At 66.6% G+C, this 391,539-nt stretch carries 373 protein-coding genes, 14 tRNA genes, 2 pseudogenes and 1 riboswitch; of the genes and pseudogenes, 225 read left to right on the top strand and 164 right to left on the bottom strand.

Annotation, left to right across the window (positions count from 1 at the left end):
* Both AC5P8R_RS07295 and AC5P8R_RS07300 read left to right on the top strand, forming a co-directional pair.
* Positions 1 to 664 (top strand): methyl-accepting chemotaxis protein (locus AC5P8R_RS07295; protein WP_495223216.1); only part of this gene is annotated, 664 nt, incomplete at its 5' end.
* A 166-nt stretch (positions 665 to 830) separates the two neighbouring features.
* Positions 831 to 1,199 carry a glycine zipper 2TM domain-containing protein gene (locus tag AC5P8R_RS07300; RefSeq protein ID WP_014646414.1) on the top strand — a complete coding sequence of 123 codons (369 nt, stop codon included), beginning with the start codon at positions 831 to 833 and terminating at the stop codon, positions 1,197 to 1,199.
* Positions 1,200 to 1,327: 128 nt separating this feature from the next.
* Here AC5P8R_RS07300 and AC5P8R_RS07305 read toward each other — a convergent pair whose 3' ends face one another.
* The 5 genes from AC5P8R_RS07305 to AC5P8R_RS07325 all read right to left on the bottom strand — a co-directional run bounded on the left by AC5P8R_RS07305 (position 1,328) and on the right by AC5P8R_RS07325 (position 7,002).
* Positions 1,328 to 2,455 (bottom strand): ABC transporter permease, encoded by a 1,128-nt coding sequence (locus tag AC5P8R_RS07305; protein ID WP_014646415.1) that lies wholly within the window; start codon positions 2,453 to 2,455, stop codon positions 1,328 to 1,330.
* The gene (locus tag AC5P8R_RS07310; RefSeq protein WP_014646416.1) at positions 2,452 to 3,639 is read right to left on the bottom strand and encodes an ABC transporter permease; all 1,188 of its coding nucleotides are present in this window, start codon (positions 3,637 to 3,639) and stop codon (positions 2,452 to 2,454) included. The genes AC5P8R_RS07305 and AC5P8R_RS07310 overlap by 4 nt, the downstream gene beginning before the upstream one ends.
* Entirely contained in the window at positions 3,624 to 4,637 is a 1,014-nt protein-coding gene (locus AC5P8R_RS07315) for an HlyD family secretion protein (protein ID WP_041863178.1), read from the bottom strand. Before AC5P8R_RS07315 ends, AC5P8R_RS07310 begins: the two co-directional genes overlap by 16 nt.
* The gene (locus AC5P8R_RS07320) at positions 4,630 to 6,030 is read right to left on the bottom strand and encodes a TolC family protein (protein WP_014646418.1); all 1,401 of its coding nucleotides are present in this window, start codon (positions 6,028 to 6,030) and stop codon (positions 4,630 to 4,632) included. Before AC5P8R_RS07320 ends, AC5P8R_RS07315 begins: the two co-directional genes overlap by 8 nt.
* 78 nt (positions 6,031 to 6,108) lie before the next feature.
* On the bottom strand, positions 6,109 to 7,002 hold the full coding sequence (locus AC5P8R_RS07325) for a LysR family transcriptional regulator ArgP (protein WP_197621602.1): 894 nt from the start codon (positions 7,000 to 7,002) through the stop codon (positions 6,109 to 6,111).
* 106 nt (positions 7,003 to 7,108) lie between these two features.
* Between AC5P8R_RS07325 and AC5P8R_RS07330 the strand changes: the two genes are divergently transcribed.
* Positions 7,109 to 7,723 carry a LysE/ArgO family amino acid transporter gene (locus AC5P8R_RS07330; RefSeq protein WP_014646420.1) on the top strand — a complete coding sequence of 205 codons (615 nt, stop codon included), beginning with the start codon at positions 7,109 to 7,111 and terminating at the stop codon, positions 7,721 to 7,723.
* Here AC5P8R_RS07330 and map (AC5P8R_RS07335) read toward each other — a convergent pair.
* From map (AC5P8R_RS07335) to AC5P8R_RS07405, 15 genes are all read right to left on the bottom strand, one after another.
* Positions 7,720 to 8,502, bottom strand: a complete 783-nt coding sequence (gene map, locus AC5P8R_RS07335; RefSeq protein WP_014646421.1) for a type I methionyl aminopeptidase — start codon at positions 8,500 to 8,502, stop codon at positions 7,720 to 7,722. The two genes, AC5P8R_RS07330 and map (AC5P8R_RS07335), sit on opposite strands and share 4 nt — an antisense overlap.
* A gap of 7 nt (positions 8,503 to 8,509) precedes the next feature.
* Positions 8,510 to 8,722 (bottom strand): ParD-like family protein, encoded by a 213-nt coding sequence (locus AC5P8R_RS07340; RefSeq protein ID WP_014646422.1) that lies wholly within the window; start codon positions 8,720 to 8,722, stop codon positions 8,510 to 8,512.
* A gap of 68 nt (positions 8,723 to 8,790) precedes the next feature.
* Positions 8,791 to 9,150: a bleomycin resistance protein gene (locus AC5P8R_RS07345; RefSeq protein WP_014646423.1), complete on the bottom strand. Its 360-nt coding sequence runs from the start codon at positions 9,148 to 9,150 to the stop codon at positions 8,791 to 8,793.
* 139 nt (positions 9,151 to 9,289) lie between these two features.
* Positions 9,290 to 10,174 (bottom strand): arginase family protein, encoded by an 885-nt coding sequence (locus tag AC5P8R_RS07350; RefSeq protein ID WP_032958040.1) that lies wholly within the window; start codon positions 10,172 to 10,174, stop codon positions 9,290 to 9,292.
* Positions 10,175 to 10,177: 3 nt separating this feature from the next.
* Positions 10,178 to 11,242, bottom strand: coding sequence for a GNAT family N-acetyltransferase (locus AC5P8R_RS07355; RefSeq protein WP_046429621.1), 1,065 nt, complete (start codon positions 11,240 to 11,242; stop codon positions 10,178 to 10,180).
* Between the two features lie 28 nt (positions 11,243 to 11,270).
* Positions 11,271 to 12,671 (bottom strand): aspartate aminotransferase family protein, encoded by a 1,401-nt coding sequence (locus AC5P8R_RS07360; protein ID WP_495223217.1) that lies wholly within the window; start codon positions 12,669 to 12,671, stop codon positions 11,271 to 11,273.
* A gap of 64 nt (positions 12,672 to 12,735) precedes the next feature.
* Positions 12,736 to 13,452, bottom strand: coding sequence for an MtnX-like HAD-IB family phosphatase (locus AC5P8R_RS07365; protein ID WP_014646427.1), 717 nt, complete (start codon positions 13,450 to 13,452; stop codon positions 12,736 to 12,738).
* Positions 13,453 to 13,620: 168 nt separating this feature from the next.
* Positions 13,621 to 14,829, bottom strand: a complete 1,209-nt coding sequence (locus AC5P8R_RS07370) for a DegT/DnrJ/EryC1/StrS family aminotransferase (RefSeq protein ID WP_014646428.1) — start codon at positions 14,827 to 14,829, stop codon at positions 13,621 to 13,623.
* Positions 14,830 to 14,839: 10 nt separating this feature from the next.
* A complete protein-coding gene (locus tag AC5P8R_RS07375; RefSeq protein ID WP_041863179.1) occupies positions 14,840 to 15,238 on the bottom strand; it encodes a DMT family transporter in 399 nt (132 codons plus the stop codon).
* Positions 15,235 to 15,594 carry an EamA family transporter gene (locus AC5P8R_RS07380; RefSeq protein WP_014646430.1) on the bottom strand — a complete coding sequence of 120 codons (360 nt, stop codon included), beginning with the start codon at positions 15,592 to 15,594 and terminating at the stop codon, positions 15,235 to 15,237. Before AC5P8R_RS07380 ends, AC5P8R_RS07375 begins: the two co-directional genes overlap by 4 nt.
* 1 nt (position 15,595) lies before the next feature.
* Positions 15,596 to 16,432, bottom strand: a complete 837-nt coding sequence (locus AC5P8R_RS07385) for an alpha/beta hydrolase (protein WP_014646431.1) — start codon at positions 16,430 to 16,432, stop codon at positions 15,596 to 15,598.
* Positions 16,433 to 16,512: 80 nt separating this feature from the next.
* Positions 16,513 to 17,892: a sensor histidine kinase gene (locus tag AC5P8R_RS07390; RefSeq protein WP_049419408.1), complete on the bottom strand. Its 1,380-nt coding sequence runs from the start codon at positions 17,890 to 17,892 to the stop codon at positions 16,513 to 16,515.
* On the bottom strand, positions 17,889 to 18,572 hold the full coding sequence (locus AC5P8R_RS07395) for a response regulator (protein ID WP_014646433.1): 684 nt from the start codon (positions 18,570 to 18,572) through the stop codon (positions 17,889 to 17,891). The genes AC5P8R_RS07390 and AC5P8R_RS07395 overlap by 4 nt, the downstream gene beginning before the upstream one ends.
* Before the next feature lie 133 nt (positions 18,573 to 18,705).
* Positions 18,706 to 19,833: a metallophosphoesterase gene (locus tag AC5P8R_RS07400; protein ID WP_111205779.1), complete on the bottom strand. Its 1,128-nt coding sequence runs from the start codon at positions 19,831 to 19,833 to the stop codon at positions 18,706 to 18,708.
* Positions 19,834 to 19,906: 73 nt separating this feature from the next.
* Positions 19,907 to 20,356 carry a winged helix-turn-helix transcriptional regulator gene (locus tag AC5P8R_RS07405; RefSeq protein ID WP_014646435.1) on the bottom strand — a complete coding sequence of 150 codons (450 nt, stop codon included), beginning with the start codon at positions 20,354 to 20,356 and terminating at the stop codon, positions 19,907 to 19,909.
* Positions 20,357 to 20,445: 89 nt separating this feature from the next.
* On the opposite strand from AC5P8R_RS07405, the gene AC5P8R_RS07410 reads away from it, so the two are divergent.
* Complete coding sequence (locus AC5P8R_RS07410; protein ID WP_495223218.1) at positions 20,446 to 21,648, top strand: MFS transporter; 1,203 nt, start codon at positions 20,446 to 20,448, stop codon at positions 21,646 to 21,648.
* Between the two features lie 95 nt (positions 21,649 to 21,743).
* Here the strand turns inward: AC5P8R_RS07410 and AC5P8R_RS07415 are convergent, their stop codons facing one another.
* Entirely contained in the window at positions 21,744 to 23,159 is a 1,416-nt protein-coding gene (locus tag AC5P8R_RS07415; protein ID WP_032958025.1) for a GGDEF domain-containing protein, read from the bottom strand.
* 286 nt (positions 23,160 to 23,445) lie between these two features.
* Here AC5P8R_RS07415 and AC5P8R_RS07420 point away from each other — a divergent pair, with 286 nt between their 5' ends.
* Positions 23,446 to 25,695 (top strand): TonB-dependent siderophore receptor, encoded by a 2,250-nt coding sequence (locus tag AC5P8R_RS07420; RefSeq protein WP_180835055.1) that lies wholly within the window; start codon positions 23,446 to 23,448, stop codon positions 25,693 to 25,695.
* Between the two features lie 180 nt (positions 25,696 to 25,875).
* On the top strand, positions 25,876 to 26,856 hold the full coding sequence (locus AC5P8R_RS07425; protein ID WP_014646439.1) for a cation diffusion facilitator family transporter: 981 nt from the start codon (positions 25,876 to 25,878) through the stop codon (positions 26,854 to 26,856).
* A 38-nt stretch (positions 26,857 to 26,894) separates the two neighbouring features.
* Here AC5P8R_RS07425 and nfi read toward each other — a convergent pair whose 3' ends face one another.
* Entirely contained in the window at positions 26,895 to 27,569 is a 675-nt protein-coding gene (gene nfi / locus AC5P8R_RS07430) for a deoxyribonuclease V (protein WP_014646440.1), read from the bottom strand.
* A gap of 93 nt (positions 27,570 to 27,662) precedes the next feature.
* Here nfi and gpmA point away from each other — a divergent pair, with 93 nt between their 5' ends.
* A complete protein-coding gene (gene gpmA, locus AC5P8R_RS07435) occupies positions 27,663 to 28,412 on the top strand; it encodes a 2,3-diphosphoglycerate-dependent phosphoglycerate mutase (protein ID WP_014036448.1) in 750 nt (249 codons plus the stop codon).
* 110 nt (positions 28,413 to 28,522) lie between these two features.
* Here the strand turns inward: gpmA and AC5P8R_RS07440 are convergent, their stop codons facing one another.
* Positions 28,523 to 28,984 (bottom strand): hypothetical protein, encoded by a 462-nt coding sequence (locus tag AC5P8R_RS07440; RefSeq protein WP_229767348.1) that lies wholly within the window; start codon positions 28,982 to 28,984, stop codon positions 28,523 to 28,525.
* A 137-nt stretch (positions 28,985 to 29,121) separates the two neighbouring features.
* Here AC5P8R_RS07440 and AC5P8R_RS07445 point away from each other — a divergent pair, with 137 nt between their 5' ends.
* On the top strand, positions 29,122 to 31,215 hold the full coding sequence (locus AC5P8R_RS07445) for a M13 family metallopeptidase (protein ID WP_495223219.1): 2,094 nt from the start codon (positions 29,122 to 29,124) through the stop codon (positions 31,213 to 31,215).
* A 200-nt stretch (positions 31,216 to 31,415) separates the two neighbouring features.
* Here the strand turns inward: AC5P8R_RS07445 and AC5P8R_RS07450 are convergent, their stop codons facing one another.
* The 4 genes from AC5P8R_RS07450 to AC5P8R_RS07465 all read right to left on the bottom strand — a co-directional run bounded on the left by AC5P8R_RS07450 (position 31,416) and on the right by AC5P8R_RS07465 (position 37,191).
* Positions 31,416 to 32,033 carry an HD-GYP domain-containing protein gene (locus AC5P8R_RS07450; protein ID WP_014646442.1) on the bottom strand — a complete coding sequence of 206 codons (618 nt, stop codon included), beginning with the start codon at positions 32,031 to 32,033 and terminating at the stop codon, positions 31,416 to 31,418.
* 45 nt (positions 32,034 to 32,078) lie between these two features.
* Entirely contained in the window at positions 32,079 to 35,543 is a 3,465-nt protein-coding gene (gene mfd, locus AC5P8R_RS07455; protein ID WP_495223220.1) for a transcription-repair coupling factor, read from the bottom strand.
* A gap of 149 nt (positions 35,544 to 35,692) precedes the next feature.
* Entirely contained in the window at positions 35,693 to 36,238 is a 546-nt protein-coding gene (locus tag AC5P8R_RS07460) for a GNAT family N-acetyltransferase (protein WP_014646444.1), read from the bottom strand.
* A gap of 95 nt (positions 36,239 to 36,333) precedes the next feature.
* Entirely contained in the window at positions 36,334 to 37,191 is an 858-nt protein-coding gene (locus AC5P8R_RS07465) for a 23S rRNA (adenine(2030)-N(6))-methyltransferase RlmJ (RefSeq protein ID WP_014646445.1), read from the bottom strand.
* A gap of 35 nt (positions 37,192 to 37,226) precedes the next feature.
* Between AC5P8R_RS07465 and creB the strand changes: the two genes are divergently transcribed.
* The 7 genes from creB to AC5P8R_RS07500 all read left to right on the top strand — a co-directional run bounded on the left by creB (position 37,227) and on the right by AC5P8R_RS07500 (position 45,070).
* Complete coding sequence (gene creB / locus AC5P8R_RS07470; protein WP_080376403.1) at positions 37,227 to 37,952, top strand: two-component system response regulator CreB; 726 nt, start codon at positions 37,227 to 37,229, stop codon at positions 37,950 to 37,952.
* A gap of 3 nt (positions 37,953 to 37,955) precedes the next feature.
* A complete protein-coding gene (creC, locus tag AC5P8R_RS07475) occupies positions 37,956 to 39,416 on the top strand; it encodes a two-component system sensor histidine kinase CreC (protein WP_495223221.1) in 1,461 nt (486 codons plus the stop codon).
* 81 nt (positions 39,417 to 39,497) lie between these two features.
* A complete protein-coding gene (gene creD, locus AC5P8R_RS07480; protein ID WP_049441519.1) occupies positions 39,498 to 40,817 on the top strand; it encodes a cell envelope integrity protein CreD in 1,320 nt (439 codons plus the stop codon).
* A 10-nt stretch (positions 40,818 to 40,827) separates the two neighbouring features.
* Complete coding sequence (locus tag AC5P8R_RS07485) at positions 40,828 to 41,238, top strand: hypothetical protein (RefSeq protein WP_495202583.1); 411 nt, start codon at positions 40,828 to 40,830, stop codon at positions 41,236 to 41,238.
* Between the two features lie 155 nt (positions 41,239 to 41,393).
* Positions 41,394 to 42,986: a M20/M25/M40 family metallo-hydrolase gene (locus tag AC5P8R_RS07490; RefSeq protein WP_241886622.1), complete on the top strand. Its 1,593-nt coding sequence runs from the start codon at positions 41,394 to 41,396 to the stop codon at positions 42,984 to 42,986.
* Between the two features lie 154 nt (positions 42,987 to 43,140).
* Entirely contained in the window at positions 43,141 to 44,544 is a 1,404-nt protein-coding gene (gene gltX / locus AC5P8R_RS07495) for a glutamate--tRNA ligase (RefSeq protein ID WP_014646451.1), read from the top strand.
* Positions 44,545 to 44,578: 34 nt separating this feature from the next.
* Positions 44,579 to 45,070, top strand: coding sequence for a Fur family transcriptional regulator (locus AC5P8R_RS07500; protein WP_004150412.1), 492 nt, complete (start codon positions 44,579 to 44,581; stop codon positions 45,068 to 45,070).
* 111 nt (positions 45,071 to 45,181) lie between these two features.
* Here AC5P8R_RS07500 and AC5P8R_RS07505 read toward each other — a convergent pair whose 3' ends face one another.
* The 4 genes from AC5P8R_RS07505 to AC5P8R_RS07520 all read right to left on the bottom strand — a co-directional run bounded on the left by AC5P8R_RS07505 (position 45,182) and on the right by AC5P8R_RS07520 (position 50,994).
* Positions 45,182 to 46,336 (bottom strand): HlyD family secretion protein, encoded by a 1,155-nt coding sequence (locus AC5P8R_RS07505; protein ID WP_014646452.1) that lies wholly within the window; start codon positions 46,334 to 46,336, stop codon positions 45,182 to 45,184.
* 8 nt (positions 46,337 to 46,344) lie between these two features.
* The gene (locus AC5P8R_RS07510; RefSeq protein WP_495223222.1) at positions 46,345 to 48,018 is read right to left on the bottom strand and encodes an MFS transporter; all 1,674 of its coding nucleotides are present in this window, start codon (positions 48,016 to 48,018) and stop codon (positions 46,345 to 46,347) included.
* Complete coding sequence (locus AC5P8R_RS07515) at positions 48,018 to 48,584, bottom strand: TetR/AcrR family transcriptional regulator (RefSeq protein ID WP_014646454.1); 567 nt, start codon at positions 48,582 to 48,584, stop codon at positions 48,018 to 48,020. Before AC5P8R_RS07515 ends, AC5P8R_RS07510 begins: the two co-directional genes overlap by 1 nt.
* A gap of 199 nt (positions 48,585 to 48,783) precedes the next feature.
* A complete protein-coding gene (locus AC5P8R_RS07520; protein ID WP_049420616.1) occupies positions 48,784 to 50,994 on the bottom strand; it encodes a TonB-dependent receptor in 2,211 nt (736 codons plus the stop codon).
* Between the two features lie 136 nt (positions 50,995 to 51,130).
* Between AC5P8R_RS07520 and AC5P8R_RS07525 the strand changes: the two genes are divergently transcribed.
* Together AC5P8R_RS07525 and AC5P8R_RS07530 are read left to right on the top strand one after the other, a co-directional pair.
* Positions 51,131 to 51,544, top strand: a complete 414-nt coding sequence (locus tag AC5P8R_RS07525; RefSeq protein WP_008264835.1) for a MerC domain-containing protein — start codon at positions 51,131 to 51,133, stop codon at positions 51,542 to 51,544.
* A gap of 110 nt (positions 51,545 to 51,654) precedes the next feature.
* The gene (locus AC5P8R_RS07530; protein WP_004150462.1) at positions 51,655 to 51,834 is read left to right on the top strand and encodes a 30S ribosomal protein THX; all 180 of its coding nucleotides are present in this window, start codon (positions 51,655 to 51,657) and stop codon (positions 51,832 to 51,834) included.
* 130 nt (positions 51,835 to 51,964) lie between these two features.
* Here the strand turns inward: AC5P8R_RS07530 and AC5P8R_RS07535 are convergent, their stop codons facing one another.
* From AC5P8R_RS07535 to AC5P8R_RS07545, 3 genes are all read right to left on the bottom strand, one after another.
* Positions 51,965 to 53,215, bottom strand: a complete 1,251-nt coding sequence (locus tag AC5P8R_RS07535; RefSeq protein WP_046429675.1) for an alkaline phosphatase family protein — start codon at positions 53,213 to 53,215, stop codon at positions 51,965 to 51,967.
* 104 nt (positions 53,216 to 53,319) lie between these two features.
* Positions 53,320 to 53,811, bottom strand: coding sequence for a methylated-DNA--[protein]-cysteine S-methyltransferase (locus AC5P8R_RS07540; protein ID WP_014646457.1), 492 nt, complete (start codon positions 53,809 to 53,811; stop codon positions 53,320 to 53,322).
* Positions 53,808 to 55,286: a DNA-3-methyladenine glycosylase 2 family protein gene (locus tag AC5P8R_RS07545; RefSeq protein WP_014646458.1), complete on the bottom strand. Its 1,479-nt coding sequence runs from the start codon at positions 55,284 to 55,286 to the stop codon at positions 53,808 to 53,810. The genes AC5P8R_RS07540 and AC5P8R_RS07545 overlap by 4 nt, the downstream gene beginning before the upstream one ends.
* Positions 55,287 to 55,756: 470 nt before the next feature.
* Between AC5P8R_RS07545 and AC5P8R_RS07550 the strand changes: the two genes are divergently transcribed.
* The 4 genes from AC5P8R_RS07550 to ubiM all read left to right on the top strand — a co-directional run bounded on the left by AC5P8R_RS07550 (position 55,757) and on the right by ubiM (position 59,183).
* Positions 55,757 to 56,920: a COG3904 family protein gene (locus AC5P8R_RS07550; protein WP_041863185.1), complete on the top strand. Its 1,164-nt coding sequence runs from the start codon at positions 55,757 to 55,759 to the stop codon at positions 56,918 to 56,920.
* Between the two features lie 58 nt (positions 56,921 to 56,978).
* Entirely contained in the window at positions 56,979 to 57,524 is a 546-nt protein-coding gene (locus AC5P8R_RS07555) for a DUF4019 domain-containing protein (RefSeq protein ID WP_046429681.1), read from the top strand.
* Between the two features lie 11 nt (positions 57,525 to 57,535).
* A complete protein-coding gene (locus tag AC5P8R_RS07560) occupies positions 57,536 to 57,925 on the top strand; it encodes an MAPEG family protein (RefSeq protein ID WP_046429692.1) in 390 nt (129 codons plus the stop codon).
* Between the two features lie 79 nt (positions 57,926 to 58,004).
* Positions 58,005 to 59,183 carry a 5-demethoxyubiquinol-8 5-hydroxylase UbiM gene (ubiM, locus tag AC5P8R_RS07565; protein WP_495223224.1) on the top strand — a complete coding sequence of 393 codons (1,179 nt, stop codon included), beginning with the start codon at positions 58,005 to 58,007 and terminating at the stop codon, positions 59,181 to 59,183.
* Positions 59,184 to 59,194: 11 nt separating this feature from the next.
* Here ubiM and AC5P8R_RS07570 read toward each other — a convergent pair whose 3' ends face one another.
* Positions 59,195 to 59,416: an RNA-binding S4 domain-containing protein gene (locus AC5P8R_RS07570; protein ID WP_014036469.1), complete on the bottom strand. Its 222-nt coding sequence runs from the start codon at positions 59,414 to 59,416 to the stop codon at positions 59,195 to 59,197.
* A gap of 266 nt (positions 59,417 to 59,682) precedes the next feature.
* On the opposite strand from AC5P8R_RS07570, the gene AC5P8R_RS07575 reads away from it, so the two are divergent.
* The 6 genes from AC5P8R_RS07575 to AC5P8R_RS07600 all read left to right on the top strand — a co-directional run bounded on the left by AC5P8R_RS07575 (position 59,683) and on the right by AC5P8R_RS07600 (position 69,284).
* Positions 59,683 to 61,620 carry a DEAD/DEAH box helicase gene (locus AC5P8R_RS07575; RefSeq protein ID WP_046429684.1) on the top strand — a complete coding sequence of 646 codons (1,938 nt, stop codon included), beginning with the start codon at positions 59,683 to 59,685 and terminating at the stop codon, positions 61,618 to 61,620.
* A gap of 218 nt (positions 61,621 to 61,838) precedes the next feature.
* Positions 61,839 to 64,262, top strand: a complete 2,424-nt coding sequence (locus AC5P8R_RS07580; RefSeq protein WP_049418832.1) for a putative bifunctional diguanylate cyclase/phosphodiesterase — start codon at positions 61,839 to 61,841, stop codon at positions 64,260 to 64,262.
* A gap of 109 nt (positions 64,263 to 64,371) precedes the next feature.
* A complete protein-coding gene (locus tag AC5P8R_RS07585; protein WP_495223225.1) occupies positions 64,372 to 66,036 on the top strand; it encodes a sensor domain-containing diguanylate cyclase in 1,665 nt (554 codons plus the stop codon).
* Between the two features lie 34 nt (positions 66,037 to 66,070).
* A complete protein-coding gene (locus AC5P8R_RS07590; protein ID WP_014646467.1) occupies positions 66,071 to 66,793 on the top strand; it encodes a pseudouridine synthase in 723 nt (240 codons plus the stop codon).
* A gap of 117 nt (positions 66,794 to 66,910) precedes the next feature.
* Positions 66,911 to 67,981 carry a sensor domain-containing diguanylate cyclase gene (locus AC5P8R_RS07595; RefSeq protein ID WP_014646468.1) on the top strand — a complete coding sequence of 357 codons (1,071 nt, stop codon included), beginning with the start codon at positions 66,911 to 66,913 and terminating at the stop codon, positions 67,979 to 67,981.
* A 142-nt stretch (positions 67,982 to 68,123) separates the two neighbouring features.
* Positions 68,124 to 69,284: an AAA family ATPase gene (locus tag AC5P8R_RS07600; protein ID WP_014646469.1), complete on the top strand. Its 1,161-nt coding sequence runs from the start codon at positions 68,124 to 68,126 to the stop codon at positions 69,282 to 69,284.
* A gap of 30 nt (positions 69,285 to 69,314) precedes the next feature.
* Here the strand turns inward: AC5P8R_RS07600 and AC5P8R_RS07605 are convergent, their stop codons facing one another.
* Complete coding sequence (locus tag AC5P8R_RS07605; RefSeq protein ID WP_014646470.1) at positions 69,315 to 70,262, bottom strand: DMT family transporter; 948 nt, start codon at positions 70,260 to 70,262, stop codon at positions 69,315 to 69,317.
* Between the two features lie 79 nt (positions 70,263 to 70,341).
* Between AC5P8R_RS07605 and AC5P8R_RS07610 the strand changes: the two genes are divergently transcribed.
* Positions 70,342 to 70,956, top strand: a complete 615-nt coding sequence (locus AC5P8R_RS07610; RefSeq protein WP_032956806.1) for a Pr6Pr family membrane protein — start codon at positions 70,342 to 70,344, stop codon at positions 70,954 to 70,956.
* On the opposite strand, the gene AC5P8R_RS07615 is transcribed toward AC5P8R_RS07610, so the two are convergent.
* Together AC5P8R_RS07615 and AC5P8R_RS07620 are read right to left on the bottom strand one after the other, a co-directional pair.
* Positions 70,877 to 71,752, bottom strand: a complete 876-nt coding sequence (locus AC5P8R_RS07615; protein ID WP_032956808.1) for a DUF72 domain-containing protein — start codon at positions 71,750 to 71,752, stop codon at positions 70,877 to 70,879. The two genes, AC5P8R_RS07610 and AC5P8R_RS07615, sit on opposite strands and share 80 nt — an antisense overlap.
* Entirely contained in the window at positions 71,749 to 72,192 is a 444-nt protein-coding gene (locus tag AC5P8R_RS07620) for a VOC family protein (RefSeq protein ID WP_032956811.1), read from the bottom strand. Before AC5P8R_RS07620 ends, AC5P8R_RS07615 begins: the two co-directional genes overlap by 4 nt.
* A gap of 110 nt (positions 72,193 to 72,302) precedes the next feature.
* Here AC5P8R_RS07620 and AC5P8R_RS07625 point away from each other — a divergent pair, with 110 nt between their 5' ends.
* From AC5P8R_RS07625 to agp, 3 genes are all read left to right on the top strand, one after another.
* Positions 72,303 to 73,865, top strand: coding sequence for a serine hydrolase (locus AC5P8R_RS07625; RefSeq protein ID WP_041863194.1), 1,563 nt, complete (start codon positions 72,303 to 72,305; stop codon positions 73,863 to 73,865).
* A 156-nt stretch (positions 73,866 to 74,021) separates the two neighbouring features.
* Positions 74,022 to 75,854, top strand: a complete 1,833-nt coding sequence (gene smrA / locus AC5P8R_RS07630; RefSeq protein ID WP_053495330.1) for a multidrug efflux ABC transporter SmrA — start codon at positions 74,022 to 74,024, stop codon at positions 75,852 to 75,854.
* 120 nt (positions 75,855 to 75,974) lie between these two features.
* On the top strand, positions 75,975 to 77,198 hold the full coding sequence (agp, locus tag AC5P8R_RS07635) for a bifunctional glucose-1-phosphatase/inositol phosphatase (protein ID WP_495223227.1): 1,224 nt from the start codon (positions 75,975 to 75,977) through the stop codon (positions 77,196 to 77,198).
* A 9-nt stretch (positions 77,199 to 77,207) separates the two neighbouring features.
* Here the strand turns inward: agp and AC5P8R_RS07640 are convergent, their stop codons facing one another.
* Positions 77,208 to 78,206 carry a polysaccharide lyase gene (locus AC5P8R_RS07640; protein ID WP_495223228.1) on the bottom strand — a complete coding sequence of 333 codons (999 nt, stop codon included), beginning with the start codon at positions 78,204 to 78,206 and terminating at the stop codon, positions 77,208 to 77,210.
* Positions 78,207 to 78,351: 145 nt separating this feature from the next.
* Positions 78,352 to 80,160: a DUF885 domain-containing protein gene (locus AC5P8R_RS07645; protein WP_032956825.1), complete on the bottom strand. Its 1,809-nt coding sequence runs from the start codon at positions 80,158 to 80,160 to the stop codon at positions 78,352 to 78,354.
* Between the two features lie 112 nt (positions 80,161 to 80,272).
* Here AC5P8R_RS07645 and AC5P8R_RS07650 point away from each other — a divergent pair, with 112 nt between their 5' ends.
* Both AC5P8R_RS07650 and AC5P8R_RS07655 read left to right on the top strand, forming a co-directional pair.
* Complete coding sequence (locus AC5P8R_RS07650; RefSeq protein ID WP_014646478.1) at positions 80,273 to 80,629, top strand: GFA family protein; 357 nt, start codon at positions 80,273 to 80,275, stop codon at positions 80,627 to 80,629.
* Complete coding sequence (locus tag AC5P8R_RS07655) at positions 80,626 to 81,441, top strand: DUF4349 domain-containing protein (protein ID WP_495223229.1); 816 nt, start codon at positions 80,626 to 80,628, stop codon at positions 81,439 to 81,441. The genes AC5P8R_RS07650 and AC5P8R_RS07655 overlap by 4 nt, the downstream gene beginning before the upstream one ends.
* A gap of 31 nt (positions 81,442 to 81,472) precedes the next feature.
* Here AC5P8R_RS07655 and AC5P8R_RS07660 read toward each other — a convergent pair whose 3' ends face one another.
* Both AC5P8R_RS07660 and AC5P8R_RS07665 read right to left on the bottom strand, forming a co-directional pair.
* Positions 81,473 to 81,766, bottom strand: coding sequence for a hypothetical protein (locus AC5P8R_RS07660; protein WP_005408721.1), 294 nt, complete (start codon positions 81,764 to 81,766; stop codon positions 81,473 to 81,475).
* Positions 81,767 to 81,834: 68 nt separating this feature from the next.
* A complete protein-coding gene (locus AC5P8R_RS07665) occupies positions 81,835 to 82,779 on the bottom strand; it encodes a LysR substrate-binding domain-containing protein (RefSeq protein ID WP_014646480.1) in 945 nt (314 codons plus the stop codon).
* A gap of 115 nt (positions 82,780 to 82,894) precedes the next feature.
* Here AC5P8R_RS07665 and AC5P8R_RS07670 point away from each other — a divergent pair, with 115 nt between their 5' ends.
* Positions 82,895 to 83,767, top strand: a complete 873-nt coding sequence (locus tag AC5P8R_RS07670) for an EamA family transporter (RefSeq protein ID WP_164076962.1) — start codon at positions 82,895 to 82,897, stop codon at positions 83,765 to 83,767.
* A 588-nt stretch (positions 83,768 to 84,355) separates the two neighbouring features.
* Here the strand turns inward: AC5P8R_RS07670 and AC5P8R_RS07675 are convergent.
* Positions 84,356 to 85,258 (bottom strand): peptidylprolyl isomerase, encoded by a 903-nt coding sequence (locus tag AC5P8R_RS07675; protein ID WP_075075656.1) that lies wholly within the window; start codon positions 85,256 to 85,258, stop codon positions 84,356 to 84,358.
* Between the two features lie 136 nt (positions 85,259 to 85,394).
* On the opposite strand from AC5P8R_RS07675, the gene AC5P8R_RS07680 reads away from it, so the two are divergent.
* On the top strand, positions 85,395 to 85,760 hold the full coding sequence (locus AC5P8R_RS07680) for a PadR family transcriptional regulator (protein WP_004150914.1): 366 nt from the start codon (positions 85,395 to 85,397) through the stop codon (positions 85,758 to 85,760).
* On the top strand, positions 85,757 to 86,746 hold the full coding sequence (locus AC5P8R_RS07685) for a sensor domain-containing protein (RefSeq protein ID WP_329768028.1): 990 nt from the start codon (positions 85,757 to 85,759) through the stop codon (positions 86,744 to 86,746). The genes AC5P8R_RS07680 and AC5P8R_RS07685 overlap by 4 nt, the downstream gene beginning before the upstream one ends.
* Before the next feature lie 199 nt (positions 86,747 to 86,945).
* Here AC5P8R_RS07685 and AC5P8R_RS07690 read toward each other — a convergent pair whose 3' ends face one another.
* Together AC5P8R_RS07690 and AC5P8R_RS07695 are read right to left on the bottom strand one after the other, a co-directional pair.
* A complete protein-coding gene (locus tag AC5P8R_RS07690) occupies positions 86,946 to 88,253 on the bottom strand; it encodes a polyhydroxyalkanoate depolymerase (RefSeq protein WP_014646484.1) in 1,308 nt (435 codons plus the stop codon).
* A gap of 93 nt (positions 88,254 to 88,346) precedes the next feature.
* Positions 88,347 to 88,937, bottom strand: coding sequence for a class I SAM-dependent DNA methyltransferase (locus tag AC5P8R_RS07695; protein ID WP_032956833.1), 591 nt, complete (start codon positions 88,935 to 88,937; stop codon positions 88,347 to 88,349).
* A gap of 149 nt (positions 88,938 to 89,086) precedes the next feature.
* Here AC5P8R_RS07695 and AC5P8R_RS07700 point away from each other — a divergent pair, with 149 nt between their 5' ends.
* A complete protein-coding gene (locus AC5P8R_RS07700) occupies positions 89,087 to 89,542 on the top strand; it encodes a CopD family protein (RefSeq protein ID WP_014646486.1) in 456 nt (151 codons plus the stop codon).
* Between the two features lie 139 nt (positions 89,543 to 89,681).
* Here AC5P8R_RS07700 and AC5P8R_RS07705 read toward each other — a convergent pair whose 3' ends face one another.
* The 24 genes from AC5P8R_RS07705 to AC5P8R_RS07820 form a co-directional block, all read right to left on the bottom strand.
* Positions 89,682 to 90,641 carry an acetyl-CoA carboxylase carboxyltransferase subunit alpha gene (locus AC5P8R_RS07705; protein ID WP_014646487.1) on the bottom strand — a complete coding sequence of 320 codons (960 nt, stop codon included), beginning with the start codon at positions 90,639 to 90,641 and terminating at the stop codon, positions 89,682 to 89,684.
* A gap of 113 nt (positions 90,642 to 90,754) precedes the next feature.
* A complete protein-coding gene (locus tag AC5P8R_RS07710; protein WP_014646488.1) occupies positions 90,755 to 91,624 on the bottom strand; it encodes a hypothetical protein in 870 nt (289 codons plus the stop codon).
* Between the two features lie 64 nt (positions 91,625 to 91,688).
* Positions 91,689 to 95,279 (bottom strand): DNA polymerase III subunit alpha, encoded by a 3,591-nt coding sequence (dnaE, locus tag AC5P8R_RS07715; protein WP_014646489.1) that lies wholly within the window; start codon positions 95,277 to 95,279, stop codon positions 91,689 to 91,691.
* 237 nt (positions 95,280 to 95,516) lie between these two features.
* Complete coding sequence (rnhB, locus tag AC5P8R_RS07720; protein ID WP_053495324.1) at positions 95,517 to 96,176, bottom strand: ribonuclease HII; 660 nt, start codon at positions 96,174 to 96,176, stop codon at positions 95,517 to 95,519.
* Positions 96,173 to 97,375 (bottom strand): lipid-A-disaccharide synthase, encoded by a 1,203-nt coding sequence (gene lpxB, locus AC5P8R_RS07725; RefSeq protein ID WP_134967132.1) that lies wholly within the window; start codon positions 97,373 to 97,375, stop codon positions 96,173 to 96,175. Before lpxB ends, rnhB begins: the two co-directional genes overlap by 4 nt.
* A gap of 53 nt (positions 97,376 to 97,428) precedes the next feature.
* The gene (lpxA, locus tag AC5P8R_RS07730; protein ID WP_014646492.1) at positions 97,429 to 98,220 is read right to left on the bottom strand and encodes an acyl-ACP--UDP-N-acetylglucosamine O-acyltransferase; all 792 of its coding nucleotides are present in this window, start codon (positions 98,218 to 98,220) and stop codon (positions 97,429 to 97,431) included.
* Positions 98,221 to 98,236: 16 nt separating this feature from the next.
* Positions 98,237 to 98,695, bottom strand: a complete 459-nt coding sequence (fabZ, locus tag AC5P8R_RS07735) for a 3-hydroxyacyl-ACP dehydratase FabZ (RefSeq protein ID WP_005415845.1) — start codon at positions 98,693 to 98,695, stop codon at positions 98,237 to 98,239.
* Positions 98,692 to 99,714: a UDP-3-O-(3-hydroxymyristoyl)glucosamine N-acyltransferase gene (lpxD, locus tag AC5P8R_RS07740; protein ID WP_262088412.1), complete on the bottom strand. Its 1,023-nt coding sequence runs from the start codon at positions 99,712 to 99,714 to the stop codon at positions 98,692 to 98,694. Before lpxD ends, fabZ begins: the two co-directional genes overlap by 4 nt.
* A 382-nt stretch (positions 99,715 to 100,096) precedes the next feature.
* Complete coding sequence (gene bamA / locus AC5P8R_RS07745) at positions 100,097 to 102,460, bottom strand: outer membrane protein assembly factor BamA (RefSeq protein ID WP_014646494.1); 2,364 nt, start codon at positions 102,458 to 102,460, stop codon at positions 100,097 to 100,099.
* Between the two features lie 74 nt (positions 102,461 to 102,534).
* Positions 102,535 to 103,893, bottom strand: a complete 1,359-nt coding sequence (gene rseP, locus AC5P8R_RS07750; RefSeq protein WP_014646495.1) for an RIP metalloprotease RseP — start codon at positions 103,891 to 103,893, stop codon at positions 102,535 to 102,537.
* 55 nt (positions 103,894 to 103,948) lie between these two features.
* The gene (locus tag AC5P8R_RS07755) at positions 103,949 to 105,139 is read right to left on the bottom strand and encodes a 1-deoxy-D-xylulose-5-phosphate reductoisomerase (RefSeq protein WP_014646496.1); all 1,191 of its coding nucleotides are present in this window, start codon (positions 105,137 to 105,139) and stop codon (positions 103,949 to 103,951) included.
* Between the two features lie 2 nt (positions 105,140 to 105,141).
* Positions 105,142 to 105,978 carry a phosphatidate cytidylyltransferase gene (locus AC5P8R_RS07760; RefSeq protein ID WP_014646497.1) on the bottom strand — a complete coding sequence of 279 codons (837 nt, stop codon included), beginning with the start codon at positions 105,976 to 105,978 and terminating at the stop codon, positions 105,142 to 105,144.
* The gene (gene uppS, locus AC5P8R_RS07765) at positions 105,975 to 106,742 is read right to left on the bottom strand and encodes a polyprenyl diphosphate synthase (RefSeq protein ID WP_495223230.1); all 768 of its coding nucleotides are present in this window, start codon (positions 106,740 to 106,742) and stop codon (positions 105,975 to 105,977) included. Before uppS ends, AC5P8R_RS07760 begins: the two co-directional genes overlap by 4 nt.
* A gap of 5 nt (positions 106,743 to 106,747) precedes the next feature.
* Entirely contained in the window at positions 106,748 to 107,302 is a 555-nt protein-coding gene (gene frr / locus AC5P8R_RS07770) for a ribosome recycling factor (protein WP_014646499.1), read from the bottom strand.
* A 96-nt stretch (positions 107,303 to 107,398) separates the two neighbouring features.
* On the bottom strand, positions 107,399 to 108,127 hold the full coding sequence (pyrH, locus tag AC5P8R_RS07775) for a UMP kinase (protein WP_014646500.1): 729 nt from the start codon (positions 108,125 to 108,127) through the stop codon (positions 107,399 to 107,401).
* Between the two features lie 121 nt (positions 108,128 to 108,248).
* Positions 108,249 to 109,787 (bottom strand): sensor domain-containing diguanylate cyclase, encoded by a 1,539-nt coding sequence (locus AC5P8R_RS07780; RefSeq protein WP_032956845.1) that lies wholly within the window; start codon positions 109,785 to 109,787, stop codon positions 108,249 to 108,251.
* A 258-nt stretch (positions 109,788 to 110,045) separates the two neighbouring features.
* A complete protein-coding gene (tsf, locus tag AC5P8R_RS07785) occupies positions 110,046 to 110,921 on the bottom strand; it encodes a translation elongation factor Ts (RefSeq protein ID WP_032956847.1) in 876 nt (291 codons plus the stop codon).
* Between the two features lie 125 nt (positions 110,922 to 111,046).
* On the bottom strand, positions 111,047 to 111,853 hold the full coding sequence (gene rpsB, locus AC5P8R_RS07790; protein WP_495223231.1) for a 30S ribosomal protein S2: 807 nt from the start codon (positions 111,851 to 111,853) through the stop codon (positions 111,047 to 111,049).
* A 221-nt stretch (positions 111,854 to 112,074) separates the two neighbouring features.
* Positions 112,075 to 112,773 carry a fimbrial biogenesis chaperone gene (locus AC5P8R_RS07795; RefSeq protein ID WP_014646503.1) on the bottom strand — a complete coding sequence of 233 codons (699 nt, stop codon included), beginning with the start codon at positions 112,771 to 112,773 and terminating at the stop codon, positions 112,075 to 112,077.
* Positions 112,773 to 112,988 carry a hypothetical protein gene (locus tag AC5P8R_RS07800; protein WP_041863203.1) on the bottom strand — a complete coding sequence of 72 codons (216 nt, stop codon included), beginning with the start codon at positions 112,986 to 112,988 and terminating at the stop codon, positions 112,773 to 112,775. Before AC5P8R_RS07800 ends, AC5P8R_RS07795 begins: the two co-directional genes overlap by 1 nt.
* Positions 112,989 to 113,140: 152 nt before the next feature.
* Positions 113,141 to 114,178: a Csu type fimbrial protein gene (locus AC5P8R_RS07805; RefSeq protein ID WP_014646505.1), complete on the bottom strand. Its 1,038-nt coding sequence runs from the start codon at positions 114,176 to 114,178 to the stop codon at positions 113,141 to 113,143.
* Positions 114,175 to 116,544 (bottom strand): fimbria/pilus outer membrane usher protein, encoded by a 2,370-nt coding sequence (locus AC5P8R_RS07810; RefSeq protein ID WP_495223232.1) that lies wholly within the window; start codon positions 116,542 to 116,544, stop codon positions 114,175 to 114,177. Before AC5P8R_RS07810 ends, AC5P8R_RS07805 begins: the two co-directional genes overlap by 4 nt.
* Before the next feature lie 7 nt (positions 116,545 to 116,551).
* On the bottom strand, positions 116,552 to 117,301 hold the full coding sequence (locus tag AC5P8R_RS07815) for a fimbrial biogenesis chaperone (protein ID WP_049403820.1): 750 nt from the start codon (positions 117,299 to 117,301) through the stop codon (positions 116,552 to 116,554).
* Entirely contained in the window at positions 117,301 to 117,831 is a 531-nt protein-coding gene (locus AC5P8R_RS07820; RefSeq protein ID WP_032956855.1) for a Csu type fimbrial protein, read from the bottom strand. Before AC5P8R_RS07820 ends, AC5P8R_RS07815 begins: the two co-directional genes overlap by 1 nt.
* Before the next feature lie 230 nt (positions 117,832 to 118,061).
* On the opposite strand from AC5P8R_RS07820, the gene map (AC5P8R_RS07825) reads away from it, so the two are divergent.
* From map (AC5P8R_RS07825) to dapE, 6 genes are read left to right on the top strand one after another with little or no spacing between them, the layout of a single operon-like run.
* Positions 118,062 to 118,847 carry a type I methionyl aminopeptidase gene (gene map / locus AC5P8R_RS07825; protein ID WP_005412748.1) on the top strand — a complete coding sequence of 262 codons (786 nt, stop codon included), beginning with the start codon at positions 118,062 to 118,064 and terminating at the stop codon, positions 118,845 to 118,847.
* Positions 118,848 to 118,867: 20 nt separating this feature from the next.
* On the top strand, positions 118,868 to 121,477 hold the full coding sequence (locus AC5P8R_RS07830; RefSeq protein WP_445978323.1) for a [protein-PII] uridylyltransferase: 2,610 nt from the start codon (positions 118,868 to 118,870) through the stop codon (positions 121,475 to 121,477).
* Positions 121,477 to 122,556 carry a 2,3,4,5-tetrahydropyridine-2,6-dicarboxylate N-succinyltransferase gene (gene dapD, locus AC5P8R_RS07835; protein ID WP_014646511.1) on the top strand — a complete coding sequence of 360 codons (1,080 nt, stop codon included), beginning with the start codon at positions 121,477 to 121,479 and terminating at the stop codon, positions 122,554 to 122,556. Before AC5P8R_RS07830 ends, dapD begins: the two co-directional genes overlap by 1 nt.
* Positions 122,557 to 122,558: 2 nt before the next feature.
* Positions 122,559 to 123,425 carry a hypothetical protein gene (locus tag AC5P8R_RS07840; protein WP_197621457.1) on the top strand — a complete coding sequence of 289 codons (867 nt, stop codon included), beginning with the start codon at positions 122,559 to 122,561 and terminating at the stop codon, positions 123,423 to 123,425.
* A 31-nt stretch (positions 123,426 to 123,456) separates the two neighbouring features.
* Positions 123,457 to 123,828, top strand: coding sequence for an arsenate reductase (locus AC5P8R_RS07845; RefSeq protein ID WP_014646513.1), 372 nt, complete (start codon positions 123,457 to 123,459; stop codon positions 123,826 to 123,828).
* Positions 123,825 to 124,952 (top strand): succinyl-diaminopimelate desuccinylase, encoded by a 1,128-nt coding sequence (gene dapE, locus AC5P8R_RS07850; RefSeq protein WP_046429730.1) that lies wholly within the window; start codon positions 123,825 to 123,827, stop codon positions 124,950 to 124,952. The genes AC5P8R_RS07845 and dapE overlap by 4 nt, the downstream gene beginning before the upstream one ends.
* 120 nt (positions 124,953 to 125,072) lie before the next feature.
* On the opposite strand, the gene AC5P8R_RS07855 is transcribed toward dapE, so the two are convergent.
* A complete protein-coding gene (locus AC5P8R_RS07855) occupies positions 125,073 to 125,951 on the bottom strand; it encodes a tetratricopeptide repeat protein (protein ID WP_197621458.1) in 879 nt (292 codons plus the stop codon).
* 337 nt (positions 125,952 to 126,288) lie between these two features.
* Here AC5P8R_RS07855 and asnB point away from each other — a divergent pair, with 337 nt between their 5' ends.
* Together asnB and AC5P8R_RS07865 are read left to right on the top strand one after the other, a co-directional pair.
* The gene (gene asnB, locus AC5P8R_RS07860) at positions 126,289 to 127,980 is read left to right on the top strand and encodes an asparagine synthase B (RefSeq protein ID WP_014646516.1); all 1,692 of its coding nucleotides are present in this window, start codon (positions 126,289 to 126,291) and stop codon (positions 127,978 to 127,980) included.
* Positions 127,981 to 128,081: 101 nt separating this feature from the next.
* A complete protein-coding gene (locus tag AC5P8R_RS07865; RefSeq protein ID WP_014646517.1) occupies positions 128,082 to 129,470 on the top strand; it encodes a cation:proton antiporter domain-containing protein in 1,389 nt (462 codons plus the stop codon).
* An 82-nt stretch (positions 129,471 to 129,552) separates the two neighbouring features.
* On the opposite strand, the gene AC5P8R_RS07870 is transcribed toward AC5P8R_RS07865, so the two are convergent.
* Positions 129,553 to 131,880: a penicillin acylase family protein gene (locus tag AC5P8R_RS07870; protein WP_046429734.1), complete on the bottom strand. Its 2,328-nt coding sequence runs from the start codon at positions 131,878 to 131,880 to the stop codon at positions 129,553 to 129,555.
* Positions 131,881 to 132,003: 123 nt separating this feature from the next.
* Between AC5P8R_RS07870 and bfr the strand changes: the two genes are divergently transcribed.
* On the top strand, positions 132,004 to 132,492 hold the full coding sequence (bfr, locus tag AC5P8R_RS07875; RefSeq protein ID WP_005408763.1) for a bacterioferritin: 489 nt from the start codon (positions 132,004 to 132,006) through the stop codon (positions 132,490 to 132,492).
* Positions 132,493 to 132,773: 281 nt separating this feature from the next.
* Here bfr and parC read toward each other — a convergent pair whose 3' ends face one another.
* Both parC and AC5P8R_RS07885 read right to left on the bottom strand, forming a co-directional pair.
* The gene (gene parC, locus AC5P8R_RS07880) at positions 132,774 to 135,017 is read right to left on the bottom strand and encodes a DNA topoisomerase IV subunit A (protein ID WP_014646519.1); all 2,244 of its coding nucleotides are present in this window, start codon (positions 135,015 to 135,017) and stop codon (positions 132,774 to 132,776) included.
* A 60-nt stretch (positions 135,018 to 135,077) separates the two neighbouring features.
* Entirely contained in the window at positions 135,078 to 135,959 is an 882-nt protein-coding gene (locus AC5P8R_RS07885) for a helix-turn-helix domain-containing protein (protein ID WP_046429737.1), read from the bottom strand.
* A gap of 172 nt (positions 135,960 to 136,131) precedes the next feature.
* On the opposite strand from AC5P8R_RS07885, the gene emrR reads away from it, so the two are divergent.
* From emrR to emrB, 4 genes are read left to right on the top strand one after another with little or no spacing between them, the layout of a single operon-like run.
* Positions 136,132 to 136,575, top strand: coding sequence for a multidrug efflux system transcriptional regulator EmrR (gene emrR, locus AC5P8R_RS07890; protein WP_014646521.1), 444 nt, complete (start codon positions 136,132 to 136,134; stop codon positions 136,573 to 136,575).
* The gene (gene emrC, locus AC5P8R_RS07895) at positions 136,572 to 138,065 is read left to right on the top strand and encodes a multidrug efflux transporter outer membrane subunit EmrC (protein WP_014646522.1); all 1,494 of its coding nucleotides are present in this window, start codon (positions 136,572 to 136,574) and stop codon (positions 138,063 to 138,065) included. Before emrR ends, emrC begins: the two co-directional genes overlap by 4 nt.
* 11 nt (positions 138,066 to 138,076) lie before the next feature.
* Entirely contained in the window at positions 138,077 to 139,258 is a 1,182-nt protein-coding gene (gene emrA, locus AC5P8R_RS07900) for a multidrug efflux MFS transporter periplasmic adaptor subunit EmrA (protein ID WP_014646523.1), read from the top strand.
* A 7-nt stretch (positions 139,259 to 139,265) separates the two neighbouring features.
* Positions 139,266 to 140,852, top strand: a complete 1,587-nt coding sequence (gene emrB, locus AC5P8R_RS07905; RefSeq protein ID WP_005408769.1) for a multidrug efflux MFS transporter permease subunit EmrB — start codon at positions 139,266 to 139,268, stop codon at positions 140,850 to 140,852.
* A gap of 152 nt (positions 140,853 to 141,004) precedes the next feature.
* Here emrB and AC5P8R_RS07910 read toward each other — a convergent pair.
* Together AC5P8R_RS07910 and AC5P8R_RS07915 are read right to left on the bottom strand one after the other, a co-directional pair.
* A tRNA-Leu gene (locus AC5P8R_RS07910) sits at positions 141,005 to 141,089 on the bottom strand.
* A gap of 50 nt (positions 141,090 to 141,139) precedes the next feature.
* The gene (locus AC5P8R_RS07915) at positions 141,140 to 142,039 is read right to left on the bottom strand and encodes a LysR family transcriptional regulator (protein WP_495223313.1); all 900 of its coding nucleotides are present in this window, start codon (positions 142,037 to 142,039) and stop codon (positions 141,140 to 141,142) included.
* A 98-nt stretch (positions 142,040 to 142,137) separates the two neighbouring features.
* On the opposite strand from AC5P8R_RS07915, the gene AC5P8R_RS07920 reads away from it, so the two are divergent.
* A complete protein-coding gene (locus AC5P8R_RS07920; RefSeq protein WP_495223233.1) occupies positions 142,138 to 142,884 on the top strand; it encodes a sulfite exporter TauE/SafE family protein in 747 nt (248 codons plus the stop codon).
* Between the two features lie 56 nt (positions 142,885 to 142,940).
* Here the strand turns inward: AC5P8R_RS07920 and AC5P8R_RS07925 are convergent.
* A tRNA-Leu gene (locus AC5P8R_RS07925) sits at positions 142,941 to 143,025 on the bottom strand.
* 208 nt (positions 143,026 to 143,233) lie between these two features.
* Positions 143,234 to 143,318 (bottom strand) — tRNA-Leu (locus tag AC5P8R_RS07930).
* Positions 143,319 to 143,446: 128 nt separating this feature from the next.
* Between AC5P8R_RS07930 and rnr the strand changes: the two genes are divergently transcribed.
* The 3 genes from rnr (at position 143,447) to rlmB (ending at position 147,384) form a co-directional block, all read left to right on the top strand.
* Positions 143,447 to 145,912, top strand: coding sequence for a ribonuclease R (gene rnr, locus AC5P8R_RS07935; RefSeq protein WP_197621426.1), 2,466 nt, complete (start codon positions 143,447 to 143,449; stop codon positions 145,910 to 145,912).
* 84 nt (positions 145,913 to 145,996) lie between these two features.
* Positions 145,997 to 146,479 carry a GFA family protein gene (locus tag AC5P8R_RS07940; protein WP_014646528.1) on the top strand — a complete coding sequence of 161 codons (483 nt, stop codon included), beginning with the start codon at positions 145,997 to 145,999 and terminating at the stop codon, positions 146,477 to 146,479.
* A gap of 161 nt (positions 146,480 to 146,640) precedes the next feature.
* On the top strand, positions 146,641 to 147,384 hold the full coding sequence (rlmB, locus tag AC5P8R_RS07945; protein ID WP_005408775.1) for a 23S rRNA (guanosine(2251)-2'-O)-methyltransferase RlmB: 744 nt from the start codon (positions 146,641 to 146,643) through the stop codon (positions 147,382 to 147,384).
* Between the two features lie 77 nt (positions 147,385 to 147,461).
* On the opposite strand, the gene AC5P8R_RS07950 is transcribed toward rlmB, so the two are convergent.
* Genes AC5P8R_RS07950 through AC5P8R_RS07960 form a run of 3 tightly spaced genes read right to left on the bottom strand, consistent with a single transcriptional unit; the run spans position 147,462 to position 152,094 of the window.
* Entirely contained in the window at positions 147,462 to 148,901 is a 1,440-nt protein-coding gene (locus tag AC5P8R_RS07950) for a TolC family protein (RefSeq protein WP_329855753.1), read from the bottom strand.
* Entirely contained in the window at positions 148,898 to 150,856 is a 1,959-nt protein-coding gene (locus tag AC5P8R_RS07955) for a MacB family efflux pump subunit (protein ID WP_329855755.1), read from the bottom strand. The genes AC5P8R_RS07950 and AC5P8R_RS07955 overlap by 4 nt, the downstream gene beginning before the upstream one ends.
* A complete protein-coding gene (locus AC5P8R_RS07960) occupies positions 150,853 to 152,094 on the bottom strand; it encodes an efflux RND transporter periplasmic adaptor subunit (RefSeq protein ID WP_014646531.1) in 1,242 nt (413 codons plus the stop codon). Before AC5P8R_RS07960 ends, AC5P8R_RS07955 begins: the two co-directional genes overlap by 4 nt.
* A 204-nt stretch (positions 152,095 to 152,298) precedes the next feature.
* Between AC5P8R_RS07960 and AC5P8R_RS07965 the strand changes: the two genes are divergently transcribed.
* The 3 genes from AC5P8R_RS07965 to AC5P8R_RS07975 all read left to right on the top strand — a co-directional run bounded on the left by AC5P8R_RS07965 (position 152,299) and on the right by AC5P8R_RS07975 (position 157,646).
* Complete coding sequence (locus AC5P8R_RS07965) at positions 152,299 to 153,027, top strand: response regulator (RefSeq protein WP_041863210.1); 729 nt, start codon at positions 152,299 to 152,301, stop codon at positions 153,025 to 153,027.
* 6 nt (positions 153,028 to 153,033) lie between these two features.
* Complete coding sequence (locus tag AC5P8R_RS07970) at positions 153,034 to 154,443, top strand: ATP-binding protein (protein ID WP_495223234.1); 1,410 nt, start codon at positions 153,034 to 153,036, stop codon at positions 154,441 to 154,443.
* A gap of 176 nt (positions 154,444 to 154,619) precedes the next feature.
* Entirely contained in the window at positions 154,620 to 157,646 is a 3,027-nt protein-coding gene (locus AC5P8R_RS07975; RefSeq protein ID WP_495223235.1) for a two-component regulator propeller domain-containing protein, read from the top strand.
* Between the two features lie 161 nt (positions 157,647 to 157,807).
* Here the strand turns inward: AC5P8R_RS07975 and rnt are convergent, their stop codons facing one another.
* From rnt to pstS (AC5P8R_RS08030), 11 genes are all read right to left on the bottom strand, one after another.
* Positions 157,808 to 158,458 carry a ribonuclease T gene (gene rnt / locus AC5P8R_RS07980; RefSeq protein ID WP_049407974.1) on the bottom strand — a complete coding sequence of 217 codons (651 nt, stop codon included), beginning with the start codon at positions 158,456 to 158,458 and terminating at the stop codon, positions 157,808 to 157,810.
* 131 nt (positions 158,459 to 158,589) lie between these two features.
* Complete coding sequence (locus tag AC5P8R_RS07985; protein ID WP_014646534.1) at positions 158,590 to 159,111, bottom strand: HvfX family Cu-binding RiPP maturation protein; 522 nt, start codon at positions 159,109 to 159,111, stop codon at positions 158,590 to 158,592.
* A 24-nt stretch (positions 159,112 to 159,135) separates the two neighbouring features.
* Positions 159,136 to 159,891 (bottom strand): HvfC family RiPP maturation protein, encoded by a 756-nt coding sequence (locus AC5P8R_RS07990; protein ID WP_014646535.1) that lies wholly within the window; start codon positions 159,889 to 159,891, stop codon positions 159,136 to 159,138.
* Entirely contained in the window at positions 159,884 to 160,759 is an 876-nt protein-coding gene (locus AC5P8R_RS07995; protein ID WP_495223236.1) for an HvfB family MNIO-type RiPP peptide maturase, read from the bottom strand. Before AC5P8R_RS07995 ends, AC5P8R_RS07990 begins: the two co-directional genes overlap by 8 nt.
* Complete coding sequence (locus tag AC5P8R_RS08000) at positions 160,746 to 161,099, bottom strand: HvfA family oxazolone/thioamide-modified RiPP metallophore (RefSeq protein ID WP_014646537.1); 354 nt, start codon at positions 161,097 to 161,099, stop codon at positions 160,746 to 160,748. The genes AC5P8R_RS07995 and AC5P8R_RS08000 overlap by 14 nt, the downstream gene beginning before the upstream one ends.
* Before the next feature lie 236 nt (positions 161,100 to 161,335).
* Positions 161,336 to 162,043, bottom strand: a complete 708-nt coding sequence (phoU, locus tag AC5P8R_RS08005) for a phosphate signaling complex protein PhoU (protein WP_005408787.1) — start codon at positions 162,041 to 162,043, stop codon at positions 161,336 to 161,338.
* 76 nt (positions 162,044 to 162,119) lie between these two features.
* Entirely contained in the window at positions 162,120 to 162,950 is an 831-nt protein-coding gene (gene pstB, locus AC5P8R_RS08010; RefSeq protein ID WP_005408788.1) for a phosphate ABC transporter ATP-binding protein PstB, read from the bottom strand.
* Positions 162,951 to 162,969: 19 nt separating this feature from the next.
* The gene (gene pstA, locus AC5P8R_RS08015; RefSeq protein ID WP_169412234.1) at positions 162,970 to 163,833 is read right to left on the bottom strand and encodes a phosphate ABC transporter permease PstA; all 864 of its coding nucleotides are present in this window, start codon (positions 163,831 to 163,833) and stop codon (positions 162,970 to 162,972) included.
* A complete protein-coding gene (pstC, locus tag AC5P8R_RS08020; RefSeq protein WP_005412771.1) occupies positions 163,833 to 164,801 on the bottom strand; it encodes a phosphate ABC transporter permease subunit PstC in 969 nt (322 codons plus the stop codon). The genes pstA and pstC overlap by 1 nt, the downstream gene beginning before the upstream one ends.
* Before the next feature lie 79 nt (positions 164,802 to 164,880).
* On the bottom strand, positions 164,881 to 165,969 hold the full coding sequence (gene pstS, locus AC5P8R_RS08025) for a phosphate ABC transporter substrate-binding protein PstS (protein ID WP_014646539.1): 1,089 nt from the start codon (positions 165,967 to 165,969) through the stop codon (positions 164,881 to 164,883).
* A 416-nt stretch (positions 165,970 to 166,385) separates the two neighbouring features.
* Complete coding sequence (gene pstS / locus AC5P8R_RS08030) at positions 166,386 to 167,402, bottom strand: phosphate ABC transporter substrate-binding protein PstS (RefSeq protein WP_014646540.1); 1,017 nt, start codon at positions 167,400 to 167,402, stop codon at positions 166,386 to 166,388.
* Positions 167,403 to 167,956: 554 nt separating this feature from the next.
* Between pstS (AC5P8R_RS08030) and AC5P8R_RS08035 the strand changes: the two genes are divergently transcribed.
* On the top strand, positions 167,957 to 169,189 hold the full coding sequence (locus AC5P8R_RS08035; RefSeq protein WP_014646541.1) for a porin: 1,233 nt from the start codon (positions 167,957 to 167,959) through the stop codon (positions 169,187 to 169,189).
* Positions 169,190 to 169,270: 81 nt separating this feature from the next.
* Here the strand turns inward: AC5P8R_RS08035 and nth are convergent, their stop codons facing one another.
* From nth to AC5P8R_RS08050, 3 genes are read right to left on the bottom strand one after another with little or no spacing between them, the layout of a single operon-like run.
* Complete coding sequence (gene nth / locus AC5P8R_RS08040) at positions 169,271 to 169,963, bottom strand: endonuclease III (protein WP_014646542.1); 693 nt, start codon at positions 169,961 to 169,963, stop codon at positions 169,271 to 169,273.
* On the bottom strand, positions 169,963 to 170,316 hold the full coding sequence (locus AC5P8R_RS08045) for a hypothetical protein (protein WP_049442206.1): 354 nt from the start codon (positions 170,314 to 170,316) through the stop codon (positions 169,963 to 169,965). The genes nth and AC5P8R_RS08045 overlap by 1 nt, the downstream gene beginning before the upstream one ends.
* 4 nt (positions 170,317 to 170,320) lie before the next feature.
* Positions 170,321 to 171,103 carry an enoyl-CoA hydratase/isomerase family protein gene (locus tag AC5P8R_RS08050; protein WP_495223237.1) on the bottom strand — a complete coding sequence of 261 codons (783 nt, stop codon included), beginning with the start codon at positions 171,101 to 171,103 and terminating at the stop codon, positions 170,321 to 170,323.
* 167 nt (positions 171,104 to 171,270) lie between these two features.
* Here AC5P8R_RS08050 and AC5P8R_RS08055 point away from each other — a divergent pair, with 167 nt between their 5' ends.
* From AC5P8R_RS08055 to AC5P8R_RS08065, 3 genes are all read left to right on the top strand, one after another.
* A complete protein-coding gene (locus AC5P8R_RS08055) occupies positions 171,271 to 171,972 on the top strand; it encodes an FKBP-type peptidyl-prolyl cis-trans isomerase (RefSeq protein WP_014646545.1) in 702 nt (233 codons plus the stop codon).
* A 166-nt stretch (positions 171,973 to 172,138) separates the two neighbouring features.
* Positions 172,139 to 172,942: a CoA pyrophosphatase gene (locus AC5P8R_RS08060; protein WP_046429766.1), complete on the top strand. Its 804-nt coding sequence runs from the start codon at positions 172,139 to 172,141 to the stop codon at positions 172,940 to 172,942.
* A complete protein-coding gene (locus tag AC5P8R_RS08065; RefSeq protein WP_032960239.1) occupies positions 172,939 to 173,841 on the top strand; it encodes a sulfurtransferase in 903 nt (300 codons plus the stop codon). Before AC5P8R_RS08060 ends, AC5P8R_RS08065 begins: the two co-directional genes overlap by 4 nt.
* Before the next feature lie 262 nt (positions 173,842 to 174,103).
* Here the strand turns inward: AC5P8R_RS08065 and AC5P8R_RS08070 are convergent, their stop codons facing one another.
* Positions 174,104 to 174,670, bottom strand: a complete 567-nt coding sequence (locus AC5P8R_RS08070; protein ID WP_014646548.1) for an N-acetylmuramoyl-L-alanine amidase — start codon at positions 174,668 to 174,670, stop codon at positions 174,104 to 174,106.
* A 72-nt stretch (positions 174,671 to 174,742) separates the two neighbouring features.
* Between AC5P8R_RS08070 and AC5P8R_RS08075 the strand changes: the two genes are divergently transcribed.
* Positions 174,743 to 175,270, top strand: a complete 528-nt coding sequence (locus AC5P8R_RS08075; RefSeq protein WP_032961606.1) for an alpha/beta hydrolase — start codon at positions 174,743 to 174,745, stop codon at positions 175,268 to 175,270.
* A gap of 145 nt (positions 175,271 to 175,415) precedes the next feature.
* Positions 175,416 to 177,554: a bifunctional 23S rRNA (guanine(2069)-N(7))-methyltransferase RlmK/23S rRNA (guanine(2445)-N(2))-methyltransferase RlmL gene (gene rlmKL / locus AC5P8R_RS08080; protein ID WP_046429770.1), complete on the top strand. Its 2,139-nt coding sequence runs from the start codon at positions 175,416 to 175,418 to the stop codon at positions 177,552 to 177,554.
* A gap of 120 nt (positions 177,555 to 177,674) precedes the next feature.
* On the opposite strand, the gene AC5P8R_RS08085 is transcribed toward rlmKL, so the two are convergent.
* From AC5P8R_RS08085 to aptA, 6 genes are all read right to left on the bottom strand, one after another.
* Complete coding sequence (locus AC5P8R_RS08085) at positions 177,675 to 178,004, bottom strand: DUF3325 domain-containing protein (RefSeq protein ID WP_495223239.1); 330 nt, start codon at positions 178,002 to 178,004, stop codon at positions 177,675 to 177,677.
* Positions 178,001 to 179,638 (bottom strand): PepSY-associated TM helix domain-containing protein, encoded by a 1,638-nt coding sequence (locus AC5P8R_RS08090; protein ID WP_100449696.1) that lies wholly within the window; start codon positions 179,636 to 179,638, stop codon positions 178,001 to 178,003. Before AC5P8R_RS08090 ends, AC5P8R_RS08085 begins: the two co-directional genes overlap by 4 nt.
* Positions 179,635 to 179,949 (bottom strand): DUF3649 domain-containing protein, encoded by a 315-nt coding sequence (locus tag AC5P8R_RS08095; protein WP_169412223.1) that lies wholly within the window; start codon positions 179,947 to 179,949, stop codon positions 179,635 to 179,637. Before AC5P8R_RS08095 ends, AC5P8R_RS08090 begins: the two co-directional genes overlap by 4 nt.
* A gap of 245 nt (positions 179,950 to 180,194) precedes the next feature.
* On the bottom strand, positions 180,195 to 181,481 hold the full coding sequence (locus tag AC5P8R_RS08100; protein ID WP_046429775.1) for a DUF445 domain-containing protein: 1,287 nt from the start codon (positions 181,479 to 181,481) through the stop codon (positions 180,195 to 180,197).
* Positions 181,482 to 181,605: 124 nt separating this feature from the next.
* Positions 181,606 to 182,484 (bottom strand): ParB N-terminal domain-containing protein, encoded by an 879-nt coding sequence (locus AC5P8R_RS08105; protein WP_014646555.1) that lies wholly within the window; start codon positions 182,482 to 182,484, stop codon positions 181,606 to 181,608.
* Between the two features lie 63 nt (positions 182,485 to 182,547).
* Entirely contained in the window at positions 182,548 to 183,900 is a 1,353-nt protein-coding gene (gene aptA, locus AC5P8R_RS08110; RefSeq protein ID WP_495223240.1) for an omega-aminotransferase AptA, read from the bottom strand.
* A 103-nt stretch (positions 183,901 to 184,003) separates the two neighbouring features.
* Here aptA and AC5P8R_RS08115 point away from each other — a divergent pair, with 103 nt between their 5' ends.
* Together AC5P8R_RS08115 and AC5P8R_RS08120 are read left to right on the top strand one after the other, a co-directional pair.
* On the top strand, positions 184,004 to 185,500 hold the full coding sequence (locus tag AC5P8R_RS08115) for an aldehyde dehydrogenase (RefSeq protein ID WP_495223241.1): 1,497 nt from the start codon (positions 184,004 to 184,006) through the stop codon (positions 185,498 to 185,500).
* Between the two features lie 200 nt (positions 185,501 to 185,700).
* A complete protein-coding gene (locus tag AC5P8R_RS08120) occupies positions 185,701 to 187,002 on the top strand; it encodes an MFS transporter (RefSeq protein WP_164232474.1) in 1,302 nt (433 codons plus the stop codon).
* On the opposite strand, the gene AC5P8R_RS08125 is transcribed toward AC5P8R_RS08120, so the two are convergent.
* The 3 genes from AC5P8R_RS08125 to AC5P8R_RS08135 all read right to left on the bottom strand — a co-directional run bounded on the left by AC5P8R_RS08125 (position 186,983) and on the right by AC5P8R_RS08135 (position 190,532).
* Positions 186,983 to 187,444, bottom strand: a complete 462-nt coding sequence (locus AC5P8R_RS08125) for a bacteriohemerythrin (protein ID WP_004151683.1) — start codon at positions 187,442 to 187,444, stop codon at positions 186,983 to 186,985. The genes AC5P8R_RS08120 and AC5P8R_RS08125 overlap by 20 nt on opposite strands.
* An 85-nt stretch (positions 187,445 to 187,529) precedes the next feature.
* Complete coding sequence (locus AC5P8R_RS08130; protein ID WP_329889866.1) at positions 187,530 to 188,873, bottom strand: diguanylate cyclase; 1,344 nt, start codon at positions 188,871 to 188,873, stop codon at positions 187,530 to 187,532.
* A 96-nt stretch (positions 188,874 to 188,969) separates the two neighbouring features.
* The gene (locus AC5P8R_RS08135) at positions 188,970 to 190,532 is read right to left on the bottom strand and encodes an MASE1 domain-containing protein (protein ID WP_495223242.1); all 1,563 of its coding nucleotides are present in this window, start codon (positions 190,530 to 190,532) and stop codon (positions 188,970 to 188,972) included.
* A 489-nt stretch (positions 190,533 to 191,021) separates the two neighbouring features.
* On the opposite strand from AC5P8R_RS08135, the gene AC5P8R_RS08140 reads away from it, so the two are divergent.
* Complete coding sequence (locus AC5P8R_RS08140; RefSeq protein ID WP_230548564.1) at positions 191,022 to 191,480, top strand: hypothetical protein; 459 nt, start codon at positions 191,022 to 191,024, stop codon at positions 191,478 to 191,480.
* A 158-nt stretch (positions 191,481 to 191,638) separates the two neighbouring features.
* Here the strand turns inward: AC5P8R_RS08140 and AC5P8R_RS08145 are convergent, their stop codons facing one another.
* Both AC5P8R_RS08145 and AC5P8R_RS08150 read right to left on the bottom strand, forming a co-directional pair.
* Entirely contained in the window at positions 191,639 to 193,231 is a 1,593-nt protein-coding gene (locus tag AC5P8R_RS08145; RefSeq protein WP_049405548.1) for an MASE1 domain-containing protein, read from the bottom strand.
* A gap of 225 nt (positions 193,232 to 193,456) precedes the next feature.
* Positions 193,457 to 194,734 (bottom strand): NAD(P)/FAD-dependent oxidoreductase, encoded by a 1,278-nt coding sequence (locus tag AC5P8R_RS08150; protein WP_495223243.1) that lies wholly within the window; start codon positions 194,732 to 194,734, stop codon positions 193,457 to 193,459.
* A gap of 161 nt (positions 194,735 to 194,895) precedes the next feature.
* On the opposite strand from AC5P8R_RS08150, the gene AC5P8R_RS08155 reads away from it, so the two are divergent.
* From AC5P8R_RS08155 to AC5P8R_RS08185, 7 genes are all read left to right on the top strand, one after another.
* On the top strand, positions 194,896 to 195,657 hold the full coding sequence (locus tag AC5P8R_RS08155) for a gamma-glutamyl-gamma-aminobutyrate hydrolase family protein (protein ID WP_014646563.1): 762 nt from the start codon (positions 194,896 to 194,898) through the stop codon (positions 195,655 to 195,657).
* The gene (locus AC5P8R_RS08160; protein ID WP_032960938.1) at positions 195,654 to 197,051 is read left to right on the top strand and encodes a glutamine synthetase family protein; all 1,398 of its coding nucleotides are present in this window, start codon (positions 195,654 to 195,656) and stop codon (positions 197,049 to 197,051) included. The genes AC5P8R_RS08155 and AC5P8R_RS08160 overlap by 4 nt, the downstream gene beginning before the upstream one ends.
* Positions 197,052 to 197,142: 91 nt before the next feature.
* On the top strand, positions 197,143 to 198,252 hold the full coding sequence (locus AC5P8R_RS08165; protein WP_481443702.1) for a polyamine ABC transporter substrate-binding protein: 1,110 nt from the start codon (positions 197,143 to 197,145) through the stop codon (positions 198,250 to 198,252).
* Positions 198,253 to 198,441: 189 nt separating this feature from the next.
* Positions 198,442 to 199,578, top strand: coding sequence for an ABC transporter ATP-binding protein (locus tag AC5P8R_RS08170; protein WP_495223244.1), 1,137 nt, complete (start codon positions 198,442 to 198,444; stop codon positions 199,576 to 199,578).
* Positions 199,575 to 200,507 carry an ABC transporter permease subunit gene (locus AC5P8R_RS08175; RefSeq protein WP_014646567.1) on the top strand — a complete coding sequence of 311 codons (933 nt, stop codon included), beginning with the start codon at positions 199,575 to 199,577 and terminating at the stop codon, positions 200,505 to 200,507. The genes AC5P8R_RS08170 and AC5P8R_RS08175 overlap by 4 nt, the downstream gene beginning before the upstream one ends.
* The gene (locus AC5P8R_RS08180; protein WP_005415928.1) at positions 200,504 to 201,346 is read left to right on the top strand and encodes an ABC transporter permease subunit; all 843 of its coding nucleotides are present in this window, start codon (positions 200,504 to 200,506) and stop codon (positions 201,344 to 201,346) included. The genes AC5P8R_RS08175 and AC5P8R_RS08180 overlap by 4 nt, the downstream gene beginning before the upstream one ends.
* Before the next feature lie 83 nt (positions 201,347 to 201,429).
* Positions 201,430 to 202,794 (top strand): NAD-dependent succinate-semialdehyde dehydrogenase, encoded by a 1,365-nt coding sequence (locus tag AC5P8R_RS08185; protein ID WP_495223245.1) that lies wholly within the window; start codon positions 201,430 to 201,432, stop codon positions 202,792 to 202,794.
* 166 nt (positions 202,795 to 202,960) lie between these two features.
* Here AC5P8R_RS08185 and AC5P8R_RS08190 read toward each other — a convergent pair whose 3' ends face one another.
* From AC5P8R_RS08190 to AC5P8R_RS08220, 7 genes are all read right to left on the bottom strand, one after another.
* A complete protein-coding gene (locus AC5P8R_RS08190) occupies positions 202,961 to 203,983 on the bottom strand; it encodes a magnesium and cobalt transport protein CorA (protein ID WP_014646569.1) in 1,023 nt (340 codons plus the stop codon).
* A gap of 6 nt (positions 203,984 to 203,989) precedes the next feature.
* Positions 203,990 to 205,249, bottom strand: a complete 1,260-nt coding sequence (locus tag AC5P8R_RS08195) for a lipoprotein N-acyltransferase Lnb domain-containing protein (RefSeq protein WP_014646570.1) — start codon at positions 205,247 to 205,249, stop codon at positions 203,990 to 203,992.
* Positions 205,246 to 206,127 carry a CorC family transporter gene (locus tag AC5P8R_RS08200; RefSeq protein ID WP_014036584.1) on the bottom strand — a complete coding sequence of 294 codons (882 nt, stop codon included), beginning with the start codon at positions 206,125 to 206,127 and terminating at the stop codon, positions 205,246 to 205,248. The genes AC5P8R_RS08195 and AC5P8R_RS08200 overlap by 4 nt, the downstream gene beginning before the upstream one ends.
* Before the next feature lie 64 nt (positions 206,128 to 206,191).
* Positions 206,192 to 206,758: a hypothetical protein gene (locus tag AC5P8R_RS08205; protein ID WP_014646571.1), complete on the bottom strand. Its 567-nt coding sequence runs from the start codon at positions 206,756 to 206,758 to the stop codon at positions 206,192 to 206,194.
* A gap of 77 nt (positions 206,759 to 206,835) precedes the next feature.
* Positions 206,836 to 207,411, bottom strand: a complete 576-nt coding sequence (locus AC5P8R_RS08210; protein WP_014646572.1) for a hypothetical protein — start codon at positions 207,409 to 207,411, stop codon at positions 206,836 to 206,838.
* A gap of 77 nt (positions 207,412 to 207,488) precedes the next feature.
* Positions 207,489 to 207,974, bottom strand: a complete 486-nt coding sequence (gene ybeY, locus AC5P8R_RS08215; protein ID WP_014036587.1) for an rRNA maturation RNase YbeY — start codon at positions 207,972 to 207,974, stop codon at positions 207,489 to 207,491.
* Positions 207,971 to 208,957 carry a PhoH family protein gene (locus AC5P8R_RS08220; RefSeq protein WP_032960924.1) on the bottom strand — a complete coding sequence of 329 codons (987 nt, stop codon included), beginning with the start codon at positions 208,955 to 208,957 and terminating at the stop codon, positions 207,971 to 207,973. The genes ybeY and AC5P8R_RS08220 overlap by 4 nt, the downstream gene beginning before the upstream one ends.
* 523 nt (positions 208,958 to 209,480) lie before the next feature.
* Between AC5P8R_RS08220 and AC5P8R_RS08225 the strand changes: the two genes are divergently transcribed.
* From AC5P8R_RS08225 to AC5P8R_RS08235, 3 genes are read left to right on the top strand one after another with little or no spacing between them, the layout of a single operon-like run.
* The gene (locus AC5P8R_RS08225; RefSeq protein WP_014646574.1) at positions 209,481 to 210,437 is read left to right on the top strand and encodes an HlyD family secretion protein; all 957 of its coding nucleotides are present in this window, start codon (positions 209,481 to 209,483) and stop codon (positions 210,435 to 210,437) included.
* Positions 210,438 to 210,457: 20 nt separating this feature from the next.
* On the top strand, positions 210,458 to 211,381 hold the full coding sequence (locus AC5P8R_RS08230; protein WP_014646575.1) for an ABC transporter ATP-binding protein: 924 nt from the start codon (positions 210,458 to 210,460) through the stop codon (positions 211,379 to 211,381).
* A complete protein-coding gene (locus tag AC5P8R_RS08235) occupies positions 211,378 to 212,490 on the top strand; it encodes an ABC transporter permease (RefSeq protein WP_032960915.1) in 1,113 nt (370 codons plus the stop codon). The genes AC5P8R_RS08230 and AC5P8R_RS08235 overlap by 4 nt, the downstream gene beginning before the upstream one ends.
* Before the next feature lie 88 nt (positions 212,491 to 212,578).
* Here AC5P8R_RS08235 and miaB read toward each other — a convergent pair whose 3' ends face one another.
* Complete coding sequence (miaB, locus tag AC5P8R_RS08240; RefSeq protein ID WP_495223246.1) at positions 212,579 to 213,997, bottom strand: tRNA (N6-isopentenyl adenosine(37)-C2)-methylthiotransferase MiaB; 1,419 nt, start codon at positions 213,995 to 213,997, stop codon at positions 212,579 to 212,581.
* A 187-nt stretch (positions 213,998 to 214,184) separates the two neighbouring features.
* Entirely contained in the window at positions 214,185 to 214,802 is a 618-nt protein-coding gene (locus tag AC5P8R_RS08245) for a glutathione S-transferase family protein (RefSeq protein ID WP_014646578.1), read from the bottom strand.
* An 80-nt stretch (positions 214,803 to 214,882) separates the two neighbouring features.
* On the opposite strand from AC5P8R_RS08245, the gene AC5P8R_RS08250 reads away from it, so the two are divergent.
* The 7 genes from AC5P8R_RS08250 (at position 214,883) to AC5P8R_RS08280 (ending at position 220,931) form a co-directional block, all read left to right on the top strand.
* Complete coding sequence (locus AC5P8R_RS08250) at positions 214,883 to 215,851, top strand: helix-turn-helix transcriptional regulator (protein WP_495223247.1); 969 nt, start codon at positions 214,883 to 214,885, stop codon at positions 215,849 to 215,851.
* A 46-nt stretch (positions 215,852 to 215,897) separates the two neighbouring features.
* On the top strand, positions 215,898 to 216,803 hold the full coding sequence (locus AC5P8R_RS08255) for a lytic transglycosylase domain-containing protein (RefSeq protein ID WP_262087182.1): 906 nt from the start codon (positions 215,898 to 215,900) through the stop codon (positions 216,801 to 216,803).
* 199 nt (positions 216,804 to 217,002) lie between these two features.
* Positions 217,003 to 217,623: a ubiquinol-cytochrome c reductase iron-sulfur subunit gene (gene petA / locus AC5P8R_RS08260; protein WP_004151998.1), complete on the top strand. Its 621-nt coding sequence runs from the start codon at positions 217,003 to 217,005 to the stop codon at positions 217,621 to 217,623.
* A complete protein-coding gene (locus tag AC5P8R_RS08265; protein WP_014646581.1) occupies positions 217,623 to 218,882 on the top strand; it encodes a cytochrome b in 1,260 nt (419 codons plus the stop codon). Before petA ends, AC5P8R_RS08265 begins: the two co-directional genes overlap by 1 nt.
* Positions 218,875 to 219,624: a cytochrome c1 gene (locus AC5P8R_RS08270; RefSeq protein ID WP_032960911.1), complete on the top strand. Its 750-nt coding sequence runs from the start codon at positions 218,875 to 218,877 to the stop codon at positions 219,622 to 219,624. Before AC5P8R_RS08265 ends, AC5P8R_RS08270 begins: the two co-directional genes overlap by 8 nt.
* Before the next feature lie 134 nt (positions 219,625 to 219,758).
* A complete protein-coding gene (locus AC5P8R_RS08275) occupies positions 219,759 to 220,394 on the top strand; it encodes a glutathione S-transferase N-terminal domain-containing protein (RefSeq protein WP_005408842.1) in 636 nt (211 codons plus the stop codon).
* Positions 220,395 to 220,478: 84 nt separating this feature from the next.
* The gene (locus AC5P8R_RS08280; RefSeq protein ID WP_014646584.1) at positions 220,479 to 220,931 is read left to right on the top strand and encodes a ClpXP protease specificity-enhancing factor; all 453 of its coding nucleotides are present in this window, start codon (positions 220,479 to 220,481) and stop codon (positions 220,929 to 220,931) included.
* Positions 220,932 to 221,035: 104 nt separating this feature from the next.
* On the opposite strand, the gene AC5P8R_RS08285 is transcribed toward AC5P8R_RS08280, so the two are convergent.
* The 4 genes from AC5P8R_RS08285 to AC5P8R_RS08300 all read right to left on the bottom strand — a co-directional run bounded on the left by AC5P8R_RS08285 (position 221,036) and on the right by AC5P8R_RS08300 (position 223,753).
* A complete protein-coding gene (locus AC5P8R_RS08285) occupies positions 221,036 to 221,386 on the bottom strand; it encodes a DUF3301 domain-containing protein (RefSeq protein ID WP_005415950.1) in 351 nt (116 codons plus the stop codon).
* Positions 221,387 to 221,453: 67 nt separating this feature from the next.
* Positions 221,454 to 222,455, bottom strand: coding sequence for a DUF2272 domain-containing protein (locus AC5P8R_RS08290; RefSeq protein WP_014646585.1), 1,002 nt, complete (start codon positions 222,453 to 222,455; stop codon positions 221,454 to 221,456).
* A 180-nt stretch (positions 222,456 to 222,635) separates the two neighbouring features.
* The gene (gene nadC, locus AC5P8R_RS08295) at positions 222,636 to 223,487 is read right to left on the bottom strand and encodes a carboxylating nicotinate-nucleotide diphosphorylase (protein WP_495223249.1); all 852 of its coding nucleotides are present in this window, start codon (positions 223,485 to 223,487) and stop codon (positions 222,636 to 222,638) included.
* On the bottom strand, positions 223,484 to 223,753 hold the full coding sequence (locus tag AC5P8R_RS08300; RefSeq protein ID WP_014036599.1) for a Trm112 family protein: 270 nt from the start codon (positions 223,751 to 223,753) through the stop codon (positions 223,484 to 223,486). The genes nadC and AC5P8R_RS08300 overlap by 4 nt, the downstream gene beginning before the upstream one ends.
* A 58-nt stretch (positions 223,754 to 223,811) precedes the next feature.
* Between AC5P8R_RS08300 and purE the strand changes: the two genes are divergently transcribed.
* The 3 genes from purE to AC5P8R_RS08315 all read left to right on the top strand — a co-directional run bounded on the left by purE (position 223,812) and on the right by AC5P8R_RS08315 (position 225,914).
* The gene (purE, locus tag AC5P8R_RS08305; protein ID WP_005412808.1) at positions 223,812 to 224,315 is read left to right on the top strand and encodes a 5-(carboxyamino)imidazole ribonucleotide mutase; all 504 of its coding nucleotides are present in this window, start codon (positions 223,812 to 223,814) and stop codon (positions 224,313 to 224,315) included.
* The gene (locus tag AC5P8R_RS08310; RefSeq protein ID WP_262087188.1) at positions 224,312 to 225,460 is read left to right on the top strand and encodes a 5-(carboxyamino)imidazole ribonucleotide synthase; all 1,149 of its coding nucleotides are present in this window, start codon (positions 224,312 to 224,314) and stop codon (positions 225,458 to 225,460) included. The genes purE and AC5P8R_RS08310 overlap by 4 nt, the downstream gene beginning before the upstream one ends.
* A gap of 112 nt (positions 225,461 to 225,572) precedes the next feature.
* Positions 225,573 to 225,914 (top strand): carboxymuconolactone decarboxylase family protein, encoded by a 342-nt coding sequence (locus AC5P8R_RS08315; RefSeq protein WP_004152082.1) that lies wholly within the window; start codon positions 225,573 to 225,575, stop codon positions 225,912 to 225,914.
* Between the two features lie 75 nt (positions 225,915 to 225,989).
* Here the strand turns inward: AC5P8R_RS08315 and AC5P8R_RS08320 are convergent, their stop codons facing one another.
* Entirely contained in the window at positions 225,990 to 226,568 is a 579-nt protein-coding gene (locus AC5P8R_RS08320) for a superoxide dismutase (RefSeq protein ID WP_014646588.1), read from the bottom strand.
* A 120-nt stretch (positions 226,569 to 226,688) separates the two neighbouring features.
* On the opposite strand from AC5P8R_RS08320, the gene grxD reads away from it, so the two are divergent.
* The 11 genes from grxD to AC5P8R_RS08375 all read left to right on the top strand — a co-directional run bounded on the left by grxD (position 226,689) and on the right by AC5P8R_RS08375 (position 240,076).
* Positions 226,689 to 227,009 carry a Grx4 family monothiol glutaredoxin gene (grxD, locus tag AC5P8R_RS08325; RefSeq protein ID WP_005415957.1) on the top strand — a complete coding sequence of 107 codons (321 nt, stop codon included), beginning with the start codon at positions 226,689 to 226,691 and terminating at the stop codon, positions 227,007 to 227,009.
* The gene (locus AC5P8R_RS08330; RefSeq protein WP_495223250.1) at positions 227,006 to 227,782 is read left to right on the top strand and encodes an SDR family NAD(P)-dependent oxidoreductase; all 777 of its coding nucleotides are present in this window, start codon (positions 227,006 to 227,008) and stop codon (positions 227,780 to 227,782) included. Before grxD ends, AC5P8R_RS08330 begins: the two co-directional genes overlap by 4 nt.
* Positions 227,783 to 228,015: 233 nt before the next feature.
* Positions 228,016 to 231,234, top strand: coding sequence for a TonB-dependent receptor (locus AC5P8R_RS08335; protein ID WP_230548474.1), 3,219 nt, complete (start codon positions 228,016 to 228,018; stop codon positions 231,232 to 231,234).
* Positions 231,235 to 231,487: 253 nt separating this feature from the next.
* Positions 231,488 to 232,876: a nucleotide 5'-monophosphate nucleosidase PpnN gene (gene ppnN / locus AC5P8R_RS08340; RefSeq protein ID WP_014036604.1), complete on the top strand. Its 1,389-nt coding sequence runs from the start codon at positions 231,488 to 231,490 to the stop codon at positions 232,874 to 232,876.
* Between the two features lie 161 nt (positions 232,877 to 233,037).
* Positions 233,038 to 233,553 (top strand): pilus assembly FimT family protein, encoded by a 516-nt coding sequence (locus tag AC5P8R_RS08345; RefSeq protein ID WP_041863227.1) that lies wholly within the window; start codon positions 233,038 to 233,040, stop codon positions 233,551 to 233,553.
* Positions 233,550 to 234,047, top strand: a complete 498-nt coding sequence (pilV, locus tag AC5P8R_RS08350; protein WP_046429810.1) for a type IV pilus modification protein PilV — start codon at positions 233,550 to 233,552, stop codon at positions 234,045 to 234,047. Before AC5P8R_RS08345 ends, pilV begins: the two co-directional genes overlap by 4 nt.
* Before the next feature lie 8 nt (positions 234,048 to 234,055).
* Positions 234,056 to 235,213 (top strand): PilW family protein, encoded by a 1,158-nt coding sequence (locus AC5P8R_RS08355; RefSeq protein ID WP_046429811.1) that lies wholly within the window; start codon positions 234,056 to 234,058, stop codon positions 235,211 to 235,213.
* A gap of 5 nt (positions 235,214 to 235,218) precedes the next feature.
* The gene (locus AC5P8R_RS08360; RefSeq protein WP_046429812.1) at positions 235,219 to 235,740 is read left to right on the top strand and encodes a pilus assembly PilX family protein; all 522 of its coding nucleotides are present in this window, start codon (positions 235,219 to 235,221) and stop codon (positions 235,738 to 235,740) included.
* A 13-nt stretch (positions 235,741 to 235,753) separates the two neighbouring features.
* Positions 235,754 to 239,521: a pilus assembly protein gene (locus AC5P8R_RS08365; protein WP_049407951.1), complete on the top strand. Its 3,768-nt coding sequence runs from the start codon at positions 235,754 to 235,756 to the stop codon at positions 239,519 to 239,521.
* A gap of 23 nt (positions 239,522 to 239,544) precedes the next feature.
* Positions 239,545 to 239,952 carry a type IV pilin protein gene (locus tag AC5P8R_RS08370; RefSeq protein ID WP_014646597.1) on the top strand — a complete coding sequence of 136 codons (408 nt, stop codon included), beginning with the start codon at positions 239,545 to 239,547 and terminating at the stop codon, positions 239,950 to 239,952.
* A gap of 47 nt (positions 239,953 to 239,999) precedes the next feature.
* Positions 240,000 to 240,076 (top strand) — tRNA-Asn (locus tag AC5P8R_RS08375).
* A gap of 52 nt (positions 240,077 to 240,128) precedes the next feature.
* Here AC5P8R_RS08375 and AC5P8R_RS08380 read toward each other — a convergent pair.
* Positions 240,129 to 240,674 (bottom strand): GspH/FimT family pseudopilin, encoded by a 546-nt coding sequence (locus AC5P8R_RS08380; RefSeq protein WP_495223251.1) that lies wholly within the window; start codon positions 240,672 to 240,674, stop codon positions 240,129 to 240,131.
* Positions 240,675 to 240,802: 128 nt separating this feature from the next.
* Between AC5P8R_RS08380 and uvrB the strand changes: the two genes are divergently transcribed.
* The 3 genes from uvrB to AC5P8R_RS08395 all read left to right on the top strand — a co-directional run bounded on the left by uvrB (position 240,803) and on the right by AC5P8R_RS08395 (position 243,181).
* On the top strand, positions 240,803 to 242,827 hold the full coding sequence (uvrB, locus tag AC5P8R_RS08385; protein WP_014646599.1) for an excinuclease ABC subunit UvrB: 2,025 nt from the start codon (positions 240,803 to 240,805) through the stop codon (positions 242,825 to 242,827).
* A gap of 106 nt (positions 242,828 to 242,933) precedes the next feature.
* Positions 242,934 to 243,008: transfer RNA gene (locus AC5P8R_RS08390), tRNA-Val, on the top strand.
* Between the two features lie 98 nt (positions 243,009 to 243,106).
* Positions 243,107 to 243,181: transfer RNA gene (locus tag AC5P8R_RS08395), tRNA-Val, on the top strand.
* A gap of 132 nt (positions 243,182 to 243,313) precedes the next feature.
* On the opposite strand, the gene AC5P8R_RS08400 is transcribed toward AC5P8R_RS08395, so the two are convergent.
* Positions 243,314 to 243,616, bottom strand: a complete 303-nt coding sequence (locus AC5P8R_RS08400) for a hypothetical protein (RefSeq protein WP_046429817.1) — start codon at positions 243,614 to 243,616, stop codon at positions 243,314 to 243,316.
* A 182-nt stretch (positions 243,617 to 243,798) separates the two neighbouring features.
* Here AC5P8R_RS08400 and AC5P8R_RS08405 point away from each other — a divergent pair, with 182 nt between their 5' ends.
* Positions 243,799 to 243,939, top strand: coding sequence for a hypothetical protein (locus tag AC5P8R_RS08405; RefSeq protein WP_162838510.1), 141 nt, complete (start codon positions 243,799 to 243,801; stop codon positions 243,937 to 243,939).
* Positions 243,940 to 244,026: 87 nt separating this feature from the next.
* On the opposite strand, the gene AC5P8R_RS08410 is transcribed toward AC5P8R_RS08405, so the two are convergent.
* Complete coding sequence (locus tag AC5P8R_RS08410; RefSeq protein WP_014646601.1) at positions 244,027 to 244,311, bottom strand: hypothetical protein; 285 nt, start codon at positions 244,309 to 244,311, stop codon at positions 244,027 to 244,029.
* 29 nt (positions 244,312 to 244,340) lie between these two features.
* On the bottom strand, positions 244,341 to 245,108 hold the full coding sequence (locus AC5P8R_RS08415; protein WP_197621242.1) for a MipA/OmpV family protein: 768 nt from the start codon (positions 245,106 to 245,108) through the stop codon (positions 244,341 to 244,343).
* Between the two features lie 145 nt (positions 245,109 to 245,253).
* On the opposite strand from AC5P8R_RS08415, the gene AC5P8R_RS08420 reads away from it, so the two are divergent.
* From AC5P8R_RS08420 to AC5P8R_RS08510, 19 genes are all read left to right on the top strand, one after another.
* Entirely contained in the window at positions 245,254 to 245,925 is a 672-nt protein-coding gene (locus AC5P8R_RS08420) for a response regulator transcription factor (RefSeq protein WP_005415973.1), read from the top strand.
* 1 nt (position 245,926) lies between these two features.
* Positions 245,927 to 247,270 (top strand): sensor histidine kinase, encoded by a 1,344-nt coding sequence (locus AC5P8R_RS08425; protein WP_142234488.1) that lies wholly within the window; start codon positions 245,927 to 245,929, stop codon positions 247,268 to 247,270.
* 59 nt (positions 247,271 to 247,329) lie between these two features.
* Positions 247,330 to 249,729, top strand: coding sequence for a DNA internalization-related competence protein ComEC/Rec2 (locus tag AC5P8R_RS08430; RefSeq protein ID WP_111205957.1), 2,400 nt, complete (start codon positions 247,330 to 247,332; stop codon positions 249,727 to 249,729).
* A gap of 3 nt (positions 249,730 to 249,732) precedes the next feature.
* Positions 249,733 to 250,395 (top strand): MotA/TolQ/ExbB proton channel family protein, encoded by a 663-nt coding sequence (locus tag AC5P8R_RS08435; RefSeq protein ID WP_014646605.1) that lies wholly within the window; start codon positions 249,733 to 249,735, stop codon positions 250,393 to 250,395.
* 3 nt (positions 250,396 to 250,398) lie between these two features.
* Positions 250,399 to 250,821 carry an ExbD/TolR family protein gene (locus AC5P8R_RS08440; protein ID WP_134808688.1) on the top strand — a complete coding sequence of 141 codons (423 nt, stop codon included), beginning with the start codon at positions 250,399 to 250,401 and terminating at the stop codon, positions 250,819 to 250,821.
* A complete protein-coding gene (gene msbA / locus AC5P8R_RS08445; RefSeq protein ID WP_014646606.1) occupies positions 250,818 to 252,566 on the top strand; it encodes a lipid A export permease/ATP-binding protein MsbA in 1,749 nt (582 codons plus the stop codon). The genes AC5P8R_RS08440 and msbA overlap by 4 nt, the downstream gene beginning before the upstream one ends.
* Positions 252,566 to 253,585 carry a tetraacyldisaccharide 4'-kinase gene (gene lpxK / locus AC5P8R_RS08450; RefSeq protein WP_032960871.1) on the top strand — a complete coding sequence of 340 codons (1,020 nt, stop codon included), beginning with the start codon at positions 252,566 to 252,568 and terminating at the stop codon, positions 253,583 to 253,585. The genes msbA and lpxK overlap by 1 nt, the downstream gene beginning before the upstream one ends.
* A 75-nt stretch (positions 253,586 to 253,660) precedes the next feature.
* Positions 253,661 to 254,434: a 3-deoxy-manno-octulosonate cytidylyltransferase gene (kdsB, locus tag AC5P8R_RS08455; RefSeq protein ID WP_111205958.1), complete on the top strand. Its 774-nt coding sequence runs from the start codon at positions 253,661 to 253,663 to the stop codon at positions 254,432 to 254,434.
* The gene (locus tag AC5P8R_RS08460) at positions 254,431 to 254,919 is read left to right on the top strand and encodes a low molecular weight protein-tyrosine-phosphatase (RefSeq protein WP_014646609.1); all 489 of its coding nucleotides are present in this window, start codon (positions 254,431 to 254,433) and stop codon (positions 254,917 to 254,919) included. Before kdsB ends, AC5P8R_RS08460 begins: the two co-directional genes overlap by 4 nt.
* Complete coding sequence (locus tag AC5P8R_RS08465; RefSeq protein ID WP_197621239.1) at positions 254,916 to 256,328, top strand: hypothetical protein; 1,413 nt, start codon at positions 254,916 to 254,918, stop codon at positions 256,326 to 256,328. The genes AC5P8R_RS08460 and AC5P8R_RS08465 overlap by 4 nt, the downstream gene beginning before the upstream one ends.
* Entirely contained in the window at positions 256,325 to 258,169 is a 1,845-nt protein-coding gene (gene uvrC / locus AC5P8R_RS08470; RefSeq protein ID WP_495223252.1) for an excinuclease ABC subunit UvrC, read from the top strand. Before AC5P8R_RS08465 ends, uvrC begins: the two co-directional genes overlap by 4 nt.
* A gap of 18 nt (positions 258,170 to 258,187) precedes the next feature.
* Positions 258,188 to 258,814, top strand: coding sequence for a CDP-diacylglycerol--glycerol-3-phosphate 3-phosphatidyltransferase (gene pgsA / locus AC5P8R_RS08475; RefSeq protein ID WP_012510614.1), 627 nt, complete (start codon positions 258,188 to 258,190; stop codon positions 258,812 to 258,814).
* A 249-nt stretch (positions 258,815 to 259,063) separates the two neighbouring features.
* Positions 259,064 to 259,139: transfer RNA gene (locus tag AC5P8R_RS08480), tRNA-Gly, on the top strand.
* 139 nt (positions 259,140 to 259,278) lie between these two features.
* On the top strand, positions 259,279 to 260,385 hold the full coding sequence (locus AC5P8R_RS08485; RefSeq protein ID WP_197621237.1) for an NAD(P)/FAD-dependent oxidoreductase: 1,107 nt from the start codon (positions 259,279 to 259,281) through the stop codon (positions 260,383 to 260,385).
* A gap of 114 nt (positions 260,386 to 260,499) precedes the next feature.
* A tRNA-Gly gene (locus AC5P8R_RS08490) sits at positions 260,500 to 260,575 on the top strand.
* 367 nt (positions 260,576 to 260,942) lie between these two features.
* On the top strand, positions 260,943 to 262,406 hold the full coding sequence (locus AC5P8R_RS08495; protein WP_032959318.1) for an efflux transporter outer membrane subunit: 1,464 nt from the start codon (positions 260,943 to 260,945) through the stop codon (positions 262,404 to 262,406).
* Positions 262,403 to 263,542: an ABC transporter permease gene (locus AC5P8R_RS08500; RefSeq protein ID WP_032959316.1), complete on the top strand. Its 1,140-nt coding sequence runs from the start codon at positions 262,403 to 262,405 to the stop codon at positions 263,540 to 263,542. The genes AC5P8R_RS08495 and AC5P8R_RS08500 overlap by 4 nt, the downstream gene beginning before the upstream one ends.
* A gap of 10 nt (positions 263,543 to 263,552) precedes the next feature.
* The gene (locus AC5P8R_RS08505) at positions 263,553 to 264,281 is read left to right on the top strand and encodes an ABC transporter ATP-binding protein (RefSeq protein WP_032959314.1); all 729 of its coding nucleotides are present in this window, start codon (positions 263,553 to 263,555) and stop codon (positions 264,279 to 264,281) included.
* Positions 264,278 to 265,192, top strand: coding sequence for an HlyD family secretion protein (locus AC5P8R_RS08510; protein ID WP_014646637.1), 915 nt, complete (start codon positions 264,278 to 264,280; stop codon positions 265,190 to 265,192). Before AC5P8R_RS08505 ends, AC5P8R_RS08510 begins: the two co-directional genes overlap by 4 nt.
* Positions 265,193 to 265,194: 2 nt before the next feature.
* On the opposite strand, the gene AC5P8R_RS08515 is transcribed toward AC5P8R_RS08510, so the two are convergent.
* Together AC5P8R_RS08515 and AC5P8R_RS08520 are read right to left on the bottom strand one after the other, a co-directional pair.
* Positions 265,195 to 265,644 (bottom strand): hypothetical protein, encoded by a 450-nt coding sequence (locus AC5P8R_RS08515; RefSeq protein WP_014646638.1) that lies wholly within the window; start codon positions 265,642 to 265,644, stop codon positions 265,195 to 265,197.
* The gene (locus tag AC5P8R_RS08520; RefSeq protein ID WP_046429875.1) at positions 265,637 to 266,038 is read right to left on the bottom strand and encodes a hypothetical protein; all 402 of its coding nucleotides are present in this window, start codon (positions 266,036 to 266,038) and stop codon (positions 265,637 to 265,639) included. Before AC5P8R_RS08520 ends, AC5P8R_RS08515 begins: the two co-directional genes overlap by 8 nt.
* 130 nt (positions 266,039 to 266,168) lie before the next feature.
* Here AC5P8R_RS08520 and AC5P8R_RS08525 point away from each other — a divergent pair.
* The 5 genes from AC5P8R_RS08525 to AC5P8R_RS08545 all read left to right on the top strand — a co-directional run bounded on the left by AC5P8R_RS08525 (position 266,169) and on the right by AC5P8R_RS08545 (position 268,125).
* A tRNA-Gly gene (locus tag AC5P8R_RS08525) sits at positions 266,169 to 266,244 on the top strand.
* Between the two features lie 142 nt (positions 266,245 to 266,386).
* Positions 266,387 to 266,462 (top strand) — tRNA-Gly (locus AC5P8R_RS08530).
* 66 nt (positions 266,463 to 266,528) lie between these two features.
* Positions 266,529 to 266,602, top strand: a tRNA-Cys gene (locus AC5P8R_RS08535).
* A gap of 121 nt (positions 266,603 to 266,723) precedes the next feature.
* The gene (locus tag AC5P8R_RS08540) at positions 266,724 to 267,638 is read left to right on the top strand and encodes an ADP-ribosylglycohydrolase family protein (RefSeq protein WP_014646667.1); all 915 of its coding nucleotides are present in this window, start codon (positions 266,724 to 266,726) and stop codon (positions 267,636 to 267,638) included.
* A gap of 217 nt (positions 267,639 to 267,855) precedes the next feature.
* A complete protein-coding gene (locus AC5P8R_RS08545; RefSeq protein WP_032959304.1) occupies positions 267,856 to 268,125 on the top strand; it encodes a hypothetical protein in 270 nt (89 codons plus the stop codon).
* A gap of 176 nt (positions 268,126 to 268,301) precedes the next feature.
* Here the strand turns inward: AC5P8R_RS08545 and AC5P8R_RS08550 are convergent, their stop codons facing one another.
* Positions 268,302 to 269,375 (bottom strand): alpha/beta hydrolase family protein, encoded by a 1,074-nt coding sequence (locus tag AC5P8R_RS08550; RefSeq protein WP_014646669.1) that lies wholly within the window; start codon positions 269,373 to 269,375, stop codon positions 268,302 to 268,304.
* 260 nt (positions 269,376 to 269,635) lie between these two features.
* Between AC5P8R_RS08550 and AC5P8R_RS08555 the strand changes: the two genes are divergently transcribed.
* Together AC5P8R_RS08555 and AC5P8R_RS08560 are read left to right on the top strand one after the other, a co-directional pair.
* Positions 269,636 to 270,154, top strand: a complete 519-nt coding sequence (locus AC5P8R_RS08555) for a P-loop nucleotide/nucleoside kinase family protein (RefSeq protein ID WP_495223253.1) — start codon at positions 269,636 to 269,638, stop codon at positions 270,152 to 270,154.
* 141 nt (positions 270,155 to 270,295) lie between these two features.
* A complete protein-coding gene (locus tag AC5P8R_RS08560; protein ID WP_014646671.1) occupies positions 270,296 to 271,129 on the top strand; it encodes an AraC family transcriptional regulator in 834 nt (277 codons plus the stop codon).
* A gap of 3 nt (positions 271,130 to 271,132) precedes the next feature.
* On the opposite strand, the gene crcB is transcribed toward AC5P8R_RS08560, so the two are convergent.
* Together crcB and AC5P8R_RS08570 are read right to left on the bottom strand one after the other, a co-directional pair.
* A complete protein-coding gene (gene crcB, locus AC5P8R_RS08565) occupies positions 271,133 to 271,525 on the bottom strand; it encodes a fluoride efflux transporter CrcB (protein WP_014646672.1) in 393 nt (130 codons plus the stop codon).
* An 81-nt stretch (positions 271,526 to 271,606) separates the two neighbouring features.
* A riboswitch (Fluoride riboswitch) is annotated at positions 271,607 to 271,670 on the bottom strand.
* Between the two features lie 22 nt (positions 271,671 to 271,692).
* Complete coding sequence (locus tag AC5P8R_RS08570) at positions 271,693 to 272,094, bottom strand: helix-turn-helix domain-containing protein (RefSeq protein WP_005415999.1); 402 nt, start codon at positions 272,092 to 272,094, stop codon at positions 271,693 to 271,695.
* A gap of 111 nt (positions 272,095 to 272,205) precedes the next feature.
* Between AC5P8R_RS08570 and AC5P8R_RS08575 the strand changes: the two genes are divergently transcribed.
* Together AC5P8R_RS08575 and AC5P8R_RS08580 are read left to right on the top strand one after the other, a co-directional pair.
* Positions 272,206 to 272,409, top strand: a complete 204-nt coding sequence (locus tag AC5P8R_RS08575) for a helix-turn-helix domain-containing protein (protein WP_014646673.1) — start codon at positions 272,206 to 272,208, stop codon at positions 272,407 to 272,409.
* Positions 272,410 to 272,768: 359 nt separating this feature from the next.
* Positions 272,769 to 273,005, top strand: coding sequence for a hypothetical protein (locus AC5P8R_RS08580; protein ID WP_005416001.1), 237 nt, complete (start codon positions 272,769 to 272,771; stop codon positions 273,003 to 273,005).
* A gap of 9 nt (positions 273,006 to 273,014) precedes the next feature.
* On the opposite strand, the gene AC5P8R_RS08585 is transcribed toward AC5P8R_RS08580, so the two are convergent.
* Both AC5P8R_RS08585 and AC5P8R_RS08590 read right to left on the bottom strand, forming a co-directional pair.
* Positions 273,015 to 274,070 (bottom strand): 4Fe-4S dicluster domain-containing protein, encoded by a 1,056-nt coding sequence (locus tag AC5P8R_RS08585; protein WP_049442294.1) that lies wholly within the window; start codon positions 274,068 to 274,070, stop codon positions 273,015 to 273,017.
* Positions 274,067 to 274,354, bottom strand: a complete 288-nt coding sequence (locus tag AC5P8R_RS08590; RefSeq protein ID WP_032959293.1) for a hypothetical protein — start codon at positions 274,352 to 274,354, stop codon at positions 274,067 to 274,069. Before AC5P8R_RS08590 ends, AC5P8R_RS08585 begins: the two co-directional genes overlap by 4 nt.
* 179 nt (positions 274,355 to 274,533) lie before the next feature.
* Here AC5P8R_RS08590 and AC5P8R_RS08595 point away from each other — a divergent pair, with 179 nt between their 5' ends.
* Complete coding sequence (locus AC5P8R_RS08595) at positions 274,534 to 274,974, top strand: group III truncated hemoglobin (RefSeq protein WP_041863293.1); 441 nt, start codon at positions 274,534 to 274,536, stop codon at positions 274,972 to 274,974.
* A 44-nt stretch (positions 274,975 to 275,018) separates the two neighbouring features.
* A complete protein-coding gene (gene hemN, locus AC5P8R_RS08600) occupies positions 275,019 to 276,428 on the top strand; it encodes an oxygen-independent coproporphyrinogen III oxidase (protein WP_041864131.1) in 1,410 nt (469 codons plus the stop codon).
* Positions 276,429 to 276,819: 391 nt separating this feature from the next.
* Here hemN and AC5P8R_RS08605 read toward each other — a convergent pair whose 3' ends face one another.
* The 7 genes from AC5P8R_RS08605 to AC5P8R_RS08635 all read right to left on the bottom strand — a co-directional run bounded on the left by AC5P8R_RS08605 (position 276,820) and on the right by AC5P8R_RS08635 (position 279,459).
* Positions 276,820 to 277,152, bottom strand: coding sequence for a hypothetical protein (locus AC5P8R_RS08605; protein ID WP_478435610.1), 333 nt, complete (start codon positions 277,150 to 277,152; stop codon positions 276,820 to 276,822).
* A complete protein-coding gene (locus AC5P8R_RS08610) occupies positions 277,149 to 277,409 on the bottom strand; it encodes a hypothetical protein (RefSeq protein ID WP_478435611.1) in 261 nt (86 codons plus the stop codon). The genes AC5P8R_RS08605 and AC5P8R_RS08610 overlap by 4 nt, the downstream gene beginning before the upstream one ends.
* Complete coding sequence (locus tag AC5P8R_RS08615; RefSeq protein ID WP_495223255.1) at positions 277,406 to 277,657, bottom strand: hypothetical protein; 252 nt, start codon at positions 277,655 to 277,657, stop codon at positions 277,406 to 277,408. Before AC5P8R_RS08615 ends, AC5P8R_RS08610 begins: the two co-directional genes overlap by 4 nt.
* The gene (locus AC5P8R_RS08620; RefSeq protein ID WP_495223256.1) at positions 277,650 to 278,033 is read right to left on the bottom strand and encodes a hypothetical protein; all 384 of its coding nucleotides are present in this window, start codon (positions 278,031 to 278,033) and stop codon (positions 277,650 to 277,652) included. The genes AC5P8R_RS08615 and AC5P8R_RS08620 overlap by 8 nt, the downstream gene beginning before the upstream one ends.
* 35 nt (positions 278,034 to 278,068) lie before the next feature.
* Positions 278,069 to 278,311, bottom strand: a complete 243-nt coding sequence (locus AC5P8R_RS08625; protein ID WP_495223257.1) for a hypothetical protein — start codon at positions 278,309 to 278,311, stop codon at positions 278,069 to 278,071.
* Positions 278,312 to 278,554: 243 nt separating this feature from the next.
* Positions 278,555 to 279,286, bottom strand: coding sequence for a phage antirepressor KilAC domain-containing protein (locus tag AC5P8R_RS08630; protein WP_495223259.1), 732 nt, complete (start codon positions 279,284 to 279,286; stop codon positions 278,555 to 278,557).
* Positions 279,283 to 279,459: an Arc family DNA-binding protein gene (locus AC5P8R_RS08635; protein ID WP_495223260.1), complete on the bottom strand. Its 177-nt coding sequence runs from the start codon at positions 279,457 to 279,459 to the stop codon at positions 279,283 to 279,285. Before AC5P8R_RS08635 ends, AC5P8R_RS08630 begins: the two co-directional genes overlap by 4 nt.
* A 102-nt stretch (positions 279,460 to 279,561) precedes the next feature.
* On the opposite strand from AC5P8R_RS08635, the gene AC5P8R_RS08640 reads away from it, so the two are divergent.
* Both AC5P8R_RS08640 and AC5P8R_RS08645 read left to right on the top strand, forming a co-directional pair.
* Positions 279,562 to 279,969: an Arc family DNA-binding protein gene (locus tag AC5P8R_RS08640; RefSeq protein ID WP_481445099.1), complete on the top strand. Its 408-nt coding sequence runs from the start codon at positions 279,562 to 279,564 to the stop codon at positions 279,967 to 279,969.
* A gap of 89 nt (positions 279,970 to 280,058) precedes the next feature.
* Positions 280,059 to 280,364, top strand: a complete 306-nt coding sequence (locus AC5P8R_RS08645) for a hypothetical protein (RefSeq protein ID WP_495223262.1) — start codon at positions 280,059 to 280,061, stop codon at positions 280,362 to 280,364.
* Between the two features lie 365 nt (positions 280,365 to 280,729).
* On the opposite strand, the gene AC5P8R_RS08650 is transcribed toward AC5P8R_RS08645, so the two are convergent.
* Together AC5P8R_RS08650 and AC5P8R_RS08655 are read right to left on the bottom strand one after the other, a co-directional pair.
* The gene (locus AC5P8R_RS08650) at positions 280,730 to 281,491 is read right to left on the bottom strand and encodes a DUF3800 domain-containing protein (RefSeq protein WP_262085968.1); all 762 of its coding nucleotides are present in this window, start codon (positions 281,489 to 281,491) and stop codon (positions 280,730 to 280,732) included.
* Positions 281,492 to 281,512: 21 nt separating this feature from the next.
* On the bottom strand, positions 281,513 to 282,199 hold the full coding sequence (locus AC5P8R_RS08655) for an XRE family transcriptional regulator (protein WP_495223263.1): 687 nt from the start codon (positions 282,197 to 282,199) through the stop codon (positions 281,513 to 281,515).
* Positions 282,200 to 282,281: 82 nt separating this feature from the next.
* Here AC5P8R_RS08655 and AC5P8R_RS08660 point away from each other — a divergent pair, with 82 nt between their 5' ends.
* From AC5P8R_RS08660 to AC5P8R_RS08695, 8 genes are all read left to right on the top strand, one after another.
* Positions 282,282 to 282,584 carry a YdaS family helix-turn-helix protein gene (locus AC5P8R_RS08660; RefSeq protein WP_495223264.1) on the top strand — a complete coding sequence of 101 codons (303 nt, stop codon included), beginning with the start codon at positions 282,282 to 282,284 and terminating at the stop codon, positions 282,582 to 282,584.
* Positions 282,585 to 282,854: 270 nt separating this feature from the next.
* The gene (locus AC5P8R_RS08665) at positions 282,855 to 283,130 is read left to right on the top strand and encodes a hypothetical protein (protein ID WP_495223265.1); all 276 of its coding nucleotides are present in this window, start codon (positions 282,855 to 282,857) and stop codon (positions 283,128 to 283,130) included.
* 11 nt (positions 283,131 to 283,141) lie between these two features.
* Positions 283,142 to 283,402: a hypothetical protein gene (locus AC5P8R_RS08670; RefSeq protein WP_495223266.1), complete on the top strand. Its 261-nt coding sequence runs from the start codon at positions 283,142 to 283,144 to the stop codon at positions 283,400 to 283,402.
* The gene (locus AC5P8R_RS08675; RefSeq protein ID WP_495223267.1) at positions 283,399 to 284,196 is read left to right on the top strand and encodes a helix-turn-helix domain-containing protein; all 798 of its coding nucleotides are present in this window, start codon (positions 283,399 to 283,401) and stop codon (positions 284,194 to 284,196) included. Before AC5P8R_RS08670 ends, AC5P8R_RS08675 begins: the two co-directional genes overlap by 4 nt.
* Complete coding sequence (locus AC5P8R_RS08680; protein WP_445979132.1) at positions 284,196 to 285,629, top strand: replicative DNA helicase; 1,434 nt, start codon at positions 284,196 to 284,198, stop codon at positions 285,627 to 285,629. The genes AC5P8R_RS08675 and AC5P8R_RS08680 overlap by 1 nt, the downstream gene beginning before the upstream one ends.
* Before the next feature lie 119 nt (positions 285,630 to 285,748).
* A complete protein-coding gene (locus tag AC5P8R_RS08685) occupies positions 285,749 to 286,708 on the top strand; it encodes a hypothetical protein (protein WP_414611790.1) in 960 nt (319 codons plus the stop codon).
* Entirely contained in the window at positions 286,705 to 287,190 is a 486-nt protein-coding gene (locus AC5P8R_RS08690; RefSeq protein WP_495223268.1) for a hypothetical protein, read from the top strand. Before AC5P8R_RS08685 ends, AC5P8R_RS08690 begins: the two co-directional genes overlap by 4 nt.
* A gap of 185 nt (positions 287,191 to 287,375) precedes the next feature.
* On the top strand, positions 287,376 to 287,552 hold the full coding sequence (locus AC5P8R_RS08695) for a hypothetical protein (protein ID WP_495223269.1): 177 nt from the start codon (positions 287,376 to 287,378) through the stop codon (positions 287,550 to 287,552).
* Positions 287,553 to 287,685: 133 nt separating this feature from the next.
* Here AC5P8R_RS08695 and AC5P8R_RS08700 read toward each other — a convergent pair whose 3' ends face one another.
* Positions 287,686 to 288,165, bottom strand: a complete 480-nt coding sequence (locus AC5P8R_RS08700; RefSeq protein WP_495223270.1) for a hypothetical protein — start codon at positions 288,163 to 288,165, stop codon at positions 287,686 to 287,688.
* A 150-nt stretch (positions 288,166 to 288,315) separates the two neighbouring features.
* On the opposite strand from AC5P8R_RS08700, the gene AC5P8R_RS08705 reads away from it, so the two are divergent.
* From AC5P8R_RS08705 to AC5P8R_RS08720, 4 genes are all read left to right on the top strand, one after another.
* A tRNA-Ile gene (locus tag AC5P8R_RS08705) sits at positions 288,316 to 288,396 on the top strand.
* An 89-nt stretch (positions 288,397 to 288,485) separates the two neighbouring features.
* Complete coding sequence (locus AC5P8R_RS08710) at positions 288,486 to 288,725, top strand: hypothetical protein (RefSeq protein ID WP_495223272.1); 240 nt, start codon at positions 288,486 to 288,488, stop codon at positions 288,723 to 288,725.
* Entirely contained in the window at positions 288,722 to 289,186 is a 465-nt protein-coding gene (locus AC5P8R_RS08715; RefSeq protein WP_495223274.1) for a lysozyme, read from the top strand. The genes AC5P8R_RS08710 and AC5P8R_RS08715 overlap by 4 nt, the downstream gene beginning before the upstream one ends.
* Positions 289,183 to 289,662 carry a lysis system spanin subunit gene (locus AC5P8R_RS08720; RefSeq protein WP_495223276.1) on the top strand — a complete coding sequence of 160 codons (480 nt, stop codon included), beginning with the start codon at positions 289,183 to 289,185 and terminating at the stop codon, positions 289,660 to 289,662. Before AC5P8R_RS08715 ends, AC5P8R_RS08720 begins: the two co-directional genes overlap by 4 nt.
* Positions 289,663 to 289,869: 207 nt before the next feature.
* Here AC5P8R_RS08720 and AC5P8R_RS08725 read toward each other — a convergent pair whose 3' ends face one another.
* The gene (locus AC5P8R_RS08725; protein ID WP_346601233.1) at positions 289,870 to 290,157 is read right to left on the bottom strand and encodes a hypothetical protein; all 288 of its coding nucleotides are present in this window, start codon (positions 290,155 to 290,157) and stop codon (positions 289,870 to 289,872) included.
* Between the two features lie 797 nt (positions 290,158 to 290,954).
* On the opposite strand from AC5P8R_RS08725, the gene AC5P8R_RS08730 reads away from it, so the two are divergent.
* From AC5P8R_RS08730 to AC5P8R_RS08865, 28 genes are all read left to right on the top strand, one after another.
* Complete coding sequence (locus AC5P8R_RS08730; RefSeq protein WP_164136120.1) at positions 290,955 to 291,233, top strand: hypothetical protein; 279 nt, start codon at positions 290,955 to 290,957, stop codon at positions 291,231 to 291,233.
* On the top strand, positions 291,166 to 293,073 hold the full coding sequence (locus AC5P8R_RS08735; RefSeq protein WP_495223278.1) for a terminase large subunit: 1,908 nt from the start codon (positions 291,166 to 291,168) through the stop codon (positions 293,071 to 293,073). The genes AC5P8R_RS08730 and AC5P8R_RS08735 overlap by 68 nt, the downstream gene beginning before the upstream one ends.
* A complete protein-coding gene (locus AC5P8R_RS08740) occupies positions 293,070 to 294,329 on the top strand; it encodes a phage portal protein (protein WP_495223279.1) in 1,260 nt (419 codons plus the stop codon). The genes AC5P8R_RS08735 and AC5P8R_RS08740 overlap by 4 nt, the downstream gene beginning before the upstream one ends.
* Positions 294,322 to 294,969: an HK97 family phage prohead protease gene (locus AC5P8R_RS08745; RefSeq protein WP_495223280.1), complete on the top strand. Its 648-nt coding sequence runs from the start codon at positions 294,322 to 294,324 to the stop codon at positions 294,967 to 294,969. The genes AC5P8R_RS08740 and AC5P8R_RS08745 overlap by 8 nt, the downstream gene beginning before the upstream one ends.
* Entirely contained in the window at positions 294,966 to 296,177 is a 1,212-nt protein-coding gene (locus AC5P8R_RS08750) for a phage major capsid protein (protein ID WP_495223282.1), read from the top strand. Before AC5P8R_RS08745 ends, AC5P8R_RS08750 begins: the two co-directional genes overlap by 4 nt.
* Positions 296,178 to 296,243: 66 nt before the next feature.
* Complete coding sequence (locus AC5P8R_RS08755) at positions 296,244 to 296,732, top strand: hypothetical protein (RefSeq protein WP_495223283.1); 489 nt, start codon at positions 296,244 to 296,246, stop codon at positions 296,730 to 296,732.
* Entirely contained in the window at positions 296,732 to 297,040 is a 309-nt protein-coding gene (locus AC5P8R_RS08760) for a head-tail connector protein (RefSeq protein WP_495223284.1), read from the top strand. The genes AC5P8R_RS08755 and AC5P8R_RS08760 overlap by 1 nt, the downstream gene beginning before the upstream one ends.
* Entirely contained in the window at positions 297,040 to 297,390 is a 351-nt protein-coding gene (locus tag AC5P8R_RS08765) for a head-tail adaptor protein (protein ID WP_495223286.1), read from the top strand. Before AC5P8R_RS08760 ends, AC5P8R_RS08765 begins: the two co-directional genes overlap by 1 nt.
* Complete coding sequence (locus AC5P8R_RS08770) at positions 297,387 to 297,890, top strand: HK97 gp10 family phage protein (protein WP_346601240.1); 504 nt, start codon at positions 297,387 to 297,389, stop codon at positions 297,888 to 297,890. Before AC5P8R_RS08765 ends, AC5P8R_RS08770 begins: the two co-directional genes overlap by 4 nt.
* Positions 297,887 to 298,243 (top strand): tail completion protein gp17, encoded by a 357-nt coding sequence (gene gp17 / locus AC5P8R_RS08775; RefSeq protein WP_142234528.1) that lies wholly within the window; start codon positions 297,887 to 297,889, stop codon positions 298,241 to 298,243. The genes AC5P8R_RS08770 and gp17 overlap by 4 nt, the downstream gene beginning before the upstream one ends.
* A 71-nt stretch (positions 298,244 to 298,314) precedes the next feature.
* Positions 298,315 to 298,974 (top strand): phage tail tube protein, encoded by a 660-nt coding sequence (locus AC5P8R_RS08780; RefSeq protein WP_495223287.1) that lies wholly within the window; start codon positions 298,315 to 298,317, stop codon positions 298,972 to 298,974.
* Positions 298,974 to 299,282 (top strand): phage tail assembly chaperone, encoded by a 309-nt coding sequence (locus AC5P8R_RS08785; protein WP_164166315.1) that lies wholly within the window; start codon positions 298,974 to 298,976, stop codon positions 299,280 to 299,282. The genes AC5P8R_RS08780 and AC5P8R_RS08785 overlap by 1 nt, the downstream gene beginning before the upstream one ends.
* 8 nt (positions 299,283 to 299,290) lie before the next feature.
* The gene (locus tag AC5P8R_RS08790; RefSeq protein ID WP_262086880.1) at positions 299,291 to 299,590 is read left to right on the top strand and encodes a DUF1799 domain-containing protein; all 300 of its coding nucleotides are present in this window, start codon (positions 299,291 to 299,293) and stop codon (positions 299,588 to 299,590) included.
* A 2-nt stretch (positions 299,591 to 299,592) separates the two neighbouring features.
* The gene (locus AC5P8R_RS08795) at positions 299,593 to 302,379 is read left to right on the top strand and encodes a phage tail tape measure protein (protein WP_495223288.1); all 2,787 of its coding nucleotides are present in this window, start codon (positions 299,593 to 299,595) and stop codon (positions 302,377 to 302,379) included.
* Entirely contained in the window at positions 302,379 to 302,708 is a 330-nt protein-coding gene (locus tag AC5P8R_RS08800; RefSeq protein ID WP_495223289.1) for a phage tail protein, read from the top strand. The genes AC5P8R_RS08795 and AC5P8R_RS08800 overlap by 1 nt, the downstream gene beginning before the upstream one ends.
* A 9-nt stretch (positions 302,709 to 302,717) precedes the next feature.
* Entirely contained in the window at positions 302,718 to 303,269 is a 552-nt protein-coding gene (locus AC5P8R_RS08805; RefSeq protein ID WP_495223290.1) for a hypothetical protein, read from the top strand.
* Between the two features lie 2 nt (positions 303,270 to 303,271).
* The gene (locus AC5P8R_RS08810) at positions 303,272 to 303,655 is read left to right on the top strand and encodes a hypothetical protein (protein ID WP_495223291.1); all 384 of its coding nucleotides are present in this window, start codon (positions 303,272 to 303,274) and stop codon (positions 303,653 to 303,655) included.
* Entirely contained in the window at positions 303,652 to 304,344 is a 693-nt protein-coding gene (locus AC5P8R_RS08815) for a phage minor tail protein L (protein WP_495223292.1), read from the top strand. The genes AC5P8R_RS08810 and AC5P8R_RS08815 overlap by 4 nt, the downstream gene beginning before the upstream one ends.
* Positions 304,345 to 304,436: 92 nt before the next feature.
* Entirely contained in the window at positions 304,437 to 305,177 is a 741-nt protein-coding gene (locus AC5P8R_RS08820; RefSeq protein WP_495223293.1) for a C40 family peptidase, read from the top strand.
* Positions 305,170 to 305,787 (top strand): tail assembly protein, encoded by a 618-nt coding sequence (locus AC5P8R_RS08825; protein WP_169410831.1) that lies wholly within the window; start codon positions 305,170 to 305,172, stop codon positions 305,785 to 305,787. Before AC5P8R_RS08820 ends, AC5P8R_RS08825 begins: the two co-directional genes overlap by 8 nt.
* A gap of 95 nt (positions 305,788 to 305,882) precedes the next feature.
* Entirely contained in the window at positions 305,883 to 309,296 is a 3,414-nt protein-coding gene (locus tag AC5P8R_RS08830) for a TipJ family phage tail tip protein (protein WP_495223294.1), read from the top strand.
* Positions 309,296 to 309,685, top strand: a complete 390-nt coding sequence (locus tag AC5P8R_RS08835) for a hypothetical protein (RefSeq protein WP_495223295.1) — start codon at positions 309,296 to 309,298, stop codon at positions 309,683 to 309,685. The genes AC5P8R_RS08830 and AC5P8R_RS08835 overlap by 1 nt, the downstream gene beginning before the upstream one ends.
* On the top strand, positions 309,685 to 310,422 hold the full coding sequence (locus AC5P8R_RS08840) for a hypothetical protein (RefSeq protein WP_289213994.1): 738 nt from the start codon (positions 309,685 to 309,687) through the stop codon (positions 310,420 to 310,422). The genes AC5P8R_RS08835 and AC5P8R_RS08840 overlap by 1 nt, the downstream gene beginning before the upstream one ends.
* Before the next feature lie 123 nt (positions 310,423 to 310,545).
* Entirely contained in the window at positions 310,546 to 311,121 is a 576-nt protein-coding gene (locus tag AC5P8R_RS08845; RefSeq protein ID WP_164166286.1) for a hypothetical protein, read from the top strand.
* Between the two features lie 250 nt (positions 311,122 to 311,371).
* Entirely contained in the window at positions 311,372 to 311,701 is a 330-nt protein-coding gene (locus AC5P8R_RS08850; RefSeq protein WP_231109344.1) for a hypothetical protein, read from the top strand.
* Positions 311,702 to 312,128: 427 nt separating this feature from the next.
* Entirely contained in the window at positions 312,129 to 312,353 is a 225-nt protein-coding gene (locus AC5P8R_RS08855; protein WP_164166284.1) for a hypothetical protein, read from the top strand.
* 590 nt (positions 312,354 to 312,943) lie between these two features.
* The gene (locus AC5P8R_RS08860) at positions 312,944 to 313,243 is read left to right on the top strand and encodes a hypothetical protein (protein ID WP_239508201.1); all 300 of its coding nucleotides are present in this window, start codon (positions 312,944 to 312,946) and stop codon (positions 313,241 to 313,243) included.
* A gap of 481 nt (positions 313,244 to 313,724) precedes the next feature.
* Complete coding sequence (locus AC5P8R_RS08865) at positions 313,725 to 314,174, top strand: BLUF domain-containing protein (protein WP_164166282.1); 450 nt, start codon at positions 313,725 to 313,727, stop codon at positions 314,172 to 314,174.
* Here the strand turns inward: AC5P8R_RS08865 and AC5P8R_RS08870 are convergent.
* Positions 314,171 to 314,446 (bottom strand): hypothetical protein, encoded by a 276-nt coding sequence (locus AC5P8R_RS08870; protein ID WP_164166280.1) that lies wholly within the window; start codon positions 314,444 to 314,446, stop codon positions 314,171 to 314,173. The genes AC5P8R_RS08865 and AC5P8R_RS08870 overlap by 4 nt on opposite strands.
* A 472-nt stretch (positions 314,447 to 314,918) precedes the next feature.
* On the opposite strand from AC5P8R_RS08870, the gene AC5P8R_RS08875 reads away from it, so the two are divergent.
* Complete coding sequence (locus AC5P8R_RS08875; protein WP_495223297.1) at positions 314,919 to 315,419, top strand: hypothetical protein; 501 nt, start codon at positions 314,919 to 314,921, stop codon at positions 315,417 to 315,419.
* On the opposite strand, the gene AC5P8R_RS08880 is transcribed toward AC5P8R_RS08875, so the two are convergent.
* Positions 315,413 to 315,853: a winged helix-turn-helix transcriptional regulator gene (locus AC5P8R_RS08880; RefSeq protein ID WP_495223298.1), complete on the bottom strand. Its 441-nt coding sequence runs from the start codon at positions 315,851 to 315,853 to the stop codon at positions 315,413 to 315,415. The genes AC5P8R_RS08875 and AC5P8R_RS08880 overlap by 7 nt on opposite strands.
* Before the next feature lie 94 nt (positions 315,854 to 315,947).
* Between AC5P8R_RS08880 and AC5P8R_RS08885 the strand changes: the two genes are divergently transcribed.
* Together AC5P8R_RS08885 and AC5P8R_RS08890 are read left to right on the top strand one after the other, a co-directional pair.
* Positions 315,948 to 316,880 (top strand): aromatic alcohol reductase, encoded by a 933-nt coding sequence (locus tag AC5P8R_RS08885; protein ID WP_495223299.1) that lies wholly within the window; start codon positions 315,948 to 315,950, stop codon positions 316,878 to 316,880.
* Positions 316,881 to 317,402: 522 nt separating this feature from the next.
* Positions 317,403 to 318,530 carry a DUF4062 domain-containing protein gene (locus AC5P8R_RS08890; protein ID WP_495223300.1) on the top strand — a complete coding sequence of 376 codons (1,128 nt, stop codon included), beginning with the start codon at positions 317,403 to 317,405 and terminating at the stop codon, positions 318,528 to 318,530.
* Positions 318,531 to 318,723: 193 nt separating this feature from the next.
* Here AC5P8R_RS08890 and AC5P8R_RS08895 read toward each other — a convergent pair whose 3' ends face one another.
* Positions 318,724 to 319,698 carry a tyrosine-type recombinase/integrase gene (locus tag AC5P8R_RS08895; protein WP_495223301.1) on the bottom strand — a complete coding sequence of 325 codons (975 nt, stop codon included), beginning with the start codon at positions 319,696 to 319,698 and terminating at the stop codon, positions 318,724 to 318,726.
* 152 nt (positions 319,699 to 319,850) lie between these two features.
* Positions 319,851 to 319,937: transfer RNA gene (locus AC5P8R_RS08900), tRNA-Leu, on the bottom strand.
* A gap of 131 nt (positions 319,938 to 320,068) precedes the next feature.
* On the opposite strand from AC5P8R_RS08900, the gene AC5P8R_RS08905 reads away from it, so the two are divergent.
* The 4 genes from AC5P8R_RS08905 to AC5P8R_RS08920 all read left to right on the top strand — a co-directional run bounded on the left by AC5P8R_RS08905 (position 320,069) and on the right by AC5P8R_RS08920 (position 324,169).
* Positions 320,069 to 320,503, top strand: a complete 435-nt coding sequence (locus AC5P8R_RS08905; RefSeq protein WP_014646679.1) for a BLUF domain-containing protein — start codon at positions 320,069 to 320,071, stop codon at positions 320,501 to 320,503.
* A gap of 134 nt (positions 320,504 to 320,637) precedes the next feature.
* Complete coding sequence (locus tag AC5P8R_RS08910; protein ID WP_197621233.1) at positions 320,638 to 321,924, top strand: nucleotide sugar dehydrogenase; 1,287 nt, start codon at positions 320,638 to 320,640, stop codon at positions 321,922 to 321,924.
* A gap of 55 nt (positions 321,925 to 321,979) precedes the next feature.
* Complete coding sequence (locus AC5P8R_RS08915; protein ID WP_495223302.1) at positions 321,980 to 323,602, top strand: FMN-binding glutamate synthase family protein; 1,623 nt, start codon at positions 321,980 to 321,982, stop codon at positions 323,600 to 323,602.
* 105 nt (positions 323,603 to 323,707) lie between these two features.
* A complete protein-coding gene (locus AC5P8R_RS08920) occupies positions 323,708 to 324,169 on the top strand; it encodes a GNAT family N-acetyltransferase (RefSeq protein ID WP_014646682.1) in 462 nt (153 codons plus the stop codon).
* A 92-nt stretch (positions 324,170 to 324,261) separates the two neighbouring features.
* Here the strand turns inward: AC5P8R_RS08920 and AC5P8R_RS08925 are convergent, their stop codons facing one another.
* Both AC5P8R_RS08925 and AC5P8R_RS08930 read right to left on the bottom strand, forming a co-directional pair.
* On the bottom strand, positions 324,262 to 325,509 hold the full coding sequence (locus AC5P8R_RS08925) for a TIGR03862 family flavoprotein (RefSeq protein ID WP_014646683.1): 1,248 nt from the start codon (positions 325,507 to 325,509) through the stop codon (positions 324,262 to 324,264).
* On the bottom strand, positions 325,496 to 325,930 hold the full coding sequence (locus tag AC5P8R_RS08930) for an FKBP-type peptidyl-prolyl cis-trans isomerase (RefSeq protein WP_495223304.1): 435 nt from the start codon (positions 325,928 to 325,930) through the stop codon (positions 325,496 to 325,498). Before AC5P8R_RS08930 ends, AC5P8R_RS08925 begins: the two co-directional genes overlap by 14 nt.
* Positions 325,931 to 326,000: 70 nt before the next feature.
* Between AC5P8R_RS08930 and AC5P8R_RS08935 the strand changes: the two genes are divergently transcribed.
* The 4 genes from AC5P8R_RS08935 to AC5P8R_RS08950 all read left to right on the top strand — a co-directional run bounded on the left by AC5P8R_RS08935 (position 326,001) and on the right by AC5P8R_RS08950 (position 329,178).
* On the top strand, positions 326,001 to 326,366 hold the full coding sequence (locus AC5P8R_RS08935; protein WP_014646685.1) for a DUF6164 family protein: 366 nt from the start codon (positions 326,001 to 326,003) through the stop codon (positions 326,364 to 326,366).
* 293 nt (positions 326,367 to 326,659) lie between these two features.
* Positions 326,660 to 327,427, top strand: coding sequence for a sulfurtransferase (locus AC5P8R_RS08940; protein ID WP_134808711.1), 768 nt, complete (start codon positions 326,660 to 326,662; stop codon positions 327,425 to 327,427).
* Positions 327,428 to 327,617: 190 nt separating this feature from the next.
* Complete coding sequence (locus AC5P8R_RS08945) at positions 327,618 to 328,613, top strand: LLM class flavin-dependent oxidoreductase (RefSeq protein WP_014646687.1); 996 nt, start codon at positions 327,618 to 327,620, stop codon at positions 328,611 to 328,613.
* Between the two features lie 67 nt (positions 328,614 to 328,680).
* Positions 328,681 to 329,178, top strand: coding sequence for a pyridoxamine 5'-phosphate oxidase family protein (locus AC5P8R_RS08950; protein ID WP_014646688.1), 498 nt, complete (start codon positions 328,681 to 328,683; stop codon positions 329,176 to 329,178).
* Positions 329,179 to 329,270: 92 nt separating this feature from the next.
* Here AC5P8R_RS08950 and AC5P8R_RS08955 read toward each other — a convergent pair whose 3' ends face one another.
* A complete protein-coding gene (locus AC5P8R_RS08955) occupies positions 329,271 to 329,930 on the bottom strand; it encodes an exopolysaccharide biosynthesis protein (protein WP_014646689.1) in 660 nt (219 codons plus the stop codon).
* Positions 329,914 to 331,218, bottom strand: coding sequence for a hemolysin family protein (locus AC5P8R_RS08960; RefSeq protein WP_032959200.1), 1,305 nt, complete (start codon positions 331,216 to 331,218; stop codon positions 329,914 to 329,916). Before AC5P8R_RS08960 ends, AC5P8R_RS08955 begins: the two co-directional genes overlap by 17 nt.
* A gap of 292 nt (positions 331,219 to 331,510) precedes the next feature.
* Between AC5P8R_RS08960 and AC5P8R_RS08965 the strand changes: the two genes are divergently transcribed.
* On the top strand, positions 331,511 to 332,137 hold the full coding sequence (locus AC5P8R_RS08965) for a DUF47 domain-containing protein (protein WP_004152833.1): 627 nt from the start codon (positions 331,511 to 331,513) through the stop codon (positions 332,135 to 332,137).
* A 13-nt stretch (positions 332,138 to 332,150) separates the two neighbouring features.
* Positions 332,151 to 333,272: an inorganic phosphate transporter gene (locus AC5P8R_RS08970; protein ID WP_014646691.1), complete on the top strand. Its 1,122-nt coding sequence runs from the start codon at positions 332,151 to 332,153 to the stop codon at positions 333,270 to 333,272.
* A 276-nt stretch (positions 333,273 to 333,548) separates the two neighbouring features.
* Here AC5P8R_RS08970 and AC5P8R_RS08975 read toward each other — a convergent pair whose 3' ends face one another.
* The 3 genes from AC5P8R_RS08975 to parE all read right to left on the bottom strand — a co-directional run bounded on the left by AC5P8R_RS08975 (position 333,549) and on the right by parE (position 337,802).
* Entirely contained in the window at positions 333,549 to 335,045 is a 1,497-nt protein-coding gene (locus AC5P8R_RS08975; RefSeq protein WP_495223306.1) for a S10 family peptidase, read from the bottom strand.
* A 110-nt stretch (positions 335,046 to 335,155) separates the two neighbouring features.
* A complete protein-coding gene (locus AC5P8R_RS08980; RefSeq protein ID WP_169410628.1) occupies positions 335,156 to 335,734 on the bottom strand; it encodes a GNAT family N-acetyltransferase in 579 nt (192 codons plus the stop codon).
* Between the two features lie 178 nt (positions 335,735 to 335,912).
* Entirely contained in the window at positions 335,913 to 337,802 is a 1,890-nt protein-coding gene (parE, locus tag AC5P8R_RS08985) for a DNA topoisomerase IV subunit B (protein ID WP_014646694.1), read from the bottom strand.
* A gap of 171 nt (positions 337,803 to 337,973) precedes the next feature.
* Here parE and AC5P8R_RS08990 point away from each other — a divergent pair, with 171 nt between their 5' ends.
* The 10 genes from AC5P8R_RS08990 (at position 337,974) to truD (ending at position 345,867) form a co-directional block, all read left to right on the top strand.
* On the top strand, positions 337,974 to 338,207 hold the full coding sequence (locus tag AC5P8R_RS08990; RefSeq protein ID WP_014646695.1) for a hypothetical protein: 234 nt from the start codon (positions 337,974 to 337,976) through the stop codon (positions 338,205 to 338,207).
* 400 nt (positions 338,208 to 338,607) lie between these two features.
* On the top strand, positions 338,608 to 340,272 hold the full coding sequence (pyrG, locus tag AC5P8R_RS08995; RefSeq protein WP_169410585.1) for a CTP synthase: 1,665 nt from the start codon (positions 338,608 to 338,610) through the stop codon (positions 340,270 to 340,272).
* Positions 340,273 to 340,361: 89 nt separating this feature from the next.
* On the top strand, positions 340,362 to 341,192 hold the full coding sequence (kdsA, locus tag AC5P8R_RS09000; RefSeq protein ID WP_005408999.1) for a 3-deoxy-8-phosphooctulonate synthase: 831 nt from the start codon (positions 340,362 to 340,364) through the stop codon (positions 341,190 to 341,192).
* Positions 341,189 to 341,536, top strand: coding sequence for a hypothetical protein (locus tag AC5P8R_RS09005; RefSeq protein WP_495223307.1), 348 nt, complete (start codon positions 341,189 to 341,191; stop codon positions 341,534 to 341,536). Before kdsA ends, AC5P8R_RS09005 begins: the two co-directional genes overlap by 4 nt.
* Entirely contained in the window at positions 341,536 to 341,865 is a 330-nt protein-coding gene (locus AC5P8R_RS09010) for a hypothetical protein (protein ID WP_046429902.1), read from the top strand. Before AC5P8R_RS09005 ends, AC5P8R_RS09010 begins: the two co-directional genes overlap by 1 nt.
* 96 nt (positions 341,866 to 341,961) lie before the next feature.
* The gene (gene eno, locus AC5P8R_RS09015; RefSeq protein WP_014646700.1) at positions 341,962 to 343,254 is read left to right on the top strand and encodes a phosphopyruvate hydratase; all 1,293 of its coding nucleotides are present in this window, start codon (positions 341,962 to 341,964) and stop codon (positions 343,252 to 343,254) included.
* A gap of 4 nt (positions 343,255 to 343,258) precedes the next feature.
* A complete protein-coding gene (gene ftsB / locus AC5P8R_RS09020; protein ID WP_005412924.1) occupies positions 343,259 to 343,612 on the top strand; it encodes a cell division protein FtsB in 354 nt (117 codons plus the stop codon).
* Positions 343,609 to 344,307, top strand: a complete 699-nt coding sequence (gene ispD, locus AC5P8R_RS09025) for a 2-C-methyl-D-erythritol 4-phosphate cytidylyltransferase (RefSeq protein ID WP_260808977.1) — start codon at positions 343,609 to 343,611, stop codon at positions 344,305 to 344,307. The genes ftsB and ispD overlap by 4 nt, the downstream gene beginning before the upstream one ends.
* 34 nt (positions 344,308 to 344,341) lie before the next feature.
* The gene (gene ispF / locus AC5P8R_RS09030) at positions 344,342 to 344,839 is read left to right on the top strand and encodes a 2-C-methyl-D-erythritol 2,4-cyclodiphosphate synthase (RefSeq protein ID WP_014646702.1); all 498 of its coding nucleotides are present in this window, start codon (positions 344,342 to 344,344) and stop codon (positions 344,837 to 344,839) included.
* Positions 344,836 to 345,867 (top strand): tRNA pseudouridine(13) synthase TruD, encoded by a 1,032-nt coding sequence (truD, locus tag AC5P8R_RS09035; protein ID WP_014646703.1) that lies wholly within the window; start codon positions 344,836 to 344,838, stop codon positions 345,865 to 345,867. Before ispF ends, truD begins: the two co-directional genes overlap by 4 nt.
* Positions 345,868 to 345,936: 69 nt before the next feature.
* Here the strand turns inward: truD and AC5P8R_RS09040 are convergent, their stop codons facing one another.
* Positions 345,937 to 346,476, bottom strand: a complete 540-nt coding sequence (locus AC5P8R_RS09040; protein ID WP_032959185.1) for a Smr/MutS family protein — start codon at positions 346,474 to 346,476, stop codon at positions 345,937 to 345,939.
* Between the two features lie 209 nt (positions 346,477 to 346,685).
* On the opposite strand from AC5P8R_RS09040, the gene surE reads away from it, so the two are divergent.
* From surE to AC5P8R_RS09065, 5 genes are all read left to right on the top strand, one after another.
* The gene (gene surE / locus AC5P8R_RS09045; RefSeq protein ID WP_032959183.1) at positions 346,686 to 347,465 is read left to right on the top strand and encodes a 5'/3'-nucleotidase SurE; all 780 of its coding nucleotides are present in this window, start codon (positions 346,686 to 346,688) and stop codon (positions 347,463 to 347,465) included.
* Complete coding sequence (locus tag AC5P8R_RS09050; RefSeq protein ID WP_014646706.1) at positions 347,462 to 348,139, top strand: protein-L-isoaspartate(D-aspartate) O-methyltransferase; 678 nt, start codon at positions 347,462 to 347,464, stop codon at positions 348,137 to 348,139. The genes surE and AC5P8R_RS09050 overlap by 4 nt, the downstream gene beginning before the upstream one ends.
* Positions 348,140 to 348,157: 18 nt before the next feature.
* Complete coding sequence (locus tag AC5P8R_RS09055) at positions 348,158 to 348,772, top strand: YqaA family protein (RefSeq protein WP_014646707.1); 615 nt, start codon at positions 348,158 to 348,160, stop codon at positions 348,770 to 348,772.
* The gene (locus tag AC5P8R_RS09060) at positions 348,769 to 349,554 is read left to right on the top strand and encodes a peptidoglycan DD-metalloendopeptidase family protein (protein ID WP_495223308.1); all 786 of its coding nucleotides are present in this window, start codon (positions 348,769 to 348,771) and stop codon (positions 349,552 to 349,554) included. The genes AC5P8R_RS09055 and AC5P8R_RS09060 overlap by 4 nt, the downstream gene beginning before the upstream one ends.
* Positions 349,555 to 349,892: 338 nt before the next feature.
* Positions 349,893 to 350,381, top strand: coding sequence for a YqhG/Tai3 family protein (locus AC5P8R_RS09065; protein ID WP_014646709.1), 489 nt, complete (start codon positions 349,893 to 349,895; stop codon positions 350,379 to 350,381).
* Between the two features lie 27 nt (positions 350,382 to 350,408).
* Here AC5P8R_RS09065 and AC5P8R_RS09070 read toward each other — a convergent pair whose 3' ends face one another.
* A complete protein-coding gene (locus AC5P8R_RS09070) occupies positions 350,409 to 350,783 on the bottom strand; it encodes an Mth938-like domain-containing protein (RefSeq protein ID WP_014646710.1) in 375 nt (124 codons plus the stop codon).
* Between the two features lie 13 nt (positions 350,784 to 350,796).
* Positions 350,797 to 351,102, bottom strand: a complete 306-nt coding sequence (yhbY, locus tag AC5P8R_RS09075; RefSeq protein WP_014646711.1) for a ribosome assembly RNA-binding protein YhbY — start codon at positions 351,100 to 351,102, stop codon at positions 350,797 to 350,799.
* A 65-nt stretch (positions 351,103 to 351,167) separates the two neighbouring features.
* Between yhbY and rlmE the strand changes: the two genes are divergently transcribed.
* From rlmE to AC5P8R_RS09150, 15 genes are all read left to right on the top strand, one after another.
* A complete protein-coding gene (rlmE, locus tag AC5P8R_RS09080; RefSeq protein WP_005409014.1) occupies positions 351,168 to 351,800 on the top strand; it encodes a 23S rRNA (uridine(2552)-2'-O)-methyltransferase RlmE in 633 nt (210 codons plus the stop codon).
* 69 nt (positions 351,801 to 351,869) lie between these two features.
* Positions 351,870 to 353,804 (top strand): ATP-dependent zinc metalloprotease FtsH, encoded by a 1,935-nt coding sequence (gene ftsH / locus AC5P8R_RS09085; RefSeq protein WP_005409015.1) that lies wholly within the window; start codon positions 351,870 to 351,872, stop codon positions 353,802 to 353,804.
* Between the two features lie 99 nt (positions 353,805 to 353,903).
* Positions 353,904 to 354,089: a hypothetical protein gene (locus tag AC5P8R_RS09090; protein ID WP_014646713.1), complete on the top strand. Its 186-nt coding sequence runs from the start codon at positions 353,904 to 353,906 to the stop codon at positions 354,087 to 354,089.
* 480 nt (positions 354,090 to 354,569) lie between these two features.
* Entirely contained in the window at positions 354,570 to 355,466 is an 897-nt protein-coding gene (gene folP, locus AC5P8R_RS09095) for a dihydropteroate synthase (protein WP_049405700.1), read from the top strand.
* The gene (gene miaA, locus AC5P8R_RS09100) at positions 355,466 to 356,419 is read left to right on the top strand and encodes a tRNA (adenosine(37)-N6)-dimethylallyltransferase MiaA (RefSeq protein ID WP_134808724.1); all 954 of its coding nucleotides are present in this window, start codon (positions 355,466 to 355,468) and stop codon (positions 356,417 to 356,419) included. The genes folP and miaA overlap by 1 nt, the downstream gene beginning before the upstream one ends.
* Positions 356,420 to 356,515: 96 nt before the next feature.
* Entirely contained in the window at positions 356,516 to 356,791 is a 276-nt protein-coding gene (hfq, locus tag AC5P8R_RS09105; RefSeq protein WP_004152891.1) for an RNA chaperone Hfq, read from the top strand.
* A 14-nt stretch (positions 356,792 to 356,805) separates the two neighbouring features.
* Entirely contained in the window at positions 356,806 to 358,116 is a 1,311-nt protein-coding gene (gene hflX / locus AC5P8R_RS09110; RefSeq protein ID WP_049405705.1) for a ribosome rescue GTPase HflX, read from the top strand.
* Between the two features lie 119 nt (positions 358,117 to 358,235).
* Positions 358,236 to 358,730, top strand: coding sequence for a CinA family protein (locus tag AC5P8R_RS09115; RefSeq protein WP_329857532.1), 495 nt, complete (start codon positions 358,236 to 358,238; stop codon positions 358,728 to 358,730).
* 34 nt (positions 358,731 to 358,764) lie between these two features.
* The gene (ubiB, locus tag AC5P8R_RS09120) at positions 358,765 to 360,447 is read left to right on the top strand and encodes a 2-polyprenylphenol 6-hydroxylase (protein WP_032962195.1); all 1,683 of its coding nucleotides are present in this window, start codon (positions 358,765 to 358,767) and stop codon (positions 360,445 to 360,447) included.
* A 210-nt stretch (positions 360,448 to 360,657) separates the two neighbouring features.
* Positions 360,658 to 361,293: a transcriptional repressor LexA gene (lexA, locus tag AC5P8R_RS09125; RefSeq protein ID WP_049442301.1), complete on the top strand. Its 636-nt coding sequence runs from the start codon at positions 360,658 to 360,660 to the stop codon at positions 361,291 to 361,293.
* A 204-nt stretch (positions 361,294 to 361,497) separates the two neighbouring features.
* Complete coding sequence (gene recA, locus AC5P8R_RS09130; protein WP_005412937.1) at positions 361,498 to 362,535, top strand: recombinase RecA; 1,038 nt, start codon at positions 361,498 to 361,500, stop codon at positions 362,533 to 362,535.
* A 110-nt stretch (positions 362,536 to 362,645) separates the two neighbouring features.
* The gene (gene recX, locus AC5P8R_RS09135; RefSeq protein ID WP_046429917.1) at positions 362,646 to 363,137 is read left to right on the top strand and encodes a recombination regulator RecX; all 492 of its coding nucleotides are present in this window, start codon (positions 362,646 to 362,648) and stop codon (positions 363,135 to 363,137) included.
* 109 nt (positions 363,138 to 363,246) lie between these two features.
* Complete coding sequence (gene alaS / locus AC5P8R_RS09140; protein WP_014646721.1) at positions 363,247 to 365,895, top strand: alanine--tRNA ligase; 2,649 nt, start codon at positions 363,247 to 363,249, stop codon at positions 365,893 to 365,895.
* 147 nt (positions 365,896 to 366,042) lie between these two features.
* A complete protein-coding gene (csrA, locus tag AC5P8R_RS09145) occupies positions 366,043 to 366,246 on the top strand; it encodes a carbon storage regulator CsrA (protein WP_004152909.1) in 204 nt (67 codons plus the stop codon).
* A 78-nt stretch (positions 366,247 to 366,324) separates the two neighbouring features.
* Positions 366,325 to 366,417, top strand: a tRNA-Ser gene (locus AC5P8R_RS09150).
* A 59-nt stretch (positions 366,418 to 366,476) separates the two neighbouring features.
* Here the strand turns inward: AC5P8R_RS09150 and AC5P8R_RS09155 are convergent.
* Positions 366,477 to 368,807: a TonB-dependent receptor gene (locus AC5P8R_RS09155; RefSeq protein ID WP_288494363.1), complete on the bottom strand. Its 2,331-nt coding sequence runs from the start codon at positions 368,805 to 368,807 to the stop codon at positions 366,477 to 366,479.
* 221 nt (positions 368,808 to 369,028) lie between these two features.
* On the opposite strand from AC5P8R_RS09155, the gene AC5P8R_RS09160 reads away from it, so the two are divergent.
* The gene (locus AC5P8R_RS09160) at positions 369,029 to 369,511 is read left to right on the top strand and encodes a hypothetical protein (RefSeq protein WP_014646723.1); all 483 of its coding nucleotides are present in this window, start codon (positions 369,029 to 369,031) and stop codon (positions 369,509 to 369,511) included.
* A 51-nt stretch (positions 369,512 to 369,562) separates the two neighbouring features.
* Here AC5P8R_RS09160 and aceE read toward each other — a convergent pair.
* Positions 369,563 to 372,230 (bottom strand): annotated as a pseudogene (gene aceE / locus AC5P8R_RS09165) (pyruvate dehydrogenase (acetyl-transferring), homodimeric type).
* A gap of 320 nt (positions 372,231 to 372,550) precedes the next feature.
* Between aceE and AC5P8R_RS09170 the strand changes: the two are divergent.
* The 4 genes from AC5P8R_RS09170 to AC5P8R_RS09185 all read left to right on the top strand — a co-directional run bounded on the left by AC5P8R_RS09170 (position 372,551) and on the right by AC5P8R_RS09185 (position 378,766).
* Positions 372,551 to 373,066, top strand: coding sequence for an RNA polymerase sigma factor (locus tag AC5P8R_RS09170; protein WP_075076274.1), 516 nt, complete (start codon positions 372,551 to 372,553; stop codon positions 373,064 to 373,066).
* The gene (locus tag AC5P8R_RS09175; RefSeq protein WP_075076273.1) at positions 373,063 to 374,085 is read left to right on the top strand and encodes a FecR family protein; all 1,023 of its coding nucleotides are present in this window, start codon (positions 373,063 to 373,065) and stop codon (positions 374,083 to 374,085) included. Before AC5P8R_RS09170 ends, AC5P8R_RS09175 begins: the two co-directional genes overlap by 4 nt.
* Positions 374,086 to 374,226: 141 nt before the next feature.
* Positions 374,227 to 377,160, top strand: a complete 2,934-nt coding sequence (locus tag AC5P8R_RS09180) for a TonB-dependent receptor (protein WP_495223309.1) — start codon at positions 374,227 to 374,229, stop codon at positions 377,158 to 377,160.
* Positions 377,161 to 377,170: 10 nt separating this feature from the next.
* The gene (locus tag AC5P8R_RS09185) at positions 377,171 to 378,766 is read left to right on the top strand and encodes an alkaline phosphatase D family protein (RefSeq protein WP_014646728.1); all 1,596 of its coding nucleotides are present in this window, start codon (positions 377,171 to 377,173) and stop codon (positions 378,764 to 378,766) included.
* 108 nt (positions 378,767 to 378,874) lie between these two features.
* Here AC5P8R_RS09185 and AC5P8R_RS09190 read toward each other — a convergent pair whose 3' ends face one another.
* From AC5P8R_RS09190 to AC5P8R_RS09205, 4 genes are all read right to left on the bottom strand, one after another.
* Positions 378,875 to 380,983: a phosphocholine-specific phospholipase C gene (locus AC5P8R_RS09190; RefSeq protein WP_014646729.1), complete on the bottom strand. Its 2,109-nt coding sequence runs from the start codon at positions 380,981 to 380,983 to the stop codon at positions 378,875 to 378,877.
* A gap of 8 nt (positions 380,984 to 380,991) precedes the next feature.
* Positions 380,992 to 383,370, bottom strand: a complete 2,379-nt coding sequence (locus tag AC5P8R_RS09195) for a TonB-dependent receptor domain-containing protein (RefSeq protein WP_014646730.1) — start codon at positions 383,368 to 383,370, stop codon at positions 380,992 to 380,994.
* A gap of 115 nt (positions 383,371 to 383,485) precedes the next feature.
* A complete protein-coding gene (locus tag AC5P8R_RS09200; protein WP_014646731.1) occupies positions 383,486 to 384,412 on the bottom strand; it encodes a c-type cytochrome in 927 nt (308 codons plus the stop codon).
* Complete coding sequence (locus AC5P8R_RS09205; RefSeq protein WP_495223310.1) at positions 384,409 to 385,755, bottom strand: c-type cytochrome; 1,347 nt, start codon at positions 385,753 to 385,755, stop codon at positions 384,409 to 384,411. The genes AC5P8R_RS09200 and AC5P8R_RS09205 overlap by 4 nt, the downstream gene beginning before the upstream one ends.
* A gap of 184 nt (positions 385,756 to 385,939) precedes the next feature.
* On the opposite strand from AC5P8R_RS09205, the gene AC5P8R_RS09210 reads away from it, so the two are divergent.
* Positions 385,940 to 387,058 (top strand): alpha/beta fold hydrolase, encoded by a 1,119-nt coding sequence (locus AC5P8R_RS09210; protein ID WP_126411929.1) that lies wholly within the window; start codon positions 385,940 to 385,942, stop codon positions 387,056 to 387,058.
* An 82-nt stretch (positions 387,059 to 387,140) separates the two neighbouring features.
* On the opposite strand, the gene AC5P8R_RS09215 is transcribed toward AC5P8R_RS09210, so the two are convergent.
* Positions 387,141 to 388,280 (bottom strand): MFS transporter, encoded by a 1,140-nt coding sequence (locus AC5P8R_RS09215; protein WP_180834890.1) that lies wholly within the window; start codon positions 388,278 to 388,280, stop codon positions 387,141 to 387,143.
* A gap of 184 nt (positions 388,281 to 388,464) precedes the next feature.
* Here AC5P8R_RS09215 and AC5P8R_RS09220 point away from each other — a divergent pair, with 184 nt between their 5' ends.
* Entirely contained in the window at positions 388,465 to 389,160 is a 696-nt protein-coding gene (locus AC5P8R_RS09220) for an alpha/beta hydrolase (protein ID WP_495223311.1), read from the top strand.
* 27 nt (positions 389,161 to 389,187) lie between these two features.
* Positions 389,188 to 389,427, top strand: a pseudogene (locus AC5P8R_RS09225) (TonB-dependent siderophore receptor); the annotation flags it as partial.
* 115 nt (positions 389,428 to 389,542) lie between these two features.
* Here AC5P8R_RS09225 and AC5P8R_RS09230 read toward each other — a convergent pair.
* Positions 389,543 to 390,244 carry a pirin family protein gene (locus tag AC5P8R_RS09230; protein WP_014646736.1) on the bottom strand — a complete coding sequence of 234 codons (702 nt, stop codon included), beginning with the start codon at positions 390,242 to 390,244 and terminating at the stop codon, positions 389,543 to 389,545.
* A 140-nt stretch (positions 390,245 to 390,384) separates the two neighbouring features.
* Between AC5P8R_RS09230 and AC5P8R_RS09235 the strand changes: the two genes are divergently transcribed.
* Complete coding sequence (locus tag AC5P8R_RS09235; protein WP_014646737.1) at positions 390,385 to 391,305, top strand: LysR family transcriptional regulator; 921 nt, start codon at positions 390,385 to 390,387, stop codon at positions 391,303 to 391,305.
* The last annotated feature ends 234 nt before the right edge of the window (positions 391,306 to 391,539 follow it).

Genomic DNA, 391,539 nt, shown 5'->3' on the forward strand with positions numbered 1-391,539 from the left:
CGGCCAGGTGGTCACCACCATGTCGGCCATCGAAGCCTCGTCGAAGAAGATCGCCGAGATCATCTCGGTCATCGACGGCATTGCCTTCCAGACCAACATCCTGGCGCTGAATGCCGCAGTGGAAGCCGCCCGTGCCGGCGAGCAGGGCAGGGGCTTTGCGGTGGTGGCCAGTGAGGTGCGCACGCTGGCACAGCGCTCGGCCGGTGCGGCCAAGGAGATCAAGGGGCTGATCGAGGATTCGGTTGGCAAGGTCGCCGATGGATCGGCCCTGGTCCGACAGGCAGGCACCACGATGGGCGAGATCGTTGCTTCCGTGCAGCGCGTGACCGACATCATGGCCGATATCTCTGCTGCCTCGCAGGAGCAGAGCTCGGGCATCGAACAGGTGAACCAGGCGGTGGTGCAGATGGACGAGACCACGCAGCAGAATGCGGCACTGGTGGAAGAGGCCAGTGCTGCGGCGCGTTCCATGGAGGAACAGGCGAACCTGCTGGCCGAGGCGGTTTCGGTCTTCCGCACCGGCGCGGTAACGGCGGCTGCAGCCGTGCGTCCGGCCCTGGCTGCGGTGGCCGCGAAGGTCACCCCGGTGCGCAGGGCGGCAACGCTGTCGCCGCGCATCGAGCCGACACTGGCGGCCAATGCCGGGGGGTGGGAAGAGTTCTAGCAGAGGGCAATGCCGGCAGGGAGACGGCGCCCATCACGATGGCTGATCGTGATGGGCGCGGATTTTCTTCCTGAACGCGCGATGGCCGATGAGGCCGCGGACACGCGCATTTCACTTCCGGTTGCCAGCCGCGGGAGGACACTTGCGCCATACCGGAACCTAGGAGATGGCCATGAAGACCTCGACCCGATTGCTTGTGCTGGGCACCCTGCTGGCGGCTTCGTCGGTGGCCGGCGCGCAGACCTATGGCCCGCGTGATGAAGGACGCCGATTCAACGATGGCAGCCGCGTGGTCTGCAAGAACGTGGAAGTGCAGCGCAACTCGCGCGATCCGAACCGCATCGCCGGTACGGCCACTGGCGCGGTGATCGGCGGCCTGCTGGGCAACCAGGTGGGCGGCGGCAATGGCAAGAAGCTCGCTACCGTGGCCGGTGCTGTTGCCGGTGGTGCGGCGGGCCGCCAGATCCAGGGCAACAGCCAGCAGAAGAACGGCGACCGTGTGGTCGAGCGCCGCTGCGAACGCGTCTATCGCTGATCGATCGCCGACGGCCCCCGTTTTTCCCCTTCCACATCGCAGTACTCGAACGCCGGCCTCGCGCCGGCGTTCTTCATTGCAGGAAAAGGGGACGGAGGGGATTAAGTCGTAATCCCCCAACCGGCCGCTTACGACTTAATCCCCTCCGTCCCCTTTTTTGCGAGGAGGCGCCAGGTGGCGAGGCTGCCGTAGAGCAGCAGCAGGACGGTGAGAGTGATCAGTTCGTGGCTGACTTCGGCCAGGCTGGCGTCCATCTGGTTCAGGCGCACCATCAGGTTGATGCCGGAGGTGGTCGGCAGCAGCTGCGCCAGCCAGACCAGCGGTTGTGGCGTCATCACCGAGGGCCACGACAGGTTGGCGAGGAAGAACAGCGGGATCGAGGTGGCGATGATGTACTGGAAGGCGCGTTCGCGGGTGCGGAAGAAGCTGCCGACGAACAGGCCGAAGGCCACCGTCGCCGCGATGAACAGCGTGCCACCCAGCAGCTGGCCCAGCGGGTTGCCTCCGCGTGGATAGTCCTGCACCCAGGCAGTGAACCCGGCATACCAGAACAGACCGAACAGGCCGATCAGGCCGAAGCCCAGTGCCATGCCGGCCAGGGTCGGCAGGTCGAAGCGCAGGCGTCGGCCGAGCGCGAGGCGGCGGCCGCCGAGCAGGACGCCGATGCCCATCAGCAGCGTCTGGTGCACGATCAGCTCGGCCACGCCGGGAACGATGGCGCTGCCATAGCCTTCCTGCGTGTTGTACAGGGGGCGCTGCACAAGCGTGACCGGTGGTGCCTGCGGTGCGCCCATGAAGGCGGCCTGGCCGACCACGGCATCACGCCCGAACGCACCCAGCGCGTCAGCCACGCTGCCCAGCACCCAGCTGGCGCGGCCCAGGTAGGCACCGTTGCCAAGCAGTACCAGCTTGGCCGGGTGGCCGCGCAGGATGTCGCGCTCCAGATTGGCCGGGATCACGACGATCCCTTCGGCATGGCCGGCTTCCAGCTGCCGGCGTGCGCTGTCGACGTCCGCGGGTTGACCGACCACGCGCGCAACGCGCAGTGCGTCGAGCTTGCGCAGCAGCTCGCGGCTGGTCGCGCTGTGGTCTTCGTCCACCACCAGCACCGGCAGGTTGCCGGCCACCTGGTGCCGGTAGGCGGCTGGATAGAAGAACGAGTACAGGATCACCGCCCCGACCATCACCACGATCGCGTAGCGGTCGCAGAGCACTGCCATCAGGGTCTGCCGCAGGCTGCGCCAGAGTGCGCTCATGCGTCGGCCCCTGCGGGCTGTGCGGCGGCAGGTGTGCGCGCAAAGGCGATCAGGCGCAGGCCGCCGACGCCTCCTGCCACCACCGCCATCAACAACAGCGTGGCCAGCGGCCACACCGAAACCTGCAGCGGCGAACCGATGAACTGCTGCTGGGTCTGCAGCTTGATGTAGGCGCTGAGTGGCAGCAGTTGATGCCAGATGCGGGTGAACAGAGGGCCGTCCAGCACCGGGAAGGTGGCGCTGGAGAAGGCCAACGCGGTGCCGATGCTGAGGCCGACTGCGGACAGCGCGGTACCCATGTCGCGGGTGACGCCGACGAAGAACAACGCGTAGGCGGCCGTGGCAAGGTAGAACAGTGGCTGTGCGAGCAGCAGCAGGAGCACGCTGCCGGCCACGCCGTCACCGCGCAGCCAGGCCAGGTAACCGATGCCGAGCGCGCCATACAGCGAGAACAGCAGGATGTATGGCGCGACCTTGCCGGCAATCGCCGGCCATGGCGTGCGGCCCAACGAGGCGGGCAGGGTGCCGTCGCGGATCTCGCGGCCAAGGCTGCCGGCCACTGCAAGTGCCAGTACCAGCGACAATACCGCCGGGAAGATCAACGGCAGCAGGAACAGCTCGTAGCTGCGTGCCGGGTTGTACAGAATGTCCGACTGCACCGCGATGGGTGCCGCGCGCAGCTTGCCCGGGCCGACCTGCAGGCCGATGCGCTCGCGCAGCAGGCGCGCGTTCCAGGCCGAGACCGCGTCGCCGATATCGCGCGACGCGGACTGGCCGGTGGTCATGTAGGTGGCGTTGTAATAGGCGGACACCGTGCCCTGGCGTCCACGCAACGCCTGCCGGGTGACATCGCGCGGCACCAGTACGATGGCGAACACATCCAGCCGACGCAGCTGCGAACGTGCGTCTTCCAGGTCCACCGGCTGGCTGGCGACGCGCACGCCGGGACTGGCGTCGAGCATGCGCAGCAGCAGGCGGCTGTCACTGCTGTGGTCGAGGTCGACCACCGCGATCGGGATATCGCGCATCACCGAGGGCGTGAACATCCATGCCATCACCGCCAGCATCAGCAGCGGCAGCAGGGTGACCAGCATCAGGTCGGCGCGGTTGCTGCGCAGCGACTGCAGCTCGCGCCGCCAGCTGGCGGCGAAGCCGCCGCGGCCGGGGCTCAGTGCTGGGGCCATGCGAACAGCACGCTCATGCCGGGGCGGAAGCCCTCGATGCGGCGTACCGGGCGCACCCGCACCTCGAAGCTGCGGACGTCGTAGCCGGACGACTGGCGGGTGGTACGCCAGGTTGCATAGTCACCGGCCGGATTGATGAAGTAGACCTCGAATTCGCCGTCCAGGCCGAGCGCCGGCACGCTGCCCTGCAGCTTGCTGCCGACCTTCAGGCCCTGCATCTGCGATTCGCGCAGGTTCATGGCGACCCACATGCGGTCGATGTCGACCAGGGTGAACACCGGGTAGCCGGCCGGCACCAGCTCGCCCGGGTCGGCCATGCGCTTGTTGATTTCGCCGGCCACCGGCGCGCGCCCTTCCACTTCGACAAGCGCGGCGTTGACTTCGGCCACCGCGCCCTGTGCCTGTTGCACCTGGCCCTGCGCGGCACGCTTGTCCTGCTCGCGCGCGCCGGCCAGGGCCATGTCGTACTGCGCGCGCGCGGCACGGGCCAGCTCACGCGAACTGGTGGCCTGGGCATGCGCTTCATCACGCTTCTGCCGGGTCATCACCCCTTCGTTGAACAGGTTCTGCACGCGCTGGTAAGTGGCTTCAGCCAGCGTCGCACCGGCTTCGGCCCGCTTCCAGTTCGCTTCGGCGGCGCGGATGTCTTCGCTGCGTGCGCCTTCGTCGGCCTTGTCGGCCACTGCCTGTGCGGCGGCCAAAGCGCCGTGCGCCTGCTGTTCCTTGGCGGCCACTTCGGGGCTGTCGAGCAGGAACAGCACCTGCCCGGCCTGCACGCGGTCGCCCTCGCGCACCTTCAGTTCGGCCACGCGCGCGGTGATCTTGGCGGCCACGTTGATCGTGTCCGCATCGGCCATGCCCTGGATCTGGTCGGCCGGGCTGCGCCAGGCCAGCCACAGGCCGAGCACCACCACGACCAGCAGCACCACTGCCAGGATCGGTCCCAACCGGCGCTTGCCCGGGGGCGTCGTCGCATCGTCGTGCAGCACATCACTCATGGTCGATCACCTCGTCCGCCCGCCGCCGGAACTCTTCGAAACGGTCCATCTGTCCACTGATCTCCAGCAACTGTGCCAGCGCAATATCGTATTGGTAGGCGGCCTGTGCGCGCTCGACGCGGGCGCCGCCCAGGCCGAGCCGCGCGTCGATCACATCCAGCGAAGTGGCCTGGCCTTCGCGGAACGCCAGCTCCTGCAGGCGCAGGTTTTCCTGCGCCTGGGCGATGCTGCTGTCGAGCAGCACGTACTGCTGGCGTGCGGTTTCCAGCTCGTTCCAGGCCTTGCGCACACCCAGCGCGACCTGGTTCTCGGCCTCGCGCAGGCCTGCTTCGGCCTGGTCCTGCTGCGCACGCGCGGCGCTGATCTGCGCCGGCCGCGAGTTCGGCGACAGGAAGGTGTACTTCAGGCCGATGCCGAATGCCCAGTCCGGATCGGTCAGCATCTCGTCGCGGCGACGGAAGTCGTACTGGCCGAAGGCGAAGATCTGTGGTTTCAGCTTGGCCTGCTGCACGCGCACGCCCTGTTCGGCCTGCGCCACCATCGCCCGCAGGCGCGCGATCTGCGGCTGCCGCGCCTGCGCGGTGCGTTCGAAGCTGGCCACCGGTTCCAGTGGCACGCGCTGCACGAACAGCGGCGACACCGGCTGCACCTCGCCGCCACTGCGCAGCAGCGTGGCCAGTGCGGCCTTCAGCGTGGCCAGGTCGTTCACCGTCTTCTGGTATTCGCGCTCGGCCTTGTCGCGGGCCACGGTGGCCTGCAGGCGCTGCGCGCGGGTGGCGAAGCCCTCGCGTTCCAGCTTCTCTGCGTCGGACAGGTGGCGGTTGAGGCCATCGCGCACATCGCGGCGCACGTCCACCGCCTGCTCGGCCAGGCGCTGGCCGAAATAGGCCTGGGCCAGCTGCACGGTCAGCGATTGGCGTTGTGCTTCGCGCTCGGCGCTGGCCTGTTCGTGGGCGGCACTGGCCGCACGTTGCGCGGCCGGAATCACGCCGCCGGTGTACAGCGGCAGTACTGCAGTCACCACCGGGCGGGTACGCCAGTCGCGTTCGGTGAACGACAGCGGCGAGTCGATGCCAAAGGCCTCGGCCACCGGAGCCAGCGAACCCAGGGGCAGGGTGAGCGTCTTCTGGAACTGCAGCCGGCGCACTTCGCCGGTGATCTCCGGCAGGCGCAGCAGGCGGGTCGCGTCCTGCAGGTCCTGCTTGTTGCGCACGGCGGCGTCGGCAGCGGCCAACGCATCGGAGACCTGCTCCAGGCGTTGCCGTGCCTGTTCCCAGTCCAATGCCGGTGCGTTGCTGGTGGGCTGCGCGGCGGCAGCGAATGGCAGGCAGGCTGCCAGCGCCAGCGCGGCCTTCGCGCGGTGCATCCTTGTACGTCGGCCGATCACGCCCATGCGGTCCCAGTAGTGAAGAAGTGCGCAAACGGTAGTGCGTGCAGCGTGAAGCCCGGGTCTGCGATCATCGGTTTGTCCTCAACGAAGGGTGCCTCTGGCCGCAGTGCGCAGCGCCTGGGTGATGTGCTGCAGCGTGCTTGAGCGCACGGCGGCATGCTGCCAGTACAGCGGCACATCGAGCCAGCGGCGGGGTTCCAGTACCACCACGCGGCCGGCGCGCACGGCGGGCGCGACCAGGGTTTCCGGAGCCATGCCCCAGCCGAGTCCGCACGCGGCGGCTTCGACGAAACCGGTGGAGGAGGGCAGGTAGTGTAGCGGCGGCTGCAGCCGCGCGCGGGTCAGGCGCCGCACGAAGCGCCACTGCAGTTCATCTTTGCGGTTGAACACCAGCATCGGTGCGTGCGCCAGGGTTGCGGCCTGCATGCCATCGCGGAAGTACTGGCGGGCGAAGCCGGGCGAGGCGATGGCGTGGTAGCGCATCGCGCCGAGCGGGTGCACGTTGCATCCCTTCACCGGTTGGCTTTCGGCGGTGACCGCGCCGAGCACGCTGCCATCGCGCAGCAGCTGCAGGGTGTGGTCCTGGTCGTCCATGCGCAGGTCGAACAGATAGCCGTAGCGCTGGTGCAGGTCGGCGATGGCCGGCACGAACCAGGTATCAAGCGAGTCATCGTTGACCGCCAGGGGGATCGGCGTGTGCGCAGCGTCGCTGCCACGCTCGGGTAGCAGCTCGGCCAATGCCTCGGCCTCCAGCGCCTGCATCGGTCGCACCCGGCGCAGAAGCGCTTCACCCGCGGCAGTCGGCCGGCAGGGTGCCTGGCGCACCACCAGTACCTGCCCGAGCCTGTCCTCCAGGGCCTTGATCCGCTGCGACAGTGCTGACGGGCTGATCGACAGGCGGCGTGCCGCAGCCTCGAAGCTGCCTTCCTCCAGCACCGCGGCAAACGCGGCCAGTTGCGGGTGTACCAGGTCCATGCCGGTGCCTCTTCAGTTTTCCTGCACAGGATAAAGAAAAATCAGTTTGTCTAATCAAGGCGGTTGGCGGCACCCTGCGCGTCCCCTCGCTGCCTGGCCTGTCCCGATGTGGATTGCCGCTACCGCCGCCGGCCTGTTCGCAGGTGCCGGCCTGATCATCGCCATCGGCGCGCAGAATGCCTTCGTGCTGCGCCAGGGCCTGCAGCAGCGCAATGTGGGGACGGTAGTGCTGGCCTGCGCCGGCGCGGATATCGCGCTGATCCTTGCTGGCGTTGGCGGCATGGGCGCGCTGGTGCTGCAGTGGCCGCTGCTGCTGCAGGTGCTGCGCTTCGGTGGTGCGGCCTTCCTGTTCTGGTATGGCCTGCGGGCGGGGCTGCGCGCGTGGCGCGGTGGCAGTGCCCTGGCCGCCGCCGAGGCGCAGGGCGGCAGCGGACGGCAGGTACTGCTGACCTGCCTGGCGTTCACGCTGCTCAACCCGCACGTCTATCTGGATACGGTGGTGCTGCTGGGCAGTCTGTCCACGCGCTACCCCGGTGACCTGCGCTGGGCGTTCGCCGCCGGTGCCTGCGCCGCCAGCGTGGCCTGGTTCTGCACGCTGGGCTATGGCGCGCGCCTGTTGCAGCCGGTGTTCCGCAGGCCGGGCGCCTGGCGGGTGCTGGATGCCGCCGTGGCGGTCTTCATGTCCTGCCTCGCCACGCTGCTGCTGTTGCGCCCGCTCTAGGCCGCGTCCACCGCGCACTGCGGGGTTTCGCCGGGGCGCAGGGTCAGCACGCGCACGCCGCTGCGGGTGACCGCCACGGTGTGCTCGAACTGCGCCGACAGCTTGCCGTCGCGGGTGTAGACCGGCCATTGGTCCGGCTGCTGACGGATGGCCGGCTTGCCCTGGTTGAGCATCGGCTCGATGGTGAACACCATGCCTTCTTCCAGCACCATGCCGGTGTTGGGATGGCCGTAATGCAGGATCTGCGGTTCCTCGTGCATCTGCTGGCCGATGCCATGGCCGCAGTATTCCTTCACCACGCTGTAGCCGTGGCTGCGCGCGTGGCGGGCGATGGCGTGGCCGATATCGCCCAGGCGCGCTCCCGGGCGCACCGCAGCGATGCCTTTCCACATCGCCTGGTAGGTGGCCTGCACCAGCCTGCGCGCGGCGTAGTCGACCTCACCGACCAGGTAGGTGGTGCTGGAGTCGGCGATGTAGCCGTTCTTCTCCAGGGTGATGTCGAGGTTGACGATCTGGCCGTTGCGCAGCACGTCGGTGGTGCTGGGAACGCCGTGGCAGACCACGTTGTCGATCGAGGTGTTGAGCACATACGGGAAGCCGTACTGGCCCTTGCTGGCCGGCCGCGCCTGCAGCTCATCGACGATCATGCGCTCGACGAAGTCGTTGATCTCCATCGTGCTGCGTCCCTGCAGCGGCAGCTGGTCGAGCGCGGCGAATACCTGCGCCAGCAGGCGCCCGGATTCGGCCAGCAACGCGATTTCGTGCGGCTGCTTGATCATCGTCATGTCAGGCCCGCCCGGGCGCCAGCGCCTGCGGCTGCACCCCGGCTGCCCGCAGTTCGCTGGCGACGATGTCCTGGAAGCTCAGCGTGGGGTTCATCTCGCACAGCATGCCGACCCGGATCCAGAAGGTGGCCTGGGCGTTGATCGAACGGCTGGAGACGGTGCAGGCACGGCGCAGCTGGTCGTGCAGGGTGTCATCGATGTTGACGATGCCCATGGGCGGTCCTGGCGGAATGGATATACGAAGCATATATGTTCCGTATATCCGCCTCAAGCCCGCGTCGTTCAGTCCACGTGGGTGGCAAAGCGCAGTCGGTTGCCGTCCGGGTCACGCAGGAGCATCTCGCGGCTGCCCCATCCGGTGTCGTGCGGTGGCTGCTCGATCGGTACGTTGGCGGCACTGAAGGCGCGGTGCAGGGCGTCGACGTCTTCAACGATGAAGTACACCGCGCCGCCGACCTCGCAGTCGCCGCTGTGTTCGGTGAGGAAGATCGTCTGGCCGTCGCGGGTGAGCTGGGCGAACAGCGGGAAGCCGGGTTCGAAGCGGTGTTCCCAGTCGACCACGAAACCCAGCCCCTGCACGTAGAACGGCAGGGTGGTGTCGGCATGGCGCATGCGCAGTTGCGGGATGACGGTCTGGGGCATCGCGAGGCTCCGGGGCGGGAGTCCAGTGTAGTGCCGGCCGCTGGCCGGCATCCCGGCGAGCCTGGGAACGATGAGGTTGCCGGCCAGCGGCCGGCACTACCGAAGCCACGCCGGCCAGCGGCCGGCACGACCGGCGCGGTCAGCAGGCGGTCGGCACGGCGGCCATCGCCGCCAGCAGTTCGCGATTCACCTGCTGGTGCCGTGCCTGCCACACCGGCAGATCCTCGGCGCTGACGTCAGGTTGGCCGTCCAGCGACGACAGCCAGCGCTTGAAGCGGCTCTGGTAGTTGGCCAGCGACACTTCGCCGGTGATGTCGCTGCCGACCAGGCCGCCGGCGCGCAGCGCTTCGATCACCACCAGTGCGTGTTCCAGCTGGAAGCGGCCCTGGTCCCAGTTGCTGCGGGCGACGTCCTCGGCGAACACATCCTTGTCGATCGACAGGTAGGTCGGTTGCGGCGACTTGGCCTGCTCGGCGGCGAACGCGGCAACCAGTGCCTCCGGGTGCTCGAACCGTCGGAATGCACGGCCGCTGCCGAGGCGGTGGCCCCAGCCCACGTCCACATCCATGCACCAGTAAGTCAGGCGCCCGCCCATCAGCGGGCGCCAATGGTTCTCCCAGGCGTGGCCCAGGCCGATGTCACTGGAGGTGATGCCGAGCACATGGATGTGCGAGATCTGCGGCAGCTTGCTGGCCGCGTTCACCCACGACCCGCAGTGCATGCCGAACGGGAAACGCATGTTGTCCGGATGGTTGTCCAGCACCACCAGCTGGAACGGCTGGTGCGCGCGCATGCGACGCAGCAGCGGCAGGCTGAGGTGGTGGAAGTCGCCACTGCCGAGCATCACCGTGCCGAGCTGGGCCGGCAGCGGTGCCAGCACTTCAGCGGCGAAACGGTCCAGGGTTGAAGTGCTGCAGGCGAAGCGCAGCGGATCGTGCCACTGCGGCAGCGCCAGGGTCTGCGCCTGTGGCAGCGGCAGTACGCCACCGTCCAGGTCCAGGATCAGCGGAAAACGCGACGACATCGTTCAACCGCCTCCATCAGGTTCGCCCTGCAGGTACGGGGCCAGCTTGCGCAGGGCAGCGCGCAGCAGCGGGGAGCGGGCGTGGATCGCGTGCCGGGTGGAGGTGAAGCGGGCGCCCAGCTCGGCCTTGATCCGCGAGTCGGTCCAGCCGGCCACGTAGTGGCTCAGGCCGTGCTGCAGCGCGTACTCGAGGTTGTGCATCCAGCTGACCGCGTACAGGTTGTGCTCGCGTGATTGCGGGTAGGCCAGGCCGATGTACTTGTCCACCAGCTTTCCGGCGTGGATGTAGCACAGGTTCCAGCCGATCAGCAGACCCTGGTGGCGGTACAGGAACATCCGTCCCTGGCCCTGGCTGTCGGCCAGCAGGTGTTGGAAGTAGGGCAGGTCGAGCTGGTCGAAATGCACCGCGCTCTGCGCGAACACGCCCAGGTACAGCGCGTACAGTTCGGCCTGCAGTTGCGGGTCGGCGAGGGCCGGATCGCCGGTGGCGATGCAGTCGATCTGCAGGCCATCGCGCGAGCGCAGCTTGCGCCGGATGTTCTTGCGGCGCGAGGACGACAGGCGTCCGAGATAGCCATCGATCGAATCGAAATCGATCGCCACCCAGGCCAGCGGCATGCCTTCCAGTTCGACGAAGCCGCGTGCCAGCAGCGCCTGCAGGAAGGCGCTGCTGTGTGCATTGGCCGCGTCGTCCAGCAGCGGCGAATCGATTGCCAGGTCCTTGACCACCAGCAGCCGGGAATCGCCGATCGCGTGACGCGTCACGTCCTCGGCCAATGCCTCTGGTGCGACGTGCGCGGGCAACGGGGTGTACTCGGTGCTGGTGGCACCGACGAAGCGGGTCTTCCAGGTGATCCAGGGCCGCCACAGGCGCGACAGCGGCAAGCCAAGCAGCTTGCCGCGCAGGTCGTCGTCCATCGTGGTGGTCAGGTCGAGCGGCGCACGGAAGGTCGGCAGGCCGCTGGGAAGCAGGCCTGCCTCGAATCCAAGCGGCGGGTGGGCCAGGAAGCCCTCCAGCAGCGCGGCCGGTTCCAGCGCGGTGCTGGATGCGCGTGACGTCATCTCCATCGGCACGGGAACCGGCAGCGCATCGACCTCAGCCCTTGGCCTTGGTCAGCGCCTGGTCGAGCAGGGTGATCGCCAGGTCGATCTCTTCGTAGCTGATGTCCAGCGACGGCGCGAAGGTGATCACGTTCTTGTACCAGCCACCCACGTCGAGCACGAGGCCCATGCGCTTGCCGTCGTGCACGAGGTCACCGGCCAGGCCGATGTCGACCATGCGGTCCAGCAGTTCCTTGTTGGGGGTGTAGCCGTCGGTCTGGCAGATCTCGGCGCGCAGGGCCAGGCCCAGGCCGTCGACGTCGCCGATCTCCGGGTGACGCTTCTGCAGGCCACGCAGGCCGTCGAGGAAGTACGCGCCCTTCTCCGGCACGGTGCGCTCGTAATCCATTTCCTTGCCCAGCTTCAGCACTTCCAGGCCGAGGCGGGTGCCCAGCGGATTGGAGTTGAAGGTGGAGTGGGTGGAGCCCGGCGGGAACACGGTCGGGTTGATCAGTTCTTCGCGCGCCCACAGGCCCGACAGCGGGTTCAGGCCGTTGGTCAGCGCCTTGCCGAACACCAGCACGTCCGGGGTAACGCCGAAGTGCTCGATTGACCACAGCTTGCCGGTGCGCCAGAAACCCATCTGGATTTCATCGACGACCATCAGGATGCCGTACTTGTCCAGCACGCGCTTGAGGCCAGTGAAGAAGTTGCGCGGCGGGATGACGTAGCCACCGGTGCCCTGGATCGGCTCGACGTAGAACGCGGCGTACTCGGCCTGGCCGACCTTGGGATCCCACACGCCGTTGTATTCGCTTTCGAACAGGCGCTCGAACTGCCACACGCAGTGGTCGGAATACTCGTCCGGGGTCATGCCCTTCGGGCGACGGAACGGGTACGGGAACGGGATGAACATCGCGCGCTCGCCGAAGTGGCCGTAGCGGCGGCGGTAGCGGTAGCTGGAGGTGATCGACGAGGCACCCAGGGTGCGGCCGTGGTAGCCGCCTTCGAAGGCGAACATCAGGCTCTTGCCGCCGCGCGCGTTGCGCACGATCTTCAGCGAATCTTCAATGGCCTGCGCGCCGCCGACGTTGAAGTGCACGCGGCCGTCCAGGCCGAACTTCTGGTGCATGTCCACGGCAATGGTCTTGGCCAGCTGCACGCGGGTCGGGTGCAGGTACTGGCTGGCGACCTGCGGCAGGGTGTCGATCTGGTCCTTCAGCGCGTCGTTCAGGCGTTTGTTGCTGTAGCCGAAGTTGCAGGCCGAGTACCACATCTGCAGGTCGAGGTAGGGCACGCCCGCACCGTCGAACATGTAGCTTCCTTCGCCGCGCTGGAAGATCTTCGGCGGGTCGACGTAGTGGACGGTGTCGCCGAAGGAGCTGTAGCGGGCTTCGTCGGCCAGCAGCTGCGCGTCGGAGGCAGCCGCGTCGGCGTTCTTGTCAAAAATGTTCATGCAGTTCGGTTCCGTGAAGGACGTTCGAAAGGGGTGACGGGGGAGCGCGCCTGGAAGGGAGTGCTCAGGCGGTGGCCAGCAGCAGGGGCAGTGCGGCGGGCTGCGGGCTGGCGTCGAGGCGACGTGGCTGCAGCAGGCTGCCATCGAGCAAGCGCGGCAACAGTGCGATTGCATCGTGGAAGGTATCGATGGCGGCATGCTCGATGCCGGCCTTCGTGCAATGGGTGATCAGGCGGCGCTTGGCGAACACGAAGTCGGCATCTTCGGAGACGCAGAAATCCGAGCTGCCATCGCCGATCATCAGCACGCGTGGTGCTTCGTCGGCACGCGCCTGCGCGGCGCAGGTGCACTTGCAGGTACCACTGCGGCATCCTTCGGCCTGGTAGGGCGACTCCAGTTCCCAATGGTCTTCGCACCAGCGCAGGTGGTTGGCCACCACCGGCAGTCGCGACAGGCCGTGGTTGGCGAGGATGCGGTGGATCGCATAGTCCAGCCCGTCGCTGACGATGCGCAGCGGCACGCCCAGCTGTTCGGCGCGGCTGACAAAGGCGGCGAAGCCCGGATCGATCTGCACCTGGTCCAGGTGCGCGTCGAGCGTGGCCGGGTCCAGCTTCAACAGCCGCACCTGGCCCTGCATGCATTCACGCGAGCCGATCTTTCCCGCCTTCCACTGGTCTTCCAGTTGCTGCCAGCCCGGCTGGCCGTACTTCTCCAGCAGCGAGTCGATGACATCTTCGAGGCTGATGGTGCCATCGAAGTCACACAGGATGCTCCAGTGCATGGGCAGGTCCGTCGATGAAAGAAACGTCCGGCACGATGCCGGGGCAGGCTCAATGTAGGCAGGCAGCCTTTCTCGTTCCTTTCCTGTTGAAAGCCTGCACCGCCGGGTGGGGAAAGTGTTCAGGAATCGAGCGTGCTGAATGGGCGTGATGCCGTGAAAACCGCGCTTTCAGGGCTGCGCAGCGGCCAGCGCCCGCAGGATCTGCGCGGTCTCTTCCCGGGTCTGCCAGGCGCTGTTACCGAGGGTCAGCATGCGTGCGGCGAAGTCGCGCGCGTTCGGCATGTCGTCCTGCGGCACGATGCCACGCAGGTAGGCGTAGTCGGGCAGGGCATGGATGAACATGCGGCTGGCACCGAGACCGCGCGGCCACAGTTCGTCCAGTGCGGCATCGCGCGCGCGCTGGCTGGGCAGCAGCAGCATCAGCATCGGCCAGGTGCCGCCGGTGCCGGCCAGGCCATCGACCACCTCCACCGCCGGCAGCTGTGCCAGCTGCACACGCAGCTGCAGTGCGCGCAGGCGCCCGGCCTGCAGGAACGCAGGCAGCCGCCGTGCAGCGTGGGCGCCCACGTTCTGCCGCCACTGGCTGACCCGGTGCTGGGGGATGTCCAGCGGGAAAATGTCTCCGACCGCGTCTTCCAGATCGCCGCGTTGCAGGGCGCTGCGCAGCGGATTGCCGTACACCAGCGACAGCAGCGAGGGGCGGTAACAGGCGGCAAGACCCAGCAGCTGCACGCTGCGAAGTAGCTCCCAGCGCAGGCTGAAACGTACCTGTTCGGCGGCATGTTCGGCCAGCGCGGCGCGCAGCTCGTCATCGCGGCTGACCAGCAGGCCGCCTTCATGCAGGCTCAGCCCCTTGCCGGCGGCCAGGCTGAAGAATCCGATGTCGCCACGCAGGCCCACGCTGCTGTTGCCGACCCGTGCGCCCAGCGCCTGTGCGGCATCTTCGATCACCCAGGCGCCGGCGCCGCGTGCGACCTCGCAGGCCCGTTCGACATCGGCGATGCGCCCGCCGAGGTGGGTGGGCAGGATCGCCAGCGTCCGTGCGTCGGCCAGGCGCGAGAGCTGTGCCGGATCAAAGTCGAAATGGCCACGCCGGGTATCGCACAGCTGCACGCGCAGGCCGAGGCTGTGCACCGCGATCGGCACAAGCGGACAGGTATAGGCCGGCAGGATCACGGTATCGCGCTTGGGCGCGCGCTTGCGCAGGGTGCGCAGTGCGATCAGCAGCGCGTGGGTGCCGGAACAGGTCAGCTGCAGCGGCGGTGTGCCGAGCTGGGTGGCCAGGATGTCGCGCAGGTCGCCGCCGCCGGGAAGGAAGTCGCTGGCCTGCATCGGCAGGCCAGCGGTCGGCGGCAGTTCGCGCGCGAACAGGCTCATCGCAGCCCGCTCACGAAGTGCTGTCGGCGGGGCTGTGCGGGTCGTCCGCTTCGGCGCGGCCGAGGCAGACGATGCCAGCCACGATCAGTACCGCACCGACAAGGTGGTGCAGGGTCAGCGGCTCTTTCAGCAGCCAGGCCGACAGCAGCAGCACACTGATCACCTCCAGGTGCGAGGCCGCGAACGCCGGGCCGATCGGCGCATGGCGCAGCAGGCTCATCCAGGTGAAGAACGCGCCGATGTAGCCGAGGACCGCGCCGTATACCCACGGCTGCGACAGCACGCGCAACAGCCACGCGGTGTTGGCCTCGACCGGCATCGCGGCGTCACCGGCGTACTTGAAGCACAGCTGGGCCAGCGTGTCGAAGGCCATCAGCAGGGGAAAGCCGATCACATACAGGCGCCTCATGAGCCGGCCCCCACCACCGCCACGCCCGCCGTGACCAGCAGCATGCCGGTCACCCGCAATGGCGTGAGCTTTTCGCGGAACAGGATGCGGCCGGCGATCATCAGCGCGACGATGTTGATCGAGCCCAGCAGCACGCCCTTGGACAACGGCACCAGCGACAGGAACGCGATCCAGGCAACGAACTCAAGCACGTAGCAGGCGATGCCGATCCACAGCCAGGGGCGGCTGAGCATGTGTTTCCAGCGTTGCAGTCCTTCGCCATCCTGCGGGTCGCTGGCGGCGGCCTTGAAGGCGAGCTGGCCACCGGTATCGAGCACCACATTGGCCAGCCACAGCAGCGTGGCGAGTGCCCCCATCTCAGGCCACCGCCTTGAGCACGCCGCTGCGTTCACCGATTTCGGTGAAGAAACGCGCGCTGCGGCGGATCACCTCGCGGCGTTCGCGGTCGATCGTGATCATGTGGTAGCTGTCTTCCAGCACCACCAGTTCCTTCGGGCCGCTGACCCTCGACATCACCAGTTCGGCGTTGCCCATGCTGGCCACGTCGTCTTCGCGGGCGTGCATCACCAGGCACGGTGCGGTGACCTGGTGCAGGTGGCGGCGGGTCCAGTTGCTCAGGGCGCGCATCTCGGCCAGCGCATGCCAGGGGTTGCCCGGCAGGCCGGCCGCGGCGCTGTCGCCGGACAGCATGGCGGCACTGACCTGCGCACGCAGGCGCTCGTCACGCAGGCCGTAGGGCGGTTCTTCCATGAACATGCGGTCGCGGCCGATGTTGAAGCGCTTGAACCAGGGCAGCAGGAACGACAGGCGGGCCACGGCGGGAATGTTCCAGCCATCGTAGCGGAAGGTGGCGCCATACACGCCGACGCCGGACACCCATTCGGGGCGGCGTGCAGCCAGCGCCAGCGCCAGTACCGCGCCCATCGACAGGCCGCCGACGAACAACTGGTCGACCTTGCCACGCAGGCTCGCCGCTGCATCTTCCACGCCCTGGTACCACTGTTCCCAGGTGGTCGCCAGCAGGTCATCCACGGTGCCGCAATGGCCGGGCAACTGCACGCCGTGTACGGTGAAGCCGGCGTTGTTCAGGCCCTTGCCCAGCATGCGCATTTCCGCCGGGGTGCCGGTCAGGCCGTGGACCAGCAGCACGCCCTGCGGGCCACCGGGGAGGAAGAAGTCGTGCGATTCGGTCACCTGGCGGCTCCGGGACGGCAGTGGGGATGGTCAGGATCGCAAGCGCGATTTTCGCCAGCCTTTCAGCGCCCCGGTACGGGTCAGGGGGCCTTCAGCAGCGGCAGTGTGATGGCGACCTTCAGGCCCCCCCCGGCGCGGTTGAGGAAGGTCAGGCGGCCGCCGGAATGCTCCACCGCTTCGTGCGCGATGGCCAGGCCCAGGCCGGTGCCGCTGGCTGCGGTGCCAGGCGCACGGAAGAAGCGCTCGCCCAGCCGTGGCATCACGTCCTCGGGCACGCCGGGGCCGTTGTCCTCCACGTACAGTTCGACGTCATTGTCATCCAGCGCATGCACACCGACCGTGACGGTCGCATCGCGGCCGGCATAGCGCAGCGCGTTGTCGATCAGGTTGTCCAGTGCTTCCTGCAGCTGGGCACCGTTGCCGAGCACGCGCAGCGGGTGGGGGCTGCCGCGGTAGCCCAGATCGATGCCATCGCGGATCGCTTCGGGCACGCGCATGCCGACCCACTGCGGCACCAGCTCGCACAGGTCCAGTGCCTCCACGGTATCGGGCACGGTCTGCGCCCGGCTCAGTGCGAGCAGCTGGGTGCTGACCCGGGCGGTGCGCTGGTTGAGCCGGCGGATGTGCTGCAATGCCTCGCGCACCGTGTCCGGGTCACCATGGGCCAGCGCCTGGTCCACATGCAGGGCCATGCCGGCCAGCGGCGAACGCAGCTGGTGCGCGGCATCGGCGATGAAGCGGTTCTGCAGCGTGATCATTTCCGCCTGGCGCGCGAACAGATCGTCGATGGTGCTGATCAGTGGCTGGATCTCCTCCGGCACGTCGGCGTCGGAGATCGGTGCCAGTTCGCCACGGCGCTGCGCCAGGCGGGTCCTCAGCGGCGTGAGGATGCGCAGGCCGTAGGTCACGCCGAACCAGACCAGCGCTGCGGTGCCCAGCGCCAGCATGGTCATCAGCGGGATGATGATCATCAGGATCTCGCGCGCACGCTGGCGGCGGTCGGCCATGCTTTCGGCCACGGTCACTGCCAGCTCGTCCTGCGGATCGTTCATCGCCTGCGTGCAGACGGTGGCCATGCGCACCTGCTGGCCATTGAGGTTGCCGTCGTACAGGGCCGGATGCACGCCGGTGCAGTCCTGAGAAGGGGCATACGGGCTGAAATCCGCATTGCCGCTGAGGGTGCCCTTGCGGCTGCTGTCGACGTTGAAATAGCGATGGCCGTCGGGGTCGTACTCGATCAGGAAGCGCGCCTGCGGAGACAGGTCGCTGGTCACCGGCATGGTGCTCAGCATCTGCGCGAACGAGTGCGTGTCGTCGATCAGGTTACGGTCGTGGATGCGGTTGGAATAATCCAACGCAACGTAATAGGCCAGGATCGTATTGAAGGTAAGCAGGCCCAGCATCGGCAACGCCAGGAAGGCGAGCAGGCGCCGGCGCAGGCTGGGGGGGCCACTGATCACGGGGCGCTGTCGTCCTGCGCGTCTTCCAGCATGTAGCCCAGTCCGCGCACGGTGCGGATGCCCATGCCGCCGGGCTGCAGCTTGCGGCGCAGGCGGTGCAGGGCGATGTCCAGGCCGTTGTCGGTCAGGTCCTGGCCCCAGTCGCACAGCGCCTCCACCAGCTGTGCGCGCGAGACGATGCGCTCGGCGCGTACCGCCAGTGCCGACAGCAGGCCGAACTCGCGTGCGGTCAGTTCCAGCGACTGGTCGTCGATCCACACCCGATGCCCGGCCAGATCGATGCGCAGGCGGCCGATGCGCAGGTCCGGGTTGCCATTGCTGGTCACGCGGCGCAGCTGTGCGCGCACGCGGGCTTCGAATTCGTCCAGTGCGAATGGCTTGACCAGGTAGTCGTCGGCACCGAGGTCGAGCACGCGCACGCGTTCGGCCAGGCCGTCGCGGGCGGTCACCACCAGTACCGCCAGGCCATCGCCGCGCTGGCGCAGGCGCTGCAGCACGTCGCGGCCATCCAGCTGCGGCAGGCCCAGGTCCAGCACCAGCAGCGCGTATTGGGTCGAACCCAGCGCGGCGTCGGCGTGCGCGCCGTTGTCGACGTGGTCGACCACATGCCCCTGCCGGCGCAGCGAGGCGCACAGGCCGGAGGCGATGTCCGGGTCGTCTTCAGCAATCAGAACGCGCATGCGCGGGAGGCTCCTGTAACGGTCGGGCCCAGCGGATGGACAGGGTGGGCCTCTCGGCTGCCGAGGGTAGCCGCAAACGGGGTGAAGGTGGAGCGCGCCGGCACCTCCCGGCGCCGTCGCGCTGTCCCGCCATTCAGTCCTGCAGGCCCGGCTCACCCAGTACCAGCGGCACCCGTGAGCCGTCCAGCAGGCCGCGGCTGAGCCTGCCATCCTCGATGAACAGCAGTTCGCCGTTCTCGCCGTTCTTGATGCTGCTGTCGATGGCGATCACGCGGTCGCCATGGAAGCTGCTGACGTGCGGCATCGAGGTGTGGCCAACCACGATGCGCGTGAGCTGCAGGCGGTCGAGCACGGCCTGTACCGCCGCGGTGTCGAGGCGGCCATCGAAATAGCCGCGGTACCAGATCGGGCTGGTCTTGCCGTCATACAGCGGTGCGGTGGCCGGGTCGGCCTTCACTTCGGCCTTGGGCAGGCCCAGAGAGGCCTGGTAGGCCGCATTGGTGCGTACCGGGTCCAGCGCCAGCTGCAACGCCTCGGGCGAGATGCCGCCATGCAGGAACAGGGTATCGCCGATCTTCAGCAGCACCGGGCGGGTGCGCAGCCACTGCCCGATCACCGAGTCGGCGCCATACAGTTGCGGGTAGCTGCGGCCCAGCAGCTGGGCGCTGCGCAGGTACTTCGGGTTGACGTAGCGCAGGTCGTCGTACAGCACCATGGTTTCGTGGTTGCCGAGCACGAAGTGCACTGCGCCACCGGCGGCGGCGGCCTGCTGCTGCAGGCCGTACAGCAGCCAGAACGCCTCGGTCACCTGCGGGCCGCGGTCGAATACATCGCCAGCGATGACCAGCGTGTCCTTGCCCAGGGCCCAGCGATCCTGGGCGTCGATGACCTGGTGGGCGCGCAGCAGGCGCACCAGCAGCCCGTACTGGCCATGGATGTCCGACAGCGCGACGATGCGCGGCGCGGCCGGCAGCACGGAGACCGAGGCCGCATTCGGCGCGGCCACGTGCACGGTGTGTTCGTAGCCACAGCGCGGCGCGATATCGGTGCCCGTCGTGTTGATGGCCAGCGAGCGCGACTCGACCTTGTCGTCGCAGATCCACTTGGCCTGCAGCTGGTCGCCCTGGCGGAATACATAGGGGCCATCGGCCTGCACGTGGTCGGCGGGCGCGGCAACCTCGCGGGCCTGCGTGGTTGCTGTGGCGCAGGCCAGCAGCGGCAACAGCAGGGCGGTCAGCAGGAAAGGGCGATAGCGCGGCATCGGCGGCGTCCGGCGGCGGAAACCTCCGATGCTAACCGGCGCGGCCCGATCGTGGTGTGCGCGAATGGGCGGATCAGGCGCCGCGCCGGTCGTCCTTGAGCTTGCGCACGCGGGTGGCGGCGGCCTGCAGCGGCTGACCGTCGCGCCCGTGTGGCTGCATGTAGGGCAGTGGTCGCCGCGTGCTGGATTCGATCAACTGCGAATGGGCTTCACCGGCGCTGAAGCGATGGCGTTCTCCCCACTGGCGCAGCGCGACCAGCAGCGGGAACAGTTCCTGGCCGGCGTGGGTGAGCACGTATTCCTGGTAGGCCGAGCCATCGGAGGCCGGTTGCAGTTGCAGGATGCCGGCCTCGACCAGCCTGCGCAGGCGATCGCTGAGGATGTTGCGCGCCGCGCCGAGGCTGCGCTGGAAGTCGCCAAAGCGCGTGACGCCGTCGAAGGCATCGCGGATCACCAGCAGTGCCCAGCGATCACCGAGCAGGTCGGCGCTGCGGGCAACGGGGCAGGGACTGTTGGCGTGCATGCTGTGGCCTCCGAATGTGGTTGCAGTTTAAAACCAATGACGATAGCCTGCATCAAGTTTCAAATTGCAACTACACCATGAGCGCATCGATGTCCCGCCCATTGCTGACCCTGCTCGCGGTCGCGGCCGGCGCCAGCGTTGCCAACGTCTATTACGCGCAACCGCTGCTGGATCGGCTGGCACAGGCCTTCGCACTGGACCGTGCCGTGGCGGGCGCAGTGTTGGCGGCAACCCAGGCCGGCAGTGTGCTGGCATTGCTGGGCCTGCTGCCGCTCGCCGATCGCGGTGACCGGCGACGCCTGCTGCGGATGCAGTTGATGGCGCTGGTGCTGGCCCTGCTGTGGCTGGCAGCGGCACGCACGGCCGGTTGGCTGTTGTCGGGCATGCTGCTGGCCGGGCTGTTGGGCACCGCGCTGACCCAGGGCTTGATCGCCTATGCCGCCACGCTTGCGCCGCCCGAGCAGCGCGGGCGCCTGGTGGGCGTGGTGCAGGGCGGCGTGTTCATCGGCCTGTTGCTGGCGCGCGTTGTATCGGGCGCGGTCGCGGCCACCGTCGGCTGGCGGGCGGTCTATCTGCTGTCGGCAGCGCTGATGGCGGCCCTGGCCGTGCTGCTGTGGCGGCGTCTGCCGGCGGTGCCGGTGCCGGCGGTACCACCGCGCTGGCGCGAACTGCTGGGTTCGATGCTGGGCATGCTGCGCCGGGACCGCGCGCTGCGCGAGCGTGGGCCGCTGGCATTGCTGCTGTTTGCTGGCCTCAACGTGTTCTGGGCGGCGGTGCCGCTGCCGCTGTCGGCGCCGCCGTTGCAGTGGTCCACCGCGGCCATCGGCGCACTGGGCCTGGCCGGCGTAGTGGGCGCCTTGATGGCGGCGCGGGTCGGGCACTGGATGGACCGCGGTTTCGCCGGTCGGGTCAGTCTTGGCGCGTTGCTGCTGATGCTGGCCGCGTGGTGGCCGCTGCTGGGCCTGCCGCAGTGGCTGTCGTTGCTGCTGCTGGGCGTGATCGTGCTCGACCTCGGTGGGCAGGCACTGCACGTATCGAACCAGGCGCTGCTGCTGCGTGCACCGGCAGAACAGCATGGACGCCTGGTGGCGTTGTACATGCTGTTCTATGCAGTGGGCAGTGGTGCCGGTGCGGCTGCCGGGCCCTGGATGCAGGCCCGGCATGGCTGGCCTGCGGTGTGCCTGCTGGGTGCAGGCATCGCGGCACTGGCGCTGCTGTGGTGGGCAGCATGGCGGGTGGTGGCGTCCAATGCATCGGCTGGCGGGCGAACCGGTAGAGTCGACTGTCGGTAGAGTCGACTGTCAGTCGACTGCTCTTCGCCCCGCGTGCGAAAAATCCCGCGCTGCGTGCGATAGTCGACCAGCGGTCGACTCTACCTGTCCTGTCGTCATCGCTGCAGTGCACGCCGTCCCGGTGCTTCCTCAAGGTCCGCGCTGGCCACTACCACGCGGTTGCGGCCGCTGCGCTTGGCCTCGTACATCGCCGCATCGGCCCGTGCCATCAGCCGCTCGTAGTCCGGGTGGCCGTCATGGCCGGCTACGCCGATGCTGGCGGTCAGTGCCAGTACCTGGCCGTTGGCCAATGCCACCGGTGACTGCGCGATCTGCCGCCGCAGGCTTTCGGCGATCACCGCAGCCTGTGATTCGCTGGCCGCGACCAGCACCACCACGAACTCCTCGCCGCCATAGCGGAACAGGTAGTCACTGCCGCGGGTCAGCTGGCCGAGCAGGCCGGCGACGTGCTGCAGCGCGCGGTCCCCGGCGTCGTGGCCGTGGCCGTCGTTGATCGCCTTGAAGTGATCCAGGTCGAGCAGCAGCAGCGAGAACGGCGTGCGGTTGCGCGTGGCCAGCTCGATCTCCCGGCGCAGCACGGTAGGCAGGAAGCGGCGGTTGAGCAGGTTGGTCAGCGCATCGCTGCCGGCATCCAGCTCGCCGATGCGCTCGAACAGCAGCGTCATCAGGGTGCGGATGGCGGCCAGGTCCTCGCGGATGGCCGGCAGCACCGCCAGTCGTTGTGCCGGGGCATCGTTGCTCGCCCGCTGCAGGTTGCTGTCGATGCGGGCCATCAGCTGGCCGACCTGCCGGGTCTCGCTGCTCTCGCCGAAGCTGGGGATGCCCTTGTGGGTGAACCACAGGCCGAACTCGGAAGTGGCCAGGCTGGCGCTGTCGCTGGCCTGTACGTGGCCAGCGAGCGCGTAGAGCAGGGCGTTCTCCCAGTCCAGCAGCAGTGCGCGCTGGCGTTCGCGTTCGGTGCCGACGTTCTGCACCAGCGAGAACAGCCGGTACGCAGCATCGGCGCGGGTCGAGCGCTCGCGTGCATGGGTATAGGCCAGGGTCATGCCTTCCATGGCGATGTCCATGATCGCGCTGAGGCAGTCGATGGCGGCGAACGCAGTGGCACTGTCGGGCGCGTCGTCGTGCAGGCGCACGAACAGTTCGTGCTTGAGCACGCGCGCGCCGCGGGTGACCAGGTCGACCGGAATACCGACCCGGGCATGCACATCGCCGATTACCCGCTGCGAGGCAACGGCGCCGGCAATACCGTCGGCATTGGTGGTCAGCAACTGCACCAGCCAGCGCTGCATGGCCGGCTGCAGGCGCTGCTTGACCTGGTCGTGGGACAGGAAGCGGCGTGCACGCCCGTCCTGGAGCAGCACTTCGTAGAAGCGTTGGGCCAGCGCCGGCGGGGCATCGGCGGCGGCGGCGTGCAGCAGCGCGGTGGCGGCAGGGCCGGCCTGTTGCAGGCAGTGCTGCCAGGCCTCGGCCAGCGGTTGGCTGGCATCGTCCAGTTGGGGTGGTTCCACGTCGATCTCTGACTGCGTACGGCAAACCACGGGTATCGGCCGCGGTGGCGCACGGTTGATGGCGGGTTGGCCGGTCAGTTTATGCGCGATGCAGGGTTGCACGGCGCGCAAAGCACGTCGGCGCCGCGGCGGCAATGAGTGAACGCATTTGAGAATCACTCGCATTGATGGGAGAATGCGCGCACGGATCGGCCCGCAGGCGACTGCAGCGACGCTCCGCCTCCCCCTCGTCGTTGCCTCAAGCCCTTTGCCAGAGGCCCCGTTGCCCTGCCAGAAGGTCCAGATCATGTCTCCTGCCGTTGTCCTTTCGCCGCGCCCGCTGGCGCTCGCCGTTGCCGCCCTGCTGGCGGGAAGCGCCCTGACCGCCCGGGCTGAAACCGACGCCACCGATATCGACACGGTGCATGTCACCGCTTCGCAGATTGCCCGCCAGGCACTGGGTACCTCGACCATCACCGCCGAGGACATCGCCAAGCGCCCGCCGGCCAACGACATCGCCGAACTGCTGCGCACCATGCCGGGCGTCAACCTCACCGGCAACAGCGCCTCGGGCCAGTACGGCAACAACCGCCAGATCGACCTGCGTGGCATGGGGCCGGAAAACACCCTGATCCTGGTCGACGGCAAGCGCATCGGTGCGCGTGACGCCGTGCGCATGGGCCGTAGCGGTGAGCGCAATACCCGCGGTGATACCAACTGGGTGCCGGCGGAAATGATCGAGCGCATCGAAGTGCTGCGCGGCCCTGCGGCGGCACGCTATGGCTCCGGTGCGTCCGGCGGCGTGGTCAACATCATCACCAAGCGCCCGACCGGCGACCTGACCGGAGCGGTCGACCTGTATGGCCTGGTGCCCGAGCACAGCGCCGAAGGCGGCAGCGAGCGCGTCGGCCTGCAGCTGAGCGGGCCGATGACCGACACCCTGTCGTTCCGCCTGTACGGCAACCTCAACAAGACCGACGCCGACTCACTGGACCTCAACCGCCAGTACGCCACCAACCCGAACGCGGTGCCACCGGCTGGCCGCGAGGGTGTCAAGAACCGCGACGTCAACGCGTTGCTGCGCTGGGACATCACCACCGACCAGGTGGTGGAGTTCGAAGCCGGCACCAGCCGCCAGGGCAACATCTACGCCGGTGACCGCGCGGTCAGCACTACCGGTACCTCGACCGGCGTTGACCTGGCGGCGCTGGCCGAAGGCGAAGCGGAAACCAACCGCATGTACCGCAACACCGGCGCGATCACCCATCGCGGCCGCTGGGGCGACGTGACCTCGCGGGTGACCGCCGCGGTGGAAGCGGTCAACAACTCGCGCATCAATGAAGGCCTGGCCGGTGGCCCGGAAGGCAGCTTCAACGGCACCGACTGGTCGACCTCGCGCCTGCGCAACTACCAGCTGGATGGCGAAGTGAGCTTCCCGACCTCGCTGGGCAGCGCCGAGAACATCTGGACGCTGGGCTTTGAATACCTGGACAGCCGCCTGACCGACCCGTACTCGATGAGCCAGTCCAGCAGCAGCGGCGGCGGCATCCCGGGGCTGTCGGCCGATCGCGCGCGGGGCAAGGCCGACGCGCAGACCACCGCAGTGTTCGTCGAAGACAACATCTACCTGGGTGAGCGCTGGATCGTCACCCCGGGCCTGCGCTTCGACCACCACAGCCAGTTCGGCAACAACACCAGCCCCAGCCTCAATGCGCAGTTCCGCATCAACAGCGACTGGGTGGTGAAGGGCGGCATCGCCCGCGCGTTCAAGGCGCCGAACCTGTACCAGTCCAATCCGGACTATCTGTACTACACCCGTGGCAACGGCTGCCCGAATGCACTGCCGAGCCTGGGTGCCGGTTGCTACATGCGCGGCAACGCGGACCTGAAGGCGGAAACCAGCCTGAACAAGGAACTGGGCATCGAGTGGGCACCGCAGAGCGGCTGGCAGGCCTCGTTGACCTACTTCCACAACGACTACAAGGACAAGATCCAGGCCGGCTACACCCAGATTGGCCTGACCGCCGACACCAAGGGCCGCATCTTCCGCTGGGAGAACGCGCCCAAGGCGATCGTGCAGGGGCTTGAAGGCAACCTGGTGATCCCGCTGCTGGGCGAGCAGGGCAACCGCCTGAAGTGGAGCAACAACTTCACCTACATGGTGGAAAACGAGAACAAGAGCACCGGCCAGCCGCTGTCGGTGATCCCGAAGTACACCGTCAACACGATGCTGGACTGGCAGGCCACCGACAAGCTGTCGGTGCTGCTGACTGGCACGTTCTACGGCAAGCAGAAGCCGGCCACCGCCAACATCAACAATGATCCGCGCTGCACCGGCAGCTGCGATCCCTCGATCGCGCTGCAGGACCGCAGTGCCTACAACATCTGGGGCGTGAGCGCGCGCTACAGGGTGACCGGGACCGTCAGCTTCGGCTTCGGCGTGAACAACCTGGCCGACAAGCGCCTGTTCCGCGAGGCCAACAGCAGCGATGCCGGTGCGGCGACCTACAACGAACCGGGCCGCGCGTACTGGGCCAGCCTGCGCTTCGGGTTCTGACCGCACGCGGACGCCGGTCCGCTGCGGTCGCCAGGCCAGGCCTGGCGCTGCCGGCCACGCTCCGGTAGCGCCGGGCCATGCACGGTGAGGGATCGCCTGGGCTGCAATGTTATAAACACCGTAATAGTCTCCCCCGCCAGCACGGCGTAGCCTGCACCGCATCGCAAAGGAGCTGTTGCCATGGGCCACGACCACGATCACCTGCCATCCCAGATCCGCCACGAGAAACCCTTGTGGTGGGCGCTCGGCCTGACCTCCACCTTCCTCGTCATCGAGGTGGTGGGCGCGTTCTGGACCAACAGCCTGGCGCTGCTGTCCGACGCGGCACACATGGCCACCGATGCACTGGCACTGATGATCGCGCTGGTCGCGGTGCGGTTGAGCCGGCGCCCGCCGGACGCGCGCCGCACCTACGGCTATGCACGCCTGGAAGCGCTGGGCGCGATGATCAACGGCGCCATGCTGTTCGTGGTCGCCGCCTACATCCTGTGGGAGGCGATCGGTCGTTTCCGCGAACCGCAGGAGATCGCATCTTCGGGCATGCTGGTGATCGCCGCCGCAGGCCTGGTCATCAACCTGATCTCGATGCGCCTGCTGCAGGCCGGCAGCGGCGAGAGCCTGAACGTGAAGGGCGCCTACCTGGAAGTGTGGGCGGACATGCTTGGCTCGGTGGCGGTGATCGCCGGTGCGTTGTTGATCAAGTGGACCGGCTGGAAGCCGATCGACCCGATCCTGGCGGTGCTGATCGGCCTGTGGGTACTGCCGCGCACCTACGTGCTGATGCGCGAGGCGATCAACGTGCTGCTGGAAGGCGTGCCCAAGGGCATGAACGTGGCCAAGGTGCGCGACAGCCTGTCCGGTCATGCTGCGGTGCTGGACGTGCATGACCTGCATGTGTGGGCGCTGGCCTCCAGCACGCCGGCGCTGACCGCGCACATCGTGATGCGCGACGGCACCGACGCCGATGCGCTGCGCCGTGAGCTGGGCGGGCGCCTGCACGATGACTTCGGCATCGAACACGTGACGCTGCAGATCGAAGCGGACCACTGTGGTGAAGCCTGCGCTGGACCGGCGTCGGCAAAGGGCGGCGCGCAGCAGGGCCATGAAGGCCACGACCACGGTGAGGACGCGCAGGGCCATCGCGGCCACGTGCATCATTGAATGAAAATGAAAGCCGCACCGGGGAATGCCCGGTGCGGTCATTCGTCGCGTCGCGAGGCCAGCCGATCCGCCAGCCGGGTCGGTTCCGGCAGCCGGTAACCGCGCAGCGTGCGCTGCACCCAGTCCAGCGCGGTATCGGCACTGACCCGATGGCCGCCGGCCACGAACAGCGGCTTGCAGCGCACCTTGCTGCGCAGCACCCAGCCCAGTTGTTCGTCGCCATCCTGCAGCGGCGCATGTGCACCGGCCTCGGCGCCCGGTTCGACGAACCGGCCCACCAGCTTCGACTTGGCCACGCCGATGCTGGGCAGGTCGGTGACCACGCCCAGATGCGCGGCCACGCCCAGCCGGCGCGGATGGCTGATGCCATGGCCATCGACGAACACCAGGTCCGGCGTGCGCGGCAGCAGCGCCAGCGCGGCCAGCAGTGCCGGCAGCTCGCGGAAGCTGAGCAGGCCGGGGATGTAGGGCATCACCGTGGGGATGCGCGCGATCTCCTGCGCCACGGGCTTCAGCGTCTCCACGTCCAGCAGTACCGCCGCGGCGCGGGTGATGGCGCCGTCGTCTTCAAAGCCAACATCCAGCCCGGCCAGCCAACGGACGTCGCGTGGCAGGCGGTCCTGGCGCTCCACGCGGCCGGCCAGCTGGAGCTGCTGCGCGCGTGCCGCGGAGACGCTGCCTTCCCAACATCCGGGATCGATCACCGTATTCATCGGTCACAGCATCGCACGGGCGGCGCCACGGCCCGGTGAGCGGCGGCCGGGCTACAATGGCGGCCTGCCTTTCCTCGCGTTGGAGACCCTGCAGTGACCCGTAAACTCGTACTGTTGCGCCATGGCCAGAGCCAGTGGAACCTGGACAACCGCTTCACCGGCTGGGTCGATGTCGACCTGACCGAGCAGGGGCGCCGGGAAGCGGCCGCCGCCGGTCGCCTGATGCGCGAGGAAGGCCTGCAGTTCGACGTCGCCCACACCTCCGTGCTCAAGCGTGCCATCCACACCCTGCAGGGTGCGCTGGCCGAGCTGGAGCAGGACTGGCTGCCGGTGAACAAGTCCTGGCGCCTCAACGAGCGGCACTACGGCGGCCTGCAGGGGCTGGACAAGGCCGAGACCGCGGCCAAGCACGGCGAAGAGCAGGTCAAGGTCTGGCGCCGTTCGTACGACATCCCGCCGCCGCCGATGGACCTGGAAGATCCGGGCCACCCGATCCATGACCGCCGCTACGCCGGTCTGGACCGCAACGCGCTGCCGGGCACCGAGTCGCTGGCCACCACCCTGGACCGCGTGCTGCCGTACTGGCACGACGCCATCGCGCCGCAGCTGAAGGACGGCAAGACCGTGCTGGTCACTGCCCACGGCAACTCGCTGCGCGCGCTGTACAAGTACCTCAACAATGTCTCGCGCGAGGAGATCCTCGAGCTGAACATCCCGACCGGCATCCCGCTGCTGTTCGAACTGAACGACGACCTGACCGTGCAGTCGTTCCGCTACCTGGGCGACCCGGAAGCAGCGCGCAAGGCCGCCGAAGCCGTGGCCAACCAGGGCAAGGCGAAGTAAGAAGCACAAGGCCGGCGCAAGCCGGCCTTCGCTTTTGTAGAGCCGAGCCCACGCTCGGCCGGCGCTGTCGCAACCCGGTAGAGCCAACCCATGGGGGCTGCATCAGCCAGCTACGAGGGATCCATGCGGCGCACCTTCGGCGGCTGCAACGCGGCAATGTCGATGACGTGTTCCTGGCATATCACCTGATAGTGCGTGAATGGGCCCGGGTAACTGACATCGGCAAAGGTGGCATGGTCCAGATAATCGAGGAACTTCGAACGGCTGTAGCGGCGGAACAGGTTGCCGCTCCAGGCTTCGGCGTCGTCCCAGCTCTGGTAGGACTCGTTGTGCACGGCGTAGCTGATGTAGTGGTCCCAGATCAGCTCAAAACGCTGCGAGTGGGGCATCACCTCTATCGCACGCGCATCATCGATTGAACGTCCATGAGCGAGCTCCACACGGGAGGGCTTTCCGACCACCAGGCCTTCCTCGACGACCAGGCGCAGACGATTCGCTTCCGGCTCGCCGATGCCCGCCAGGAACAGACACTCACAAGCGTCGATGGCCTGCAGCAGCGCAGCTTCGTCCATGGTCATGAAGTCCAGTGACCGCGGAAGCCAGAGCATAGCGGCATGCAGACGGAGCCGCGCCATGCGCTCGTGACCTTTGGCCGGTCCCCAGCGTCGCTCCCGCGGCTACCCTGTGAAATTACCCGCAGGAGAGCCTCATGAACGTCCGCAACCTGGTCCCGCTGGGCCTGACCATCGCCATCGCTGCCTCACTGGCGGCCTGTGGCAAGAACGAAACCGCCCCGGCGGCCAGTGCCGACGCCAAGCCGGCCTTCGACCTGTCGCAGATCAAGACGCCGCTGATCTCGCTCAACAGCGCCGACCTCGATCCGGCCATTCCGGCCTGTACCGACCTCAATGGTTTCGTCAACAGCAAGTGGCTGAAGGCCAACCCGGTGCCGGGCGACCAGACCACCTGGGGCAGCTTCGAGATCCTGCGCGAGCGCTCGCTGGAAGTGCAGCACGCGCTGGTGCAGCAGGCCGCCGCCAGCCAGGCCAAGGCGGGCTCGGTGGAAGCGAAGATCGGTGACATCTGGAAGACCGGCAACGATGAAGCGAAGATCGAAGCTGCCGGCCTGGCGCCGCTGCAGCCGCAGCTGGACAAGATCACCGCGCTGAACGACACCGCCGCCATCACCCGGTACCTGCGCGACAGCCAGGCCGAGGGCAAGGGCGTGCTGTTCTCGCTGTTCGCCAATGCCGACTACAAGGATTCGGCCAACGTCATCGCCTACGTCGGCCAGGGTGGCCTGGGCCTGCCGGAGAAGGGCTACTACTTCGACGATGCGCAGGCCAAGATCCGCGACGCCTACGTGGCCTATATCGCACAGGTGCTGACCCTGTCCGGCGTGGAAGCGGCGCAGGCCGCCGAGCAGGCGAAGGCCGTGATGGCCTTCGAAACCCGCCTGGCCAAGGCCTCGATGTCGCGCATCGAAATGCGTGACCCGGCCAAGCGCTACAACCCGCTCAGCGCGGCTGAGGCCGACAAGCTGACCCCGAACTTCAGCTGGACCGCGCTGTTCGAGACCCTCAAGGTGCCGGCCGCGCAGAAGTTCTCGCTGGCCCAGCCGGGCTTCTTCGCTGAAATGGACAAGATGCTGGCCGATGTGCCGGCCAGCACCTGGCAGGCCTACCTGCGCTTCCACACCATCGACGATGCCTCGCCGTACCTGAGCAGCCAGTTCGAGAAGGCCAACTTCGATTTCTATGGCACCACCCTGCGTGGCCAGAAGGAAATGCAGCCGCGCTGGAAGCGCGTGCTGGAGTCGGTCAACGGTGGCATGGGCGAAGCCCTGGGCCAGCTGTACGTCGACGCCGTGTTCCCGGCCGAGTCGAAGGTCGCCATGCAGCACCTGGTGGAAAACCTGTCGCAGGCGCTGAAGGCGCGCCTGGAGCAGCTGCCGTGGATGGGCGAAGAAACCAGGAAGAAGGCCCTGGAGAAGTGGGCCAGCTTCACCCCGAAGATCGGTTACCCCGACAAGTGGCGTGACTGGGCGGGCCTGCAGACCAACGGCGACAGCTACCTGGGCAACATGCAGGCGGCGCGTGCGTTCAACTACCGCTACATGCTGGACAAGATCGGCAAGCCGGTGGACAAGACCGAGTGGGGCATGACCCCGCAGACCGTCAACGCGTACTACAACGCCACCAAGAACGAGATCGTGTTCCCGGCGGCGATCCTGCAGGCACCGTTCTTCGACGCCAAGGCCGATCCGGCGCTGAACTACGGCGGCATCGGTGCGGTCATCGGCCACGAGATGATGCACGGCTACGACGACTCGGGCAGCCAGTTCGCCGCCAACGGCAACTTCGACAACTGGTGGACCGACGCCGACCGCAAGGCCTTCACCGAGCGTACCGACCAGCTGGTCGCGCAGTTCGACGGCTATGAATCGGTGCCGGGCGTGTTCGTGAAGGGCAAGCTGACCCTGGGCGAGAACATCGGCGACCTCGGCGGCCTGACCGTGGCCTACGACGCGTTGCAGATGGCGCTGAAGGAAGACCCGAAGGCGAATGTCGAAGTGGATGGCCACAGCCAGGACCAGCGCTTCTTCATGAACTGGGCCACCGTGTGGCGCCGCAACTTCACCGATGGTGAGCTGCGCGTCCGCCTGAACACCGATCCGCACGCCCCGGCCAACTTCCGCGCCAACGGCGCACCGTCGAACATGCCGTCCTATGCCGCTGCATTCCAGTGCAAGGCCGGCGACGCGATGGTGCGTGCCGACGACAAGCGCGTGGTGATCTGGTAATCGATCACCCGTGACTGCGTGATGCGAAAGGCCCGGCGAATGCCGGGCCTTTTGTCTTCCAGGCCGGTAGCGCAGCGCCGACTGGTAGAGTCGACTGTCAGTCGACTATCGCGCGCAGCGCGGGATTTTCGCGATCTGGACGACGAGCAGTCGACTGACAGTCGACTCTACCGACGGGTCGTTTCACCTTCCGGAAGATCTCAGGCCAGCTCCGGCTCCCGCGCCAGCATGCGATGGAAGCGCTGCAGCACGTAGGGATCCACCAGCCCTCCAGACTGCGAATCGATGATCCGCAACGCGGTTTCGTGCTCCATCGCGTCGCGGTACGGGCGCACGCTGGTCATCGCATCGTAGGCATCGGCGATGGTGACGATGCGCGCGCCCAGCGGGATGGATTCGCCGCGCAGCCCATCGGGATAGCCGCTGCCATCGAAGGCTTCGTGATGGGCGCGGATCAGCCGCGCCACGGGCGCGGCGTCGCTGCGGCCGGTGGCCAGGAAGATGTGCTCGCCGCGCACCGGATGCTCGCGCATGATCGCGCGCTCCTCATCGGTATGCCGGCGCGGTGCCAGCAGTACGTCGTCGGGAATGCCGATCTTGCCGATGTCGTGGAAGCGCGCGGCCAGGCCGACCTGCGCACAGGCCTCGTCGTCGAGATCGCAGTGCGCGGCCAGCCGCTGCGCGAACAGGCCGACGCGGTCGCAGTGATGGCGGGTGTAGGCGTCGCGCATCTGCAGCGACATCGAGAGGGCATCGATCAGGCAGGCCTGCGCGTGCAGCAGGTCGGGGGCGGGTACGGCGTCAGGAAACATGGTCATCCGCCCGCACCGGGTGGGGACCGGTGCGGGGTGTTCGGGGGGCGATCAACCCGGGGCGAGGGTGGTCAGAAGGGTGCGGGCCGCGTTGAAGCGGTCTTCCGGCAACGGCAGCGGGTGCTTGATGCGCAGCTTGTCGGGCCCTTCCATGGCGTACAGGTTCGGTTGCTTCTGGATCAGCTGAATCACCGCCATCGGGTCGATGTTCGGCTTGGATTCGAACACGATGCGGCCACCATTTTCGCCCAGGTCCAGCTTGCGGATGCCCAGCGTGTTGGCCTTCAGCTTCAGCTCGGCGATGGCGAACAGGTGCTTGGCCGCATCCGGCAGCAGGCCGAAGCGATCGATCATCTCCACCTGCAGTTCGCGCAGCGCATCGCTGTCGCGCGCGCTGGAAATACGCTTGTACAGGGTCAGGCGGGTATGCACGTCCGGCAGGTAGTCTTCCGGGATCAGTGCCGGCACATGCAGTTCGACCTCGGCACCACGCACTTCCTCGCCGGCATCAAGGTCGGGCAGCTTGCCCTGCTTGATGCTGCGCACCGCGCGCTCCAGCAGCTCGGTGTACAGGCTGAAGCCGACCTCGGCCATCTGCCCGCTCTGGTCCTCGCCGAGCAGTTCGCCGGCACCGCGGATTTCCAGATCGTGCGTGGCCAGGGTGAAGCCGGCGCCCAGCTCGTCCATCGAGGCGATCGCTTCCAGGCGCTTCTCAGCGTCGGGGGTGATCGCGCGGCGGTCGGGCGTGATCAGGTACGCGTAGGCGCGGTGGTGCGAACGTCCGACGCGGCCACGCAGCTGGTGCAGCTGGGCCAGGCCGAAACGGTCCGCACGGTTGATGATGATGGTATTGGCGTTGGGGATGTCGATGCCCGACTCGATGATCGTGGTCGACAGCAGCACGTTGAAGCGCTGCTTCTGGAAATCCAGCATCACCTTTTCCAGCTCGCGCTCGGGCATCTGCCCATGGGCGATGCCGATGCGCGCCTCCGGCACCAGCTCGGACAGCTCGCGCTGCATGCGGCCGATGCTTTCCACGTCGTTGTGCAGGAAATACAGCTGGCCACCACGCGCCAGCTCGCGCTGGAAGGCTTCGCGCAGCAGCGCGTTGTCCCACTGGGTGATGAAGGTCTGCACCGCCAGCCGGTTCGGCGGCGGCGTGGCGATGATCGACAGGTCGCGCAGGCCGGCCATGGCCATGTTGAGCGTGCGCGGAATCGGTGTGGCGGTCAGGGTCAGCAGGTGCACGTTGGCGCGCAGCGCCTTCAGCGCTTCCTTCTGGCGTACGCCGAAACGCTGCTCCTCGTCGACGATGACCATGCCCAGGTCCTTGAACTTCACGTCCGGCTGCAGCAGGCGATGGGTACCGACGATCACGTCGATGGTGCCGGCGGCGACCTTTTCCAGCTCGGCCTTGATTTCCTTGGTGGTCTTGAAGCGCGACAGCACCTCGACCTTCAGCGGGTAATCGGCGAAGCGGTCGCGGAAGTTGCGGTAATGCTGTTCGGCCAGCAGCGTGGTCGGCACCAGCACAGCCACCTGCTTGCCGGCACTGGCGGCCGCAAAGGCCGCACGCACCGCCACCTCGGTCTTGCCGAAGCCGACGTCGCCGCAGACCACGCGGTCCATCGGCTGGCTGCTGGCCAGGTCGCGCAGGGTGGCGTCGATCGCGGCCAGCTGGTCCGGGGTCTCCTCGAACGGGAAACCGGCCGCGAACGGCTCGTACATCGCGCGGTCGACCTGCAGTGCCAGGCCGGCACGCGCCTGGCGGCGGGCCTGGATCTCCAGCAGTTCGGCGGCGACGTCGCGTACTTTCTCGGCGGCCTTGCGCTTGGCCTTGCTCCACTGCTCGCCACCGAGCGAATGCAGCGGCGCGGTTTCCGCCGACGCACCGGAATAGCGGCTGATCAGGTGCAGCTGGGCGACCGGCACATACAGGCGGTCGCCCTTGGCATATTCGATTTCGAGGAACTCGCCGGGCATGCCGCCGACGTCCATCGCGATCAGGCCACGATAGCGGCCGACGCCATGATCCTCGTGCACGATCGGCGCGCCCTCGGTCAGTTCACCGAGGTCGCGGATGATCGCTTCCGGCTCGCGGCCGGCACGGCGCGTGCGCCGGGTGCTGCCGGCGCGCTCGGGGAACAGCTGGCGCTCGGTCAGCACCGCGATGCGCGGATCGTCCAGCGCGAAGCCATCCTCCAGCGGTGCTACCGCGATCGCGAAGCGCGCATCATCGGCGAGGAAGCTGGGCAGGTCGGCCACCACCGGGGGCTTCAGCTCGGCGGCCTGCAGCACTTCCAGCAGCGCCTCGCGGCGGCCGGGTGAATCGGCGGCGATCAGTACCCGGCCCGGATAATGGCCGAGGAAGGATTTCAGCGCATCGCCAGCGGGGGCTTCGCGCGCGGCCACCGGCAGCGGTGGCAGCGGCTGGTCGCCCAGCGCGTGCGCGTCGGCGATGCGCGCATGGTCAGCCGCCCACACCTCGATGCGCGGGGCTTCGTTCAGGCGCTCGCGCAGCAGCTCCGGCGACAGGTACAACGCCGACGGCGGCAGCAGCGGGCGCTCCACATCATGGCGGCGCTGCTCATAGCGGTCCGCAGTCTGCGCCCAGAACGCGACGGACGCTTCATACGCACCGGCACAGACCACCGGCAGGCTGCCGCTGGGCAGGTAGTCGAACAGGGTTGCGGTGCGTTCGAAGAACAGCGGCAGGTAGTACTCGACGCCGGCCGGCGCCAGTCCGGACTTCAGGTCCTGGTACAGCGAACTGCGCCGGGTATCGACATCGAACCGCTCGCGCAGCGTGGCCAGCACGCGGGCGATGCTGGCTTCATCCATCGGCACTTCGCGGCCGGGCAGCATGTGCACCGCCTCGACCTTGTCCAGCGAACGCTGGCTTTCCGGGTCAAAGGCACGGATCGAGTCGATGTCCTCGTCCAGCAGTTCCACCCGCAGCGGCTCGTCGGCACCCATCGGGTACACGTCGAGCAGGCCGCCGCGCACAGCGAAGTCGCCCGGGTCCATCACCTGCGGCACGTTGCGGTAGCCGGCGCTTTCCAGGCGGCGCTTCTCGGCTTCCAGGTCCAGGCGCTGGCCGACCTTCAGGTCGAAGCTGCCACCGATCACGTAGCTGCGCGGGGCCAGCTGCTGCAGCAGGGTCTGCACCGGCACGATCACCAGGCCACGCTTCAGCGCGGGCAGGCGGTGCAGGGCGGCCAGGCGCTGCGAAATGATGTCCGGATGCGGACTGAAGCGGTCGTAGGGCAGGGTTTCCCAGTCCGGGAAGGCGACCACCGGCAGGGCCGGATCGCCGCCGAGCAGGGTGTGCAGGTCGGCTTCGAGCTGGTTGGCACCGTGGTTGTCACGGGCGATCACCAGCAGCGGGGCGTCGTGCGCACGCGCGGCCTGGGCAAGGTACCAGGCCAGGGCGGTCGGCGAGGCGGGGGCGCGCCACCAGGCGCGGAGCTGGCCGGCGCGCGGCAGCGGCGGGGCGGGGTATGAGGTACGCGACATGGACCCCGGATTTTAGCAGAAGCCCGATCGAAGCCCGGTGGGTCGTGCCGGCCGATTGCCGGCAGCCTCATGTGCCGTTGGGGTAACGCAGTTCAGGCCAGCGGCCGGCACTACCGGCAGGCGTCGCCGGGCGGGGCCCGGCGCATCTGTCAGTTGTCCAGCTCCAGCACCATCCGCACCAGGCCTTCGGCACCGGCCGGGTGCGGGACCGGCTTGAAGCCCAGCGAGGCGGCCAGCTGTTTCATCGGCTCGTTCTCGGCGGCGACGTCGCCGTACAGGCGGTCCAGGTACTTGCCGCGGCCCCACTTCACCAGCTTGCGCATCAGCTGCCGGCCCAGGCCCTGGCCAATGAGGAAGCGGCTGATCAGGATCGCGTACTCGGCTTCACGGGTGCCGGGGATGATCGAGGCCCGGGCGACCGCGCCGACCACCGCTTCGCCAGCGGGCAGGGATTCGGCTGCGACCAGGGTGATCTCGGTCTTGGGATTCGGGTGGGTCAGGCGCTGGGTGGTTTCCGGCGAAAGCTCGGTCACCGCCTGCAGGAAACGATCACGGATTTCTTCCGGCCCGAACAGGCTGAACGCCGCTTGCAGCGGTGCGCCATCTTCCGGGCGGATGGGGCGGATCAGCAGCTCGTGGCCGCTGGGAGCCTTGAAGATCTCATGCCAGGGCGGCATGCGGTTGCGAGTGGCCATACCGGGTGATTCCTTGGTGGTCCATCGATTGTGGCATCACCGGGGCTGCATTCCGTGAACGAAAGGCTCACGGCGGTACAGCCTCGTGAAGGCCGTCATTCGGGGGCTTTGAGCCAATCCAGGCGGGTGCTGGCCCCCGGTTCGCCCAGGTGCTGGCGCAGCGCCGGCAGGGCCGGGCCGACCACCCGGTCGAACTGCCACGGCGGGTTGAGCAGCAGCATGCCGCTGCCGTTGAGGCGCAGCGGCGAGTCGTCCGGGCGCACCAGGAACTCGATCGTCATCGCCGATTTCACCGGCAGAGCGGTGGCCTTGCGCAGGAAGTGCAGGATGGTGCGGCGCTGCTTGATCGGGAACCACACCGCGCAGGTCGCCTGCGGCCAGCGCGCCAGGGTCTCGGCCAGGGCGGCCAGAACGGCCTGGTACTCGGCGTCCTGGGCCTCGTACGGCGGGTCGATCAGCACCAGGCCACGGCCGATCTTGCTGCCGTTGAACTTCGGCGGCAGCAGCGAGCGCAGCAGGGCATAGCCATCGCCAGCGCGCACATCGACGCGGCTGTCATGGGCGAACAGGGCCTTCAGCGTGGCCGTTTCGGCTTCCTGCAGCTCGCAGACCGCCATGCGGTCCTGCGCGCGCATCGCCTGTGCGCTCAGCAGCGGCGAGCCCGGGTAGTTGGTCAGCGCGCCCACCGGGTTGTCGGCCTGCACCGCCTTCAGGTAGCGCTCGACCACCTCCGGCAGCCTGGGCTGGGCCATCAGCCGCATGATCCCGGATTCGGCCTCCAGGGTCTTGCGGCTCTCTTCGCTGGCCAGCAGGTAGCGGCCGGCACCGCCGTGGGTGTCGAGCACGAAGAACGGGCTGTCCTTGCGCTTGAAGCTGTCGATCAGGGCCAGCTGCACGATGTGCTTGAGCACATCGGCGTGGTTGCCGGCGTGGAAGGCGTGGCGATAGTTCATGGGCGGCAGTGTACGGGGCGGCGGCCGCAGCGGCTATGCTGCGCGCCATGACAGCTCCCGTTGCCCATGTCCTGGTGGTCGAGGACGAAGCCGCCATCGCCGAAACCGTGCTCTATGCGCTGCGCAGCGAAGGCTATGCCGCCAGCCACTGCCTGCTGGGCGGCGAGGCCCTGCAACGGCTGCAGGCCGGCGATATCGACGTGGTGGTGCTGGACGTGGGCCTGCCGGACCTGGGCGGTTTCGAGGTCTGCCGGCGGCTGCGTGCGCAGCCCGGACCGGCGGCGCAGCTGCCGGTGATCTTCCTGACCGCCCGCAACGATGAAGTGGACCGCGTGCTCGGCCTGGAACTGGGCGCCGACGATTACATGACCAAGCCGTTCTCGCCGCGTGAGCTGGTGGCGCGGGTGCGCGCGCGCCTGCGTCGCGTGGCACCGGTCGTGGCAGCCCCCGGCGCAGATGCGGGCTGGCAGGAACACGGGGCGTTCGCGATCGACCGCGAAGGCCGGCGTATCCGCTTCCGCGGCCATGCGCTGGACCTGACCCGCTACGAGTACGCGTTGCTGGAAGCGCTGCTGCAGCGCCCCGGAGCCATCCTCAGCCGCGCGCAGCTGATGGACCGGGGCTGGGACAGCAGCGCCGACAGTGCCGACCGCACCGTCGACACCCATGTAAAGACGTTGCGCGCCAAGCTGCGTGCGGCTGGTGCCAGCGACGACCCGATCCGCACCCACCGTGGCCTTGGCTACGCGCTGGAGGTCTAGCCGATGCGCCTGGTACTGAAGCTGTTCCTCGGCTTCTTCCTGATCACCGGCATCGCCGCGTTCTTCGTGATGCGCGTATTCGTCAACGAGGTGAAGCCCGGTGTGCGCCAGGCGATGGAATCGACCCTGGTCGATGCGGCCAACGTGCTGGCCGAGATGGCCGCCGCCGACGTCAAGGACGGCACCATCCGCAGCGGCAGCTTCACCCGCAACCTGGCCAAGGCGCGGCAGCGCGACCTGAAGGCGATGGTCTGGCGTTTTCCCAAGCGATCGCTGGATTACCGGGTGACCATCACCGATGCCAAGGGCATCGTCATCTACGACTCGCTGGGCCGCGACCTCGGGCGTGACAATTCGCGCTGGAACGATGTCTACCGCACCCTGCGTGGCGAGTACGGCGCCCGCTCCAGCCCGGAAATATCAGGCGAAGAAGGCGATACGGTGATGCACGTGGCGGCGCCGGTATACGACCCGGCCGATGGGCGCACCCTGATCGGCGTGCTCAGCCTGGCCCAGCCCAACCGCAGCATCGATCCGTTCATCGCCGCCAGCCAGCGCGCCATCATCGAGCGCGGCGCCTGGTTGATCGGGCTGTCGGCGCTGGTCGGCGTGCTGGTGACGATGTGGCTCACCACCGGCCTCGGCCAGCTCAGCCGCTATGCACGCGCGGTCAGCGCCGGCGAACCGGTGCCACCGCCACGGCGCCGCCGCGACGAGATCGGCGACCTGGGCCAGGCGCTGGAAACCATGCGCCGCAAGCTTGAGGGCAAGGCCTATGTCGAACAGTACGTGCAGTCACTGACGCATGAAATGAAGAGCCCGCTGGCGGCGATCCGCGGTGCCGCCGAGCTGCTGCAGGAGCCGCTGCCCGAGGCCGACCGCGTGCATTTCGCGCGCAGCATCGTCGACCAGCAGGAGCGGCTGACCGAGACCATCGACAAGCTGCTGGCGCTGGCCGAAGTGGAACAGCACGGCTGGCTGCAGACCCGCGATCCGATCGCGCTGCCAACGTTGCTGGCCGATGCGGCAGCGGCGGCGCAGGTGCGTGCGCAGGCGGCCGGCGTGCAGGTCAGCATCGGCAGCGCGCCCGACCTGCGCGTGCAGGGCGATGCCTATCTGCTGCGGCAGGCGTTGCACAACCTGATCGACAACGCCATTGCCTTCTCACCGCCCGGCGCGGACATCGCACTGCAGGCCGAGGTGGACGGGCAGGGCGTGCGCCTGCAGGTGGCGGATCGCGGTACCGGCATTCCCGACTACGCGCGCGAACGGGTGTTCGAACGCTTCTATTCGCTTGCCCGCCCCGGCAGCGGCCGGCGCAGTTCCGGCCTGGGCCTGCCGTTCGTGCAGGAGGTCGCGCGCCTGCACGATGGTCGCGCCAGCCTCGACGCGCGCGACGGCGGTGGCACCGTGGCCAGCCTGTGGCTGCCGTTGTCAGTGCCGGGCCAGCGTCCGCGCCGCTGACTTCACACTCGCTTCAACTTCGCCACAAACCCTGCTCACCGCAGCGGTCCATCCTGCAGCCCTCTCCAACGAGGATGGACCATGAAATCCCTGAAGATGCTGCTGAGGTTCGCCATTGTCGGCGGGCTGATCCTGTTGTTGCTGGTGCCGCTGATGATGATCCGCGGGGTCATCACCGAGCGCAGCCAGTACCGCGACGAGGCCTTTGCCCGGGTGGCCGACAGCCGTGCCGGCACGCAGCAGCTGGTGGGCCCGGTACGGGTGGTGCCGTGGGTGGAACGCAAGCAGGTTGAACTGGTTGACCCGCTGGGCGTCAAGAAGACCGAGATCCAGGTGACCGAGGGCCACTGGCTGCAGATGCCGGCGTCGCTGGAGGTGGGCGGCGAGATGCTGCCGAGCCAGCGCGAGGTCGGCCTGTTCAAGGTGCCGGTGTACAGCTGGAATGGCCAGTTGAAGGCGACTTTCGCCGAAGACGACTATCCGGTGAAGAACGGCCGCACCTATGGCCAGCCCTATGTGGCGCTGGGGGTTTCCGATGTGCGCGGCCTGGTGGGCACGCCGAACCTGCGGGTGGACGGCAAGCAGCTGCGGTTGCTGCCCGGTGTAGGCGTGGCCAGCGAAATCGGACGTGGCCTGCATGCGCCGGTGAGCGGTTTCGCCGCGGATCAGGGCGGCGCGCTGGCCGCCAGCACCGTTGAACTGGAGCTGCGCCTGGATGGCAGCCGCATGCTGTCGGTGGTGCCGGTGGGCGATGACACCCGCATCGCGCTGCGGTCGAGCTGGCCGCATCCGTCGTTCAGCGGCGCCTTCCTGCCCAACGAACGGCGTGTCGATGCACAGGGCTTCGAAGCACGCTGGGCGGTGTCCTCGCTGGCCTCCGATGCACAGCGCCAGCTGCGCAGCGAGGGGACGATCGATTCGCAGGCCGTGACGGTGTCGCTGGTCGATCCGGTCGATACCTACACCCAGGCCGACCGTGCCTCGAAGTACGGCGTGCTGTTCGTGGTGCTGACCTTCGTCGGCTTCATCCTGTTCGAACTGATCAAGTCGCTGCGCATCCATCCGCTGCAGTACCTGATGGTCGGCCTGGCGCTGGCGATCTTCTTCCTGCTGCTGATCAGCCTGTCCGAGCACATCGCGTTCTGGAAGGCCTACCTGGTCTCGGCCGTGGCCTGCATCGGCCTGCAGGCGGTGTACCTGGCCAACGTGCTGGGCCACTGGAAGCGCGGCCTTGGCTTCGCTGCGCTGCTGACCGTGCTGTACGGCGCGCTGTATGGCCTGCTGGTGTCGGAGAACAACGCACTGCTGATGGGATCGCTGCTGCTGTTCGTGATCCTGGCGCTGGCGATGTGGGTGACCCGCCGGGTCGACTGGTACGCGCTTGGCGCGGACCTGAAGTAAGGAGCACGCCATGAGCTGGCGCCAGGGATTGCGGCAACGGGCGCGGCAGGGCATTCCGGCCCTGCTGGAAGTGGATGCACTGCTGCAGGCACATGGCGTGCTGGCGGCCCTGCCGGGGGCACGGATCGCCCCCGGCCTGGTCCGCTTCCAGCTGGCCGCGGTGACCTGCGAGGGATTGCAGGGCGAGGGCCTGGCCTGGTTGCAGGGCGCGCGGCAGGGACGCGGTGCGCTGGCGGGGAAGGTGCCGCGCTACCGGCCATGGAAGGCCGGGGCGGAAGCACTTGCGGAAATCGGCATCGGTGGCCTGCCCGATGACTGGCCCGCGCATGCGGCGGTGTATGGCTGCAGCAGCATCGACCGGCGGCACTGGTTGCTGCTGCTGCCGGAGCGGGCGCAGCTGTGGCTGGGGTGGAGTGGGTGAGGTGGTTTGGCAGATGCGACCCAACCACTCTTCTGTGGGGGCGAACCCTGGTTCGCACGCTTCCGCGCCGCCCATGACCGATGGGACGGTATCGCGGCGCCGCTGCTGGCTAGACTCGATGGGTTGATGAGCAGGCCGGAAGGCAGGGGTGCGATGTGTTGAAGTGGGGCGTGCTGGCCGTAGCGCTGGCAATGGGTGGCAATGCAGCGGCGCAGCAGCGCGAATCAGTGGACCTGGACATGGTCAGCCGCATCCGCCAGGAGGCCTTCCACCGTTCGCAGGTGATGGACACCTTCAGCTATCTCACCGAACGCATCGGCCCGCGGCTGACCAACTCCCCGGCGATGGGCCGCGCCAACGCGTGGACCCGCGGCAAGTTCAACGAATGGAAGCTGGACAACGTCCACGACGAAGCGTTCGATGACTTTGGCCGTGGCTGGGAGTTCACCTCGGCCAGCGTGGAAATGCTGGGTGACCGTGTGCAGCCGCTGCATGCACTGCCCAAGGCCTGGACGCCGGGCACCAAGGGGCCGGTTGAAGGCGAGCTGGTGCAGGTCGAGATCAAGAAGCCCGAAGACATCGAGAAGTACCGCGGCAAGCTGCGCGGCAAGATCCTGCTGCTGGGCGAGGCGCGCGAGTACAAGCGCGGCACCGAGCCGGATTCGCATCGCCACGACGCGACCTCGCTGGAAGGCCTGCAGGCGTTCACCCTGCCGAAGGACCAGGACGCCACCGCCGAGCGCGCCAAGCGGGTCAAGGAGTACCAGGAACGCCAGCAGCTGGCGACCAGGGTCAATGCGTTCTTCGTCGAAGAAGGGGCGCTGGCCTCGATCAGCATCAGCAGCTGGGACAACGGCATCATCCGCGTTGCAGGTGGTGGTTCTCGCAAGGCCGGCGAGCCGGTCGGCATCCCCGAGCTGGCGATGATCAGCGAGCACTTCAACCCGCTGGTGCGCGCGCTGAAGGCCGGGCAGACCATGCGCCTGCGCGTGGATGTGGCCGCGCGCTTCACCGATGACGCCGACCAGCCCGGCTACAACACGCTGGCCGAGATCCGCGGCAGCAGCAGGCCTGATGAAGTGGTGATGATCGGCGCGCACCTGGATTCCTGGCACAGCGGCACCGGCGCGGCCGACAACGCCGCAGGCGTGGCGGTGATGATGGAGGCCATGCGCATCCTCAAGGCCACCGGCGCCAGGCCCAAGCGCACCATCCGCGTGGCGCTGTGGAGCGGCGAGGAGCAGGGCCTGATCGGCTCGCAGGCCTATGTGGCCAAGCATTTCGGCCGGTTCCCGGAGCCCACCGACCCGGCGCAGAAGGCGCTGCCGGCGTCGCTGCGCGAGCCGACCGGTGCACTGCAGAAGACCCGCGATTACAGCAAGTTCCAGGTCTACTTCAACATGGACAACGGCTCCGGCCGCTTCCGGGGCATCTACGCCCAGGAAAACCTGGCGGCGATGCCGATCTTCGAAGCCTGGCTGGCGCCGTTCCATGACGTCGGCGCCACCACCGTGGCGACCCGCAACACCGGCAGCACCGACCACATCAGCTTCGACCGCATCGGCCTGCCGGGCTTCCAGTTCATCCAGGACCGGCTGGACTACTTCACCAATGTCCACCACAGCCACCTGGACACCTGGGACCACGCCGAACCGGAAGACCTGAAGCAGGCCGCAGCCATCGTCGCCTCGTTCGCCTACAACGCCGCGATGCGCGAGCAGCCGTTCCCGCGCAAGGTGGAACCGTAAAAGGGGACGGAGGGGATTAAGTCGCATCTCCCCTCCGTTTCCCGGTTGCAGTGCCCACGGGCTGGGCAATCGCGACTTAATCCCCTCCGTCCCCTTTTTCCGTCGGGGGCGGCGGGCTGGTAAAATCGGGGGATTCCCGTTCCTCGAGCCGTCCATGACCTGCCGCACCCGCTTCGCCCCCAGTCCCACCGGCTACCTGCACATCGGTGGTGCCCGCACCGCGCTGTACTGCTGGCTGGAGGCCCGCCACCGTGGCGGCGAGTTCGTGCTGCGCATCGAGGACACCGACCGTGAACGCAGCACCCAGGGCGCGATCGACGCCATCCTGGAGGCGATGGAGTGGCTGGGCCTGGACTACGACGAAGGCCCGATCTATCAGACCGACCGCGTCGCCCGCTACCGGGAAGTGGCAGAGCAGCTGATCGCCGACGGCAAGGCCTACTACGCCTACGAAACCCGCGAAGAGCTGGACGCGATGCGCGAGGCCGCCATGGCCAGGCAGGAAAAGCCGCGTTACAACGGCGCTGCACGCGAACTGGGCCTGCCGTACAAGGACGACCCGAACCGCGTCATCCGCTTCAAGAACCCGCTGGAAGGTACGGTGGTGTTCGACGACCTGATCAAGGGCCGCATCGAGATCGCCAACAGCGAGCTGGATGACATGGTCATCTTCCGCCCGGACGGCTACCCCACCTACAACTTCGCGGTGGTGGTGGACGACTGGGACATGGGCATCACCGAGGTCATCCGCGGCGACGACCACATCAACAACACCCCGCGCCAGATCAACCTGTACGAGGGCATTGGTGCGCCGGTGCCGAAGTTCGGCCACATGCCGATGATCCTGGACGAGCAGGGCGCCAAGCTGTCCAAGCGCACCGGTGCGGCCGACGTGATGCAGTACAAGGACGCCGGCTACCTGCCCGACGCGCTGCTGAGCTACCTGGCCCGCCTGGGCTGGTCGCACGGTGACCAGGAGCTGTTCAGCCGCCAGGAACTGATCGACCTGTTCGACGTGAAGGACTGCAATTCCAAGGCCTCGCGCCTGGACATGGCCAAGCTGGGTTGGGTCAACCAGCACTTCCTGAAGACCGAGGACGTGGCCGCCATCGTGCCGCACCTGGTCTACCAGCTGCAGAAGCTGGGCCTGGACGTGGCCGCCGGCCCGGCCCCGGAGGATGTGGTGATCGCCCTGCGTGAACGCGTGCAGACCCTGAAGGAAATGGCCGAGAAGGCCGTGGTCTGGTACCAGCCGCTGACCGGGTACGACGAAGCGGCGGTGGCCAAGCACCTCAAGGCCGGTGCCGAGGTGGCGCTGGGCAAGGCCCGCGAGCTGCTGGCAGCGTTGCCGGAGTGGACCGCCGAGTCGGTGGGCGTCGCCCTGCACGACGCGGCCGCAGCGCTGGAGATCGGCATGGGCAAGGTCGCCCAGCCGCTGCGCGTGGCGATCACCGGCACCCAGGTCAGTCCTGACATCTCCCATACCGTGTACCTGGCCGGCCGCGAGCAGGCCTTGAAACGCATTGATGTGGCCATCACCAAGGTAGCAACGGCCTGAGGCATCCTTGCCAGGCCCGAACCGGAGAACACGCATGCCCGCCAAGACCGCCACTGCCTGTACCGCCCCGCACCACCACGTCCACGACGCATCGGATTTCGTGGCGGTGGTCGAGCGTGTCTCGCGCGAACGCGGGCTGCGCCTGACCCCGATCCGCGCCAACGTGCTGAAGCTGATCGCCGAGGCCGGCAAGCCGGTCAAGGCCTACGAGCTGCTGGAATGGGTGCGCAACGGCAAGGGCGTGGGCGCCGATGCCCCGCCCACCGTGTACCGCGCGCTGGACTTCCTGATGGCCAATGGCTTCGTGCACAAGCTGGAATCGGTGAATGCCTTCGTGGCCTGCCACCATCCCAGCAGTGCCGCGCATTCGGTGCCGTTCCTGATCTGCAACAGCTGCCACAGCGCGGTGGAACTGGAAGACCGCGAGATCGTCACCCAGCTGGAGAAGCGCGCCAAGGAGCTGGGCTTCCAGCCGCAGGCACAGACGCTGGAAGTGCATGGCCTCTGCGCGCGCTGCGCCGGCTAACGCAACGGTAGGGCCGGCCGCTGGCCGGCATTTTGGAAACGGGGTCAGATCCCTTTGCCACTGGCAAAGGGATCTGACCCCGTTTCATACCGGTGCGGCAGGGCCTGCGTCCTAGTCCATCGGCTTGGACCGGGTATCCACCCGCACGATCACCGACATGCCGGGCCGCAGCTGCTTTGCCAGCTTCTGATCCCTGTTGATCGATATCCGCACCGGCAGCCGCTGCACCACCTTGGTGAAGTTGCCGCTGGCATTGTCCGGGCGCAGCACGCTGAATTCCGACCCGGTGGCTGGGGCGATCTCCTGCACGCGGCCCCGCAGCACCTGGCCCTGGAACGCGTCCACCGAGAACGTCGCCGGTTGGCCGACCGCCATGCCCCAGGTCTGGCCTTCCTTGTAGTTGGCCACCACCCACAGCGTGTCAGGTACCAGGAACAGCAGCTGCGAACCGGCAGCGACGTACTGGCCCACGCGTACGCTGGCTTCGCTGATCTGGCCGTCGCGTGGTGCGTGGATCACCGTGTTGGCCAGGTCGATGCGGGCCAGTTCCAGCTGCGCCTGCGCGCTTTCCACCTGCGCTTCCAGGCTCTTGCGCGCGACCTGGGTCGACACCAGCGTTTCCTCGGCGATGCGGATCTGCGCCTGCGACTGCTGCACGCTGGCCTGTGCCGACGCCTGGGTGGTGCGGAACTTGTCGCGGTCGTTGATGGACACCAGCTGCTGCGCCGCCAGTTCCTCGTAGCGTTTCAATTCATTGCGCGAACGCTGCAGTTCGGCCTGGCCAGCCGACAGCGTGGCGCGGGCGGAGGCAATCTGTGCGCGGTTCTGCGCCTGTGACTGGTCCGAGTTGGCCAGCGCCGCGCGCGCGCTGTCCAGCGTCGCCTGCGCCTGGGCCACGCGCTGCGCATAGATGCGGTCATCGATGCGCAGCAGCGGCTCGCCCTGCTTCACATGCTGGAAATCCTTCACCAGCACTTCGGTCACATAGCCGTTCACCTGCGGCGCCATCACCGTGATCTGGCCGCGTACATAGGCGTTGTCGGTCACCATCACGCTGCTGGTGAACGGCCACAGGTGCCAGGCGCGCAGGATCAGCGCAATGCCCAGCAAGGCCACTACCACCATCACCACCACGCTGCGGGCGCTGGGCTTGAGGTACTTCGGCGCGACCGCGGGTTCTACCGGCGTGGCCGCGGGCGCCGCGTCGGTCGGCGGCGGTGGGGTGACGTTGTCGGTGTCGTCGGGGCGGGGCGGGACGGGAGGCATGGGAGGACTCAACGGGACGCGGCCGGCGTGGACGCGGTGGAAAGGGCGGGGTGGCGCTTGCGCCATTGCTTGAGCACGGCGGTGCGCAGCGACAGCAGCAGCAACCAGCACAGGAAGCCGATCGCCAGCCAGCCGCTCAGCGTGAACACGTCATTGAAGCCACGCACGTTGGCTTCGCGGCGCGTGGTCTGCGCCAGCTGCGCGCTGCCCTGCGCACTGCGCAGCACCGGGTCGGTGATCTGCGCAGCGTACAGCTGCTGCTGGATGCGCAGCCGTTGCGCGACCACCGGATCGGCCGGATCGAGCTGGCTGGTCAGCGCGCTGGAATACAGCTGCTCGCGATGCAGCTGGAAGGTCCCCAGCACCGCCGAACCTGCCAGGCCACCCAGGGTCTGCGTGATCGACAGCGTCACCAGGAAGGTGATCATGTGGTCGACGCCCTGTTTCAACGCGGCGGAGATGCCGAGCATGATCAGCGGGCCCATGAACATGCCGGCACCGACCGAGGCCAGGAACTGGCTGGCGTAGAAGTCGTGCGGCCGGTCCAGGCTGGTGCGGTGCTGGTCGAAGAACGCGGCGGCGCCCAGCAGCAGGATCGCCATCAGCAGCTGCGCGATCAGCCGCTTCGGTCCGAAGGTGAGCGAGGCGCCGGCGATGCCGACGATCACCCCGGCCAGGATCACTACGAACAACGGCCGCATCTGGTCAGGCCCCATGCCCAGCGTGCGCATCAGGTTGACCACGCCGTAGGACTGCTCGGTGGTCAGGAAGCGGATCAGGAACGCGCCGACGATGAAGTGCAGCACCGGCAGCTTCGACAGCCAGCGGATCTGCAGCAGCGGATTGCGCCGGTAGTGTTCGATGATGAAGGCGGTGGTGGACAGCACGATCGAGGCGACCAGCGCCCAGCCCAGCCATGGGGTGTTGAGCCACCAGCGCGTGTAGCCCTGCGCCAGTACGATCACCAGCAGCGCGACCGCCGGCGCGAGCAGGGCGAAAGTGAGGAAGTCCAATGGCTCGAACGCCTTTACCTGGATGCCCGGCGGCAGCTTCAGCACCACCACTGCCGCGAACGCGCACAGGGCCAGGCCGGCTTCGAAGGAGTACAGCTGGTGCCATTGGCCGGTATCGACCAGGCCTGGTGAAACGATCCAGGCGATCGGCACCGCCAGCTGCGACAGGCCGACACCGACCACCAGCAGATTGCCGGTGAATCGGCGCGGCAGCGCCTGCAGCATGTACAGCGTGCCCAGCGTCGAACAGGCCGCACCCGCGAAGCCGCTGGCGGCTCGGGTCAGCATCGTGGTCTCGAAGCTGCCGACGAACAGGTGCAGCACCGCCAGCGCCGCATACAGGCCCAGGCCAATCTCGGCGAACAGGCGGATGCCGTACTGCTGGCGGAACTTGAAGGCCAGCAGGTTGGCGGTGACATTCACCATCGCATACGCGGCCACCAGCCAGCTGCCCTGGGTCGGAGCGAGCGCCAGCTGGCCCTGCAGGAACGGCAGGTTGGCGGTGACCAGCGCATTGCCGAGGCCGCCGGTGATCGCCACCAGCAACGATACCAGCGCATAGGCCGCGCGCCGGTACGGCGGGTGCCAGGGCATCGACGCCGAGCCGGGCATGGTCGGCTTCTCATGCTCCTCCCAATCCGGAACCGGCTTCAGATACGGCTGGACCATCAACGGGCCTCGCTGGCAGCTCCCTGGAGACCCCCACGCAGCAGCTGCAGGGCACGCCCGGCCAACTGGGCGCGCTCGTCGCGGGTCTTGCCGCGCAGGGCCGCACCCAGCATGCCCGAGATCAGTGAAATATCCGTCTTTTCCAGGTCGTCACGGCACAGCCCGGCGGCCTTGGCGCGCGCGATCGGTTCCTCCAGCAGGTCGCGCACGGTCTCGCGCGCGGCGCGCATGGACGGCACGTCCGAATCAACCGCACGCCAGTAATCGGCCAGTGCCGGCGAATCGATGATGCGCTGGGCCATGCCCTCGAACACCTCGAACAGGGCGTCATCGCGGTCACCGAGCTGTTCGACCTGGCGCCGGATGCGGTCGACCGTGCGCTGCAGCAGCGCCTGGATCAGCGCGGTGCGGTCGGGGAAGTTGCGGTACAGGGTGGCGCGGCCCACCTGGGCGCGTTCGACCACCAGATCCAGCGGGGCGGTGACGCCATGTTGGCCGAAGACATGATCGGCGGCGTCGAGGATGAGGGCACGGCGGGCAGCAGCATCGGCACGTTGAGCGGTCATGGAATCATTTTCGGACAAAAGTGTCCGATTGGCGAGACTTTGAGTGACGGGATTGTCCGGTTGTTGTCGTACGCACACCTTTGTGACGGATGCGTGATGGCGTGGGACGGAATGAAAACGGGGGCCCGAAGGCCCCCGTTCAATGCGGTGGTGCCAGAGCCCTTTCCTTCGGAAAGGGATCCGACCCCGCCGTGCGCGATCAGAAGAACGCGCGGATCCCGAATGCGACTCCACGGCCTGGCAGCGGCGAGTAGTCGCGCAGCAGCGAGGTATGCGGGCGCACTTCGCGGTTGGTCAGGTTGCTGCCATCCAGGAACACCTCGTAGCTGTTGCCCGCGTTGCGATCCCAGCGGTAGGCCAGGTGCGCGTCGACCAGCGTGTAGCCGTCGCTCGGGGCTTCGTTCTGGGCAACGTCCTTCTGGCGGCTGTAACGCACCGCACCGACCGAGGCGCGCCAGCCGTCCTTCGACCAGCGCAGGTCGGCACCCACGCGGGCCGGGGCGATACGCGGCAGGTAGCCGGTGTTGGCCAGCTCCACGTTGTAATTGTGGTTGTGGTCGCCGTGCGGCACGGCGATGTCGAGGTTGCGGCTGCCGCTGCCATCCAGCTTGGCCTTCACATAGTCGCCGAACAGGCGCAGGTCCCAGTCACCGGCGCCGCCCTCGAACAGGTGCACCAGCGCTTCGGCCTCGGCGCCGCGGAACACCGCGTCCTGCTGGGTCCAGGCGCGCACCGGCAGCCCCTCGGTAACGCCGGTGTCGGCCAGGTAGATGAAGTCCTTGAACTTCGTCTGGTAGACCGAGGCGGAGAAGTCCAGGCGTTCGCTGTGGGTATGGATGCCCAGTTCGACGCGCTGGCCGCGCTCGGTCTTCAGGTTGGCGTCGCCGATCTCCAGCGAGCGGGTGGCGATGTGCGCGCCGGCGGCGTACAGCTCTTCGTTGGTGGGTGCACGCTCTGAGCTGTCCACGCCGATGCGCAGGTCAACGGCATCGTTGAGCTTCCAGATACCGGCGGCAGACAGGTTGGTGGCACCGAACGTGCGGCGGCGGTAGTCACCGGTCGGGTCCAGCTTGACCTGGTCGTGGCGGCCACCCAGTTCCAGCTTGAACGGGCCGAACTGCTTTTCCTGCAGCACGAACAGGCCGATGTTCCTGGTGCCGGTATCCGGTACGAACGCTTCTTCGCCCTTGGCGCCGAAATCGCTGTTGCCGAACTGCAGGCCGAACGCGCCGTCCCAGCCGCCGATCTGCTGCTGCACGGCTTCCAGGCGCGCTTCGATACCACGGTTGGTGAAGCGCGTCGACGGCGTGCCGGCCTCCAGCTCCACGTGCTCGTAGTCGGTGTAAGCCACGCGTGCGTTGATGTTCTTCAGGAACGAGACCGGGTTGTAGATGCCGGCCTTGGTCTCGAAGCGGTTCTGCACCATGTCGATGCGCACGTCATGCTCGTCGCCGCCTTCCTCTTCATCGCCGTGGTCGTGACCGTGGTCATGGCCATGGTCATCACCATCGGCATGCACGTGCGCGCCGTTGGGAATGCCGTAGTTGGTGCGATAGGTGCTGGCCGACACACCGAAGTAACCACCGTCGCCCAGCCACGTTGCGCCGACGCCGCCGGCGCGGGTGCGGATCGAACTGTTGTCCAGGCGGCCGCGGCGCGGTTCTTCGCCCTCGGCTGCATCGTGATCATGGTCGTGATCGTGGTCATGGTGGTCTTCAAGGCTGTCGATCACCGCGTAGCCGGGAATGCGGTAGTCGTCGCCATTGCGCACCAGGCCATCCACGTGCAGCACGACATTGCCGCTGACACCATCGAGGCGGAACATGCCGCTGCGCTCATTGTTCACCGAGTTGCCGCGCAGCTCGGCGCGGCCGCTGAGCGGGCGCTCCGGCAGTTCGCGCGCGATGCGGCCATCCACCACATTGACCGCACCACCGATGGCGCCGCTGCCGAACAGCAGCGTGGCCGGACCCTTCAGCACTTCGATCTGGTCGGCCAGGAACGGCTCGATGCTGGTGGCATGGTCGGCGCTGACCGTGGAGGCGTCCATGTTGCCCATGCCATTGGACAGCACGGCAACGCGCGGGCCTTCCTGGCCGCGGATGATCGGGCGGCCGACGCCGGGGCCGAAGAAGGTGCTCTGTACGCCGGGCAGCTTGGCCACGGTATCGCCCAGGGTGCCGGCCTTCTGCTCGTCCAGGCGCTCACCGGCCAGCACGTCCACCGGGCGCGCCAGGGATTCGGCATCGCCCTGCAGCGGCGACGCGGTGACCTGTACCGAGGAGAGTTCGGTCAGGTGGCGGTCACGGTGGGAGGTGTCCTGGCCGGCTGCAAAGGCGACGGACGGCGACAGGGCGGCGAGGGCCAGGGCCAGGGAATGCGGCTTGAGCCGAGGGGTGTGGGCGGGCATGGGCAGGTCCTTTGTTACAATGTATCAATCGCAGGGCGCACGAATCCCGTCGAGGGGACAGGGGGAGGGGAAACCGTGCGGTTCGGAGAGGGATGTTATATTATTCCATAACGATTCGCCGACCCTGCTGGAAGTCATGTCCCTGTCCTCACGCCTGCGCCACCTGCTCGACCGTTTCGGTGCCACTGGTTCGATGCTGTGCGCAGTGCATTGCGCGGTGATCCCCGTGCTGCTGGCGGCGGCGCCGTCGCTGGGCCTGTCGTTCTGGCTGAGCGATGGCGTGGAACAGGCGCTGGTGGTGTTCGTGACCCTGCTCGGGCTGTTCAGCCTGGTCTGGGGCTATCGCCGCCACGGTGCGCTGCGTGCGCTCGGCTTCCTGATCCCCGGCCTGGTCGCGCTGTGGGCCGGCGTGCTGTACGACCCGCTGCACCACAATGCGGTGCCGCATGCGGTGGTGATGACCATCGGCGGCCTGCTGGTGGGCGTTGCCCACCTGGTCAACCTGCGCCTCAACCACGGCCACGTGCACGACGCAAGCTGCGCGCACTAGGCACGCCGTGATAGGATTTCCGATCGTGCGCGGGGGCGCCCAGCAAGGCGGCCCCGCCGAACCCGTGTCAGTACGGGGTAACCAGATTTCACACTTGAGGAGTTGAAGACATGGGTAAGGGTGACCGCAAGACCGCCAAGGGCAAGCGCTACAACGCCAGCTACGGCAACGCCCGTTCGCACACCGCGAGCAAGGTCGCCGTAGGCGCCGCCGCCCCGGTTGCCAAGAAGACCGTGGCCAAGGCTCCGGCGAAGAAGGCCGTGGCGAAGAAGGCCGTCGCCAAGGCCTGATCAGGCCGACCGACCGGTCCAAGGAAAACGCGGCGCCTGGCGCCGCGTTTTTTTATGCACGTTCCTGCAGGGCCGAGCCCATGTGCGGCTGGCGTAATGCAGTCGAGCATGGGCTCGCTCTACAGGGAATTCAGCGCAGGGTCTGCTTCAGCGTTTCCGGATTGCCATCGTTCGGCGCGGCCGGCACCTGCAGCAGGTGGGCCAGCAGCGGGTAGACGTCGACATTGTCGAAGCCGTCGATCACCAGGCCCTGGCGGAACGAGGGGCCGCTGGCCACGAACACTGCGCGCATGGAGGGCAGGGCGTTGTCGTAGCCGTGCGAGCCACGGTCCTGCTTCGCGCGCTTGGCGATCTTCTCGCGGTGCAGCGCATCCCAGCCTTCATCCATCGCACAGACGATGGCCGGAACCCGCGGATGCGTGCCGTAGTGCCAGCGCGCCGGCAGGTTCTCCTTCTTCCAGCACTCGTAGTGCGCATGGCGGCCGAGCAGGGCGCGTTCGGCCTCAGCCTCACGACCGGCCACTGGCGCGAAGCCCACCGACTGGCCCTGGCTGACGTTGCGCGCGATGGACGGGTCGGCCATCGATTCGGTGGCGATCACGTGGCCGTCGGCGACGCTGGCCATGCCGTGGTCGGACACCACGATCACATTGGTGGTGGCGGCCAGGCCGCGCTGCTGCAGGCCGTCGAGCACCTGCCCGACGATCAGGTCGGCGCGTGCGATGGCGTCGGCGTACTGCTTCGACCCGGGGCCGTAGTTGTGCCCGGCCTTGTCCACGTGCTCCATGTACAGCGTGGTCAGTCGCGGGGCATCGGCGTCGGTCTGTGCCAGCCAGTCGAGCACGATACCGGCACGCTGCTCCAGCGGTTCCTTGCCGTCGTAGATCCGCCACTGGCTGGGGCGCACACCACGGATTTCCGATTCACTGCCCGGCCACGACGTCGTGGCGGTGCGCACGCCGGCGTTCTCGGCGCCGACCCAGATCGGTTCACCGCCCCACCAGGCACTGGTGGTGACGGCCTCGCGGTTGCTCAGCTCGAAACGGCCCAGCGCTTCATCGTCCATGCTGTTGTTGACGATGCCATGGTGGTCCGGGCGCAGGCCGGTGACGATGGTGTAGTGGTTGGGAAACGTCAGGGAAGGATAGGACGGTGTCATCCAGCGGGCGCGCACGCCGCCGTCGATCATCCGCTGCAGGTTCGGGGTCAGCCCGCGGTCCAGCGCATCGGCGCGCAGGCCGTCGATGGAGATCAGCAGCAGCTTCGGCGGTGCGGCCGATGCGACGGACGTGGGAACGGAGGCGGTAGGGGCAGGCGCAGTGGTGCAGGCAGCCAATGGCAGCAGCAGCGCCAGCGAACAGGTCAGGCGTACGGAAGTCATCCGTGCATGATAAGCCGGTGCAATTACCGGCCCAAGACACGGCGCGCCAGGATCGCCCGGGGTCAGATCCCTTTTCCACGGGAAAAGGGATCTGACCCCGATGTTCAGGCGAACAGCGGGGCCTGGCGTTGTTCCAGCCGCAGCAGCGCCGCCTTGGTTTCCAGGCCGCCACCGAAGCCGGTCAGCGCGCCGTTGCTGCCGATCACGCGGTGGCAGGGCAGGATGATCGGCAACGGGTTGCGCCCGTTGGCCGCGCCCACCGCGCGGGTCGCGCTGGGCTGTCCCAGGTGTTGCGCCAGTTGCAGGTAGCTCCAGGTCTGGCCGAACGGAATCAGCGCCAGCGCCTGCCACACGCGCAGCTGGAACGGCGTACCACGCGGCGCCAGCACAAGGTCGAAGCTGTTGCGCTCGCCGTGCAGGAACTGCAGCAGCTGCTCGCGTGCTTCCGGCAAGGCATCCGGTGCGTAAAGCCAGTCATCACGCCCGCGCGCGGGGTGGCGGTTCTCCGGGAACAGCACGTGTGACAGGCCACGCTCGTCGCCGGCGATGGTCAACACGCCGATCGGGCTGTCGAAACGATCGAACAACAGTGTCATGTCGGTTCTCCAACGAATGTGCCGGACAGGTGCCACAGGTGCAGCACGGCGTAGGCGCGCCAGGGACGCCACGGTTGCGAGCGCGCTTCGGTTGCGCGTTCGCTCAGGCGCTGGCCCTGCGCGTGGCCGAGGACCTGCTGCAGTACAAGATCGCCGGCCGGGAAGGCATCGGGCTGGCCGAGGCCACGCAAAGCGATGTACTGCGCGGTCCATGGGCCGATGCCGGGCAGTGCCACGCAGCGGGCAACAAACTCTTCCAGCGCCTGGCCGGGCCCGAAGTCGAGCTGGCCGCTGGCGCAGGCGGTGGCCAGTGCACGCACGGTCGCGGCGCGGCTGCGCGGCAGGCCGATTGATTCCAGAGGCGCCTCGGCCAATACCTCGGGTGCCGGGAACTGGCGATCAAAGTCGGACGACATGCCCGGCAGGTGCGCGCCATAGGCATCGACCAGCCGCCGCGCGAAGGTGGTGGCGGCGGCAACAGTAACCTGCTGGCCGAGCACGGCGCGCACGCCCACTTCGAAGCCATCCCAGCCGCCGGGCACGCGCAGCCCCGGGCGCTCGGCGATGCCGCGCGCCAGCAAGGGTTCCTCACCCAATGCGGCGTGCACCTGCTGCAGGTCGGCATCCAGATCAAACACGCGACGCACGCGGCGCACGATGTCCGGGATCAGGCGCGGATCCACCGCACCCAGCTGCAGGCGCAGCTCCGGGCGCTTCGGGTCGGCAGTGACGCGCAGCAGGGTGGGGCGCTCCGGCGTGCCCAGCACGCGCTGGTAGCTGTCCTCGCCAATCAGTTCGATGCCGGGCAGGCTGCGCTTGCGCAGGAACGCCAGCATGCGCGGGAAGTCCAGCGGTGGACGGTAGCCCAGGCGCAGCACCAGGCCGCCATCGTCGGCGGCCAGCGGTTGATGCTGGCGGCGCAGTGCGGTGGGGGCCATGCCGCAGCCCTGCAGGAATGCGGTATTGAAGCGGCGCAGGCTGTTGTATCCGGCGGCCAGTGCGACGTCGGTCACCGCCAGCGTGGTCTCGGTCAGCAGTTGCTTGGCCAGCAGCAGGCGATGGGTGGCGTGGATCTGCCCGGGCGTCGCGCCCAGGCGTTCGACGAACAGGCGCTGCAGCTGGCGCGCGCTGAGGCCGAGCTTCGTAGCAAGATCGGCCACCGGCTGCTCCTGCAGGAAGCCGCCGTGGATCAGGGCCAGGGCGCGCTGTACGGTCTGCCCGGCCAGTGCCTGCTGGGCCTGTGGTGCCAGCTCCGGGCGGCAGCGCAGGCACGGGCGATAGCCGGCGGCGGCGGCAGCAGCGGCGGTCGGGTAGTAGGTGATGTTGCGCGGCTTCGGGGGCGGTGCGGGGCAGACCGGGCGGCAATAGATGCCGGTGCTGCGCACGGCGGTGAAGAACACGCCGTCGAAACGTGCGTCGCGGGCCAGGCGGGCGCGATCGCAGGCGGCGGTGTCGAGGGCGAGGGCGGTGTCCATGGCGGCAGTCTAGGCGGGTGCGGGCGGGGATACTCGCCACATTCGGACATGGATGCTGAAGGGGGTCACGCCGGGCTGCGCCCGGACCCGCGGTAGTGCCGGCCGCTGGCCGGCAACAGCAACAGCAGAAGCGGGATTCCTGTGGGATGGCGTGGTGGGTCCGGTGGCAGGGGACGCCGTGAACCCCCAGACCGGCCCAGCCGCTGGCGGCTGTGCGTTCGGGCGCTTGCGAAGCAGTGCTTCGCAAGCAAAGCGCCCTCACCCCTGGGGACTTGGTCGCGGCATCCATGCCGCTCGCACCCCTGCCACCGGACCCGCCACGCCTTCGACAGGTTCCTGAGGCCGTTGGTAGGTGTCTACCTTGGTCGACACGCTTTCCCAAGGGTCAGAAGGGGTTCAGTGCCACGCGCTGAATGCGCGGCCTGGACGGGTAGACTGTGGCTCTTGGTCCCATGAATCCCGGTTGCCCGATGTCCGCCAAATTCCGCTGGTTGCCCCTGTTGTGCCTGGCCCTGGCGGGCTGCAGTCAGCTGGAGAATCCGGGCAACGTGACCGCTGCCGACAAGGCAGCGCGGGCGCCGGCCAGTGATGGCGAGAACATGGTTTCGATCAATGCCGCCGACGCGCCACCGGCACCGGCACCACCGCGCAGCCAGGCGGGTCGGCCGTGGCCGCAGGCGCAGCTGGAAAATGGGCGTGCGTGGGTCAGTTGCAGCACGGAATATGCGGGCGATGCCGGCGACGGTGCCGAACTGGAAGGGCTGCAGCGCGAGCAGATCACCCAGGCCCTGGCGCCGTGTGCCGAGCGTGGGCTGATGCGCGTACGTTACGCCGGCAAGATCAATCCGGGCTTCGCCGAAATGATGTGGCGGTTGGCGGTGGTCGCTGACGAACTGAAGATCCACAAGCGCATCCTCGACCTGGACTCCAGTGGTGGCCAGGTGGAGTCGGCGATCGTGGCCGGTGACAGCATCGGTGAATCGGGCTGGACCATCTGGGTGCGCGAAGGCTCCATCTGCCACAGCGCCTGCGTGTTCGTGCTGGCTGCCGGTGACAACCGCCTGCTGTCGGGCAAGGTCGGCATCCACCGCATGATGCGGATCAGCTCCAAGGCCACCTCGCGCGCCGAGCTCAACCGCGAGCTGCACGAAGTCTACGACAACGTGAAGGATTACCTGCAGCGCAATGGCGTGGCGGTGGGCGTGGCCGATCTGATGATGACCGTGCCCAATCGCAGCCTGCGCCTGCTGACGCCGGATGAGCTGCGCCAGTACGGCCTGGATGGCACCAACGCGGTGCAGGACGATCTGGAACGGATCAAGCAGATGCGCGCCTGCGGCGATGACTTCGTGCAGCGCAAGGACGCGTTCCTGATCGCCTTCGACCAGCAGTGCAAGCGCGACGGCGCCGACATGGAATCGATCAACAGCTGCGGCCAGGCCCTGAAGCAGCGCTTCGGTTTCCCGGATGCGGTATGCCCGGACGAAAGCCCGCTGTCGGAGATCGATGTGGCGACGCTGCCACCGGCACCGTCGGAGCCGCCGCCGGTGGCCGAGCAGCCGCCAGCGAACACCGCCGCGCCCGCCGCGCAAGCTGATGCGGCAGCGGTGGAGGGCAACGCTCCGGCACGCTGACGGCGTAGTCACCGCGCTGGCGTAGACTGCGGTTCTCTCCAGAAAACCGGCGGTGTCCATGAAGCGCGTGCTCCTGCTGCTGTCCCTGCTGCCCCTGACCGTGTTGGCGCAGGCCCCTGCGCCGGCCACGCCTGCGCCGGCCCCGGCACGCCCGGCACCAGCCTCGCCGGCAGCTGCGAAGCCCGCTACCGCCGGTTCCCCTGCGTTGACCGCTGCTCAACAGGCGCAGGTGCAGAAACAGGACGCGGAAATGGGCGCCGCCGCAGTGAAGGCAGCGCAACTGGTCGACGCCAACCGCGCCGGCGAATTGTGGGATGGCGCTTCGGCCGTCGCGCGCCGTGCGGTGCCGAAAGCCGCTTTCGTCAGCCAGTTGGCCGCCGAGCGTACGCGCCTGGGTGCGCTGGCCGGGCGTGGCCAGCCGACCATCACCCGGGTCAAGTACAGCGCCGGTGCAGCAGTGCCGGAAGGGCTGTACATCAACGTCAGCTTCCCGACCCGTTTCGCCAACAGCGCACAGCCGGTGCGCGAGCTGGTCTCGTTCCGTTTCGACGAGGACCAGGTGTGGCGCCTGGCCGGTTACAGCCTGCGCGCGTCGGCACCCTGAGGAGGTGAATGATGGCAACTGAACTGACGATGCTGGCCTGGTCGGTACTGCTGGGCTTCGTGTACATCTTCGCCACCTCCACGGTGGTCACCCGCGAGCGCGGGATGAAGTGGAATGCTTCGGCACGCGATGGCGATGCAAAGCCGCTCAGCCCGCTGGCCGGTCGCCTGCAGCGTGCGCAGGCCAACTTCCTGGAAACCTTCCCGTTCTTCGCCGCCGCCGCCATCGCAGTGGTCGTGGCCGGGCGCGGCAACGACACCACGGCGCTGGCCGCGCAGGCCTACTTCTGGGCGCGCGTGGTCTATCTGCCGCTGTATGCCGCGGGCGTGCCCTACGTGCGCAGCCTGGTGTGGCTGGTGTCGCTGTTGTCGATCCTGGCGCTGGTGTTCGCACTTCTGTAAGTCGGCCTGATCCAGATCAAGGCCGCTCAGGCGCGCGGCGCTATGCTGGCGCGGACTGGATCAACGGCAGGAGGCGCGCATGCGCAGGATGGACGTGGTGGTGGTCGGCGCCGGACCGGCGGGCCTGTGCTTCGCGCGCGCGCTGGCCGGCAGCGGGCTGCAGGTCGGGCTGGTCGAAGTGCAGCCGCGCCAGGCGCTGGCCGAGGCCGCCTTTGATGGCCGTGAGATCGCGTTGACCCATGCCTCGCGGCAGAGCATGGAGCAGCTGGGGCTGTGGCAGCGCCTGCCGCACGCTGAAATTGCTGATCTGCGCGATGCCAGGGTGATGAACGGCGGCTCGCCGTTCGCGCTGACCTTCGCCAGCAGCCAGGTCGACGGCCAGCCGCTGGGCTGGCTGGTACCCAACCATCTGATCCGTCGCGCCGCGTGGGATGCCGTGCAGGGCCAGGACGGCCTGGAGCTGTTCGACGGGCGCAAGGTGCTGGGCGTGCAGGCCGATGCGCAGGGCCACGTGGTCAAACTCGATGACGGCAGCCAACTGCATGCGCGGCTGCTGGTGGCCGCTGACAGCCGCTTCTCCGCCACCCGCCGCATGCTCGGCATCGGTGCGCAGATGCGCGACTTCGGCAAGTCGATGCTGGTGTGCCGCATGCAGGTCGAGCGCGACCATCACCACACCGCCTGGGAGTGGTTCGGCTACGGCCGCACGATGGCGCTGCTGCCGCTCAACGAGGGCCTGGCATCGGCGGTGATCACGCTGCCGCCGCGGCAGATCGAGGCGCTGCTGGCGATGGACGAGGTAGCCTTCGGTGAGGCCATCAGTGCCTGCTTCGAACACCGCCTGGGCCGGATGCAGCCGGTGGCCACGCCGCAGGCGTATCCGCTGGTGGGTGTGTACGCGGATCGCTTCGTCGGCGAGCGTTCTGCGCTGATCGGTGATGCCGCGGTGGGCATGCATCCGGTCACCGCGCATGGCTTCAACCTGGGCCTGGCCAGCGCACAGCGGTTGGCGCAGGGCATCGTCGCGCAGCAGCGCCGTGGTGCCGACATTGCCGCCGCCGGCATGCTGGCCAGCTACCAGCGTGGTCATCGGCTGGCGTCGCGGCCGCTGTACGAGGCCACCAATGCGATCGCCAGCCTGTACACCGACGACCGTCGCCCGGCGCGCCTGCTGCGTGCGGCCGGCCTGCGCCTGGCGCAGGGCGTGGCACCGTTCAGGCAGCTGATTGCCTCGCACCTGACCCAGCGCGTGGCCTGAACAGCTTCAGATCAGCCTGCAGCCAGCACCCGGATCTGGCTGTCGGCGAATTCGACCACCTGGCCTGCGCGGATCTTGCAGGCCTTGCGCAGTTCCACTTCGCCGTCGACCCGTACCTGGCCCTCGCTGATGACCATCTTGGCCTCGCCGCCACTGGTGACCAGATCGGCCAGCTTGAGCAGCTGCTTGAGTTCGACGTAGTCACCGTCGAGGTCGAATTCGAGAATCTGCATGGAGCGGGGTTCCTGGGAAGAGGGCGCAGGCCAGCGGCCGGGCCGGGAAGAGGGCGCGTATTGTGCGCCAGCACGGGCCCGACGGCATCTGTGAGGAAAGCTGTATGCCTCGTTCAGCATCAATGCGGTATCATTCCGCTCTGAGCGAGTGAAATCTCCTCCGACCGAGCAGCGCCAGGGCACGCGATAAGAAGGGCGCCCAAAGCGCGGACCATCACCTTTTTTATCGCACTGCCAGGAAGACGGCAGTGCCTTCGGAGTTCCCCATGTCCCAAGATTCCCAAGCGCCGCTGCAGTTTGCGCAGCTCGGCCTGTCCGAGCCCGTGATGCAGGCCGTCACCGCCATCGGCTACGAAACCCCGTCGCCGATCCAGGCCGCCACCATCCCGGCGATGCTGGAAGGCCGCGACGTGCTGGGCCAGGCCCAGACCGGTACCGGCAAGACCGCTGCCTTTGCACTGCCGGTACTGTCCAACATCGACCTGCAGCAGATCAAGCCCCAGGCCCTGATCCTGGCGCCGACCCGCGAGCTGGCCATCCAGGTTGCCGAGGCGTTCCAGTCCTATTCGTCGAAGATCCCCGGCTTCCGCGTGCTGCCGGTGTACGGCGGCCAGCCCTACGGCCAGCAGCTGTCGGCCCTGCGCCGCGGCGTGCATATCGTGGTCGGTACCCCCGGCCGCGTAATCGATCACCTGGACCGCAGCACCCTGGACCTGTCCGAGCTGAAGACGCTGGTGCTGGACGAAGCCGATGAAATGCTGCGCATGGGCTTCATCGACGACGTCGAAGCGGTGCTGAAGAAGCTGCCGGAGCAGCGCCAGGTGGCCCTGTTCTCGGCCACCATGCCGCCGCAGATCCGCCGCATCGCGCAGACCTACCTGCAGGACCCGGTGGAAGTGACCATCGCGGCCAAGACCACTACGTCGGCCAACATCCGCCAGCGTTACTGGTGGGTGAGCGGCATGCACAAGCTGGACGCGCTGACCCGCATCCTGGAAGTCGAGCCGTTCGACGCGATGATCATCTTCGCGCGGACCAAGGCCGGCACCGAAGAACTGGCCAGCAAGCTGCAGGCGCGTGGCCTGGCCGCTGCCGCCATCAACGGTGACATGCAGCAGGCCCAGCGTGAGCGGACCATCGCCATGCTGAAGGAAGGCAAGCTGGACATCCTGGTCGCCACCGACGTGGCCGCGCGCGGCCTGGACGTGGAGCGCATCAGCCACGTGCTGAACTACGACATCCCGTACGACACCGAAAGCTACGTGCACCGCATCGGCCGTACCGGTCGTGCCGGCCGCAGCGGCGAGGCGATCCTGTTCGCCACCCCGCGCGAGAAGGGCATGCTGCGCCAGATCGAGCGCGCCACCCGCCAGCCGATCGAAGAGATGCAGCTGCCGAGCGTGGAAGCGGTCAACGACACCCGCATCAACAAGTTTACCTCGCGCATCAGCGAAACCCTCGGCGCCGGTGGCCTGGACTTCTACCGCCAGCTGCTGGAGCGCTTCGAGAACGAGCAGAACGTGCCGGCCATCGAGATCGCTGCCGCGCTGGCCAAGCTGCTGCAGGGCGATACCCCGTTCCTGCTGCAGCCGCCGGTGCGTGCCCCGCGCGAAGAGCGCGCACCGCGCGAGCGCTTCGACCGTGGTGACCGCCCGGAACGTGGTGATCGCTTCGACCGCAACGAACGGGGTCCGCGCTTCGAGCGTGGCCCGCGCCGTGACGACGCCGAAGGTGGTTTTGAACAGCGTCCGCGCCGTGAGGTTCCGCCGCGTGGTGCACCGGAGCAGGGCATGGAGACCTACCGTATTTCGGTCGGTCACCAGCATGGCGTGAAGCCGGCCAACATCGTCGGCGCCATTGCCAACGAAGCCGGCCTGGAAAGCCGCTTCATCGGCCGCATCGACATCCACGACGACTTCTCGCTGCTGGACCTGCCGGCACAGATGCCGCCGGACGTGCTGTCGCACCTGCAGAAGGTCTGGGTGTCCGGCCAGCAGCTGCAGATGCGTGCGCTGGCTCCGGGTGAAGACACCAACCCGGCCCCGCGCCCGTTCAAGCCGCGCTTCGACAAGCGTGGCCCGGGCGGTCCGGGTGGCCCGCGTCGTGGCGGCCCGGGCGGCCATGGCGGCGACCGCGGCGGTGACCGCGACAGTCGCCCGCCGCGTCGTGACGGCTTCAAGCCGCGCGGCCCGCGCAGCTTCTAAGCCGCACCCGCAGCCGTCCAGACCACCGCCAGCCCCCGGGCTGGCGGACAGAAAAAGGGGACGGAGGGGATTAAGTCGTATCTGGCTGGCCATGTGCGTGTGCCAAGAACGACTTAATCCCCTCCGTCCCCTTTTTCGCATGGCCCACACATTGCCGGTCCTAGGCTGGGCCGGTTCCTAAGGAGGTTGTCACCGCAGCACATTCAGGGGGATCCGGGATGGGTAGGAGTGGCACGGACCAACACAGCCGGCGGGTGCCGATGACCCGGGGGCTGGGACTGCGATTTGCGCTGTTGACCGGCATGGCGATCGGACTGGTCGCACTGTCCGCCCTGATCCAGGAACTGCAGGCGGCCTCTACTGCCTGGATCGCCGGCCAGGGCTACTGGTCGCGTGGCCAGCAGGATGCCACCGCCGCACTCAGTCGCTACCTGGCGCGTGGCGATGCCGAGGACCTGGACGACGCACGCCAGGCCCTGCAGGTGCCGTTGGGCGATCTGCAGGCGCGACTGGCGCTGGAACAGGCCGAACCGGACGAGGAGAAGGCCAGGCAGGGCTTCCTGCAGGGCGGCAATGCGCGTGCCGACATCCCACGCTTGGTGTTCTCGTTCCGCTACGCGCGCGACATCGGTGCATTCCGCGAAGCGAGCGCGTTGTGGCGGCAGACCGATGGCGACCTGATGGCGCTGCAGCGACTGATCGATGAACTGCAGCTGCGGCACGACGGCAACCTGGTGCCCGTTGCCGCACGCGACCACTACCTGCAGCAGCTGCGTGACCTGGACCAGCGGATGAAGGTGCAGAGCCAGGCGTTCTCGCAGGCACTGCTGCGGATGGCGACGCTGGTGAGGCTGGCCACGTTGATGGTGGCGGGCCTGTCGGTGCTGGCGATCAGCCTGATGGCGGTCGCCCTGGCGCGCCGCGTCGGCAAGGACCTGACCGAACACGAGAGCCGTTTCCGCGCGGCGTTCTACCAGGCCAACGTCGGCATGCTCAAGCTCGATGCCGAAGGCAAGGTGATCGAGGCCAACCAGGCGATGGCCGATATCCTCGACCATCGTCGTGACATGCTGCTGCAGCTGTCGCTGGGCGACCTGCTGATGGACGGCGAGCTGGTCATCGATGGGGTGGGCCGCATCGATTGGGACCGCCAGCTGCGCCCGAGCGAACTGCGCTTCCGCCGTCGCGATGGCAGCCTTGTCTGGGGCCGCTGGAGCGGCACCGGCGTGCGCAGCACCGGCGGTGGCCTGTCGGTGTTCGCCATCATCGAAGACGTCAGCCAGAACCATGCACTGGCGCGCGAGATCGAGCACCACGCCAGCCACGACCCGCTGACCGGCCTGATCAATCGCCGCGAGATCGAACGGCTGCTGGAACGCGCGCTGCTGCAGGTGCGCAGCGAAGGTGGCACGCACGCGCTGTGCTACATCAACCTGGACCATTTCAAGCTGGTCAACGACAGCTTCGGTCACGCCGCCGGCGACCAGATGCTGCGCAGCTTCGCCGACTACCTGGTGGCGGCGGTGCGCGATGGCGACTGGGTGGGCCGGCTGGGCGCGGACGAGTTCGCCGTGTTCCTGGCCCATGCCGGGCAGGACGAGGCCAAGCGCGTGCTGCAGCGGGTAATCCGCAACCTGGGGCAGGCGACGTTCCCGGTCAGCGAAGGCAGCCCGCAGCTGAGCTGCAGCATCGGCGTGGTCGAGGTCAGCGCCGATGCGCCGGATGTGAACTGGCTGATGAGCGCCGCCGACAGCGCGTGCTATGCGGCCAAGCAGGCCGGCCGCAACCGCGTGCACTGCTTCAACGAGAACCGCATGGCGCTGGAGGAACGGCGCCAGGAAGCCGAGCGGCTGCAGGGCGTCAGCCTGGCCATGGCCGAAAACCGCATGGTGTTGTATGCGCAGCGCATCGCCCGCGTCGGCGATCCCTCCTACCTGCACTACGAGGTACTGGTGCGCATGCGTGGCAGCGATGGCAGCCTGCACCTGCCGGGCCAGTTCATGCCGGCGGTGGAGCGCTATGGCATGGCCGTGGCGCTGGACCGGCACGTGCTTGGCCTGCTGTTCCGGCACCTGCAGGTGTGCCCGGCACACGTGCGGCAGCTGGGCCTGTGCAATGTCAACGTTTCGGCGCAGTCGATCGCCGAGCCCGGCTTCCTCGCCTTCGTCTGCGACCTGCTGGAGCGCAACCGCGCGCTGGCCTCCAAGCTGTGCTTCGAGATCACCGAGACCGCTGCGATCAGCAACCTCAGCCAGGCGCGTGCCTTCATCGATGCAGTGAAGGCGCGTGGCTGCCGGATGGCGTTGGACGATTTCGGTTCCGGGCTGTCCTCGTTCGGCTACCTGCGCCAGCTGCCGGCCGACATCCTGAAAATCGACGGGGCCTTCGTGCGCGACATGGATACCGATCCGGTCAGTCATGCCACCGTGCGCGCGATCAGTGAACTGGGGCGCGAGCTGCAGATGGAGGTGGTGGCCGAATGGGTGGAGACTGCCGACGTCGCCGCCGCGCTGACCCGGCTTGGGGTGCAGGGCCTGCAGGGTTATGCGGTCGAGCGGCCGCAACCGCTGGAGCGGATGACCCTGGCCGACCTGCGGCCGGTGCGCCTGGTGGCGGTGAAAGGTCCGCCCGCCGCTGGCTGAACGCCCGTCGGCGACTTTGGTCTACACGTGGGCTGCAGCCGCGGCTGCGATAATGCCCGGCAGGGGCGACGCGCAGTGGGCGCGGGCGTAAGCAGGAACAGGACGTGGCGTGGGCGGCAGGCAGGGGCAGTACGGAACGGGAGCGGTGCTGGTCGTGCTGCTGGTGTGGTTGGCAATGCCGTGGCCGCTGTCGGCGGCCGTAGCCGAAGCCGGGCGTGACTACCTGCTGGTCGGTGCGGCGACCGATGAACCCACCCCGCATCGCGCATGCACGCCGGAGATGCTGGCGGGGCCACGGCAACACGTGCAGGTGTCCGCGCCAGCGGGCGGCTGGTCGGGCCAGCCGCAGGCACTGGACGTGTTCAATGTGTTCGCGGGCGAAGTCCGCGTGCAGCATGGGGATCGCGAAATCTGCGGCAACATGCACGATGCCCGTACCCGTGATTCCCGGTTCCGCGCAGGCATCGGCCTGGTCGCGGTGCCGCCGGCGGGCAGCCATGAACCGTTCCTGGTGTCATGGCAGACGCCGCTGAAGGCGCGCTGGGTACCGACCCTGCGGCTGGGCGCGCCCAGTCCCGTGCAGCAGAACGATACTGCCCGCCTGCTGGTGCGCGCGGCCTGCATTGCCGTGGCAATCGCACTGGCGTTGTCGGCCCTGATGGCCTTCCTTACCACCCGCGACCGCAGTTTCCTGGTCTACATCGCCGGTACCACCGTGCTGGTGCTGTGGCAGGCCATTCTCGGAGGGCTGAGCGGCTACCCCGAGCCATGGCTGCCGGTGGGTGAGCGCAGCGCGTGGTGGCTGCTGTCGTTGACCGCTGCATCCCAGGCGCTGGTGCTGCCCGCGTTGTGGCGACTGAACGGCGGCGACCGCCTGCTGCCGCGATCGCGCCCGATGCAGCTGCTGGCGCTGTGGGGATTGCTGGCGCTGGCCGCGTGGGTGCCCTGGCTGCAGCGGGACAGCCTGGCCTGGGTGGCGCAGGGCCTGCAGGTGTCCTACCTGCTGGGCTGCGGCCTGGCATTGATGGCCGGGGTGTGGGCATGGCTGCGCGGCGACCGCTGGGCGCAGGCGGGGTTGGCGGCGCTGGCACCGATGCTGGTGTTGATCCTGGCCGACGCCTGCCGCGCTGCGTGGTTGCTGGAGTACCGCGTGGAGGCACTGCAACTGTCGGTGACTTGGCTGCTGATGATGGCTGCCTATGCGCTGAACCAGCGGCTGGGCCGCCTGCGCCAGCAGCGCGATGAACTTCGCCAGCTGGCCGAGACCGATGGCCTGACCGGGCTGCCCAACCGCCGTGCCGGGCTGCAGCAGCTGGCACGGCACCTGGAACGGGTCGATCGCGAGCGCGGCCCGCTGGTGATCGGTTTCCTCGATATCGACCTGTTCAAGGACATCAATGACCGCCATGGCCACGCCGTGGGTGACCAGGTACTGGTGGCGGTGGCACGTGCATTGCGTGCCGCGGTCCGCAGCCAGGACCAGGTGGTGCGGATGGGTGGCGAAGAGTTCCTGCTGCTGATGCCGGGCATGCCGCGCGAGGCGGCATCGGCGCGTCTGGATCGCCTGCGCCAGCACCTCACCGAGGCGGCCCGGGCGCTGCAGGTGCCCGGTCTGGAGGTCACCGCCAGCATCGGCCTGGCGCAGTGGCGGCCGGGCGAGGACGATCTCGCCGCGCTGCTGCGCCGGGCCGACCACGCCATGTACGTGGCCAAGCGTGCCGGCCGCAACCGGGTATTCGACGGCGAAGAACTCGATCCGCCGCCCCCGGCATGAAGCGCAGCGGGCGGGGATGCCGGATAATAGGGCGATGACCACCCGACTCAACAAACATATCGCCGACACCGGCTTCTGCTCCCGCCGCGAGGCCGATCGCCTGATAGCCGCCCGCCGGGTCACCGTCAACGGCCATCCGGCCGGCACCGGCGCGGTGGTGGGCGAGGAAGACCAGGTGCTGGTCGACGGCCAGCCGCTGCGCGCGCGCGTGGCCCGCAAGCCCGGTGCCCGCCGCCATGTCTACATCGCGCTGAACAAGCCGGTCGGCGTCACCTGCACGACCGAGACCTCGGTCAAGGGCAACATCGTCGACTTCGTCGGCCATGAACAGCGCATCTTCCCGATCGGCCGCCTGGACAAGGAGTCCGAAGGCCTGATCCTGATGACCAGCAACGGCGACATCGTCAACCAGATCCTGCGCGCCGAGAATGGCCACCAGAAGGAGTACCTGGTGGCGGTGAACAAGCCGGTCACCGACGAGTTCCTGCGTGGCATGGCCCGTGGCGTTCGCATCCACGACCAGATGACGCTGCCGTGCAAGACCTCGCGCATCGCCAAGTTCGGTTTCCGCATCACCCTGCAGCAGGGCCTGAACCGACAGATCCGCCTGATGGCGGCCGAGTTCGGCTATCGGGTGACCCAGTTGCGTCGCGTGCGCATCGACAACATCAAGATCGGTGCGCTGAAGCCGGGCCAGTGGCGCAACCTGACCGAGCAGGAGCTGCAGGGCCTGCTGCCGAGGCAGCTGGACTGGTAAACGGCTTCTGTAGAGCCGAGCCCGTGCTCGGCTGCTCTTTTGTCCGGGTGCAGCCGAGCATGGGCTCGGCTCTACATCAGCTAGACTTCGCGGTGACCTGCCGGAACGTGACGCTGCATGATCAAGCCCGACAAGCCTGCCAATGAAGCCCTTCGGCTTGAGGCGCTGTACCGCTACCGTATCCTCGATTCGGAGCGTGAAAAATCCTTCGACGACCTGGTGGTGATCGCCAAGGCGGTCTGCGGCACCTCGATGGCGGCGGTGACCCTGATCGACGTCGAGCGGCAATGGTTCAAGTCGATCCAGGGCATCGATGCGGCAGAAAACCTGCGCAGCGAATCGATGTGCGGCCACGCGATCCTGCAACCGCAGCAGGTCATGGTGGTCGAGGACGCGCTGCAGGACATCCGCTTCCACGACAATCCGGTGGTGGTGGGCGATCCGCACATCCGCTTCTATGCGGGCGCGCCGCTGATCAGCTCCGATGGCCTGCCGCTGGGCACGCTGTGCGTATTCGATGCGCAGCCACAGCACCTGGCCAGCGACAAGGCTGAAGCGCTGGCGGCGCTGTCGCGGCAGGTGATGCTGGTGATGGAACTGCGCCGCTTCGCGCTCGACATCCAGAAACACATGCTGGAGCGCGATGACTACGAGCGACTGCTGTCTGAGTACCAGGACGTGCTGCTCGCGCAGAATGCCGACCTGGCCGAGCAGAGCCGCACCGACGCGTTGACCGGCCTGCCGAACCGCCGTGCGATGGCGGCAGCGCTGGAAGAGGCGGTGGCGGTGAACGGAGACCAACCCGGGGTGGCCTGCGTCGCGCTGCTGGACATCGACCATTTCAAGCACATCAATGATTTCCAGGGCCACGCCACCGGTGACCGCGTGCTGGCCGAACTGGGCGTGCTGCTGCGTTCGCATTTCGCCGGTCGCGGCATGGCCGCGCGCTATGGCGGCGAGGAATTCGTGGCGGTGATGCCGGCTACCGACCTGCGCACCGCCGAACTGCAGTGCGAATTCCTGCGCCTGGCCGTGGCTGATCTGCCGCTGGGATTCCCGGTCACAATCAGTATTGGAGTGGCCCAGCACCAGCCCGGTGAAAGCGTGGATGACACGCTGGCACGTGCCGACAAGGCGCTATACCGGGCCAAGGGCAATGGCCGCAACCGGGTGGAAGTGGCCGGCTGAAGCATCTGCCACCCGCGCGGTAAACGGATGCCGCTCCAGTAGATCAACGCGACGCGTGGATGCTGTCACCGATTCACATCGCGTCGCAGCTCCTGCGATCAGAACCGGGCAGCATGATCCGCTGGTTCCCCGGACGCCGACCATGCTGCAGACCCTGGCCATCGCCCACTATCGTTCGCTGCACGGGCTCGTACTGCCGTTGCAGCAGTTGAATGTGGTGACCGGTGACAACGGCAGTGGCAAGTCCAGCCTGTACCGTGCCCTGCGCCTGCTGGCAGAGACCGCGCAGGGCGGCGTCGCGGCGGTGCTGGCCCGCGAAGGCGGGCTGGGCTCGGCGCTGTGGGCGGGTCCGGAAAAGATGGACCGTCGGGTTGCTGCCGGCGAAATCCCCCTGCAGGGCGGCCCACGCCAGGAATCGGTGGGATTGAAGCTGGGCTTCGCCACTGACGAATTCGGCTACGCCATCGATCTGGGCTACCCGCCGCCCAGTCGATCGGCCTTCGCACTGGACCCGCAGATCAAGGCCGAGGCGATCTGGGCCGGCCCGTTCCTGCGCAGCGCCAACCTGCTGGTCGACCGTCGTGGAGCGATGGTGCGGCAACGCCATGCGCGCGGCTGGGATCTCGTGGATGACCGGTTGTCGCTGTTCGACAGCCTGTTCACCCAGGTCGGCGATCCGCAGCGCCTGCCGGAAACCATCGCCCTGCGCGAGTACATCCGGCGTTGGCGCTTCTACGATCATTTCCGCAGTGATGCCGATGCCCCGGCGCGGCAACCGGCGATGGCCACGCGCACGCCGGTGCTGCATCACGACGGCCGGGATCTGGCGGCGGCCTGGGTCACCATCCTCGAGATCGGTGACCCGGTGGCGTTGGCACGCAGCGTCGACGATGCGTTCCCGGGCGCCACGGTCGGCTTCGAGGAGCTGGATGGACGCTTGGCGCTGCGTTTCCACCAGCCTGGGCTGCTGCGGCCCTTGTCGATGGCCGAACTGTCCGACGGCACGCTGCGCTTCCTGCTGCTGGCCGCTGCGCTGCACACGCCGCGTCCACCGCCGCTGCTGGTGCTCAACGAGCCGGAGACCAGCCTGCATCCGGACCTGCTGCCGGCGCTGGCGCGGCTGATCATCGCAGCCAGTGCGCGCAGCCAGGTATGGGTGGTGTCGCACGCCAGCCGGCTGATCGCGGCGCTGGAACAGGCGCCAGGGTGCCATTCGCTGCATCTGTACAAGGAACAGGGCCGCACGCTGTTGAGCGGGCAGGGCCTGCTGGATGCGCCGGCCTGGCATTGGCCGCAGCGTTGATGCGGCCATCCACGCCATGCGTGGATGCACTCAATCGGCGATGTTGCGCGCCTCGGCCGTGCCAAGAATCTCCGGATGCTGCACCGGCTTGCGGCGGTTCAGCAGCGGATGCAGGAACACGGCGCCTACGATGATCGCCACGCCGAGGTAGAACCACGGGGTGACTTCGTGCTGCTCGCGCAGCAGCACCACCGCCAGCACCACCGCATAGACCGGCTCCAGGTTGGTCACCAGCTGCACCGTGTAGGCGCTCAGGTGGCGCAGTGCGACCAGGGCCAGGGCAAACGGCAGCAGCGTGCAGAACCCGGCCAGCACCAGCAGCAGGATGCCGTCGTGCAGGTCCGGGACCACCCACAACGGGCTGGCCAGCGCAGGCAGCAGGTAGGGCATCAGCGGCGCCAGCAGGGTCAGGGTGAGGGTGCCCGCACCCAGCTCCAGCGCGGTGACCGTGAGCGGATCGGCGTGGCTGACCATGCGCTTGTTGAGCGAGCCGAACACTGCCACCAGCAGCGCCGAGATCGCGCCGATCAGCACACCCAGGCGCATGCCGTCGGGCACGCCACCGACCACCAGCGCGACACCCGGCAGCACCGCCAGGCCGAACGCCAGTTCACGCAGCTGGAATGGCCGCTTGGCCACCCACGGTTCGATGATCGAGGTGAACACCGGCGCCAGCGCGATGCAGGTGGCGGCCACCGACGCATTGGCCAGCTTTACCGCACCGTAGAACGTCAGCCAGTGCAGGGCGACCAGGGCGCCGATGCCGGCATAACCGGCCACCAGCCGCACTGGCAGCGTACGCAGTCCACGCCAGACCCGCGGCAGCAGCGCCAGCATCGCCGTCACCAGCAGCATGCGCCACCACACCAGCGGCAGTGCGGGCAGGGTGATCAGCTTGCCGAGGATGGCGGTGACGCCCCACAGCAGGACACAGAAGTGAATCTGCCACAACGCTTTGCGGGTGTCGGGTGTGCTCATCCGCCTATTGTGCGGCAATCGCACGGCCGCCGGCGATGCCTGTGGCATGCTCGCGGAAACTCGCCAGGGGAACCCCGCAATGGCTGCCAACCGTTCCGCCCAGCGTGCATGGGCAGCGCTGACTGCACTGATGGCGGCCACCTCGTTGCTGCTGCAATACCTGTTGCTGCTGCATGGCCCCGGGGCGGCTGCCGGGGTCGGCATGGCGACGCTGCGCTTCGTTGGTTACTTCACGATTCTCAGCAACCTGGCGGTGTGCCTGGGATGCGTCCGGCTGATCCGTGCGGGTGTGCTGAACGCGACTGTCGCCGCGGCGATCGCGTTGTGCATCGGGGTGACCGCGTGCATCTACGTGCTGGCGTTGCAGGGGCTGTGGCAACCCACCGGGCTGCAATGGTGGGTCGATGCCGGCCTGCACTACGCTGTGCCGGCGCTGTACCTGCTGGGGTGGTGGTGGCTGCTGCCGCATGGCGCGCTGCGCTGGCGCGCACTGGGCGGGGTGCTGCTGGTACCGCTGGTGTACCTGGGCTGGGCGATGCTGGTGGCCGAAGTGACAGGACAGGCGCCGTATCCGTTCCTCGAACTGCAACGCCTGGGGCTGGCGGCGTTCCTGCTCAACGTGCTGCGCGTTGCGAGCGTGTTCGTGGTGGGGTGGACCCTGCTGTGGGGGCTGGACCGCTGGCGCTGTCGATGAGGCGCTGCAGGGCCATCGCTGCCGCCGGGTTGCGCGCTTTGCCTGCGCCGATGCACAGCAGGTAGACCTCGCGCGGGGCCTCCGCAGCGGGCCCGGCCAGGCAGGGCAGGTCATCCACGGGTTCACCGCGTGACCAGCGGCGTGCGCGTTCGGCCCAGCGTTGCTGCACGGGCGCCGGCAGGCCCTCGTTCAAGCGGGCCTGGCTGCGCTTGATCCGCGCATAGACGAAGCCGGCACTGACATCACCGTGCAATGGCGCCTCGTCGCTGTCCTCGATCACCAGCGCCACGCCATGGCGGCGGGCGGCGTCGACCAGTGCCGGGCCATGTGCCTCGGCGTTGCGGACCTCCAGCGCATGCTGCAGCGGCACCCCGTCCAGCTGCTTAGGCAGCTGTGCCATCAGCGCCTCCAGTGCATCGGCGTCGGCCGGGTGGCGCGGATCGAACTGCCACAGCAATGGGCCGAGCCGGTCACCGAGCGCCAGTGCCGCCTGCAGAAACGGTGTGGCCGCTTCCACGGTGCTGGACAGGTCGCGTCGCTGCACCAGGTAGCGCGGCGCCTTCATCGAGAAGCGGAAACCGTCGGGTGTCTGCGCAGCCCATTGCGCGCACTGGGCCGCAGTTGGCGTGCGGTAGAACGTGCCGTTGATCTCGATGCAGCGCAGGGCGCGGCTGGCGTGGGCCAGTTCCTCCCGCTGCGGCAGGCCTGCTGGATAGAACACACCGCCGCGCCATTCGGGAAACACCCAGCCGCCGATGCCGCAGCGGATCTCTGCCTGCCGGCCGGCCGTGGTCACTGGCCGTGGTCCGTGCGCCACGGGTCGTAGCTGCCGAACCACCACAGGTAGCCTTCCGGGTCGGCGCAGGCGTAGCCGCGTCCGCCATAGTCCTGGTCGGCGATGTCGATGATGATGCGGGCACCGGCGGCCTTGGCCCGCGCGTAGTGCGCATCGGCATCGGTGACGATCACGCAGGCGCTCTGGGTCTGACGTCCGCCGACCTCGTCAGGCAGGGCAGCGTGTTTGCTCCACGCACTCTGGTTGCTGGCCGAGCCCAGCATGATCATGCCGCTGCCGAAGGTGAGCTGCGCATGGAAGACCGTATCGCCATCGGCGTAGACGGCCTGGGCATGGAAGCCGAAGGCGCGCTGCAGCCAGTCGATGGCGGCCTGCGCGTCGCGATAGCGCAGGCACGGAATGATCGTGGAGCCGCTGCTGGGTTGGCCGTTCTCGCCCATGACACCCCTCCTATGGCACAGGGCAGGATGCGCCGCCGGACGTTACCATCCCGCGAAACCCCGGTGACGGCCTGCACATGGCCGCCACCCCTGTTCGGAGATCGTGCTGGATGAAACCCTGGATCGGAGGAGCCGTGCTGCTGGCGTGCACGACCATGGCGAGCGCGGCGACCCCGCCGCCGCTGCAAGACCTGGATGCGACCGTCGAGCGCGTGCGCGCGCAGTTCGACGTGCCCGGCATTGCCGTAGCAGTGGTCAAGGATGGCGAGGTGGTGCTGGAGCGCGGCTGGGGCGTGCGCGAGCAGGGCAAGCCGGAACCGGTGCAGGCCGATACGCTGTTTGCCATTGCGTCCAACACCAAGGCGTTCACGGCCACCTCGCTGAACCTGCTGGCGGAAGAGGGCAAGTTGAAGATGGACGACAAGGTGATCGACCACCTGCCGTCGTTCCGCATGTCCGACCCGTTCGTGACCGGGCAGATGACGATCCGCGACCTGCTGTCACATCGCAGCGGCCTGAGCCTGGGCGCCGGTGACCTGCTGTTCTGGCCAACCACGTCCTACAGCAACGCCGAAGTGGTGCAGCGGCTGGGCAAGGTGCCGCTGAAGGGCGGCTTCCGCGAAAGCTATGCCTACGACAACATCCTGTACGCGGTCGCCCAGCAGGTAATCGAGCACGTCTCGGGCGTGAGCTACCAGCAGTTCCTGCAGACCCGCATCTTCGACAAGGTGGGCATGGCCGGCACGCGCTACAACGCCGACCACCTGAAGCCGGGTGACACGGCGGCGGTCGGCCACGCCAAGTACGATTTCAAGGACCTGCGCACCGTCGCACCGCTGACCTGGTCGAACAATGCCGGCGCCGGTGGCATTTATTCCAGTGCGCACGACATGGCGCGCTGGATGCAGGTGCAGCTGGCCGAAGGCAAGCTGGCCGACGGCACTGCGCTGTTCAGCGAAAAGAGCCAGCAGCAGATGTGGCGGATGATCACCCCGCAGTCGATCCCGGCGCCGAGCGTGCCGGAGCTGGCACCGGCACGGGCCAACTTTGCCGGCTATGGCGAAGGCTGGAGCCTGAGTGACTATCGCGGCCGGAAACTGGTCTGGCACACCGGTGGCTGGCCGGGCATGGTCTCGCGCTTGACCCTGGTGCCGGGCGAGAAGCTGGGCGTGGTGGTGCTGACCAACCAGGAAGTGGGCGCGGCGTTCAACGCGATCACCCTGAGCGTGCTTGATGCCTATCTGGGCGGCGACAAGCACGACTGGGTGGACGCCTATGCCAAGGCCGTGGCCAAGGGCCAGGACAAGGCCGACGAGGCCTGGGCCAAGCATCAGAGCGCGCGCGACAAGGGCAGCAGGCCGTCGCTGCCGCTGGCCGGCTACACCGGCACGTTCCGCGACCGCTGGTATGGCGACATGCAGGTCAGTGCCGCAGGCAAGGGCCTGCGCCTGCGCTTCATGAAGACCGCGCAGCTGAGCGGCCGCCTGGAGCACTGGCAGCACGACACCTTCATCGTGCGCTGGGATGACCGCTCGCTCAACGCCGATGCGTTCGTGAACTTCAGCCTGGACCCGGACGGCAAGGTGCGCGAGGTGCGCATGCAGTCGATCTCCGACCTGACCGATTTCAGCTTCGATTTCCAGGACCTGCTGTTCACCCCGGTCAACGAATGAAGGTAGTGCCGGCCGCTGGCCGGCAACCTCATGATCTTCCGAAATGCCGCGAGGGTGCCGGCCAGCGGCCGGCACTACCGGAGCGGCGGCGATCATCGGCTGGCGTACACATCCGGCGTGGGATACTTCGCCGCTTGCAAGAGGCGAGGGAGTGCGATGTTCCGTTGGTTTGAATCCCTGATCCCGGTGTTCCCGCCCGTGGATGGGCGCATGCCACCGCGCAAGGTGCTGCCGTTCTACCTGCACTACCTGCGCCCGGTGTGGCCGGTGCTGCTGGCGACCCTGATCGCCGGCCTGCTGCTGGCGCTGGTGGAAGTGGCGATGTTCGATTACCTGGGCCGCATCGTCGACATGGTCGCCGAGCAACCGGGGGCCGATTTCTTCAAGCGCCATGCCAATGAACTGGGCTGGATGCTGTTCATCACGGTCATCGCGCGGCCGATCCTGGTCGGCCTTCACAACCTGCTGGTCAACCAGGCGATCGTGCCCGGCCTGAGCAACCGCTCGCGCTGGCTGATGCACAACTACGTGGTGCGGCAGAGCCTGAGCTTCTTCCAGAATGACTTCGCCGGCAGCGTCGCCAACCGGGTGATGCAGACCGGTACCTCGCTGCGCGAGTCGGCGGTGCAGATGGTCGACTCGCTCTGGTACATCGTGGTCTACACCGGCACCGCGCTGTACCTGTTCGCGCAGGCGGACTGGCGGCTGATGGTGCCGCTGATCCTGTGGCTGCTGGCCTATGCGGTGATCATGGTCTACTTCGTGCCGCGCGCGAAGGAACGGGCCTGGATTGCGTCCGAAGCGCGTTCCAAGGCGATGGGCCGCATCGTCGATGGCTACACCAACATTCCCACGTTGAAGCTGTTCGCCCATGGCGGGCGCGAGCAGGCCTATGTGGCCGAATCGATCCAGGAACTGGCGGTCAAGCACCGCGCGCAGACCCGGGTGACCACCGGCATGGACCTGACCATCGCCATCGTCAACGGTTTCCTGATTGCCGGTACCTGCGGGCTCGCGCTGTGGTTGTGGAATGGCGGCCACATCACCGTCGGTGCGATCACGCTGGCGACCGGCCTGGTGATCCGCATCCACAACATGTCCGGCTGGATCATGTGGACCATCAATGGCATCTTCGAGGACATCGGTACGGTGCAGGACGGCATCACCACCATCGCCCAGCCGCTGACCGTGCAGGACCGCGAGGACGCGGTGCCGTTGCAGGTGACCCGCGGTGGCGTGCACTTCCAGGACATCCACTTCCACTACGGCAAGAAGGGCGGCGTGATCGCAGGCCTGGACCTGGTGGTGAAGCCGGGCGAGAAGATCGGCCTGGTGGGTCCTTCCGGTGCCGGCAAGTCGACCCTGGTCAACGTGCTGCTGCGCCTGTACGACCTGGAAAGCGGCCGCATCCTGATCGACGACCAGGACATTGCCTACGTCACTCAGGAAAGCCTGCGCCAGCAGATCGGCGTGGTCACCCAGGACACCTCGCTGCTGCATCGCTCGATCCGCGACAACCTGCTGTACGGTCGTCCGGACGCAACCGATGAGCAGTTGCGCGCTGCGGTGGCCAAGGCGCGTGCCGAAGCCTTCATCGACACGCTGGTGGATGGGCAGGGGCGTCGTGGTTACGACGCACATGTCGGCGAGCGTGGCGTGAAGCTGTCAGGTGGCCAGCGCCAGCGCATCGCCATTGCCCGCGTGCTGCTGAAGGATGCCCCGATCCTGGTGCTGGACGAAGCGACCTCGGCGCTGGACTCGGAAGTGGAAGCGGCGATCCAGGACAGCCTGGATGAGCTGATGGGCGGCAAGACGGTGATCGCGATCGCGCACCGGCTGTCGACCATCGCACGCATGGACCGGCTGGTGGTGATGGACCAGGGCCGCATCGTCGAGACCGGCAGCCACGCCGAACTGATCGTCGCCGGTGGTCTGTACGCACGGCTGTGGGCGCGGCAGACCGGTGGTTTTGTGGCCGCCGATCAATGATTGCTTTCGGGGTCGGAGCCTTCTCTGCGAGCAGGATCCGACCCTGGCCACGTATGCCTTGGGGTCGGATCCCTTTCCGCAGGAAAGGGCTCTGACCCCAACGTGTTTCCGGAGACCTGCATGATCCGACCCGTACGCTCCTTGTTGCTGGCACTCATTCTGGCCACCACGGCCGCAACTGCGGCACCGACACCGGTGCAAGGCGACCAGCTCGAGCAGGTCGTCCTGCTCAGCCGCCACAACCTGCGCGCGCCGGTGGTGGCGTCGGGCGCCCTTGCCCATGCCACGCCGGAACGCTGGCCACGCTGGGACGTAGGCCCCGGCGAGCTGACCACCAAGGGCGGCGTGCTGGAAGTCTACATGGGGCGCTACATCGGCCAGTGGCTGCGCCAGGCGCAATTGTTGCCGGCGTCGGGTTGCCCGCAGCCGGCTGACTTCCACGCCCATGCCAACAGCCTGCAGCGTACCCAGGCCACCGCGCAGTTCTTCATTGCCGGTGCGTTTCCGGGCTGCCATGTTGCGGTCGAACAGCGCATGGCGCTGGGGACGATGGATCCGCTGTTCGACCCGGTGATCCACAACGACGACGCGGCATTCCGCAAGCGCGCGCTGGCGGCAATGCAGCAGGCGCTGACAGCATCGGATCTGGCACCCGCACTGTCCGTGGTGGAGGAAATCACCCGTTACCCGCAGTCGGCGGCCTGTACGGGGCGCAGCGACTGTCATCTGGTGCTGGGCGACACGACCTTCAATGCGGAGCCGGGCAAGGAGCCACGCGCTTCGGGTTCACTGGCACTGGCCAGCGGTCTGGTCGATGCCCTGCTGATGGAGCATTACCAAGGAAGTGGCGTTCCGCGCGAAGGTTGGGGCCGCTTGAACACGGAAGGCCAATGGCTGGCGTTGGCGCAGATCCGCAACCGCTACCAGGACATCCTGTTCGGAACACCCGCGGTGGCGCGTGACGTGGCCGCTCCGCTGCTGGCGCGCGTGGATGCGTCGTTCGGTGATCCGGCGTCGCCGAAGGTGATCCTGCTGGTCGGCCATGATTCCAATATCGGTTCGGTGCTGGCGGCGATAGGAATCGGTGACTACAGCCTGCCAGGCCAGTTCGAGAAGACGCCGATCGGTGGCCTGCTGCAGTTCGAGCGTTGGCGTGACCGCCAGGGCGGTGGCGAGCGGTTCCGCCTGGCCTACGTCTATCCGACCACCGCGCAGCTGCGCGATGCCGTGCCGCTGACCGAGGCGCAGCCGCCGGGACGCGTCGCACTGCCCTTGCCGGGCTGTGACCGGCAGGGCTGCAGCCGTGCGCAGTTCCAGCAGCTGCTACAGCGGGCCCGTCGCTGAAACAGGGGGCTATCGCGGCGGCGTGCGCACGATGCCCTGCGCAGCCATCAACGTAAGGTCGCCGCCCAGCCGTGGGGAACGGAACGGTCCGCGTGCATGCGCGGCATCGAACAGGCCGCCATCGGGTGAGCGCAAGCGGTAGAACTCGACCCAGCCGCTGGCCTGCAGGGGCAGCTGTGCAACGCCGGTGTGTTCGTTGAACCATGCAGGGTCCTTGCTGCCTTCGATGACGCGGCGGGCAAGGCGGTCAATGGCGCGATCCCTGCTGGCGTACCAGTCCTGGCCGCGCAGCCGTGCCAGCTCGGCCATCATCACCAGCGGCGCCAATGCGTAGTCGTGGTAGTGCAGGGCGCGTTGCCCGCGCGCCATCTCCAGCGGCAGGCTGCCATCGTCCTGGATGTCATCGACGCCCTTCTGGAAGGCGGCGTGGCCGGCTTGCCACAGGGCATCGTCGTCGGTGGCCAGTCCGGTGGCCAGCACGCCCAGACCGCCCCAGTAGTAGTGGTTGTTGCGGCGCCGTTTCGGATTGTTCCAGTACGCCAGGTTGGCCCGGGCCAGCCTCTGCAGCCACGGATCGATGCGCGCGCGCTGCCGGGCATCTGCCTGGTCGTGCACCTTCAGGTAGGCCATCGCTACCGCATCGAGCATCCACTGCCGCATGTAGAACGACTGGTTGTTGTTGACCCGGATCATCTGCCCGAGCATGGCGCCGTCGTCGGCCCACGCACCCAGCCAGGCCAGGGTGCATTGCGCCGCCGCCCGGTCACCGGTGCGCAGGTAGTCATCGCTCATGCGCGCCACGTCGGCGGCATAGCGGTCCAGCGGCGCGGTGGCGTCCTTGTTCTGCTGGTGCAGTACCGGGTCGATCACCGAACCGGCCTTGTCGGTGTAGTAGCCCAGGGCACGGATGTCGGGCTGTCCCGCCGGTGGCGGCGGGCAGGCAGCGAAGGCACCCGCACTGGCCAGCAGCGTGGGCAGCAGGGCGAGGCGAAGCAAGGGGAGAGACATTGGAAACCGGCGGAACGGGGAATCCGGCGAACGATGCGCCCGGCCATGTTGCCGGCATGTGATGCGGCGATGGCGTGGCGATGCTGCACAAACAGAACGGCCCGGGTTTGCCCGGGCCGCTCCGTTTCACCTCACACCGGTTCGATCACTCGATCGGCTGGTCCAGCATCAGCTGGCGTGCGAAACGCACCGGCGGTGCGCCGTAGGACAGTACCTGGTCGTGGTACGCCTTCAGGTTGAACTTGTCGCCCAGCTTTTCCTGCACCGCCTTGCGGGTGTCGAAGTGTTCCTGCGCACCCACGAAGTAGGTCGGCAGCTGCGCCGAGGTCAGCTGCGCGCGCACCCACTTGCCGGCCGCTTCGCTTTCCTGCTGGAACGCGTCGTGGGTCATCAGGTGCATCGCCTTCTCGCGATCCCAGTTGTCCACGTGCACGCCCTGGTCGAGGATCGCGTTGGAGATCGTGCGCAGGTAGAACTTCAGCTGCACCAGGTGGAACAGCGGGTCGTTGTCGAGGTAGCCCTGCTCCTGCATCATGCGCTCGGTGTAGACCGCCCAGCCTTCGGCGAACAGGCCCGAACGCAGCACCGCACGCAGGGTGGAGGGGAACTTGGCCGAGTGCCAGCCTTCCAGGTAATGGCCCGGGGTGCCTTCGTGGATGCTCAGCAGGTGGATCATGCGCGAGTTGTATTCACGCAGGAACGAGTCGACCTGCTTCTCGTTCCAGTCGTCCGGAATCGGCGACACGGCGTAGAAGGTCTTCAGGTTCTTGTCCAGCGGGCCCGGAGAATCGCAGTAGGCCACGGCCACGCCACGCTGGAATTCCGGCATCAGGATGATGTCCACCGGCGCATCGGGCAGGGTCACCAGGTCGTGCTCGCGCACGAACGCGGTGGACTGCTCCAGCGCGGCCTTGGCATCATCGACTACCTTGTCGCGCGCCGGCTTGTCGGCGTAGGCCAGTTCCAGTGCGGCCTCGATCGCCTTCTGCTGCTGCTCGTCGGTCGGCTGGGCCGGCATCTCCGGCGCACCCGGCTTGTCCTTCAGTACGGTCTGCGCGATGCCGTACATGTCCTCGCGCACGCGCTTGAGTTCGGCGCGTGCACGCTCACCGATCTCCTGGCGCGACAGCGAGGAGCTCAGCGCGAACTTCAGCTTCTGGTCGTACTTTTCCGCACCAATGCGGAAGTCGCCCTTGGCGTTCGGCACCAGGGTCTTGTCCAGCCAGGTCTGCTGCTCGTCCACGGCCTTCTTCAGGCCGTCGATGGCGGCCTGCAGGCGCTGCTGGTCGGCCTGCGGCAGTTCGCCGATGTGCGGGGTGATGAAGGTATCGACGATGCTGAGGATGCCCTTGTTCTGCTTGGCCACCGTCTCGGCATGGATCTTCGGAACGCGGGCCGGATCCAGGTTCTCGCGTGCCTGGGCGAAGATCGCCGGCAGCTTTTCCATGCGCGCGGTCGCCGACTTCAGGCGTTCCGGCAGCGGCGCGAACTCCCGGGCCATCAGGCCATAGATCGCGCTGCCGGCGATGCCGTTGTACAGCTGCGGGTCCCACTTGCCGGACTGGAGCACTTCGGCGTTCCAGATTTCCGACTGCAGCTGGTTGCGCAGGATCGCCGCGTCCACCTGGTTCTCGCGGCCCAGCTTGGCCACCTCGATCTTGTCCAGCTCGCCCAGCAGCGCCTTGTAGGCGGCCACGGTCTTCTGCTGGCCGGCGGCGCTCAGGTCGTCCAGTTCGCTGTCGTAGCGGTGGTCACCGATCTGGGTGGCGCTGACCGGCGACAGCTGCATCCAGGTGTCCAGGGCGCGCTTGGACAGATCGGCGAAGGCGGCATCGACCGCCGCGTCACCGGCCTGCTGGCTGGTGGCCGGGGTGGAAGCGTTGGTCGGGGCGTCGGCAGGCTGGCAACCGGCCAGCGCAGCGACCAGGGCGAGGGCAAGAAGATGCGGGCGCATCGGCATTCCTGTACGGGGTCAAACCCTGAGCATAGGGCCCCGTCGCTGCTTTGTCCCCGTGCCATAGGATTACCATGGGCGGTTTCAAGGACCCTCCAAAGGAGCGCAGGACATGGAATACCAGGGAAGCTGCCATTGCGGCAGGATCGCATTCACCGTACAGGCCGAGGCGCCGATCAGCGACGTCATCGACTGCAACTGCTCGATGTGCCGCCGTCGCGGCAGCCTGCTGTGGTTCGCCCCGCGCGAGGCGTTCCAGCTGGCCACCGATCCGGCTGACGTGGCCACCTACCACTTCAACAAGGCGCATATCGACCACCACCACTGCCGCCAATGCGGTATCGCCCCCTACAGCGAAGCGATCGATCCGCGTACCGGCACACCGATGGTGGCGGTGAACGTTCGCTGCGTGCCGCAGGTCGATCTGGCCGGTCTTTCGGTGACCTCCTACAACGGAGCCGCGCTGTGAGGCCGCTGTGCGCGTGGACGCGCACGCTGGCAGTGCCGGTGCTGCTGTTGGCACTGGCAGCCTGCGCCAAGAACGGTGAGCGCGCTGCAGAGGCGGGCGCGATCGCGGCCGATGCCGCTGTTGCTTCGCCGGAAGGCGCATTCCTGGCCTACGAACATGACGTGCAGGTGCAGCTGGATGCGGCGCAGATCGCACCGCGCATCCAGCAGATCGCCCAGGCCTGCCAGAGCGCGAAGTTCGGCGACTGTGCAGTGTTGCAGGTCGACCAGCGCGGCGGCGAGCAGCCCAGCGGTGAAGTGAAGGTGCGCATCGCGCCGAAGGGCACCGAGCCGCTGATCGCGATGGCCGGTGAGGGCGGCACGCTGCAGTCGCGCAACACGCGCGCGGAGGACCTCGCGCAGGAAGTAGCGGACACCGCGCTGACCAAGTCCCGGCTGGAGAAGGAACACGCGCGGCTGTTGTCCTACCAGGACCGCAAGGACCTGAAGATCGAGGACCTGATGGCGATCACCACGCGGCTGTCGGAGATCGAAGCAGGCGTCGAGCAGGCCAACAAGGATGCCGCACAGCAGCGTCGGCGCATCGATACCCAGCTGGTGACGATCCACTTCGACACCACCTCGGGCCAGCGCAGCCGCAGCGAGATCGGCGAGGCGCTGAGCGAGTCGGGCAGCATCCTCAGCGGCAGCATTGCGTTCCTGATCCGCGCCGTCGCCGCGTTGCTGCCGGTGGGTGTGCTGGCCCTGGTCGTGGCCTGGGGTGTGCGGGCGTGGTGGCGTCGCCGCCGTCGCACGCTGCCGCCCACCCGCTGAGGTGACGGCTGATGCCGGCAGGGAGCCGGCGTCAGCCCTCGTCGGTCTCGTACTCGACGAACACATCCAGCTCCAGCGCCAGTTCCTGCACCGCGTCGCGCACCTTCTGCGCGGTGCTTTCATTGCCGACTTCCACTTCCAGCTCGTGGATGCCCGGGCCGATGTCATCGGACAGCCCGGCCGAACTGGAATCGTCGTCGTCCATGTGCGGCATCAGGTCGTCGGTTTCCTCGACATGTTCGATGCCCTCCAGGCCGAGCAGCAGGTCGCTGATGGCGCGGGCGTCGTCTTCGGTTCCGGTGATGCGCAGTCGCAGCATGGCCATGGCGTAGGTACGTTGTGGAGTTGCCTGCAGCCTAGCCAGCGCCGGGCAAAGAACGGGTGAGGGCGCAGTCAGGCGCGTGTGGCCGGGCGTCCGAGCAGGCTGTCCGGCAATGCGGGAATCGGCGTGCGTTCGTCCTGCGCCTGCTCCAGCAACCAGTCGATGAACAGGCGTGCGGCCGGGCTCGGCGGTTGTCCTTCGGCATGCACCACGTGATACGCATAGCGCGCCTTCAGCGCCGGGCCGGGCAGGCGTACCACCTCGTAGCGCTGCAGGTAGGGCTGCGCGATGTGGGTACGTGCCAGCACCGCGCCCATGCCGTACACCGCTGCACGCATCGCATCGGTGCTGTCGGCGAAGGTGTGCATCGGCGGCAGCGGCGAGGGCGGGCGCACGCCGGCATGACGGAACCAGTCGCGCCAGCCCTGCGGCGACAGGTCGGTCAGCAGCGGCAGGTCGGCGATGCGCGCCGGATCGACCAGTGCTTCGACCCCGGCCAGCGCCGGCGAGGCCACCGGGAACAGGTAGTCGTCCATCAGGTGCTGCGCACGCAGGCCCGGCCACTGGCCCAGACCGTAGCGGATGCCGACTTCCGGCCCATTGTCGTCGTAGCGATCCAGGCCGCTGCCGGTGTGCAGCTCGATGCGGATGTGCGGATGGGCCTGGGTGAAGCGCGGCAGCCGTGGCAGCAGCCAGCAGTAGGAGAGCGAGCGCAGCGTGGTGATCCGCAACGGCACGCTGTCGGCATCCGGCTGCAGGTGATGGGCGACGGCCGCGACATCGGTGAAGGCGGCGCTGGCGGCGTCGGCCAGTTGCCGGCCCTCGGCGGTCAGGCGCACGCCGCGGGCGTGGCGCAGGAACAGGCGTACTTCCAGCACTTCTTCCAGCCGGCGCACATGGTGGCTGACCGCGCTGGCGGTCAGGTGCAGCTCCTGCGCGGCCTGGGCGAAGTTCTGGTGGCGCGCGGCGACCGCGAACACGGCCAGTGCGGGGAGCAGGGAAGGGCGTAGCTGCATGTCGAGCCTCAAACCATATTTGTGGCTGGCAGCGATACTACGCGCTTGTGCGGCAGGCGTCTGCGCCCGATCCTGTCTGCCTTGACGAGGAATTGACGATGGACGGAGGCGAGGCATGAATGCGGTCCCACAGGCAGCCGAGCGCGACTGGCGCACACCGCTGGAGTTGACCCTGCTGGGCGCCATCTGGGGCTGCTCGTTCCTGTTCATGCGGGTGGCGGTGCCGTCGTTCGGTCCGTTCGCGCTGGTCGAGGTGCGGCTGGTGCTGGGCGCGCTGGTGCTGCTGCCGTTCTTGTGGCGTGCCCGCGCGCAGTTCCCACCGCGGCGCTGGCTGTGGCTGGCACCGATCGGGCTGATCAACTCGGCGCTGCCGTTCGTGCTGTTCGCCTACGCGGCCGAGCGAGCCCCTGCGGCGATCGGCGCCATCTGCAATGCGATGACCGTGCTGTTCGCCGCGCTGATCGCCTTCCTGTTCTTCGGCGAGAAGATCGGCATGCGCCGCGCGGGCGCGTTGCTGGTCGGCTTCGCCGGCGTGGTGGTACTGGCCACGGCCAAGGTCTCGGGCCTGAGCATCGGCACTGCAGTGCTGGCTGGTGCCGCGGCTTCGTTGCTGTACGGCCTGGGCGTGAACCTGGTGAAGCGGCACATGACCGGCCTGCCTTCGGCGGCGGCCGCTGCTGCAACGCTGTCGTGTGCCTCGCTGTGGATGTTGCCGATGGCGGTGACCCACTGGCCGCAGGCGGCGATTCCGCTGAAGGCGTGGGGCGCGGCGATTGCCTTGGGCGTGGCCTGCACCGGGATGGCGTTCCTGATGTTCTACCGCCTGATCGGTCGTATCGGCCCGTCGCGGGCGTCGACGGTGACCTACCTGATTCCGCTGTTCGGCGCGGCGTTTGCGTGGTTGTTCCTGGGTGAGCCGGTGACGGTGCAGATGTTGATTGCCGGTGTGTTGATTCTGGGGAGCGTGGCGGTGAGTCAGAAGGGCTGAGCGCGCCGACGCACTGGTAGTGCCGGGCGCTGCCCGGCAGCTCTTTTCCACGCCTGCGGAGAGGTGTCACTTTCTTTGCTCGTGCAAAGAAAGTAACCAAAGAAACACGCCGCCAGGCCGCGAGCCGGTGCTGCGCACCGGTGCCCTGCGCTCCTCGGCCCGTCGAGGGACGGCGCGGGAACTCGCTGCGCTCAGACACCCGCGCCTCTTCGCCCTCGCCAGACCTGCGGTGCTCGGCTCGCTCAAGGCGGACTGGAAGGTCAAGATCAACAGCAAAAGCATCCACGCATTGCGTGGATCTTCTGGATGCAGCTGTGGCCTTTGAACTGGGTCCGCCTTGAGCGACCCGAGCATCGCAGGGGAATCAGGGGCGAAGAGGTGCCGATGTCCTGTAGAGCCGACTGCTAGTCGGCTGCCTTGTGCACACCGTCCCCTGATTCACCGAGAAGCGCAGGGGACCGACGTGCGAAACACGGCGGCTCGCGACCTGGCGGCGCGTTTCTTTTGGTTACTTTTCTTTGCGTACAAAGAAAAGTAACGCCCATGAACAGTGAAGCACCTTCAGCACGCGTCACGCGCAGGAAACCATCAGCGAACCGGCACCGGAATATTGCACAGATCGATATGCCCGGCCGGGCGCTTGTAGAAATCATCCACGCGATTGCGCCGCGCCTCCACCGTATCGGCGAAGGTCTTCGAGTCGGTACGCAGTACCTGGATCGGCGTGCGCTCGGCTGCCGGCACGTCGCTGGCGCGGCGGATCGACACGATCGGCGTGCGCAGTGTCGGGTCGGTGTAGAAGCCCATCGGCGCCGGCCCGCGCGGCGTCGCGCTGAGCAGCTCCATGCCCTTCAGCACGCGACCGACCAGGGTGATGTTGCGGTCCAGTTGGCGCGGCGACTGTCCGGTCACCACGTACAGTTCGGCACCGATGCTGCTGTCTTCCTCGTTGCTGCGGCCCGCGCCCAGCATGCCGTAGCAATGTGCCAGCCAGGCCTTGCCGGCCTGTGGGTCCTGGCCGACCGGGAAGCCGTCGACAAAACCGGTCTGCGCGGCCCAGCCATCGCGGTCCGGCAGCACGGTGACCTTCAGGCCGGCGCTGGCGCGCTCGAACTCGGCCGGCAACTTGCGCGCGGCGCTGCCGAACGGCTTGGCCTTGGCTGCGTCATCGGCGTCGGCATCGCCGAACTGCACCACGAAGTTGTCCTGCGAGCGGTAGATGCTGGTGCCGTCCCAGAAATGCTCGTGGGCGAAGGTCTGGATGTTGGCGACATGGCGCGGGGCGAACTGCGGTGCCAGCTCGATGATGACCCGACCGGCCGGCAGGTCCATGTACAGCAGGTTGGCCGGGTCCGGGGTGCGCCAGTCGCTGGCCGCCGAGGCGTCGAGGATCTGCTGAGGGCTGCGGTAGGGCGTGGCCGCGCTGGCCAGGGCGGGCAGCAGGCAGGCCAGGGCGAGGGCGGTCAGGGCAAGGCAACGGCGGTGCGGCATGGGAACCCCGGAACATGAACGAGGCTTCGATTCTGCGCGAGCCGCGCAGCGGCGCCAACCGGGAGAGTGACTAACGACACATTCGCTATACCGAACTTCGCACTACTGTGGACTTCAACGTAGTGGAGGGCCGGTCATGTCCGAGGACGATGTCCACCTGAAGAAGTTCCAGAAGGAGCTCAGCGCCGGAACGGTGTCGCTGGCCCTGCTGGCGGTGCTGGCCCGGGCCGGGGAGCCGCTGTACGGCTACCTCATTGCCAAGGAGCTGGAGCGGGTGGGCGAGGGCGTGCTGAGCGGCAAGCAGAGCGCGCTGTACCCGGTACTGCGCAACCTGGAGGGCGCCGGCCTGCTGGAAAGCCATGTGGAACCTTCCAGCAGCGGGCCGCCGCGGCGCTACTACCGCATCAACGAACGTGGCCGCGAGGTGCTGGCGCAGTGGCGCCAGGCCTGGCAGGCCACCCGCGATTCCGTCGATTCCGTGTTGGAGGGGGTACCGCAATGAACGACCCGAGCCTGGCAGGCCGCGCCCTGCCTACGACCATCCCGCAGTACCTGGCGCAGCTGCGCGCGGCGCTGGAAGGCGCCGATCCGGCGATGGTGCAGGACGCGCTGTACGACGCCGAGGAATACCTGCGCTCGGAGCTGGCGGCGCAGCCCGGCCGCAGCGAGGCCGAGGTGATCGCCGATGTTGCCGGCAGCTATGGCGCGCCGGACGAAGTGGCCGAGATCTACCGCGAGACCGAAGTGACGGTGAACCGCGCGCTGCGTACGCCGCGTGCGGATACCGCGCCGATGCTGCGTGCAGCGGCGGAAGCCAGTGGCGTCGAGCCGGCCGCACCGCCGCAGGCGCCGGTGCAGCGTTCGCTGCTGGCGCGCTTCTTCGGCGTGGTGACCGATCCGCACACCTACGGTGCGCTGTTCTACATGCTGCTGTCGCTGGCCACCGGCATCTTCTTCTTCACCTGGGTGGTGACCGGCCTGTCATTGTCGCTGGGCCTGCTGATCCTGATCATCGGCATTCCGCTGACCGTGCTGTTCTTCGGCTCGGTGCGCGGGCTGGCGCTGCTGGAAGGACGGCTGGTGGAAGCGCTGCTGGGCGAGCGCATGCCGCGCCGCCCGCGTTACACCGACCGCAGCCGCACTTGGCTGCAGCGCATCGGCGACATGTTCACCGACGGGCGCACCTGGCTGACCCTGCTGTACTTCGTGCTGATGCTGCCGCTGGGCATCATCTACTTCACCATCGCGGTGACGTTGCTCTCGCTGTCGCTGAGCCTGATCTGGGCGCCGGTCGCGGCGATCTTCAGTGGTGACATCCCCGGCGTGTACATCAACGACGTGAATGTACTGCCGATGGCGGCCTCGCCGCTGGTGGCGATCGCGGTTGCTGCGGCGGGCGCACTGCTGCTGGTGCTGACGATGCACCTGGCACGCGGCATCGGCAAGCTGCATGGGCTGATTGCCAAGAACCTGCTGGTGCGGTTGTAAGCGGGCGCACATGCTTCGGCAGGTGCCAACCTTGGTTGGCACAAGCCATCAGCGTCGGGACGTTTGGTGGGCTTTGCTTTGGCAGGTGCCAACCTAGGTTGGCACGATCCATCAGCTGCAGGGATTCACGGTAGAGCGCCAACCAAGGTTGGCATCTACCAAGGCGTACCGACCAAGGTCGGCACACGCCAGAGGCGAGTTACCCCGCCTTGCGCCGCAACGGGGTGACGTTGCTCTTCTTCTTCGCGGCCTTCGCCGCCGGGGCTTCGGCATGCGCGGCGAAGAAGTCGCGCACCTTCGGGTACACCACCTCGCGCCAGCGACGGCCGCTGAAGATGCCGTAGTGGCCGGCACCTTCGACGATGAAATGCTCACGGCGGTCCGCAGTGATGCCGGTGCACAGCGCCTGCGCGGCTTCGGTCTGACCAAGGCCGGCGATGTCGTCCAGCTCGCCTTCGATGCTCAGCAGCGCGGTATCGCGGATCGCCGACGGATCGACCTTCTCGCCGTTGACCACCCACTCGCCACGCGGCAGCAGGAAGTCCTGGAACACCACGCGGATGGTATCGAGGTAGTACCTGGCCGGCATGTCCAGCACCGCGTTGTACTCGTCGTAGAAACGACGGTGCGCGTCGGCGTCTTCCAGGTCGCCCTTGACCAGGTCGGTGTAGAAATCCCAGTGCGAGCTGAAGTGGCGGCTCGGGTTCATCGACAGGAAGCCGGCGTGCTGCAGGAAGCCCGGGTACACGCGGCGGCCGGCACCCGGATAGCTGGCCGGCACGGTGTGGATGACGTTGTTCTCGAACCACGACAGCGGGTTCTGCGTGGCCAGGTTGTTCACTGCGGTCGGGCTGCAGCGCGCATCGATCGGGCCACCCATCATCACCAGCGTGCGCGGCGTCGGTTCACCACGGCTGGCCATCAGTGAAACCGCGGCCAGCACCGGTACGGTCGGCTGGCACACGCTCACCACGTGCAGGCGTTCGACGCCGAGGTGGCGGATGAACTCCTGGATGTAGGCGATGTAGTCATCCAGCCCGAACTCGCCTTCGCTGGCCGGCACCATGCGCGCGTCGACCCAGTCGGTGACGTACACGCGGTGGTCGCGCAGCAGCGTGCGCACGGTGTCGCGCAGCAGCGTGGCGTGGTGGCCGGACAGCGGCGCCACCACCAGCACGAACGGCTGGTTGAGCATGGTGTGCAGCTGGTCGGCTTCATTGCTGTGGCGCTTGAAGCGCAGCAGCTTGCAGAACGGCTTGCTCACTTCCTCGTGCACGACGATCGGCACGCGCTCGCCATCGACGTCGATTTCGTTGATGCCCCACTCGGGCTTCTCGTAATCCTTGCCGATGCGGTGGAAGAGTTCATTGACCGCCGCCAGGCGATCAGCACCGGGCATCTGCGACCACCAGTGGCCCTGGTTGGCGAAGAACCTGGCGTTGGCCTGGGCCTGGTGCACCCAGGGGGCGAGCAGGTTGCGGGTCAGTTCGTGCAGTTGATAGAGCATGACGACCGAATATGTATGGTCATATGTTGCCGCGCAGCATATCCCATCCGGGTGTCCCGCAGGTTAAGCCGGCTGAAAATAATGAATCCGGATTCACATCCGTTCCAGCGCGGCCGCATCGCCTGCCAGGGCGGGGCCGAGCCAGCAGTGCGACCCTACCGGCTGCAGGCCCTGGCCGGCCAGCGTGCGGCGGTACCAGCGCGCCGGTCGGGCCTGGAAGCCGTCGTGGTCGCCTTCGAACGCGTCCTCGGCGGCGAAGGTCTCCAGGAAGGCCACGCCGCCGGTCAGCTCGGCCACGCCGGCCAGTCCTGCACGCAGCTCGCGGTCGGGCACGTAGTGCATCACGTCCGAACACACCAGCAGGTCAACCGGGGCGCAGGGCCGCAGCCAGGCGAAGTCGCCGAAGCGGGCCAGGTGCAGGTTGCGGGTCCTGCCGTAGCGGCGCACAGCGTACTCGCTGCTGTCGAAGCCGAGATATTCGACCTTCGGACGCAGCTTCAGCAGCGGCGCGCGCCAGGCGCCTTCACCGCAGCCGATATCCAGCACGCTGCGGATCGGCCGCTCCAGGTAGTACTCGGCGCTGGCCACGGCCAACGCCACCTTGCGCGCCAGGCGGGCGCTGCCGCCGATGTCGGCACGGCGGTACCAGCGTTGGAAGTAGGCGGCGTCGTAGGTCTTGTCCATGGGGCGGTGCGCGATCGGGGAAAACGGCGCCTATCGTACGGTGTTGCGGCGCGCCATGCGTCGATGTGTCGCGGCGGGCGTGCCTGCGGCGGCTTCGCCACGGCATGCGAGAATGGCCGCCAACCTACGCCAGCCGCCGGAGCGAGCGCATGCAGAGCTACTACTGGGTCAAGACCTTCCACATCGTGTTCGTGGTGGCGTGGATGGCCACGGTGTTCTACCTGCCGCGCATCCTGGTGAACCTGGCCGAGACCGCGGGCCAGCCGGCGGTGACCGAGCGCCTGCAGCTGATGGGCCTGCGCCTGTACCGCTTCGGCCACTCGATGTTCGGCCTGGCGTTCCTGCTCGGCCTGGTGCTGTGGCTGGGCTACAAGGTCATCCCCGATTTCCCGACCATGGTGGCGCCGGGAGCTGCCGGCTGGCTGCACGCCAAGCTGGGGCTGGTGGTGGTGCTGCTGGTGTACTTCGGCTGGACCGGCCGCCTGCTCAAGGGCGTGGCCAAGGGCCGGGCGCTGCCGTCGTCGCGCGCGCTGCGCTGGATCAATGAGATCCCGCTGCTGGCGTTCATTCCGATCGTGTGGCTGGTGCTGGCCAAGCCGTTCTGAGGCGGGGTCACCTGCGTCCGGTAGATCCACGCCATGCGTGGATGCTGTCAGGGCGCAAACGACGGAGCCGGGCAAATGCCCGGCTCTTTCATTTCTGCAATCACCTCGTGTTGCCGGCCAGCAGCCGGCACTACCGGGCTTAGGCTGCTTCGTACGTGCCGTAACTGCGCAGGCGCGTGTAGCGCTGTTCCAGCAGCTGTTCGGTGGACAGCTTGTCCAGCGCGTCCAGTTCGTTCAGCAGCACGGCCTTCAGGCGCTTGGCCATCTGCGTCGGGTTGCGGTGGGCGCCACCGGTCGGCTCGCGCACGACCTTGTCGACCAGGCCCAGGCTCTTCAGGCGCGGCGCGGTCAGGCCCAGCTGTTCGGCCGCTTCCTTGGCCTTGCCCGCGTCCTTCCACAGGATCGAGGCGCAGCCTTCCGGGGTGATGGTCGAGTACACCGCGTATTCCAGCATCACGGTGCGGTCGCCCACACCCAGTGCCAACGCACCGCCGGAGCCGCCTTCACCGATCACGGTGCAGATGATCGGCACCTTCAGCTCGGCCATCTCGATCAGGTTGCGCGCGATCGCTTCGGACTGGCCGCGCGACTCGGCGTCGATGCCCGGCCAGGCGCCGGCGGTGTCGATCAGGGTCAGCACCGGCAGGCCGAAGCGCTCGGCCATCTTCATCAGGCGCAGTGCCTTGCGGTAACCCTCCGGCTTGGGCATGCCGAAGTTGCGCTTGATCTTTTCCTTGGTGTCGCGGCCCTTCTGGTGGCCGATCACCATTACCGCGCGGCCATTGATGCGGGCCAGGCCGCCCATGATCGCCTTGTCGTCGGCGAAGGCGCGGTCACCGGCCAGCTCCTGGAACTCATCGAACATGACGCGGAGGTAGTCGGCGGTGTACGGGCGCGACGGGTGGCGGGCCAGCTGCAGCACCTGCCACGAGGTCAGGTTGCGGAAGATCTGCGCGGTGCGCATGCGCAGCTTGTCCTGCAGCGCGTGCACTTCCGCCTCGACATTGACCGCCGGCCCGGCACTGGCGTTGCGCAGCTCCTGGATCTTGGCTTCCAGGTCGGCGATGGGTTGCTCGAAGTCGAGGTAGTTCGGATTCATCGGAAGCCGTCGTGTAAAGAAGGGGGGAATTCTAGCCGAATGCGTGCAAACCACCCGTACGCCTTCGTCTGGAAGGCGACGGTAGCGCAGCCGGGCAGGGGGCGCCAGTCAGCTCAGGGCACCACCAGGGCGCTGCGGCCCATCAACTGGCTGCGCTGGGAGACGAAGTCGTTGTAGGCCTCGTTGGCTTCCCGGCCAAGGCCGCTGCCCAGGGTGGCAGTGGCCGAGGTGAAGGCCATCTGCGCGGCGAAATCCTGCTTGCGCAGGGCCTTCTGTTCATCGGCGGTGGTGGCCTTCAGCCAGCGCGCGTAGACCTCGCGCAGGGGCGCGGCGTGGGCCTCGAAGGCCGGCACCAGCGCCGGCAGGCTGGCCGGGGCCGGTTCCAGGCTGTAGGCCGGGGCCACGTAGCCACCTGGTTGTTCGCGCTTGAACGCGCCGGGCTCGCCCATGCCTTCTTCCACGTAAGCGATGAAGTCGGGAGCGGTGAACACCTTGGCCACGATCTGGCCGCCGCTGGAATCAACGTGGGCCACCACCTTTTCCTTGGGGAAGGGTTCGCGCACGCCGTAGGTCCAGGTCTTGTCGATGAACAGGTCGTGGCGCTTCTCGAACGGGCCTTCGAAGTCGACGCCGCCGAGCTGGATACCGCTGTTGCCGACGCCGAAGTTCTTCACCTTGCTCTCGTCGGTGACGTAGATCTCGCGGGCGATCACGTACTCGCTGAGGGTCGGATTGATCAGCCCGCCACGACCGTCGACGTAGACGATGAAGCGCACATCACCGAGCTTGTCGGTATGCAGGCGATGCTCGCCGACAGCGAGCGAAACCGGGCGCGAGCCCTGTGCGGCCACCGGCAGGTCCTGGCCGTCGATGCTCAACGCCAGCGGCGTGTCGGTCGGGTTGTCGATCTGGAACTCGATCTTCGACGGGGAGCAGGCGGCCAGGGCCAGTGCGGCAGCGAACGGGAACAGCAGGGTCTTCATCGGCAATCGTCCTTGATACTTGGAACGGGGAAACAGGGGAGACAGGACAGCGAGGGAGCCAGCCTCAGCTGGCCCATGGCGGGCTGTAGCGCACCTTCAGCGTGCGCACGGCCGGGTCGGCGCGCAGCGCCTCCATCAGCTTGGAATCGATGCGTACCGCGCTCTGCCCGGACACATCGAGCATGCCGGCGACGCCGCCGTGCGGCCCCTTCAGCAGCAGGTCCAAGCGCAGTGGCGTCCGTCCCGGGCGATGGCGGTCGAGCAGCGCATCGATGCGCTCCCAGACCGGGCGCTGCTGGCGCAGGTCCAGGCGCAGCGACAGCCGCGTGGCGTAGTTGGCGCAGACCTCATCGAAGTCCCAGCACTGGCGGATGCGCAGCGCGAAGCCGCCGTTGAACTCGTCCTCGCGCAGGCCGCCCTTGACCACCAGGATGCGGTCCTTGGTCATCAGGTGGCCGAACTCGGCCATCGCGTCGGAGAACGCGCTGCACTCGACGCGGCCACGTCCGTCCTCAAGCTGGATGAAGATCTGGCTCTCGCCCTTGCGGCGCACGCCGACCACCTGGCCGGCCAGCACCGTCTGCACTTCCGGGCGCCAGCGCTTTTCGCCGCCGCCGCCACCACCGCTGTTGGCGCTCCAGATCTTCTCCACCGAACCCAGGTCGTTGCCGACCAGATCGCGCACATCGTCGCGCCAGGGATCGAACGGGTGGCCACTGAGATAGAAGCCCAGCGTGTCGCGCTCGCCGTTCAGGCGCTGCAGCAGCGGCCACTCCTCGGCTTCGGGCAGGTCCAGCTGGATCGTGGTCGCGCTCGGGTCCGGGCCACCGAACAGCGAGTTCTGTCCCGAAGCCCGCTCGCGGGCCATCTGGTCGGTAGCCTTGATCACCTCCGGCAGCTGCAGCATCAGCGAGGCACGGTTGCGGCCGAGCTCGTCCAACGCACCACAGTTGATCATCGCTTCCAGCGTGCGCCTGTTGAGCTTGGCCGAACCAACGCGCGTGCAGAAGTCGAGCAGGTCCTTGAACGGGCCGCCCTTCAGCCGCTCCTCGACCACCGCCTCGCAGGCACCCTGGCCGACGCCCTTGATCGCCCCGAGGCCGTACTGGATGGTGTCCGGCGTCACCGCTTCGAACATGAAGGCCGACTGGTTCACCTTGGGCGGCAGCACGGTCAGGCCGAGGTTGCGCACCTCGTCGAGGAAGCCGACCACTTTGTCGGTGTTGTCCAGATCGGACGACAGCGTGGCCGCCATGAACTCAGCCGGGTAATGGCGTTTCAGCCAGGCGGTCTGGTAACTGACCAGCGCGTAGGCAGCGGCGTGCGACTTGTTGAAGCCGTAGCCGGCGAACTTCTCCATCAGGTCGAAGATTTCGTCGGCCTTGGGGCCATCGACGCCGCCCTTGGCTGCACCTTCGCGGAAGATCTCGCGGTGCTTGGCCATTTCGGCCGGCACCTTCTTGCCCATCGCGCGGCGCAGCAGGTCGGCGCCGCCCAGCGAGTAGCCGCCGACGATCTGCGCCATCTGCATGACCTGCTCCTGGTACACCATGATGCCGTAGGTGTCCTTCAGGATGGCTTCGGTGCGCGGATCGGGATAGATGATCTCTTCCTGGCCGTGCTTACGCGCATTGAAGGAGGGAATCAGGTCCATCGGGCCGGGGCGGTACAGCGACACCAGCGCGATCAGGTCTTCGAAACGGTCGGGGCGCGCATCCTTCAGCAGGCGGCGCATGCCCGAGGATTCGAACTGGAACACCGCGCCGGTATTGCCGTTGGCGAAGATGTCCCTGTAGGTGGGCGTGTCGTCCAGCGGGATCGCGGCGATGTCCACCGGCGGGATGCCGGCGCGCTCATGGCGCTTGTTGATCGCCTTCACCGCCCAGTCGATGATGGTCAGCGTGCGCAGGCCCAGGAAGTCGAACTTCACCAGGCCCACTTCTTCCACGTCGTTCTTGTCGAACTGGGTGACCGGGTTCTTGCCGAGGCCGTTCTCGTCGTGTTCGGCGTACAGCGGGCAGAACTCGCTCAGCGGCTCGGGCCCGATCACCACGCCACCGGCGTGCTTGCCGGCGTTGCGGGTCAGGTCTTCCAGCTGCAGCGCCAGGTCGATCAGGTCGCGGACATCGTCCTCGGTCTCGTAGCGCTGGATCAGTTCGGCCGACGCCATCTCAGAGCTCGGGCCTTCCTTGCCCTTGCCCAGCGCATCTTTCAGGTGGATGCCCAGAATGTTCGGGATCAGCTTGGAGACGCCGTCGACCAGGCCGTACGGGAAGCCGAGCACGCGGCCGGAGTCGCGCACCACCGCCTTGGCGGCCATGGTGCCGTAGGTGATGATCTGGCTGACGCGCTCGCGCCCGTACTTGCGGGCGACGTAGTCGATCACCTCGTCGCGGCGGTCCATGCAGAAGTCGATGTCGAAGTCGGGCATCGACACGCGTTCCGGGTTCAGGAAGCGCTCGAACAGCAGGTTGTACGGCAGCGGGTCCAGATCGGTGATCTTCAGCGCCCACGCCACCAGCGAACCGGCACCCGAACCACGGCCGGGGCCGATCGGAATACCCTGGTTCTTGCCCCACTGGATGAAGTCGGCCACGATCAGGAAGTAGCCCGGGAAGCCCATCTTGATGATGGTGTTGAGCTCGAATTCCAGGCGCTCGAAATACTCTTCGCGGGTCTTGCCCGGCGCCAGCGGATTCTTCTCCAGGCGCTCTTCCAGGCCATCGCGCGACATCTTCTGGATCCAGGTGTCCAGCGTCTCGTCGTCCGGCACCGGGTAGTTGGGCAGGAAGTAGGTGCCCAGCCGCATCTCGATGTTGCAGCGCTCGGCCAGCGCCAGCGTGTTGTCGATCGCATCGGGGATGTCGGCGAACAGCGCGCACATCTCCTCGGCCGACTTCAGGTACTGCTGGTCGCTGTATTCGCGCGGGCGCTTGGGGTCGTCCAGCACGCGGCCGGTGGAAATGCACACGCGCGCTTCGTGCGCGCTGAAGTCCGACGGCGACAGGAAGCGCACGTCGTTGCTGGCCACCACCGGCAGGCCACGCTGGCCGGCGGCCATCAGCGCGAACTGGTTGAAGGTTTCCTCGCCCTCGCGGCCGGTGCGGGTCAGCTCCAGGTGCAGGCCATCGCCGAACACGCGCTGCCAGTCGGCCAGCTGCTGCTCGGCCAGTTCATGCTTGCCGTCCAGCGCCAGGCGCCCGGCCAGGCTCTGCCGCCCGGCCAATGCGAACAGGTTGGCGTTGCCGGCCTTCAGCCAGTCCGGGTGCACGGCCACGCCGCCCTCGGGGCGATGGCCTTCCATCCAGGCGCGGGTCAGCAGCCGCGACAGGCTCAGGTAACCCTCGCGGTCGCGGCACAGCAGGGTCATCCGCCACGGGTCCTGGCCTTCCTCGGCGATCAGCACGTCGGCACCGGCGATCGGCTTGATGCCCACGCCTTCGGCGGCCTTGTAGAACTTGACCAGGGCGAACAGGTTGTTGAGGTCGGTCACCGCCAGCGCGGGCAGGCCGAGTTCGACCGAGCGCGACAGCAGGTTGGCCTGCTTGGCCTTCTTCGGGTCCGCCTGGTCCGGTTTGGCCGGCACACGGATGGTGGAGTCCGCCAGCGAGAACTCGGTGTGGACGTGGAGATGTACGAAGCGGGAGTTGGACATGCCGGACCAGGTTGGAGCGCGCGGGCCCCGGGTGCTGACGGACGATCGTCGCCGGGGTCGGGAAGCGCTGGAATGCCCGGTCAGGGTAGCGAGGGCAGGGGGTTGCCACAAGGCTTGACAGGGGCACGGCGTGGCGCCGGATTCAGGCGTGCGGGAGGCCGCCTTCTGTAGAGCCGAGCCCATGCTCGGCTGTCCACAGCAGCCGAGCATGGGCTCGGCTCTACAACTCCAGCAGGCTCAGGCGATGGCCGCCGCCTGCGTCAGGCCCAGGCACTCACGCACCGGGGCGAAGCTGCGCCGGTGCTCCATGCAGGGGCCGTGCTCGCGCAGGGCGGCCAGGTGGGCCGGGGTGCCATAGCCCTTGTGCTGTTCGAAGCCGTACTGCGGGTGGCGGGTATGCACGTCCTGCATGTAACGGTCGCGCGAAACCTTGGCCAGGATCGAGGCGGCCATGATCGCGCGGTCGATGCCATCGCCGCCGACCAGCGCCTGCGCCGGCAGCCCCAGGCCCTTGGGCACCACGTTGCCATCGATGCGGGCGAAGCCGGCCACATGGGCAACCGCTGCAACGACGTCACGCATGCCCTGCAGGGTGGCCTGGTAGATGTTCAGGCGGTCGATGGTGTCCACGTCCACCAGCACCACGTGCCAGGCCAGGGCACGCTCGATGATGCGGTCATGCAGCTGCTCGCGGCGGGCCGCCGTCAACTGCTTGGAATCGTCCAGGCCGTTGATGCGTGGCCGTGACGGATCGAATACCACCGCCGCCACTGCCACCGGCCCGGCCAGCGGGCCACGTCCGGCCTCGTCGACGCCAGCGACCAGGCGTTCCGGCTCGACCACCGTCGCGCCGTCGAACAGGGCCAGGCTGGCCGCTGCGGCGTGACGGCGGCTCATGCCTGCGCCTGGTCGCGCATCAGCAGTTCGCCGACGGCATCGGCGGCACGCGCCGAAGCATTGCGGCGCAGGCGCTCGTGCAGTCGCACGTACGTGTCCTGCAGGTCGATCACCCGCTGCGGGTGGTCGAACCATTGCTGGATGGCCGCGGCCAGCCTGTCCGGCGTGCAGTCGTGCTGCATCAGCTCCGGCGCCAGGTCCTGGCCGGCCAGGATGTTGGGCAGGGCGAAGCGGTCGACCTTGATCAGGCCCAGCGCCTTGACCAGGCGATAGGTCAGTTCGTTGACGCGGTAACCGACGACCATCGGCCGCTTCACCAGCATGGCTTCCAGGGTCGCGGTGCCGGAGGCCAGCACCACCACGTCGGCGGCGATCATCGCGTTGCGCGCCTGGCCATCCAGCACGTGCGAGTAGGCCACCGGCAATGCCGAGCGCGACAACTGTTCTTCGATCAGCTGCCGGCAGGCCGGGTTGGCGGCAGGCACCACCACATGCAGGCCCGGAATGCGTTCAGAGACCTGCCAGGCGGCTTCGAAGAAGGGTTCGCCCAGGCGCGAGATCTCGCCCAGGCGGCTGCCCGGCAACACCGCCAGCACCTTGGCCGAGGTCGGCAGCCCGAGCGCGGCACGGGCTTCCTCGCGGTTGCCCTGCAGCGGAATGTCATCGGCCATCGGGTGGCCGACGAAGCGTGCGTCGATGCCGTGCCTGGCATAGATCGGCGGTTCCATCGGGAACAGGCACAGCACCAGGTCCGCGCTGCTGCCGATCTTCTCGGCGCGCTTCTCGCGCCAGGCCCAGACCGAGGGACTGACGTAATGCACGGTGCGCACGCCGCGTTGCTTCAGCCAGCGCTCGATGCCCAGGTTGAAGTCGGGTGCGTCGATGCCGATGAACACGTCCGGCTGCCATTCCAGGGCGCGCTGGCGGAACGCCGAGCGCAGCTTGAGCAGCCGCGGCAGGTGGCGCAGCACTTCGGTCAGGCCCATCACCGCCAGCTCGCTGGCATCGTGCCAGGTCTGGCAGCCGGCGCTGCGCATGGCATCGCCGCCAATGCCGGCGAACTCGGCATTCGGGAAGCGCGCCTTCAGTTCACGCACCAGGCCCGCACCGAGCAGGTCGCCGGACGCTTCGCCGGCAACCAGCGCGATCCGCAACGGGCGCTCGCTGAGCACCCGCTGTGCGGGAACGCTGCCGGCCATCGAGGCCAACGGAATCACCGCGGCGCCGGCCGCCGCCTGGCCGGTCGTGCTGCTCATCGCAGCAAGGGCCTCTCGGCGTGCTCGATGAAGTCCAGCATGGCCTTCACGTCATTGCTGTCACGCGCCTGTTCGGTCAGCTGCTGCTTGGCTTCGGCCAACGGCAGGCCGGCCACGTACAGCGTGCGGTAGGCACGCTTGATGGCCGAGATGCGGTCGGCGTCGAAGCCGCGGCGCTTCAGGCCTTCGCTGTTGATGCCGCGCGGGCGGCCCAGCGAATCGGTACCGACCATGGTGAACGGCGGTACATCGCCATTGGTCAGCGCGCCCATGCCGAGGAAGGCATGCGCACCGATGCGGCAGAACTGGTGGGCACCGGCGAAGCCGCTGATGATCACGTAGTCGCCCACGGTCACGTGGCCGGCCAGGGTGGTGTTGTTGGAGAACACGCAGAAATTGCCGACATGGCAGTCGTGCGCCACGTGCGTGTAGGCCAGCATCCAGTTGTCGTTGCCGATGGTGGTGATGCCGCCGCCGCCGCCGGTGCCACGGTTGAGCGTGACGAACTCGCGGAACACGTTGCGGTCGCCGATCACCAGTTCGGTGCGCTCACCGGCGAACTTCTTGTCCTGCGGCTCGCCACCGATCGCGGCGTGGCCGACGAAGCGGTTGTCGCGGCCGATCCGGGTCGGGCCGTGGATGCTGCAATGGGGGCCCACCACCGTGCCGGCGCCGATTTCAACATCGGGGCCGATCAGGGTGAAGGCGCCCACCTGCACATCGTCGGCCAGGCGCGCGGCCGGATCGATGACGGCGGTGGGGTGGATCCGCGGTGCGTTGTCAGTCATTGCTGCCTCCAGTGGATCAGCCCTTGGCGCCGGCGCACATGACCTCGGCCGAGGCGACGACTTCGCCGTTGACCTTGGCTTCGCCGTAGTACCAGCCCATGTTGCGGATCAGGCGCTTCATCTGCACGTCCAGCATCAGCACGTCGCCGGGCACGACCTGCTTGTTGAAGCGGGCGTTTTCCACCTTGACCATGTAGAACAGCTTGGACTGCGCATCGCGGCCGAGCGTGAGCTGGGTCATGACGCCGCCGGCCTGCGCCAGCGCTTCGATGATCAGCACGCCGGGCATGATCGGGCGGCCCGGGAAGTGGCCCTGGAAGAACGGCTCGTTGATGCTGACGTTCTTCTGCGCCAGGATGCGCTTGGCCTCGACGTCGAGTTCAAGCACCCGGTCCACCAGCAGGAACGGGTAGCGGTGCGGAAGCAGTTCCTGGATCTGGCAGACATCGATCGGAAGCTGCAGCGAATCGTTCATTCTTTCTCCTTGCCAGCAGCCAGGACGCGGCGAGCCAATGCGTCCAGCTGCTTGAAGCGCGCGGCGTTCTTGCGCCACGTGCGGTTGTCGGTCAACGGGGTGCCGGACGAGTACTCGCCTGGCTCATGGATGGAGTTGCGGACCACCGACTTGCCGGTGATCACGACCTTGTCACAGATTTCGAGGTGGCCGACCACGCCAACGTGGCCGCCAAGCAGGCAGTAGCGGCCGATCTTGGCGCTGCCGGCGATGCCGGTGCAGCCGGCGATGGCCGAATGCGCGCCGATCTGCACGTTGTGGGCGATCTGCACCAGGTTGTCCAGGCGCACATCCTCGTCCAGCACGGTGTCTTCCAGCGCGCCGCGGTCGACGCAGGTATTGGCGCCGATCTCGCAATCGTCGCCGATGCGGACGCCGCCGAGCTGCGGCACCTTGATCCACTTGCCAGCGTCCATCGCCAGGCCGAAACCGTCGGCGCCGAGCACGGCACCGGGATGCACGCGCACGCGCTTGCCCAGCGTGACCCGGGTGACCAGGGTCACGCGGGCGATCAGTTCACAGCCGGCATCCAGGCTGCAGTCCTCGCCGATCACGCTGCCGGTGCCGATGATGCAGTTCTCGCCGACCACGCTGCGCGCACCGACCGAAACGAACGGGCCGATATGGGCGCTGGCGGCCACCTGGGCGCTGGGGTCGATGACGGCGCTGGGGTGGATGCCCGGCGGGCGGGTCGGCGCGATGTCGAACAGCGCGGCGATCTTGGCGAACGCGGTGTACGGGTCCTTGGCGACGAGCGCAGTGCCCGGGGCGGCCTCGGCGTCGTCGGCACGCAGGATCACCAGCGAGGCCTGGCTGTCGGCCAGCTGGGCGCGGTAGCGCGGGTTGGCAAGGAAGGTCAGCTGGCCAGGGCCGGCATGGGCGAGGGTGGCCACGCCATGGATGGCGGTGGCGGGGTCGCCATGGACCTGCAGGCCGAACTGCTCGGCGAGTTGCTGGGCGGTGTAGGTGGGAGTATTCACGGCGGGAGTTTAACGTGTGACGCCATTTCGGTCATGCGGGGGGCAGGGCTTGGCGCCTGCCTGGTACGGGCGGGAGGCGGCGGGTGGCCCTGGCCAGGACACGCAAAACCCCCTCCATGGTGCTCGATGGCGCCATCCATGGCGCCAACGGTCCTGTCCAGGGCCACCCGCCGCCTCTGGACAATTTCCCGCGAGCGCGGCCAAAAGCCCGTGCCGTGCAGTGTCATCTGCAAAACGAAAACGCCGGGCAATGCCCGGCGCTTCGCACCCCGTCTGGTGGAGAGCCCCCCTTTGTTAAGGGGGGCGCGCCAGCGGCGCGGGGGATAGGTGAAATGCGCGGGCAATTCACCGGAGGTGGATCAGTTCTGAGGAACAACGTTCCTCAGAACTGGCCACCGAACGTGAATTGCAGACGCTCGATCTTGTCATCGTCTTCCTTCTTCAGCGGGAAGGCGTAGCTGATCGAGATCGGGCCGACCGGGGCGCGCCACAGCAGGGCCACGCCGGTGGACACGCGCAGCTCGTTGGCCTTGAAGTTCTGGGTGCCGTTGTAGACGTTGCCGAAGTCGACGAAGGCCGACACGCGTGCCGACGGGCTGTCGAACAGGCGCGGGAAGTAGGCTTCGACCGAACCGACGGTCTTCAGCGAACCACCCAGCGGCTGGCCTTCCGGATAACCGGTGGTGACTTCGCGCGGGCCGAGGGTGTTGTCCTCGAAGCCGCGCACCGAGTTGGTGCCACCGGCGTAGAAGTTCTCGAAGAACGGCAGGCCGCTGGCGGTGACGGTGCGGGTGGTGCCATCCGGATTGGTCAGCGTACGGGTGTAGTCGTTGCCGTAGGCATCGCCGTAGCCGATTTCCGCGCGGGTGTTGATCACCAGCGACGGCATGATCGGCCAGTACTTGCTGATCTGGTAGTTCAGCTTGTAGTACTCGATGGTCGAACCCGGCAGCGTGGTTTCCAGGCCGACGCGCTGGTAGGTGCCGCGGGTCGGCATGAAGTAGTCGTTGCGCGAGTCGCGCGCCCAGCCCAGCTCGGTGCGCCAGGCGTGGAAGGTGCGCTTACCGACCGCGTTGATGTAGTCGATGATCGACTGCGGGGTCGAGCCCTGGTAGGTGGTGATCTGGTTGCTGTCGATGCCGAACATCAGCGAGACGGTATCGGTCTCGGTCAGCGGCACGCCGAACACCACCTGCGCCGAACCATTGGTGCTGTTGTACTGCGCGGTATTGAAGTCGGAGTAGTCCAGTTCGCGCCAGGACAGGTTATAGCCCAGCGACACGCCGTCATCGGTGAAGTACGGGTTGGTGTAGCTGAAGCCGTAGCGCTGCAGGTAGCTGCTGCGCGAGGCTTCGACCGACACGCGGTTGCCGCCGCCAAGGAAGTTGTTCTGCGACAGCTGCACCGAGGTGGTCATGCCGTAGGACTGCGAGTAGCCCAGGCCGAACACGAAGCTGCCCGAGGTGGTTTCCTTGACGTTGTAGACGACGTCGACCTGGTCGTTGCTGCCGCTGACGGCCGGGGTCTCCACTTCCACCGATTCGAAGTAGCCCAGGCGCTGCAGGCGGATCTTGGAGCGGTCGATCGCGGCCTGCGAGTACCAGCTGTTCTCGAACTGGCGCATTTCGCGGCGCATCACCTCATCGGAGGTGCGGGTATTGCCACGGAACAGGATGCGGCGCACCGACACGCGCGGGCCGGGCACGACCTGCATGTTGATGGCGACGGTCTGCTCGGCGCGGTTGGTGGTCGGGATCGGGTTCACCTTGGCGAACGCGTAGCCGATGTTGGACAGCGAATTGGTGATGGTGTCCGAGCTGAATTCCAGCAGGGCACGCGAGAACGTGTCGCCGGACTTCTGGATCACCATGCGCTCGACGTCCTCCTGCGGGAGGATGGTGTCGCCGCTGACCTTGATCTCGGAGATCTTGTACTGCGCACCCTCGGTCACGCCCGCGGTCAGGAACATGTCGCGCTTGTCGGGGCTGATCGAGACCTGGGTGGAATCGATGCTGAAATCGACGTATCCGCGGTCCAGATACCAGGAGTTGAGCTTTTCCAGGTCACCGGACAGCTTTTCCTTGGAGTACTGGTCGTCACGGCGGTACCACGACGCCCAGTTGTGCTCCTTGGACTCCCAGGTCTCCAGGATGTCCTTGCTCTCGAACTTTTCGGTGCCGACCAGGTTGACGTGGCGGATCTTGGCCGCCTTGCCTTCCTTGATGGCGATGGCGATGTCCACGCGGTTGCGGTCCAGCGGGCTCACCGTCGGGGTGATGTCGACGTTGTATTTGCCACGGTCGTTGTACTGGCGGCGCAGTTCCTGGGTCACGCGGTCCAGGCTCAGGCGATCGAAGGTGCCGCCCTCGGTCAGGCCGATGTCGGACAGGCCCTTGAGCAGCTGGTCGGACTTGATGTCCTTGTTGCCGGTCACGGTCAGCTTGTTGATCGCCGGACGTTCCTTGACGGTCACCACCAGGATCGTGCCCTGGCGGTCCAGCTGCACGTCTTCGAAGAAGCCGGTCTTGTACAGGGCGCGGATCGTCTCGCCGACCTTGTTGTCGGTGACCGTCTCGCCACGTTCCACCGGCAGGTAGGTGAATACCGTGCCCGAGCTGATGCGCTGCAGGCCATCGACGCGGATGTCGCTGACAGTGAAGGGCTCGGCTGCCTGGGCCAGGGCGGGAGCGCCGGTGACGGCGGCGAGGGCGAGGGCCAGCAGGCGGCGATTGGGGAGTCGCGTCATGTCACGTCCGGTAGGAAGGTCGATTTCATTGGTGCGGGATGCCGACGCTGTAGACGGCAACAACATGGAAAAGTTCATCGCGGGACCAGGCCGAGGATGTCGTTGTAGAACGCCAACCCCATCAGCCCGGCCAGCAACGCCAGGCCGATGTATTGGCCGGCGGCGATGGCACGCTCGCTCAGCGGGCTGCCCTTGACCAACTCGATAAGGTAATACAGCAGGTGGCCGCCGTCCAAGATCGGGATCGGCAGCAGGTTGATGATGCACAGGCTGAGGGACAGCAGGGCAAGGAACTGCAGGAACCAGTCGAGGCCGCGCTTGGCCGAGACATTGGCCACGCGGGCGATGGTGACCGGCCCGGAGACGTTCTGAAGCGAGGCCTTGCCGGTGACGATGCGGCCCATCATGCCCAGCGAGTCGGCCGCCAGGCGCCCGGTTTCGCGTACCGCGACGGTGACCGAGTCCAGGGGGCCGTAGCGCAGGAGTGTGTCGTAGGGGGGGCTGAACTTGGTCGGGAACTGAACGCCGATCTGCCACGTGGGGCCGCCCTTGGCATCCTGGCCCTTGCGCGGCGTCACTTCCAGCGCCAGGCGCTCGCCGCCACGCAGGACCTCGATCATGCCCGGGCCACCGGCACGGCCCAGCGCCTGGATCTCGCCGATCACCTGGTCGGCGCCGTCGATGCGCTGGCCGTCAATGGCCACGATCAGGTCGCCCGGCTGCAGTTGCCCGGCCACCACGGAGTCCGCGGTGAGCGACTCGACCAGCGCGGGCTGCAGCCACGACTGCCAGTACATGCCAGCCAGGATCGGCACCCGCCGCTCATCGAAACCCGCCGGCAGCTGCGACAGCGGCAGGGTGCGCGTGCGCACCTGGTCGGCCGTATCCAGCACTTCCAGCTTCACGTCGCGGCGGTCCATCGCGGCCGCGGTCAGTGCCATGCTGGCCTCGCCGAGGGTGACCACCTGGCGGTCGTCCACGCGCAGCACGCGGTCGCCGCTGGCCAGGCCGGCACTGGCGGCGATGCCGCTGACGCGGCCGACGGTGGGCGAGTAATCCTGCTTGCCGATCACGAACATCGCCCACAGCAGGAGGATGCACAGCAGCAGGTTGGCGATCGGGCCGGCGGCAACGATCGCGATGCGCTGCCAGACGGTCTTGTGGTTGAAGGCCTGGCCGCGCTCGTGCGGGTGGACTTCGACCTCGCGTTCGTCGAGGAACTTCACGTAGCCACCCAGCGGAATGGCGGCGATGGCGAACTCGGTACCATGCCGGTCGCGGCGCGACCACAGCGGCCGGCCGAAGCCGACCGAGAAACGCAGGATCTTGACCCCGCACAGGCGCCCGACCCAGTAATGCCCGAACTCGTGGAACGTGACCAGCAGCCCGAGGCTGACAATCATCCACCAGACCGATCCGATGAAGTCAGTCATGCAGGCTCACAGTGGCGGGCAGGGGCGGCGGCGTCATGCTGGGCGAGGCGGTCGTTCAGGCGGCGTCGATGGCGTTCAGGGTGAGCTGGCGTGCCCGCTGGTCGGCGGACAACAGGACCTCCAGTGTATCGGCTGCTTGCGTCGGCAGTGTTGAAAGAGCGTTAGCAACCAGCGCCGGGATCGTCAGGAAACCGATCCGGCCCTGAAGAAACGCTGAAACCGCCTCCTCGTTGGCAGCATTCAGCACCGCCGGTGCGGTGCCGCCGGCCTGCATGGCCTGCCAGGCCAGGGCCAGGCAGGGGAAGGCGTCGGTGTCCGGGGCCTCGAAATCCAGCCGGCCCTGGGCCAGCAGGTCCAGCCCGGCCACGCCCGATTCGATGCGCTGTGGCCAGCCCAGGCCAACGGCGAGGGTGGTGCGCATGTCCGGCAGGCCCATCTGCGCCAAGGTCGAGCCGTCGACGAACTCGACCAGCGAATGGACCAGGCTCTGCGGGTGCACCAGCACTTCGATGCGCTCACCGGGCACGCCGAACAGGTGGTGGGCCTCGATGACTTCCAGGCCCTTGTTCATCAACGTCGCCGAATCGACCGAGATCTTCGGTCCCATCGACCACTTCGGGTGGGCAACGGCCTGGGCCGGGGTGACCTGGGCCAGTTCGGCGCAGCTGCGGCCACGGAACGGGCCGCCGGAGGCGGTCAGCAGGATCCGGCGCACGCCGGCGCCGTCGACGCTGGCGTCGCGCGAGCGCAGGCACTGGAAGATGGCGCTGTGTTCGCTGTCGATCGGGATGATTTCGGCGCCGGCACGTTCGGCGGTACGGGTCAGCAGTTCGCCGGCCAGCACCAGCGATTCCTTGTTGGCCAGCAGGATGCGCTTGCCGGCGGCGGCCGCGGCCAGGGTCGAGGACAGGCCGGCAGCGCCGACGATGGCCGCGACCACGGTATCGCAGGCGTCGCTGGCGGCCAGCTGGTCCAGCGCGGCATGGCCGGCATGGGCTTCGGTGGCCAGTCCGGCGTCGCGCAGGCCGTCACGCAGTTCGGCGAACAGCGATTCGTCGGCGATCACGGCGTGCGCGGGTTTGTGCTGGCGGCACAACGCCAGCAGCCCCTGCACCTGGCGTCCGGCGGCGAGCACGGTCGCCTGGTAGCGCTGCGGGTGGCGGGCGATCACGTCCAGCGTGGAGGCACCGATCGAGCCGGTGGCGCCGAATACGGCGACCCGGCGCAGGTCTGCAGCAGCATTCATGGTCAGAACCCGAAGATTTCCTTGCCCAGCGCGAACACCGGGACGGCGGCGAGGACGCCGTCGACCCGGTCGAGCACGCCGCCATGGCCCGGGATCAGGTGGCCCGAATCCTTGGCGCCCGCGTGGCGCTTGATGAGGCTCTCGAACAGGTCACCCAGCACCGAGGCGAACACGGCCACGACCGCGGTGATCAGCAGGCCCGGCAGGTGTGCGGTATCGATCCCGGCCAGCCAGCCCAGGCCGACGGCCACGGCGACACCGGCCAGCAGGCCGCCGAACAGGCCTTCCCAGGTCTTGTTGGGGCTGATCCGCGGGGCCAGCTTGTGCTTGCCGAAATGGCGGCCGGCGAAGTAGGCGCCCGAGTCGGCCGCCCACACCAGTGCCAGCGCAGCCAGCAGCCACAGGTGGCCTTGCTTGCCCGGCGGATCGCCACCGGCATGGATCAGCACCAGCGCGGCCCAGGCGGGCACGATGGCAAGCGTGCCGGCCAGCATCTTCAGGATGCGCGAGGGCGCCGACGGCTGTGCACCGAAATTGAAGAAGCGCAGCCAGACCAGCGCGGCCAGCCACCAGGCAACGCCGGCCAGCGTGGTTATCTGGAACAGCACCAGCGTACTGCCATCGGCCCAGACCAGCAGCACCATCAGCAGCAGGTTCAGCACCAGAAGTACGGTGCGTGCCAGAGTGTCTTCGATACCGGCCAGCTTCAGCCATTCCCACAGGCCGATCAGCAGCACCGCAGCGGCGGCGGCGGCCAGCCATTGCGTGGGCAGCAGCAGGATCGCCGCAATGGCAACCGGCGCCATGATCAGCGCGGCGAGGACTCGGGTCTTGGTCATGGGCTGGAAGTCTCGGTGGCCAGTGCGGCAATCTGGGCGCTGGTCAGGCCGAAACGACGCTCGCGGCCGGCATAGGCGTCCAGCGCCTGCTGCAGCTGCCCGGCATCGAAGTCCGGCCACAGGGCCTCGGTGAACCACAGCTCGGTGTAGGCCAGCTGCCACAGCAGGAAGTTGCTGATGCGGGTGTCGCCGCCGGTGCGGATGAACAGGTCCGGCGGCGGCAGGTCGGCAAGGGCGACCTGGCTGCCCAGCAGCGAATCGTCGATCTGCTCGGGCAACAGGCGACCGGCCGCCACTTCGACGGCCAGGGCGCGCGCGGCGCGGGCGATGTCCTGGCGGCCGCCATAGCTGGCCGCGATCGACAGGGTCAGGGTGGTGTTGTCGGCGGTGCGCTGTTCGGCCAGCTGCATGCGGCTGACCAGCCCGGCACCGAAGCGCTCGCGTTCGCCGATGAAGCGTACGCGCACGCCGCGCCGGTGCAGCTCGTCCACCTCGCGGTCGAGCGCGCCGAGGAACAGCTTCATCAACGCATCCACTTCCTCCTGCGGCCGGCCCCAGTTCTCGCTGGAGAAGGCGAACAGGGTCAGCGCCGGAATGCCCAGTTCAAGGCAGCGCTCGATGGTGCGGTTGACCGCGCGCGCGCCGGCACGGTGGCCGATCACGCGGGGGCGACGGCGCTGCTGTGCCCAGCGCCCATTGCCATCCATGATGATGGCAATGTGGCGGGGCAGGGCGGCCGGTAACGGAGGCGGGGCTGAAGGCATCGACTTCAGACCGACAGCAGTTCTTTTTCCTTGTCGGCGACGACCTTGTCGACGTCCTTGATGTTGGCGTCGGTCAGCTTCTGGATGTCGTCTTCGCCGCGCTTCTTCTCGTCTTCGCTGATCGCCTTGTCCTTGACCAGCTTGGCGATTTCCTTGTTCGCGTCCTGACGGATGTTGCGGATCGCGATCTTGGCGCCTTCACCTTCCTTCTGCACCTGCTTGGCCAGCTCCTTGCGGCGCTCTTCGGTCGGCGGCGGCATGTTGATGCGGATCGCGGTGCCGAGGGTGTTCGGGGTGAACTCGGCGTTGTAGAGCCCCTTTTCGATCTCCTTGATCATGCCCTTGTCGAACGGCGTGACCAGCAGCGAGTGCGCGTCGGCGTTGGAGATCGAGGCAACCTGGTTCAGCGGGGTGCTGGCGTTGCCATAGGCACTGACCGTCACGCGGTCCAGCAGGGCAGGCGTGGCACGCCCGGTCCGGATGGAGGTGAGGGTGTGCTTCAGAGCGTCGATGCTCTTGGCCATGCGCGTCTGCGCGTTGTTCTTGATGTCGTTGAGCATCGCCCGGTCCTGGATGTATCTGGAATCGGGCGATTATAGGCGAATCCGGGACGCTGCCGGGCCTGAATCGGCCCGATCGCCGCTTTGCGCTCAGGCTCAGGCCGGGTCGCGGCCCTGGACCAGGGTGCCGATGTTCGCGCCGTTGAGGATCTTCAGCAGCTCGCCCGGCTGGCCCATGTCGAACACGCGCATCGGCAGGTCGCTGTCGCGGGCCAATGCGAAGGCCGCCGTGTCCATCACTTCCAGGCCGCGGCGGATCACTTCGTCGTAGCTCAGGCTGTCGAAGCGGACCGCATCGCTGTGCTTGTTCGGGTCCTTGTCGTACACGCCATCGACCTTGGTGGCCTTCAGCAGCAGGTCGGCGCCGATCTCGATCGCGCGCAGGGCGGCGCCGGAATCGGTGGTGAAGAACGGGCTGCCGACGCCGGCGGCGAAGATCACCAGGCGGCCCTTTTCCAGGTGGCGGATGGCGCGGCGGCGGATGTAGTCCTCGCACACGTCGTTGATCTTGATCGCGCTCATCACGCGGGCCTTGGCGCCCAGCTTCTCGAGGGCATCCTGCATGGCCAGGGCGTTGATGACCGTGGCCAGCATGCCCATCTGGTCGCCGGTGACCCGGTCCATGCCGCCGGCGGCCAGGCCGGCGCCGCGGAAGATGTTGCCGCCGCCGATCACCAGCGCCACTTCGGCACCGGCCTGCTGGGCTTCGATGACCTCGCGGGCCAGGCGATTGATGACCTTCGGGTCGATGCCGTAGTCCTCGTCTCCCATCAGCGCCTCCCCGGACAGTTTCAGAAGGATGCGGCGATAGGCGAGCTTGGACATGAGGACCTCGGGTGCGTGGAAATCGCGGGCGATTCTACGCGCATGCGGCGTCGTGCCAAAGTGTTTTGTGCACTGCGGCGCAGAATCCGGTCGTTCGCCCCGGTCAAACGGGGCTTCCCGTTCAGCCCAGCTCGGCGCCAGCGGTGGCCGACAGCTCGTCGTGGCCGAGGGCACCTGGCGAGCGGGCGATCACCCGGTTGCGGCCCAGGTTCTTGGAGCGGTACAGCACGTCGTCGGCTGCGCGCAGCAGGTCCTGCACGTCGGCGAAGCGCTCGTAGCCACCCTGGGTGGCCACGCCGGCGGAGAAGGTGACGAACAGCGGCCCGCCCTCCAGCTCGGCCATCGGCGTGGCGACGATATTGGCCAGCACCCGGCGGATCACGTCCAGGGCCACGCTTTCGCTGGTGTTTGGCAGCAGCGCGACGAATTCCTCGCCGCCGAAGCGGGCGACGGTGTCACTGTTGCGCAGCTGGCCCTGCAGCTTGCCGGCGAAGGCGCGCAGTACCTCGTCGCCGGTCAGGTGGCCGTGGGCGTCGTTGATCTTCTTGAAGTCGTCCAGGTCGATGAAGGCCACCGACAACGGCCAGCCCTGGCGGCCGGCGCGCAGGAATTCCTGCTCCAGCACCGCTTCCAGCTGGCGGCGGTTGAGCACGCCGGTCAACGCGTCACGATGGGCCTGGTCGGCGAGGCGCTTGGCGCGCGCCTCGAACTCGTCGGCGCGGCGTCGTGCCTGGTCGGCGTCCTGCAGTTCGCGCAGGTTGCGCAGCGTGGCCAGCTCCTGCGCGTGATCGATCAGCTCGCGCACCCGCGCCGGTGAATTGAGGCCGGCATCAAACAGGCTGGCGATGTCGGGCAGGGCTTCACTGATGCGGGCGAGGACCTGGTCGAAGCGCGCGCTGTCCAGCTCCAGGCGGTCGTGCACCTGCTGCAGGGCGCGCTCACGCGCGGCGTCGGCGTCGCTGTCCAGCCAGATGTCGGCCACCGCGCCGGACAGCTGCACGCAGGCCTGGAACGGCGATTCGGCGACGTCCTCGTCCTCGCTGTGGCTGATGCTCTCCACCAGGTAGCGGGGCAGGCCCCATTGCTCGGCCACCCACGCGCCGACCTCGGCATGGCTGCAGCCCAGTTCCTCGCGTTCGCGGGCGACCAGGTCGGTGTTGTCGCGTGCCTCGCGCAGCAGCGGCAGGTAGCGCTCCGACTCGGCCTGGGCCAGGCACAGTACGCCCAGGTCCTGCAGCAGGCCGGCCAGCATCAGTTCTTCCAGCCGGCGCAGGCCGCGCGCCTGGCCCAGCTGGCTGGCAGCCAGGGCGCTGAGGATGCTGCGCTTCCAGGCGCGCTGGCGCAGGTCGTGGTCGGCGCCGGTGCCGCCGGTCAGGCCCTGGGTGACAGTGAAGCCGAGGGCGAGGCTGATCGTGGCGTTCAGGCCCAGCATGGTCAGCGCCTGGCCGAGGTTCTCGATCCGGCGGCGGCTGGCGTACAGCGGCGAATTGGCGATGCGCAGCATGCGAGCGCTCAGCGCCATGTCGATGGCGATGATGTCGGCAGCGGTGGCGATGTCCGCTTCCGGGTCCTGGGCCAGTTCGATGATGCGCAGGGCAATACCGGGTGGCGAAGGCAGGTTGCGGCAGAGCGCCAGGGCAGCTGTCAGCTCGGGAGGCATGTCGGGTCGTTCAATTCCATTAGGACAAGAATACCTAGGAATGCATCACAGTCCGCGATTTTCGTTCCTGCTAAATGACTGTGGATTCCCTGCGCCGAGTATCGGCTTGATTCGCGCGCAACGCAAAGGTGCCGGTTGTGCGCACCAACGGTGCGCACCCACCGGTGGGCCATGGGTTGATCCCTGGGCCCATGCATAAAAAAAGAGCCGCGGTTTCCCGCGGCTCCTTCTGGTCGCTTCACAGCCGGAAGGCTGGAATCAGACCTGCATCGCCTTGGCAACTTCGGCGGCGTAGTCTTCCACCACCTTCTCGATGCCTTCGCCGACGATCAGCAGCTTGAAGCCTGCCACGTCGGCGCCGGCGGCCTTGACCACCTGCTCGACGGTGGTGTCGCCCAGCACGTAGGTCTGGCCGTACAGGGTCACGTCGCTGACGATCTTGTTGATCTTGCCGCTGATGATCTTTTCCAGGATGTCGGCAGGCTTGGCCTTGTCCTTATCGGTCATCTTGGCCAGCTCGATTTCCTTTTCCTTCTCGACGAACTCGGCCGGGACGTCCGCAGCCTTGTTGTGCGGCGGCTTCAGCGCGGCCACGTGCATGGCCAGGCCACGGGCCAGCTCGACGTCGCCGCCGATCAGGTCGACCAGCACGCCGACCTTGCCGTTGGTGTGGACGTAGGCGCCGATGTTGCCGGTGGTGTCGACCTTGACCATGCGGCGGATCTGGATGTTCTCACCCAGGGTCTGCACGGCGGTGGCGCGGGCTTCCTCGACGGTACGGCCGTCGGCCAGCGTGGCGGCCTTCACGGCTTCGACGTCGTTGGCGCCCGATGCCAGGGCAGCAGCGGCGACGGCGTTGACGAAGGACTTGAAGTTGTCATCGTTGGCGACGAAGTCGGTTTCCGAGTTGACTTCGACCAGCACGGCCTTGCCGCCGTCCTGGGCCAGGCCCAGGCGGCCTTCGGCGGCCACGCGGTCAGCCTTCTTGTCGGCCTTGGCGGCGCCGGACTTGCGCATGGCTTCAGCAGCGGCGTTGATGTCGCCGTTGGCTTCGGTAAGCGCCTTCTTGCATTCCATCATGCCGGCGCCGGTGCGCTCGCGCAGTTCCTTGACCAGGGAAGCAGTGATTTCCACGGGATTACCTCACGAAAGAAAGGGGTTGGGCCGGCATGGTGGCCGGCCCGTGTGACACGGTCCTGTCACGCGCCGATGGCTGCGTGCAGGGAGGGTGGACGCCGGGCGTCCACCCGGGGCCTGGATCAGGCCTGGGCGTCGTCGCCCTTCTTGGCAGCCTTCTTGGCCGGAGCGCGGCGGGCCGGCTTCTCTTCGCCTTCAGCAGCGGTTTCAGCGAATTCTTCCTCGCGCACCGAAGCGGCGTGCGGGGCAGCCGCCTTGCCTTCCAGCACGGCGTCGGCAGCGGCGCGGGCGTACAGCTGCACAGCGCGGATGGCGTCGTCGTTGCCCGGGATGGCGTAATCAACCAGTTCCGGGTTGTAGTTGGTGTCGACCACGGCGATGACCGGGATGCCCAGCTTCTTGGCTTCCTTGATCGCGATGTCTTCGTGGCCGATGTCGATCACGAAGATGGCGTCCGGCAGGCGGTTCATGTCCTTGATGCCGCCCAGCGAGGCTTCCAGCTTGTCGCGCTCGCGACGCAGGCCCAGCACTTCGTGCTTGACCAGCTTCTCGAAGGTGCCGTCGGTTTCACCGGCTTCCAGTTCCTTCAGGCGGGCAACCGACTGCTTGACGGTACGGAAGTTGGTCAGGGTGCCGCCCAGCCAACGCTGGTTCATGAACGGCATGCCGCAACGCTCGGCTTCTTCCTTGATGGTTTCGCGGGCGCTGCGCTTGGTGCCCAGGAACAGGACGGTGCCGCGCTTCTGGGCAACCGACGAGATGAAGTTCATCGCATCGTTGAACAGCGGGACGGTCTTTTCCAGGTTGATGATGTGGATCTTGCCGCGGGCGCCGAAGATGTACGGAGCCATCTTCGGGTTCCAGTAGCGGGTCTGGTGGCCGAAGTGGACGCCGGCTTCCAGCATCTGACGCATGGTGACCTGGGGCATTGCAATACTCCTGATATGGAACCAGCGATTCCGCCCGCGGGGATAGGTATGCGGGACGCGTGGAAGCGCGATCGGTTCCGGGGTTGGGCTTCCCTGTTGCCTCCGTGGCCGAACTCCTTGCGGAGCACCCCGGCACGGATGGGGGCAGCAGGTGTGGATTCACCGGTGACGTCCGGTGTGGACGGGTTCGCGCGCACGCTGGCGTGCAGGAATCCGGTCGATTATAGCCCGCTGGGGGCGCTTGCTGCAATTGCAGGGTCAGTTGCGGCCAGATCGACCTCGCGGCCGTCCTGCAGGCGTGCCTGGAAGCGGCCGCCTGCATAGCCATCGGCGCGGGCAGGCAGGGGCCAGCGGCGTTCATGGCCCGCCAGAATGTAGCCGGCCAGGCCAGCCGTCAGCAGCGTTGCCTGGCCGTCCGCCGTGATGAAGCGCAGATCGTGCAGGCGGCCGTGCAGGGTACCGGCATTGCTGAGTCGCAGTACGGCCAGAGACCCGTGGGCCTCGACGCGGCCCAGCAGCCGGGCCTGCAGTGCTGGCCCCGCTGGGCCGCGGAACAGCGGCAGCGAATAGCGCGGCAACCCCGGCAACGTCGGTGCCAGTACGACCCGATAGGCCTGTTCAGCGGCCGCCGCTGCCGGATCGCCCGGCAACAGCCAGACGCGCTGGGTGCTGCCGGGGGCCAGGTCCAGCCGCGCCGGGCTGACCCGGATCTGGTCGCTGGGGTGCAGTCGTTCGGCGTCCAGCTGCTGATCCCACGCCAGCACCTGCACCTGGCCCTGCCAGCGGCCGGGCCCGGGGTTGTGCAACCACAGTTCGGCGCTGCCGCCCTGGGCCGGCAGCTGCAGGGTGGTCGGCAACAGCTCCAGCGCTGCGGCAGGCAGTGCCAGCAGCAGTGCCAGCAGGATCAGCAACGCGCGCATCAGTAGATGAGGGTCACGGAGGGTGTTGCGTTCTCGTCCGTCGCCGGTGGTGCGAGCTCGCGGACCTGGCGCGGCGCCTGGGGTGCGTCACTGCGCTGGTGCGGTGCCGGGCAGCGGATGCCGCCGCCATCGTCGCTGCAGGACTCAACCACGGTCAGCCGGATCTGCAGGGGGCTGCTGGGTTCGGCCCATGCCGGCAGGCTGGCGACCAGCATCGCCCCGATCAGGAATGTGCGAACCACCTGCCATCCACCATGATGAAAGACTTGCTGCGCGGTATCGGCGGGATGTGCCGGAACTGTAGCGCCGAGCCGGCGCTCGGCACGGCCTTCGTCCGGTGGGTGCCGACCGTTGGTCGGCACGCCGGTCAGTAGGTGATCGTCACCGTCACCAGGTCGTTGTAGGTGCCGGCCGGCGGCTGGCCGCTGACCGGTGGCACCCGGCCATGGATGGTCAATTGCTGCGCGCTGCCGGTACCGGTGCCGCTGGCCGTGTCGACGGTCAGGGTATTGCCCCAGCGCAGGCTCCGCGCCGAGTCCCGGTAGAGCTCGTAGGCGAGGTAATAGGTGCTTCCGCCGAGGGTGGTGGCCATGCGCCGGGTGGTGGTGGCGGTGGGATTGTTCTGGCCGTTGTTGAGGCCGACCTGGAAGGCAGTGTTCTTCAGGCAGGTCAGGGTGAGGGTGGCGGTCCGGTCGATGTTGGCCGGAATGCCGCCGGTGACGTTGCCGAAGTCCATGGTGGTGGTGACGTAGCTGCCACATTGCGGCAGCACGTTGGCGGTGGCGGTGAAGCTGAAGGCTGCACTGGCGCTGTTGGTGCCGGTGGCGCCGCCATTGCAGGTGGCGGGCACGGTGGCGGTACCGAGCAGGACTTCGTTCCAGGCCCAGGTCAGGACCACGTTGGCCCCGCTGAAGGTGCTGCTGTACGCGCCGGAGGCCAGGATCTGGTTGGCCGGGATCTGCCCGAACAGCTGTATGGACTGCGCACCGCTGCCGCCCGTCACCAGCGGCACGTTGTAGGTCATGGTCAGTTCCTGCGCAGGTGGCGTGCCGCGCGGCACCAGTCCGGTGACCTGGCCGAAGCTGGCGTTGTTGTACAGCTGGAAATTCAGGGTGTCACTGCTGGAGGTGGCCATCGTGCGGAAGGTGGAACTGCTGCCGCCGCCACTGCCTGCGCCGATGCCCACGCAGACGCGCACGCCGGTGGTGGCCAGCAGGCTCAGCGCGGCGGTGGTGCAGGTCACCGTGATGTTGAGGTTGGCCGTACTCGGGCCGGGTGCATTGCTGTTGATGTTGCCGAACGGCAGGGTCGGATTGGCGACCGCCGTGCAGACCGCGGTGGCACCGGCGGGCGCCGCTGCCAGCAGGCCGGCCCAGAGCAGCAGGACGAGCAGCAGCACCCTCATGGCGCCACCTCCGGGATGCACTGCTGCGGCGCCGGCTTCGGCCGTGCGCCGGACGCCACCACCTTGGGCAGGTCCGGCACTTTCACGCGGCAGGGGCCGCGGCTGGTGGTGACGTACAGCACGCTGCCGGCGGCAACGTCTTCCAGATAGAGCAGGCCGTCGTAGCCGACCGTGGCCTGGCGGCCATCGGGCAACCGCACCTCGCTGCCGACCTCCAGAGGCTGGCCGTCCATTGCCAGCAGGGTCAGGCTCAGTGACGGCCGCGAGCGCAGCTGGAAGGTCACGCGGGTGCCGGCGCGCTGGCGCGGGGTCACCCAGTCCTCGATGCGGTCGGCGCGCATGTCTTCGGGCAGGTCCAGGGTGTCGATCGAGACCCGGTTGCGCTGCCAGGACAGCAACGGACTGACCAGCAGCAGGCCGCGATCATCGGTGACGCCGATCAGGCGGTTCTCCAGCCGCACCGGGACGCCGCCCACCCCATTGGTGCTGATCACCGCGAACGCATCGGACACCTCGCGCGTGGCGAAGGCGTGCCCGCCCATCCACACCAGGCTGCCGCTGGCGCTGGCGTAGGCATAGTTGAGTCCACCCTGGCGCGAGGCGCCGAACGAGTAGCGACCGACATCGTTGAGGATGCCGACCTCGGCCAGGCCGCCGTTGCCGTCCTCGCCGTGGCGCAGCTGCGCGCGCCAGCCGACGCCGCCGGCGCTGCCATCGCCCGGCACTGGCTGGGTCACGTCCGCCACCCAGCTCTGGCTGTCGCCGTTGCGCTGGCTCGAAAGGCTGGCCTGGCGGTTGTTGCCCAGGCTGGCAGTCACCGACAGGTAGATGCTGCGGTCGTCGCTGCGGTCCAGGTTCTGGTTTACCGAAAGATAGGCCGACCAGCGCTGGCTCCAGGTACGTGACCAGAACAGGCTGGCATAGCGGTTGTCGTCTCCATCCGGGTAGCGCAGGCGCAGATAGCTGGCGCTGAGCGTGCCCAGCCGCAGCAGGTCCAGGCCGAGCGTGGCCTGCTCGCTGATGCTCGGCGGCAGGTTGCCCTGCAGCGCGCCGAGGTCGCGGTAGTCGCCGTGGCTGCGTACGCTGCGCAGATTGACGTTGAAGCGACGGTTGTTCCAGCTGTAGCCCAGCGCCCATTGCCCACCCTGCAGGCCGTGGTAGCCGCTGTGCGCATAGGCGGCATTGAACACGCCAGCGGCGCCGAGCAGCCACCAGCCACCGACACCGGCCTGGGCCAGGCCGCCGCCGCCTTCGGCATGCGCCTCGCCAGTGAAGGTATCGCTGATGCCTCCGCGCCAGCTGGCACTGGCCACGGTGCGATCGTCGTAGGCGAAGGAGCGCTGGCCGAAGTCCTCGCGCAGGTGGCCGACGCCGGCCGACCAGTCCGAAAGGCCCTTGGCCAGCAGCTGCTGGGTGCCATAGAAACTGAAATCCAGCGTCTGCATGCGGCCGAAGGCATCGGTTACCACCACCTGCGCATTGCCGGTGCCGCTGATCCCGGGCTGTGCCGCCAGCTGGAACGGGCCGACCGGTACCTGCCCGCTGTACTGGCGCAGGCCGTCCACGTAGAGCTCGACCGTGGAGGGCACCACGGCCTGGCCGAGGAAGCTCGGCGTGGGCGTCAGTACGCGGTAGGGCTGCAGCCCGTAGTTGCGGCCGATCTGCAGCCCGCCCAGGCGCACCGGGCGGGTCCAGTCGACGAAGCCGCTGTAGAAGTCACCGACCTCCAGCGTCGTTGCGCTGTCGGGGAAATCCAGGCTCCAGCGGGTGTCCAGCCGCACGCTTTCGCCGCGCCAACGGCGGTCGCCGGGTTGCTGGTAGCGGCGGCTGATGGCGGTGTTTTCGAAGGTGCCGTTGCCGATACCGAACACGCGCAGCTCCGCGCTCAGGCTGAGGTTGCTGAGCGTGTCCACCCGGCTGCCGTAGACGTCGTAGTTGAGCAGCGCGCCGGGCGAGGCGTTGCCGGTGGGCGCGCGCGTCTGCGGGCGGCTGAGCACGGTGGTGGGCAGGATGAGCTGGTCCAGCGGCACGTCCAGTGCCAGGGTCTGCATGTGCGCGTCATAGCGCACCACCGCACCGCTGATCTGGTCCAGGTAGACCGGCGCATCGCCGCTGGCGTTGAAGCCAAGCTGGCGCAGCACTTCGGGGCTGGCCTGCAGCCGGCCGCGGTTCTCGGTGAATGGCAGCAGGCCGCGCGGGGTGCTGTTGAGCGACACATCCAGGTACAGCGCCTGGCTGGCGGTCAGCGGGGTCGGGGGAGGCAGGATGGCATCGGCCGACACGCCGGATACATCAACGGCCGCCACGCCGGACACATCGGCGGCCTCGGTCGCCGCGGGAGCCAGGGCCGCCAACAGCGCGCCCATCAACGCCTCAGCGAGCCGGTGGGGGCGACAGTGGCGTCTGTTCCGACTCGCCATTGAGCTTGGCCGTGATCTGGTCGTTGTCGCGGTCGATCGCCGTGCGTTCGATCGGCCAGCGCATCACCTGGCCCGGCAGCACGTAGCCCAGCAGCCCGGGATGGACAATGCGCGGGCGCGCGGCGCTGCCCAGCGCAAGATCGGCGATCTGTGCGTAGCTGTCGCCCGTATTGGCGACTTCCACGCCATTGCGGCCGTCCGCCAGTTTCACCAGGTGCGCCTGCAGCCGTGGGGCCAGGCGGCCGGCCGAAGGCTGCACGAACACCGGGATCGAATAGCGCAGCACGAACTGCATGCCCTCGGCACGGGTGGCCAGGTCGGGTACCTCGTCCACGATCAGCCGGTAGTGCCGCTGTGCAGGCGGTGGCTCGCTGTCCGGACGCATCACCCGCACCAGCTGCTGCTGGCCGGCGGCCAGTTCCTGCATCGGCGGCGTGGCCATCACTTCATCGGTGGGCAGCAGCTGTTCCTGGCCGTCCTGCTGCACCCAGCGGAACACGCGCACCTGCAGCGTCACCGGTGAGGTGCCGCTGTTGGTCAGCCACAGCTCGCCGGCACGCTGGCGGGCTTCCAGCTGCAGGCTGGTCGGGGCGACCTGCAGGCTGGTGGCGCCGGCACCGGCGGGGGCCAGCAGGTACAGGGCGAGCAGCGCCACGCCGGTGGCGCGCCACGGGCGGGGTCCGGCCATGCGGGCGTGCTCCATCAATAGGTGATCGTGGCGGTAACCGTATCCAGGTAGTTACCGGTGGCCGGGTTGTTGGTGCTCAGGTTCAGGATCTGGCCATAGACGATGTAGGGCACGGCCAGGCCAGTGCCGATGCCGGCCTGGGTATTGGTGCCGGTTGTGGCGCCCCAGACCAGGGTATGTGCGGCATCCTGGTAGAGCTGGTAGCCGACATAGTTGTTGGCGGTCACCGCGGCATTGGTGTTCTTCATGCGCCGGGTGGTGACGTCGTTGGCGGTGCCGGCGTTGGCGCCCGCGTTCAGCGCAATCGTGTAGGGCGTCAGTGCCGAGCACTGCGCGGTCACCGTACCCTGGCCCAGGGTGGGCGTGGCGGTGGTCGAGGCCGCCGTGCCGAAGTCGACGTTGGTGGCGGCCGCCGCCGTGATGGTGCAGGCCTTGGTGACCACCAGGGTGACGTTGAAGGTGGTGGTGTCGGCGGCCAGCGCCGGGCTGGAAAGCAGCAGCCCGGCCATGACCCATGTCAGCGGGGATCGAACTGGGGATCGCATGGACAACCTCCCTGACCCGAAGGTCCGTTGAACAAGGCGAAGACGGCACGTTCGGCGCCGCTTTGACGACAGTGGGTCCAGCTTAGGAGGCGTAAGTGTCTGTAATCCGTGATAAATAGGCAGGCGCAAGAGTGGAGGCCATCACGCTTTCACTTTCCTTGCCGGAATCGTGCATGGCCCGGATCGCCAGTTGGGCGGCGTTCGTTCAGATTGCGGCCGGATCGGCGATAATGGGTGCCATGAGCGTGAATCTGAAAACCCCGCAGGAAATCGAGATGATGCGCATCGCCGGCCGCCTGGCCAGCGAAGTGCTCGACATCGTCACCCCCCACGTCAAGCCCGGTGTCACCACCGAGGAACTGGACCGCATCTGCCACGACCACATCGTGAACGTGCAGGGTGCCATTCCGGCCAACGTCGGCTACCGCGGCTTCCCGAAGACCGTGTGCACCTCGGTCAACAATGTCATCTGCCACGGCATCCCCAGTGAAGGGAAGGTGCTCAAGGATGGCGACATCATCAATATCGACGTCACCGTCATCAAGGACGGCTGGCACGGCGACACCAGCCGCATGTACTTCGTCGGCACCCCGTCGGTGATGGCCCGCCGCCTGGTGGAAACCACTTACGAAGCGATGTGGCGCGGCATCCGTGCGGTGCGTCCGGGCGCCACCCTGGGCGACATCGGCCATGCCATCCAGAGCTACGCCGAAGGCGAGCGTTTCAGCGTGGTGCGCGAGTACTGCGGCCACGGCATCGGCAAGGTCTACCACGACGAGCCGCAGGTGGTGCATTACGGCCGCCCGGGCCAGGGCCTGGTGCTGCAGCCCGGCATGACCTTCACCATCGAGCCGATGATCAACGAGGGCACCCGCTACAACAAGGTGCTGCCGGATGGCTGGACCGTGGTGACCAAGGACCGCAAGCTGTCGGCGCAGTGGGAGCACATGATCGCGGTCACCGAGACCGGCGTGGACGTGCTGACCCTGTCGCCAGGCGAGTCGCAGGTTTCCTGAAGATGCTGCCGGCGAGTTCGCTGCTGGACACGCCGGCCGCGTCGCTCAACGACCCGGATTGGGCTGCTGCCGCGCGCCAGGCGCTGCAGCAGGCCGACGCGCGCCTGTACCGCCGCTTCGACCAGGGCGACAACATCGAGCGCCTGCTGGCGTTGCGCGCGCGCGCTGCCGACCATCTGATCCGCCTGGCCTGGCAGCGCTGCCTGCCGGCCGACAGCGGCCTGTCGCTGTTCGCGGTCGGCGGCTATGGCCGCGGTGAACTGTTCCCGCGTTCGGACATCGACCTGCTGGTGTTCGGCGATCCGCCGGCACAACTGGCGCACGAGGCGGCATTGGCGCGCCTGTTCGCGCTGCTGTGGGACTGCGGATTGGCTGTCAGCCATGCGGTGCGTTCTGCATTGCAGTGCCGGGAGGCGGCGGCTGACCAGACCGTGCTGACCGCGTTGATCGAGGCGCGCCCGATCCTGGCCGATGATGCTGCGCGCCGCGCGCTGCGCGAGGCGATCGACGACCGCGAACTGTGGCCGGCACGCGCCTTCTTCCTGGCCAAGCTGGAAGAGCTGCGCAACCGCCACCAGCGCTTCGGCGATACCGCCGACAACCTGGAGCCGGACCTGAAGGATGGCCCCGGCGGCCTGCGTGATCTCAATACGCTGGGCTGGATGGCGTTGCGTGCCTTCGGCGTGCGCGACCTGGAGGCCCTGGTCGGGCTCGGCCACCTGGGCGCCGACGAAGCCGCGGCGTTGAAGCGCGAACGTGCAGTGCTGGCGCGGTTGCGCTTCGGCCTGCACCTGGTCGCGCGCCGTCCGGAAGAGCGCCTGCGTTTCGATTACCAGAAGACCCTGGCCGCGCGGCTGGGCTTCGAAGACGATGCCGAGAACCTCGGCGTCGAGAAGATGATGCAGGGCTTCTACCGCGCCGCGCTGGTGGTGCGCCGGATCAGCGACCGGCTGCTGCAGCGCTTCGAGGAACAGTTCGACGGCGAGGCCCAGCCGGAGCCGCTGACCGTGGGTTTTTCCCTGCGCCGTGGTTACCTGGCCGCCAACGAGGCCGACTGGCCACGCGGCGACATCGGCCAGGTGTTCGCCCTGTTTTCCAGCTGGGCCAACAACCCGCAGGTACGCGGCCTGCATTCGCTCACTGCGCGTGCACTGGCCGAGTCGCTGCCGCTGCTGCCGGCCTATGACCAGGCCGATGCCGATGCACGCGAGCAGTTCCTGGCCCTGCTGCGCGGCCAGCGTCCGGTCGATACGCTTTCGCGCATGGCGCGGCTGGGCGTGCTTGGCCAGTGGATTCCCGCGTTTGCCCAGGTCAGCGGGCGCATGCAGTTCGACCTGTTCCATGTCTATACGGTCGACCAGCACACGCTGATGGTCCTGCGCAACATCGGCCAGTTCGCCAGCAGCCGCGCCGACGAGCGCTTCTCGATCGCGCACGAAGTGTGGCCGCGCCTGCGCAAGCCGGAACTGCTGCTGCTGGCCGGCCTGTTCCATGACATCGCCAAGGGCCGCGGCGGCGACCACTCGGAGCTGGGCGCGGTGGACGCGCGCGCGTTCTGCCAGGCGCATGCGCTCAGTGGCACCGATACCGAGCTGGTGGCATGGCTGGTCGAACAGCACCTGCGCATGTCGGTGACCGCGCAGAAGCAGGACATCGCCGATCCGGTGGTGATCCATCGCTTCGCCACCCTGGTCGGCAGCCGCGACCGCCTGGATTACCTGTACCTGCTGACCTGTGCCGACATCGCCGGCACCAGCCCGAAACTGTGGAATGCCTGGAAGGACCGCCTGCTGGCCGATCTGTACTTTGCCACCCGGCGCGCGCTGCGCGAGGGGCTGGAGCACCCGGTACCGGCCGCCGAGCGCGTGGCCGAGGCACGTGACAGTGTGCGCGCACTGGTGCGCGAGCAGGGTTACGACGATGCCACCATCGACCGCCAGTTCGCGGTGATGCCGGATGAGGGCTTCATCCGCCTGCGCCCCGAGCAGCTGGCCTGGCAGGCCGCCGCACTGGTGCCGGTGAAGCAGGGCCAGGCGCTGGTGAAGGTGCGCCGGATCAGCGTCGACGACCCGGCGCTGGAAGTGTTCGTGCACTCGCCCGACCGTGATGGCCTGTTTGCCGCGATCGTGATGACCCTGGACCGCAAGGGCTACGGCATCCATCGCGCGCGCGTGCTGGACGGTCCGGCCGACACCATCTTCGATACCTTCGAAGTGAACCCGGCCGACACCTTTGCCGATGGCAGCAGTGCCAACCTGGAAGCGGCACTGCGCGAGGCACTCAGCGGTGACCTGTCGCGCCTGCGGCCGTCGCGCCGGGTGGTACCGCGGCAGCTGCGGCACTTCCGCTTCGCCCCGCGCATCGAGTTCCGCGATGAACCGGGCGCAACCCGATTTGCCCTGGTCGCACCCGACCGTCCCGGCCTGCTGGCCGATGTGGCGTTCGTGCTGCGCAACCAGGGCCTGCGCGTGCATGATGCGCGCATTGCCACGTTCGGCGAACGCGCCGAAGACACCTTCGTGATCAGTGACGAACACGACCTCCCCCTGACTGAACCTGCCCGGCAGCAGCTGCATGACGCGATGCTGGCCTGCCTGGACCCTGATCGAAACGCCGGAGACCCCGCCTGATGGCCACCAAGCCCGCCAAGAAGACCGCCGCGACCCCCAAGAGCGCAGCGGCCCGGAAACCCGCTGCTGCCGCACCGGCCGCGAAGAAGACCCCTGCGCCGAAGAAGGCCGCTGCGGTGAAGGCCCCGGCGAAGAAAACGGCTGCAGTGAAGCGTGCTGTGAAGAAGCCGGCCCCGGCCAGGAGCGCCGAAGCCGTCCGCGCCGAAACCATCGCCCGCAAGTCGCTGCGCAAGCCGTCGGCACCAGGCGTGGAAGAACTCAAGTTCGGCATCGAGAGCGCCTTCGAGCGCCGCGCCACCTTGACCCTGCACGAGCTGGAAGGGTCGACCAAGCCGCTGGTCAACCGCGTGATCGACGGCCTGGAGAGCGGTGAGTTCCGCGTCGCCGAGCCGGACGGCCAGGGCGGCTGGAAGGTCAATGAGTGGCTGAAGAAAGCCGTGCTGCTGTATTTCCGCGTCAACGACATGGCGGTGGTCGATGCACGCCCGGCGCCGTTCTGGGACAAGGTCGAATCGCGCTTCGCCGGCTATGACGAAGCGAAGTTCCGCCGTGGTGGCGTGCGCGTGGTGCCGGGCGCGATCGCCCGCCGCGGTACCTACTTCGGCAAGGACGTGGTGCTGATGCCGAGCTTCACCAACATCGGCGCCCATGTCGGCGAAGGCACCATGGTCGACACCTGGGCCACCGTCGGTTCCTGCGCGCAGATCGGCCAGCACTGCCATCTGTCCGGCGGCGCCGGCATCGGTGGCGTGCTGGAGCCGCTGCAGGCCAGCCCGACCATCATCGAGGACCACTGCTTCATCGGTGCGCGTTCGGAAGTGGTGGAAGGCGTGGTGGTCGGCCACCACAGCGTGATCGGCATGGGCGTGTTCCTCAGCCAGAGCACCCGCATCTACAACCGTGCCACCGGCGAGGTCACCTACGGCTACATTCCGCCGTACAGCGTGGTGGTGTCCGGCTCGCTGCCGAGCAAGGACGGTACCCATTCGCTGTATTGCGCGGTGATCGTCAAGCAGGTTGATGCCAAGACCCGCAGCAAGACCAGCGTCAACGACCTGCTGCGCGGCCTGGCTGACTGAAGATGACGGCGCCGGAGGATCTGGCGCAGTCCGCGATCTACCAGCATCCGTCCGACACCCTGTTCGGGCGGATGCTGCCGCGCCTGCTGCACGCTCCACGCTGGGCCCGGCTGCGCCGCGCGCTGTCGCGGCGCTGGCCGATGCCGGCGCTGGTAAGCGATGTGCGCGACGTGGTCTACGTGAGCTGGTGGGTCGACGTACGCCAAGCGCCGATGCCACCACCAGGCCATCACTACGTGGTCCATGCCGGACGCACGCCCTACACCATCCTCAGCTACCGGCACGGCCACTTCGGGCCCGCGCTGGCCGGGCCGCTGCGCTCGCTGATGCCGTCTCCCCGGCAGAGCAACTGGCGCTGGTACCTGCGTCGTGACGACGATCGGGACGGGACGCCGGTGGTGCTGTTTGATCGCAACGTGATGGACCAGCTGGCCTTCGTCGCCGGCGCGCGCGCTTTCAGCGATGCCATGCAGCCGCATCTGTCGGTGCGCTTCGCGCACGTGGTGCGCGCCGATGGCGGTGGGTACACCCTGATCGAGGGCGGGCAGGGCAGTGCGCCGGCGCTGCACCTGCAGTGGCAGGGCGCTGCGGGCTGGGACGATGACGGGTGGGCGGCGGCCTTCGGCGGCCACCAGGCCCTGCTGCGCTTGCTGACCTGCCAGGACGAGGCCATCGCCCGCACCTGCGACCAGCGCTGGGCCAGCACCCGCATTGCCCTGCCGGTGGACATCGCGCAGCTGCAACCGCTGCAGCTGGAAGGCGAACAGCAGTGCCCGCGCCTGCAGGCGATGGGCGTGGCGCTGCACGAGGGGCTGGCCTTCCAGCTGCCAAGGGTACCTTTCCGGGTCGTGTCCGAGCGCCTGTTGTGAGATTCTGGCCCTCTGTTTTCCAGCATCACAGATGGCCATGAGCACCACTGTCTACGGTTTGAAGAACTGCGATACCTGCAAGAAGGCGACCAGGTGGCTGGACCGCTTCGGCGTGCCGTACACCTTCGTCGACTACCGCGACAACAAACCCAGCCCGGAAATGCTGCTGGCGTGGGCCGCGCAGCTGGGTGGCCTGGCCGCGATGGTCAACAGGTCCTCCACCACCTGGCGGCAGCTGCCGGACAACCGCAAGGCCGCCGATTCCGAGGCCGAATGGAAGCTGCTGCTGCGCGAGTACCCGCAGCTGATCAAGCGCCCGCTGGTGGTCACGGCCGATGGCACGGTCAGCCAGGGCTTCAGTGACAACGGCTTCAAGGCCCGCTTCGGCGTGGGTGACGCATGAGCGCGGTGCTCGACCTGACCTGCGAGCTGATCGCGCGGCCCTCGGTGACGCCCGATGATGCCGGTTGCCAGGCGCTGCTGGCGGCACGCCTGAAGCAGGCCGGGTTCCAGTGCGATCACCTGCGGCTGGGTGAGGTCGACAACCTGTGGGCGACCCACGGCCAGGGCGCGCCGGTACTGGTGCTGCTGGGCCATACCGACGTGGTGCCGACGGGCCCGCGTGAGGCCTGGGCCAGCGACCCGTTCATGCCGCAGATCCGTGACGGCGTGCTGTACGGCCGTGGCACCGCCGACATGAAGGGCAGCGTGGCGGCGTTCGTGGTGGCCGCCGAGCAGTTCGTTGCCGCGCATCCTGATCACCCCGGCACGCTGGCGGTGCTGCTGACCAGCGACGAGGAAGGCGACGCCATCGATGGCGTGCGCCACGTCGCACGCCTGTTCGCCGAACGCGGCCAGCGCATCGACTGGTGCATCACCGGCGAGCCGTCCTCGACTGCGACGCTGGGTGACCTGCTGCGCGTGGGGCGTCGCGGCAGCCTGTCGGCCAAGCTGCGCGTGCAGGGCGTGCAGGGCCACGTGGCGTATCCGGAGAAGGCACGCAACCCGATCCACCAGGCGGCGCCGGCCCTGGCCGAGCTGAGTGCGCGGCGCTGGGATGACGGCTACGAGAGTTTCCCGCCGACCAGCCTGCAGGTCTCCAACATCCATGCCGGTACCGGTGCCAACAACGTGATTCCCGGCGAGCTCGAGGTGGATTTCAACATCCGCTACAACCCGCACTGGGATGCATCGAAGCTGGAAGCGGAGATCACCGCGCTGCTGGAACGGCATGGCCTGCAGTACACGCTGAAGTGGCACCGCAGCGGCGAGCCGTTCTACACCCCGGAGGGCACGCTGCGCGCCACCGCGCGTGCGGTGCTGGCCGAGCACATCGGCCGTGCACCGGAAGAAAGCACCGGCGGCGGCACCTCCGATGCCCGCTTCATCGCGCCCTTGGGCGCGCAGTGCATCGAAGTGGGGCCGGTCAACGCCAGCATCCACCAGGTGGACGAGAACGTGCGCGTGGCCGATCTGGAGGCATTGCCGGGGCTGTACCAGCGGCTGGTGGAGCGGCTGCTGGCGTGAACCTGCGGCGCTGGGTGCCGACCGTTGGTCGGCACGCCTTTCGCCGGCATTGCTTTCCTGTAGGGCCGAGCCATGCTCGGCTGCTTCTGCAGGGAATGCCCAGCCGAGCATGGCTCGGCTCTACTCAGAAAAAATGAAGAATGGCGGCTTGATCGCTTTTTCCCAGTAGCTCGGCGCCGCCATGTAGAAGCGCTGCGCCTCGGCCCGGGCGAACCAGCGTGCGGCTGCGTCGGTGTCCTTCTCCACGCCCGGTGCACCGCGGCCCAGCAGCAGTCCGGCGAAGTACTGGCCAAACACATTGCCCTTCTCGCCGGCACGCTGGTACAGCTGCAGCGCACGTGCGGGATCGCGCGGCAGTCCCATGCCCTTTTCCAGCAGTGCGCCCAGGTCTACCTGCGCTTCGGCATCGCCACGCTCGGCGCGGCGCTGGATCTGCGCAACCAGTGGATGCACGGTGCCATCCTGTGCGGCCACCGCATCCGGTAGCCGTGACGATGAACTCCGGTAGCGCTCGTAGATCATTCCGCGCAGGCCCCAGCGCAGCGCCTGTTGCGCGTCGCCTCGCTGACGATAGGCCTTGGCGAGTGCGTAGAACGCATAGGGATTGCCGTGGTAGGCCGCCGCCAGATAGGCGCGTTCTCCGCGTCGCCAGGACGCACGCAGCACCGGCGCCGGATTGATGTGGGGGCTGTCGGCATGCCGCAGCGTGCCGGAGATCCAGATCCTGCCCAGTGCTTCTTCCGCCTTGGTGTTGTGGAAGGTCCAGGGTGTGACCGCGGCGGCGCGCTCGTAGTAGGCGATGGCGCGCGGATCGTTGAAGCGTTCGAAGGTTTCCGCGGTATCGAAGGCACCCTCGAAGCTGCCGTCGGTGCCGTGTTGCTCCAGGCCCTGCAGCTGGGCCGGCGGCAGGGGCGAGGGTGGGGCCAGGGTCTGGCAGGCGGTCAGGCCCAGGCAGAACAGGGCGGCCAGCGCCGCGTTGCGTCCAGTGCGGTGTTGCATTTCCATTACACGTTTCACGGCCGGCCATTATGCGCGCCGGGGAGTGGTTGCCAACGCAACGGTTGCACCATGCCGGAAAGCGGGGTAGGGTCAATGCCATGTCGATCCGCCTGGCCACCGCCGTCAATAACAACAACCGCAATAATCTGCGCGCGAATAATCGTGCGCGGCCGATGCGGGACTGCGCCCTGGGTAGATAGACAGCAACACACGCCCGGACACCAGAAAACCCGCATCGGTCGATGCGGGTTTTTTTGTGCCCGGGCGCAGCCTGCCCGGGCCTGGATGGCCGGTCGAACACCCTCCCACCCGTGAAATCCCCAACAGGAGCTCCCCCATGTGTTCGATCTTCGGAATCTTCGGCCTGCAGGCCGGTGACGATCTTCCCGCCCTGCGCCGGCACGCGCTGGAACTGTCGCAACGCCAGCGCCACCGTGGCCCGGACTGGAGCGGCGTGTACCTCGACGAAGGTGCGCTGCTGGTCCATGAACGGCTGGCCATCGTCGATCCGGCCGGTGGTTCGCAGCCGCTGCTGTCGGCCGATGGCCAGCTGGCGCTGGCGGTGAACGGCGAGATCTACAACCACCAGGCGTTGAAGGCGGCGCTGACCACCACCTACGACTTCCAGACCGGCTCGGACTGCGAGGTGATCAACGCGCTCTACCGCCAGGGCGGCGCGCCGGCGCAGTGGCTGGAACAGCTCAACGGCATCTTCGCCTTCGCGCTGTGGGACCGTGACAGTGGACGCGTGCTGGTGGCGCGCGACCCGGTGGGCGTGGTGCCGCTGTACTGGGGCCACGATGCCCAGGGGCGCTTGCGCGTCGCCTCGGAAATGAAGGCGCTGGTCGATACCTGTGCCGATGTCGCGCAGTTCCCGCCGGGCCACTATTTCGACAGTGCCAGCGGTGAGCTGGTGCGCTACTACCAGCAACCGTGGCGCGACTACGCCGACGTGCAGGGCCGCCAGGCCGATCTGGCTGAACTGCGCCAGGCGTTCGAGCATGCGGTGGAGCGCCAGCTGATGAGCGATGTGCCTTATGGCGTGCTGCTGTCCGGTGGCCTGGACTCGTCGCTGGTGGCGGCGGTGGCCGCGCGCTATGCACGTCGTCGCATCGAGGATGGGGGACAGACCGAAGCCTGGTGGCCGCGCCTGCACTCGTTCGCGATCGGCTTGAAGGGCTCGCCCGATCTGGCCGCCGCAGCGATCGCCGCCGAAGCGCTGGGCACCGTGCATCACGGTTTCGAGTACACGTTCGAGGAAGGCCTCGATGCGCTGCCGGAGGTGATCCGCCACATCGAGACCTACGACGTCACCACCATCCGCGCATCGACGCCGATGTTCCTGCTGGCGCGGCGGATCAAGGCGATGGGCGTGAAAATGGTGCTCTCCGGCGAGGGCAGCGACGAGATCTTCGGGGGCTACCTGTACTTCCACAAGGCACCGGATGCGCGTGAATTCCACGACGAGCTGGTACGCAAGCTCGACGCCCTGCACAACTACGACTGCCTGCGCGCCAACAAGTCGATGATGGCCTGGGGCGTGGAGCCGCGCGTGCCGTTCCTGGACCGTGAGTTCCTCGATGTGGCAATGCGCTTCGATGCCGCACACAAGATGGTCGGTGCCGGTTTTGGCGGCCGCCGTATCGAGAAGGCCGTGTTGCGCGAGGCGTTCGACGGCTACCTGCCGGACAGCATCCTGTGGCGGCAGAAGGAACAGTTCAGCGATGGCGTGGGCTATGGCTGGATCGATGGGCTGAAGGCACATGCCGAGGCGCAGGTGAGCGACCGTGTACTGGCGGCCGCCGACAAGCGCTTCCCGCACAACCCGCCGCAGACCAAGGAGGCGTACTACTACCGCCACCTGTTCGAGCAGTTCTTCCCGAGCCGGGCAGCGGCCGAGACCGTGCCGGGAGGCAAGTCGATCGCCTGTTCGTCGCCCGCGGCCATCGCCTGGGACGCCAGCTTCGCCGCGGCGGCGGATCCGTCGGGTCGCGCGATCGCCGGCGTGCACGAGCAGGCACTGGCCTAAGCACCCCCAAAAGGGGACGGAGGGGATTAAGTCGTTTGTGCCATTAACGCCTTAATCCCCTCCGTCCCCTTTTTGTATGATCGCCCCCTGCACATTGGGGAATGTTCATGGACGTACAGGCAGGCGGCAACGCGCCGCCCACGAAATGGGGATGGCGCTACCTGGCCTGGGCCGGGGTTCCGTTGCTGGCTGGCGTGCTGCTGGCGCGGTATGCCGGGCCGGCGGCGCCCGAGGCGGTTGCCCGTGCCTCCGTCGCCGCCGAAGGCGGCTGGGTGCAGCATCTGGCGTCTCCGCTGGGCCTGTTCCTGCTGCAGCTGCTGGTACTGCTGCTGGTGGCCAAGGGCGCGGGGGCGCTGCTCAAGCGCATGGGACAGCCGGCGGTGATCGGCGAAATGGCCGCTGGCCTGATGATGGGGCCGCTGGTGCTTGGCAGCCTGCTGCCGCAGCTGCATGGTGCGCTGTTCCCGGCCAGTTCGCTGGGCCCGCTGGGCATGCTCAGCCAGCTGGGCGTGCTGATGTTCCTGCTGGTGGCCGGTGCCGAACTGGACCTGGCGGCGCTGCGTGGCCGCCGGCGTTTCGCCTTTACCGTCAGCCATGCCGGCATTGCAGTGCCGTTCGTGCTCGGCGTCGCCTTGGCGATCTGGCTGTATCCGCAGCACGGCCCACAGGGTGTGGGCTTCACCGCATTCGCACTTTTCGTAGGCATCTCGATGAGCATCACGGCCTTCCCCGTGCTGCTGCGCATCCTGGCCGACCGCGGGATCACACAGACGCCGCTGGGGCAGACCGCGATCGCCTGCGCTGCCTTGGGCGATGCCACCGCGTGGTGCCTGCTGGCGCTGATCGTGGCTGCCGCCCAGGCCAGCGGCTGGTTGCCGGCCAGCCTCAACCTGGTGTGCGTGGTCGCGTTCGTGGCGCTGATGCTGGGGCTGGTGAAGCCGTGGTTCGCGCGCCGGCAGATTGCGCCGGGCCGCGAGGGGCGCTGGCTGCTCGGCATCCTGCTGCTGTCGCTGGGCAGTGCGCTGGTCACCGAGATGCTGGGCATCCACGCGCTGTTCGGCGCGTTCGCTGCGGGTGTCGCGGTATCGTCCAACGCGCAGCTGCGTGACCTGCTGATGGCCCGTGTCGAGCCGTTCGCGGTCACGCTGCTGCTGCCGTTGTTCTTCGCCATGACCGGGCTGCGCATGCGCGCCGATGCGCTGCAGGCCAGCGACATCGTGCTGTGCGTGGTGGTGATCGCGGTGGCCACGACGGGCAAGCTGCTGGGCACCTTCAGTGCCGCGCGCAGTGCCGGCATGCCCACGCGCGAAGCGTGGCGGCTGGGCGCGCTGATGAACACCCGCGGCCTGATGGAGCTGATCGTGCTCAACCTGGGGTATGAGCTGGGCCTGCTCGGTGACCGCCTGTTCGCGGTGCTGGTGATCATGGCGCTGGTGACCACGGCGATGACCGGGCCGCTGCTGAACCTGATCGAACGGCGCAGGGCCTGAACGTTGAACGGTAGTGCCGGCCGCTGGCCGGCAACCTGATGATGCTGGACACACCTGCATGGATGCCGGCCAGCGGCCGGCACTACCGCGCTGGCACCAGTGTCATCACGTGCTGCGTCTTGCCCGGCAGGAACGGTGTCGGGCGCCCATGCACCCAGTCCTCGTGGCCGGCACCCCAGTACGGTGACAGCGGATGGCCGCTCTGGCCGCCGGGCATGTGCACGATGCCGTCGGCCTCGTGGCCGGGCGAGACCACCATGCGCTCGGAGGCGCCGAAGTTCGGCGTCTGCACGCGCGGCATGTCCCGGTCGCCGGGCAGGCGGTCGGCGGGCATGCACAGCCAGCGCTTGGCGATGTCCGGCAGCGCCCGTGCGATGGGGTGGCAGATCGCCGCGGTATTGCGTTCACCCCAGCTGCGCTTGGCCAGCGGCCCCTGCTTGGCCAGCTCACCCTCGGTACGGCGGGCGGCGTCGATCAGCAGCGCATCCCAGCTGTCGAAGGCCGGTGGCAGCAGGTTGGCCGGGCGCTGTTCCAGCATCGGCCAGGCCACGCCTTCCAGCTGTGCCAGGCGTGGGTCCAGGTAGGCATCGCCCAGCTGCGCGTTGGCCGGGGCCAGCAGTGCATCGGACAGCGTGGCCATGACCTGCGTGCGGAATTCACGCACCACCCGGTAGCTGACCGAACTGGCCGAGGCGCGCCCGCCCCATTGATGGCTGGCCTCCTTCAAACGCTTCAGCGCAGGGTCGTCACTGCGTTCGATGACGTCGTGCAGCAGAGCCCACCAGCGCTGCAGGAACACCGCGCGGTCGTCGAGCTGGATCGCCAGCAGGTCGTGCTCGTCGAAGCGCTCCTGGATTGCCAGCAGGTCGCGGATCTGCCGCGCCCGCGCACCCAGGTCATAGCCGCCGTTGCCGACGCTGGCGAGTGCCTCGCCGTCGAGGACGCGTCCATTGGCGGTCCACAGGCGATGGTTGGGGGGATCGATCAATGCCGGCGAGGCATCGCTGCGGATCGGCCACGGCGCGCAGCCCTGGTTGCTGGCGGCATTGAAGCCGGCCGGTGCACAGCCGGGGCCGCGGTCCGGGCGAGCGCCGATCAGGCGCCAGGCAATGCGCCCGCTGCGATCACCGACCACCAGGTTCTGTGCGGGGATGCCGGCACGGTCGGCGAAGTGCAGTGCACCGTCGAGGTCACCGGCGCGGGCCAGGTCAGCGAAATCCAGGCGTACGGCACCGGGCAGGTGTGCGACCCAGCGCAGGGCGTCGCCACTGCCATCGGCATGGGTATGCAGGATCGGCCCCCAGTCGGTTTCGCGCACCGCGAACAGCACGTCGGCCTGGCCGGCCACGGCGATGCGCTCTTCGTGCACGGTCACGGCGGCGTTGGCCGGTTCCGTGCGATAGTCCGCCGTGTCGATGTAGCTGTTGGTGAAGCCCCAGGCGACGTGCCCGTTGCTGCCGACGATCACCGCCGGCAGGCCCGGCAGGGAGAAGCCGGTGACATCGACCTGGCCGCCGGCGGCCTGTGGGTCGGGGTAGCGCAGGCGCACGCGGAACCACAGGCCGGGTGCACGCAGGCCCAGGTGCATGTCGTCGGCAACGATGGCGCGGCCGTCGGCGGTAAGCGCCCCGGCCACCGCGAAGTTGTTGCTGCCGATGACGTCGCCCTCTTCCTGCTCAGTGCCCGTTTTTCCCTTCAATGTGCGCAGGTCCAGCTGGCTGGCATCGGGCAGGGCGGCGTTGCCGGTGGGTTCGCCAAACAGCGGCGCATCCCATTCGGTGCCGTCGTGGGCGATCAGCGCGTACAGCGCCGGCGGCACCACTGCGCGGATGCGGCTGAGCGCAAGCTCGGTCTGGTTGCCGGGGTCCTGCAGGTCGGCATACATGGCCAGCCCGGTCAGCACGCTGTCGCTGGCCTGCCACGGTTGTGGTGATTGCCGCAGCAGCAGGTAGGCCCATGGGCGCACGGAGAGATCGGCCAGGCCTTCGTTGACGCCATCCACGTAGGCGCGCACGGCCGTGCCGTTGTCGCCCAGTGCGGCCTGCAGATTCGCCTCGGTGCGTGCACGCAGCCGGTGCACGCGCATGCGCTTGTCGGCGTCGATGGCCTTCGGCCCGAACAGCGCCGACAGCTCGCCAGCGGCACTGCGGCGCATCAGGTCCATCTCGAAATAACGTTCCTGCGCGTGTACGCGGCCGAGCGCACGCATCGCGTCGGCCTGGCTGCCGGCAGTGATGGTGACCACGCCCAGCCCATCGCGCTCGATGGTGACCGGCTTGGCCAGCCCCGGCAGCGCATGCTCGCCGTCCAGGTCGGCCAGGCTGCCGCGCAGCAGCAGCCACAGCACCAGTGCGGTGACCAGCACGATGGCGATCAACACGCCCAGCACCCAACGCCATGTACGTCGCATCGCACGTCCTTTCCGAACTCGTGGGCCGATTGTAGCCGCAGGCGCAACTGCGACTGATTCCGATTAGATCACCGTATTTTGAAATGCGGCACCCTATGCCGCATCGATTCACAGGAGCCCCCCATGAAAGGCAACCCGGACGTCATCGCCTGCCTGAAGGAACTGCTGCGCGGCGAGCTTGCTGCGCGCGACCAGTACTTCATCCATTCCCGCCGCTACGAGGACCAGGGCCTGTTCGCGCTGTACGAACGCCTGAACCACGAGATGGAAGAGGAAACCCAGCATGCCGATGCGCTGCTGCGCCGGATCCTGTTCCTGGGTGGCGACCCGGACATGCGCCCGCATGCCACCGAGCCGGGCAAGACCGTGGAGGAGATGCTGCAGAAGGATCTCGATACTGAATACGCCGTTCGGAACAATCTCGCCGCCGGCATGAAGCTGTGCGAGGAGAAGGGCGATTACGTGAGCCGCGACATCCTGCTGGCGCAGCTGAAGGACACCGAGGAAGACCACGCCTGGTGGCTGGAGCAGCAGCTGGGCCTGATCAAGCGCATCGGCCTGGAGCTGTACCAGCTGAGCAAGATCGACGGCAACGGCGCCCCGGCGCACTGAGCGGGCATCGTTTTTTGTAGAGCCGAGCCAATGCTCGGCTGCCTTCCGGTAGAGCCGACCGCTGGTCGGCTGCTCTGCAGAAAGCAGCCGACCAGCGGTCGGCTCTACCAGCAGCACAGCGTTCTGTCGCCCGCCAGCACCGGAGCACCGCCAGCCAGCCTTCGCCCGCCAGCCGCTCCACCGCCCGCCAGCCGACAACGAAAAAGCCGGGGAATGCCCCGGCTTTTTCGTGCCTGGGGTCAGAGCCCTTTCCCATGGAAAGGGATCCGACCCCGTACCTCTTATTCCACCGACAGCCCTTCCACCTTCTGCCAGCCGCGCGGCAGCAGGTGGCCGCGGGTGGCACGGGCGCCGAGGTAGGCGTCGAGCTCGTTGAACTTCAGGCCCATGGTGCGCTGGCCGCTGCGCACCTGCAGGGTCTGCCCCGGACTGATCGCCACGATGGCGACCACGCGTTCGGTGGCGAGCTTGGCCTTCGGGATCTCGATGATCTTGTTGCCCTTGCCCTTGTCCAGTTCCGGCAGGTCGTTGGCGGCGATCGCCAGCAGGTTGCCGGAGCTGGTCACCGCCACGATGCGGTCGGTGGCCACGTTGGCGACCACCGACGGGGTCAGTACCGACGAGCCGGACGACAGGTTCAGCATCGCCTTGCCGGCCTTGTTGCGGCCGATCAGGTTCTCGAAGCGGGTGACGAAGCCATAGCCATGACTGGAGGCCAGCACGAAGCGGGCATCTGGCTCGGCACTGGCCAAGGTCACGAAGCTGGTACCGGGAGCCGGCGAGAAGCGACCGGTCAGCGGTTCGCCATTGCCACGCGCGGAGGGCAGGGTATGCACCGGCGTCGAGTAGGCGCGGCCTTCGCTGTCGAGGAACGCGACCTGCTGGGTGCTGCGCGCACGCACTGCGCCCTGCAGGGCGTCGCCGTCGCGGTAGGACAGGGCGGAAGCATCGACGTCGTGGCCCTTGGCCGCTCGGATCCAGCCCTTCTCCGACAGCACCACGGTCATCGGCTCGCTCGGCACCAGCTCGGTCTCGTCGATGGCCTGCGCGGCCTGGCGCTGCACCAGCGGCGAGCGGCGTGCGTCGCCGAACTTCCTGGCGTCGGCGGTCAGTTCGTCGCGGATCAGCTTCTTCAGCTTGGCCTTGCTGTCGAGGATGCCGAGGATCTTCTCGCGCTCCTTGGCCAGCTCGTCCTGCTCGCCGCGGATCTTCATCTCTTCCAGGCGGGCCAGCTGCTTCAGCTTGGTTTCCAGGATGTACTCGGCCTGTTCCTCGGACAGGCCGAAGCGCGCGATCAGCGCCGCCTTCGGTTCGTCCTCGGTACGGATGATGTGGATCACCTCGTCCAGGTTGAGGAAGGCGACCAGCAGGCCTTCCAGAAGGTGCAGGCGGCGCTCGACCTTCTGCAGGCGGTGCTGCAGGCGGCGGGTGACGGTGTTGCTGCGGAAGGTCAGCCATTCGCTGAGCAGCATCTTCAGGTTCTTCACCTGCGGACGGCCGTCCAGCCCGATCACGTTGAGGTTGACGCGGTAGCTGCGCTCCAGGTCCGTGGTCGCGAACAGGTGGCCCATCAGCTGGTCGGCGTCGACGCGGTTGGAACGTGGCACCAGCACCACGCGCACCGGGTTGGCGTGGTCGGATTCGTCGCGGATGTCTTCCAGCCACGGCAGCTTCTTGGCGCGCATCTGCGCGGCGATCTGCTCGATCACCTTCGACGGCGACACCTGGAACGGCAGCGCCGTCACCACGATGTTGCTGGCCTCCTTGGTGAAGGTCGCACGTGCACGCACGCTGCCGTTGCCGGTCTCGTAGATGTTCCGCAGGTCGTTGGCCGAGGTGATGATCTCGGCGCTGGACGGATAGTCCGGGCCCTGCACGTGCTCGCACAGGTCGCGCACGCTGGCATCGGGGTTGTCCAGCAGGTGCAGCAGTGCGCTGACGATCTCGTTGAGATTGTGCGGCGGCACGTCGGTGGCCATGCCCACGGCGATGCCGGTGGTGCCGTTGAGCAGCAGGTGCGGCAGCCGTGCCGGCATCCAGGTCGGCTCCTGCAGGGTGCCGTCGAAGTTCGGTGCCCAGTCGGTGGTGCCCTGGCCCAGTTCGCCCAGCAGCACTTCGGCGATCGGGGTCAGCTTGGATTCGGTGTAACGCATCGCCGCGAACGACTTCGGGTCGTCGCTGGAGCCGAAGTTGCCCTGGCCCTCGATCAGCGGATAGCGGTACGAGAACGGCTGTGCCATCAGCACCAGGGCCTCGTAGCACGCGCTGTCGCCGTGCGGGTGGTACTTACCGATGACGTCACCGACGGTGCGCGCGGACTTCTTCGGTTTGGACGCGGCATTCAGGCCCAGCTCGCTCATCGAATAGATGATGCGGCGCTGCACCGGCTTCAGGCCGTCGCCGATGAACGGCAGGGCGCGGTCCAGGACCACATACATCGAGTAGTCGAGGTAGGCGCGTTCGGCGTACTCGCGCAGCGGCAGTTGTTCGAATCCGTGGAACACGGGGCGGGCAAGTTCGGTCATGCGGCGTTGTTACCTGTTGTCGGGAGGCGGCGACGGCGGTCGCCGCTCGCAATCCTGTGATTATCCGGATGCGGCGGGGGATGCCAAGCCGCGCGCAGGGTCCAGCCCGGTTTCCAGGCCGTGCCCGGCCCGTGCCAGGTAGCGACCGGGCGGCAGCCCGAAGTGGCGGCGGAACACGGTAACGAACGCGCTGGCGCTGCTGAAGCCCAGCGCGTGGGCGATGTCGGCCACGCTGCGGCCGTCGGTCAGCTGGCGCAGGGCCTCTGACAGGCGCGCCTGCTGCCGCCACTGGGCGAAGCTGAGCGTGGTCTCGTCGCGGAAGTGACGGGTCAGGCTGCGCGGTGACAGACCGGCCCAATGCGCCCATTCGGCCAGGCTGCGTTCGTCGGAGGGGTCGGCCAGCAACTGCGAGGCGATCTTCAGCAGGCGCCGGTCGTGCGGCATCGGCAGGTGCATGCGCTGGCGCGGCGCGGTGCGGATCTCGTCCAGCAGCACGTCGATGATGTGCTGGCGCTCGGGCGTGGTGTCATGGCCGAGCGGCCATTCGCAGATGCGGTCGGCCAGCGCCTGCGCCAGCTTGGACAGGCCCAGCACGCAGGGATCGGCGGGCAGGGTGGCGCAGGCCGGTGCAGCCAGTGCCATGCCCCAGCCGCGCAACGGGCCGTCGAGGGTGACGGTGTGCGGTTCCAGCGGCGGCATCCAGCCGGCCGAGCCCGGCGCCAGCGACCACGTGCCATGCGAGGTGCGGGTGGTCAGCAGGCCGCGTTCGACGCAGATCAACTGGGCACGCTGGTGGTGGTGCCAGTCGACCTCGCGGGCCAGGCCCTGCTGGCTGTCGAAGCGGAAGGCGATGACCGGCGGGCCGTCGTTGCGCTCGAACCAGTCCAGTGCCTCATCTCTGAGTAGGCGTTTGGGAACCTGAATTTCTGCCTTGTTCATCATGTCCGCTGGCTGAAATGTGACATCCATTGGCTGGATTGTACTACCGGGCCACCTGACCAGATCATTAAGGTAGGCGCCTTCACTGATCGAGCCCGCTGCTGCAACACAGCATTCGATGCCAGATCGAATATTTCCATTGAGAAATATTTTTTTTGGAAGAGAATGCTCCCCCATGATCTGTCCTGCAACCACTCCCCCCAGCTTCGGCCTGCTGCTGCGCCAGGTGCGCGACGGCCTGGTGCGCCAACTCGACGCGTCCATGGCGGAAGAAGATCTGGGAATCGGCTTCACCCATTACATCGGGTTGAAGGTGCTTTCCCACATGGCGCCCTGCACCGCCAACGAACTGGCCCAGGCCATCGACCAGGTGCCCAGCGCGGTCACCCGCCTGCTGGACAAGCTGGAGGCGCTGGGCTGCGTCCGCCGCGAGGCGCATGCGCAGGACCGGCGGGCACTGCAGATCGTGCTGACCGACGAAGGCCGTGCGTTGTGGGCGCGGCTGAAGCTGCGCGGCGACGCGGTGATGGATTACGCGCTGCGTGATCTTTCCGCCGACGAGCGCACGCTGCTGCTGTCCCTCCTTACCCGAATCCGCGATTCACTGACGACCCCATGAACCCGATCCCGCATTCCACTCTCCGCCGGTCCGGGCGCGCGCTGCTGGTGTCAGCGCTGGCGCTGGCCCTGGCCGCCTGCGCCAGCAGTCGTGGCCTCAACCCGCAGGGCCACGTGCTTGACGTGGACAGCCTGCACAGCGAACGCACCCTGGCTGACACCGACCTGAGCGCCGCCGGCTTCCCGGCGCAGGACTGGTGGAAGGCACTGGGCGATGCGCAGCTGGACGCACTGGTCGCCGAAGGCCTGGCCGGTCATCCGAGCCTGGACGCCGCCGACGCGCGCCTGCGCCAGGCCCAGGCCCAGGTCGGTACCGCGCGCGCCGACGAGCTGCCCAGCCTGTCGGTGTCCGGCGGCTACACCGGCCTGCGCCTGCCCGAGTCGATGGTCGGCAGCGAGATGGGCGGCCGCTATGGCGGCAGCAGCCAGGTCGCCTTCGATTTCAGCTACGGCGTGGACCTGTGGGGCGGCAAGCGCGCTGCCTGGGAAGCCGCCGTGGATGGCGCGCATGCCGCCACCGTTGAAGCCCAGGCCGCACGCCTGAACCTGTCCACCGGCATTGCCCAGGCCTATGCCGACCTGGCCTACGCGTGGCAGCTCAACGACGTGGCCGAGGAAGAACTGACCCGCTCGCAGAAATCGCTGCAGCTGACCCGCCAGCGCCGCAGCGCCGGCATCGACAGCGATCTGCAGGTGCGCCAGGCCGAGGCCCGCGTGCCGGCCGCGCAGCAGCAGGTGCTGGCCGCGCAGCAGCGCATCGACGCCGCCCGCACCGCGCTGGCTGCACTGGTCGGCAAGGGGCCGGACCGTGGCCTGTCGATCCAGCGCCCGCAGCCGTTGAACCCGATGGCACTGCAGCTGCCGGGCGTACTGCCCAGCGAACTGCTCGGCCGTCGCCCCGACATCGTGGCTGCGCGCTGGCGCGTGGAAGCGGCCGACAAGCAGATCAAGGTCGCCAAGACCAAGTTCTACCCGAGCTTCAACCTGACCGCGCTGGCCGGCGTGGTCGCCCCGAACGTGGGTGACCTGCTGAAGAGCAGCTCGACCTTCGCCTACATCGGCCCGGCGTTGAGCCTGCCGATCTTCGAAGGCGGCAAGCTGCGCGCCAACCTGGCCAACACCGACGCGCAGTACGACCTGGCGGTGGCCAACTACAACCAGGCCGTGCTCGATGCACTGCGCGACGTCGCCGACCAGGTCAACGCGGTGCGCTCGCTGGCGCAGCAGGCGCACGCGCAGCAGCAGGCAGTGGACACCGCACGCTCGGCCTTCGACCTGGCCCAGCAGCGCTACCGCGCCGGCATCGGCAGCTACCTGGACGTGCTGACCGCGCAGTCCACCCTGCTGCAGTCGCAGCAGCAGCTGGCCGGCCTGCAGTCGCAGCAGGTGCAGACCTCGGTGCGCCTGAGCAAGGCGCTGGGCGGTGGTTTGCAGCCCGCCGACACCGACCGCGCACCGATCGCCTCCCATTCCGATTCCTCGCATTCCTGAAGACTTCCGCCATGAGCCAGACCCAAGACACTGCGGCCCCGGCCGCCCCCAACCGCCGCGGCAACCTGCTGCGCGGCCTGTTCGTGATCGTCGTGCTGCTGCTTGCCGCACTGGCGCTGTGGTACTTCATGTTCGGCCGTTGGTTCGAAGAAACCGACGATGCCTACGTGCAGGGCAACCTGGTGCAGATCACCCCGCTGGTGGCCGGTACCGTGGTCGCCATCAACGCCGATGACGGCATGCGCGTGGAGCGCGGCCAGCTGCTGGTGCAGCTGGACCCGTCCGACACTTCGGTGGCGCTGCAGCAGGCCGAGGCCAACCTGGCCAAGACCGTGCGCCAGACCCGTGGCCTGTACCGCAGCGTGGAAGGCGCGCAGGCGGACCTGAACGCCCGCCAGGTGACCCTGAAGCGCGTACGCGAGGACTTCGCCCGCCGCAAGGATCTGGCCGCCACTGGCGCCATTTCCAACGAAGAACTGGCCCACGCCCGCGACGAGCTGGCGGCGGCCGAAGCGGCCGTGGCCGGTTCGCGCGAGACCGTCGAGCGCAACCGCGCGCTGGTCGACGACACCGTGATCGCCACCCAGCCGGACGTGCAGGCCGCCGCCGCGCAGCTGCGCCAGGCGTTCCTCAACAACGCCCGCGCCGGCATCGTCGCGCCGGTCACCGGCTACGTCGCCCGTCGTTCGGTGCAGGTGGGCCAGCGCGTGCAGCCGGGCAATGCCCTGATGGCCGTGGTGCCGACCGAGCAGATGTGGGTCGAGGCCAACTTCAAGGAAACCCAGCTGCGCCATATGCGCCTGGGCCAGGAAGTGGAGCTGAAGTCGGACCTGTATGCCGGTGACGTGAAGTACAAGGGCCGCATCCAGAGCCTGGGCCTGGGTACCGGCTCGGCGTTCTCGCTGTTGCCGGCGCAGAACGCCAGCGGCAACTGGATCAAGATCGTGCAGCGCGTGCCGGTGCGCATCGCCATCGATGCCAAGCAGCTGGCCGAACACCCGCTGCGCATCGGCCTGTCGATGAAGGCCGAAGTGAGCCTGCGCGACCAGAAGGGTGAAGTACTGCCGAGCACCCCGGCCAAGGGCACCGTGTTCGACACCGACGTATATGCCAAGCAGCTGCATGATGCCGATGAGGTGATCCACACGATCATCCAGGGCAACCTGCCGCAGCAACAGGCAAAGGTGGGCTGAGGTCGCCATGTCCGCACAAGCTCCAGCCGCACCCGGCGCTCCGGGTGCACCGGCGGCGCCGGGTGCGGCCTCCGGGTTCCTGCCACCCAGCGTCGCCCTGTGCACCGTGGGCCTGGCGATGGCGTCGTTCATGCAGGTGCTCGACACCACCATCGCCAACGTTTCACTGCCGACCATCGCCGGTAATCTCGGCGCCAGCTCGCAGCAGGCGACCTGGGTCATCACTTCGTTCGCGGTCAGCACGGCCATCGCGCTGCCGCTGACCGGCTGGCTCAGCCGTCGCTTCGGCGAGCGCAAGCTGTTCGTCTGGGCCACGCTGGCCTTCGTCATCACCTCGCTGCTGTGCGGCCTGGCGCAGAGCATGGGCATGCTGGTGCTGTCGCGTGCGCTGCAGGGTTTCGTGGCCGGCCCGATGTACCCGATCACGCAGTCGCTGCTGGTCTCGATCTATCCGCGCGAGAAACGCGGACAGGCATTGGCGCTGCTGGCGATGATCACGGTGGTGGCGCCCATCTGCGGTCCGATCCTCGGTGGTTGGATCACCGACAACTACAGTTGGGAATGGATCTTCCTGATCAACGTGCCACTGGGCATCTTCGCCGCGCTGGTGGTGGGCAACCAGCTGAAGGGACGCCCGGAGCAGATCGAGAAGCCGAAGATGGATTACGTCGGCCTGGTCACCCTGGTGATCGGTGTCGGTGCCCTGCAGCTGGTGCTCGACCTGGGCAACGACGAGGACTGGTTCTCGTCGATGAAGATCGTGGTGCTGGCCTGCGTGGCGGTGGTGACGCTGACGGTGTTCCTGATCTGGGAGCTGACCGACAAGGATCCGATCGTCGACCTGAAGCTGTTCCGGCACCGCAACTTCCGCGCCGGCACGCTGGCGATGGTGGTGGCCTACGCGGCGTTCTTCAGCGTGGCGCTGCTGATCCCGCAGTGGCTGCAGCGTGACATGGGCTACACCGCGATCTGGGCAGGCCTGGCGACCGCGCCGATCGGCATCCTGCCGGTGATCATGACGCCATTCGTCGGCAAGTACGCATCGCGCTTCGACATGCGCATGCTGGCCACGGTGGCCTTCATCGTGCTGTCGATGACCAGCTTCCTGCGTTCGAACTTCAACCTGCAGGTGGACTACATGCACGTGGCCGGCGTGCAGCTGATCATGGGCATCGGCGTCGCGCTGTTCTTCATGCCGGTGCTGCAGATCCTGCTGTCGGACCTGGATGGGCGCGAGATCGCGGCGGGCTCCGGCCTGGCCACGTTCCTGCGTACGCTGGGTGGCAGCTTCGCGGCGTCACTGACGACGTGGCTGTGGGCGCGGCGTACCCAGGTGCACCATGCCGACCTGACCGAGCACATCTCGGCCTATCAGCCCGGCATGCAGGACCAGGTGACGGCGATGGGGCAGGGCGACCTGCAACACGGTGCAGCGGTACTGAACAACATGATCAACCACCAGGCATCGCAGATGGGCTTCAACGACATCTTCTTCCTGCTGGGCTGGATCTTCCTGGCGATCATCACGTTCCTGTGGCTGGCCAAGCCGCCGTTCGGCGCGGGTGCAGGTGCTGCCGCCGGTGGCGGGCACTGACCGCTCATTGCTGTTGAAACGCAGAAACCCCGCCGCAAGGCGGGGTTTTTCTTTTGGTGGATCCACGCCACGCATGGGTGGATCTCGGGCGTGAATTCCCAGACCCCGGAAACGAAAAAACCCGCTTTCGCGGGTTTGATCATCTTGAGTCGTGGTGCCCAGGAGAGGACTCGAACCTCCACGGTTTTACCCGCTAGTACCTGAAACTAGTGCGTCTACCAATTCCGCCACCTGGGCGACTCAGGAGATGAATTATGGGGAGCCACAGAAGATGTGTCAACAACATTTCACACTTTTTTCTGGGGCTGCACGCCCAGGTGATGCAGCAGGCTGCGCATCGCCGGTGACAGTCGTGTCCACTCGGCAAAGCACGCGCACAGGCGTCGTTGCGCCCACGCATCGGCGAGCGGTACGGCGACGGTGTGCGTGCTGCGCCGATGCTGGCGCGCGATGGTCCGCGGCGCGATGCCGACGCCGATGCCGTGGCCGACCATGATGCACACGCCTTCGAAGGTCTTCATGCGGATGCGTACATCCAGGTGGCGCCCGATGTCGCGCGCCTGGTCCTCGATGTAGGTCTGCAGTGCATTGCCGTCGGCCAGGGCAACGAAGGTCTCTCCGGCAGCCTCGGCAAAAGCCAGGCTGCGCCGGGTCGCGAAGCGGTGGTCGGCCGGCAGCAGCATCACCAGGGGATCTTCGGCGACCACATGCTGCTGCAGGCCGGCAGCGTCGACCGCATCGCTGATGATGCCGGCTTCGGCCTGGCCGGCACTGATCGCGCGTACGACTTCGGGGCTGGTGCGCTCCAGCAGTTCGACATGCAGGCGTGGGCGTTCGGCCAGCCACGGCGCGAGCCGCGAGGGCAGGTAGTTGGTCAGCGCGGCGGTGTTGGCATACAGGTGCAGGGTGCCGCGCGCACCCTGCGCGAACGCCTGCAGTTCGCCACGCAGCTGTGCCTGCTGCTGCAGGATCAGGCGTGCGTGGTGGGCGAGGGCGGCGCCGGCCTCGGTCAGGCTGACGCCGCGTGGGTGCCGGTGCAACAGCGCGGTGCCGGCATCGGCTTCGATCGTGCGCAGGCGCTCGCTGGCTGAACCCAATGCCAGGTTTGCCTGTGCCGCGCCGGCGGTGATGCTGCCGGCTTCGGCGATTGCCAGGAACAGGCGCAGGTCGGCGATGTCCATCCGCATGTCGTGCCTCATTGCTGATCCGGCGCCTTCGGGTCAGCCGAAGGCTGGGCCGGGAAGACCGCATTGTGCGCCTGGCGAGGGCCCGGTCCAATGAAGCCATGCATGAATCGACATACTTCTATTTGCTGCTGGTGGCGGTGTTCGTGCTGGCCGGCGTGGTCAAGGGCGTGACAGGGATGGGGTTGCCGACGGTGGCGATGGGCCTGCTGGGCAGCACCCTGTCACCGGTGGCGGCGGCGTCGATGCTGTTCATTCCAACCTTCGTCACCAATGCGTGGCAACTGCTGTCCGGGCCGTCGCTGGGCCACATCGTGCGGCGTTTGTGGCCGATGATGCTTGCCGTGGTGGTGGTGACGCTGGGTTCGGCCGCACTGCTGGTGCGGGTCGATCGCGCCTGGTCGCGCGTTGCGCTGGGCGTGGCATTGGTGGTCTATGCCGCCTATGCGTTGCTCGCGCCGGTGTTCCGCGTGCCGCAGCGGCGCGAGCGCTGGCTGGGGCCGCTGGTGGGTGCGCTGTCCGGCGTGGTGACGGGGGCGACGGGTGTGTTCGTGATGCCGGCGGTGCCGTACCTGCAGTCGCTGGGATTGCAGCGCGAGGAGCTGGTGCAGGCGCTCGGGCTGGCGTTCACCGTGTCGACGATTTCGCTGACCACCGGTCTGGTGCTGCACGGTGCGTTCGGCATCCAGCAGCTGGGGCTGAGTGCGCTGGCGGTGCTGCCGGCGCTGCTGGGCATGTGGCTGGGCCAGGTGATCCGGCAGCGCATCAGTGCCCGCGTGTTCCGCGCCTGCTTCCTGGGGTTCCTGCTGCTGCTCGGGCTGGAACTGGTGCTGCGGCCGTTGTTCTGATGCCGGATCCGGGGCATGAAAAAACCCGCTTTCGCGGGTTTTTCTCATTCTCGACGTGGTGCCCAGGAGAGGACTCGAACCTCCACGGTTTTACCCGCTAGTACCTGAAACTAGTGCGTCTACCAATTCCGCCACCTGGGCGTCGAGGAGCGAGATTATGGGGTGCCGTGACGGGGGTGTCAACACTTTTTGCTGATCCCGGGTCGGTTGCCGTTGCGCATGCGAAACGGGCTCTGCCCCCCCATCTCACTCGCTTGGGGCCAGAGCCCTTTCCTCTGGAAAGGAATCCGACCCCGGCTGCCGGATCACAGGCAAAAAAAATCCCCGCCGAAGCGAGGAGTTTTTTCGTTGGTGCCCAGGAGAGGACTCGAACCTCCACGGTTTTACCCGCTAGTACCTGAAACTAGTGCGTCTACCAATTCCGCCACCTGGGCGTTCCAGAGGCGCAATTGTGAAGATGAATCCGCAGGCTGTCAACGACTTCCTGAATATTTTTGACGCGATCGCTTGAAGGCGACCGCTGACCCGTTCTGCACGCCGCCAGCGGCTACCATGTAGGGCGATGACTACCAAAAAACCAAGCAAGGGCGGGAGCAAGTCCCGCAGCCAGGCCCCGAACAAGGGCGCCAAGGCGGGTGCAGCCCGCACCACCAAGCCGGGCAAGCCGCTGCCGGGCTGGTTCCCCGAATTGAATGAAGGCGGTGCACCGCCACGCGGCCGCAAGGTCCGCAGTACCGATGCACCGGGCCCGGCCCCGGGCCGCAAGCTGCCGCCGGCCGGCAAGGTGATCGACGATCCCTATGCCGCCCGCGAAGCGGAGAAGTACGAACAGCCCATCGCCAGCCGCGAGGCCATCCTGGCCCTGCTGGAGCGCTGCGAAGGGCCGCAGACCGCCGAGGAACTGGGCGCGCGCCTTGGCCTGACCGCTCCGGACCGGGCCGAAGCGCTGTCGCGCCGGCTCGGTGCGATGGTCCGCGACGGCCAGCTGGTGCAGAACCGTCGCGGCGGTTTCGCCCCGATCCAGACCCTGAACCTGGTCACCGGTGTGGTGATCGCCAACCCGGAAGGGTTCGGCTTCCTGCGCCCGGTCGAGGGCGGCGACGACCTGTTCCTGCCGCCTTATGAAATGCGCAAGGTCATGCACGGCGACAAGGTGCTGGCCCGCGTGACCGGCATCGATCACCGTGGCCGTCGCGAAGGCAGCATCGCCCGCGTGCTGGAGCGCGGCATGACCCGCCTGATCGGCCGCTTCAGCATCGAGATGGGCATCAACTACGTGGTGCCCGACGACAAGCGCGTGCAGCGCAACGTGCAGGTGCCGCCGGACCAGACCGGTGGTGCGCGCGACGGCCAGCTGGTGGTCTGTGAACTGACCCAGGCGCCGGACAGCCGCCGCCCGCCGATCGGCCGCATCATCGCGGTGCTCGGCGACAAGCTGACCGCGTCGCTGGTGGTGGAGACCGCCATCCATGGCCACGAGCTGCCGTTCGAGTTCCCGCAGGAGGTGCTGGACGAAGCGGCCTCGGTGCCGCTGGTGGTCGAGCCGGCGATGATTGGCGACCGTGTCGACCTGCGCAGCACGCCGCTGGTCACCATCGATGGCGAGGATGCCAAGGACTTCGACGACGCGGTGTACTGCGAGCCGAATGCCGAGGGTTTCCGCCTGGTGGTGGCGATTGCCGACGTCTCGAATTACGTTCGCCCTGGTACGCCGCTGGATGAAGAGGCGCAGAAGCGTGCGACGTCGGTGTACTTCCCGGGCTTCGTGGTGCCGATGCTGCCGGAGACACTGTCCAACGGCATCTGCTCGCTGATGCCGAAGGTCGACCGCATGTGCTTTGTCTGCGACATGCAGATCGACCGCGATGGCCTGGTCACGCATTCGCGCTTCTACGAGGCGGTGATGAACTCGCATGCGCGCCTGACCTACACCCAGGTGTGGAAGGCGGTGGGCGAGGACGATGCCGATACCAAGGCCTGGATGGGCGACCTGCTGCCGCAGGTGCAGCGCCTGCACCAGCTGTACAAGGTGCTGTCCAAGGCACGCGCCAAGCGCGGTGCCATCGAATTCGAAAGCAGTGAAGTGCGCTTCGTGCTGGACAACCGTGGTGAAGTGACCCAGGCCGGCATGCTGGTGCGCAACGACGCGCACAAGCTGATCGAGGAGTGCATGATCGCGGCCAACGTCGAGGCCGCCAGGTACCTGCTGTCGCGCCATGTGCCGGCGCCGTACCGCATCCACGAGAAGCCGCCGGAAACCAAGTACGCCGACCTGCTGGAATTCCTCAAGGAGTTCAAGCTGAGCCTGCCGCCGTGGTCGAAGGTGCGCCCGGGCGATTACACCAAGCTGCTGAAGAAGATCCGCGACCGCCCCGATGCCACGCTGCTGGAATCGGTGTTGCTGCGCAGCCAGAGCCTGGCGATCTACAGCCCGGAGAATCACGGCCACTTCGGCCTGGCGCTGGAGGCGTACGCGCACTTCACCTCGCCGATCCGCCGTTACCCCGACCTGCTGGTGCACCGTGCGATCAAGCATGCGTTGTCCGGCAAGCCGCTGGACAAGTTCACCTACAACGCGCGCGAAATGGCGGCCCTGGCGCTGCAGTGTTCCGAGCGCGAGCGCCGTGCCGACGAAGCCGAGCGCGAGGTCGACGAGCGTTACCGCGCGGCGTGGATGGAAAAGCACGTGGGCGGCCAGTTCGACGGCGTGATCAGCGGCGTGACGAGCTTCGGCCTGTTCGTGGAACTGGACGAGTCCAAGGTGCAGGGCCTGGTGCATGTGACCCAGCTGCCGCAGGACTATTACAAGTTCGACGCCACCCGCAAAACGCTGACCGGCGAACGCCGCGGCAGCAGCTACCGGCTGGGTGACCGCGTGCGGATCCTGGTGCTGAAGGCCAGCATGGAAGAGCGCAAGATCGACTTCCGCCTGGTCGAGCACAAGGGCGAGGACGAGGGCGATGGCGATGGCCTGCCGCCGCCGCCCGAGCGGGGCAAGCCGGCCAAGCGCACCAAGAAGAAGTATTGAAAGGTGTGCCGACCAACGGTCGGCACCTACCGCAACTGGTAGGTGCCAACCTTGGTTGGCACGACGTTCCGGAGGAACCCCAGCATGCAAGGCCAACCCGAATACAGTGGCGGCTGCCAATGCGGCGCGGTCCGCTTCCAGGCGCGTGGCGAGCTCACCGACAGCTCGATCTGCCATTGCCGGATGTGCCAGAAGGCGTTCGGTGCCTATTACGCGCCGCTGGTATCCGTGCGCGGCGTGCAGTTCAGCTGGACCCGCGGCCAGCCGCGCTATTTCCAGTCGTCCAACGTGGTGCGGCGTGGTTTCTGCGCCGACTGCGGTACACCCCTGACCTATGAAGCCCCGGATGGCGTGGCCGTGGCTGCCGGCGCCTTCGATGAGCCGGAACGCCTGCCACCGACGATCCAGTACGGGGTGGAGCGCAAGCTGCCGTTCGTCGACAGCCTGTCCGGCCTGCCGGCGCGGCGCACCGAGGACGACGTCGCCGCGCTGGAGTTCCTGGCCACCATCGTTTCCCACCAGCACCCCGACCACGACACCCCGCACTGGCCGCCGCGCAGTCGGTAACGCCCCTCTAGCGCCGAGCCCACGCTCGGCTGCTCCGGGTTCAGGCTTCATCGGCCCCCCGCCAGCCGAGCATGGGCTCGGCGCTACAGAGGGGCGGCCGGTCGCAGCGCCCGGCCTGCCGATGCTCTACCATAGCCACCCCCTTTCCGGTCCCCGCCCGCATGAGCAAGAACAGCCAGTGGATTGTCGGCGTCAACGCCGTCGCCTCCTCCATCGAGAACGACGCCGAGAACGTCCGCGAAGTGCTGGTCGAGGCCGGTGCGAAGAACCCGCGCCTGACCGAGATCGAAGAGAACGCCCGCCGCAAGGGCATCGATGTGCGCAAGGTGAACAGCCAGGCGCTGGACGGTGTTGGCGGTTCGGTGCGCCACCAGGGCGTGGCCGCGCGCTACGCCGCCGCCCGTACCTACAGCGAGAACGAGCTGGAAGGGCTGGTCACCGCGGCCGAGGGCAAGGCCCTGCTGCTGGTGCTCGACGAGGTGCAGGACCCGCACAACCTCGGCGCCTGCCTGCGCTCGGCCGCTGCCGCCGGGGCGACCGCGGTGATCATCCCGAAGGACAAGTCGGCCACGGTCAATGCCACTGTGCGCAAGACTTCGGCCGGTGCCGCCGACCTGATCCCGGTGGTGGCGGTGACCAACCTCTCGCGCTGCCTGAAGGACCTGCAGAAGCAGGGCGTGTGGATCTACGGCCTGGCCGGTGAAGCCACGGCCTCGCTGTACCAGCTGGACCTGAAGGGCAACATCGCGCTGGTGCTGGGCGGCGAAGCCGATGGCCTGCGCCGCCTGACCCGCGAGAACTGCGATGGCCTGGTCAAGATCCCGATGCCGGGCGAGATCGAGAGCCTGAACGTCTCCGTCGCCGCCGGCGTCAGCCTGTTCGAGGCCGTGCGCCAGCGCGGTTGATCGGCCAGCGCGATGTGATCGGGGTCAGATCCCTTTTCCAATGGGAAAAGGGATCTGACCCCGTTTCATGTCCCGCCTCACCCCGCGCTGCCGCCCAACGCCTTGAACAGCGTCACGTCGTTATTGAGCTGGCCCTGGCGCGCGCGTGCCAGCGACAGTTCGGCATCACGCCGGGTCTGCTGCGCTTCCAGCCAGGTGCGCAGATCGGTGGCACCCACGCGGTAACGCACTTCCTGCGCGCGTTCCACTTCCACCGCTTCGTCGTATGAAGCCTGCGAGGCCGCCACCTGGCGCGCCAGCTGCTCGCGCGCCGACAGTGCGTTGTCCACTTCCGAGAGCGCGGTATACAGCGTCTTGCGGAAGTTGCTGGCGGCGATCTGGTAGGCGGTGCCGGCGATATCGGTATCCAGCTGCGCACGCTGCAGGTTGAGGAACGGCAGCGACAGGCCGGCGCCCAGCGTGGCCACCGGGTTGCGCAGTACGTCGCCCAGCGAGGTCGCGCTGGAACCGAGGCTGCCGGTCAGGCTCAGCGCAGGGTAGTACTGGGTGGCGGTGACCTTGATGGTCTTCAGGCTGTTGCGCAGGCGAAGTTCGGCCGCGCGCAGATCGGGGCGGCGGCCGAGCAGATCGGTCGGCAGGCCTTCGCTGATGGCTGGGCTGCGTGCGCCCAGCAGGTCCTGTGGTTCGTCCTGCTGGGGCCAGGGCGTGCCGTCCAGCAGCACGGTCAGCGCGTTGCGCACCTCCACCCGCTGCTGTTCCAGCGCGCTCTGCGAGGACCGCTGCGACTGCAGGTTCTGCAGTGCCTGGCGCACTTCCAGGCGCGATACCGCACCGGCGTCGAAGCGGGCCTGCACCAGTTCGCGGGTGCGTTCCAGGCGCTCCAGGTTGGCCTGGCCGGTGGCGATCGACTGGTTGAGGTAGGCCAGGTTCCAGTACTGGGTGATGGTGTCGCTGATCACCAGCAGCGCGGTGTTCTGCCGGTCTTCCTCGCTGGCCTCGGCTTCCCAGCGGGCGATGTCGCGCTGGGTGCGCAGGCGGCCCCACAGGTCCACTTCCCAACCCAGCGAGACGCCGGTGGAATAGCTGCGGCGCCAATCATCAGACTGGTCGGTGGCGCGGCTGGCGCTGCCGCTCACGCCGGATGACGAGGGCTGCGGCCACAGTGCGTTGCTGGCCAGGCCGGCCTGCAGGCGCGAACGCTGCACGGCCAGGCCGGCGGCGGCCAGATCGCTGTTGGCGGCCAGCGCCTGCGCCACCAGGCGGTCCAGGCGTTCATCGCCGAAGCCGGTCCACCAGGTGTCCTGGCGGATGTCGCGGCCCGGTGTATCCAGGCTGCTGCGCGGGTCATCGGCTGGCGCGTTGAGGGTGGCATCGCCACGTCCATACTGCGCCGCCACGGCCGGGTCGTGCACCGGGTAGCGGCTGACCGACGCGCAGCCGGACAGGGCGAGTAGAACGGCACCGGCCAGCAGCAGGTGCCGGGGAGCGGGGAAGGGCAGTCGGGTCATCATCTTCATTCGCGGGCCAGGGCCTCCACCGGGTCGAGCTGCGCGGCGTTGCGCGCTGGCAGGAAGCCGAACGCAACGCCGATCAGGGTCGAGCAGGCAAACGCGGCGACGATCGAGGCGGTGGAGAACAGCACCTGGAAGTCGCTGGCGAAGCGGCCGATCATCGAGCCCAGCAGCAGGGCCAGGCCGATACCGAGCACGCCGCCGAGCAGGCAGACCAGCACCGCTTCGATCAGGAACTGCTGGCGGATATCACTCTGCCGTGCACCGACGGCCATGCGCACCCCGATCTCGCGGGTGCGCTCGGTCACCGATACCAGCATGATGTTCATCACGCCGATGCCACCGACCAGCAACGCGATGGCGGCGATGGCACCGATCAGCAGGGTCATCGTGCGCGTGGTCTGCTCGATGGTCTCGCGGATCTCGGCGCTGTTGCTGAGGAAGAAATCCTCGGTGCCATGACGCAGGGTCAGTAGGCGGGTGATCGCTTCCTGCGCGGCGTCCATCGGCGTGTCATCGTCCACGCGCACGGTGATGCTGGACACGTGGCTCTGGCCGAGCATGCGCGACATCACCGTGGTGTACGGCACCCACACGCTGAGGCTGGTGCTGCCGCCGAAGCCGAAACTCTGCCGCTTGGCCACGCCGACCACGCGCGCCGGCACGTTGCCGAGCAGGATCACCTGGCCGACCGGGTCGACATCGGGAAAGAACTGGGACTGGGTGTTCTCGTCGATCACCGCCACCTGGCCCAGGCCCTTGACCGCATCGGCATCGAAGAAGCTGCCGCTGAGCAGGGTCACGCCCTTGACCCGGAAGAACTGCTCGCCAACGCCGCTGACCTGGGCGGTGGACGACTGGTTGCGGTAACGCGCGGTGACCGAAGTCGATACGCTGGGGGTGGCGCTGTCCACGTAGCTCTGCCTTGCCAGTGCATCGGCATCGCTGGCCTTGAGCGTCTGTACGCGCGCCGAGCGCATGTCGCCGAAACCGCGGCCGGGATAGACGTCGATGGTATTGGTGCCGAGCGCGCTGATGTTCTGCAGGATCTGCTGCTGGGAGCCATTGCCCAGCGCCACCACCGAGACCACCGAGGCGATGCCGATGATGATGCCGAGCATGGTCAGGAAGGTTCGCAGCCGATGTGCGTTCATCGCCAGCAGCGCCATGCGGAACGCTTCGGTGAAGCGGTCGCGCGCGGCCCGCCAGCTGTTGCCGTGGGCGACGCCGGTACTGGCCTCGCGCTGCGCACGGTAGGTCGGCGCATTCGGGTTGGCGCGGTCGGCGATGATCTCGCCATCGCGGATTTCGATGATGCGCTGCGCGTGCTCGGCCACGCTCATGTCGTGGGTGACGATGATGATGGTGTGGCCTTCGGCATGCAGTTCGCCGAGGATCGCCATCACTTCCTCGCCGGATTTCGTGTCCAGCGCGCCGGTCGGTTCGTCGGCCAGGATCACCTCGCCGCCGTTCATCAGGGCGCGTGCGATCGACACGCGCTGCTGCTGGCCACCGGACAGCTGGCCCGGCTTGTGATGCATGCGGTCGCTCAGGCCCAGCCGCTGCAGCAGTTGCTCGGCACGCGCGTTGCGCACCGGGCCGGGGCTGCCAGCGTACACCGCCGGCACTTCCACGTTGCCGCGCGCATCCAGGTCGCCGAGCAGGTGGTAGCGCTGGAAGATGAAACCGAAATGCTCGCGGCGCAGTTCGGCCAGTTCGTCCGGTTGCATTTTCCCGGTTTCGCGGCTGGCCACCTGGTAGCTGCCACGGGTGGGACGATCGAGGCAGCCGAGGATGTTCATCAGCGTCGACTTGCCCGAGCCGGACTGGCCGACGATGGCCACCATCTCACCGGCGTGGATGTCGAGATTGACGTCGCGCAGCACGGCGATCACATCATCGCCGGCCGGGAATTCACGTCGCAGGTCGCGCAGGCGCAGCAGCGGCGCCGTCGTGCTCATCGGCGCCCCATGCCCGGGCCGCCAACCCGCATCTGCATGCCGCCGCGGTTGCCGCCGCCGGCGCTGGCACCGGCCGCACCCGCTTCGCCAACCACCACGCGCTCGCCTTCCTTCAGCCCGGACAGGATCTCGGCCGAGGCGCCATTGTTGATGCCCACCGTGACCTTGCGCGGCTGCGGCTGGCCCTTGTCGTCCAGCACCCGCACCATGCGCTCGTCGCCACGGCGCTTCGGCCCCAGCGCCACTGCCGGCACCATCAGCACGCCCTTGGCCTGCTTGAGCAGCACCGAGACCTGCGCGGTCATGTCGATGCGCAGCGTGCCATCCGGGTTCTCCACGTCGAACAGCGCGTTGTAGTAGACCGCGCTGCTGGAACTGGAACTGGAGGAGCTGCTGGAGCTGGATGAATTCTCGTTGGCGATCGAGGCTGGCGCCGGATTGATCTGGCGCAGCGTGGCGTGGTACTTGCGGTCCGGGTCGCCGAGCGTGGTGAAGTACACCGGCATGCCGGCCTTGATCTTGACCACGTCGGCCTCGGAGATCTCCGCATTGACGGTCACCACGTCCAGCCGCGCCAGCATGACGATGGTCGGCGCGGTCTGGTTGGCGTTCACCGTGCGGCCTTCCTCGGCCACCACCGCCACCACGGTGCCGTCCATCGGCGCGGTGATGCGGGTGTAGGCCAGGTTGGCGCGGGCGGTGCCCAGCTCGGTTTCGCGGCCCTTGATCTGCGCCTCGTAGGACTGCAGCTGGGCACGGGCGGTCTTCAGCTGCGCCTCGGCGGCATCGTATTCCTGGCGCGAGGTGGCCTCGGCAGCCAGCATCTGCTGCTGGCGCGCGAATTCCAGTTCGGCCTGGCGCAGGGTGGCCTGCTGGACGGCGCGCTGGGCAGTGACCTGGTCCAGCGAGGCCTGCGCGTTGAGCACCTGGTTCTGCTGGGTGGTGGCGTCGATCTCGGCAATCAGGTCGCCTTCCTTCACGGTGTCGCCCAGCTGCACCTTCAGCGACTTGATCTGGCCCGAGGCCTGCGCACCGACGCTGACCAGCTTGTAGGCATCGATCACGCCGGTGGCGTCCACCGTCTGCTCGATGTCACCGCGGCTGACCGGCGAGGTGGCCACCGCCGGCGCGGCGGGCTTGCGCAGCAGCCACCAGGCGGTGGCGGCGACGATCAGGGCAAGCAGGGCGATCAGTATCAGGCGACTCCGGCGGGTCGCGGGCAGCAGGCGGAACGTCACGTCGTGGCTTCACTCTCGGGGCCGCGCGTGCGGCGTTGGCGGGCATTGTGAAGACCGGGCGATGGACGGCTCAATCCTCGGGGTATGTCTGTATGTAACACTGTCGGTGAATACGCGTAACCACAGGTATCCCGCCCGTGGGTGGATACACTGGTACGCATTGCCCCGGATGCGGTTCAGCTGCCGACACGGGATGATCGCGACATGGAGACTGAAAACCCGATGCATCGACTGCTGATCGTCGACGACGACAACGACATCCGCACGCTGCTGGCCGAGCAGCTCGGCCGCGCCGGTTACCTGGTGAGCACGGCGGCCGATGGCACCGCCATGCGCCAGCTGCTGGACCGCGAGCACGTGGACCTGATCGTGCTCGACCTCAACCTGCCGCGCGAGGATGGCCTGACCCTGTGCCGTGACCTGCGTGCGCGTTCGAACACGCCGGTGATCATGCTGACCGCACGCGCCGAGCCGATCGATCGCGTGCTGGGCCTGGAAATGGGCGCCGATGACTACCTGGCCAAGCCGTTCGAACCGCGCGAGCTGCTGGCACGCATCCGCAACGTGCTGCGCCGGACCGAGGCGCTGCCGGCCAACCTGGAGCCGCTGGCGGTGCGCCGTGCGCGCTTCTCGCGCTGGGTGTTCGACCTGGAGCATCGCCACCTGGTCGATCCGGATGACCGCGTGGTGGTGCTGTCCGGCGCCGAGTTCCGCCTGCTGCGGGTGTTCATCGCGCACGCCAACAAGGTGCTGTCGCGCGAGCAGCTGGTCGCGCTCAGCAGTGGCCGCAACTACGAGGCACAGGACCGCGCGATCGACCTGCAGGTCAGCCGCCTGCGCAACAAGCTGGGCGACGACGGTGGCCCGGACGGACTGATCAAGACCGTGCGCAACGAGGGCTACGTGCTGGCCTCCGCGGTCAACCTGGAATAAGCCGCGATGAAGCGCCTGCGCCATTTCCTGTCCTCGATGGTCGGGCGGTTGTTCGTGATCCTGCTGCTGGGCATGGCGGTGGCTGCGATCGGCGCGACCATGCTGGCCACTTCCAAGCGCCAGCAGGAGTTCGAGCGGCAGAACCTGAACCGCATCGCCGACCGCCTGCAGGGCTACGTCAACCTGCTGGACGGCAATCCGGAGCTGCGCGAGCGCCTGCTGGCGATCGGCGGGCCGAGCGTGCGCGCGCTGCAGCCCGGAGCCCGCCTCGGGCGTGCCGACACGGCGCTGATGGAAGTGCTGGAAGACCGCCCCGGACCGGTGTCGCGCGCGCATGTGCACTTCGCTTCGTTCCGCTCCTGCATTCCCAAGCTGCAGGACCTGCTGCCGCCGCCACCGCCGGGTCACCGGCGGCCGCCGCGCGAACGCGACCCGGCGTTCATCCCGCCCAAGTGCCGCGCGGTGGACGTGACCCTCAACGACGGCACGCTGCTGAAACTGGCGCTGGACTCGCCGGCGGTGGCGCACAACGGCATCCTCGCCGTGGACCCGTGGTTCCTGACCCTGCTGGTGCTGGCGATTGCCGTGCTGGCCTATATCGTTGCGCGCATGGCCAGTGCGCCACTGCAGGAACTGGCCGCCGCTGCCGAGGATCTCGGCGACGATCTGCAGCGCGACCCGTTGCCATTGCGCGGGCCGCGTGAAGTGCAGCGCGCCGCCGAAGCCTTCAACGCCATGCAGCACCGCCTGCAGCGGCACCTGGCCGAACGCACGCAGATGCTGGCGGCGATCACCCATGACCTGCAGACGCCGCTGACCCGGTTGCGCCTGCGCCTGGAGAATGTCAGCGACGAAGCCCTGCGCGAGCGCCTGATCGGTGACCTGGCGGCGATGCAGGCGCTGGTGCGCGAGGGCCTGGAACTGGCCCGCAGTGCCGAGAGTGCCGAGCAGCGCGCCGCACTCGACCTGGATTCACTGCTGGAGAGCATCGTCGAGGACACCGCCGAAGGCGGCGCCGACGTGGTCTTCGAGGGGGGCAGTGGTTCGGTGCTGATGCTGCGTCCGCTGGCCATGCACCGCCTGTTCTCCAACCTGGTGGACAACGCGGTGATGTACGCGCAACAGGCGCGGGTACGGGTCGAGCGCAGCGGCGGTGCGATCACCGTAGTGGTGGCCGATGACGGCCCCGGCCTGGCCGAAGAGCAGCTGGAGGCGGTGTTCGATCCGTTCGTGCGGGTGGAAACCTCGCGTTCGCGCCAGACCGGCGGGGCCGGCCTGGGCCTGACCATCGCCCGCGCCCTGGCCGAGAAGGACGGCGCGCGGCTGTGGCTGCGCAACCGGGCCGAAGGTGGCCTGGAGGCGGTGGTGCAGTGGCCGGCCAGTGCCCAGGTGGTGGCGCCCGGCCGCGCCGGCTGAGCCGGCGGGCCGCGGACGGTGACGCCGGGGCCGGGGTTTGGCCTATCATCTGCCCATCTCCCCAGTCTCCCCTCGATGAGCCAGCCCGTTCCCGCCGGCATGCCAGTGCGCGCTGCCCGGCTGTTCCCGCACGCTGCCGCGCCCTGCAGCCGCACCTGGCCGCCGCTGCTGCGGTGATGGGCGGGCAGGGGGACGAGGGGCGCTGGGTGGAGCGCCGCGCATCAGGATTCAGGCGGGCACTGCGGCAGGGCCTGCTGTGGTTGCTGCTGGCCCTCGCGCTGCCGCTGGCGGCACAGGAGGGCGCGCCCCCGCTGCGCGACTACGCCATCGATGTATGGACCTCGCGCAACGGCCTGCCGCACAACTCGCTGCGCGACATCGCACAGACGCCGGAGGGCCATCTGTGGTTCGCCACCTGGGAAGGGCTGGTGCGCTACAACGGACTGGACTTCACCGTGTTCGACCGCAGTACGCGCCCGGGCCTGCGCGACAACGGCATCGGCGCACTGTTCGTCGACCGCCAGGGCGGGCTGTGGATCAGCGATTCGCGCGGCAACGTCAGCCACCGCGGCAGCGACGGCCAATGGCGGGTCTGGGAGCACCAGGCCGGTACACCGCAGGTGCTGATCCAGTCCATGCAGATGGACGGCCAGGGCCGGCTGTGGCTGCTGTACGAAGGCAAGGGCATCGGCTACCTGACGCCGGATGCCGGCATCGTCTACCAGGCACCGGCGGCGGACCTGCCGATGGCGATGAGCTTCACCAAGCTGGTGGTCGATGCACAGGACCGGGTATGGGTCGGCACGCTCGACGGGCTGGTGCTGCGCGACAACGACGGCGTGCTCAAGCGCGCGCCCGCCGCGTGGGGGCTGGGCGCCGGCAGCGGCCTGTCGTGGCCGTACCGGGCACCGGATGGCGCGCTGTGGATCGTCGCCGGCGAGCGCCTGTACCGGGTGGAGGACGACCAGCTGGTGCTGGTGCACCGCCTGCCGGGCCAGCTGCACATGACCTCGATGCTGCAGGACCGGCATGGCGATCTGTGGCTGGGTACCGAGAACCAGGGCCTGCTGCGCATTTCCGCCCATGGCCTGGAGCGGCTGCCGGCCGGCCTGAACCTGCCGGGCGGACGCGTGGTCAGCCTGCGCGAGGATGCCGAAGGCAGCATCTGGGTGGGAGCCAATGGGGGCCTGTACCGCCTGCGCGAAACACTGTTCAGCAGCTTCACCGAGCGCGATGGGCTCAGTGGCGACTACGTGCGCACGGTGTTCGAGGATCGCGACCGCCAGCTGTGGGTCGGCAGCGCCAGCGGCCTTGACCTCCAGACCCGCGACGGTCGTTTCCGCGCGGTACCGCTGCACAACCGCGGCGGCAAGGCGCCCTCGGTACTGAGCCTGGCACAGGGGCCGGACGGTGACCTGTGGGTGGGAACCTTCGGCGACGGCGTTTACCGGCTGGGTCGCGATGGGGGCCTGCGCCACAACTATGCGGCGACTGACGGCATGCCGGGCGGCAACATCCGTGCGATCACCGTTGACCCGCAGGGCGTGGTCTGGGCCGGCACGCAGAAGGGCGTGGTGCGCATCGACGGCGACCGGGTGCAGGTCTCGAACGTGCCGGGCATGCCCGGCGGCCTGATCACCGCGCTCGAGCATGACCACCAGGGCAACCTGTGGATCGGCACCATCGAAGGCATCCGCGTGCTGCGTGGCGACCACGTGCAGTCGATCGACCTGGCCCCGCTGGGGGGCGGCCGCAGCGTGTTCGGTTTCCACCAGCTGGGCGATGCGATGTGGATCAGCAGTGATCGTGGCCTGTACCGCTGGCGCAACGGTGCGCTGGCGCGGGTCGGCCTGGAGCAGGGCATGCCGGTGGACGCGGTGTTCCAGCTGGTGCCGGACCGCCTCGGCAATGTCTGGATCAGCAGCAACCGTGGTGTGCTGCGCACCGACATGGCCACCCTCAATGCGGTGGCCGATGGCCGCACGCCGCGGGTGGTGCTGGAGCGCTACAACGAGATCGACGGCATGGCCAATGCACAGGCCAATGGCAGCTCCAGTCCATCGGCGATCCTGCGCCAGGATGGCACGTTCTGGGTGGTCACCGCCGGTGGCCTGAGCACGGTCGACCCGCAACGCCTGCAGCGTTTCCGCGAGCGGCCATCGCCGCCGGCGGCGATCGAGAGCGTGCAGGTGGATGGTGCGCCGGTGCACTGGGAGGGACCGGATCGCAATTACATTCCCGGTGGCCGCCGGTTGGCGGTGAGCTATGTCGGCCTGAGCTACCTGATGTCCGACCGGATCCGCTACCGCACGCGGCTGGATGGCCTCGATGCCGGCTGGGTCGAGCGTGGCCCGCAGCGCAGCGTCGAGTTCGTTGGCCTGCCGCCGGGCGACTACACCCTGCATGTGGCTGCGGCGCATCCGGGCGGCAGCTGGGGCCAACAGGAGGCGGTGTGGAGCTTCAGCGTCGAGCCGTTCTGGTGGCAGCGGCGCAGCGTGCAGGCGCTGGGCGGGCTGTTGCTGCTGGCCGGCCTGGTGGCACTGTACCGCCTGCTGCTGCAGCAGCTGAAGGCCAGCAACCTGCGCCTGGCGCGGCGGGTGGACGACGCGACCTTCGACCTGCAGGCCAAGACCGTGCACCTGCAGGCGCTGAACCAGGAAAAGACCGAGCTGGCCGAACGCCTGGCGCGCCAGGCCGAAGCCTTCGAGCGCCAGGCCCGCGAGGATGCGCTGACCGGGCTGGCCAACCGCCGCGGCTTCGACGAGACGCTGGCGCGTGACTTCGCCCGTTCGCAGCGCAGTGGTCATCCACTGTGCCTGGTGGTGCTGGACATCGACCATTTCAAGGACGTCAACGACCGCCACAGCCACAGCATCGGCGATGCCGTGCTGGTGCAGGTGGCGACGCTGATCGCAGCCGCCAGCCGCGACTCCGACCTGCCGGCGCGAACCGGCGGCGAAGAGTTCGCGCTGCTGCTCAACGACACCCGCCTGGAGGAAGCCGCGCAGCTGTGCGCGCGCCTGCGCGGCCTGTTCCATGACCACCCCGACTGGGCCGGTGTGGAAGGCCTGCGCGTGACCTTCAGTGCGGGGCTGGTGGAGCTGGATGCCGACGACCGCACCCCGGCGCTGCTGTACCAGCGCGCAGACCGCGCGCTGTACCGCGCCAAGAGCGACGGCCGCGATCGCACGAGCATTGGTTGATCGCATCCACGCATGGCGTGGATCTACTGTGCGGCGATGATTCGCCACCATACATCGATGGAACGACGTCGGCCTGTAGAGTCGAGCCGTGCTCGACTACCGCGCGACAGCGCGGAAAAAGGTGCAGCCGAGCATGGCTCGGCTCTACAGGAAGCGCTGTCTTACCGCGGCCAGGCGTTGGCGATGGTGCAGAACAGCCGCGCGGTCTGCTCGGTGTCATATACCGCGCTGTGCGCTTCATTCGCATCCCAACCCAGCCCGGCGGCAGTGGCCGCACGCGCCAGCACGGTCTGGCCGTAGGCGATACCGGCCAGGGTGACCGTGTCGAACACGCTGAACGGATGGAACGGGTTGCGCTTGTGGCCGGTCCGCGCCACGGCCGCGTTGACGAAGCCGAGGTCGAAATGGGCATTGTGGCCAACCAGGATCGCGCGCTGGCAGCCGTACTTCTTCATCGCCGCACGCACCGGAGTGAAGATGTGGTCCAACGCCGCTTTTTCTTCCTTGGCCAGCCGGAACGGATGGTCGAGGATGATGCCGGTCACTTCCAGCGACTTCGGGTCGATCTCCAGGCCCTCGGCCGGGACCACGTGGGCACTGGCGGTCTGGCCGGGGTAGAGCAGGCCGTTCTCGTCCATCTCGATCGGCACCGCAGCGATTTCCAGCAGCGCGTTGCGCTGGCTGTCGAAGCCGCCGGTTTCCACATCCACCACCACCGGCAGGAAGCCGCGGAAGCGTTGTGACATCGCGCGCTGCGCCTGGGGAACTGCGGAATCGGGAACGGCGGCAGGTGCGGGGATGGGGTCATTCATGCGTGAATTCTATCAGAGCGGCCCTGAGCGCCCGGCCACGCAGCCCATGCCAGCCACCGTAGTGGCACGAACGCAGAACCCGGTAGGTGCCAACCTTGGTTGGCACATGACGCGCCGACCAAGGTCGGCATCTACCGAACCGCTGGCCGCGCAGGTGTGGCCGAGGGAGACCACCGCGCCAACCAGGCGTCCACGCTCAGCTTGCCGGCGCCGGTGAAGATCAGCGGCAGCAGCATGGCCATGAACAGCACCGGCAGCTTGAAGTTGCCGAAGCCCTGGTCGCTGATCGCATAGCCCATGGCCAGGTCGGCCAGCGAGTTCCACTCCATCGGCCAATGCACCGCATAGGTGGCCACCACGGTCAGCACCAGCAGGCTCGCGGCGGCGAAACGGGTGCCGAAACCGAACAGCAGGCAGGCCGCCCCGAGCAGTTCGAACCAGGTCGCCAGTTGCCAGTTCAGGGTGGCCGGCAACTGGTCGAACGGGAATGGAAAGGCGTCCTGCAGGTCGGCGAACCAGTTCTGGCCGCGCAGCTTCTCGCGGCCGGATTCGAAGAATTCCCAGGCCAGCAGCAGGCGCAGGCCGAGCGGGGCCAACCAGGGGGCGAGACGGTCCAGCTGGCCACGCGCGGCGGCCAGGGTCGGAAGGTTCATCAGGGGATCTCCGCAAATGGGGTGTCAGGGTGGGGCGGTGAGCGGACCGATCACGCCGGCCTGCAGGAACTGCCGCAGCAGCGCGGCACCGGGGCCGGCCAGCGCGTCTTCGGCCAGCCCATGCGTGGTGGCGAGGCGTTGCAGGTACGTACGGCCTTCCAGCCCAGGCTGTTCACCGATGCTGGACAGCAGGTGCACCGCCAAGGGGCTGAGCGCGGCGAATCGCACTTCACCGTCGGCTTCGCGGCGGACCAGCAGGCCGGTGGGTTCTGGGAGGGGCTGGGTCGGCGCATCCTCTGCACCGAGACGGTGCACCGGCCACTGGTACAGCAGCGGCCACGCCAGCGGCGAACGCTGCAGCGGCACCCGCAGCGGATCGACATCGCCAGGCGCAGGAAGTGGCTCGGCCTGCAACTGGTACAGCGCGGTTTCCACCCACTCGTAGTGGGCCAGTTCGGCCAGCGCCGGGTGCGGCAGCTGCGGCTGTGCCTGCAGCCACTGCACGAACTCGGCGGCCAGCTCGGTGAACAGGGGGGTCTGGCAGCGATGGGTGGCGAAGTAGTGGCGCACCAGCGCGCTCCATGCCGGTTCGCCGAGCAGGCGGACGCAGACCGGGAAACCGTTGCTCAGGAGCCCGAGCAGGTTGTTGAACAGCAGGTGCTGGTACACCGCCAACCGGCGTGCATCCAGGCCGGCCGGTGCCGGCACCGCCTGTGGATCGCGCAGGTGCGCGGTGAACGCGTGCTGCTGCGCGCGCAGGGTGTCGATAGCGTCAGCCATGTGCAGCCCCGGCGTGTGCGGCCTGCAGGCGGCGGATGGTCTGCAGTTCGCCCTGCAGTTCCGCATAGGGCGGGAAATTGAAATCGCGTTCGAGCAGGGTGGGGCGTGGGCCGATGCGAGCATAGGTACGCGCCAGCAACTCCCAGACCGGATCAACCACCGCGCTGCCATGGGTATCGATCTTCAGGTCGGGTGCCTCGTCCAGGTGCCCGGCCACGTGCAGGCAGACGATGCGCTGCGCGGGCAGGCCGGCGATGAAGGCATCGGCATCGTAGCCGTGGTTGCAGGCGTTGACGTAGACGTTGTTGACGTCCAGCAGCAGGTCGCAGTCGGCTTCGGCGAGCACCGCATTGGTGAACGCCAGCTCGTCCATCGCCGGTTCCGGCGCCAGGTAGTAGGACACGTTCTCCACCGCGATGCGCCGGCCGAGCAGGTCCTGCACGCGGCGGATGCGCTGCGCGGTATGGCGCACGGCTTCGTCGGTGAAGGGGATCGGCAGCAGGTCGTACAGGTGGCCGTCGTCGCTGCAGTAGCTCAGGTGCTCGCTGTACAGCGGCACGCGGTGCTTTTCGAGGAACCGGCCGACCTGCTCCAGCAGCTGGGTGTCCAGGGCGGCACTGCCGCCCAGCGACAGCGACAGGCCGTGGCAGCTCAGCGGATGGCGGTGTGCCAGTTCGGCCAGGGCATCACCGGCCGGGCCGCCGACATGGATCCAGTTCTCCGGCGCGCATTCCAGGAAGTCGAAGTCGCCTGCCGGAGCGTCACGCAGATCCTGCAGCAGCGCCCGGCGCAGGCCCAACCCTGCAGCCGCCGCGCGAAGCGGCGACTGCGGGTGGACGAGGCTGGCGCGGACGTCAGTGCTTGCCACCGCACTTGCCTTCGCCGCACTTGCCTTCAGCCGACTTCGTGTCGCCGGTCTTGGCCTTGGCGCCCGCTGCGCCGGCAGCCTTGCCCTTGTCGGCACCGCACTTGCCTTCGCCGGTCTTGCCGTCGGCACCACACTTGCCTTCGGCGTGCTTGGTCGCGTCGGCTGCCATCTTGGTATCGGCGGCCTTGGCATCGGTGCTGGCCTTGGCTGCCTGGCCGGCCACCAGGTAGCCCTGGGCGAGGTCGCTCATGCTCAGCGCCGAGGCGCTGGCGGTCATGCCCAGGCCGGCGGCCAGGGCGGTAGCGGTCAGCAGGGACAGGGTCTTGTTGGAACTGCTCATCGGTCTTACTCCTGGGTGGTGGGCAGGTGCCCGGGGTGAATCGATGGTGCAGCGATCCTACTCAACGAATCCTCGCCAAGAACTCAAATTTTCGTGAGATCTGTTACAGAAGCATCCGGCAGGTCCGCACCGGGCAAGCCCGGCGGGCCCAATGCGGGGGAACTCCCCAAAAAAGAAGGCCGCTGTCACCAGGACAGCGGCCACCTTGGAGTCGACTCCGGTGTTGCAGTGCAGCGTCAGGGCTGGCCGGTGCTGGAGGTCTCGTCGCGCTTTTCACGCGGTGGCAGCGGCTGCTCGCCATGCACCAGGAACCATACGTTCTCGGCGATGTTGGTGGCGTGGTCGCCCACGCGCTCCAGGTTCTTGGCCATGAACAGCAGGTGCGTGCACGGGGTGATGTTGCGCGGGTCTTCCATCATGTAGGTCAGCAGCTCGCGGAACAGCGCGGTGTACTGCGCGTCCAGGCGGGCGTCGTCCTCACGCAGTTCCAGCGCGGCATCAGCATCGTTGTCGCGGTAGGCGGCAATGGCACGCCGGACCTGCTGCGCGGCCAGACGGCCCAGCGCACGCAGGCCCTGGATCTGCGGCAGCGGCGGCACCTTGCCCAGCGCGATCGAGCGCTTGGCGACGTTGGCAGCGTAGTCACCGATGCGCTCGATGTCGGCCGGAATGCGCAGGCCGGCAAGGATCTCGCGCAGGTCGCGCGCCATCGGGCCACGCAGCGCCAGGCGCATCACGTCGTGGCTGATCTGCTGTTCCAGCGCATCGATCGCCTCGTCGTTGGCGATGATGCGATGGGCAGCGTTCTCGTCGCGCTTCTCGATCACGTCCATCGACGCTTCGAGCTGGGCGACGGCCATCTCGCCCATGCGCACGATCTCGGCCACCAGGCGCTGCTGCTCTTCGTCGTAGCTCTTGACGATGTGGTCGTTGGGAAGGTTCATGGTTGTTCCACTCTGTAGAGTCGAGCCACGCTCGACTGATGGTGTCTGCAGGGTCGAGCCGTGCTCGACTGACGTTTCAGCCGAAGCGGCCGGTGATGTAGTCCTCGGTCTGCCGCTGCGACGGCTGCGAGAAGATCACTTCGGTGCGGTCGTGCTCGATCAGGTCGCCCAGGTACATGAAGGCGGTGTAGTCGGACACGCGTGCGGCCTGCTGCATGTTGTGGGTGACGATCACGATGGTGTACTCGTGCTTGAGTTCTTCCACCAGCTGCTCGATGCGGCTGGTCGAGATCGGATCCAGCGCCGAGGTCGGCTCGTCCAGCAGCAGCACCGACGGGCGCAGGGCCACGGCACGGGCGATGCACAGGCGCTGCTGCTGGCCGCCGGACAGGCCCAGTGCGCTCTGCCCCAGCTTGTCCTTCACTTCGTCCCACAGCGCGCCCTGGCGCAGCGCCTGCTCGACGCGGTCGGCCATGTCGGCCTTGCTCAGCTTCTCGTGGTGGCGGATGCCGTAGGCCACGTTCTCGAAGATGGTCATCGGGAACGGCACCGGCTTCTGGAACACCATGCCGACCTTGCTGCGCAGGCGGTTCATCGGGTACTTCGGCGACAGGATGTTCTCGCCGTCCAGCAGCACTTCACCGCGCGCTTCCAGCTTCGGGTACAGCGCGTAGATGCGGTTGAAGATGCGCAGCAGGGTCGACTTGCCGCAACCGGAAGGACCGATCAGCGCGGTCACGCGCTTTTCCGGGATTTCCAGGTTGATGCCCTTCAGGGCGTGGAACTTGTCGTAGTAGAAGTCCAGTCCACGCGCAGCCAGCTTCACCGGCGACGGCGTGTGCAGGCTCTCGTGCGAGGACGGCACGGCGATGCGCTGCATCGGCACGGCGTTGGAAAGGTCGTTCATGGCGTTATCCACGGAAAGGTCAGTCATGGGAGATACGGTTGCGCAGCAGGATGCCGCGGGCGGCAAGGCTGACCAGCAACACGAAGACAGTCAGCACCAGGGCACCGGCCCAGGCCAGCACCTGCCAGGATTCATACGGGCTGCCGGCGAACTGGTTCATCACCACCGGCACCGAGGCCATCGGCTGGAAGATGTTGTTGTTCCAGTACTGGTTGCCGAAGGCGGTGAACAGCAGCGGTGCGGTCTCGCCGGAGATGCGGGCCAGTGCCAGCAGGATGCCGGTGATGATGCCGGCCGAGGCACTGCGGTACAGCACCTGCACGATCACCTTCCACTGCGGGATGCCCAGCGACAGGGCCGCTTCGCGCATCTGCGAGGGCACCAGGCGCAGCATCTCGTCGGTGGTGCGTACCACCACCGGCAGCACGATGAAGGCCAGCGACAGCGCACCGGCGAACGCCGAGAAGTTGCCGCCGGTCTGCATCACGTACAGGGTGTAGACGAACAGGCCGAGCACGATGGACGGGGCCGACAGCAGGATGTCGTTGACGAAGCGGACCACGGTGCCGGCCTTGCGGGCGTTGCCGTACTCGGCCAGCCAGGTGCCCGCCAATACGCCCAGCGGGGTGCCGATGCCGATCGCCAGCGCACACATCACGGCGCTGCCGAAGAACGCGTTGGCGAGGCCGCCTTCCTGCATCGGCGGCGGCGTCATCTTGGTGAACAGATCCTGGTTGATGCCGGCCAGGCCCTTGGAGGCCAGGGTGAACAGGATCCAGCCCAGGAAGAACAAACCGAACAGCGCGGTGGCGCAGGAGGCGGTGATCGCAACGACATTGCCGATGCGGCGGCGCAGGTACAGGGAGTCAGCGGTGCTGGACATCAGTTGCCCTCCTTGCGGGACAGGCGCATCAGCATCAGGCGGGCGATGGCGAGCACCACGAAGGTGACGATGAAGAGGACGAAGCCGAGCAGCAGCAGGGCCGAACGGTAGGTTTCAGTGGCTTCACCGAAATCGTTGGCGATCAGCGCAGCAATGGTGGTGCCCGGTTCCAGCAGCGACGGCGACAGGCGCACGCTGTTGCCGATCACGAAGGCCACCGCCATCGTCTCGCCGAGGGCGCGGCCGAGGCCGAGGAAGATGCCGCCGATCACCGCCGAGCGGGTGTAGGGCAGCACGATGTCCCAGCTCACTTCCCACTTGGTGGAGCCCAGCGCATAGGCCGATTCCTTCAGGCGGGTCGGCACGGTCAGGAACACTTCGCGCATCACCGAGGAGATGAACGGAATGACCATGATCGCCAGCACGAAACCGGCGGTGAGCATGCCGATGCCCAGCGGCGGGCCCTGGAACATCGGGCCGATGATCGGCCATTCGCCCAGGGTCTCGTTGAGGAACGGCGTGACGTACTCGGTCATCACCGGCACCAGCACGAACAGGCCCCACATGCCGTAGATGATCGAGGGAATGCCGGCCAGCAGTTCGATGGCTGTGCCGACCGGGCCACGCAGCCAGCGTGGTGCGACTTCGGTGAGGAAGAAGGCGATGCCGAAGCTGACCGGCACGGCGATGACCATCGCGATGACGGCGGTGACCAGGGTGCCGTAGATCGGGGCGAGCGCGCCGAATTTGTTTTCGACCGGATTCCAGTCGGCGGAGAAGAAGAAGCTCAGGCCCTGCATCTGCAGGGCATGGCGGCCGCCCCACAGCATCGACAGCGCGGCGCAGGCCAGGGCGATCAGGACGAAGATGACGGTGCCGACCAGCACCCATCGGAACAGTTTGTCGTTGCGGGCATCACGCGCATCACGCGTGGACGGGGCGGCTACAGGCTGGGCGATGGCATTCATGGGGACGGCAGGGCCAGGAAGGGGCGGGGCGGCACGGCGTGGAAGCGGTGCCCGCGCGGGGCGGGCACCGTCGAGTCCGTCACTTCAGGTCGGTCGCCCAGTAGGCCTCGATCTGCTTGACCAGTTCGGCCGGCAGCGGCACATAGTGCAGCTCGTTGGCCTGGGCCTGGCCGTTCTCGAAGGCCCACTTGAAGAAGGCCAGGGTGTCCTGGTTGCGCTTGGCGTCCTTCGGCTGCTTCTGCATCAGCATGAAGTTGGTGGCGGTGATCGGCCACGCCTGCTCGCCCGGGGCGTTGGTGATGACCAGGTTGAAGTCCTTGGCGCTGGCCCAGTCGGCGCTGGCGGCCGCCGCGGCGAAGGTTTCCGCGCTGGGCTCGACCCAGTTGCCGGCGGCGTTCTGCATGGCGGTGTACGGCATGCCGTTCTGCAGCGCGTAGGCCAGCTCGACGTAGCCGATGGAGCCCTTGATCTGCTTCACGTACGAAGCGACGCCTTCATTGCCCTTGCCACCGACGCCGTCCGGCCACTGCACCGAGGTGCCTTCGCCGACCTTGCTCTTCCACTCCGGGCTGACCTTGGACAGGTAGTTGGAGAAGTTGAAGGTGGTGCCGGAACCGTCCGAACGGTGGACCAGGGTGATCTTGCCGTCCGGCAGCTTCACGCCCGGGTTGGCGGCGACGATGGCCGGATCGTTCCAGGTCTTGACCTTGCCCAGGAAGATGTCGGCCAGCAGGGCGCCGCTCAGGCGCAGCTTGCCGGCTTCCAGGCCTTCGATGTTGACCACCGGCACCACGCCGCCGATGGCCGACGGGAACTGGGCCAGGCCGGCCTGTGCCAGCTCTTCGCTGCTCAGCGGCTTGTCGGAGGAGCCGAAGTCGACGGTGCCGGCCTTGATCTGGGCGATGCCGCCGCCGGAGCCGATCGACTGGTAGTTGATCTTGGCCCCGGTGGTGGCGTTGTAGTCGGCCGACCACTTGGAGACCAGCGGGAAGATGAAGGACGCGCCCGCGCCGGACACTTCGGCGGTCACCTTGGCACCGGCAGCGGCCGGGGCAGCGGCACCGTCGGCCGCCGGCTGCTGCGCGGCCTGCTTGTCGCCACCGCAGGCCGACAGGCCCAGGGCGATGGCCAGGGAAAGGGCGGCAAGGCCGGCCGAGTGCAGTTTCATGGTCACTCCATAGCGGGGAAGAGCCGACGTGGTCGGCGGATGCGGCTATGAAATGATGTTTTTGTTACAGCCGTATTACGACCATGACAGAGGTGTCCTGGATCACGTTCTGACAAGGGTTTCACCGGGTTGGCCCCCATCCGGCAGAGCCCCGGAGACCCCGGATCTGCGCACCGGTATGGCGGCAGGTTGGCCCTTGTGGAGTCAAGCCATGTTCGACGGCTCCCTGCCCTCGGTAGGTGCGGACCGTCGGTCCGCACGCTCCAGCACCCAGCCGAGCGTGGGCTCGGCGCTGCAGAGGCAGATACATGCATCCCCGAAAACAAGAAGAGCGCGAGATCTCGAGGATCTCGCGCCCGGTTGGGGCCGGCGGGGGAGAGAGGACCCGCCGGCCCCGTTCCTGCGGGGGAACGTGCTTACTTCAGGTTCTGCGACCAGTAGGTCTCGATCTGGCGGACCAGGCTGTCCGGCAGCGGCACGTAGTCCAGCTGGCGGGCCTGGGCGTCGCCGCTCTTGTAGACCCAGCGGAAGAACTCCTGGGTGGCCTTGCCGTTGGCAGCGTTCTTCGGCTTCTTGTGCACCAGGATGAAGTTGGTGGCGGTGATCGGCCAGGACTCGGCGCCCGGGGCGTTGGTCATCACCAGGTAGAAGTCCTTGGCGCTGGCCCAGTCGGCGCTGGCGGCAGCGGCGGCGAACGATGCATCGCTCGGCTGCACGAACCTGCCGGCAGCGTTCTTCATCGCCGTGTACGACAGCTTGTTCTGCAGTGCGTAGGACAGTTCGACGTAGCCGATGCCGCCCTTGATCTGCTTCACGTAGGCAGCAACGCCTTCGTTGCCCTTGCCGCCGATGCCGGCCGGCCACTGGACCGAGGTGCCTTCACCGACCGAGCTCTTCCACTCCGGGCTGACCTTGGACAGGTAGTTGACGAAGTTGAAGGTGGTGCCCGAACCATCCGAGCGGTGCACGACGGTGATCTTGGCGCTCGGCAGGGTCACGCCCGGGTTCAGCGCGGCGATGGCCGGGTCGTTCCAGGTCTTGATCTTGCCCAGGAAGATGTTGGCCAGCACGGTGCCGTCCAGCTTGAGTGCGCCCGGGGCGATGCCGGCCACGTTGACCACCGGCACCACGCCGCCGATCACCGACGGGAACTGGGCCAGGCCCGAGGCGGCCAGTTCTTCCGGCTTCAGCGGTGCATCGGAAGAGCCGAAATCAACGGTCTTGGCCTTGATCTGCGCAATGCCGCCGCCGGAACCGATCGACTGGTAGTTGACCTTGTTGCTGGTGGCAGCGTTGTAGTCGGCCGACCACTTCGACATCACCGGGTAGATGAACGAGGCGCCCGCGCCGGTGATTTCAGCGGCGTTGGCGGCGAACACGGACGACGCTGCGAAGACGGCAACGGCAACGCGCGACTTGAAGGCGTGGATCACGGGGTGGCTCCTGGGTTGATTGGAATGCGGGGTTACCCGCCCGGCGCACATTCCATAACGGTTCGATGACAGCGCGGGGACCGTTGTATGACGCATCCGTTACAGCGCTGACTGACGCTTGCGCAGCGCGGGCCGTGAAGGTTTCGCGCAGCGGCTGAGGCGGTCGTGCGGGCACAAGGGAGGTGCGCCGGCGCCGGTTGCGGTCACCTTGCATAGGTGGCCGATGAGGTGACGGCTGGCTCCCTTCGCGCGGTCTGCGCCTGGCGTTGCGCAGGGATTCCGCGTCATCCGCGCGAAGCCGGGCGGTGCGGACCAGGGTGACCCGGCGGCTTGCCCGCGTGTCGGTGCCGATACACCACGCCATGGGGCGCAAGGGATCGATAAGCATGTGCGCGCAAATGAGTCGTACGCATGACCGCACGAAGAAATCTGGGGTTGGTGCTCAATCTGTCATTCGGCTGTCATGGTTTTAACGGAACGTTCGCAAAACGCTTGACCGGCCTGCCGGCGTGGCGTTCTGCCCAAGCCATTCCAACCCTCTGGAGAAATCCAAAATGCGTTCCCATTTGCTCGCCGCCGCGGTCGTTGCAAGCCTCGGTCTGGTTTCCGCCGACGCCTTCGCAGCCCCCGCCAGCTCGGGCGTGTCCCAGGCACAGTTGCAGCAGCTGCAGGCACAGATCGCTGCGCTGCAGGCCCAGGTCCAGCAGTTGCAGAACGATTCGCAGGCGCTGCAGGCGCAGTCCGACGCGCAGTCCGAAGTGAACATCACCCAGGCGCAGGCCCTGGAAGGTGCGCAGAAGACCCAGACCAGCGTCGACAAGCTGGCCAAGCTGGTCAATGACAACAAGATTGGCGGTCGCATGTTCTTTGACCTGACCAACATCGACAAGACCAGCAACGGCAAGGACACCGCCGCCAGCGGCACCGGCCTGGACGTCAAGCGCTTCTACCTGACCGTCGACCACAAGTTCAACGACATCTGGTCGGCCAACCTGACCACCGACTTCCAGTACAGCTCGGCCATCGGCAACACCGAACTGTTCGTCAAGAAGGCCTACGTGCAGGGCAGCTTCGACCCGGCCTTCAACCTGCGCGTCGGTGCCGCCGACATGCCGTGGATCCCGTACGTCGAGAAGTTCTACGGCATGCGCTATGTCGAGAACACCCTGACCGACCGCCTGAAGTACGGCAACTCGTCCGACTGGGGCCTGCATGGCTTCGGCAACCTGGGCAACAACTTCAACTACGCCGTCTCGGTCGTGTCCGGCGCCGGCTACAAGAACCCGACCCGCAGCAAGGGCATGGACGTGGAAGGCCGCGTGGCCTACACCCCGAACGAGAACTTCGTGGTCGCCGTCGGCGGCTACAGCGGCAAGCTGGGCAAGGAAACCGACATCCAGAGCGCCGAGAACACCTACACCCGCGCCAACGCGATGGTGGCCTACGCCGACAGCAACTTCCGCGTCGGCGGCGAGTACTTCCAGGCCAAGAACCTCAACAACGTGCTGACCGTTGCCACCGACAAGACCAGTGGCTGGTCGGTGTGGGGCAGCGTGCGCGTGACCGACGGTGGCATCAACGTGTTCGGTCGTTACGATGACACCGACGTCAGCAAGACCCTGGACCCGACCCTGAGCGACAAGTACTGGAACGTCGGCGTCGAGTTCCCGGTCATGAAGAACCTCAAGCTGTCGACCGTGTACAAGTACACGCACCTGGCCAACGCCAGCGACAAGAAGAACGACAAGACCAAGGAATTCGGCGTCTGGGGCGACCTGTCGTTCTGATCTCCTGAAGCACCCTTGTCCATACACGCGGACGGCGGGCCTGGTGCCCGCCGTCTTCGTTTCGTCACAACACGATCCGCGTCACGTCTCGGCTGTGGTCTTTTCCTTGAACCGGCACAGGTCGGCGATCACGCAGCCCGGGCAATCCGGCTTGCGCGCCTTGCACACGTAGCGGCCATGCAGGATCAGCCAATGGTGCGCGTCGAGCAGGAACTCGGCCGGAATCACCTTCACCAGCGTGTCCTCCACTTCGCGCACGTTCTTGCCGGGGGCCAGGCCGGTACGGTTGGAGACGCGGAAGATATGCGTATCCACCGCCATCACCGGCTCGCCGAAGGCGGTGTTGAGCACCACGTTGGCGGTCTTGCGGCCCACACCGGGCAGCGCTTCCAGCGCTTCGCGGTCGCGCGGCACTTCGCCGCCGTACTTCTGCAGCAGGATCGCGCAGGTGGCGATCACGTTCTTCGCCTTGGCGTTGAACAGCCCGATGGTGGCGATGTACGGCTTCAGGCCATCCTCACCGAGCGCGAGGATCTTCGCCGGCGTGTTGGCGACCGGGAACAGGCGGCGGGTGGCCTTGTTGACGCCGACGTCGGTGGCCTGGGCGGACAGCGCCACGGCCACCAGCAGTTCGAACGGCGAGCTGTACTCAAGCTCGGTCTTCGGGTGCGGATTGAGCTCGCGCAGGCGGGTGAACATTTCCACCACGTCGGCGCGCGGCATGCGGCCGCCGCGCCGCGCCGGTGCGCGGGCAGTCTTCTTCGCGGTGGCCATTACGGCTCCTTGCCGGTGACGCGGGCCTTGGCCCGGGCGAGAATCGCGGCCGCCGCGGCGGGCAGGGGGGGCTTCACGTCCGGCGCCGGGGGCGGGGTGCGACGTGCATCGCGCTCGGCTTCGCGGCGGGCCAGGCGCACCGCGCGGGCGCGATAGCGTTCGCGTGCGGCCCAGGCCGTACGCAGTTGCTGCTGGGCCTGCTGCAGCCGCTGAGGAAGGTCCGGGTGGCCAGGCAGCAGCTGTTCGTCGCCGGCTCGGGCGACGTAGTCCATCAGCCCCGCCTGCAGGGCGCCATCGAGATCGTCTGCCTGGACCCGGGCGAACAACTGCGCGGGGTTGGGTCGGGATGCCATGGCGTCAGCGGTTCTGGAAGGCCGGCGGGCGGCGCTGCAGGAAGGCACTGGTGCCTTCACGCATGTCCTCGGTGGCGAACAGCAGGCCGAACTGCGCACTTTCGTATTCCAGCCCGGCCTCCAGGCTGCACTCGCCGCCCACGTGCACCGCGTCGAGCAGGCCACGCAGGGCCAGCGGCGCTAAGCGTGCCAGCTGGCGGGCGACGTCCTGTACACGGTTGTCCAGCGCGTCGGCCGGCACGACTTCGTTGACGATGCCCAGTTCCAGCGCACGCGCGGCGTTGATCGGCGCCCCCAGCAGGCACAGCTCCAGGGTGGCGGCGCGGCCACACAGGCGCAGCAGGCGCTGGCTGCCGCCGAAGCCGGGAATCAGGCCGAGATTGATTTCCGGTTGGCCGACCTTGGCGGTATCGGCGGCGATGCGCAGGTGGCACGCCATCGCCAGCTCAAGCCCGCCGCCCAGCGCGAATCCGTTCACGCGCGCGATGACCGGCTTGGGCATGCGTTCGATCTGGCGCATCAGGGCCTGGCCCAGCAGCGAGAAATCACGTCCCTGAACGGCGCTGAGGGTGTTCATTTCCGCGATGTCGGCACCGGCCACGAAGGCCTTCGGGCCCGCCCCGGTCAACACCACCACGCGCACCTCCGGATCGGCAGCGGCGTCCCTGAAGGCATCGGCCAGCGCCTGCAGGGTCGGGGCGTTCAGGGCATTGAGCTTGTCCGGGCGCTGGACGGTCACGGTGCGGATGGCGCCTTCGTCGGCAACAGCGATCAGGGCATCGGCCACGGGGAAACTCCTGGAACGTTAAAAAAAAGTGATATTGAACTCTGCAAACGCAGACGGGTCATAGCCTGCATCGTGAGTAGCGGTTACACGTTGCGCCCGTTATCCTAACCCGTCGCCTCAGGGCGGCGAAGAACGTCCCTGAGTTACCACCCCTGGAGAACTGTTTGATGAAGTTGCGTTCTATCGCGGTCGCCGTCGCGGCCCTGGCCCTGACGGGCAATGCCTTCGCCCAGGACATCGCGTCCGAGAAGGGCAAGCTGAGTTATTACTTCGGTTACGACTACGGCAACAACCTGGCGGAGCTGACCGGTCGCGGTGAGCAGCTGGACATCAACTCGGTGGTGAAGGGCCTGCAGGATGCCTACGCCAAGAAGCAGCCGGCGATCACCGCCGAGCAGCTGAAGCCGGCCGTTGAAGCGTTCCAGAAGCGCGAGCAGGGCCGTGCCCAGGCTGCCAAGGCCGAGTACGAAAAGGCGGCTGCCGAAAACAAGACCAAGAGCGATCAGTTCATCGCGGCGAACAAGGCCAAGGCCGGCGTGCAGTCCCTGCCGAGCGGCGTCCAGTACCGCGTGATCGAAGCCGGCAAGGGCGCCAAGCCGACCCAGGCCAGCACCGTGCAGCTGGAAGTGGCCGGTCCGTTCCCGTACGGCCAGCGCCCGACCGAAGCCCGCCCTGCCCAGCAGATCCCGTCGATCAAGGTCAGCGAAGTTGAAATGAAGGCCATGCGCGAGACCCTGCTGCAGATGCCGGCCGGCTCGAAGTGGGAAGTCACCCTGCCGCCGGACCAGGCCTACGGTGCCGACCCGCGCACCCCGTTCCCGCCGAACGTGGCTGTGCAGTTCGAGATCAAGCTGGTCAGCGTCAAGTAAATCGAAACAGCAAACGAAACGCGCCGGTGATCCCACCGGCGCGTTTCTGTTTGTGCAGCCCCTGGCGGTGAAACGCCCGCGCTTCGCGCGAGCGTCGACTCTACCGTTGGGCCGGGCCACCCGCGCAAATTCAGCCCGATCGCGCTACTGTTGCCGGGTGCAAACAATGGAAGAAACGGCGCGTGTTGTCGCAAGTCCCTGCATCGGAGTGTGCACGCTGGATCCGTACCGGCAATGCACCGGCTGCGCGCGGCATATCGATGAGATCGCGCGGTGGTCGTCGATGAGCAACGAGGAACGCAGCCGCATCCTGCACCGCGTGCAGCCCCTGCGCGAACAACTGCAGCAATCGCTGCGTGGCTCGCTGGCCGACCACGAGCGACTGATGCGCGCGCTGCACCCCTTGGCCCAACCGCCGGCCGGCGACGGCTGGAACCGCAGTGAGCTGATCGACCTGCTGCCGCCCGGGCCTCCGGTGGAGGCTGCGGTGCTGGCCGGCATCGTCCCGCGCGCCAACGGCGCACAGGTGATCCTGACCCGCCGCACCGAAACCCTGCGCACGCACGGGGGCCAGGTCGGATTCCCCGGCGGCCGCACCGAGCCCGATGACCGTGACGCATTGGCGGCCGCGCTGCGCGAGAGCCAGGAAGAAATCGCATTGGCGCCCGGCCAGGTGCAGGCGCTGGGGTATCTCGATCCCTTCGTCACCATCACCGGCTACCGGGTCACGCCGGTGGTGGCGGTGGTCGACCCGGATTTCGTGCCGGTGCCGCAGCCCAGCGAAGTGGCCGAAGTGTTCGAGGTGCCGCTGGATTATCTGATGGCGCCCGACAGCCTGCGCCAGGTCGAAATCACTCATCGCGGCCGGGTCCGCCACGTCCTGGAGTATGGCTGGCCGGGGCAGCGCATCTGGGGCGCGACCGCCGCCATTCTCTACAACCTGCGTCGTCGCCTGGAGCAAGTGCAATGAAGCCGATCGATCCGCCGTGGACCACCCTGGTCGATGTCACCACCCTTGCCGCTGCGCTGGGCGCAGGCGTGCGCGTCGTCGACGCGCGTGCCACCGCCAGCACCGCCGTGCGCGTGGTCGATGCGCGTGCTTCGCTGGCCGATCCGCAGGCGGCGGGCGGCCAGTATCTGGCAGGGCACATACCGACTGCGGTGCATGCCGATCTCAACCGTGATCTGTCGGATCTGACCCGAAGCGGCCATGGCCGGCACCCGCTGCCGGACAGCGATGCGTTCGCCGCGAAGCTCGGTACGTGGGGCATCGGTCCCGAAACCCAGGTGGTGGTCTACGACGGCAGCGACGGCAGCATGGCCGCCTCGCGCCTGTGGTGGCTGCTGCGGCTGATCGGGCACACCCGGGTGGCCGTGCTCGACGGCGGTATTGCCGCCTGGCAGGCCGCCGGTCACGCGCTGGCGAGCGGGCCGACTGAAGTGACGGTGTTACCTGCCTACCCGGGCCGTTTCGACACCACCCAGATCGCCAACGCCGATGAAATCAGCGCACGGCTGAAGCACGCGCCGGGCTGGTTGGTCGACGCGCGCGCGGGTGAGCGCTTCCGCGGTGACGTCGAGCCGCTGGACCCGGTCGCCGGCCACGTGCCGGGCGCGGTCAACCGCCCGTTCGCCTTGAACGTACTCGATGGCCACCTGCGCGACCCACAGGCGCTGCGCGCCGAACTGCAGGGCGTGATCGGCAACCGCGATCCGCAGCAGGTGGTGCTGATGTGCGGCTCCGGCGTGACCGCCTGCCATCTGCTGCTGGCGATGGAAACGGCGGGCCTGTCCGGCGCGCGCATCTACGCCGACTCCTGGAGCGGGTGGGTCAGCGACAGCAGCCGCCCGGTGGCGACCGGCGCCTGAGCCGCGCGGGGTCGGATCCGTTTTCCAACGGAGAACGGTTCTGACCCCATCAACCGAAAATCGGGTCAGAGCCCGTTGCGTAGCAACGGGATCCGACCCCGTGTCGATTCGAAGGATCGCGGAGAACTGTTGAAGGCGGGGTGGGGCCGGTTGCGGGGGTGTCCGCAACCGGACCCACCCCGCCATCCCACGGAATGCCAGCGTTTGACGTTGACGTTGACGTTGCCGTTGCCTCTGCGGGTGCAGGGCGCAGCCCTGCCGCTTACCCAACCGGCTGCAACGGCACCTTCGCCAGCACCCGCGCCCACGGGAACAGCGGCCCCGGATCGCGCTTGCGCGCCACCGTCAACGTCGCATCGTCGCTGGCCGGCACCCGTTCCAGGTCCAGCTGGTCATGCCCGGCAATCCGTCGCAGCGACGGGTAGTGCGCCACCAGCGCCAGCAGCAGCTGTTCCAGCGCCTGCAGCTGTGCCTCGGTGTAGGCCTCGTCCATCGCCTGGTGGCGGCTGTCGAACCAGTCCGGATAGCGCCCGGTATTGACCAGCTCGATGCCCAGCGTATGCGCGTTCATGCCGCGCACGTGATGGGCCACGCGTTCCGGTGCCACGTACTGCACCACGCTGCCATCGCGGTCGATGTAGAAGTGCCCGCTGTTGCCGGCGCCGCTGTCGTACAGTACGCGCTCGCCGTACTCGCGGGCCGTCGCCAGATCGGGCAGTTCGGTGCAGTGGATCACCACCATCTCCAGCGTGGCCGGGTCGCGCAGCGGCAGACGGTCTTCGTAGGGCAGGGGCTGCAGCTGCAGGCCGGGCAGGAGCGGGTTGGGCATCCGGCGATGCTAGCATTGCGGCATGAACCTGCCTTCTCTTTCCTCGTTGGCCCGCTCGCACGGAGCACGTGCATGAGCCGCGGCCACTGCATCCTGTCGCATGGCTTCGAGAGCGGCCCGGAAGCGACCAAGGTCACCGCGCTGGCCGACGTGGCGCAGCGCCTGGGCTGGACCCATGAGCGCCCGGACTACACCGACCTGGACGCGATGAGCGAGGTCAGCCGGGTAGGCGACGTGCCGACCCGCCTGCGCCGCCTGGTCGAGCGCGCCGCCATCGCGGCCCGGCAAGGGCCGGTGGTGCTGGCCGGCTCCAGCCTGGGCGCCTACATTTCCGCCATCGCCTCGTTGCAGGTACCGGTGGCCGGCCTGTTCCTGATGGTGCCGCCGACCACGATGGGCCCGATGCCGGCGCTGGACGCCGCCGCCGTGCCGACCACCGTGGTCCAGGCCTGGCATGACGACGTGGTGCCAGCAGCGGGAGTGATCGCGTGGGCGCAGGCGCGCTCGGCGCAGCTGCTGCTGGTCGACGACGGCCACCGCCTCGAGCGCCACGTGGAGGCTTCCGCGCAGGCCTTCGAACGCTTGCTGCGGCAACTGTGAAGCCCGGGCGCACGGCGCGCCCGCCCGCATTGACTACAATGGCAGCCCCGCCGCCCCCGGCGCGGGCCTGCCGGCCGTGCCTACGGCCCTCCTTTCCGACCGGCCCGGCCCCTGTGCCGCGCCCGACCACCTGCGAACCGATCCCGTGAAATTCTTCGTCTCCTGCGCCAAGGGCCTGGAATACCTGCTTGCCGATGAACTGTCGGCCCTGGGCCTTGGCAAGGCCACTGCCACCATTGCCGGCGTCAACGCCGAGGGCGAACTGGCGCAGGCGCTGCGGATCGTGATGTGGTCGCGCCTGGCCAGCCGCGTGCTGTGGCCCATCGACGAGTTCGAGTGCCCGGATGAGCAGGCCCTGTATGACGGCGTGCGTGCGCTGCCGTGGCACGAGCACATCACGCCGGAGATGACCCTGGCGGTGGACGCGCACGTGTCCGGCGACAAGATCACCCACGCCCGCTTCGCCGCGCAGCGGATCAAGGACGCCATCGTCGACCGCATGCGCGATGAAGGCCTGGAACGCCCCTCGGTCAACACCGATCTGCCCGACGTGCGCGTCAACCTGTCGCTGCGCAAGGGCCGTGCCTCGTTGTCGATCGATCTCGGCGGCGGCCCGCTGCATCGCCGTGGCTGGCGTGGTGCTGCCCACGAGGCACCGCTGAAGGAAAACCTGGCCGCCGCGCTGCTGCTGCGCGCGCAATGGCCGCGCCTGCACGCTGCCGGTGGTGGCCTGCTGGATCCGATGTGCGGCAGCGGTACCCTGCTGATCGAAGGTGCGCTGATGGCCGCCGACGTCGCTCCCGGCCTGATGCGTCATGGCAGCCTGCCGCCGAGCCGCTGGCTGGGCTTCGACAAGGCCGCCTGGAAGTCCATCCAGAGCGAAGCACGTGAGCGCGAAGCGGCCGGCCTGGCCGCGCTGAAGCCAGTCATCCACGGCAGCGACATCGATCCGACCGCGATCCAGGCGGCACGCGAGAACGCCGAGGTCGCGGGCGTCGCCCACGCGATCCGCTTCACGCGCGCCGACGTGGCCGACCTGTCCGCGCCGGAGCAGGAGATCGGTGCGGTGGTCTGCAACCCGCCGTACGACGAACGCCTGGCCGCCGATCCGGCGCTGTACCGCGCGCTGGGCAACGCCCTGCAGAAGGCGGTGCCGCAGTGGCGCGCCAGCCTGCTGTGCGGCAACGACGAACTGGCCTTCGCCACCGGCCTGCGCGCCGGCAAGAAGTACCAGATGTTCAATGGTGCGCTGGAGTGTGCGCTGATCGTCTGCGACCCGATCGCCGTGCCGGGCCGTGATCCGGCACAGCCGCGCGAGCTGAGCGAAGGCGCGCAGATGGTGGCCAACCGCCTGCGCAAGAACCTGAAGAAGTTCAAGAGCTGGCGTGCCCGCGAAGACATCACCTGCTTCCGCGCCTATGACGCCGACCTGCCGGAGTACGCGGCCGCCATCGACGTCTACGAGGAAGACGGCGGCAAGCGCCGTACCTTCCTGCACGTGCAGGAATACGCCGCACCGGCTGCCATTCCCGAGAACGACGTGCGCCGCCGCCGCAACGAGCTGCTGGCCGCTGCGCGCGAAGTGTTCGGCGTGCCGCCCGAGCAGGTCTCGATGAAGTCGCGCGAGCGCGGCAAGGGCGGCAGCAAGTACGGCCGCTTCGAGCAGCGTGACGAATTCATCGTGGTGCGCGAGAACAATGCACTGCTGCAGGTGAATCTGTTCGACTACCTGGACACCGGCCTGTTCCTCGACCACCGCCCGCTGCGCCGGATGATGGCCGAGCAGGTACGTGGCAAGCGCTTCCTCAACCTGTTCTGCTACACCGGCGTGGCCAGTGTGCAGGCGGCGGTGGCCGGTGCCGCCAGCACCACCAGCGTCGATCTGTCGGCGACCTACCTGCAGTGGTGCTACGACAACCTGGCGTTGAACGGGCAGGGCGGCAACCAGCACCTGCTGGTGCAGGCCGACGCGATGGCGTGGCTGGAGGGCGACCGTGGCCAGTACGACGTGATCTTCTGTGACCCGCCGACCTTCTCCAACTCCGCGCGCGCCGATGACTTCGACGTGCAGCGCGAGCAGATCAAGCTGCTGCGTGCAGCCGTGGCGCGGCTGGCGCCGGGCGGCGTGCTGTACTTCTCCAACAATTTCCGCCGCTTCAAGCTGGAAGAGAACGCCATCGCCGAATTCGCCCAGTGCCGCGAGATCACCGCGCGCACCATCGGCCCGGACTTCGAGCGCAACGCGCGCATCCACCGCGCGTGGGAATTGAAGCGGTTGGGGTAACGCGACGCCCGGGGTCGGATCCCCTGCGCGAAGCGCAGGGGCTCTGACCCCATCCGGATCTACGCACCAGGGGTCAGAACCCTTGCGCTTCGCGAAAGGGATCCGACCCCGGTGGCCCGGCTACAGCACCGCCACCACCAGCCCCAGCACCGGCAGCACGATCGCCAACGCCGCGATCCACTTCGGCCGGTACGGGTACAGCCCGAACGACAGCGCCAGACCGCCCAGTGTCATCGTGCCCAGCCACAGCACCGGGCCCATCGCCCAGCCGTGGTCGACCACGCACAGCGCGAACGCCACCGTCAGCAGGGCCCAGCCCAGCACGCGCCACTGGGTGCGCCGTGCGGGCGTGGCTGCGGCCCTGCCGTGCAGGTCGTGCTGGTGCTTTTCCATCGCCAGCGACAACGCGGTGAACGCGGAGAACGACAGGGCCAGTGCCAGCAGCATCATGCGCTGGCCTCCGCTTCGGCGGTTTCCGCAGCGTCCACCGGGGCCCTGGGTGCTGCTGCGGCGGCGGCGCGCTTCTTCTTCTCGGCCGCGCTCAGCGGTGGCGTCCAGCGCTGCATGCGCCAGCCGCACAGCGCCAGCATCGCACCGAACGCGATCATCGACAGATCGACGCCAGCCAGTACCCAGTCACCGCTGCGCAGTGTGATGCCAAGATGCGCGTGCGTGGTCAGCGCGTTGACCACCGGTACCAGCGCGAACGCAGCCGCACCCAGGTACAGCTGCCACGCCCACATCATCCGCTTCGGCCAGATGAAGGCGGCCAGCAGCGCGCCGCCCCAGGCGTAGAAGAACACGTTGGCCTCCGCACTCGCGCGCCCGGCGATGTCCAGCGGCAGCAGGCGGTTGCCCCAGAAGTAGGCCGCGAAAGCGATCGGCAGGCCGGCCACGGTGCCGATGTTCAGCGCATCGACCAGGCGCAGGCCGAAGCCGGTGCGGCCGCTCTTGGCATGCCTGGGCCGTTCCTTCACCGCCCACAGCACCACGCCGCTGGCCACCATCAGGCAGCCGACCAGGCCGGACAGGAAGAACAGTGCACGCAGGCCCCAATCGGCGAAGCGCGCCAGGTGCAGGCCGTACAGCACGCCACGGGTGGCGGTGGCGCCGCCGGACGGCGGCGTTTCCTCCAGCAACGTGCCGTTGACCATGTCGTAGCGAACGGCGGGAGTGTCGGTGGACAGGCGCTTGCCGTCGCGTTGGCGGATGTCGATCACCGCATTGGCCGCCCCCGGGTTGGACACGGTGAAGCCGGCCACTTCCACGCCGTGCCAGTGCGCACGTGCGCTGTCCAGCAGCTGCGCGATCGGCAGCGGCGTGGCGCGTCCTTCGGCCGGCGCGGTCACCTCCGGCATGCCGCCGAAGGCTTCGCTGAAGAACTTGTCTTCGTCCTGCGGGTAGGCGACTTTCACCCCCCACGGCAGGTACATGACCATCAGGGTGACGATGCCGGTGTAGGTGATCATCGCGTGGTAGGGCAGGGCCATCACCGCACTGACGTTGTGGAAATCGAGCCAGGAACGCAGGCCCTTGTCCTTGCGGAAGGTGAAGAAGTCCTTGAAGATTTTCTTGTGGGTGATGACGCCGGTGATGATCGCCACCAGCATGAACATCGCGCAGAAGCCGACCAGGTAGCGCGCCCACAGCACCGGGATGTAGTGCAGGTCGAAATGCAGGCGGTAGAAGAAATCACCGCCCCGCGTTTCGCGTGCCTTCAGTGCCTGGCCGGTATTCGGGTCCAGCGTGGCTTCGCCGAAGCCACCGCGACGGCCGCGACTGGGATCGGCCAGCTCCGGTGGCAACCGCCAGAACATCTGCATGGCCGGGTTGCGCGGCTGCGGCAGGGTGACGAACCAGTTCCCGGCCTGCGCCGCATTGGCCTGCAGGTAATCCACGGCGCGCTGCGCGGCGACATCGATGCTGACCTGGCTGGACGGAAGTTCCGGTCGCATCCAGCGGCTGATTTCCTCGCGATAGTAGCTGGCGGTGCCGGCCATGAAGATCAGCAGCAGCAACCAGCCGACCAGCAGGCCGGTCCAGGTATGCAGCCAGGCCATCGATTGGCGGAAGCCGTTCTTCATGCCCAGGCCCCCAGCAGGCGCGCAATGGCCACCATCAGCAGGGTGGGAGCGAGAATGCCGACCCAGGCGCGCAGCGCGCTGCGGGTCGCGAACGCCCACAGCGCTGCGCAGGCGGCCACCAGGATGGCCAGCAGCATGCCGGTCAGCACGGCCTGGCCGCGCGCACCGGGCAGCGCCACCGCGCAGAACACGCTGGTGGCCGAAGCCAGCGCGTAGCCGCCGAAGATCGCGGCCAGCGAGCGTGACAGCACGCCCCAGCGTGGATTGGAGAAGAAGGTGCGGGGGCTGGCGGTTGCGGGCGAGCGGTCCACGGCGTTCCTGCAGGTAGGAGAGGGGATGGAACGCGTCCGCGGCCCCCTTGCGCCCTGCGCATGTCGCCCAGCGTGTCCCATCGACGAAGCACTGCCCGCGCAGGCGGGCAATCCAGAGGTCGGGGATGTACACGGGCGATGGGCGCGTCTTCCGCGCCCGCTTGGCTAAGCGTACAACCGATCAGTAAATGATAGGCATTCGCATTTTATGAATCAAGCATGATGATCCGGGGGCGCACCGGGGCCTAGAACCTGAACACCACTGTCGCCGCATGCAGCAACAGGCCGATCAGCCCACCCACCAGCGTGCCGTTGAAGCGGATGAACTGCAGGTCGCGGCCCACGCTCAGTTCCAGCTGTTCGACCAGATGGCGCTCGTCCCAGCCCTTCACGGTCTGCGCGATATGCGTGGTCACACCCTCGCGCAGGCGGCCGGTCAGGCGTTGCGCACCTTCCAGCAGGTGCTGGTTGAGGGCCTCGCGCAGGGCCGGGTCGGCCTGCAGGCTGGCGCCCAGCGAGGCGAGGCTGCGCTGCAGGTGTCCGACCAGCGCCGAGTCCTCGCGCTGCAGGTCGTCGCGCAGGCTGGCGTGGATGCGCGCCCACAGCCCTTGCACGTAGTCCTGCAGGGCGGGGTGGTCGATCATTTCCCGCTTGAGCTGTTCGATGCGCTCGGCCAGGGCCGGGTCCTCGCGCAGGCGCTGCACGTAGTTCTGCAGCCAGGTCTCGTAGTCCTGGCGCAGCGGATGCTGCGGCTCGGCCAATACCTGCTGCAGTTCTTCCAGCACCGCCCGCGCCAGGCGCTCGGCCAGGCTGTCGCCGATCTCATCGATCGGCTTCACCCAGTTCACCGTGCTCGACAGCGTCGGCCATTCGCGCTGGATGTAGCGCACGATCAGCTGCGAGGCGCGTTCCTTCACTTCTGGCTGTTCCAGCCAGCGGCCGAGCCGCTGCAGGCCCTCGTCCAGCACGCGCTGGTGGCGCCCGTCGGCGGTCAGCAGGGCCAGCAGCTCACCGGCGGTGGCGGCGGCATTCCACTGCCGCAGCTGCTGCACCACGAACGCATGCAGCTGCCGGCGCACCGCTGTCTCGTCGAAGAAGTCCAGTGCCTGCAGGGCCCAGCCGCGTGCCATGTCGGCCAGCATCCGCGAGCGCGCCGGGTCGGCCAGCCAACTGCCGAGGCGGCTGGCCGGATCGAACACCTGCAGTTTGGCCAGCAGCACCTGCGGTTCCAGGAACTGGTCACGCACGAACAGGGCGAGGCTGTCGCCGATGCGTTCCTTGCTGCGCGGGATGATCGCAGTGTGCGGAATCGGCAGGCCCATCGGGCGCCGGAACAGCGCGACGACGGCGAACCAGTCGGCCAGTGCGCCCACGGCTGCGGCCTCGCAGAACGCCGAGACCCAGGCCCAGATGCCGCGTTCGCCCTGCCAGTGGCTGACCGCGAATCCGGCCAGCATCAACAGCAGCAGGCCCAGTGCGAGGGCTTTCAGGCGTCGCAGCTGAGCGCGGCGCGGATCGTGGGCAGGCGTCATGCCGGAAGTCTAACCGCAGCCCGGTGACGCCTGTCTGTAGAGCCGAGCCCATGCTCGGCTGCCTTGCGCGTGGCAAAGAGCAGCCGAGCATGGGCTCGGCTCCACAGAAGCGCGTCGAGAGCGCTTACAGCGCTTCCAGTTGCTTGCGCAACGCAGCCAGCTGCGCGCGCAGGGTGTCGTTCTCGCGGGTCAGCGCGACGACGCGGCGGCGCAGTGCCGGGGCATCCTCGCCCAGTTGTTCCAGCGCCGACAGTACTTCGGCGTCGCGGCTGGCGATCTGCTCCTCGTCCGGTTCCTCGAAGTCCATCTCGGCCGCTTCCGGCTTCGGTGCGCGCGGCTTGCGCTTGGACTCGCGCACGCGCTTGGCGGCCTGCTTCAGCTCGTCCTTGCCACCGGCGGCGGCGGCGCGCTGCTCTTCTTCCGGCAGGTCGGCCACGGCGGCGGCGGCGCTGATCGAGATCACGCCGGCCTTGACCGCTTCCACCACCTCGGCGGCGGCCTGGGCGTGGATGCGCTCGATCATGCCGACCTGGCTGGTGCTCAGCTTGGCTTCGCGCGCCAGCTCGGCGCGGCTGATCTTCGGTGCCGGTTCCCACGGCGGACTGTCTTCACCGGTCTCATCGGCGACGTCGGCGGTGCCATCGCTCTCGCGCTGCAGCTGCGCCTGCTCGACCTGCTTGCGGGCGGCCAGGATGTCGCGCTTGCGCAGCGCCAGCACGCCGCGCTGGAAGTCGGACACGCTGCGGCGGCCCAGATGCTGTTCGATCATCCACAGGTGCACGTCTTCCATGCTCTGGAAGCGGGTGTTCTGCACGGTATTGAAGGGCAGGCCATGCTTCTGGCAGATGCCGAAACGGTTATGGCCATCGACCAGTACATTCCCCCACAACACCAGCGCATCGCGGCAGCCTTCGGCCAGGATGCTGCGCTCCAGCGCGTCATGTTCGTCCGCGGTCAGCGGGTCGATGTAGGCCTTGAGTTCTTCTTTGACGACGATATCCATGGGCACGGCAGCGAGCAGGAGCGGAACCGCCCATTGTACCCGCTCGCCACCACCGGCCCGGGCTCAGGCGGTGGCCCGGATCATCTCGCCCAGGGTGCCGGTGACCTGGTCGATCTGCGCCTTGTCCACGATCAGCGGCGGCGACAGCGCGATGATGTCGCCGGTGCAGCGCACCAGCAGTCGGCCGTCGTGGAAGCAGCGCCGGTAGACCTCGTAGCCCCGGCTGCCCGGCGCATCGCGGCGAGGCGCCAGCTCAACCGCGCCGACCAGGCCGAAGTTGCGGATGTCGATCACGTTGGGCAGGCCCTGCAGCGCATGCAGTCGTTCCTGCCAGTACTCGCCCAGCTCGATGGCGCGCTCGAACAGACGCTCCTCGGCATAGACCTCCAGCGTCGCCAGCGCCGCGGCGCAGGCCAGCGGGTGCCCCGAACAGGTATAGCCATGGAAAAGCTCGATGGCCTGTGGCGGTGCCTGCATCAGGGTTGCATGCACGGCGTCGCTGGCCAGCACGCCACCCAGCGGTACCGCGCCGTTGCTGACCGCCTTGGCGAAGGTCAGCAGGTCCGGGGTGACCCCGAAGCGCTGCGCGGCGAAGGGCATCCCAACCCGGCCGAAACCGGTGATGACCTCGTCGAACACCAGCAGGATGCCGTGCTGGTCGCACAGTTCGCGCAGGCGCTGCAGGTAACCCGGTGCGGGCAGGATCACCCCGGCTGAGCCGGCAATGGGTTCAACGAATACGGCGGCAATCGTCGAGGCATCATGCAGCGCGATCAGCCGTTCCAGGTCATCGGCCAGCTCCGCGCCCTGGCGTGGCAGGCCCCTGCTGAACGCATTGCGCGGCAGGTCCAGGGTGTGGCGCAGGTAGTCGACGCCGCCCAGCTGCAGGCCGAACGGCTTGCGGTTGTTGGGCAGCCCGCCCAGCGCCATGCCGCCGAAACCCACCCCGTGGTAGGCCTTCTCGCGGCTGATGAAGCGGGTGCGCTGGCCCTCGCCGCGCTGGCGGTGGTAGGCCAGCACGATCTTCATCGCGGTATCCACCGCCTCGGAACCGGAGCTGGTGAAGAACACATGGTTGAGCGGGCCCGGCGCCAAGGCGGCCAGCCGCTGCGCCAGCGCGAAGGCCGGCGGCGAGCCCATCTGGAAGGCCGGCGAATAGTCGAGCGTGCGCGCCTGCTCGACGATGGCCTCGACGATGCGCGGCCGTGCATGGCCCGCGTTGCAGCACCAGAGGCCGGCGGTGCCATCGAGGATCTGGCGGCCGTCGACATCCTCGTAGTGCATGCCCTCGGCACGCACCAGCACACGCGGCGCGGCCTTGAACTGGCGGTTGGCGGTGAACGGCATCCAGTACGCCTCCAATGACTCCGGGCGTCGGGTGGCCAGATCGTGCAGGTCGCTCGCGGAACGCTTCATGCCAGCTCCATCGGGTCCGATGGGGGAAATGTAGCGCAGCCACGTCACGGTGGAGTCGCGGCCGCGCCGGTATAACCGGGGAAACTGTTCCGAGGAGCCCGACATGGCCGACTTTCCCGACCGCAGCCACTGGCAGGCGCTGGCCCAGCAGCTTTCGATACCCGGACAGGCCTTTATCGAGGGTCGTTACACCGACGCTGCCAGCGGCGCGCGCTTCGACTGCATCAGCCCGATTGATGGTCGCGTGCTGGGGGTGGTCGCCGACTGCGATGCACAGGACGTGGAGCGCGCAGTGGGCGCGGCGCGGCGTGCCTTCGATGCGGGCCACTGGTCACAGGCCAGCCCGGCCCATCGCAAGCGCGTGCTGCTGGCGTTGGCGGCGTTGGTGGAAAAACACGCGGACGAGCTGGCCCTGCTGGAAACCCTGGACATGGGCAAGCCGGTGCGTGATGCGCGTCGTATCGACCTGCCCGGCGTGGTGCGCTGCCTGCGCTGGACGGCCGAAGCGGTGGACAAGCTGTACGGTGAGGTCGCGCCCACCGGCCCGCATGAGCTGGGCCTGGTCACGCGCGAGCCCGCCGGCGTGGTGGCGGCGATCGTGCCGTGGAATTTCCCGTTGCTGATGGCGTGCTGGAAGATCGCGCCTGCATTGGCCATGGGCAACTCGGTGGTGCTCAAGCCTTCCGAGCGCTCGCCCCTGAGTGCGTTGCGGCTGGCGGCGCTGGCCGCCGAAGCGGGCCTGCCGGAGGGCGTGCTGAACGTGCTGCCGGGCCACGGTGCGCGCGTCGGTGAGCCGTTGGCCCTGCACATGGATGTGGACGTGCTGGCGTTCACCGGCTCCACGGCCACCGGCGCGCGGCTGCTGCAGTATTCAGGGCGGTCCAACCTCAAGCGGGTCTGGCTGGAGTGTGGTGGCAAGAGCCCGCACGTGGTGTTTGCCGATGCCCCCGATCTGGATGCCGCTGCGAAGGCGGTGGCACGGGGCATCTTCTTCAACCAGGGCGAGGTCTGTACTGCCGGGTCACGGCTGCTGGTGCAGCGCTCGATCCGCGAGGATTTCGTGCACCAGGTGGTTGCCTACGGCCAGCACATGCAGCCGCGCCACCCGCTTGACGCCGACGCACCGATGGGCGCGCTGGTGGATGCCGCGCATCTGGACAAGGTGATGGGGGATATCGTGCGTGCCGAAAGCGAGGGCGCCCGCCTGCTGCTGGGCGGTCATCGCGCCGATGTCGAGGCGGGCGGTTGTTATGTGCAGCCCACGGTGTTCGATCAGGTGAGCCCCGACCAGGCATTGGCGCGCGAGGAAGTATTCGGGCCGGTGCTGGCGGTGCTCGGCTTTGACGACGAAGCCGAAGCGGTGCGCCTGGCCAATGACAGCCGCTACGGCCTCGCCGCCGGCCTGTGGACGCGCGATCTTGCCCGCGCCCATCGCGTCGCACGCCAGCTGCGCGCCGGCAGCGTCTGGGTGAACGGCTGGGATGGCGGTGACATGACCGCCCCGTTCGGTGGCTACAAGCAGTCCGGCAATGGGCGCGACAAATCGCTGCATGCGTTCGACAAGTACAGCGAGATCAAGGCCACCTGGATCCAGCTGTAACGGCGTCGGGACTTGCGCCCACCTGTGGAGCCGAGCCGATGCTCGGCTGCATTTCGTGGAATGTGGTCGAGCAGGGGCGAGAACCTGCAGAACAATGGCGCCTGCCACCCTCGTTGGCATCGGTGTCGGCTGAAACCATCGTCCCGTGCGGCCACCGGCCCGTGGCAGAATCGGGCGATCCGCCGTTACCCGTGTTGCCGATGTCGACGATCACCGCTGCCGCACCGCCCGTGAACTCTCCCCGCCGCGTCCTGTTGGCCAGCCTGATCGGCACCACCATCGAATTCTTCGATTTCTACATCTACGCCACGGCCGCGGTGCTGGTGTTCCCGCACCTGTTCTTCCCGGACAGCAGCGAACAGGCGGCGCTGTTGCAGTCACTGGCGACCTTCGCGGTGGCGTTCATCGCACGGCCGGTCGGCTCGGCGGTGTTCGGCCATTTCGGCGACCGCATCGGCCGCAAGGCCACCCTGGTCGCCGCGTTGCTGACCATGGGCCTGTCCACGGTGCTGATCGGTCTGCTGCCGACCCACGCGCAGATTGGCCTGTGGGCGCCCGCGCTGCTGGCGCTGTGCCGCTTCGGCCAGGGCCTGGGGCTGGGCGGCGAGTGGGGTGGGGCGGTGCTGCTGGCCACCGAGAACGCGCCGCCGGGCAAGCGCGCCTGGTACGGCATGTTCCCGCAGCTGGGCGCGCCGATCGGTTTCCTGTTGTCGGCGGGCATTTTCCTGGCGCTCGGCCGCTGCCTGAGCCAGGACGACTTCCTGCAGTGGGGCTGGCGTATTCCGTTCGTGGCCAGCGCGCTGCTGGTCGGCCTGGGCCTGTGGGTGCGCCTGAACATCCATGAGACGCCCGACTTCAAGCAGGCACTGGAGCGCAAGGCGCCGGTGCGGCTGCCGATGTGGACGGTGCTGCGTGACCATCCGGTGGCGATGCTGCTGGGCACGCTGGGGGCGTTCGCCACCTTCGTGCTGTTCTACCTGATGACCGTGTTCAGCCTCGGCCATGGCACCGCCGTGCTGGGCTACAGCCGCGAGCAGTTCCTGCTGATGCAGATGGCCGGCATGCTGTTCTTCGCGCTGGGCATCCCGTTGTCGGCGCGCTATGGCGACCGCTGGGGCACGCGTCGCACGATGATCGTGGCCAGCGTGCTGATCATCGGCTTCGGCGTGCTGTTCGCTCCGCTGTTCCAGCCGCACAGTCCCTGGCTGGTCACGGCGTTCCTGTGCCTGGGCCTGTTCCTGATGGGGCTGACCTACGGCCCCTGCGGCACCTTCCTGGCCGAGATCTACCCGGTGGAAGTGCGCTACACCGGCGCCTCGCTGTCATTCAACCTGGCCGGCATTCTGGGTGCGGCGCCGGCGCCGTACCTGGCCACCTGGCTGGCCGAACGCTTCGGCCTGGTCGCGGTCGGCTACTACCTGTGCCTGACTGCGGCAGCGACCCTGTGCGCGCTGGTGGCCCTGCACCGGCGCGCGCTGCGGCTCAGCCAAAGAAACGCTTGAGCGTGCGCCCCAGCCAACCGCCGCCCTGGTGTTCGCGGGCGAACTGGTTCAAGTGCGCCTTGACCTGTTCGGCGTAGGCCTGGTCATCGCCGCGGATGTGGTTGAACAACCAGCGCGAGAGCATGGTGCGCAGTTCATCGCTGATGTCCTCGCCGGCCTGGAAGCGCATGCGGTACTCCGATACCCGCTTGATGAAGACTTCATGCACGCGCTTGTGCGCGGCACAGAACGGATAGCCCGCTTCCTCCATCAGTTCTTCCTCGAACGCGAAGTGCGACATGGTGTAGTCCACCACTTCGTCGATCACCTCGCCCACTGCCGCACGCTGCATGCTGGCCTGGGCCACGTGCAAATGGTTGAGCATCTCGATGATGCGGCGGTGTTGTTGGTCGATCACATCGATGCCGATGTTCAGATCGTCCTGCCAGACCAGTAGTGCCATCCCCGGCTCCCCTTCATGCGTATGTCGGGGCTGACTGTAGAGCTGCCGCGCTGGCGCGGCGTTGATCTGGATCAAGGCTGCCCGGTCAGGTCAGCGCGGCCTCGCGCGGGCGCAGCGGGCTGGCCACCGTGGTGCAGCTGACCCGGTTGCGGCCGCCGGCCTTGGCCAGGTACAGCTGGCGGTCGGCTTCGGAGATCAGCCGATGCAGTGCATCGCGCTGCGGGCGCAGGCAGCACAGGCCGATGCTCACCGTCATGCGCAGGCTGGCGGTGCCGATGTCCACTTCCAGCGCGGCGATGCGCTGGCGCAGTTCCTCGAAGTACAGCAGGGCCTCGTCCTGCTCCATGTCCGGCACCAGCAGGCAGAACTCCTCGCCGCCGAAGCGGGCGGTCAGGTCGTGGCTGCGGGCATGCGCGGCCACCGCACCGGCCACCGCGCGCAGCGCGTCATCGCCGGCTTCGTGACCGTAGGTGTCGTTGATGTGCTTGAAGTGGTCGATGTCGATCATTGCCACCGCCACGCACTGGCCATGCAGCTGCAGTTGCGGCAGCTGGCGCTGGCTCTGTTCCAGGAAGCAGCGACGGTTGGGCAGGCCGGTGAGGAAGTCGCGGGTGGCCAGGTCCTGCAGCGTGCCGATCAGCTCCAGCTGGTCCACGTTCTGCGAGACCCGGCAGAAGAACTCCTCGCGCGAGAACGGCTTGCGCAGGAAGTCGTTGGCGCCGTTCTTCAGGAAGCGCGGGATCAGCGAGGCATCGGCATTGCCGGAAATGCCGATCACCGCCACCTTGTCGCGCGAGCGCAGGGTGCGCAGGCGGCGGGTGAACTCCACGCCCTGCATGCCCGGCATTTCCTGGTCGACCACGGCCAGGCGGATCGCAGGATGCGCGTCGATCGCGGCCAGGCCCTCGTTGCCGTCAGCGGCCTCGTGCACCTCGTGGCCATACATGCGCAGCAGGGCGGCGGCATAGCCGCGCGCGGACGGCGAGTCGTCCACCACCAGTGCCGCAATGCGCCGGTTGCGCTCCAGGCGCTGCACCAGCCACACCAGGTAGTCGATGCTGCCCGGCGTGTTCTTCAGCACGTAGTCGATGATCTGCTGCTGCAGTACGCGCTTGCGCAGATCCTCGTCGTAGACGCTGCTGACCACCACGGTGGGCAGGCCGCGCCTGAGGAAGAACTCGACCACCGCGTCGCGGTCGCCGTCGGCCAGCACCAGCCCGGTCAGTACCAGGAACCAGCCCCCATCCTCGCTCAGCAGGCGATCGGCCTCGGCCAGGGTGGAAGCGATCACCACCGGCAGTTCCAGGCGCTGCTCGATGGCCTCGCGCAGCATGCCGGTGAACGCACGGGAGTTTTCGACCAGCAGGATCCGCTGCGGCAGCGGATCGGCCAGGTCGCCATCGACGGCGGCCTGCGGCAGGACGGGCATGATGCGGTGGCTCACGAGGGAGGGACTCGGCACGGATAGCGGCGGTTTCGGGTGCAACTTTAGCCGGAGCAGCGTGCCCTGCGCGTCGTTCACCGATCAGGCAGGCGATGCGAATGCCGCCGCTGTACCCGCAAGCGATTCGTGCAGGACGAGCCGGAGCCGGTTGCCACGGCAATGCACCGTGCCGCCGTAGGCCATTATCCGGCCGGCCAGACGCTCGATGGCCTGCTGAACGGTCCGGTTCGACAGCGTGCGACCGCGGTCAAGCAGGCCAACGACCACCACGATGCCGCGCCGGTCGCCCGCCTGGCCGCTCCGGGCGCGCACGCTGACCTGTCCCGACTCCAGTTCCAGCAGCAGCGACACCGCCTCGATCAGCGAGCGATAGATGGCGAGCTGCAGGTCGACAGTCAGCAGGCAGGGGTTGCCCTCCAGCCGGGGCGGAATCACGCGATGGGAGTTGTCCCAGCTTTCGCATGCGCCGCCAACCCGCAGCGCGATATACAGCCCAACCTGCTCCAGCCCCGTGGGGTAGACCAGACTGGCCTGTTCACGGAACAGCCGCGAGTGCACGGATGAGGCGTGCTGCAGGCTGTTGGCCACCGCATGATGCCCCTGCGCCTTGAGCCAGCTGACCATCTCGCCGAGCGAGCTGTCCATGCCTTCGCCGAGTTGCTTGAGATGGGAGGCGCGCTCGCGAAGCTCACGCTCACGGGTCTGGTGCGAACTACGTGCCAGGCGCAACGTGGTTTCCTCTGCCAGTCCACGGCACCGTGCACGCTCATGGTGATAGCTGATGCTGGACCCCAGGGCGAGCAGTGCGACACTCATCACGGCCATGTTCTGCTGGGTGGCGAAGGTGCCCAGGTCGAACGAGGACGGTAGGCCGGTGCTGGGTGTGGCGAAATGGAGTGGAAGGTTCAACAGCGGAATCGCGATGGCAGCGCCACGCCACCCATGCATGAAGGTCAGGGCGATCGCTGGGAGGGAGGACAGCAGTACCAGGTGGGTGCGTGTGGTGTGGGCGCTGATGGCCGTAAGCTGCATGCACAGGCCCAGGACCAGCATCACCAGGATGGCCGTGACCGTAGGCGCAGCAAAGCGGCGCGTCCAATTGGGGGCCGCGTGTCGTCGCGACCAGAGGAATGCCAACGGCACGAGGGTGATGATGGCGGCGAAGTGGCCAAAGATCGTGCGATCAACTGCGCTAAGCAGGTTGCTCGGCGGTGGGTTCGACCACAGAGCAAATGAAATGCCCATATTGAGAGCCGGGACGAACAACGCCATGCAGAAGGTCAACGACAGCAACCAGAGGCCGGTGGCGGACTCCGATGGCATTCTAATGCGATGCAGGTAGACCACCAGCATCGCCACCGGCATCAGCAGCGTCGAGGCCAGGATGACCCAGGCCAGGCCGTAGCTGTCGATCATGGGAATGCGCAAGGTTGCGAAGTACGCGTACTCGCCAAGCAGCAGGTAGGGCCACAGGCGGGTCGGGACGATCAGTAGTGCCGCTGCCCGGATGCCCGCGGGCAGGAAGAACTGATCCAGCGAGAACTGACGCGAGGCAAGGCAGCCCAGGGCGTAGACGGCCGCGAGTGCGATTCCGACGGGTCGGATCCGGAAGCTCAGTTCAATTGCTTCTTTGAATCGGTCCAAGCCCGCGCCTCTCATCTCCCGGCCAATGATGACTGACCACTTCCGCAGACACTATCGACAGTTGGAGATGGGTGCAATCGAGGTGTCTGGCCTCCCTTTGCGCTGCAATCGGCGGCTTCCCATGCTTCGAGGCCCTACATGCCCGGCAGTGCGGCGGCATAGCCACCAGAGGACGGTGAATCATCCACAATCAGTGCGCCCATGTGTCGATCGCGTTTCAGCCGTTGCACCCGCCACGTTCGGCGGTTGATGCTGTCCGCTGTGTTCGCCGTCACACAATCGACGACATCCTGCTGTTGCACGCGCCTGTCCAGGTCCTTGTCGCAGATGCCGCTGACCCGCACCGTGCGCGGGTTTCGCCGCGGGTATTGGCGATTTCGGAGGCAGCTTCGGCGTGGCATGGGTTTGCATCGATCCAGTGGATTATCTCCGACAGGCACTGCGGAGTCCGCCCGGTATATGCTGATGCGATTGGCGGTAGCATCCTTCTTGATCCGTATCGCATCCAACCTGGAGGTCAGTGTGAGAAGTTTCCGAATTCATGCATTTGCTGGTGCATTGATGTTGGTGCCGGTATCCGTTTTTGCTTTTGCCCCGAGTGACGACCATGGAATCAAGTTGGCCGGCCAAGGACTCGGCCAGTCGACTCCGCAGGCACAAGACCTGAGCGTGGATCCCGGCTGGTTGGTCTATGGGTTCGAGCGCGATGGCATGGATTATTTCCAGGTAAACGATCTCGCAGGGCACGTGCACATCGTGATCGGCAATGCTGCCGGCACGTTCTGGGTGCTGCCGGCAGGTGACCCGTCTGCGAAGGTGTCGTTGCCGGAGCAGCGCCTGCCTGTTCCCGCCAAGGCCACCAGAACGGTTGTCTATCGGGCCCCCGCATTCACGCTGGTCAGATATGCAAGCGGAGCTGATGTGTTGTGGGCAGTAGAGGCACCCTGATACTGACAGTTGCCGGGATATCGGCCAGCTTCAGTATCAGACTGCATGGGCACCCGGTGTTCGCCGGGTGCCCATGACGCCCTGGGCCAGGGGGACGAGCGGGACGTTATGCGATTCTGCTGTGTTGGTTCGATCCGGTCGCTTGACTGTGAAATGCACTACTGCAGCGCAGAGGGTGCGGGGCAGCCGTACCGCGATGGAGTACTGGCTACTGCCTCCAGTCTGGTTTCGCGGTCGAGGAACAGAATCCTGACCCGGTTGCGATAGCAGTCAACGGTCCCGTCATAGGGGAGGGTTCGCCCGGTCAGTCGCTCGAACGCTGCCATCGTTGTCTGCTTGGAAAGGCGTCTGCGCTGTTCCAGCAGTGACACGACCATGAGGATTCCGCGCCTGGAGCCCATTCTGCCGCACCTTGCACGAATGCGAATCTGACCACCTTCATGCTTGAGAAGAATGGAGACCGCGTCAATCAGTGTCCGGTAAGCGGCCAACTGCAGTTCCACGCTCAGGTTGCAGGGGTCGCCTTTCAGATCCGGGCGGAGAACGCGCTCCGTCAGCTTCCACGACTCCCGGATGCCACCCGCCTGCAGGGCCACGTAAAGCCCAAGATGCTCCAGGCCCGAGGGATAGACCATGCTTGTCTGTTCGCGAAAGAGCCGCGAATGTACATTCGAGGTATGCAGAAGGCTGTTGGCCACTGCGTGATGTCCCTGGGCCTTGAGCCATTCGGCCAGCTCAACCAGCGACGTATCAATGCCGTCGCCGAGCTTGCGAAGGTGCAGGGCACGTTCACGCAGCTCCATCTCGCTGGCCAATTGCGAGCTCCTCGCCAGATGGATGGCGTCCCTTTCCCCCATCTCGCGCAGCCTGTAACGGTGGTAGAAGTGGGTGATGCGTGATCCGAGCAGCAGCAATACGATGCCGCTGATCGCCATGATCTGCTGGGTGATGAAGGCCGCTGGATCGAATGCGGTGGGATGGGTGTTGGGCGTGGTCAGGCCGATGACCATGTTGAGCACCGGCACTGCAAGGGCAGCCCCCTTCCAGCCATACAGGCAGGTAAGCGCGGCCGCGGGGAGTGCCAACAGCAGCAGGAACGTTGCCTTCAATGCAATCCAGTCTGCGGGCAGTTGAGTCGCTGCTATCCCGATCAGCAGCATCGATGAAAGTGCTGCCAGCATCGGGGTCTTTCGTCGAGCGTTCCACTCCTGCCCCACGTCCTGCCGCGCCCACAGCATGGCGATGGGGGCCACCGTCAGAATGCCGATGAAATCACCCACGCTGAAGCGCGCGGCATTGGTCAGGAAGGGTGTGGAAGGAGGTGTTGGCCAGAGCAGATGGGAAAAGCTGAGGTTGAGCAGAGTAATAACGACGCTGGAAGCGGCGGCAATCAACAAGAGGCCGATCGTCTGCGACTCCGCCATCAGTCGCCGTTGCAGCTTCACAATCAGCATCACCGCTGGCATGAGGAATGCGGAGGCAACAATGACCCATGTCAGGCCGTACTTCTCGATCATCGGCACGCGGGACTGTGCAAAGTACGCATATTCGCCCAGCAGCAGGTAGGGCCACAGGCGCGGCGGGCACAACAGCACGGCTGCCACCCGGATGCCGGCTGGCAAATAGAACTGATCCAGCGACAGCTGTCGGGTTGCCCAATAGGCAACTGCATAAAGCAAGGCAATCATCAGGCCAGCCGGACGAATGCGCACCTTCAGCAACAATCCTTCTTTCCACCAGTCCAATCGCACGTCCCCCTCTCCTACGTGTCCCCTGTCAGCATCCATTCGCCGCGGGGCCCGGTTTCTCAGGACGGTATCGGTCTGCGAACGATTATGCAATTGCATAGCTGCGCATTTAGGAAATTGTCCAGCCATCCATCACAGATGTCGCGTGAAAATCTGTGACGTGTGCAGCACGATCAGCGCTGCGGTACGTTTGTCAGAACGTTCAATACAGGTGGAGATGCAGAATCTTCACCACAACGCATCCCGCAGCTTGTACCAGGACATCGCCGCCACCAGCAGCGGCGTGCGCAGCAGCCGGCCGCCGGGGAAGGGCGCATGCCGCAGGCGCTGGAATACGTCCAGGCGCTCGCTCTGGCCCTCGATGGCGGCCGCGATGACCTCGCCGGCCAGCCCGGCGGCGGCCACCCCATGGCCGGAGAAGCCCTGCGCGAAGTACAGGTTGCCGTCAAGCCGGCCCCAATGCGGGGCGCGGTTGCGGGTGATGTCCACATAGCCGCCCCAGACCTGGTCCAGGGCCACGTCGGCCAGCTGTGGGAACACCTGGTGCATGCGCCGCTGCATCACCCCGCGCAGGCCGGGTGGGGGCAGCGCCGAGTAGCTGGCGCGCCCCCCGAACAGCAGCCGATGGTCATGGCTGAGGCGGAAATAGTCCAATGCCCAGGCGGTGTCGGCCACGGCCATGTCGTTGCCGATCAGGGCGCGGGCGCGCTCGGCCCCCAGCGGCGCGCTGGCGCCGATATAGGTGCCGACCGGCATGATCCGCCGTTCCAGCTCGGGCAGCAGGCCCTGCAGCCAGGCATTTCCGGCCACCACCAGATGCGCGGCGCGTACGCTGCCCTGCGCGGTGTGCAGGGTGGGCTGCGGTCCGCGCTGCACGCGGGTTACCGCCGAATGCTCGTGGATCACCACGCCGGCCGCGCGCGCCGCATCGGCCAGACCGCGCGCATAGGCCAGCGGGTGCAGGTGCGCGCTGAGCGGATCGAACATCGCGGCACGATAGCGCGGGCTGTCCAGCTGCGCGCGCAGGGCGTCACGGTCCCACCACTGCATGGGGTAGTCGTAATGGCGTTGCAGGTGCTCGCAGTTGGCCCGCAGCTCGCGCTCATGGCGTTCGCGGATGGCGACGCTGGCGTGGCCTTCCACCCAATGGCAGTCAATGCCGTGGCGATTGATGCGGGCGCGCATCGCCTGCACCGCGTCGCGCGACCAGTCGAACAGGTGGCGCGCATCATCACGACCGAGCTGACGCTCCAGTTCGTCCACCTCGCAGCCATAGCCGACCAGCGCCTGCCCGCCGTTGCGGCCGGACGCGCCCCAGCCGATCCGCTGCGCTTCCAGCACTACCACGCGCCGGCCACGTGCCGCCAGTTCCAGGGCTGCGGTCAGGCCGGTATAGCCGGCGCCCAGCACCGCAACGTCGGCCTGCACATTACCCTGCAGCGGGGGCAGTGCGGGCGGTTCGGGCAGGCTGGCGGCGTACCAGCTGGGCGGGAACGCGGCGCTCACTGCAGGCCTCGCGGGTGCAGGGCGGGAGGGCGGAGCGGGGCAGGTCGATCGGCGTTCACCCCGGTAGTTTCGCCGATGCGTGACGGCTGTGGTGTGACGGCACCGACTTGCCGCCTTCGCCGGGCGACGGGTAACGTGTTGGCACGCCAAGGAGTTTTCCCATGCGCCGCCTGCCCTGGGTGGGCCTGCCCACCGACAGCACCGTGCTCGGCCATCACCGTTTCGCGGTGGCCGGCGAGAAGTACGTGCGCGCGCTGGCCGAGGCGGCCGAGGTGACTCCGGTAGTGTTGCCGAGCCTGCAGCCACCGCTGCCGGCCGGCGACTGGCTGCAGGGGCTCGATGGCCTTCTGTTGACCGGTGCGGTCAGCAATATCGAACCGCAGCACTACGAAGGTGGCCGCAGCTGGCCAGGCAATCCACATGACCCGGCCCGCGATGCCAATGCCTTCGCGTTGCTGCACGAGGCACTGGCGCTGGACCTGCCGGTGCTGGCGATCTGCCGCGGCTTCCAGGAGTTGAACGTCGCGCTGGGCGGCAGCCTGCATCCGCAGGTTCACGCGGTGCCTGGCCTGGCCGACCATCGCGAAGAACCGCAGGCGCCGGTGGAGGTGCAGTATGGGCCGGCGCACGCGGTCACGCTGGCCGCCGATGGCTGGCTGGCGCAGTGGCACGGCAGTGGCCGCGCGCAGGTCAATTCGGTACACGGGCAGGGTGTCGCCCGCCTGGCGCAGGGGCTGCAGGTCGAGGCCGTGGCCGACGATGGGCTGGTCGAAGCGGCACGCAGCCTGCACCATCGTTTCGTGCTCGGCGTACAGTGGCACCCGGAGTGGCGTGTCATGCAGGCGCCGTTCTATCACGCTATTTTCCGTGCGTTCGGCCAGGCTTGCCGGCAGCACCAACAGAACCGACTGGATTCCCGATGAGTTCCCGAACGCGCCCGCGCAAGACGGCCACGCCCCCCGCACCGCAGGAAAGCACGCTGCTGCGCTGGCTGAAGGAGCGGCGCATCACCGAGGTGGAATGCCTGGTGCCGGACATCACCGGCAACGCGCGCGGCAAGATCATTCCCGCCGACAAGTTCTCGCACGACTACGGCACGCGCCTGCCTGAGGGCATCTTCGCCACCACCGTCACCGGCGAGTTCCCTGACGATTATTACGAGCTGACCTCGCCGTCCGACTCGGACATGATGCTGCGCCCCGATCCGGACACGGTGCGCATGGTGCCGTGGGCGGCCGACGCCACCGCGCAGGTCATCCACGATTGCTACACCAAGAGCGGTGAGCCGCACGAACTGGCGCCGCGCAACGTGCTGCGCCGCGTGCTGGCAGCCTACGCCGAGCTGGGCCTGCGCCCGGTGGTGGCGCCGGAACTGGAGTTCTTCCTGGTGCAGAAGAACACCGACCCGGACTTCCCGCTGCTGCCACCGGCCGGCCGCTCCGGGCGCCCGGAGACCGCGCGGCAGTCGTACTCGATCGATGCGGTCAACGAGTTCGACCCGATCCTCGACCTGATGTACGACTACGCCGATGCGATGAAGCTGGACGTGGACACGCTGATCCACGAGTCCGGCGCGGCGCAGCTGGAGGTCAACTTCACCCATGCCGATGCGATGGACCTGGCCGACCAGGTGTTCCTGTTCAAGCGCACCATGCGCGAAGCGGCGATGCGCCACGGGGTGTATGCCACGTTCCTGGCCAAGCCGATGGAAAACGAGCCGGGCAGTGCCATGCACATCCACCAGAGCCTGGTGCGGGTGAGCGATGGCAGCAACGTGTTCGCTGGCGAGACCGATGCCGAGGGCGAGTTCAGCCCGGTGTTCGGCCACTACCTGGGCGGCCTGCAGAAGTACGCACCGCAGGCGATGGCGTTCTTCGCGCCGAACGTGAACTCCTACCGCCGGCTGGTGTTCGGCGAAGTCTCGCCGAGCAACGTCCACTGGGGTTTCGACAACCGCACCTGCGGCTTGCGCGTGCCGCTGGATACGCCGGAGAACATGCGCGTGGAAAGCCGTTTCGCCGGGTCCGATGCCAATCCCTACCTGGCGATGGCCGCGACCCTGGCCTGCGGCCTGTTGGGCATCCGCGAGCGGCTGGCACCGGATGCGCCGGTGACCGGCAGCGCCAAGGAACTGGGCTACAACCTGCCGCGCTCGCTGGGCGAGGCGCTGGACGGGCTGGAGCGGTGCAGCGAGCTGCAGGCCCTGCTGGGCGAGCGCTTCTGCCGGGCCTACATCTCGGTCAAGCGCAAGGAATACGAGACCTTTTTCCGCGTCATCAGCTCGTGGGAGCGCGAGTTCCTGCTGCTGAACGTCTGAGCATCCGGAATAGAAAAATCCGCCGCCGGGGGGTAGGCTGGCACCCGTCGCCGGCCCCGCCGGCCCCCCTTCCCGCATTCTGGAGCACCCGATGAAGCTGCGTATCCTCACGCTCGGCCTGGCCTCCGCCATGCTCGCCGCCTGTGGCGGTGGCAATGGCGGCGCGCAGGACAGCCAGGTCCTGAACGTCTACAACTACAGCGATTACATCGCCGAGGACACCATTCCGACCTTCGAGAAGGAGAGCGGGATCAAGGTGACCTACGATGTGTTCGACAGTGACGAGATGGTCGAGACCAAACTGCTGGCCGGCAACAGCGGCTATGACGTGGTGGTGCCGACCCTGAACTTCTTCGGTCGCCAGATCCAGGCCGGTGTGTTCCTGCCGCTGGACAAGAGCAAGATCCCGAACCTGGCCAACCTCGATCCGGCGGTGATGAAGCGCATCGCCACCCAGGACCCGGGCAACCAGTACGGCGTGCCGTACATGATCGGCACCACCGGCATCGGCTACAACGTGGACATGCTGAAGCAGCGCTTCGGCGGCAGCGCCGACATCGCCAACAGCTGGGACCTGGTGTTCAAGCCGGAGAACATCAGCAGGATGAAGGACTGCGGCGTGACCATCCTGGACACGCCGGCGGACATGATCCCGATCGCACTGCATTACCTGGGCCTGGACCCGCACAGCGGCGACCCGGCCGAGCTGCAGAAGGCCGCCGACCTGCTGAAGTCGATCCGCCCGTACGTGCAGAACTTCCACTCCTCGCAGTACGTGGGTTCGCTGGCCAACGGCGGTACCTGCCTGGTGGTCGGCTGGTCGGGTGACATCATCCAGGCCCGCGACCGCGCCGAGGAAGCCAGCAATGGCGTGCACGTGGCCTATTCGATCCCGAAGGAAGGCGCACCGCAGTGGTTCGACATGCTGGCGATCCCGAAGGACGCCAAGCATCCGGAAGCCGCGTACGCCTTCATCAACTACCTGCTGCAGCCGAAGGTTGCCGCGGCCAACACCAACTTCATCCACTACGCCAACCCGGTGCCGACCGCGACCCCGCTGGTGGACGAGGCGATCCGTACCGACCCGACCATCTACCCGCCGGCCGACGTGGCCGAGAAGATGTTCACCTACTCGATCAACACGCCGGAGACCGACAAGCTCTACACCCGGCTGTGGACCGAGGTGAAGACCGGGCGCTAAGGGCTGGCTGGCAGGTGGGTGCCGACCGTTGGTCGGCATGCTTTTCCGGCGGGGCCGACCAACGGTCGGCCCCCACCAGATCTGCAGATCCCCCCGGCCCGGTGGGTGCCACCCGTTGCCGTCATATCCCCTGCAGCCCCCGGCCGTTAGAATGGCGGCCGCTGTCCACCGCCCGCTCCCGGAGCCCCCATGCCCGTTGAAGCCCAGCCGGTAGCCGCCGTCGTCGACACGACCGGTGCGCCCGGCTATCTCTCCATTCGTGATTTGCGCAAGGAATTCGACGGTTTCGTCGCCGTCGACGACGTCAATCTGGACGTGCGCAAGGGCGAGATCTTTGCCCTGCTCGGAGGCTCCGGCAGCGGCAAATCGACCCTGCTGCGCTGCCTGGGCGGCTTCGAGACGCCCACCAAGGGCAGCATCACCGTCGATGGCCAGCGCCTGGACGCGCTGCCGCCGTACCAGCGGCCGGTCAACATGATGTTCCAGTCCTATGCCCTGTTCCCGCACATGACGGTCGAACAGAACATTGCCTTCGGCCTGAAGCAGGATGGCCTGGGCAAGGACGCGATCAGCAAGCGCGTCGGCGAGATGCTCGACCTGGTGCAGATGGGCCACCTGGGCAAGCGCAAGCCGCACCAGCTGTCGGGTGGCCAGCAGCAGCGCGTGGCGCTGGCGCGGTCGCTGGCCAAGGGGCCGAAGTTGCTGTTGCTGGACGAGCCGATGGGCGCACTGGACAAGAAGCTGCGCTCGCAGATGCAGCTGGAACTGGTCAGCATCATCGAGTCGTCGGGCGTGACCTGCGTGATGGTCACCCACGACCAGGAAGAAGCGATGACCATGGCTACCCGCATCGCGGTGATGGATGCCGGCTGGATCCAGCAGATCGGCAAGCCGGACGAGGTCTACGAGCAGCCGGCCAACCGCTTCGTCGCCGAGTTCATCGGTTCGGTCAACCTGTTTGACGGGGTGATCGACGAGGACCTGCCCGAGTACGTGACCGTGCGCTCGCCGCTGTTCCCGGCACCGATCTACATCGCCCATGGCATCACCTGTTACGAAGGGCAGCCGGTCGCATTCGCGCTGCGCCCGGAAAAGGTGATGATCGGCAAGGACGAGCCGGAAGGGCACACCAACAAAGCGCAGGGCGTGATCGAGGACATCGCCTATTTCGGCAGCCATTCGGTCTACCACGTGCGGCTGCCCAGCGGCGCCAAGGTGCTGGCCAACTTCGCCAACTCGCAGCGCTGGGCCAGCGACGGCCTGACCTGGGGTGACAGCGTATGGGTGCACTGGCGCGACAACGACGGCGTGGTGCTGACCTCATGAGCGTCGCCGGCCTGAAGCGCTGGCTGCCGGGGCTGCGTGCCACGGTGATCGGCATTCCGTACCTGTGGCTGCTGCTGTTCTTCGCAGTGCCGTTCCTGATCGTGCTGATGATCAGCTTCTCGCTCAGCCGGGTCGGCTCGCCGCCGTATACCTGGCTGCTGCAGTACGCCGACGGCGGCTTCTCGCTGAAGCTGAACCTGGAGAACTACCTGGCGCTGTTCCGCGATTCGATCTATGCGCAGGCGTTCCTGAGCTCGATCAAGATCGCGGCGATCTCCACCTTCTTCACCCTGCTGATCGGCTATCCGATGGCCTATGCCATCGCGCGCCTGTCGCCGGCCGCACGCAACGTGGCGATGATGCTGGTGGTGCTGCCGTCGTGGACCTCGTTCCTGATCCGCGTGTATGCGTGGAAGGCAATCCTGGACCGCAATGGCCTGCTCGACCAGTTCCTGCAGTTCACCGGCCTGCAGACGCTGATGACGTCGATGGGGCTGCCGAAACTGCAGCTGATCGATACGCCGACCGCCGCCTATATCGGCATCGTCTACTGCTACCTGCCGTTCATGGTGCTGCCGCTGTACGCCAACCTGGTCAAGCATGACCACCGCCTGCTGGAAGCGGCCTACGACCTCGGCGCCAAGCCGTGGCAGGCGTTCCTGCGCATCACGTTGCCGCTGTCGAAGGCCGGCATCATTGCCGGCTGCATGCTGGTGATGATCCCGGCCGTGGGTGAATTCGTGATCCCGGAAATGCTCGGTGGTTCGGAGACGCTGATGGTCGGCCGCCAGCTGTGGAACGAGTTCTTCAACAACCGCAACTGGCCGGGCGCTTCGGCGATGGCGGTGGCGATGATCCTGTTGCTGCTGGTGCCGATCCTGCTGTTCAACCGTTCCCAGCAGCGCCTGCTGGAAGGGAAGCAGGCATGAGCCCGCGTACCGCCAAGGGCCTGGGGCTGGGCGTGCTGCTGCTCGGCTTCGCCTTCCTGTACCTGCCGATCCTGTTGTTGATGTTCTACTCGTTCAACAGCTCGCGGCTGGCGATGGTCTGGGCCGGGTTCTCCACCCGCGCCTACAGCGACCTGTTCGCCGACCGCGCGCTGATGGACGCGATGTGGACCAGCCTGGTGGTGGCGTTCTGGACCGCCTGTACCGCCACCGTGCTGGGTACGCTGGCGGCGATGGTGATGACCCGCTTCAAGCGATTCCGTGGCAAGCCACTGTTCGGCGCGCTGGTGACCGCGCCGCTGGTGATGCCGGACGTGATCCTGGGCTTCTCGCTGATGGCGCTGCTGGCATCGATGGGCGCGATTCCCGGCTTCCCGGCGCGTGGCCTGGCCACCATCTGGATCGCGCACGTGACCTTCACCCTCTGCTTCGTCACCGTGGTGGTGTCCTCGCGCCTGCAGGAAATGGACCTGTCGCTGGAAGAAGCGGCGATGGACCTGGGCGCCAGCCGGTTGACCGTGTTCACCCGCATCACCCTGCCCATCATCGCGCCGGCGCTGGTGGCGGGTTGGCTGCTGGCCTTCACCCTGTCGCTGGATGACGTGGTGGTGGCCAGCTTCGTGGCCACGCCGGGCTCGACCACGCTGCCGATGAAGGTGTTCGCTTCGGTGCGCATGGGCATCAGTCCGAAGATCAACGCGTTGGCCACATTGCTGGTGTCGGCGGTGTCGATCGCTGCGGTGATCGGCTGGTACATCAACGCCCGCGCCGAGAAGCGGCGCCAGCGCGACCTGCAGCTGGCGCGGCAGGACAACGGCTGAGTACACGGCCTGTCGACAGCGCCGGCAACACCCGGCTCACGGACAGCGGCGCACAATGGGGGTCTTCCAGATGGAGATCCCCCATGACCGTCGAGATCATCGACCCGGCCACCGGCCAGGTGACCTACCGCCATGAACTGATGGGCGCTGCTGACATCGAGCAGCGCCTGCAGGCCGCCGCCGATGCCTTCCCCGGCTGGGCCGATCGCTCGCTGCAGGATCGCGGCGCCGTCCTTCGCCAGATCGCCGCGCAGCTGCGCACGCGTCGCGACGACCTGCAGCAGGCGATGACCCATGAGATGGGCAAGCTCAAGGCCGAGGCGCTGGCCGAGGTCGACAAGTGCGCTGCCGCCTGCGAGTACTACGCCGACCACGCGGCCGACTATCTCAAGCCGCAGCTGATCGATACCGAAGCCCAGCGCAGCTACGTGCGTTACGAGCCGATCGGCTGCGTGTTCGCGGTGATGCCATGGAATTTCCCGGTCTGGCAGGTGTTCCGTTTCCTGGCCCCGGCGTTCATGGCTGGCAACGTGGTCCTGCTCAAGCACGCCAGCAACGTGCCGCAGTGCGCCGACCTGATCCTGACGGTGTGTCGTGACGGAGGCCTGCCTGAGGGCGTGTTCGACGTGCTGCACATCGACAACGACCAGGCTGCCGAGGTGCTGCGCGACGCACGGGTGAAGGCGGTGACGCTGACCGGCAGCGAACGGGCAGGGCGCTCGATCGCGTCCACTGCAGGCAGCCAGCTGAAGAAGTCGGTGATGGAGCTGGGTGGCAGCGATGCCTTCGTGGTACTCGACGATGCCGACCTCGACAAGGCCGTGGCGGCGGCGGTGAAGTCGCGTTTCGACAACAGCGGGCAGACCTGCATTGCGGCCAAGCGCTTCATCGTGGTCGATGCGGTGGCCGATGACTTCACCCGACGCTTCGTTGAAGCCGCGGGCCAGCGCCAGTATGGCGATCCCAGTGAGCGTGGCACCACGCTGGCGCCGATGGCCCGTGCCGATCTGCGCGACGAACTGCACAAGCAGGTGCAGGCCAGCGTCGCCAAGGGCGCGCGCGTTCTGGTCGGCGGCGAGCCCATTGCCGGCACCCATGCGGGCTATCCGGCGACCGTGCTCGATCAGGTCGGCCCAGGCATGCCTGCCTACGACGAGGAGCTGTTCGGGCCGGTGGCTGCGGTGATCCGGGTCAAGGATGAGGCCGAGGCGCTGCGCGTGGCCAACGACACCCGCTTCGGCCTGGGCGGCAGCGTGTGGACGCGCGACCCGGTGCGCGGCGAAGCCTTCGCGCAGCGCATGGAATGCGGCGCCGCGTTCGTCAACGCCATCGTCAAGAGCGACGCTCGGCTGCCGTTCGGTGGCAGCAAGCAGTCCGGCTTCGGCCGGGAGCTGGCCGACCACGGCATCCACGAGTTCATGAACATCAAGACCGTCTACGTGGCTTGATGCCGAAGGGTAGTGCCGGCCACTGGGCGGCATTGCCCTGGTTGCCGGCCAGCGGCCGGCACTACCAGAAGCGGGGCATGTGCCACGACCAACGGTCGCGGCCTACCGGATTGCTGGGTATCGACACCCCCGTGCATGGTGGGTATCGACCGTTGGTCGATACGCGCTACAACCACTTCGCGCGCTTGAACAACCGGTACAGGCCCACGCACACACCGCCCACGCCGACAATCATCAGCGGATACGACCACGGCTGGCTCAGCTCGGGCATGTGGCTGAAGTTCATGCCGTACCAGCTGGTGATCAGCGTCGGCGCTGCCAGCAGTGCGGCCCATGCACCCAGGCGCTTGACCGTCTCGCCCTGCGCCAGCGTCACCAGCGACAGGTTCACGCTCAGTGCGGTGCCCAGCATCTCGCGCAGGGTGTCGATCACATCGCTGATGCGTACCGCGTGGTCATGCACGTCGCGCACGTAGAGCTTCACTTCATCGGGAATCAGGTCACCCTGGTAGCGGCGCAGCTGCGCCAGCACATCCTGCAGCGGTGCCACCGCCATCCGCATCTTGTTCAGTTCGCGCTTGAGCTCGTAAAGCCGTACCACCGTGCTGCGCTTGTAGCTGTCGGCAAAGATGTCCTTTTCCAGCAGGTCCAGGGTGTCGCGGAAGCGGTGCACGATCGGCAGGTAGTTGTCGACCACGAAGTCGGTCACCGCGTACAGGCAGTACGACGGGCCCATCTTCAGCAGCTGCGGTTCACGCTCGACCCGTGCACGCACCGGGGCGTAGGACAGCGAGGCGCCGTGGCGCACCGTCACCAGGAAACGCGGGCCGAGGAAGGCGTGGGTTTCGCCGTACTGGATGCGTTCGTCCACCATCTGCGCGGTGGTCACCACCACGAACAGCGAATTGCCGTAGGTCTCGACCTTGGGCCGCTGGTGCGCATTGCGCGCGTCCTCGATGGCCAGGTCGTGCAGGCAGAACTCTTCCTGCAGTTTCAGCAGCACATCGTCGTTGGGGTCGTACAGGCCGACCCAGACGAAGCCGTTGCCACTGGCAATGACATCGCTGATGGCATCCAGGCTGATGTCGTGGCGTTTGCCGTCGTCATCGTAGTGGACGCAGTTGATGACGCAGGCGGGGTTGGCCGAGGCAGGGGCGGAAGCGGAGGCGGGCAATGACATGCCCGCCATCGTGCGTCAGTGCCGTGTTTCGGACAAGTGAGGACGGCGCCCCAGTACCCATGCCAGCGCGACGTGGACGGGCAGCAGAAGCACGATCCACTGCACGTTGTACTGCGCCTGCAGGCTCAGCCAGTGCAGCACCAGCGCCGCCACGGCCTGCACCGCCAGCAGCCACAGCACGACCCTGAACATGCGGCCCGGCGCGCGCCGGCGCAGCAGCGCGATCGCGCCTGGCAGCAACAGCACGGCCAGTGGCGAAAGCAGCAGCAGGTTGCGGTTGGCCCAGGCGGCGTAGTGGGTGCTGAAGCCCCACAGGAACACCAGCAGGCTGCCGGCGATGGCACACAGCAGCCAGAACGGCAGGGCCAGCCCGGCAAGCAGGCGCGGCCGGCTGCGCAGCGCCAGTATGCCGGCGGCGATCACCAGGCCACACAGCAGCCACGGCCACCAGCGGCGCGCGAACTCCTTCGGCTCCGGGTCGATGCGGTGCGGCAGCAGTTCCTGTTCGGACTGCACCAGCGGCCGGCCGTCGCTGTTGCGCGCCTGGCGCAGCGCGTCGGCCAGGCGCATCGGCACGAAGGCTTCCTGCCAGCGCGACAGCGGCTGGTCGGCGAACGGCCCGAGGCCGACATCGAAGCCCAGCCACATCCACGGTGCCGGCGAGGCCAGGCGCACCGACTCGCTGCGATAGGTGTTGCCGCGCGAACGCCCCGACAGCTGCGACTGCAGGCCGCCATCCAGCGCCTTGTCCACCGTGTCGCGCACCATCGTGGCGCAATTGGCGGTGTAGTAGTCGTAGTGGTAGCGCGCGTTTTCCGGCTTGGCGCGCTCGGCCAGGTCAGCGGCCAGGGCGCGTGCCTGGTCGGGGCGCAGGTCCAGCCACTGCACGCTGGCGCCGCGGCCGGTCTCGTCGTAGTACGACAGGTCCTGCTGCAGCGGCAGCGCCACCAAGTAATACATCATGTCGCCGCGCACGAAGCGGCTGATGAAATCGTCCTCGGACGGATCGAAGTAGCCGAAGTTGTACGAGGTCGCTTCGCCGCTGAGCGGATCGATCACGACGATGGCGTCGTGGCCGAAGCGCTCGAAGAACACCGTGCCCGGCTGCATGGTCACCACCCCGATGCGCGGGGCGGGAGCCTCGGCGCTGGTGGCGGGTGCAGCAGGTTCGGGTGCCGCCGGCTGCGCGAAGGCGGCCAGCGGCAGGGCCGTGGCCAGCACGCACAGTGCCAGCCACAGCCTCAGGCGCAGTGCCAGGAGGGCGCCGCGCTTCAAGCGTCGTCCTGCGCGTCCGGCGGCAGCACGGTCACGTGGAAGGCCTGGACCCGGCGCGCATCGGCGCGGGCCACGCGGAACATGAAGCGGTCCAGCGCCAGCTCGTCACCGACTTCCGGCAGGTGGCCCACGGCCTCGGTGACCAGGCCACCGATGGTGTCGTAGTCCTCGTCGGAGAAGGTAGCGCCGAAGCGTTCGTTGAAGTCGCCGATCGGGGTCAGCGCGTCGACCACGTACTGGCCGTCGGACTGGATGGCGATCTGCGCCGACGGATCCTCGGCCTCGTCATGCTCGTCGTCGATCTCGCCGACGATCTGTTCCAGCACGTCCTCGATGGTGACCAGGCCGGCGACACCGCCGTACTCGTCGACCACGATGGCCATGTGGTTGCGTGACAGGCGGAATTCCTTCAGCAGCACGTTGAGCTTCTTCGCCTCCGGGATCAGCACTGCCGGGCGCAGCAGCTCGCGCACGTTGGCCGGGCCGTTGTCGGCGACCACGCCGCGCAGCAGGTCCTTGGCCAGCAGGATGCCAAGGATGTCGTCCTTGTTCTCGCCGTGCACCGGGAAGCGCGAATGGCCGGATTCGACCACCTGCTTCATCAGTTCCAGGAAGGGCGCTTCGACCGGCAGCGAAACCATCTGCGAGCGCGAGATCATCACGTCGCCCACGGTCAACTCGGCCACCGAAATGGCGCCTTCCATCATCTTCAGGGTATCGGCGGCGATCAGGCCCTCTTCCTGCGCGGTGTGCAGGACAGCGACCAGCTCGTCGCGGGTATGGGGTTCGCCGGAGAAGGCGGAGGTCAGGCGTTCAAGCCAGCCGCGCTTCTTTTCACTGGGCTCCTGTGCGGAGCTACTACTGTCGTCTTCTGACATCTCTGGAAAAAGGGCACCCGGCAAGCCGGGCGTTGGCCCAAGTCTAGCAGGATGTGGCGGCCTGTCAGTGACCGTCGCTGCCCGGTCCGGTGATCGGCGGCGGGGCCAGTTCAGGCCGGGCGGGGGCTTCTTCCTCGGGCAGGTCCAGGCTGTAGGTGCAGCCGGCCAGGGTTTTGCCGGGATGGGAGGCCACGGTGGAGACGCTGAGGATGATCGACTCGATCCGGGCCTCGCCGGTCTTCGGATCGGTCACGTCGCGGCTGACCAGCTCGCGGCCGGCCATGAACTTGCCGTCCTGGTCGTAGCCGGTCTCCAGCCCCAGCTGCCTGGCCAGCGGCCGCGGATCGGCCTGGTCGAGGATCGCCATGACGCTGGACCCGGCCACGGCGACCCGTTCGGTGCGGGCGCCGAACACGCTGATCGGCTGGGCCAGCCGGTACTCGCTCATGAACTGGTTGCCCTGCGGCAGCGGCTGCAGGCCGTGGGCGACGGCTTTCAGCGGATCAGCCAGCAGGGGCGCCAACGCGGCCTGCTCGGCCACGCCCTGGCGGCATTCAATCAGGGCCGGCAGGTCCAGGGCAGCGGCCGGGGCGGACACGGCGAGCAGCAGGGGCAGGGCAATACGCAGCACGGGCACGGGATCCGCAACGGAAGGCAGGCCGGTGATCGTACCGGTCCCGGCCAGCCATCGCGAGCGCCCCAAGGCAATCAAGGCGGATGCCTGCGCGTGGTCGCTGGGTACCAGCGCAGCCTGACCGGGTAGCCCAGTTGCACTTGCAAGTGGTCGCGCACGGCCGCCGCCGTCGCGCGGTTGGCTGGGGTATCCCGCAGCTCAACCTCCAGTTCCCCGGTCGTGACATCCAGGCTATAGCCGAACAGGTCGGGCAGCTGGGCCAGCAGCCAGTCCCGCTGTGCGTGCAGGCGGCGCTGCATCTCCGCTTCGGTCATCGCGGCGCCGGTGATGTAGCGCACGCGTTGCGGGCCATCCGCCCCTGGATGTGTCTCATCGGCCGCGGGTGCTGGGCCAGTCAGTCGAACGACGACGTTCCAACCTGCCGCGTTGTCCACCCAGATTCCGGCGAGGCGTGCCGCGTGGCGCGCTTTCAAACGTTCCATCAATGCGTGCTGCTGCGCCTCGGCGACCGCCTGACGCGCCGTCTGTTGGCTGACGTCAAAGAACGCCTGCACCTCGGCGACCTTGGCGGCAATGTCGGCGGCGCTGTCGCTGGCCGGGAACGGCGACGGTCGTTCCCGGCCGGGGTCGATGCCCGGGGCAGTGGTCACCTGCAGAAGAGCGGCGATGAGTGCGGGCAGCAGCGCGATGGGCGCGTCCTCCGTGAAGATCCCGGTGTGCGTGGGCCTCAGCGCTCGCCGGCGTAGGGGTCGGCGATGCCGAGCTCGGCCAGGATCTCGCGCTCCAGCTGTTCCATGGCGTCGGCTTCCTTGTCGTCCTCGTGGTCCCAGCCGAGCAGGTGCAGCACGCCGTGCACGGTCAGGTGTGCGTAGTGGGCGTTGAGCGCCTTGCCCTGTTCATCGGCCTCGCGGGCCACCACCGGTGCGCAGATCACCAGGTCGCCCAGCAGCGGAAACTTCACGCCCTTGGGCAGCCCTTCGGGCACTTCGGCCGGGAAGCTGAGCACGTTGGTCGCGTAATCCTTGCCGCGATAATGGCGGTTCAGTGACTGCCCTTCCTTGGCATCGACCACGCGGATGGCCAGGTCGGCTTCGCGGATGCGGCCTTTCAGCGCAGCAGCCACCCACTTGCGGAAGCTGACCGCCGCCGGCAGACCGGTGCGCGGCAGGGCATAACTGACGGCGACGTCCAGTCGCACGGGACCACGGGTCATGGAGTTGCTCCAGGTTGGATCTGATGCAGGTCACGGCGATCGTAGGCGCTGACGATGCGCGCCACCAGCGGGTGGCGGACCACGTCGCGCGACTCGAAGAAGGTGAAGCTGACGCCCTCGACCTCGCGCAGCACGTCGATGGCATCGCGCAGGCCGGACTTCACGTGCTTGGGGAGATCGGTCTGGGTCAGGTCGCCGGTGACCACGGCGGTGGAACCGTAGCCGAGGCGGGTCAGGAACATCTTCATCTGCTCGATGGTGGTGTTCTGTGCTTCGTCCAGGATCACGAAGGCATCGTTGAGCGTGCGGCCACGCATGTAGGCCAGCGGCGCGATTTCGATGACGTTCTTTTCCAGCAGCTTGACCACCTTCTCCACGCCCATCATCTCGTAGAGGGCGTCGTACAGCGGTCGCAGGTAGGGGTCGACCTTCTGGCTCAGGTCACCGGGCAGGAAGCCCAGCTTCTCGCCGGCCTCCACCGCCGGGCGCACCAGGATCAGGCGCTGCACCCGTGATTCGTTCAGCGCTTCGACCGCGCTGGCCACGGCAAGGAAGGTCTTGCCGGTGCCGGCCGGGCCGATGCCGAAGTTGATGTCATGCGTGGCGATCTGGTGCAGGTAGCGGCCCTGGTTGGCACCGCGACCGCGCACCGTGCCGCGCTTGACCTTGATCGCCACCTCCTGCGCTTCGTAGGAGCGTTCGGCGATCTGCTCGACGTTGGCCTGCGCCAGGCGCAGGTGGATGGCGTGGTTGTCGAAGGTGGTTTCGCCGGCTTCGGCGTACAGCGCTTCAACCAGCTTCTGCGCCTCGACGATGGCTTCGTTGGGCCCGCTGATGCGGAACACGAAACCGCGGTTGGCGATCTCCACGCCGAGCTTCAGCTCGATCTGGCGCAGGTGCCCATCGAAGGGGCCGCACAGGTTGGCCAGCCGCTCGGTGTCTTCCGGCGACAGGGTGAAGTCTCGATGTTCGATGCTTTTCATTGCCTTGGGTGGGGCGGAAGCCTTCCACCGCAGTGTATTCAGGGAGGACAAGGGTAGCGCGCGCAGCGGGCGCGCGGCCAGCACGGGGTCGATACATGCTTTTCCACACCCGGTGTGGACGGGGGCTGCGGAAACCTGTGGATAGACCTCTACAGTGCTTGTGCCACAAGCGTCATGAGGGGGTGGTGAAAAAATCGTCACGGACCCGGGCGTGCCGGCACCCGCAGGACGGGCGGACCGGGAGGGAGGGCACGTCGCAGCGCGTGCCGAGAACTTCCCGGGCGCGCCGGCGTTCTTCGTGATCGCAGCGCAGGTTCCGCTGCCAGGCGAGCAACAGGATCCCGTGTTGCCGGTTTTCCACACCGGTTGTGGAATGATGCCGAATCAACCTGTGGATAGGTGGCGAGGAGCCTTGCAGCCAAAGGCTCGCCAACGCGTGGTGAAAAAACCGTCAGGGCTGATCGGAATCATTGAGGGTGCACGGGGCGGATGGCACCGTGGCGCCGTCGCAGGAGGGGATGGCATGGGCATCGGCAATGGGATGCGTGGAATCGGATTGGTGGGTATCGGCCTGCTGGCCGGGTGTGGGCAGGCGCCGCCTGCAGCGCTCGGCACGCTGGAGTGGGACCGGATCACGGTGCCGGCGCCGGCGGCCGAAGTGATCGCCACGGTGGAGGTACGCGAGGGGCAGCAGGTCAAGGCCGGAGCAGTGCTGATGCAGCTCGACCCCGCCCGCGGCGACGCGCAGTTCGCCGCGGCGCAGGCCGACACGGTGCGCGCGCAGGCCCAGTTGGAAGAACTGAAGATCGGCCCGCGCCAGGAACAGATCGCGCAGGCCCAGGCGCAGCTGGCCGCGTTGCGCGCGCAGTCTGCTGAAGCCACGGCCTACTACCGTCGGGTGCAACCGCTGGCACGCCAGCGCCTGATCGCCGCCGCCGAGCTGGACCGTGCACGGGCGGCTGCCGGCAGTGCCGAGGCCAGCGTGCGGGCCGCCGAGCAGGCCTGGCTGGAACTGGTGCACGGCAGCCGCGCGCAGGACATCGCCCAGGGCCAGGCGGCCGCCGATGCCGCGCAGGCGCAGCAGGTGGTGCAGGGCGTCAACCTGCAGAAGCTGCAGCTGCGCGCGCCGCGCGATGGTGTTGTCGATGCCCTGCCTTACCGGCAGGGTGACCAGGCGCCGATCGGGGCGCCACTGGCGGTGATGCTGGTCGGCGAGCGCCCCTATGCACGCGTCTACCTGCCGCAGCCGCTGCGCCTGCAGGTCAAGGTCGGGCAGGCTGCGCAGGTGCAGCTGGAAGACGGCAGCACCGTGCTGAAGGGGCACGTGCGCTCAATCCGCAGCGAGCCCTCGTTCACCCCGTACTACGCACTGACCGGTGATGACGTCGAGCGCCTGAGCTATCTGGCCGAGATCGAAGTGGACACGGCCACCGACATGCAGAAGCTTCCGGCCGGACTGCCGGTGCAGGTGCGCTTCTGAACACCGGCGACGACATCGCGGTGCATGCGCAGGGCTTGACCCGCCGCTTCGGCGATCTTCTGGCCGTGGACAATGTCGACCTGACTGTGCCGCGCGGGCAGGTGTACGGCTTCCTGGGGCCGAATGGATCCGGAAAGTCGACCACCATCCGCATGCTGTGCGGCCTGCTGGAACCGAGCGCTGGGCAGATCCAGGTGCTGGGGCTGGCGGTTCCCGAGCAGGCCGAAGCACTGCGCCGGCGCATCGGCTACATGACCCAGCGCTTCTCGTTGTATGAGGACCTGTCGGTGCGCGAGAACCTGGAATTCCTCGCCGCCATCCAGGATCTGCCACGCGCGCAGGCCCGGCAGCGGGTCGACGAGCTGCTGCAGCAGTACCGTCTGCTGGACCGGCAGCCGCAGCTGGCCGGAACCCTCAGCGGTGGCCAGAAGCAGCGCCTCGCCCTGGCCGGCGCCGTCGTGCACGCGCCCGAGCTGCTGTTCCTGGACGAGCCGACCAGCGCGGTCGATCCGGAATCGCGCCGTGATTTCTGGGAAGCCCTGTTTGAACTTGCCGACGCCGGTACCACCGTGCTGGTGTCGACCCACTACATGGACGAGGCCGAGCGCTGCCACCGGCTGGCAATCCTGGACCGTGGTGCGCTGGTCGCCGATGGCACGCCGGCTGAGCTGTGCGCACGGCTGGACGGCCGCACGTTGCAGGTCACGTCGTCGCAGCCGCGGCAGGCCAGCCGCGCACTGTCTGAGCTGCCCGGTGTGCTGAGCGTGGCGCAGATCGGCACCCAGCTGCGCGTGCTGTGCAATGAGGGCGCAGCGGACGTCGCAGTGCTGGCCCGTGCACTTGCCAACGCTGACCCGCAGGCCCGCATCCAGACGGTGGCGCCGAACCTGGAAGATGTGTTCGTGGCCGCCACCCGTGGGCGCGGCCGGGAGCCGGCGGCATGAACCTGCGCCGGCTGTGGGCGATCATGCTCAAGGAGCTGCGGCAGCTGCGCCGCGACCGCATCACGCTGGCGATGATCGTTGGCATTCCGGTGATGCAGCTGTTGCTGTTCGGCTATGCGATCAACCTCAACCTGCGTCATCTCGATGCGGGTGTCGCCGATCAGGCCAACAGCGCCGCTTCGCGCGCGCTGGTGCAGGACATGGTGGCCACCGGCGTGATCACGCCGCGCAGCGAAGCCTACACGCCTGCCCAGCTGATGCAGGCGCTGCGCCGTGGCGAGATCAGTGTCGGCATCGTGGTGCCGGCCGACTTCGAGCGTCGCCGCTTCGATGGACGCGAGGCGGTGCAGGTGCTGGTCGATGGCAGCGACACCGTGGTGCAGAGCGCGGCGATCCAGCTGGCGCAGGTGCCGCTGGACACGCGCCCGACCAGCAACACCCGTCCCCTGCGCGAAGGCAGCATCGCCAGTGGTCCGGTCAGCGTGACCAGCTTCTACAACCCGCAGCGGCGCTCGGCGGTGAACATCGTACCGGGCCTGATCGGGGTGATCCTGACCATGACCCTGGTGATGTTCACGGCGGTAGCGGTGGTGCGCGAACGCGAGCGCGGCAACATGGAACTGCTGATCGCCACGCCGGTGTCGCGCAGCGAGCTGATGGTCGGCAAGGTGCTGCCCTATGCGGCCATCGGCCTGCTGCAGACCACGCTGGTGCTGGTGCTGGGCACCTGGCTGTTCCAGGTACCCATTCGCGGCAGCCTGCTGGACATCTATCTGGCCGCGGTGCTGCTGGTGCTGGCCAACCTGGCGCTGGGCCTGCTGATCTCCACGCGTGCGCGCTCGCAGTTCCAGGCGATGCAGATGACGCTGTTCCTGTTCCTGCCGTCGATCCTGCTTTCGGGCTTCATGTTCCCGTTCGCAGGCATGCCGCGGCCGGTGCAGTGGCTGGCCGAGGTGCTGCCGCTGACCCACTTCCTGCGGCTGGTGCGCGGCATCATGCTGCGCGGCGCCTCATTGTGGGAGCTGTGGCACGACGCGCTGGCGCTGCTGGCCTTCATCGTGGTGATGATGACCCTGGCGATCCTGCGCTTCCGCAAGCGCCTGGATTGAAGGCAGGGGGTCGGATCCCCGCAGGGGCTCCGACCCCAATTTATCGGGCCGGCGGGTCGGAGCCCCTTTGGGGCTCCGACCCGAAGATTCATTCCGCCACCACCCGCGCGCGCAGCGAATTGGTCAGCGCTTCGGTGATCACCACATCCACGAACTGGCCGATCAGGCGCGCCGGCGCCGGGAAGTTCACCGAACGCATGTTCTCGGTCTTGCCGGTCAGCTCGTTCGGGTTCTTGCGCGAGGGCCCTTCCACCAGCACGGTCTGCACGGTGCCGACCATCTTCTCGGAAATGCCGGCGGCATGCGCATTGATGCGCTCCTGCAGGCGCGACAGGCGCGCGTGCTTCTCGGCATCGCTGATCGTGTCCTCCAGGTCCGCGGCCGGCGTGCCGGGGCGGCGTGAATAGATGAAGGAGAAGCTGTGGTCGAAGCCGATGTCCTCGATCAGCTTCATGGTCTTCTCGAAATCGGCGTCGGTCTCGCCGGGGAAGCCGACGATGAAGTCCGAGCTGATCGAGATGTCCGGGCGCACCGCCCGCAGCTTGCGGATCTTCGACTTGAACTCCAGCGCGGTGTAGCCGCGTTTCATCGCCGACAGCACGCGGTCGCTGCCGGCCTGTACCGGCAGGTGCAGGAAGTTGGCCAGCTGTGGCACGTCACGGAACGCATCGATCAGCGAATCGCTGAACTCCAGCGGATGCGAGGTGGTGAAGCGGATGCGGCCGACGCCATCGATCTCGGCGATGGTGCGGATCAGCAGGCCGAGGTCGGCGAACTCGCCGTCACCGTACGGCCCGCGATAGGCGTTGACGTTCTGCCCGAGCAGGTTGATCTCGCGCACGCCCTTTGCGGCCAGCTGCGCCACCTCCACCACCACGTCCTCGAACGGGCGGCTGACTTCGGTGCCGCGGGTGTAGGGCACCACGCAGAACGAACAGTACTTGGAACAGCCTTCCATGATCGACACGAATGCCGAGGGTCCTTCGGCGCGCGGCTCGGGCAGGCGATCGAATTTCTCGATCTCGGGGAAGCTGATGTCGACCTGCGGGCGCTTCTGTTCGCGGCGTGCGCGGATCAGCTCCGGCAGCCGGTGCAGGGTCTGCGGGCCGAACACCAGGTCGACGAACGGCGCACGCTTGATGATCGCTTCGCCTTCCTGCGAGGCGACGCAGCCGCCGACGCCGATGATGACTTCGCGGCCCTTGTTCTTCAGGCCCTTCCACACGCCCAGCTGGCTGAACACCTTCTCCTGCGCCTTCTCGCGGATGGAGCAGGTGTTGATCAGGATGACGTCGGCGTCGTCCGGGCTGTCGGTCAGTTCCAGGCCATCGCTGGCGGCAAGCACGTCGGCCATCTTGGCCGAGTCGTACTCGTTCATCTGGCAACCGTGGGTCTTGATGTACAGCTTGCCTTTCACCTGGTCGGGCTTGCGCGGACCAGCGGGCAGGGCAACGAGCGGGGTACCGCCCGGTGTGGTGGGCGGAAAGACGTCTGGCGTCCCGGTCATGGCGCTTAATCCATTCGGGTGGCGGGAAAGCGGGCAATTCTACCCGCATCCCACGCCAGCCGCCGCGCCCGTGCAACCGAGCCCATGCCCAGCGTGGCCATCACTGTAGAGCCGAGCCCGTGCTCGGCTGCCTTTGCAAGGCGGAGGAGCAGCCGAGCGTGGGCTCGGCTCTACAAGGGGCCGCTGCTTACGCCGCCAGCTCCGCATCGATCTGCCGCGAACGGTCGAAGGCGGTCATCGCGCTCATCCGTGCGATGTAATCGGCCGTGGCCGGCGCGGGCTGCACCAGGCCGAAGGCCGTGGTCCAGGCCAGCGCATTGCCCCACAGCACGTCGGCGGCGCTCATCGTCTCGCCAAGCAGGTAGGGGCCCTGCGCCAGCTGGGCCTCGATCACCTGCAGCACGGTCTCGGCGTCGTTGTACGGCGACATCAGGCGCGGCGGCGGCTCGCGGTGCATCGCCTTGTCGATCATCGCCGGCTCGAAACAGGCGCCATAGAAGGCCATCCAGCGCAGGTAGGGCCCGCGCAGGGCGTCGCCGATCGGCGGTGCCAGGCCGGCCTCCGGATACAGGTCGGCCAGGTACAGATAGATCGCCACCTGCTCGGTCACCAGCGCACCGTTGTGGACGATCGCCGGCACCTTGCCCATCGGGTTGATGGCCAGGTAGGCCGGGGCCAGGTTGGCGCCCGCCTTCAGGTCCAGCACCTGCATGCGGTAGTCGGCACCCAGTGCTTCGAGCAGGGCCACGGCGCCGCTCGAGCGCGAACGGGCGGCGTGGTACAGGGTGATCTGGCGTGAATTCATCGCATTGCTCCTTGCGGTGGGTGGTGAACTGGAGGCCATCCTGGGGCACTATTGCGGACGACTTCTGTCCTCGATCCTTCATGCGCCACACCGCCCATCGATTGCTGCGCCTGATCGCCCTGCTGCAGGCCCGTCGCCAGTGGTCCGGGGCCGAGCTCGCCGAGCGCATGGGCGTGGACCGGCGCAGCATCCGCCGTGACGTCGAGCGCCTGCGCGAGCTGGGTTATCCGGTCCGGGCCTCGTCCGGGGGTGGCGGCGGCTACCAGCTGGGGGCAGGGGCGCCGGTGCTGCCGATGCTGCTGGACGAGGAGGAGGCGACCACCCTGGCCATCGCCCTGCGCGCGGCCTCGGCGACCGTCGCCGGCATCGACGACACCGCGCGCGGCCTGTTGTCCAAGCTCGATCCGCTGGTGCCGACCCGTCGCCGCCAGCAGGCCGGCGAGGTGCATGCCGCCACCGCCACCCTGTCCGACCTTCCGTCCACCGACGCACGCCTGCTCGGGCAGCTGGCCCAGCACTGCCGGCAGGCGTCACGGCTGGCCTTCGAATACCGCAGTGCCCAGGAAGCGGTGACCCAGCGCGAGGTCGAGGCGCAGCACCTGGTCAACTACGGGCGGCGCTGGTACCTGCTGGCCTGGGACCTGGGCCGGCAGGACTGGCGCACCCTGCGCGTGGACCGGATGGGTGCGGTGCGCGAATGCGCCGAGCCGGGCATGCACCGCCGTACGCCCGCACCGCCGGATGTGATGGTGCGGCAGGCGGTCAGCCAGGCCCCGTTCGCCCTGCAGGCCATCGTCCGCCTGGCCGGCAGCCGCGCCGAGCTGGAAGGCCGCATCCCGCCCTGGTGTGGTGTGCTGGAGGACGATGGGCCCGACCATTGCCTGCTGCGCATGGGCGCCGAGAGCCGCGGCATGATGCTGGCGCAGATCCTCAGCCTGGACCGGGTGCCGGTGGCGGTGTGGACCACGCCGCCGGGCCTGCGCGATGAACTGGCACAGCGCCTGGCCGGATTGGGGCAGGTGCTGGCTGTGCCGCCCGTCACAGGCTGAGCCGCGTCGCTTGGCAAGCCCCGTCGAAGCTGGGACACTCGCCGGCATGAAGGGGATACTGGGGACAACGGCGATCATCATCGCTGCGCTGACCGCTGCGCCGGCCAGCGCGGGCACCCTGTTCAAGTGCCAGGGCGCCGACGGGGTCACCAGCTATGTCAGCAAGCGTCTGACCGGGGCCCGCTGCAGCGCCATCAGCTACAGCCGCGACCTCCGCCCGGCACCGCGCCCGGTGGTGGCCGCGCCGAAGCCGGCGCCGACCACCGTGGCCAGCATCGAGCGCAACCCGGTGGCGGTGGCGGCCAGCGCTGCGGCACCGGCGGCTGCGCCAGCCGCCGTGCCCGCGCCCCCGGTCGCCTCGCGCAGCGGGCGCATGGTCAGCGGCCAGGTCTATTCCTTCATGAAGGACGGCGTGCGCCACTACACCAGTGCGCGCCCGACCCAGGTCGCCAACCTCGGCCCGGTGCGCACCATCCGCTACAGTTTCATGGAGCGCTGCTACGCCTGTGGCGTCAACCCGCGCGTGGACTTCGGTTCGGTGCGGTTGAACACCACCGCGTTCCAGACCGAGATCAGCTCGGCCGCGCGCGAGTTCGGCGTCGACGAAGCCGTGGTGCGCGCCATCATCCACGCCGAGTCGGCCTACAACCCGACCGCGCTCAGCCGCGCCGGCGCGCAGGGCCTGATGCAGCTGATGCCGCCAACCGCGGCCCGTTTCGGAGTCAGCGATTCCTACGATGCCGGGCAGAACATCCGCGGTGGCGTGCAGTATCTTGCGTGGTTGTTGAAGCGTTTCAATGGCGACCTGACCCTGGCCGCGGCTGGCTACAACGCGGGCGAAGGCGCGGTTGACCGCCACGGTGGCGTGCCGCCCTACAGCGAGACCCAGTACTACGTGCGCCGGGTCGGGCAGCTGGCCGAGCGTTACCGCACCGCATTGACGCACCAGTAGTGCCGGCCGCTGGCCGGCAACCTTGGGCAATGGCCGGTACCGACCGGCCACTGGCTGGCAGCCCCGTAATCAATGTTGTTGCAATGCGTTGTGTGGCGCTCGACGGTTCCGCTACACTCGCCCATGATTCAATGCGGCTCTGGCCCCCACCGGATCCGCTGGCAGCCTTAAAGCTACCTAATCAATATCGGAGTGCCGGATGGCCAACGATGGGGTACACGATCCAGTCAACACCGGACGTCGGCGTTTTCTTTCTGCCACCACAGCCGTGGTGGGCGCCGTCGGCGTCGGATTCACCGCTGTTCCTTTCATCAAATCCTGGAACCCCAGTGCCCGTGCCAAGCTTGCCGGCGCACCGGTGGTGGCCGACATCAGCGCCCTGCAGGAAGGCCAACGCCTGATCGTGGAATGGCGTGGCCAGCCGATCTGGATCGTCAAGCGGTCCAAGGCGATCCTCGATGCACTGCACGGGCTCGATGGCCGCCTCAAGGACCCCGAGTCCGGCGAGAAGGACCAGCAGCCGGACTACGTGCTGAAGCAGAACCCCGAGCTGCGCTCGATCAAGCCGGACATTTCCGTGCTGGTCGGCCTGTGCACGCACCTGGGCTGTTCGCCGGAAATGGTCGCCGAGATCCGGCCTGAACCCTATGACCCGCAGTGGAAGGGCGGCTACTTCTGCCCCTGCCACAAGTCGCGCTTCGACATGTCCGGCCGCGTCTTCAAGGACGTGCCGGCGCCGATCAACCTGAAGGTGCCCGCGCACCATTACCAGGACGACAACACCATCATCATCGGTGTCGATCCGCAGGGGGCAGCCTGATGGCCAATATCCTCGCTCGTACCGCCAGCGGCGTGGCCGACTGGGTCAATGCCCGCGCGCCGGGCCTGATGCCGGTCTACCGCAAGCATGTCACCGAGTACTACGCGCCGAAGAACTTCAACATCTGGTACTACTTCGGTTCGCTGGCGCTGCTGGTGCTGGTCAACCAGATCGTCACCGGCATCTTCCTGACGATGCACTACAAGACCAACGCCGCCGAGGCGTTCGGCTCCATCGAATACATCATGCGTGATGTGGAGTGGGGCTGGCTGATCCGCTACATGCACTCCACCGGGGCCTCGCTGTTCTTCATCGTGGTCTACCTGCACATGTTCCGCGGCCTGCTGTACGGCAGTTACCAGAAGCCGCGCGAGCTGGTGTGGATCCTGGGCATGCTGATCTACCTGGTGCTGATGGCCGAAGCCTTCATGGGCTACGTGCTGCCGTGGGGGCAGATGTCGTTCTGGGGCGCCAAGGTGATCATTTCGCTGTTCGGCGCGATACCGGTGATCGGCAACGGCCTGACCGAATGGATCATGGGCGACTACCTGCCCAGTGACGCCACGCTCAACCGCTTCTTCGCGCTGCACGTCATCGCACTGCCGCTGGTGCTGCTGTTGCTGGTGGTGCTGCACCTGGGCGCGCTGCACGAGGTGGGGTCGAACAACCCCGATGGCGTGGAGATCAAGAAGGGGCCCAAGGGCAACCGCTGGTCGCCGAACGCCCCGGCCGACGGCATTCCGTTCCATCCGTACTACACGCTCAAGGATGGCGTCGGTGCCGGCTTCCTGCTGATCATCGCCGCCTTCATCATCTTCTTCGCCCCCGGTTTCGGCGGCCTGTTCCTGGAGCACGACAACTTCACCGAAGCCAACCGCCTGGTGACCCCGGAACACATCAAGCCGGTCTGGTACTACACGCCGTACTACGCGATGTTGCGCGTGGTGCCGAACAAGCTGGGCGGCGTGCTGGTGATGTTCTCGGCCATCGCGATCCTGTTCCTGGTGCCGTGGCTGGACAAGGCGAAGGTGAAATCGGTGCGCTACCGCGGCTGGATCTCGAAGGTGATGCTGGGCGTGCTGGCGGTGTGCTTCGTGTGGCTGGGCGTGATTGGTTCCGGCCCGGGCACCGATGTGCACGAGACCTACATCGGGCGGGTGTTGACCTTCCTGTACTTCGCGTTCTTCATCACCATGCCGCTATGGACAAGGTTGGACAGGACCAAGCCGGTACCGGAGAGGGTGACCACGCATGACTGAGCGCTGGATGGTCCGGCTGGCCCTGGCGGCCACCCTGATGCTGGGCAGTTTCCTGGCCTCCGCCGCCGAAGGCGGCACCCCGCTGCTGCAGGCCGGCAACGACCTCGGTGACCGCGCCTCGCTGCAGCGCGGCGCGCAGCTGTACATGAACTACTGCTCCGGCTGCCACGCATTGAAGTACCTGCGCTATTCGCGGATGGCGCAGGACCTCGGCCTGACCGAGGAAGAGGTGATGAACAACCTCAACTTCACCGGCTCGGCGATCGGCGACCCGATCCCGGTGGCGATGCCCAAGGAGAACGCGGAGAAGTGGTTCGGCAAGATGCCGCCCGATCTCAGCCTGATCTCGCGCGTGCGGGGCAGTGACTGGGTCTACACCTATCTCAAGTCGTTCTATCTGGACAGCAGCCGCCCGCTGGGCTGGAACAACGCGCTGTTCGCCAATGCCTCCATGCCCAACCCGCTGTGGGAGATGCAGGGCCTGCAGCATGCGGTGCACGGCAAGGCGGAAGCGCCCGGCATGGACCCGCCGGTGACCGGCCTGAAAATCGAAACGCCCGGGTCGGTCGATGCCGGCCAGTACGATCAGGCCGTTCGGGACATCACCAACTTCCTCGAATACGCCGGTGAACCGGCCGCGCTCAAGCGGCAGCAGCTGGGCGTATGGGTGATCCTGTTCCTGGCCCTGCTGACTTTCCTGCTGTACCTGCTGAAGAAGGAATACTGGAAGGACGTCCACTGATTCTGCCGCCGGCCATCGCCCGGGCCTATTGGCTTTTGTGATGGTCGGTTGCACACTCGGGGTGGAGTCGACCGCTGGCACGGTGCCGGCGGCGCCGATGCGGCAGGCGGTCTCCTGTCGTGGGAGAGCCTTTGATGGCGGCGAGCGTACGCATGCGCAATACACTGACGCTGTTTTCCTCGAACGACGACGTACTGTGCCACCGGGTACGCCTGGTGCTGGCGGCCAAGGGGGTCACCTTCGACTTTGTCCCGGTCGATCCGCAGAACCCGCCTGAAGACCTGATCGATCTCAATCCGTACCACTCGGTGCCGACCCTGGTCGAGCGCGAGCTGGTGCTGTACGCCGCGTCGGTGGTCAGCGAATACCTGGACGAACGCTACCCGCATCCTCCGCTGATGCCGGTCGATCCGCTCTCGCGTGCGCGTATCCGCCTGGCCATGCTGCGCATCGAGCACGACTGGGTACCGCAGGTGCAGGCCATCCAGCTGGGCAACAAGACCCAGGCCGAGGCCGGCCGCAAGCGCCTGAAGGAACTGCTGACCGCCTCGCTGCCGCTGTTCAAGGCCAGCAAGTTCTTCCTCAATCCGGAAATGAGCCTGGCCGACTGTGCAATGGCACCGATCATCTGGCGCCTGCAGTCGCTGGACGTGCCGCTGCCGAAGGACGGCAAGGCGATCGAGGACTATGGCAACCGCATCTTCCGTCACCCGGGTTTCGTCCGCAGCCTGACCGACCAGGAAAAGAAGCTGCGCGATCTGCCGGTCTGATCCGACCTTGCGTAACCCGTCTGCACGCCGACCGGCGTGCAGGCGATCCGCCCCGGCGGGGCGCCGGGCGCGTACACTTCACGCATGACCGAAGACTTCTTCCACATGACCAGCCACCGCCCGTACCTGCTGCGGGCGCTGGTGGAATGGATCAACGACAACCAGCTGACCCCGCACATCCTGGTCGACGCCGGCGTCCCCGGCGTGCAGGTGCCGCCTTCGGCGGTCAAGGATGGCCGGGTCGTGCTCAACATCGCCGAACGCGCCGTCGTGCGGCTGATGATCGACAACGAAATGGTGAGCTTCTCGGCCCGCTTCTCCGGCACCAGCTACCCGGTGCAGGTACCGATCAGCGCCGTGCTGGCGGTCTATGCCCGCGAGACCGGGCAGGGCATGGCGCTGCCGGATGACATTCCGGGCAGCGAGACCGCGCCGACCAGTGACGAACTGCTGCACGAGGACGGCACGCCGCCGGACGATACGCCACCGGCCAGTCCGCCGCCCAAGGGCCGCCCGAACCTGCGCGTGGTCAAGTAACCATTCCGACGCCGCTCCGATGGGCGGCGTCTTCCTTTGCAGGTTTTACCGGTGGGTGCCGGAATTGTGTGGGTGCCGACCGTTGGTCGGCACCCCTTCAGTTCTTACACATCCTCGGCATCCTCCACATCCGGCCGGATCTGGCTGATCCGCGCGGCACCGGGGCCGGTGAACGAGATCAGCTGGTCGCCGCGCAGCACCATGCGGCCCACGTGGCGATCGATGCCATCGTAGGAATACTCGAACTTGAAGGTGCGCTCGAAACCGAGCCGTCCGTCCTCGCCACGCGACAGTCGCAGGCCGGTGGCATGTACCGCCTGATCCAGCCACTGCACGTCGGCAGCGCGGCAGGCATTGCGGCCCAGCTCGACCGCGCGCTCGGCGGCCGAACGCGCCGCATTCCAGAAGAAATAGATGATTCCGCCGGCAATCAGCAACAACAGCAGGGTGGGCATGGCGTCAGCCGTCAGAGGTCGATCCCGCAAAGATGGCGGCGAACGCGCGCTGGATCAAGCGCTGCACTCACCGCCGTGGCTGCGGTTCGCTGGACATCGGTGATGCGGGCACGTTAGACGGCGCCGTCGCCGGCACCGTCTGCATCGGCGCGGCGGAGGGCGAAGGCATCACCAATGGCGCGGTCGCCGTCAGCTGCAGCAGCGCTGCCCAGTCCTGGCGGTTGAAGCTGCATTCGTCCTCGCGGCCCGGCGTGCAGCTGGGCTCGATGCCGGTGCTGTTGCGTTCGCGCGCCGGCGGCAGCTTGATCAACCCGGTGCGGTCCAGCGGCAGCAGTCGCATCGCCACCGTGTTCATCACGTTGCCGCCCACCAGGTACAGGGTCTGGTCGCCCCCCAGGTTGGCGGCCACCACTACTTCGCAATGTGATTTCCAGTGGCCCACCGAACCGTTGCCCAGTGCCTGCACCAGCCCACTGTAGCTGAGCGTGGTGCTGCGATCGCGCAGGAAGCACAGCAGGTCGCCCGGTGCGGGCTTTGCGGTCGCGGGATCGACCAGCCGGTACGGCACGCCCGAGGGTCCGCCCTGGTACGCGGCACGGATGTAGTCGATGTGGCGTGGCGACGCGTTGAAGCCGGGGACGCCGGACTGCACCATCACCCAGGAAATGAACGCGGCCGACCACGGGTTGTCGATCAGGAAGGTGCGGCAGTCGCTGTCGGTGTAGCGCGTGCCCAGTGGTGCCAGACAGCTGCTGGCGCCGGCGATGCTGCCCATCGCGTTGAGCGTGCCGCTGTTGCGCCAGTAGCCGGCCACGCGCTGCCAGGCAATCAGCCCGTTGTCGGCCAGATGTTCGTTCTCGGCCTCGGTAACACTCAGGCTCGCCGCGCGGCCATCGCGATCGATGAAAGGCCGGAACCAGAGCCGGTGTTCATTGCAGGCAGTATTGCGGATGGCCACCGCCAATGGGCTCAGGCCGAAACGGGGCGGTACATCGCAGGCTTCGGCGGCCGCTGCGGACAGGGGGGCCGCGGCCAGCAGCAGACAGGCAGGCAAGAGCATCCGGCGCATGCGCGGCTCCTGTGGGGGATGCCGGCAGCGTCGCAGAGGCGGCCGTAGCCGAGCCGTGAAGGCGTCCCGGGTCGTGTAGAGCCGAGCCCATGCTCGGCTCATCGCGCGAAGCGCGCGCAGGGCGTGCCGCAAATCGACAAGCAGCCGAGCGTAGGCTCGGCTCTACAAGTCCTGCAGGCCTCAGCCCGGCGGTGGGCCGAGCTTCAACGACAGATCGATGGCCTGCACGTGCTTGGTCAGGCCGCCGATGGAGATGCAGTCGACGCCATCCTCGGCGATCGAGCGCAGGCCACCCAGGCCGACGCTGCCGGACACTTCCAGCGGAATGCGGCCGGCCGTGATGCGTACCGCCTCGCGGCGCAGGTCGGGGCTGAAGTCGTCCAGCAGGATGCGTTCGCAACCAGCGTCGAGCGCCTGGCGCAGCTGCGCCAGATCCTCGACCTCGACCACCAGCGGCAGCGCAGGCCACTGCCGGCGTGCGCCCGCCACGGCGTCGGCCAGTGAACCGGCAGCGCGGATGTGGTTTTCCTTCAGCATCACCGTGTCGTACAGGCCGAAACGATGGTTCTCGCCACCGCCGCAGCGCACCGCGTACTTCTGCGCCAGGCGCAGGCCGGGCAGGGTCTTGCGGGTGTCGAGGATGCGCGTGCCGGTACCGGCCACCGCCGCCACGTAGCGGGCGGTGGTGGTTGCCGTACCGGACAGCGTCTGCAGGAAGTTGAGCGAGGTGCGTTCGGCGCTGACCATGCTGCGGCTGCGCCCATGCAGCAGGGCCAGCACGGTGCCTGCGGTGACCGCGTCGCCGTCGGAAACCTGCCATTCGATGCGTACGTCCGGGTCGAGCGCGCGGTGGGTGGCGTCGAACCAGGGGCGGCCGGCGATCACCCCGTCCTGCTTGCACAGCAGGTAGGCGCTGTCGGCCTGGTCGGGCAGCAGGGCGGCGGTGACATCACCGCTGCCCAGGTCCTCGGCCAGTGCACGCGCGACATCGGCGGCGACAACGGCCGCATCCGGCGTCGGCAGCGTGCTCATGCGGTCGGGAAATCGGCGATCTGGGCGGTCGGGATGGCTTCCTCGGCCAGCAGCACCGGGATGCCGTCGTCGACGCGGAAGACCTGCTTGCGGTCGCGGGTGACCAGCGCTTCGCGCAGCGGCTGCGCCAGCGGGTTGCCATCGGCCTTGTTCACCGCGCCGGCGGAAATGGCCTTGTTGAGGGCTTCCAGGCCCTTGCCATCCAGCAGGGACAGGGGCTGGCGGGTGTCCGGCGACACCAGCAGGTCGAGCAGCTTGCGATCCATGGTTCTTCGTCTTGCGTGGAAGATGGCTAGAATACGTCTTTAAGGCAGGTGACGGCCAATGACCCCCAACCCGATCGCGCCGCTTGTCGGCATCGTCATGGGTTCCCGTTCCGACTGGGAAACCATGCAGCACGCCGCCCAGAAGCTTGAAGCCCTGGGTGTTCCGTTCGAAGTGAAGGTGGTGTCCGCGCATCGGACGCCGGATGTGTTGTTCAGTTACGCCGAGCAGGCGGGCCCGCGTGGCCTGCGCGCGATCATCGCCGGTGCCGGCGGGGCCGCCCACCTGCCGGGCATGATCGCCGCCAAGACCGCCGTGCCGGTGCTGGGCGTGCCGGTGCAGTCCAAGGCCCTCAACGGCATGGATTCGCTGCTGTCGATCGTGCAGATGCCGGCCGGTATCCCGGTCGCCACCTTCGCCATCGGCAATGCCGGCGCGTCCAACGCGGCGCTGTTCGCCGCCGCGATGCTGGCCAGCGACCAGCCGGCGATCGGCCAGGCGCTCGACGCCTTCCGTGCACGCCAGACCGAAGACGTGATGGCCCACGACGATCCGCGCCAATGAGCCTGACCGTCGGCATCCTGGGCGGCGGCCAGCTCGCCCGCATGATGGTCCTGGCCGGTGCGCCGCTGGGGCTGCGCTTCGAACTGTATGACCCGGCGGCCGACGCCTGCAGCGGCCCGCTGGCGCCGCTCACCGTCGGTGCCTTCGACGACCGCCAGGCGCTGGCGGACTTCGCTGCCAAGGTCGATGTGGTCACCTTCGATTTCGAGAATGTGCCCGCCGACAGTGCACAGTTCCTGGCCGACCGCGTGCCGGTCTACCCGCCGCCGGCCGCGCTGGCGGTGGCCCAGGACCGGTTGAGCGAGAAGACCCTGTTCCAGCAGCTGGGTATTCCGCTGCCGGCCTTCGCTGATATCCGCAGCCGTGACGAGCTGGCGGCGAAAGCCGTCGAATTCGGCCTGCCGTGCATCCTCAAGACCCGCCGCCTGGGCTACGACGGCAAGGGCCAGTTCCGCCTGCGCAGCGAAGCCGACATTGATGCCGCCTGGGATGCGCTGGGTGCACAGGTCGAGCGCACCGGACTGATCCTGGAGGGCTTCGTGGCCTTCCAGCGCGAGGTCAGCGTGGTGGCCGTGCGTGGCCGCGATGGCAGTTTCGAAGCCTGGCCGATCACCGGCAACTGGCATGTCGACGGTGTGCTGTCGGCCAGCGTGGCCCCGGCCGTGCTGTCCGCCGCCGAGCAGCAGGCAGCCATCGGCTATGCACGCCGTGTCGCCGAACACCTGCAGTACGTCGGCGTGTTCGCGCTGGAACTGTTCTGCCGCGATGGCGAGCTGCTGGCCAACGAGATGGCGCCACGCGTGCACAACTCCGGGCACTGGACCATCGAAGGCAGCGAGACCTCGCAGTTCGAGAACCACCTGCGCGCCGTGCTGGGCCTGCCGCTGGGCAGCACCCGCATGCTCGGCCATGCCTGCATGCTGAACTGGCTGGGCCGGATGCCCGACCCGTTGCCGGTGCTGGCCCAGGCCAGTGGCCACTGGCATGACTATGGCAAGGAGTCGCGCGAAGGCCGCAAGGTCGGCCATGCCACGTTGCGCGATGACGATGCCGCAGCACTGGCCGACGCGTTGGACCAGGTGGGCCTGGAACTGGACCGCCAGGCCCAGGTGGCACCGGCGGTGTACGCGCTGCGCAACCGCTGAGTCCGGTAGTGCCGGCCGCAGGCCGGCAGTGCAACGGTGTGGCGCACCGGTGCAGCCATCGGCGCAACATTCCCGGTGGTAGCGTGGAGCTCCTTTCACAGGAGTCACGACCATGCTCGACTGGAATGCCTACCGCAAGGAACTGAAGGGCCGCATCGGCGAGATCGGCAAGCTCTCGCCGGATACGGTCAAGGGCTACGCCACCCTGGCCAATGCCGGTGCCCAGACCAACCACCTGGATGCCAAGACCCGGGAGCTGATCGCGCTGGCGGTGGCGGTGACCACCCGTTGTGACGGCTGCATCACCGTGCACGTGGACGCGGCGCTGAAGCATGGCGCCAGTCGCGAGGAAATCGCCGAGGCGCTGGGCGTGGCGGTCTCGCTCAACGCCGGCGCCGCGCTGGTGTACTCGGCGCGGGTGATGGATGCGGTGGCCGCGCACGAGAGCGCGTGAAGCTTCATCTGTAGAGCCGAGCCCATGCTCGGCTGCTGTCCGGCCAGCCGAGCATGGGCTCGGCTCTACAGGGGGTCAGCGCAGCTGGCTCTCGGCGAATTCCCAGTTGACCATCTGCCAGAACGCGTCCAGGTAACGCGCGCGGTCATTCTGGTAGTCGGTGTAGTACGCGTGCTCCCACACGTCGCAGCACAGCAGCGGGGTGCTGTCGCCGGTCAGGGGCGTGCCGGCGTTGCGGGTGGCCTGGATGCCCAGCTGGCCGCCCGGGTGCTGCACCAGCCACACCCAGCCCGAGCCGAACAGGCCCAGTGCAGTGCGGTTGAACTCCTCGCGCAGGCGCTGCGCGTCACCGAACTGGCGCTTGACCAGCTCGCCCAGCCGGCCCTGCGGTTCGCCGCCGCCGCGCGGGCGCAGGCACTGCCAGTAGAAGCCGTGGTTCCAGGCCTGGGCGGCCGCATCGAACAGCGTGCCCTGGGCATGGCGCACGATCTCTTCCAGCGACGCCTCCTCCCACTCGGTGCCGAGGGTGCCGGCGTTGACCGCGTCGACATAGGCGCGGTGGTGGCGGCCGTGATGCAGTTCCACGGTCTGCGCGGACAGGTGGGGCTGCAGGGAGCCGGAGAGGTAGGGCAGGGCAGGCAATTCGACGGGCATGTGCAGGTTCGTGGCCAGGGGACGGCGGCAGCCTGTTCCATCCGCTTACAATGGCGGCTACCGTGGGCAGTCTAGCCGACCATCACGGTCGGGTTGTCCGGCGAAGCAAGGAGTGTGGTTGTGGCGGTAATGCAGCAAATCCAGGCCGAGGTCGATCGTTACCCGCTCGTGCTGTTCATGAAGGGCACCCCGCAGTACCCGATGTGCGGCTTTTCCAGCCGCGCCGTGCAGGCGTTGATGGCTGCCGGCGCCGTCACCCTGCGCACCGTCAATGTGCTCGAAGAACCGGAGATCCGCGCCAACCTGCCGCGCTTCTCCAACCTGCCGACCTTCCCGCAGCTGTTCATCAACGGCGAGTTGATCGGCGGCTGCGACATCGTCATGGAACTGTTTGAATCCGGCGAGCTCAAGCGCATCGTCGAAGAGGCGACCCAGGGATGAGTGCCTGGCCGTCGACGTCACCGACTGACGGGGCGCTCGATGGCCGCCCGTTGCAGGACCGCGTGGTGCTGGTTGCCGGTGCCGGCGGCGGGCTGGGCAGTGCGGCGGCGATTGCCGCTGCGGCGGCCGGGGCTACCGTGGTCCTGCTGGGGCGCAAGCCGCGCCGGCTGGACCGGGTCTATGCCCAGGTCCAGGCGGTCGGCCCGGAACCCCTGCTGTACCCGATGGACCTGGAGGGTGCCGGCCCCGATGACTATGCCGAACTGGCCCAGGCCCTGCAGCGTGAGCTGGGGCGGCTGGATGGCCTGCTGGTCTGCGCCGCGCATTTCCCCGGCCTGACCCCGTTCGAGCTGGCCGACCCGGCCAGTTTCGCCCGTGCGGTCCATGTCACCCTGACCGCCCCGGCCTGGCTGGCCCAGGCCTGCCTGCCGCTGCTGCGGCAGCGCGAGGATGCTGCCCTGGTGTTCGCGGTCGATGCCCCCGAACGGGTGGGGCAGGCCTACTGGGGCGGGTATGGCGTGGCCCAGCACGGCCTGCGTGGCCTGATCGCGAGCCTGCACGATGAGCTGGGCCGCAGCCCGGTCCGGGTCAGCGGCCTGTACCCGGGGCCCCTGCGCACGGCCCTGCGTGCCCGCGCCTATTCCGTCGTCCAGGACCCGGCCGCGCAAGGGCCCGAAGCGGCCGCCGCTGCGGCCGTCACCCTGTTGTCCCGGGCCGGCCATGCCTGGCGGGGGACGATTCTCGATGCCAGCGGGGCAGTTCCCCGCGAGTGAGCCCCGGGGAAAGGCGGAGTGAAGAACCCGTCACGATTGCGTTGCGAACCGGTGCCGTTTGTCGCACAACCGTCACATTGATGGCGTAGCGTGTTAATCTAGTGTTAACCGTTATGGCTGCCTTCAGCCAAGCGGTAGGGAACCCCAGATAACTCTCCGACCAGCCACCCGCAGGGCTGTTTGGATGCGCTTTTTTTTCCGCCATCGCCAACTCGCATCGAGGCTACCGAAAAATGACCCACCCACTCCGGATGTCCAAGCTTACCCTTGGTCTCGTGGCTGCACTTGCTGCCGCTCCCGCCTTCGCCCAGACCACCACTGCCGGTGTCGGCGGCCAGGTCGTGACCAGCGGCGGCCAGCCCGTCGCCGGTGCTGAAGTCACCATCACCCACACCGAGTCGGGCACGGTTTCGCGCGCTACCACCGACGCGGCGGGTCGCTACAACGCGCGCGGCCTGCGCGTGGGTGGTCCCTATACCATCACCATCACCAAGCCGGGTGAAGGCACCAAAACCGAAGATGGTGTCTACCTGGGCGTGAACCAGACCGGCACCATCAATGCCATCCTGACCGGTGACGTGGCCAAGGCCACCAACCTGGACACCGTGCAGGTCACCGCCGTCGGCGGCGGCTCGGAAGTGTTCAGCGCCACCAAGATGGGCTCGGGCACCAACATCAGCCAGGAGCAGATCGAGATTGCGCCGTCCATCGGCGGCAACATCCAGGATCTGATGCGCCTGGATCCGCGCGTGACCTTCATCGACCGCGCCTCGGGCTCGATCTCGGCCGGTGGCCAGAACCCGCGCTACAACTCGATCAACATCGACGGCGTCTCGGCCAGCGACACCTTCGGCCTGGAAGGCAACAACATGCCGACCCGCCGCCAGCCGGTCGCGATGGAGGCCATCGAAGCGCTGGACATCAACCTGTCCAACTACGACGTCAGCATCGCTGGCGCTGCCGGTGCCACCGTCAATGCGGTGACCAAGTCCGGTACCAATGAATTCCACGGTTCGGTGTACGGCACCTACCGTGACGGTGACTGGTTCGGCAAGAACCCGGAAGGCAAGAAGTTCAACGGCTTCAACGACGAAAAGACCTACGGCATGACCCTGGGCGGCCCGATCGTCAAGGACAAGCTGTTCTTCTTCGCCAACTACGAGAAGTTCAAGCAGTCCGCGCCGGGCGCCGACCTGTCCAGCACCGCGCTGGGCAAGGCCAATGCCGACTACAGCATGGCTGACGTGACCCGTGCCCAGGAAATCGCCAAGGGTTATGGCTTCGATGCCGGCGGTATCGAAAGCAACGGCAACACGGATCTGGAAGAGTACGCGCTGAAGCTCGACTGGAACATCAACGAGAACCACCGCGCCAACATCCGTTACAGCAAGCTCGAGCAGAGCAAGCTGCGCATCAACGGCATGGGCTCGACCTCGCAGGCTTCGCTGAGCTCTTACTGGTACCAGCACGTCAAGACCAACGAGAGCTACGTCGCCCAGGTCTTCAGCGACTGGACCGACACCTTCTCGACCGAGTTGAAGGCTTCGTACCGCGAGTACTCGGCCGTCCGCGAGGTGCCGACCAATGCCCCGAGCATCCGCATCTACTTCCCGCGCGGTGGCGATGTGACCACGCCGGAAGGCGACTCGCTGTTCCTGGGTACCGAGACCAACTCGCAGAACAACGTGCTGGAAACCAAGGCGTGGAACTACTACGCCGCCGGTACGCTGACCTTGGGTGACCACGACCTGAAGTTCGGTGGTTCGTACGACACCAACGATGTCTACAACTACTATGGCGCTGGCTCGTGGGGTGCTTACACCTTCTATGGCCTGGACAATTTCGCCAAGGGGCAGTGGCAGACCTACCAGCTGAACAAGGAAAAGAGCGCGAACTCGATCGCGGCTGACTACAAGTACAGCAACCTGGCCCTGTTCGTGCAGGACACCTGGTACGTCAACAGCAACCTGACCCTGACCATGGGTCTGCGTGGCGACCGACCGAAGGTGAGCCCGGCGCCGGCGTACAACCAGAAGGCGCAGACTGTCTTCGGTTATGACAATAGTGCGGTGTTCCCGAGCAAGTTCCTGATCCAGCCGCGCTTTGGCTTCAACTACACCTTCGACACCGAGCGCCCGACACAGCTGCGCGGCGGCATCGGCCTGTTCCAGGGTGATGCACCGCAGGTGTGGATCAGCAACAGCTACTCCACCACCGGCTTCAACTACGACTCGTACAACATCAGCCGCTACAACGGCCAGAAGTTCAATCCGGACAAGGACAACCAGCCGGTCCCGACCACTCCGGGCAGCGCGCTGCAGAACGTCAACTTCGTCGGCCGCGACTTCAAGCTGCCGTCGCTGTACAAGGCCAACCTGGCCTTCGATCACGAGCTGCCTTGGTACGGCATGGTCGCCTCGGCCGAGCTGCTGGTCACCAAGGTCAAGGATGGCCTGTACTACCAGCACCTGAACCTGGGCAAGGGCCGTCAGGTCGGTGCCGATGGTCGCGTGAACTACTACGTGCCTTCGGCTGACGGCAGGGCGTGGGGCACCAACGATGCGCGTAATGGTTACGCCGCACAGGGCTTCAACAACGTCTACCTGATCGACAACACCGATCAGGGCCGCACCTCGCAGTTCACCGTCTCGCTGAGCAAGCCGTGGAGCGCGAGCAGCGACTGGTCCTGGAACCTGGGCTACACCTACACCGATGCCAAGGAAGTGGGTAGCCTGACCAGCTCCACCGCCAGCTCGGGCTGGGGCTACCAGTATGCCTTCAATGCCAACGAGGAAATGCTGAACACCTCGCGCTACCAGATCCGAGACCGCCTGTCGGGCTCGCTGAACTGGAAGCACAAGTTCTTCGGCGACTACGAGACCAAGGTGGGTCTGGTGTACGAAGGCCGCAGCGGCCGCCCGTACAGCTACATCTATGTGAACGACGCCAACGGCGACGGCCGTTCGGGCAACGACCTGTTCTACGTGCCGCGTCGCGGCGAGGTCCTGTTCGGTACCCTGTCCAACAACGGCAAGTTCACCGCCGATGCGGCGATGGAGAAGTCGTTCTTCGACTGGCTGGCGGCCAACCCGCAGCTGGCCAAGTACGAAGGCCAGGTGGCTCCGGCCAACCAGTTCCGTACCGGCTGGATCAACACCTTCGACATCCGTATCAGCCAGCAGCTGCCGGGCTTCATGAAGGGCCACAAGTCGGAGATCTGGCTGGACATCCAGAACGTCGGCAACATGCTCAACAAGAAGTGGGGCAACATCTACGACTACGGCTTCTACGCCAACGCTCGTGTTGCCAGCCTGCAGGGCCTGTACAACGGCAAGTACGTCTACAACTACCGTGGCGCGGACCTGCCGAGCGTCGCCAACTCCGATGCTGACGGCTTCGACGTCGGTGTCTCGCAGTGGTCGATGCAGCTGGGCTTCCGCTACCAGTTCTGATGCACTGACGTAGCGCTGCTGTAAACGGAAACGGCCGGGGAAACCCGGCCGTTTCCCGTTCAGGCGAAAGTCCTTGCGGGGTGCTGGGCAACGGCGTAGCATCTGGAAATGTGCGCGGTGCCAATGCCGCCGATGCGGTCCCGGACAGGCGAACGCGGGCAGCACACATCCAACGGTCGGGCTTCCCGGCCGTTTTGCTTTTTAAGGGGGCGGCAGTACAGTCGGAAACCTTGAAGGAAGCGAAAAATTGGATATGACCACGAACGAAAAATCAGCCCGTGCACTGCCGGTGCAGGATGCGCGGATCTACCCGCGCGGTGGGCTGGATGTGCTGTCGCGCGCCGAGGTCGCACGCCTGCGCGATGCCTCCGCCGGCGGCATGCATGAGCTGCTGCGCCGCTGCGCGCTGGCTGTGCTGACCAGCGGCAGCGCTTCGGACGATCCGCGCGCGGCGCGCGACCTCTACCCTGATTTCGACATCCAGGTGGCGCAGCAGGATCGCGGCGTGCGCATCGACCTGGTCAACGCACCGGCGATGGCCTTCGTCGACGGCGAGATCATCCGCGGTGTCGCCGAACTGCTGTTCGCCGTCGTGCGCGACCTGGCCTACATGGCCATCGAGATGGGCCCGGCCTACGCGGCCGAGCTGGAGTCGTCCGAGGGCATCACCAACGCGGTGTTCGGCCTGCTGCGCAATGCGCGCATCCTCAACCCGGGCGATCCGAACCTGGTGGTGTGCTGGGGCGGCCATTCGATCTCGCGCGACGAGTACCTGTACACCAAGCAGGTGGGTTACGAGCTGGGCCTGCGCGGCCTGGACATCTGCACCGGCTGCGGTCCGGGCGCGATGAAGGGCCCGATGAAGGGTGCGACCATCGCCCATGCCAAGCAGCGCCGCACCGTCACGCGCTACATCGGCCTCACCGAGCCGGGCATCATCGCGGCCGAGTCGCCGAACCCGATCGTCAACCACCTGGTGATCATGCCGGACATCGAGAAGCGCCTTGAGGCCTTCGTCCGCATCGGCCACGGCATCATCGTGTTCGCCGGTGGCGTCGGCACTGCCGAAGAGATCCTGTACCTGCTCGGCATCCTGCTGCGCGAGGAGAACAAGGACCTGCCGTTCCCGCTGATCCTTACCGGCCCGACCGTGGCGGCGCCGTACTTCGAGCAGATCGACCGCTTCATCCGCCTGACCCTGGGTGATGAGGCTGCCGAGCGCTACGAGATCATCATCGGTGACCCGGTCGCGGTGGCCAAGAAGATGGCCAACGGCATCAAGCGCGTGCGCGAGCACCGCCTGGCGCAGAAGGACTCGTTCTTCTTCAACTGGTCGATCGAGATCCCGTGGGAGTACCAGCAGCCGTTCGTGCCGACCCACGAGGCGATGGCCGCGCTGGACCTGCACCACGGGCGTGCGCCGCACGCGCTGGCGGCCGACCTTCGCCGGGCGTTCTCGGGCATCGTCGCCGGCAACGTGAAGGAGGACGGCATGCGCCGCATCGAGCAGTTCGGGCCGTTCCAGATCCACGGGGATCCGGACATGATGCAGGCGCTGGATGCGCTGCTGCGCGCCTTCGTCGAGCAGCGCCGGATGAAGATCTCCGGCGAATACCAGCCCTGCTACCAGGTGCTGGCCTGAACCCGGGCCGGCGCGATGGGGATCGCGCCGGCACTGGCAGGGGAGGGCGGCTCGTCAAGCCTTTGACGCCCGTCGCCCCGGATTGACCGTTCATCCTGCCGCCGCTTGCCGGTGGCGGGACGATGGCCCATCGTGGCCACCAACACGCTGGGGAGCGTCCAATGTCTTTGCGCCGGCAAAACGGTTTCACGCTGGTTGAACTGATGGTCACGCTGGCCGTCTTCGTGATCCTGGCGTCGATCGCCTATCCGAGCTTCCGCGGGATGATCCGCTCGAACCGGCTGGCGACCGCCAACAATGAACTGATCGCGCTGGCCAACCTGGCCCGCAGCGAAGGCATCCGCAACAGCAACGGTGGCGGTGTCTGTGGCAGCGCCGATGGCAAGGCCTGTGATGGCGACTGGTCCAAGGGTGTGCTGGCCTGGTCGGACCTGGATGGCGACGGCCAGATGGGCAGCAATGACGTCGCGCTGCGCTTTTCTCAGGGCAATCCGCAGCTGAGCGTAGTCGGCCCACCGGGCGCGGTCATCGCCTTCGACGGGCGCGGCCGGCGCAGGGCGGTCGCTGATCAGACCCTGGTGCTGTCGCCGGATGCATGCAAGGCCGGTGAATCGAAAAGCACGTTGACGATCAACCAATCCGGCCAGGTCCGGGTGACCAAGGGAGCCTGCTCATGAGCCGCCGCAACCTGGCCCGCCCGCGCTCGTCGCAGGGTGGCTTCAGCCTGATCGAAGTGATGGTGGCGGTGCTGATCCTGGCGTTCGGGCTGCTGGGCTTTGCCTTGCTGCAGACCACCAACGTCCGCTTCGTGCAGAGCGCAAACTACCGCACCCAGGCGACCAACCTGGCCAACGACCTGATCGAACTGATGCGCGCCCAGCGCACCGATACCCTGGCCGGTGGCGCCTACTCCTCGGCCTCGTTCTCGGCCGGCTCGGTGAAGCCCAGCGGCGTCTGCGCCTGGCCGACCGGCGCTGCCGTGACGCCGAAGACGAACGTGGCGCGCTGGCAGTGCGAGGTCGCGCGCACGCTGGGCGAGAAGGCCAGCGCGCAGGTGACCTTCGTGCAGAGCACCGGCCAGGTCACCGTGGCCATCAGCTGGGGTGACCAGCGCTGGGATCCGAAGGATCCCGACAGCCTTACCACCTTCGGCCTGACGACCTTCCTGTGAACGCGCCCATGAGTCCAATTTCGCGAGCCCGAGGCCTGTCGCTGATCGAACTGATGATCGCCATGGTCATCGGCCTGGTCCTGATGCTGGGCGTCACCCAGATCTTCATCGCCTCGCGTGCGGCGTCGCGGCTGTCCGAAGGCGCGGCCCGTACCCAGGAGAACGCGCGCTTCGCGCTGGATTTCCTGCAGCGTGACCTGCGCATGGCCGGCCACTTCGGCTGCGTCAACGACCAGGCCCACGTGGTCAAGAACACCGGCGATATCGGCTATCACCTGGGCATCAGCTCGGGCAGTGGCGACCCGCAGGATTTCTCGGTTCCGGTGCAGGGGTATGAGGCAGCAGGTACGGCGCCGGGCGCCACGCTGACGCTGGGCCGTGCGTGGAGCGCGGCGCAGTCGGTACCGAAGAGCATCACCAATCTCAAGCCGGCGCCGTTGCCTGGCAGCGACATCCTTGTGCTGCGCCTGATGAGTCCGGAAGGGGCCGTGGTGACCGGCATCTCCGTGGCCGCGGGTGCGACCACGCTGACCGTCTCCAGTGATGGCATGGCCCGACTGAAGGCCAACGCCGCAGGTACGCCGACGGTCTTCGGCATAGCCGACTGCACCCGTGCCGACGTCTTCCCCGCCACCATCAGCGGTTCGACCTTGAAGGTGGACAAGGTCGACCTGAGCAACTATTCGATCAACAACGCGATGACCATGCTGTATCGCGCCGATGGCATGGCGTACTACATCGCGACCAATCCCAATGGCGAGCCGGCGCTTTACCGGGCACGCGCGAATGGCGCCGGCGGCTACGCCGATGGCGAGGAGCTGGTGGAAGGCATCGAGAACATGCAGTTCCTGTACGGACTGGATGCCACCCCGGATATCGCCCTGCCCACGCCGCCGACCGGTCGCATCGTCGACCAGCGCGTGGCCAGTGCGGTCAGTACCGGTACCGATGCCACCGCCGCAGGGCAGTGGCGCCGCGTCGGCATGGTGCAGGTCGGCCTGCTGGCGCGCAGTCCGCAGCGTGCGTCGGCCGAAGCGCCGGGCAGTGCGGCCACGTATCCGGCCATCCTCGGGGTGGGCTTTGCCCCGGCCGATCCTTACGACCAGCGCCATCGTGGCGCCTATGAAGCGTCCGTTGCGCTGCGCAACCGCTTGTTCGGGAACTGACGACCATGCGCACTCATCCTTCCTCCCGACGCCGTCCCTTCGTTGCCCAGGCACGACAGCAGGGTGCCGTTCTCTATGTCGCGCTGATCATGCTGGTGCTGCTGGCCCTGCTGGGCGTGATCGGCATGCAGGTGGCCGGCATGCAGGAACGCATGGCGGCCGGCTACCGGGCGACCAACATGGCGCTCCAGAACGCGGAAGGCGCGGCACGCAGCGCCGAGAACGCCGTGGAGAACATCGCCAACCGCAAGGATGCCGGCGCCAATCCGGCCGTGGCCTCCTCCGACATCAACCAGCAGTGCGATGACGGCTTCGACCCCTCGGCCTGGGTCGCGAAAACCAAGCTGGGCAGCAAGCCGGCCATCTATGTCCGTGAGATCCAGGGCTGCATCCAGGGGGAGGGTGCGCTGGACATGGGCAAGTCGGTGGAGAAGCCGACGCCGGTCTACCAGATCACGACCTATGCCGGTGATACCACCAGTGATGCGACGTCGCGTGCGGCGATCGATACCGTATTCAAGCTGTGAGGGTGGGGAGCCCATGAACACTCGCAACCGCAGGATCCTGGCAGGCGTTGGCCTTGCCGTCTTGGCCGCTGGCGGCTATCTGGCGCATACCTTGTTTGCCGCACAGGCGCAGGGCGTGCTGGCACAGGAGCCGATGAACGTGCAGACGCGCGCGACACCGGCGTTCATCATGGCGGTGGACGATTCGGGTTCGATGAACTTCGAACGCATGTTCCCCGGTGGTGACGGCCGCATGCGCTGGAACAGCAACACCAACAGCTTCTTCAACAACGATGGAAGCTTCTTCAGCGTGGGCTCGGCGTGCGCCAGCAACTCGGTGGACTGTTACCTCTACCTGTATCCGCACGCGGAGTTCAACAAGGAATACTCGCCAGGCCGCGCCATTCCGCCGCTGGATATCTACGGCTTCGCGCGTTCGCATGTCTACAACGCCAGTTACTTCAACCCGGCAGTGACCTATCGGCCGTGGACCAATGCCGATGGCACGCTGTGGGCAGATGCCTCGATCACCCAGACCCGCGCCGATCCCCGGTCCGGCCAGCGCGGCTACAACGCCGTGTACAACATGACCGTCAATCGGGCCGACACGTCGGAAAAGTTCCAGTTCGTCAACGGTATGCGGATTCCCGACCTTTCCGGTACCGGCAATGAATACTATGTCGACAGCTGGTGGGATGGTGGATGGAAGACCGCCGCGATCAGCAACACCGGCAATACCACATACTCCATCAGTTATTTTCCGGCGACCTTCTACCTGCCGGCTGCAGCGCCTGCACCGGACGGATACAAGACCGACGACGCCAGTCGCCCGGTGATTACCGGTGCCTGTGGTCCGGGCTGCAACCTGCGTCGCTACCAGATCAAGCCGGGCAATTACTCGAGTCCGGCCGCCTACAACGCCGCGATCCAGAATTTCGCCAACTGGTTCCAGTATCACCGCAACCGCGTGCTGGCCATCGTCGGTTCGTCGACCGCCGCCCTGGTGAGCGTGGATACGATGCGGGTGGGCTACTTCACCATCAACAAGCTCAGCAACGCGACCATGTATGACATGGTCACCAACCGAGCTGACCTCTACAAGCAGATTTATGCGCTGACGGCCAACGGCGGCACGCCCAACCGTCGCGCGGTGGAGTATCTGGTCGACCAGTTCCGTCGTACCGACGCCGATGCCCCCGTGCAGCTGGCCTGCCAGCGTAATGGCGGCATGCTGTTCACCGATGGCTACACCAACTCCGGCAATGCACCGAGCGCGTCCTTCGGTGACGCCGACTCGGTGAACTCGACCCACCTGCCGTCCATTCCGTTCTCCGACGGCTACAGCAATACCATCGCCGACATCGCCGCGGCGGCTTATGCAGGCGCCCGGACCCCCCTGCGCACCGGGACCAGCTTCCCGGCGGGGCAGGTGCCGGTCAGTGACAAGTGCAGCTCCCTGGACAAGAGCAGCCCGGACTGGAAGCGCCTGGACTGCCAGACCGACCTGCACATGAACTTCTACGGCGTGACCCTGGGCGCGCAGGGCAAGATCTACGGCGTCAACCAGGCCGCAACCGCCGATCCGTACAAGACGGCGCCGAACTGGGCCGGCAATGGCAATCCGCTGGACGTCGATGACGGTACCGTCATCGATGAGCTGTGGCATGCGGCCGTCAACAGCCGTGGCGAATTCATCAACGCGCAGACCCCGGCGGACGTCACCGAGGCCATGCGTCGGGTGCTGTCCTCGATCAGTGGTGGTGCGTCGCCTTCAGGCACGATCGGTATCAGTGGTGCGCGCATCGGCACCGGCTCACTGGCGGTCACCCCACGCTATGACATCACCAACAGCGGCACCGACTGGTCGAGCAAGCTGACTGCGGCCAGCGTCAAGGTCAACGCCGACCAGGTCGCGGAGCTCACCGAGGTGTGGGAAGCCTCCAGCCGCCTGACGTCGTCCGGCCGCCGGATCGTGGCCAACAAGCTGGGTTCGCCGGTGGACTTCAACAGTGCCCGTATCAGCCTGCAGGATCTGTGCAGCAAACCCGACGGCAAGTACGCGTCGATGCTGGTCTGCTCCACCGACAAGCTGACGACGATCAAGGCCGATCTGGCCAGTGCCATCAACTATCTCAGTGCCGACAGCTCCACCGAGGTCCGCAACGGCGGCAAGTATCGTGACCGGACCACGCCGCTGGGTGACATCGTCAATTCGGCGCCGGTGGTCAGCTCGCCGCTGGACGACTACGGGTACCGCCAGCTCGGCGGCACCTACGCCAAGAGCTACACCGACTACCTGGCGACCAAGGCCAAGTCCCAGCGGTACATGGTCTATGTCGGTGCCAATGACGGCATGCTGCACGCCTTCGATGGCGGCATGAAGGCCGATGCCAAGCAGGACGGCACCGGTGGCACGGAGAGCTTTGCCTACATCCCGGCCACCGCGCTGGGGCACATGGCCAACCTGCTGTTCCCCTACAAGTCCGATACGGCCGACCAGACCTTCCGCCACCGCTATTACGTCGATGGCCCGATTGCCGTGGCCGATACCTACAACGGCACCGCGTGGCAGACCAGCCTGGTAGGCACCACGGGTGCAGGTGGCCGTTCGGTGTTCGCGCTGGACGTCACCACGCCGGGCAGCTTCGGCACCGGCAACGTGCTGTGGGAAATCAGCGACATCAACGCGTCGCTGAGGGACGAGGTGCGCAACAACATCGGATTCGTGCTGGGCAAGCCGGTGATCGTGCCGGTGAAGAGCGGCACCGGCGTCGCCTGGAAGGCGATCTTCGGCAATGGGTACGGCAGCGCCAATGGCAAGGCGGTGCTGTTCGTGGTCGACATGGCCAGTGGCGACATCCGGATGATCGAAGCCGTCGAGGGTACGTCAGGCGCCGGCATCTCCGGGAGCAACGGACTGGGCAATGTTGTGGTTGTCGATCGCTGGACCGGTACCAACCAGGATGCGCGCGGCCGTGATGGACTGGCCGACACCGTCTATGCCGCCGATCAGCGTGGCGCCGTGTGGAAGTTCGACCTGACCAGCAGTGCGAACACCACGCTGACCGTGCCGATGTTCACCAGCCAGGTTGCCCAGGACTCCTCCACCAAGACCTACCGCCAGCCGATCACCGGTGGCATGACTGCTGCCACCGGTCCTTCGGGCGGCGTGATGCTCTATTTCGGCACCGGCAGCTTCTCCTTCACCAGCGACAAGGATGACAAGGCGCAGCAGGCGCTGTACGCCGTGAACGATCTGTCGGGGAAGACGGTGACCTCGACGGTGACCGCTGCCAACCTGGTCCCGTACACGGCCGCGGCCGCCACTGCAGGCGTTGATGAACGCAAGATCACGGCGGGGACGGCCCCGGCAAATGCCCGGGGCTGGATGATCCAGCTGCCTGCCGGCAATGGCGAGCGTGCGGTGGGCAACCCGATCCTGGTCAGTGGCATCGTCTTCATGCCGACCTACGTGCCCAACATGCAGTCGGTGGGCTGTTCGACCAGCGGTTCGAACTGGCTGTTCGGGCTGTCGTCGATCAGCGGCTTGCCGATGTTGGAGAACGTGCGCTATGGCTCGCCGACCGGCAGCCGGCCCGGGGCAGCGACCGCCGCCATCGCGTTGAAGACCGGAGGAACTGCGCCGGTCCGTGACGTTTCGCTGTCGGTGCTGCCGCGTCCGACGGACAACAAGGCGCCGCCCGGAGGCAGCTCCTGCTGGATGGCCGTCGGCGCGGCGGGCAGCCAGTCGCTGTATCTGCCTTACCCTTGCGGTCGCCAGTCCTGGCGCCAGCTCCAGTAACCCCAGTGCGAGGATCCACGCTCATGTTGCACACTCACATGCCTCGCCGCGCGGCTGGCTTTACGCTGATCGAATTGATGATCGTGGTGATCGTCATCGGCATCCTGGCGGCGATCGCCATTCCGTCCTATCAGGAATACGTGCGCCGATCGCATCGTGCCGTGGTGAAGGCGGACCTGGCTGAGTACGCACAGCGCGCCGAGCGCTACCACACCAGCAACAACTCCTACACCGGCTACGCGCTGCCGACCAAGGTGTCGCCCCGTGATGGCGGTACCGTGCGCTACAACCTGGACTACAAGGGGGATGGCACCAGCTTCACCATCACCGCCACCCCGCAGGGCACGCAGGCCAAGGACAGCTGCGGCACGATGAGCGTGGACCAGGCCAACCGCAAGACGGCCGACGGTGGCGTTGCCAGTTGCTGGTGAAACAGGTGTTGATCTTCCTGTAATCGACCAGTACAATGCGCCTCCCCGCCCGAATAGCTCAGCCGGTTAGAGCACTTGACTGTTAATCAGGGGGTCGTTGGTTCGAGTCCAACTTCGGGCGCCAGACACTGCAAAAGCCGCGAGAAATCGCGGCTTTTGCTTTTCTGCGCAGGCAGTCAGCAGGGCGTATCGCGGTCCACGCGTTCACTCCGCACGCGGCCGCCATTGTTGACGATCAACGCACCGTGCAGCCGGTTGCCCGCGCAGATGCGCAGGGTCAGGTTGGCCCCCGGGCTGCGTCCGTCTGCCTGGAAGAACAGTTGGGGCCGCCCGCTGCTGGCCTGGGCAAGGATCGATATGTCCGAGCGCCCGGTGTGATGGTTCAGGATCGCCTCCGGCGACGTTGGCTCCCCGCGCTGGTCGCCACTGCGGTAGATGATCCAGCCGGCGCTCCAGTCGTCGGTGCAGTGCAGGCCGTCGATACTGGCGCAGAGGCCGATCAGCTCGCGTCTGCGCAATGCCTCGCTGCGCGCGCCGGCCAGGCTGGCGTGCAGGGTCAGTTGTAGTGCATCGGCGCGTTGCCGCAGCAGCAAAGGCTGCAGCGCCGGCCAGGACGCCGCCAGCAGCACCGCCAGCACGGCGATGACCACCAGCAGTTCGGTCAGGTGCACGCCCCGCGCAGAGCGGGGGCCGAGGGGGCAGGGGGCATGGGTCGGGTGCATGCATCCAGCCTCCGCGCCCGGCTGCGCGGCCGCCATCGGGAATCCCCGTGGCGGGCTGCCCGGCCACTCCTCAGCCAGCCGTCACCCCTCGCCCCGTATACTCATCCTTCCCGGGAACTGGCAACACCATGAGCGACAGTTTTGAACTTGTCTCGCCGTATTCGCCGGCGGGCGACCAGCCCGATGCCATCGCGAAGCTGACCAGCAACTTCGAGGCCGGCATCGCCAAGCAGACCCTGCTGGGCGTGACCGGCTCGGGCAAGACCTACACCATCGCCAACGTCATCCAGAACATTCAGAAGCCGACGCTGATCATGGCGCCGAACAAGACGCTGGCGGCGCAGCTGTATGGCGAATTCAAGGCGTTCTTCCCGCACAACGCGGTGGAGTATTTCGTCAGCTATTACGACTACTACCAGCCGGAAGCCTATGTGCCGTCGTCGGACACCTTCATCGAGAAGGACAGTTCGATCAATGAACATATCGAGCAGATGCGGCTGGCCGCGACCAAGACCCTGCTGTCGCGCCCGGACGCGATCGTGGTGGCGACGGTGTCGGCGATCTATGGCCTGGGCGCGCCGGAAGACTACCTGTCGCTGCGCCTGATCCTGTCCAAGGGCGAGCGCATCGACCAGCGCGACCTGATCAACCACCTGACCCAGCTGCAGTACACGCGCAATGAGTACGAACTGCAGCGCGGCACCTTCCGCGTGCGCGGTGAAGTGATCGACGTGTTCCCGGCCGAGTCGGACAGTGAAGCGCTGCGCCTCGAGCTGTTCGATGGCGAGGTCGAGAAGATCACCCTGTTCGATCCGCTGACCGGCGAGACGCTGCGCAACATGCAGCGCTTCACCGTGTATCCGAAGACCCACTATGCGACCACGCGCGAACGCGTGCTGGCGGCGATCGAGACGATCAAGGTGGAGCTGAAGGAGCGGCTGGAGCAGCTGTACGCGCAGAACAAGCTGGTGGAGGCGCAGCGTTTGGCGCAGCGCACCCAGTTCGACCTGGAGATGATGGCCGAGGTCGGTTACTGCAACGGCATCGAGAACTACTCCCGGCACCTGACCGGCAAGGCCGCCGGCGAGCCGCCGCCGACCCTGTTCGACTACCTGCCGGCCGATGCGCTGCTGGTCATCGACGAATCGCATGTGACCATTCCGCAGATCGGCGCCATGTTCAAGGGCGATCGCTCGCGCAAGGAAACCCTGGTCGAGTTCGGCTTCCGCCTGCCGTCCGCGCTGGACAATCGTCCGCTGCGTTTCGAGGAATGGGAGGAGCGTTGCCCGCGCAGCATCTACGTGTCGGCCACGCCGGGTCCGTATGAATACCGCGAGGCCGGAGACGAGATCACCGAACTGGTGGTGCGGCCGACCGGCCTGATCGACCCGGTGGTGGAGATCCGGCCGGTGGGTACCCAGGTCGACGACCTGATGAGCGAGGCCAACGCGCGCATCAAGGCGGGCGACCGCGTGCTGGTCACCACGCTGACCAAGCGCATGGCTGAAAACCTCACTGAATACCTCACCGAGCATGGCATCCGCGTGCGTTACCTGCACTCGGACGTGGACACGGTCGAGCGTGTGGAGATCATCCGCGACCTGCGCCTGGGCAAGTTCGACGTGCTGGTCGGCATCAACCTGCTGCGCGAAGGCCTGGACATGCCCGAGGTATCGCTGGTGGCGATCCTCGATGCCGACAAGGAGGGTTTCCTGCGCTCCACCGGCTCGCTGATCCAGACCATCGGCCGCGCCGCCCGCAACGTGCGCGGCAAGGCGATCCTGTATGCCGACCGGATCACCCGTTCGATGCAGGCGGCGATCGATGAAACCGACCGCCGCCGCGCCAAGCAGGTCGAGTACAACGAAGAACATGGCATCGTGCCGCGTTCGGTGGCGCGCCCGATCGTCGACGTCCTCGAGGGCGCGCGTTCGGATGCCGCGGAGAAGGAAGCCAAGAAGGGCAAGGGCAAGGGCCGGGCGGGCGTGGCCGAAGAGGCGACCGACTATCGTTCGCTGTCGCCGGCGCAGCTGGCTGTCCGTCTCAAGGCGCTGGAACAGCAGATGTACCAGCACGCCAAGGATCTGGAATTCGAGGATGCCGCGCGCGTGCGTGACCAGATCCGCCAGCTGAAGGAAGCCAGCCTGGGCTGAACGCGGCAGTGCAGCATCATCTTCACAAAAGTGTTGCGCTTCCCTGCCGGCATCCGTAATATACGCGGCCTGCACCGACGCAATCGCGGAAATGCAGAAGCAAAACGGGCGGTTAGCTCAGCGGTAGAGCACTACCTTGACATGGTAGGGGTCACAGGTTCGAACCCTGTACCGCCCACCACGAAGTCCTCGCAAAAGGGCTCTCGTGAACTGCAAAGCCCGGCCCTGGCGCCGGGTTTTTACGTAACAAGGCCAGCCTTCGGGCGGCAAGAACAAGATGGGCGGTTAGCTCAGCGGTAGAGCACTACCTTGACATGGTAGGGGTCACAGGTTCGAACCCTGTACCGCCCACCACCTGTTCCCGGCGTTGCCGGTGAAGCGGTGGAAACGATGAAAGCCGGCCCTGGGGCCGGCTTTTTTTCTTTCCAGGGGCAGGACCCCGGCGTTCCCGCGAAGCCACATTCCTGCAGGTTCAGTGGCGTGAAATCAGTGGGTGATGGTGATCGAACGCTGGATCCGCCAGTGGCCATCGACGCGTTCCCACAGCTGCGCTACACCTGCCCGGGCCAGCGCAGCATGCGGGCTGCCGCCATGGTCGCCTGCCAGTTGCTGGCTGCCCAGGCGCAGCACGCGGTCCTGGCGCAGGTGATAGAGCTGCAGGGGCAGCGCTTCATGCGTGTCCTGCGGTCCTTCGGTGCGCAGGATCTGGCTGCGCAGGGCATCCTCGGTGGGCCCGCTGCCGTCGCCGAACAGGCTGGAGAACAGCAGGACCAGGGCAAGCATCGGCATGGCACGGTGCTCCAGCGGGAAAGTGCGTGCAGGCTGGCATGGCCGGCCGGGCACCGCAGCCGGCCTGCGACGAAGACGGGGATTGCGCCGCCAAAGGCGGGCAGGCGGCGATGAATCCGGGACGCGCAGGCGTAGACTCGGCGCTACCGCGCAACCGCGCCGTCACTTCAACGAGCTGCCGCATGAGCGATCACGTCCCGGTGTCCAGGCCCAATCCGTTCCTGGAACGCCTGTTCGGCGGCAACATGCTGGAAGGCACGTTCAAGGCAGTGATCTGGGTGGCGATCCTGTGCGCGCTGCTGGCGTGGACCACGCTGCGCTGAGCGACGCTACCGCGTGGGCTTGGCTGCTGATGCAGTGAATACGGGTGCCGCGGCAAGGGTGCGGCGGCAGTGTCCGTGCATGTGCCGTCAGGCGCTGAAGGCCTGGCGCAGGCTGCGCAGGGTTGCCTGGCGGTGTTCCCTGGCCGTCGGCTCGCCCATCTCCAGTTCCTGCAGGCGCAGTCCAACCAGGGTCATCGACAACGCATAGCCGCGTGCCGCGTCGGCAACGCGTGACAGGCCCACTGCACGGCGTGCCAGTGCATTCACATGTTCGAGGTCGGGCATCAGTCCCAGATAGACGCGCTCGGCGCTGTCCAGGTCGGGCGCGCGCAGGATCGCGTGGGCTTCGGTGGCGGAGGAGACGGAGGCCATGGGGGTCCTTGTCCGTAGGGGGCGCTCGCTCAGAACGAGCGCATCAGGGAAACGAAGGCCGACGTCTGCGTGCCACGTCGTGCCATCGGGCTGTCCTTCACTGCATCACCGAACCACTGGTTGGCCACCACGCCGGTGGCGCGCCATTTGGTGCCCAGTGGCGTGCTGACCGTGATCTGCAGGCTCGGCGACGTGGTGCTGCCGGGGCGGTAGGCGGCAAGGCCCGAGCGCAGGGCTTCTTCATCGCTGATGCCGTAGTAGTAGTCGAGCAGCCGTGCACTGGAGTGCACCACGCCCGCCCGCGGCACCCAGGTGAAGCGACCCGCCTGGATCGGGTAGCTGTAATGCAGGCGCGACTCGAAACCGCCGCCATGGCCGGTCACTTCGCGCATCACGCTGGCCTCGACCATGCCCCAGTCGGCGCTGTACTCGCCGTTGATGCCGGCCATGGCCGACATCTGCCGGCTGTGCAGGCGGCGCAGCTGAGCATCGTTCACGTCGTCGGTCTTGAAGCGCAGCGTGTAGGGCGTGACCGCCGCCGACAGGCGCAGTCCCTGGCCCTTGTAGAGGTACATGCCCAGCGAGCCGGGGCTGGCGAAGAAGCGCTCGCCCTGCCAGGCAATGGCCGGTACCACCAGCGGTTTGACGTCGTAGTGCGCGTACGCACCGGAGGTCGCGCCAGCGCTGATGCCGGCCTGTACGCCCGGGTTCTGCTCGGCAGCGTGGGCGAGCAACGGCACGCCGAGGGCAGCGGTGAACAGCAGCGGGCGCAGCAGGGTCGGGGACAGCGACGGCATCGATCAGCCACGTTGCGGAGGATGGCTGCGCATGGTGAGGGGGCAACATTGTCAGAACATTGCGCCCGCGTGATCGGCACGCATGGGCGCAAAACCCTGGCGCCAGGCACTATGATCGGCAGCGTTTCCGGCAGACGAGTTCCTGATGCGCATCCTCCTGGTCGAAGACGATCCTGATCTGTCCCGCGCCCTGCAATCGGGCCTGGAGCGGCAGGGCGTGGTCGCCGACGTGGTCGGCAGCCTGGCCGAGGCCGCGCTCGCGTTGCGCGAACCGGTGCACCAGCTGCTGCTGCTCGATCGCCAGCTGCCCGATGGCGATGGCGCCGGATTCGTCGCGACGGCGCGTGCGCTGCGGCCGAACCTGGCGGTGATCATGCTGACCGCCAAGGGCACGCTGTCGGACAAGGTCGAAGGCCTGGACGTCGGTGCCGATGACTATCTGGTCAAGCCGGTGGCGATCGAGGAACTGATGGCGCGCATCCGCGCGGTATCGCGCAGGCCTTCGGCGATGGTGACACCGAGCCTGCGGCTGGGGCGGCTCGAGTTCGATTTCGAATCGCTGCAGGCGCAGGTGGAGGGCCAGCCTCTGGCGCTGCCACGTCGGCAGGTACTGGTGCTGCAGGCATTGGCGATGCGGCAGGGGCGCACGGTCACCCGCAGTGCGTTGGAGGCTGCGGTGTACGGTTTCGACGATGAGATCCAGTCCAATGCGCTCGACGCGCACATCTCCAAGCTGCGCAAGGCACTGCAGCAGGCCGGTGCCGGCGTCGAGATCCACGTGATACGGGGCGTCGGCTACCTGCTGGCGGAGGCCTGAGATGGCCCGTCCGATCCGTTCGATCACCCTTGGCCTGGCCTGGCGCCTGTTCCTGGCGCAGGCCTTCACCGTACTGTTCGCGGTGGTCGCGCTGATCCTGACCTGGGGTGACAAGGACTCCTGGGGCATGGACATGTTCGTTGCCGAGGCGGTGGCCAAGGCGGTGCACAGCGAAGACGGCCGCCTGGTGCTGGACCAGGCGCGCTGGGACAAGCTCGATGCCAACGCCGGGGGAAATCTCTGGTTCGCCGCGGTGGACGACAAGGGCATGTGGCTGGAGCGCGGCATCATCCCCGCGATCCACGCGCCGATGCTCGCGCGGCTGCCGACCGTGGGTGCCACCGAGCTGGGTTCGCTGGTACCGCCCTACCTGGACGTGGCGCGGGTGATGATTCGCAACGAGGATGGGCGCCGCATCACCGTGATGGTCGGTGGAGCACCCAAGGGCGGGCTGCTGGACGGTGCGCTGATGGTGCTGCGCCTGATCGGCCTGTGGTTCTTCCTGCCACTGATCGTGGTCACCCTGCTGGTGATGCCGACCGTGATCCACCGTGCCATGCGCGGTGTGCGCCGTTCCGCGCAGCAGGCCAAGGAGCTGGACATCGGCCAGCCCGGTGCGCGGCTGGATGCGCGGCTGGTCTCCACGGAAGTGGCGCCGCTGGTGGAAGCGTTCAACGATGCCATCGACAAGGTGCAGCAGGGCTACGCCGCGCGCGACAAGTTCCTTGCCGACGCAGCGCACGAGCTGCGCGTGCCGATCGCCGTGGTGCAGGCGCGCCTGTCGCAGCTGCCGCAGGGCGAGCTGAAATCGCAGTTGCTGACCGACGTGGCGCGGCTGGGCAATGTTGCCGAGCACCTGCTTGATCTGCAGCGGCTTGACCGCAATGTCGGCGCATTGCAGCGGCTGGACCTGGCCCTGCTGGTGCGTGAGGCAGCCGCGGACCTGGCGCCGTTGGTGGTGGGCGCCGGCTATGGATTCGAAGTGGACGCGCCGGAAGCGCCGGTGTGGATCCACGGTGACAGCCTGGCGCTGGGGCGGGTGATTGCCAATCTGGTACACAACGCGATCGTGCATGGTGGTGGCCGTGGCACCATCTGTGTGCGGTTGGACACGCGCGGGTTGCTGGAAGTCAGCGACCAGGGCGCGGGCATTCCAGTAGGCGACCGCGAGGCGATCTTCGAGCCGTTCCATCGCCTGCGCGCGGCGGGCAGCGGCAGTGGCCTTGGCCTGCACCTGGTGAAGGAGATCGTGCAGCACCATGGCGGCTCGGTCAGTGTCGGTGAGGCCGCGGGCGGCGGCGCAAGCTTCCGGGTCAATTTCCATCGCGGCAGCGCGCGGCGCTGACGCGTTTGCGGGGCAAGTCCCGATAGGCAACCTGCCGCCGGCAGCGGCAGGCTGGCCTCATGGCCATCGAGCGCTCCCCGTCTCCCTTGCTGGGCAGTGGCACCGCTGGGGCGCTCACACTGGGGGCGTTGGGCTGCGTGCAGCTGTCGCAGCTGCCGCCGCTGTGGGTCTGCACGGTGATGATCGTGCTTGGCATGGCCGGGTGGGGCCTGCGATGGCGGGGGCGCCTGCCGGCGGTCATGCTGCTCGGTGCCGGATGGACGTCGATGCACGGGCACTGGGCAATGCAGGACCAGCTGCCACCGGGCCAACCGGCTCGGGATGTAGTGGTCAGTGGCCGGGTCATCGATCTGCCGGATCATCGGGCCGCGCACACCCGCTTCCTGCTGCAGGTCAGCGAGAGCCGCGAACTGCCATCGCTGCGCGGCAAGCGCCTGCAGGTCACCTGGAACGACGGCTGGCAAGGCAGGTCCAGCGCCGCTGCCGAGGGGCGGCGCAGGCAGGTCCTGGCCGGTGCGCAGTGGCAGCTGGCGCTGCGTGTGCGGGCCCCTCGCTCGCGGATCAATCCCGGGGGTTTTGACAGTGAGCGTCATGCGCTGCTGCGTGGCGTAGCCGGCACTGGAACGGTGAGGGCGCCGGCCAGCGCGCGTGAGCTGCAGGCCGGACATGGCCTGCCGGCATGGCGTGAGCGCACCAGCGCCGCCATCGCGCTGCAAGTGGCCCATCCGGCCGCCCGTTTCGTGCAGGCGCTCGCCCTGGGCGACACGCGTGGCCTGTCCGACACCGATTGGGATCAGCTGCGGGCGCTGGGGCTGACCCATCTGGTGGCCATTTCCGGATTTCATGTCGGGGTGGTGGCGGGGCTGGGGGCGTTGCTGTGCCGAGGGCTGTGGTGGCTGTGCCCCCTGCTGGCCCGGCATTGGCCACGTCCACAGGCGGCGGCCTGCGCCGCGGCGCTGTCCGCAGCGGGCTATGCGGTGCTGGCCGGTGGTGAGTTGCCGACCGTGCGCACGGCACTGATGATCGGGCTGGTGGCCCTGGCGCGCAGCGGGCGGCGCCCGCTCGGTCTCGTGCAGGGGCTTGCGCTGGCGGCGCTGGCGCTGCTGCTGCCGGCGCCCCTGTCGGTGCTGTCAGCGGGCTTCTGGCTCAGCTTCGGCGGCGTACTGTGGCTGGTGTGGTGCTTGCCGCAGGGACGTCCGCGCGGGGTGGCCGCCAACCTGCGCGGGTTCCTGGCCGCACAAGGGGTGGCCAGCGTCGGCCTGTTGCCGCTGGGCATCGCCTTGTTCGGTGGCACCGCCTGGCTGGGGCCGCTGGTGAACCTGCCGGTCATCCCGTGGTGGACATTGCTGGTGGTGCCCCTGTCGCTGCTGGGCACCGCCCTGCAGGCGCTGCACGACGGCGCTGGGCGCTGGGCGTGGCGCGCGGCGGCGTGGCTGTTCGAGATCAGCTGGCAGGCCCTGCAGCCACTGGCGGCGCACCCGCAGGCGATGTGGTGGCTGGCCGAGGCGCCGGCCTGGGCGGTGCCGGCGGCGCTGCTGGGGGTGTTCTGGTGGCTGCTGCCACGGGGGGCCGGGGGCTGGCTGGCTGGCCTGCTGCTGTGCCTGCCGCTGCTGTGGCCGGCGCGTGAGCGCCCGGCCGAGGGGGAGCTGGAGCTGCTGGTGCATGACGTCGGCCAGGGCACGGCGGTGTTGCTGCGTACTGCGCGGCATGCCCTCTGGTACGACGTGGGGCCGCCGAACGGGGGCGAGGGCAGCGAGCGGGTCCTGGTTCCGTCACTGCGGGCCCTGGGCCAGGCGCCGCCCGAGCGGGTGCTGCTCAGCCACGACGATCTCGATCATGCCGGCAACCTGCCGAGCCTGCGTCTTCAGCTGCCGGGGCTGCCATTGCTGGCGCCGCCGGGAAGTACGATCGCCGGGGCCGGCCGTTGCCAGCGCGGCCTGCGCTGGCACTGGGATGGCGTCGATTTCCAGGTGCTGCACCCGGATGCCGGCAGCCAGCGGGCCGAAAACGAAGACAGCTGCGTGCTGCGCGTGGCCGGTGCCCATGGCGTGGTCCTGTTGCCGGGGGACATCGGCCGTCCGGCCGAACAGGCGCTGTTGCGGGCGTCTGCGGCGGCGCTGAAGGCGGATGTGGTGCTGGTGCCGCACCATGGCAGCGGCGGCAGTTCCAGCGCGCCCTGGGTGGCGGCGGTGTCAGCCCGGCTGGCACTGGTCTCCGCCGGCCACCAGAACCGTTTCGGCCACCCGCGCCAGGACGTGGTCCGGCGCTGGCAGGGACAGGGCGCCGAGGTGGTGTCCACTGCGGAGTCCGGGGCGATCCGCGTATGGCTTGGCGCACAAGGGCTGCAGCTGCGTGAACAGCGCATCCATGCATCCCGGTGGTGGGATGCCGCTGGGCGGGCGCGGTCGGCTGCTATCCTATCGCCGATCGAACAAGCGGCCGTTGGGCCGGAGGGTTGAAACGTGTGGGAACTGGTCAAGGCCGGTGGCTGGCCGATGGTGCCGCTGCTGCTGTTGGGCGTACTGGCTTTGGCGATCATCCTGGAGCGTTTCTGGTCCCTGCGGCGAACGGAGGTGCTGCCGCCCGGTCTCGGCCAGGAAGTGCGCAACTGGGCCGCGCGCGGCAAGCTTGACCCGGCGCACCTGCAGACCCTGCGTGCCAACTCGCCGTTGGGCGCGCTGCTGGCGGCCGCGCTGGAAGCCCGCAACCGCCCGCGCGACCAGATCCGCGAGCGCATCGAGGATACCGGCCGCCACCTGGTGCACCGCATGGAGCGGTTCCTCAACGCGCTGGGCACCATCGCTTCGGCCGGCCCGCTGCTGGGCCTGCTCGGCACCGTGATCGGCATGATCCAGATGTTCCTGGGCATCCTCGACCATGGCGTGGGTGATGTGAACCAGCTGGCCGGTGGCATCGGCAAGGCCCTGGTGTGCACCGCCACCGGCATGATCGTGGCCATCCCGGCACTGATGTTCCATCGCTACTTCAAGGGCCGCATCCACGGCTACGTGGTGGAGATGGAACAGGAAGCCAGCGCCCTGCTGGATACGCTCGACGGCCGCCCGGGGGTGATGAACCCGTCCCCATCGGCGCGCCCGGCCAACGCCGCTGCGGCGAAGGCCTGATCGATGCGTATCGGCAATGACCGAGCCCAGGATGAGCCGCATATCGATCTGGTCCCGCTGATCGACGTCATCCTGGTGCTGATCATCTTCTTCGTGGTCACCACCACCTTCGATGCGCGCTCGACGTTGCAGGTGCAGCTGCCCACCGCCAGCCAGCAGCCCAACAACGAGCCGCCGCGTTCGCTCAGCGTGCTGATCAACGCCGAAGGCCGTTATTTCATCAATGACCAGGAAGTGCTGCGCAGCGATGTCGAGTCCGTCAAGCAGACCATCGCCGCCGTCGCCGGCAGTGATCGCAGCCAGCCCGTGCTGCTGCGCGCCGACGCGCGTACTCCCTACCAGGCCGTGGTGACTGCGCAGGACGCGCTCGGTCAGCTCGGTTTCCGTCGTATCGCCATTGCAACTGCGCCAGAGGTGCGTCCATGAGTTCCCATCACGCGCCGGTGTGGCCGATCTACAAACGTCTGCTGGGCTACACCCGCACCTACTGGGTGTTCATGGTGGGCGCGGTCATCGCCATGGTGGTCGAAGCCCTCGCCGGCTATCACTTCACCAAGCTGATGGAGCCGCTGGTCAACGAAGGTTTCGTCGATCCGCAGCCGCGCGCGGCCGTGGTGCTGCCGCTGACCATCCTCGGCCTGTTCCTGATGCGCAGCCTGGCCACCTGGGTCAGCGACTACACGCTGGCCAAGACCGGCCGCAGTGTGGTCCGCGACCTGCGTGAGCAGGTGCTGCAGAAGTACCTGCACCTGCCGTCGTCGCACTTCGATACCGAAGCGACGCCGGTAATGGTCAGCCGCCTCAACTTCGATACGGAACAGGTCACCCAGGCCAGTGCCGACGCGCTGAAGACCGTGGTCGCCGATACCCTCACCATCATCGCGATGCTGGCGGTGATGCTGCAGATGAGCGTCAAGGTGACCCTGGCGATGCTGCTGGTGGTGCCGCTGATCGGCGGCATCGTGTCCTACGTGGGCAAGCGCTACCGTCGCATCAGCCGCGGCATCCAGGACGGCATGGGCACGATGGCGCAGACTGCCGAGCAGTCGCTGGCCGCGCAGCAGGAAGTGAAGGTGCACGGCACCCAGCAGCATGAGATCTCGCGCTACTCGCGCCTGGCCAACCGCATGCTGGCGCTGAACATGAAGGTCGAGGTCACCCGCGCCGCCGCGTCCAGCGTGGTGCAGTTCCTGGCCGCACTGGCGCTGGCGGTGATTGTCTGGGTGTCGACCCGCGAAGCCCTGGCCGGCCGCCTCAATGCCGGCCAGTTCATGGGCCTGATGACCTCGATGATGGCCATCATTCCCTCGCTGCGCCGACTGACCAGCGTACAGACCTCGATTTCGCGCGGCGTCTCCGCCGCCGAGCGCCTGTTCGGCATCCTCGACATGCCGGTGGAGCGTGATGAGGGCCAGCACCGAGTGCAGCGCGTGCGCGGCGAACTGGCGTTCGACCACGTCATGCTGCGCTACCGCGAAGACAGCGGCATTGCCCTGGACGACATCAGTTTCGTTGCCAGGCCGGGCACGGTGACGGCCATCGTCGGCCGTTCCGGCAGCGGCAAGACCAGCCTGATCCGGCTGGTTCCGCGCTTCTACGAGCCCAGTGGCGGCGTCATCACCCTCGATGGCGTGGCCCTGGATGACTATCCGCTGGCCGACCTGCGCCGGCAGGTGGCGATCGTCGGGCAGAAGGTGATGCTGTTCGATGACACCATCGCGGCCAACATCGCCTACGGCATGGAGGCGACCGATGAGCAGATCCGTGCGGCGGCCGAAGCGGCCAATGCCTGGGAGTTCATCGCACGCATGCCGCAGCAGCTGCAGACCCCGGTCGGCGAGAATGGCGCGCTGCTGTCCGGTGGCCAGCGCCAGCGCCTGGCGATTGCCCGCGCGATCCTGCGCGACGCGCCGATCCTGATCCTCGACGAAGCCACTGCGGCGCTGGACAACGAATCCGAGCGCCTGGTGCAGGATGCGCTGCAGCGCCTGATGCCGGAACGCACCACGCTGGTCATCGCGCACCGCCTGTCGACCATCGAGCATGCCGACCAGGTGCTGGTGATGGACCATGGCCGCATCGTTGAACGTGGCACCCACAAGGAGCTGCTCGAACTGGGCGGCCTTTACCAGCATCTGCACAGCATGCAGTTCCGCGAAAGGCAGGACTGATGGCCGGCAAGGGTACCCAGACCCCGGCGTACTGGTACGACGGCAGCCCCGTTCCGTGGACGATGCGCCTGCTGGCGCCGCTGTACGCAGGTGTCACCGCGCTGCGCCGGCGCGCCTATCGGCGTGGCTGGCGCAAGCGCCACTCGCTGCCGGTGCCGGTCATCGTGGTCGGCAACATCACCGCCGGTGGTACCGGCAAGACGCCGCTGACCATTGCCCTGGTCGAGCGCCTGCGCGCGGCCGGCTGGAAGCCGGGCGTGGCCAGCCGTGGTTATGGTCGCGAAGACGCCGACAAGCCGCTGTGGGTGCAGGCCGATACGCCAACTGCCAAGGGCGGTGACGAGCCGGTGCTGATCGCCTGGAAGACCGGTGTGCCGGTGCGCGTGGACCGCGACCGTGTCGCCGCCGGCAAGGCGCTGATCGAGGCCGGCTGCGATGTGATCGTCTGCGACGATGGCCTGCAGCACTACCGCCTGGCGCGCGACATCGAGATCGAAGTGGTCGATGCGCAGCGTCGCTACGGCAATGGCCGGATGATTCCGGCCGGGCCGTTGCGCGAGCCCGTCAGCCGCGCCAGCGAATGCGATTTCCGGGTGGTCAACCTCGGCCAGGCCGATGAGGAAACCGCAGCGCAGGCCTGTGGCTTCGGCCAGTGGCCGATGGCGCTGCACATCGACAGTGCACAGCCGCTGGCCGGTGGTCGCGCTCGCCCGCTGGCGTACTTCAAGGGCCAGCGCGTGCATGCGGTGGCCGGCATTGCCCATCCCCAGCGCTTCTTCGACATGTTGCGCGCGCGCGGGATCGGCGTGGTGCCGCATGCGTTCGCCGACCACCAGGCCTACCAGCCGCAGGACCTGTCCTTCGGCAGCCAGCTGCCGGTATTGATGACCGAGAAGGACGCGGTGAAATGCCGTGCGTTCGGCAACGACTGGCACTACGCGGTTCCGTTGCGCGCCGAGCTGCCCGCGGCGTTCTGGGTGGCGCTGACCGATCGCCTGGACAAGCTGCGGCCGAACTGAGTGGTGCGGCGGCGCTTGCATTCACGCGCTGCTGCCCGCATTCCCGTTGTAACGAGCCTGCCGAGTACCGCCTGCATGACTGAATTCGTCGTCGCCATTCCGGCCCGCTATGCCGCCTCGCGGCTGCCGGGCAAGCCGTTGCGCCCGCTGGGCGGCGAGCCGCTGGTGCTGCATGTGGCGCGCCGCGCGCTGCAGGCCGGTGCCCGTGAAGTCTGGGTAGCGACCGACGATCAGCGCATTGCCGATGCGCTGTCCGGGCTGGCCGAAGTGAAGGTGGCGATGACCGCGACCGCGCACGCCTCCGGCACTGATCGCCTGGCCGAATGCGCACGCATTGCCGGCTGGGCCGATGACACGGTGGTGGTCAACCTGCAGGGCGACGAACCGTTCGCACCGGCGGCCGGTATCCGTGCGGTGGCCGATGCGCTGGTCGCAGGCACTGCGACGATGTCGACTCTCGCCACGACCGTCGAGGACGCGCACACCCTGTTCGACCCGAACGTGGTGAAGCTGGTGCGCAACGTGCGCAACGAGGCGATGTACTTCAGCCGCGCGCCGATCGCCTGGCACCGCGACGGCTTCGCACGCAGCCGCGACACGCTGCCGGACGGCCACCACTGGTTGCGCCACATCGGCATCTACGGCTATCGCGCCGGCTTCCTGCAGCAGTTCGCGGCGATGCCGCCGGGCCAGCTGGAGCAGGTCGAATCGCTGGAGCAGCTGCGCGTGCTGGAAGCGGGCTATCCGATCAGCGTGGCGATCTCGCCCGAGCCGTTCCCGCCGGGCATCGACACGCCCGAGGACCTGGAGCGCGCCGAGGGGCTGCTGCAGGCGATGGCGCCGCGATGAGGCTGCTGGTCGTCTGCCTCGGCAACATCTGCCGTTCGCCGATGGCCGAAGGCGCGCTGCGCGCACGCCTGGATGCCTCGCCGCTGGCCGGGCGGGTGCAGGTTGATTCGGCTGGCACCGGCGACTGGCACGTGGGCGAGCCGCCGGACCGCCGCGCGATCGCCTGCGCGGCCGGGCACGGCGTGGACATCGGCGGCCTGCGCGCACGCCAGCTGCAGGCCGTGGATTTCGACCGTTTCGACTGGATCCTGTGTGCCGACGAGGCCAACCTGCGTGATGCAGGGCGCCTGGCGTCGGCGGCCCAGCGTGAACGGCTGGCGTTGTACCTGCCCTGGTCGGGCGTTCAGGGGCGGGTAGCCATCCCCGACCCCTACACCGGCGGCAGCGATCATTTCGAACAGGTCTGGTCGCTGGTCGACGATGCTGCAAAACGTGCGGTGGCACGACTGTTGCATGACGCCGACTCCGGCATAATCGGGTCATGAACGTCCAGCCCGTCCCGGACCTGCCCGAGTTCGCCACCTGGCTCAATGCCACCCCTTGCACCCTGACCGAGCTGCGCGGCCGGCCGGTCGCGCTGCTGTTCGTCAATGCGGCCTCCGCCTGGAGTGCGCAACGCCTGGCCGAGTTCGGCCAATGGCTGTCGCGCCACCCCGGCAAGCTGCAGCCGCTGGTGCTGCAGGTGCCGCGCTTCGATTTCGAGCGCGACGCCAGTGCCGCACTGAAGCTGCTGCGCCGCCAGGGTCTGGCCATGCCCGTACTGCTCGATGCCGATTGGGATGGCTGGCGCCGCTTCGGCGTTACCGCCTGGCCGACCGTGGTGCTGCTGGACGCGCAGGGTCGCGAGCAGCAGCGGCTGGTCGGGCAGGGAGCACCCGGTGAACTGGAGCGCGCCCTGAACACGCTGTGCCAGGGCGCGCCTTCGGCGCCGCCGCGCGGCGGCAGCGAACTGCATCCGGAACCACGCCAGGCGCTGCGGTTCCCGCTGGGCCTGGCGGTCAGCACCGAACGCCTGTACATCGCCGACAGTGGCCACCACCGCATTCTCGAATGCAGCCATGGCGGCCGCATCCTGCGCCAGTTCGGCCTCGGTACCGCCGATTTCATGGACGGCAACCTGGCCGAAGCGGCGTTCCACCGCCCGCAGGCGCTGGTGCTGGAGCGCGATTTGCTGTACGTCGCCGACACCGGCAACCATGCGGTGCGCCGCATCAACCTGCTGACCGGCATCGTCGACACGCTGTGTGGCAACGGACGTCCCGGTGCGCCGATGGAAGGTCCGGTGGCGCAGGCGCGGCAGGTCTCGCTGGACCATCCTGTCGGCCTGGCCATCGCCGACAACCAGCTGCACATCGCGATGGCCGGCGACAACCGCATCTGGAGCTACCACCTGGGCCAGCGCAGCCTGCAATGGCGCGCCGGCAGTGGTTCCATCGACGAGCGTGACGGCAGCGGCCACCTGGCTGCCTTTGCCCAACCGACTGCGCTGGCCGTTGTGCAGCAGGTGTTGTACGTCGCCGACGCCTTGGGATCCTCGATCCGTGCACTGCAACTGCGCGGCGACCTGGTGCAGACGCTGGTCGGGCAGGGGCCCTGGCGCTTCGGCAGCGAAGACGGCCCGCGTGCGCAGGCCAGCCTGCAGTATCCGCAGGCGATCGCATTGAGCGCGGACGCTCCGCTGCTGTGGATTGCCGATACCGGCAACGGTCGCCTGCGCACGCTGCGCCTGGGCGGCGGTGAACTGACCACCCAGCCGCTGCCGCGCCGCCTGCATGGCCCGGCCGGATTGGCGGTGGGCGCCGGTGCGGTGTGGATCGCCGAGACTGACGCCCATGCCGTGCTGCGATTCGACCCCGACAGCGGCGTGCTCAGCGAAGTCCCGATCAGCGAATGACCGACGTTCCCGCCCCGGCCTTCGACGGCAAGGCCTTCGCGGCCCAGCTCAGCACCGCCCCTGGCGTGTACCGCATGTACGCCGCCGACGACACCCTGCTGTACGTGGGCAAGGCGCGCGCGCTGCGCAACCGTGTCGGCAGCTATTTCAACGGCAGCCCGAAGAACGCGAGGATCATGTCGATGATCTCGCAGATCACGCGCATGGACGTGACCGTGACGCGCTCGGAAGCCGAGGCGTTGCTGCTGGAAAACCAGTTGATCAAGTCGCTGTCGCCGCGCTACAACGTCTCACTGCGCGATGACAAGACCTATCCGCATGTGCTGCTGACCCGCGAGGACTGGCCACGCATCGCGCTGCATCGTGGTCCGCGTGCCATTCCTGGGCACTACTTCGGGCCGTATCCCGGCGTCACCGCCGTGCGCGAGACGCTGAACCTGATGCACAAGCTGTTCAAGCTGCGCAGCTGCGAGGACAGCGTGTTCCGCAACCGTTCGCGACCGTGCCTGCAATACCAGATCGGGCGTTGCAGCGCGCCGTGCGTGGAGCTGGTCCCGGCGCCGGAGTACGCCGAGTCGGTGCGCCGCGCCGCCCTGTTCCTGGAAGGCAAGAGTGACGAGCTGACCCGCGAACTGGGCGAGCAGATGCAGGCCGCCAGCGAGGCGCTGGAGTTCGAGCAGGCCGCGCGCCTGCGCGACCTGATCTCCTCGCTGCGCAGCATGCAGACCCGCCAGTACGTGGATGGCCGCGCCGCGGACCTCGATGTGCTGGCCGTGGCCATGCAGGGCTCGCAGGCCTGCGTGCTGCTGCTGGCCTTCCGTGATGGTCGCAACCTCGGCACCCGCCCGTTCTTCCCGCGCACCAATGGCGAGGAAAGCCCGGAAGAGGTGCTTGCCGCCTTCGTCTCGCAGTACTACATCGAATTCGAGCCGCCGCGCGAGATCCTGCTGGACCGCGAGATTCCCGACGCCGACCTCCTTGTCGCCGCGCTGTCGGCCTCGGCCGAGCGCAAGGTGCAGCTGAAGTGGAACGTGCGCGGCGAGCGCGCCGGCTATGTGGAACTGGCCAGCCGCAACGCGCAGCTGACCCTGGCCACCGAACTCAACAGCCGCAATGCGCAGCACGCGCGCAGCGATGCGCTGCGCGAGATGCTGGGCCTGGCCGAGCCGGTCAAGCGTGTCGAGTGCTTTGATATCAGCCACACCCTGGGCGAGGCCACCGTAGCCTCGTGCGTGGTGTTCGACGCCGCCGGCCCGGTGCGCGCGCAGTACCGCCGCTTCAACATCAGCGGCATCGAGCCGGGCGACGACTACGCCGCCATGCGCCAGGCCATCGACCGCCGTTTCCGCCGCGCAGTGGAAGAGCAGGGCGTGCTGCCGGACGTGCTGCTGATCGACGGTGGCGCCGGCCAGCTGTCGCAGGCCCAGGCCGCACTGGCCGATCTGGGCGTGGAAGGCGTGCTGCTGGTGGGCGTGGCCAAGGGCGTGGAGCGCCGTGCCGGCCACGAAGCGCTGGTGATGCCCGATGGCCGCGAGCTGCGCCCGGGCGCGGCCAGCCCGGCGCTGCAGTTCATCCAGCAGGTGCGCGACGAGGCGCATCGCTTCGCCATCACCGGCCACAGGGGGCGCCGCCAGAAGGCGCGGATGACCAGCAAGCTGGAGGATATCCCCGGCATCGGGCCGCGCCGCCGCGCCAGCCTGCTCAAGCATTTCGGCGGCCTGGTGGGCCTGAAAGCCGCTGGCGAAGCCGAGATCGCCAAGGTGGAAGGCATCAATGACGCCCTCGCGGCACGTATCTACGCTAACCTGCACGGGTTGGCCACGCCTGATGCGGCCGAGTAGAGAGAGAAGCACGCAAGCATGAAGTTGACCCTGCCCACCTGGCTGACGTTGTTGCGGATCGTGATGATCCCGGTGCTGGTGCTGGTGTTCTACCTGCCCTACACCTGGACCAACTTCGCTTCGGCGGCGATCTTCGGCCTGGCCGCGATCACCGACTGGCTCGATGGCTGGATCGCACGCCGTTACCAGCTGGAGTCGGCCTTTGGCGCCTTCCTCGACCCGGTCGCGGACAAGCTGATGGTGGCGGTGGCGCTGTTCCTGATCGTGCAGGGTCATCCGACGCCGTGGATGGCGTTCTGGGCGGCGGTCATCGTCGGCCGCGAGATCGCGGTGTCGGCGCTGCGCGAATGGATGGCCGAGCTGGGCCAGCGCGCGAAGGTGCGCGTGGCGATGATCGGCAAGGTCAAGACCACCGCGCAGATGGTCGCGCTGTTGTGCCTGCTGTATTCGGTGGCCCCGAACGTGCCGGTGGAAGACATCTGGATGGGCTGGCCGGTGTTCCATATCGGCGACTGGACCCTGGCCATTGCCGCCGTGCTGACCCTGTGGTCGGGCCTGCAGTACCTGCACGCCGCCTGGCCGAGCCTGCGCGACGATGAGCGCGCTGCGCGCGAGCGTGCGCGGCAGAAGAAGCTGGGCAACTGAGCCCGGGGTCTGAGCCCCGGGGTCGGATCCCTTTCCGAAGGAAAGGGCTCTGACCCCATCGATGCGCCTATCCCCGCATGGCGTGGACCTACTGGAAATGCTGCGTCCACGGATGGTGCGGATCCATCAGTTTGCGGGGATGCCGTGGTAGATCCACGCCATGCATGGATACGCGGTGCAAGGCGCCTCGCAGGCCCCGGAAAAACCGCTTGACGCCATCCTTGGAACAGGTAGAATTTCGCCTCCCAAGCGGGAATAGCTCAGTTGGTAGAGCGCAACCTTGCCAAGGTTGAGGTCGCGAGTTCGAGTCTCGTTTCCCGCTCCAGATTCAAGAAGAACGCTCCCGGAAGGGAGCGTTTTTTCGTTTGTGTGCAGGGCACTTCATCCCTGCTTCACCGCCACCCCATCGCCTCACCACGCGTGCTCGCGAAGCTGTATCTCCGTTCCAGCCCGGCGATGCCGCGATGCCTCATCAATCCTCTGCTTACGACCACGATGTGGTCATCGTCGGCGCCAGTTTCGCCGGTGCCGCCTGCGCCTTGGCCGCCGCGCAGTACGGTCTGCGCGTCTGCGTGCTGGAACGCAAGGTCGACCCCGGCGAGCGCCTGCACACCACCGGTATCGTGGTGAAAGAAGCGATGGAGGAGACCTGGCTGGGGCGCATGCCCGAACATCTGGTGGACCGGGTCGCAAACGTGCGCCTGTATGCGCCGAACCTTCGCAGCGTGTTGCTGGCCGCACCGGGCTATTACTTCCTCACCACCGATACGCCGAACCTGATGCGCTGGCTGGCCAGCGAGCTGCATGCGAACGGCGTCGACCTGCGCCTGCAGCAGTCCTTCACCGACGCCCATCGCAGTGGTGACAGCTGGCAGGTGGATGGGGCAGGGCGATGCGCCTATCTGGTTGGCGCTGACGGCGCACGCTCACGCGTGGCACAACGCACCGGGCTTGGCCAGGTGCGTGACAACCTCTACGGCGTCGAGCGTGAGTTCGCCGGCCTGCAGGTGTCGCAGGGCGATGCACTGCATTGCTTCGTCAGCAAGCGCCACGCACCGGGCTACATCGGCTGGGTCGCGCAGAATCCGACCGGGCTGCAGGTCGGGTTGGCAGTGCGCCATGATCCGGACCGGGTGCGGCCGCCAGATATCGATGGTTTCCTTGAGCATGTGCGCGATGTGGTCGGCATTCCGCCTTCGGCGCGTCCCTCGGCCACCCGCGCCGGCTTGGTCCCGTGCGGCCGGCCGGATGGGCCCTTCACCGGCCAACGCGTGATCCTGACCGGCGACGCGGCAGGCATCGTCTCGCCGCTGTCCGCCGGCGGCATCCACTCCTCGTGGCGGCACGGCTGGGCGGTCGGCGAGGCGATTTCCCGCCATCTGCGTGGGCAAGGGCCGGAAGCGGAACGGGTGGCGCGGCAGGTGGCGCCGGCATTCCATGGCAAGCGCCTGCTGCGCTGGGCGATGGACCATCTGCAGGCCGACTGGCCGCTCAACGCACTGCTGCACACGGGGGCCACGCGGCGCATCGCCGAGCAGGTCTACTTCCACCGCCGTGGCCTGCGAACCTGAGGTGTCGGTCCTGAGGGCCTGAACGCCTCCCGCAATGCCGGTGAAAATTCCTGTTGACGCCGTGCAGCAATATCGACACAATAGCGCTCCTTCGACGCAGGTCGAACGGAATCTGCGGGAATAGCTCAGTTGGTAGAGCGCAACCTTGCCAAGGTTGAGGTCGCGAGTTCGAGTCTCGTTTCCCGCTCCAGATTCAAGAAAAACGCTCCCGCAAGGGGGCGTTTTTCGTTTGTCATGACGTTGGCCAGGCGGGTCGCTACAGGCGGGCCACGACATTTTCATGGTGGGCGTGGTAAGTCTGCAGCTGGGGGCGATTCCGACATTGGTGTCGCAATCGGCATGACGGGGGGCGCAGCGATCGTGGGGACGATCGGAAGCACCTGGCACGAGGGGCTGCAACAGACGCAATGACCTGGAATCCGCACCAGTGTTCCGCCTGCTGCAGGCACTGAAAGGCTGGCGAAAGGCCTGCGCCGGCGTTGCCTGAACCGCACGCGTGCTGTGACCTTTTTCGGACCATTTCTCCATGTTCGCTCCACAATCGCACGGTAGCCTTCATGCTCCTTCTACACGTTGGCGGGCTGGTGGTCAGGCGTATCACTTCAGTGGCAGTGCCCAGGACGGGGCGCGGACTCTCCCTGCAGGCAGTGCTGCGACCCGGCGCGCTGCTCGCAAGTCTCGCATTGGCGGGCTGCATGTCGGTGCCGGTTCCGGATCTGCCTGATCGCACGCCCAGCACCTGGACCCAGGTGCCGCAGGGCCAAGGCGTGGCGGTGGACGCCAAACAGTGGTGGAAAGTGTTGTCCGACCCAGCGCTGGATGGACTGGTCGATCAGGCCATCGCCGGCAACCTCGACCTGCAGCAGGCCACGCTGCGCCTGCAGGCCGTGCGGATTGTCGCCGGCACGTCCGATTCGCGCTTCCTGCCGGAAATCACGGCCAGCGCCAAGCAGGTGCAGGATGCCGCTGCGGTCGACACCTACTTCCACGCGGGTATCGAAGCGATCTGGGACCTGGGCCTGTTCGGCGCCGCCGAGAGCGCGCAGTTGAGCGCGCAGGCGTCGGCCGGCAACGCCGAGGCGCTGCGTGGTGCCGCGCAGGTCGCGGTGATCGCCGACGTGGTGCGCAGCTATCTGGATCTGACCGTGGCGCAGGCCCAGCAGGACCTGTTGGCCCGCCAGCAGGCGGTGGACGATCGCGGCGAACAGTTGGCCCTGGTACGCCAGCGCCTGCGCCTTGATGAGCCCGGCGAACTTGATCGCCTGCGTGCACGTCAGGCCGCCACCCGCGCGGCCACGGCACAGGCACGGGAAAACGCGGACAACGCTGCCCGTGCGTTGGCTTTGCTGCTGGGACGCGATGGCCCGGACCCGGCCTGGCGTGCCTATCGCACGCCGCCGACGCTGGGTGCGTTCTCGCTGCAGCAGGTCCCGGCCGATCTGCTGCGCCATCGGCCGCAGATCCTGCTGGCCGAATCGGAGGTGATGCAGGCTGCTGCCAGCAAGGGTTCGGCACGCGCCGCGATGTATCCGCGTGTCAGCCTCGGTGGCTCCATCCTGTACGCCTACAACCTCACCCAGAACGCCCGCTCCAATTCCGATTCGAGCCCGTCCATCGGCCCGTACATCGATATTCCGCTGTGGGACTGGGGCCAGCGCCGCGCACGCTTCCATGCCGATGAAAAGCAGCTGGATGCCGCCTTGCTGGGTTACCGCAAGGCGGTGCTGGAAGGCGTGAGCGAAGTGGAAGGCGCGCTCGGCAGCCTGGCGCGCCAGGACAGCAGCATCCAGTCGCTGCGCGCGGCCGATGATGCCGCCGGGCAACAGGTCAAGCGGCAGGCGCGGCAGGTGCAGTTGGGGCTGTCCAGCGAATTCGATGGGCTTGACGGGCAGCGTGCGGCACTCGCCGCGCAGGCCGACCTGATCGGTGCACAGGGTGCGCGCGTGCTGGCCTTTGCGTCGCTCTACCGCGCCCTCGGTGGTGCTCCGTTGCCTGTCGAGGGTGAGGGCGAATCGCAATGATCGCGCTGGCCCGCAAGACCCTGGCTTATGAGTGGCGCCGGTTCCTGCCGGTGGTGCTGGCGATGTGCTTCGCCGGTGTGCTGTTGATCGTGCAGGCGGCACTGGTGCTGGGCATCTTCGGTACCGCTGCGATCTACGTGAAAGCGTCCTCGGCCGACATCTGGGCCGGCTTCCCCGGCACCCAGAGCGTCAACTACGGCCATGCGATCAGCGCCGACGTCGAAAGCCACCTGCGCATGGACCCGGATGTCACCCGCGTCGAACCCTACGAGTGGGTCGATGGCGAATGGCGCTCGGGTGCGCAGGGTACCGGCAACGTGTCGGTGTACCTGTCCGGCATCTCCACCGGCGATGACGCAATGATGTTCGCGCGCATCCTGCCTGCCGACCTGCGCGCGCAGCTGCGCGAGCCGGGGGCGGTGATCGTCGACAGCGCCGACCTGGATACGCTCGGCGTGGACCTGCAGAGCAACCGTGCATGGATCAATGGCAAGGCGGTGCGTGTGGTCGCCGCGCAACCGGGCCTGCGTGGCCTCGGTGGCGTCAACGTGCTGGCCTCGCTGGATACCGCGCGTGCCATCGCCGGTACCGATCCGCACGAGGGCAGCACCTATTTCGTGGCGGGCCTGCGCTCGCCGGACTTGGCCGACCGCGTGCGCGACCGCCTCGCTGCGTCGATGGGCCAGGCCACGCCGGTCGAGTTCTGGACCGCGCCGGCGTTCGCCAGCCGTTCGCAGCAGTACTGGTTGTTCGACACCGGCGCCGGCATCGCGGTGCTGTTCATGGCGGTCATCGTCTGCTTCGTCGGCGCGGTGATCACCAACCAGTCGTTCGCCTCGGTGGTGGCTGGTTCGGTGCGCGAGTACGCCACGCTCAACGCGCTCGGCGCAGGTCGCTACGCGCTGGCACGGGTGGTATTCGAGCAGGCATTGCTGATCGGTGGCGTGGGCATGTTGCTGGCGGCGGCGTTCAGTACCGTCGTGCTGTTGATCGCACAGTCCCAGCGCGTGCCGGTGCAGCTGACGCCGATGGTCATCATCGGCTGCGTGGCGCTGGTCGCGGTGATGGCCATGCTGTCGAGCATCATGGCGGTACGCAGTGTGGTCCGCTCCGATCCATCGTTGCTGCTGCGTTGAGGACCGGCCGATGACCTCCAAACATGCCGTCGCTCCCACGTTGCAGGCCGACGCACTGGAAAAAGGCTTCATGTCCGGCGATGTACAGGTGCCGGTGCTGCGCGGCCTGTCGCTGGACATCTATCCGGGCGAGTTGACCCTGGTCTCGGGCCCTTCGGGGTGCGGCAAGAGCACGCTGCTGTCGCTGCTGTCCGGCCTGTCCGCGCCGGATGGCGGTCGCGTGCACGCGCTGGGCCAGGACGTGGGCCACATGACCCGCGGCGAGGTGGAGCGCTTCCGCCTGCACCATGTCGGCTTCGTGTTCCAGGGCTTCAACCTGTTCCCGGCGTTGACTGCGCTGGAGCAGGTGCAGTTGCCGCTGGGCTACCGTGGCATGCGCAATCGCGAAAGCGAACCGCTGGCCCGCAAGGCGCTGGAAGAAGTGGGCCTCAGCCACCGCAGCCACATGCGTCCGGCGCAGCTGTCCGGCGGCGAGAAGCAGCGTGTGGCCGTTGCCCGCGCCTTCGCCAAGTCGCCGACGCTGATCTTCGCCGACGAACCCACCAGCGCGCTGGACGCCGAGAACGGCCAGCGCGTGATCGACATCCTGCATCGCTACGCACGTGCGCATGGCGCCACCGTGCTGTGCGTGAGCCACGATCCGCGCCTGATCCGGCATGCCGATCGGGTGATCGCCATGGAAGACGGCATGGTCCGTGATGACCGCCGCCAGAACGAAACCGTAGAGTCCGCCCCATGACCAAGACGTCGCACCTGCTTCCCCTCAGCCTGGTACTGTCCGCGGCACTGCTGCTTTGCGCCTGTTCCAGGGACGCGCCCGCCCAGGCACCTGCAGGTAAAGCCAGCACTGCCACCGCCGGCAAGGTTGCGGTGGCGCGCGGCATCATCGATGTCGAGGGTGGCCTGATCGCGCTGGCGCCGCCGGTGGATGGTTCGATCACCGCCGCGCTGGTGAAGGAGGGCGCCACGGTGAAGAAGGGGCAGCTTCTGCTGTCGCTGGACGGTGCGCTGCTGCAGCAGGAAGTGGCAATGGCCACCGCTGATCTCGCACTTGCCAATGACCGCCTGAAGGGCAGCCAGGCGCAGCTGCGCGAACTGGAGCGCAATGCCACCCGCCTGTCCACGGGTGCGAGCGAAGGCGTGTCGTCCAACCAGCAGGCCGATGCGGCCAAGCAGCAGCTGGCTGGTGTACGCGCCGATGTCGACGTGGCCGGTGCGCAGGTCGACATGGCCCAGCACAAGCTGGAACACGCCAGGCTGAAACTGCAGCAGATGTCGCTGAGCGCGCCGGAAGCCGGCACCGTGGTCGGCCAGGTGCCGGGCCTCGGCGCCTTCGTGCAGGCCGGCAAGCCGGCGATATCACTGCTGCCGGCGCGCCCGCTGCAGGTACGTGCCGAACTCAGCGCGGCCTACGCCGATGCCGTGCAGGTGGGCATGAGGGCCACCGTGGTGCCAGACAGCGATGGTGCCGAGAACGCCAGCACGCTGCCGCCCGCACGCGTGGTACGCATCAGCCCGGTGTTCGCGCAGGCTCGCCTGCCTGAAGACGCGGGGCGTGGCGTGGCCAAGGTGGTGGAGTGCGTGCTGGAGTTCGATGGCGAGGCCAAGGCGCGCTTCGGCCAGCATGTGCGGGTGGAGTTCCGGAAGTAGGCCTAGTGCTGCAACGGGGGCGCATCCGCGCGCCCTCGACGCCTGAACGCCCGCCACGCGCTCACCGCCGACACCATGCACAGCGCCAGCAGCAGGCCCACGTCCAACAGCAGCAGCCACAGCAGATGCATGCCTTGTACCGGCGGCTGATGCATCGCCGACAGCATCCACGGCACCGACCACAGCAGCAGAAGGGCGAAGGCGATCAGCAGGCGCAGCCACAGGCGTTTCAGTCTCCACGGCCGCACGATCAAGGCGGCTACCACCAGTTCGACCGTGCCCAGCAACGCGAAGACGATGACGGTGCTGGTCGGGTAGGGCAGTTCGGCGCCTTCCAGGTGGTGCAGCAGCCAGTAGTCCGGAGTGAAGCCGGCATTGACCAGTGCGGCGATCAGCGCCAGCCAGGTCAGCGCGACCAGCAGCCAGAACAGGCGGATGTAACGTCTAGGCATCGGTGGTGTCCGTGGTGTAGCGGGAGGTTGCCCGCGACGAATAGCGTAGGCTTGCGGCGATTGCGGCCAGTGCCAGCAGGCCAGGTCCAACGGTGAAGTACACCAGGCGCAGCGGATGGTCGTGCATCAGCGTCCAGCTGGCGAACGCCAGCGGCGCCGCCAGCACCAGCAGCTTGGCGAACAATGGCCGCAACACTGCGATCAGCAGTTGGGCGCCAATGAACATCCAGAACAGATGGAACTGGGCGATGCCCAGGCCGATGTCGCGATGGGCGGTGAAGCCGAAATGGTCGCGATACCAGTTCATTCCCAGCGGAATCAGTGCCCAGTACAGCAGCGCCACCAGCAGATGCAGCAGCAGGGCGATCAACAAGGGTTTGCCGCGAAGGAACATGGTCGCATGGGGCTGGGCGGGGCAGCGTACCCCACTGCGGACGCCCGTGACCGCATGATGTGAAGACTGTTGACGGCGTGAAGGAATTTGGACACAATAGCGCTCCTTCGACGCAGGTCGAACGGAATCTGCGGGAATAGCTCAGTTGGTAGAGCGCAACCTTGCCAAGGTTGAGGTCGCGAGTTCGAGTCTCGTTTCCCGCTCCAGGTTCTACAGGGCCCCGGCAGGGGCCTTGTTTTTCTCCCGCCACGGCAAGGCGGGGCACGTTGAGCCGCAAGGCTTTGCGCGCAGTCAGAAAGGTGAAATCGCTGGTGTGTTTTCCGGATTTCCGGTAGCATGTCGGCTTACGCGGGAATAGCTCAGTTGGTAGAGCGCAACCTTGCCAAGGTTGAGGTCGCGAGTTCGAGTCTCGTTTCCCGCTCCATGTTCCGACAGGCCCCATCATGGGGTTTTGTCTTGTCAGGGTTCCGTTCCTGGCGCGCGGTACGTTGGCCTCATGGCAGAGTGGCTATGCACCGGATTGCAAATCCGTTTACAGCGGTTCGATTCCGCTTGAGGCCTCCAATTGAAAAGCCCTGACTCCGGTCAGGGCTTTTTTGTTGGCTACGATTGCGTTCCCGCTTGCGCGATCGTTGCGCGGCCTGGCGGCCAGTCATGGCGGATCCGGTGGCGCTACACTGGTCTGATGAACCAGATTGATCACTTCCGCGGCGCCTTGCTCGGCCTCGCGTGCGGCGATGCCGTCGGTACCACGCTGGAGTTCAAGCCTCGTGGCAGCTTCACCCCGATCACCGACATGGTGGGTGGTGGGCCGTTCCAGCTGCAGCCGGGGCAATGGACCGACGATACCTCCATGGCGATGTGCCTGGCCGAGAGCCTGGTGCGTTGTGACACCTTCGATGTGCACGATCAGATGAACCGCTACGCCAACTGGTACCGGCATGGGTACTGGAGTGCGACCGGCGAGTGCTTCGATATCGGTATGGCAACGCGGGCTGCGATCGACCGGTTCCTGCAGGATGGCCATCCGCTGGCGGGTAGTGACGATCCACGCAGCGCTGGCAATGGCTCGATCATGCGTTTGGCGCCGGTGGCATTGCGCTACGCCGGGACCCCCGACCTGCAGGCAATGGCCGAGCTGAGTTCGCGAACGACGCACGCTGCGCAGGAGTGCCTGGAGGCGTGCCGCTTGCTGGCGGTCGCGCTGGAGCGGGCGTTGGCAGGTGGCACCCGTGACGCGGTGCTGGATCTCAGCAATGTCCCCGTTGAGAGCGCGCGGCTGCAGCAGATCGCGGCGGGCGGCTACCGCGGTGCCGCGCGTGAGCAGATCCGTGGCAATGGCTATGTTGTCGACAGTGTCGAAGCTGCACTCTGGTGCTTTGATCGCCACGACACCTTTGAAGCCGTCGTACTCGAGGCGGCCAATCTTGGCGAGGACGCCGACACCACGGCCGCCATCGCGGGGCAGCTGGCGGGCGCATTCCATGGTGCGCGCGGAATCCCCGGGCGGTGGTTGCAGCGGCTGGCCCTGCGTGCCGAAATCCAGGCGCTGGCCGATGCGCTGCACGCCTTGAACCAGGGCAGCGACCGCGCTGCGTGAGTCGGGTTCCCTGCCTGTGAACTGCGCCGGCAGGACGCTCCCTGCCGTCGCCATTTCCGACGCCGCGAGGGAACCCGTGCGGCAGCTCGCATGCCGCGGCCGCCAGTCTCAGCCACCCACGACATGGAAAGGCGCTATGGTCGGGTTCCACGTCTCAGGGAGCCGCAATGGCGAGCAAGGACATCACGCGTCGCTTCAGCCACGGAGCGAAACGGAAATGAGCAAAGTCATGGCAGATGTGCGTTGGCTGACCTTTCGCTTGAAGAACGGGCAATCCATCGGGCCGGAGCGGCTGAAGGACGGATGGGTGATTGCCTCGGAAACCGCCCGCTGCGAGGTCCGCCGCGAGCATATCGAGGGATCGGGCCTGGTGTATGCGCTGTATGCGCCGGCCAGCCTGGCCTCACCGCGGCGCGCGGAAATGCGCATGCGCGAATTCCTGATGAGCTCGGGCTACACCTTCACGATGGGCACGCTGGGCGGCTGACTGGGCCCGTCATGGTTGCGCTCGCACGGTCAGCGCCTGGCCCTGCATGCCGATCGGGCGGCGTGCATCGTGCAGCACCATGCCGGTCAGGCCGAGGCCTTGGCGGCTGAACGACACACGCCACCCGAGCAGCCCCCTTCCGGCACGGTGGTGATGCGTTGCGGCACGCGACGGACTCAGCGTTGCACGGCCTTCAAGGCGTCGACCACCTGTGCCCCAGAAAAACCACAGTGTCCTTCGCCCACTGGCGGCAACACGCGTGGCAGCGGGCGTGCGCCAGCCCGTGCGGCCAATTGCGGATACACCGTCTGCATGTGCGGCACGATGGTCGGGTCGTTGTGGTTGAACTGGATCACCAGCGGTCGCTTCAGTGCGCCGGTCATTGCCAGCGCGTCGCGGACATGCGCCTGTGCCGCAGGCACGGGATCGATGCGCTGAACGCCGGCATTGAATGCGGCGTCGTCACCGAATCCGCTGTACACCACCCCCAGGTTGCCGACCGGCATGCCGCCGCTGCGCGTGGCCAGTTCGTGCAGCACCAGTGCGTGCAGGCTGATGGCGCCGGCCAGTGCATCAGGGGACACCTGCAGCTGCCGCGCCAGCACTGCGGCGTGCGACGGATCACGTTGCAGGGCATTGGCGATGCCCTGGTACAACTCGCCCTGTGGCAGCGCGGCGGCTTCGCGCGCTACCAGGCCGGCGGCCGGCAGCCCATCGGCCTTGGGGAAGAAGTAATCGAATGCGACCAGCGTGGTCAGCAGATCGGTCGCGATCTGTTCGCCACCGAGATTGGCGCCGCACAGCGACACGCCACCTGCGTAGTGCTGCGGGAAGCGCTCGAGGCTGCCGATGGTCACGGCGCCGCCCATCGAGAATCCGAGCATCCAGGTGTGACGGACATGCTTGAGTTCACCCACTGCCTGCTGGCGCAGGCGTTCCGTATCGGTGATCGCATCGGCCACCGCCCAGCCCTGGCTGGCATAGGCGCTCTGCGCGACGGCGTAACCTGCTGCCAGCAGTGGCGCGGTGCTGTCATTGGCCGACATGGGTGCGGTGCGTGGCATGCCGACCGGTTCGTAGCCATGGGCCAGCATCACCAGATCGCCGTTCCAGCTGGCCGGAACATCCAGCCGCCACGGTGCGCCCTGCAGCTCGCCGCTGAGCGTGCGCGGTGCCGGCGGTGGTGCAGCCAGCGATGCCATCCAAGGCAGCAGGCAGAGGGCAAGCGCACATCGAAACAAGGGTCGCATCGGGGTCATTCCATGCGGGAATGGCGCCGAGCATAGATCCCTGCACAACCTTGCGCGCGCTGCAGTGCCGCAGGGCATTGCCGGTCGGCGGTGCCGCGCTCTACGCTGGCGGCATGGCCCTGCACAGCATCGCGTCGATTATCCGCATTCCCCACGGGAAGGCGGGGTAGCGCGCGGTCATCTCGGCCAAGCAACCTGCCCGGGAAGGCGGGTTGCATGCAGCGCTCTCCCGGGTAATGAATCCACCAAGGAGAATGCAGATGCACGACCTTTCATCGAACGACGCTGCGCCGACGCTGCACCTGGTGTGCGGCAAGATCGGTGCCGGCAAATCCACCCTGTCGCAGCAGCTGGCGTTGAAGCCGCGCCACGTATTGATCAGCGAAAACACGTGGCTGGCGGCGCTGTATCCGGGCGAAATCCATTCCATTGCCGACTATCTGCAGCGTGCAGCCACGTTGCGCAATGTGCTGGCCGATCATCTGCGCACATTGCTGCAGGCCGGTGTTTCGGTGGTGCTCGATTTTCCATTCAATACGCCAGCCAGCCGCGCGTGGGCACGTGAAGTGTTCTCGCCGGTTGGCGCTGCACATCAACTGCATTTCCTCGACATTGCCGATGAGGTCTGCAAGGCGCGGCTGCGCGCGCGCAATGCTCTCGGCGAACATCCGTTCCGGGCCAGCGACGAGGAGTTCGAACGGATCACCCGCCACTTCGTTGCACCGGCCGCGGAAGAGCGCTTCGTGGTGATGCGCTATACCGAGGCAGGCCCGGCGTAGCGCAGCACCAGGCGGCCGTCGTCATGCTTGCGCAGCTGCATGAATTCGAGCCGGATCACTCAGCCAGTGCCGCCCCCTCAACCGCCGATTCCGATACGATCTGTCACATTGCGTTAGTCTCGCTTGACCCGGAGTCCCGTCATGGTCGACCGTCTCGCCATTCTGCTGGAACGTTTTTCGGTCACCGCCTCGGTGTTCCATGCCGGCGCGCTGTGCGGCATCAACACGCTGGAGGGCGAGGATGAAGCCGGGCAGTTGCACCTGGTGCGACGTGGCCCGCTGCAGGTCAGCCACGGCCAGCAGACCGTGCAGGTCGAGGTGCCGAGCCTGCTGCTGTACCCGCGGCCGATGCCGCATCGGTTCAGTACCGATCCGCAGCACGGCGCCGACATGGCCTGCGCCAACCTGCATTTCGAGGGTGGACGGCTCAACCCGATCAGCGCCGCATTGCCCGATTTCATCTGCCTGCCGCTGGCCGATCTGTACGGCGGCAACGCAGCGCTGGAACTGCTGTTCGAGGAAGCCTTCGAGCAGCGCTGCGGGCGTGCGGCGATGGTCAACCGGCTGTTCGAGGTGGTGATGATCCAGGTGCTGCGCCAGCTGATGGAAGGTGGCGAAATGCGTGGTGGCCTGTTTGCCGGGCTGGGTCACCCGCGGCTGCGGCTGGCGCTGGTGGCGATGCATGAAGCGCCCGCACAGTCCTGGACCCTGGAAGACCTGGCCGAGGTCGCCGGCATGTCACGCAGCGTGTTTGCTGCCAGTTTCCGTGAGGCGATGGGCACCACGCCCGGTCAATACCTGCAGGGCTGGCGGGTGGGCCTGGCGCAGCAGGCACTGCGCCAGGGCAGACCGCTCAAGCGGATTGCCGACGATGTGGGGTACGGCAGCGAAGCCGCGCTGTCGCGCGCATTCAAGGCGCACACCGGGCAGTCGCCGCGCGAGTGGCGTGGGCAGGCCCGCGCCGGCGCGGCCTGAGCTTCAGCCCAGCACCAGCCGGGCCAGTTTCATGCCACCGAACAGGCCGACCAGGCCCAGTGCCACCGAACCGCCGGCGTACAACGCTGCCAGGCCGTGCTGGCCGCGCTGCAGCAGCACGCCGATTTCCAGCGCATAGGTGGAGAACGTGGTGTAGCCGCCGAGAACGCCGGTGGCCAGCAGCAGGCGCAGCTGCGGCGAGGCGCCATTGCGCAGGGCGAAGGCTTCGACCAGCACGCCCATCAGCAGCGCGCCGCTGATGTTGATCAGGAAGGTCGACCATGGCCACGGGCTGCCGACTGCCACCCGCGTACCGATCAGGTTGCAGGCATGGCGAAGGCAGGCGCCGAGCCCGCCGCCGATGAAGACCAGCAAGTAGTTGTTCAATGCGTGCATCACGTGCCTCGGGTACGGGTTCGCTGATTCGATGGCGAACGCCGAGGGCAGGCACGGCCCGCCATCGACGAACGCCGGTTCGTCCTGGCAGGAGCCATCAGCCCTTTCAGGCGGTTATCGGGGGAGCCCCATCCCCATCGGCGACCATGCTACCAGCGGTAGTGCATTCACGTCATCGAGGTCGTCAGCACCCGGATGACCTTGCTGCGGCTGAAGCCGTCCATCAGCAGTTCGAAGGCCAGCAGGTCCAGGGCCGCGTGGCGGCGGTGGTCGATCTCCAGGCCCTTCTCTTCCACCAGATGGCTGACCAGTTCGTAGGCGTCCTGCCAGACATCCAGGTGGGCCTGGCTGGGGATATAGGTATTGCCCCGCTCACCGACGCCAAGCCCGCTCACGCCATACAGCAGTTCACGCGCGTCCAGCTTGGCCGCATCGGCGATGCGGAACAGCTGTTCGGCCTTCACATGGGCGGGGCTGACGTGGTCGTTGAGCCAGTTGCTGATGGTTGCCGTCGTCGAATCGGCGGCGCGGGCCAGATCGGCCGGGCGAGGGTGCCCGGCTTTCTTCATGGCAATGGCGAGTCGTTGGCCGAGAGTATTCATCTATGCAAGCCAGCTTAACGCGTGGATCGCAAAGATCCCTTGTTCCAAGAATAAGTCTGGTTAACAGAAGGACCGACCGTGACCGAATTCTGGAGCAAGGGGCAGGTGCGCACCCGGCTGGGTTTCCGCACCGATGCCGAACTGGCGCGCTTCTTTGGCATAAGCCGATCTGCAGTGTCGCAATGGCCCAAGGATTTCCCGATTCCTGCGTTACGCCAATACATCCTGCATCAGCGCTATCCCAACCTGTTCCCGGCAACTGAAGCCACGCAGGGCGAATAAGCCTCAACTGCGCCGCCTTTTGTCGCATATAGCACTCTAAGTGCCATTTGCTAAGTATGCTTAGCAACATAGGAAACTTTGATGGAACAGGGTCGGGCTATCGATGAGGCCTACCAGGGCAGAGGCTGGATGAATCGGGTAGGTTGTCGGCTCCGGCCCATCCGGGAAGCCTGTCATCCCGTATGTGGTTTCGTGAACGATTAATAATTTCGATCACGAAAGTCGCTGCATGTAATTGACCTGTCGTGAAATCTATGACTAATTGGCATCAACCGGGCGTGAAGCCCGGGAGTCTTTCAGTAGCTCGCAAGTGAGTCGGTAGACCGTCAACGATGCAGAACAAGTCCAACGGAGGTCGTATGGAATACGGCATGCATGGCTTGGCTGAACGGGTACGCCGCGAACTGGAAGCCAGTTATCACAAACACGGATGCGGTCCGGCGTTCTGGGATACCTACCAGCAGGTGCTGGACCGCCTGGTCCCGCAGGGGACCGAGCGTACCGAAGTCACCAATGAAATGGCGCTGATCATCGAACAGCTCGGCATCGTCCGACGTGCGCAGCTGGTGCCGCCGCACGCCAACGGGCCGCGTTGACCCGTTGATTCAAAGCAGGCGCCAGGCGCCACAGGCCAACAGCGCCAGCAGCATTGACAGCAGTGCCAGGGTCCGCGGTCGCCACCATTGCCGCGGTTGCCCGGCCATGGCCTGCGGACTGCAGTAGCGCACCAGCCCCGGGCCGAAACCGGCCTGGTGCTGCTGCCGCGAGCAGGCGTCCAGGCAGGCGCCGCAGGCCAGGCAATCGGCCTGCGGTCCCTGGCGGATGTCCAGCTGCATCGGGCAGGCGCTGACACACGCGGCGCAGTCGGTGCAGTCGCCCAGGCGATCGGCGCTGAAGGTGGGCATCGGTCCGGCCAGCAGCGGATGTGCGGCGCGGAACACGTAGTCCTGTGCGGTGGTCGGGTCGAGCAGGCCGCGTCCGCGTCCGAGCACGCCCCCCATGCCCGGAGGGCGCATGCCGCGCGGTTCGCCGCGGCGCGCGTCGTACAGCATGCGTGGTGTATGTGGATCGATCAGCAGTGGTTGCATGCGCGCGAACGGGCACAGCGAACGGCACACCTGCTCGCGCAGGAAGCCGGCATTGCCCCAGGTGGCGGCGGCATAGAACAGCACCCAGAATGTTTCCCAGCCGCTCCAGCCGGCATGCGGAGCGGCGGCCAGCAGTCCGGCGATCGGGCTGAACAGGCCGACGAAGGTGATGCCAGTCCACAGCGACAGCAACCCCCAGGCGACCTGGGTGGCCGGGCGCACGGCTGGCACTGGCAAGACCTTGGCCATGCCGTGCGCGATCCAGTCGAAGGCACGGCGCCACAGCGTCTGCGGGCAGGCATGACCGCACCAGATGCGGCCGGCGAGGTGGGTGAGCAGCGCAAGGCCCACCGCCAGCACCGCCAGCAACCCGATCAGCACGCCGACATCGCCGGGCCACAACGTCCAGCCGAACAGGTCGAAGCGCCGTGCGTTGATGTCCAGCAGCAGGGCCTGGTGTCCATTCCAGCGCAGCCATGGCAGGGCATAGAACAGGACCAGCAAGAGCGCGCTGAGCGCGCCGCGCCAACGCCAGGGGCGTGGGGTTCCGGTTCCGGTACAGGGCGTACTCATCCCAGCGGCAGCTCGTCGTCGTCATCGCTCGGCAGGGGCCGCTGCAGGTACCAGGTGACTGCGCTGGAAAGTGCGGTCACCGACCAGAACATGAAGAATCCTGCCGTATAGCCCAGTTCACGGCTGATCGCCGTGCCCGGGAAGCTGATCGCCTGCAACCGCAGCGGGTCGACGAAGGCGAAGAACACCACGCTGGCCAGGCCGGCAGCGATGAAGCTGGGCCAGAGGATGGCGCCCCAGTGCTGGATCAGCTGCTGGCGGCGGCTGGGAGAGGGTCTGTTCATGCTGTCCCGGATCGGAATGAGGGCGGCGCGTATACTCCGCCGAGGCCGGCGCAGCATCCGCAGGGCATGCTTCCTGCAATCGTGGCAGCCTAGGTGCAGCGGACTGCGCCGACATTGATCTGGATCAACGGCGGTGCCGGCCGGCTGCGGCACACTGCCGGCACGCTTTGGGTACCCCGATGAACGCAATACCGCCACCTGTCCTGCCCGTCGCCTCGCCCGGGCTGTGCACCGAGCAGGAAGTGACCCGCCTGGTCCACGACTTCTATGCGCGCGTGCGCGAGGAAGAGCGGTTGGGGCCGGTGTTCCAGGCGCATGTCCACGACTGGCCGGAACATCTGGCGCAGCTGGTCGATTTCTGGTCGGCGATGCTGCGCGGCACGCGCCGCTTCAAGGGCTCGCCGATGTCCAAGCACATGGCCATCGAGCTGGACAAGGACTTGTTCGATCGCTGGCTGGTGCTGTTCCGGATCACCACCGCCGAGTGCGGCAACCCGCCGATGCAGGAGCTGGCCAACGACGTCGCCGCGCGCATCGGTGACACCTTCTGGAAGCGCTACCAGATGCTGCGCTGGCCGCAGGTGGGCCTGCCGGTGCTGGGAATCCCCACCCGCGATTGATCTGGGTCAAGGCGGTCATGGCCGTCCGGCGCGATGCTGGCGGCATGGACACGTTCTCTCCCGCCGCCGGTGGCCTGGCCTGGACCTTCGACCCCGACCTGCTGCGCCGGCATGACCGGCCGGGGCCGCGCTACACCTCGTATCCGACCGCGCCGCACTTCCACGATGGCTTCGACGCGCCGGCGCTGCGCCAGGCGATCGCCGACAGCAACCAGCTGGCGCGCGCGCTGTCGCTGTACGTGCATGTGCCGTTCTGCTCCAGCCCCTGCTTCTACTGCGGCTGCAACCGGGTGATCACCCGCGACCGCGGTCGGGGCCACAGCTACGTCGCGCGCGTGCTGGCCGAGGCCGACCTGCTGGCGCCGCAGTTCGAGGACGGCCGTGAGGTCATCCAGCTGCATCTGGGCGGTGGTACGCCGAACTTCCTCGAGGCCGAGGCGATGACCACGCTGGTGGAGGGGCTGCGCCGGCGCTTCGATTTCAGCGATTCGCCGCAGCGCGATTTCTCGATCGAACTCGATCCGCGCTTCATCGATACCCGCGATGTCGCCATGCTGGCGCGGCTGGGCTTCAACCGGGCCAGCCTGGGCGTGCAGGATTTCGATCCGCATGTGCAGGAATCGATCAACCGCATACAGGGCGTGCAGCAGACGCTGGACATCCTGCATGCCTGCCGCGACAGCGGCATGCGCTCTGTCAACGTCGACCTGATCTATGGGCTGCCTGGACAGAGCCTGCAGGGATTCGGCCGCACCCTGGAACGAGTGCTGGCATTGCGACCGGATCGCCTGGCGGTGTATGGCTACGCACACCTGCCACACCTGTTCCGCGCGCAGAAGCAGATCGACGAGCGCCGGTTGCCTTCACCGGAAGACAAGCTGGCGCTGCTGGGCCTGGCGGTGGAGAAGCTTTCTGCTGCGGGTTACCAGTACATCGGCATGGATCACTTCGCGCTGCCGGAAGAGGACCTGTCGCGCGCGCAGCGTGCCGGCCAGCTGCATCGCAACTTCATGGGCTATACCACCCACGCCGATACCGACCTGCTCGGCCTGGGCGTGAGTGCGATCAGTCATATCGGTGCCACCTACAGCCAGAATCCGCGTGACCTGCCGTCGTGGGAGGACGCGGTGGACCAGGGCCAGCTGCCGGTCTGGCGCGGCGTGGCACTGAGCGCCGACGACCAGCTGCGCGCTGAACTCATCCAGCAGCTGATGTGCCAGGGCGAGGTGGACGGTGCCGTGCTGGGCCAGCGCCATGGCGTCGATTTCGAGCAGTACTTCGCCGAGGACCTGCGTTCGGTGCAGCGGTTGCAGGAAGACGGCCTGGCCGAATACCGCGACGGTGTAGTGCGCGCCAGCGAGCCGGGTCGGCCGCTGCTGCGGCTGCTGGCGATGTGTTTCGACCCCTACCTGCGCGCGGCGCATGAACAGCCGCGTTACTCGCGTGCAATCTAAGGTGTACTCGCGCAGCGCGGTTGGTGCCCGGAGCCGGAATCAGAACCCCTTGTGCTGCAAGGGGTTCGGGGGATTCTGGGGAGAATTTGGGCAGTCCTGCAGTTTCAGGGGGCCAACGCGATCGTCACGGCGGTCTAGCCGCCAATCTTCCTCTCGTCATCGGCCCAACGTAGGACCTCCGACCGCTTCCACTTCTTCTCGTTTCCGATCTGAAGCGGGGCAGGGAAGCTGGGACGGCACGCAAGCCTTTCAAGGAAGCCGCGCCGATTGGGCTTCCCGTCCGGCGTCGTGAGCCCCAACAGGACGGCACAGGAGTCCGCGCTGAGCCAGCGTTCGCCCTCGATCATCGCGGCCAGAAGCGCGATTGTGGGATCCGGAACAGGCTGTTCGATCACGGCGCCTCCTCAGCCGAGTCCAAGAAGGTCGGAGCCGGCGAAGGACGCCGCAGGTGGGGCGCGTACTCAAGCCACAGCAGTGCCCCGGCCATCTCTTGGATGGTCTGCTCGAAGGAGTCTCCAGGTGCCACCGAATGGGCGACCTCCGGCCACTCCTGCCCCATCATCTGTGCCGATGCACGGGCTTGATTGATCTTAGCTCCTTCGGCAGCGGCGAAGATCCCGAACGTGATTGCGCGCCGGATGTCCCTGACTGCTTTGGCGGAGATCTGGTAGTCGGGCTCCGCCTCCAGGTGGGCCAAATCGACCAATTCATCGAAGGTGCTCATGCTTCGGCTCCTGCGGCCCGATACAGGCCGGTCGCGAGATCGAGAAGGAAATCCATCGTCACGACCTCGTCGTATCCGAAAGAGACGTCCTTGCCCTCTGCATCTCGCATGCCTCTCCAAAGAAGTGCCTGCACATGATCGGTGAGAAGCCTGGCCTTGCTCAGTGCGACGTCCAGATCCTGCCCGGATGCCACCACAAGTGGCGATCCGGGGATTGAGATTTCCTTGGTCTTTTCCAGGTTGACCGAGTGGCTCATTGGGCGCCTCCGGCGTAACGCAGCGCCCTGCACATTTCGAGTAGGTCAGCGAAAACGAACAAGTCGTCATCGGTGATCCGGTCGCTGTCCATGTTGCTCAACTGCCGATGGACATAGTCGAAGTAGATGTTGGCCTTCAGGTCACTGTGCATTGTGTCGATCCCGGCGCACACCTTGAGCAGCGGGGCATTGTCCTGCACTGGGATCCGGCTGAACGGCTCTTCTTTGGTGAGGGGAGTGTCAGACACGGGCGGCCTCCTTCAGCGGCTGGCGGCACACGTCACGCCCGTTGTCACGCAGGTAGGTGAGCAGGTTCTCAGACTCCGAGAGGAGGCTCTCCATACCCAGCATGAGGCAGTCCACGGCATGCTCAGTGAGGGGGGCATACAGAACACGCTCGTCCTCTTCGCAGGTATCCCGCAGATCCTGCTTGGACGTGAAGTCGCGGCGGATGACGTCCAAGATGGCGATCGCCGCCTTTGTGTTCTGGTCGACCCGGACCAGGCGGTTGGTCAGGCAATCGGAAAGAGGGTTGTCCCTCCACGTCGAGTTCAGATAGTGCTCGCCGTTCGCGAGCCTGCTTGCATCAGCGGTAGGGGAGGGGGGTACACTGTGGTTCGCCATAGTGGCTTCCTTGATCTTCGCGGAGATGGGTACGACTAGGCAGACGGCTCGAGCGTTGGCGCGCTCGGGCCGTCACTGTTTTTGAGGTTCCAGTCAGGCTGGAAGGTGACCGCCCGGTCCACAGAAAGGGTCGACGGTGCGTAGACGTGTAGTTCTGCCTTGTTCTTGTGGGCGCCTCGCAGTTGTACTTGGATGCCGTCGCCGATGTAGACCGTCGTTCCTGCCTTCACCGTCATGACGATCGGCTTACCGTGAGGGGTAGGTGTTTCCCTACTCATGTTTCAGGTTTCCTTTGTTCAGGTCCGCGTGTGAAAATGCAAAAGTCGGGGTATATGCGTCACTCGCTGCAGCAACGCAAAGAACGACGTTCGGGTGTTGGGCGACACCGATCTCAATCACTCGTAGTGGAACAAGCACTGCAGCTGCACTGCCTAGAGCCATCCAGGCCGCACGAAGAAGCCTAGATGACGAGAGACTCGGCGGCGTGCCGTAACCGCCGCTCTGACAAGGGTGGTTAGAATTCATGCCGCTGCCTTTGCCAGCTCGGCGCCAATGCGAGCGATGCCCTTTGGTGTGATCCTGGTTTGTTCAACGACCTTGTCGGTTCCATCCTCGCGCTGAACAGTAGTGACTTTGTGGCACATGACGCCTTGCTGGATCCGTTCTTGGTAGGCGAGCCAGCCGCTGTGGCCCGGACGTTGGTAGACCCAACCATGAGCCACCAGCCAGCGCCGCAGATCTACCGGGCGGACCTGCAGAACCTTGGCCGCGTCTCGCATGCACAGTGAGCCATCGGCTGCAGCTATCCGATTCAGCGTAGCGACCTGCGGCGCCTGTTCCGCGACCGTCTGCTCCAAGCTGATCACTTTCTCGGTGTAAGTCAGAAGCAGGCCGCGCATCGCAAGGGGATCGTTCAAGACGGCCATCGGGTCAGAGGTCCGCATCTTGACCTTCTGGGCCATCTCAAAGAAGGCCCTCACCAGGGACTTCTTGAAAGAGCGCACGATCGGGCTGTTCCGCATGTAGGTCAGCAGCAGGGTCGCCTGCTGCTCGTTTAGCTCCGCGGACTCGATGGGATGCCCACCGCGCTCAGGTCGAGTCGATTTCAAATCGACTTCCCCAAAGTCCTGTAAGTCGCCCTGGTACTTCCGAACCAGCGCAATCACGCTGGCGTGCTCGTTGTGGGTGTTCTCGGCGATGGTGAGAGTGCTAGTCACAGCGGTGTCGCCGCTCAAGGTTACGAGCTCTGTCACGGAGATGGCTCCTGGTTGAAGGTACGTTCGAGCCGGGCAAGGATTTCGCCGTTGAAAGTCCGGTGGTTGCGTTCCGCTGCCTTATGAAGCTGTTCGTGTAGAGCTGGCGGCATTCGCAGGGCGGTCTTCACATAGTCGGCCTGGCCTGACTTCTTGGTATTGGTGCTGGTCATCGTCACTCCGGTTTGTGGCACTACCGTAGTGGCATAAGTAGGAGATCATGCCACTACGGTAGTGTCAAGCATTGGGTACTAGTTCAGTGGCAGAATTGCGGCATGGCTACTGATGACCTTGTTCGCACCCAGATCCGGCTACCTGCCGAACTCCACAGGCGCTTGGTGGACTCGGCGGATCAGGCCGGAAGATCGGTTAACGCTGAGATGGTCTTTCGGCTGGAAAGCACCTATCCGGCGTCCTTGGAGGTGCAGCTCATCTCGGCGCGCCGCGATGACCTCGCCCGTCTTGACGCAGAAAACCAAGCGATCAATAGCCAGATCGCGGATCTGAATATTCAGCTTTCGCAACCCAGCAAGAAGAAGATCCGGGGCCAAATTCAAGAAGCAATTGCATCGCTTGGACGTAGGCAACTGGCCATCAGAAGTCTTCGTCTGACTACCGAAATTGAGATTGAAAAGCTGCTGAAGTTGGCGCAGGCAGAAGCCGGAGAGCACGCCGAAGGCTGAGTTCACACCGAGGGCCTCCCATCACGCGCCAGCCATGTCATGCTCCGCTCCGGGACTACGGATAGGGGGATCCCATGACTAGGAAGACCGTGAGCATTCTGCTCATCGTGTTTGTCGTATTGGCCATCGTGATCTACACCCAGCTCACGATCTTCGTCATCCAGCCCATCGGCGCTGTTCCCGAGGGCAAAACGCTGGTCATCCTTCGGCTCAACAAGACCGAGTTCATCGACAGCGCAGATGCCATGTGTGAGAGAGAAATGGGCGGCGTCTCGCTGCTTTGCCGCTTGGGAATGATGGGCGGGGTCGCCAGCAACAGCACCGTATTGCTCCGCTTGCCGTACAGCCAGGCGCTTTACGACATTTCCACGGGCGGCAAGAGTTACGACCGCTGAGGGAGCTCTGCGGCGACCGTCTGCTTGGAGCTTGTGAGCCTGGGGGTAGCTGCTGCGGCAGCTTTCCGCGAGAGACTTCATTAGTTCACCCCATGGATCGGCCATTACCAACATGGGGTTAGACTACAATCAAAATTGTGGGTCAATCAACAACAATTGTTGTTGCCGACTGGAAATCACTATTCTAATTGTGGGACGCCGGTCGCCGCCAAAGAAAAACCCCGCCGGAGCGGTGGTGCGACAGCATTGACTAATCAACACAAAGTTGATAATTGGCGTGGCGTCTGCTATGGTCGAGATGAGATCTGAGCGGAGGCACCGTCCTCCTATTAGGATCTCTCCGGGGCGCCCTAGGCGCCCCTTTTTTATAGCCGAACTACACCATTCGGATCGCGTGGCGAGGCTTGTCGAAGCAGGATCGGGGCGAGCTTATTGAAATATGCCCGCCCGCCGGACTTCCGCATGTACGCGTTCGGCTGCTCATTCTGATACAGCAGATACGCTGCTAAGTCCGCAGACTGTATAAACATAGAATGCGCTGAGTCGCGAAAACTTGGGTCTTCCAGGACTCTGCTCACCATCAGATTACGGTAGCCGCCACCGATCTGGTTGGGCACTGGGTTGTACGCCCGCATTCGTCTGAACATTGCGATTAGCTGCGCCGAAGGTTGGCCGTCAGCGAAAACCATGCCGGACTCGCGTTGCGCGAGAGGGGTAGGGAAGTTGGCATAGCCCAACGTGTTTTCGAATCGTTGCACTAGAGCTTGCCAAGCCTTCGCATGAACGTCGTAAGTTGCAGGTTTGTTCGCCTTGTCGACCACCACGTTGATCACGCTCAGGTACGGCAGCGCTGCCAGCTCGGTCGTGAAATGTCTAAGGATCGCAAGTCGATCATGCCGCTTGATTCGAACCAATGGCCCTGGGCTTGTAATGAACTTCGCAGAATGGATTTCTTCGCGTAGCTTGAGCCCAAACGAGGATCTCATCCTTTGACGGAAAGCCAAGAGGGCCTTCTGCATATCGTTCCAGTGTTGCTCATTCACAACTAGCCCGGTCAGGGTGAAGATCGGGGATGGTGAATTTACGAGTCCGGGGTCTCCGCTCTCGTCGACATACATGAAATACATGAGGCTCCTCCTAAGCCTAAGTTAGTCCGCCCAGCCACCGATCCAGTGCACGCGGCCAACGACCGTGATCGGTTCCCGCTTGGAGTCCATCCGGCGCGGCTTCTGCCACTGGTGGTCACCCTTCAGGTTGTCGCTTGCGAAAAATACTGTGCCATCTAGGACCATGGCGCGCTTCACGTAGTACTCCGGGTTGGCAGCGCCATGGACCTGGATCAGGTACAGCACGCCATCTACGACGCGGGTGTCTGAGGTGTCAAACAGGATCGCATCGCCGTCCTCAATGATCGGCTCCATCGAATCGCCCTTGCCGTAATAGATGGCCAAGTTGCGTCCGTAGATGCCACGCCGCCGCAGGCTGGTCTTCTTGAACTTCAGGCTGTGGGTCTCGGCGTACTCCTCCGCCTCAGCACCTGCAGCCCCCAGGCCAACTGCCTGAGAATAGCCAGTGACGTCGGTGTACTCGTTGTCGTCTGCCTGGTGACCTTGGGGCGGCGTTCCAAGCATGTCACCCACCCCTAGCGCCAGCCAGAGCGGGTCCACGTCCAGTGATCGGGCAATCTCGGCAAGTGCGCCCGTCTTCTTGGCTTTACCCGATTCGAGCTGGGCAATGGCCTGTTGGGAAATTCCCACAGACTTGGCGAGGGCGGTTTGAGACAGGCCGGAGCGCTCGCGCGCTGCGACCAATCGCTCAGCAAGGGTCGTATCCATATCGCCAGCGTGACCATCCTTGTTGTGAACGTCAAACAATTATAGTTGTGGTGCCACAGGAAAAGTAGTAGCCTTCGTTCCTATGAGCGAACCCCTTGAACATCTCAGGGCTGCGGTTGCCGCGGCTGGTGGCCAGAAAGCCTTGGCGGACCTGGTCACAGCCTTAGGGCATCCGATTCGGCAGGCGCACGTCTGGAACTGGATGAACCTGCAGGGAGGGTTGACCCCGCCGTACATGGCGCCGCTTGTAGAGGCCGCGACAGGCGTTAGCTGCGAGCTTCTCCGACCGGATCTGCGTTGGGACCGGGATGCCGAGGGGAGGGTGATCGCCTACGGCGTGACGTTGCAGCCAGTTGAGCCTGGGAAGAGCAGGGCAAAGCAGTAGCGGCTGGCCGGGGGCACTGAACGAAAAGCTCGCCCGAAGGATCGGGCGCGAGGGAGCAAGGACGGCGACCACCCTGCATGTGGAAGTGGCCATGTAGGTGTCTGGCGCTACGAGCGTGACGCGCTCGGGGGACAACCCAATGTCCAGATACAACGAAGCCCCCGCTGTCGGGCAGACAGATGCGGAGGCTTCGTTCAGAGCGAGGCCACTATGCCACACGCAATTTCCCGGGAAAACCCGAAATCCGGTCCGCGCCACATCAACGCGGTCATGAGCGATGCCGTTGAGAAGATCAGGGAGCGCCAGGCGAGGCCATTGGTCCGCCTGCAGGAACGCCTGCCTGATGGCCGCATTGCCGTGGAGGTCTACGACCGCGCCCGGCGTGGCGATGAGCCGACCTATGACTTCTACTGCTCAGGCCCCCAGCAGGCGTTGGAGTGGATCCAGCAGATGTCCAGCAAGCGCTGGATCACTACGGAGCACCTGGGGGCGTTCGCCACACTGATGCTGGCTGCGTTCCCGGAAGTGTCGGGAGCCTCCGCATGAGGCACCAAGCAATGGACTGGGCAGTCCAGCAGCGGTTGCGGGCGAAGCAAAAACTCTTGCTGATCATGCTGGCGTTCCATGTAGCAAGGGAGACCCATTGCTGCTCGCTGTCCCGTCGGAAGCTCGCTGTGCTGTGTGGCATGAGCATCGACAGCGTTAAGCGTGCGCTTCCAGAGCTCGTAGCGATGGAACTGATTTCAGTCGAGTTCCGAGTGGATGAGGGCACGAACTTGCCCAATACGTACACGCTCAAGGTAGGAGAACCCGCATGAGCGTGCAGGCAATGGCGTGGGCAATGGATCAGAAGCGCATCGCGGACCCCGCGGCGAGGCATGTGCTGCTGTGCCTTGCGAACTACGCAGACAAGGACGGCAGGGGAGCTTTCCCCTCTGCCGATAGCCTCTCCCAAGACACGGGTCTGTCAGTACGCACGGTACGCCTCAAGCTGGTTCAGCTGGTTGACGCAGGCCTGACCGTGAAGGGCAATCAAGCTCTCGCTGCCGTCTATATCAATCGGGCCGATCGGCGCCCGGTTGTCTACGATCTGGTCATGTCACGGGATGCAGCAGCTGCAGCCCGTGAAGAGGCGCGGGGTGCAGCTGACGGCAAGAACGGGGTGCAGCTGACTGCAGAACGGGGTGCAGCAGCTGCAGCCAATCCATCATATAACCATCAAGAAGAAACCCATGGGTCACCTGCCGGTGACGAGGGCGCCGCTGACGAAGCGGATGAGCAGGCAGATCTGCTCGGTGGCAAGTCGACTACCGGCTGCCCTCACGAGGCGATCATCGCTGCCTACCACAAGGAGCTTCCGAACTGTCCGGTTGTCCAAGGGTGGAGTGACAGCCGGCAGAAGCACCTGCGCGCGCGCTGGAAGGCGGACCCCACAAGGCAGACGCTCGAGTGGTGGCGTGGACTGTTCGAGTGGATGCGGGAAAGCGACTACCTCATGGGCAAGGTGAACAGCTTCCAGGTGTCCCTGCCGTGGCTGATCAAGTCTGAAGAGAACCTACTGAAGGTCGTAGAAGGCACCTACCACAACAACCGCAACGGGGGCCAGGGCTGATGCGCTTTGACCCCAATCTGCCGCCGCATAGCGTTGAGGCGGAGCAGGCTGTCCTGGGTGGCTTGATGCTGGCTCCAGAAGCTTGGCCTCTGGTGTCCGACACGCTGTCAGCCGAGGACTTCTACCGTCACGATCACCAGCTGATCTTCGAATCGATTCGCACGCTTGCGGAGAAGCAACGCCTGTTCGACGCGGTGACCATCGGCGAGTGGTTCGAGTCACGCGGAAAATTGGACCTGGTCGGCGATGGCACTTACATCACGGAGCTGGCTAGCACGACGCCATCGGCTGCCAACGTGGCTGCGTATGCGGAGATCGTGGTGCAGTACGCCGGCCGGCGACGACTGGCCGAGGTCGGCCGCAAGGCGATGGAGTCTGCCCGGCAGCAGGATGGCCGCGAGTTCCCTGAGCTCCTGGCGGAGTTGACGCAGGACATTGCCGGGTTGCAGCCGGCCCAGCGCGGCGGTCTTCGGCTTGCCGGGGAAACCATGTACGGGTGGTACAAGCGCTGGGAAGACCGCTATCACGCCGCTGGCGGCCTGACCGGACTGGAAACCCCATGGGCCGAATTCAACCGCGTAACGCATGGCCTTCAGCCGTCCACCGCCTATCTAATCGCTGGCCGGCCGAGTATGGGCAAGAGCATCGCGGCGCTGAATGTTGCCGTCTACTGCGCGCTCAAGGGGATAACGGTCGGGTTGTTCAGCCTCGAGATGAGCATCGACGACTGCCATGATCGAAACGTCGCGTCTGTCGGGCACATTCCCCACGAGTGGGTCACGAGGCCAAGGCATTCCGGTGAGGACAGCGAGATCTACCAGAGCCGTATGACCCCGGCGATTCGTGATCTGAAGGCGGCGCCTCTGTACATCGATGACACTGCCTCCCTAAACGTCCGCCAGTTCGAGGCCCGCGCCCGGCGCATGCACCAGCGCAAGCCCCTGCAACTGCTGGTCATCGACCACATCCACGACTTCGACGTGGACCCGCGCATGGCCCGATTTGAGTACGGCCGCATCCTCCAGAAGGGCAAGGACCTGGCGAAGGAGTGGAAGATTCCGTTGGTGGCCTTGGCTCAGCTGAATCGCAGCGTCACGGGGCGGAACGAGAAGCGACCGACCCTGTCAGACCTGCGTGAATCGGGCGAGCTGGAACAGAAGGCCGACGTTGTGGTGTTGCTTCACCGGGAGGACTACTACGACACTCCAGAGCAAAAGACCCATCTGCAGGGTGTCGTGGAGATGCACTTTGCGAAGGGTCGAAACATCCGTGCCGGCGAGCGGATCAGCTTGCAGAACCGCTTTGATCAGATGCGAATCGACAATTGGGACGGGCCGATGCCGCGTAAACCGGAGGCAGCGAACGACGACCAACCGCTGCGCCGCGCCAGCTATGGGCCTGGCCGTAAGACCTATGGGGGGATCGGCCGATGAGCGTCTTTCAATGCTTGTCCCAGGAGCCGACAGTGGATACACCAACCATGAGCAGTAGATTCGCCAGAACATCTGCCATTTCTGGTCTCCAGAAACCGCTCACAAGGAGCAGTTCGATCATGAAGCGATTCAAAAGTCGGGACGAGGTCGTTGCCCTGCCGGGGTTCGAGAAGGAACATCCGATTTCCTTGGAGACCTACCGCGGCTTGCTGGGGTGGTACGCCCTAGAAGAGAAGGAAATGCACTGTTGCTCGCTCAGGAGCACGGGCACGCTGTGCAATACGCCTCACCAAAAGGGATGGGTGGCGAAGGTCGCCGGAGGCGCTGTCACAATCATCGGTGGTGACTGCGCGAAGCAGAAGTACGATGCCGATAGCATCATCATGCGGGACATCAGTGCGGCGCAGAAAGGCGTTGACGAAGAGCTTGCTATGGAGAGGCTGGCCGAACTCTTGGCTGGAAGGGATGAAGCTAGGGATCGATTAGTGGCTGCGATGGGAGCGCTGGATCAACGGCGTCGCGCGCTTCAAGACTTCATGGAATCCGTGGGTCGCAAGAACCAAGCCAGGCTTGAGGAGCTCGCCAGGACCTCAGGTGAGGTTGTGGTCGAGGGGCGAACACCGGCGGAACTGGACGACGAAGGCGAGGTCATTAAGGATGCCAGAGTCGTATCCATCACATTGCCACCCATCGCATCCATTGGGGTGTGCAAGCCGTTCTACCTCACGCCTATATCAGAAGAGCTGCGAGCGCTTCTCAAGCTCTATAACGATGCGGACAGGTTGATTGCAACTGGTTCGAGAAAGGGACAGCGTGATCTAGTTTCAGGAATGGCGCGAGCTGATAGCTCAATAGCCAAAGCCGAGGTAGCTGCCAGGGCTATAGGTGCCTTCCTGAGCGGCGATCTGACGGCCGCCGGATTCCTAACCGGAGACTGGAAAGATCGTTGTCTCGCCGCAAAGGCTTCGCTTGACCGAATGGGGGCGGCCGGAGATCCCGGAGCATGGCTTCAGAGAGTTGAGGCGGGTCTTCGTCGCAAGCACAACGTCACCAAGATCGTAATCGGAGTATCCAGATGAGCACTGACAAGCGGCCTATAGAGGAGCGCATCGCCGCTCTGATGGGGAAGTCGGCCTACCGCGACCTTAGGGATGGATTCTTGGTCGGAGGGCTTCCGCGGTTCACGGACCAGGACGTTGCCGCCGCCATAGGTGCGGCGGCACGCTTGGGCGGCCGTGTGGGGGTGATGGCGCTGGAGACCTACTACGGCTCGACGCTGCTACACCAGGCTGCATTGCTGAGGGGGTGGGAGGATGCCGAAAGGAAGGAGGGCGACACCCGTGAGCAAATCGTCCTGACTAGGTTTGGTGGTGCCCTGGCCATTCAGCAGATGGCGGGTGGAAAGGTCACCAGCTCCGCCTACAGCGAGTACGCCTACCTGATCTTCTCACGCCGTGAGAAGCTCGAGGCCAGAGTCAGGGCGGCAGGTGCCTGGTTAGAGGAACAGCGCTTTACGGCGCTTCGGGAGGTCAAAGCCCAGCTTTTCCACGAAGCCGCTTGACGGGACGAAAAACACCCCCCAAAATCCCAACATGCGCTTTCTGCGCATGACCAAGCGGCTCGCCACACGGCGGGCCGTTTGCGTTAAGTCTGATCGTCATTCTGGCCGGTCTGTACTTTCCTGGCTCTTGTCGAGTGCAGAGCGGGGGGGGGATACTCGAACCTCTTCTCAAGGAAGGTGAATCTATGGCTCTTACCCCAGACCAAAAAACTGCGGCGATCAAGGCTGCTGCCGATATCGTCGTCGCATTGATTCAGTCAACCGCTGCATACAAGAACATGGGCGTCGCTGTCACTGGATCCGATGCCGCAGCGGCTGCGTTTCGGAAGACTTTTGAAGCCATCAAACAAAGTGCTGATTGAGGGTTAATTCCTCCTCATCGGCATGAATCTGAAGGGCCCTCAGTGCTAATTGGGGGCCCTTTCTTTTCCGGAGATACCATGGCGCAGATCACTCCCCAACAGGTTGGCGGCGTGAACGTCGTGGCCTTCAGGACTAGCGTGTCGACGTGGCCGCTGCCGCCGCTGAGGGGGCAGCGGCCGGCTTCGGTGCGGCAGTACCTGGTGATGGTGGAGCTGGGGTTTCAGCGGGTGAGGCGCCGGCTTGAGGCTGGGGCGCGGGCGGCGTGGTGGCGAGCTGGCGTTCGATTGCTTTTACCGTTGGCGCCAGTAGATAAGTCTGCAGAGCGACGGCACTGCCGAATGCCATGGCGAGAGAAAGAGCGAAGAGTAGGCCGTAATACTTCTTCCCTATGCGCGGGATCATCAATGTGTAGTGCTGAATACTTGCCGTTAGGTAGGAACCTAACGCGATCAGCAGCACGCCGCTGACGATGGACGCCTGCGGCGAATCGTAGGCCTTGCCGACGAAGGAGAACAGTCCGATCGCGACGAGAAACTCGGCCACGTTCTTGATCACGCTGGTGATATGTAGGTTCGCTTTCTCGAACTCTTTCACGTAATCCGTTTCAGCCATGGCTTCGTCCGTGGATGGGCAGTGTAGACAGGTGTGCACCTCAAGCGTACCGTTTCGGACACGATCAGATAAGAGTCTCTGGCAAACCCGAGGGCTCTTTCTTTTCCACCCATTCCAGCGGCTCGCCCTCATCGGCGGGCCGTTTTCGTTTCTGCGGGAGTAGGCCAGAGGCCCAGGCTGCCGGGCTCATAACCCGGAGATTCGCCGGTTCGAATCCGGCCCTCAGAACCATCCACGCCCGTCCACCCTCACCGGACCAATTCGCCGAGCCTGCCGGGCTGCGGTGACAGGCACCTATTTAACCAAACGGGGAGGGCGTCATGCCGAACCGGATCAACCATGGAATCGACATGCGGGGAGAAATCATTGATGCGGTGGGCACCGCAGCCCTGAAGGTCACGCCGCCAGTAACGGTGGCCACGGCCGTCGCATCGGGGTTCACCCTAGACAAGGCGGTGCTGGTGCTGACGGCCATCTACCTGGTGGGCCAGATCGGCTACCTGGTGTGGAAGTGGGTACGCGAATGGCGCCAGGCGCGCCGCGGCGGGGTGACCGGATGAAGGGCAAGGTGATCGGCGGTAGTGTCGCGGGCGTCGTGCTGCTCGCTGCCGGCGCGCTGGTGAAGCCTTGGGAGGGCTACTCGCCCACGCCGTACATCGACATGGTGGGCGTCGCCACCCACTGCTACGGCGACACCACCCGCCCGGACAAGGCGGTCTACACCGAGCAGGAGTGCGCCCAGAAGCTCAACAGCCGCTTGGGCAGCTACCTGACCGGGATCAGCCAGTGCATCAAGGTGCCGCTGCGCGAGCGCGAGTGGGCCGCGGTGCTGAGCTGGACCTACAACGTGGGCGTGGGCGCTGCCTGCCGCTCGACGCTGGTGGGCCGGATCAATGCCGGCCAGCCCGCCGCGAGCTGGTGCCCGGAGCTAGGCCGCTGGGTCTACGCCGGCGGCAAGCGCGTGCAGGGGTTGGTGAACCGTCGCGCGGCAGAACGCGCCATGTGCGAGGGCAAGTCATGAGCCGTATCGGCGTTGTGGTCGTCGGACTCGGCCTGTGGTCCGCCGCCATGTTTGGTGCCGGCTGGACTTGGCGAGGTGACCAGGCGGAGGCGAGTGAAGCCAATCAGCGCGGCACCGCAGCCTTGGCCGTGGCCGAACAGGTGAGTCAGGCCCGAGCCGTCGAACACCGCCAGGTCGACAGCCTCGCAACCATCGGAGCAATACATGAAAAAGACCGCGCTGCGGCCGAGACCGTCCCTGCTGCTGTTGTGGCTGGCCTGCGCGCTGGTCGTCTGCAGTTGCGCGACGACCTCGCCAATTGCCACACCGCTCGCCTGTCCGAAGCCGCCGCCGGCGCCGTCGAACGTGATGCGCGAGCCGAACTACGTCCAGAGGTTGTCGGAGCTGCTGTTCGAATCGTCACCGACGCGGAAGACCAGATCCGGGCCTGTCAAGCGGTAGTGCGTACGTACCATGCAGACCTATCGGGCGAATAGGCCACAAGTCTGTGCCGGAGCAGCCAGTGAGTCCGGCATAGGTTGACGCGGCCGTATGGCGGAGGAGCTTGTCGGCGGTGTACGCGCTTGCTTCTCCGAAGGCTCCTTGTTCGGCAGCCGAAGCAGCTCTAATCTGCGCTTGGAGTTAAACCCGGCCGGTTGCAGGCCGGGAGTCAACTTCACTCAAGATGCACCAGTTATGGAGTTTCAGGTTCCTGGCGGCCGATACGTGCCATTGACAACACTGCCAAGGATGGTGCTGGTTGTATTGAGGTACTCAGTCTCTGCTGTGCGGAAAAGGTGATTGGGAAGCTCTTCCTTTACCAAACGCCCGGGGATCTCCGTACGTCCCTTTTCAAAGCTCATTTTCAGAGCGCCACAAAGCGTGGCGGAATCGCTTTTGCGTAGCTTGCCTGCAAACACGACGAGTGCGCGCTCGTTCGCGAGATCTCTTCCAACGCGTTTAGCTTGTTGGACTTCATCATCCTGAGTCACTGTGTTTCTCCGATCATGGGCGTTAAGTCCTCATACCATCTTTTCTGCTTCTAAGTAAGTACACGAGTATGGAAAATCACGTGACCTCGTCCGGTGCTTGCATTGAGCTTGCGGAGCCGGACATCGGGTGGGCATGTCGGTTCAGGCAGAGGATCTTGAGTCTTCTGTCGGACGGGTTGGGTTGATGAGCGCGGCGTTCACTCGCAGGAGCAGGCAAACCGGCGGCAGCGCCTTCGCGCACCTGTACGGCACCGCGCGTTGGCAGCGAACACGCAGGGCGCAGTTGGACCGTGAACCGCTGTGCAGCCGATGCAAGGCTCGCGGCCACGTCACGGTCGCCACCGTGTGCAACCACACCAACGGACACCCGTCTGGGGAGACGGAGGAGATGTTCTGGACTGGACCCTTCGACAGCCAGTGCGCCGACTGTCACAACGTCGACCAGGCGCGTCTGGAGCGCGGTGCGGCGCAGGTCCGAGGGTGCGATGAGGACGGGTGGCCGGTGGCTGGCTGACGTGTTCCACGGAACGGTTCCACAGGGGGGGGTAAATTTATGCCATTTCGACCGGCCTAGACCGACCGTCCCCCCAAATTCGCGTATCCACAATTCACGGGACGACCCTCGAACGGGCCATCCCAGCCAAGAAATCCCGCATTTTCCCGAGGAATTCATGCCAAGGCCCCGATTGCCCGTCGCAAAAGCTGCGACAAGCGGCGCCGCCATCAAGAATCCAGGCCGGCATGCCGGGAGAAAGAGGCCAAAAGGTACGCGCGCCCTGGGCGAGCCGTTCAAAACCATGACGGCTGCCGAAAAGCGGGCGTGGAAGGAATTCGCATCGGAAATGCCATGGCTCAATTCCAGCCACCGGGTGCTTCTTCGCCTGGCGTGCCTCTGGACGGCGCGGATGGAGGACCCCAAAGCCGAATTCGGCGTGTCAGCAACCCAGGCGCTCAGCTCGATCCTTTCGAAGCTGGGCGCCACACCTGTGGATGAATCGAAGGTCTCGCATGGCGGTGACGAAGACGACCAGGGCGAAGAATTCTTCGGTGGCCCCAGCTCCGGCCGACCGCACTAAGGCGTATGCGCTGGATGTGGTGGCTGGCCGGATCGTTGCCGGCCCTCATGTCCGAAACGCCTGCCGGCGCCACCTGCAGGATCTGATTGAAGGCCCCGAACGGGGCCTTTACTTTGACCACGGGGCTGCCGAGTACGCGTTCCGCTACTTCGAGAACGTCCTGATGCTCTCCGAGGGTCAGTTCGAGGGCCGGAAGTTCGAGCTGCACCCTTCGCAGGCGTTCATCATCGGCTCGCTCTTTGGCTGGAAGGGCGCAGACGGGCTTCGCAGGTTCCGCCGCGCGTACATCGAGCAGGGGAAGGGCAACGGCAAAAGCCCGCTGGCCGGTGGGCTGGGCCTGCTGGGGATGACGGCTGCAGGCGAGGCTGGCGCACAGATCTACTCGGCGGCGGCGAAGAAGGACCAGGCTGGCATCCTGTTCGCCGACGCGGTGAAGATGGTCAAGAAGTCGCCGCTCCTGGCCAAGCGCATCGAGTTCGCTGGCGGTGAGGGGCGGGAGTTCAGCATGGCGCACCACGCCAGCGCGAGCTTCTTCCGGCCGGTGTCGCGCGATACGGGCCGTACCGGCTCCGGTCCTCGACCGTTCTTCGTGCTGGTCGATGAGGTGCACGAGCTTCCCGACCGGCGAATCATCGAAATGCTGGAGCGCGGCTTCAAGTTCCGCCGCGAGCCGCTGCTCTTCATGATCACCAACTCCGGCAGCGACCGGACCTCGGTGTGTTGGGAGGAGCACGAGCATGCCGTCAAGGTCGCCGCCGGCCATACCGAGGCGGTGAACGATCCGACCTTCGTCGGCGACGTTATCGACGACAGCACCTTCAGCTACGTGTGCAGCTTGGACGACGGGGACGACCCCCTTGAGGATCCCAGCTGCTGGGCGAAGGCCAATCCCCTGTTGGGGGTAACTATCACCGAGCAGTACCTGGCGGGCGTGGTGGCGCAAGCCAAAGCGATCCCCGGGTCACTGAACGGCATTCTTCGTCTGCATTTCTGCGTGTGGACCGATGCGGAGACCGCCTGGATGACGCGCCCAACGCTGGAACCGGCGCTGGCCGACTTCGACCCGCGCATGCATGAGGGACGGAAGGTCTACCTCGGCCTCGACCTATCGCAGGTTCGCGATATCACCGCGATGGCAGCGGTCGTGGAGACCGGCACTGTCCCGGTAGAGGTGGAGGTAGAGGGCGAGAAGCTGGTCATCGAGAAGCCGACGTTCGACGCCTGGATCGAGGCTTGGACGCCCGGGGACACGCTGGATCAGCGGCAATTGCAGGACAAGCTGCCCTATCGCACGTGGGTCAACGGTGGACACCTGCACGCGCCTCAAGGGCAGGCCATCAACTTTCGGCACGTGGCCCAGGTCATGGCCGAGTACGACAACCGTTATGACGTGCAACTGGTCGCGTACGACCGCTACGCGTTCCGCCGCTTTGAAGAGGAGGTCAACGACATTGGTTTGTCTGTGACCTTCGCTGAGCACCCGCAGGGTGGCTGCAAGAAGGGCAAGCCACTGGAAGCGGCGGTGGAAGCCGCCGAGCAGTCGGGACAGCCAGTACCTGAAGGCATGTGGATGCCCGGGTCGCTGCGCTTGCTGGAAGAGGCGCTGCTGGAGGGACGCCTGCGCCTGCGCCGCAACCCGGTTCTGGTGTCCGCAATCATGTCCGCCGTCATCGAATCGGACCGCTGGGGCAACAGCTGGCTGTCGAAGGCCAGGTCGGCAAACAAGATCGACGCCGCGGTAGCCATTTGCATGGCCATCGGCGCGGCACACGCCATGCCACCGGACGCCGGCGGCATAGACGACTACCTGGAAAACGGCTTCTTTGGACTGATCGGATGACTACCTTTCGCTGGTACAACCCGCTGAGCTGGCGGTTCTTCGGATACGACGACCCTGCCACGGGCAACTACGTGGAGGTCGACCTATCCACCGGTGGCCGAGGCACCAAGGCGGGCGTCCGAGTGACGCCCAAGAAGGCGCTGACGGTCAGCATCGTCTGGTCCTGCGTCAAGGTGCTGTCCGAGTCCGCCGCGGGGCTGCCTTGGAAGCTGTATGAGGACGCGGGCGGCCTCCGTCAGCTGGTCAGGGGGAGCAGCCCGCAGAGGCGCCGTCTGCTTCGCCTGCTGAGCAAGCCGAATCCGTTCATCAAGTGGCTGGACCTGATCAAGGCGGTCGTGGTGAACATGGCGCTGCGCGGCAATGCCTTCGCCATCGTCCAACGTGACGACAATGGTGGATGGATCGGCCTGATTCCCGTGCCGGTGGACAGCGTCCGCATCGACACCGACGACGGCCTTATCTACTGGGCGAACATCAACGGCAGCGAAACCCCGGTTTCCCCGGAGAACATGCTGCACTTCAAGCTGTTCAGCTCCGACGGCATCGTTGGCCTTTCACCGGTGGAGTACCAGGCTGAAACCATCGGGCTGGCGCGCGCTGCGCAGGATTGGTCAGCCCGCTTCATGCGCAAGGGGGGCTTCACTGGTGGATACATCATCTATCCCGGCTTCCTGACGAAGGAGCAGCAGGCGCAAATCAAGGCGAAGCTGCCTGATATCCGCCAGGGCGATGTGGACGACCTCGGCAAGATGGCCATCCTGCAGGGTGGGCCGACGATCACGCCGGCCGGCCTGACCCAGAAAGACAGCCAGTTCATCGAATCGCAGCAGTTCCAGGAGGAGGCGCTCGCCGGCATCTGGGGCGTTCCGCTGTACCTGACCAACCGCGCTCGATCCACTTCGGTGTTGGGCTCCAATCTGGAGCAGCAAACCAGCGGCTTCGTCACCTTCGGCTTGAAGCCCTATCTGGACGCGATCGAGAGCGAGATCAACGACAAGCTGTTCGCCGATAGCGACATGTTCGTGGAGGCCGTCGTAGAGGGGCTACTGCGCGCCGACAGCGGAGCGCGAGCCAACTACTACAAGACAGCTCTAGGCGGCTCAGGTGGGTCGGGCTGGATGGCGATCAACGAGGTCCGGGTGAAAGAGAACCTGCCTGTGCTGGAAGGCGAGCAATACAACCAGGTCACACGGTGGACCAGCAACAAGCCCGATTCCAGCAACGACGACCCAACGGGAGACTCCGCCAATGCTTAGCAAGTATTCCTGCCCGTTCGAGGTAAAAGCGGCAGACGATGCCGGCAACTTCGAGGGCTATGCCTCGGTGTTCGACAACGTGGATCTCGGCGAGGACCTGATCCTGCCGGGCGCCTTCGTCAAGGTGAAGACGACTCGGACTGGCCGACTGCGCCTGGCGCTGTACCACAACCTGACCCGACTGATTGGCGATGCCGAGTTCAAACAGGACGGCAACGGCCTGCACTTGAAGGGCAAGGTCAACCTCAACGTCAGCTACGCCAAGGACGCCTACGAGCTGATGAAGGCCGGCACGTTGGACGAAATGTCAGTCGGCTTCAACACGTTGGAGGACGCGATCGAAAACCGCCAGGGGCAGCGGGTGCGCGTGATCAAGAAGGCCGAACTGTGGGAGGCGTCGGTCGTCCCCTTCGGCATGAACCCGGAAGCACAGGTGATGAGCGTCAAGTCCGACGTTCGCGCCTTCGAATCGGCCCTGCGCGAACGCATGGGGCTGTCCCAGAAAGAGGCGGCGGCCGTCGCCTCGCTCGGCTTTCCCGCGATCCACCGTGACGGTGGCATTCGGGACACGGAGACCGTGAAGCAGCTGCAGCAACTCGGCACATCCATCGAATCCATCTTCAAAGGAATGCACCAATGAGCGAGAACATCAGCGATATCCGTGAGGGTCTGGAAAAGCAGCTGAAGGACGGCTTCGCCGGCCTGCAGAAGAAGTACGACAGCGCCTCGGCCGAAATCGAGAAGGGCAACCAGGTCACCACCGATCTGAAGAAGCAGATCCAGACTGCCACCGACGAGATCCAGAAGGTGGTCGACAAGGTGCTGAAGCTGGAAGAGAAAGGCATCGGGCTGGGCAACCAGCCCGGTACGAAGAAGGGCTTCATCGACTTCATCAAGGGCAACGACGAGTATAAGGCGCTGCAGGGCCGTGAGAAGTCGGCGGCCGAGATCGAGATCAAGAAGGACGAGCTGGCGTCCATGCAGGAAACCAAGGCCGTCACTAGCGCCGGCATCGTCGTGCCGAACTACGACCCGACCATCCAGCCGGGCATCCGCCAGGAGCTGCGCATCCGCGACCTGATCCCGTCGATCTCCGTCACTGGCCAGAGCTACACCTACTTCCGCGAGAAGTTGCACACCCGTGGCGCTGGCCCGGTCGGGGAAGGCGCGGCCAAGCCGCAGAGCAACGTCACCTTCGAGCAGAAGACCGACCTGGTGAAGAAGCTGGCGGTCTGGATCCCGGTCACCGACGAAGCGCTGGACGACGTGCCGCAGATGTACGGCTACCTGCAGCAGCTGCTGCGCTACGACCTGAAGCTGGAAGAAGAAGTCCAGATCCTGAAGGGCGACGGCCTGGGCAACAACCTGCCCGGCCTGATGACTGATGCCACGGTGTTCGACGACGCCCTCTCGAAGGCAAGCGACACCTCGATCGACACTGTCCGCCGCGCGATCTACCAGGTGCGCAAGCAGTCGAAGCTGTCGGCCGACGCCACGGTGATGACCGAACTGGACTGGATGAACATCGAGTTGGAAAAGGACAGCCAGAACCGCTACCTGTTCGCCAACCTGCAGGGCTTCGTGACCCCGATCCTGTGGGGCCGGCCGGTGGTCGCCTCGGACAGCATGGACGAAGGCGACGGCACCACCACCGGTGGCGAGTTCCTGGTCGCCAACTTCCAGCGCGGCGCCACGATCTACGACCGCATGAGCTTCCTGTTCAAGGTCGGCCTGATCAACGACGACTTCGTGAAGAACCAGCGCGTATTGCTGGTCGAAGAGCGCCTGGGCCTGGCCAAGCGCCGCGTCGAGGCATTCGTGAAGGGCCGCTTCAAGCCGCAGGCGTGATAGCGAGCTGATCCCGAACGAGGCCGGCCACGTGCCGGCCTCTCTCTTTCTATACGGAGCAGGAACATGAAGATCAAAGCCGAATGGGGCTTCCGCGGCGACGCCCCGAAGCTTAATGCCGAGTCCGCCGATGTGAAGGCTGGCGACGTGTTCGACGGCGTGGATCCGGAATACGGGCACGCGCTGGTCGGCAAGGGTCTGGTGGTACAGGTCCACGAAGGTGCCGCACCCCAGAAGACGAAGCCGGCCCGATCCAGCGAACTGAAGACGGGCGAGGGCGGCGGTGGGGTCGAAACCTCCAGTACTGAAGGAGCGACCGACGCTGCAGGCACCCAGTCTGGCGATGGTGAAGCGTCCGGCGGTGCCGGTCCGGCCGAACCCGTCACCGGCGGCGCCGCCTCTGGCGAGCCGACCACTTCCGACCAGAGCGGTGCCGACAAGAAGGCGCTCTTGATCCAGCAGCTCGAGGCCGCCGGCGTCGAGTTCGACCGCCGCTGGGGTGCTGATCGCCTGGCAGCAGTTCTGGCCGAAGCCCAGAAGAAGGATCCCGCCTGATGGCCGTCACCCTCGACCTGGAACTGGTGCGCAAGCAGTGCAACATCGTTGCCGACGTGGACGACGCCCTGCTGCAGCAGTACGTGGCAGCCGCGCTGGCGCACATCGAGCAGCACTGCGACCGGAGGCTGGTCGAGGGTGAGCCGGCCGGCCCGGATGAGATGAAGCTGTCGCCAGACGTGTTGCAGGCTGCACTTCTGCTGGTGGGGCACTGGGTCGCCAACCGTGAGGCGACTGTGGTCGGCGAGGTATCCACTGAGGTGCAGTTCGGCGTCGAGCGGCTCCTCTGGTATAGGAAGACATTCTGATGCGCGCCGGCTTGCTCAATCGAAAGGTCCGGGTTGAGCGCCCGGCGTCCGGAACGGATGACTGGGGTCAACCAGCCCAAGGATGGGAGCTGGTCGACGAGATCATGGTCAGCGTTGCCGGAGAAACCGGTCTCGGGGCAATTCGCGCCGGCCTCCTAGGCGGCGTCCCGGCATCGATCTCCCGATACAGCTTCATGGCCAGGTATCAGACCGTGAGGGCGCTGGGGATCGATGCAACGATGCGGATCCTTTTCGACGGCCTAGTGTTTGAGGTGAAGGGGATCACCCGTGACCTCAACCGCAGGGATCGCGCCTTCATTGCTACCGAGGAGGGAGGAAACAGCGGATGAGCATCAAGGCGAACGTTGACTTCTCCGGCGCGGTGAGGGGTCTGGAGGCACTTCTCGACTCCCGCGTCAGCCTCGCACGTTCCATGGGCGTTGCCGGTGGCCAGGTCATTCGGGATGAAGTGAAGTTGCGTGCACCGGTGGGCACGGAGGAGGGGGGTAGCCTGCGCCCCGGAAGTCTTCGCGACGCGATCTACCTGGCGTACCGTGATGGCCGATCCACCGACAGTCGGCAGATTTACTCGATTTCCTGGAACGCCAAGAAGGCGCCCCACGGGCACTTGATCGAGTTCGGGCACTGGCAAACGCACGCGGTCTACAAGGACAAGGACGGCTCCTGGACGCTGGGTGCGCCGCTGGCGCAGCCCAAATGGGTGCCGGCCGAGCCCTTCGTTCGACCAGGGTACGACGCGTCCCTGGCGCGCGCGCAGGCGGCGATGGTGGAAAGGGGTAGGGAGCGGCTTCCCGAATTGTTGCGTGAGGCGCGAGGAGGCAGCGGATGAGCTACGAACCGTCTCTCCATGCCCTGATTGCACCCTTGGTACAGGGGCGCTTCTATCCCGACGTTCCGCCAGACCAGCCGGTCTTCCCGTTTGCGCTCTATCAGCAGGTTGGAGGCCAGGCCCTGTGGTTCCTCGAAGGATCAATGCCGGACCACAAGCATGCGCGGGTGCAGATCACCATATGGTCCAAGTCCAGGCCCGAGGCCAACACGCTGATCCGTCGTATTGAGGATGTGATCTGTACCGGCGTTCCACATTCCGAGCCCTATGGCGCCGCAGTCGCCATGTACGAGGCGCCCATCAAGGCATACGGCGCCCGTCTCGATTTCGGGCTCTGGTTCCCTGACCCGTAAGTGGCCCACCAACCCCGTATCAGCCCGGCCATGCGCCGGGCTTTTCGTTTTCAACCAGAGGAAGACAACACATGGCACTCAAGCTCCCGAAGGGCACCCAGTTCGGCTTCGCGCCGGTGCTGGCCACCAAGATCGCAACCACTGGCATCTCCAAGGCGGCGCCCGCGTTGGCGAGCATTGCCGCCGATGCAGTCGACACCGACGACGTGGTGGTACTGGAGGTCCCGGGCTGGCCGGCCCTGAACAACCGCACGACCCGGGCTGGCGCCGAATCCACCGGTGCAATCGAATTGCTCGGCACCGACACCACCGATACCACCCTGTACCCGGGCACCAGCGGCGCCGGCTCGCTGCGCAAGGCAGGCGCCTTCATCGACCTGGACCAGCAGGGCGATCCGACCACCGCCGGCGGAGAACAGCAGTACTGGAGCGGGACCCTGCTGGAGGACCCGACCGGCCGCCAGATCCAGATCCCGACCTTCAAGAACGCCAAGACCATCACCATCCCGCTCTACTACGACCCGTCCAAGCCCTGGTATCCGGCGTTGAAGACGGTCGACGCCAAGGGCGAGCCGGTGGTGCTGCGGGCCAAGCTTGCCGGCGGTGACGTTCTGTACTGGTATGGCTACCTGAGCTACGACGGTGACCCGACCATGACCGCGAACACGCCGATGGGCACCACCGCGACGTTCACCGCCCTGGCCGATTCGGTCCTGGTGGAGGGCGCCTGATGTTTAAGGTAAAGGCCCCGGAGACCTTCAAGGCATCGTTGACCATCATCGGCCACGGCCGCGAGCAGAAGCTCAACCTGATCTATCGGCACCTGACACAGGAGGCGTACACGGCGCTCTTGCAACGCCTGGCGGGGCAGGAGATCACGCCGGCTCAAGCGATCCTGGACATGGTGGCGGAATGGGATGCGGACGTGTCGCTGGATACCGCCGGCGTGGATGAGGCCCTGCAGCAGCAGATCGGCCTGGATGCGGTGATCATCACCGGCTACGCGCAGGCGATCCAGGTGGCCCGCAAGGGAAACTGATCGAGGCGGTGGGGGCGCTGTACTGGCGCGCGCCCACCGAGGCCGAGCTTGCCCAGGTCGGCCTCAAAGCGAAGCACTACCAGCCGCCGGACGTGCAGCTGTGGCCCGAGTGTTCGCTGCCTATCGAGATCTTCTCGCGGGTCTCCACCCAGTGGCGTGCAAGCGCCGGAGGTCCGTTTGGGCTGGACTACAACGTCGTGTTCCAGGAGCTGGACCGCGAAGGGTTGACCGGTGATCGCCGGGCCGAGGTGATGGCCGCGATACGCATCATTGAGGGCGCTGCCCTAACCGAAATTAGCAAGGGCTGACCATGACCGACCAATCAATTGGCGCGGCTCGAATCGACCTGGTCGTCAATACGCAGCAGTTCGACAGTGCGATCACCGCAGCAAAGCGCGGTGTGGCCGACATGTCGGGCAGCGCACAGCAGCAGTATCAGCAGCTGTCGCGCGCTGAGCGCTCGCGCGTCGATACGCTGGTGCGCCAGGCGGACACCCTGGGCATGACCCGGTCCCAGCAGTTGGCCTACAACGCCGCCTTGCGCACGAGTGGGCCGGTGCTGGACGAGATCGTACAGAAGTTGGCCCGAGCTGAAGCTGCGGCCAAGCGCTCCGGAAAGGAGCTGAATGCATACGGTGTCAGCGCGGCCCAGCAGGCAGCGGCAATGCGCGGCGTGCCCGCGCAGATCACCGACATTGCTGTGAGCCTGCAGGGTGGGCAGAACCCGCTGACTGTCTTCCTGCAGCAGGGCGGACAGCTCAAGGACATGTTCGGCGGCATCCGGCCAGCGGCCGCCGCCTTGGCGTCGCAGCTGCTGTCGATGATCAACCCGCTCACAGCCGCAGCCGCGGCGACTGCAGCGCTTGGCGTGGCTTGGTATCAGGTCGGAGAGGCGCAGCGGCAGGCGGAACTGGCGCTGATCACGACCGGAAACTATGCCGGAACCAGTGCCGAGCAGATTGCGGCGCTCGCTCGGCAGATGGACAACCTTGGCGGTGTAACACGAGGCAAGGCCCTGGCGGCGCTGACTCAGGTTGCGGCATCAGGCCGGTTCACTGGCGAACAGTTCCGCTTGGTGTCGGAATCAGCGGCCGAAATGGAAGGAGCGACTGGTCAGAGCATCGACTCCACCATCGACAAGTTCAAGGAGCTGGCGAAGGACCCGGTAGAAGGCCTGCTAAAGCTGAACGAGGCCGAGCACTTCCTCACGCGCGCGCAACTGGACCGGGTGACCGCGCTTCAAGAAGAAGGGAGGCAGCAAGAGGCGGTAACGGAGGCGATCCGGATCTATCACGCCAGCCTTGGAGATGTTTCTGCAAAGGCGCGTGAATCCCTTTCGGGCGTCAGCCAGTGGTGGAAGGCAGTAAAGGACGACACCTCATCGGCCTTCAATGAGCTTGGGCGGTACATCGATCTCACTGATCGCCTCCTCACGCGCACCACGGGGGTGAAACGAGGTGCGGTGGCGGAGACGGCATCATTCTTCACCCCGATAGCAGGCCAGGCAAAGCTCGCGGGTGGGTTGCTTGGCGCGGCGAATGACTTCGCCGAGCGGTACTGGGGCCTTGGCCCCAAGCCCACCGTCACGATGGCAGGGATCTACGGCAATGGCGCAGAGGAATCGATCGGCAGCGCTGGGGAGCGGAAGCGCCTAGAGCAGCGGAAGAAGGACCAACAGGAATGGGATCGTCTGGCCGGGCAGAACCTGTCCAAGCGCCAGAAGCAGCTCGCCGAAGAGGCGCAGATCGTCGCCCTGGGCAAGAAGCTCGGCAAGGACCAGGCTGATATCGACCGGGAAGTCGCAGCGTCGCGGAAGCAGTTCGCTGAGGCAGAAGCGCGCCGCGGTGGTGGCTCCAAAACAAACCCGGCCACGTCTATCGTTGCCAGAATTCAGCAGCAGGTAGCTCTGAACAAAGAGCAGTCAGGCAGCGAGGAGAAGCTCACTGTCAGCCAGCGCCTGCGGGTGCAGGTGCTGGAAGAACTGGACAGGCTGGGTTCCAAGATTCCCGAAGCGGATCGGAAGCGCATCGGGACGATGCTGGAGGAGCTGAAGACCACCGGCGAACTTGTGGAGGCCAAGGACAAGCAGAAGAAGGCCCTGGAGGCGCTCACCCGGCAGCAGGCCATCTTCGACCAGCAGGCCGAGTCACGGCGCAGGGGTAATGAGCTGGACTTGATGAGCTACGGCCGCGGCCAGGACGCGGTCGCCCAGCTGCGCCGGCAGATGGAGGTGCAACGGGAATACGAGGACGAACTGAAGCGCTTGGGCGACCGTAAGGTTGCTACCGATCAGGACCAATGGGACCAGCTGGCGGCGAATGCGGCGCGGCACAGGGATGAGCAGCTGCAGCTGGAGATGGATTACCAAGCGCGCCGGCTTGCCGCGATGGGAGACTGGCGCAACGGCACCCGAGCCGCCTTCGAGGATTACGCCACGGAGGCGAACAACGCGGCTGGCCAGGCCCACTCCGCGCTGACGAACGCATTCCAGGGCGCGGAAGACGCTCTGGTTCAGTTCGCCATGACCGGGAAGCTGTCATTCCACGACCTGGCCAACTCGATCATTGCCGACCTGGCACGCATTGCCGCAAAGCAGGCGATCGTCGGTATCGCCGGGATGATCGCCAGTGCCTGGGGCGGCGGGGTCACTGCCGCGGGGAATGCTGCAGCTACCAGCGGCACTCAGCAGATCAACTCCGATCTTCTCGCCAACATAGGCCGCAATGCCAAGGGTGGTGTCTACACATCACCAAGCCTGTCGGCGTATTCCGGCGGCGTCTACAGCTCCCCGCAGTTGTTCGCCTTTGCGAAGGGGGCAGGCGTGTTCGGTGAGGCCGGGCCGGAGGCCATCATGCCGCTACAGCGTGGGCCCGATGGACGCTTGGGCGTAGCAGCGCATGGTGGTGGAACAGGGTCGTCACAGGTGAAAGTGAACGTCGTGGTGAACAGCGACGGATCGACCGATGTGTCAGCCGACACCCCGATGTGGCAGCAGTTCGGCAAGGAGATCGGGCAGCTGATCGACATGAAGATCAACGATGCGCAGCTCCGGTCCATGAAGGACGGCGGCGCTATGAGGGTGATGGGGAGAGGTTGATGACCGACACATTCAGTTGGAAAGCCACCAGCCAGAGCAGCGGATCAGCGACTGCGTCGGTGAGGCGCGCAAAGTTCGGGGATGGTTACTCACAGCAGGTTGCGGAGGGCATCAATTCCGTTGCCAGAAAGTACCAGGTGAGCTTCGTTGCGCCCAAGGCGGTGGTCACCGAGATCATCGCCTTCCTCGATGCACACGCCGGCATGTCCTTCTTGTGGGCCGGCCCTTGGGGAACAGGCCTCTACTACTGCGACACCTACACCGACTCCCACCTTGGTGGCCTGACCTACAGCGTCACGGCCACCTTCGAACAGACTTTCCAGCCGTAAGGAGAGAACATGGCACTTCAGCCAATCAATACCGATACAGTCCAGCCGAACGGCAAGAAGGGCGATCCAGCCAGGATCGCCTTCGGGAAGGTCAACGATAACGACGCGTACCTCGATGGTCGGATCAGTACCGTCGCCACAGCTGCGGCCACCGCGGACACGAAGGCGACCAATGCGGGTGCTGCAGCTGCGGCGGCTGTTCCGAAGTCTGGCGGTGAAGCCGGCGCCATGACGGGGACGCTCGTCATGCGAGGCGGCGGAACGGCAGTTCGTCGCGCGAACTTTTTCCACAACGCGAATGCTACGAACGATTTCGGAGCCAAGCTCACCCTGTCCTACAACGCCAGCAACAGCGATCTGGCCGGCATGTTCTTGGTCCCTACGGGAGCCAACGGATTCGAATCTCAGCTCCAAGTCTGGTTGAAGGATGGCGATTTCTTCAACTCGGCCTATATCCAAGCGCTCACGGTCACCCGAACAGCTGTCTCCTTCCGTGGCAGTGCCCTATGGCACGCGGGTAACACGACGGTGGATGCCAACAACTTCATCAAGAGAGCCTGAACATGGAGCCCACCTGCACCGCAGCGTTCAACATCCAGCCTCATGGTGGGATCGTGCTTGATGGAGACCATGCTCCTGGCACAAGCATCGGTTGCTCGTTTGATGCTCTGGGCATCGCGTGCGCTCGGGTTGCGACTGGTGTGTATCGGGTAGCTGGTCCGGGGATCAAACCGGCTACCGGGTGGCGCGCGAGCGTATACCGTGACGAGAATGACGAACAGACCATCCGCCTGGCCATCCAGCAGGTGGCGGGTGCGGTGCTCTACTCGTGTACCGATCCGGCGACTGGAGAGGCAAGGGACATTGTCTACTTGCTGACGGTACGTGTCGTCGTTGACGCTCCGGAGGTCGAACAAGCCGAGGATGCGGAGGTCGATGCGCCATGATCACCGCCGATGCCCAGCAGCTCGAGCCAGGCGGCCGCGTCACGGTCTATGAACTGGACTGCACCAGCTTCGGTGCAGATCAGCTCTGGTTTCACCAGCACCTCCAGTCGGGGGTGATCTGGTGGCAGGGCCAGGAATATGGACCTTGGCCGATCAACGCTACCGGGTTCGAGCGCACCAGCGAGCAGCAGCCCAACCCACGGCTTAGGGTCAGCAACATCGATGGCCGGATCGGCGCTCTGTGCCGCATGTTCCAGGATCTGGCCGGCGCCAAGCTGATCCGCCGGCAGACGCTGGTGAAGTACTTGGACGCGGCCAACTTCCCCGAGGGGAACCCGTTGGCTGATCCGGGCGAACACTTCCCGGATGAGATCTGGTACATCGAGCGCAAGGTGGGCGAGGACGACGAAACGGTTGAGTTCGAGCTGACCACGGTGGCCGACTTCAACGGGCGGGAGCTGCCCGCGCGGCAATGCACGAGGATCTGCAGCGCCCTGCTGCACGGGGGCTATCGAGGTCCCTACTGCGGCTACACCGGCTCGGCCTACTTCGATATCAACGACCAGCCGGTCGACGACCCGGCCAGGGACGTGTGCGCCGGACTGGTCCAGAGCTGCCAACTGCGGTTCGGCCAGGACAAGCCGATTCCGCACGGTGGATTCCCCGCCGCCGGCCTGCTGCGGACCTGACGATCCGCCATACACCAGCTCCAGACCATTCGCGCTGCACCAGCAGCACCACAGGGCTCGCCAGGCGCGGGCCTTTTCTATGGGCGAGATCCATGCAACAGAGCACCCTGCAGGCCATCCAGGCGCATGCCGTGGCCGACTACCCGCGCGAGTGCTGCGGCCTCATCGTGGCCGGCTGCGATGGGGAGATATACGTCCCATGCCGCAACCTGGCCACAACTCCCAGCGAGCACTTCCGGCTGCCGGCAGAGGACTTTGCCGACGCCGAGGACAACGGCGAAGTGCTGGCCGTCGTGCACAGCCACCCGAACGCGTCTGCGGCTGCCTCTGATGCCGACCGCGTCATGTGCGAGGCCAGCGGCCTGCCGTGGCACATCGTGAGCGTGGGGCAGTGCGTTGGGGCTGATCCCGAATGTGGCGACCTGCAGACCATAGTGCCCTGCGGCTACGAGGCGCCGCTGGTGGGCCGGCAATTCGCCCACGGCGTGCTGGATTGCTACAGCCTGGTGCGTGATTTCTACGTCCGCGAGCTGGGCATCCAGCTCAGCCAGTACGAGCGGGAGGACGACTGGTGGGAGAAGGGGCAGGACCTCTACAGCCTGGACCGGCTGCAGGCGGAGGGCTTCGCGGTCATCCAGGGCGAGCCGCGCCGCGGCGACATGATCCTGATGCAGATCCGCTCACCTGTACCGAATCATGCCGGCGTCTACCTGGGCGACGGGAAGATGCTGCACCACATGCACGGGCGCCTGTCTGAAACGGTGGTCTACGGCGGCATGTGGGCCGAGCGCACCCGCTACATCGTCCGCCACAAGGAGGCCAGCAATGACTGAGCGCCTGCGCACTGTCCGGCTGTACGGGCGCCTCGGCGCTCGCTTTGGCCGCAAGTTCCAGCTGGTGGTGAACAGCCCGGCCGAGGCCATTTTCGCGCTCGGCATCCTGCTGCCCGGCTTCCGGCAGTTCCTGACAGGCTGCAAGGACCAGGGCGTCGAGTTTGCCGTGTTCATCGGGCGGGAGAACCTGAGCAAGGCGCAGCTGCACGATCCGCCGGGTGCCGACGATATCCGCATTGCACCGGTGCTGGTCGGCTCCAAACGTGGGGGTGCCCTGCAGACCATCGTCGGTGTGGCCCTGATCGTGGTGGCCTCCATCTACGGCGGTCCGGGCGCCGGCGCCGCAGCGGCCAAGTTCTGGGGCGCTGTCGGCGCGGCCGGCTGGAGTCTGGCGATCGGCGGCGTGGTGCAGATGCTGTCGCCCCAGCCCCGTGGCCTAGGGACGAAGGAGGCCGCCGAGAACACGCCGAACTACAGCATGAACGGGCCTGTGAACGTGCAGGCCCAAGGCAACCCCGTGCCCGTCGCCTACGGCGGCCACGACACAAAGGGGATGGTCGTCGGATCCGTGGTGATCAGCGGCGGCATCTACGCGGAGGACCAGCAGTGAACCGAGCCGTCAGCTATCAACACGATCCGCTGGCCCTGGCGTGCGTTGATGTGATCGGCGCAGGCGGCAAGAGCAGCACCAACGCCCGCACGCCGGTGGAGACCCCGGACAGCCTGCACTCGATCTCCTATGCCAAGGTGCTGGACCTGGTCAGCGAGGGCGAGATCCGGGGTCTGGTGGCCGGCAACCAGTCCGTCTACCTCAATGAGGTGCCGATCCAGAACAGCGACGGCAGCTTCAACTTCAACGGCGTGAAGGTCGAGACGCGCTCGGGCACGCAGGACCAGGAGTACATCCCGGGCTTCCCGTCGGTCGAGAACGAGATCGGCGTCGGCGTCGAGCTGCGCGACACACCGGTGGTGCGAGCAGCCTCCGGGCAGGATCTGTCTGCGGTTCGGATCCGGTTTGGTGTTCCCGCCCTGCAAAGGCAGAACACCGAGAACGGTGACACCGAGGGCTACGCCGTCGAGTACGCCATCGATCTGTCCACTGACGGCGGCGCCTTCAGCACGGTGCTGAGCAACGCCTTCCGTGGCAAGACCACTACCGAGTACCAGCGCAGCCATCGCATCGACCTGCCGCCGGGCAATCAGTGGCAGGCGCGGATCCGCCGCCTTACGCCGAACGCGAACAGCTCCACCGTCGCCGACACCGTGAACGTGATCTCCATGACGGAGATCATCGACGTGAAGCTGCGCTACCCGAACTGCGCACTGGCCGCGATCCAGATCGACGGCAGCCAGTTCCAGGGCAAGCCGACCACGGCCTACCGCATCTGGGGCCGGATCATCCGCGTGCCCAGCAACTACGACCCGATCGCGCGTACCTACAGCGGGGTGTGGGATGGCACCTTCAAGTCGGCCTGGACGAACAACCCGGCGTGGGTGTTCTTTGACATGGTCACCAACGACCGCTTCGGCCTGGGCGACCGAATCCCGCTGGATTGGGTGAACAAGTGGCGCCTGTACGAGATCGCGCAGTACTGCGATCAGCTGGTCAGCGACGGCATGGGCGGCATGGAGCCGCGCTTCACCTGCAGCCTGTACCTGCAGACCCGGGAGTCGGCCCACAAGGTGCTGCAGGACATGGCCAGCATGTTCCGCGGCATCAGCTTCTACGCGGCGGGGCAGATCATGGCCTCGGCCGACATGCCGAAGGACCCGGTCTATACCTACAGCCAGGCCAACGTGGTCGACGGGAAGTTCACGTACACCGGCAGCGGCAGCAAGGCACGGCACACGGTGGCGTTGGTGTCCTGGTCCGACCCGGACGACTTCGGCCGGCAGAAGGTCGAGCCGGTCCAGCTGCAGGAAGGGATTGCACGCTACGGCGTGAACCAGATCGAGGTGACGGCTTTCGGCTGCCACTCCAAGTCGCAGGCCCAGCGCGTGGGGCTGCACATCCTCTACAGCGAGAATCTGGAGACGGAGACCGTCAACTTCGCCGTGGGTCTCGATGTCCTGAACTGCATGCCCGGTGACGTGATCCAGGTCGCCGATGCGAAGCGCGCGGGGCGGCGCAACTCCGGCCGCATCAGCGCGGCCGCGGCGAGCAGCCTTACCCTGGATGTGGTGCCGCCCTCGATGCAGGCCGGGGATCTCCTGCGGGCGACGCTGCCGGGCGGGAAGACCGAGGCCCGCACCATCAGCGCGGTCAACCCGGAGACGCGCGTGGTGACCGTCTCTGCGCCTTGGAGCGCGATCCCGGTGGTGCAGTCGATCTGGGCGACGGAGTCGACCGACCTGGTGATGCAGCAGTTCCGGGTGATCAGCATCACCGAGGAAGATGGGCTGACCTATCGCGTCACCGCGCTGCAGCACCGCCCGGACAAGTTCGCGGCCATCGATGACGGCACCCGGCTGGAGCCGCCGCCCATCAGCATCGTACCGCCCAGCGTGCAGCCGCCGCCGGCGAACGTGCGCCTGTCCTCGCATGTGGTGATCGACCAGGGCATTGCCACGCCGGTGCTGACCATTGAATGGGATGCGGCCGACAAGGCGATTGCCTACGACGTGGAATGGCGCCGGGACGATCTGAACTGGGTGCGTGTGGGGCGCGTGGGCACGGCCAGCGCGGAGGTGCGCGGGGTCTATGCGGGCAAGTACCTGGCCCGGGTGCGTGCGGTGAATGCGCTCAATGCGGTGTCGCAGCCGGCCCTCAGTGTCCTCACCGACATTCAGGGGAAGACGGAGCCGCCGCCGGCGCTGACCTCCCTGACGGCAGCGTCAGTGGTGTTCGGCATCCAGCTGGCCTGGGCGTTCCCGCCCGGGGCAACCGACACCCAACGCACCGAGATCTGGCGCAGCGCTGGCCCGAACCTGGAGAACGCGACGAAGCTGGGCGATTTCGCCTATCCACAGGACCGGCACCGGCTCGATGGCCTGGCCGCCGGCGCGAAGTTCTACTTCTGGGGTCGGTTGGTCGACCGCAGCGGCAACATCGGGCCGTGGTATCCCGCTGGCGCTGGTGTCGTGGGCGAGTCGAGCACCGACGTGACCGAGTATGACGCCTATTTCTCCGGCCTCATCAACAAGAGCGCGCTGGGGCGGGAGCTGCTGTCGGAGATCGAGAGCATCAGCAGTATCGTCCCGTTGATCTGGGCCGCAGATGCCACGTATGAGTCGGGCCAGACGGTGGTGCACAACGGCAAGATCTGGTTGTGGACCGACGCCGCCCCGGGGAACGAGGAGCCGCCTGGCACGAAGTGGAAGAGCGTCGGCGATGCCGTGGCCGAGGCCGGCGCGTTGGCCGGGCGGATCGATCAGCTGGAGCTTGACGTTACGGAGGTGGACGGCAAGGTCACGGCGGTGGGCAACCGCGTAGATGGCCTGGTGGCGCAATACAGCGCTGAGCACGCCGGCGATGGGGACTGGAACGCGGGCGATGAGGACGCGTTTGCCGGCACGATCACCACGCTGACGGTCATCGCGAGCGGAGACTATGCGCTGGGCAGGCGGGTGGATACCACCGAAGCAGCGGTAGGCGAGACCCGGGCGATGGTGCAGGCCACCTCGCAGGCTCTGGTCGACTTGGACGGACAGATCAGCGCCTCGTACAGCCTGAAGCTGCAGGTGGCAGCCAATGGCCAGTACTATGCGGCCGGCATGGGCATCGGCGTCGAGAACCAGCCAGACGGCAGCTATCAGAGCCAGATCCTGATGCAGGCTGACCGCTTCGCTGTGATCAACGTGGTGAATGGAAACATCACCGCCCCATTCGTAATTCAGAACGGCCAGACGTTCATCAGCCAAGCATTGATCGGCACCGCGTGGATCACCAGCGCCAACATCGCCGATGCCGCGATCACCAACGCGAAGATCAGTGGGGCCATCCAATCCGATGATTACGTGCCGGGGCAAAGCGGCTGGAGAATCAACAAGGCGGCGGGTGGTGGATTCGAGTTCAATGGCGCCGTCGCCGGCGGATATCAGTTGAACATCACGAACCAGGGCATTTACATCCGCTACCCGAACGGCAATCTCGCCGTGGAGCTTGGAGTGCTGCAGTAATGGTCGACACTGGGCTGAGGGTTCGGACCGAGAGCGGGTACGTGGAGACTTCGGTTACCACTAAGCTGTCGAAGAGGATCGGGTCCTACACGTTCCCGCTCTACAGCCCTGTCAATTCCAACAACAAGTGGGTCGCGCCACCCGAGGCAAATGGAGGGCTCGTCGTCAACGACTTCCTTGGCGGCGAGCCTTACTACTACTTCACCTGCGAAGGCCAACGATCGGTGTACGGAATGCTGGTCCCTTCGGTGACCATATCGGGGAACAGCATCAACTGGAGCTGGGATCCTGACGTGGTGAACTTCCACGTCAGGATGGAGATGTTTCCGAGCAAGCCCACGACGGACACCGTCGGCGGCATCACCCTTCATTACGGGGTATACAGCTGATGGCCGTCGGACTACGCGTGCGGAACCAGGGAACCGGGCAGATCCAGATTGGGGCTGGCTATCAGAATCTACAGTTGGCCAAGTCAGGGACGCTCAACACCGGAACTTTCTCCGGCGGCGGGACCGGCGGCTCGCCGCCATTTGCCTCATGGTCGCCGAGCGGGGTCCTGGCCTCAACGAGCGGGACATCGAATCTCCATGTCTGCCGCTACATCAATGACAGCGTGGCAACTACGACGGGATTCACTCTGGTTCAGACCGGTGTGACGTGTTTCGTCTACGCTTCCAACCAAGCGCCGAACAAGACGCTGGAGTACTACACATTCAATGCCACCGAGCGTGCGGCCAGTGGACCGGTTGGTCTGCGCATGCGTGGCGAAGACGGCACGGTCTTCTACGACTCCCGACGCAAGGGTCTGCGGGTACTCCAGGTGGTGGCGCTGCCAACGGTCCCAGGGCCTCCCGTAGAGATCGGCCAGTTCTTCCCAGGGACAAAGATCGGCATTGCCATCCCGTCGCCGCGCTTCTACTACTTCTCGCAGTCACAGGATCGGTGCACCATGAATGCCGACCATTTCCACATGACCAGCGACAACCGGATCTTCCTCTCGCGATTGCAGGTGACTCAACAGACCCTGATCACCAACACGTTCCCGGTGGGCGGCGTGACGATGGGGCCGCAGAACGCCACGATCTTCATCGTGGACCTGACCGAGGTGCCGCTGGGGTTCGGATGAAGAGTGCGGCGTGGCCGAATTTCAATTCAATGCCATCCGCCTAAAAGATGATTGAGGGTGATCGACGTGAGCGCTGTCACATTGTGGGATCGCAAGACTAGATAGGATCGAGCGGCGAACAAGATGTTCGCGATTGAAGAAATGGAGCATTTCGTGAAATCGAGTCTTCTGAGTATTTCTTTGCTTCTCGCAGTTGGCGGCGCGCCCGTCGCCCATGCAAGCGGGACTGACCTTGCATCCGTGGCGAATGCGGCGGTACAGATGGATCCCAGTCTTGCTGTGCCGGCTGGTGTCACGCTGGCAGAACTCCACCGCATCTATCAAGGCAAGAACAACACCCACAGGATTCTTCACTACGATATTGCCTCGTGGGTGCGGTCGGGCTGGATGGACGAAGGGGTCATCGGGTTTATCTCCACGACACCCTTTGAGAACAGTCACCCGATTAGGGAGTGTTTCAGTCACACCCCATGGGATGGCTTCACCTCAACTGACATGAATTGTGAGGGGCAAGTCATTCCTCCCAATCAAGGGCCGATCGGCTATGTATCGTCGGTGCAGCTGCCAGGAACCGCGCCACTGTATCGATGTGCTTACACGTGGAAGGGAAAGCTCCGTCATTTCGACACCCGCGATGTTGGCTGCGAGGGAATCTCGGGCGCCCACAACGACGGGCCGCAAGGCTACGTCTTCATGTGATGTGGTAGCCGCCTAGCCTGTGGCTGGGCGGCTTCACCGTGGCACGACACTTTCCGCGGTGAGATGGTGCGCATGTGCTATTCCGCCCGGATCACCGCCGCCTGCCTTAGGACGGCCATGGCCATGTTAGGAATGACCGGCTATTGAGACATGGGAGCGGGATTGGCGCAAGGCTGTGGGGGTTTGCCAGATGGTGGATCCGAGTATCGTGGAGGATACTCAAACCGACTATAAGCAAGAGGATCAACCGTTGAGCGCTTCCATGCTTCCGAGAATTGTCGGTTTCGATGTGCCGCAGCTACATGAGCGCGTCGATTCCTCTACTGATGAGGCCATCATTGCGTTGTTGGATCTTGCGCCGGGTGCCCGCTGGACTGAACTATTCGTGAGGAAGTGCGAGGCCCTGGCATCTCAGCTCTCCTTGGCAGAAGTCCGGGTTGAAGGCTCCCGTATCTATTTTTACGGGTCAATCAGCGACTCAAGAGCGCTCGCCGATGCGGTCATGTCCATCGTTCACGTGCTGAATGATCAGCTCATGCGAGAAGGGAACGACGCAGCCTCGCGGGAAGAAAACTCCTAGGAGCAAGAGAGGCGCGACCAGCATTGACCTGCGATTTCCGCTGCGCCAGGGTGACCACGGAGACTGGATCGGGCCGCAAGTCTGCCCTTGAGGTCGTCCAGCCATTCTGCGCGTGTTCCGTGCGGGTCTCTGGTGTAGATGTCACATGCGAGTCGGATGACCGGGTCAACTTCATGGCGGAAGCTAATGGCGGGTAGCGCACCAGAGTTGAATGCCAATCCCCAATGCGTGAGTTCACGTTCGACGTCAACGAAATCCTTGTTCCTCTTGCGTTCCATGTTCTTCTCCTCTTAGAGCTGCACTGTACACCCTTGGAGGCGGCGACCTGTTCATGGCGCTTGTTCATACTGGTGCCAATCGGGCACGGCTGCGTAACAGGCTGAGGGCCATTGTGGGTTGGCAGCAGATGGCTGCATCGGAGTGAGAAATGAACAATTCCCCCCAGAACCAGAACGACCGTCCCAATTCGGATGGCGAGAAGAAGCAGCCAGGCCAGCAGGGTCAAGTGGACGGAAACGAGCTTGGCGGTGAAGACCTCGCCGGAAAGCAAGGTCAGCAACAGCAACAGCAGCAGCCGGGAGGCAAGGAGCGTGAGCAGTCGACCCATGGCCAGGACCAAAAGGGCAGTGAGGGTCGCAATAGCCGCCGTTGACGTCTAAGGAGTGGCCGCGCCCAGCGCGGCTCCTTCTGTATCAAAAGGAACGTTGATATGTCGTCCCATGCTCAAGCTGTGAACTTGATGACGAAGATCATGTATCAATCGCGCCCGGCGACCACGACGACGATGGCTCAGTGCCGGACCTGCCAAGGGCAAAGCCCTGGTGGAATGGAGTGTGCGCGGTGTTTGACTGAAAAGTTGGGAAGAGTGATTGCGAATAGAGGCGCTGCTCTTTGCTGGCTTGAGTCGTTCCTGAAAGTTCAGCGAGACGAAGCACACGTGTTCATATGTGCAAAGAGAGTTGATGCGTCAGCCTTGTAGGAGTCGCATTCTGGCCTGACATTGCGCAAGCGTATGCTCGGTACATCTAGGAGCAACGCTATGAATTTCCCGATATGCATCTACGATCGAACGGGTACTGGGCTCCGGCTTCCTTCCGAGTGGTGGATCGATCTGCAGTCAGATCTCCCCGCGCTAGTGAACGGTAGTGAGCGCATAGATCTGCCACGTTCCTCTAAAGATGAGCGCCCTCGCCTGGACCCTGAGGTTCTCAGTGATCTATCCAGACGAATCCGGGGCTCGCAATGGCTAGAGTAGATCCAGCTCAACCGCCAGGCGTGCGTTGGCTTTTCTTCCGACTCCGCAATGGTCAGTCGATCAGCCCGGCTAGGCTAATGTCTGTCTGGTGCGAAGCTACCGAATCATCCGAGTGCGCAGTCCGCCGCGAAATCATTGACGGCGCCGGCTACGTGTATGCTCTCTATGCGCCGAATGGATTGCGCTCTCCCCGTCGTGTGGAGTTGCGCATGAGGGCACTGCTGGAAGAAGCCGGGTATGCCTTCACGATGGGGAGCTTGGCTGGGAGGCACCCAGCCGACGGCTGAGGTGGAACGCTGACTATGTCACCCGACTTGGCCACGAAGACCGGTCTGGGCAGCATGTGTTGCTGGGTCGTCGTGCCTTAAAACGTGGTCGCATTCGACCAAGCGCGCGTTACTGACCGCTTGCCGCTTGCGGCATCCTGCGCATGCGAGCAGGGTGCCTCCTGGCATGGTCTCCAAGCCAGGTGTTCTGGAATGCGTGATGTGCCGGCAGTGGTTGCAGCGTACGCTGATTGCGTTCACGCGTTCGATATTGCCTTCATCGCGACGCACCACATCTATATCCAGAACGTAGAAAAGGCCAGTGTCGGGCATTGCTTAGTACCTAGAACTTTCGTGCATGGTGCATGTAGCTGGGCCTGCATCATGTGACGAAGTTCCGAATTCAGCAATACGCGAACCTGACGCGTTCAGGGCGCGTCCGCCACCTCGCGCTGACATGAACCCGTTGCTGGTAGGCTGGTCCCCGTCAAGGAGGTGTGCCATGCCCATCAGGGCGGTTGTATACGTTAGCAGCGCCGGCGAGGACATTGCCAGCGACAAGCTAGGCCTGTCCAGCGGAAAGCTCGACCAAGTTGTGGACGACGCGGCCCGGTTCAACCGTAACGCTGGAGTTACGGGGGTGCTCCTCTTTGATGGTGAGCGCTTCCTCCAGTACTTGGAGGGGCCAGAGGATGGATTGTCAGTTGCCTATTCCCGCGTGTTGGGTGCGAGTAGCCATAACGGGATCGTAGAGCTGCAGCGGGGCAGGGTGGGCCAGCGTCGCCTGCCGTTCTGGCCGATGAGATGGCTGCCCGTTGAATCGGATGAGCTTGGGCGTGTGGCCCATGCGGACTGGACCCGATTCAATCAGCGAGGCGATCACCAGGCACCCTATGCGACTGCCATGGATCTGTTGGTCGGGCTGGTGGAGCCGTACGCCATCGCAGTCTAGCCTCTGTCGGCGGGCTCTCCGATTTGCTCGGTCAGAACCGTTAGCGATTGCTGGAAGGCGGCGGCGAAGAGAGCGCCGCCATCGTGTTTGTGCTTCGCCGCGATGCTGGGTAGCAGGCGCAACCAAGTATCGGTCAATTGCTCGGGCGCCGGGTGGGTCAGGACAGATACCCGCAGCGCATACTCCATTGCCTTGAGATAGCCGCGGTGAACCTCGATCGCAACTTCGCAGCAGTGGAGACGGTCCAGCAGTTCGGAGATTTCATCGGTCATTTCGGGTCCTCGATATCGAGTTGATCATCGCGCTCGGGGTCGAACAGCGCCAGGAGTCGTTCGCGACGGCACTGCTCGAGCCAGTGATGCCAGATCTCCATTTCGTCCATCAATCCTGTAGCTCCGCAAGCGGGGCACGTAAGCGTGGTTCCCGTTCGGTCCTTTTGAAAGCCTGTACCCTCAGTCATCGACGACCTGAGCCCACAGTTTTTGCAGGTTGATCGCACCTGCTCCAGGCGGATGATTGCGCCATTTAGCGCAAGCAGAGGCAGGATCGAATGGATCCTGAAAGCGTTGGGAGGGTGCATAGCCGTGCCGCTTGAGGGGCTGGACACGGGAGCAAAGGATTCTGCGCCGGAGAAGAGCCGTGAGACCGTACTGTGCTCGCCCTAAGGTGAACGCTTCATCACAGCGGGCTGAGCGGTGGCGTACCTTCGCAGGATCTGCGACGGCCGGTCGTATCCTTCCGGCCATGTACTCCTCCGCCGGCTTCCGCACCGCCCCAATTCCCTCTGGCTGGGTCCAGATGGGTGAGCGCTGGGCGCTCTGGTACAACGGCCGCGAGACGGCCAGCGTCACGCCCGACGGCGGTCCTGGGGTCCGGCTATGGATGGAAGGCCAGAAGATGTGGCAGGTGAAGGAAGTGCGCGCGGCCAACGTCCGGCAGGCGAAGCGGTACGCCGAGCGCTGGTGCGCGGCCAGGCTGTATCCCGATCTGCCGCTGCGTGAGGCCGTCGCCCGACTGACCGACAGCACACCGATCCAGCCGCTGCCGCCACTGCCCGGTCTGCCGCCAACCCACGAGCAGCAGCAACAGGCCCGGCGCCTGGCCGAAGCCGGGGCTGTGGAACTGGCACGAATCAAGGAGGCGCTAGAGCCGCGCCGGCCGCTGAAGGAGACCAAGCCGAGGGCGAAGGACCCGATGAAGGCTTGGGTCAGGGCGGGAAGAGGACAGGAGATTTCTCGCTATTGAGACTCGTTGTCTCGAGGCGATTCAGGTACAAGGGAGGCGTGGTTGCTGTCGTAGATCTCGCGGCAGTGCCGGAACTCCTCGGCGTGCTGCACGACCCAAGTCCACATGGGGATCATCAGAACTAGAAGGTCTTTGCCCAGCGGGGTGATGCTGTATTCAACGCGAGGGGGAACTTCTCGGAAATCTTGTCGGTAGATCAAGCCATCCCTTTCCAGCTGGCGGAGGGTGCGTGTCAGCATGCGCTGGGTGATTCCCTTCATCCTTCGCGCAACATCGGCGTGACGCAGTGTTCCGTACACGCCCAAGGCATGAATGATGCCAAGCGACCAGCGGCTGCCAGCGTGCGCAAGAACCTCGCGCCGAAGGCCGTCGTCGTCCGCGCTCATGCCGTCGCATATCGATTGCGAATGCTGCAGGAGCTCGTCAGAACTCATGAACGGTACGGTCGGTATCATCGGTGTGCCTTCTTACGTCGCGATGAGGAGGGGGGCAGAATCGCCGCCATCGTACACACACATGGTGGTTTGAATGTCTACCCCGATCCAATCCCGGGCGATCCTGGTCCTGGGTGCCGGTGAGCTCGGAATGCCAGTTATTCGGAATCTCGCCCGTCTAGGAAAGGAGCACGGCGCAAGCATCAGCGTGATGCTCCGATCCGCTTCCATTGCTTCGGATTTGCCTGAGAAGCGCGTTGTGGTTGATGAAATCCGCTCGCTGGGTGTGGCCATTGTTTCTGGCGACCTGGTGGCTGCCACTGTGGACGAGTTGGCGGCTATGTTCTCCAAGTACGACACCGTGATTGGCTGCACGGGTTACGCGGCTGGCCGCGACACGCCGATGAAGGTTGCGCGTGCTGCAGTGAAGTCGGGTCTCCCGAGGTACTTCCCTTGGCAGTTCGGTGTGGACTTCGACGCAATCGGGCGAGGTGGTCCGCAGGATCTGTTCGATGCCCAGCTCGATGTGCGCGACTATCTGCGTTCTCAGTCCGCCATGGACTGGGTTGTCATTTCCACCGGGATGTTCACGAGCTATCTTTTCGAGCCCGAATTTGGTGTCATCGATCTTAAGGGGAAGAGGGTGAATGCCCTGGGTTCGCCGACTAACGCTGTGACGCTCACCACGCCGGATGACATTGGCGCAATGACCGCTCAGATCGTCTTCCATACGCCCGCGATTCGCAACGAGATCGTCTATCTTGCGGGTGACACGATTCGGTATGAAGCGCTGCCGGCCATGTTGGAAGAACAATTTGGTAGCCCCTTCGACTTCGCAGTGTGGGACGTTCCGCGATTGATGCGGGAGCTGGCAGACGACCCCTCGAATATGATCAAGAAGTACCGCGCTGCCTTCGCTCAGGGCAGGGGCGTATCTTGGGGAATGGAAAAGACCTTCAATGCGAAGACCGGAGCGAAGCTGGAAAGCGTCAGGGACTGGATGAGGGCCAACCTCACTACCTCGTAGGCGTTGCTGGCTTCTAAGAAGGGCACCGGGATCCGGTGCCTTTTCTTTTGGGCATGGTATGGGCGTGGCCTCGCAGCAGCAACAGGCCCGGCGACTGGCCGACGCCGGGGCGACGGAACTGGCGCGAATCAAGGAAGCGCTGGAGCCGCGCCGACCGCCGAGGGAGACCAAGCCCAGGGCGAGGGATCCCATGAAGGCGTGGGTGAGGGCGGGACGCCGCCAGTTGCGCCATACGATCTGATCCCGGCGTCTCCAGAAAACTGAGGTATGCGTTGTTGTCCCCCCAGAGGCTGCAGAGGAGCAGCTCCAGAAATGGAGTCAATGCCAGTTGTTGGTGCTTCCACAGAGTCAGACAGGCTTCTAAGCTGGCGGTTACGGGTTCGATTCCTGTCGGGCGTGCCATAAAGGGACGAACGCGACTCTCAGAAGGGTTCAGCCGGCGCAGTAAATGCGTCCGGAATTGCCGCTGAGGTGTCGGACAGTTTGTGGCATCATTCCGTATTCACACGGAGTGGGGGGGTTATGGATCGTCGGTTACAGGTTTTCGTGTCGAGCACCTATATGGATCTGGTCGCGGAGCGGCAGGCGGCAGTCGGCGCCATTCTTAAAGCTCGTCACATACCCGCTGGTATGGAGTTGTTCACTGCTGGTGACCAAAGCCAAATGGACATCATTCGACAGTGGATTGATGAATCAGACGTGTACATGTTGATTCTCGGCGGGCGCTATGGCTCGATTGAACCGACCTCCGGTCGAAGCTACACCGAGCTTGAGTATGACTACGCGGTAAGCAAGAACAAGCCCCTGTTTGCTGTCGTCATGAAGCCTGAGGCTTTGGCCGCCAAGGTCAAGCTACATGGTTTGGAAGTTGCTGAGACGGACAATAAGGCGCTTCTAAAGCAGTTTGAGCAAAAGGTTCTTTCCAACATCTCCTCGTTCTTTGAGGATGAGAAGGACATCAAACTTGCCGTCTTCGAGACCTTGCCTGTCCTTCAAAGTAAGCGCGACATGGTTGGCTGGATTCGGGGTGATCAGGTCATCGACTCTGCCCCATTCAGAGAGCAGAACGACCGGTTGGTGAAGGAGATTGAACACCTGAAGGCAGAATTGGCAGTAGCGCAGCAAAAGGCGGAACGTGCTCGTGACCCTGACTCGGAGAAGCTTCAAGAGGTAATGGACGCTCTGAAGGCTACTAAGTTGGTCGTTCCGGTCGACGTTCTCCCCGCTGGAACAAAGGAGCCTTGGTCAACTAATCAACTAGACTTCCTAGCTGCAAACTCGGAAGCTCTGATAGGAGGGCTGACCAACCGGGCGAGCAATAGCTCAAGCGATACTTTCCTCTACTGGAAGGTTGCCAGTGTGCTGGCGGTGTACGGAGTTTTGAAGAACGTAAAGCTGCAAGGTCAGATCCGCACTTACGAGTTGACCCCCTTTGGACAGAAGCTAATGTCTGCAGTGACGGGCCGGTTGCAGATGGCATTGGCAAGAAAGGCCGAGGCCTTAAAGACTGCGCAAAAGGCTGAGCAAGTGCAGCCAACATCTGAGGATGTTGAATCCTCGCGCCCGCCGGCCTCGCCCGAGCCAGCAGGTGCTGCACAGATGAAGTCAAAGAAGGCCACAGGTCGTCGATCGGCAGGGCCTAAGTCTTAGAACATGGTTAACGGCCGATGCGCGACGAGTGTTCAGTCTTCTTCCAAGCCAGGTTCCCCTACCGTTGGCAGAGATGGTCCTCAACGTCAACCATTGACGGGTCGTCCTACTACACGGTTACACCGTGGTGCTTCGGACGACGGAGACCAAGCTGTTATCGTCTCTGGGCCCATGTCCGGATGGCAGTCCGGACTTAGCCAAGGTGCCTTGCAATTTCCGATGCAGGCTCGTGGTAGTAGATCATCAGAGACTTCAGATCTCGGTGCCCGATGATCCTAGCCAGCTGCAGGATGTCGAGCTTCTTCGAGAGTCTCCAGATGGCCTCGGCGCGGCTGTCGTGGAAGTGCACTTCCCGGTGGCCCGTCGAGTCTCGGACTTTGCGCCAAAGCGCATCTCGCATGGCAGAATTGAGCTGGAAGACGGGCCCGAAGCCAGGGGGAAGTGTCTTCAGGATCTCGCAGGCCCGCCGGCTAAGCGGCACATCCCTCGCATCGCCGTTCTTCGTTTTCGGTAAGTGCACGTACTGCTCGGACAGATGCACGTTCGGCCATGTCAGTGACAGGATTTCTCCAGACCGCATGGCTGTCTCTAGGGCGAGCAGGAAAGCCAAGCCTGTCCGCTGGGTGGCCGTCTCCGCCGACAGACCCTTATCGAGCGCGAACGCAGCGATCAGGGCGGCTTCCTCAGTTGGAGATACGCGTCGTGCCCGGCCTTTAGGCTGCTGCGGCCAGCGAACGTCCGACATGGGGTTTTGCTTGATCCACTTCCATTCCCGGCGCGCAGTCTCGAATACGGACCGCATCAGGTTCATTTCGCGAGCAACCGTCCCAGGCTTGACCTGCTTGAGCCTTCCATCTCGCCAAACGATGATGTCCGAACTGTCGATTGCCGCGATTCGCCGGTCCAAGAGCGGAAGCGTCCGTTCCCACGCAGCGATGCGGACCGACTCCCAACGTTCGCCAGCTCGCTTGGGCGCCTCTTCCTTGACGTAGCGGCGCATGGCCTCGCGCAGCGACTTATCTGGCAGCTTCCCACCTCGAAGTTCTGCCTCTCGCTCAAGAGCCCACTTCGCGGCTTCTTGCTTTGTGTGCTTGGTAGTGGAGTCGCGAACGCCCGCCACGTACACCTGCACGCGCCACTTGTTCCCTGATCGTTGGATGCTGGCCATGGCCGCATCATATGGGGAATTTTTGGGGAGAGTAGCCGGGCAAGTCCGGGCAAATCGTGGTGATCTCGGAAATTCGGATCACCCTAAGTGCCTGATTTCGTACCGAATCGGGGTGAATCGGGGCGAACACGTTGACTCCCCAAAACATGCAGTGGTGCCCGGAGCCGGAATCGAACCGGCATGGGGTTGCCCCCGGCGGATTTTAAGTCCGATGCGTCTACCAGTTTCGCCATCCGGGCCTGCAGCGCGGCGCCGATTGTAGCCCAGCTGCAGAATCGCAGCCGGATTGCCGTGGGGCGGCAGCGTGTTTAACTGTCGCTCCCATTCATGTCATAGTCCCAACCATCGTTCCCAGGGGGGGAGCCGCACGATGTCGCTGCACGCGATTGCCTATGCCAGTGAGGCCCGCGCCGATCTGCAGACAACCGATCTTGACCGCCTGCTGGCCGATGCCACGGCATTCAACCGTGTAGCCGGTGTCACCGGTGTGCTGATGTTCGATGGCAGCCGTTTCCTGCAGTACCTGGAAGGCCCGGAGGACGGTATCGATTCGGTGTACCAGCGCATCGTCAATGCGCGCAGCCATGGCCAGCTGAAGGTGCTGTGCCGCGCGCCGGTGGCGCAGCGGGCGTTTCCGCGCTGGTCGATGGGAACCCGGCGCATTGATGCGGAGCTGCTGGCACAGATCGTTGAATCGGCGTGGCCGGGCTTCCTGCTTGGCAGCGGTGGCTTCGAGCGCCTGCGGCAGGCCTGGACCGGCGCCGATGGCGAACTGGAACCGGCCGCGGTCGCACTGGGCTCCTGATCCCATCTTGGCGGGCAGGCGCCCGGGCCGTTACGCTGTCGCCTTTCTGGCGTGGAATTACACGGAGTGGTGCAGCGAATGAGCAGGTCGGCCGAATCCATGGCGGCATGCATGCCGTTGCGCGGGACATGCCAGTGAGCGCGTCCCTTGCGGCAGCGGAGACCCCGCATTTTGCGGTGATCGGCCTGGGCTACGTCGGCCTGCCGTTGGCGGTGGCCTTCGGTCGGCACTGGCCGACGCTGGGCTTCGACATCGATGCCGATCGCATCGCCGAGCTGCGCGATGGCCAGGACCATACGCTGGAGGTGGAGGCCGACGAGCTGGCCAGTGCTCGGCAGCTGCAGTACGGCAGCGATCCGGCCTTGCTTGATGCATGCAACGTCTACATCGTCACCGTGCCGACGCCGATCGATGCCTATGAGCAGCCCGATCTGGAGCCGTTGCGTTCGGCGACGCGGCTGATCGCCAGCCATCTGCGCGCGGGTGACCTGGTGATCTACGAATCCACGGTGTACCCCGGCACCACTGAAGAAGTCTGCGTGCCGCTGCTGGAAGAAGGCTCGGGCCTGCGCTTCAACGAAGACTTCTACTGCGGTTACAGCCCGGAGCGGGTCAGTCCCGGTGACCGCCAGCGGCGCCTGGCCGACATCCGCAAGATCACCTCGGGGTCGACAGCGGAAGTGGCTGCGGTGATCGATGGCCTGTACCAGCGCATCATTGCCGCCGGCACGTTCCCCGCGCCATCGATGCGCGTGGCCGAGGCGGCCAAGGTGGTCGAGAACATCCAGCGCGATGTGAACATCGCGCTGGTCAATGAGTTGGCGCTGATCTTCGACAGGCTGGGCATCGATACCCAGGATGTGCTCGATGCCGCCGGCAGCAAGTGGAACTTCCTGCCATTCCGGCCGGGCCTGGTCGGCGGCCATTGCATCGGCGTGGACCCGTATTACCTGCTGCACAAGTCCGAGAGCGTGGGCTACCACCCGGACCTGATCCACACCGCGCGGCAGGTCAACAACCGCGTCGGTGAGCATGTGGCGTCGCGGGTGCTGGCGATGCTGGCCGAACGCGGCCGCGAACCAGTGCAGTCGCGCATCCTGGTGCTCGGTGTGACCTTCAAGGAGGATTGCCCGGACCTGCGCAACAGCCGCGCGCTGGAGCTGGCGCAGCGCCTGCGTGATGCCGGCGCTCAGGTCGAGGTCAGTGATCCCTGGGTCGGCCCGGCGGCATTGGCCGATGAGGGCGTGCAGTGGCTGGCCGAACCCGTGGCAGGGGTCTATGACGCGGTGGTGCTGGCGGTTGCCCATGCCCGCTTCAAGGCGATGGACGAGGCGGGTATCCGGTCGCTGCTGGCGCCGGGCGGCCTGGTCTACGACGTCAAATCGGCCTGGCCACGCAACGTGGTTGACGATCGCCTGTAAACCCGGGCGGCGGGCAGCACGGTAGACTCGCAGGCAGTTGCAACCAAGGAACGCCATGCACCGGTATATCGTCTACCTGCTCGCCATCCTGATGTTCCCCATCTGCCTGTGGTTGGCCACGATCTGGCCGGCCTGGTACTGGGGCGTCGGCCTGACCGCCGCGATGGTGGCTCTGGGGACCTGGGACCTGCTGCAGAAGCGCAGCACGCTGCGCCGCAACTATCCGGTGATGGCACACTTCCGCTACGGCCTGGAATCGATCGGTCCGGAAATCCGCCAGTACTTCGTGCAGAGCGACCTGGAGGACGTGCCGTTCTCGCGCCAGCAGCGTGCACTGATCTACCAGCGGGCCAAGAACGAGATGGACACGGTGCCGTTCGGCACCCTGCGCAGCACCTACGCGGTGGATTACGAGTGGATCAACCACTCGCTGGCGCCGACCGCCATCGCCAAGCACGATTTCCGCGTACTGATCGGCGCCAATTGCACAAAGCCGTATTCGGCGAGCGTGTTCAATATTTCGGCGATGAGCTTCGGCTCGCTGTCGGCCAACGCGATCCGCGCACTGAACGAAGGCGCACGGCGTGGTGGCTTCTACCACGACACCGGTGAAGGTTCGATTTCGCCATACCACCGCGAGATGGGCGGCGATCTGGTGTGGGAGATCGGCTCGGGCTACTTCGGTTGCCGTGACGAAAAGGGCGGTTTCAGTGAAGAGCGCTTCGTCGCCAACGCCACCCATGATCAGGTCAGGATGATCGAGATCAAGCTGTCGCAGGGCGCCAAGCCCGGTCATGGCGGCGTGCTGCCGGCGCCAAAGGTGACCGCCGAGATCTCGGTCACCCGTGGCGTGCCGATGGGCGTGGACTGCGTATCGCCGTCGCGTCACTCGGCGTTCTCGACGCCGGTCGAACTGCTGCAGTTCGTCGCCCGTCTGCGCGAACTGTCCGGCGGCAAGCCGGTCGGTTTCAAGCTGGCCATCGGCCACCCGTGGGAGTGGTTCGGCATTGCCAAGGCGATGCAGGAAACCGGCCTGCTGCCGGACTTCATCGTGGTCGACGGTGCCGAAGGCGGTACTGGCGCAGCACCGGCGGAGTTCGTCGACCATGTCGGCGTGCCGATGCACGAAGCACTGCTGCTGGTGCACAACACGCTGGTCGGCCTGGACCTTCGCGAGCGGATCCGCATCGGCGCGGCAGGCAAGATCACCAGCGCCTTCGACATCGCGCGCACCATCGCGCTGGGTGCCGACTGGTGCAATGCCGGCCGTGGCTTCATGTTCGCGCTGGGCTGCATCCAGTCGCTGAGTTGCCATACCGACAAGTGCCCGACCGGCATCGCCACCCAGGACCGGGCGCGCTGGAAGCACCTGGATGCACCGGACAAGGCCACCCGCGTGTACAGCTACCACGAGCACACGCTGCACGCCCTGAAGGAGCTGTTGTGTGCGGCCGGCCTGAACGATCCGGCCGAACTGGGGCCGGAGCACATCCTGCGTCGTGTTTCGCCTGTCGAGATCCGCTCGCTGGCGTCGCTGTACCGCTACCTGGAACCGGGCGAGCTGCTGCACAAGGTGCCGGATCATGCGGTGTTCCATGCATTCTGGGCCGATGCACGCAGCGATTCGTTCCAGCCGCCGCCGAAGATCCAGGCGCTGCGCGCCAGCAAGTCGCGATAATGTGTTGCTGTAGAGCCGAGCCCATGCTCGGCTGCTTCTCTCATCGCGATGTTGGAACGAAGAACAGCTGAGCCGAGCATGGGCTCGGCCCTACAGGGGGATGTCATGCGGTTCAGGACCGGCACCATCGACGATGTCGCCATGCTGTGGGCACTGCGCACGCGTTGCGTTCGCGAGTCGTGCAGCAGCCATTACCCGGCGGAGGTGATCGATCCGTGGTCTGCTTCGCCGCCGCCGTCGCAGTACGCACGGCTGCTGGGGCAGGGAGGCTGCGTGGTGGCCGAGGACGGGCAGGGTGTCCTGCTCGGGTTCGGCGTGTTTGATACCGACGCCAATGAAGTCGATGCGCTGTTCGTCGATCCGGATCGTGGCGGCACGGGCATCGGCCAGGCGCTGATGCAGCGTCTGCTGGCGATGGCCGATCGTGAGCGCGAGGTGGTGCTGTCAGCCTCGCTCAATGCGGTGCCGTTCTACCAACGGCAGGGATTCATTGCCGTGCGGGAGGAAGCCTACCCGCATCCCAGCGGCGTGGCGCTGGCTTCGGTGAGCATGCGCAGGCCGTGGTGAGCGCCCGGGGATTGTAGAGTCGAGCCATGCTCGACTGCTTCATCGCCTGAATCAAAGGCAGTCGAGCATGGCTAAACTCCACAATGCGGGCGTCACCGCCCAGCCAGCCACCCGATCACGCCCTCGGCGGCGCGCAGGCCACTGGCATAGCACGCCGTCAGCAGGTAGCCCCCCGTGGGGGCCTCCCAGTCCAGCATCTCGCCGGCACAGAACACGCCGGGTACTGCCCGCAGCATCAGGCCATCATCCAGCGCAGCCAGGCGCACGCCGCCGGCAGTGCTGATCACCTCGGCCATCGGCCGTGGACGCAGAAGGCGCAACGGCAGGCGCTTGAGCGTGGTAGCCACGGCAGGCAGGTCGTGGCCCGCATCCTTGCCAAGGATCTCGAACACCAGGGTGGCCTTCACCGCATCCAGGCCGGCCTGGCGGCGCAGATGCTCACCAAAACTGCGACCCTTGCGCGGCCGCGAAAGATCGGCCAGCAGGCGTGCTTCATCGCGTCCCGGCACCAGGTCCAGCCACAGCATGGCATGGCCATCACGGTTGATGGTCTCGCGCAGGTCTGCGGCCAACGCGTAGATCAGGCTGCCTTCGATGCCGTACTCGCTGGCTACGCATTCGCCCTGCAGCGACTGCGGTTGTCCGGCCAGGTCGAGCCAGTGCGCGACCACCGGCTTCAACGGTGCGCCTGCATTGCGCTGGGCGAAGAACGGCGTCCAGTCGATGTCGAAGCCGCAGTTGGCCGATTGCAGCGGCGCAATGTCCACGCCTCGTGCCTGCAAGGGGGCGACCCAGGCGCCATCACTGCCCAGCTGCGGCCAGCTGCCGCCACCCATCGCCAACACGCTGGCATCGGCGTGGACATCGATCTCGCCGGCTTCGGTGGCGAAGCGCAGCGCGCCGTCGTTGCCCCAGCCGATCCAGCGGTGGTTGGCATGCAGGCGCACGCCCTGTTCCTTCAGTCGGCGCACCCAGCCGCGCAGCAGCGGCGCAGCCTTGCGGTCGACCGGAAACACGCGGCCGGAGCTGCCGACATAGGTCTCCACGCCAAGGCCGGCAGCCCAGTCGCGCAGCGCCTGCGCGTCGAAGCCATCCAGCCAGCGGCCCACGGCCGTGGATTGCTCGCGGTAGCGGCTGTCGAACAGCGGCCGCGGATCGGAATGGGTGAGGTTGAGACCGCCCTTGCCGGCGATCAGGAACTTGCGGCCGGGTGAGCCCTTGGCCTCGTACAGGTCCACGTCCAGCCCCGCGGCGCGCAGGCGCTCGGCGGCGAACAGGCCGGCCGGGCCACCGCCGATGACGGCGACCCGATGGGGCAATGCGGTATTACGGCTTGACATTGAGCAGCTCGACATCGAACACCAGCGACGAACCGGCCGGAATCGGCCCGACCCGGCGGTCGCCGTAGCCGTAATCCGGCGGGATCATCAGCGTGCGCTTGCCGCCGACCTTCATGCCGGCCACGCCCTCATCCCAGCCGCGGATGACCTGGCCGGCGCCGAGCGCGAAGGTGAACGGCTGGCCGTGCTTGAAGGAGCTGTCGAAGGTCTTGCCGTGCTTGGTTTCGGTGCGGTTGTCGTAGATCCAGCCGGTGTAGTGCACGGTGACCTTGCTGCCAGGAACGGCTTCGGTGCCGGTGCCAGCGACGGTATCGATGCGCTCGAAGGTGGTCAGGGTGCCGCCCGGCGGCGGACCGGAGGGCTCGCTCGAGCAGCCAGCGGCGGCGAGGGACAGCAGCAGGGGAAGCAGCAGGCGGCGCATCGGGCGTCTCCAGAAGGGCGCAGGGCGAGGGCGGCAAGGGTAGCGCATCGGCGCCGGGTATCATGGCGGCATGGCAAAACTCCTGCTCAATCTGCGCAATGTCGGCGACGACGAATATGCCGATGTCTGCACGCTGCTCGACCAGCACGGCATCGCCTGGTACCGCACCGAACCTAGCCCTTGGGGCATTTCCAACGGTGGCCTGTGGCTGCGCGAGGACGCCGATCATCCGCGCGCGAAGGCGCTGATGGCCGGGTACCAGGCGGCGCGCGGTGTGCGCGTGCGGGCCGAGCGTGAGCAGGCGTTGCGGGATGGCACGGCGGAGACCTTTGGCAGCCTGTTCCGGCGGCGGCCGGTGTTCGTGGTGCTGGTGCTGCTGGGCATGACCGCTGCGGCGGCGCTGGTGCTGCTGCCGTTCATGCTGTTGCGGGGGTAGGGGGCGCGGCCGGGTTGCACCCGGCACCCGCCGATGCAACGGCAACGGCAACGGCAACGTCAAAAGCCGGGCTTCAGTGGGAGGGTGGGGCAGTGTGGGCAGGCGGGGGACGGCAAAAGCTGCTCCTGCGTGCCTCGTAGAGCGCCATCCATGGCGCTCTGCGCCCCCGCCTGCCCACACTGCCCCACCCCTGACAGGTTCCGGGTGGCTGCCGGGGTCGGATCCCTCTGCTGCGCAGAGGGCTCTGCCCCCCTGAATCTGTCTGTGCGGGCGGGAGGCGCTAAAATGGCAGGATGATCGCCAACACCGCTGCCTACCATTTCGCCGTCATCGACGCCCCCCAGGCCCTGTGCGACCAGCTGCTGTCGCGTGCCCAGGCGGCCGGGTTGCGGGGCACGATCCTGGTGGCGGGCGAGGGACTGAACCTGTTCCTGGCCGGCGCGCCGGAGGCGGTCGAGGATTTCTACGCCGCGCTGCATGCCGATGCGCGTTTTGCCGGGATGCGGGTCAAGACCAGCCTGAGCGAGCACCAGCCGTTCGCGCGGCTGAAGGCCAAGGTGAAGGACGAGATCATCAGCTTCCGCCGCGATGACGGCCAGCCGCTGGACTATCCGCGTGCACCGGCGGTCGATCCGGCCACCGTGCAGCGCTGGCTGCGGCAGGGCCACGATGACGCCGGCAAGCCGGTGGTGATGCTCGATACCCGCAACCTGCAGGAAGTGGAGTACGGCACCTTCAAGGATGCGCTGGTGCTGCCCATCCACAAGTTCACCGACCTGCCCGAGGCGCTGGCGCCGCATCGCGAGGCGCTGAAGGACAGCACCGTGGTCAGTTTCTGCACCGGCGGCATCCGCTGCGAGAAGGCCGCACTGTGGATGGCCAACGATGGCATGGACAACGTGCTGCAGCTCGATGGCGGCATCCTCGGCTACTTCGAGGAGGTGGGCGGCGAAGGTTATGAAGGCCGCTGTTTCGTGTTCGACGAGCGCGTGGCGCTGGATGCCGAACTGAAGCCGATGGTCGACCAGCCGCTGCCGGAGCCGCGCCCCAGCGCGTTCTGACACGCTTCTGTAGAGCCGAGCCCATGCTCGGCTGCCTTTTGTTGATCAACAGCAGCCGAGCATGGGCTCGGCTCTACACGGTCCGGCAGGCCCTGAACCGGCTCCGCGGGAATCAGCATCCCGCCACCGTCACTGGCCGCTGCGCCTGGCCGACCCCATGCAGGGGAGATCCTGAGACGGAAAACCGCTGATGATCCCGTTGTCGATCCTTGACCTGGCCCCGGTCTGCGAGGGCAGTGACACCACCGCCGCCTTCGCCAACATGCTGGAACTGGCCCAGCACGCCGATGCGCTGGGCTACCGCCGTTACTGGCTGGCCGAACACCACAACATGCCCGGCATCGCCAGCGCGGCCACGGCCGTGCTGATCGGCCACGTCGCGGGCGGCACCCGGCGCATCCGCGTCGGTGCCGGCGGCATCATGCTGCCCAACCATGCGCCGCTGCAGGTGGCCGAGCAGTTCGGCACGCTGGCTTCGCTGTATCCGGACCGCATCGATCTCGGCCTCGGCCGTGCGCCGGGCACCGATCAGCCCACCGCGCGTGCACTGCGCCGCTACTTCGACAGCGCCGACCAGTTCCCGCAGGACGTGCGCGAACTGCTGCACTACTTCGAGCCGGTACAGCCCGGGCAGGCGGTGCAGGCGGTTCCGGGCGGTGGCCTGCGGGTGCCGACCTGGATCCTGGGGTCCAGCCTGTTCGGCGCGCGCATGGCCGCCGCGATGGGCCTGCCCTATGCGTTTGCCTCGCACTTCGCGCCCGATGCCATGGACGAGGCGCTGGCGGTGTACCGCCGCGAGTTCCGCCCCTCGGCCACGTTGAAGCAGCCGCACGCGATGCTGGCCCTGAATGTCGTCGCCAGTGACAGCGAGGCCGAATCGCGCCGCCTGTTCACCAGCCAGCAGCAGAGTTTCGTCAACCTGCGCCGCGGCCGGCCGGGCAAGATTCCGGCGCCGATCGACGACATCGAAGCCTTCTGGGAGCCGCACGAAAAACTCGGCGTGGAGCGGGCCCTGGCCTGCACCGTGCTCGGCGATCCGCAGCAGGTGGCCGATGGCATCGCCGCGTTCGTAGAGCGGCACTCGCCGGACGAGCTGATGCTCACCGCCAACCTGCATGACCACCGTGCGCGCCTGCGTTCGTTCGAACTGGCGATGCAGGCCTGGCATGCCCGCCACGCGGGCTGAACAATGGCGTCACGGCCCGTTGCAGCCGCGACGGGTCTGATGGTGGCTCTTCCCATTGGAGCCTCCCATGGCGGATACCCGCGCTGAACACATCGCCCAGCTGGCCGAACTGATCAAGGACGTGGAGGTGGCGATGTTCACCACCACCGGCGTCGACGGACGACTCTACAGCCGGCCGCTGGCCACCCAGCAGGTCACCTTCGACGGTGACCTGTGGTTCGTCATCACCGCCGACAGCCCGAAGGTTGCCGAGATCGCGCTTGATCCGCACGTCAACGTGGCCTATGCCTCGCCGTCGAAGAACACCTACGTATCGGTGGCAGGGCGCGCGCGCATCGTTGACGACCGCGCGAAGATCGAGGAACTGTGGTCGCCGGCGATGAAACTGTTTTTCCCGGGCGGCAAGGACGACCCGAACCTGCGCCTGATCCACGTGCGGGCCGACTCGGCCGAGTATTGGGATGGTCCGGGCACGCTGCTGGGCAAGGCGTTGAATTTCGTGCTGTCGGCGGTGCAGGACGAGCCGGCGCAGTTGGCCGACAATGGCTTCATCGATCTTCGGTGAGGATCGATGTCCGGTATTGGTAGTGCCGGACGCTGGCCGGCAGACCTGGAAACGTGGCAGCCGGCCAGCGGCCGGCTCTACCGGGTTCCGGCTCAGAACCAGCGCTGGAACAGGTCCACCGTGTAACCCACCAGCTGCCCCGAACTGAAGCCGAAGAAGGCGATCGCCGCCAACGCGGCGATCCAGTTGAACAGCATCAGCGCGCCATCGCGTTCCAGCAGCGCCAGCGAGAACAGCAGCAGCTGGAAGCCGAACAGGAAATTGGTGAAGGGAATCGGCAACGACAGCAGCAGGCCCAGCAGCACCAGCAGCAGGCCGCTGAAGGCGTGGGCGGGGAGGGGTGTCAACAGCTGCGGCAGGCGTGGCCTCAGCATCCTGTCCAGGCGCCGCAGTGGGCGGTCGATGCGGTCCAGGAAACGGTGCATGGTGCCGCGCTTGGGTCCGCGGCGGGCAATGAAGCCGGGCAGCCACGGCCGGCGCAGGCAGAACAGCATCTGCAGGCCGATCAGGATTACCAGCGGGCCGCTGACCGCGCCACCCATGCCCGGGATCGGGATGAACGAGGGCAGGATCGCCACGAACAGGAACACGCCGAACGCGCTCTGCTGCAGGTTGCTCAGGATCTGGCCGAGCGGCATGTGCTCGGCCGGGTCGCCGGAAGCGAACATCTCCAGCAGGGTGCGGATGCCCTCGTTGCGGTAGGCCGGGCGCTCGGCGCCTGGACCCTGGCCGGCCTCAGGCGGTGAGCTCATCGGCCTGCTCGTCGGACAGCGTGCGCAGCAGCAGCTTGTCCACCCGCGCACCGTCCAGGTCGACCACTTCGAAGCGCCAGCCGGCCCAGTCGAAGTACTCGCCTGCGTGCGGGATGCGGCCGAAGTAGTGGATGCACATGCCGGCCAGGGTGTAGTAATCGCCGTCCTCGGCATCGGGCAGCTCGTTGCTGCCGATCAGTTCGCGCAGGTCTTCGATCGGCAGCGAGCCATCCACCAGCAGCGAACCGTCCTCGCGGGTCACCACCAGCGCATCTTCATCGGCATTCTCCACCGCCTGCAGGCGGCCGACCACGGCGCCCATCAGGTCGCTGATGGTCACCAGGCCCTGGATCTCGCCGTACTCGTCAACCACCAGCGCCATCGACTGCTGTTCCTCGCGGAAGATCTCCAGCAGCTTCATCGCGTGGGTCGATTCGGACACGTAGAGCGGTTCGCGCAGGGTCTGGAACAGCGCGTTGTCGCCGCGCGCCATGCGCGTGGCCAGCGATTTCAGTTCAAGTACGCCGACCACGTCCATGTCGTTGTCGCGGTACACCGGGTACCGCGAGAACTCGTGCTCGGCCATGATTTCCAGGTTGCGCTCCAGCCCGGCCTGGGTGTCCAGCCAGGCAATGCGGTTGCGCGGGGTCATCAGGCTGTCGGCGGTGCGGTCGCCCAGGCGCATGACGCGGTTCATCATGTCACGCTCGTGGGCGTCGATCACGCCGGCTTCGTGGCTCTCGGCCACCAGCATGCGGATCTCTTCTTCAGTCACCGAGGCGACTTCGTCCTTGCCCAGGCCGAACAGGCGCAGCACCAGCTGGGTGGTCTTGGACAGCAGCCAGACGAAGGGCAGGGCCAGCTTGGCCAGCCAGCTCATCGGCATCGCGACCAGGCCGGCAATGGCCTCCGAGCGGGTCAGCGCCAGGCGCTTGGGCACCAGTTCGCCGAAGATCAGCGTGATGAAGGTGATCAGGCTGACGGCCAGCGCGGTACCGATGTTGCCCGCGTACGCAAACCCCGGCATCAGCCCCTGGATCCAGCCGGCGAAGGCCTCGCCCAGCGCCTCACCGCCGAGGTAGCCGGTCAGCACGCCGATCACGGTGATGCCGATCTGCACGGTGGACAGGAAGCTCTCCGGCTTCTCGGACAGCTCCAGCGCCTTGGCCGCGCGCTTGGAGGTGGCAGCCATCTGCTTCAGGCGGCTCTTGCGCGAGGTCATGACCGACATCTCGGACATGGCGAAGAAGCCGTTCAGCAGAACAAGCGCGAAGACAATCAGGATCATTTCAAACACGGGCGTCGTCCCCGGTTGGTGGCAGGGAGGGCGGGTGCTGTCGATGGCGGCAGGCGCTCAGGAACGGGATCCGGCGCGGCGCAGGGGGATAAGGGTCGTCGTCCATAAGGTGCGCCCGAAGGCGCGCTGGCATCTTAGCAAAGGGGCATGGCAGGGTGGCAACCGCCTGTTCAGGTTGGGGGTTCCAAGGCCTCGAAAGGGGGCGGGGATACCCGTGATGGTCATCTAGCCGTCATAATTCCATCTGGTGCCGTCCTTCCCGCGACGGCTGACAGGTTTCTCAATGTTCTCTCTGCAGACCATTTTCGGTTCCGGCAAACAGTTCTACACCCTGCTCGATGAGGCTGCCGTCGCGGCTTCCGACGCCGCCAAGGCGCTGCATTCCATGCTGCGCGAGGCCGACCGCCAGCCCGCGCTGGACGCCTTCAAGCTGGCCCGCCTGCGCGAACGCGCGGCCTCGGACAAGATCAGCCAGGCGCTGGTAGACAGCTTCATGACCCCGATCGAGCGCGAAGACATCGAAGCGCTGGGCTCGGCGCTGTACAAGATTCCCAAGCAGATCGAGAAGTTCGCCGACCGCTATTCGCTGGCCACGACGCACCTGGAGCACATCGACTTCGCGCCGCGCGCGGCGATGCTCGAACAGGCCGCCGGCGTGGTGGTGGAGATGGTGGCCGACCTGCGCCACATGAACCTGGACCGGATGACCGCGCTCAACGAGAAGCTGCGCTCGCTGGAGAACGAGGCCGACCGCCTGATGCTCGAGCTGTACCGCGACATCTACTCGGGCCGCCTGGACAACCTGCAGATGTTCCTGCTGAAGGAATTCTTCGAGATCCTGGAAAAGGCCATCGACCGCTGCCGCGAGGCTGGCGTGGTGGCGTACCAGATCGTGTTGAAGAACAGCTGACGGACGCCGCCGCATGTTGACCCTTGTCCTGGTGGTGATCCTGGCCGCGCTCGTCTTCGAGTTCATCAACGGCTTCCACGACACTGCCAACTCCATTGCCACCGTGGTGGCGACCAAGGTGCTCTCGCCCGGCTGGGCGGTGATGCTGGCCGCCTTCATGAACCTCATCGGTGCACTGACCGGTACCGCGGTGGCGCTGACCATCGCCTCGGGCCTGCTCAACACCAACGTGGTCGAGGTCACCCCGCAGGTGATCCTGTGCGCCCTGCTGGGCGGCATCATCTGGAACCTGATCACCTGGTGGAAGGGCCTGCCGTCCTCGTCCTCGCACGCCCTGATCGGTGGCCTCTGCGGCGCCGGCCTGGCTGCCGCCCACAACAACTGGGACGCGCTGATCTGGTCCGAGCGCCTGGGCAGCTGGGCGCAGAACAAGGGCCTGCTGTGGAAGGTGTTCGTGCCGATGATCACCTCGCCGATCGCCGGCTTCCTGCTCGGCATCGTGGTGATGGTGCTGCTGTGGGCGCTGATCGCCGGCCTGGCCAAGATCGGTGGTGCCATCGGCCGCCTGGCGCGTCCGCGCATCGTCAACGCCTTCTTCGGCAAGGCGCAGATCGCCTCGGCGGCCTACATGGGCTTCGCCCACGGCCACAACGACGCGCAGAAGACCATGGGCATCATCGCCATGACCCTGATCGGTGCCGAAGCCACCGGCGCATTGAACGACCTGCCGTCCTGGCTGGCCTTCATGCACCCGGACGCGCATGCCGGTGACGGCATCGCGATGTGGATCGTGCTCACCTGCGCGGTGGTGATGGCGGCCGGTACCGCTTCGGGCGGCTGGAAGATCATCAAGACCCTGGGCCACAAGATGGTCAAGCTGCACCCGATCCACGGCTTCGCCGCGGAGACCAGCTCGGCCACCATCCTGACCCTGGCGGCCCACTTCGGCATGCCGGTCTCGACCACGCACAGCATCTCCACCGCGATCATGGGCGTCGGCTTCGCCAAGAACCCGCGCTCGCTGAAGTTCGGCGTGATCGAGCGCATCGTCTGGGCCTGGATCCTGACCATCCCGGCGGCCGGTGGCTGTGCGTACCTGATCCTGAAGCTGTTCGAGCTGTTCGGCTGGACCTGATCGCCACGCCAGGGTTGCAAACGAAAAAGCCCGCCGTATCAGGCGGGCTTTTTCATGGGCAAGAATTTTCCGCACCCACCGTGTCGACCAAGGTCGACACCTACCAGAGCAGAACCAGGGTCAGGGCCCGTTGCCAAGCAACGGGATCCGCCCCCGTGCCGACCAACGGTCGGCACCCACCAACAGCCGTCAGGAAGCCAGCTTTTGCAGTTGCCGTTGCCGTTGCCGTTGCCGTGGCTGCCAGCGGGTGCCGGGCCGCAGGCCCGGCCAAACCCCTCAATTACGCTGGAACAACGCCTGTACATCCTTGCGGAACGCCGCCTGGCTGTCCGCCCGGCTGTAGAACATGTGCCCGCCCGGATAACTGCGCACCTGCACCCGGTCCGGATTGCTGCCCATCGTCGGCATCTGGTCCACGGTCAGGATCGAGCCCATGAACGGGCACGACAGGTCGTTCCAGCCATGCACGATCAGCACCTGCAGATGCGGGTCGATCGCCACCGCCTGGCGCAGCTGGGTCACCGCACCCTGGCGCAGTTCGCCATTGCGGTCCCACAGCCGGTTCACGTCGTAGTTCAGCGCCTGGTAGCGCGCATCTACTTTCCAGCCGACCACGCGCGTCACGAAGTCGACCATCGCCGTGGTGGTCGGCGCGATGATGCTGTCCAGCAGTGGGTCGTTGGCGCGCTGCTCCGGATCATTCGGGAACGGATCGAACGCGGTCACGTTGGAGTCGTAGCGGCTGCCCAGCGTGCCCTTGTCGCGGAACACTTCACGCAGGTAGGCCTGGGTCTCCAGGCGCCCGCCAGCGCGGCGCACGAACTGCGGGTCCAGTCCGGTCAGCGCGGTGACCCGGCGCAGCATGGCTTCCGTAGCCTGCGGATCGCTGCGGCCCTTCATCAACGCGGTGGCGTAATCGCCACGGGTGTACTCCACCACCTCGCGCATCGCCGCATCGGTCAGCTTGCCCTGGCGCTCCAGGTGCGCCGCGGCGATCGACGGCAGCGTCTGCATCCACGCCATCGGCGAGACATCGGCGTTGTCTTCCAGGGTCGGGCTCAGGTAGGGCGAGACCAGCACCAGTCCGTTCATTGCCACGCCCAGCCGGGTCTGCAGGAAGTGGGTGATGCGCGGGCCGCGGTAGCCACCGTAGCTCTCGCCGGTCAGGTACTTGCGCGAGGCCATGCGCTGGTTGCGCAGCAGCCAGTCGTAGATCGAGCGCGACAGGTATTCGACGTCGGCACTGGGGTTGTAGAGCGCTTTCTTGGCTTCATCGTCGCCGATCCGCGCGCCGCTGAAGCCGGTACCGACCGGATCGATGAACACCAGATCGGTGAAGTCCAGCCAGGTGCCCGGGTTGTCGTGCAGGGTGGCCGGCGCCGATGCGCTGTCACCCTCTGAGCCGAAGGTCACCACCTTGGGCCCGATCGCGCCCATGTTGAGATACACCGACGACGCACCGGGGCCGCCATTGAGCGCGAAGGTCACCGGCCGGTCCTTGCCCGGCATCGTGTAGGCGGTGAACACCACATCGGCGATCACCTTGCCCTTGGCATCGCGTACCGGCAGGGTGCCGACGGTGGCGGTGTAGTCCAGGGTGCGGCCGGCCAGGCGCATGCTCTGGCGGGCCGAGGCGTCGGCGGGCAGCGCAGGCGCTTCGGTCTTGTCGTCTTTCGGGTCGGGCTTGCCCTCGGCGTCGGGCGCGGCCAGCACGCTGGCAGGGGCGATGAGCAGGCCGACGCAGAGCGCGGCAGTGTGCAGCAGGGACTTCATGGCACCGGTTCGGCAGCGGAAGGGGGTTCCGATGCTAGGCCGGTGGCGGGCCATGCCGTATGTGTCCAAAGGCATGGCCGTGCGTTGAGCCCGCTACTGGCCAGATTGGGTCAAGCGGGGAGGGTGGCTGCGGCGTCGTCATCGGCCAGCAGGCCGTAGACGGCCGAGTCGGCCAGCTGCCCCTGGATGCGCCAGCGCTGGCGCAGCACCCCCTCGCGGTGGAAGCCCAGGCGTTCCAGCACGTGCGCGGACGGCGCATTGCGCGGGTCGATCTCGGCTTCCACCCGGTGCAGGTGCAGGGTGCGGAACAGGTAGGCCAGTACCTGTTGCAGGGCCTCGTGCATATAGCCCTGGCCCTGGCGATCGGGTGCCAGCAGGTAGCCGATCTCGGCGCGCGCCGCATCGCGGTCCATCGCGAATACCACGCAGATGCCCAGCAGCGGACCTTCCAGCGACTCGCGCACGGCCAGCTTCAGCTGGGTGCCGATGGCATGGGCGGCGAGGTCATCGTCGATCTGCTCGCGCGCTTCGGCCAGTCGCGTCCAGGCTGGATGGTTCCACCATCGCATGACATCCGGGTTGGACTGCAGCGTGAACAGCGCGGCGGCGTCGTCACGACGGATCGGGCTCAGGACCAGCCGTGCACTGTGCAGCGGCAGGCCGGGGAACAGCAGCGAGTGGCTGGCCAATACGATGGTCCACACGGGTGGACGCGCATTATGGCGCTGCCGGGTTTGCCGATGGGGGCGGATGGGGTCGGAGCGCATGGGGTCGGATCCGTTTCCTGACAGGAAACGGCTCTGACCCCACTGCCGCCAACCGGGTCAGAGCCCTTTCCTGCGGAAAGGGATCCGACCCCGCTCCGGATCAGACTTCCAGCGAAGCCAGGTCGCCCTTCGACTCCAGCCAGCCCTTGCGGTCGGACGCGCGCTTCTTGGCCAGCAGCATGTCCATCAGCGAACGGGTCTGCTCGCCATCGTCCACGGTCAGCTGCACCAGGCGGCGCGTATCCGGATGGATGGTCGACTCGCGCAGCTGGTTCGGGTTCATCTCGCCCAGGCCCTTGAAGCGGGTGACGTTGACTGCGCCCTTGATCTTCTCGCGCTCGATCTTGTCCAGCATCGAACGCTTCTCTTCCTCATCCAGGGCGTAGAACACCTGCTTGCCCACGTCGATGCGGAACAGCGGCGGCATTGCCACGAACACGTGGCCGGCATCGACCAGCGCCGGGAAATGCCTGAGGAACAGCGCGGTCAGCAGGGTGGCGATATGCAGGCCGTCGGAGTCCGCGTCGGCCAGGATCACCACCTTGCCGTAGCGCAGGCCGGTGATGTCGTCCTTGCCGGGGTCGCAGCCGATGGCCACGGCCAGGTTGTGCACTTCTTCGGAGGCCAGCACGCTGTTGGACGACACTTCCCAGGTGTTGAGGATCTTGCCGCGCAGCGGCAGGATCGCCTGGAAATCCTTGTCGCGCGCCTGCTTGGCGCTGCCGCCTGCCGAGTCACCTTCCACCAGGAACAGCTCGGTGCGCGACAGGTCCTGGCTGATGCAGTCGGCCAGCTTGCCAGGCAGGGCCGGGCCCTGCGTGACCTTCTTGCGGACGACCAGCTTCTCGGTCTTCAGGCGCGCACTGGCGCGCTCGATGGCGATCTGCGCGATCTTCTCGCCCAGCTCCACGTTCTGGTTCAGCAACAGGCTGAACGCATCGTGCGCGGCGCCCTCTACAAAGCCGGCGGCCTGGCGCGAGGACAGGCGTTCCTTGGTCTGGCCGCTGAACTGCGGGTCGGTCATCTTCAGCGACAGCACGAACGACACCCGGTCCCACACGTCTTCCGGGGCCAGCTTGACGCCGCGTGGCAGCAGGTTGCGGAAGTCGCAGAACTCGCGCAGCGCCTCGGTCAGGCCGGTACGCAGGCCGTTGACGTGGGTGCCATGCTGGGCGGTCGGAATCAGGTTGACATAGCTTTCCTGGACCAGCTCACCTTCCGGCAGCCAGGCCACGGCCCAGTCCACCACCTCGGTGTCCTTCTTGAGGTTGCCGACGAACAGGTCGGCCGGCAGCGATTCGCGATCGCCCAGTTCCAGCTTCAGGTAGTCGCGCAGGCCGTCTTCGTAGTACCAGGTATCGACTTCACCGGTGGCTTCGTCGGTCAGCTTGACGGTCAGGCCCGGGCACAGCACGGCCTTGGCGCGCAGCAGGTGCTTCAACGCGCGCACTGCGAACTTGGGCGTGTCGAAGTACTTCGGGTCCGGCCAGAAGCGCACGCGGGTACCGGTGTTCTTCTTGCCGACGGTGCCGACCACCTCCAGCGGCGTGGCGCGGTCGCCATTGCGGAAGGTGATGCGGTGTTCGGCACCTTCGCGCTTGATGTGCACCTCCACCAGGGTCGACAGCGCGTTGACCACGCTGACGCCGACGCCATGCAGGCCGCCGGAGAAGGTGTAGTTGTTGTTGCTGAACTTGCCGCCTGCATGCAGGCGGGTGAGGATCAGTTCGACGCCCGGGATCTTCTCTTCCGGATGGATGTCCACCGGCATGCCGCGGCCGTCATCGCTGACCTCCACGCTGCCGTCCTTGTACAGGGTGATCTCGATCGAGCGGGCATGGCCGGCGAGGGCCTCGTCCACCGAGTTGTCGATCACTTCCTGCGCCAGGTGGTTCGGGCGCGCGGTGTCGGTATACATGCCGGGACGGCGCTTGACCGGGTCAAGGCCGGACAGGACTTCAATATCGGCGGCGTTATAGCGGGCGTTCATCTATCTTCTAAAGCGCGGAGCGACGCGCAAGTGTGCGGTCTGGACGGCGATTTTGCACGCCTGCGGTTCAGCCTCGGCGCCGGGGAGGGGGTAAAATGGCAGCCGCTGGAATCTGAACGCCGGCGGCCCCATCGGGTCGAAACATCCAAGCCATACCGCGAGGAGGACCTCATGAAGAAGTTGCTGACCGTTGCAATCCTGGCCGCTGCCGCCGTTGCAGTGCCGCTGGTGGTGGCGCAGAACGCGGGCCAGCCGGCCCCGCAGCAGGGTGACCAGGCCGACAAGGCGCAGGCCGAGGCCGATGCCAAGGCCAAGCGTCGTGCCCAGGCCAATGCCGAAATGAAGGCGCAGGGCCAGCCGGCCCCGCAGAAGGAAGAAGAGGAAGAAGCGCGCAAGAAGCGCTGATCCCGCAACCTGCCAAGCGCCCTTGCAACAAGGGGCGCGCAACGGAACGCCCCGCTCAGCGGGGCGTTTCTTTTTAGGAACGTGGCGTCTGCCCCTTGGGTTGGCGGCCATCAATCTGTAAACTATGGCTTTCCGGGAGTAAGTGCGTGTCCACCCTTTGCGAATGGGCTGGAGCGGCCAAGCGTGGCTTCCAGCATGGCGGGTCGCAGGTGACGGTCGATTTGGCCGGCACGGCCGCCCCGACCTCGCACGATGGTCCCCGTCCGGCGCCTGCCGCCGCACGGATCCGCACCTCCCTCGCTGTCCCAGCGAACCGGAAAACCCCCTCCGAGCACCATGCCCGCCCTCCGGGTGCGCGTGGTGTTGCCGTGTTCCATTTCCAGACAGGATGCTTGCAGCCATGACTCCCTTGATTTTCGTAACCGGCGGCGTGGTGTCCTCGCTCGGCAAAGGCATTGCCGCCGCGTCGCTGGCCGCCATTCTCGAAGCCCGTGGCCTGAAGGTCACGATGATGAAGCTCGACCCGTACATCAACGTCGACCCGGGCACCATGAGCCCGTTCCAGCACGGTGAGGTGTATGTCACCGACGACGGCGCCGAGACCGACCTCGACCTGGGCCACTACGAGCGCTTCGTGCGCACCCGCCTGAGCCGCAAGAACTCGGTCACCACCGGCCGCATCTACGAGAACGTGATCCGCAAGGAGCGCCGCGGCGACTACCTGGGCGCGACCGTGCAGGTCATTCCGCACATCACCGACGAGATCCGCCGCTGCGTCGACGAAGCCACCGAAGGCTACGACGTGGCACTGGTCGAGATCGGTGGCACCGTCGGCGACATCGAGTCGCTGCCGTTCCTGGAAGCGATCCGCCAGGTGCGCACCGAGCGTGGCCCGGAGAAGGCGCTGTTCATGCACCTCACCCTGGTGCCGTACATCGGCGCCGCCGGTGAGCTGAAGACCAAGCCGACCCAGCATTCGGTGAAGGAGCTGCGTTCGATCGGCATCCAGCCGGACGTGCTGCTGTGCCGTTCCGAGCAGGCCGTGCCGGATTCGGAGCGCCGCAAGATCGCCCAGTTCACCAACGTCTCCGAGCGCGCAGTGATCAGCGTGCCGGACGTGGACGTGCTGTATCGCATTCCGTCGGGCCTGCACGCGCAGGGCCTGGACGAGATCGTGGTCAACCAGCTGAAGCTGGCCGACAAGGCCGGTCCGGTCGATCTGTCGATGTGGGAGGACGCAGTCGATGCGACCCTGCATCCGCTGGATGAAGTGACCATCGCCGTGGTCGGCAAGTACGTGGATCACCAGGATGCCTACAAGTCGGTCGGCGAAGCACTGAAGCACGGCGGCCTGCGCCAGCGCACCAAGGTCAACCTGAAGTGGCTGGAAGCACAGGATCTGGAAGGCACCGACATGGCCGCACTGGCCGATGTCGACGGCATCCTGGTGCCGGGTGGCTTCGGTGACCGTGGTTTCGAAGGCAAGGTGCTGACCTCGAAGTTCGCCCGCGAGCAGCACGTGCCGTACTTCGGCATCTGCTACGGCATGCAGGCGGCCGTCGTCGATTACGCGCGCAACGTGGTCGGCCTGGAAGGCGCCAACAGCACCGAGAACGACCGCCAGTCGCCGAACCCGGTGATCGGCCTGATCACCGAATGGCGCACCGCCACCGGCGATGTCGAGAAGCGTGACGACAAGAGCGACCTCGGCGGCACCATGCGCCTGGGCCTGCAGGAACAGCGCCTGAAGCCGGGCACGCTGGCCCGTGAGCTGTACGGCAAGGACGTCGTCGCCGAGCGCCACCGCCACCGCTACGAGTTCAACAACCGTTACCGCACCCAGCTGGAAGATGCCGGCCTGGTGATCGCCGGCAAGTCGATGGACGACACCCTGGTGGAAGTGGTCGAACTGCCGCGCGACGCGCATCCGTGGTTCCTGGCCTGCCAGGCACACCCGGAATTCCTGTCCACGCCGCGTGACGGCCACCCGCTGTTCATCGGTTTCATCCGTGCCGCGCGCGAGCGCAAGGCCGGCGGCAAGCTGCTTTCCGAAGCGCGCGCCTGACTTGTGAATGGGGGCTTCGGCCCCCATCCTGCATGCTTCAACCCCCAGCGCACCGGCCCGGCCGGTGCTGCGGACAACAAGGAAACGCCATGAAACTGTGTGGATTCGAGGTCGGGCTGGACCAGCCCCTGTTCCTGATCGCCGGCCCCTGCGTGATCGAGTCGATGCAGCTGCAGCTCGATACCGCCGGCAAGCTGAAGGAAGTCACCGACAAGCTCGGCGTCAACTTCATCTTCAAGTCCAGCTTCGACAAGGCCAACCGCACCTCGGGCACCGCGTTCCGCGGCCCGGGCATGGAAGAGGGCCTGAAGGTCCTGGCCGAGGTCAGGAAGCAGATCGGCGTGCCGGTGCTGACCGACGTCCATGAGTACACCCCGATGGACGAAGTGGCCTCGGTGGTGGATGTGCTGCAGACCCCGGCGTTCCTGGTCCGCCAGACCGACTTCATCCGCAAGGTGTGCTCGGCCGGCAAGCCGGTCAACATCAAGAAGGGCCAGTTCCTGGCGCCCTGGGACATGAAGCCGGTCGTGGAGAAGGCCAAGGCCACCGGCAACGAGCAGATCATGGTCTGCGAGCGCGGTGCCAGCTTCGGCTACAACAACCTGGTCAGCGACATGCGCTCGCTGGCGGTGATGCGTGATACCGGTTGCCCGGTGGTGTTCGATGCCACCCACTCGGTGCAGTTGCCGGGCGGGCAGGGCACCAGTTCCGGTGGCCAGCGTGAGCACGTGCCGGTGCTGGCCCGTGCTGCCGTCGCGGTGGGCATCTCCGGCCTGTTCGCCGAGACCCATCCGGATCCGTCCAAGGCCCTGTCCGATGGCCCCAACGCGTGGCCGCTGGACCAGATGGAAGCGCTGCTCGAGACCCTGATGGAGCTCGACGCGGTGACCAAGAAGCACGGCTTCTCGCGCTTCGCGTGAGTCGTGACCCGAGGGTGGCGCTGGAAGCCCAGCGTCATCGCCGGCACTGGAAACAGTGGCCCTGGGGCCTGATCGCACTGGGCCTGGCCGTGCTGTTCACCGTGGGCATGTTTGGCCTGGTGCTGATCGGTGCGGCGTCGGTGCGCCCCCCGGGTGATGGCAGCAGCGCGCTTGATCTGCGTGCGTATTTCACTGCGCTGCTGGTCGCGGAGCTGCTCGGTGCCGCGGGCTGCCTCGCGGCCGCGGTGCTGGCCTGGCGGCTGAATCGCGGCAAGGTGGCGGCTGGCTTTGCGATCATCCTGCTTTCGCTGTGGCTCGGCGCCCTGTTCTACGGATTGCTTTGATGAATACGAGCACGTCGGCGCGCGGCTGGCCCTGGGGCCTGGTCGCGCTGGGGCTGTCCGTGCTCGCCTGGGCGTCCCTGCTGCTGGGAGTAATGGCCTTTGCGGCCAGCTTCGGCTCGCCGGGTGACGGAAACCATGGCATCCAGGCCATGCAGTACTGGATCGTGGCCGCGCTGGTCGCGCTGGGTGTGTCTTTCGTCGGCAGCCTGGTGGCGATGGTGCTCGCCTGGCGACGCCGTCGTGGACCCGTCGCGGCGGCGGTGGCCGGTGCGTTGCTGGTGATGCTGGTGTCGCTGGCCCTGATCGTGATCGGGTCCAGCCGGGGCTGATGCCGCCCAGGCCATTTGGCAAGTGGCGGGCAGCCGGGGATAATCACGCGGCATTCGTTTTGTCGCCCCCTCTCCAGACAGGTAACCGGCCCGACCATGAGTACGATCCGCAGCATCCACGCCCGTGAAATCCTTGACAGCCGTGGCAACCCCACGCTGGAAGCCGAAGTCATCCTGGAGGACGGTTCGTTCGGTCGTGCCGCGGTTCCCTCCGGCGCCTCGACCGGCACCAAGGAAGCGGTCGAGCTGCGTGACGGTGACAAGACCCGTTATCTGGGCAAGGGCGTGCGCAAGGCCGTCGACAACGTCAACACCACGATTGCCGCCGCGCTGAAGGGCTTTGAGGCCACCGACCAGGCCGGCCTCGACCGTCGCCTGATCGATCTGGACGGCACCGAGAACAAGGGCCGCCTGGGTGCCAACGCGCTGCTGGGTGTTTCGATGGCCGCCGCGCATGCCGCCGCTGCATCGAACAAGCAGGCACTGTGGCAGTACTTGGCCGCCAGGACCGGCGTGACCCCGGCGCTGCCGGTGCCGATGATGAACATCATCAATGGCGGCGCGCATGCCGACAACAACGTCGACTTCCAGGAGTTCATGGTGCTGCCGGTTGGCTTCACCTCGTTCTCCGAAGCGCTGCGTGCCGGTACCGAAATCTTCCATTCGCTGAAGTCGGTGCTGAAGGGCCATGGCCTGAGCACCGCGGTCGGCGACGAAGGTGGCTTCGCGCCGGACTTCCGCAGCAACGTCGAAGCGCTGGACACCATTCTCGAAGCGATCGGCAAGGCGGGCTACACCGCCGGTGAAGACGTGCTGCTGGGCCTGGACGTGGCCTCCAGCGAGTTCTTCGAGAACGGCAAGTACAACCTGGTCGGCGAGAACAAGCGCCTGACCTCCGAGCAGTTCGTCGACTTCCTCGCCGACTGGGCCGCGCAGTACCCGATCATCACGATTGAAGATGGCCTGGCAGAGAACGACTGGGCCGGCTGGAAGCTGCTGACCGACCGTATCGGCAAGAAGGTGCAGCTGGTTGGCGACGACCTGTTCGTGACCAACCCGAAGATCTTCCAGGAAGGCATCGACTCGGGCACCGCCAACGCGATCCTGATCAAGGTCAACCAGATCGGCACCCTCAGCGAAACCCTGGAAGCGATCGCCATGGCCGATCGTGCCGGCTACGCCGCCGTGGTCTCGCACCGTTCGGGCGAAACCGAAGACACCACCATCGCCGACATCGCAGTGGCCACAACCGCCACCCAGATCAAGACCGGTTCGCTGTGCCGCAGCGATCGCGTGGCCAAGTACAACCAGCTGCTGCGCATCGAGGAAGCCCTCGGCGCCGGCGCGCGTTACGCCGGTCGTGACGCGTTCGTTTCGCTGAAGCGCTGAGCCGATGCGCGACTGGCGCTGGATGCTGCTGGTGCTGGCCCTGTTGCTGGGCTGGCTGCAGTACCGCTTCTGGTTTGGTCCGGGCAATTCGGGTGAAGTGATGATGCTCGAAGCCCAGGTCGCCAACCAGGAGCGGGACAATGAGGGCCTGCAGCAGCGCAATGATGCGCTCGCTGCGGAAGTGAAGGACCTCAAGGAAGGCCAGTCCGCCATCGAGGAACGCGCGCGCAGCGAGCTGGGCATGATCAAGCCCGGCGAGAAGTTCTATCGCGTGGTCGAGGATGCGCCGGTGCACCCGGCGCAGCCTGCGGCAGGTGTCAGTGCGCAGGTTGGCGACCACCCGGCGGACGTGCCATGAGTGCGGCGATCTGGGTCGTGGTTCCGGCTGCTGGCCGTGGCACCCGCTTTGGCGCGCCGTTGCCCAAGCAGTACCTGCAGGCGGGCGGGCAGATCCTGCTCGCCCATACCCTGGACGCCCTGCTGGCGCATCCGGCCGTAGCCGGGGCAATGGTAGTGATCAGCCCGGACGACGCCGACTGGCCCGGCTGGAACGAGTGGGCGGGCAAGCCGGTGCTGACCTGCATCGGTGGCGCGACCCGTGCCGCTTCGGTGCTGGCTGGCCTGCAGGCGCTGCCGGAGACGGTGCGCGCTGATGAATTCGTGCTGGTCCACGATGCCGCGCGGCCGAACCTGTCGCTGGCCGACCTTGGTCGCCTGCTTGAAGTCGGTCGTGCCGATCCGGTCGGGGCGATCCTGGCCGCACCGGTACGCGACACCCTCAAGCGTGCGGGCGACGACGGTGGCATCGATGGCACCGAGCCGCGCGAGCGGCTGTGGCGCGCACTGACACCACAACTGTTCCGCCGCCACCAGCTCAGCCGCGCGCTGTCCGAAGCCGCCGCCGCCGGTGTTGAAGTCACCGATGAGGCCATGGCCATGGAGCGCCAAGGCCAGCGCCCGCTGCTGGTCGAGGGCAGCGAGGACAACTTCAAGGTCACCACCCCGGCCGATCTGGACCGGTTCGAATTCGTACTTTCCCGCCGCGCCGGCTGACCGTCCGCGCGGCCCTGCAGCAAGGGTTGCATCCATGAGCACCGCACCGTTCCCGCCCGTCCGCATCGGCCAGGGCTACGACGTCCATGCCTTCGGTGAAGGCGACCACATCATGCTTGGCGGGGTGAACGTGCCGCACAGCTGCGGCGTGCTTGCACACAGCGACGGCGACGTGATCTTGCACGCCCTGTGCGATGCGATGCTCGGCGCGCTGGCGCTGGGTGACATCGGCCAGCATTTCCCGCCCAGTGACGACCGCTGGAAGGGCGCCGACAGCAGCGAGTTCGTGCGCCACTGCGACAGCCTGCTGCGCGAGCGCGGCTGGCGCGTCGGCAACACCGACATCACCGTGATCTGCGAGCGTCCGAAGGTCGGCCCGCATGCGCTGGCCATGCGTGAGCGCATCGGTGGGTTGCTGCAGCTGCCGCTGGACGCGGTCAGCGTCAAGGCCACCACCTCGGAGAAGCTGGGCTTCACCGGCCGTGGTGAAGGCATCGCCGCGCAGGCGGTCGTGTTGCTGGTGGCGGCATGATCCCGCTGCCGTTGGCGTTTGGTGCGCCGTTGTTGACGGCGCGCATCCGCACCACGCCGGACGATTTCCAGGTGGATGAACTGCCGGCGTTCGAGGCGAGCGGTGAAGGCGAGCATCTGCTGCTGCACATCCGCAAGCGCGGCGCCAACACCGTGCATGTGGCCAAGGTGCTGGCAAAATGGGCGGGCCTGCCGGAAATGGCGGTGAGTTACGCCGGCATGAAAGACCGCCACGCGGTCACCACCCAGCGTTTCAGCGTGCACCTGCCCAAGCGCATTGCGCCGGACCTGGCCGAGTTGGCCAGTGACGAAATCGAAGTCATCGAGGCAACCTGGCACAACCGCAAGCTGCAGCGCGGCGCACTGGCCGGCAACCGCTTCAAGCTGGTGCTGCGCGAGGTGCAGGGCGATCCCGCCGCGATCAGCGAGCGCCTGCAGCAGATTGCCGCGCGCGGCCTGCCGAACTGGTTTGGTGAACAGCGTTTCGGCCGCGACGGTGGCAACGTGCCGGCTGCACTGGCGATGTTCGGTGGCCGCCGCATGCGCAAGGACCAGCGTTCGCTGCTGCTCTCTGCAGCCCGTTCGGCGCTGTTCAACCGCGTGCTGGCCGCGCGCGTGGAGCAGGGCAGCTGGGACCAGCCGCTCGATGGCGAAGTCTGGATGCTCGATGGCAGTCGCAGCGTGTTCGGCCCCGAGCCGTACACGGATGTGCTGGCCGAGCGGCTGGCGCGTTTCGACATCCATCCCAGCGCGCCGTTGTGGGGCGAAGGCGAGCTGCGCAGTGCCGACGCGGCACGTGAGCTGGAGCTGGCCGCGCTGGACGACGACGAGTCGAAAGCACTGCGGGCCGGCCTGGAAGATGCGCGCCTGAAGCAGGAGCGCCGCGCGTTGCGCCTGCGTCCGGCGCTGCTGCAGCACCAGTGGCTGGCCGACGACGTGCTGGAACTGTCGTTCGCGTTGCCGCCAGGCTGCTACGCCACCGCCGTGCTGCACGAACTCGGCCCCGTCGAAGACGCCTCGCAGGCCTGACAGAAAAAAGGGGACGGAGGGAATTAAGTCGTTTGTGGCACAAACGACTTAATTCCCTCCGTCCCCTTTTCAACGCCGCGCCAGCAGCACCAGTACCGCGCCGGTGCCGCCTTGTCCGGTCGGTGCCGAATGGAATGCCAGCACGTCGTTGCGCAGCCGCAGCAGGCGATCGACCAGGTTCTTCAGCACCGGTGCGCCGCCATCGGACTGCAGTCCCTTGCCGTGGATGATGCGCACGCAGCCGTACTCGTGTGCATGCGCTTCCAGCAGGAACTGGCGCAGCAGGGCTTCGGCCTGTGCGGCGGTGGCGCCGTGCAGATCCAGTTCGTCCTGCACCGAGTACTGGCCGCGCTTGAGGCGCTGGAACAGGCGTGGTGGCAGGTTGTCGCGGCGATAGCTGGCCACGTCGCCGGCTTCCAGTGGCGCACTGTCGCGCAGCAGCCGGGCGAACTCGCCGGCCGCTTCGGCCTCGTCACGTTCGGCCATGCGCGCACGCGGTTTCGGCCGGGGCGCGGCAGGTGCCGGCTCGGCATCCTTGCGCAGCGGCTTCACTTCGCCGATGGCCGCACGGAACAAGGCGGCCGGATCTTCGTCATCAGGGTGCGACATGCGCACAGGGTAAACCGCCGGCGCAGGTCTGCCTATGACGGTTCGATGTCGGCCGTGACCGCTGACAGGGTAGGACCGGCGGCCCGCATGCGGCACAATAGACGATGCCCTTGCAGGGTCGACCGCTTCCGCAGGGGAGCGCGACGGTCCCGCCCACACTGCACGGTGATGGAATCGAATTCTTGGAAAATCAAGCGGTTAAATCGAAGATGCGAATCCTGGTCAGCAATGACGATGGTGTCGACGCCGCAGGCATCCGGATGCTTGCCGCGGTCCTGCGCGAGGCCGGTCACGAAGTCACGGTGGTTGCGCCCGACCGCGATCGCTCCGGCGCCAGCAACTCGCTGACCCTGGACCTGCCGATCCGGCTCAAGCGCATCGACCATTACACCGTTTCGGTGGCCGGTACACCCACCGACTGCGTGCACCTGGCGCTGACCGGCCTGCTTGAATTCGAGCCTGACATTGTCGTGTCCGGCATCAACAACGCTGCCAACCTCGGCGACGACGTGATCTATTCCGGCACCGTCTCGGCGGCGATGGAAGGTCGCTTCCTCGGCCTGCCGGCGGTGGCGGTCTCGCTGGTCAGCCGCAACCACGATCCGAAGCACTTCGAGACCGCCGCGCGTGCTGCGGTGGAGATTGTCGCCCGGCTCAAGGCCGATCCGCTGCCGGCCGACACCATCCTCAACGTCAACGTGCCGGACCTGCCGTGGAGCGAGGTCAAGGGCTTCGAGGTCACCCGCCTCGGCAACCGCCATCGTGCCGAAGGCTGCATCGCGCAGAAGGATCCGCGCGGCAACGAGGTGTACTGGATCGGCCCTGCCGGCCGTGAGCAGGATTCCGGTCCCGGTACCGATTTCCACGCGGTGCGCACCGGCCACATCTCGATCACCCCGATCCAGGTCGACCTCACCCGCTACCAGGCGCTGGAGAAGGTCGCCAGCTGGGTCGGCGGCCTCAGCGCCGCGCTGGACCAGCCGGCATGAGCCCACGCCTGCGATTGCAGCCGGAAGCCGTCGGTATCGGCATGACCTCGCAGCGCGTGCGTGACCGCCTGGTCGACCGCCTGCGCGAAGCCGGCATCGTCGACGAGCCGACCTTGAACGCGATCCGGGTGGTGCCGCGCCATCTGTTCATCGATGAAGCCCTGGCCTCGCGTGCCTATGAAGACACCGCGCTGCCGATCGGCCATGGCCAGACCATCTCGCAGCCCTGGGTGGTTGCGCGGATGACCGAGGCAGTGCTGCAGGTCTCGCCGAAGCGGGTGCTGGAAGTCGGCACCGGTTCCGGTTACCAGGCCGCCATCCTTGGCGCGTTGGGCCTGGAGGTCTACACCGTGGAGCGCATTGGTGATCTGCTGCGCCAGGCCCGCAAGCGCTTCCGTGCGCTGGGCATGAACATCCGCACCAAGCACGACGACGGCCGCGTCGGCTGGGCCGAGCACGGCCCGTTCGATGCCATCGTGGTCACTGCGGCGGCGCCGGCACTGGTCGACGCCCTGATCGAGCAGCTGGCCGAAGGCGGCCGCCTGGTGGCGCCGGTCGGTGGCCCTGGGGCGCAGTCGCTGGTACAGCTGGACCGCAAGGCCGACGGCAGCATCGAACAACACGTGCTGGCGCCGGTCACGTTCGTGCCGCTGCTGTCTGGCATGCTCGACTAATCCACGGAGCAGGGTTGCATGAAGATTTTCGGGCCGCTGTACGAGCGGGCGATGAAGTGGGCGGCGCACGAACGCGCGCCGACCTACCTGACGGTATTGAGCTTCTTCGAGGCGATCATCTTCCCGGTGATGCCGGAGGTGATGCTGGCGCCGATGTGCGTGGCCCAGCCCAAGCGCGGCTGGTGGTTTGCCACCCTCAGCCTGGCCGGCTCGATGGTCGGTGCGCTGGTCGGCTACGCGCTGGGTCACTACGCTTTCGAGGCGATCAAGCCGCTGTTTGAAGTGCTGGGCATGCTGCCGGCGATCGAGCAGGGCATCACCACCGTGCAGGCGAAGATGGCCGAATCGCCGTGGGCGGTGTTCACCTTCCTGGTGCTGGGCGGCTTCATGCCCATCCCGATGAAGGTCTTCACGTGGGCATCGGGTATCGTCGGCGTACCGATGCCGCAGTACCTGTTGAGCATGCTGATCGGTCGCGGCAAGCGCGTGTTCGTGCTGGCTGCGGTCATCCGTATCGGTGGTGCGCGTGCTGAAGCGGCACTGCGTCGCTGGATTGAACCGCTGGGCTGGATCGCCACCGCGTTGGTGGTGGTGCTGATCGCCTGGCTTGTATGGAGGTCGAAGTTCGCATGAGTCCTGATCGTCTGAGCAAGGGAGTGCGCATCGGCGCGCTGGTGTTGCTGGTTTCCACCCTGGCCGCCTGCGGCACCGCCACTGTGGTTCGTCCTGGTGGTGGCAGCACCGGTGGTGGCGTGACCACGCCGAAGACCTCGGTGCCCAAGCCCGGGCAGACCGTGGTGGTGCGCAAGGGCGACACCATCTATGCGCTGGCCCGCATCCATGACATCACCCCGGCCGACCTGATTGCCTGGAACAGCCTGGACAACCCCTCGACCATCCATCCGGGGCAGGTGATCCGGCTGTATCCGGCCGGTGCCAGCGGCGGCCGCGCGCCGACCACGGTGGTCACCGCGCCGCGCCCGGGTGTCAGCAGCGCCGGCAGCACGGCGCCAACTCCGGCGCCGGCCGGTCCGGTGAAGAGCAACATCGCCTGGCGCTGGCCGGCCGACGGCGCGATCGTCGGCCGCTACGTTGCCGGCGATGCGACCAAGCAGGGCGTGGACATCGCCGGTACCAGCGGCCAGCCGGTCAAGGCCACCGCCAACGGTGTGGTGGTGTACTCCGGCGCCGGCCTGGTCGGCTACGGCGAGCTGATCATCATCAAGCACAGCGACCAGTGGCTGTCGGCCTATGGCCACAACCGCAAGCGCCTGGTGAATGAAGGGCAGAGCGTGAAGGCCGGTGAGCAGATCGCCGAGATGGGCCGCACCGGTGCGAACCGCGACATGGTCCACTTCGAGATCCGCTACAACGGCAAGCCGGTCGACCCGCAGCAGTACCTGCCGGCGCGCTGATCGTCGATTCATAATCCGGGCGGATCCCCGGCCCGGCGCAGCGCGCCGGGCGTTCGCCGACGGTGCGGCCCATGGGCCGCAAACACCGCCGGCTCACCCGCTACAACGGCAAGCCGGTCGACCCGCAGCAATACCTGCCGGCGCGCTGAGGCAGTGGGATCAGGTGGCGCCGGGCAATGCTCGGCGTTCCCGACCTGTAGCGTCGAGCCATGCTCCACTCGCTGTACGCTGGCCGCCGTGGGTGGCCGTTTGCGACCTTGAGTGGCACATCTCAAGCTTCCCGACAAGCCAGGGAAGCGGCATGCTTCAACGGAACCAGCCTCCCGATCCGGTGCCGCATGTCTCGCCCAACAGCCCTTTTCGCGCTGCTCATCGTCGCGCCGTTGGCGACCGCCGCCAGCGATCCACGTGACGTGGTCACCCGCCTCTACGACGCCATCCAGGCGCCGCAGTCGAACGAAACGGCGATTGCTCCGCTGCTGGGTGATGCCCTCCGCTCAGCCATCGATGCGCAGCGTGCATATGAACAGGCCTGCACCGCACTGGCCGCGCCCGACGAGAAGCCGCACATGCTCGACCAGAGCCCGTATCTGTTGGCGCCGGACCGGCCGGAGACGATAACGGTGGGAGCGCCCGGATCGAGCGGTGACGCCACCTGGGTCCATGTCGACATGGCCCTGGGCGACTATCGCTGGACCGACCGGGTCCTGCTGCAGCGGCAGGGCCCGGACTGGAAGGTCATGGATATCCGCTGGGGGCAGGGTGGCAACCTGATCGGTCGGCTGCAGGCGTTCTCCGCGTTCCGCTGCACACCTTCGGGCAGCTAGTGCCCGGGCGCACCCGGCGGCTCGAACTCAGCCTTCCAGGATGAAGGCGGCCGCGACCTTGCGGCCTTCGCCGGCCAGAATGTTGAAGGTGCGCGCGGCGGCCGGATTGTTCATCACCTCCAGGCCGATGCCACGCGACAGACAGGCGGCCATCACCACCGCGGGCGGGAATACCTGACGGTCTCCCGTGCCGAGCACGATCAGCGCCGGATTCAGCGCCAGGATCGGCTCCAGGTCCGCCAACTGCAGCGCGGCGGCACTTGCCACCGGCCAGTGCGTGACCAGTTGGTCCGGGGTGAGGAAGAAACTGCCGCCCAGCACTTGGTCATTCACCTTGGCCGAGCGGCCATCTGCGGCACGCAGGCTGTAGGCGTAATCCGGCGGTTCGTGGTTCAGCTGCATGACGGTAGGACGATCAGCCGCGCGGCAGCACGATCTGGCGCTGTTCCTTGCTCGGGCGGTACAGCACCGCGACGTGGCCGATGCGCTGCACCAGCGCGCTTTCGGTGGCTTCGACGATCTCGCCGATCATCGCGTCACGGGCGTCGCGATCCTCTGCGGCGACCTTCACCTTGACCAGTTCGTGGCGCTCCAGCACTTCGTTCAGCTCAGCGATGAAGGCTGGGGTCACACCCTTGCCGCCGGTCTGCAGCAGGGCCTTCAGGTCGTGGGCTTGGCCGCGCAGGAAACGGGTCTGGGAGGCGGTCAGGGCGATGGACATGCAGGAAAACACGGTTGAATGGGACGATCAGGGTATCATGAGGACCCCATCAGCCCCTATTTTCAATGGCTACCCGCAGCAAAAGCAGCCAGCGCTGGCTCAAGGAACACTTCTCCGACCCCTTCGTGAAGAAGGCGCAGGCCGAGGGCATGCGCTCGCGCGCCGCCTACAAGCTCGAGGAGCTGCTAGAACGTGACCGCCTGCTGAAGCCGCACATGGTGGTGGTCGACCTTGGCGCGGCCCCCGGCGGCTGGTCTCAGCAGGTTCGGAGACAGATCGGGGACACCGGTCGTGTGCTGGCGCTGGACATCCTGGACATGCCGCCGCTGGCCGGCGTGGAGTTCCTTCATGGTGACTTCAGGGAAGAAGCCGTCCTATCGCAGTTTGAAGCCATGCTCGGGGATCAGCCGGTAGACCTTGTGCTGTCGGACATGGCCCCCAATAAGAGTGGTGTAGGCGCGGTCGACCAGCCGCGGATGATGCACCTGGCGGAGCTGGCCCTGGATTTTGCCGACAACCACCTGAAGACCGGTGGGGCGTTCCTGATCAAGCTGTTCCAGGGTGAGGGCTTTGACGACTACGTGCGCGACATGCGCCGCCGTTACGACAAGGTCTCCATCCGCAAGCCGGAGGCGTCGCGCAAGCGCTCTCCCGAGGTGTATGCCTTGGGTCAGGGAAAACGCGCCCACATGAAGTAAGCTCGCAACGTACGCAAGTTCGACCCCAACGCAACGCCAGCACTGAGAGGAACACCGGAGCCAATGAGGATGAACGACTTGACCAAGAACCTCCTGCTATGGGTGGTCGTCGCCGTCGTGCTGATGGTGGTCTTCCAGAGCTTCTCGCCGAAGTCCTCCGGGGCCGGCGCGCAGGGCGCGTCGTACTCGCAGTTCCTGGACCAGGTGGACAGCGGCAACGTGCAGAAGGTCGCCTTCGGCGGCGACATGCGCGGCGGCACCAGCCAGCTGACCTACACCACCCGCGGTGGGCAGTCGTCCACCATCACCGCGCCGTTCGATCGTGACCTGATCAACGTGCTGCGCACCAAGAACGTGGAGATCGTGCAGGAGGAGCCGTCCAGCGGCATTTCCCTGGGCGCGATCCTGATGAATTTCCTGCCGGTCATCCTGATCATCGGCTTCTGGCTGTTCATCATGCGCCAGATGCAGGGCGGTGGTGGCGGTGCCAAGGGCGCGATGTCCTTCGGCAAGTCGCGCGCCAAGCTGCAGGGCGAGGACCAGATCAAGGTCACCTTCGCCGACGTCGCCGGCTGCGACGAGGCCAAGGAAGAAGTGGGCGAGCTGGTCGACTTCCTGCGCGACCCGTCCAAGTTCACCAAGCTGGGCGGCAAGATTCCGCGCGGCGTGCTGATGGTGGGCCCGCCGGGTACCGGCAAGACGCTGCTGGCCAAGGCCATTGCCGGCGAAGCCAAGGTGCCGTTCTTCTCGATCTCCGGTTCGGACTTCGTGGAAATGTTCGTCGGCGTGGGCGCCAGCCGCGTGCGTGACATGTTCGAGCAGGCCAAGAAGCACGCCCCGTGCATCATCTTCATCGACGAAATCGACGCCGTCGGTCGCCACCGTGGCGCCGGCCTGGGCGGCGGTCATGACGAGCGCGAGCAGACCCTGAACCAGCTGCTGGTCGAGATGGACGGTTTTGAAGGCGGCGAAGGCGTGATCGTGATCGCCGCGACCAACCGTCCGGACGTGCTGGATCCGGCGCTGCTGCGTCCGGGCCGTTTCGACCGCCAGGTGGTGGTCGGCCTGCCGGACGTGAAGGGCCGCGAGCACATCCTGAAGGTCCACATGCGCAAGCTGCCGCTGGCCGACGATGTCGAGCCGATGGTGATCGCACGTGGTACCCCGGGCTTCTCCGGCGCCGACCTGGCCAACCTCTGCAACGAGGCGGCCCTGTTCGCCGCGCGCGGCAACGAGAAGGAAGTCCGCATGGACCACTTCGACCGTGCCCGCGACAAGATCCTGATGGGTGCCGAGCGCCGCTCGATGGCCATGAGCGAGGACGAGAAAACCCTGACCGCGTACCACGAAGCGGGTCACGCCATCGTCGGCCGCCTGGTGCCCGAGCACGATCCGGTCTACAAGGTCACCATCATTCCGCGCGGCCGTGCGCTGGGCGTGACGATGTACCTGCCGGAAGGCGACAAGTACTCGATGAACCGCGTGGCGATCCAGTCGCAGCTGTGCTCCCTGTACGGCGGCCGTGTCGCCGAAGAGCTGATCTTCGGCGAGGACAAGGTCACCACCGGCGCCTCCAACGACATCGAGCGCGCAACCAAGATGGCCCGCAACATGGTCACCAAGTGGGGCCTGTCGGAGCAGCTCGGCCCGATCGCCTATGGCGAAGAGGACGACGAGGTGTTCCTGGGGCGTTCGGTCACCCAGCACAAGAGCGTGTCCAACGACACGGCGCGCCGGATCGACGAGGAAGTGCGCAACATCCTCGACAAGGCCTATGCCCGCACCACCCAGCTGTTGACCGAGAACATCGACAAGCTGCATGCGATGTCGCAGCTGCTGCTGCAGTACGAGACCATCGACGCACCGCAGATCGACGCCATCATGGAAGGCCGCGATCCGCCGCCGCCGGCGGGCTGGAGCAAGTCGAACAAGGACGGTGGCAACGACAAGGGCGGCGACGCCCGCCCGCTGCCGCCGATCGCAGGCCCGGCCGAATCGCATTGACGGCCCGCTGCACGTAACACCAGACGAGGCCGGGGAAACCCGGCCTTGTTGTTTCCGGGCCTTCGGCCCCTTCCGAACCGAACTGATGCTGGAGCCTGCATGTCCGCCCCGAAGCCTGAACCGATTTCCCACACCGCCGAAATGATCATCGCCACCGTGGTCGGCGTGGGCGTAGGGCTGGGCGCCGACAACCTGCTGCTGGGCTGCGTGGTGGGTATCGGTGTCGGCATCGTGCTGAGCATCGCCAGAACCCTGTACGTGGACCGCAAGCGCCGCCGCCGTTGAGGGGTGTCCGCAGGGCTGCGCCCTGCACCCGCGGTAGTGCCGGCCGCTGGCCGGCAACCTCAGCAGCAACAGCAACAGCAACAGCAACAGCTGCATTCCGCGATTTGGTGGGGCGGTGTCGGAGGGCGGGGACGCCTTGAACCCATCCATGGGGGCTTGGCAGCCGCATCCATACGGCTGACACCCCGCCCTCCGACACCGCCCCACCTCTGACAGATTCCGGCCGCTGTTGGCAGGTGTCGACCTTGGTCGACACGGTAGATCCACGCCATGCGTGGATGAATCTCTGTCAGATATCGAATCAATTCGGGGTCAGATCCGTTTTCCGTAGGAAAACGGATCTGACCCCACGCCATCCCTCAGTACACCTGCTGTTGCTTCGGCTGTTGCTTCAGCTGTTGCTGTAGCCCGGGCCTCTGCGGGTGCAGGGCGCCGCCCTGCCGAACTAAACTACCCGCCGTCGTCCCTGCAGGATTGCCCATGTTCGATACCTCGCCCCAGCTCGATTGCGCCGGCCGCATCCTGCGCCTCGACCGTGCCCGGGTCATGGGCATCGTCAACGTCACCCCGGACTCCTTCTCCGATGGCGGCGCGCATGACACCACCGAGGCTGCGGTCGCCCATGGCCTGAAGCTGGTCGAGGAGGGCGCCGACCTGCTCGATATCGGCGGCGAATCGACCCGCCCGGGCGCTGCGCCGGTCTCGGTCGAGGAGGAACTGCGCCGGGTGATTCCGGTAATCGAGCAGCTGGCCGCCCGCACCCGGGTGCCGATCAGCATCGATACCTTCAAGCCGGAGGTGATGCGCGCGGCGGTGGCCGCTGGCGCCGGCATGATCAACGACATCTTCGCCCTGCGCCAGGGCGGTGCGCTTGAAGCTGCCGCCGAAACCGGCGTGCCGGTGGTGCTGATGCACATGCAGGGCGAGCCGGGCCACATGCAGGCCGATCCGCACTACGACGACGTGGTCGCCGAGGTGCATGGTTTCCTGGTGCAGCGCCTGTTCGCTGCCGAGATGGCGGGCATTGCGAAGAAGAACCTGCTGATCGACCTTGGTTTTGGCTTCGGCAAGAGCACCGCCCACAACATGACCCTGCTGGCGCGTTCGGAGCGCTTCCTGGAACTGGGGGTGCCGGTGCTGGCCGGCCTGTCACGCAAGCGCAGCCTGGGAGAACTCACTGGCCGCGACACGCCCTCCGAACGCGTGGCGGCTTCGGTGGCCGCGCACCTGATCGCGGTCCAACGTGGCGCGCGCATCGTGCGCGTGCATGACGTGGCGGCCACCGTCGATGCGCTGAAGATCTGGCAGGCAGTGGAGGCCGTGCCGACGCCGCGTGCCGACGCTGCGCCGACGATCCGCTGGCCGGACGAAGACTGATGGGCGTCGATCGGCGGCCGCTGGCGATCGCCGTGATGGGGCCGACCGCCAGTGGCAAGACCGCCACCGCAATCGCTTTGGCACAGCAACTGGACGGCGAAATCGTCAGCGTCGATTCGGCGCTGGTATACCGCCACCTGGACATCGGCTCGGCCAAGCCTGATGCGGCCGAGCGTGCACAGGCGCCGCACCATCTGCTGGACCTGCGCGATCCCTGGCAGACCTATTCGGCGGCCGAGTTCGCCGCCGATGCCGGCCGGGTCGTGGCCGACATCGTGGCACGCGGCAAAACGCCGATCCTGGCAGGTGGCACGGGGCTGTACTTCCGGGCCCTGCTGCAGGGCCTGTCGCCGATGCCGGAGGCCGACCCGGTGATGCGCGAAGCACTCAGCACCGAGGCGGCCGAGCGGGGCTGGGCGGCATTGCACGCAGAGCTGGCCGAGGTCGATCCGGCCGCCGCCGCACGCATCCATGCCACCGACCCGCAACGCATCCAGCGGGCACTGGAGGTCTATCGCCTGACCGGCACGCCCATCACTGAATGGCAGCGCCGTCCGGGCGTAGCGCCGCTGCCGGTGCGCACCCTCAAGCTGATCCTGGCCCCGCGTGACCGCGCGGTACTGCACCAGCGCATCGAGGCGCGCTTCGACACCATGCTGGCGCAGGGCTTCCTGGACGAAGTGCGGGCACTGCGCGCGATGCCGGAAATGGCCGCCGTGGAGGCCGCGTTGGACCTGCCGGCGGTGCGTGCGGTCGGCTATCGCCAGGCCTGGGAGTACCTGGACGGGGAGGGTGATGCCGCCCGTTTCCGTGACAAGGCGATCTTCGCCACCCGCCAGCTGGCCAAGCGCCAGCTGACGTGGCTGCGCGGCGAGCTTGATGCGCGCTGGTTCGACCCCCATATCGACCAGGAGCGCCTTGCCGGCGCGGTGTCGGCCTTCGTCGCACGCTGAACCCCCGCCAGCCGTGTAACATCATCGGTCGGCGGGCGGCTCGGGGGCCGTGGCAACCGTCGGCAACCCAATAAGAACAATAATCAGGAGTGTGCAATGTCCAAGGGGCAATCGCTGCAGGATCCTTTCTTGAACGCACTGCGGCGCGAGCGCGTGCCGGTTTCGGTGTACCTGGTGAACGGCATCAAGCTGCAGGGCACGATCGAGTCGTTCGACCAGTTCGTGGTCCTGCTGCGCAACACGGTCAGTCAGATGGTCTACAAGCACGCCATTTCCACGGTGGTTCCGGCACGCAACGTGAAGGTCGGTCCGGGCGGTGGTTACGTGCAGTCGGGTGAAGGTGGTCAGGCAGGTGATGAAGCAGACGAGTAATACCGGAGCGGTGAATGTTTGACCGCTCGAAAAAGGGCGAACACGCCCTGTTGATCCAGCCCCATTTCGGCAAGCTGGAAGACGATGTGCTGGAAGAGTTCGGTGATCTGGCCCGCTCGGCTGGGGCCAGCATCGCCGCGACGATCACCGCGCGCCTGGACCGTCCGAATCCGTCAACCCTGATCGGCAGCGGCAAGCTGGACGAGATCAAGGCCGCGGCCGATGCCAGTGGCGCCGACCTGATCCTGGTCAACCATGCGCTGAGCCCGGGTCAGGAGCGCAACCTGGAACGCTTCCTCGAGCGCCGGGTGATCGACCGCACCGGTCTGATCCTGGACATCTTTGCCCAGCGTGCACACAGCCACGAGGGCAAGCTGCAGGTCGAGCTGGCGCAGCTGCGTCACCTGGCTACGCGATTGGTTCGCGGCTGGACCCACCTGGAGCGCCAGCGCGGCGGTTCGATCGGCCTGCGTGGCCCGGGTGAAACCCAGCTGGAAACCGACCGCCGCCTGTTGCAGAAGCGGGTCGAGCAGCTGCAGAAGCGCCTGGAGAAGGTTGAAGTGCAGCGCACCCAGATGCGCCGTGCGCGTGTGCGCAGCGAGCTGCCGCGCGTGGCCCTGGTGGGCTACACCAACGCCGGCAAATCGACCCTGTTCAACGCCATGACCGGCGCCGAGGCCTATGCCGCCGACCAGCTGTTCGCCACGCTGGACCCGACCGTGCGCCGCATCGCGGTCCCGGGCGGCAGCGTGGTGCTGGCCGACACCGTCGGTTTCGTCCGCGACCTGCCGCATGATCTGGTCGCCGCGTTCCGCTCGACGCTGTCCGAGGCACGCGAGGCCGATTTCCTGCTGCATGTGGTCGACGCCGCCGATCCGCACCGCGAGGAGCGCATCGCCCAGGTGGACGAGGTGCTGACCGCGGTCGGTGCCGGTGACCTGCCGCAGCTGCTGGTGTTCAACAAGATCGACCGCATCGACGGTGCCGACGTCCGCCACGATGGCCAGGATGGCGTGCCCGACGAGTCGCGTCGTGAACGTGTCTGGATTTCCGCGCGTGACGGGCAGGGCCTTGAGCTGCTGCAGGCAGTGCTGGGCAAGCGCCTTGGCCTGCAGCACGTGACCGGTGAATTGCGCCTGCCGCCGGATGCCGGCCGCCTGCGTGCGCGCCTGCACCAGCTGGAAGTGATCCGCAGCGAACAGGCCGATGAAGAGGGCTGGCTGCTGCAGGTGGACCTGCCGATTGCCGAAGCCGAGAAGCTGGCCGCCAGTGCCGATGGCGCGCCGATCCGGGCGCTGCTGCCGGAGAAACTGCCGGAGTGGTGAGCTAGCGGCCCATGGCTGGTGGTGCCGGCCGCTGGCCGGCAACGCAATCGTGCCGGAGGGGCGCGACATCCGGCTGTCATCTGCGGTACAACGGGGTTCTTCACCCCACCGTCATGCCGATGTCCATCCCCACCGACGCCGATCTCAATGCCCAGTCCGCCGCGCTCGGGCAGCGCCTGCAACAGGCCTCGCTGCAGCTGGTCACGGCCGAAAGCTGCAGTGGCGGCTGGATCGCCAAGTGCATGACCGACATCGCCGGTTCTTCGGCGTTCTTCGACTGCGGCATGGTGGTCTACAGCTATGAAGCCAAGCAGCGCCTGCTGGGCGTGCGTGCGCAGACGCTGGAACAGTTCGGCGCGGTCAGTCGCGAAACCGTTCTGGAGATGGTGTCCGGTGCGCTGGTCAATTCCGGTGCCGGCATCGCCGTGGCGGTGACCGGTATCGCCGGCCCCGGCGGTGGCAGTCCGGACAAGCCAGTCGGCAGTGTCTGGATCGGCTGGAAGCGCCGCGGTGGTTACGCCCGCGCCGAGCTGTTCCAGTTCGATGGCGACCGCGAAGCCATCCGCCGGCAAACCGTGGCGGCGGCATTGCACGGTATCGACGCCCAGCTGTGACATGCTGCTCCGGTAACCGTCCGGAGCACGCATGATGTGGGAAACGCTGGGCACGGTCCGTGACCTGGGCCGACTGCAGGAAATCGCCGTTGTCCTGATCCGCTACGGCTTCGGCGACGTGGTGCGGCGCATCGGCCTGGCCAGCACGCTGGAGCGGGCAGGGCGCCTGTTGCACTGGAACGAGGACCGGCAGGAGCTGCTGCGGATGACCGCACCGGTGCGCGTGCGCAGTGCGATGCAGGATCTTGGCCCGACCTTCGTCAAGCTTGGCCAGGTGCTGGCAACGCGCGTCGACCTGTTGCCGCCGGAGTGGATTGCCGAGCTGTCCGAACTGCAGAACGCGGTGCCGGCGCTGCCGTACGCCGAGATCCGCGGGCAGCTCGAAGCCGACCTGGGCGCGTCGCCGGCGGAGGTATTCGCCTTCCTTGACGAAACCCCGATGGCCGCCGCCTCGCTGGCGCAGGCCCATCGCGCGCGGCTGCATGATGGTCGTGAGGTGGTGCTGAAGGTGCGGCGTCCCGGCATCCGCGACGTGGTCGAGGCCGACCTGCGGCTGCTGGCGCGGCTGGCCGAGATCGTCGAGGCCCGGTTGCCGGACCTGCGTCGCTATCGCCCGGCCGAGGTCGTGCAGCAGTTCACCGTATCGCTGCGCCGCGAGCTGGATTTTGCCGCCGAATGCCGCAATGCCGAACGCATCGCGCGCAACTTCAGCGGCCGTGACGACATACTGATTCCGAAGGTGCACTGGCAGTGGACCTGCGAGAGCTTGAACGTGCAGGACTTCGTCGACGGCATTCCCGGCCGCGATCTGGCTGGCGTCGATGCGGCGGGCCTGGACCGGCGCGAGCTGGCGCGGCGTGGTGCCGGCATCGTGCTGAAGATGGTGCTGGAGGACGGCAGCTTCCACGCCGATCCACACCCCGGCAACATCATCTACCTGCGTGACGGCCGCATCGGCGTGATCGATTTCGGCATGGTCGGTGCGCTGTCCGAAGTGCGCCGCTTCCAGGTCGCGCAACTGCTGCACGGCCTGGTCGAGCAGGACCCGCAGGGCGTGGCCGACGTGCTGCTGGACTGGGCCGGCGGCGTGGAAGTGGACGAGAACCGGCTGCAGCACGACATCAGCCAGTTCGTCGACCAGTACCGTGGCGTGCCGCTGAAGGATCTGCGCATCGGCCTGATGCTGGGTGACATCACCCAGCTGCTGCGCAGCTACAGCCTGACCCTGCCGGCCGACCTGGCACTGATGATCAAGGCCTTCCTGACCCTGGAAGGCATGGGCCGGCAGCTGGATCCGGATTTCGACATGGCCAGCGCCGCCCGCCCGTTCCTGGAGCGCGTGGTGCTGCAGCGTTATGCGCCCAGGGCGCTGCTCAAGCGCGGCCGGCGCAGCCTGTTGGGCCTGGTCGACTTCGCCGGCGAGTTGCCGCGCGACCTGCGCAAGCTGGTCCAGGCGGCGCGCCGTGGGCGCCTCCAGCTGAAGGTGGAGACCACCGCGCTGCAGGGCTTTGGCGAGCAGGTGAACCGGGCCGCGAACCGACTGGTGGTGGGCGTGATCACGGCCGCGCTGATCATCGGCTCGTCGATCGTGATGCACAGCGTCGGCGGGGTTTCCAGCCGCTGGTTGCTGGCGCTGGGCGTGTGCGGATTCATCGGCGCCGGCTTCTGCGGCGTATGGATCCTGGTTTCGATATGGAGAAGCGGCAAGCACACGTAGGCAGGTGCACGAAGTGCGCCTGTTGCGGTTCCACAGGAACCGCAGAATCGCGCAGCGATTCCTGTAGAGCCGAGCCATGCTCGGCTGCTCTTGCCTGGGTCGGCCCCGTCATTCGCGCGCTTGCCGAGCATGCCTCGGCCCAACAAGCCCGCACCACCCCGATCGCCCCGGCACTTGCAGTCGCGCATATTAGTAGTAATACTACTAACCATGGACCTGACCGACACCCAGCAGGCGATCCTGCAGTTGATCGCCGAGCGTATCGAGAGCGAAGGCGCACCGCCGTCGCAGACTGAAATCGCACGCGCATTCGGCTTCAAGGGCGTGCGCGCGGCCCAGTACCACCTGGAAGCCCTGGAGCAGGCCGGTGCGATCCGTCGCGTCCCGGGTCAGGCCCGCGGCATCCGCCTGGTGCAGGCACCGCCGGTCGAGAAGCTGGCCGAGCCGGGCCTGGCCGACAGCGTGCTGCGGCTGCCGGTGCTGGGCCGGGTTGCGGCCGGCCTGCCGATCGGTGCCGACATCGGCTCGGACGATTTCGTGGTGCTGGACCGGGTGTTCTTCTCGCCGGCGCCGGACTACCTGCTGAAGGTGCAGGGCGACTCGATGATCGATGAGGGCATCTTCGACGGTGACCTGATCGGCGTGCACCGCACCCGCGACGCCCATTCCGGGCAGATCGTGGTGGCCCGCATCGATGACGAGATCACGGTCAAGCTGCTGAAGATCGCCAAGGATCGCATCCGCCTGCTGCCGCGCAATCCCGACTACAAGCCGATCGAGGTGCTGCCGGATCAGGACTTCGCGATCGAGGGCCTCTATTGCGGCCTGTTGCGGCCCAACCGTTGACCCGTTCCGTAGCGCATTACCCCGCGGTCTTTTGTGGCGATTCTCTGGTTCCACTGAGGTTGGTACGGATGTCCGATAATTCTTTTCAGAGCGCCGGGCAGAATCTCAGCCTGTGCGATACGTCCGACTTAAAGTGAGCCCATGGCAAAGAAGACCCCCAAAGACAGCACCTCCAACGACACGACCTCTGCAAGGACCAATCCGATGGACGAGAACAAGAAGCGCGCCCTCGCTGCAGCTCTGGGCCAGATCGAAAAGCAGTTCGGCAAGGGCTCGGTGATGCGCATGGGCGACCGCGTGGTCGAGCCCGTCGAAGCCATCCCGACCGGTTCGCTGATGCTCGACATCGCGCTGGGCATTGGTGGTCTGCCAAAGGGCCGTGTCGTTGAGATCTACGGGCCGGAATCCTCGGGCAAGACCACCTTGACCCTGCAGGCCATCGCCGAATGCCAGAAGATGGGCGGCACCGCGGCCTTCATCGACGCCGAGCACGCGCTGGACCCGATCTACGCCGCCAAGCTGGGCGTGAACGTGGACGACCTGCTGCTGTCGCAGCCGGACACCGGTGAGCAGGCGCTGGAAATCGCCGACATGCTGGTCCGTTCGGGTTCGGTGGACATCCTGGTGATCGACTCGGTTGCCGCGCTGACCCCGAAGGCCGAAATCGAAGGCGAGATGGGCGACCAGCTGCCAGGCCTGCAGGCCCGCCTGATGAGCCAGGCGCTGCGCAAGCTGACCGGCAACATCAAGCGCTCCAACACCCTGGTGATCTTCATCAACCAGCTGCGCATGAAGATCGGCGTGATGATGCCGGGCCAGAGCCCGGAAACCACCACCGGTGGCAACGCGCTCAAGTTCTACGCCTCGGTCCGCCTGGACATCCGCCGTATCGGCGCGATCAAGAAGGGTGACGAGATCATCGGTAACCAGACCAAGATCAAGGTCGTCAAGAACAAGCTGGCACCTCCGTTCAAGCAGGTCATCACCGAAATCCTGTATGGCGAAGGCATCAGCCGTGAAGGCGAGCTGATCGACATGGGTGTGGATGCCAAGCTGGTGGAGAAGGCTGGCGCCTGGTACAGCTACGGTGAAGAACGCATTGGCCAGGGCAAGGACAACGCCCGCGGCTACCTGCGCGACAACCCGACTGTCGCCGCCAAGCTCGAGGCCGAGCTGCGCGAGAAATTCCAGCCGGCCGAAGCGGCCCGCGAGGAAGGCGACGACGAAGGCGAAGACGAATAAGGCTTGCTGTGGGGCAGGGTGGCGCCGTCAGTGACGTCGCCCTGTCCCGCAGGTTCGAATCGCCCAGGGATGGGCTGGGCGCCACGGATGGCGCCACCCTTGGAGTACCCATGTCCGACGCCGAAGACATTCCGACCGGCCGCAAGCGCCGGCCGCGTGAGCAGACCCCCGTGCAACGGGCGTTGGGCCTGCTGGTCCGCCGCGAGCACTCGCGCAAGGAACTCACCCGCAAGCTGACCTCCCGTGGCATCGAAGACGAAGCCGCGCAGGCCGCTGTCGCCAAGTTGACCGAGGCCGGCTGGCAGGACGACACCCGTTTTGCCGAGAACCTGGTGAGGATGCGCGCCAACACAGGTTATGGGCCGATCCATGTCCGCGCCGAGCTGGGGACCCATGGCCTGGACAGTGCCGCGATTGCCGCAGCGATGGACAGCTACGAAGGCGACTGGCAGGAAAACGCCCGTGATCTGGTCCGCCGACGCTTTGGCGAGGCCGGCCCGCAGGACCTGACGCAGCGGCGCAAGGCTGCCGATCTGCTGGCCCGGCGGGGCTTCGACGGCGACAGCATCCGCCGCGCGACCCGCTACGACCCGGATGACTGAGACTGGCGGCGCCGGGCCTGATACCCTTTAGGTTTTCGGCGGTCCCTCGCGACCCTGGCCAACGCGGCCGGTGGTCCGGGTCCGCCGGCCCGCAGACTGCCAGCCCCCAATGAACGCATCCGCCAAATTCACGACATCCCAGATCCGCAGCGACTTCCTTGAGTTCTTCAAGGGTAAAGGCCACACCATCGTGCCGTCGGCGCCGCTGGTGCCGGGCAATGATCCGACCCTGCTGTTCACCAACTCCGGCATGGTGCAGTTCAAGGACGTGTTCCTTGGCGCGGAAAAGCGCAGCTACGTGCGCGCGGCCGACGTGCAGCGCTGCCTGCGCGCGGGCGGCAAGCACAACGACCTCGACCAGGTCGGCTACACCGCGCGCCACCACACCTTCTTCGAAATGCTGGGCAACTGGTCGTTCGGCGACTACTTCAAGAAGGACGCGATCGCCTGGGCCTGGGAGCTGCTGACCCAGGTCTGGAAGCTGCCGGCCGAACGCCTGCTGGTCACCGTGTACCAGACCGACGACGAAGCCTACGAACTGTGGCGCGACATGGTCGGCGTTCCGGAAGAGCGCATCGTACGCATCGGCGACAACAAGGGCGCGCCGTTCGCTTCGGACAACTTCTGGCAGATGGCCGACACCGGCCCGTGCGGCCCGTGCACCGAGATCTTCTACGACCACGGTGATCATATTGCCGGTGGTCCCCCGGGTTCCCCGGACGAAGACGGCGACCGTTTCATCGAGATCTGGAACCTGGTGTTCATGCAGTTCGACCGCCAGCCCGACGGCACCCTGGTGCCGCTGCCGGCGCCGTGCGTGGATACCGGCATGGGCCTGGAGCGCCTGGCGGCGATCCTGCAGCACGTGCACACCAACTATGAGATCGACCTGTTCCAGGCGCTGATCCGCAAGGCTTCCGAGCTGACCGGCACCGCCGACCTGGAGAACAAGTCGCTGCGCGTGATTGCCGACCACATCCGTGCCTGTTCGTTCCTGATCGTCGATGGCGTGCTGCCGTCCAACGAAGGCCGCGGTTACGTGCTGCGCCGTATCATCCGCCGCGCCCTGCGCCACGGCTGGATGCTGGGCGTGCGCCAGCCGTTCTTCAGCAAGCTGGTGCCGACCCTGGTCGAGCAGATGGGCGAGGCCTATCCAGAGCTGCCGGCGGCGGTGGACACCGTCACCCGTGCGCTGCAGGCCGAAGAAGAGCGTTTCGCCGAAACCCTCGACGCCGGCATGAAGATCTTCGAGGACGTGGCCGGCAAGGCCAGCAATGGCGTGATCCCGGGCGTTGACGCGTTCCGCCTGTACGACACTTATGGCTTCCCGCTCGACCTGACCCAGGACATCGCGCGCGAGCGCGACCTGACCGTCGACATCGCCGGCTTCGATGCCGCGATGGAACAGCAGCGCGAAACCGCACGGGCGGCCGGCAAGTTCGGCGGCGGCGTGACCCTGCCGGCCGAGCTGGTGGCAACGCTGAGCCCGACCCTGTTCCTGGGCTATGACCGCCTGCAGGCCGACGGCCTGAGCGTGCTGGCCCTGCTCAAGGACGGTCGTCCGGTGCAGTCGGCCGATGCCGGTGATTCGGTCATCGTCATCACCAACCAGACCCCGTTCTATGCCGAATCCGGCGGCCAGGTCGGTGACACCGGCGTGCTGGCCGGCAACGGCGTGCGCCTGGCGGTGGAGGACACCCAGAAGTTCGCCGGCCAGTTCCATGGCCACGTCGGCACCTTGTCCGAAGGCGGCCTGAAGGTCGGCGATGTGCTGTCCGGCCAGGTCGATGGCGAGCGCCGTGGCGCCACCATCCTCAACCACTCGGCCACCCACCTGCTGCACGCCGCGCTGCGCGAAGTGCTGGGCACCCACGTGCAGCAGAAGGGCTCGCTGGTCGCGCCGGACCGCCTGCGTTTCGACTTCTCGCACTTCCAGCCGATCAGCGCGGAAGAGCTGGCGGTGATCGAGCGCAAGGTCAACCAGCAGGTGCGTGCCAACAACGCCGCTGAAGTGCACACCATGGCCATGCAGGAAGCGCTGGACTTCGGCGCGATGGCCCTGTTCGGCGAGAAGTACGGTGAGCACGTGCGCGTGCTGAAGATGGGTGACTACTCCACCGAGCTGTGCGGTGGCACCCACGTCAACCGTACCGGCGACATCGGTCTGTTCAAGATCACCTCCGAGGGCGGTGTTTCCGCCGGCGTGCGCCGCATCGAGGCGGTTACCGGCCAGGGCGCCTTGGACTACGTGGACGCCGAAGAGGCCCGCCTGGCCGAGGCCGCTGAACTGCTCGGTGGCAGCGCTGCCGACGTGGTCGAGAAGATCCGTGCCCTCGGCCAGCGCCAGAAGCAGCTGGAACGCGAACTGGAGGCCGTGAAGGCCAAGGTCGCGGCCGGTGCCACGGCCGACCTGTCCGGCCAGGCCGTCGAGGTCGCCGGCGTGAAGGTGCTGGCTGCCCGCCTGGAGGGCTTCGACGCCAAGGCCCTGCGTGACGCCATGGACCGCCTGAAGCAGCAGCTGGGCGACGCGGTGATCGTGCTGGCCGGTGCCCAGGACGGCAAGGCCGCCCTGGTCGCGGGTGTGAACGGCAGCGCAATGGGCAAAGTCAAGGCCGGGGAACTGTTGTCCCATATCGCCGGTCAGATCGGGGGCAAGGGCGGCGGACGCCCGGACCTCGCCCAGGGTGGTGGCGAGGACGGGCCCGCCCTTGCCACTGCGCTGGCTGCAGTCGTCGAATGGGTCAGCCCCCGCCTGTGATGAACCCTGCCGTCCCCCTCCTTGTAGGAGCGGGACGGCTGACGGTACCATTGCGAATCTTTTCCCTTTGTCGTGGTAGCGCTTCTTGACGGAGCGTCAAGCCGGTGGGGGATACCCTTCCACACGGTTCCATGGAGACTTACAAAAATGTTGATCCTGACTCGCCGCGTCGGCGAAACCCTGATGATCGGTGACTCGGTGAGCGTCACCGTGCTTGGCGTCAAGGGTAACCAGGTGCGTATCGGCATCACTGCGCCGAAGGACGTCGCTGTGCATCGCGAAGAGATCTACCAGCGCATCCAGCGTGGTGATGAAGCCGGTGGCACCGGTAGCGAAAATTCTGCCGAATAACGCTTTACCTTCGCACTCGATTAACGTTATGATTCACGCCCCGCTGAGGTGCAACGCACCAGACGCGGAGAATACCCCGGAGTGATGCCCGAGTGGCCGAAGGGGCTCCCCTGCTAAGGGAGTATAGGGTCAAAAGCTCTATCGAGGGTTCGAATCCCTCTCACTCCGCCAGATACAAAGAAGCGCCTGCAGATCCTCGATCTGCAGGCGTTTTTCTTTATGGCCGGCCTTCAGAGCCGTATCGTCACGCCGACCTGGAAGCCCCGCCCCGGCAGGGGCGCGATGTACTTCAGCGGCGAGTTGTGCGGCCGCGCTTCTTCATTGAGCAGGTTGCTGCCATTGACGAACACTTCCACGCCTGCGATGTAGCTGTTGCGCACTGGAAGTTCGCGGCTGACCTGCAGGTCGACCAGGTTGAATGCGTCGAGCGGAATTTCCTCACTGACATTGCGACCCAGGTACTTCTGCGCGTCGTAGTAGGTGCTGGACAGTTGTGCCTTCCAGCCTTCGCGCTGCCACTGCAGGTTGGCGCCGTAGCGGTTGGTCGGCATGTTCGGCAGATACTCGCCGTCGTTGTGGGCGCGCAGCGAATCCGGGTGGTCGGCCTTGTTCTTCACCAGGTCGGCGAAGGCAGAGACGTTCAACGTGCCATAGCGGCCCAGGTCCAATGCCTGCGACGCGTCGATCTCGAAGCCCTTCACCGTGGTGTCGGTCTGCTTCCAGTACTTCAGCGGCAGGCGGTTGGCGGTCTGCAGGCCGGAATAGCCGAGATAGAGGTAGTTCTCGTACCGCATCCGGTACGCGGTGGCGGACAGCTCGAAACCGCCGAGGTGGAACAGGCCGGTCAGTTCCAGGTTCTTCGCGCGCTCCGGTTCCAGGTTCTGGTTGCCTTCTTCCTGTGTCATCACCGAATAGTGCGCGTTGCTGGCATACAGCTCGTTGATCTCCGGGGCGCGCTGTGAGGATGAGTAACGGACCTTGGCCGCGAACAAGGGGCCGAGCTCGACGTACGAGCCGAGGCTGTAGCTGTTGAGCCGGTAGTCGCGGTCCTGCAGTTTCGTGTTGGCGGCATTGCGCGCGGTCTTGAAGCGGCTGGGCTGTAGTGCGTGGTCGACCCGTTCGTGGCGTACGCCAGCATCGAAGGTAACCCAGCCGACGTCCAGCGTTTCCTTCAGGAATACCGCATTGCTGCGGGTGTCCACGTCCGGCAGGTAGCGCTGCGAGCCGCTGCCGGTGACATCACGCGACTGGTGGCTGAAACCGACCAGGCCGCTGAGCGGGCCGACGCGTTGATGGCTGAGCAGCAACTCGGCCTGGGTGCTCTCGAAATCGTAGTCGTTTGCCCTGGTGGTACCCAGCCGCTCGCCTGAAGTGTTGTCCAGCCTGGACACGCGGAGTTCCGCGCGCTCGAACCACGGCAGCGGATCACGCAGCAGGGCTTCCAGCGCGTAGCGCTGCTGCTTGATCACCACGCCTACCGGCAGGCCATCGGCATGGTTGGAACCGAACGACAGGTTCTGCATCGAGAAGCCCGGCACGCCGTACTCGCTGTCCTTGGCATCGATGCTGACACCGACGTAGCCGCGGTCAAAGAACAGGGTCGAGCCGAAGGCCACCTGCGAGTTGCGCGCATGGCTGTTGCCCAGCCGATGATGGTAGTCGGGCGTCACATCATTGTTGATCTGCTTCTGCACGTATGACGGCGTGCCGGCGACATAGGCAGGATTGACCGGGTTGATATAAGTGCGGCGCTGCCAGACCGAGGTCGGGTTGTTGGTGTAGAACGAGAATTCACCATCGGCCCAGTCAGGATTCTCGGTCATGAACTGGTCGATGTAAGGCTGCGAGGCCTTGTTGTAGATCTGCTGTACGCGTGCTTCCTTCTGGCAGCTGTCGGCCAGCGCCGAGTTGACGCCGCCGGTCGGCGGGAACAGTCGGGTGTTGCAGACACGGGCCTTGCTGTTGCCGGGGATGTCGTAGTGCGAGATGCGCTGGCGCGAGACCTGCAGGTTGGTCGAGAGGTTGCGCTGGTTGTTGAAGTTCATGCGGAAGCCCTGCGCATCGGCGGCATTGAAGCCCTTGCGCAGGACCAGTTCCATCGACTGGTCCTTGTCTTCCATGCTGCGCGAGATCAGGCCCGAATCGATCTCGACGCTGCCGCCGATCGCATTGCCGCCATAGCGCACCGTGTCCGAGGACTTGTTGACGGTGACGCTGCGCACGAACAGTGGATCGAACGGAATGTTGATGTCGCCGCTGATCGCGTTCATGCCGAGGATGGACTGGCCGTCCTGCAGGATCTGCACGCGGTTGCCGCTGAGGCTGCGGATGACCGGGGCGCCCGCGTTCGGCCCGAAAGCACTGTTCTGCACGCCGGAGACGTGTTCGAGCAGGCCGCCGAGGGTGCGGTTCTGCGCCTGCGGATTGTCGACGGTGACCCGGCTGTCGATGCGCGAGGGCTGGGAAGCCTGGACCTGGAGGGTGGGGAGGGTGGGTTCGTCCGCGGCCTGGGCGGTGTGGACGGCGAACAGAATGGCAGCAGCAAGCAGGTGGCGACGCATGGCAGGACTCGTGAAGGCGAAGTGAAATGTTATAACGTAACTCTTTGTATCGGCAAGGACGGATGAGACCTTGCCGCCAGACCGAAATCGCGGGGGCGCGAATGAGGTTGCCGCGTGTTCAGCGCCCCGCCTTGCGCCGGGCGCCGATGCTGTGCACGATCCGAGGCGCTGCGCCCCACAACGCGTCACGCAGAATCTTCTTCACTGGAACGGAGCAACGTATGAAGCTGTTGTCCGCTGTGTTGTTGTCTGCGCTTTCACTCCCCGCCGTTCCGGCGCTGGCAGTGGAGACTTCGCCTTCTCCCCTGCTGGGGCGCTGGTCGCTGGATATCGCCACGTCTGCGCTACCCGAAGCGCAGCGCCCGAAGCACGTGGTGCTCGAGTTCAAGGACGCCGGTGGTGGCCGCTGGAGCTCGCACGTGGACATCGTCCTGCACGACGGCAAGACCATGAAATCCGACGGCACGCTGGCCCTGGATGGCACGCCCGGCGCCCTGTCCGGCACCTATGGCGCGGACAAGGCCAACCTGAAACTGCCTGCACCGAACACGCTGGTGATGCAGCTGGTGGACCATGGCACGCCGGCCTCCACCCGCATCTACACCGTGGCGGATGACCAGGCGACGATGACCGAGACCAAGGCGTTCTACGGTCATGACGGCACGCCGATCCTGCAGACCAACCTGTTCAAGCGCATGCCGTAGCGATGCTGCATTCACCACGCCCGCAGGGCAGGCGTGGTGAATGCAACGGCCTTACACGGCGGCGGCCGGATCGCGCTTGCCGGTGTCGATGCCGTACTTGTCGATCGCGTCCTGCATCCGCGAGCGTTCGATGCGGCCTTCGTCGGCCAGCGACTTCAGGGCCGCCAGTACGATGAAGTGGCGATCCACTTCGAAGAACGTGCGCAGCGATTCACGCGTGTCGGAGCGGCCGAAGCCATCGGTGCCCAATGCGGTGAAGCGGCGGTCGTTGATGAAGGGACGGATCTGGTCGCCGACGATCTTCATGTAGTCGGTGGCCACCACCACCGGGCCTTCATGACCCTGCAGGCACTGCTGCACGTAGGGCACGCGCGGTTTTTCGGCCGGATGCAGCAGGTTCCAGCGCTCGGCGGACAGCCCGTCGCGGCGCAGTTCGGTCAGGCTGGTCGCGCTCCACACATCGCTGGCGATGCCGAAGTCCTGCTGCAGCAGGTCTGCCGCGGCTTCCACTTCGCGCAGGATCGAGCCGCTGCCCATCAGCTGCACGCGTGGCTGCAAGGCGTTGTCGGCGGCTGCCGGATGCAGCAGGTACAGGCCCTTCAGGATGCCGGCTTCGGTGCCTTCGGGCAGTGCCGGCTGCGGGTAGTTCTCGTTGAGTACGGTGATGTAGTAGTAGATGTCTTCCTGGTCGACATACATGCGGCGCAGGCCGTCGTGGATGATCACCGCCAGTTCGTAGTTGTAGGTCGGGTCGTAGGACACGCAGCTCGGAATCACCGACGACAGCACGTGGCTGTGGCCGTCATCGTGCTGCAGGCCTTCGCCCATCAGCGTGGTGCGGCCCGACGTGGCACCGAGCAGGAAGCCGCGGGTACGCGCGTCGGCAGCGGCCCAGGCCAGGTCACCGACGCGCTGCAGGCCGAACATCGAATAGAAGATGTAGAACGGAATCGTGGCCAAGCCGTGGTTGCTGTAGGCAGTGCCGGCGGCGATCCATGAACAGATCGCACCGGATTCGTTGATGCCTTCCTGCAGGATCTGACCGTCCTTGGCTTCCTTGTAATAGCTCAGCTGGCCGGCATCCTGCGGGGTGTACAGCTGGCCCAGGTAGGAGTGGATGCCGATCTGGCGGAACAGGCCTTCCATGCCGAAGGTGCGCGATTCATCGGGCACGATCGGAATCACCAGCTTGCCCAGATCCGGGTCCTTCAGCAGGCTGGTGAGGATGCGCACGAAGCCCATGGTGGTGGACTGGCCGCGATCGCCACTGCCCTGCAGCTGGGTGTTGAAGATCGACAGCGGCGGCAGCGGCAGCGGATCCACCTTGGCCAGGCGCGCCGGCAGCTGCCCACCCTGGATGCGGCGGCGTTCGGCGAAGTAGGCGGCCTCGGCGCTGCCCGGTTCCGGGCGCAGATAGGGCATCTCCTCCAGCTGCTCGTCGCTGACCGGCAGGTTGAAGCGGTCGCGGAAGGCGCGTACTGCATCGGCGCTCATCTTCTTCAGCTGGTGGTTGATGTTCTGGCCTTCGCCGGCTTCGCCCATGCCGAAACCCTTGACCGTCTTGGCCAGGATCACCGTCGGCCGGCCGCGGGTGTTCACCGCCTGCTGGTAGGCGGCGTACACCTTCTGCGGATCGTGGCCACCACGTGCCAGCGCCCAGATGTCGTCATCGCTCATGTGCGCGACCAGCTCCAGCAGCTCGGGGTAACGGCCGAAGAAATGCTCGCGCACGTAAGCACCGCTCTGCGACTTGAAGGTCTGGTAGTCGCCATCCACGCATTCCATCATGCGCTGGCGCAGCAGGCCGCTGTGGTCGCGGGCCAGCAGGTCGTCCCAGCCACTGCCCCAGATCAGCTTGATCACGTTCCAGCCGGCCGCGCGGAACGTGCCTTCCAGTTCCTGGATGACCTTGGCGTTGCCGCGCACCGGACCGTCCAGGCGCTGCAGGTTGCAGTTGACCACGAACACGATGTTGTCCAGCCGCTCGCGGCCGGCCAGCGAAATCGCCGCCAGCGATTCGGGCTGGTCCATCTCGCCGTCGCCGAGGAAGGCCCAGACCTTGCGGTCCTGGTGCTGCTTCAGGCCGCGGTACTCGAGGTAACGCATGTAGCGCGCCTGGTAGGCGGCGGTCAGCGGGCCCAACCCCATCGACACGGTGGGGAACTGCCAGAACTCCGGCATCAGGCGCGGGTGTGGATACGAAGACAGGCCGTCACGACCGGCTTCGCGGCGGAAGTTGTCCATCCGTGCCGGATCGATGCGCCCTTCCACGTACGCACGGCCATAGATGCCCGGCGCGGAATGGCCCTGGATGTAGATCATGTCGCCGTCGAAGGTGTCGGTACGGCCACGGAAGAAGTGGTCGAAGCCCACGTCGTACAGCACCGCCGCCGACTGGTAGGTGGCGATGTGGCCGCCGACGTTGGAGTGCTTGCCGGCGCGCAGCACCATCACCATCGCATTCCAGCGGATCATCGCGTTCAGGCGGCGCTCGATGGCCAGGTCGCCCGGGTAGGCCGGCTGGCGCTCCGGCGGGATGGTGTTGACGTAGGCGGTCCACGCGCAGATCGCCGTGCCGCTGCGCATCCAGCTCGCTGAGCTGGTCGATCAGGTAATGCGCGCGTGGCCGGCCACCGGCCTGCATCACCGCCTCCAGCGATTCACGCCACTCCCGCGTTTCCAGCGGGTCGGTATCGAAGGGGGTCAGGGCTTGGTTCATGACTGTCTCCAGAGGGCGCCGGCTCTGCCTGGGCGACAACACCGGCAGGGCGCACAGCACTGGAGCGGGGTCGCAATGGCGGGGCCGTGACGCGAAGGGCGACCGTGGCGGCCACCGGGGAGGCAAGCGTAGGCCTGGCCCCGCGGCTTCGATAGGCGGGCCCGGCTTGGGTCTCTGGCAAGCAAGGGTTGGCACGGTGCGCCGTATCATGGGCGAATGTGCCGGGCGGAGAGTGCCTGGCATGGCCGCCTGCTGCAACGCCACTGTCATCGATGGTCGTCACCCTGCGGGGCTTTCCAGCCTCGGGGTGTTGGCCGGCCGTGAACAGCGTGAGGATCTGGGAGAAGAGCTACGCGCTGCGCCGACGGCTGCTGCGTGGCTTCTTCCTGCGTCGCGGTTCTGCCAGCGAAGACGCCGAGGACCTGGCGCAGGAGGTGTACCTGCGGCTGCTGCGGGCCACCGGCGAGAATGCCGCAGCGATCGAGAACCCGGAGGCCTACCTGTTCACGGTCGCGGCCAACCTGGCACGCGAGCACGCGCGCGCGCGTTTGTCGCTGCCGCCGCTGGAAGACGTGGATCAGCTGGCCGAAGTGCTGAAAAGCGAAGAAGACATCGAGGGCGAGTTCGAGCGCGCGCAGCGCTGGAACGATATCCGCAGCACCATCGCACGTCTGCCGGCGACCACGCGACGGGTGATGGAGCTGCATTACCGCGACGGGCTGGACTGCCCGGCAGTCAGCCGGCAGTTGCAGGTGTCGGTGCACATGGTGCGCAAGCACATCGGCAAGGGTCTGGAGGCCTGCAGGAAGGCGCTGGGCGCCAGGGAGCACGCATGAACCGGAACGCATCGCCCATGGCCGACGACACGCTCGCCTGCGAGGCAATGGACTGGTTTCTGCGCAATCGCGAGGGAGTGCTGGACGAGGCCGAGCGGATTGCGTTCCTGGACTGGATGAAGCGCTCGCCCGAGCACGTGCGCGCCTATATGCACGCCCTCGCGCTGCACCGGCAGGTCGGCGAGGCACTGCAATCGCCGTTGCCGGAAGAGGCGCCGGCGCCGCCACGGCAGGCGGCCGCCAAAGTGGTGCCTCTGTTCGATAGTGCCCCCGCCGCGCCGCACGCCGCGCCGCTGCGCCGCCGCACGCGCGGGTGGGTGATGGCTGCCGCAGCCTGCATCGCCCTGCTCGGCGTGGGCCTGGTCCCGCAGCTGATGCCCACCGAACAGCTGTACAGCGCCGACCACGGTGAACTGCGTGACCTGGTGCTACCTGACCGGACACAGGTGCGGCTCAACGCGGACAGCCGCCTGCGGGTACGCATGGGCTGGTTCAGTCGCAAGGCGGAACTGCTGCAGGGCGAGGCGACGTTCGACATCGCACGCGACCGCCGCCCGTTCGAGGTGCAGGTGAACGGCCTGGAGATCCGGGACATCGGCACAGTCTTCGACGTGTCGCGACGGCTGCAGAGCACGCGCATCGGTGTGGTTTCCGGCGAGGTCGAGGTCTGGAGCCAAGGCGCGGGTGCCCGCCGCCTGGCCCAGTTGGGGCAGGGCCGGGTGGTGCAGGTCGACGCGCGCAGCCATGCGGTGGAGTCCTTGGACATGCCACTGTCGATGCTGCTGGACTGGCAGCAGCGCAAAGTGTCCTTCCTTGACGAACGCTTGGACGAAGTGGCTGCTGCCTTCAACCGGCACAACCAGGTGCAGGTGCGCGTGCTGGACGAGGGCGCGGCATCGGCACGGTTGTCCGGCAGCCTCGATGCGCATCGCATCGGTGCGCTGCAGGCCTTCCTCGAACGTGACCCGCGCTTCGTGGTGAGCCGCGAGGGCGACACAGTGCGGGTTGGCAGCCGCTGAGGCCGAGGTGGCCGTGGACTGTCAGAAAAAATTCATCGAATCCGCGTTCTCCACTTTGGTGGATGCGGGCTCTTACTTGGGAGAAGCCGCTGCCGATCCGCGCAGCGGCGCCTGCTGCCTTCTCTCTTCCAAGGACCCGTGATGCGCAACACGCTCTACCTGTCGATCATCCTCGCCCTGTCTCCCGGCAGCATGCCATTGGCCTTCGCCGCCGCCGCCGATGGCCTGGAGGCGCGTGTGTCCACGCCGATCGCGGCACAGCCGCTGGCGCGTGCACTGGAGCAGTTGTCACGCAGTTCCGGGGTGCAGTTCCTGTACTCGGCCGATGGCGATGCCCGCATGGCCGGTGCGGTGCCGCGCGGTGCCACCGTCAGGCAGGCGCTGGATGCACTGCTGGCCGGTACCGGCCTGGGCTACACCGTTGTGGATGGCAATGTCATCGCCATCGATCCGGCACCGGTACGCAACGCGCCGAACCCCGGCGCACCGAAGCCGCGCGAGGCCGAGGCGGTGGTGGCGCCGACCCTGGACACGGTGAAGGTGATTGCCGCGCACGAGGTGATCGACCAGAAGAAGACCTCACCGGTGATCAAGGATTCGGTGGTCTACGACGAAATGGACAGCTACGGCGACGAGACCCTGGCCGAGAGCCTGATGGCCGCTCCAGGCCTGAGTGCGGTGGAGGATGCCGGCGAGCCACGTTACGTGACGGTGCGCGGCGTACAGGCCAACCTCAACTACACCACCATCGATGGCATCGCGATTGCCAGCGTGGGTGGCAGTGGCTCCGGCGAACGCATGAACAACCTGCAGCTGATTCCCAGCGACATCGGCACCCGTACCGACATCTACAAGAGCTTCAGTGCGGAGCAGGCACCGGATGCGATCGGCGGCGTGATCGACATCATCAGCCGCAGTGCCTTCGACCGGTCCGGCAAGTACGTGTTTGCCGACGTGGCAGGTATCTATTCCACGGCCGAGACCAACGTCGAGCGCAGCGCTGGCGGCAACCACGAAACCCTGGGCCACTTCGGCAAGAGCGCCAAGATGGTGTTCTCCAACCAGTTCGGCGCCGGGCAGGAGTTCGGCATCGTCGCGGTGGCACGCTATGAGCAGCGTTCGCGCAACAGCGTCAAGCGCTGGGTGGAGTCGAACTACTACTACAACGACGCCGGCAAGTACCTCACCGACGGCACCACCGGGCCGGATGAGGCCAAGGGTTGGAACGGGCTGCGTGCGCCCGGCAATTTCAGCACCGGCACCTACACCAACTTCATCACCAACTTCGGCGGCTCGGCCAAGCTGGAATGGAAGCCGTCGGACGATCCGTTCTACGCATCGCTGCTGCTGTACTCGTACCGGTTCTACGAGAACTCGACGATGAACAAGACCGACCTGTACGGCAACGCCAAGTTTCCGATCCGCAACCAGACCGAGGACAGCGGCACCACCCAGATCAACAGCATCTACATCAAGAACCGCCACGACCGCTGGGACCGCAGCAACCGTGGCGCCATCGCCAGCTTCAACTGGGACATCGGCGACCGTTCGCGGCTGACCCTGCGCGGCGGCCATACCGAAGAGACTTTCCACAACAACCAGGTCTACTGGGGTGTGCGCGCCTACCCAAGCAGCCTGTTCGTCGACTACGAGAACGACAGCCACGGTTTCCCCAACGCGGTGGCGGTGTCCGATTCCAGCCTGCTGACCAGCTCGGCGTTCAAGCTCAATCCGGCGCAGGCCTATGTCTCCCCGCGCGATGCCAAGGAGAGCATCGACAACCTGCGCGCCGACTTCAGCTACAACATCGACGCCGATGCACGTGGCTTCGGCTTGGCCACCGGCGCCGAATACCGTCACCTGAAGATCTGGCAGGACATCGACTTCGACTACTTCAAGAGCAGCGCCACGCTCAACGATTACCTGTATCCGGGATCGACGCTGCTGGGCAGCGTGCCGGGCTTCCCGCTGATCGACAACCGCAAGTGGAACGAGGAACTGCTACCGAAACTGGGCAACAACAATGCGGCGTATCCGAATGCCAACTTCACCAGTGACTACAAGTACGTGGAGGACATCACCAATGCGTACGTGTCCGCGCACTACGCCTGGGACCGGCTGCTGCTGATCGGTGGCCTGCGCTATGACCACACCCGCTTCGATGCCTACAGCCCGTTCAGCAATGATGGCGGCACCACCTATACCTCTGCCTTCCGCAACACGAGCGGTGGCTACAACAACCTGTTGCCCTCGTTGAATGCGACGTTCAAGCTGAGCGAGGACCAGCGCCTGCGCTTCTCCGCCAGCCGCACGCTGGGCCGGCCGACGCCGAGCAACATTGCCCAGGCCACCAGCACCAGCTGTGGCGATGACGAGGAGGGCAGGGGCTTCTGCACCATCAAGCAGGGCAATGCGAACCTGCAGCCGCGCCGTTCCACCAACATCGACCTTGCATGGGACCTGTACTTCAACGGCAACAACGGCCTGGTCTCGGTGGCGTTGTTCGACAAGGTAATCAAGGACGACATCTACACCCTGACCACCTTCGAGAACGTGGGCGATACCCGTTACCGGGTGACCCAACCGATGAACACCGATGAGTCCAGGCTGCGCGGCGTCGAGTTCGCGGTGGCCAACCGCAACCTGCAATGGGGCCGCCAGCGCTTCGACATGTACTTCAACGCCACGCGGCTGGAAGGCAGGACCAACTACCGCATCACCGATGGCACCGAGCGACGCCTGGACCGGCTGCTGTACCAGCCGGACTGGTCGCTCAATGGTTCGGTGATCTGGCGCATGCCGTGGAAGAACTCGCAACTGCGCCTGTCCGGAACCTACCGCAGCCGGATGCTGGTCGACTTCGGCGACACCCAGTGGCTGGATTCGTACTACGACCCGTACATGACCTTCAACATGGCCTTCAGCCACAAGGTCAGCAGGCACGTGACGCTGAAGTACGAAGCCAAGAACCTGTTCAACACCCAGCCGACCTACAGCACCGGCCCGAACGGGCGCTTCCGTACCGAGATCGACGACTACGGCCGCTTCTTCTACTTCCACATCATCTACAACTGAGGGCACAGCCGTGGAGACGATCAATCGCAGGCGATTCCTGGCCCTGGCCGGCCTGTCCGCTGCCGGCGCCTGGATGGGCACGGCACGCGCGCTGGCCGCGCAGGCCGATGCCACCACGCTGAACCCGCGCAACCTGCTGGCCAAGCCGCGCTTTGCCAGCACGCCCTTCACCCTGGGCGTGGCCTCGGGTGATCCCACGGCCGACGGCATGGTGCTGTGGACGCGGCTGGCGACGGAGCCGCTGGTGTTCGGCGGTGGCATGCCGACCCGGCCGATGGTGGTCGAATGGCAGCTGGCAGCGGACGAAGGCATGCGCAAGGTGGTACGCCAGGGTTCGGCGCTCGCGCATCCCGAACTCGGCCACGCGGTGCACGTGGAACTGGAAGGATTGGCGCCCGGACGGCCCTACTGGTACCGCTTTACCGTGGGTGGCCACGCCAGTGCAGTCGGTTGTACCCGCACGCTGCCGGCAGCCGCGGCAGCGGTGGATCGCGTGCGCTTTGTGGTGGCCGGCTGCCAGCACTACGAAGAAGGCCACTACACCGCGTGGCGGCGCATCGCCGAGGAACCGCTGGATTTCGTCTTCCACTACGGTGATTACATCTACGAAGGTGAAAGCCAGCCTGGCCTGCGGAAGATGAACGGCCAGCCGTTCACCAACCTGCGCAACCACGTCGGCCCGCAGACCTACACGCTGGATGATTACCGCCGCCGCTATGCCCAGTACAAGAGCGATGCCGACCTGCAGGCCGCGCATGCGTCGGCACCGTGGTTCGTCACTTTCGATGACCATGAAGTGGACAACAACTGGGCCGGCGCCGAAGACCAGGACGATACGCCCAGCGAAGTGTTCCTGCTGCGGCGCGCACAGGCGTTCCAGGCCTACTACGAGAACATGCCGCTGCGCCGTTCGGCATTCCCGCGCGATGGCCACATGCAGCTGTACCGGCGCGCACGCTACGGAACGCTGATGGACCTGCACCTGCTCGACACACGCCAGTACCGCAGCAAGCAGGTGAACATGGCGCTGCGTGAGGACGTGGAATCGCCGGAGCGCAGCATCGTCGGTGCGAAGCAGGAGCGCTGGCTGTTCGATGGCCTGGCCGATGCCGCACCGCGTTGGCACACCATCGCCCACCAGGTAGCGCTGGGCAACTACATGCGCGAGAAGGACGGCGTGGTGCAGTCGTCCGATGACCAATGGTCGGGTTACCTGGACAGCCGTCGGCGCCTGCTCGACCACATCCAGAAGGTCGGCTTCGGCAACGTGGTGACCGCCTGTGGCGACGCGCACCGGCATTACGCCAGCGACCTGGTGCAGGACCATCGTGATTCGGGCGTGGTCTCCAGCGAGTTCCTTGCCACTTCGATCACTTCCGGTGCTGACGGCCAGGGCGTGGACGCGTATGCCAGGAACCAGCTTGCGCACAGCCCCAATCTGAAGGCGACCACCGACAAGCGTGGCTACCTGCTGTGCGATGTCACCCATGATGCGTGGATCGGCGACATGAAGACGCTGGATACGGTGATGCGACCGAACGGTACCGTGCAGAGCTGGAAGCGCTACGCGGTGGAGCACGGCCGGCCGGGGCTGCAGGAGGCCTGAATCTAGCGGTCTGCGCTGTAGAGCCGAGCCCACGCTCGGCTGCTTCTTTCGGGGCAATGCGACCGGGGCGAAAGCAGCCGAGCATGGGCTCGGCACTACAGGGATTCTTCAATCGTGCTCGAACCGCAGCGGTTCGGTGCCCATCGCCGGGTCACTGGTACCGGGACGACCATCCTCGGTGCGGCCGGCCAGGCGCAGGGTACTGTCGCCCGCACCGATGTGCAGGTCGTACCAGCCTGCGGTGGGCGTTGCGTCCCACGCCAACGTGGTCTCCGCGCGCGCCGGCAGGGCCATCGTCTGCTCGGGCATGTGGCCGGCATAGGCGCCCGCCTGCACACGCACCTGCTGTGCGCTGTCACCCAGATTGCGCAGGTGCAGCCGCAGCTGGCCATCCGCGCGATCAATTGAAGCCTGCACGGCAGGAGCCTTGGCCGCACCCTGGAAGTGGCGGTGGAAGCCGTTCGGACCGAGCAGCCACAGGTCATAGCGGCCCTGGGCGTCCAGCGGCCAACGCTCGCGCAGCGGCATGCCCGGCAGCAGCGTGTAACGGCGCGGCACCGCCTCCAGCCGCAGCCGATCGTAGACATGCAGCACTGCCGCTGCGCCCTCGCAGGACAACGCCAGGTCAACGCCCGCGACGTCGACCGCAGCAATCGATGCCTGCGGTCGATAGGGAAGGGCACGCGCCGGGCGTACACCGCTTTCCTGTTTCGCTGGCTTCAGCCCCTCTGGCAGCGCGGGCACGGTGCGCCCCGGCAAAGCAGCGGCGCGTGCGGCCACCGCGCTCACGTCGGGCAGGCCGCGGACGAACGGGCGGGTATCGCGCTGGGCAAAGTCGAACGCAGTGCTGAGGTCGCCGCAGACCGCGCGGCGCCACGGCGAGATGTCCGGCGCGGACACACCAAAGCGGCGTTCGATCAGTCGAATGACCGAGGTGTGGTCGTACACCTGCGAATCGACCCAGCCACCGCGGCTCCAGGGCGAGATCACGTACAGCGGCACGCGCGGGCCCAGTCCATACGGGCGGCCGCGCAGTTCGGCGAAGTCGTACTTCTCATCTCCCGGTGCCGGATGGCGGTGGTACTCGCCTTCAGTGCTGACCGAGGACGCACCCGCCCAGCCACCGTCCACCGGCGAAGGCGGTGCCGGTGGTGGCATGTGGTCGAAGAAACCGTCGTTCTCGTCGAACATCAGCAGCAGGGCGGTGCGGCTCCACACCTGCGGATCGGCGGTCAGTGCATCCAGCACGCGCGCGGTATAGGCCGCGCCCTGGGCCGGGCTGGAGGGGCCGGGATGCTCGCTGCCTGCCGCGTCGGCGATGATGAAGCTGACCTGCGGCAGGCGTCCGTCGATGACGTCCTGGCGCAGCTGCGCCAGGCCACGCGTGCTGACCCCGCGTGCGCGCAGCTGCGGGTCATGCCCCGGCGCAGCGCGGTAGGCCTGGCGGAACGCCTCGAAGCCGGCCAGCGGGTTGTCGGTGAAGTTGTCGGCCATGTCCTGGTAGATCTGCCAGGATACCCCCGCCTTCTGCAGGCGTTCGACATAGCTGGCCCAGCGGTACGACGCAGGATGCCCGCCGTGCTCGGTGAAGTTGTCGTGCGAGTTGGCGATCACCGGGCCGCCGGCGCGGGCGGCAGCATCGTTGTGGCCGGTCCACAGGAACACCCGGTTCGGGTTGGTTCCGGCCTGCATCGCGCAGTGGTAGGCGTCGCAGATGGTGAAGGCATCGGCCAGGGCGAACTGGAAGGGCAGGTCGCTGCGCTGGAAGTAGCCCATCGAGTGGTTCTGCTTGGCTTTCGGCCATTGCCCCATGCGTCCGTGGTCCCAGGCCCGCTGTGCATCCGGCCAGGTGTGCGGCGTGCCTTCCACGCGCATGTAGCCGAAGTGCGCGGCGGTATCCAGCGGGAACGGCGCGATCGCGCGCTTGCCGCTGGCATCGGGCTGCAGCCACAGGCTGCGCGCGCGGGCGCCGGCCTGCAGTGCCTGCGCCGGAGCGACGAAGCGATCGCCGAAACCCCGCACGCCCGGCAGCGTGCCGAAGTAGTGGTCGAACGAACGGTTCTCCTGCATGAACACCACGATGTGCTGCAGGTCTTCCAGGCTGCGGGTCCGCGCGGCGGGGGCGATCGCGGCGGCCCGGGCGATGCTGGGCAGCAGCGGGGAAAGGCCGGCGGCAACGCCGGCCTGCAACAACCGGCGTCGGCCGATATCGGTCACGGGCTCACTCACAGGTCCACACGGAAGGAGATGCCGACGGTGCGCGGAGCGCCGATGAAGGCGTTGTCGCGGCCGTCCACCCCCGCAAGATACCGCTTGTCGGTGAGGTTGCTCACCACCAGGTTGGCACCCATGCCCTTCAGGCGCGGCGACAGGCCCTGCAGATCGAAGCCGATGTTCGCGTTGAACACGGTGGCCGAGGGCAGCTTGTTGACGTTGGCGGCGTCGAGGTAGCGGGTGCCCAGGTAACGGCCGGACAGGCCGAAGTTCCAGTTCTCGCCCTGCCAGTCCGCCGAGAGTACGAGGGTCTGTTCGGGTTGGCCGATCACCTTGGCGCCGTCGACGATGCCCAGCTGGGTATCACGCGCGGCATCGCCACTGCCCAGGTACTTGGAGCGGTTGTAGGTATAGGCGGCGTTGAGGCGCCAGCCGTTGTCCCAGCCATAGCCGAACGCTGCTTCCAGGCCGTTGCTTTCCACGCCGCCGAAGTTCTCGTAGACGCCGTCGGTCTCGCCCAGGTAGTCGATGCCGCTGACGAAGCCGGCCGGCAGGTAGACGATGCGGTTGTCGAACTTGATGTTGTACAGCGTGACCGAGGCGGTCAACGGCCAGCGGCTGATGCGCATGCCCACTTCAATGTTGTCAGCGGTCTCCGGCTCGACGTTGCGGAAGCGCTGCGGGTCGGTCTCGCCGAGCACGCCGGAAGGAATCGCGGCGAAGTTCTGCGAGAAGCCGGCGAACAGCTCCATGCCTTCCACGCCGGGCGCCCAGGTGAAGCCGGTGGACAGCAGCGGATCGGACCTGGAGTCGGATGTGACGTGCTCGCTGGCACCGATCACGCGGCGGCGCGACTGGTCGACGAAGAACTGCTTCACGCCGAGGCGCGCGCTGAACGGGCCGAAGCGGGCCACGTCCTCGACGTAGTACATCTGTTCGTCGACCTTGTACTTGTCCTCGAACTGTACCCAGTACGGCTGGTGGTCGAAGGCGATGTCCTGGCCGACGTTGAGCAGGCGATGCCAGTCGCGGCGTGCCGAACGGTCCAGCTTCTCCACCCACAGGCCGCCGCGGATCGTGTTGTCGACTGCGCCGAAAGTCTGGCGCCATTCGCCGTCGGCGGTCACGCCCATGCGGTCGTTGTCGTAGTGGGTGTGGCGATACGACTGCGCGCCCAGCACGTTGCCGGCGTAGCAGTTCGGATCGTACTCGGCGGTGAAGCCCAGGCGCGGGCTGCAGCTGGCCAGGCGCTGCGCGGCACTGCCATCGGGATTGACGAAGAAAATCTGGCCACGGTTGCTGCCGCCGTACACGGTCTTGCCGCCGAGGTATTCCGACTCCGGGCGACCGGCTCCGTCATCGCTGACCTGCGCCAGATACGGTGGCAGCCAGTCGCCGCGGCCTTGCATGCGGTGCCCGTAGGCGGCCACCGAGGCCTTGAAGCCGTTGCCACCGTCGAAGGCCGCGCGCAGGTAGCCGAAGGTGTTCTCGCGCAGCGCACGCGAGCCGGAACGGTAGTTCTGGTCCAGGTAGGGAATGCCGGTGAGGGTACCGACCAGGTTGTCGCGATCCGGATTGGTCGCGAAGCCCTTCGGTGAGACGCTGGTGTACTCCGGCTCGTCCGCATCGTTGTAGGACAGGTAGCCGGTCAGGGTCCAGCGATCCAGTTCGGTGATGAGCTTGCCGGCGATGTGGTCATTGCTGGTCTTGCCGCTGCCATCGATCCAGTCATGCACGCGCGCCGACGAGGCACTGACCCAGGCGCGGGTGTGGCCGCCGAGCAGGCCGGTGTCGTAGCGCACGTAGTACTTGCGTGCCTCGTTGTCACCGGTGCCGACCACGAAGCGCAGGCGGCTGTCCTGCAGCGGATCGCTGGTGAGGAAGTTGAGCGTGCCGCCCAGGGCCTCGTTCGAGCGCGAGGAGATATCGGCAGTGCCCTGGCTGACTTCCACCGTTTCCAGGTCGAGGGTGTCGATGTAGCGGTTGGCCAGCGAGCCGCCGCCGTAACCCGAGCCACCATTGGGCAGGCCGTCGATGGTGGTGCCGATCTGCTGGGTATCACGGTTGGTGACGAAGCCACGCATGCTGATCTGCGTGCCCCACACCGACGAGCCGGTGGCATCGGCCTCGCTGACCACCACGCCGGGCACTTCGTTGAGCGCGTCGTTGACACTGCTCATCACGGTCTGCCGGTTCAGCGTTTCCGCACGCACGGAAGTCTTGGCATAGCTGGTGGCCTGGCCGATCACCTGCACCTGGTCGAGGGTGCGGGCCTCACTGCTGCGCGCTTCAGCGGCATCGCCCTGCGGTGCTTCGGCCAGGGCGTCCAGTGCGGGAGCGATCAGCAGGGCAAGCAGCGAGACACGGGGAAAGCGCGCAGACGTTCGCATCGAGACCGGACCTTCAGAGCAGGGAAGCCCCGGAGTGTCGGCAGCGCCAATGACATCGGCATGACGTGGCGATGCAGGAATCGTGTTCTGCGACGGCCGGCACCCGCCGCCTGCTTCAGTACCGTGCGTCCTTGGGCTTCGGGTCACGCGGCCAGTCCTTGCCCTTGTTGGCGAAGTCCGGCCGCGGCTGGTTGATGAAATAGCCGGCGATGTCCACCGCATCCTGGTCCGGCATCACCTGCTGCCCCAGCGGCGGTGCGCGGGTCACTGCCGGTGGCATGTTGTGCTTGATGAAACCGGCCGCCTTGTACAGGCGCGCCATGCCGGCACCGATGTTGAAGCTGTGGTCGCCCCACAGCGGCGGGAAGGCGATGTCACCGCTGGCATCGCGTCGGCCTTCGCCGTTGTCGCCATGGCAGGCGGCGCACTGCACGGCATACAGCGCCTGGCCGCGGACCGGGTCCGGAGTCAGCGTGCTGTCGATGGGGCCCTCACTGGGCGCGGCCACTTTTGCACCCTCTGGCACCGGGCTGCTCAGCCACGCCATGTAGTCGAGCATCGCGCGCATCTGCGGTGCGTCCTTCGGCAGCGGCTTGCCGTTCATCGAGCGCTGCAGGCAGCCATTGATGCGCTCGGTCAGCCCGATCACCTTGCCCGGGCGCGGCATGTAGCGCGGATAGGCACCGCCGCCGGTATTGAAGTAGTGGTTGCCGAACGGTCGCTTGCCCTCGGCCATGTGGCACGAATTGCAGTTCAGATCGTTGCCGACGTTGTCCGGAAGCAGGCGCGCGGTCTCGTTGAGGATGCGCCGGCCGAGCATCACCGATTCGGCATTGCCCAGTCCGGCGATCTCCTCGGCACTGGGCGCGTGGTAGTGGGCGACCACCTTGCCCTGTGCATCGAGGATATCGATCGTACTGGCTACGGCGGCATCCAGGCCCGGGTGCAGGTGACGATAGGCGAGGGTGCCCGCACCGGCCAGCAGCACCACGGTGATCGCACTACCGAGCAGCAGGCGGGAACGTTTGCGCGAACGCTTCATCGTGCGGCCTCCTGCGGAACGAAGTGCACCGGCTTGTCACGCACCACCCGGCGCATGCGTGCCACCTCGACCTCTCTCACCGCGCTGGCCTGGTTGCCCCAGCTGCTGCGGATGAAGGTCAGGATCTGTGCCAGCTGCGCGTTCGGCAGCTGCTCGAAGCCGGGCATGGTGAAGGCCATGCGGTCGTGCGGGGTGTGCGGGGTGCGACCCCCGATCAGGGTCACCTGCACCAGCGAACTGGGATCGTCGGCGAACACGATCGAGTTGCCTGCCAGGGCAGGATAGACGCGTGGCATGCCGCGCCCGTCGGCACGGTGGCAGGCCTGGCAGTGCTCGGCATAGGCCAGCGAACCGGCCACGCGATAGTCGCCACTACGCAGCGCGGCGGTGGTGGTGTCGGTACCAGGCGACCACTGCGCACTGCGTCCCTCACGCGCCGGCAGCTGCTTCAGGTAGCGCGCCATGGCCAGCAGGTCAGCGTCGGACAGGTACTGCGTGCTGTGCTCGACCACGTCGGCCATGCCACCGAAGGCTGCCGATCGATCGGTGCGCCCGGTGCGCAGGAAGTCGACGATCTCGCCCTCGCTCCAGCTGGCCAGGCCGGTCGATTCATTGCGCAGGTTCTTCGCATACCAGCCTTCCAGCACCGAGCCGGACAGGAACTGGCGGCTGCCATCGTCGGCCATCGCCTTCTCCTGGAACGCCAGCCCACGTGGTGTATGACAGGCGCCGCAGTGGGCCAGGCCCTCAACCAGCTCAGCGCCACGCTGCTGGCCCACATCCAGCGACGGATCCGGGTTGAAGCTGCGCGGGCGCGCGAACAGCAGCTGCCACCATGCCAAAGGCCAGCGCATGTTGGCCGGCCATGGAATCGTGCTGTCGGCGTTGCTTTGCTTCACCGGCTGCACCGAGCCCATGAAATAGGCATACAGCGCCTTGATCTCGGCATCGCTGGCGATCACGTACGAGGCATACGGCATCGCCGGATACAGCGGCTGGCCGTCGTGGCGGATGCCGCGGCGGACCGCGCGTTCGAAATCGGCGTAGTCGTAGGCACCAATGCCGGAGTCCGGATCGGGGGTGATGTTGGTCGAATAGATCGTGCCCATCGGCGTCTGCATGCCCAGGCCACCGGCGAACGGCTTGCCGCCCGGCGCGGTGTGGCAGGCCGCGCAGTCGGCGGCACGTGACAGGTAGCGCCCCTGCGCGATCAGCGCCGGATCGTGGATGTCGACCTGCGCGGTCTGTCGCGGTGCGAACCAGTAGGGCGTGCTGCGGGCGATGCCGTAGGCGGCGGCCACCGTGGCGGCCAGGGCAATGGCGAGCTTGAACGAGATGCGCATGGCGGCACTGTGGGCACTCCCGGGCGCGCGTTCATTGATCCGGATCAATGACTGAACCGATACAGCTTTTACACCAAACTGAATCGTTCCTGCGTTGTCATCAAGCCGTCATCCGTGCGCGATAGATGGCCGGTCTATTGGGCGTTACCGTCCCAATCTGTCTGATTCACCCCTATGACGTGATATGAAGCGCCTGCTGCTGTTGTTGCTGGCGTGCGCCGGCCTGTGGCTGGCCGCATGCTCATCCTCGATCAACGCCTCGTCCACCTCACTCGCCGATCAGCTGATCGCGCCGGGCGGCGTGTCGACCCTGCTCGATCGTCCGCGCATCGCCGCGGCCATCGCCGAACTGCCCAACCGCCATGGCTTCGCGGCGGGCCGCGATGGCGTGCCGATCTTCTGGCGCGTATTCGATCCGGGCGACTACGGCGCGCGTTACCGCTACCTGCCGCAGCGCCACGAGAACGGCCTGCCGCTGGATACCGGCCTGAGCCTGGCCGTGCCGCAGCCGTTCCGCGCGCAGGCGCCGCGCGGCACCGTGGTGCTGCTGCATGGGTGGATGATGAACGGTGATTCGATGCTGCCATGGTCGCTGCAGCTGGCCGAATCCGGCTACCGCGTGGTCACGCTCGACCTGCGCAACCATGGCCAGTCCGGCACCGGCCCGTCCGGCTATGGCACCTATGAGTCGGATGACGTGGTCGATGTGATCGGCGAGCTGCGCGCGCGCGGCGAAGTGACCGGGCCGCTGTACCTGTTCGGTGTGTCCTATGGTGCGGCCACGGCGGTGTTCACCGCCGACAAGCTGGGTGACCAGGTCGAAGGCGTGGTGGCGATGGAATCGTTCGCCAATGCCGGCGTGGCGATCCGCACCATGATCCCGCACCTGATGGGGCTGCAGCCGGAAGGCCTGAAGGCGCAGGCGGTGGCGTCGTACGCGCGCTGGCGCTACGGCGGCCAGGACATCAACCAGGTGATCGCCGCCGCCAGCCGCCGCATCGACGTCGATCTGGACCGCGTGGACGTCGCGCGTGCGTTGGCCGATACCCGCGCCTGCGTGCTGTTGCTGCACGGGCAGGGCGACCAGCACATTCCGGTCAGCCAGGGCCGCGAACTGGCCCAGGCCAATCCGCGCGCGCACTACATCGAAATGCGCGGCGAGGACCACATCACCCTGCCGCTGCGGCTGGACCTGCTGGCGGGCGTGGTCGATGACTGGATGGCGCGCGACGAGCACCATCCGCAGAACGCGTGCCCGGCACCGCAGCTGCCGGCCCAGGCTGAGTGGCTGGCGCGCAGCTGAGAAAAAGGGGACGGAGGGGATTAAGTCGTTTCCAGGCCAGGTGTGCGGGAAACGACTTAATCCCCTCCGTCCCCTTTTTCTGTCAGGCCACGCGTCGTGCCAGCGCGCGGGCAGACGCCGCGACGCCGAGCAGTAGCGCGGCCACGCACAGGAAGGCGAAACCGAGGCTGGTGGCATGCGCCAGTGCGCCGATCGCTGCCGGACCGGCGAGGATGCCGGCGTAACCCAGTGTGGTCACCGCGGTGATGGCGATGCTCTCCGGCATCACCCGCTGCTGGCCCGCCATCGAGAACAGCGCCGGCACGATGTTGGCGCAGCCCAGCCCGACCAGTACGTAGCCGGCCAACGCCACCGGGAACGAGGGCACCAGCGTGGCCAGGGTGAAGCCCGCCGCAGCGGTGATGCCGCCGATGACCAGCGTGCGGGTCCGGCCGAGGCGCTCGACGATGCCGTCGCCGAACAGGCGCATCGCGGTCATCGCCAGGGTGAACAACGCAAAGCCGGCCCCGGCCTGGTCGCGCGGTACCTGCCGCACTTCCGCCAGGAACACCGCACTCCAGTCCAGCATTGAGCCCTCGGCAAGGAACACCACGAAGGCCAGCACGCCGATGAACAGGACCACGCCGTGCGGCAGCGCCAATAGCGGGCCTTCGTGCAGGATCCGTTGCGGACGCCAGTGCGGTGCCGACAGCACGGCAACCAGCAGCAGCGCGGCCACCGAAAGCAGCGCGGCCAGCCACAGCGGCGTGCCGAGGATCAGCAACCCGGTCATGCAGCCGGCGCCGACGAATCCACCGATGCTGTAGAAGGCGTGGAAGCCGGACATCATCGCGCGCCCGGCGTCGCGCTCGACCGCCACGGCCTGCATGTTCACCGTGCAGTCCATCGCGCCCACACCGGCGCCGAACAAGAACAGGGCGGCGCCCAGCGCAAGCGGCGAGGGCGCCAGTGCCAGCAATGGCAGTGCCAGCAGCAACGCTGCGCAACTGGCCACCAGCAGGCGCCGGCATCCCAGCCGTCCGGTCAGCGCACCGGCCAGTGGCATCGCCAGCAGCGAGCCGAGCCCGAGGCACAGCAGCACGGCACCGAGGCTGGCGTCGGACAGCCCGGCCTTGGCCTTGGCGTAGGGGACCATCGGTGCCCACGCGGCGGTGGCGAATCCGGGAATGAAGAAGGCGGCACGGGTGGCGTGCTGCTGGGCACGTGGGGATGAAGGCGTCATGCGTGATGCGAAGCTCGGGGAGAGCTCCATGAAATCGTTATCAGGCCAGGTCGGCAAGTGCCATGCATGACATCAAACGACGCATACGATTGCAGTGACCCGATTGCGTCACCAGCGATTAACGCCACGCACGGACAGTGGCTGCACAGTCGGCATCCCGCCGGCCGCTGCCGGAGACCTTTACATGAGCACGACACCGACCATCCTCCTTGTCCATGGATTCTGGGGCGGGGCCGCACATTGGGCCAAGGTGATCCTGGAACTGCATCGCAACGGCCACGACCGCGTGCAGGCGGTGGAACTGCCGCTTACCTCGCTGGCCGACGACGCAGGACGCACCCGGAAAATGATCCGGCAGATCGACGGGCCGGTGCTGTTGGTCGGCCACTCCTACGGCGGCGCGGTGATCAGCCAGGCCGGTAGCGAACCCAACGTGAAGGGCCTGGTCTACATCGCTGCCTTCGCGCCTGATGCCGGCGAGAGCCCCGGTGGCATCACCCAGCAGCACCTGCCGGAGGCAGCGCCGAACCTGGCACCGGACAGCGATGGCTACCTGTGGCTGCGTGCGGACAGGTTCCATGAGAGCTTCTGCCAGGACCTGAGCGCCGACGAGGGCCGGGTGATGGCGGTGACCCAGAAGGCGCCGTTGGCGAGCGCCTTCGGTGATGCGGTCAGCGATCCGGCCTGGAAGCACAAGCCGAGCTGGTACCAGCTGTCCCGCCAGGACCGCATGATCGCGCCGGACAACCAGAAGGCCATGGCCACGCGCATCCAGCCCAAGCGATTGCTGGAGCTGGATGCCAGCCATGCCTCGCTGGCCTCGCAGCCGAAGGAAGTGACCGCGCTGATCCTGGAGGCCTGCGCCGCCATCGGCGGCTGAGCCTGCGCGGCGCGTCGCACCGCACGACAGGATTCCACCTTCGGCGAGATCACCAACCCGGCCACGCAGGCCAAGGTGGTACATCGCACCCAACCGTATTGGTTGCTGGATGCGATGGCGCGTTATGAATTCAGTGATCGCCTGTCGGCCACGCTCAACGTCAACAACCTGCTGGACAAGCGCTACTACACGATCTTCAGCTGGTACAGCACCTACACCTGGGGTGAGCCGCGCAATGTGCGGCTGGCGATGACGTACAGGTTCTGACGCGGGTCCTGTAGAGCCGAGCCCGCGCTCGGCTGGCTGTCACACCGCAGCCGAGCGTGGGCTCGGCTCTACGGAAATGCGCCCGCGATGCTTTGCGGCATCGCGGGCGTTGTGGTTACAGCGGCAGGTCGAACACCAGCACTTCGGCGTCGTTGCCGTTTTCCAGGGTCAGCTGCGCTTCGTCGCTGACCTGCAGTGCATCACCGGCTTCCAGGGTGATGCCATTGACCTGCAGCTGGCCTCGGGCAACCTGCACATAGGCACCACGGCCATTGCCGAGCGCGTGGTGCAGCTTCTGGCCGCCATCGAGGATGGTGGCGAAGATGCGGGCATCCTGGTGGATGCGCAGCGAACCGTCGGCGCCGTCCGGCGAAGCGATCAGGCGCAGCTGGCCGCGCTTGGTCTCCGGGGCGAAGTGGGTCTCCTCGTAGGACGGCGTGATGTTCTCGCGGTCCGGGAAGATCCAGATCTGCAGGAAGTGCACGGTCTCGTCGGCCGAGTGGTTGAATTCGCTGTGGCTGACACCACTGCCGGCACTCATGCGCTGCACGTCGCCGTAGCGCAGCACCGAGCCGGTGCCCATCGAGTCCTTGTGCTCCAGCGCGCCGCCCAGCACATAGGAAACGATCTCCATGTTGCTGTGGCTATGGGTGCCGAAGCCCTGGCCGCCGATCACCTTGTCTTCGTTGATCACCCGCAGCGGGCCGAAGCTGACGTAGCGGGGGTCGTAGTAGTTGGCGAAGGAGAAGGTATGGCGCGAGGACAGCCAGCCATGCTCGGCCAGGCCACGGGTAGCGCTCTTGCGGATCTGCAGCATGATGGAATCTCCTTGTTCGATGGTTTCGATGGGGCGGGGTGAGGCGGTAGTTGTCGTGTTTCCCCGTTGGAGAGAAGTATCTGCTTGCGCCCGGGGTTTGAAAAACGGATAGTTTTGACGGCCATCATCGAAAAATTCGAATGCTCAAGCTCAGCCTCGATGCCCTGCAGATCCTGGATGCCATCGACCGCCGCGGCTCCTTTGCTGGCGCCGGCAAGGCCCTGCACAAGGTGCCCTCGACCATTTCCTACACCGTGGCCAAGCTGGAGGAGGACCTCGGCGTTCAGCTGTTCGACCGGGTCGGCCCGCGTGCCGAACCGACCGAGGCCGGACGCGCCCTGCTGGACGAGGGTCGGCATCTCCTGCGTGCGGCCCGCGAGCTGGAGCTGCGGGTGCGCCGGGTGGCGTCGGGCTGGGAGACCGAGCTGACCCTGGCGGTGGACTCGGTGTTCCCGACCTGGCTGCTGGGCCCGGACATCGCCGCGTTTCGTGAAGCGGAGGCGCCGACCCGGCTGCGGCTGATCGGCGAGGCCCTGTCCGGCACCTGGGAGGCCCTGCTGGACCGGCGCGCCGACCTGCTGGTCGGGGCGCCGGGCGAGGGGCCCAGTGGCGGTGGTTACGTGGTCGAGCCGCTGGGCACGGTGGAGTTCGTGTTCGCGGTCGCACCCGGTCATCCGTTGGCCAAGGTGCCGGGCGTGCTCGGTCGCGAGCAGCTGGTCGAGCACTGCGCGATCGCCGTTTCTGATTCGGCGCGGCGGTTGCTGCCGCGCACGGTGGGCCTGTTGATGGGGCAGGAGATGCTGACCGTGCCTGACATGGCCAGCAAACTGAAGCTGCAATGCGAAGGTGTGGGCTTCGGCTTCCTGCCCGAGCCGTGCGCGCGCGCTGCAGTGGCGCGTGGCCAGCTGGTGATCCGCGAGGTGGAGGAACACAAGCCGGAGGAAACGTTCTGGCTGGCCTGGCGCACCGGCGAGGACGGCGCGGCACTGCGGTGGTGGCGCGAGCGCCTGCGCAGGCCGGAGCTGCTGTCGCAGTGGTGGCAGGCAATGGCCAAGGGGTAGGGTTTGGCAGGGCTGCGCCCTGCACCCGCCGAGGCCAAAGCAACAGCAACAGCAACAGCGTGCATTCCGTGAGGTGGCGGGTTGGGTCCGGCTGCGGGAGACGCCGTAAACCCCCAGGCCGGCCCAGCCGCTGGCGGCTGTGCGTTCGGGCGCTTGCGAAGCAGTGCTTCGCAAGCAAAGCGCCCTCACCCATGGGGGCTTGGCCGCGGCATCCATGCCGCGGACACTCCCGCA

It is taken from the genome of Stenotrophomonas sp. YJH_SMC_73, from assembly GCF_059370155.1.

What these genes read in the sequence shown, in the direction of transcription:
- AC5P8R_RS08100 (WP_046429775.1), bottom strand. Translation starts at nt 181,481, where the DNA reads ATGACGCCTGCCCACGATCCGCGCCGCGCTCAGCTGCGACGCCTGAAA.
- AC5P8R_RS08425 (WP_142234488.1), top strand. Translation starts at nt 245,927, where the DNA reads ATGGCCCGTCCGATCCGTTCGATCACCCTTGGCCTGGCCTGGCGCCTG.
- AC5P8R_RS07700 (WP_014646486.1), top strand. Translation starts at nt 89,087, where the DNA reads ATGCAGAGCTACTACTGGGTCAAGACCTTCCACATCGTGTTCGTGGTG.
- nth (WP_014646542.1), bottom strand. Translation starts at nt 169,963, where the DNA reads ATGGCCACCGCGAAGAAGACTGCCCGCGCACCGGCGCGGCGCGGCGGC.
- AC5P8R_RS08860 (WP_239508201.1), top strand. Translation starts at nt 312,944, where the DNA reads ATGGCTAGAGTAGATCCAGCTCAACCGCCAGGCGTGCGTTGGCTTTTC.
- AC5P8R_RS08825 (WP_169410831.1), top strand. Translation starts at nt 305,170, where the DNA reads ATGACTGAGCGCCTGCGCACTGTCCGGCTGTACGGGCGCCTCGGCGCT.
- AC5P8R_RS07345 (WP_014646423.1), bottom strand. Translation starts at nt 9,150, where the DNA reads ATGCCCCAGACCGTCATCCCGCAACTGCGCATGCGCCATGCCGACACC.
- AC5P8R_RS07705 (WP_014646487.1), bottom strand. Translation starts at nt 90,641, where the DNA reads ATGAATCCGAACTACCTCGACTTCGAGCAACCCATCGCCGACCTGGAA.
- phoU (WP_005408787.1), bottom strand. Translation starts at nt 162,043, where the DNA reads ATGAACCTTCCCAACGACCACATCGTCAAGAGCTACGACGAAGAGCAG.
- AC5P8R_RS08795 (WP_495223288.1), top strand. Translation starts at nt 299,593, where the DNA reads ATGACCGACCAATCAATTGGCGCGGCTCGAATCGACCTGGTCGTCAAT.
- AC5P8R_RS08805 (WP_495223290.1), top strand. Translation starts at nt 302,718, where the DNA reads ATGGCACTTCAGCCAATCAATACCGATACAGTCCAGCCGAACGGCAAG.
- aptA (WP_495223240.1), bottom strand. Translation starts at nt 183,900, where the DNA reads ATGAAGCGTTCCGCGAGCGACCTGCACGATCTGGCCACCCGACGCCCG.
- AC5P8R_RS07370 (WP_014646428.1), bottom strand. Translation starts at nt 14,829, where the DNA reads ATGAGCCTGTTCGCGCGCGAACTGCCGCCGACCGCTGGCCTGCCGATG.
- AC5P8R_RS08820 (WP_495223293.1), top strand. Translation starts at nt 304,437, where the DNA reads ATGCAACAGAGCACCCTGCAGGCCATCCAGGCGCATGCCGTGGCCGAC.
- AC5P8R_RS08935 (WP_014646685.1), top strand. Translation starts at nt 326,001, where the DNA reads ATGGCAAAACTCCTGCTCAATCTGCGCAATGTCGGCGACGACGAATAT.
- AC5P8R_RS09115 (WP_329857532.1), top strand. Translation starts at nt 358,236, where the DNA reads ATGTCCATCCCCACCGACGCCGATCTCAATGCCCAGTCCGCCGCGCTC.
- AC5P8R_RS09220 (WP_495223311.1), top strand. Translation starts at nt 388,465, where the DNA reads ATGAGCACGACACCGACCATCCTCCTTGTCCATGGATTCTGGGGCGGG.
- AC5P8R_RS07505 (WP_014646452.1), bottom strand. Translation starts at nt 46,336, where the DNA reads ATGCCTCCCGTCCCGCCCCGCCCCGACGACACCGACAACGTCACCCCA.
- AC5P8R_RS08070 (WP_014646548.1), bottom strand. Translation starts at nt 174,670, where the DNA reads ATGCCCAACCCGCTCCTGCCCGGCCTGCAGCTGCAGCCCCTGCCCTAC.
- uvrC (WP_495223252.1), top strand. Translation starts at nt 256,325, where the DNA reads ATGACCGACGTTCCCGCCCCGGCCTTCGACGGCAAGGCCTTCGCGGCC.
- AC5P8R_RS07660 (WP_005408721.1), bottom strand. Translation starts at nt 81,766, where the DNA reads ATGGCCATGCTGCGACTGCGCATCACCGGAACCGAAGACGACGCCCGC.
- AC5P8R_RS08875 (WP_495223297.1), top strand. Translation starts at nt 314,919, where the DNA reads ATGTACTCCTCCGCCGGCTTCCGCACCGCCCCAATTCCCTCTGGCTGG.
- AC5P8R_RS07865 (WP_014646517.1), top strand. Translation starts at nt 128,082, where the DNA reads ATGTTCATGGACGTACAGGCAGGCGGCAACGCGCCGCCCACGAAATGG.
- AC5P8R_RS09210 (WP_126411929.1), top strand. Translation starts at nt 385,940, where the DNA reads ATGAAGCGCCTGCTGCTGTTGTTGCTGGCGTGCGCCGGCCTGTGGCTG.
- ubiM (WP_495223224.1), top strand. Translation starts at nt 58,005, where the DNA reads ATGCGCAGGATGGACGTGGTGGTGGTCGGCGCCGGACCGGCGGGCCTG.
- AC5P8R_RS08815 (WP_495223292.1), top strand. Translation starts at nt 303,652, where the DNA reads ATGATCACCGCCGATGCCCAGCAGCTCGAGCCAGGCGGCCGCGTCACG.
- AC5P8R_RS07465 (WP_014646445.1), bottom strand. Translation starts at nt 37,191, where the DNA reads ATGAACTATCGCCACGCCTTCCACGCCGGCAACCACGCCGATGTGCTC.
- AC5P8R_RS09040 (WP_032959185.1), bottom strand. Translation starts at nt 346,476, where the DNA reads ATGTCGCACCCTGATGACGAAGATCCGGCCGCCTTGTTCCGTGCGGCC.
- AC5P8R_RS08925 (WP_014646683.1), bottom strand. Translation starts at nt 325,509, where the DNA reads ATGTCAAGCCGTAATACCGCATTGCCCCATCGGGTCGCCGTCATCGGC.
- AC5P8R_RS08320 (WP_014646588.1), bottom strand. Translation starts at nt 226,568, where the DNA reads ATGCCCGTCGAATTGCCTGCCCTGCCCTACCTCTCCGGCTCCCTGCAG.
- AC5P8R_RS08625 (WP_495223257.1), bottom strand. Translation starts at nt 278,311, where the DNA reads ATGAGTAGGGAAACACCTACCCCTCACGGTAAGCCGATCGTCATGACG.
- emrR (WP_014646521.1), top strand. Translation starts at nt 136,132, where the DNA reads ATGATCTGTCCTGCAACCACTCCCCCCAGCTTCGGCCTGCTGCTGCGC.
- rlmB (WP_005408775.1), top strand. Translation starts at nt 146,641, where the DNA reads ATGAGCAAGAACAGCCAGTGGATTGTCGGCGTCAACGCCGTCGCCTCC.
- AC5P8R_RS08970 (WP_014646691.1), top strand. Translation starts at nt 332,151, where the DNA reads ATGTTGACCCTTGTCCTGGTGGTGATCCTGGCCGCGCTCGTCTTCGAG.
- csrA (WP_004152909.1), top strand. Translation starts at nt 366,043, where the DNA reads ATGTTGATCCTGACTCGCCGCGTCGGCGAAACCCTGATGATCGGTGAC.
- AC5P8R_RS07695 (WP_032956833.1), bottom strand. Translation starts at nt 88,937, where the DNA reads ATGGACAAGACCTACGACGCCGCCTACTTCCAACGCTGGTACCGCCGT.
- AC5P8R_RS08890 (WP_495223300.1), top strand. Translation starts at nt 317,403, where the DNA reads ATGGATCGTCGGTTACAGGTTTTCGTGTCGAGCACCTATATGGATCTG.
- AC5P8R_RS08365 (WP_049407951.1), top strand. Translation starts at nt 235,754, where the DNA reads ATGAACACTCGCAACCGCAGGATCCTGGCAGGCGTTGGCCTTGCCGTC.
- AC5P8R_RS08810 (WP_495223291.1), top strand. Translation starts at nt 303,272, where the DNA reads ATGGAGCCCACCTGCACCGCAGCGTTCAACATCCAGCCTCATGGTGGG.
- alaS (WP_014646721.1), top strand. Translation starts at nt 363,247, where the DNA reads ATGAACGCATCCGCCAAATTCACGACATCCCAGATCCGCAGCGACTTC.
- emrC (WP_014646522.1), top strand. Translation starts at nt 136,572, where the DNA reads ATGAACCCGATCCCGCATTCCACTCTCCGCCGGTCCGGGCGCGCGCTG.
- AC5P8R_RS07320 (WP_014646418.1), bottom strand. Translation starts at nt 6,030, where the DNA reads ATGGGCGTGATCGGCCGACGTACAAGGATGCACCGCGCGAAGGCCGCG.
- hemN (WP_041864131.1), top strand. Translation starts at nt 275,019, where the DNA reads ATGGACACGTTCTCTCCCGCCGCCGGTGGCCTGGCCTGGACCTTCGAC.
- AC5P8R_RS08895 (WP_495223301.1), bottom strand. Translation starts at nt 319,698, where the DNA reads ATGGCCAGCATCCAACGATCAGGGAACAAGTGGCGCGTGCAGGTGTAC.
- ppnN (WP_014036604.1), top strand. Translation starts at nt 231,488, where the DNA reads ATGACCACGAACGAAAAATCAGCCCGTGCACTGCCGGTGCAGGATGCG.
- AC5P8R_RS08495 (WP_032959318.1), top strand. Translation starts at nt 260,943, where the DNA reads ATGCTCCTTCTACACGTTGGCGGGCTGGTGGTCAGGCGTATCACTTCA.
- AC5P8R_RS07840 (WP_197621457.1), top strand. Translation starts at nt 122,559, where the DNA reads ATGACGGCGCCGGAGGATCTGGCGCAGTCCGCGATCTACCAGCATCCG.
- AC5P8R_RS07410 (WP_495223218.1), top strand. Translation starts at nt 20,446, where the DNA reads ATGTCCCGCCCATTGCTGACCCTGCTCGCGGTCGCGGCCGGCGCCAGC.
- recA (WP_005412937.1), top strand. Translation starts at nt 361,498, where the DNA reads ATGGACGAGAACAAGAAGCGCGCCCTCGCTGCAGCTCTGGGCCAGATC.
- AC5P8R_RS07525 (WP_008264835.1), top strand. Translation starts at nt 51,131, where the DNA reads ATGTCCCTGTCCTCACGCCTGCGCCACCTGCTCGACCGTTTCGGTGCC.
- AC5P8R_RS08270 (WP_032960911.1), top strand. Translation starts at nt 218,875, where the DNA reads ATGACTGAGCGCTGGATGGTCCGGCTGGCCCTGGCGGCCACCCTGATG.
- AC5P8R_RS07355 (WP_046429621.1), bottom strand. Translation starts at nt 11,242, where the DNA reads ATGGAGATGACGTCACGCGCATCCAGCACCGCGCTGGAACCGGCCGCG.
- AC5P8R_RS07640 (WP_495223228.1), bottom strand. Translation starts at nt 78,206, where the DNA reads ATGTCTCTCCCCTTGCTTCGCCTCGCCCTGCTGCCCACGCTGCTGGCC.
- AC5P8R_RS07675 (WP_075075656.1), bottom strand. Translation starts at nt 85,258, where the DNA reads ATGCCGCACCGCCGTTGCCTTGCCCTGACCGCCCTCGCCCTGGCCTGC.
- AC5P8R_RS08300 (WP_014036599.1), bottom strand. Translation starts at nt 223,753, where the DNA reads ATGGATCGCAAGCTGCTCGACCTGCTGGTGTCGCCGGACACCCGCCAG.
- dapD (WP_014646511.1), top strand. Translation starts at nt 121,477, where the DNA reads ATGGCCACCAAGCCCGCCAAGAAGACCGCCGCGACCCCCAAGAGCGCA.
- lpxB (WP_134967132.1), bottom strand. Translation starts at nt 97,375, where the DNA reads ATGGCCGGCAGCGTTCCCGCACAGCGGGTGCTCAGCGAGCGCCCGTTG.
- AC5P8R_RS08855 (WP_164166284.1), top strand. Translation starts at nt 312,129, where the DNA reads ATGAACAATTCCCCCCAGAACCAGAACGACCGTCCCAATTCGGATGGC.
- AC5P8R_RS07325 (WP_197621602.1), bottom strand. Translation starts at nt 7,002, where the DNA reads ATGGACCTGGTACACCCGCAACTGGCCGCGTTTGCCGCGGTGCTGGAG.
- AC5P8R_RS07870 (WP_046429734.1), bottom strand. Translation starts at nt 131,880, where the DNA reads ATGCGACGTACATGGCGTTGGGTGCTGGGCGTGTTGATCGCCATCGTG.
- AC5P8R_RS08160 (WP_032960938.1), top strand. Translation starts at nt 195,654, where the DNA reads ATGAGTTCCCGAACGCGCCCGCGCAAGACGGCCACGCCCCCCGCACCG.
- AC5P8R_RS07330 (WP_014646420.1), top strand. Translation starts at nt 7,109, where the DNA reads ATGTGGATTGCCGCTACCGCCGCCGGCCTGTTCGCAGGTGCCGGCCTG.
- rlmE (WP_005409014.1), top strand. Translation starts at nt 351,168, where the DNA reads ATGGCTACCCGCAGCAAAAGCAGCCAGCGCTGGCTCAAGGAACACTTC.
- AC5P8R_RS07760 (WP_014646497.1), bottom strand. Translation starts at nt 105,978, where the DNA reads ATGACCAAGACCCGAGTCCTCGCCGCGCTGATCATGGCGCCGGTTGCC.
- AC5P8R_RS08045 (WP_049442206.1), bottom strand. Translation starts at nt 170,316, where the DNA reads ATGGCATCCCGACCCAACCCCGCGCAGTTGTTCGCCCGGGTCCAGGCA.
- AC5P8R_RS08130 (WP_329889866.1), bottom strand. Translation starts at nt 188,873, where the DNA reads ATGCCCGTCCTGCCGCAGGCCGCCGTCGATGGCGACCTGGCCGATCCG.
- dapE (WP_046429730.1), top strand. Translation starts at nt 123,825, where the DNA reads ATGAGCGCGGTGCTCGACCTGACCTGCGAGCTGATCGCGCGGCCCTCG.
- AC5P8R_RS08835 (WP_495223295.1), top strand. Translation starts at nt 309,296, where the DNA reads ATGGTCGACACTGGGCTGAGGGTTCGGACCGAGAGCGGGTACGTGGAG.
- AC5P8R_RS08715 (WP_495223274.1), top strand. Translation starts at nt 288,722, where the DNA reads ATGAAGGGCAAGGTGATCGGCGGTAGTGTCGCGGGCGTCGTGCTGCTC.
- AC5P8R_RS07940 (WP_014646528.1), top strand. Translation starts at nt 145,997, where the DNA reads ATGCAAGGCCAACCCGAATACAGTGGCGGCTGCCAATGCGGCGCGGTC.
- AC5P8R_RS07650 (WP_014646478.1), top strand. Translation starts at nt 80,273, where the DNA reads ATGGAATACCAGGGAAGCTGCCATTGCGGCAGGATCGCATTCACCGTA.
- AC5P8R_RS09065 (WP_014646709.1), top strand. Translation starts at nt 349,893, where the DNA reads ATGTCTCGCCCAACAGCCCTTTTCGCGCTGCTCATCGTCGCGCCGTTG.
- AC5P8R_RS08380 (WP_495223251.1), bottom strand. Translation starts at nt 240,674, where the DNA reads ATGCACCCGACCCATGCCCCCTGCCCCCTCGGCCCCCGCTCTGCGCGG.
- emrA (WP_014646523.1), top strand. Translation starts at nt 138,077, where the DNA reads ATGAGCCAGACCCAAGACACTGCGGCCCCGGCCGCCCCCAACCGCCGC.
- mfd (WP_495223220.1), bottom strand. Translation starts at nt 35,543, where the DNA reads ATGTCGCGTACCTCATACCCCGCCCCGCCGCTGCCGCGCGCCGGCCAG.
- AC5P8R_RS07685 (WP_329768028.1), top strand. Translation starts at nt 85,757, where the DNA reads ATGAACGACCCGAGCCTGGCAGGCCGCGCCCTGCCTACGACCATCCCG.
- rnr (WP_197621426.1), top strand. Translation starts at nt 143,447, where the DNA reads ATGACTACCAAAAAACCAAGCAAGGGCGGGAGCAAGTCCCGCAGCCAG.
- AC5P8R_RS08510 (WP_014646637.1), top strand. Translation starts at nt 264,278, where the DNA reads ATGACCAAGACGTCGCACCTGCTTCCCCTCAGCCTGGTACTGTCCGCG.
- AC5P8R_RS07820 (WP_032956855.1), bottom strand. Translation starts at nt 117,831, where the DNA reads ATGCGATCCCCAGTTCGATCCCCGCTGACATGGGTCATGGCCGGGCTG.
- AC5P8R_RS07805 (WP_014646505.1), bottom strand. Translation starts at nt 114,178, where the DNA reads ATGAGGGTGCTGCTGCTCGTCCTGCTGCTCTGGGCCGGCCTGCTGGCA.
- parC (WP_014646519.1), bottom strand. Translation starts at nt 135,017, where the DNA reads ATGACCGAACTTGCCCGCCCCGTGTTCCACGGATTCGAACAACTGCCG.
- AC5P8R_RS08655 (WP_495223263.1), bottom strand. Translation starts at nt 282,199, where the DNA reads ATGGATACGACCCTTGCTGAGCGATTGGTCGCAGCGCGCGAGCGCTCC.
- AC5P8R_RS08660 (WP_495223264.1), top strand. Translation starts at nt 282,282, where the DNA reads ATGAGCGAACCCCTTGAACATCTCAGGGCTGCGGTTGCCGCGGCTGGT.
- AC5P8R_RS09010 (WP_046429902.1), top strand. Translation starts at nt 341,536, where the DNA reads ATGAATACGAGCACGTCGGCGCGCGGCTGGCCCTGGGGCCTGGTCGCG.
- AC5P8R_RS07460 (WP_014646444.1), bottom strand. Translation starts at nt 36,238, where the DNA reads ATGGCCACTCGCAACCGCATGCCGCCCTGGCATGAGATCTTCAAGGCT.
- AC5P8R_RS07810 (WP_495223232.1), bottom strand. Translation starts at nt 116,544, where the DNA reads ATGGGCGCGCTGTTGGCGGCCCTGGCTCCCGCGGCGACCGAGGCCGCC.
- AC5P8R_RS08580 (WP_005416001.1), top strand. Translation starts at nt 272,769, where the DNA reads ATGGAATACGGCATGCATGGCTTGGCTGAACGGGTACGCCGCGAACTG.
- AC5P8R_RS07310 (WP_014646416.1), bottom strand. Translation starts at nt 3,639, where the DNA reads ATGGCCCCAGCACTGAGCCCCGGCCGCGGCGGCTTCGCCGCCAGCTGG.
- AC5P8R_RS07540 (WP_014646457.1), bottom strand. Translation starts at nt 53,811, where the DNA reads ATGACACTGTTGTTCGATCGTTTCGACAGCCCGATCGGCGTGTTGACC.
- frr (WP_014646499.1), bottom strand. Translation starts at nt 107,302, where the DNA reads ATGCTCAACGACATCAAGAACAACGCGCAGACGCGCATGGCCAAGAGC.
- AC5P8R_RS08485 (WP_197621237.1), top strand. Translation starts at nt 259,279, where the DNA reads ATGCCTCATCAATCCTCTGCTTACGACCACGATGTGGTCATCGTCGGC.
- AC5P8R_RS08750 (WP_495223282.1), top strand. Translation starts at nt 294,966, where the DNA reads ATGAGCGAGAACATCAGCGATATCCGTGAGGGTCTGGAAAAGCAGCTG.
- AC5P8R_RS08780 (WP_495223287.1), top strand. Translation starts at nt 298,315, where the DNA reads ATGGCACTCAAGCTCCCGAAGGGCACCCAGTTCGGCTTCGCGCCGGTG.
- AC5P8R_RS07400 (WP_111205779.1), bottom strand. Translation starts at nt 19,833, where the DNA reads ATGCCGCGCTATCGCCCTTTCCTGCTGACCGCCCTGCTGTTGCCGCTG.
- AC5P8R_RS08990 (WP_014646695.1), top strand. Translation starts at nt 337,974, where the DNA reads ATGAAGAAGTTGCTGACCGTTGCAATCCTGGCCGCTGCCGCCGTTGCA.
- AC5P8R_RS08035 (WP_014646541.1), top strand. Translation starts at nt 167,957, where the DNA reads ATGCGTTCCCATTTGCTCGCCGCCGCGGTCGTTGCAAGCCTCGGTCTG.
- hflX (WP_049405705.1), top strand. Translation starts at nt 356,806, where the DNA reads ATGTTTGACCGCTCGAAAAAGGGCGAACACGCCCTGTTGATCCAGCCC.
- AC5P8R_RS08945 (WP_014646687.1), top strand. Translation starts at nt 327,618, where the DNA reads ATGATCCCGTTGTCGATCCTTGACCTGGCCCCGGTCTGCGAGGGCAGT.
- AC5P8R_RS08690 (WP_495223268.1), top strand. Translation starts at nt 286,705, where the DNA reads ATGAGCACTGACAAGCGGCCTATAGAGGAGCGCATCGCCGCTCTGATG.
- AC5P8R_RS08930 (WP_495223304.1), bottom strand. Translation starts at nt 325,930, where the DNA reads ATGCGCCGCCTGCTGCTTCCCCTGCTGCTGTCCCTCGCCGCCGCTGGC.
- AC5P8R_RS07955 (WP_329855755.1), bottom strand. Translation starts at nt 150,856, where the DNA reads ATGAGCACGACGGCGCCGCTGCTGCGCCTGCGCGACCTGCGACGTGAA.
- AC5P8R_RS08840 (WP_289213994.1), top strand. Translation starts at nt 309,685, where the DNA reads ATGGCCGTCGGACTACGCGTGCGGAACCAGGGAACCGGGCAGATCCAG.
- AC5P8R_RS07570 (WP_014036469.1), bottom strand. Translation starts at nt 59,416, where the DNA reads ATGCAGATTCTCGAATTCGACCTCGACGGTGACTACGTCGAACTCAAG.
- purE (WP_005412808.1), top strand. Translation starts at nt 223,812, where the DNA reads ATGACCCCCAACCCGATCGCGCCGCTTGTCGGCATCGTCATGGGTTCC.
- AC5P8R_RS09090 (WP_014646713.1), top strand. Translation starts at nt 353,904, where the DNA reads ATGTCCGCCCCGAAGCCTGAACCGATTTCCCACACCGCCGAAATGATC.
- agp (WP_495223227.1), top strand. Translation starts at nt 75,975, where the DNA reads ATGATCCGACCCGTACGCTCCTTGTTGCTGGCACTCATTCTGGCCACC.
- AC5P8R_RS08420 (WP_005415973.1), top strand. Translation starts at nt 245,254, where the DNA reads ATGCGCATCCTCCTGGTCGAAGACGATCCTGATCTGTCCCGCGCCCTG.
- AC5P8R_RS07690 (WP_014646484.1), bottom strand. Translation starts at nt 88,253, where the DNA reads ATGCTCTATCAACTGCACGAACTGACCCGCAACCTGCTCGCCCCCTGG.
- AC5P8R_RS08800 (WP_495223289.1), top strand. Translation starts at nt 302,379, where the DNA reads ATGACCGACACATTCAGTTGGAAAGCCACCAGCCAGAGCAGCGGATCA.
- AC5P8R_RS07395 (WP_014646433.1), bottom strand. Translation starts at nt 18,572, where the DNA reads ATGCGCGTTCTGATTGCTGAAGACGACCCGGACATCGCCTCCGGCCTG.
- AC5P8R_RS07595 (WP_014646468.1), top strand. Translation starts at nt 66,911, where the DNA reads ATGATCAAGCCCGACAAGCCTGCCAATGAAGCCCTTCGGCTTGAGGCG.
- lexA (WP_049442301.1), top strand. Translation starts at nt 360,658, where the DNA reads ATGGACCTGACCGACACCCAGCAGGCGATCCTGCAGTTGATCGCCGAG.
- AC5P8R_RS07440 (WP_229767348.1), bottom strand. Translation starts at nt 28,984, where the DNA reads ATGGACGAAGCTGCGCTGCTGCAGGCCATCGACGCTTGTGAGTGTCTG.
- kdsA (WP_005408999.1), top strand. Translation starts at nt 340,362, where the DNA reads ATGAAACTGTGTGGATTCGAGGTCGGGCTGGACCAGCCCCTGTTCCTG.
- AC5P8R_RS08235 (WP_032960915.1), top strand. Translation starts at nt 211,378, where the DNA reads ATGAACCTGCGCCGGCTGTGGGCGATCATGCTCAAGGAGCTGCGGCAG.
- rnt (WP_049407974.1), bottom strand. Translation starts at nt 158,458, where the DNA reads ATGAATGACCCCATCCCCGCACCTGCCGCCGTTCCCGATTCCGCAGTT.
- gp17 (WP_142234528.1), top strand. Translation starts at nt 297,887, where the DNA reads ATGAGCTACGAACCGTCTCTCCATGCCCTGATTGCACCCTTGGTACAG.
- AC5P8R_RS08915 (WP_495223302.1), top strand. Translation starts at nt 321,980, where the DNA reads ATGCACCGGTATATCGTCTACCTGCTCGCCATCCTGATGTTCCCCATC.
- AC5P8R_RS08880 (WP_495223298.1), bottom strand. Translation starts at nt 315,853, where the DNA reads ATGAGTTCTGACGAGCTCCTGCAGCATTCGCAATCGATATGCGACGGC.
- AC5P8R_RS07590 (WP_014646467.1), top strand. Translation starts at nt 66,071, where the DNA reads ATGACCACCCGACTCAACAAACATATCGCCGACACCGGCTTCTGCTCC.
- AC5P8R_RS07420 (WP_180835055.1), top strand. Translation starts at nt 23,446, where the DNA reads ATGTCTCCTGCCGTTGTCCTTTCGCCGCGCCCGCTGGCGCTCGCCGTT.
- AC5P8R_RS08670 (WP_495223266.1), top strand. Translation starts at nt 283,142, where the DNA reads ATGGACTGGGCAGTCCAGCAGCGGTTGCGGGCGAAGCAAAAACTCTTG.
- AC5P8R_RS08920 (WP_014646682.1), top strand. Translation starts at nt 323,708, where the DNA reads ATGCGGTTCAGGACCGGCACCATCGACGATGTCGCCATGCTGTGGGCA.
- AC5P8R_RS08125 (WP_004151683.1), bottom strand. Translation starts at nt 187,444, where the DNA reads ATGGCACTACTGGTCTGGCAGGACGATCTGAACATCGGCATCGATGTG.
- pstA (WP_169412234.1), bottom strand. Translation starts at nt 163,833, where the DNA reads ATGTCCAGCACCGCTGACTCCCTGTACCTGCGCCGCCGCATCGGCAAT.
- AC5P8R_RS07365 (WP_014646427.1), bottom strand. Translation starts at nt 13,452, where the DNA reads ATGCACTGGAGCATCCTGTGTGACTTCGATGGCACCATCAGCCTCGAA.
- kdsB (WP_111205958.1), top strand. Translation starts at nt 253,661, where the DNA reads ATGACTGAATTCGTCGTCGCCATTCCGGCCCGCTATGCCGCCTCGCGG.
- pstB (WP_005408788.1), bottom strand. Translation starts at nt 162,950, where the DNA reads ATGAACGACCTTTCCAACGCCGTGCCGATGCAGCGCATCGCCGTGCCG.
- AC5P8R_RS08730 (WP_164136120.1), top strand. Translation starts at nt 290,955, where the DNA reads ATGACGGCTGCCGAAAAGCGGGCGTGGAAGGAATTCGCATCGGAAATG.
- AC5P8R_RS07575 (WP_046429684.1), top strand. Translation starts at nt 59,683, where the DNA reads ATGTCCCAAGATTCCCAAGCGCCGCTGCAGTTTGCGCAGCTCGGCCTG.
- AC5P8R_RS08290 (WP_014646585.1), bottom strand. Translation starts at nt 222,455, where the DNA reads ATGCGCCGGATGCTCTTGCCTGCCTGTCTGCTGCTGGCCGCGGCCCCC.
- AC5P8R_RS07550 (WP_041863185.1), top strand. Translation starts at nt 55,757, where the DNA reads ATGTCCGCCAAATTCCGCTGGTTGCCCCTGTTGTGCCTGGCCCTGGCG.
- AC5P8R_RS07680 (WP_004150914.1), top strand. Translation starts at nt 85,395, where the DNA reads ATGTCCGAGGACGATGTCCACCTGAAGAAGTTCCAGAAGGAGCTCAGC.
- miaA (WP_134808724.1), top strand. Translation starts at nt 355,466, where the DNA reads ATGGGCGTCGATCGGCGGCCGCTGGCGATCGCCGTGATGGGGCCGACC.
- AC5P8R_RS08185 (WP_495223245.1), top strand. Translation starts at nt 201,430, where the DNA reads ATGACCGTCGAGATCATCGACCCGGCCACCGGCCAGGTGACCTACCGC.
- AC5P8R_RS09070 (WP_014646710.1), bottom strand. Translation starts at nt 350,783, where the DNA reads ATGCAGCTGAACCACGAACCGCCGGATTACGCCTACAGCCTGCGTGCC.
- AC5P8R_RS08590 (WP_032959293.1), bottom strand. Translation starts at nt 274,354, where the DNA reads ATGAACAGACCCTCTCCCAGCCGCCGCCAGCAGCTGATCCAGCACTGG.
- AC5P8R_RS07950 (WP_329855753.1), bottom strand. Translation starts at nt 148,901, where the DNA reads ATGAAGATGATGACCCGACTGCCCTTCCCCGCTCCCCGGCACCTGCTG.
- AC5P8R_RS08585 (WP_049442294.1), bottom strand. Translation starts at nt 274,070, where the DNA reads ATGAGTACGCCCTGTACCGGAACCGGAACCCCACGCCCCTGGCGTTGG.
- AC5P8R_RS08255 (WP_262087182.1), top strand. Translation starts at nt 215,898, where the DNA reads ATGAAGGGGATACTGGGGACAACGGCGATCATCATCGCTGCGCTGACC.
- pstS (WP_014646539.1), bottom strand. Translation starts at nt 165,969, where the DNA reads ATGAAACTGCACTCGGCCGGCCTTGCCGCCCTTTCCCTGGCCATCGCC.
- creC (WP_495223221.1), top strand. Translation starts at nt 37,956, where the DNA reads ATGCGCCTGGTACTGAAGCTGTTCCTCGGCTTCTTCCTGATCACCGGC.
- rpsB (WP_495223231.1), bottom strand. Translation starts at nt 111,853, where the DNA reads ATGCCCCAGGTCACCATGCGTCAGATGCTGGAAGCCGGCGTCCACTTC.
- AC5P8R_RS07665 (WP_014646480.1), bottom strand. Translation starts at nt 82,779, where the DNA reads ATGCAGCTACGCCCTTCCCTGCTCCCCGCACTGGCCGTGTTCGCGGTC.
- lpxA (WP_014646492.1), bottom strand. Translation starts at nt 98,220, where the DNA reads ATGACTGACAACGCACCGCGGATCCACCCCACCGCCGTCATCGATCCG.
- AC5P8R_RS08640 (WP_481445099.1), top strand. Translation starts at nt 279,562, where the DNA reads ATGGCTACTGATGACCTTGTTCGCACCCAGATCCGGCTACCTGCCGAA.
- AC5P8R_RS07965 (WP_041863210.1), top strand. Translation starts at nt 152,299, where the DNA reads ATGGAGACTGAAAACCCGATGCATCGACTGCTGATCGTCGACGACGAC.
- AC5P8R_RS07970 (WP_495223234.1), top strand. Translation starts at nt 153,034, where the DNA reads ATGAAGCGCCTGCGCCATTTCCTGTCCTCGATGGTCGGGCGGTTGTTC.
- uppS (WP_495223230.1), bottom strand. Translation starts at nt 106,742, where the DNA reads ATGCCTTCAGCCCCGCCTCCGTTACCGGCCGCCCTGCCCCGCCACATT.
- AC5P8R_RS08540 (WP_014646667.1), top strand. Translation starts at nt 266,724, where the DNA reads ATGAACCAGATTGATCACTTCCGCGGCGCCTTGCTCGGCCTCGCGTGC.
- AC5P8R_RS08400 (WP_046429817.1), bottom strand. Translation starts at nt 243,616, where the DNA reads ATGCCGATGCTTGCCCTGGTCCTGCTGTTCTCCAGCCTGTTCGGCGAC.
- pyrG (WP_169410585.1), top strand. Translation starts at nt 338,608, where the DNA reads ATGACTCCCTTGATTTTCGTAACCGGCGGCGTGGTGTCCTCGCTCGGC.
- AC5P8R_RS07620 (WP_032956811.1), bottom strand. Translation starts at nt 72,192, where the DNA reads ATGGGCGAGAACGGCCAACCCAGCAGCGGCTCCACGATCATTCCGTGC.
- AC5P8R_RS09195 (WP_014646730.1), bottom strand. Translation starts at nt 383,370, where the DNA reads ATGCGAACGTCTGCGCGCTTTCCCCGTGTCTCGCTGCTTGCCCTGCTG.
- AC5P8R_RS07605 (WP_014646470.1), bottom strand. Translation starts at nt 70,262, where the DNA reads ATGAGCACACCCGACACCCGCAAAGCGTTGTGGCAGATTCACTTCTGT.
- dnaE (WP_014646489.1), bottom strand. Translation starts at nt 95,279, where the DNA reads ATGTCCAACTCCCGCTTCGTACATCTCCACGTCCACACCGAGTTCTCG.
- AC5P8R_RS08285 (WP_005415950.1), bottom strand. Translation starts at nt 221,386, where the DNA reads ATGCCCACCCTGCTGTTGTTGCTGATTGCCGGCGGAATCATCTATTTC.
- AC5P8R_RS08085 (WP_495223239.1), bottom strand. Translation starts at nt 178,004, where the DNA reads ATGATGCTGCTGGCACTGGCCCTGTCGTTCTCCGCGTTCACCGCGTTG.
- AC5P8R_RS07445 (WP_495223219.1), top strand. Translation starts at nt 29,122, where the DNA reads ATGAACGTCCGCAACCTGGTCCCGCTGGGCCTGACCATCGCCATCGCT.
- AC5P8R_RS07610 (WP_032956806.1), top strand. Translation starts at nt 70,342, where the DNA reads ATGGCTGCCAACCGTTCCGCCCAGCGTGCATGGGCAGCGCTGACTGCA.
- AC5P8R_RS07800 (WP_041863203.1), bottom strand. Translation starts at nt 112,988, where the DNA reads ATGCTGGTCGCCAGCCTGCCGGCATGGGCCGAACCCAGCAGCCCCCTG.
- AC5P8R_RS07530 (WP_004150462.1), top strand. Translation starts at nt 51,655, where the DNA reads ATGGGTAAGGGTGACCGCAAGACCGCCAAGGGCAAGCGCTACAACGCC.
- AC5P8R_RS07755 (WP_014646496.1), bottom strand. Translation starts at nt 105,139, where the DNA reads ATGAATGCTGCTGCAGACCTGCGCCGGGTCGCCGTATTCGGCGCCACC.
- pyrH (WP_014646500.1), bottom strand. Translation starts at nt 108,127, where the DNA reads ATGTCCAAGCTCGCCTATCGCCGCATCCTTCTGAAACTGTCCGGGGAG.
- AC5P8R_RS08570 (WP_005415999.1), bottom strand. Translation starts at nt 272,094, where the DNA reads ATGAAGAAAGCCGGGCACCCTCGCCCGGCCGATCTGGCCCGCGCCGCC.
- AC5P8R_RS08345 (WP_041863227.1), top strand. Translation starts at nt 233,038, where the DNA reads ATGTCTTTGCGCCGGCAAAACGGTTTCACGCTGGTTGAACTGATGGTC.
- AC5P8R_RS08965 (WP_004152833.1), top strand. Translation starts at nt 331,511, where the DNA reads ATGTTCTCTCTGCAGACCATTTTCGGTTCCGGCAAACAGTTCTACACC.
- AC5P8R_RS08520 (WP_046429875.1), bottom strand. Translation starts at nt 266,038, where the DNA reads ATGTTCCTTCGCGGCAAACCCTTGTTGATCGCCCTGCTGCTGCATCTG.
- AC5P8R_RS08720 (WP_495223276.1), top strand. Translation starts at nt 289,183, where the DNA reads ATGAGCCGTATCGGCGTTGTGGTCGTCGGACTCGGCCTGTGGTCCGCC.
- AC5P8R_RS07915 (WP_495223313.1), bottom strand. Translation starts at nt 142,039, where the DNA reads ATGCGGATGGACATCGCCGACCTGCGCCTGTTCCTGGCAATCGCCGAA.
- AC5P8R_RS07300 (WP_014646414.1), top strand. Translation starts at nt 831, where the DNA reads ATGGCCATGAAGACCTCGACCCGATTGCTTGTGCTGGGCACCCTGCTG.
- AC5P8R_RS08500 (WP_032959316.1), top strand. Translation starts at nt 262,403, where the DNA reads ATGATCGCGCTGGCCCGCAAGACCCTGGCTTATGAGTGGCGCCGGTTC.
- AC5P8R_RS07815 (WP_049403820.1), bottom strand. Translation starts at nt 117,301, where the DNA reads ATGGAGCACGCCCGCATGGCCGGACCCCGCCCGTGGCGCGCCACCGGC.
- AC5P8R_RS07885 (WP_046429737.1), bottom strand. Translation starts at nt 135,959, where the DNA reads ATGATGAACAAGGCAGAAATTCAGGTTCCCAAACGCCTACTCAGAGAT.
- AC5P8R_RS07670 (WP_164076962.1), top strand. Translation starts at nt 82,895, where the DNA reads ATGAATGCGGTCCCACAGGCAGCCGAGCGCGACTGGCGCACACCGCTG.
- AC5P8R_RS08735 (WP_495223278.1), top strand. Translation starts at nt 291,166, where the DNA reads ATGGCGGTGACGAAGACGACCAGGGCGAAGAATTCTTCGGTGGCCCCA.
- AC5P8R_RS09050 (WP_014646706.1), top strand. Translation starts at nt 347,462, where the DNA reads ATGAGCCCACGCCTGCGATTGCAGCCGGAAGCCGTCGGTATCGGCATG.
- AC5P8R_RS08760 (WP_495223284.1), top strand. Translation starts at nt 296,732, where the DNA reads ATGGCCGTCACCCTCGACCTGGAACTGGTGCGCAAGCAGTGCAACATC.
- truD (WP_014646703.1), top strand. Translation starts at nt 344,836, where the DNA reads ATGATCCCGCTGCCGTTGGCGTTTGGTGCGCCGTTGTTGACGGCGCGC.
- AC5P8R_RS08280 (WP_014646584.1), top strand. Translation starts at nt 220,479, where the DNA reads ATGACCGAAGACTTCTTCCACATGACCAGCCACCGCCCGTACCTGCTG.
- bamA (WP_014646494.1), bottom strand. Translation starts at nt 102,460, where the DNA reads ATGACGCGACTCCCCAATCGCCGCCTGCTGGCCCTCGCCCTCGCCGCC.
- AC5P8R_RS08675 (WP_495223267.1), top strand. Translation starts at nt 283,399, where the DNA reads ATGAGCGTGCAGGCAATGGCGTGGGCAATGGATCAGAAGCGCATCGCG.
- asnB (WP_014646516.1), top strand. Translation starts at nt 126,289, where the DNA reads ATGTGTTCGATCTTCGGAATCTTCGGCCTGCAGGCCGGTGACGATCTT.
- map (WP_005412748.1), top strand. Translation starts at nt 118,062, where the DNA reads ATGGGTGCCATGAGCGTGAATCTGAAAACCCCGCAGGAAATCGAGATG.
- ispF (WP_014646702.1), top strand. Translation starts at nt 344,342, where the DNA reads ATGAGCACCGCACCGTTCCCGCCCGTCCGCATCGGCCAGGGCTACGAC.
- ftsB (WP_005412924.1), top strand. Translation starts at nt 343,259, where the DNA reads ATGCGCGACTGGCGCTGGATGCTGCTGGTGCTGGCCCTGTTGCTGGGC.
- rnhB (WP_053495324.1), bottom strand. Translation starts at nt 96,176, where the DNA reads ATGAGCCGCCGTCACGCCGCAGCGGCCAGCCTGGCCCTGTTCGACGGC.
- AC5P8R_RS09175 (WP_075076273.1), top strand. Translation starts at nt 373,063, where the DNA reads ATGAACCGGAACGCATCGCCCATGGCCGACGACACGCTCGCCTGCGAG.
- recX (WP_046429917.1), top strand. Translation starts at nt 362,646, where the DNA reads ATGTCCGACGCCGAAGACATTCCGACCGGCCGCAAGCGCCGGCCGCGT.
- AC5P8R_RS08330 (WP_495223250.1), top strand. Translation starts at nt 227,006, where the DNA reads ATGAGTGCCTGGCCGTCGACGTCACCGACTGACGGGGCGCTCGATGGC.
- AC5P8R_RS08120 (WP_164232474.1), top strand. Translation starts at nt 185,701, where the DNA reads ATGTCGACGATCACCGCTGCCGCACCGCCCGTGAACTCTCCCCGCCGC.
- AC5P8R_RS08695 (WP_495223269.1), top strand. Translation starts at nt 287,376, where the DNA reads ATGGCTCTTACCCCAGACCAAAAAACTGCGGCGATCAAGGCTGCTGCC.
- AC5P8R_RS07360 (WP_495223217.1), bottom strand. Translation starts at nt 12,671, where the DNA reads ATGAACATTTTTGACAAGAACGCCGACGCGGCTGCCTCCGACGCGCAG.
- AC5P8R_RS08200 (WP_014036584.1), bottom strand. Translation starts at nt 206,127, where the DNA reads ATGTCAGAAGACGACAGTAGTAGCTCCGCACAGGAGCCCAGTGAAAAG.
- AC5P8R_RS08415 (WP_197621242.1), bottom strand. Translation starts at nt 245,108, where the DNA reads ATGCCGTCGCTGTCCCCGACCCTGCTGCGCCCGCTGCTGTTCACCGCT.
- AC5P8R_RS09230 (WP_014646736.1), bottom strand. Translation starts at nt 390,244, where the DNA reads ATGCTGCAGATCCGCAAGAGCGCTACCCGTGGCCTGGCCGAGCATGGC.
- AC5P8R_RS08595 (WP_041863293.1), top strand. Translation starts at nt 274,534, where the DNA reads ATGAACGCAATACCGCCACCTGTCCTGCCCGTCGCCTCGCCCGGGCTG.
- AC5P8R_RS08360 (WP_046429812.1), top strand. Translation starts at nt 235,219, where the DNA reads ATGCGCACTCATCCTTCCTCCCGACGCCGTCCCTTCGTTGCCCAGGCA.
- AC5P8R_RS08105 (WP_014646555.1), bottom strand. Translation starts at nt 182,484, where the DNA reads ATGGATATCGTCGTCAAAGAAGAACTCAAGGCCTACATCGACCCGCTG.
- AC5P8R_RS08870 (WP_164166280.1), bottom strand. Translation starts at nt 314,446, where the DNA reads ATGACCGATGAAATCTCCGAACTGCTGGACCGTCTCCACTGCTGCGAA.
- AC5P8R_RS08700 (WP_495223270.1), bottom strand. Translation starts at nt 288,165, where the DNA reads ATGGCTGAAACGGATTACGTGAAAGAGTTCGAGAAAGCGAACCTACAT.
- creD (WP_049441519.1), top strand. Translation starts at nt 39,498, where the DNA reads ATGAAATCCCTGAAGATGCTGCTGAGGTTCGCCATTGTCGGCGGGCTG.
- AC5P8R_RS07380 (WP_014646430.1), bottom strand. Translation starts at nt 15,594, where the DNA reads ATGGGGGCACTCGCCACGCTGCTGTGGCTGGCCAATGTGGTGCTCGAT.
- AC5P8R_RS09160 (WP_014646723.1), top strand. Translation starts at nt 369,029, where the DNA reads ATGAAGCTGTTGTCCGCTGTGTTGTTGTCTGCGCTTTCACTCCCCGCC.
- AC5P8R_RS07340 (WP_014646422.1), bottom strand. Translation starts at nt 8,722, where the DNA reads ATGGGCATCGTCAACATCGATGACACCCTGCACGACCAGCTGCGCCGT.
- AC5P8R_RS07990 (WP_014646535.1), bottom strand. Translation starts at nt 159,891, where the DNA reads ATGGCTGACGCTATCGACACCCTGCGCGCGCAGCAGCACGCGTTCACC.
- AC5P8R_RS07520 (WP_049420616.1), bottom strand. Translation starts at nt 50,994, where the DNA reads ATGCCCGCCCACACCCCTCGGCTCAAGCCGCATTCCCTGGCCCTGGCC.
- folP (WP_049405700.1), top strand. Translation starts at nt 354,570, where the DNA reads ATGTTCGATACCTCGCCCCAGCTCGATTGCGCCGGCCGCATCCTGCGC.
- AC5P8R_RS08560 (WP_014646671.1), top strand. Translation starts at nt 270,296, where the DNA reads ATGGTCGACCGTCTCGCCATTCTGCTGGAACGTTTTTCGGTCACCGCC.
- AC5P8R_RS07450 (WP_014646442.1), bottom strand. Translation starts at nt 32,033, where the DNA reads ATGACCATGTTTCCTGACGCCGTACCCGCCCCCGACCTGCTGCACGCG.
- AC5P8R_RS07625 (WP_041863194.1), top strand. Translation starts at nt 72,303, where the DNA reads ATGAAACCCTGGATCGGAGGAGCCGTGCTGCTGGCGTGCACGACCATG.
- AC5P8R_RS08710 (WP_495223272.1), top strand. Translation starts at nt 288,486, where the DNA reads ATGCCGAACCGGATCAACCATGGAATCGACATGCGGGGAGAAATCATT.
- AC5P8R_RS09235 (WP_014646737.1), top strand. Translation starts at nt 390,385, where the DNA reads ATGCTCAAGCTCAGCCTCGATGCCCTGCAGATCCTGGATGCCATCGAC.
- crcB (WP_014646672.1), bottom strand. Translation starts at nt 271,525, where the DNA reads ATGCACGCATTGAACAACTACTTGCTGGTCTTCATCGGCGGCGGGCTC.
- AC5P8R_RS08685 (WP_414611790.1), top strand. Translation starts at nt 285,749, where the DNA reads ATGAAGCGATTCAAAAGTCGGGACGAGGTCGTTGCCCTGCCGGGGTTC.
- AC5P8R_RS08430 (WP_111205957.1), top strand. Translation starts at nt 247,330, where the DNA reads ATGGCCATCGAGCGCTCCCCGTCTCCCTTGCTGGGCAGTGGCACCGCT.
- AC5P8R_RS07315 (WP_041863178.1), bottom strand. Translation starts at nt 4,637, where the DNA reads ATGAGTGATGTGCTGCACGACGATGCGACGACGCCCCCGGGCAAGCGC.
- msbA (WP_014646606.1), top strand. Translation starts at nt 250,818, where the DNA reads ATGAGTTCCCATCACGCGCCGGTGTGGCCGATCTACAAACGTCTGCTG.
- AC5P8R_RS08770 (WP_346601240.1), top strand. Translation starts at nt 297,387, where the DNA reads ATGAGCATCAAGGCGAACGTTGACTTCTCCGGCGCGGTGAGGGGTCTG.
- ubiB (WP_032962195.1), top strand. Translation starts at nt 358,765, where the DNA reads ATGTGGGAAACGCTGGGCACGGTCCGTGACCTGGGCCGACTGCAGGAA.
- AC5P8R_RS08075 (WP_032961606.1), top strand. Translation starts at nt 174,743, where the DNA reads ATGAGCCGCGGCCACTGCATCCTGTCGCATGGCTTCGAGAGCGGCCCG.
- gltX (WP_014646451.1), top strand. Translation starts at nt 43,141, where the DNA reads ATGACCTGCCGCACCCGCTTCGCCCCCAGTCCCACCGGCTACCTGCAC.
- AC5P8R_RS08440 (WP_134808688.1), top strand. Translation starts at nt 250,399, where the DNA reads ATGCGTATCGGCAATGACCGAGCCCAGGATGAGCCGCATATCGATCTG.
- AC5P8R_RS08065 (WP_032960239.1), top strand. Translation starts at nt 172,939, where the DNA reads ATGAAGCCGATCGATCCGCCGTGGACCACCCTGGTCGATGTCACCACC.
- pilV (WP_046429810.1), top strand. Translation starts at nt 233,550, where the DNA reads ATGAGCCGCCGCAACCTGGCCCGCCCGCGCTCGTCGCAGGGTGGCTTC.
- AC5P8R_RS08960 (WP_032959200.1), bottom strand. Translation starts at nt 331,218, where the DNA reads ATGATCCTGATTGTCTTCGCGCTTGTTCTGCTGAACGGCTTCTTCGCC.
- AC5P8R_RS08665 (WP_495223265.1), top strand. Translation starts at nt 282,855, where the DNA reads ATGAGCGATGCCGTTGAGAAGATCAGGGAGCGCCAGGCGAGGCCATTG.
- AC5P8R_RS08865 (WP_164166282.1), top strand. Translation starts at nt 313,725, where the DNA reads ATGCCCATCAGGGCGGTTGTATACGTTAGCAGCGCCGGCGAGGACATT.
- AC5P8R_RS08370 (WP_014646597.1), top strand. Translation starts at nt 239,545, where the DNA reads ATGTTGCACACTCACATGCCTCGCCGCGCGGCTGGCTTTACGCTGATC.
- AC5P8R_RS08265 (WP_014646581.1), top strand. Translation starts at nt 217,623, where the DNA reads ATGGCCAATATCCTCGCTCGTACCGCCAGCGGCGTGGCCGACTGGGTC.
- AC5P8R_RS07485 (WP_495202583.1), top strand. Translation starts at nt 40,828, where the DNA reads ATGAGCTGGCGCCAGGGATTGCGGCAACGGGCGCGGCAGGGCATTCCG.
- nfi (WP_014646440.1), bottom strand. Translation starts at nt 27,569, where the DNA reads ATGAATACGGTGATCGATCCCGGATGTTGGGAAGGCAGCGTCTCCGCG.
- rseP (WP_014646495.1), bottom strand. Translation starts at nt 103,893, where the DNA reads ATGACTGACTTCATCGGATCGGTCTGGTGGATGATTGTCAGCCTCGGG.
- AC5P8R_RS08755 (WP_495223283.1), top strand. Translation starts at nt 296,244, where the DNA reads ATGAAGATCAAAGCCGAATGGGGCTTCCGCGGCGACGCCCCGAAGCTT.
- AC5P8R_RS09205 (WP_495223310.1), bottom strand. Translation starts at nt 385,755, where the DNA reads ATGCGCATCTCGTTCAAGCTCGCCATTGCCCTGGCCGCCACGGTGGCC.
- AC5P8R_RS09060 (WP_495223308.1), top strand. Translation starts at nt 348,769, where the DNA reads ATGAGTCCTGATCGTCTGAGCAAGGGAGTGCGCATCGGCGCGCTGGTG.
- pgsA (WP_012510614.1), top strand. Translation starts at nt 258,188, where the DNA reads ATGAAGTTGACCCTGCCCACCTGGCTGACGTTGTTGCGGATCGTGATG.
- uvrB (WP_014646599.1), top strand. Translation starts at nt 240,803, where the DNA reads ATGAGCGACAGTTTTGAACTTGTCTCGCCGTATTCGCCGGCGGGCGAC.
- AC5P8R_RS07405 (WP_014646435.1), bottom strand. Translation starts at nt 20,356, where the DNA reads ATGCACGCCAACAGTCCCTGCCCCGTTGCCCGCAGCGCCGACCTGCTC.
- AC5P8R_RS07555 (WP_046429681.1), top strand. Translation starts at nt 56,979, where the DNA reads ATGAAGCGCGTGCTCCTGCTGCTGTCCCTGCTGCCCCTGACCGTGTTG.
- AC5P8R_RS08680 (WP_445979132.1), top strand. Translation starts at nt 284,196, where the DNA reads ATGCGCTTTGACCCCAATCTGCCGCCGCATAGCGTTGAGGCGGAGCAG.
- AC5P8R_RS08505 (WP_032959314.1), top strand. Translation starts at nt 263,553, where the DNA reads ATGACCTCCAAACATGCCGTCGCTCCCACGTTGCAGGCCGACGCACTG.
- pstC (WP_005412771.1), bottom strand. Translation starts at nt 164,801, where the DNA reads ATGAATGCCATCGCCCAGCCTGTAGCCGCCCCGTCCACGCGTGATGCG.
- AC5P8R_RS07305 (WP_014646415.1), bottom strand. Translation starts at nt 2,455, where the DNA reads ATGAGCGCACTCTGGCGCAGCCTGCGGCAGACCCTGATGGCAGTGCTC.
- AC5P8R_RS08355 (WP_046429811.1), top strand. Translation starts at nt 234,056, where the DNA reads ATGAGTCCAATTTCGCGAGCCCGAGGCCTGTCGCTGATCGAACTGATG.
- smrA (WP_053495330.1), top strand. Translation starts at nt 74,022, where the DNA reads ATGTTCCGTTGGTTTGAATCCCTGATCCCGGTGTTCCCGCCCGTGGAT.
- AC5P8R_RS07855 (WP_197621458.1), bottom strand. Translation starts at nt 125,951, where the DNA reads ATGCAACACCGCACTGGACGCAACGCGGCGCTGGCCGCCCTGTTCTGC.
- AC5P8R_RS07975 (WP_495223235.1), top strand. Translation starts at nt 154,620, where the DNA reads ATGGGCGGGCAGGGGGACGAGGGGCGCTGGGTGGAGCGCCGCGCATCA.
- AC5P8R_RS07560 (WP_046429692.1), top strand. Translation starts at nt 57,536, where the DNA reads ATGGCAACTGAACTGACGATGCTGGCCTGGTCGGTACTGCTGGGCTTC.
- AC5P8R_RS08190 (WP_014646569.1), bottom strand. Translation starts at nt 203,983, where the DNA reads ATGGCGGGCATGTCATTGCCCGCCTCCGCTTCCGCCCCTGCCTCGGCC.
- AC5P8R_RS08740 (WP_495223279.1), top strand. Translation starts at nt 293,070, where the DNA reads ATGACTACCTTTCGCTGGTACAACCCGCTGAGCTGGCGGTTCTTCGGA.
- AC5P8R_RS08620 (WP_495223256.1), bottom strand. Translation starts at nt 278,033, where the DNA reads ATGGCGAACCACAGTGTACCCCCCTCCCCTACCGCTGATGCAAGCAGG.
- AC5P8R_RS08950 (WP_014646688.1), top strand. Translation starts at nt 328,681, where the DNA reads ATGGCGGATACCCGCGCTGAACACATCGCCCAGCTGGCCGAACTGATC.
- AC5P8R_RS08460 (WP_014646609.1), top strand. Translation starts at nt 254,431, where the DNA reads ATGAGGCTGCTGGTCGTCTGCCTCGGCAACATCTGCCGTTCGCCGATG.
- map (WP_014646421.1), bottom strand. Translation starts at nt 8,502, where the DNA reads ATGATCAAGCAGCCGCACGAAATCGCGTTGCTGGCCGAATCCGGGCGC.
- AC5P8R_RS07515 (WP_014646454.1), bottom strand. Translation starts at nt 48,584, where the DNA reads ATGACCGCTCAACGTGCCGATGCTGCTGCCCGCCGTGCCCTCATCCTC.
- AC5P8R_RS07795 (WP_014646503.1), bottom strand. Translation starts at nt 112,773, where the DNA reads ATGCGCGCGTTGCTGATCCTGCTGGCACTGCTGCTGGCACTGCCTGCC.
- AC5P8R_RS08555 (WP_495223253.1), top strand. Translation starts at nt 269,636, where the DNA reads ATGCACGACCTTTCATCGAACGACGCTGCGCCGACGCTGCACCTGGTG.
- AC5P8R_RS08605 (WP_478435610.1), bottom strand. Translation starts at nt 277,152, where the DNA reads ATGAGCACCTTCGATGAATTGGTCGATTTGGCCCACCTGGAGGCGGAG.
- AC5P8R_RS08940 (WP_134808711.1), top strand. Translation starts at nt 326,660, where the DNA reads ATGATCGCCAACACCGCTGCCTACCATTTCGCCGTCATCGACGCCCCC.
- AC5P8R_RS08115 (WP_495223241.1), top strand. Translation starts at nt 184,004, where the DNA reads ATGGCCGACTTTCCCGACCGCAGCCACTGGCAGGCGCTGGCCCAGCAG.
- AC5P8R_RS07780 (WP_032956845.1), bottom strand. Translation starts at nt 109,787, where the DNA reads ATGCCTCCCGAGCTGACAGCTGCCCTGGCGCTCTGCCGCAACCTGCCT.
- AC5P8R_RS08055 (WP_014646545.1), top strand. Translation starts at nt 171,271, where the DNA reads ATGAAGTTGCGTTCTATCGCGGTCGCCGTCGCGGCCCTGGCCCTGACG.
- AC5P8R_RS08335 (WP_230548474.1), top strand. Translation starts at nt 228,016, where the DNA reads ATGACCCACCCACTCCGGATGTCCAAGCTTACCCTTGGTCTCGTGGCT.
- AC5P8R_RS08515 (WP_014646638.1), bottom strand. Translation starts at nt 265,644, where the DNA reads ATGCCTAGACGTTACATCCGCCTGTTCTGGCTGCTGGTCGCGCTGACC.
- eno (WP_014646700.1), top strand. Translation starts at nt 341,962, where the DNA reads ATGAGTACGATCCGCAGCATCCACGCCCGTGAAATCCTTGACAGCCGT.
- AC5P8R_RS08315 (WP_004152082.1), top strand. Translation starts at nt 225,573, where the DNA reads ATGCTCGACTGGAATGCCTACCGCAAGGAACTGAAGGGCCGCATCGGC.
- AC5P8R_RS07600 (WP_014646469.1), top strand. Translation starts at nt 68,124, where the DNA reads ATGCTGCAGACCCTGGCCATCGCCCACTATCGTTCGCTGCACGGGCTC.
- AC5P8R_RS07710 (WP_014646488.1), bottom strand. Translation starts at nt 91,624, where the DNA reads ATGAAGACCCTGCTGTTCCCGTTCGCTGCCGCACTGGCCCTGGCCGCC.
- yhbY (WP_014646711.1), bottom strand. Translation starts at nt 351,102, where the DNA reads ATGTCCATCGCCCTGACCGCCTCCCAGACCCGTTTCCTGCGCGGCCAA.
- AC5P8R_RS08250 (WP_495223247.1), top strand. Translation starts at nt 214,883, where the DNA reads ATGCGCCACACCGCCCATCGATTGCTGCGCCTGATCGCCCTGCTGCAG.
- creB (WP_080376403.1), top strand. Translation starts at nt 37,227, where the DNA reads ATGCTGCGCGCCATGACAGCTCCCGTTGCCCATGTCCTGGTGGTCGAG.
- AC5P8R_RS09215 (WP_180834890.1), bottom strand. Translation starts at nt 388,280, where the DNA reads ATGACGCCTTCATCCCCACGTGCCCAGCAGCACGCCACCCGTGCCGCC.
- AC5P8R_RS08785 (WP_164166315.1), top strand. Translation starts at nt 298,974, where the DNA reads ATGTTTAAGGTAAAGGCCCCGGAGACCTTCAAGGCATCGTTGACCATC.
- AC5P8R_RS07985 (WP_014646534.1), bottom strand. Translation starts at nt 159,111, where the DNA reads ATGAACCTTCCGACCCTGGCCGCCGCGCGTGGCCAGCTGGACCGTCTC.
- AC5P8R_RS07545 (WP_014646458.1), bottom strand. Translation starts at nt 55,286, where the DNA reads ATGGACACCGCCCTCGCCCTCGACACCGCCGCCTGCGATCGCGCCCGC.
- fabZ (WP_005415845.1), bottom strand. Translation starts at nt 98,695, where the DNA reads ATGAACGATTCGCTGCAGCTTCCGATCGATGTCTGCCAGATCCAGGAA.
- AC5P8R_RS08220 (WP_032960924.1), bottom strand. Translation starts at nt 208,957, where the DNA reads ATGAAAAGCATCGAACATCGAGACTTCACCCTGTCGCCGGAAGACACC.
- AC5P8R_RS08060 (WP_046429766.1), top strand. Translation starts at nt 172,139, where the DNA reads ATGGAAGAAACGGCGCGTGTTGTCGCAAGTCCCTGCATCGGAGTGTGC.
- AC5P8R_RS08170 (WP_495223244.1), top strand. Translation starts at nt 198,442, where the DNA reads ATGCCCGTTGAAGCCCAGCCGGTAGCCGCCGTCGTCGACACGACCGGT.
- AC5P8R_RS09180 (WP_495223309.1), top strand. Translation starts at nt 374,227, where the DNA reads ATGCGCAACACGCTCTACCTGTCGATCATCCTCGCCCTGTCTCCCGGC.
- AC5P8R_RS08175 (WP_014646567.1), top strand. Translation starts at nt 199,575, where the DNA reads ATGAGCGTCGCCGGCCTGAAGCGCTGGCTGCCGGGGCTGCGTGCCACG.
- AC5P8R_RS07500 (WP_004150412.1), top strand. Translation starts at nt 44,579, where the DNA reads ATGCCCGCCAAGACCGCCACTGCCTGTACCGCCCCGCACCACCACGTC.
- AC5P8R_RS08165 (WP_481443702.1), top strand. Translation starts at nt 197,143, where the DNA reads ATGAAGCTGCGTATCCTCACGCTCGGCCTGGCCTCCGCCATGCTCGCC.
- AC5P8R_RS09055 (WP_014646707.1), top strand. Translation starts at nt 348,158, where the DNA reads ATGAAGATTTTCGGGCCGCTGTACGAGCGGGCGATGAAGTGGGCGGCG.
- AC5P8R_RS08225 (WP_014646574.1), top strand. Translation starts at nt 209,481, where the DNA reads ATGGGCATCGGCAATGGGATGCGTGGAATCGGATTGGTGGGTATCGGC.
- AC5P8R_RS08405 (WP_162838510.1), top strand. Translation starts at nt 243,799, where the DNA reads ATGAGCGATCACGTCCCGGTGTCCAGGCCCAATCCGTTCCTGGAACGC.
- AC5P8R_RS07645 (WP_032956825.1), bottom strand. Translation starts at nt 80,160, where the DNA reads ATGCGCCCGCATCTTCTTGCCCTCGCCCTGGTCGCTGCGCTGGCCGGT.
- AC5P8R_RS08765 (WP_495223286.1), top strand. Translation starts at nt 297,040, where the DNA reads ATGCGCGCCGGCTTGCTCAATCGAAAGGTCCGGGTTGAGCGCCCGGCG.
- AC5P8R_RS08545 (WP_032959304.1), top strand. Translation starts at nt 267,856, where the DNA reads ATGAGCAAAGTCATGGCAGATGTGCGTTGGCTGACCTTTCGCTTGAAG.
- AC5P8R_RS07350 (WP_032958040.1), bottom strand. Translation starts at nt 10,174, where the DNA reads ATGTCGTCGCGTTTTCCGCTGATCCTGGACCTGGACGGTGGCGTACTG.
- AC5P8R_RS08635 (WP_495223260.1), bottom strand. Translation starts at nt 279,459, where the DNA reads ATGACCAGCACCAATACCAAGAAGTCAGGCCAGGCCGACTATGTGAAG.
- AC5P8R_RS08310 (WP_262087188.1), top strand. Translation starts at nt 224,312, where the DNA reads ATGAGCCTGACCGTCGGCATCCTGGGCGGCGGCCAGCTCGCCCGCATG.
- AC5P8R_RS07920 (WP_495223233.1), top strand. Translation starts at nt 142,138, where the DNA reads ATGCATGAATCGACATACTTCTATTTGCTGCTGGTGGCGGTGTTCGTG.
- ispD (WP_260808977.1), top strand. Translation starts at nt 343,609, where the DNA reads ATGAGTGCGGCGATCTGGGTCGTGGTTCCGGCTGCTGGCCGTGGCACC.
- miaB (WP_495223246.1), bottom strand. Translation starts at nt 213,997, where the DNA reads ATGACCGGGACGCCAGACGTCTTTCCGCCCACCACACCGGGCGGTACC.
- AC5P8R_RS08745 (WP_495223280.1), top strand. Translation starts at nt 294,322, where the DNA reads ATGCTTAGCAAGTATTCCTGCCCGTTCGAGGTAAAAGCGGCAGACGAT.
- AC5P8R_RS08275 (WP_005408842.1), top strand. Translation starts at nt 219,759, where the DNA reads ATGGCGGCGAGCGTACGCATGCGCAATACACTGACGCTGTTTTCCTCG.
- lpxK (WP_032960871.1), top strand. Translation starts at nt 252,566, where the DNA reads ATGGCCGGCAAGGGTACCCAGACCCCGGCGTACTGGTACGACGGCAGC.
- AC5P8R_RS08610 (WP_478435611.1), bottom strand. Translation starts at nt 277,409, where the DNA reads ATGAGCCACTCGGTCAACCTGGAAAAGACCAAGGAAATCTCAATCCCC.
- AC5P8R_RS08905 (WP_014646679.1), top strand. Translation starts at nt 320,069, where the DNA reads ATGTCGCTGCACGCGATTGCCTATGCCAGTGAGGCCCGCGCCGATCTG.
- petA (WP_004151998.1), top strand. Translation starts at nt 217,003, where the DNA reads ATGGCCAACGATGGGGTACACGATCCAGTCAACACCGGACGTCGGCGT.
- AC5P8R_RS08465 (WP_197621239.1), top strand. Translation starts at nt 254,916, where the DNA reads ATGAACGTCCAGCCCGTCCCGGACCTGCCCGAGTTCGCCACCTGGCTC.
- AC5P8R_RS07845 (WP_014646513.1), top strand. Translation starts at nt 123,457, where the DNA reads ATGGCCATGAGCACCACTGTCTACGGTTTGAAGAACTGCGATACCTGC.
- AC5P8R_RS08845 (WP_164166286.1), top strand. Translation starts at nt 310,546, where the DNA reads ATGTTCGCGATTGAAGAAATGGAGCATTTCGTGAAATCGAGTCTTCTG.
- AC5P8R_RS08245 (WP_014646578.1), bottom strand. Translation starts at nt 214,802, where the DNA reads ATGAATTCACGCCAGATCACCCTGTACCACGCCGCCCGTTCGCGCTCG.
- AC5P8R_RS08180 (WP_005415928.1), top strand. Translation starts at nt 200,504, where the DNA reads ATGAGCCCGCGTACCGCCAAGGGCCTGGGGCTGGGCGTGCTGCTGCTC.
- AC5P8R_RS09200 (WP_014646731.1), bottom strand. Translation starts at nt 384,412, where the DNA reads ATGAAGCGTTCGCGCAAACGTTCCCGCCTGCTGCTCGGTAGTGCGATC.
- ftsH (WP_005409015.1), top strand. Translation starts at nt 351,870, where the DNA reads ATGAACGACTTGACCAAGAACCTCCTGCTATGGGTGGTCGTCGCCGTC.
- AC5P8R_RS09155 (WP_288494363.1), bottom strand. Translation starts at nt 368,807, where the DNA reads ATGCGTCGCCACCTGCTTGCTGCTGCCATTCTGTTCGCCGTCCACACC.
- AC5P8R_RS07580 (WP_049418832.1), top strand. Translation starts at nt 61,839, where the DNA reads ATGGGTAGGAGTGGCACGGACCAACACAGCCGGCGGGTGCCGATGACC.
- parE (WP_014646694.1), bottom strand. Translation starts at nt 337,802, where the DNA reads ATGAACGCCCGCTATAACGCCGCCGATATTGAAGTCCTGTCCGGCCTT.
- AC5P8R_RS08885 (WP_495223299.1), top strand. Translation starts at nt 315,948, where the DNA reads ATGTCTACCCCGATCCAATCCCGGGCGATCCTGGTCCTGGGTGCCGGT.
- AC5P8R_RS08650 (WP_262085968.1), bottom strand. Translation starts at nt 281,491, where the DNA reads ATGTATTTCATGTATGTCGACGAGAGCGGAGACCCCGGACTCGTAAAT.
- emrB (WP_005408769.1), top strand. Translation starts at nt 139,266, where the DNA reads ATGTCCGCACAAGCTCCAGCCGCACCCGGCGCTCCGGGTGCACCGGCG.
- AC5P8R_RS08090 (WP_100449696.1), bottom strand. Translation starts at nt 179,638, where the DNA reads ATGAAGAACGGCTTCCGCCAATCGATGGCCTGGCTGCATACCTGGACC.
- AC5P8R_RS08000 (WP_014646537.1), bottom strand. Translation starts at nt 161,099, where the DNA reads ATGAGCAGTTCCAACAAGACCCTGTCCCTGCTGACCGCTACCGCCCTG.
- AC5P8R_RS08955 (WP_014646689.1), bottom strand. Translation starts at nt 329,930, where the DNA reads ATGAGCTCACCGCCTGAGGCCGGCCAGGGTCCAGGCGCCGAGCGCCCG.
- AC5P8R_RS07535 (WP_046429675.1), bottom strand. Translation starts at nt 53,215, where the DNA reads ATGACTTCCGTACGCCTGACCTGTTCGCTGGCGCTGCTGCTGCCATTG.
- AC5P8R_RS08410 (WP_014646601.1), bottom strand. Translation starts at nt 244,311, where the DNA reads ATGGCCTCCGTCTCCTCCGCCACCGAAGCCCACGCGATCCTGCGCGCG.
- nadC (WP_495223249.1), bottom strand. Translation starts at nt 223,487, where the DNA reads ATGAGCACGCTGCCGACGCCGGATGCGGCCGTTGTCGCCGCCGATGTC.
- surE (WP_032959183.1), top strand. Translation starts at nt 346,686, where the DNA reads ATGCGAATCCTGGTCAGCAATGACGATGGTGTCGACGCCGCAGGCATC.
- AC5P8R_RS08975 (WP_495223306.1), bottom strand. Translation starts at nt 335,045, where the DNA reads ATGAAGTCCCTGCTGCACACTGCCGCGCTCTGCGTCGGCCTGCTCATC.
- AC5P8R_RS07425 (WP_014646439.1), top strand. Translation starts at nt 25,876, where the DNA reads ATGGGCCACGACCACGATCACCTGCCATCCCAGATCCGCCACGAGAAA.
- AC5P8R_RS08550 (WP_014646669.1), bottom strand. Translation starts at nt 269,375, where the DNA reads ATGCGACCCTTGTTTCGATGTGCGCTTGCCCTCTGCCTGCTGCCTTGG.
- ybeY (WP_014036587.1), bottom strand. Translation starts at nt 207,974, where the DNA reads ATGACCCGTGGTCCCGTGCGACTGGACGTCGCCGTCAGTTATGCCCTG.
- bfr (WP_005408763.1), top strand. Translation starts at nt 132,004, where the DNA reads ATGAAAGGCAACCCGGACGTCATCGCCTGCCTGAAGGAACTGCTGCGC.
- hfq (WP_004152891.1), top strand. Translation starts at nt 356,516, where the DNA reads ATGTCCAAGGGGCAATCGCTGCAGGATCCTTTCTTGAACGCACTGCGG.
- AC5P8R_RS07510 (WP_495223222.1), bottom strand. Translation starts at nt 48,018, where the DNA reads ATGGTCCAGCCGTATCTGAAGCCGGTTCCGGATTGGGAGGAGCATGAG.
- AC5P8R_RS08155 (WP_014646563.1), top strand. Translation starts at nt 194,896, where the DNA reads ATGCGCCGCCTGCCCTGGGTGGGCCTGCCCACCGACAGCACCGTGCTC.
- AC5P8R_RS07375 (WP_041863179.1), bottom strand. Translation starts at nt 15,238, where the DNA reads ATGAGGCGCCTGTATGTGATCGGCTTTCCCCTGCTGATGGCCTTCGAC.